Genomic DNA, 448,058 nt, shown 5'->3' with positions numbered 1-448,058 from the left:
CCTCGTAGTCGAGGACTGCACACCAGAAACGGGCGAGACCGTGGGGATCGGCACAGTCGATCGCAAGCTCGGTGAACTTGCTGACCACGTCGGGACCTCCCGGTCGAATAGCGGATCCGCCAAGGACCACACGCTAATCCCAGTGTCCGAAACGAGCTCCTCAACCGTGTGCGGACGGGAGGGAACAGCAGGTCGCCCCTGCGCTATCCGGCGTCGGCGGCCGGAAGGCGGGCGGACTCGCGCGGGTGGAAGGCGCGGCGGTAGGCCGACGGCGAGGTGCGCATCGCGCGGGAGAAGTGGTGGCGGAAGGTCACCGGGGTCTCGAACCCGACCGCGGCGGCGATCTGCTCCACTCCGAGATCGGTGCGCTCGAGCAGGGGCAGGCTCGCCTGGACGCGGCGGGCGATGAGCCACCTGATCGGGCTGGTGCCGGTGCACCGCTGGAACCGGCGCAGGTAGCTGCGCGCCGACATGTGGGTGCGCTCGGCGAGCTGGTCGAGCGTGATCGGCCGGTGGAGGTTCTCCAGCATCCAGGTCATGCTGTGGGCGATCCGGTTGTCCTCGGGATCGTCCACGACCGGGCCCTCGATGTACTGGGCCTGCCCGCCTTCGCGGTGCGGTGGGATCACCAACCTGCGGGCGACGGCGTTCGCCACCGCCGCGCCGTGGTCGCGGCGCACGAGGTGGATGCACAGGTCCAGACCGGCCGCGCAGCCGGCGCTGGTCAGCACGTCGCCGTCGTCGACGTACAGCGGTGCGGGATCGACCTCGACCCTCGGGTGGCGGCGGCGCAGCAGGTCGCTGTGACGCCAGTGCGTGGTGGCCCTCCGCCCGTCGAGCAGGCCGGCCCCGGCCAGCGCGAACGCGCCGGTGCAGATGGACACCAGCCGGGCCCCGTCGTCGTGCGCCTGCCGCAGTGCGGCGACGACCCGTGCGGACGGAGCCCGCTCCGGGTCGGCCACGCTGGGGACGATCACCGTGCCGGCGTCGGCCAGCACGTCGAGGCCGTGCGGCGTGTGCAGCGTGGCGCCGCCGATCATCCGGACCGGTTCGGCGGTCTCGGTGCAGATCGTCAGCGCGTACCAGGGGACGTCGATCTCGGGCCACGAGATGCCGAACACCTCGGTGACGATGCCGGTCTCGAAGGCCGACATCCCGTCGTAGGCGAGTACGGCGACCGAGCTCGGATCACGCATGGCGATATGTTAACGATAGGAGTCGTCAGCGCCACTGTGCTCCGCCGCCGGAGCGGCGCAGGGTCGAGGCATGCAGAACCGGACGAACGGTGGATCGCTCGTGAAGGCCCTCCGTCGCCTCGCGACGGTCGCGGCGGACTTCGCCTACGGCATCGATGCCGGCCACGCCATCCGGCACGGTCTCGCCGCGCCTCCCCGGCGCGCCCGGCCGGGCGCCGGGGGCCGGCCCGCGGCCCCGGTGGTCAGAGCGGCGGCTTCCTCCCGATGACCAGGTCCTCGTCCACGCTCGCGTCGAGTGCGGCGTCCGCCAGTTCGGCGGCGAGGCGCTCTGCGCTGATGATCCACCAGTCGTAGTCGGCGCTCGTCTCGGCGAGCACGGTGTCGCCGCGTCGGGTGCGGTAGCGCATCCGCCAGCGCACCGAGTCCGGTCCGGTCGGCTCGGCGCTCCCGGTGCCCTCGTAGGCCAGCCCGCCCACGGTGACGCCGATCCACGGCCACTCGGCCACCGGCTCGGCCGCACCCGGTGGCTGCACGTTCAGCACCACCGGGCCGCCCGGCGCGAGCCGCTCGGCCACCGCGGTCCACAGCCGCTTCCGGTCGGCGGGCGCGAGGTGTCCCACCATGTGCATCCCGACGACCGCGGCGATCCGGTCCGGTAGCGGCACCTCGGTGGCGCCGCCCGGGAACACGGTGACGCGGTCGGTGCCGCGGTCGGCGAGCCGTGCGAGCAGCACGCCGCGCAGCGATGCCGACGGCTCGGCGGCCAGCACGTCGTTCGGGACCGTCTCGAGCAGCACGTCCGTGCCGAGCCCGGTGCCCGCGCCCAGTTCGAGCACGGGCCCGGCGTCCGGGTCGACGCCGGTGAGCGCTGTGGCCAGCCGGGGTCGCAGCACCGGCCACGCCGGCAGGCTGAGCAGGTGCAGGTACTCGCCCGATGCCGCGTACTCCTGGTAGCCGTCCACGGTCTCCCCCTAAATGAATACGATTGTCGTTCGCAGCCTAGAGTTGTGGGCTCGCGGTAGGCTCGTCGACGGGTCGAGAGGCGCTGCAACGGACGGGAGTCCGCCACGCTCGGCCCGGCTCGATCTGCTGCAAGGGCGCCTCCGGTCATCATCGGAGGGGGCGTGCGCAGATGTCGGACCGTCGCATGAAGGAGCTGGTGCAGCTCCTCGACCAGCGGATCGCCGTGCTCGACGGCGCATGGGGCACGATGCTGCAGGGCGCGGGCCTGAGCCCCGCCGACTACCGCGGCGACCGGTTCGCCGACCACTCCCACGACGTCACGGGCGACCCCGACCTGCTCAACATCACCCGTCCCGACGTCGTGCTCGACGTCCACCGCCGCTACCTCGCGGCCGGCGCGGACATCACCACCACGAACACCTTCACGGCCACCTCGATCGGCCAGGCCGACTACGGGATGCAGGCCGCCGTGCGGGAGATGAACGTCCGCGGTGCGCAGCTGGCCCGCCAGGCCGCCGACGAGGCGGGCGGGCGGTTCGTCGCGGGCTCGATCGGCCCGCTCAACGTCACCCTGTCGCTCTCGCCGGACGTCAACGACCCGGCCCACCGCGCGGTGAGTTTCGACGAGGTCCGCGCGAGCTACGCCGAGCAGATCGAAGGGCTCGCCGAGGGCGGGGTCGACCTGCTGCTCGTCGAGACGATCTTCGACACGCTCAACGCGAAGGCCGCGATCGCCGCGGCCCGCGACGTGGCGCCCGACCTGCCGCTGTGGATCTCGGTGACGATCGTCGACCTCTCCGGCCGCACCCTGTCCGGGCAGACCGTCGAGGCGTTCTGGAACTCGGTCCGCCACGCCGACCCGCTCGTCGTCGGCGTCAACTGCTCGCTCGGCGCCGCCGAGATGCGCCCGCACGTCGCGGAGCTCGCCCGCTTCGCCGACACCTACGTCGCCTGCCACCCCAACGCGGGCCTGCCGAACGCCTTCGGCGGCTACGACCAGACCCCCGACGAGACCGCAGGGCTCCTGCGCGAGTTCGCGGGCGAGGGGATGGTCAACATCGTGGGCGGGTGCTGCGGCACCACCCCCGACCACATCGCGCAGATCGCGTCGGCGGTGTCGGAGCTGGCGCCGCGCACGCTGGCGGCGCCCCCGGAGACGGCGCGGTTCAGCGGCCTCGAGCCGCTCACCATCGGGCCGGACACCGGGTTCCTGATGATCGGCGAGCGCACCAACGTCACCGGCTCCGCGCGGTTCCGGCGGCTCATCAAGGCAGGCGACCACCAGGCCGCCGTCGACGTGGCCCTGGAGCAGGTGCGCGGCGGGGCCAACATCATCGACGTCAACATGGACGCCGACCTGCTCGAGAGCGAGCAGGAGATGACCACGTTCCTCAACCTGATCGCCACCGAGCCCGAGGCGGCCCGGGTGCCCGTCATGATCGACAGCTCCAAGTGGAGCGTGCTCGAGGCCGGGCTGAAGTGCGTGCAGGGCAAGGGGATCGTCAACTCGATCAGCCTGAAGGAGGGCGAGGAGGTCTTCCTCGACCACGCCCGCCGCATCCGCGGCTACGGCGCGGGCGTCGTCGTGATGGCGTTCGACGAGAAGGGCCAGGCCGACACCGCCGAGCGCAAGGTCGCGATCTGCGGGCGGGCCTACGACCTGCTCACCCGCGAGGTCGGCTTCCCGCCGGAAGACATCGTGTTCGACCCCAACGTGCTGGCCGTGGCCACCGGGATGGCCGAGCACAACGGCTACGCGAAGGCGTTCCTCGACGCGCTGCCGCTGATCAAGCAGCGTTGCCCGGGGGCGCGGACGTCCGGCGGGATCTCGAACCTGTCGTTCTCCTTCCGGGGCAACGACGTGGTGCGGGAGGCGATCCACTCCGCGTTCCTGTTCCACGCGGTGCAGGCCGGCCTGGACATGGGCATCGTCAACGCCGGCCAGCTCGCGGTGTACCAGGACATCCCCGCCGACCTGCTGGAGCTGGTCGAGGACGTGCTGTTCGACCGGCGTGAGGACGCCACCGACCGGCTGGTCACGTTCGCGGGCACCGTCACCGGGTCCGGGACGAAGCGCGAGGTCGACCTGTCGTGGCGCGAGGCCCCGGTGGCGCAGCGGCTGTCCCACGCACTCGTGCACGGCATCGTCGACTTCGTCGAGGCCGACACGGAGGAGGCCCGCGCAGAGGCCGCCCGGCCGCTGGACGTGATCGAGGGTCCGCTGATGGACGGCATGAAGGTCGTCGGCGATCTCTTCGGCGCGGGGAAGATGTTCCTCCCGCAGGTGGTGAAGAGCGCGCGGGTGATGAAGCGCGCCGTCGCCTACCTGGAACCGTTCATGGAGGCGGAGAAGGAGCGGCTGCGCCTCTCCGGGCAGGTGCAGGAGGACCGCGGGCAGGGCAAGGTCGTGCTCGCCACGGTCAAGGGCGACGTGCACGACATCGGCAAGAACATCGTCGGCGTCGTGCTCGCTTGCAACAACTACGAGGTGATCGACCTCGGCGTGATGGTGCCGGCGAGCGTCGTCCTGGACACCGCCGTGGCCGAGGGCGCCGACGTCGTCGGCCTGTCCGGGCTGATCACGCCCTCGCTGGACGAGATGGTCGGCGTGGCGCAGGAGATGCAGCGGCGCGGCCTCAAGCTGCCGCTGCTCATCGGCGGGGCCACCACCTCGCGCCAGCACACCGCCGTGCGGATCGCCCCCGAGTACGCCTCGAGCACCGTCCACGTGCTCGACGCGTCCCGGGTGACGGGCGTGGTGTCGCAGCTGCTCGACCCCGAGCGCGCGGAGCAGCTGGACGCCGACAACCGCGTCGAGCAGGAGCGGCTGCGCGTCCAGCACGCGGCCCGCCAGAAGCGGCCGATGCTCAACATCGCGCAGGCGCGGGCAAACCGCGAGGAGGTGGCGTTCGACGACCTGCCGGTGCCCGCGTTCACCGGTGTCCGCACGGTCACCCCGACGCTCGAGGTGCTGCGGGAGTTCATCGACTGGCAGTTCTTCTTCCTCGCGTGGGAGCTGAAGGGGAAGTTCCCCGCGATCCTCGACGAGCCGGCCGCCCGCGAGCTGTTCGACGACGGCAACCGGCTCCTCGACGAGATCGTCGCGGACGCGTCGCTCCAGGCCAGGGGGGTGTACGGCTTCTGGCCTGCCCACGCCGACGGCGACGACATCGTCGTGGCCGGTCCTGACGAGGTGCGCTTCCCGATGCTGCGCCAGCAGACGGTGAAGCCGGAGGGCCGGGCCAACCGCTGCCTCGCCGACTACGTCGCACCGGCCGGCGACCACCTCGGCGGCTTCGCCGTCTCCGTGCACGGCGCGGACCAGCTCGCCGCCCGGTTCGAGGCCGAGCACGACGACTACCGGGCGATCATGGTCAAGGCACTGGCCGACCGGCTGGCCGAGGCGTTCGCCGAGCAGGTGCACCTGGAGGCCCGGCGGGCCTGGTTCGAGCCGGACGCCGACCCGGCCCTCGCCGACCTGCATGCCGAGCGCTTCCGCGGCATCCGGCCCGCTCTCGGCTACCCGGCGAGCCCTGACCACAGCCTCAAGAAGGAGCTTTTCGAGCTGCTCGGCGCCGAGCGCGCCGGCATCGGCCTCACCACGTCGTACGCGATGACGCCTGCCGCGAGCGTCAGCGGGCTGATTTTCGCCCACCCGGACTCGCGGTACTTCACCGTCGGGCGCATCGGGGCCGACCAGCTGCGCGACTACGCCGAACGCCGCATGCTCCCGCAGTCGGAGGTCGAGGACTGGCTGCGGCCGAACCTGGACTAGATGAGTAGGTCCGGATTCGTCGGTCGTCGTAGGTGAACAAGGTGTTGTGCGATCTCGCCGGGCGGGTTCGAGGAGGGCGGTGGCCGGTCCGAACTTGCGCGTTCCGCGGAACGCTCGAGGCGGTCGCGGGGGACGGGGGTTGCGTGGGCGCGCCGTTCCCGGCTCGGGCCGAACGGTGTCGGCGTTGCTGTGCTCTCGTGGTGGGCTCGCCGACTCACATCGAATCCGTACGTGGTGTGCGTGGCTGGGTTGGGATCACTACCGAATGGCGTGGTCGCTCGGGCGGCCGTCCCCGTCTTGAGGGCACGGCGGTCGCGACGAGACCGCCCCTGCCGGGTGCCTGCGCAACTGTCCTGTGGTCCCATTCCTCCCCTTCCCGCGTGGTGTCGGAGCCAGGTGGTCTCACCATCTGGACCGCGCTTGTCGAACGTGGCGGGCTTCGCCCGGCCCGGACGGTCCGCGTGCTCGGGACCGGTGGTGCGTTCCGCGGAACGCTCAGGCTGCCGTGCGGATCCGGCGGGGCAGCAGGGCGTCGAGGAAGGGGTCCGGGTCGAGCCGGTCGCCCTCCCAGTCCGGGGTGAGTGTGGTGTGGTCGATCTGTAGCCGGGCGCGGGTGTGCATCTCGATCAGGCTCTCGGTGTTGCCGGTCAACGGCGTCGGGGCGGCCGGGATGGGGGTGTTGTCGGGTCGGCGGAACTCCCACCGCCCGGCCAGCCACCGGATGCGGTAGCCGTGGTCGTGGATCAGCCGGTGGTGGAACGAGCACACCAGGATCAGGTTGTCGACATCGGTGCGGCCGCCGAACCACCAGGGGATGACGTGGTGGGCGTGCAGGTGGCGGGTGTGGCTGCAGCCGGGGAACTGACACCCCTCCCCATCCCGCACAGTCAACGCGGCGATCTGGGCCGGGGTGGCCAGGCGCCGGTTGCGCCCCAGGTACATCCGGTTGCCGCGGCGGTCGTTGAGCAGGAGCTGCACCCGGGCATCACACGCCAGCCGCTCGGCGGTGGGGTGCGGAACCTCGGGGCCGTCGTCGAGGCGGGCGGTACCGGTCGTGGCGTCCAGGTGCACGATCACCTGCGCCCGCCCGCGCTCCACCGTCGCCCCCGAGCCCGCCTCGGAGTCGGAGTCGGAGTCGGTGTGGGCGTGGCCGTTCACCAGGGCGAGCAGCGCGTCCGCACGCCGTGCAGCCACCCGATCCACCGCCGGCCCGGGTTCCTGCTCCCGCGCCCGCTGCTGCGGGTCGTCCGGCGTCGCCGGCACCGGGTGGCTAATCGGGGTCGGTGGCGGGACCAGCGCTTCGATCGAGGCGATGAACGCTGCGCCGTCGTCGGGGGTGAGGCGGGCACGCAGGACCAGCGACCCGTCCTCGTCCCACTGCCAGGACAAGGATCGTCGGGCGGTGTGGTTGTCGGGCGGGGTGTGGCGGCGGCGCACCGCCCGCACCACGGTCTCCACATGGCCGGCGGTGCCGTTGCGGGCCAGGCTCAACAGGATCTGTTCGGCGGTGTCCGGGTCGGCCACCCCGGTGTGGCGCAACTCGGAGGTCCCGGCGGCGATCTCGGCGGCGAGGCGGGTCAGGGTCGCGTTGTCGGAGCCGACGAGGCGGGTGATCGCCCGGACCTTGGAGTAGGACAGCTCCCCGGTGCCGAACGCCTCGCTGATCTTCGGGAGGTTGCGTAGGGCGTGGGCGACGCGGAGGCGTTCGGTGGCGGTGCGCAGGTTCATCCCGGCGCGCCAGGACAACCAGTGCGCACAGGAGTAGATCCCGTCCCCGGCCCAGCCCTTGCGCTGGTCGAACTCGGCCAACAACTGCAGGAACCGGCATTCGGCGGCGGCGATGTGCCCGGCCAGCCCGAGCAGTTCGGATTCGAGGTCGTCGGTTGTCATCGCGGGTAGTGCGGTGGGGAGCGCGATCACGGACACGGGCACCTCCTGAGGCGAACTGATGTTCGATCTCAAGGATGGCAGCCGGGTCCGACAATTCCTGCCCCGTGGAGGGTCGGGTGGCGTCCCGCGGAACGCGGCGAAACTCACGCGGCGGAACGACGAGAACTATTTCATGTCGGGGACGGCCGCCCGAGCGACCAGGCTATTCGGTAGTGATCCCAACCCGGCCACCGCCACACGCGCGAGATGCGCCGGCTACGGGTCCAAGCACCCGAGACACCGCTGACGCCGATCGCTACTCCCGCCCGAGGCGACCGGGCTCGCCCACGAGAGAAGCGTTCCGCGGAACGCGGCCGAACGGAACGCGTTGGAACGGGAACGCGGCGCAACGACGACAACTACTCCCCGGAGGAGCCTGCGGGGTGGGTCGGTACCACAGGATAGTTGCGTAGGCACCCGGTAGAGACGGTCTCGTCGACAACCGCCGTGCCCTCAAATCGGGGACGGCCGCCCGAGCAACCACGCCATTCGGTAGTGATCCCAACCCAGCCACCCGCTACACGCACGGAGCACGCCGGGGGCCGAAGTTCGGAATTGCTGGTGCCGGTCTCGTCCGTGAACGGGGGACCGGTCACGCCTCCAGGAGACCGGCCAGCATGCGCGGCAGGATCCGATCGACGATGGCGTCCTCGGGCGCCGGTGGCGCGTCGGCGAGCGCCGCAGCCAGATGCGGGTGGCCACCCGCTGAGACGACCGCCCCGAGGAACTCGGCCTGGGCGGCGCTCCAGGACGCCGTGGAGTCGCCGACGGTCAGCTCGGTGCGCACGGCGAGCGCGACGATGCCGTTCAGCATCGCCACGGCCTCCAGCTTGACCGGGCCCGCGACGTCCACCCGGGCCAGCGCGGCGAGGGCGTATTCCAGCTGGTCGACCGCTCGCGGGCCGATCCCGACGCGGCCGGGCACGAGGTCGAGCAGCCAGGGGTGGCGGCGGTAGGCGCCGCGCAGCTGGTGGGCGAGCGCGACGAGGTCGGCCCGCCAGTCCCCGGACGGTGGCCGGCTCAGGTCGAGCTCGCCCGCGACGGCGTCGGCCATGAGCTCGAGCAGCTCGTCGCGGGAGTCGACGTAGCGGTACAGCGACGCGGGTCCCGTGCCGAGCACCGAGGCGATCCTGCGCATCGAGACGGCCGCGAGGCCGTCCGCGTCGGCGAGCGTGACCGCGGCGGCGGAGATCCGGGCGCGGTCGTGCTCGGGGACGGGGCCCCGCCCGGTCCGCTCCGGGCGCAGCCAGATGCTGCGGGGCCGGTCCGCCATGTGACCTCCATCGTTTTGCGAACAGCGTACCCAGTCACGTAACCTCGTATCTGCGAACGCTGATCGCAGAAGAGGGAGGGCCGTCGTGAACACCCACTACGCCCGCAACGGCACCGTCCGGATCGCCTACTCCGACCTCGGCGGTGCGGGTGGCGACCCGCTGCTGCTCGTGATGGGCCTCGGGGTCTCCCGGGCGTGGTGGCCGCAGGGTTTCGTGTTCGCGCTGGTGGAGCAGGGGTTCCACGTCGTCGCGTACGACCAGCGCGACTCCGGGGAGTCCACCCGGTTCCCCGACGAGGACCACGTCCACCCGTTCACGGCGCTGTTCCGTGGGCGGTCGGCGCCGTACTCGGCCGAGGACATGACCGACGACGCCGTGGCCGTCCTCGACGCGGTCGGCTGGAGCTCGGCGCACGTGTTCGGCCACTCGCTGGGCGGCCTGCTCGCGCAGCGCATCGCACTGCGCCACCCGGGCCGGGTCCGCAGCATCACGGTGTCCGGCGCGATGCCCAGCGACGCGGCCGGGCTGAGCCAGCTGCGGCACGTCCGGCTCGGCTTCGTGCTGCGGATGTCGCGGCTGAAGTTTCCCGAAGGGCCCGAGGGCGACGTCGCCGCCGGGCTCGCGCTGGCCCGCGCCATCGCGTCGCCGGGCTACCCGTTCGACGAGGCAGAGGTGCGGGCCGCGGTCGAGCGCGAGGTGACGAGCGGGATACGGGACGTGAGGGCGCAGAGCCGCCAGACCGGCGCCCCGTGGCACGGCGGCCGGCTGGCCGAGCTGACCGTTCCCGCGCTCGTGCTGCACGGCGAGCAGGACCCGGTGGTGCGGCCGTCGGCGGCCCGCGCCACGGCCGCCGCCGTGCCGGATGCCCGGCTCGTGCAGCTGCCCGGGGTGGGCCACGACCTGCCTCGCGCGCTCTGGCCCCGCATCGCGGGCGACGTACGGGCGCTCGCCGACCGCGTGGCTTCCTAGGGTCCGGTGGGTCTCCTGAGCGCGGACGCGGCCGTCGACGGCACCCGTCAGCACGTGTCGGTCAGGAACTCCCGCGCGGCCGGACCTGCGACGTCGCGGTACTCCTCGAAGTAGGCGTGCCGGGCGCCGGCGATCAGGTGCAGCCGAGCCCCGGGGATCCGGTCCGCGAGAAGTGGCGCGTTGGCCGTGGGGTTGAGCTCGTCCTCGTCGCCGTGCAGGACGAGCGTGGGGGCGGCGATCCGGGGGAGCGCGTCCCACGCGTCGTGCGCGTTGCTCGCGAGCAGGTGCTGGTGGCGGGCGTGCCGGGACATCGTCGGGTCGCCGAGCGTCCAGTACGGCTCGGGGTTCCGCGCGAGCCACTCCGGGGAGTACATGAGGCCGAGCAGGGCCCGCCGGGCGGCCGCGGGGTCGGGGTCGGCGAGCGCCCGGCGCACCGCGGCCGAGCGCTCGACGGCGTGCGGACCGCCGGGTGAGGTGCAGCCGAGCACGAGGCGCCGCACCCGGTGCGGGTGCGTCACGGCGATCCACTGCGCGACCCGGCCACCCATCGAGGTGCCGTAGACGTCGGCGCGCTCGATGTCGAGGTGGTTCAGCACGGCGATCGCGTCCTCGGCGAAGCCCTGGGTGCGGTAGGGACCGGGTGGCGCGTCGCTGTCGCCGGTGCCGCGGTAGTCGAGCGTGATGACCTGGCGGTAGGCGTCGAAGTCCGCGCGGACCCGGGTCCACCACCGGTGCGAGCTCGCCTGGCCGCTGAGCATCAGCAGCGGCGCTCCCGCGCCGGAGGTCTGGTACGCGATGCGGGTGCCGTCGGAGGTCCTCGCGTGGGTCACCTGTCGATCTTCGCCGGGTTTCAGCCCAGCCGGTAGACGTGGCGGGCGTTGTCGCGGCCGACCATGTCGGCCACCCGCCGGGCATCGGCCGCCGACCAGTCGCCGCTCGTCACCCAGTCGCCGAGGACCGACGTGACCGCCCGCCGCCACAGCACGGCGCCGAGGTGGTGCAGCTCCGGCGGGCCCCACGCGTCGGAGGAGTAGAGCTGCTTCGCGAACGGCGCCAGCTCGAAGGACTCCGCCACCACCTGGGTGCTGCGCACCCCGACGTGGTTGATCGCGAGGCCGACGTCGAAGTGGACGTTCCCGAACGCCTGGGCGAGGTAGCCGGCCTCGCGGTGGTACGGGTAGCAGTGCAGGAGCACGATCGGCACGTCCGCCACCCCCGGCGTGCGCAGGAAGTCCAGCAGGTGGATCGGGTTGGCCCGGTGCAGGTCCAGGTCGCGGTCGCCGAATCCGGTGTGGATCTGGATCGGCAGTCCCAGGCGCACCGCGGCGTGCAGGCCGTGGCGCAGGAGCACCGGGTCGACCAGCCGCGTCGCGCCCCCGTCGACCCATCGGCGGGCCGCGTCGGCCACCGCGTGCGGCGCGGGCGGCGAGAGGTCGATGTCGAACCCGGCCCGGTAGGCGAGGATCGACTTGACCCCCACGGCCCCGTGCGCGGCGCGCTCCAGCCGGGCGCCGAACTCGTCGGCGTAGTCACGGCCGGCGACCCCGTCGGCGGGCAGCTCCTCGGCGACCGACTCCAGCCGGACGATGAGGTGTCCGCGTGCCTGCGACGCGCCGGCCATCCCGTCGACGTCGAGGACCGTGCCCGCGCCGAACCCGGTGTCGACGAGCCAGTCCGACACCCCGGCGGCCCGCAGGAGCCGTTCGGTGACCGCGCGGACGCCGAGCTCGGCGCGGCGGGCCCAGTACTCGTCGGCGGGCGCGTGCGCCGGGAGGTCGAGCACGGGCGCGCACCAGCGGCGGATGGCGAAGCCGAGCTGCGAGTCGAACTGCGTCATCCACTCCGGGACGGGCTCGGGTGAGCCCTCGTTGAGATGGGTCTCGAACTCCGCGCGGCCGAGATCGGCGGTGAACGCGCCGTGCACGTGGTGGTCCACCAGCCGCAGTGCCGCGACATGCTCGGCGATGTGCTCGGCGGAACCCATCAGGCGGACCAGGCGTACCGCAGCTTCTCGGCCACCGCATCGAGGTCCTGCTCGCCGTAGGTGGCGAGCTCGTGGCGGCGCACGGCCGTGAGCGCCTCGAGGATCTCCTCCCCGAGCAGGCGCCTGGCGAGGTCCGAGGCGTCCAACGCCTCCAGCGCCGAGGCCTGGTCGGCCGGGAGGCGCACCGTGTTCGTGCGCGCCGCCTCCTCGGCCGTGAGCTCGGCCGGGGCGACCGTGACCTCCGGCGGCAGCGGCGCGTCGCCGGCGAGGCCCTCGAGCGCGAGCCCGAGGAACGTCGCGGCGGCGAGGTAGGGGTTGGCCGAGGGGTCGATGCACTTGAGCTCCACGCTCGCGCCGTGCGGGTTGCCGGATGTCGCCGCGCACAGGCGCACCGCGGCCTCCCGGTTCTCCAGGCCCCAGCAGGCGAACGCGCCCGACCAGTGCCCGGGCTGGAGCCGGTGCGGCGACAGCACGGACCCGGCGAACACCGCGGTGAGCTCCGGCAGCCCGGCCACGATCCCGCCGATCGCGGCGCCACCGTCGTCGGTCAGCCCGTGCGGTCCAACGCCGCCGGACAGGAGCGGCTGCCCGTTCAAGGTCAGCGAGAGGTGCTGGTGCGCCCCGTTCCCGCTGCCGCCCGCGAACGGCAGCGGCGAGAACGACACCGAGAGCTCGTGCCGGCGCGCCACCCGGCAGGCGAGCAGGCGGGCCAGCACGGCGTGATCGGCGGCCGTGAGCGGGTCGGTCGGGCTGATCGAGAGCTCGAGCTGGCTGTCGCCGTACTCGGCGTGGATCTGCTCGACCGGGAGACCGGCCCGGTCGGCGGCGGCGAGCAGGTCGAGAACGAACGGTTCGACGTCCAGCAGGGCGCCCAGCCCATAGGCGTTCCAGCCCGCGCCGTTACGGGGCGTGAGCACCATCTCGAGCTCGCAGCCGAGGCGCGCGTCGAGCCCGCGCTCGGCGAGGCCCGCGACGGTCCGGCGCAGCAGGCCGCGGGTGCAGACCGGCGCGGGTGCCCCGTCCTGGTCGAACATCTCCGCCGGCGCCCAGGCCAGCCCGGCACCGAGCACCCGGAGGCCGACGAGGTCGGCGCGCAGCCGCAGATCGCCGACCACCCCGAACCGCGGGGTGAACGCGATGGCGTTGTCGACGCAGAACACGTTCCAGCTGGGTGACGCGCCCATGCCGGCCGAGTGGAACGCGTCCGCCCGGTGCGCCGGGACGTGCTTCGCCCGGATCACTCCCGCCGGATCCACCACCGAGCCGGAGAGCAGCCGGACGTCGGCGTCCTCGAGGCGGGCCCGCGCTGCGGCCAGCTCCTCGGCGCCGAGGACCGGCATCGGATACGTCGTCACGGGCGCACGCTACAACCCCTGGGCAACACTGGCGGCTCGATCACCCACCAGATCGGCGGGATGATCGGCGGTGCGGTCACCCGATCGCGGCCACGGCGCTGTTCGCCTCGTATGGCTCGTCCACGGCTGTGGCGGCAGGGCGATCTCCCTGCTCGGTCTCCTGGCTCTGCGGGTACCGCGCCTCGCCCGCACCGCCGAGGCGATGCCCGTGGCGACGGATGTGCCCGGGGCAGCCTCATGGCACGCCCGAACCATCGAGGGATGCCTGCGGCGATGGGCGGGTGAGCCCTCTCAGGGCCTCCTGGCGGCGCCGCGCATTGTGCGGGCCGCCCCTCCCAGCTCAAGGGCGCCTCAGTGTCAGGCTGAGGGCTGCTGCTGTTGATCGGCAGCGGTTAGGGTCCGGCCCTGATCACGTGGTGACTCTCAAGGGCGCTGCCACCGTTGGTTGGCTTGCCGCAGAACTGTCGAGCGTGGTCAGGGTTCGGGCCGGCTGGCCTGACTTGATAGAAGCGTGGGCTAGACGCCATCCCCTCGACTGAGGTGTGTCCGACCAGCCGACCCGATCCGGATGCCTGTCTCCTGATCTGGAAGGAAGGACACCCGGACGTTCATGGTGGTCATTGGGATCGATCCGCACAAGCGGACCCACACCGCGGTCGCCGTCGACGAGGTGGGGCGCAAGCTGGGCCAGGTGACGGTCGCCTCCACCCCGGAGGGGTGGTTGCGGTTGTGGGCGTGGGCGGGCGGGTTTGGGCCGGACCGGCGGTGGGCGGTCGAGGACGGCCGCGGGGTGGCCGGGCGGCTGGTGCGCACCCTGATCGGGCACGGCGCGGCGGTGGTGTGGGTGCCGCCCAAGCTGATGGCCCAGAGCCGGGCCAGCGCGCGCACGCGCGGCAAGTCCGACCCGATCGACGCGCTGGCCATCGCCCGCGCCGCGCTGCGCGAGCCGGACTTGCCGGCCGCGCACCTGGATGAGGTGGCCGCTGATCTGCGGCTGCTGACCGACCGGCGCGAGCAGCTGGTCAAGTGGCGCACCCAGACGATCAACCAGCTGCGCTGGCACCTGCACGACCTGGACCCCGGCCTGGACCCCGGCGCCGGGCGGTTGAACAGTGCCCGTCAGCTGGACCGGCTGACCGCCGGGCTGGAGGCGCTGCCGGCGAGCGTGCGCCGCGACCTGGCGCTGGAGCTGGTCGGCGAGATCCGTCGGCTGCGCGAACAGATCCGCCGGTTGGACAAGCAGCTGGGCGAGCTGGTCGTCCCGCTGGCCCCGACCCTGCTGGCCATCGTCGGGGTCAACGTGGTCACCGCCGCGAAGATCATCGGTGAGGTTGCTGGGATCTCCCGGTTCCGGTCCGCGGCGGCGTTTGCCATGCACGCCGGTGCCGCCCCGATCCCGGTCTGGAGTAGTAACCGGCCCCAGGTGCGGCTCAACCGCGGCGGCAACCGGCAACTCAACGCCTGCCTGCATCGCATCGTCATCGCCCAGCTCAGCCACAAACCCGAGGCGCGGGCCTGGCGCGAACGCTGGACCCAGCGCCGACCCAACGCCACCGGCAAGGCGGCGCTGCGCGCCCTCAAACGCCACCTCGCCGACGTCGTCTACCACGCCCTGCTCACCGACCACCGCCGCCAACTCCCAGCGACCGCTTGACATAGAAGCTTCTGCGGCGTCGCTGCGCGATCGCTGCGCGACCCTTGACCTGCGAGCCTCTGCGGCCCCTCGGGCATGCGGTGCGGGCAGGCCGGGCCTGCCCGGTGGGCGCGCGGCGCCGCCAGGAGGCGGTCCCGGGCGTGATCAAGGGCTCGGATCTGTGGTCTGCAGCAGTGATCAAGGGCTGATGGCCGCGATCAAGGGCAGATGGTCGCTGTTGAAGATCAACTAGCCACCATTTCGCCTTGACCGCCGATCAGGCCCCGGTGCGCGGCAGTGGTTGGTCCCTCACCGGGGGAAGGTCGCTGATTCGGTGCGCTCACGGCGGGCCGGACAGCCGTGGGTGCGCCAGATCGCCGATCATCGGGGCGCGGGGGCCTCATGATCGGTGTTTCGGCGCGTTCACGGCCGGATTCCGCCGTAGAGGCACCAACGCCGTGATCATGCCCGTGGGCCCGCCTTCGGTGGCGCCGCGCGCCCACCCGGGCAGGCCCTTGGCCTGCCCGCGTCGCTTGCCCGGAGGGGTCGCAGAGGCTCAGAGGTCAAGGGTCGCGCAGCGATCGCCGAGCGACGCCGCAGGCGCCCTTGACCTGCGAGGGGCGGCCCCGCACGATGCGCGTCGCCACCGAAGGCCCTACCGGAAGCCGCCACCGAAGGCCCTACCGGAAGGCCGTGCCCGGCCGGGAGTCGGGATCACTCCAGCCGCGATCGGTGAACGGGGCAGTCGGGTGCGATGAGCACACCCAGACCGGCGCGCGGGTCGTTCGGCAGCATCGGGCACAGGCAGCCGCGGGCGGCGGCCGCGGCGCTGCCCGGGCCTTCGGACTCCCAGACGTCCCCCGGTTCCAGATCGTCGGTGAGCGCGCTGCCGTCCGGGGGCAGCGGCCACTCGCCGCCGCTCCCGGGGAGCGGTCCGGTTGGCTCATCGTCACCAGTGCCGTTGTGACGCACGCGTTCATTCAACCGGATCACTCGGGGCGGCCGCCCGTGACGGTCCGTGACGGAGGCCGCTCGGGAGGGCGGAACGTTATCGGCTCTTGACGCGAGCTTCTCTTGACGGCGGGGCATGTTAGCGCTCACAGTTTCCGCCGGGTGGGACACGCATCACAGCGAATCGACGGTCCCGCCACTCGAAACGACGCCTGGGGAGGCGCTGTGCGCACAACGACGAGGTTGCCCGCGCTCCGGAAGCGGGCCGCTGCCCTCGCGATCACGGCGGCGGCCGCGCTGGTGCTCGCCGCTTGTGGTGGCGGTGGCGACGGTGGAGGTGGGTCCGCGCCCGCGGCCGGCGGCGACACGATCACGCTGGGCTTCTCGCAGGTGGGCGCCGAGAGCGGGTGGCGCACCGCGAACACGAAGTCGGTGCAGGACTCGGCGGTGGCCGCCGGCATCGACCTGCAGTTCTCCGACGCACAGCAGAAGCAGGAGAACCAGATCAAGGCGATCCGCTCGTTCATCCAGCAGCGGGTCGACGTGATCGCGTTCAGCCCGGTCGTGGAGTCCGGGTGGGACACCGTGCTGATGGAGGCCAAGCGCGCCAACATCCCGGTGATCCTCACCGACCGCGCCGTCGACTCCGCAGACACCACGCTCTACAAGACCTTCCTCGGTTCCGACTTCATCGAGGAGGGCAAGAAGGCCGGGCAGTGGCTCCTGGAGAACGTCGACGCGTCCGCCGGGCCGGTGAACATCGTGGAGCTGCAGGGCACCACGGGCTCGGCCCCGGCGATCGACCGCCAGGAGGGCTTCGCCGAGGTGATCAAGCAGAACGCGAACTACCAGGTCATCGCTTCGCAGACCGGTGACTTCACGCGCTCCGGCGGCCGCCAGGTGATGGAGGCGTTCCTGAAGGCCCACCCGGACATCGACGTCCTCTACGCGCACAACGACGACATGGGTCTCGGCGCGATCGAGGCGATCGAGGCCGCCGGCAAGGTCCCCGGCCAGGACATCAAGATCATCACGGTGGACGCGGTCAAGGACGGCATGCAGGCGTTGGCCGATGGCAAGATCAACTTCATCGTGGAGTGCAACCCGCTGCTCGGCCCGCAGCTGATGGACCTGGTCAAGAAGGTCGCCGCGGGTGAGGAGGTGCCGGCGCGCGTCGTCACCGAGGAGACGACGTTCGACACCGCCGCCGCCAAGGCCGCACTGCCCAGCCGCCAGTACTGATGGAGGCCTCGCGTCCAGTGGTGGGGCGTCCGCTGGTGGAGATGACCGGCATCTCCATCGCGTTCGGGCCGGTGCAGGCCCTCGATTCGGTGGACCTGCGCTTGTACCCGGGCGAGGTGCACGCGTTGATGGGCGAGAACGGCGCCGGCAAGTCGACGCTGATCAAGGCCCTCACCGGCGTGCACCCGGTGGACGCGGGGCAGATCACGGTGCAGGGCGAGCCGGTGGCCTTCAGCGGGCCCGCCGCGGCCCAGGCCGCCGGGATCAGCACGGTCTACCAGGAGGTGAACCTCTGCCCCAACCTCTCGGTGGCGGAGAACCTCCTCCTGGGCCGGGAGCCACGCCGCGCCGGTCGCATCGACTGGCGCGGCGCCCGGCGGCGGGCCACCGACGTGCTGGGCAGGCTGCACCTGGACCTCGACCCGTCATCACCGCTCGGCGCGCACCCGATCGCGCAGCAGCAGCTGGTCGCGATCGCGCGTGCCGTCGAGGTGGACGCCAGGGTGCTCGTGCTCGACGAGCCCACGTCCAGCCTGGACGCGAGCGAGGTCGAGGAGCTCTTCCGGGTGATCCGCCGCCTGCGCGACGACGGCGTGGCGATCCTGTTCGTCTCGCACTTCCTCGAGCAGGTCTACGAGATCTCCGACCGGATGACGGTGCTGCGCAACGGCAGGCGGGTCGGCGAGTACCCCACTGCGGAGATCTCCCGGCGGCAGCTTGTGTCGGCGATGGTCGGGCGCGAGCTGGAGGTCCTGGAACGCCTCGACCGCGCGCCGGCCGCACCCGCCGACGAGCAGGAGGCCCCGGTCCTCGAAGCCGTCGGGCTGGGGCGCAGGGGGGCGATCGAGCCGGTCGACCTCGTTGTGCGCCCGGGGGAGGTCGTCGGCCTGGCCGGCCTGCTCGGCAGCGGACGCACCGAGCTCGCCCGGCTGCTGTTCGGCGCCGACCGCGCCGATCAGGGCGAGATCGCGGTGGGCGGGCACGCGGTCCGGATCCGCAACCCGCGCGCGGCGATCGACGCCGGCATCGCGTTCAGCCCCGAGGACCGCAAGGCCGCCGGTGTGGTGGGCGACCTGTCGGTACGCGACAACATCGTCCTCGCCATGCAGGCGTCCCGCGGCTGGATGCGGCGCATCCCCGGGCGCAAGCAGGACGAGCTGGCCCGGCGCTGGATCGAGCTGCTCGACATCCGGCCCGCCGACCCGGACGCGCTCCTGCACAACCTGTCCGGTGGCAACCAGCAGAAGGTGCTGCTGGCCCGGTGGCTGATCACCCAGCCGCGCCTGCTCATCCTCGACGAACCCACGCGGGGCATCGACGTCGGAGCGAAGGCGCAGATCCAGGCGCTCGTCGCCGAGCAGTCGCAGAAGGGCACGGCGGTGGTGTTCATCTCCGCGGAGCTGGACGAGGTGGTACGCCTGTCCGACCGGGTCCTGGTGCTGCGCGACCGCAGGCCGGTCGCGGAGCTGGCCGGGGAGGACGTGGACATGGACCGGGTGATGGAACTGATCGCGACCGGGGGTGAGGCCGGTGCGTGAGCTCCTGCGCAAGCCGATCTGGCCGCTCGTCGCGCTGCTGCTGCTCAACCTGGCCGTGACGCCGAGCTTCTTCGCCGTGCGCGTGCAGGACGGCAGGCTCTACGGGAGCCTGATCGACATCCTGCACAACGGCGCCCCGCTGGCGCTCACCGCGCTCGGGATGACGCTGGTGATCGCCACCCGCGGGATCGACCTGTCCGTCGGCGCCGTCGTCGCGATCGCCGGAGCGGTGACGTGCACCTGGATCGCCGGCAGCCCCGACCCGGCGAGCCCCGGCGCCGCGCTCGCGGGCATCGGGCTCGCCCTCGGGCTGGCGGTGGCGCTCGGGGCCTGGAACGGGTTCCTCGTCGCCCGGCTCGGGATCCAGCCGATCATCGCGACGCTGGTGCTGATGACGGCGGGCCGCGGCCTCGCCCAGCTCGTGACCGACGGGCAGATCGTCACCGTCAACAACGACACCTTCTCCGGGATCAGCGGGAGCGCCCTGCTCACCGTGCCGGTGACGGTGATCGTGGCCGCCGCGGTGTACGCGCTGGTCGCGCTCGTGACCCGGCGCACCGCGCTCGGCACGCTCGTCGAGGCGGTCGGCATCAACCCGGAGGCGAGCAGGCTCGCCGGGGTGCGCTCGCGCACCATCGTGTGGACGGTCTACGTGTTCTGCGCGCTCTGCGCCGCCGTGGCCGGGCTGATGATCAGCTCGAACGTCCACGCGGCCGACGCCAACAACGCGGGTCTCTGGCTGGAGCTGGACGCGATCCTCGCCGTCGTCATCGGTGGCACGTCGCTCGCGGGCGGGCGGTACTCGATCGCGGGCACCCTGCTCGGCGCGCTCACCATCCAGACGCTCACCACCACGATCTACTCGGTCGGGATTCCGCCGGAGGTCTCCCTCGTGTTCAAGGCGGTCGTCGTGATCCTGGTGTTCCTGGCCCAGGCCCCGAGGGTGCAGGCGCTGCTCACGCGCCGTGGCCGGCGAGGGGCACCGCCGCCTGCGGCGCCGCCCGCCGCTGCGGTCGAGCCCGCCCCCGCCGCCACCGAGCCGACGGGGAGCAGCCGGTGACCGCGCTCGCCGAACGCGCCCGCGTCGCGCGGCAGCTGCCCACCCGCTTCCTCCCCGTGGTGGTCACTTTCGCGCTCTTCGTGCTCATGTTCGCCGGGGGGAGCCTGCGTTACGAGTCGTTCGCGTCCGGCCAGGTGCTGCTCAACCTGCTGATCGACAACTCCTTCCTCGTGGTGCTCGCGGTCGGGATGACGTTCGTGATCCTCACCGGGGGCATCGACCTGTCGGTCGGGTCGGTCGTGGCGCTGTCCACGATGGTGGCGGCGGCCCTGCTGCGGGCCGGCTGGCCGCCGGCGGTCGTGATGCTCCTGGTGCTCGCGGGTGGGGCGGTGTTCGGGCTCGCGATGGGCGCGGTGATCCACTACCTGGAGATCCAGCCGTTCATCGTCACGCTCGCCGGGATGTTCCTCGCCAGGGGCCTGTGCTACGTGATCGACCTGCAGTCCATCTCGATCACCGACCCGCTGTTCCGCACGTTCGCGCAGACCGCGATACCGCTGGGCGACGAGATGTTCCTGAGCCCGAGTGCCCTCGTGGCGCTCGTCGTGGTCGCGGTGGCCGCCTACGTCCTGCACATGACCCGGTTCGGCCGCACGGTCTACGCCGTCGGCGGCAACCAGCAGTCGGCGATGCTCATGGGGTTGCGGGTGGCCCAGGCCCGGGTGGGCGTGTACGTGATCAGCGGGGCCTGCTCCGCGCTCGCCGGGCTGCTCTTCACCTTCTACATGCTCTCCGGCTACAGCCTCCACGCCGTCGGGATGGAGCTCGACGCGATCGCCGCCGTCGTCATCGGGGGCACGCTGCTCGCCGGCGGCTCCGGGTTCGTGCTCGGCTCCGTGCTCGGCGTGCTCGTGCTCGGCACGATCCAGACGATCCTGTCGTTCGAGGGCACCCTCAGCTCGTGGTGGTCGCGTATCGTGATCGGGCTCCTGCTGCTGGTGTTCGTGGTGCTGCAGCGGATGCTGGCGCGCCGCACGGCGGCCGGCTGAGCTGGTCCAACTCAGGCCCCGATCTCCTGGGGCTCGCCGGTGCCCGGGTTGAACCGCGAGTACTCGGGGGCCGTCCACCGCAGCGGCACGGCGCCGTCGAGCTGGACGACCCGGTCCACGGCGAAATCGACGAGGCGCTGCGCCCCGGGGACGCGCTCGGCGCGCTCCGGGTCCCAGTCGACGGAGGCTCGGCCGGTGACCATCAGGGACCGGCCGCGCTCCCAGTCGAGGAACAGCAGCCCGGCGCGGGGGTCGAGCTCGAGGTTGCCGAGGGTCATGTACATCGAGTTGCCCATGTAGTCGGGCCAGGTGAGCTGCCGGTCGCCGGTGACCGTCACGAACCCCGGGCTCCCCCCGCGGTGGGACGCGTCGGCTCCCATCCCTGCGGCGTGCGTCGCGACGAAGAACGTGTCGGCCCCGGTGATCCAGGCCAGCTGACCGGGGGAGAGGTGGTCGGACCGCACGGCGGCGCCGGGCGCGGCCGGCGTGACGGTGGCGACGTCCCGCGCCTGGATGTACTTGGGGCAGTTGGCGTACACCTGCTCGGTGTGCACGACGAGACGGTCGCCCACCTGGCGGGCGCGACCGTTGATCCGCATCCGGCGCCTGCTGGCGGGCTCGATCGCCAGCATCCCGACGTCGTGCTCGGTGTCGAACACCTCGGCGAGCGGGTCACCGGGTGTGGGGGTGCGCCGCGCGACCACGGTGCGATCGTCCGGCGCCGTCACGAAGCCCGGTTCGCCGGTCAGCGGCGCCGCCCAGACCGACCCGTCCGGCGTGGCCGCCCCGATCACCACCAGTCGCTGACGGCCCAGGAACTCGGCGGCGACGCCCGGTACGGCCGCCCCGACCCGCGCCGATCCCCACGGCCGGTCCGGGAAACCCGCCCGGCGTTGCACGGTCCGTTCGCCTCGGTGCTCCATGGCGTCCTCCTCGTCGTGTCGCAGGCGTCGATCAGAAGAACCCGCAGGTGGGGGCGCCCGGAGTGGGGGCGGGTGCGCCCTCCGCGCCGCTCGGGGCGTAGATCTCGAGCCGGACCCCGTCCGGGTCGGTGAAGAAGACACCTCCGGAGGATGCGCCCTCGCCGTGCGGGACGATCCCGTCGTAGGCGAAGGTGACGTCCAGCTCGCGCAGCACCGCCTCCGCCCGGCGCACGGCCTCGATGTCCGCCACCTCGAACGACAGGTGGTGCAGCCCGGGGCGGTCGGTGGCGAACGTGCCGGCGCTCTGCTGCCAGAGGGCGAGCACGAGCGCGCCGTCCTGGCCCAGGAGCGCGAAACGCTGCTCGCCGTCGGTGCGCTCGCCGAGGACGTCGAACGAGAAGACCGTGCGGTAGAAGGCGGTCGAGCGTGCCAGGTCGGTGACGTTCAGCGCGACGTGCCCGGTCTTGAAGGTCATGGTAGCTCCTAATGGTTGTAGGCCCTGTTGCCGTTAGAGAGCAGATCATGGCGCGCCTAATGCTGTCAAGCGGTCTTTCCATTAGAGTTGCCGTGTGCGCTCCGAGATCGCCGACCTGCTGCCGGACGAGCCGCTGCCGGTCCGGCTCATGAACACCGTGTGGGCCGATCGGCACGCCCTCCACGACGACCTGGAGACCGTCGACGGGCTGCGGGAGTGGCTGCTGCGGACTGGCCTCGCCGGCGCGGACGAGGCCGGACCCGACGACCTCGCCGCGTTCCGGCGGCTCCGGGACGCGATGCGCCGGATCGCGGCGCACGTCACCGGGGACGACCGGCCTGCGGCGACCGCAGGCTCTGGCGACCTCGCCTCCGCGCTCGCCGGCCTCAACGCGGACACCGCGTCCTGCACCCCGGCCCTTGTGCCGGACGGCGGCGGCCTCGCGCTCAGGTGGCACCCCGGCCCGCGGGACGCCGACCGCTCCCGCGCCGAGCTCGCGCTCGCGGCGGCCCGGCTGTTCACCGGCGAGGAGGCCGGGCTGCTGCGGGCCTGCGGGGGCCCGGGCTGCGTCCTGTACTACCTGAAGGACCACCCCCGGCGCGGGTGGTGCTCGGCTGGCTGCGGCAACCGGGCGCGGGTGGCCCGCCACTACGACCGGCACCGGGCGCGGCGCGACCGATGAGTTCCGCGGCTCCGGGTGGTCTCATCGGCATGACCGCCACGAGCAGCGCCCCCGCAGCGCACCGCCGCACCTTCCACCACGCCCTGGCCAACACCCTCGTGGCGTCCGTCGTCAACGCCACCGTGTGGTTCGCGGTGACGTTCTGGGTCTACCTCGAGACGCGCTCCGTGTTCGCCACCGGCGTGATCGCCGGGATGTTCCTCGGCCTCACCGCGCTCTCGGGGGTGTGGTTCGGCGGACTCGTCGACCGCTACCGCAAGCGGAACGTGATGCTCGGGTCGAGCGCCGTGTCGCTGGCGCTGTACGCGGCGAGCCTCGTCGTCTATCTCGCCGCCGGGCCGGAGACCTTCCGCGACCCCACGAGCCCGGTCCTCTGGGGCCTCGTCCTGCTGCTGATGAGCGGGGTGATCGTCGGCAACATCCGCGGCATCGCGATGTCCACGGTCGTCACGCTGCTGGTGCCCGAGCCCGAGCGGGACCGCGCCAACGGGATGGTCGGGACCACCACGGGGGTCTCGTTCCTCGTGACCTCGGTGATCAGCGGCCTGCTGATCGGGCTTTCGGGCATGCTGTCGGTGATCCTCGTGGCGCTCACCCTCACCGCCGCCGCGATCGTGCACCTCGCGACGCTGTCGATCCCCGAGCTGCGCGCCGTGCGGAACGCGGGCGAGTCGCACCGCACCGACCTGCGCGGCACCATCGCGCTCGTCGCCGCGGTGCCCGGCCTGCTCGCCCTGATCGCGTTCTCGACGATCAACAACTTCCTCGGCGGGATCCTCATGGCGCTGGCGGACCCCTACGGTCTGTCGCTGGTGTCGGTCGAGGTGTGGGGCTTGCTCTTCGGTGTGCTGAGCACGGGGTTCATCATCGGTGGCCTCCTCATCAGCAAGCGAGGGCTCGGCAGGAACCCGCTGAGGACCCTGCTGCTGGCCAACCTCGTGCTCTGGGGCGTCTGCAGCGTCTTCGCCCTGCGGTCCTCGATCGTCCTGCTCGCGGTCGGGTTCTTCATCTACCTGTGCGTCGTGCCCTACGCCGAGGCCTCCGAGCAGACCGTGCTGCAGAAGGTCGTGCCCTTCGAACGGCAGGGCCGGGTGTTCGGGTTCGCGCAGAGCGTGGAGCAGGCCGCGTCGCCGCTGACCGCGTTCCTGATCAGCCCGCTCGCGCAGTTCGTGTTCGTGCCGTTCATGACCACCGGCGCGGGTGCCCAGCTGCTGGGCCCGTGGTTCGGCACCGGACCCGAACGCGGCCTCGCGCTGCTGTTCACCATCGCGGGCATCCTCGGTCTGGTGCTCACGCTGGTGGCGTTCACCAGCCGCCACTACCGGCGCCTCTCGCGCCACTACCTGGAGGGCGCGGAGCAGGAGGCGCCCGTCGAGCCGGCCGCGGAGCACGAGGGCCGGGAGCTCGCCGCCGCGGCATGACGGCAGCCGGTCGACACCCCCTGATCTACGGTCAGGGGGTTTCGGCGTTCGGTTTCGTTCGGGAACGCCAGGTCACAGCCCTGCTCAGTGCGCTTGTCCCGCTTTGACAGCTCCCGCTGACAGCAACGGCCCTCATGAGAGCTGCTCGTCGAGGTGGTCGAGCGCGCTGCGCTGAGCCTCCAGGTTCACGTGGCCATAGACGTTCATGGTCATCTCCATGGCGCTGTGACCAACGATCTCCATCACGATCCGCGGGTGTACGCCGAGCGCGAGCAACAAGCTCACGCAGGTGTGGCGGAGGCCGTGCAGGGGCACAACGCGGATGCCATGGTCGGCGCACAGTTCGCTCCACATGCGGGTCAGGTTCCGAGGATCCAGCGGAGTCCCATGGCGTGTACCGAAGACGTACCCCTCTGGTGGCCAAGGTCGGCCCGGAGCCCCGTAGCGCTCCTGCAAGTGGCGATGGTGCCGGGCAAGGGCGAAGAGCACTCGCGGTGGCAGGGGCACCGTACGGTTCGAGCGTCGGGTCTTCGTGGGCAACTCCCGGAGCTTTCCGTCCACCCGCTGAACGGTCTGGACGATCTGCAGCGTGCGGGCGACGAAGTCGATGTGCTCCCAGCGCAACCCGCACGCCTCACTACGACGCAGACCGAGCATGAGCAGCAGTACCCACAGCGCGTGCAACCGATCATCAGTCGTGCCGTCGAGGAGCTTGCGTGCCTCTTCGATGGTGAGCGGCTTCTTGGGCGCCGGCTTCGGTCGCTCGACCCGGACGAGCTTGGCTACGTTGCGACTGACCAACTCCTCCCGATAGGCGTGTTCGAGAGCAGCCCGCAAGGTGGCGTGCACATACTGGATCGTGCGGGCCCCAATGCCCTCTGCCCGTAGAGCGTCGATCATCAGCCGCACATCACGCACTGTGAGCCGGGTGAGCTTCTTCCTGCCGATGCGAGGTATGAGGTAGAGCCGAACATTGCGCTCGTACGCCTCCCAGGTCGTCGCCCGCACGTGCTGCCTGACGTGGATCAACCACTCGTCGAGGTAGCCCGCCACAGTCAGGCTCGTGGGAGCCACCGGGATGTGCTTCTCGGCTCGGTCCAGCAGCTCGCGGAGCTTCTTGCTCGCCTCAGCACGAGTCTTGGCGTAGAGGGCTTGCCGGCGGACGCTCCCACCGACAACGGGCACGTAGGCGGCGGCGACCCACCGTCCATCCTTGCGTTGGTAGACGCTGCCCTCGCCGTTGATGTTGCGGCCGCTCATGCCACGTTGCCTTCCTCGTCGAGCATGCGGCGGGCGTACTCGTGGACGGCGTCGACGGGGATGCGGCGGAGCTTGCCGATCTTGAAGGATCGGAGTTGTCCGTTGCGGATCAGGTCGTAGACGGTGCAACGGCCGATGTGGAGGGCTTCGGCGACCTCCTCGGCGGTCAGTAGTACGCGTTCCATGGGTTCCTTGCTCCTGATTCGTGGGGTGGGTGAGGGGTCATGCGGGTCGTGCGGTGATGCGTTCCTGCTTGGCTAGCTGGCGGTGGGCGCGGGCGCGGTCGGCGGCGTCGGCGGCGAGCTGGGCGTCACCGGTGCTGTTCCAGCCGATCCCGGCCAGGGTGAGTTGGCAGACGATCAGCGTGGTGTCGTCGTCGTGCTCGTGTTCGACCTCGAGGCGGTCGGTGTGGCGGCGGCGCCAGTCGGTGTGCTGGTGGCGGTGCCAGGCCCGGCGCTGCGCCCGGAGGGCCTTGTGGGTGGTGGAGTAGCGGCGGGACTTGGTGGCGAAGTGCCCGCCGAAGCCGAGCATGTGGGTCCATCGGCGTAGCCGGCCCCAGGTGGCATGCCATTCGGCTTGCTGTTCTTCGGTGGTCCAGTCTTGGGGCAGGGTGCCGAGCTGGAAGGCGTAGGCGACGAGCCGTCCGAGGTGGGTGTGGGCGTCGCTGTAGTGCTCAGCGGCCTCGGCGGTCATCCGCCCGGTGGGCGGGAGGCCGGTGGTTTCGGTGGCCTTGGTTGCGTACTTCGCGAGGTAGGCGGCGACGGCTTCTGAGGTGATCTGTCCGGTGCCAAGGTTGCCGACCGGACGGACGTCGATCTGTGGTCCCCAGTGCATGGGCCAGGTGTGGCCAGTGTCGGCGTAGGGGATGGTGTCAAAGCCAGTGGCGTGGACGGCGGCGGCGACGAGCTCGGCCAGGTCCTGCGCGGTGATTTCCGCTGGTGGGGCGAGTACCGCATCCTGATCCTCGGGATCACGGGCGTCGAGTCGGATGAGCGCGTGGAAGTGCACCACGCCGCGGCGTTGGTATTCGGCGACCTTGCCGTAGGAGACGCGGAGCTTGACCCCGTGGGCGCGCTCCCAGGGGCGCAAAGCACGGGTGAGCGTCATGGCGGTGCGGCGCCACAGTTCCCCGGCCCAGGCGTTCCAGACGACGTGGTGGGCGTGGTCGTAGCAGTCCAGGCACAAAGGCCGGCCGAGGCTGGGGTGGTTGTCGGTGTGCCGCTGCGTGCAGACCAGGAGCTTCCCGTGCAGGCAGCGCTTGGCTGACCTACGCATGTGGCAGGGGGCGACCTTGCCTGTCTTGGGGTTGACGTGGCGGGTGTGGACCGGGCCGAACGACGGGGCGGTGAGGGTGGCGAACACGGCCGGATGCCCGGCTACTGAGGTGGGAACGCCTTTGCCTCCGGTGAGGCCGGCTTTGATGAGTTGGTAGGTGTCGGCGCGGTAGGTCTCGGCGCAGGGTGGACACACGGAGGCGCGGCGATCGCCGCAGGGCACGTAGAGGACCCCGTCGGGCATGTCCGAAGCGGTGTGGCGGGTGTCGAGGATGCGGCCGGTGGCGGCTTCGACGGTGTCGATGGAGCCGGTGAGGCGGACGGGGCGGCGGCAGCCTCGGGTGGAGGCGGTGTGGGCGAGCCAGCGGTTGAGGTGGTCGGAGCCTGCCCGGCGTAGCAGCTTCCGCTCATGCAGGGAGAGATCGTCGCTAGTGGTGGGCATGGGCGGCTACCAGGGGATGGCGGGGAAGTAGGTGCCGAAGTAGTCGCGGGCGATCTGCTCGGCGCGGGCCCGGACGGCGGCCACGTCGGCAGGGGTGCGGCCGCGGGTCCAGGCGGTGAGGTCGCCGTTGAACCGCATGTGCGCGTCGATCGCCGTGAGGGGGTCGACCACCTGGATGGCGAGGGTGTCGCCGAAGTAGGTCAGATGCGCGGCCAGGGCGTAGACGATCTCGCGGGCGGTGAGGCTGTAGGTCTCGGCGCGCAGGAACGCGGCCTCCCCGCGGGCGTTCGGCACTCCGGTGACGGCGGTGGTGCTGGAGGGGGCGGGGCTGTCGAGGGCGGTGGTCATGGCGGGTTCTCCTTGCTGGTGGTGTGGTGGTTGGCGGTCACCACCACCCCCGGACTCCCTGGTCACGCGAACGTGTAGGGGTGGGCCGGGGATGGGGGTCGCCGTCAACGACCGAAGGTGTGTGGCTCTTCGACCGTCGGTAGGTCTGCGAGGGTGGCGGTTTCGTGGTGATCACAGTCGTGGCAGTAGCGGAACAGTCCGCAGCCGTAGAGGGCGTGATCCGGGACGCGGCCGTGGCAGGCGCAGGGGTGCCAGGGGCTGTAGTCGTGCCCGTCGCGAGCACAGTGGATGGCGGCGGTGCAGCGGTGGCAGCGTGGTTCGCCGGTGTCGGTGAGGGTCCAGCCGTGTTCGGTGATGTAGCTGATGGCCTCATCAGGGGTGTCGAAGTGGACGACGTAGTCGGCGCCGGTTTCGTCGAACGTGGTGTGGCAGGTGTCGCAGGTGACGATGTAGCAGCGGGCGTGTTCGATGCTCATGGCAGCTCCACGAGCTTGGGTTCGGCGGAGCGGTAGCCGTCGCGGGTCATGACCGCGCAGAGCGGGTCGCCGTCCCAGTGGGAGTAGGGCGGTAGGGGTCCCCATGCTGGGGTCCATTCCCGGGGTGATTTCAACAGGGCGGGTTCGTAGCATTCCGAACAGATCAGCATCCGCGACTTGGTGTCGGTCATGGCGTGTACTCCGTTCCGAACAGGGTGGGCTGGTTTTGGCAGGACAGGCAGTACCGGTCGCCTTCGGTGGTGTTGGTGATGAGCTGTCGGCAGCCTTTGCAGGACCGGCGGTGCCCGGTGCGGCAGTTCGGGCAGTGTGGGAGGCCGGTGTGGTCGTTGATGAATGGCTCGGTGCAGTCGGGGCAGCGGCGGATGCCGGGTGCCCGTGATTTGCGGCCAGTGCGCACCAGCATGAGGTTGTGCTGGAGGTAGTCGTCATGGATGTATTGCGGGGCGGTCATGCCTGGTCACCTCTCCGGGTCGGGATGAGGGCGAAGGCGCGGTAGCGATCGCCGTGGTCGGTGTCGCCGCAGCCCTCACAGGGCCAGGTGCTGAATCCGAGCTCGGCGCCATCGGCGCTCAGGTGGCGGACGTTGAAGCCCCAAATGCGATACATGCCCGTGACCGCGGTCTGGGCGGCGTCGGTGCCGTCGTTGAACTCGCCATTGGCCAGCAGGTGCAGACACACCACGCAGACAGCGAGTTCGGTCTGATCAAAAGTGGTCATGGCTGGTCGCCTCCCCAGTGCTGGTGGGCGGCCTGGCGTGAGATGCCGAGGCGGGTGGCGATGTCGTTCCAGGAGAACCCGGAGTCGCGGAGCCCGAGGATGGCGTGTTCGAGCACGTCGTCGAGCTGGTGGCCAAGCTCAGCGAGGGTGGTCAGGCCTTCGATGTCGCCGCTGGCAATGCGTCGGCCGTAGGCGGTGATGACGCGGCGGACAAAGGCGGCGTAGTCGTCGTTCTCCACCACGTTCCGGCGGTGCCGGGTGGTGCGAGTAGGACGAGGCCGGTTAGGCCGATCTGGTGTCAAGGCTGGGTTGACAGTCGAGACACTCACCGGATGCCCCGCAGGTGAGCAGAGGGTCGGAGCGTCTCAGCAGTTCTGGGAGGCTGTGAGGTGGTCACGGAATTGGTGGTGGTCGCGTCGGCGATCCGGAAGAGGGTTCCGAGCACGGCCAGGACCACGAGTGCGGTCACGATCAGGGTGAACATGGGCAGACTCCTCCTGTGATCCGAATAGCGGTCGCTATCCGGGGTGGTTCTTGCGGATGGGACGAGGTATTTATGCGGCGGGATCGATGCCGCGAATACGCAGCGCGGTGCTGATGACCGCTTCAATCTGCGCGTCGGTCAGGTAGGCGGCCTTGAACCGGCGCGGGAGGCCACCTTCGGCGAGGATCCATCCGACACCGATGTCTTCCGGGCGGATGTTCTTGGCGGAATAGCCTTCCTTGGCCCAGCCCTGGGACAGGATGATGTCCGAGCTGGAGTCGGTGGTGCAGCGGAAGGCGACCCGGAACCCGAACAGGTCCCGCAGACTGGTGGGGATGATGTCCGCCGACGGCCGTTGGGTGGCGCCAACGACGATGATTCCGGCGGCCCGCCCGCGAGCCACGAGGTCACGGACCAGGTTGCGGAACTCGTCCTGCTCTTCCTTGGTGCCGATGGTGGCGGTGAAGTAGGCGATCTCGTCGATCACGCACAAGATCGTGTCCAGACCGTCGCTGTGGACGATCTTGCGGCGCTTGACGGCGTCGAGCTGGCGGTAACGCAGGTCCATCTCGGCCTGGAGCTCGCGGAGCTTGTCCAGGGCATGGCGGATGTTGTTGCCGACGAACACGTCGGCGACCTGCCTCCACAGGCCCAGTTCAACGATCTTGCCGTCGAACAGCCACAGCTTCACATCCGAAGCCAGGGCGGCGTGCGCGATGATCGTGTTCAGCAGGGACGACTTACCGGAGCCCGGTTCGCCTCCGATGAGCAAGTTGCGATACATGAGGGTCGGCTCCACAGGGAGCCCGTTCTCGTCGATCCCGAAGTGGATCGGCTGGTAGATCGACAGCGGTTCACTGGTGCGGCGGGTGCGCCGGCGGCGGTGTGGGCGGGTCATCGTGATCGGTGTCCTTCATGCGTGTCGTGGTGTCGTTGGTGTTCTCCTTGCTGGCGGAGAAGCGGGGTGCGAGCGCGGATCCCCGATGGCCGGGGTGCGTGGTTCTCGCATCCCCTTCCCCGTCCGATGTGGACGATCAGGCGAGTGGTGCCCTGGCGGGCGGTGCTGCGGTTAGACGTAGTCGCTGACGTCCACGCCTCCGAAACCGGTCACTGGTGGTTCGGAGTCGCTTGCGCTACCGGCTGCTGTGGTGGCCGGGGTCTTGCTGGTGTTGCGCGGTCCCAAGCCGTTGGTGCCGTTGCCGTTGCGGGCGGCTTGCACGGTCGGGAACTCCGCTGGAGCGTTGGGCTGCAGGGTGGAGCGGTCCGGAAGCGGCGCGGTGGCACCGTTCCGGGTGGGTGTGTCGTCCCCGTCGAGGTCGTCCAGGACGGCGGGGCGCAGCACGGTGCGTGTCGCGAGCGGGTCGCGTCGAATCACGTCGACGACAACCAGGGCGGCTTGGTGGCGGGTGGGTGTCACCCGTACTTCGTGGGCCCAGCAGGCGGCGGCGAGGCGGTCGCCGTCGTCTTCGATGTCCTTGACGGACAGGCCGGCCGGGAGCCACACTCGGACTCGTTCCCCTACGGGGGAGGGCCGGGACCACAGCAGAAACGGCATTCTGCCGTCGAGGGTCATCGTGCGGGACTGCACAAAGCAGGCGCGCATCCGGTGCCGGGTGATCACACACCAGACCCGGCGGATCAGGAACCGGCGGGATGCCGGGATCACGAGCAGAACCATGAACCCCCCGAGCATGATCAGTAGCGCGAGGTGTGGGGGTTCAAGCCACGGTGGCTCGCCACCAGTGACCGGTGCCGTTGGCGGCACGGTGGTCTCGTCCTCAGGCGTAGGCGTGACCCAGGCCTGAAGCTGGACGAACACGACCAGCAAGGTCGTGGCGATGATGATTTCCGCGCGGGCGCGGACGAGGAACCCGAGTACCCGCCAAGCCAAGTGCCGTTCGGGTTGGGTGAAGAACTCGATCGCAGGGGTCAGGGCGTGTGCCTTGTTGGTGCGGCCGGAACGACCGGATCGTGCACTGCCACGCGAGCGCGTACGTGCCATGATGAATGCCTCACTCTCAAAGCCTTGTTGGTGTGGTGAGTGGGAACAGAGGTGGACGCGGGGCCGCACATCGGCCTGGTAACCGGCGGTCCCGTGTCCACCGCTGCCCTTCGGGGAGACGCGTGCGTCTCAGTTGCGAGGATCAGAACAGTGGTGCTCGCGACATGTCGTTGGCCACGATCGTCTTGAGCTGACTCAGATGAGTCAGAGCGATCTCCAGACACTCGGCCGCATCGGCCAGGTGGTCGTAGCGAACTGTGATCGGCTCGTCCTTGTCGTAGACGTCGAACAGGGCCACGAACGTGGCTGCCTCATGTGCCGACGTGCGCACAACATCACTCAGTGAGCGAATCACTGTGTCGTGCACCTTTTCCGTGCTTGCAGTGGGGCGGTATGGCTCCCGCTCCATCTGTGCCGGGATCATCACCGGCTTGCCGTTGGTCTCGGCCATGCGACTACCTTCCGTGAACTAGAGCGTCCGGTAGATGGTCAGTTGGCCTTCGGAGCCGGAGCGGCCCCGTTGCTGATCGGAACGATGGAATCGGCACGAAACGCCACCCGAGAGTTGCCGTTCTGCACCCACGGCATCGCCTGCAGACCCTGAACGGACACGTACTGACCCTGGGAAACCTTCGGAGCCTCAGCGAGGGCGACGGTCACCAGAATCGTCTCAACAGTCCCGTCTGACCAGGCCACAAGGTTCGCGGCCCACAGGGGCAGGTTCGTACCACCACTCTTGTCCCGACGCTGGTTACCGTCCTTGTCCAGACGCGGCGTGAACTCGCCACCGAGCTGGAACTTCGTGTTGGACGTGTCGAGGATGAGCTTCATGACTGCTGTGCTCCCTTTGGATCAACTTGCAGGTTGTGCGCCTCCGGTCGGGGACGCACTACAAGGACACCAGGAGCACAGCAGTCCGTAAATTCACGATAGTAAACACTTCGCTGTTTACGGTTCCGTTTACAGGCAAGGCGAGGCATGATGGACAGGACGGGCCGGCTACGTCGGGGGATATGCCGATGACCTCAGCTCTACGTGATGCACGCGACGCGCATGGCTGGACACTGGCCCAGACGGCGGCTCGGTTGATCAAGCTCGCGGAGAATCGTGGCGCCCCGATCAGCGCGAGTCACGCGAGCCTGCGGCAGATGATCTCCGATATGGAGCGCGGCCGCCGCAAGCCCGGTCACTACAAGCCGCTTCTGTGCGACCTGTTCGGCCGGACACCTGACGAGTTGGGGTTCGCCGATGAAGAACCCGCGACTACGTCTCTGCCAGCGGCTAATCTGGGGGAGATGTTGACCCGTGCATCGGCGGTCACACCGTCCGCGATCGCGGACCTTCAGCGCCAGGTAGACGGCCTTCGGACCTTGGATCGGCAGCTAGGTTCGCCCGCGGTCGTGGAGCCGACCCGACAGCTCGTGCAGACGATGCAGGAGCTCATGGCGCATGTGTTCGCAGGCGGGACGCGAGAGGCTTTGGCCGTTGTGCTGTCAGATGCGGCGGCGCTGAACGCCTGGCAGGTGCTGAACACTGGGGATGTGCGACGGGCGTGGGAGCTGCACAACATCGCGCGTACCGCCGGCCTGGAGTCTGGTCGTCCTGACTTGCTGGCCCACGCGATGGGTGAACAAATGTACGGCCTTCTCGACATCGACCGGCCTCAGGACGCCGTGCATCTCGTCGAGGCTGCGCGCGAGGTGGCCAGCAATAGAGTCTCGCCTCTCCTGGTGGCGTGGCTGCATGCCGCAGCGGCCGAGGCGTACGCCGCAGCTGGGGATGCGTCGAGCTGCCGGAGTGCGCTGGAGGCAGCGTCCCGGGCCTTGCCGAGGGACACCGACAACACCGCGACGCCGTACCTGTCGCTCGACGAGTGGCATCTCGAGCGGTGGCGCGGCAACGTCCTCGCGAAGCTGGGCGAGTCCTCGGCGCTGGACTCGCTCATGGTCGCCTTGGAGCGCACCCCGAGCACCTACGTGCGGGCGACTGCCTCACTGCATTGCGATATCGCGCAGTCCCTCGGCGCTCGTGGCGATCGTCCTGGTGCACTACGGCACGCGCAGCAGGCGCGAACGCTCGCCAGGCAGACCGGGTCGATACGGCAGTTGAGGCGCGTCGAAGCTGTCATGAAGCGGATGGCTTGAACTCTGTTCCTGCCGCCATCGCAACCAGCTGCAGGAGCGCGACGATGGTTCCGGCACCGAGGACGTTTCGGTCGGCGATCAGACGAGGGACCTCCGGGAGAGGCATCCAGCGCAGCTCGCCGGCTTCCTCGGCATCAGATGGCTCCCCGACCTTCTCGAAGGTTCGCCACAGGTAGATGTCCATCGGGGCATCTACCATGCCCGGGAGTGGCTGGAGGCGTGTGAGGTGCTCTGGCTCTCCGACCGGAGCCCAGCCGCTTTCCTCCACTGCTTCGCGGGCTGCTGCCTCCGCGGGCCGCTCATCCGCTTCTACCAGTCCACCGAGCAGCTCGTAGCCCCACTCGTCGGTCGCGAAGCGGTGCCGATGCACCATCAGTACCTCGTCATCGTCGTTCACGAGTGCAGCAATCGCTACTGGCTTCATATGAACGACGTGGTGCTCGAACCGATTTCCGTCGGGCGTCTCGATATCGACAAGCGTCAACCGAACCCACTCGTTGTCGTAAACGGTGCGCTCACCGAATCGCTTTGTCCGGTGCGCATCCGGCTGTCCGGGGTCGGTCACAGCCGACGAGTCTAGCAGCGGGGGAGCGCATGCAGCGCTCAAGAAAGCTGGCATTCGGCGCGCAGCACGGTGATCAACAGATGCGCGAGCACGTGGTGAGAACTTTCTATACGTCTTCAAGCCGCCCCCGGCTGGGGGCGGGCCGGACTGCGCCGGACGGCATGCGCGGCCTTCCTTCCCGCTCCGCTCACGGGCGGCCGCGCGCCTATGGGCCGCCGGCCATGCGCCGGCAGGGGGTAGCTGGGCGACGGTCGGGTACTGCTCATCCCCGCTGGCCGCAGATCGTCTTAGCGTGCCCGGGCGGCGTCAACCCCGCTGCGCGCCCCGATCCCGCCACTGGTCCAGTTGGCAAGAGCGCGCCGGTGACGCCGTGGTCCTGTAGCGGGATCGGGGGTTCCGGGTTGACGCCGTCCGGCCCCGCCAAGTGCAGGCCAGGATCGCGGGAATGGCGTCGACTGTGATTACACTGCAGTACGTCGTCCGTGCGGAGCGCGAGCCACAACCGCACTGATCGTCAACGTTACCGCACTCGCCCATGCTGGATCGCTTCTGAGATCAAGTGCGCTGCACTCTGCTGCATGATAGATTCCGTGCGATTCCTCCTTAGACTGTCAAGCCAGTCCGGAACATGGGCATTGCTCTGACGGATACCGAGTATCCGATCTTGGACTGCTCGACAATCGGAGACCGTAGGTAAATTCGGTCCACGCATCCCCTGGCTCCATAGGCTAAGTACCTTCGCCTCAAGCTTTGCTTTGGTTTCTCCACTGTCACGGTTCGCCTTAATCATTTCGATGAGTTCACGCAGTGGCGCTAACAATGGAACGAGGACGGCGGTCAACATATCAACCACCGACATGTGGAATACAAGCGACACGGCGGCTGCCCCGACAACTAGCAGTAGCAGGGCCCCGGTCAAGCAGGCAGCGTAGTATCGATGCATTGACGAACCCCAACCTAGATTGCTCCTCTGGCAGATCAGCACGTCAAGGGGGCGGACAACATTCTTGGTGTCAGGGTACCAATCTTGCGTACGATTGCCTCGATAACGTGCGGCTGCCTCTGCTATGAGGGTAGGCGACGGATGGTCTGCGGCAAGGTCGTTCCACGGAAGGTTGAAGACATGTGTGTCGAACTCTTCTTGAACGAAGGCCGCCTCTCGACGCCGACGTCGTTCTCTGTCACTGGCAACTGCAGACCATAGGAGGGCTGCGATGCCGCCTGTCGCCCCGATCAGCGGCCGGATTGCCGGTAGCATTAGAGCGGCTATAATAGTCACTGTCGACAAGATTAGAACTATTGTCACGCGTACATCGTGAACGTTCTTTGCGTCGGTGTAAAGACGAGCCTGTGCGGCGAGGAGACGAGTCGAGTACTCAGAGTTTTGAGCAACTGCGATCGGTGTCAGTTTGTCCCTAGGCATGCGTGGCTCAGGCGCTTGGATCGCAGTATGGGAAGTTGCTGCCCCAAATTGCTTGGAGCGCTTGGTTCAATTCCCATGTCTTCGGTGCGCCGGCAAGCCAGGACGCGTATGCAGTATCAAGATGGCTCTTCATAGTTCGAAGACTTGCCATTGAGGAAATGCGACTCGCTTCGCTGGAGCACGCATAGATTCGCGATACTAGATGCGTCGGATCATTCATCGCTGCAAGTTCGGTCGCGATCAGCTTATCTGCAATCGATCGAATTGCGCCCAGCGTCCAGATGCTGTCGTTGTTCTTCCCGTATTCGGCACAGCGCATCTCCAAATAAAAGGAGGATACTGGAACGCTGTGCTCATATTTCCACGCTTTAAACAGGCGGGCAATATCGCGTACGTCACCGTTGTGCTTTCGGTCCATCTCGGAAACGAACTTGTTGTGCGCTTGAGGTGCAGCGTCTCGCCAGCCTCCACCCGATGCAGGGATGTGCACCACTCGATCGCTATCAGATGTGCCGCGCAGAAGGTATGCGGGCGTAATTTCATAGTTTGATATCAAGCTTCGGAACTCGAGAGTCACCGTGGGTCGCGCAACGTAGATGTCTGCAGCTTCCCATAGCTCTTTCTTAAAGACTTCGCGCATCTTGTTCAGAATAGTTGTAGAGGATGCCGGCTTATCATCGGAGTGAATTCGAGCCATGTAATCGACATCACTGTAGGGCATTACGGCGGTCCCTTGCTGGAAGGACCCACTTTGAAAAAACGCCATCAAGCGGAAATTTGAGCCAAGGATTCCATATATGCGCTCGCGGTATCGACGAACTTCTGCCTTGTGCGTTTCTGTAGGCTTGCTGGCAGCGAGATATCTGTCAAACGCTTCATAAAGTGGAATCAAGCTCGCCACCCTTATCCTGACTCGCACATGCGAGACTGTCGATATCGTCCAACCTTCGTCTGGACGATTGAGATCGTACTATAAATTGTATCAGAAATGGAAGCTCGTGAACGCCAGCACGCTCGGTGGCTGCTCATACGTGGTGAACGGTCAGACGTGTGCCTGGCGGCTCGCCGTCGACGCTCAAGCGGAAGATCGTGACCGCCGAGCGGGGAGTGGCCCGCGCCCGATGACGTCAGACGATGCGTCGACCGCAAGCCACGTAACCCCGCCCCGATCCCGCCAGTGGCTCGGCTGATCGAACACGCGTCAGTACAGCCCGAAGTCAAGTAGCGGGATCGGGGGTTCCGGGTTGACGCCTCATGATCATGTAAAGAGCCGGCCAGGACCGCGGGGATGGCCGACTCGTGCGAGGCCTCCGGCAGGCTATGTCGGACGGGCGCGATCTTGAACGATAAAGCGTGCACGCTCTAGCAGTTCGTCGAATGTAATAACTTCAGTATCAGCAACGGAAGTACGGAAGAGCTCAAATGATTCGATCTTCTCGCCGTTGATACCGTGCGGCGTGTCGAACTCCTTCAAGCTTCCAATTAGTACGACTTGACGTGGCCTACTCGTGCTCACCTCAAGTCCTAGCGGCGTCCCATCGTCGCCAAACATCTTCTTAATCTGATCGGACCAGGTCCGCAGCGCCTTTCTCGCTGTCTTCTGGACCTGCGCAACACTGCCAGTCAGCTCGGCAGAGGGTCGATAAACGTCCGGCTTTCGATATGGCGCCCGCGCCAACAACTCCGTGTCGTGCCTTTTAATCTCGCAGAAGAGGAGACTGCTGACGAAGCCACGCGTTCGCATGATTGCGTCAGACCGCTTGCCTGCGCCCTCGAAAACGTTAGCTCCAGTCGTGTACCGCTCAAGCTTTCCGCTGCCGATTGCCTCAGTCGTAACCATCTGAAGTCCATACCCAAAAATCCATTGATTCTTTTCGAAGAAGCGTTGCCATAGCTCCTCAGGGTCGACTCCCAGACGCTCGCGCACCTCTGCAAAGTATGCGTCCTCATGGAGTAGGCGCTCAAAAATCCGAAGCTGCTCTTTTCGATTGGCGATCAGTGCTATGTCCTGATCGGTCAATGAACTCCCTAGTGCCATACGAACTGCGTCTATGGCTACTGTTCGATCTGTCGCCTGCAGCATGCTAGCGATTTGAGCACTATCTGCATCTATAATACGAAGATTGCCTACCGGAAGGGAAACACCTTTGAAGCCGCGGATGAAGTCTATGAGCTCCCAAAACTCTTTATGCGCCTCGCTCGTATCTACGAGCGCCTTTATCTGGCGGGTCTCCGGCAGATCCGGGATCTCCAGCTGTGCCGCGTCCTTGCCGGGCCCCTTCATGTTCTTCTTCCAGAGCTTGATTCGCGGCGAAAACTCATCATCTTTCTTGATGAGAGTCACTTCGCACAAGAGTGCAACGTTTGGGCCTTCACGTAGCACAAAGTCCGTAATAAGCCGCCTACGCTTGGTATCGTAAAAGAAGTGAAATCCGCTCCCCGACTGACCTGGTCGGATTTCAAGCGCCGTCAGATCATCAATGCCCATTCGAAACTCAGAGTCCCATACTGGAAACTCGATACGTACCAATGGCATGTAGCCGCGGACCTCCCTGTGAACGTTCGCCCACGCGGGGCTCGCTACACGTGCAGACCGCGTTACTCTCCGCTGCTGGGCGAGTTGGAGGGGGCCGGCCTTGCTCCGGTAGATCAACTTTTGGGGCACGCTGGGGGCACGGGAGCCTGTAAGACGCTGGTCAGCGCTATGAAGTGGTGGCAGATGTCTTCGCAGCTCAGGGCCTTGCTGGCGCGACAGCCCAGGATCAAGCCATGGTCCGGCTTACAGGCAGCACCGAAGGTCGAGGTTGACAGCTGACAGCGACAGCAACGGTCCCTGGCCAGCGCAGACTCCTACGGGCGTCGGCCATCGTGCAGTGCGACGTCAGAGCCCTCGGCGGACTGCTGCAGACAGATCGGCGGAGATCTACGGTCAGGGGGTGTCGACCGTGTACGACCTCGTCCTCAGCGGTGGCCGGGTGATCGACCCCGAGTCCGGCCTCGATTCGGTCCGCCACGTCGGGATCTCCGGCGGTGCCGTCCGGGAGGTCGGTGAGCGGCCCCTCTCCGGAACGACCACCGTCGACGTGACGGGGCTGGTCGTGTGCCCCGGCTTCGTCGACCTGCACAGCCACAGCCAGGACGTCCCCGGCGGGCGGTTGCAGGCGCTCGACGGCGTCACCACCGCGCTCGAGCTGGAGGCGGGCGCCTTCCCGGTGGAGCACGCCTACCGCCGGGCGGCGGCGGAGGGCAGGCCGATCAACTACGGGTTCTCGACGTCGTGGGCGGCCGCGCGGATGCACGTCCTCGCCGGCGCGCCCGCGGTGGCCGACCTCGACGAGCTGCTCGTCCATGTCGCCGATCCGCGCTGGCAGGCCGCGGCCACGCCCGGGGACGTCGACCGCATCCTCGGTCTCCTGGAGTCCGACCTCGCGGCGGGTGCGCTCGGGATCGGCGTGCTCGTCGGGTACGCGCCGGGCACCGATCCCGCCGAGTACCTCGCCGTCGCGGCGCTGGCGGCGCGGCACGGTGTGCCGACCTACACGCACGCCCGTGACCTCGTGGAGATGGACCCGCACGTCCCGGTGGACGGCGCGGAGGAGATCGTGCGGGCGGCGGGCGAGACCGGCGCGCACATGCACTACTGCCACCTCAACAGCACCTCGGGCCGGCACGTGGACCGCGTGCTGGCGCTGGTGGAGCGGGTCCGCCGCGAGGGCTCGACGGTGACCACGGAGGCCTACCCGTACGGCGCCGGGATGACCGGGATCGGGGCGGCCTTCCTCGCGCCCGAGCTGCTGGGTCGCCGGGGGCTCACCCCGACCTCCATCGGTCACCTCGCGCTCGGCAGGCGCATCGCCGATGCCGACGAGCTGCGCCGGGTGCGTGCGGAGGATCCGGGCGCGCTCGCGTTCGTGCACCAGGCCGACGAGGCCGACCCGGTCGCGTTCGGCGTCGTGCAGCGGGCCCTCGCCTTCTCGGACGCCGCGGTGGCGAGCGATGCGATCGCGCCGCAGTGGCCTGCGGGCCCGCGCGATGCGCTGCGCTGGCCGCTCCCGCCGCAGGTGGCGACCCACCCGCGCACCGCGGGCACGTTCGGGCGCACCCTGCGCATGCTCGTACGGGAGCTGGGGTTGCTCAGCCTGCCCGAGGCGGTGCGCCGCTGCACGCTGGTGCCGGCGCGGATCGTGGAGAACGCCGCCCCGGCGATGCGCCGCAAGGGTCGGCTGCAGCCCGGGTGCGACGCCGACGTCACGGTCTTCGACCCGGCCACCGTGACCGACCGGTCGACCTACACCGACACGACCCGCCCGTCGGCGGGGATCCGCCACGTCCTGGTCGGGGGCCGGTTCGTGGTGCGGGACGGGGCGCTCGACGCCGGCGCGCTGCCCGGACGACCGGTCCGCGGCGGGTGATCCCTCCCGTCCGCGGGCAACGAGGCGGTCACGGTGCGGTGCGCTCGTCGAGCTGGGCGAGGACGAGCGGCCACGCGTCCCGGTGCTGCCGGCACGCCGCGGCACTCGCGAAGCCCGCATGGCTCAGGCGAAGGTGCGTCCCGGTCCCGTGAGGTGTCAGCTCGACCGTCACGACGGTCTCCGCACCTTCGGTGCCGGCTGCGCCCGTGACCCAGGTGAGCGTGACGAGCGCGCCCCGTTCGAGGCGGACGAACCGGCCGTAGTGCGGGTGGCGCCGGCCCTCGAACCGCGTCTCGAAGAAGAACGGGGCGTCGACCTCCGGTGTCATCAGCACGGAACCCGCTTCGGCGAACCAGAGGTCGAATCGTTCGGTCCAGGCGCGGTACAGCACGTCCGGGGTCGCAGCCATGACCCGCTCCACGGTGAGGGAGTGCGGGCGCGACGAGACGTCAGGGGCGCCGAGCTTTGATTCCATGCTGGCAATATAACCCTGCAGGCATGTTGATTGCCATCGCTCGCCCGCCAGCGCTCAGCCGAGCACGGGGTGCAACGTCCAGAACGCGAGCGCCGCGGCCAGCGCCGCCATCGGGATCGTGAGCACCCACGCCACCACGATGTTGCCGGCCACGCCCCACCGCACCGCCGAGAGCCGCTTGGTGGCGCCGACGCCGAGGATCGACGACGTGATCGTCTGCGTCGTCGAGATCGGCGCCGCGAACGCGAACGCGGTGGTGTAGAGGACCGCGGACGCGGTGACCTCGGCGGCGAACCCGCGCGGCGGGTCGAGGTCGATGATCCGCCGCCCCAGCGTCCGCATGATCCGCCAGCCACCCGCGTACGTGCCCGCCGACAGCGCGCCCGCCGCGAGCAGGATGACCCACCACGGCACCTCGAACCCCTGGTGATAGCCCCCGACGACCAGCGCCAGCACGATCACGCCCATCGTCTTCTGGGCGTCCTGCAGGCCGTGGCCCAGCGCCATCGCGGCGGCCGAGAGCGTCTGCGCGTGGCGGAAGCCTCGGCTCAGCGGCTCCGGGTGCGCCCGCCGGAAGGCCCACAGCAGCGCGGTCATGAGCAGCGCGGCGAGCGCGAAGCCCACCATCGGCGACAGCACCATCGGGATGAGGACCTTGTCCACCACCCCGGTCCAGTGCACGGTGCCCGCCGCGGCGAGCGCCGCGCCGACGAGCCCGCCGATCAGCGCGTGCGACGACGAGGACGGCATGCCGAACCACCAGGTGATCAGGTTCCACGCGATCGCACCGACGAGGGCCGCGAGCACCACGACGAGGCCCGAGACCCCCTGGGGAGGGTCGATGATGCCGCTGCCGACCGTGGAGGCGACCTCGGTGCCGAGGAACGCGCCGACCAGGTTCATCACCGCGGCCATGATCAGCGCGGCGCGCGGTGTGAGAGCCCGGGTGGCGACGGAGGTGGCGATGGCGTTGGCGGCGTCGTGGAAGCCGTTCGTGTAGTCGAACACGAGCGCCACCACGATCACGACGACGATGATCGCCAGTTCCACTCAGGACTCCTTGACCGCGATGCTCTCGACGGTGTTGGCCACCGTCTCGAACGCGTCGGCGGCCTCCTCGAGGGTGTCGACGACCTCCTTGAGCTTGAGGATCGTCAGCACGCCCGCCGCATCGACGTCGCCGGGCGGGCAGAGCAGCTCCTCCAGCAGCGCGCGGTAGGCGGCGTCGCCCTCGTCCTCGAGGGAGTTGACGTGCACCCAGTACTCCTGCAGCTTCGACATCGTCGCCAGCTGCGGCATCGCCTCCGCGGTGGCGGCGGCCGCGCGCCGCAGCACGTCGGTCTGGGTCTTCATCCCCGCGGGCAGCTCGCCGAGCCGGTAGAGCACGATCCGGTCGGCGGCCTCCTCCATCGCGTCGACCACGTCGTCCAGCGACGAGGTGAGCCGGTAGATGTCCTCGCGGTCGAACGGCGTCACGAACGTCTTGTTCAGCTTCACCATGATCTCGTGGGTGAGCTCGTCACCCGCGTTCTCGGCGTCCTTCACCCGCCTGGCCAGCTCGGGGCGCTCAGCGGGTGGCGCGGCCACCAGCGTCGCGAGGTCGTCCGCTGCACGCGCGATGTTCTCCGCGGCCCGGGTGAACAGCGGGTAGAAGCCGCGTTCGTGTGGCGTCAACCTGAAAGCCATTCGCAGGTTCTACTCCACCGCGGACCTTCCGGCTGGACGGCACGGCGGGGATGAATCGTGATCCGAGTGCGCGACCGTTTCGTCGAGATCGCGCGGGCGGTCGCCGGCCGGATGTGAGGGCGATCGGACCTGTGCGAACCGGCCGGAAGACGCGAGCATGGCGGCATGACGGTGGTCTTCGTGCACGGCGTCCCCGAGACGAGCGCGGTCTGGAGGGGCGTGCGCGCCCACCTCGACGGGGACGCGGTCGCGGTCGACCTGCCCGGCTTCGGCTCACCCCGGCCGGCCGGGTTCGGTGCGACGAAGGACGAGTACGCGCGGTGGCTGGCGGACGCTCTGCGGCGGCTCGACCGGCCGATCGACCTGGTGGGGCACGACTGGGGCGCGGGCTTCGTGATGCGCGTGGCCACGGCGCACGACGTCCCGCTGCGAAGCTGGGTCGTTGACGTCGGCGCGGTGTTCCACCCCGACTACGTCTGGCACGACATGGCGCAGGTGTGGCAGACCCCCGGCGCCGGGGAGGAGCGGACGGCGGCCACGGTGGCCGCGGGGCCGGACGCGCGAGCGGGCTTCCTGCGGGCGGCGGGCGTGCCCGAGGCGGATGCGGCGACGGTCGCGGCGGCCTACGACGCGACGATGGGCGGCTGCATCCTCGACCTGTACCGCTCTGCCGTGCCCAACCCGTACGCCGACTGGGGCACCGAACTGGACCGGCCGGCACCGGTGCCGGGCCTCGTGCTCCAGCCCACCGCCGACCCGTACGACGACCCCGCCGCGTCCGCGGAGGTCGCCACGCGGCTCGGTGCCCGCACGGAGCGGCTCGAGGGCCTCGGCCACTGGTGGATGCTGCAGGACCCGGCGGCCGCCGCGGGTGCGCTGCGCTCATTCTGGGGCTCGCTGCATCCGTGATCGGTCCCGTGCGGGTCTGCCACGATGGCCGAATGGAGCCAGCGGAGATCGACACGACCGTTCCACGGTTCCTCGACGGGATGCAGCTCCTCGACCCCGGCGTGGTGTCCTGCTCGCGCCGGCGGCCGGTGGTGTCGGGCGAGGGCGAGCCGGCGGAGGTCTACCTCTTCGGCGGTGTGGGCCGGATCGGCTGACCCGCCGCCGGCGACCGAGCTCGTCAGGTGTCGGACGGGCGCGGCTGTTCGGGTGGCACCGACCCTTCGGCGGCCTCCATCCAGCCGTCCAGGTCGGCCTGGGTGAACTCCTGCCACGGCGGGATGTCCGGGAGCTGCCGGAGGAGGTCGAACGCCTCCGCCACCCGGCGGCCGCCCAGCACGGGCGCGTGGCAGCCTGCGACGACCTCGGCGCCGACCCGCTGGAAATCGTCCACGACCGCCCGGAACTTGCCGACGTCCAGAAGCGTGTACCACGGAGAGACCAGGCGACCGCCGAAGAACTGACCGTCCCGGAACTCGTCGTCGGTGAGCTCGCCGATGTCCGGCATGGGAGCGGGCAGGTTCGTCGCGAACGTGTCCACCGACCACACCACGTTCGTCTTCGTGTCGAACAGGGCGCGGGTCGTCGGGTTGTCGTACAGCGGCGGCCGCTTGGCCACCAGCGTGCGGTCGCCCACGTCGATGGTGTCGCCCTCGTTGACGAAACGGCACCGGTTGATCGGCGTCTCCCACTCGTCGGCCATGCGGCCGATCGAGAACCAGGTGGTCAGCAGTGTGGCGTTCGGGCAGGCCGCGAGGACCGCCAGCAGGTTGCCCGCGTGGTCGCGGTCGTCGTGGGTGAGGAACACCCATTTCACGTCCAGCGGGTCCACCACGGACCACGCGGCTTCGAGCCACTGCGGGCGCACCGCCGGGGCACCGGTGTCGACGAGGACCGGTTCCGCGCCGCGGATCACCATCGAGTTCATGGGGAAGTGCCCGACCGGCGGGGCCTCCAGGGCCCACGGGATGACGAAGGTCTCCTCCGCGATCCGGTAGGGCTCCAGCAGGTTGAACGTCGGGATGGTCGTCATCGTCGACTCCCTTGCTCGCCGAATCCCTCGACCTCGTCCCGATCAGGGCACGCGTTACCGACGCCAGCGGCTCAGCGGAACGCGTCGGCGTGGGCGCGGGCCCAGTCGGCGAACGTCCGGGGCGGGCGTCCGGTGACCTCCTGCACCGTCGGCAGCACCATGGACTCGTCGAGCGAGCCGTCGACGTAGAAGTCGAAGAACGCCCGCACGTAGGCCTCGGGCATGCGGGCCGTCATCTCGGCCCAGGCCTCGTCGTCGGGCTGCGCCTCGAACCGCAGGTCGCGGCCGAGCACCTCGCCGAGCACGCGGACGCGGTCGGCGGGCAGCAGCGACTCCGGGCCGGACAGCGCGTAGACGCGGCCGTCGTGCCCGTCCTCGAGGAGCGCGGTGGCGGCCACGGCCGCGATGTCGGCCGGATCGATCACGGCGATGCGTACACCGCCGAACGGGGCCCGCACCACGTCCCCGGCCCGCAGCTGCGGCGCCCATTCCAGGGCGTTGGTCATGAAGCCGAAGGGGCGCAGGATCGTCCAGGGAAGGCCGCCGTCCCGCACCGCGTCCTCCGTGCGGATCATGTAGGCCGAGACCGCGTTGCCCGTGTCGCCGCTGCCTGCGGAGCCGCCCGACAGCTGCACCACGCGCGAGACCCCCGCGTCGCGGGCCGCGGCGAGCACACCGGGCATGTCCTGGTAGCCGGGGAGCAGGAACAGGCCCGTCACGCCCTCGAGCGCGGGACGGATGCTGTCGGGGTGGTCGAGGTCGCCGACCACCCGCTGCGTTCCCTCGATCGGCCCGCCCTCGCGGCGGGCCAGCGCCCGGACCGGCTGCTGCCGCTCGACCAGCACGCGCACGAGCTCGCGTCCGACGTTGCCCGTTGCGCCGCTCACCAGGATCACGAGGGCGAGCCTAGAGGTGACGCGCGCCTCAGATCGACAAGGGATTAATCGTGCGCGTTCTGTCGGTCCTACTCCCTAGATTGCACTTCGGCGCCCGGGCCCACCGGCCCGCGCCGAAACCGGAACACCTCGTGGGGGAAGACGTGAAACAGCAGTCCGACGTGCTCGACCATGCGTCGAGCGCACCCGACACAGCGGGGCAGTTGAGCGCCCGCGACCGCACGGTGATCGGGGTGCTGCTCGTCTCCACGTTCGTCGTCATCCTCAACGAGACGATCATGAGCGTCGCCCTGCCGACGCTGATGTCGGAGCTCGCGGTCGAGGCGAGCGTCGGCCAGTGGCTCACCACGGGGTTCCTGCTCACGATGTCCGTGGTCATCCCGATCACCGGCTTCCTCATCCGGCGCGTACCCACCCGCACGCTCTTCGGCGCGGCCATGGCGCTGTTCAGCGCGGGCACGTTCCTCGCCGCGGTCGCGCCGGGCTTCGCGGTCCTGCTCGCCGCCCGCGTCATCCAGGCCGGTGGCACCGCGATCATGCTGCCGCTGCTGATGACCACGGTGATGACGCTCGTGCCGCCCGCCCGCCGTGGGGCCGTCATGGGCAACCTCTCGATCGTCATCTCGGTCGCGCCCGCGATCGGTCCCGCCGTCTCGGGCATCGTGCTCACCCAGTTCGGCTGGCGCTACATGTTCTGGCTGGTCCTGCCGATCGCGCTCGCCGCGGTGCTGCTCGGGCTGCGCCTGATCACCAACGTCGGCGAGCCCACGTCGGCTCCGATCGACCTGCCGTCGGTTGCGCTCTCGGTGCTCGGCTTCGGCGGTCTCGTGTACGGCCTGAGCAGCGTGGGCCACTCCGCCGAGGGAGCCTCGCCGGTGATGCTCTGGGGGGCCTTCGGCGTCGGTGTGGTGGGGCTCGCGGCATTCGTCGCACGGCAGCTCGTGCTGCAGCGTTCCGACCGCGCGCTGCTCGACCTGCGCACGTTCCGCTCGCCGACGTTCACCGTGGCGAGCGCGATGATGATGCTGATGATGGCCATGTTGCTGGGCACGATCGTCCTGCTGCCGATCTACCTGCAGCAGGTGCTGGCGCTCGAGACGTTCACCATCGGCCTGCTGCTCCTGCCGGGCGGTCTGCTGATGGGGCTGCTCGGGCCGGTCGTGGGGCGGCTGTACGACCGGTTCGGTCCGCGGGCGCTGCTGGTGCCCGGCGCGGCCGCGGTCAGCGCGGCGCTGTGGTCCACCACGATGTTCACCTCCGGGAGCTCGATGCTGCAGGTGCTCGGCTTCCACCTGCTGCTGTCGACCGGGCTCGCGTTCGTGTTCACCCCGCTGTTCACCTCGGGGCTGGGCGCCGTGGAACCGCGGCTGTACTCGTACGGCAGCGCGATCTTCGGCACCACGCAGCAGCTGGCGGGTGCGGCCGGCGTGGCGCTCCTGGTGAGCATCATGTCGGTCGGCTCCGCGGGGCTCGCCGCGGAGGGCGCATCGGTGGTCGAGCAGACGGCGGGCGGCATCCACGCCGCGTTCCTGGTGGCGGCGTCGCTGTCGCTGCTGGCGATCGTGGGTGCGTTCTTCATCAGGAGCAGCACCCCATCGGGGGATGCGCCCGTGGGGCACTGACGTCCCATTCGGCACGAACGGCACTTTCGTCCGCACCATTCGGGTGAAAGTGCCGTTCCCGCGTTTTCCGAAAGGTGGGGTACCCGCGAACCCCTCCGGGATAGCTCAGTAGTGTGGCCCGGCCGTTCATTCCTGATCCCTTTTGCTGAGCTGGGGGTAGATCCGCCCGTGGCCGACACGAACGTGGCTGACACGATCTTCGATTTCGTCATCGTCGGTGGTGGGACGGCGGGGTGCATCCTGGCCAACCGCCTGAGCGCCGACCCCGGCACGAGGGTGCTGGTGCTGGAGGCGGGACGGCCGGACCACGCCTGGGACCTGGCGGTTCAGCTCCCGCTCGCGATGGGGATGCCGGTCGGGAGCAGCTGGCACGACTGGCGCTACGCGGGGGAGCCGGAGCCGGGCCTGCACTCACGGCGCCTCGACCACCCGCGCGGCAAGGTGCTCGGTGGTTCGAGCAGTATCAACGGCATGCTCTACACCCGCGGGCACCGGGCGGACTTCGACCGGTGGGCCGCGGAGACCGGCACGCCGGAATGGGACTTCGCGCATTGCCTGCCCTACTTCCGCAGGCTCGAGAACTGCATCGGTGAGGTCGACGGCACGCGGGGGACAGGCGGGCCGCACACGCTGATGCGCAGCCCGGCGGAGGGGCCGATCTTCGAGGCGTTCTTCGGGGCGGCGCGCCAGGCCGGACACGCCGTGCTGCCGGACCTCAACGGTGCGGAGCAGGAGGGCTTCGGACCGTTCGACCAGGGGGTGCGGGGCGGCCGGCGCGAGAACGCCGCCCGCGCCTACCTGCACCCGGTGCGGCGCCGTCGCAACCTCGAGGTCCTGACCCGGGTGCACGTCACCGGGATCGACCTCGTCGGGAGCCGGGCGGTCGGCGTGCGGTACCGGCACGGGACGGGCGGCGAGTCCGTCGCGCGTGGCCGTGAGATCGTCCTCGCCGCGGGTGCGGTCGGGTCGCCGCAGGTGCTGCAGCTGTCCGGCATCGGGAACAAGGCGGAGCTCGAGTCGCTCGGCGTGCCGGTGGTCCACCACCTGCCCGGGGTGGGCGAGTCCCTGCAGGACCACCTGGCCGTCCACATCCAGCACACCGGCATCGCCCCGGTGTCACTGGCGGACGTGCGGAACAAGGCCCACTGGCCGAAGATCATCACCGAGGCGCTGGTGCGCGGCACCGGCCCGGGGGCCTGGAACCCCATGCAGGCGGGCGGCTTCGTCCGCAGCGCGCTGGCGGGCGAGTACCCCGACATCTTCTTCGTGCTCGCGCCGTTGCTGATGCAGAGCGAGGAGCAGTCCTTCCCGGTCGACCAGCACGGGTACCAGCTGCACGTCGAGGTCATGCGGTCCGGCGCCCGCGGCTCCGTGAAGATCGTGTCGTCGGATCCGGCGGCCCACCCGGCACTGCGGCTGAACTACCTGACCGGGGCCGACGACCAGCCCCGGTGGCTGGATGCGGTGCGCATCGCGCGGGAGGTGCTGGCGCAGCCCGCGATGGCCGCGCTCGGCGGCTCCGAGTGGCTGCCGGGCCCGGCCGTCCGCACCGACGACGAGGTGATGGAGTGGGTGGCGCGCACCGGGCGGACCGGGCTCCACCTGTCCTGCAGCGCCCGGATGGGCGTCGACGACGGCGCGGTGCTGGACCCGGTCAGCATGCGGGTCCGCGGGCTGGACGGCCTGCGCGTCGTCGACGCGTCCGCGATGCCGTCGATCACCAACGCCAACACCTATGCGCCGACGATGATGCTCGCGGAGAAGGCCGCCGACATCATCCTCGGCAACACCCCGCTCCCGCCGGAGAACCCCGTCTCTGTGCCCGGCGGTGCGCCGGGATCCGGCTGAGCGGGGGCCGGGCGTCGCTCAGCGACGGGCGATCGTCGACCCGCGGATCACCAGCCGCGTGGGCAGGTACTGGATACCGTGGCCGACGTCGACCCCGTCCAGGGCGGCGAAGACCCGCTGGGCCGCGGTGCGGCCGAGGTGCTGGAGGTTCGCGTCGATGCTGGTGAGTTGCGGCCGGGAGTTGGTGGTGAGCACCTCCCAGTTGTCGAACCCCATCACGGCGATGTCCTCGGGCACCCTGCGGCCGAGGTCGCGGGCGGTGTCGAGCACCCCGCGCGCGATCTGGTCGGAGCCGCAGAGGATCGCGTCGACGTCCGGGTGGTGCTCGAGCAGGAGCGCGGCGGCATCGCGGCCCCAGTGTTCGGTCCAGTCGGAGAACATGACGTCGCCCACGAGCTCGAGCCCGGCGGCGGCGAGCGCCTCGCGGGTGCCGACGGCGCGGTCCTGCGCCGCCGCGTAGGCGGGGTCGCCCGAGATGTGCGCGATCCGGGTGCGCCCGCTGCCGACGAGGTGTTCCACGGCGAGGCGGGCGGCGCCGGTGTTGTCGGGCGTGAGTGACAGGTCGGCCGGGTCGTCGGACGGGGCGTAGACGTAGACGACGGGCACGGGGATGTCGGGGCCGAGCGACGGGCGCGGGTCGGTGCGCTCGCCGACGACGATGAGCCCGTCGACGCGGCGGGAGAGCAGCGCGCGTAGGTGGTGCTGCTCGCGGATGGCGTCGCCGCGGGCGTCGCAGAGGAAGACGTTGACCTGACCGGCGCCGAACGCGTCCTCCGCGCCGGTGAGGATGGGGAGCACGAACCGGCCCACGAGGTCGCTGGTGAGCAGCCCGACCGTGCCGGTGCGGCCTGCGATCAGGCCGCGGGCCAGCGGGTTGGGGCTGAACGCGAGCCGGTCGGCGGCCTCGATCACGCGCTGCCGGGTGGCGGGTGCGACCTGGTCGCGGCCGTTGAGCGCCTTGGACGCGGTGGCGACCGACACGCCGGCGAGCCGGGCGACGTCCGTGAGTGTCACCGGCTTCGGGTTGCGCGCCGGCTCCGTGCGAGTCATCCGACCTCCCTGGAGCTCGCACTGTAACAACGATCCACCCTTGACCGCGGGTGCTGCCACGACTACCTTCCCGAAAAGGTTTTCGACCTTTCGGCGTGCAGCGATGCGGGCTCGCCGACGGATGGGCTTCAAAGGTTTCCTGCTCGACGAGGAGCGCGCATGAGCAACACTCGGGTCCGCACGGTGCTCGCCGGTGCCGCCGCGGCGTTGATGCTGGCCGTTGCCGCCTGCGGCGGTGGCGGCGAGACGGGCGGGGGCGCCGCGGCGGCCGCCGGTCCGGATGGCGTCGACGACGGCACCACCCTCACGCTGTGGACGAGGGCGCCGCTGGAGAAGCAGGCGAACCTGCTGGTGGAGGCCTACAACGCGAGCCACCGGAACAAGGTCGAGCTCACGGTCACCCCGAACGACGACTACGTCGCCAAGGTGGGAGCGGCCGCAGGCGCGGGTGGGCTGCCGGACCTGTTCGCCGCCGACATCGTCTACGTGCCCAACTGGGTGCAGCAGGGGCTGTTCCAGGACATCAGCGCGAACATCGACGGGCTCCCGTTCAAGGACACGATCAACGCGGGGCACCTGGCGGCCGGCACGTACGAGGACAAGGAGCACGTGCTCCCGTTCGTGCTGGACCTGTCGATGCTGTTCTGGAACAAGGACCTGTTCCGGGAGGCCGGGCTCGACCCGGAGAAGGCGCCCGCCTCGCTCGAGGAGTACGCGGCCGCGGCCAAGGCGATCCAGGGGCTGGGCAAGCCGGACACCTACGGCACCGCCACCGGCCTGAACTGCGGTGGCTGTCTCGTCTTCACCTGGTTCCCCAGCGTCTGGGCGGCGGGCGAGGACGTCATGAGCCCCGACGGCACGCAGTCGCTGCTCGCCTCGCCCACCGCCACGCAGGTCTACGACGTGTGGCGGGACCTGTGGGCGTCCGGCGCCGTGCTGCCCTCCTCGCGCGACGAGGCAGGCCCGACGTGGACCGCGGGCTTCACCGAGGGCAAGGTCGGTCTGCAGTTCTACCCGGCCACGCTGCTGTCCTCCACGCAAGGCTTCGACGTCGGGGTGGCCGGCATTCCCGGCCCCACCGGCGGCAGCTCCACGTTCGTCGGCGGCGACGGGATCGGCGTCTCGAAGGACTCCGAGAAGGCCGCGCAGGCGTGGAACTTCCTGTCCTGGCTGATGTCGGAGGAGGCGCAGGTCGAGGTGCTGGGCAAGAACCTCGACGTGGTCTCGCGATCCGACCTGTCGAGCAACAGGTACGCCGTCCAGGACCCCCGGCTCGTGACGATCAACGAGGTCGCCGTCAACGGCGAGACACCGGTGGCGACCAACTTCCAGCAGGCGTTCAACGCGACGAACAGCCCGTGGCTCACGCTCGTGCGCGACGCCGTGCTCGGCGACGGCGCCGGACTCGCGAAGAACAACGACGAGATCACGGCGGTGTTGTCGCAGCAATGACGGTCGTATCGGTTCGGCGGCGGCCGGTCCGACGGGCGCTGCAGGGCTGGCTCTACGCCACGCCCACCGCGGTGTTCGTCGGGGCGCTGTTCGTGCTGCCGCTGCTGCTCGTGCTGCTGATGTCCGCATCCCGGTGGCCGCTGCTGTCGGGCAACCAGGGCTGGAACTTCCCCGCCAACTACTCCCGGGCCGTCTCCAACCGGTTCTTCGTGGACTCAGTGGTCTTCACCCTCAAGTACACGGCGCTCGCCACCGTGCTGCTGCTCGGGCTCGGCCTCGGGCTGGCGCTGCTCGTGCAGGAGTCGAGCCGCTGGAAGGGCCTCATGCGCACGGCGTTCCTGGTGCCGGGCGCGCTCGGGCTGGCGTCGGCGTCGCTGCTGTTCTACGTGCTGTACTCGCCGTTCGCCGGCCCCTTCGCTCCGATCATGGAGAGCCTGGGCGCCACGTTCCTCGGCACGCCCGACGCCGCGCTGTGGTCCACCCTCTTCCTGATCGTGTGGCGCTACGCCGGGTTCTACATGCTGTTGATGCTCGTGGGTCTGCAGGCCGTGCCGGCCGACGTGTACGAAGCCGCCCGGATCGACGGCGCCGGGTGGTGGCAGACGTTCCGGCACGTCACGATCCCGCTGCTGCGCCCGACGCTGGCGCTCTGCACCGTCCTGTGCGTCACCGGTTCGCTGCTGGCGTTCGAGCAGTTCTACATCCTCACCAAGGGCGGCCCGGACAACAGCACGATCTCGGTCGTCCAGCTGATCTACACGGTCGCGTTCCAGGGCCAGAACGACCTCGGGGTCGCCGCCGCGCTCTCGGTGCTGGTGCTGGGGGTGCTGGTGCTGGTCAACGTGCTGCAGATCCGCGCGTTCCACCGTCCGGAGGAGAATTGACCACGCAGATGTCGCGCGCGGCGCCGCGGGCGGACCCGCCGCGCGTCGCCCGGCGGGCACCCACCACGAGCGTCGCGGGGATCGCGCTGCGCACCCCGTACTGGGTGTTCACCGGTGCGCTCGCGGTGATCTTCCTCTACCCGCTGGTCTGGACCGCCGTGGCATCGGTGTCGCCGCACGCGGGCACCAGCCAGGTGGACGGGTGGGGGTTCGGCAACTACCGGGCGCTGGGCGAGTACCAGGCCGGGATCTGGCAGTACCTCGCGAACTCGGGCCTCGTCTCGCTGCTCACGGTGGCGCTCACCCTGGCCGTGTCGACGCTCGGCGGGTACGCGTTCGCCCGGTTCTCATTCCCGGGCAAGAACCTGCTGTTCCTGGTGACGCTCGCGATCCTCATGGTGCCGTACGCCACGCTGCTGATCCCGCTGTACGTGCTGCTCACGCAGGTCGGGCTGCAGAACTCGCTCGTCGGGCTCGCGCTGGTGCTGACGATGTTCCAGCTGCCGTTCTCGACGTTCATGATGCGGATCTCGTTCGAGGCGGTACCGCGCGAGCTCGACGAGGCGGCGATGGTCGACGGGTGCTCCACGTTCACCGCCCTGTGGCGGGTGCTGATCCCTGCCACGGCGCCCGGCCTGATCACCGTGGGTCTCTTCGCGTTCCTCGCGGCGTGGAACGACTTCATGGCGCCGCTGATCCTGATCAACGACAGCGACCGCATGACGTTGCCGCTCGCGATCTCCAACCTGCGCGGCCAGGTGCAGGGGGTGGTCGACTACGGCGCCACCGAGGCAGGCGTGGTGGTCCTCGCCCTGCCCTGCATCGTGCTGTTCCTGCTGCTCCAACGACACTACGTGCGCGGCTTCATGTCCGGCGCGCTCAAGGGATGACATGAGTTCTCGCACCCCGATCGTGAGCCCCGTCGTGCCCGCCCGGGGGCGGCTGCGCCCGCTCTCCCTCGGCGAGGTGACGATCACCGGCGGCTTCTGGGCGCACCGTCAGCAGGTGAACGCCACCGCGACGCTCGCCCACATCGAGCAGTGGCTCGAAGGTGAGGGCTGGATCGCCAACTTCGACCTCGCGGCGGCGGGTGGGCTCCCCGACGGCCGGCGCGGGCGGGAGTTCTCCGACTCGGAGGTCTACAAGTACCTGGAGGCCGTGGCCTGGGAGATCGGCCGCACCGACGACCCCGCGCTCGAGGACCGGTTCCGCAAGGTGGTGGCGCGGGTCGCGGCCGCGCAGGAGCCCGACGGCTACCTCAACACGAAGTTCGGCCGGCCCGGGCAGGGGGAGCGCTGGTCGGATCTGGAGTGGGGCCACGAGCTGTACTGCATCGGCCACCTGCTCCAGGCCGCGGTCGCCCGCGCGCGCACCCGCCCGGACGCCGACGACGGGCTCGTCGACGTGGCCCGCTGCGCCGCCGACCTCGTCTGCACGGTGTTCGGGCCGGGCGGGATCGAGTCGGTGTGCGGACACGCCGAGATCGAGCCGGCCCTCGTGGAGTTCGCCCGCGTCACCGGCGACAGGCGCTACCTCGACCAGGCCGCCCTCTTCGTCGAACGCCGCGGCCGTGGTGTGCTGCGCGACATCGAGTGGGGCCGCTCCTACTACCAGGACGACGTACCCGTGCGGGAGGCCACCGTGCTGCGCGGGCACGCCGTGCGGGCCGGTTACCTGTCCGCCGGCGCCGTGGACGTCGCGGTGGAACGCGACGACGCGGAGCTCCTCGCGGCGCTGGCCACCCAGTGGGACAACACGGTGGCGCGGCGCACCTACCTCACCGGCGGAGTGGGCTCGCACCACCAGGACGAGGCGTTCGGGGACGACTGGGTGCTCCCGCCGGACCGGGCCTACTCCGAGACGTGCGCCTCCGTCGCCTCGATCATGTTCAGCTGGCGGCTGCTGCTGGCCGACGGCGCCCCCCGCTACGCCGACCTGATCGAGCGGAACCTGTTCAACGTGATCGCCACCTCGCCGTCGGCGCAGGGCACGGCGTTCTTCTACGCGAACACCCTGCACCAGCGCCGGCCGGGCACGGCGGCCGTCGACGGGGAGGTGTCGCCGCGGGCGTCGTCGTCGCTGCGGGCGCCGTGGTTCGAGGTGTCGTGCTGCCCGCCCAACGTGGCTCGCACCCTCGCCGGCCTCGCCGCGTACGTCGCCACCGCCGACGACGAGGGCCTCCAGCTGCACCAGTACGCCCCGGCCGCGATCCGCACCGCGCTGCCGGACGGCACGGCGATCGCGCTCGACGTGGAGACCGGCTACCCGCGGGACGGGGTGATCCGCGTCCACGTCCGCGACGACGCCGCCGCGCCGTGGACGCTCTCGCTGCGGGTGCCGGCCTGGGCCGACGGCGCACGCCTCGTCGTGGACGGGGCCGCCGAACCGGTGACGCCCGGAACGGCCCGGGTGCGGCGGGCCTTCCGCGCAGGCGACGTGGTGGAGCTGCACCTGCCCGTGACGCCGCGGTTCACCGCGCCCGACCCGCGGATCGACGCCGTGCGTGGGTGCCTCGCGGTGGAGCGCGGGCCCGAGGTGCTGTGCCTGGAGTCGGTCGACGTGGCCGCCGCGAGCGAGGGCCGGGTCGACGACGTCGGGGACGTCCGGCTCGACCCGGCCGTTGCCCCGCGTGAGGAGGACGGGGCGGTCGTCGTGCGGCTGCGCCGGTCGGTGGTGCCCGATCACCCCTGGCCGTACGGCCGACCGGATCCCGTGGAGGACGACCGGGCCGACGACAACGCCTTCGACGTGCCGCTCGTGCCGTACCACGACTGGGCCGAGCGCGGACCGTCGACGATGCGGGTGTGGCTGCCCATCTCCGAGGGCTGAGGCTCAGCGGACCGATCGGATCCGGTAGACGAGGACCGCGCCCGCCACCTCGATCGCGGCCGCCACGAGGTAGAGCGCCGTGTACCCGCCGAGCACGGTCACGACCGGTGCGGCGATCGCGGGGGCGATGACCTGCGGCAGCGAGCTGGCGATGTTGAGCACGCCCAGGTCCTTCCCGCGGTCGCGCGCAGCGGGGAGCACTTGGGTGAGCAGCGCGAAGTCCACCGCGCTGTACGCGCCGAAGCCGATGCCGAGGGCCACGGCGGCGGTCACCACGCCCGGCCAGGCCGGCCACACCGAGATCAGCACGGCCGCCCCGGCCATGACCAGCGCGCCCCCGGTGACGAACACGCGCCGCCTGCCCACGCGGTCCGACAGCCTGCCCGCGACGACCACCGAGGCCAGCATGGCCACCGAGTAGACGGCCGTGAGGACCAGGACGCTGGAGGCCGGGTCGGCCAGCCCGACGACGTCGGAGAGGAAGAAGAACAGGTAGAGCAGCACGATCGCGTTGCCGAGGTTCACCAGGAAGCGCGTGAGGAAGCCCCAGCCGAAGTCGCGGTGGCGCACCGGGTTGATCCAGAACCCGCGCAGGAACTCGCCCCACCGCCAGGTCGTCTCCGGCTGGTGGCCTGCGGGCCGCCCCAGCAGGACGTACGGGAGGCTGAAGAGCACGGCGGCGAACGCGCACAGCAGGTATCCGGTGGTGACGGACCCGGCGAGGACCGCGAGCCCGGTCCCGGCGCCGACGCCGACGACGAACGCCAGGCCGAGGTACCCGGCCGCCGTGCCGCGCTGTGCGGCCGGCACCTCGTCCGGCACGGCGGCGCTGAGCGCGGCGAACGGCGCGTTGAGCAGCGTCTGCACGGCGCACCACCCGGCCACCACCAGCGGGAGGGCCGGTGCCGCTGCGAGCAGCGCGATCGCGACGGCACCGCCTGCGAACCCGAGCGCGATCCAGGGCTTGCGCCGGCCGAACCGGGAGCGCGTGCGGTCCGACAGCGCGCCGAACAGCGGGTTCGCCACGAGGGTGCAGGCCGCGCCCGCCGCGAGCACCAGTGCGAGCGCCGCCTCCTTGTCCTGCGGCGCGAGCGCCTCGACCTGCTGGGGCAACAGCACCTGCAGCGGCCCGAACAGGCCCGCGTACAGCCCGATCCACGCCAGCGAGAACCGGACCACCCAGCCCGCCGACACCCGCTGCACCGGGTCGGCGAGCGTGTGCGGCGTCATCGTCCCCCCTTACCCACCGGGGGAGGATATGGCTCAGCCCGCGTCGACGGCGGCGCGCAACGCCTCCGCGGTGCGCTCCACCTCCCGTCCGTTCACCAGGACGGTGGGTGTCGCGGTGATGCCGGCCCGGGACGCCGCGTCGGTGACCGACCGGGTCCAGGCCGCGTACCGGCCGTCCTGCACGCAGGTGGCGAACCCGAGTCCCGCACCGGCCTGCGTCCCGAGGGCCACGAGCTGTTCGTCGGGCAGGCCGTCGCCGCCCTCCGGCGGCTGGTTCGCGTACAGCAGCTGCGCGAACCGGGGGAGGACGCCCGCGTCGGCCGCGCATCCGGCGGCCGCGGACGAGCGGCTGGAGTACTGCGTGCTGGAGAAGCGGTTCAGGTAGGCCACCGGGTGGTAGACGACCCTGGCCCGTCCCGACGCGACGAGCTCGTCGATCGTGGCGCCTGCCTGCTGCTCGTACTGCGCGCAGGCCGGGCACTGGAAGTCCAGGTAGAGATCGATCGTCACCGGCGCGTCGGGGTTGCCGACCGCGACGCCGGCCGCGGTGGCCCCCGCAGGCAGGGCGCCCGCGCCGGCCTGCGCGCGGTAGACGCCGAAGCCGACGGCACCGGCGAACAGCACCAGCACGACGACCGCGACGAGCGTCAGGGTCGACGGACCGCGCCTGGTGGCGAGGGTGCGGGGCATCAGGAGGACTCCTTCATGAGTGCGAGTCGCCCGGCCGGCCACCGGACGAGGAGCAGGGCGATCACCATCAGTGCGGCGTCGCGGGCGAGCTCGGGCCCGTAGGCGGGGTCCTGCCCGGCCGCGAGCTCACCGCCCGAGCCGAAGCAACCGCAGTCGATCCGCAGGCCGCGGGCCCAGGCCGACGCGATCCCGACGACGAACGCGAGCATCAGCACGGCCGAGACCGCCGCGGCCGCCCGGACCCCGGCCCCGACGACGAGCAGCACGCCCAAGAGCAGCTCCACGACCGGCAGACCGGCGCCGACGACCTGCGCGGCCGTCTCGGGCAGGAGCCGGTAGGCGCGGACCGCGCGCACGGAGGCGTCCAGATCGGTGATCTTCGACGCGCCTGCGGCGAGCCAGACGGCGCCGAGCAGCAGCCGTGCCGCCGTGCTGAGCCAGGCGAGTGCCGAAGCGGGTGGGGAGGTGGTGGTGGATGGCATCACCACGAGTGGTCGTCGCGGTCGCGGCCCCGGTTCCCGACGGTGATCGCGGGATTCGGATCGAGCCGGCCACCGATCGCGACGGAGCCGCCGAGCGCCTCAGGCCGCGCGGTGGTGGGCAGACGGCTGCAGGCCCCCGTCGCCGAACCGGCCGCCGCCGAACGTCTCGTCCCCGTGGGAGCCGTCGCCCGTCTCGCCCTCGTGGGACGCGGCCGTGGTGCCGCCGCCGTCGCGGCCGAGCCGGGCGTGCAGCAGCAGGAGGACGAGGCCGATGATCACCGGCAGGTGCCCGAGCAGCCTGCCGGCCGTGACGTGCCCGGCGAGCACGTCCAGCGCGCTGAGGGTCACCAGTAACGCGACGAACGCGCCGATCACCGGCACGAGCCCGCCCGCTCGGCGGGCCCCGGTGGCGGCCCAGCCGAACGCGACGCCGATGGCGAGGTTCCACGCCGCGCTCTCGTGCGAGAAGTGCGCCATGCTCGCCCCGGCGAGCTGGTCCGGGCCGGCTCCGGTCGCGGCGATGATCCCGCTGAGCGCGAGCGCCAGCTGACCGACGGCCAGCACCGCGAGGGCGGCGCGGACGGCGTCGCGGGCGATCGAGCGCCCCGTCCGCCGCGGTGCCGGTCGGGACTCCCCGGCGTCCAGCGCGGCGAGGAGCCCGGGCAGCACGTCCGGGTGATCCTCGGCGGGGCGGATCCGGGCCAGCCGGGTGACGTGCGCTGCCCGCTCGGAGAAGGCGCGGCAGCCGGCGCAGCCGGCGAGGTGGCGCTCCACCTCGGCGGCCTCCATCCCGGGATCCTCGCCGTCCATCCGCGCGGAGATCGCGTCCCGGAAGTCCTCGCACCGCATGTGCCTATGGTCGCAACACCGGCCTGCGCGGTTCCCGGCCCGGCCGTGGTTAGGCTGGGTCGGTGGCCGAACGACCCGACGACGACCGCATCACCGCGTGGGCGCTCGCGGCCGGCCGCGGTGATCGGGAGGCCCTCTCGGCCTTCGTCCGGGCCACCCAGCGCGACGTGCTGCGGTTCGTGTCCCACCTCGCCGACCCCGGCCAGGCGGAGGACCTCGCCCAGGAGACCTACCTGCGCGCCGTCGGGGCCCTGCCCCGGTTCGAGGCCACGGCCACCGCACGCACCTGGCTGTTGTCGATCGCGCGGCGGGCCGCGGCCGACGCGGTGCGCGCCGCGGGGCGCAGGCCCCGCACCACCGGCGTCGCCGACTGGGACACCGTGGCCGTCCGCATGGGGGCGGTGCGCAGGGCGGGCGACGAGGCCGTGCTGCTCGCGCAACTCGTCGCCGCGCTCCATCCGGACCGGCACGAGGCGTTCGTGCTCACGCAGGTGCTCGACCTGAGCTACGCCGAGGCGGCTCAGGTGTGCGGCTGCCCGGTCGGCACGATCAGGTCGCGCGTGGCGCGCGCCCGCGAGGACCTGGTGCGGGCCCTCGACGAGGGGAAGTTCGAGCCCGGGCGGCGCCGCGAGGCCTGATCGTCGCGGATCTCAGTGGTGCGGCTCGGTACGGTCCCCGTGTGGCGAGGATGACCAGCAGCGACCTGACCGGTACCGACATGACCGCCCGGTTCCGGGCACTGCACGTTCCCGGCGACCCGTTGCTCATGCCCAACCCGTGGGACGAGGGGTCGGCGAAGGCGCTCGCCACGCTGGGGTTCGCGGCGCTGGCCACCACCAGCAGCGGGTTCGCGGCCACCGCGGGCCTCGTCGACGGTGCGGTGGGCGCGGTGGACACGCTCGAGCACGCCGCCGCGGTGGCGCTGTGCGTGGACATCCCGGTGAGCGCCGACCTCGAGGACGGGTGGGGGGACGACCCGGGCGAGGTGGCCAGCACCGTCGCCGAGGCCGTCGAGTCCGGCCTGGCCGGCTGCTCGATCGAGGACTACAGCGCGGGCGCCGACCCCGAGATCCACGACATCGGCCTGGCGGCCGAGCGGATCGCCGCCGCGGCGGACGCCGCCCAGGAGGGCCGTGGGCTGGTGCTCACCGCCCGCGCCGAGAACTTCATCCGGGGCAACCCCGACCTCGGCGACACGATCGAACGCCTCCAGGCCTACCAGGAGGCGGGCGCTGAGGTGCTGTACGCGCCGGGCCTGGTGCGGCTCGCCGACATCCGCAGCCTGGTGTCGTCGGTCGACCGGCCGGTGAACGTGCTGCTGATGCCGGGGATGGCGCCCATCGAGGAGCTGGCCGATGCCGGGGTGGCCCGCATCTCGGTCGGGGGCACGTTCAGCGCGGTCGCGTTCGGGGCGCTCGCCCGTGCCGCCCGCGAGCTGAAGGAGCAGGGCACGTACGGGTTCTTCGAGCTGGCGCGCGAGGGCCGCGAGCTGACGACGAGGGCATTCCGCCTGCACTAGAAGTGGTTAGAAATCACTAGATGCGCGCCAAATACCGGCGCGTCAGAGTGACGCGCGTCACTCTCGGGTGACATGGCGTTGTCGGTCCGTCGCCGTTCGGCGCGTCGCGCATACGCTGTCCGTCGCCTCGGCGATCTTGCTCGGTGGGTCGCCGCGGACGCCCCGTCCCTCGCGCAGAACGGATGACGCCCGTGCGACTCGCGCCGCTCCTGACCGTCGTCGCTGCAGTGGTGGGGTTGACCGGGGCGCTGGCCCCACCGGCCGCTGCCACCGGACCCATGGCCCCCGCGCAGGCCGAGGAGCCGTGGCGGCTGAGCGGTGACCTCACCGCCCACGACCCGGCGCTGGTCGCGGGTGGCGGAGGGGACAACTGGTACGTCTTCGCCACCGGCGAGGAGGGCAAGGGCGCGGGCAACATCCAGATCCGCTCCTCGCCCAACGGGCGCAAGTGGACCTACGAGGGCACCGTCTGGGACGAGATCCCGCAGTGGATCAAGGACGAGGTGCCCGGCGTGAAGAACATCTGGGCCCCGGAGATCTACGAGGCCAACGGCATGTACTACCTGTACTACGCGGCATCCACCTGGGGACACAACAGGTCCGTGATCGGGCTGGCCACCAACGAGACGCTCGATCCGTCCGACCCGGCCTACGAGTGGGTGGACCGCGGTGAGGTCATCGGCTCCGTACCGGACGACGACTACAACGCGATCGACCCGGGCATCATCGAGGACGGGTCGGGCACGCCGTGGATGGCGTTCGGCTCCTACTGGAGCGGGATCCGGATGGTGAAGCTCGACTGGCCGTCGGGGAAGCTCGCCGACCCCGATGCGGAGCCGCTGCACATCGCCGACCGCAAGGCCTCACCCAACGCCATCGAGGCGGCCTACTTCGTGAAGAACGACGGCTACTACTACCTGTTCACGTCGTGGGGCCAGTGCTGCCAGGGTGCCGACAGCGACTACAAGATCATGGTCGGGCGGTCGAAGAAGGTCACCGGGCCCTACGTCGACCGGGACGGCCGGAAGCTCCTCGACGGGGGCGGCACGACGGTGCTCACTGCCTCGGGCAACCGTGTCGGCCCGGGCGGGCAGTCCGCAGCCGACGACATCCTCGCCTACCACTACTACGACAAGTCGGCGAACGGGGCGACGAAGTTGGCCCTGCAGCCCATCGTGTGGGACGACGACGGCTGGCCGCTGCTCGCCAACCGGGAGTGATCAGGCCACTTCACACACCCGTCGTCCGCTTCACACAAGACCGGTCCTGTGTGAAGCGGCGGCTGGGTGTGTGAAGTCGGGGGTCGGCGGGATCTCGAGGGGGAGCGCTGCCTCCACCCGGCCGCCGTCAGGGGTGGGACCTGCCGTGCACCGCCCGCCGACCTCGGCCGCGCGTTCGGCCATCGCGCTCAGGCCGACCCCGGGTTGCCAGCGCGTGCCGCTCTGGGCGCCGTCGTCGGTGACGGTCACGCGCAGCTCGTCCGGCGCGACCGCCAGCCCCACGCAGGCCCGGCGCGCGCTCGAGTGCCGGGCCACGTTCGTGATCGCCTCGACGGCGATCCGGTAGGCGGCCACCTCCACGGCGGCCGGCAGCCACGGTGTCGGCGCAGGCGCGTCCACCGTGACCTGCAGCGCACGTCCGCCGCCGGACAGCCGCTCGGCCTGTTGGCGCAGCGCGCCCGCGAGCCCCAGCTCGTCCAGCGCCGGCGGGCGCAGCCCGTAGACGACCCGGCGGACGTCGTCGATCGCCGCCGCGGTCGTGGCGCGCAGCTCCGCGAGCATCGCGTCGGCCCGGGCCGGGTCGGCGGCGAGGGTGTTCCGCACCGCGTCGATCTTGTAGGCCATGCCGGTGAGCGTGGGGCCGAGCCCGTCGTGCAGGTCACGGCGCAGGCGCTTGCGCTCCTCCTCCTGGCCCGCGACGATCCGGCCGCGCGACGCCGCCACTTCCTCGGCCAGCCGTCCCGCGCGCAGCGCCATCGCGAGCGGGACGGCCGTCACCTCCAGCACCCGGCGGTCGGCGTCGGCGACGGCCGACTCGCCGCCGCGCAGCCCGACGACGAGCTGGCCCGCCGTCTCGCCCCACTCCAGCGGGATGATGTGCACGTCCGCGGTCGGGGTGCCGGACTCGGTGATGGTCCCGCCGTCGGCGCGCACCGCGGCGTACGGCAGGCGCAGCGCCTCGCGCAGGGCGTCCAGCGCCGTGACGTGGTCGGCATCGGTGCTCGCGAGCAGGCGGCTCCCGACGTGGGAGACCACGCGCACCGGGTCGGCGCGCTCGCCGTAGAAGAGCCGGTCTACCACGCGTTGCAGGCGCATCCGCACGGGGTGGAACGCCAGCGCCACCACGATCGTCGCGAGGATGGAACCGCCGAGATCGAGGCCGGTGCGGACCAGCCGGTCCATGAGCGTGACCAGACCGACGTACACAGCGGCGACGGCGGCGGTGAGCGCGAGGTACAGCACCGTGCGCGAGACGACGAGGCGGATGTCGAACAGCTGGTACCGCAGGATCGCGACCGCGATCGCCACCGGCACGAGCTGGAAGGCCAGCAGCAGCAGGATCGGGCCGTCACCGGTGGCGAACCGCTGCGCGTTCGCGGCGAACGCCAGCACGACCGCGAGCAGCAGCCACAGCAGCTGCCGGCGCACCATCTCGCTGCCCTGCCGGTACCGGCCGACCAGCCGCACGACGATCAGCGCGGCGAGGCCGAGGGAGAGCAGGTTCGCGGCCGTCCACAGCGGCTCGAGCCGCGCGTGGACCGGCAGCAACAGGTAGGACTGGACGCCTGCCCAGGGCCCGAACGGGTCGGGCGAGGTGCCCATCTGCAGGGCGAAGAGCAACCCGTATCCGACGAAGGCGTACCCGACCCGGCGCCAGCGGGGCGACTCCTCGCGGCCGGTGGGGAAGCGCAGCAGGGCGAGGGGGAAGGCCATCCCGATCCCGAACGGCCACGCGATGAGGAAGATCGTGGCGAGCAGCCGGATCGCGGGCTCGGGCCAGCCTGCGGCGAGGCCGTGGAACGCCCAGGGCGCCGCGGCCGCAGTCGTGAGGTGGGCGAGCGCGCCGGAGAGGAACAGCCAGCCGATCGGGTTGCGTGGCCGGTGCAGGGCGATCACCAGGCCACAGCCGCCGAACCCGAGGCCGAACGCGGAGTTGGTGAGGACGTAGGAGCCGACGATGTCGAGGCCCGGGCCCGCGGCCCATGTGCCTGCGCTCATCAGGGCGAGCAGGGCGAGGCCCGCCCCGGCGAGCAGCCAGGCCAGCGGGCGCGAGGCGGTCACCGCTGGGCCCGGGGTGAGCCGAGGCCGCCCTGCCGGGCCACCGCGATCGCCTCGGCCCGCCCGGCGACCTGCAGCTTGGTGAAGATCGCCGAGAGGTGGTTGGCCACGGTCTTGGCCGCGAGCCCGAGCCGGGCGGCGACCGCGGTGTTCGTCAGCCCGGCCGCGATGAGGTCGAGCACGTCGCGCTCGCGTGCGGTCAGGTCGGGGAACGGCACGTCCGGCCGGGGTGGTGCCGCGAAGTAACCGAGCAGCCGCGCCGCCACGCCGGGGCCGAAGATCGCCTGGCCCGCCGCGACCGCGCGGATCGCGCCCGTGATCTCCGCCTGCCCGGCGCCCTTGAGCAGGTAGCCCCGTGCCCCGGCGCGCATCGCGGCGAACACCGAATCGTCGTCGTCGAACATCGTCAGCACGAGCACGGCCGCGGCCGGCACCGCCCGCACGATCTCGCGGGTGGCCGCGATCCCGTCGAGGTCGGGCATGTGCAGGTCCATCACCACGACGTCGGGGCGGTGCAGCACCGCCTCGCGCACCGCCTCCCGCCCCGTCGCCGCCTCCCCGACCAGCTCGACGCCCGGCAGGGACGCGAGCAGGGAGCGCAGGCCGTCGCGCACGACGGGGTGGTCGTCGGCGAGCACGACGCGCACGGGCGCCGGGGTGGGCTCGGTCACGGCCCCATCATCGGGCCTGTCGCTCCCAGGTGGCTCGGGAACTTCTCCCGGGTCACCGGGAGAACCTCCCGGCACGCGGCGCGGAAGACCCATGTGCCGGGGAACGGGCGGCGATCACGCTCGAGCCATGAGAACACCACTGCTCACGGCCGGCCTCGTGCTCGCCGGGCTGCTCGGCCTCGCCGACCTCGCCACGCCGTTCGTCACCGACGGCGAGCACCCACCGGTCGTCATCGCGCTGCTGGCCGCCGCGATCGGGCTGGCGACGCTCGTCGCCGCCGTCGCGGCATGGCGCGGCAGCCGGGGCGGCGCCTGGGTCGTGATCGCCACCCGGCTCGTCAGCGCGGTCATCGCCCTTCCCGCCTTCGTCGTCCCGGACGTGCCCGCCCCTGCGGTGCTCGCCGCGGGCGCCGGGGTGGTGGCCACGCTGCTGGCCGCGGGTCTGATCGTCACCGGGCTCGCCCGCATGCGCACGCTCGGTGCCGAACGGTGACCCGGTCGAACCCCGATCGGCAACCCGGTCGTATCCGTGGCGGGGTTCGCGTCTCCTAACTCGGTAACCGCCACGGATCCGCCGGGACGGTCCGGTGCGCGAGGGTGGCGGGGCCAGGGGGTACGGAGGGGAATCGATGGGGATCGGAGCGGACGGCCTGCTCGAGCGCGAGCCTGCTCTCGCCGTGCTCGACGCGGCCGCGAGCGCGGCCGCAGCGGGCCGGGGGAGCGTCGTGCTCGTCACGGGGGAGGCGGGGATCGGCAAGTCTTCCCTCGTCAGGGCGTGGTGCGCGAGCGCGGGCAGCCGCGTGCGCGTGCTGTGGGGGGCCTGCGACGACCTGGTGACCGCGCGCGCGTTCGGCCCGTTGCGGGACGCGACCTGCGGCACCGGCGGTCATCTGGAGGCCGTCCTGGCGGAGGGGGCGGGCGAGGCGGTGTTCGAGGCGGTGCTCGGCGAGATGAGCGGCGGGGAGCCGACCGCGTTCGTGGTGGAGGACCTGCACTGGGCCGACGACGCCACGCTCGACGTGCTCGGGTACCTGGCCCGGCGGATCGGGGACCTGCCGGCCGTGCTGATCGTGACGATCCGGGAGGGCGCGGTGCCCGAAGGCGACCCGGTGCACCGGTGGGTCGGCCGCCTCGCCGGCTGCCCGGTGCACCGGGTGGCGCCTGCGCCGCTGTCGGACGCCGCGGTGGACGTGCTCGCGGCCGGGAGCGGCTGGGACACCACGGCGCTCGTGGAGCTGACCGGGGGTAACCCGTTCTTCGTCACGGAGGTGCTCGCCGGGCGCGCCCCCGACCGCTTCTCCGTGCCTGCCTCCGTGGCCGATGCCGTGATCGCCCGGGTGGCGCAGCTGGGGCAGGAGTGCCGGGCGGACCTGCTGCAGCTGTCCGTCGTGCCGGGGACCGTCCCGTTCGAGCTGGTCGACGCGCTGCTGGGGGACCGCCTGGACGCGCTGGCCGAGGCCGAGGTCCGCGGGATGATCGAGGTGCGGCTCGACGGGGTGGCGTTCCGCCACGAGCTGGCCCGGCGCGCCGTCGAGGCGAGCCTGACCGGGCTGCACCGCCGGGCCCTGCACCGGGCCGTGCTGGCGGCGCTGCAGCGCTCACCCGTGCCCGACCTCGTGCGGATCGTGCACCACGCCACGGCGGCGGGCGACGTCGACGCGGTCGTCCGGTTCGCCGCGCGCGCCGGGCGCGAGGCGGCCGCCGCGGGGTCGCACCGGCAGGCGCTGGCCCACTTCGAGGCCGCCGTGGCCCACCTCGACCGCCTCGGGCCGCGGGAGCGGGCCGCGCTGCTCGACGACCACGCCTGGGAGCTGCACAACGCCCACCGTTTCGCCGACGCGCTGCGCGCGGGCGGGGCGGCCGTCGCCCTTTACACCCGGCTGGGCGAGCAGGTGGCGCTCGGCGAGGCAAGGGTCCGCCTCTCGCGTTACCACTACCTGGCGGGGAACACCGAGCAGGCACAGGTCGTCGCCCGGCAGGCGGTCGAGGACCTGCGCGGCGCAGGCTCGGCCGGGGCGACGGCGCACGCGCTGACCTACCACGGCGCCGCCCTCGCGCTCGGCGGCGACACCGCGGTGGCCAGCGCCGTGCTCGACGAGGCGCATGCCGCCGCGGAACGCTGCGGGCGGGAGGACCTCGCCGCGCTCTGCCTCAACTACCAGAGCATCGCCCGGCCGGGCCTGTCCGGCGAGGCCCGGATCGCCCTGGTCCGCGAGAGCCTGGAGCGGGCACTGGCGGGCGGCCACCACGAGGCGGCCGCGCGCGGCTACACCAACCTCGGCGAGCTGCTCCACCGCTACGGACGGCTCGCCGAGCTCGAGGCCTGCGTGACCGAGGGCCTCGACTTCACGACGGGGCGCGGGTTCTGGTCGCACGCCTACAACCTCTCCGTCCACCGCTGCCTGCTGCAGCTGCGCCGCGGCGAGTGGGACGCGGCAGGCGAGGGGCTCGCCGCGCTGGTCGACCGCGACGAGGACCCCGGAATGCTGCGGCTCTACGCCGAGCCCGCACACGGCAGGCTCCTGGCCCGGCGGGGCGACCCGGCGGCCGAGGACGTGCTGACCACGGCGTGGGAACGCGGGCGCAGGCAGGGATCGGTGCTCGGGCTCGCCTACACCGGCACCGCGCTCGTGGAGTGGGCCCTCCTGAACGGGCGCACCGACGTCGTCGCGGCCGTGCTCGACGAGTGGCGCCGCCACGCCGGCCGGCCCGCTGCGGAGCCGGCGTGGGCCGAGCTCCTGCGCTACGCGCAGCGCGCCGGCGTGCCGGTCACCCCGCTGCTCGACACCGTGCCCGAGGGCTGCCCGGAGCCGTGGGCCGCCGCGCTGCGCGGGGACTGGCGCGCCGCGGCCCGGGCCTTCGAGGCCGCGGGCGAGCCGTACGAGGCGGCGCTCGAGCTCATGGCGTCCGGCGCCGTCGAGCCGATGCTGCAGGCCGTGCGCGCGCTCGACGACCTGGGGGCCACCCCGGCGGCCTCCGCTGCGCGCCGCCGCCTGCGCGAGCTCGGGGTGCGCACCATCCCGCGCGGCCCGCAGGCGGCCACCCGCGCCCATCCGGCCGGGCTCACCAGCCGGCAGGCCGATGTGCTCGACCTGCTCGCCGAGGGCCTCACCAACGCCGAGATCGCGCAGCGGCTGGTGGTCTCGGTCCGCACGGTGGACCACCACGTCTCGACGATCCTCGGCAAGCTCGGCGTCCCGTCGCGGCGGCACGCATCGCGGCTGGCCCGCAGCCTGGCGAGCGCCTGATCGGAGCTGACGTTCCCCCGGACTCCCGCGTCCGGTGTACTGGTCGTCGTGACGACCGTGCTGCGCTGCCCGGTGGTGGTGGGCCGGGCGGGGGAGCTGGCCGAGGTGCACAGGCTGGTGGCCGCCACCGCGTCCGGGCGCGGGGGAGCGCTGGCCGTCGTCGGCGAGGCAGGCGTGGGCAAGACCCGGCTGCTCGACGCCGCAGCGTCCGCGGCGGCCGACGCCGGGCTGCTCGTGCTCAGCGGCCGCGCGGTGCAGGGCGGGGGCAGCTACCGGGCGATCGCCGAGGCGGTGGTCGGGCGGCTGGACGCGCCCGCCGTCCGGGAGTCCCCGGCCGTGCGTCCCTACCGAGCCGTGCTCGACGCCCTCGTCACCGGCGGTGCCGGGGCGGCCGACGGGGCCGACCCCGCGGTGGTGCTCGGGGAGGGCGTGCTGCGCGTCGTGTGCGCACTGGCCGCAGGCCGTGCCGGGTGCCTGCTGCGGCTGGAGGACCTGCACTGGGCCGACGAGGACACCCTCGCCGTCGTCGAGTACCTCGCGGTGGCCGTCCGCGACCGGCCGGTGCTCGTCGCCGTGTCGAGCCGGGACGAGCCGGCGGAGGCGGCAGCGGCCGCACGGCTGCGCGCGCTGCCCGGGATCACCGCGGTGCACGTGCGGCGGCTGGCCGAACCCGACGTCGCCGCACTCGCGGCCGCATGCCGCGGCGGGCGGCCGCTGCCGCCGGAGGTCGTCCGCGACCTGTACCGGCGCTCGGACGGCCTGCCGTTCCTCGTGGAGGAGCTGCTCGCCGAGCCGGGGCGGGAGGTGCCGCCGAGCCTCGAGGCGCTGGTCGCCGCCCGCCTCGCTGCCCTCGACGCGCCGGGGCGCACGGTCCTGCGTGCCGCCGCCGTCCTCGGCCCCGACCCGGACTGGGGGCTGCTCGCCGCGGTCAGCGGCGTCGCGGACGCCGACGTCGTGGGCGCGCTGCGCCGGGCCGTCGACGTCGGGCTGGTGGTGCGGGCCGACGCGGGCGCGCTGCGCTGGCCGCACGCGCTCGCCCGCGACGCCGTGCTCGCCACCCTGCTGCCCCCGGAGCGGGTGGTGCTCGCCGCGCGGGCCGCGCAGCTGCTCGCCGAGCGCGCCGGGCCGGACGACGAGCCGCGCGCCGCGGAGCTGTTCGCCGAGGCGGGCCGCCCACGGGACGCGGCGCGCGTGCTGCTGCGGCTGGCCCGGCGGGCCGCGGGCCGGGGCGCGTTGCACTCCGCGGACGCGCTGCTCGCCAGGGCGGCAGCGGCGGTGTCCGGGCTCGACGGGGAGATCGCCGGTGAGATCGTCCGGGAACGGGTGAGCGTGCTGACCCTCGTCGGGCGGGCCGACGAGGCGCTCGCCATCGGTGACGCCCACCTCGACGCGCTGACCGGGCCAGGGCCGACCGGCAGTGCACACGCCGAGCTGTGCCTGCGGCTCGCCCGCACGGCGGTGACCGCGGCCCGCTGGACCGCCGCGCAGGACTACGTCGAGCGGGCCGGGCGGCCGGACGACCCGCGCTCCACGGTGTTGCGCGCCGATGCGGCGTTCGGAGCGGGGCGGGCGGCCGAGGCGGCGGCGCTGGCGGCCGACGCCGTCACGCGGGCCGAGGAGGCCGGGGATCCCGCCGCGCTCTGCGAGGCTCTCGGGATCTCGGCGCGCACCACCTGGCAGACCGACCTCCCGGCGACCGCCGCGTCCTTCCGGCGCGCCGCACAGGTCGCCGCGGAGCACGGGCTCACGCCGTGGCGGGTCACCGCGCTCTTCGGCGTCGGGATGCTCGAGGCGCTCGACGGGGACGCCGTCCCGACCCTGCACCGGGCACGCGAGCTCGCCGCCGAGGCAGGCATGCTGGCCCAGCTCGCCTCGATCGACCTCATCGAGTCCGACCTCGTCCTGCACACCCGGGGGCCGATCGCGGCCCTGGACCTGGCCCTGCGTGGTGCCGACGCCGCGGCGCGGCTCCGGCTGCCCCAGCTGCGCACGCAGGCGCTCGAGCAGGTCGCGGCCTACCGGGCCGCCGCGGGCGATGCGGCCGGGGCGGCCGAGGTTCTGGCGTCGATCGGGCCGCGGCCGCCGTGGGCGAACCCGTTCCGCGGGTTCGCCACGGCGATGGAGGCCCTGCTGGAACACGACCTGCCGCGTGCGGTCGCGGCGATGAACCCCACGATGCCGCTCGTGCGCCGGGACCGCGGGATCGTGCTGCTCAGCCCGGTCGGGCTGTGGGTGCTGCTGCGCACCGCGGCCGACGACCGCGCAGCCGAGGCGCGCGCCGAGCTCACCGCGATGGCCGGCGGGCTCTCGAGCACGATCCGGGCGGGCATCGGCTACGCCGACGCGGTGATGGCCGGCCGGTCCGGCGGCCCGCAGGACGCGGTCGCGCACCTGCGGGCCGCCGATGCCGCCCTCGCGGGCCGGCCGTGGTGGCGCAGGCTGCTGCGGCTCGTGGTGCTGGGCTGCGCGATCGCCGATGGCTGGGGCGACCCGGTCGCCGAGCTGCGCGCCGACCTGGCGGCGCACGGGCAGGCCGGGGACGCCCATCTGGAGCGCGCCTGCCAGGACCTGCTGCGCCGCGCCGGGGCACCCACCCGGCGCCGGGGCCGCACCGCCGTGCCGCCCCGGCTCGCTGCGCTCGGCGTCACCGGCCGCGAGATCGACGTGCTGTCGCTCGTCGCCCGCGGCCTGACCAACGCCGAGATCGCCGAGCGGCTCGTGCTGTCACGCCGCACGGTGGAGACCCACGTGGCCAGCCTGCTCGCGAAGACCGGAGCGGCGAGCCGCCGCGAGCTCCGACGGTGGGCCGACGCGGGCTGAGCCGCCCGTGGTCAGCCCGCCAGCGCGACGGACAGGACCCGCCCGAGGGCCGTCTCGACCGCGTGCGTGAGGGCGGTGCCGTGGTCGTGGCAGGGGCCGTCATGGCGCCAGGCGACGATCCCGTCGGGCCGCACCAGCACGGCCGAGTCCGCCTCCAGCCGGTACGCGGCGCGCAGCATGCCCCGCGGGTCGGGGAGGTCCCGGCCGGCGGCCAGCACCTCGATCGGGACGCCTCGCGACCGGACGGCGGCGTGGCGCCACCCCGCACCGCCGGGGCCGGTGAGCACCGTCAGCCGGTCCTCGAACAGGTCGAGCACGCTCGCCCGCCGCCCGCGCCAGCGCACCCACACGTGCGGGGCCCGCTCACCGGGGCGGGCTGTGCGCGAGTGGCCCTGCGCGGGCGCGCCCCCGTCGTCGGCGAGGACCGGGGAGCGGTAGCTGCGCCCCAGGTCGGTCGGGAGGCCGTCGTCCGGCTCCCGTTCCTCGCGCAGCGATCGGGCGGCGAGCGCGCGCCCGAGCGGCTCCCGCTCGGCCGCGTAGCTGTCCAGGAGGGCGTCACCGGCCAGGCCGCGGATCGCCCACGCGAGCCGCCAGCCGAGCTCGTGACCGTCGTGGATCGCGGTGTTCATGCCGATCCCGCCCATCGGCGTCATGCGGTGCGCGGCGTCACCGACCAGGAAAGCCGGCCCGGACCGGACCGTGGCCGCCACGTCCGCCGCCATCGTGAACGCGCCTGCCGCGAGGAACTCCGGGTTCAACGCGGGGAGTCCCGTGGCGGTGCGCAGCAGCTCGGTCCAGCGGGCCGGGGTGTAGTCCGCGGCGCTCTCCCCGCGCTCGGGGAACCACCGCCGGGTGGCGGTCCAGCGGCCCGCGCCGACCGGGAGCAGCACGCACTCCGCGTCGGGGTGCTTGACGAACGTGATCCCCGGGAGCCTGCGGCCCACCAGCGCGCCCAGGTCGGGGCGGAAGAGCACGTTGACGAACTCGCCGAGCGAACCGAGGCGCTCCCACCCGATACCCAGCCCGGTTCGCACGGCGCTGCGCGGGCCGTCGGCGCCCACCACGTACCGGGCGCGCACCTGCCCGGCCGGCCCGAGCTCGGCCCGCACCCCGTCCGGGGTGGTGCGCAACGCCGTCAGCTCCGTGCCGAACCGGACCTCGCCGCCGAGCCTGCGGATCTCGTCGGCGAGGACGGGCTCGATGTGGTCCTGCGAGCAGAGCGCCGGGTACGCGGGGCTGACCGCGAGCGCCTCCCGCATCGACGGGTAGGTGAACGGCACCAGCTCGTCCGGCTCGGCCGCGAGCGTGTGCGCGACGCCGACGAGGGGGTCACAGTCGATCCCGCCGTCGCGGACCGCGCGGGCGACGCCCCAGAACCGGAAGAGCTCCATCGTGCGGGTGCTGACCCCGGTGGCGCGCGGGACGGTCGAGGTCCCCGCCCGCCGCTCGACGACGAGGACGCGGGCGCCGTGGCGCAGGACGGTGATCGCGGTGGCGAGACCGGCCGGGCCGGCGCCGACGACGAGCACGTCGGTGGTGGTGGGCATGGCGAGAAGGGTGCCGTCGGGCGCCGGTGCGGGCATCGGTAGCGGGTACCGAGGTTTCGGTAGCCGATACCGATCCGGCCCGTCCACCACGCGAGGACGCTGCGCTCCATGACTTCCATCTCCGTCGACCCGTCCAACGCCGGGCAGCTGCAGGCGTGGGACGGCACCGAGGGCGACTACTGGGCCGCCAACGCCGCCCGGTTCGAGAGGTCGCTCGCGGGCTACGACGACGCGCTGTTCGCCGCGGCCGCCGTCCGCCCCGGTCACCACGTGCTCGACGTCGGCTGCGGCACCGGCTCCACCACCCTGGAGGCGGCTCGGCGAGCGCCCGGCGGCACCGCGACCGGCATCGACCTGTCCGCGGCCATGCTCGCGATCGCCCGCCGCCACCACGGCGGGAACACCCGCTTCGTGCAGGGCGACGCCCAGGTCCACCCGTTCCCGGCAGCCGGGTTCGACGTGGTGATGAGCCGGACCGGTGCGATGTTCTTCGGCGACCCGCATGCGGCGTTCGCGAACCTCGCCCGCGCGACCCGCCCCGGCGGCCGGCTGGCGCTGCTCGTCTGGCAGGCCTTCGAGAACAACCCGTGGATGGTCACGATCACGACCGCCCTCGCCGCCGGCCGCGACCTGCCCGCGCCGCCGGAGGGCGCGCCCGGCCCGTTCGCACTCGCCGACCCGCACCGGATCCGCCGCCTCCTGGCCGGAGCCGGGTACTCCCGCGTCGAGCTCGCGGGCGTGCGGGCACCCCTGAACTTCGGACCCGACCCGGACACCGCCCACGCCCTGATCGCCGGGCTCCTGCACTGGATGGTCGCCGACCTCGACCCGCCCACCCGTGCCCGGGCGCTCGCCACCCTGCACGCGGCCGTGGCCGCCCACGAAACCCCGCGTGGCGTGGAGCTGGACTCGGCGGCCTGGCTGGTGACGGCGACCCGATCTTGACGCGCCTGCCCCGGATCAGGCGGCGTGGTGGCTCAGCGCGTCGAGGGCCTCGTCCACACGGGCGCGGTCGGTGCGGTGGTTGAGGACGCAGATCCGGCCGAACACGTGCCCGTCGATGCGGGTGCTGGACAGCAGCACCCGCCCCTCGGCGTTCACGCAGCTCGTCGACCCCGCGTCCGTGCTCGGGAGGCGGGCGGCGCACGGCGGGGTCGGCGAGCAGGTCGCCCACCCCGCTGTCATCGCGTGCCGGCGCGGCCGGCAACCGGTCGACCAGCTCGACGACGTGCTCGACGGCCGCGCAGCAGCGCGCGCAGCTCGGCCCCGGCGGGCTCGAGGGGGCGGGCCGGTGCGGCGGTGCAGGTTCGGGACGGCATGGGTCCATGGTCTGCCGGGCGGCGGCCGTGGGGATCGGTCACGGCTGCCCATCTCGCGGGGCTCCGTCAGCGGGCGCCGGTGGGCGCGACGAGCGCCGCGGCCTCCTCGGCCGCCGCGACCACGGCCCGTCCCGCGGCGGCCGCCCGGCCGGTGAGCCGCCACCACGCGATGCGCAGGCCGACGGCCGGCGTCGGCGGGAACACCCCGATCTGGCTGATGAGTCCGAGGTCGTCGCGCACGGCGGCGTGGCCGACCACCTCGCCGTCGCGCACGCGGAACAGGTGCACCTGGTCGACCGCGAAGGCCCGGCCGGTCGGCGGGATCACCTGCGTGAGCCGGCCATCGGCGAATTGCGTGAACGGCCCGGTGTGCGTGCCCCGGAACGTGATGTGCGAGAGCACGTGGTCGGCGTCGGCGAGCGAGGTGTGCTCGACTATCGCCAGGTCGGGGAAGGCGAAGCGCAACCAGGCGCTGGTGGCGAGCAACCCCGCAGGCCCGGGCAGCGCGCAGGCCGGGGGCTCGGCGGCGGCCTCGTCGTTGACGAAGTCGGGCGCCACCGACGCCGCGGCGGCGTCGGGGTCGCCGGTGGTGATCGCGTCGTACTGGAGGCGGACACGTCCCTGGGCGTTCACGGCGTCTCCTCGGACAGGCATGTGGTCATGCCGTCCAGATGTAGTCGAACGGGATGCGCCCCGGCATCGGCAGCGGCTGCCCACATCGGCGCCCCGGAGCCCGTGCGGCTCGGCCGGTAGCCTGACCGGCCGCGGACGAGGGGAGATGCGATGCTCGTGCTCACGGGCGCCCAGGTGGAGGGGCTGCTCGACCTCGACGAGCTGATCGACGCCCTCGCCGCCGCCATGGCCGACCTGAGCGCCGGGCGGGCGTCGGCGCCCGACCGCATCGCGGCCGCCGTCCCCGAGCACGACGGCCTGCTACTGGCCATGCCGGGTCACGTCCCCTCCGCCGGGGCGCTCGCGGCCAAGCTGGTGACGCTGTATCCGCGCAACGCGGGCACCGCGCTCCCGACGCACCAGGCCGTGATCGTCGTGTGCGACGCGGACACCGGCCGCCCGGCCGCGCTCCTGGACGGCGAGGTGATCACCGCCGCGCGCACGGGTGCCGCCTCCGCGCTGTCGGCGCGGCTGCTCGCGCGGGCGGACGCCGGGGTGCTCGCGATCCTCGGCACCGGTGTCCAGGCGCGGTCACATGCGCGTGCCGTGTGCCGGGTGCGCCCCGTCCGCGAGATCCGGGTGGCGGGGCGCGAGCCGGCGCGGGCGGCCGGTCTCGCCGCGGAGCTGGCCACCGAGCTGGGCGTGGTCACGCACGGCGCCGCGTCCTACGCAGAGGCGTTGGACGGCGCCGACATCGCGTGCGGCGCCACCGCCGCGGGGGAGCCTGCGATCCGGCGTGGCTGGCTCACGCCCGGCGTGCACATCACGTCGGTGCGCTTCGGCGGCCGTGAGATCGACGACGCCACCGTGGCGGACGCGCTGGTGTGCGTCGAGACGCGGCGCGCGGCCCTTGCGCCGTTCCCGGCGGGCGCCGCCGACCTGCTCGAGCCGATCCACGCCGGCGTGATCGGCGACGACCACCTGCACGCCGAGCTGGGCGAGCTGGTGGCGGGCACCGGGCCCGGTCGCACCACGGACGACCAGATCACCCTCTACAAGTCCGTCGGCGTCGCGGTGCAGGACGCGGCCGCAGCGGCGCTGGTGCTGCGCGCCGCGCGCCAGCGGGGCGTCGGGACCGACGTGCCGCTGTAGCGGCCGCGTCCCCGTCAGAGCGGCGACGGCTGCTGCGGAGTTCCTCCCGCCGCGGCGCCCGCCACGAGCGGCACGCCGCCGCCGAGGCGGACGAGGGCGCCGACGAGGCACGTGACCTCGCGGGCGGCGAGCTCCTGCTCCCACAGCGCGAGCCGGGCACCGGTGAGCACGTCGCCGCCGCGCAGCCCGACCAGCGCGCCCGCGTCGACCACGGCGACGACGCCCCGCATCGTGAGCGAGGCGGACAGGGCGAACTGCAGGGTCGTGACGGCGGTGCCGTCGACGACCACCTCGACCGCCAGCGGCTGCGACCACGTGATCTCGTGCTCGGCGAGCACGACGTCCTCGGGGGCACCGGGAGTGTCGCGTGTGCGTTCCGCCGCCTCGACGAGCTCCCGGTAGCGGCTCCACGCGCCGAGCGCGAGCTCACCGAGATCGATCTGGAGCGCCGCCCGCACGACCTCGGCGACGCGTTCCTCGAGCGCCGGGTACGTCGCCGCCGCGAACTGCCCGATGCCCGCGAGCGCCCGCCGGCCGACGTGCGCGGCACCCAGCGCGCGTTCCATCCACTGCGGGTCGGCCTCACCGAGCAGTGCGGCCACCGTCCACGGCGTCTCCACTGGTCACTCCTCCGATCGGTGCACCGAGAGCACGCCGGGTTCGACGCGCACGACCACGCGCAGCGCCACGGTGCGCTCGGGCCCGCGCGGGCGGACGTCGAGCAGGCCAGGGGGCGCTGGTACCGCGAGGGCCGCGACGGACGGCGCGCGGGACGGCCGGCGCGACCGCCTGCGGACCGCACGGGTGAGCCAGACGAGCCCGAACCCGACCACGAGGGCACCGGCGAGCGCCGCGAGCAGTACATCCGAGCCGCTGGACGTGAGCGCTGGTGATCCGGACACCTCGGGCGGCCGGGCCGGCGTCGGCGCGATCCCCGTCGGGGACGGCTCCCCGGTCGGCTCCACGGTCGGTGGCCGCTCCGTGGTCGGTGGCGGACCGGTGGTCGGTGGCGTGGTGGTCGGCTCGGGCGGCACGACCACGACGAGCACGGCGGACTCGACGATCTCGTCGAACCCGGGGCCGGGGCGGCAGGAGGCGCTCACCTCGTAGAAGGGCTCGGCCCCGGCGTCGGCCGGCACGGTGATCGTGGTCGCGAACGAGCCGTCGTCCTCGAGCGTGGCCTCGCCGAGCCCCTGCGGGGCCTCCTCCGACTCCCAGCGCAGGATCACCGGGGGCGGTTCGACCGGATGCGGATCGACCGAGATGTTCTCGGGATCGGGGGTCGGCTCGGGCGTGCTCGTGGGCTCCGGCGGGATGCAACCCGTGTAGCCGCGTCCGATGACACCGACCTCGGCACCCGGCGCGGCCTCCTGGGCGCTCAGCTCGAGCTCGGGGACGTCGGGCGGGGACGCCGGCAGGACCGGGACGACGAGTGCGACGAGCAGCCCGGCAAGCCCCACCATGACCGTCTCCCCCCGATGCCTGCATTGTCGAGGCGGGGAAGGCGCCGCTGATACAGCCGATCCGGGAATCTCAGCCGGGAACGTGCAACAGGTAGTCGTTGCCTGCCGGGTTCCACGCCATGCCGATCAGGTTGCGGGCCCGCGCGGCCTTGGCGAACGACAGGAACGTGTTGAAGCCGTAGCGCTTCTCGCTGAAGTCGGGCCGCCGCTTGCGCAGCTGGTCCTTCAGCCCGCTGAGCGGGGGCCGGGACCCCGACGCCTGCAGGTGCCGGATCACGTCGACGAGCAGTGCGAAGGCCTCGTCGACCTCCGAGCCGTCCTCGAGGAACGTCACCTCGGGGTCGCCCTGCGCCGACCCGGTCCGCAGCTGGAGGACGTGCTCGCTCTCCAGGTGGCGCAGGAGCTCGCCGAACCCGCGGAAGCCGTGGTCGGCCTCGTCGAACGTGGGGTCCTTGCGCAGGACGGCGCGCTTGAGCCGGGAGGCGAGCACCGGCCCGTCGACGTGACGCTGCAGACCGGCGAGGGTCCGGGTGATGAGCAGCTGGGGGTCGCCGTCGCCGGCCTGCGCCGGCTCGTCGGCCACCGGTGGTGCCGGCTCCTCGACCGGTACCCCGACCGGCTCCCCGACAGGCTCCACGACCGGCGGCTCGGCCGAGGCCGCCGGGCGGGACCGGGCCCGGCCGCGGCGGGCAGGCTGCCCCGGCTCGACCCCGGGAAGGCGGTCGTAGAAGAGGAACTCGTCGCAGGCCGGCGGCAGCAGCGCCGACGTGGAGGACTGCACGCCGATCCCGATCACCCGCTTGTCCAGCTCCCGGAGCTTGTGGACCAGTGGCGTGAAGTCGGAGTCGCCGGTGCCGATCGCGAACGTGGTGATGAACCCGCGCGCGAAGGCGAGCTCGATCGCGTCGACGGCCATCTTGATGTCGGCGGCGTTCTTGCGGGAACCGCCGATGCGCTGCGGGATCTCGATGAGCTCCACCTGCGCCCGTGCCAGCAGCCTGCGGTCCTCGTCGAAGCCGGACCAGTCGGCGTAGGCCCGCCGGGCCACCACCCGCCCGCGCTCGGCGAGCGCGTCGGCCACCGGCCCGAAGTCGAACGGGGTGACGCCGAGCCCGTCGCGCGCCCCGATCGCCAGGTTCTCGTAGTCGAGGAACAGGGCGATGCGTTCGTCGTCATTGATCACTGCGGGCTCTCCAAGGGATGGGGTTTCCGCAGACTAGAGGGGGTGTCGGTCGGCGGCAGGGCCGGGCGCGGCCTGGAGGCGGCGGCGCAGCGAGTCAAGGTCCGACCGCGCCGCGCTCGTGCCGGTGAGGAAACGCATCACGAGGTCGGCGAACCGGGCCGGCTGCTCGACGTGCGGGAAGTGCCCGGCCCCGTCGAAGATCTCCAGGTGACTGCCGGGGAGCAGGTCGTGGGCGCTCGTGGTGTGGTCGACCGGGATCACCGAGTCCTCGCTGCCGCCGACGAGCAGCACCGGGACGTCGGCGAGCAGGTAGAGCCGCTCGGTGCCCTCCAGGCGCTGGCCCGACAGGTTCAGGGCGCCGCGCACGGTCTGGGCGAACGCGCCGCGGGCGCCCCGGTCGGTGAACGAGGCGACGGCGGTGGCCAACCCGACGAGGTCGGGGCGGTCGAGCGCCGGGACCATCCGGCGGGCGAGCCGGGTCAGCCAGGGCGGAGTGATCGCCGGGAGTGCCCGGAGGACCATCGAGGTGCCCGGCAGGGTCGCCGCGCGCAGCGCGACGTTGACCGCTCTGCCGAGGCCGCCGCTGGACACCAGGACCAGGCGCTGCGCCAGCTCCGGGAACTGGTAGGCGAACTGCATCGCGACACCGCCCCCGAAGGAGTGCCCGGCGACGGTGGCGCGGTCGAGTCCGAGGGTGATCAGCAGGTCGCGTACACCCGCCGCGTACGCCCCCAGGGAGTAGTCGCCGCTGCGCGGCTTGGCGGACCGCCCGTGGCCGAGCAGGTCGGGCGCGATGACGTGGGCGTGCCTGCCCAGGAGCGGCAGCACACCCGCCCAGGTCTGCGAGCTGCTGGCCAGCCCGTGCAGCAGCACCACGACGGGCCCGCCGCTGTCGGCGCCTGCTTCGAGGAAGGCGACCGGCCGGCCGTGCAGGGTGGTCTCCCGCGCTGCGACGGGGACCGGGGAGAGCGAGCGGGGGGCCGAGGTCGTCGACATGGAAGGGCTCCCGATGGGGTTCGGCGGCCGGATGGTCGTGCGTGCGGGACCCGAGGCCCGCGAACGGCAGGAGCCCGCCTCCACGAGGGAGGCGGGCTCCTGTAGGACCGAGCTGTGGATCAGATGACGCGGACGCCCGTGGCCTGCGGGCCCTTGGCGCCCTGGCCGATCGTGAACTCCACGCGCTGCCCCTCGTCGAGGCTGCGGAAGCCGCCCGCGTCGATCTCGGAGTAGTGCACGAAGACGTCAGCGCCCCCGCCGTCCTGGCTGATGAAGCCGAAGCCCTTCTCGCCGTTGAACCACTTGACGGTTCCCTGTGCCATGAACTGCTCCTCGCAGGTCAGTTGGCCCCGCACCGTGCGGGACCGGCCGGCCACGATGGGTGCCCCGGCGTCCTTGTGACGCCTGGACCGAACCACCGACTTGTTCCTGCGGGCGTGCAGAACACGAGCACCGAAACTTGACGACCTGATGCGTACAACTCCCCGGGACCGTGATGTGTTCCGGTTTCGCGGAGTTTTTTTCCGTCAGCGCCGTCTTTCAGCGTTGTCGCTGGTCCTTGAGCCGCTGCAGCTTGCCCACCGACCGTTCGAGCGTCTCGGGGTCCACGACTTCGCACCGGACGCTCACCCCGACCGTGTCCTTGACGGCCGCGACGAGATCACCGGCCGCGGCGGCGCGCCGGTCGGGTGGGCAGTCGGGCCGGGCCTCAACGCGCACGGTGAGGGCGTCGAGGCGGCCCTCGGTGGTGAGGACGAGCTGGAAGTGCGGCGCTAGCCCAGGGGTGCGCAGCACGATCTCCTCGATCTGGGTGGGGAAGACGTTCACACCCCGCAGGATGATCATGTCGTCGCTGCGGCCGGTGATCTTCTGCATCCGCCGCATCGCAGGCCGCGCGGTGCCGGGCAGCAGCCGGGTGAGGTCGCGCGTGCGGTAGCGGATGATCGGCAGCGCCTCCTTGGTGAGAGAGGTGAACAGCAGCTCGCCCTCCTCGCCATCGGGCACGGGCACACCGTCGAGCGGGTCGATCACCTCCGGGTAGAAGGCGTCCTCCCAGATGTGCAGCCCGTCCTTGGTCTCCACGCACTCCTGGGAGACGCCCGGGCCCATCACCTCCGACAGGCCGTAGATGTCCACCGCGTGCATGTCCATGCGGTTCTCGATCTCGACGCGCATCTGCTCGGTCCACGGCTCCGCACCGAAGATCCCGACCCGCAGCGACGAGGAGGCCGGGTCGATGCCCTGCTTCTCGAACTCGTCGATGAGCGTGAGCATGTACGACGGGGTGACCATGATGATCTCGGGGCGGAAGTCCTGGATCAGCTGCACCTGGCGCGAGGTCATCCCACCCGACACCGGGATCACCGTGGCGCCCAGCTTCTCGGCGCCGTAGTGCGCGCCCAGCCCGCCGGTGAACAGCCCGTACCCGTAGGCGACGTGCACCTTGTGCCCGGGGCGCCCGCCCGCCGCACGGATCGAGCGGGCCATCAGGGCGGCCCAGGTGTCGATGTCGCGCTCGGTGTAGCCCACCACCGTCGGCTTGCCCGTGGTGCCCGACGACGCGTGGATGCGCCGCACCTGGTCCTGCGGGACCGCGAACATCCCGAACGGGTAGTTGTCGCGCAGGTCGGCCTTGGACGTCGTGGGGAACTTCGCGAGGTCGGCCGGCTCCCCGCAGTCGTCGGGATGCACCCCGGCAGCGTCGAACTTCGCGCGGTAGAACGGCACGTTCTCGTAGGCGTGCCGCAGGGTCCAGCGCAGGCGTTCCAGCTGCAGCGCCCGCAGCTCGTCGAGGGACATCCGCTCGGCCGGGTCCAGCAGCTCGGCGGACGGCGCTTCTCCGAGCCGCCGGTCGATCGTCGTCACCGCTACCCCTCCTCCTGTGCCGACTTCGGTGCCGACTTCTTGGCCACCAGGGTCAGCACGTCGTACCGTGCCACCGACTCGCCGTCCTGGCGCGTCACATCGGCGTCCCAGCGCACCTCGCCGTACGCGGCTGTGTCGCGCGGGGTGAGCTGCTTGCAGGTGAGCGTCACCGTCAGCTCGTCGCCGAACCTGACGGGCGTGAGGAAGCGCAGGTCGTCGACGCCGAAGTTGGCCAGCACCGGGCCGGGGTCCGGATCGACGAACAGGCCCGCGGCGAGCGACACCACGAGGTAGCCGTGCGCTACGCGCTCGCCGAAGAGCGGGTTGGCCGCGGCGGCGTCGGCGTCCATGTGGGCGTAGAAGGTGTCGCCGGTGAACTCGGCGAAGTGCTCCACGTCCTCCTGCGTCACGCGGCGCGGGCCGGCGACGATCGTGTCGCCCACCCGCAGCTCCTCCAGGTGCTTGCGGAACGGGTGGACGTCGGTGACGGTCCGCTGCGAGCCGCGCACCCAGCGGCCGGTGATCGCGGTGAGCGTGTCCGGGTCGGCCTGCACGGCCGTGCGCTGCATGTGGTGCAGCACGCCGCGGATGCCGCCCATCTCCTCGCCCCCGCCCGCGCGACCGGGGCCGCCGTGCACCAGCGCCGGGAGCGGGGAGCCGTGGCCGGTGGACTCCTTCGCGTCCTTCTCGTTCAGCACCAGCAGGCGCCCGTGCCAGGGGGCGACGCCGAGCACCACCTGCCGGGCGAACGCCGGGTCGGCGGTGACGATCGAGCCTGCGAGGCTGCCCTGCCCGCGGGCGGCGTAGTCGATCAGCTGTTCGGTGCTCGTGTAGGGCAGCACGGTGGAGACCGGGCCGAAGGCCTCGACCTCGTGCGGTTCGGCCCGCTCGGGTTCGCCGACCAGCAGGATCGGCGAGATGAACGCGCCGCGCTCCGGGTCGGCGTCGACCACGTCGACCTTCTCCGGGTCGCCGAACACGATCCGCCCGGCGTCGGCGAGCGCCTTGACGCTGCGGCGCACCTCCTCGCGCTGCTCCAGGCTGGCAAGGGCCCCCATCCGCACGCCCTCGTTCGCCGGGTTGCCGATCGTGGTGCGCGCCAGCCGGGCCGCCACGGCCTCGACCACGGCGTCGACGTGCTGCCCGGGCACGAAGGCGCGGCGGATGGCGGTGCACTTCTGGCCCGCCTTGACCGTCATCTCGGTGACGACGCCCTTCACGAACAGTTCGAACTCGGCCGAGCCCGGCGCCGCGTCGGGACCGAGCACGGAGAGGTTGAGGGAGTCGGCCTCGGCGGTGAACCGCACCGCGCGCTGCACGACGGTGGGGTGCGTGCGCAGCTTCGCGGCGGTCGAGGCCGAGCCGGTGAAGGAGACGAGGTCCTGCTCGGTGAGCTGGTCGAGGAGGTCACCGGTGCCGCCCGCCACGAACTGGAGCGAGCCCTCCGGCAGCAACCCGGACCCGACGATCAGCTCCACCAGCTCGGCGGTGAGGAAGGCAGTGGGGCTGGCCGGCTTGATCAGTGTGGGCACGCCGGCGAGGAACGCGGGCGCGAGCTTCTCCAGGGGCCCCCACACCGGGAAGTTGAAGGCGTTGATCTGCACCGCCACGCCGTGCAGCGGGGTGCAGACGTGCTGGCCGACGAACGTGCCGCCGCGCCCGAGCGGCTCGACGGCGCCGTCGACGTAGAAGGTGTCGTTGGGCAGCTCGCGGCGCCCCTTCGAGGCGTACGCGAGCAGCACGCCGATGCCGCCGTCGACGTCGAACCTGGAGTCGCCGAGGGTGGCCCCGGTCTGCGCCGAGACGGCGTAGAGCCGCTCCCGGTGTTCGCGCAGGTGCTGGCCGAGCGCCTTGAGCAGGGCCGCACGCTGGTGGAAGGTGAGCTCCCGCACCGCGGGTCCGCCCACCCGCCTGCCGTGCTCGAGCGCGGCGGCGAAGTCGATCCCGGCCGAGGAGATGCGCGCGATCTCGGCGCCGGTCACCGCGTCGTGCAGCGGCCGGCCCTCCCCGGTCGGGCGGTGCCAGCCGCCGCTCACGTAGCTGCGCAGGACGGGCGCCATCGGCGGGCCTCCGTTGGTCTCGCTCAACCGACCGTTCGTTCGGGGGCCGACGCTAGCACCATCGGTGTGCGCATCCCAGATCCCGATTCCGACGAACGGCGCGTTCGTCGGTACCTAGTGCTCCCCGCCGGAGGTTCGTCAAGGATCTCGGCGGCCCAGCTCCACGCTGGACGCACCGGCGACCAGCCCGAGTACGCCCGGTACGAGGGCTGTCCGCCGGCACTCCCAGCGAGAAGCTGGATCCACCGATACCCCCGACGAACCTCCGGCGGGAAGCACTAGCCGACCAACGCGCCGTTCGTCGGAACGCGAGGGGCGACCGATCGTTCGGTTGGCCTTACGCTGGCGCGATGACCGATGATCCGGCCGTCGCCGTCTCGCGGGAGGGGGCCGTCGCCGTGCTCACCCTGCAGCGGCCCGCGCGCTACAACGCCCTCACCGTCGAGCTCAAGAACGCGTTCCTCGCCGCGCTCGGCGAGCTCGCGGCCGCAGACGACGTGCGTGCCCTCGTGCTCACCGGTGCGGGCAAGGCGTTCTGCGTCGGGCAGGACCTGGGCGAGCACGCCGAGGCGCTGCGCCGCGACCCGGCCACCGCCTTCGACACCGTTACCGAGCACTACAACCCGATCGTCCGCGGGCTCACCGACCTGCCGTTCCCGGTGATCGCCGCGATCAACGGGCCGTGCGTGGGGGCGGGCATGGGCTTCGCGCTCGCCTGCGACCTGCGCGTCGCCGCGGCCGGGGCGTCGTTCTCGACGGCGTTCACCGGTATCGGGCTCACGGCCGACTCCGGGCTCTCGGCGAGCCTCGCCCACGCCGTCGGCGTCTCGCGCGCGCTCGAGCTGCTGCTGCTCGGCGAGAGCTTCACCGCCGAGGACGCGCAGGCATGGGGTCTCGTGCGCACGGTCGTGCCGGCCGATGAGGTGCTCGCGACCGCGCTGGAGCTGGCGCGCCGGCTCGCGGCGGGCCCGACCAGGGCCTACGCCGAGGTCCGCCGGGCGGTTCGGCACGGCGCGACGGCGCCGCTGGACGACGTGCTGGCCGCGGAGGCCGCCGCGCAGGGCCGGCTCGCCGTGACCGGCGACCACGTGCAGGCCGTCGCCGCGTTCCTGGAGAAGCGACGCCCGACGTTCGAGGGCCGGTGACCGGGGTGAGCGAGCGCCGGCGAGTGAACCGTGGGCACAGCGCCCGCGAGGCCGTGCGATGAGCACCCAGACCGGCGGGCGCGTCCGGCGGCAGAGCCACGGCCCGGGGTCGCTGCTCGACGTGGCGGTGGGGGAGTTCCTCACCCGCGGCTACGACGCCACGTCGATGGAGGACCTCTCCCGCGCCGCCGGGATCACGAAGTCGTCGTTCTACCACCACTTCAGCGGGAAGGAAGCGCTGCTGCGGGCGGCCCTGGAGCGCGCGCTGGACGGGCTGTTCGCGGTGCTCGACTCCGACGGGGCGCGCACCGGCACCCCCCTCGAACGGCTGCACCACATCGTGCGCGGGCAGGTCGCCGTCCTCGTGGCGGAGCTGCCCTACGTCACCGTGCTGCTGCGGGTGCGCGGCAACACCGAGTCGGAGCGCTGGGCCATGGAGCGCCGCCGCGAGTTCGACGCGCACATCGCGGCGCTGGTGCGGGAGGCCGTCGAGGCGGGAGAGCTGCGCAAAGAGGTCGATCCGGCGCTCGCGGCGCGGCTACTGTCCGGCCTCGTGAACTCCGTCGTCGAATGGGCCCGCCCCGACCGCGACCCGCACGCCCTGCCCGACGCCGTCGCCCGCGCCGCGTTCGAGGGCATCCTCCCGGCGCGCGGATGAACGTCGAGCTGCGCGCCCGCCCCGCCGTCGACGACGCCGAGCTGTCCGGGCTCCACGCCCGCGCCTTCCGGGGAACGCCGCAGGTGCAGCCGTGGGCGCAGCGGCTGGCGCGGCACAGTCTCACCTGGGTGGGGGCGTTCGACGGCGGGCGGATGGTCGGGTTCGCGAACGTCGCGTGGGACGGCGGGGTCCACGCCTTCCTGCTGGACGTCGTGGTGGAGCCCGAGCGGCAGGGCGAGGGCATCGGCGCGGCCGTCGTGGCCGAGGCCGCGCGGCTCTCGGGCGCCGCGGGCTGCGAGTGGCTGCACGTCGACTTCGTGCCCGAGCACGCCGCGTTCTACCTCGATCGCTGCGGCTTCACCCGCACCGACGCAGGCGTCGTCGAGCTCACGGGCTGAGGGCGGCGCCCACCGCCTTGCGCGGGTGGCTTTCGTGCGTCACCATGAACCGAACGAACATTCGGTACGGAGGCTGCGCATGGACGAGACGGCCCTGGCCGCGCACTTCGACGCGACGATCGCCGGTGACCAGCGGATCGAGCCGCGGGACTGGATGCCCGAGGCGTACCGGAAGACGCTGATCCGCCAGATCGCCCAGCACGCGCATTCGGAGATCATCGGGATGCAGCCGGAGGGCAACTGGATCCGGCGCGCCCCCAGCCTGCGGCGCAAGGCGATCCTGCTGGCCAAGGTGCAGGACGAGGCAGGCCACGGCATGTACCTCTACGCCGCAGCGGAGACGCTCGGTGTCGACCGCGCCGAGCTCACCGACCTGCTCGTCGCGGGCCGGCAGAAGTACTCCTCGATCTTCAACTACCCGACGCTGTCGTACGCCGACGTCGGGGTGATCGGCTGGCTCGTCGACGGCGCGGCGATCTGCAACCAGGTGCCGCTGTGCCGCTGCTCCTACGGCCCGTACGCCCGGGCCATGGTGCGGATCTGCAAGGAGGAGTCGTTCCACCAGCGGCAGGGCTACGAGCTGCTGCTGGCGATGGTGAACGGCACCGACGCGCAGCGGGAGATGGTGCAGGAGTCGACGAACCGGTTCTGGTGGCCGTCGCTGATGATGTTCGGCCCGCCCGACGGCGACTCGCCCAACACGCAGCAGTCGATGACGTGGGGCATCAAGCGGCACACCAACGACGAGCTGCGCCAGCGCTTCGTCGACATGACCGTGCCCCAGGCGGAGGCGCTGGGCGTGACCCTGCCCGACCCGGGCCTGCGCTGGAACCCCGAGCGCGGCCACTACGACTTCACCGAGCCGGACTGGGCCGAGTTCAAGGCGGTGATCTCCGGGTCGGGACCGTGCAACGCGCAGCGGCTGGCGCAGCGGCGCCGGGCGCACGAGGAGGGGGCCTGGGTCCGGGAGGCCGCGCAGGCCTACGCCGAGAAGCACGCCCGCAAGGAGGTGGCCGCGTGAACGGGGACTACACCTCCGAGGGCGGCCACGGCGCGGTGCCGACCGAGGGCGTGGAGACGCGCGCGGGCTCGCCCCGCGGCGGCTGGCCGCTCTACGAGGTGTTCGTGCGCGGCAAGCGCGGCCTCAACCACGTGCACGTCGGCTCGTTGCACGCCCCGGACGCCGAGATGGCGCTGCACAACGCCCGCGACCTCTACACCCGCCGCAACGAGGGCGTGTCGATCTGGGTGGTGAAGGCCTCCGACATCACCGCGTCGAGCCCGGCGGAGAAGGACCCCTTCTTCGCGCCGTCGGGGGACAAGGTCTACCGGCACCCGACGTTCTACGCGATCCCCGAGGACGTGCCGCACCTGTGAACACCGATCACGGCACCGATCACGACGCCACCAACGCCTACCAGTCCCTGGTCGAGACGCTGGGGCACGACGACCCGCGCTGGGCGTTCGGCACCGGTGTGGAGGACGTCCAGGCGGAGATCACCTCACCGGTGCCCGACGGGGTCGACCCGGCCGACCTCGCCGCCTACTGCCTCATGCTCGGCGACGACGCGCTGATCTGCAGCCACCGGCTCACGGAGTGGGTGACGAACGCCCCTGAGCTGGAGGAGGAGGTCGCGCTGGCCAACATCGCCCTCGACCTGCTCGGCCAGGCCCGGGTGCTGCTCGCCCGCGCAGGCCACGTGGAGGACGCCGGCTCGAGTTCGATGGCCGGCTCCGCAGGCTCCGCCGGACGTGACGAGGACGCTCTGGCCTTCCTGCGCACCGAGCCCGAGTTCCGCAACGTGGCGCTCGCCGAGCTGCCCGACGAGCGCGACTTCGCCCGCGCGATCGCCCGGCTCCTGCTGTTCTCGACCTGGCGGCTCGCGCTGCTGCAGCGGCTGCTCGGTTCGCGCGACCCGGTGGTCGCGGCGGTCGCCGGGAAGGGCGTCAAGGAGCTGACCTACCACCGCGACCACGCCGCCCGCTGGACCCTGCGCCTCGGCGACGGCACCCCCGAGTCACACCGGCGGATGCAGGCCGCGCTCGACGCCGCCTGGCCGTACGTCGAGGAGCTGTACCGCACCTCCGACGTGGAGCGCAGGCTCGCCGACGCGGGGGTGGCGGTGGACCCGGCGCAGGTCCGCGAGGAGGTCGACGCCGTGCTCGACGAGGTGCTGACCCGCGCCACCCTCACCCGCCCGGCCGTCCCGCACATGGGACCGATCAACGGCAAGGGCGGCCGGGACGGGATGCACACCGAGTACCTCGGGCACGTGCTCGCCGAGATGCAGAGCCTGGCCCGTCAGCACCCGGGGGCCCGATGGTGAGCGACGCAGTGCTGAGTGACGCGGTGGTGACGGACGCCCGCCGGGTCGTCGCCGAGGTCGTCGACCCCGAGATGCCGATGCTCACGCTCGACGACCTCGGGGTCGTCCGCGGCGTCGAGGCGGACGGTGACGCCGTCACCGTGACGATCACGCCGACCTACTCCGGCTGTCCCGCGCTGGAGGTGATGCGCGACGACCTGCGCGCGCGGCTCACGGCGGCCGGGTACGCCCGGGTCGAGGTGCGCACGGTGCTGTCGCCGCCGTGGAGCACGGACTGGATCTCGCCGGAGGGGCGGCGCAAGCTGGCCGAACACGGCGTCGCCCCGCCGGATCGGGTGGGGCCGCGCGGCGCGGGTCCCGTGCCGTTGACGCTCGCGGCCCCGGCCGCGGTCGTGCGCTGCCCGCGCTGCGGGTCGCCCGCCACCGAGGAGTTCTCGCGGTTCGGCCCGACGTCGTGCACGGCCCTGCGCCGCTGCACCGCGTGCCGCGAGCCGTTCGAGCACATGAAGGAGCACTGATGGCGGCGCCGCAGGTCGACGTGCCGGTCCCGCGCACATCCGGCTTCCACCGCCTGCGGGTGGCCGATGTCGAGCGGCTGTGCGGGGACGCCGTTGCCGTCACCTTCGACGTGCCCGCGCACCTGCAGGAGGTCTTCGCGTTCCGGCCGGGGCAGTACCTCACCCTGCGCCTGCATCGGGACGGGCGGGAGGAGCGGCGCTCGTACTCGATCTGTGCGCCGGCCGGTGCGCTGCCGAAGGTGGGCGTGCGGCGGGTCGACGGCGGGCTGTTCTCCGAGTGGCTGGTGGACCGGGTCGCGCCCGGCGACGCGATCGAGGTGGCCCCGCCCGCGGGCTCGTTCACGCCGGACCTCGCACCGGGCACCCATCACGGGCTGGTCGCGGCCGGGTCGGGGATCACGCCGGTGCTCTCGATCGTGGCGTCGGTGCTGGCCGCGCACCCGGACACCCGCATCACCCTGCTCTACGGCAACCGGCGCACCGACACGGTGATGTTCACCGAGGAGCTCGCCGATCTGAAGAACGCGTACGGCCCGCGGCTGCACCTGCTGCACGTGCTGTCCCGGGAGCCGATGGAGGCCGAGATCTTCACCGGCCGCCTCGACGCGGAGAAGCTGCGCGTGCTCCTGGGGGCGCTCGTCGACGTCGCCGACGTGGACCACTGGTGGCTCTGCGGGCCGCTCGGCATGACCGAGGCGGCCGTCGACGTGCTCACCGGGTTCGGCGTGGACCGCAAGCGGGTGCACCGCGAGCTGTTCTACGTCGACGAGCCGCCACCCGAGCTGCACCGTCCCGACCCGGCGATCGAGGGCGCCACCAGCGAGGTCACGGTCGTCCTGAACGGCCGTGCGACGACGATGACGCTGCCCCGCGCCAAGAGCGTGCTCGACGCGGCGCAGAAGGTCCGTGCCGACCTGCCGTTCGCCTGCAAGGGCGGGGTCTGCGGCACGTGCCGGGCGAAGGTCACCGAGGGTGAGGTGACCATGCGGCGCAACTTCGCACTGGAGGACGACGAGGTCGAGGCCGGGTTCGTGCTCACGTGCCAGTCACGCCCGACCACCCCCGAGCTGACGGTCGACTACGACAGCTGACGGTCGGTCACCGCGGATGCTCCACCGGTGTCCGCGCGGGGAGGCCGCGGAGCAGGGTGTCGAGGAAGAGGTCGAACCGGGGGGCGACCGGACCGAGGTCGTGACCGGTCTGCTGGGCCCCGAGCCACTGGACGACCGAGAGGCCGAAGACGTACCAGCTCTGCGCGGCCATCTCCGGGGATGCCCCCGCCGCCCGGAACGCCGTGATCACCTGGTCGCGCAGCCGGCCGAAGGAGTGGGGGTTGTGCCGATGGGGCGCGGCGACGTGCGCGGCGTACCCGGGTACCGCGAGGAACTCGTCGTGCATCGCCCACGCGAGCCGGGCGAGCCAGTCCCGCCAGTCGGCGGGTGAGGGCTCGGACGTGGGCAGGATCCGCTCGACCATCACCTCGCTGATCAGGTCGAAGAGCTCGTCGCGGTCGGCCACCCAGCGGTAGAGCGCTGAGTGCGAGACGCCGAGCCGGGCCGCGAGCTCGCGCATGGTGAGGCTCGCCAGGTCGCCCTGCAGCGCGGCGGCGACGATCAGCTCGCGGGACAGTCGCGCCGGCCGTCCCGGTCTCCCCGCTGTCCTCACCATCGCGGCGATCGTAGTCGGCCCTATTGGTGACCAATGGTCACAAATTGTGTTAGGGTTGCCTCACTTGATCTCAGGAGGTGAGCACATGGCCGAGCTGGTGGGCTGGCCCGTCGTCGAGCTGGACGCGTCCGGGCTGACGCCGGAGGCGGCGCCGACCCTCGTGTTCGACACCCTCATGACGGCGGTGGAGCGGCGGGAGACGTTCGCCGCCGTGCTCCGGATGCCGGAGGCGCCGCCGAGGGGACGCCGGATCGCGGGCGTGGCGGAACGGGTGCGCATGCTCAAGCGGCTGCGGCCCGGGCTGGTCGAGCACTGCCGGGGTCTCGCGTTCGTCATGTCCGAGGAGGGCCAGCGGAACAACGCGAAAGCGCTCCGCTCCGGACCCACGATGTGGGGTTGCCCGACGTTCGCCACGGACGATCCCGAGCAGGCGCGCTCCTGGGCGCTGGCCCGGCTCGAGAACGACTGATGTGGATCCTGGCTGCCCTCGCCGCCGTCGGCGTCGCACTGGCCCGCCGGTTCGCCGGCCGGGCCCCCGAGAGGAACCCGACCGACGCCCCGACCCGGACGGCCCGCGCGGGCACCCCCGTCCTGCTCCTCGCGCTGTTCGCCTCCGCCCTCGGCGTCGCCATCGCCCAGGCCGTCGTCGTGGCCGTGCTGCCGGTCTTCGGCCGGCAGTTCGGGGTCTCGGCGGCGGCCGCGGCGTGGCTCCTCACCGGGTTCATGCTCGCCGCCGCGGTGGCGACACCGGTGGCCGGGCGCCTCGGCGACCTGCACGGCTATCGCCGCGTGATGCTCGTGAGCCTTGGGTTGCTCGTGGTGGGCAGCGTGTTCGCCGCCGCGGCCGACCACACCGGCTCGTTCGCGGGCCTCCTGCTCGGCCGCGTGGTCCAGGGGCTGTCGGCAGGGGTGTTCCCCGTCGCCTTCGGCATGGCTCGCCGGATCGTCGCGCCGAACAGGCTGCCCGGGGTCGTCGCCGGCCTGAGCGCGATGTTCGGGGTCGGCGGCGCCCTTGGCATGGTGCTGGCCGGACCGCTGGTCGAGGTGCTCGGCACGCCGTCGCTGTTCTGGCTCTGCGTGGGGCTCGGTCTCGTCGCGCTGGCCGGCGCCGTCGTCGTGCGCGAGCCGGAGAGGCGGACGCCGTCCGGGTCGCTCGACGTCGCGGGCGCACTGCTGTTGTCGGCGGTACTCGTCGCCGTGCTGCTCGGGGTGAGCCAGGGGCGGACGTGGGGATGGGGTTCGGCGGCGGCGCTCGCCACCGCCGCATCGGCGGCCGCGGCCGCGTTCGTGCTGGTCGAGTTGCGGGTGGCGGCACCCGTCGTCGATCTGCGGTTGCTGCGGCGCCGCCCGGTCGCGGCGGCCAACCTCGCCACGTTCGTCGTCAGCGTCGGAATGTTCGCCGCGGTCACGCTGATCCCGCAGTTCGCGCAGACCCCGCCCGCCGCGGGCTACGGCTTCGGCACGAACGCCACCGGTACCGGCCTGTTGATCGCGCCGATGGCGATGATCATGGTGATCGCCGCGCCGCTCGGCGCGCGGCTCACGGCGCGCGTGGGAGGGCGCGCCACGTTCCGGGTCGGCGCGCTCCTGGCCGTGGCGGCCCTGCTGGCGTCGGCCGTCGCCCGCGGCGCAGCGTGGCAGCTCGCCGCGGCGGGGGCCGTGCTCGGTCTGGGGTACGGGCTCGCGTTCGGCGCGCTGGGGACTCTCGTCGTCGGCGCGGTGCGTCCCGAGGAGACCGGCGCGGCGACCGGGATCAACACGATCCTGCGGACCGTCGGGGGCGCGGTCGGCGCGCAGGTCGCGGCCACGATCGTCACCCCGGCGGCGGGGCTGCCCACGGACGGCGGCTTCACACTCGCCTTCCTCGTGGCGGCGGCCGCTGCGCTGCTGGCGGCGATCACCGCGCGGGCGATTCCCCGACCGACGGGGACGCTCCCGAGCACTCCCCGCCCCCGGTGATCGACGCGAGAACTCGGCTCAGTACCGGGGCAGGGGACCCGGTGCCCTGCGCGCGGTCCACGCGCCGGCCGCGAGCAGCGCGCCGATGGTCAGCAGGATGAGCGTTCCGCCGTCGAAACCACTCACCAACCCGATCAGAACGGCCCACGCGGCAAGGCCGCACCCCAGCCATCCGGGCACGGGTACGCCGCGCCGGATCAGCCAGGTCACGAGTGAGCCGAGCAGGAGCAACGGCACGCCGAAGCTGCCCACGCTGAACCAGAACGCCTCGGCCGCGGCGAGCCGGTCGGCCGAGGGCTCCAGCGTGACCGTGTTGAAGAACCCTTCGTCGATGATCTGCGCCCAGACGTCCTGGCGCATCAGAGCGGCGACCACGGTGTGGAAGACGCCGCCGCACATCGCGAGAAGCCCACCCCATGCGGAGGGGTTGCGCCACCAGGTGCGTGATGTCGTCGCCTCGGACTGCGTGTCGATGATCGGCATGTGCACCAGGCTGCGCGCAGGTCCCGCGCGAATCGTCGGCCGCAGGTCGTCGGCCGCTCCACCGAAGTGATGAGATCGGACTAGCTCGGACGAACGAGCCCGCTCTCGTAGGCGAAGATCACCGCCTGCACCCGGTCGCGGACCTCGAGCTTGGCCAGGAGGTGGCCGACGTGCGTCTTCACCGTGGCCTCGGAGAGGAAGAGCCGCTGCGCGATCTCGGCGTTGGAGTGTCCCCGGGCGATCTCCAGCAGCACGTCGCGTTCGCGTGCGGTGAGCCGCTCCACCAGCGGAGACGCGTCGCGTGCGGCCCGGGCGGTCGCGAGGTGCTCCAGCATGCGGCGGGTCGTGGAGGGCGCGATCACGGCATCGCCTGCGTGGACGGCGCGGATCGCGTGGAGCACCTCGTCGGCCGACGCGTCCTTGAGCAGGAAACCGCTCGCGCCTGCGCGCAGTCCGGCGAAGGCGTACTCGTCGAGGTCGAACGTCGTCAGCAGGATCACCTTGGGCGCGTTCTCGCGGGCCGTCACCGACGCGGTGGCCTCGACGCCGTTCATCCGCGGCATCTGCACGTCCATCAGCACGACGTCGACCTGCGTCTCGGCGAGCCGCTCGACCGCCTCCGCACCGTCGGCGGCCTGCACGACGATCCGGATGTCGTCGGTGGCATCGACCACCATGGCCAGGCCGACCCGGACCAGCTCCTGGTCGTCGACCAGCGCGACTCTGATCGTCATCTCGGGCGCTCCCCTTCGGCGACGCGGAACTCCGCACGCACCCTGAAGCCGCCGCCGGCGGGACCGGCCTCGAACGTACCGCCCGCGGCCTGCACCCGGTCCTCGACACCGCGCAGCCCGACACCGGCCCCGGGGACCGCGGGCCGATCCGCGCCGTCGACCCCGCCGTCGTGCCCGCCGTCGTCCTCGACGGTGACCACCGACGCGTGCGGTGCGTGCTCGATCGTGACGGTGACCGTGGGATGCGTGCGCGCGTGCTTGACGCTGTTGGTCAGTGCCTCCTGGATCAGGCGGTACGCCGCCGTGGCCGCGCCCGTCGTCATGCCATCGGCCGAACCCCGCTCGACCAGGCGCACGTCGACACCCGTCGCGCGTACCCGTTCCACCAGCGCCGGTATCGCGGCGAGCGAAGGCTGCACGGCCTCCGGGGGAGCGGCCTCCCGCAACACCTGCAGCGTGCCCCGCATGTCGGCCAGTGCCTCCCGGGCGGTGTCGGCGATGACGGACAAGGCCTGGGCCGCGCGGTCCGGTGACCGGCCGGCGATGGCGGAGCCGCCTTCGGCCTGACGCACGATGACCGCCAACGAGTGCGCGACGATGTCGTGCATGTCGCGAGCGATGCGCCTGCGTTCGTCGGCCGCGGCGCGCTCGGCGGCTTCGGCGGCCTCCTCCGCCAGGCGCCGCCGCCGGTCCTGGTGGGAACGGCCCACCGCCCAGGTACCGGCCACGGCCGCGACCAGTGCGAGGAGGGCCAGCAGCAGCGTGAGCCAGCCCGCGGGCAGTGCGCCGTACCCGGTGGCCGTTCTCGCGGTGCACAGCAACGCTCCGGTGATCCCGATCCCGAGGGCGAGCAGGCTCTCGCGCCAGGCGCGCTGCGCGGCGACGGCGTACACGAGCACCAGGTAGACCGCCGACGACGGGAGGAAGAACAGCGGGATCTCCATGTCGCCGCTCGCCCCGGCCAGACCCAGCCCGTCTGGCCGGATCACCGTGTTCGGCAGCGCCACGGTCACCAGCATCGCCAGACTGGCGAGGAAGAACGCGGCTCCGGTGGCGATCCGCCGCAGCGCGACGGTGGCGAGCACCACGGATCCGCAGATCCCCGCCACCCCCAGCACCCAGTCCGGGGATCGGGCCGCCTGGAGGATGGCGAGCGAAGGCGGCCCGACTACTGCGGTGATGGCCAGCGCGAGAAGGGTGTCCGGCACGACCGGGTGTGCCCGGATCCACCGATCGGTGCGGTCGGTCCAGGTCACAACGGTGATCGTAGGCAGATCCACCCGGTGTGGCCGACGGGACCGGCGGCATCGAACCGCAATGGCATCAGCGTCTAGTCATCGTGCAGGAGGTGGTGCGCGGCCTGCAGCGCGGGCACCCACATCTCCTCGTTGGGGACGGGGGCACCGTGCACCTGGAGCCGGTTGGTGGCGAGCACGACGCTCGCCCGGTGCTCGGGCAGCACGGCGAGGGTGGTGCCGGTGAAGCCGGGATGCCCGTAGGCGGTGGCCGTGCAGTCGTCCACGGTGGTCGTCCACGAGCGGTAGCCGCGCGACTGGCCCGGATCCGGCCCCGGCTGCAGGTACGCGCCGACCGCACGCCACGGCCCGTCGCCCACGGCGGACGAGCACAGGGCGGCACCCAGCCGCAGCAGGTCCTCGACCGTCGAGAACAACCCGGCGTGCCCGGACACCCCGTGGAAGGTGTGGAAGGCGTTGCCGTCGGCCACCTCGCCGGCGATCACGTGGTGGCGCCAGCCGTCGAAGTCGGTGGGGTAGCGGGGCACCGGGTAGGGCTCGCCGACGGCGAGCATCCGCTGCTCGATGGCGTCGCCGGTGCCGCTCGCGGCGACCTCCGTGCCGACGGGCGCGGCGTACGCCGTGCGCGTCAGGCCGGCCGGGTCGAGCACCAACTGCCGGAGGGCGTCCGGCAGCCGGGCGCCGGCCGCGACCTCGACCACCTGCCCGAGCAGCATGAACCCGAGGTCCGAGTAGTGCCGCCCTCGGCCGGGGGCGTAGCGCAGCGGCAGCGTCCGGGCGAGCCGGGCGCCTTCGTCGGGATCGCCGGCGTCGCAGTAGGTCGGCCACCACTCCCACAGGCCACCGCGGTGCAGCAGCAGGTCGTCCACCGTGACGGGAGGAGCGTCCGGGAGGTAGCGGCGCACCGGGTCGGTGAGGTCGACGCCGAGGGCGGCGAGCGCGGTCGTCGTGAACGCCTTCGTGACCGATGCGAGGTCGTGGCTCGTCGCGGCGGTCATCGGCAGCGGCGAGGCGACCCCGAGCACCTGCCGGTGCCCGGTGACGGCGAGCGCGTCGAGCCCGGGGGCGCGCACGGCGAGGCAGGCCCCCGGCGCATCCGCCCGGGCCACGAGCGCGTCCACGACCTCCTGGAGGATCACCGCAGCGCCTCGGCCCGGGACGCGACGTGGCAGGCCGCCCGGCGACCCGTGCGGATCTCGGCCAGGGGCGGCAGCTCGGCGCGGCACACGTCCTCCGCCCGCGGGCAGCGGGGATGGAAGGGGCACCCGGCAGGCGGCCGGACGGGGTCGGGCACCTCACCCACCACGGTCGGGGTGAGCGGCTGCGCGATCGACGGGTCGGGCACGGGCACGGCGGCTCGCAGCCCCGCGGTGTAGGGGTGCAGCGGGTCGGCGAGGACGTCCCGCCATCCACCCTCCTCGACGACCCGCCCGAAGTACATGACGGCGACGCGGTCGCTGATCTGGCGCACCATCGCCATGTCGTGGCTGATGAACACCTGCGCCAGGCCCAGCTCGGCGCGCAGGTGCGCGAGCAGGTTCATCACCTCGGCCCGCACCGACACGTCGAGCGCGGACACCGACTCGTCGAGCAGGAGCACCCGCGGCTCGGGTGCCAGAGCGCGCGCGATCCCGACGCGCTGGCGCTGCCCGCCCGACATCTCGTGCGGCAGTCGCTGCGCGAACTCGGCGGGGAGGCCGACGACGTCGAGGAGCTCCTCGACCCGGCCCGGGCGGCGGAGGCGGTGCACGGCCAGCACCTCGTCGAGCGCCGCGCCGACCGGCTGGCGCGGGTCCAGGGAGGAGAACGGGTCCTGGAACACCATCTGGATGTGGCGGCGGTGCGCCCGCAGCCTGCGGCCACGCAGCGCGGTGAGGTCCACGCCGTCGAGCAGGACCCGGCCCTGCGTCGGGTCCTCCAGCCGCACCAGCACCCGGGCGAGGGTCGACTTGCCGCAGCCGGACTCGCCGACGATGCCGAGCGTCTCGCCCGGCTCGAGGGCGAAGGACACCCCGTTCAGCGCGTGCACGACCCCGTCGCTCCCGCGCACGGGGTAGCGCTTGACCAGGTCGTGGGCCTCCAGCAGCGGCATCAGGTCCACTCCTCGACGGGCACCCAGCACGCCGCCCGGCCGGCTCCGCGGTCCAGCAGCGGCGGCCGTTCCGCACACACGTCGCGGGCCTGGAGGCAGCGCGGGCGGAACGGGCAGCCCTCGACGCGCTCGCCGGGCAACGGCGGCCGGCCGGGGATCTGCGCGAGCGGCGGCCGGGCGTCGTCGGCCGGGTTGGGCAGTGACGCGAGCAGCCGCGCCGTGTACGGGTGCTGCGGCGCGGCGAAGATCTCGCGCACCGGAGCGTCCTCGACCACGTGCCCGCCGTACATCACCACCACGCGCTCCACGAGCCGCGCGACCACGCCCAGGTCGTGGGTGACCCAGATCGTGGTCATGCCCAGCTCGCGCTGCAGCTCGGCGACGAGACCGAGGATCTGCTGCTGGATGGTGACGTCGAGGGCTGTGGTCGGCTCGTCCGCGATCAGCAGGGTGGGGCGCAGCGCGAGCGCCATCGCGATCACGACGCGCTGGCGCATGCCGCCGGAGAACTCGTGCGGGTACGCCCGCACGGTGCGGGTGGGATCCGGGATGCCGACGCGGGCGAACAGTTCGAGGGTGCGCTCGCGGGCGGCGTCGGCGTCCACGCCGTGCACGCGCATGACCTCGGCGACCTGGTCGCCCACCCGGATCAGCGGGTGCAGCGAGGTCATGGGGTCCTGGTAGACCATCGCGATCTCGCGCCCGCGCAGCGCCCGCATCTCCGGCTCGGAGAGGGGCGCGAGGTCGCGGCCGCAGAACCGGACACTGCCGCGGGTGATCCGCAGCGGATCGCCGAGCAGCCGCATCACCGCGAGCATCGTGACCGATTTGCCCGAGCCGCTCTCGCCGACCACCCCGACGGTCTCGCCGCGGTGCAGCACCAGGTCGACGCCGTGCACGATATCGACGGGCAGGCGACCCGCGGCGCCGACGGCGAGGTCCCGGACCTCCAGCACGGGCGCGCTCACGCCGGCCACCCGTCCGTCAGCGAAATGGCTTTGCCGACCCGCCTCGCGGTCATCGCGCCTCCTCGGCCACGCTCAGGCGCAGCGCCCTCGGCACGGTTGCGGGTTCGGGCAGCCGCAGCGGGCCCGCGCCCGGGGTGATCGTGCCCAGTACCCGGGGGCCGCTCGCTCCGGTGCAGCTCGGCAGGGTCGCGGGCAGGCCGTGCAGGGTCTGCCAGCCGATGAGGGCGAACGCGATCGCCTCCTTCGCATCGCGGGGCGCGCCCAGGTCGGCCGACGGCACGAGCCGGACGCCCGGCAGCTCGGCGCCGAGCATCGCCATCAGCGTCGGGTTGGCGGCGCCGCCGCCGGAGACGACGAGGGTGTCGACGCCCGCACCGCGCACCGCGTCGGCCACCGTGCGTGCGGTGAGGGCGGTGAGCGTCGCGACCAGGTCCGCCGGCTCGATCGGGCGGGCGAGCGCGGCGTCGAGGTAGCCGTCGTGGAACAGCTCCTTGCCGGTGCTCTTGGGCGGGGGCAGCCGGTAGTAGGGCTCGGCGAGGAGGTCGGTCAGCAGCTGCTCGTCCACGCGCCCGCGCGCGGCGAGGGCGCCGTCGACGTCGTAGCCGGCCGGATGGGCGCCGGTCCGCAGCACCGCGGCGTCGATCAGGGCGTTGGCCGGGCCGGTGTCCCAGGCGAGCGGGCCGGGCCCGGGGGACGGTGAGCCCGCGGAGCGTGCGGAGCCGGCGGGGTGGGTGGGCACCGTGACGTTGGCGATCCCGCCCAGGTTGAGAGCGGCCGGGCGGCCGGGCAGCCCGGCGAGCAGGAGGGTGTCGAGGTAGGAGACGAGCGGGGCGCCCTGCCCGCCTGCGCTGATGTCGCGGATCCGCACGTCGGACACGACCGGCACGCCGAGGCGCTCGGCGATCCACGCGGGCTGCCCGATCTGCAGCGTGCCGAGGGCCCGGGTGCCGTCCACGCCGTGTTGATCAACCCAGTGGTAGACGGTCTGGCCGTGCGAGCAGACCGCGTCGACGGGAGGGGCGGCGGCTGTGATCGTCGCGGCCGCGTCGGCGAAGGCCTGCCCGATGAGCGTGTCGAGCGCGCACACCTCGGCGAGCGTGGTGGCCGCCGGGGGCAGCGCGGCGCGGATGCGGGCGCGCAGCGGGGGGTCGTACGGCGTGCTGGTCGCGGCCGTGACGTGCCCGTGCAGGACGTCCCCGTCGAGGGCGAAGTCGACGACGGCGGCGTCGATGCCGTCGTGCGAGGTGCCGGAGATCAGCCCGAGGACCTTCACGTCGCCTCCAGGACGTCGCGCAGCCTGCCGCCCGCGGCCGCGAGGCGGGCGCTCGCCTCGTCCGCGTCCAGTCCGCGCTCGAGGCGCAGGATCGCGAGCGTGACCCGCATCCCCGAGGCCTCGAGGGCCTCCTCGGCCCGCTCGCGAGAAGCGCCGGTGACGGTGCGGACCATCCGGACCGCCCGCTCGCGCAGCTTCGCGTTGGTGGCCCCCAGGTCGACCATGAGGTTGCCGTAGGTCTTGCCCAGCTGCACCATCGCGATCGTCGAGAACATGTTGAGCACCAGCTTCTGCGCGGTGCCCGCCTTGAGCCGGGTGGACCCGGCCACCACCTCGGGCCCGACCACCACCTCGATCGCGTGCTCGGCGGCGGCCGAGAGCGCGGTACCCGCGTTGCACGACATCCCGACGGTGAGCGCTCCCCGCGCGCGGGCCTCGCCGATCGCCGCCAGGACGTAGGGCGTGCGTCCGCTCGCCGTGACCCCGACGACCGAGTCGGCCGGCCCCACGCCTTCCGCGGCGATCACCGCGCGCCCGGCGTCCGCGTCGTCCTCGACGCCCTCCTGCGCCGTGAACACGGCCGGCTCGCCGCCGGCGATCAGCCCGCGGACCAGGTCCGGCGGAGTGCTGAACGTCGGCGGGCACTCCGAGGCGTCCAGCACGCCGAGGCGGCCCGGGGTGCCTGCGCCGACGTAGAGCAGCCGCCCGCCGTCGCGCATCCGCTGCGCCACCGCCTCGATGGCCGGCACGATCTGCGGCAGCGCCGCCCGCACGGCGAGGGGCACGGTGGCGTCGGCCTCGTTCATGAGGACGGCGAGCTCGGCGACGCTCGCCCGGTCGATGGAGGCGTACCGGGGGTCGACCCGCTCGGTCTCCATCCCGTCCAGCCCCACCGGCGTATCAGCGAAGCCACTGTGCTGACGCCGATCGGCGCTCATCGGGGGCCTCCGTTTCGGGGGTCCAGGGCGTCGCGGAGGCCGTCGCCCAGCAGGTTCAGCCCCACCACCAGCGCGACGATCACCGCGCCGGGGGCGGCCATCGTCCACCAGGCGACGTTCACGAGCACCCGCGCTTCCAGCACCATCGCACCCAGCGACGGCGCGGGCGGCGGGGTGCCGAGCCCGAGGAACGACAGCGACGCCTCGGTGAGCACCGCCCACGACAGCGACAGCGTGACCTGCACGATCACGATCGGCGCGATGTTGGGCAGCACGTGCCGGCTGAGCGTGCGCAGCGGGGAGAAGCCGAGCACGGTCGTGGCGCGCACGAAGTCGGCCTCGCGCAGGGACAGCACCGGCCCGCGCGCCACCCGCACGAAGATCGGTGTGTAGACGATCGCGATGGCGACCGCCACCGTCAGCCAGGTGCGGGTGAACGCCGACGCCAGCGCGAGCGCGAGCAGGAGCGGCGGGAACGCGAAGAGCACGTTGGTGACGCCGAGGACCGATCGGTCCGACCACCCGCGGAAGAACCCGGCCGCCACTCCCGCCGCGGTGCCCGCCACCGCGGCGATCGCCACCGCGACCACCGCGATCTGCAGCGACGCGGCCGCCCCCGCGGCGGAGCGGGCGAGGACGTCGCGGCCGAACTGGTCGGTGCCGAACCAGTGCGCCCCCGACGGCCCGGAGAGCCGTTCGGCAGGCGCCTGGGCGAGCGGGTCGTGGGGCAGCAGCCCGAGCTGCGCGGCGAGCGCCGCGAGCAGCACGACCCCCACCAGAGCCGCGCCGACGGCGCCGCTGCGGCCGGCGAGGGTGCGCCGCAACAGCCCGCGGCGTCCGGTGGCGGCGGGCAGACCGGGCGCGACGAGCGTGCTCATTCCCGCACCCGTGGGTCGATCACCCGGTAGAGCAGGTCGGTGCCGAGGTTGACCAGCACGAACGTCAGCGCGATCACCAGCACGGTGCTCTGCACGACCGCGTACTCCTTCTGCTGGATCCCGAGCAGCACCTGCCGCCCGATCCCCGGCACCGAGAAGATCTGCTCGACGACCACGGCGCCGCCGAGCAGGTAGCCGAACTGCAGTCCGGTCATCGTCACGATCGGGACGAGGGCACCGGGCAGGACGTGCCGCAGTGCCAGCCCGCGCGGGCCGACGCCCTTGCCGCGGGCGGTGCGCACGTAGTCCTGCGAGCGGACCTCCAGCAGTGCCGACCGGGCCGTCCGCATGATCGGCGCCGCGAGGCCGAAGCCGAGCACGATGGCCGGCATGAGCAGCTGCTGCAGGTGCAGCCACGGGTCGGTGGCGAGCGGTGCGAACTGCTCGGCGTTCGGGTTGTAGCCGAGGAAGCGGGACGAGAGCGCGAGCAGCGCAGAGCCCAGCAGGAACGCCGGCACCGACAGCCCGGCGAGGCCCACCGCCTGCCCGGCGGCGTCGCGGGCGGAGTTGGGCCGCGACGCCGAGAGCATCGCCGCGGCCAGCCCGAGGACGAGCCCGATCACCAACGACAGCACCGCGAGCTCGAGCGTGATCGGCAGCGCGGACGCGGTCATCTGCAGCACCGACTCGCCGCTGCGCTGCGACGCGCCGAGGTTGCCGGTGGCCACGGCGCCGAGCCAGGACAGGAACTGGACGGGCAGTGGCTGGTCCAGCCCGTAGTACGCCTCGAGCGCGGCGCGCTGGGCCGGGGTGAGCGCGGCGGCCTCGGTGCCGAGGCTGGCCGTGACCTGGTCGCCGGGGATCGCGCGGAGCATCACGAAGACCAGCACCGCCACGCCGAGGAGGGTGGCGAGGGCTTCGAGCAGGCGCCGGACGAGCGGATGGCGAGCGATCATGACCCGCCGACGGTGGTCTCGCGCAGGTGCTTCAGCGAGCCGTTGGCCATGGGCGTGAACCCGCTGACGTCCGCGCTGGTTGCGGTGTAGGTGAAGCTCGTGAAGAGCCACACCCAGGCCGCGTTGTTCTCCAGCTCCGCCGACACCTGCTGGTAGATCGCCTTGCGGGCCTCGGGGTCGGCGGTGGCCTTGCCCTGGGCGAAGAGCGCGTCGAGCGCGGGGGAGGAGTAGCCGGCGACCTTGTTGAGGTTGCCGGTGCTGGTGAAGTACCGCCCGTACATGCCGTCCGGGTCGGGACGGCCGCCATTGAGCGCCACCGCGGCCTGGAAGTCGGCCGCCACCCAGCGGTCGACGTACGCGCCGGACTCCAGCACGTCGAGGTTCAGGGTGATGCCGGCCTCGCCCAGCTGGGCCTGGATGTTGGTGGCCTCGTTCACCGAGGTGGCGTACTCGCCCTGCGACACGATCGCCGAGAGCGTGAGACCGCCGGCGTGCCCCGCGGCGGCGAGGTGGCGCCTCGCCGCGTCGACGTCGCGCTGGGGGCAGGGGCGCGCGGCAGGGTCGGAGCGGTAGGCGGGGGAGGTGATCGGTCCGATCACCTCCCCCTCGCCCAGCGCGGCCGTGTCCAGCACCTGCTGCCGGTCGATGGCGCACTGGATCGCCAGCCGCACGTCGAGATTGTCGAGCGGCGCCCGGCGGGCGTTGAGCTGCAGCACGTGGTAGGACAGCTGCGGCGTCTCGGTGACGGTGAGACCGGACCCCTCGGCGCTCTGCGCCACGAGCGGGTCGTCGAACACCGCGAAGTCGACGTTGCCGGACTGCATGGCCGACACGATCGACGTCTCGTCGGGGATCACCCGGAACTCCAGCGACGGCACCTCGGGTGCCCCGCCCCAGAAGTCCGGGTTCGGGGCGAGGGCCATCGACTGGTTTGGCGTGCGCTGGGTGAGCCGGAACGGGCCGGTGCCGTTCGGGGTCGCCTGAAGGGCCTGCTCGGTGGCGTCGCTGGGCAGCATCGCGAGGTTCACCGAGGCCAGCGCCGCGAGGATGCCCGCGTCCGGGCCGGAGAGCGTGAGCACGACCGTGGTGGGGTCGGGAGCCTCCACGCCGCTGACCGAGGCCAGGCTCGCGGCCGCGACGGCGCCGGTCGCCTCGTCGCGGATCCGGTCGAGGGAGGCCTTGACGTCGGCGGAGTCGAACGCGCTGCCGTCGGCGAACGTGACGCCCCGGCGCAGCGTCATCGTGATCGTCCTGCCGTCCTCGGACACCTGCCACGACTCGGCGAGACCGGGCACCACCTCCAGGTCGGCGTCGAGCTCGGTGAGGGTGCCGTAGAGCTGCTCGAGCACGTGGACGGCCTGGAACTGCGTGGCCTTCCAGGGGTAGAGGGTGTCGGGGTCGGACGTCGCGCCCACGACCAGGCCGCTCGGCGCGGCACCCCCGGACGGCGCCCCGCCGCCTCCTGAGCAGGCGGCCAGCAGAACCGCGGACGCCGCCACGACCGCACCCATCCCACGACGCATGGCGGCTACCGGATCACGACGCCCGGCCCGAGGTCAAGAGTTTCCACGAGCGTCGATCAGGATGTAACAAATTGCCGCGACCGTGGATACTGCGTCGCGTGAGCGTCCTCGTGCGGATCCGCGCCGTGGCGCCGTCCCTGCGCCCGGCACAGCGGCGGGTCGCCGAGGCGGTGCTGCAAGATCCGGCCGGCACCGCGGAGCTGCCGATCGGACGGCTCGCCCAGCGGTGCGCGACGTCGGTGGCCACCGTCATGCGGTTCTGCCGGTCGGCCGGTTTCCACGGCTATCCAGAGCTGCGGCTCGCCCTGGCGCGCGAGACGGGCCGCGAGGCCGCGGGCGAGGCCGCCGTGCTCTCACCGGACATCGACCGCGACGACTCGCTCGCCGACATCGTCGCGAAGATCGCCTTCAACGACGCGGCCGCCGTGCAGGACACCGCCGCCACCCTCGACCTGGACGCGCTGGCCGGGGCCGTCGACGCCGTGGCGGCGGCGCGGCGGATCGACGTGTACGGCATCGGGGCGAGCGGGTTCGTGGGGCAGGACCTGCACCAGAAGTTGCACCGCATCGGGCTGCTCGCCTTCGCGTGGCCGGATCCGCACGCCGCGCTCACGTCGGCCGCGCTGCTGGACGCGGGCTGCGTCGCGATCGGCATCTCGCACACCGGCTCCACCGCCGACACCGTCGACGCCCTGCGGGTCGCGCGGGAGTCGGGGGCACGCACGATCGCGATCACCAACTTCGTCCCCTCCCCGCTCACCGGGCACGCCGACCTGGTGCTCGCGACCGCCGCCCGGGAGACGACCTTCCGCTCCGGTGCCATGGCCAGCCGGATCGCCCAGCTCGCCGTGATCGACTGCCTCTTCGTCGGGGTGGCGCAACGCTCCTACGACCGGACGACGACGGCGCTGGGCCGGACGTACCGGGCGGTGCGGTCCCGCCGGATCGGGGGCGGCCCGTGACCGCCGGGAACGGGACGGTCTCCGCGTAGGGATCGCCGAGCCGGTCCGCGGAGCGGCGGCGCGGGCTACGGTCGCGCGGGTCGGCCGGATCGGAGGAATGATGCGCAACACCGAACTCGAGAAGCTCGACGGGCTCGTCGGGGAGTGGAGGACGACCCTGTCCGACGCCTGGTTCCTCGAAGCACCGGGCACCGAGGTGCCGGGCACCACCACGGTCGAATGGCTCGGTGAGTCGTTCCTGGTCGTGCGGACCGAGTTCGGCGGGGGCGGGCACGACCACTCCGAGATGAGGCTCGTGCTCGGGCGCAGCGACCCGAACGACCGGTTCGTCGCCCTCTACCACGACGACCGCGGCGTGTGCCGCGAGTTCGCCATGACCTTCGACGGCGGCAACTGGACCATGAGCCGGGAGGACCCCGACTTCCACCAGCGGTTCATCGCCGACGTCGGGAAGGACCGGATCAGCGGTCGCTGGGAGGCCTCCGAGGACCAGGGGGCAACCTGGCGCAAGGACTTCGACCTCAACTTCGAACGAGCCTGAGCATCGATGCGTTAGCATTTGATGCGTGCGCACCACCGTGAACCTCGACGACGACGTTCTTCTCGCGGTCCAAGAACGGGCGCGACGGGAGCGACGGAGCGTCGGCGAGGTTCTTTCGGAGTTGGCTCGCCAGGCGCTTACCGACGGCATTCCCGCGCAGCGTGCGGAGGGCCGGCACGGTTTCCACCCGCTCCCGCCACGCGGTCGTCCGGTGTCCAACGCGTTGGTCGATCGGCTCCGTGAGGACGAACCCGAGTGACCCGCGCTCTTCTGGACATCAACGTTCTCCTCGCGCTGCTCGACAGCGACCATGTCGACCATGGGCGTGCCAGCGACTGGCTCGACGCGGAGATCGGGTCAGGATGGGCGTCCTGCCCGATCACCCAGAACGGCTTCGTACGAATCGTCAGCCAGCCGCGGTACCCGAGCCCTGTTCCTCCAGCACAGGCGGTGAGCCTGCTCGAGCTGGCGTGCTCGACCGAGCACCACGAGTTCTGGCCATGCGATGTCACGTTCCTGGACAAGGCGTCGATCGACCGGAGCCGCGTGCACGGGCCGCGTCAGGTGACCGATGCGTACCTGCTGGCGCTCGCGACGAAGCACGGCGGCCGGTTCGTCACGTTCGATCGGTCGGTGGCCCTGTCCGCAGTGCCTGCGGCGACCCCGGCCAACCTCACGGTCCTCACCTGACCCGCCTTTCGCCCCGGCGGCGCAGGCTCGGGATCGGCTAGCCGGGCCGGGCCGCGAGCAGCACCGGGCAGGGCGCGTGCTGCACGGCGCTGCATCCCACCAGCCCGATGCGGGCCGGGATCCGGTGGCGGGGGCCGCCGAGCACGAGCAGGTCGGCGTCGAGCCCTTCGCCCACGAGCTCGTGCGGGCGCACCCGCAGCAGGCGGGGGAGCACGGTGAGGCCCGGGGCGTCCGCGGTGATCTGCGCGACGGCCGCGTCGAGGACCTCGTGCCCGCGAGCCAGTGCGTCGGTGAGCCCGACACTGCGCTCCCCGAAGGAGAGCGGCACGCAGTGCACGGGCACGACCGCGGCGTCGAGCACCTCGGCCGCGAGGGCGGCCTCGCCGAGGACCGCGGCGTCCGACGGGAGGTCGCGGACCGCGGCGACCACCCGTCCCGTACCGGCCCGGCCGGCACCCGGCGGGCCCAGGAGGAGGACGCTGCGCCCGGCGAGCGCGGCGACCGTGAGCAGACGGTCCTCGGGGTTGCCGGGTGCGGGCTCGATCCGCACCTGCCGCCCGGACTGCCGACATGCGCGCGCCACCCAGGTCGGCACGTCGGGCTCGTGAGGCATGACGACGAGGGCCTCGGCGGGTCGGTGCGGCGCGGCGGGTGGGGCGAGCGCGGACGTGCGCTGGCTCATCCAGGGGCTCCCTCTCGGCGGCGTTTCGCTGAGCGACGGTGCTCCTGTCCTGCCCGTTCGGCCAGGCTACTCGTCGTTCTTCACCCGGACGGGGGCAACCCTATTCGGTGAGTTCCCGGACGTAGGCGAGGCCGTCCGCGAGCCGCTCGCGCAGCGGGACCTCGGTGGAGAAGTCCTCCAGCGACACCCAGCCCTCGTAGCCGACACCCGCGAGGGCGTCGAAGAGCCGCTGCAGGGGCGCCGCGCCCGTCCGCATGGGCGCCCACTCCCAGCTCCACGGCGGCGACGCGCCCGGTGCCGGCCGCAGCTCCGCGTTCTTGACGTGCACGTGGGCGAGGTGCTCGCCGAGGATCTCCAGGCTCCAGGGGTCGAACTCGTAGCCCTCGCGCACCATGTTCCCGACGTCGTGGATCACACCGACGGCGCGCGGGTCGACGCCGTCGAGGAACCGGGCGGCGGCCGATGCACTGGACACGATCGACTGGTGGTGCAGCTCCAGCAGCGCCTGCACCCCGTGCCGCAGCGCGAGATCGGCGACGGCTCGGAACTCCTCGCGGCGGCGCGCGAACGTCTCCCGGTAGCCCTCGGGGCCGGGTGCACCGACCTGCACGCGCATCCGGGGCGCGCCCAGCGCCGCCGCCCCGCGCATGAGGCGCTCCACGGTCCCGAGGTCGTCGCAGCGCGCGTACGGGCCGATCGCGGGGATGTCGAGGCCGGCGGCGCGGGTCAGCTCCCCGATCCGCGGCGCGTCCTGCTCGAAGGTCGACGCCGGGAGCGTGCAGCGGTTGCCGCGCCAGAAGCCGGGCGGGCCGTCGGTGGCCGCGTCGTCGGCCACCCGCCACTCGATCCCGTCGAACCCCAGCGCCGCCACCTCGGTGACGGCCTCCTCTGGCGTCCACTCGGGCAGGCTGACGGTGCAGACAGCGATGCGCACGACGGCGAGTTTCGCACCGCGGCGGCGCCCGGCCGACCCGGCGAGAGATCGATCACACGGCGCTGCCTCGGGCGGGCACGAGCTCGTTCCAGCCGCGCTGTGCCCCGCGGGCCAGGTGTGCCTCGAACGCGGTGGCGCCGAGCGCGGCACGCAGCCGGTCGCCGATGCGGCCGACGTCACCGCGTTCGGCCGGCGGGAGCGGCGCCCCGACGCCGTCCCGCAGCGCCCCGGCCGCGCCGAGCAGCTCGGCCGCGTGTTCCGGCCGGTTTCCGGCCTGCGCGCCGGCGAGTCCTTCGAGGGCCAGCGCGATCGCGCGCGGGTCGCCGACCCGCTGCGCCGCGGCCAGGCCGTCCAGGTGGGTTTCCAGTGCCGCGGCGGGGTCACCGCGCTGCTCCGCGAGGAAGCCGAGCTCCGCGAGCACCAGCGCGAGACCCGGCTCGCCGTCCACCGTCCGCAGCCAGTCGACCCAGCGACGCAGGTGGCGCTCGGCGTCGTCGAGCCGGCCCGCCCGACGGGCGGAGAGCGCGAGCCCGACCTCGGCGAACTCCTCCGCCACCGGGTGCCCTCCGCGCGCTGCCAGCTGCCGGGCGCGCTCGTGCCGGTCGTCGGCCTCGCCCAGGTTCCCGGTCAGCAGCGCGATGCGGCCCAGACCGGAGAGCCGCATCGACGCTTCGTCGTGCAGCCGCAGCTCCTCGGCCATTCGCAGGCCCTCCCGGTGCAGCCGCGCGGCCTGCTCGTAGTCGCCCGAGATCTCGGCGAGCTCGGCCAGGGTGGTGGTGGCCCGCAGCCGTCCCCACCGGTCGCCGAGCTCCTGGAAGAGCTGGTCGCTGCGCTCCGAGTCCCGGGCGGCGGCGTCGAGCGCCCCACCGGCGCGGGCGACGGTGGCCCGGACCGCGAGCGCGGCCGCGGTGCCCCACCGGTCGCCCACCGCCCCGGCCTGCTCCACCACGTCGTCGACCAGCCGTGCCGTCGTGGCGAGCTCACCGCGACCCCGGTGGGCGAACGCGAGGAACCAGCGGGCCCGCGCGCGAATGCCGGCGTCGGCCAGCTCGTCGGCGGCCGCGAGCGCCGCCGGGAGTACGTCGACGCCTGCCCCGCTCAGCATCGCGAACCCGGCCTGCCAGACGGCCACCCGCGCGCGTGCGTCGCCGCGACCGTCCGCCGCGACGTCCAGTGCGAGCGCGCAGCACCGCAGGGCCTCGCTCCAGCGCCCGAGCAGGGACCAGTGCCAGCCGAGCGCGTCGACCAGCCGCAGCGCGGCCCCGGCCGCCCCCGTGGTCACGGCCGTGTCCAGGGCGGCGCGCAGGTCCGCCGATGCGCTCTCCAGGCCGCGCAGCCAACGCCCCTGCTCGGGGCCGCGGAGCCGGGTGGCCGCCTCCTCCGCCAGTGCGAGGTGGTGCTCCAGGTGGCGTTGCCGGGTGGCCGCCACCTCGCCCGCCTCCGCCAGCCGGTCGAGCCCGTAGTCCCGCACGGACTCCAGCAGCCGGTAGCGCGTCGGCTCTCCCGCGCCGCCGGGGAGCGCCGAGACCAGGGACCGGTCGACCAGGCCTGCGAGGACGTCCACCGCGTCCCGGCCGACGTCGGGGCCTGCGAGCGCGAGGACCTCCTCCAGGCGCGAGGCGCCGGCCTGTACCGCGAGCCGGCGCAGCACGCGGCGTCCGGCTCGTCGAGCAGGCCCCAGCTCCAGTCGATCGTGGCGCGCAGCGTCCGCTGGCGGGCAGGCGCGCTGCGGGGACCGGTGCCGAGCAGCCCGAACCGGTCGGTGTGCGCGAGCGGGCCGACAGCGTCGAGCCGGTCGGCGAGCTCGTGCACCCCGAACACCCGCACCCGGGGGGCCGCCAGCTCCAGCGCGAGCGGCAAGCCGTCGAGCCTACGGCAGATGCGGGCCACCGCCGCTGCGGTCGCGTCGTCGAGCACGAAGTCGGGCGTCGCGGCCGCGGCGCGCGCGGCGAACAGCTGCACGGCACCGGCCGCCCGCTGCAGCGCGGGCGACGCGTCCGGCGCGGGCAGCGCGAGCGGCGGGACCGGCCACAGCGCCTCGCCCGCCACGCGGAGCGGCTCGCGGCTGGTCGCGAGCACCCGCAGCCCCGGCGCGGCCGCCAGCAGCGCCTCCACCAGGTCCGCGACCGCGCCGGCCAGGTGCTCGCAGTTGTCGAGGACGAGCAGCGTGCGCCGCGTCCGCAGGGCATCGGCGACCCGTTCGGCCGGGTCCACCGCGGACCGCGGGTCGTCACGCAGACCGAGGGCGGTGGCGACGGTGGTGGCGACGGCGACGGAGGAAGCGAACCCGTCGACCCGTGCGTCGAGTGCGGCCAGCTCGACCAGCCACGGGCCGTCACCGTCCGGCTCGCGCAGCCCGGCGGCCACCTCGAGGGCGAGCCGGGTCTTGCCGACCCCGCCCGGCCCGGTCAGCGTCACCAGTCGCGCGCCGGCCACGCGGGCCCGCACGGCCGTCACCGCATCCTCCCGTCCGACGACCGCGGTGAGCGGCTCGGGCAGGTTCGAGCGGGGTAGCGCGTCCACCTCCGGGGCGGGTTCCTCGGCCGGGTCGTGGCGCAGGATCGCCTCGTGCAGCGCGACGAGCTCGCGGCCGGGCGCGAGCCCCAGCTCGTCGGCCAGCAGCCTGCGGAAGTCGTGGAAGCCCGCGAGGGCCTCGGTCTGGCGCCCGGACCGGTGCAGGGCCCGCAGGTGGGCGGCCCGCAGCCGCTCCCGCAGCGGATGGCGGGCGACGAGCTCGCCCAGCTCGGCGGCCAGCGCGCCGTGCTCGCCGAGCGCGAGCCGGGCCTCGGCGCGTGACTCGAGCGCCTCGAGCCGCTCCTCCTCCCAGCGGGCCGCCGCGGACCTGGCGAACTCCTCGTCGGCGAAGTCGGCGAGCGCGGGGCCCCGCCACAGCGCGAGGGCGTCGGCCAGCAGCCCGGCGCGCTCGCGGGGGCCTGCGGCCGCAGCGGCCTGCGCGGTGAGCCGCCGGAACCGCGTGACGTCGAGCGCCTCGTCCCGGACCTGCAGCACGTACCCGGGCGGCTGGAAGACCACGAGGTCCCGGCCGCCGCCCGCGGCGAGCGCCCGCCGCAGCTGCGACACCCGGGTCTGCAGGGCCCCGTGCGGGTCCCGCGGCATCCGCTCGGCCCACAGGTCGTCGATCAGCCGGTCCACGCCGACGGGGCGCCCGGCGTGCACGAGCAGGTCTGCGAGCAGCGCACGCACCTTGAGCTCCGGGATGCGGACCGGCTCCCCGTCCGCGGTCCACACCGCGAGCGAGCCGAGCACCCCGAAACGCACGTGCGGAGCGTAAGCCGACCTGCAGCGGATCCGGAGCGGACCTGGAGCGCGGCGCGGCACCGTCGGTGGCGTCCCGGTCCGAACCCGAGAGGAACCCAGAATGACCAGCGCGAACGTCCCGGAGACCACCCGGGAGATCCACCTCGCCGCCCGCCCGGTCGGCGTGCCGCGGCTCGACGACCTCGCGATCACCGAGGCGAAGCTGCCCGAGCTCGCCGACGGCCAGATCCTGGTCCGCAACACCTGGATGTCGGTCGACCCCTACATGCGGGGCCGCATGGACGACGTCCCCTCGCCGGTGCTCCCGCCGTTCGCGATCGGCGAGCCCCTCGACGGCTCGGCGGTCGGGGAGGTCGTCGCGTCCCGGTCGGCCGCGATCGCGGTCGGCGCCACCGTCTCGCACTTCCTCGGGTGGCGCGAGCACGCGGTGCTCGACGGGTCGGCGGCCGAGGTCGTCGACACCGCGATCGCGCGCGCCCGGGCCTACCTCGGGCCGCTCGGCCCCACCGGTCTCACCGCCTACGCCGCCGTCACCGACGTCGCGGCGGTGCGCCCGGGGGACGTCGTGTTCGTCTCCAGCGCAGCGGGTGCCGTCGGCAGCGTCGCGGGCCAGCTCGCCCGCAAGGCCGGCGCCGCCCGGGTCATCGGGTCGGCGGGCGGGCCCGAGAAGGCCGCCGCGCTCCTCGACGTCTTCGGGTTCGACGCGGCGATCGACCACCGCGCGGGCCCCGTGGGGGAGCAGCTGGCGCGGGTCGCGCCGGACGGCATCGACGTCTACGTCGACAACGTGGGCGGGGAACACCTCGCCGCAGCCCTCGACGCGCTGCACGTCGGCGGCCGGGTCGCGCTCGTCGGGGCGATCAGCGGCTACAACGCGGTGCAACCGCCGCCCGGCCCATCGAACCTCCTGCAGGCCGTGCTGAAGCAGATCACGCTGCGCGGGATGCAGGTCGGCGCCTACCTCCCCCAGATGGGGCGGTACACCGCCCGCGCGGCGGGCTGGCTCGCCGACGGCAGCCTCCGCACCCGGGAGACCGTGTACGAGGGCCTGGAGCAGGCACCCGAGGCGCTGCTGGGCGTGCTCACCGGGGCAGGCGTCGGGAAGGTCCTCGTCCGGCTGGGTGGCTGAGCGTCCGGACGTCTTGCGGGCGCCACCCGCGCGAGCGATGATCAGCGACACCGACCGGATGCACGTGGTCGCACAGCGTCAGGTTTTCGGGCCGTGGGGCGGCCCGAGGAGGGAGGCGTGATGTCGGCTGCGTACGAAGGTGACGGCGGGGGCGATTACGGCTACGACCTCGCACACGAGGTCAGCAGCGCCCTGGAGGGCATCCCGCGCCCGCGCGGCGCCTCACCGATCTCCCTGGCGGGTGCGTCCGCGTCATTCACGCTCGACCTGCACGGCGACCTCGGCTACGACTCGGCGCACGAGGGCGGCAGCTGAGCGATCCTCAGCCGCGCCTCACGCGTTCGACCGGGCGCGACCCTCGGCTGCCAGCCGGTAGCGCAGCTGCTGCTCGCCGGCCTCCTCGTACTCCTGCGGCGTGAGGTAGAGGGTGCGCGTCCCGTCGCTGATGCGGACGATGTCGCCCCGCTCGCCCTCGGGTGCGGGATGTCCGAGCGGGTTCTGCAGCAGCCGGGTCACCTCGAGCTCGGGGCCGGTCATGGCCGGCCCACGACTGTGGGCCGCCTGTGCGGTGACGTGTCGGTGAACAGCACATGACCATTCTGCCCTGGCGGGGCAAACGAGAGGTGGCTCCTCCAGGTACGCCGTACGCCGATGGGCCCCCGGTGCGTCCCGAGTTCACTCGATCCGGCTAACGTCGATCTGCGCCCGCTCGATAGCCGGATGCGCTCCGCTCGCCGAGCGACTTCGGCGGAGGGGGAGCGGGTGATCGTGACCGGTGCGGTGCGCCGGCCGAGGGGGAAGAGGACGTGAGGGACGAAGTGTCTGTTTCCGGCTATGACGTCTTGATCGTCGGTGGCGGTCCGGCCGGCTGCATCCTGGCCAACCGCTTGACCGCCGATCCGTCGGTGCGGGTGCTGCTGCTGGAGGCCGGGGGCCCCGACCACTGGTGGGACCTGCGGATCCAGCTGCCGCTGGCGATGGGCTTCCCGGTCGGTCACCGCAACTTCGACTGGCGTTACGAGTCCGAGCCCGAGCCGGGCCTCGGCTCGCGGCGGCTGCACCACCCGCGGGGGAAGGTCCTCGGTGGCTCGAGCAGCATCAACGGGATGATCTACGAGCGCGGCCACCGGGCGAGCTACGACCGGTGGGCCGCGGAGGCCGGTTCGGAGGCGTGGGACTACACCCACTGCGAGCCGTACTTCCGGCGGCTGGAGGGCTGCGTGGGCGAACCGCGCGGCACCGGCCGGGGCCGCAGCGGCCCGCAGTCGCTGCACCGCGGCCCGGCGGAGGGCCCGATCTTCGACGCGTTCTTCGAGGCGGCGCAGCAGGCCGGCTACAAGGTCGTCCCCGACGTCAACGACGACGCGCAGGAGGGTTTCTCCCCACTGGACCAGGCGGTCCGGGGTGGGAAGCGCGCGTCGGCCGCGGTCGCGTACCTGCACCCGGTGGAGAGCAGGCCGAACCTCGAGATCCGCACCCACGCGACGGTCAGCAAGGTCCTCTTCGAGGGCACGCGGGCGGTGGGCGTCCGGTACCGGGACAAGAACGGCGAGACGCACGACGTCCGGGCCTCCGAGACGATCCTGTCGGCCGGCGCGATCGGCACGCCGCAGATCCTGCAGCTGTCCGGGGTGGGCGACGGCGAGCACCTGCGCGGGCTGGGCATCCCCGTGGTGCACCACCTGCCCGGTGTGGGCGAGTCGTTGCAGGAGCACCTCGCCGTGCACGTCCAGCACAAGTGCATCCAGCCGGTGTCGATGTCCGACATCCGCAACAAGGCCAAGTGGCCGGGCGTCGTGCTCGACGCACTGGTGTTCGGAAAGGGCCCGGGCACCCGCAACCCGATGCAGGCGGGCGGTTTCGTCCGCAGCGACTTCGCCGAGGGCGGCGAGCCCGACCTCATGTTCCTGCTCGCGCCGCTCGCCATGAACAGCTCCGACGAGTCGGTCGAGGTCACCGCGCACGGCTACCAGATGCACGTCGGCGTGATGCGGTCGGAGGCGCGCGGTTCGGTCAAGATCGCCTCGCCGATCCCGGCCGTGCACCCGAAGATCGTCGCGAACTTCCTGTCCGACCCCAAGGACAAGGACCGGTGGATCAACGCCGTCCAGCGGGCCCGTCACCTGCTCGCGCAGCCGGCGTTCCAGCACCTCGACGGCGGTGAGACGCTCCCGGGACCGCACGTGCGCACCGGCGAGGAGATCATGGCCTGGGTGCGGCGGGTCGGTCGCGTCGGCTACCACCCCGCCTGCACCGCTGCGATGGGGCGGGGCGAGCTCGCGGTGGTCGACCCCGACACCATGCGGGTGCACGGTGTCGACGGGCTGCGCGTGGTCGACGCGTCGGTGATGCCGTCGCTGACCAACGCCAACACGCTCGCGCCCACGATGATGATCGCCGAGAAGGCGGCCGACATCATCATCGGCAACGCGCCGCTCCCGCCGAGGGTGCCGAGCCGCCCGCGGCTCGTGGCGCCCCCGGAAGAGCGGGTCGTTGCGCCGGCTCCGGCGCCTGCGCAGGCGTCGCCCTCGGGGGCCTCGCTCTTCGCCGACTCCTGGTGAAGTGGTTCCGACCGGAAGTCCAGCACGTATCTCGACGGCCCAGCTTCCCGCTGGGCGCACCGGCGAACCGGCCGAGTACGCCCGGTACGAGGCCGGCCCGCCGGCACACCCAGCGGAAACCTGGATCCGCCGATCTACGCACCGGACTTCCGGTCGAAACCACTACCGTAAGCGCTTCCGTTCTTGACACTTGCTGCAATGGTTTGCAGGCTGTGCTCAGCCGGCGAACGGGAGCAGCATGGCGGTCACGATCCACGAGGTGGCGAAGGGTGCCGACGTCTCGGTGTCCACCGTGTCCCGGGCGTTCACGATGCCCGACATGGTGAACGCCGCGACGCGGCGGAAGGTCCTGCAGGTGGCCGAGGAGCTCGGCTACCAGCCGAACCGTGCGGCGCGCGGCCTCGTCACCGGCAAGACCGGCAACATCGGCGTGGTCGTGCCCGACGTCGCCAACCCGTTCTTCTCGGCCATGCTCAAGGGCTGCACCGCGCGGGCCCGTGAGGTGCGGCACGTGGTGTTCCTCGCCGACGCCGCCGAGGACCCGCGCGTCGAGGCCGAGGTCGTCGGGGCGATGGCCAAGCAGGTCGACGGCGTCGTGCTCTGCTCGCCGCGCATGCAGCCCACGCAGCTGGAGCGGCTGGTCGGCTCCACCCCGCTGGTGCTGGTCAACCGCGACGAGGCGGGCCTGCCCGCCGTGCTCATGGACTCGGGCGACGGGGCGCGCCAGGCCCTCGAACACCTCGCCGCGCTCGGCCACCGGCGCATCGCGCACCTGGCCGGGCCCCCGGCGTCGTGGGCGGGGGAGCAGCGGTTGCAGGGCCTGCGGGCCGCGGCGCCCGCCTGCGACGTCGAGACCGTCGAGCTCGGCCCGTTCCCGCCCACGTTCCAGGGCGGGGTGCAGGCCGCCGACCTCGCGCTCGCCCGCGGCGTCACCGCGATCCTGGCCTTCAACGACCTGATGGCGGTGGGCGTGCTCAACCGGCTCGCCGCCCGCGGCGTCGCGGTGCCGGCGGACATCAGCGTGGTCGGGTACGACGACATCGAGATGTCGTCGATGACCACCGTGCCGCTCACCACCGTGCGCATGCCGATGGAGGCGGGCGGCCGCGCCGCCGTCGACCTGCTGCTCGACGGGCTGGACGCGGGGATCGAGCCGGAGGCCACGCATCGCTGGCTGCCCACCCAGCTGATCGTGCGGTCCACCACGGCGCCGCCCAGGCAGGACTCCGGTTCGGCTCGGGTGCTGGCGGGCCGGTGATGGCACCTCGCACGGATCGGCTCGGCTTCTCCGCGCTCGCGGACCTGCCCGCCGCGCAGCGTCCGCTCGTGGACCCGCGCGCACTCGGGGTCGGCATCGCGCACCTGGGCATCGGAGCCTTCCACCGCGCCCACCAGGCGGTCTTCACCGAGGAGGCGATCGCTGCCGCGGGCGGCGACTGGGGGATCTGCGGGGTCACCCAGCGCAGCCGCGGTGTCCTCGAGCAGCTGCAGCCCCAGGACGGCCTCTACTCCGTGCTCGTCCGCGGGGAGGACACCTCGCTGCGCGTGGCGGGCGCCGTGCGCGACCTGCTGTTCGTGGCGGAGGAGGGGGAGCGGCTGCAGGCGCTGCTGGCCGCACCTACCACCCGGCTGGTCACCCTCACCGTCACCGAGAAGGGCTACCGGCACGACCCGGCCACCGGCAGGCTGCGCCGCACCGACCCCGACGTGGCCGCCGACCTCGCGGGCGACGGGCCGCCCCGCACGGTCGTGGGGCAGCTGGTGCGCGGCCTGCAGGCCCGCCGTGCCGCCGACGCGGGCCCGATCACGCTGCTGTCGTGCGACAACCTGCCGGCCAACGGCGAGGTGCTGCGCGGGCTCGTCACGGACTTCTGCGCTGCTCTCCCCGACGGCGAGTCCCTCGCGACGTGGATCGCCGAGTCGGTGTCGTTCCCGTCGTCGATGGTCGACCGGATCGTCCCGGCCACCACCGACGACGACCGCGCCGAGGCAGCCAAGCTGCTCGGGTTCTCCGACCGGGGCGTCGTCGTCACGGAGCCGTTCCGGCAGTGGGTGGTGGAGGACCACTTCGCCGCGGGCCGCCCGGCCTGGGAGCACGCCGGCGCCGTGCTCACCGCCGACGTCGCGCCGTACGAGGCGATGAAGCTGCGGTTGCTCAACGGCAGCCACTCCACCCTGGCCTACCTCGGTGCGCTGGCCGGGCACGCGCACGTCGCCGACGCCATGGCCGACCCGGGCATCGCCGGCGTCGTCGCGCACCTCATGGCCGAGGACGTCGAGCCCACCCTGGCCGTCCCCGACGGGTACGACGTGGCCGCCTACCAGCGGGAGCTCATCGAGCGCTTCCACAACCCCGCGCTGCGCCACCGCACCGTCCAGATCGCGATGGACGGCACGCAGAAGCTCCCGCAGCGGCTGCTCGGCACGATCGCCGACCGGCTCGCCGCGGGAGCCGAGCCCCGCTTCGCCTGCCTCGGCGTCGCGGCATGGATGCGTTACGTCTGGACGGCGCGGGCGGAGGACGGCGCCCCCCTCCCGGTGGACGACCCACTGGCCGAGCGGCTGCGGGAGCTCACCGCCGACGCGGCCACCCCCCAGGCGGCGGTCGACGCGCTCCTGTCGCTGGAGGAGGTCTTCGGTGCGGAGCTCCCGGCGAACGACAGGTTCTGCGACCTGGTGACCGACGCGCTGGAGGCCCTCACGAAGGGCGGCGTCGCCGCGGCCACCCAGATCTGAACACACGGGGACACCGCAGGCCCGCGGTGGTGTTCACCTGGCTCATGCCGTCTGTCTTCCCCCGACCCGGGCGCAGGCGGGAGTCCACCGGACCGGCCCCCACTAGGGCGAACGCTCCATGGGCCGATCGGCCGCTCCCGAATTGGCCCTGCCCAACGCCGCGCTTCAGTGGTGCAATTGCACAAGGCGAGGGGCAGGGGGCGCCATGAACGCGGTACGGAGCCGGTGCAGCAGGAGACGGGTCCGGCCGGTCGGCCCGGCCACCTCACGAAGTACCGCACTCGCGCCGACCTGAGCTCGGCCGGCAGGACGTCATCTTCCGCGGACGCCCCGCTCGTGCTCCGCACGGGCCGGGCCCGCTGCACGGCGAGATCCAGGACACCGGCTCGGGGGTACCGAGGGGGGCACGGCCATGACGCGGTCCAGGGCGGAGCGGCGCGCGTCGCCCCTGCACAGGGCACACGCCCGCACGAGACGGGCCGGGGGTGCGCGCGGGCCGGCGACGGCCGTCCCCCTGCGCACCCCGGCGGACGAACTCCCGCTGACGCGGCTGCTCTCCATCGCCCGGCTGACCCCCGCACAGGCCGTCGCGCTGGGCGCGGACCTCCTCGCCGCCTTCGAGACCCGCAACCCCGCTCCCCCGCTGCACCCCGAGGCGGTCCGCGTCGGACGGGACGGCAGGGCCCGCCTCCTCGACGCCCCGGGCCGGCCGGCCACGGACGGCACCGACCTCGAGGCCACCGCGGCCGTCCTGGACCAGCTCGGGGTCGCGACCGCGCGTCCGGTCCCCGCGCTCGAGCGCGCGGCGGCCGCGGCCCGGTCGCCGGACGGGCGCCTCGCGGTCGTCGCGGCGATCCTGCGGGAGGCCGACGCGACCGGCGGCGCGCAGGCACGGGCCGAGCTCGGCAGGGCGGTCGCGGTGATCGCCGGCGACGGGTCGGGTGCGACCCACGCGCCCGCGGCGCGCACGTCCGCACCGCGCCGGAGGCGCCCACCTCGCACACCCCGGACCGTCGCCCGGGCCGCCGTGGCCCGCAGCTGGAAGTGGGTCCTGTCGGTGGTGGTGCTGGTCGCGGTCGTCGGCGTCGAGATCGCCTTCCTCCGCGACGACATCAGCCGCGACATCACCGCGGTGCTGGAGGCCGGCCGGGCCGAGGTGATGGCCACGGACTCGCCGACGGCACTGCCCCCGGTCGTCCCGCCGGCCCCGGCGGCGGCGGGGACGATCGACGCGGTCGACCTGCGGGCGGTGCAGCCGTGCGCCCCCGGCACCGAGTGCGCCTTCCGCGTGCAGGTGCGGGTGCAGCCGCAGGCGCACCCGCAGACGATCACCTGGAGCCTCCGCGTCCTCGACCGCTGCACCGGTGAGGTCGTCGCCGCGCCGGGTGGCACCGCCACCGTGCCGGCGCACGGCGACCGGCTCGACGCGGTGGTCACCGTGGCGCTTCCGGAGGCGTCCGCGCTGGCCGTCACGGCCGTCACCGACCGGCCGTCCACCGCGGCCAGCGGCGCCGTGCCCGTGCCCGAGAACGGTGCGTGCACGGCCTGAAACGGAGGGGACGACGCATGCTCATCGTGGAGCACGGCGAGCACCCCGCGCCGGACGAGCCGACCGGGCGGGCGCCGCTGCGGCCGAAGGACCGGCGGGGTGTCGCGTTCGACCTCGTCGCCGTCCTCGCCGCGCTCGTGCTCGTCGGGCTGGGCCTCGCCAACCTCTACGCCGTCGACGGCCTCGACCATGCCGCGCGCCAGGCGACGATCGCGGCGGTCGGGGTCGTGCTGCTGGTGGCGCTGTGGCGGTTCCGCATGCGGCTGCTGATGGCCCTGGGGTGGCTCACCTACGCCGCCGCCGTGCTCCTGCTCGCCGCGGTCCACGTCGGCGGGGTGACCTTCAACGGCGCGAAGCGGTGGATCTCGGTCGGCGACCTCACGTTCCAGCCGTCGGAGCTCGCCAAGCTCGGGCTGCTGCTCGTGCTGGCCGCGGCCCTCGGCTCGGACCGGCCGGCGTGGCAGCGGTCGGCGGCCGCGGTCGTGCTCGCCGCCGTCCCGCTCACCCTGACGGCGCTGCAGCCGGACCTCAGCACCACGCTGCTGATGCTCGCGCTCACGGTCGCGATGCTGGTCATCGGCCGCGTGCCGGCCCGCTTCCTGCTCCCCCTGTTCGGGACCGCGGCCATCGCCGCTCCGCTCGCCGTCGCCCTCCTGCGGCCCTACCAGGTCGAGCGGCTCGGCAGCTTCCTCGTCGGCGCCGAGGAGTCCCCGACCGGAGCCGGGTGGGCGGTGCTCCAGGCGCACATCGCGATGGGCTGGGGCTCGCTCTTCGGACGCGCCGACCACCCGCTGACCGGCCTGCTCGCCCAGTACCTGCCCGAGAAGGAGACCGATCTCGCGCTGGCCAGCCTCGTCGAGCAGTTCGGGCTGGTCGCGGGGGCGAGCGCGATCGCAGCGGCCGTCGTCCTGGTCTGGCGGCTCGCGCTGGCCAGCCGCGCGCCGCGGCCGTCGGGTGGTGTGCTCGTGGCAGGCGGGCTCGCGGTGCTGATCGGTGTCGAGGTCCTCGTGTCGGTCGGGGGCAACCTCGGCCTGCTCCCGCTCGCCGGGGTGCCGTTCCCGCTGGTCAGCTACGGAGGCACCGCCCTGCTGGTGCACCTCGCCGCGATCGGCGTCGCCCTCGGCGTCCGCCGCGACGGGGCCCGGACGCGGCTGCTGATCGTCTCCCGGTGGCGGGCGCGCCGTCCCCGGCTCGTCCGGGCCATCGCCGTGGGGCTGACCGCGCTGCTCGTGCTGTTCGGGCAGTACGCCCGGGAGCTGCAGACCGCCCGTGGCGAGGCGCTGGCCGCGGCCGGGGAGCAGCAGATGACGCGCTGCATCCGCATCCCGGCCGAGCGCGGGGCGATCACCGACCGGCACGGCGCCCCGCTCGCCGTGAGCGCGACGGCCACGGGTGCCGGCACCTACGAGGTCGTCGCCGTGCCGGCCGTCGTCCGGTCCCAGCCCGGTGACGTCGCTCGGCTCGCGGAGCTCGTCGGGCGACCCGCCGACGCCGTGCGCACCGCCCTCGACGACGCGGCCCCGACCACGCTCTCGCTGGTCATCGCCGAGGTGCCCGGCCCGGCGGCGGACGCCGTCACGGCCGCCGGGCTCCCCGGCGTGCTGGTCGTGCCGACGGCCCGGCGCGTCTACCCGACCGGTGCCCTGCTCGGTCCTGTGCTGGGATTCGTCGGCATCGCCACGCCGGAGGAGGAGCAGCGGTGGCCGGACCTGCCGTCCGGCGAGTTCGTCGGGCGGGCCGGCCTGGAGCTGCAGTACGACGCGGTGCTGCGGGGCGTGAACGGCCGCCAGTGCGTGTACGTCGACCCCGAGGGCGTGCCGGTGACGATGGGCGAGCGGGTGGAGCCGGTCCCCGGCGCCGCGCTGCGGACGTCGCTCGACCTCGGCCTGCAGCAGCGGCTCAGGGGCAGCCTCGACGCGGCGCTCCGGGCCCAGCCCCGGCGCGCGGCCACCGCCGCCGCGGTGGCGATGGACGCCCGCAACGGGCAGGTCCTCGCGATGGTGAGCCTCCCGTCGTACGACGACAACCTCTACGGTCCGCCCGTCGACGTCCCCGCGCTGCAGGCCGTGAGCAGCGCCCCCGGGCACCCGATGCTGGAGGGCGTGACGCAGGCGGCGCTGCCACCCGGCTCGACGTTCAAGCTGGTGGTGGCCACGGCGGGCGTCCTCCACCCGGTCTTCCCGCCGGGCCGGGCGATCCCGACCGGCGGGAGCTTCACCCTCGGCGGGCACACGTTCGGCAACTGGCGGGTGATGGGCCCGATGGACCTCGTCGAGTCGATCGCGTGGTCGAACGACGTCTACTTCTACAAGCTCGCGCACGCCCTCGGCCCGGCCCCGATGATCGAGGCCGCGCGGGCGCTCGGGGTGGGCGCGCCGACCGGGATCGACCTGCCCGGCGAGTCCGCCGGCTACCTCGGCACGCCGGAGACCGTCGAGGCGTCCGGGCGCCGCTGGTACGGCGGCTCGACGGTGATCCTCGGCATCGGGCAGGGCTACCTGCTGACCACGCCCCTGCAGAACGCCCGCTGGACCGCCGGGATCGCCACCGGGCAGCTGGTCACGCCGCGGCTTGGGCTGGCCGCTGGCACCGACGCGAGCGGCCACACGGCGCTGCCCGCCCCGGCGCCGGCTCCGCTGCCGTTCGCCGACCGGCTCGGCCCGGTCCGCGACGGCATGCGCGCCGCGGTGACGAGCGGCACCGCGGCGCGGCTGGCGGGTCTGCCGTTCCCGGTCGCGGCGAAGACGGGCACGGCCCAGGACGGCAGCCTGCCCGAGGGCACCTACGACAACTGGCTGTCTGCGGTCGCGCCGGCGGACGACCCGGGCATCGTGGTCACCGCCGTCGTGCAGGGCCCGGGCACGGGCGGCAACAACGTCAAGGGCGTGGTGGCCGACGCGCTGCAGCACTATGCCGACCACCGCGCGGAGCTGCTCGCGACCGGCCCGGCGCAGTAGCCGCCCGGACGAGCGCTACCTCCAGCCGTAGGCCTCGATCACCCCCGGGCTGCACAGGCTCAGGGCGGCGCCCTCGGCGACGCACGTGAGCGGGTTCTCGGCCACCTTCACGGGGAAGCCGAACGCCTCCTCGAGCCGCTGGTCGAAGTTCCGGGTCAGGGCCGCGCCGCCGAACGCCACCACCCCGTCGGCCAGGATGTCGCTCGCGGCGTCGGGTGGCAGGTCGTGCAGGGCGGCCGCCAGCGTCTGGATGATCGACTCCGTGATCGGCCGGACGACCTCGGCGATCTCCTCGACCGGGATCGTCGCGAGCCGCGCGTGCCCCGTCCCGGCGTCCAGGCCCGGCACCGGCAGGCTGGGCGCGGTCTCGATGCCGATCCGAATCTTGATCTCCTCAGCGGTCCGCTCTCCCACCACGAGCTGGTGCTCCGTGCGGAGGTGCCGGAAGACCGCGACCGTCATCTCGTCGCCGGCCACCCGGCAGGACCGGGAGGTGAGCACCCCGCCGTAGCAGAACGCCATGGCCTCCGCCGTGCCGCCGCCGACGTCGACGACCATGTGCGCGCGCCGGTCCATCGGGTCGATGCCGCACGCCAGCGCTCCGGCGATCGGCTCGTCGATCGCCGCGGCCCGGCGCATCCCGGCCTCGTCGGCCGCCGCGAGCAGCGCCCGCCGCTCCAGCGTCGTGGCCCCGGACGGCACCCCGATCGCCACTCTCCCCTGCGCGCGCTGCCAGGGGTTCGACACCGCCCGGCGGACCACGGCCCGCAGGTAGGACCGGGCCGTCTCGAGGTCGGTGATGACCCCGTCCTGCAGCGGCCGCATGGCCTGGAGGCCTGCGGGCACCCGCCCCAGCAGCTCGGCGGCCTCCCGCCCGACCGCGACGATGCCCCCGTGCCGCCCGCCGGTGCGGCGCCGCAGCAGCACGGACGGCTCGTCGAACACGACCTCTCGCACGGAGTCGTAGACGACGGTGTTGGCAGTTCCGAGATCGATCCCGATGTCCGACACGTCGTCCCCCTCATCGACGTCGGTGTGGTGGAGACTCGGCACCGGTGCCAGCGATGTTAAGCCGGGGTATCCGCGGCGACGGCCATCTGACGACTTCGCAAACCTGAACGGCCTTCGCAAGGCCGGCCCGGGGTGTGTGAAGTGGTGGCTACGCCGGGACGGCCAGGCCTGCCGCCGCGAGCAGCGCGGCGCGGTCGGGGCCGGGCAGGGGGTAGCGCGGGGCGCCCCCTCCGGCTGCCAGCACTCGCTCCACCGCGCCCTCGCGGTTGAAGACCTCGGGCGGGAGGGCGAGCATGCCGGCGATCTCCAGCTGCATCCGCAGCACGACCGGGTCCTTCCTCGTCCCCGCCGACATCGCCTTCGCCAGCGCCCAGCGGTCGTCGGGGGCGGCGGGGGCGCCGGTCCGGTCGCCTTCGATGTCGGCGAGCCGGGAGCGGGAGGTGCCGACGGTGGCCCGGTACCAGGGCTCGACGGCCGTCGCGGTGTCCTCCGCCCACTGCATCGCCACCTCCTGCGGATCGGCGCCGTCGACGGAGCGGAGCAGCTCCCGCAGCCGCAGCGCGTGCAGGAGCCCGATGGACGCCCCGCGCCCCAGCGACGGGTTGGTGAACGCCGCCGCGTCGCCGACCGCGAGCAGCCCGGTGACGACCGGCCGGCCGTCCACCACGAGGCGGCGCAGGCGATCCCCCGGACCGCCGAAGGCGTCGACGCCGGTGATCGGTTCCGCGTCGATCCAGTGCGCGGCCAGCGGGTAGGAGCGCATGACGGCCGTCCACCGCTCGAGCTCGCGCAGCGCGCGCAGCTGCTTGTCGCGGGCGCTCCCGACGATCGTGACCGACCAGGTGCCGTTGTCCGCTGGGAGCGTCAGGATCGTCACGGAGTCGTACCACTGCTGCACGGGGCCGCGCAGCTCCGGCATCGGACCTGAGCCCTTGAAGTGCCGGCAGTAGTAGACGAATCCGCCGTCCTCCTGCTCCTCGGCGGGGGCGGCAGCGCCCAGGTCGGCGAGCAGCGCCCGCAGCGTTGAGCGCCGCCCGCTCGCGTCGACGACGAGGTCGGCCCGCAGCTCCTCCCCGTCGGCGGTCACCACGCCCGTGACGTGCGGGACGCCGGACCGCGCGGGGTGCCCGGCCAGCAGTGTGCGCACCGTGCTGCCGCGCCGGACCGCCACGCCCGCCTGCGCGGCCGCCGCCCGGGCCACCACGGCCTCCAGCACCGGCCGGCGCGCCGTGAGCGTCGCGTAGCGGTCATCGTCGTCGCGGATCCCGCCGCTGACCGCGGCCGGCAGCGCCGCGAGCACGTCGTAGCGCAGCGCCCCCGCCGCGACGAGCGCGTCGGCGACGTCGGGCAGCTCGGCCTCCAGCAGGTGGCGGAACCGCGCCTGCATGTAGTGCGGGAGCCGGAACTGGCCACACCCGCGCCGCTGCCAGACCTCCCACGCCACGTCCGGGTCGGGCACCTCGGCCGGGTCGCGCTCGAGCACCGTGACCCGGTGGCCGTCCCTCCCCAGGAGAACCGCCGCGAACAGCCCGTTGAGCCCACCGCCGACGACGAGGACGTGCCGAGCACCGGACATGGCGCACCTCCCGGGGACGACGCTCTGGTTACCGCCCGGGAGCAGGACGACCGGGCGGTCGCCCGTGATACGTCGCTCGGAGAGGCGATGTTCGACGACGCCCCGACTTCACACACCCAGGCCGGGCTTCACACAGGGCCGGCCTTGTGTGAAGCCCACCTACGGCGTGTGAAGTCGTCAGGCCGGGCGGAAGCGGGACCGGAGCCGCTCGGCGGTGGGGCCGAAGTTGCTCAGGTCCCTCCAGATCCAGCGCACGACGCCGAGGTCCTCGTCGCGCAGCGCGTCTTCCCGCAGCTTATCCTCGACCAGTACCTCGCCGACGTCCTGGCCGGGGCGCAGCGTCCGCCCGTACTTCACCAGGCCGTCGAATTCGCCGACCGTCCGCTGCTTCGGCCATGCCATGTCCACGCGGCCGATGAACGCGCCGGTGGCCGCCGCGTGCACCTCCCACTGCAGGACGGGCGGTGGCAGGCCCGCCGCCGCGATCGCCACCCGGCTTCGCGACTCACCGACGCTCTCGCTGAGCCCCGTCGCGAAGTCGAGCATGCGGCGAGCCGCCCGGGTGCCCGGCCGGCGCGGCTCGTGGTCGAGCACCGCCAGGACGTCCGCCTTCTCGAGGCGATCGGGGCGTTTGTGGAACATCGCGGCATCGGCGAACACCACGGCTTGCTCGAAGGGCAGCATCCGCCCGAGGTCGGCGACCGTCCGCGCGAGCGAGGTGACCGGGACCCCGCCGATCATGACGGTCTCGAGCGGATCGAGCGTCGCGCTGTGGACGTGCACCAGAGCACCGCAGCGGCCGCCGGTGGGACGGCGCCGGGTGACGTGGACGCGGTCGAGCCGCACGCCCCAGATCCGCAGACCGTGCAGGACGGCCGCGGAGACGTGACTGACCACGGCGTCGCTCGCCAGCTCGCCCATCGCAGCCCTGACCTGCAGGATGTGCCGGGCGAGTGCGTCGTCCGGCAGATCGCCCCGCACGTAGCTGCCGCGACGGACGGGTGTCAACCGGCCGGTCCGCACGAACCCGCGCAGCTCGTCCCCTGAGAACCCCGCGGCGACCCACTGCGCCCGAAACGTGAGATCCACGTCCCGAGCATGACGAGCGCGCCCGCCCGGCGGGCCAGTTCGAAAAGATCCGGACGACTTCACACACCTACGGCGGGCTTCACACAGGGCCGGCCCTGTGTGAAGCCCGCTCGGGGTCTGTGAAGTCGTGCTGGGTCAGGCCTCGCGGGGGGCGTAGGCCTCCCGGGGGATCGTCGTGCTCAGGTCCACCGCCGTCTCGATCGCCTCGTCCACGCTCAGCTGGCCGTTCGCCACCAGCTGGGCCAGGTAGCCGCTGTCCACCCGGCGGGCCAGGTCGTGCCGCGCCGGGATGGAGGCGAAGGCCCTCGTGTCGTCGACGAAGCCCGCGGTGTTGTAGAAGCCAGCGGTCTCGGTGACGGCCTCGCGGAAGCGCCGCATGGCGTGCGGGCTGTCCAGGAACCACCACGGGACGCCCAGACGCATCGACGGGTAGACGCCCGCGAGCGGCGCGAGCTCGCGGGAGTAGGTGGTCTCGTCGATCGTGAACACCACGCAGCGGAAGCCGGGGTCGGTGCCGAAGGCGGCCAGCACCGGGCGCAGGCCGCGGGCGAAGTCGACGGGCAGCGGGATGTCGAAGCCCTTGTCGAGGCCGAACCGGTCGTGGACGTCCGGGTGGTGGTTGCGCAGGACGCCCGGGTGGATCTGCATGACGAGGCCGTCGTCGCGGCTCATCCGCGCCATCTCGAACAGCATGTGCGCGGCGAACGCGTCGGCGGCGGCCTGGTCCACCGACCCGGCGAGGGCGGCGGCGTAGATCCGCTCCGCGTCGGCGCGGTCGAGCGGGGTGGTGTCGGCGGTGGTGTGGCCGTGGTCGGTGGCGAGCGCCCCGAGCCGCTTGAAGTGCTCGCGACGCTGCTGCAGGGCGGCGAGGTAGCCGGCGTAGGTACCGACGGCGGTGCCTGCGACCTCCCCGAGCTCCTCGACGTCCTGCTTCCACGTGGGCCGGTGCAGGTGCACGAGCGCGTCGGGGCGGAAGGTCGGCACGACGCGCCCGTCCCAGTCGCTCTCGGCGATGGTGGCGTGCGCGTCGAGGCGGCTCGCCGGGGCGTCGGTGGTGGCGAGGATCTCCAGCTTGAAGCGGTCGAACAGCGCACGGGGCCGGAACTCGGGGCGCGCGATGCACGACGCGATCTGGTCGTAGATCGCGTCGGCCGTCTCCGCGGACGGCTGCACGTTCACCCCGAACACGTCGTGCAGCTCCTGCTCCAGCCAGAACCGCGACGGTGTCCCGCGGAACAGGTGCCATCCGGCGCAGAACCGGCGCCAGATCGCCCGCCCGTCGGTCTCGACGGGGCCGCCGTCGCGGCGGGGAACCCCGAGCTCCTCCAGGCGGACGCCCTGGGAGACGAGCATCCGGGTGACGTAGTGGTCGGGCACGACGAGCAGCTGCGCCGGGTCTCCGAACGGCTCGTCGTCGGCGAGCACGGACGCCTCGACGTGGCCGTGCATGCTGATCAGGGGCAGGTCGCGGACGGCGGCGAAGATCTCGCGCGCGATCGCCCGCACCCCCGGGTCGGTGGGCAGGATCCGGTCGTCGTCGAGCACCAGCGGTCGAGCAGCCATGTCAGAGCTCCAGGATGTCGTCGGCCCGGACCGGCAGGCCGGTCTCGAAGGAACGGTTGGCGGCCAGGCCGGTGAGCAGCGACAGCGCGCCGTCGCGGTGGGTGGACGCCCGGCCGAGCGGGTCCTCGACGACCTTGCCACCGAAGATGTCGGCGAGCATCCGCTCGTCGCCGCCGCCGTGGCCGCCGCTGGTGTCGGGGAGGTCCAGGTCCTCGGGCTTCTCCCAGTGCTTGCGCAGCGTGAGCCGCGCGCCGTGGTCCGGCTCGGGCCGCACCTCGGTGCCGGGCCTGCCGTGCACGGCCTCACCCGCGACCTTCCCGGCGGTGCCGGGGTCGACGAACGAGTTCTCCATGACGTCGAGCTCGAGGCGGCCTGCGCTGCCGTTGAACCCGACCCGGTAGCCCTCCCACGGCGAGTAGGCCGTGAGGTGGTAGCTCATGGTGGCACCGCTGCGGTAACGCACGGCGACGGCCATGTCGTCCTCGATCGTGATGCCGGGACCGAAGACGTTCTGGTCGCGGTGGTAGCCGTCCTCGTGCTCGGCGTCGAGGTAGAGCGCGGTCATCTTCTCGTTGCCGGCCAGGTGCAGGGCGAACGGGTCGTCGGCGGCCTCGGGGGCGCCGTGGGCACGCGGGTACGGCCGGGCGAGCCCGCGCCTGCGCCCGTTCTCGTCGCCGTAGAAGAACAGGCGGCCGAGCCCGTAGACGACGTCGGGGGAGGACGCGATCCACCAGTTGACCAGGTCGAAGTGGTGGGTGGCCTTGTGCACCATGAGCCCGCCGGAGTTGGCCTTGTCGCGGTGCCAGCGGCGGAAGTAGTCGGCGCCGTGGCGGGTGTCGAGCAGCCACTCGAAGTGCACGGATCCGACATCGCCGATGGCGCCGGAGGCGATCACCTCGCGCACCCGCGTGTGCAGGGGGTTGTAGCGGTAGTTGAAGGTGACGGTGATCTTGCCGCCGGTCTCGGCCTGGGCGTCGAGGATCCGCTTGCACCGCTCCGCGTCGGTGGTCATCGGCTTCTCGGTGATCACGTCGCGGCCTGCGCGCAGCGCGGCGACGATGTACTGGTCGTGGGTGCGGTCGATCGACGTGACGATCACGGTGTCGACCCGCTCGGCATCGAGCATCCGGCCGAAGTCCTGCGCCTTGTACGTCGGGACGGCCGGCAGGCCGGCATCGACCACGGTGCGGTTGTGCACGTCCATGCGGGTCTGGTTGACGTCACAGAACGCGACGAGCTGCGCCGTGTCGGCGTGCGCGCCGGTGAGCGCGTCGACGAACATCTGGGCGCGGCCGCCGAGGCCGACGATCGCGTAGCGGGGGCGCGGCGAGTTCGCGGCGCTGAAGGACATGCACACTCCCGGTGCTGGGGCCGACTGCAAAGGCTTGCAGCAGGGCGGTTCGGCTGAGCGGGCAGCTCACGGCGTTGTGGGGCACCGCTGCCGAAGCGGCGGCGGACCAATGATGCAAACGGCTGAAAAAAACCGCAAGACGTTGTTGACGTCACGCCGTCGCTCTGAACTAATTGCCCACGAGCCAGGCCCTGTGCTCGCCGCCACAGAGGGTGGCCGATCCGGGCCAGTGTGATCGAAGGAGCTCCCCATGGCCATCCTCGGCAGGCGCGGGTCCGCCCGGTCCCTGCGCACCGTACTGGCGGGCGCTGCCGCGCTCACCGTCCTCGCCACCGCCGCGTGCGGTGGCGGCGGGTCGCGCGCGAGCGACCAGGAGGCGGGCGGACCGCCGGAGCGCGAGCAGCCGGTGCAGCTCGAGGTCACCTGGTGGGGCGGCCCGGCGCGGGCCGAGCTCACGCAGAAGGTGCTCGACCTCTACACGCAGAAGCACCCGAACGTCACCTTCACCACGCAGTGGCAGGGCTACTCCGGCTACTACGACAAGGTCAACACGACCGCCGCGGGCCGCAACGCCGCCGACATCATCCAGATCGACAACCGCGTGCTGCGCGAGTACTCGAGCAAGGGCCTGCTCGCCGAGCTCGACCCGTGGGTGGGCAACACGCTGCAGGTCGACGGCATCGACGAGAAGCTGCTGGGCACCGGCAGGGTCGACGGAAAGCTCTACGCCGTGCCGCTCGCGGCCAACACGCAGGCGCTGCACTACGACAAGACGGTGCTGGAGCGGATCGGCATGCTCCCGCCGGAGAACGGCTGGGCCACCTGGGAGGAGTTCGGTACCTGGGCCGCCCAGGTCACCACGGCCACCGGGAACGCGCCGTGGGCCATGCGCGACGAGAGCGCCAACATCAGCCTGTTCGAGTACTGGCTGCGCCAGAACGGCAAGGAGCTCTACGACGGTCAGAAGCCCGGGTTCACCGCCGAGGACGTCACCGCTTGGTTCGAGCTGTGGGACGGGCTCCGGAAGTCCGGCGCCGCCTCGCCGCAGGAGGTCGCGCAGCCGGCCAACGCCGGTGACATCTCCAAGAACACCGTCGTCACCAAGAACACCGCGCTCACCTTCAGCTACGACAACCAGCTCACCGAGGTCGACAAGTCGACCGACCACGAGGTCGGTCTCGTGCCGATCCCGGGCCCGCGCAGCGGTGCGTACGCCCGCCCGTCGCAGTTCTTCACCGCCTACACCGGCGGTGACAACATCGCCACGGCCGTCGACGTCATCAACTTCTTCGTCAGCGACCCGGAGGCGGGCGCGATCCTCGGCACCGAGCGCGGCCTGCCGCCCAACAAGCAGGTGCGCGACGTGGTCTCCCCGAACTTCGACGACCAGCTGAAGTACGTCCTCGACTACGACGAGAAGGTCGTCGCCGAGGCCGGCCCCACCCCGCCGGTGCCCGCCCAGGGCGATTCGCAGCTCGGCCGTCTCCTGCAGGCCTCCGCGGAGAACGTCGGCTTCGGCCGCCAGTCGCCCGCCGACGGCGCCGCGGAGTTCGTCACGCAGGCCGCCGGCGAGCTCGAGCGCGCCGCGAGCTGACGGGAGCACGTTCGATGGTGGACACGGCAGTACGGCCGACCCCCGCCGCCGGCCCGCGGCACACGGCATCCCGCGGCCGGCCCGGACGCCGGAAGGAGGCGATCGCAGGCTACGTCTTCCTCAGCCCGTGGTTGCTCGGCCTCCTCGGCATCACGCTGCTGCCGATGCTCTATTCGCTCTACCTGAGCTTCACCGACTACGACCTGCTGCAGGACCCGGAGTGGGTGGGCCTGGAGAACTACGAGCGGATGTTCACGGGTGACCCCCAGTTCTGGAACTCGGTGGGCGCCACCCTGCTGTTCGCGGTCACGTCGGTGCCGCTCAAGCTCGCCGTCGCCCTCGGCGTCGCACTGCTGCTCTACCGCAACCGGCGCGGCGTCGGGCTGTACCGCTCGCTGTACTACGTGCCGTCGCTGCTGGGCGGCAGCGTCGCCATCGCGATCGTGTGGCAGACGCTGTTCGGCGGCCAGGGAGCGATCAACGGGGTGCTGGCGGTCTTCGGCATCCCGGGCCGGGCATGGATCGCCGACCCGTCCTTCGCCCTGGGCACGCTCGTGATCCTCGCGGCCTGGCAGTTCGGCGCCCCGATGGTGATCTTCCTCGCCGGGCTCAAGCAGATCCCGACGGAGATGTTCGAGGCCGCCGCGCTCGACGGTGCCGGGCGGCTCAAGCAGTTCTTGCACGTCACGCTGCCGCTGCTGTCGCCGGTGCTGTTCTTCAACGTGGTGCTGGAGACGATCGCCGGGTTCCAGGGCTTCACCGCGGCGTTCGTGATCAGCGGTGGCACCGGCGGCCCGGCCGACTCCACGCTGCTCTACACGGTGTACCTGTACCTGCGCGGGTTCGGGGACTTCCAGATGGGCTACGCGTCGGCGATGGCGTGGGTGTTCCTCATCGCCCTCGGCATCATCACCGCGTTCGTCTTCCGCAGCGGCTCGCTCTGGGTCCACTACGCCGACGATGGGGACCGCTGATGGCCACCACCACCGCAGTCGCACCGGTCGGCGTCTCACCGGCCGCACCCGGTCCGGCCGGGCAGAAGGGCCGCTGGTACGAGGGCGCCACCGCGCACGTCGTGCTGATCGCGATCCTCCTCGTGGCGCTCTACCCGATCGCCTACATGATCGGCACGTCGTTCAAGGCGCCGCAGGAGATCCTCAACAACGTCAACGTGCTCCCGCGCGAGTTCAGCCCGCAGAACTACCCCGAGGGCTGGACCGGGATCCCGGGCGTCACGTTCGGGACGTTCTTCCTGAACAGCGCCATGGTCGCGGCCGGTGTGGTCATCGGCAACGTGGTGTCCTGCTCGCTGGCCGCGTTCGCGTTCGCCCGGCTCAAGTTCCCGCTGCGCGGCTTCTGGTTCGCGATCATGATCGGCACGCTGCTGCTGCCGCACCACGTGCTGATCGTGCCGCAGTACGTGCTGTTCAACAGCCTGGAGTGGATCAACACCCCGCTGCCGCTGATCGTGCCGAAGTTCCTCGCCACCGAGGCGTTCTTCGTGTTCCTCATGGTGCAGTTCATGCGGGGCATCCCGCGCAGCCTCGATGAGGCGGCCGAGATCGACGGCTGCGGACCCTACCGGCGCTTCTTCTTCGTGGTGCTGCCGCTCACGAAGCCTGCGCTCGTCACCACCGCGGTGTTCTCGTTCATCTGGACCTGGAACGACTTCTTCACCCAGCTCGTCTACCTCAACGACCTCGACGCCTACACCGTGCCGATCGGCCTCCGGCTGTTCCTCGACTCGAGCGGGCAGGCGGCCATCGCGCCGATGTTCGCGATGTCGGTGCTCTCGCTGGTGCCGGTGTTCCTGTTCTTCCTGGTGTTCCAGCGGCTCATCGTCGACGGGATCAACACGAGCGGCATCAAGGGATGACAGCTGAGGCGATGACCGGCGTGCCCGTCCGCGGCTGGAAGGAGCAGCTGCGCCGCATCGGCGAGCTCGCCCTGCTCGGCATCGTCGCGGTGCTGGTGAGCCTCCCGGTGGTGACGGTCGGTGCGGTGGTGGCCACCCTGTCCACGGCCGTCGGGCACTGGGCCGACCACGACGACCTGCCGTCCTACCGGGAGATCGGTGCGGAGTTCGTGCGCAGACTGCTGCCCGGGGTGCCGGTGAGCGTGGTCGGCGTGCTCGCGGTCCTGGTCGCCGCCCAGCAGGTCAGCTGGCTGCGTGCCGGCGTGGTGCCGGGGGGTGGCGCGGTGCTGGCCGCGTTCGGCGTGGCGATCGCGTGCCTCGCCGCCGTCGTGCTGCTGGCCGTGCCGCGGCTGGCCGGCGGCGGCTGGCGCGCCGCGCTGGCCGGAGGCTGGACGGACCTGCTCCGCGCCCCCGTGGCCGGCCTCGCGGCCCTGGCGGTGACGGGTGTCGCGGTGCTGCTGGCCGTGCTCCTGCCCGGGGTGGTGCTGGTGCTCCCGGCGCTGCTCGTACTGGCCCTGCACGCGGTGCACCGCCGGCTGGTCCTGCCCCGGCAACGATGAGGCGACTTCACACATCCAGTGTGGGCTTCACACAAGGCCCGCCTTGTGTGAAGCGCACCCCGAGTGTGTGAAGTGGGTGCGTCAGCGGTGGGGCGAAACCGGTCGGGGACTGGACCGTCCACCCGGTGAGGCGGCTTCACACATCCGGCGCGGACTTCACATATGGCCGGCATTGTGTGAAGCGCGCCGTGGGTGTGTGAAGTGGCTATTTCGGTGTGCTGAACTCGCCCGCTCGGATTCCCGTGACGAATGCGCGCCACGCCGACGCCGAGTGGCGGTGCATCGCCCGGGACCGGTCCTTCGTGTCGCGTACCGCCATGCCGCCGTCGGCGAGGGGCGCCACCTCGACGCAGCCGCTGCTGTTGCCGCCGCTGCCGCTGAAGCTGCTCTTGCGCCAGGCCAGGCCGTCGAGAATCGGGGCGGGCATCGGGCACCTCTTCGCGTCGCGGCCTCACATCTGCATGGCCACCCGCTCGATCAGGGCCGCCGACTCCTCGGGGCTCAGCGCCAGCGAGCGCAGGTGGTCGAACACGACCCTACCCCGGGCGACGTCCTCGGCCTTCTCGATATGGACCGACCCCATGGGGTGCTCGACGTAGCCGATGTCCGGTTCTCCCAGGGTCTCGAAGCTGAGCAGAGTGAACGCCCCGGTCACACCCTGGTAGGCGCCTACGTCCGCCGGCAGCACCTGGATGGTCACCGTGTCGAGCTCGGCGGTCTCCAGGACGTGCGCGAGCTGCGCGCACATCACGTCGGGGTCGCCGATCACCCGCCGCACCGCCGCCTCCTCGATCACCGCGACCAGCGTCAGCGGGTGCTCGGGATCGGTGAGCCGCTTCTGCCGGATCATGCGCACGTCGACGTCGTTCTCCCGCACCGCCCGGCTTCCGGCGTGCAGCGAGCTCTCGAACAGGGCCCGCGCGTAGTCGGCGGTCTGCAGGAGGCCGGGCAGGTAGTTCACCGTGTACTCGCGCACGGTGCCCGCCTCGGCCTCGAGGGGCACGTAGCCCTGGTCGTCGAGGCCGTAGGCCCGCCACCAGCCCTTGGCGCTCGCCTCCCGGGTGAGGGTGAGCAGCGCGTTCCACTGGTCACCGGTGACGCCGAAGATGTCCATCATCGTGCGCACGACGTGGACGTCGACCCCCTGGTGGGCGTTCTCGATGCGGCTCAGCTTGCTCGGGGAGAAGTCCAGCCGGGGAGCGAGCTCCTCGATGGTCAGCCCGGAACCGCGGCGCAGGTCGCGCAGGATGCGGGCGAGCTGCCGTCTGCGGACGAGGGCACCGCTGCGCATACCCATGGTGACAGAGTGTCAGTGGGAGATGCGGGGTGAAAGATCCAGCTGCCAGACTCGTGACCATGACCGCCCCGATGCACGTCCCGCGGTTCTTCGTCCGGCAGCGGATCACGATGATGGTCAACCGCTACGAGATCCGCGCCGCCGCGCCGGACGGCAGCGAGGGCCCGCTCCTCGCGTTCGCGCAGCAGAAACGCATGAAGCTGCGCGAGGAGGTCACCTTCTACGCCGACGAGTCCCGGTCGCGCCCGGTGTTCTCGTTCAAGGCCCGCCAGCGGCTCGACGTGAGCGCCGAGCACGACGTGTTCGACGAGTACGGCAACGGGCTCGGCTATTTCCGCAAGGCGTTCGGTGCGAGCCTGCTGCGCTCCACCTGGCACCTCGCCGGCCCGGGCTACGAGGCCATCGGCAAGGAGCGCAGGCCGGTTCTGGCCGTCGTGCGCAGGGTGTGGGACTTCATCCCGTACATCGGCGACATCTGGGTGCCGTTCGTCTTCCACTTCGACTTCGTGGACAGCGCCACCGGGCAGCCGGTGCTGTCCAGCGAGCGGCGCAAGGCGATCCGCGACCGCTACGTCGTGGACGTGCCCGACCCGCGCGTCGACTTCCGGGTGGCCGCGTCCATGGCGGTGGCGCTGGACGCGCTCCAGTCGCGCTGATCAGAACCAGCCCGGATCCATCTCGACGGTGGTGCGGTCGAGCGCGGCGAGCAGGTCGAGCTGCGGGCCGGTGCGGGGCAGCTCGCGCCGGAAGAAGAACCGGGCGGCCTGCCTCTTGCCGCGGTGGAACGGCTCGTCCCGGTCACCGCAGGCCAGGTACTGCTCGAGCCAGATCCAGGCGATGACGGCGTGGCCGACGGCCTCGAGGTAGGTCGTGGCGTCGGCGAGGCGGTCGGGGTCGGCGGTGGAGTGGATCTGCGCCGTGACCGCGATGATCCGGTCCCAGACCGCCGTGAGCTGCGCAGCCAGCTCCGCGGGCTCACCCGTCGTGGCACGGGCGCACGTCGCGGCGACCCGCTCGCGCAGCAAGGTGAGCCCGGCCCCGTCCTGCATCACGACCTTCCGCCCGAGGAGGTCGAGGGCCTGGATGCCGTGGGTGCCCTCGTGGATGGGGTTGAGGCGGTTGTCGCGGTAGTGCTGCTCGACGTCGTACTCGCGGGTGTAGCCGTAGCCGCCGTGCACCTGGATCGCGAGATCGTTGGCGACCACGCACCACTGCGACGGCCAGCTCTTCGCGATCGGGGTGAGCACGTCGAGCAGCAGCAGGGCGCCCTCGGGGTCGGCGCCGGTGTGCTGCTCGTCGAGCAGCCGCCCGCAGTAGAGCACGAGCGCGAGGGCGCCCTCGGCGTAGCACTTCTGCGCGAGCAGCATCCGGCGGACGTCCGGGTGCTCGATGATCGGGACGGGCGGCGCGGCCGGGTCCTTCCCGGCAGGCGGCCGGCCCTGCGTGCGGGTGCGGGCGTAGTCGACGGACTTGAGGTAGCCGGTGTAGCCCAGGGCCGCCGCGCCCGCTCCGACGCCGATCCGGGCCTCGTTCATCATGTGGAACATGCAGGCGAGCCCGCCGTTCGGGGGTCCGACGAGCTGCCCGACGGCGCCGGGGCGCCCGTCGGGGGTGTGGGCGCCCTCGCCGAAGTTGAGCAGGGTGTTGGTGGTGCCGCGGTAGCCCATCTTGTGGTTGAGCCCGGCCAGGGCGATGTCGTTGCGCTGCCCGTCGGCGAGGAACTTGGGCACGGCGAACAGCGAGATCCCCTTCACGCCCGGCGGGCCGCCCGGGATCTTGGCGAGCACGAGGTGGACGATGTTCTCGCCGAGCTCGTGCTCGCCCGCGGAGATCCACATCTTGTTGCCGAAGAGCCGGTGGGTGCCGTCGGGCTGCGGCTCGGCGCGGGTGGTGATGTCGGCCAGCGACGATCCCGCCTGCGGCTCGGACAGGCACATGGTGCCGTGGAAGCGGCCCTCGGCCATCGGGCCGACGTAGGCGTCGATCTGCTCGGGCGTGCCGTGGGCGCGCAGCAGGTTGGCGGCCGCGATCGTCAGGAACGGGTAGGCCCACGTTCCCGGGTTGGCGGCCTGGAACCACGCGAACGCGGCCGTCGAGACGACGTGCGGCAGCTCCGTGCTGCTCTCGATGAGGCCGGTCTGCGCCAGCACGTCCAGGGCCTTGCGGACCTCGGGGATCATGTGGACGCGCCGGCCGTCGAACGTCGGCTCCTCGGCGTCGGCCCGCTTGTTGTGCGGCGCGAAGTGCTCGGCGGCCACCTCGGCGGCGAGGTCGAGCACGGCGTCGACGGTCTCCCGGGAGTGCTCGGCGAACCGGGGCCGGGTGAGCAGGGACTCGGCGTCCAGCCAGTCGTGGAGCAGGAAGTCGAGGTCTCGGCGCGACAGCAGCAGCGCGGCGCCCTGCGTGGTCATGCTCCCGAGCATCGCACGACGATGGCGCCCGGGAAGGTACGCGCTCGTGGAGACGGAGAGGCCGGGGCGGCCCGGCTGGGACCCGGAGGACGCCGTCCGGCTCGCCGGCTACCTGCAGCGGCTGGAGTCGTCGTCGCTGCCCTGAGATCGATCGCCAGGGCGTGAACGCGGGTCAAAGCGGAGAGAACGGCTCTCGCAGATCGGGGACGCCCGCACTCAGCAAGAAGTCGTTCGGTGCGACCTTGTTGATCGCCGCCCCGAGCGCCGCGGCGACCGCCGTCGCGAGGAAGGCGGTCGTGAAGAGCACACCGAGAATGCGCCGCAACCGTGGGTCCCGCCGGACGGCGTCTCCGTGCAGCAGTACCACGACGGCCACGGCGGTGGCGAGGAACGGAGCGAGCCAGCCCACGTGTTCCTTCCACTCCATGCCGAACGTGTGCCACCACGCGGTGGCGTCACCGCTCATCAGCCAGGCGCGCGGATAGGCCTCCAGCGCCGCGCCCGCCGGGGGCTCCGCCCGGTAGCCGGGGTAGATCAGCCACGTCCCGGAGATCACGGTGGCCCAGGCCATGATGGCCATGCCGACGACGCTGGCCACCTGGATCCGGCGGGCGAGCGCCCCCTCTCGAACTCGGACGAGCGTGGCGAGCCCTCCCGCGAAGGCGTGGAGGAACACGACCGAAACGGTGATGTGGACGATGAGGAAGATCTGGTTGGGGGTGAACACAGCGCGATCAGTGGCCTGCGACGAGGCCGTAGAAGGGCGGGAACGTGCCGACGACCCCGATCCCGATGAGCACGGCCGTGACACGCAGCACGGCGGCGAAGGGCATCGTCCGCCTGCGGCAGGCCAGGAACAGCGCAGCCCAGGCGAGCAGATAGATCACTACGGCGACCACCGCCTTGCCGGAGAGCGGGCCGACCGCGGTGGAGAGGGTGAACAGCTGCTTGACCGGTTGGAGGGACTCCGCCGCGACGACGGCGATCCCGAACGCGGCGCATCCGATGCCGGAAGCGAGCAGGGTCGCGGCGGTGGACCCGCCCAAGCGGTCGGGGGGCGGTTCTGGGCGGGACACGGTGGCGATCCGGGTCGTCGCCTCCTCGTCGGCCACCCGGGGCGTCCGAAGACGACGGGCCGTTCCCGGCGGTATCGAACGCAGCGGTTCGGTCGCCTCCGCCGACCCTGGCGCAGGGTGTGGCAGGGGTCGTCCGGGTACGGGCGCATTCCCAGCCGGAACGCGCAGCCGAGGAAGCATGCTCGTCGCGCCGTCGCCCGGCCGAGCACCGGTGGGCGCAGCTGACATCCGTGGGTCGGGCGGGCGCGGAACGCGGTGCCCGTTGGGCGGTACGGCCCGCAGGTGCGGCGCTCTGTGTCCGTTGGGCCGGTCGATCGACACTGATCCCCTTCCGCCTTCCCGCCCGCGCCGCAATGGCCATTGCGGGGCTGTCTGAGCGACTATCGCGCGGCTGGGGCGGGGCGTTAGCAGTGGGTGCGGCAGACCCCGCGTGAGGGGCTCGGCGGCGTCATGACGGTCGACCCTTCAGGGCGCGCAGCACGACATCGGCGAGGTTGTCGAGGTAGTCGGGCTCGGCAGGGGCCCGCCGGACGGAGAGCCGCCAGTACACGGGCGCCGCGATCAGGTCGAGGGCCATCTCGAAGTCCGTGTCGGCGGGCAGCTCGCCGCGGTCGACGGCGCGGCGCAGCACGGTGGCCCCGACCGCGCGCCTCGGCTCGCCGATCGCCGTCCGCACCGCCTCGGCCACCTCCGGGTTCCGCACGCCCTCGGCCGCGAGGTCGGGGAGGATCCGCGAGAACCGGGGGTGGGTGAGCCATTCCCGCAGCGAATGCAGGATGCCGAGGAGGTCGCCCCGCAGCGTTCCGCTGTCGGGCGCCGTGGCCAGCTCGAGACTGAACTCCGCCAGCACCGCCATGACCATCTCCTGCTTCGACGGCCAGCGCCGGTACAGCGCGCTCTTGCCGACGCCGGCCCGCCGGGCGACGGCCTCCATCGAGAGCTTGCCGTAGCCGGTCTCGGCCAGCTCGTCGAGCACGGCCTCGGTGATCGCCCGTGTGACGTCGGCCTGCAGGACGGCCGCGCCGGTCGGCGTCCGCTTCTGGGTGACTCCCACGGCCGCCGAGTATGGCATGGACGACACGGTCCCGTCCCGCTACTGTGGTCGGGACGGGACCGTCTCGTCCATTTGAAAGGAGTGTCGGATGACAACGCTCGACGTCGTCGACCGGGCCATGGACCTGCTGCTCGCCCACGACATGGCCGGGTTCGCCGGTCTGTGGGCCGTCGACGGGGCCATGGAGTTCCCGTTCGCGCCCGACGGCTACCCGCAGCGGCTGGACGGGCGCGCCGCCGTGGCGGAGTACCTGCGCGACTACACCGACCACGTCGACCTGCGGGCGATCACGAGCAGAACGGTTCACCGGACGGCCGACCCGGAGGTCGTCGTCGTGGAGTTCGAGGTGGACGGCATCGCGGTGCGGACCGGGCGGCCGTACCGGATGCGCTACATCTCCGTGATCACCGTCCGGAACGGGGAGATCGCGGGCTACCGCGACTACTGGAGCCCGCTCGCGGCCGCCGAGGCGCTCGGCGGCGCGGACGAACTGACCGCGTTCGGCGTCTCGGGCGGCGACCGATGACCGTCCTCGTCACCGGCGGTACCGGGACCACCGGCAGCCGGGTCGCCGCCGCCCTCCGCGATCGCGACGTTCCCGTGCGCGTCGCGAGCCGTCGGCCCACGGCCGGGCAGGTCTCCTTCGAGTGGGCCGACCCCGCAACGCACGCGGCCGCACTCGACGGTGTGCGCGCCGTCTACCTGGTCGCTCCGGTCGGAGTCGCCGACCCCGCCCCGCTCGTGGTGCCGTTCCTCGATGCGGCGCGGGAGCGCGGAGTGCGGCGGGTGGTGCTGCTCAGCTCGTCGGCGGTGCCGGAGGGTGCGCCCGGCCTGGGTGAGCTGCACCGGATGGTGCGCGCGAGCGTTCCCGAGCCGACGGTGCTGCGCCCGTCCTGGTTCATGCAGAACTTCCTCGGCGACCACCCGCACGCCCGGTCCGCGCGGGCCGACGGCGAGATCGTCACGGCCACCGGCGGCGGGCGCCTGGCGTTCGTCGACGCGGGCGACATCGCGGCGGTGGCCGCGCACGCCCTGTCCGACGAGGAGCCGCACGTCGGCGAGTACGTGCTCACCGGGCCGGAGGCGCTGAGCTACTCCGACGCCGCCGCCGTGCTGACCGAGGCCACCGGTCGCGCCGTCCGCCACCGGGCGGTCGGCGTCGCGGAGCTGACCGAGCGCTTCGTGGCGGCGGGTTACCCGCCCGACTTCTCCGCGCTGCTCGCCGGCCTCGACGCGGACATCGCCCGAGGTGCCGAGGACCGCACCACCTCCTCCGTGCAGGACGTCACGGGGCGCCCGCCGCGGTCGTTCCGGGAGGTCGTGGGGGAGGCCTGCCTCCCGGCCGGGATGACGTCGTGAGGTGTTCGCGCAGAACCCGCAGTACGAGTTCGAGCTGCTGCGGGTCATGGGGCAGACGCCCTACGGCGCCGCCGAGATCGGGGAGTGCCTCGCCACCGCCCGTCGGGTCGTCGAGAGCGACGACGACAGCTGGTACCGCGAGTGGACGGCCACTGCCGAGTGGGTGCTCGCCCGGGGCGAGGAGGCGCTGGCCGGCGGTCACCGGATCAGTGCCCGGGACGCGTTCCTGCGCGCGGCCAACTACTTCCGGACCTCCGAGTTCTTCCTCCACGGCAACCCGGCCGACCCCCGCATCCGCACCGCGGCGGCACGGGGCGTCCAGGCGTTCCGGAGAGCTGCGGGGCTCTTCGCGCCGCCGGCCGAGGTCCTCGAGATCCCCTACGAGGGGGTGACCCTGCCCGGCTACTTCTTCTCCTGCGGCGCCGGCGAGCCGAGGCCGCTGGTCGTGGCGCACAACGGGTTCGACGGCACAGGGGAGGAGATCTGGTCCATGGTCGGGCGCGCCGGGCAGGAGCGCGGCTACCACGTGCTCGCCTTCGAGGGCCCGGGGCAGGGCCAGGTGATCCGCGAGCTCGGACTGCCGTTCCGCCCGGACTGGGAGCGCGTCGTCGGCCCGGTGCTCGATCTCGCCGCCGCCCGCCCGGACGTGCGGGCCGACCGGATCGGGCTGCTCGGGATCAGCATGGGCGGCGTGCTCGCGCCGCGCGCGGCGGCCTTCGACGACCGGATCGCCGCGGTCGTCGCGTTCGACGGCGTGTACGACATGGCGACGGTGCCGCTGGACTACGTCCTGCGCACGCCGCCCGGCGAACGGGACGCGACGCTCGCCCGGCTGCGCGCCGGGCACGACCCGGAGCTCGACGAGCTGATCGAGCGCCGCATCGACGAGGACGGCACGATCCGCTGGTTCTCCGAGCACGGCCGCTGGGTGATGGGCGTGCCCACCACCCACGCGCTCTACGCGCGCTGGGCCGACTTCACCGTCGCCGACGGCGTCGCCGAGAAGATCACCTGCCCTGTCCTGGTGGTCGACGGCGAGCACGACCAGACCCTCGGCGGTCAGCCCGCGCAGCTCCTCGCCCACCTCACCGCGCCGGCCACCCTCCTCGCCTTCGACGCCGGCTTCGGAGGCGCCCTGCACAACCAGGTCGACGTCCTGCGCCGTGCAGCGGGCGCGATCTACGACTGGCTGGACGACGTACTGGCTCCCTGACCCACCCCCGGAGGTCTGCAATGACGCTCGACCCCCGCAAGCAGCAGGAACCCGCTCCACGCGCCCTCCGGGCCGGTGCCATCGGCGTGCCCGGCATGGTCGCGATGGTGGTCGGCGCCACGGCTCCGATCACCGCACTGGCCTCGAACCTGTCGCTCAGCCTCGCGTTCGGCGCCGAGCCCGCCACCCTCTTCGTGATCGTCGGCATCGTCGGGGTGCAGTTCGCGTTGCTCGCCTCGCTCGTGGTGGCCGTCCTGGTGCGCGGACCGGCGGGCCCGGTCATCGACGCGACGGCGCCCGCGGCGCTGCTCGGCGGCAGGCTCGGACTGTCGGTCGTGTTCGTGTTGCTGTCCTTCTCCGGCTACGAAGCCGCAGCCGCGTACTGCGAGGAGGCGCGCGACGCCCGCCGCACCGTCGCCGTGGCGACGTACCTGGCCCTGCTCCTGCTCGGCGTGGTGTTCCTCGTGGCCACAGCGGCCGTGGTCGCGGCCGTGCCGGACGTGCGTGCCACGGCGCAGGCCGACCCCGGCTCCCTCGTCTTCGGGGTCTTCGCCACCTACCTCGGGGCGTGGACCGGGCCCGTGCTCGGGTTCGTGGTGGCGGCGAGCTTCCTCGGGGCCACGGTGGCATTCCACAGCATGGCCACCCGGTACATGTTCGCCCTCGGGAGGGCCGGGCTGCTCCCTGCGGCGCTGGCCCGCACCCATCCCACGCGGGCCACGCCGCACGTCGGCGTCGCGGTGCAGGTCGTGATCGGCGCGCTGCTGGTGGTGCCGTTCGCGATCGTCGGCGCCGACCCGTTCGTCGGGCTCTTCCCGGCGATCTCCGGCGTCACGTCGCTCGCGGTCATCGTGCTGATGACCGCCTGCTGCGCGAGCGTCGTGCGGGCCGCGGCGCTGGGGCTGGTCACCGGCTCCGCGTGGGCCACCCGGATCGCGCCCGTCCTCGCCGGTGCCGCGCTGCTGGCGTGCGGCGGCCTGATCGTCGCGAACTACCCGGACGTCACCGGCACCTCCTCGCCCTGGATCAACGTGCTCCCGCTGATCCTCGCCATGGGGGCGGCGTACGGCGCGCTCGCGCAGCGCCGCAGGGCCGTGCTCGACCTGCCGGTCGACCGGGCCTGATCGGCGCGTCCAGCCCGCCCGCGCTTCACCCGGCCCGAGCAACCGGCCGACGCCGTGCGGCTCGCCCGCGTGCGGCTGGGCCAGGCGCTCAGGCCTTGAAGCGCTTGCGGATCGGGGCCAGGAACTCGGCCGCCGCAAGCGTGGTCGCCGTGTCGGGGCGGGCGATGGCCACGTCCCAGCGCGGCGCATCGGCAGGTAGGGCAACGACGCTGAGTTTGTGCGCCTTCTTGCGGGCGATCGGTCCCGGCACGACGGCGAGACCCAGACCGCGCCCGACCAGGTCCAGCAGTGTGTGCACGTCGTTGACCTCGGACGCGACCGCGCGGCTGAGGCCGGCGGCGGCGAACCCGCGGTCGGTCGTCCGTCGCGATCCCCAGCTCGGGTGGAAGTCGACGAAGGCCGCGCCGGCGAGTGCCGCCCACTCGATCTGCTCGCGGCCGGCCAGCGGGTGCTCCGGGTGGCAGATCAGCATCATCGGTTCGCTGGCGAGGCGCAGGAACGACACGTCCTCGGGCGGTTGTGCGGGTTCGGCGACGAACGCGATGTCCAGCCGGCCGAGTCGGACCTCTTCCACCAGATGGGCTGAACCGGCCTGCTGCACCGACAGCTCGACGCCCGGGTGGGCCTGGTGGAACCGTGCCAACTCCGCGGCGACGTCGACGACCCCCAGACACTGCTCGGTGCCCACCCGCAGCGTGCCTCGGTGCAGCCCTCGCACCGCCGCGACCGCGTCCCGGGCGGCTGCCGCGCTCGCGAGGGTCCGCCGCGATTCCTCGAGCAGAGCCCGCCCGGCGTCGGTCAGCTCCATGCGGCGGGTGTTGCGGATGAACAGCTCGGCGGCGAGCTCCTTCTCCAGGGCGCGGATCGACGCCGACAACCCGGACTGGGAGATGAACAACCGCTCGGCGGCGCGCGTGAAGTGCATCTCGTCGGCAACCGTGACGAAGTGCTCGAGCTGCCGCAGGTCCACGGTCTAGAATCGTAGCTCCTGACTGTCTGCTCTTCCAACTGTTGGACAACTGAATCTCGGGCGCCGACCGTGGCTCGGGTCAGGCTCACGATCCACTGACCCGACACCCCAGAACCCGGAGGACTCCGTGCAGTTCCGTCACATCGGCGACACGAAGGTCAGCGCCATCGGACTCGGCGGCATGCCGATGTCCATCGAAGGGCGGCCTGACGAGGCCCGCTCGGTCGCCACGATCCACGCCGCGCTCGATGCCGGCATCACTCTCATCGACACCGCGGACGCGTACCACCTGACCGCGGACGACGTGGGCCACAACGAGTCGTTGATCTCAGCGGCCATCGCGAGCTACGGAGCCGACACCTCGCATGTCGTGGTGGCCACCAAGGGTGGGCACCTGCGGCCCGGCGACGGCAGCTGGACCCTGAACGGGTCACCCTCCTACCTCGTGCAGGCCTGCGAGGCGTCGCTGAAGCGCCTGAACGTCGAGGCCATCGACCTCTACCAGTTCCACCGCCCCGACCCGAGCGTGCCCTACGCCGACTCGATCGGAACCATCCGGGACCTGCTCGACGCCGGAAAGATCCGCATGGCCGGCATCTCCAACGCCGACGTCGACCAGATCCGGCTCGCCAACGACATCCTCGGCGGACGCCTGGTCTCCGTGCAGAACCAGTACTCGCCCGCCTTCCGCAGCAGTGAACCGGAACTGCGCCTGTGCCATGAACTCGGCATCGCATTCCTGCCGTGGAGCCCGCTGGGCGGGATCTCCCGCGCGTCGGCGCTCGGGTCGGCGCACTCGGCGTTCGGCGACGTCGCCCGGACGCTCGGGACGAGCCCACAGCAGGTGACGCTGGCCTGGATGCTGGCCACCTCCCCGTGTGTGATCCCGATCCCCGGCTCCAGCCGCCCGGACACGATCCGCGACTCCGCCGCAGCTGCCGAACTGCAGCTCACCCGTGAGCAGATCGCCATGCTCGACGCCACATAAGTCCCGTCATGGCCCGGCCCGACCCCACAACGGGGCCGGGCCGGCAGGGGCGGGGCCTCACGCGGATCTCGGCGCCGAGCATCCAGGGCCACGCCGCGGCCGCGACGATGCGCGGCGTGCACGATGGCAGCGAGGACGGCTCTGCGGGCGTTAGGAAGTCGTCAATGTCGACGTGAGTCGCTGTGTCTTCCGATGACGTGTTGTCAGGCTGGCGGCATGACGCACGGGCGGGTCCGACGCAGATCGACGGCGCCGGTCTCCCCACGGTTGTTCTTCTTCCTGTTGTGGCTGGCCGTGGCCGGCTTCGCCGTCGGCCTCTACGTCGCCGGCGCCTTCGACTGACCGCGGCACGACCCTGCCCATCTGGCGTCAGAGCCCGCGCGCCGGCCACGATCGACGCGAGGGCGGTCCTCTGACAGCCGCGAGATGACCGGGAGGGGTCAGCCCGTCCGCGGGCGCAGCTCCAGTGCCCCGCCGGCCACGTCCGCCACCACCCGCCCGCCGGGCCCCAGCTCCCCGCCGATGATCAGGCGGGAGAGCACGCGGTCGACCTCGCGCGCGATGGTGCGCCGCAACGGCCGGGCGCCGAGCTCGGGCTGGTGGCCGCGCTCGGCGAGCCAGTCGATCGCGGCGGGGGTCGCCTCCAGTTCGATGCCCTGTGCTCGCAGCCGGTCGGCCGTGCCCGCGAGCAGCAGCTCGGTGATGCGTCGCAGCTCGTCGCGGTCGAGGGCGGAGAAGAGCACGATGTCGTCCACCCGGTTGAGGAACTCCGGCCGGAAGTGCAGGCGCGCCATGGCGAGCACGCCCTCGCGCACCTCCTCGACCGGGCGTCCCGCGGCCGTCAGGAGGCGGTCGGCGCCCAGGTTGCTCGTCATGATCACCACGGTGTGGGTGAAGTCGACGGTGCGGCCGTGGGAGTCGGTGAGCCGGCCGGCGTCGAGCACCTGCAGCAGCGTGTTGACCACCTCGGCGTTCGCCTTCTCGATCTCGTCGAGCAGGAGCACGGCGTAGCGGGTGCGGCGCACGGCCTCGGTGAGCTGGCCGGCGTCGTCGTAGCCGACGTGCCCGGGTGGGGCGCCGACCAGCCGGAACGCGCTGCTGCGGTCGGCGTACTCGCTCATGTCGAACCGCAGGAGCGCGTCCACGCTGCCGAAGAGGGCCTCGGCGAGCGCCCGCGCCAGCTCCGTCTTGCCCACGCCCGTGGGGCCGAGGAACAGGAACGAGCCGATCGGCCGGTCCGGGTGGGCGAGCCCGGCCCGCCCGGCGCGCACCGCGTCGGCCACCGTCTCGACGGCCTCGTCCTGCCCGACCACGCGCCGGTGCAGCAGGGCCTCCAGGTCCAGGAGCCTGCGCCGCTCCGCTCCGGTGAGCTGGGCGATCGGGATGCCGGTGCTGTCCGAGACGATGCGGGCCACGTCGTCGGGCCCGATCTCCACCGGCCCACCGTCCTTGCGCAGGTCGGGGCCGGGGGTGCCCAGCGCGGCCTCGGCGGCCTCGATCTCGCGGGTGAGCAGGTGTGCACGCTCGAAGTCCTCGGCGTCGACGGCCACCTCGCGCGCCCGGCGCAGCTGCTCCAGCTCCTCCGCGCCCGCGCGGTCGACCGGGGACGCGGCCGGTCCGCCGGCCCGGATCCGGGCTCGGGAGCTCGCGCGGTCCAGCAGGTCGATCGCCTTGTCCGGCAGGAACCGGTCGGGCACGTACCGGTCGGACATCTCGGCGGCGGCCACGAGGGCCGCGTCGCTGATCTGCACGCCGTGGTGCTGCTCGTAGCGCGGGCGCAGGCCGCGCAGGATCGCGATCGTGGTCTCGACCGTCGGTTCGGCGACCGGCACCGGCTCGAACCGGCGCTCCAGCGCGGCGTCCTTCTCGATGTGGCGGCGGTACTCCTTGACCGTGGTGGCGCCGATCAGCTGCAGGTCGCCGCGGGCGAGCGCGGGCTTGAGCATGCTCGCCGCGTCCATCGGCGCACCTTCGGCCGACCCGGCCCCGATCACGACGTGCAGCTCGTCCAGGAACAGGACGACGGACCGTTCCGCGGCCACCACCTCGTCGATGACGCCGGTGAGCCGCTGCTCGAAGTCGCCGCGGTAACGGGTGCCCGCCACCATGCCCACGAGGTCGAGCGCCACCACACGGACGCCCCGCAGCACCTCGGGGACGGTGCCGTCCGCCACCCGCTGCGCGATGCCCTCCGCGATCGCGGTCTTGCCGACGCCCGGGTCGCCCACGAGCACCGGGTTGTTCTTCGTGCGCCGGGCCAGCACCTCCAGCACCTGGTCGATCTCGGCGTCGCGTCCGATCACCGGGTCGAGCTCGCCCCGGGAGGCCTCCGCGGTGAGGTCCCGCCCGAAGCGGTCGAGCTTCGGGGTGCGGCCGCCGGTGGACGGGCGCCGGCCCGTGGCTCCGCCCAGCGTGTCGCCGAGCGTGCTCTCGAGGTTGCCGATGAGCCGTTCGAAGAGGTCGTCGAAAGGCCCGGGGTTGGGCCCGGGGTCGGGTCCGGGGCGGTCCTGCGGCACGTCCACCTCCTGGGGTGTTCCACCCCGATGGTCCTCCGTCCCGCCCGTTCGCGCCGCTCCGATCCGAGGCCGTTCTGTCAGGACGCGGGAAGTGCCGGCCCGAGGACGTGGTAGCCGCGGTCGTGGTGGACCAGCGGCTCGCCGGCCCGCCCCGACGAGCGCACCCCCGCCACCTCCGCGGTCACCACCGTCGCGTCCCCGACGCGGGTGCGCGACAGCGGACGGCAGCGCAGCGCCGTCGGGGCCTCGGGGAGCCACGGCTCGCCGGTGACGAGCGGCGTCCAGCGGGTGTCCGGGCCGAACCGATCCGCACCCGACGTCGCGAAGCGCCGGGCCAGGCCGACGTTGCGCGCCTCCAGGAGGTGGACGAGGAACGAGTCGGCGGCGAGCAACGCCGCGGCCGCGCTCGTCCGGTGCGAGATCGACAGGACGAGCGCGGGCGGCGTCAGCGACACCGACGCCACCGACGACGCCGTGAGCCCCACCGGCGCACCGGCGCCGTCGCGGGCGGTGACCACGGCGACGCCGGCGGGGTGGTGGCGGAAGGCGTCCCGGAACGCGCTCGCGAGCAGGCTCGATTCTGCTGTCGTTCCGGTCGTGGTCATCGGCTCAGGCCCCGCGGGCCTTCTCGAAGCGCGCTGCGGCGTCGGCCCAGTTGACGACGTTCCACCAGGCCTTGACGTAGTCGGGCTTGACGTTGCGGTACTGCAGGTAGAAGGCGTGTTCCCACATGTCGAGCAGGACGAGGGGGATCTGGCCTGCGGGGAGGTTGGCCTGCTGGTCGTAGAGCTGGTGGATGAGCAGGCGTCGGCCGAGGGTGTCCCAGCCGAGGATGGCCCAGCCGGAGCCCTGGATGGTGGTGGCGGCGGCGGTGAAGTGGGCCTGGAAGGCGTCGAAGGAGCCGAAGTGCTCGTCGAGGGCGGCGGCGAGTTCGCCGGTGGGCTTGTCGCCGCCGTCGGGGGAGAGGTTCTGCCAGAAGGTGGAGTGGTTGACGTGGCCGCCGAGGTTGAAGGCGAGGGTCTTCTCGAGGCCGACGATGGCGCCGAAGTCGCGTCTGTCGCGGGCTTCGGCGAGCTTGTCGAGGGTCTGGTTGAGGGCGCCGACGTAGGTCTGGTGGTGCTTGGAGTGGTGCAGCTCCATGATCTCGCCTGCGATGTGCGGGGCGAGGGCGCCGTAGTCGTAGGGCAGGTCGGGAAGCGTGTAGGCGGTCATGACGCGATCCTCGGACCTGAAGTCGGGTTCACCTCAAGCCGGGCATGGCGTGGATCACCTACGCCGGCAGGAGTACGTCGTGAGCCGCCCCTGATCGGACGACACCGGGCGCGGCGCGATCGACGATCGAGGGCATGGACCTCCAGGTGATGCGCCCGCGCCGGGTCTGGCTGTTGCTGCTGGTGGCCGTGGTGGCGGGCGCGGCGATGGCCGCCCCGTACGTGCCGCTCGACTCCGGATCCAGCCGGATCGAGGTCGACGGAGGGCTGCACTACGCCCTGCTCGTGACGCACATCCTCACCGCGACGGTGGCGCTGGTGCTCGGCCCGCTGCAGTTCGTGCCGGCGATCCGGGCCCGCAGGCGGTGGCACGGCCGGATCGGGCGCGCCTACCTCCTCGCGGGCGTGCTGCCCTCGGCCCTCACCGCTGTCCCGGTCGCGCTGCTCTCGGGCCGGCTCGTCACCCAGGTCGGCCTCGTGGTCGCGGCGATCGGGTGGCTGGCGACCGCCGGGGCTGCGGTCCGCGCGATCCGCCGGGGCGACGTCCCCGCGCACCGGGACTGGATGACGCGCAACTACGCGCTGACCTTCCTCGCCGTCACCGCCCGGATCGTGGTGCCGCTGGTGCTGCTCACGGGCCTGGCCACCGGCGTGATCGCGCCCGCCGACGCGCCGACGGCCGTGGCATCGCTGATCCCGGTCGGTCAGGTCCTCGGCTGCGTGATCAACCTGGTGGTCGCCGAGGTGCTCATCCGCCGCAGGCGACGCCTGGTCGCCGCTCCCGTCGGGTCACTGGCCTAGCGCTGAGGACATCACCCGAGGTCGACGGGACCGGACGGCGTCCGGAGCACCGCGTGCAGCGCGGGAGCGGGCGCGGGCTCGACGGCGATGTCGGTGACCCCGACGGCGGCGAGCTGCTCCCGGACGGCGGCGGGGTCGGGATGGGCGAGCGTGAGCGACTCCAGGCGGGCGCCGCGGGCGGCGCCCAGGCTGGGGTGCTCCGTGTCGCCCCACGCGATGAGGAACGGCACCACCGCGGGCACGGTGGCCGGCATCGGGGTGAGCCGCCACGCCAGCCGCAGCCCGTCGCCGCGCAGGCGGGCCATGTCCCGTGCGGCGCCCGGGTCGTGGCCGCGGGAGCGGGCCGTGGCCACGGCCGCGTCGAGGTTGTCGACCCGCACGGCCCACGCGACCAGGCGCGGTGCGGTGAGCCCGTCGATGCCGAACGGCCGCGGCTGCGCGGGTTCGGGCTGGTCGGGGTCGGGGCCGATCACCTCGAGGTAGGCGCCCCCGCCGAGGTCGGCGAGGGCGTTGCGGGTGCCCAGCCCGTCGTGCGCGCCGCCGGGGCTGGTCCCGAGCCCCTGCCGGGCGAGGTCGGCGACGGTGGCCTCGAGATGGGGGGTGGCGTAGACGAGGTGGTCGATCACAACGCGATCATGCCCCGCTCATGTGGTCGTCTCGAGGCTGGTGGGGCCGCTGGCGAGCACGGCGGCTGCCAGGGCCTTCGCCGCCGGGCGTCCCTCGGTGCGCGGGTTGGTGAGCAGGACGAGGTCGATGTAGCCGAGCTCGGGCAGGCGGTGCTGCGGGCCGAGCGGGGTGAGTTGCACCGGGACGAGGCTGCTGGCGAGTGCCGAGATCCCGATGCCCGCCGCGACGGCCCCGATCAGGCCGTTGACGCCGCGGCACAGGCACGCCGGACGGTAGGTGATGTTGGCCCGCTGCAGGGCGTTCTCCATCGCGGAGCGGGACAGGCTCGGGTTCGGGTAGACGGCGAGCGGGAGCGGCTTGCTCATGTCCAGGCGGGTGGACGCCGTGCCCACCCACACGAGGCGGTCGCGCTTCACCAGCTGCCCCCGCGGCTCACCGCGCGGGCGCTTGCCGACGAAGATGTCGAGGCGGTCGTTCTCGAGCCTGCGGTGCAGGGAGCCGCTCTGGTCGATGGACAGGTCGAGGTCGACGAGCGGGTGGTCGCGGCGGAAGTCGCGCAGGATCTGCGGCAGCCGGGTGAGCGCGAGGTCGTCGGACATCCCGATCCGCAGCCGCCCGTGCGGGCGTTCCCCGCTGAAGTAGTTCGCCGCCTCCTCGTGCGCCGTGAGGATGGACCGGGCGAACCCGATCATGGCCTCGCCGTCGGGGGTCATGGAGACGCTGTGCGTGTCGCGGTGCACGAGCACGCGCCCGGTGGCCTCCTCGAGCTTGCGGATGTGCTGGCTCACCGTGGGCTGCCGGATGCCGAGGCGCGCCGCCGCCTGCGTGAAGCTGCGTGTCTGGGCCACGGCGAGGAACGTCTGGAGCTGGGCGGGGTCGTAGATCATCGGTGCCATATTGCTCCGCAATAACAGTTAGTCGCCTGATCGCCGTTCACAATACGCCACTCCCGGGGGAGACTGAGGTACGGATTTCTGCGAGCACGACGAAGGGTTATCCGTGACAACGGCTGCGGCCGACATACCCGTGAGCGGGACCACATCTTCCAACGATTCCTCCCGTCGCCTCGGTAGCACATTCGCCGCCTTGCGCGTCCCCAACTTCCGTATCTATGTCAGCGCTCACGCGGTCGCCAGCACCGGCACGTGGATGCAGAACATCGCCCTGGAGTGGCTGGTCCTCGAGCTCAGCGGGAGCCCGGCCGCCGTGGGCATCACGATGGCGCTCCAGTTCCTGCCGATGCTCCTGTTGGGCATGTACGGCGGTGTGATCGCCGACCGCTACCCCAAGCGGGTCGTCCTGATGATCACCCAGAGCCTCAACGGCATCCTGAGCGGTGCCCTCGCCGTCCTGACGATCACCGGGCACGTCCGCGTGGAGCACGTCTACCTGTTCGCGCTCGTCGCGGGGCTCGTGTTCGTCGTCGACAACCCGACGCGCCAGGTCTTCGTCAACGAGGTCGTGCCGGACAGGTACGTGCGCAACGCCATCGCGTTGAACGCCGCGGTCTTCCAGACCAGCCGCCTCGTCGGGCCTGCCGTGGCCGGTGTCATGATCGCCACGGTGGGGTCGGGCTGGGCGTTCGCCGCCAACGCCCTGTCCTACGTCGCCCCGATCGCGGGCCTGCTGCTCATCCGTTCCGCCGACCTGATCCGCACGCAACGGGTGGAGCGGGCGCCCGGGCAGCTGCGGTCTGCACTGCGGTACGTGGCCGAGCGTCCGTACGTGGCGTGGACGATCGTGCTCGTCGGCGTGGTCGGCACGTTCGGGCTCAAGTTCCCGGTGGTGCTCACAGCGATGGCCGACGAGACGTTCGGCGGCTCGTCCATCGGTGGCGCCCAGCTCTACGGCCTCTTCAACGTCGTGCTCGCCGTCGGTTCGGTGGCGGGCGCGTTGATCGCGGGCGGGCGCACCCATCCCCGGCTGCGGACGATCGTCCTCACGGGTGCCGCGTTCGGTGCCGCCCAGTTCGCGGCGGCGCTGGCCCCCGGGCTCGGTGTCTTCCTCGCGGCGCTGGTGGCGATGGGTGTGGTGAACCTGGCGTTCCAGGCGATGGCGAACTCGTCGGTGCAGTCCTGGGTGGACGCCGACGTCCGCGGCCGCGTGATGAGCCTGTACATGCTCGCGTTCGTCGGGGGCACCCCGCTCGGCGGCCCGATGGTCGGCTGGATCACCGACGCGTTCGGCGCCCGGGCCGGCATGGCCTTCTGCGGGCTGATCCCGCTGCTGGCCGCGGTGGTGATCGCCGTCGTGCTGGCCCGGCACGCCCGAGCGGAGCGGGCGGCCGGGCTCGTGCCCGCGTGAGCGCCGCCTAGCGGCCCAGGAGCTTGTCCAGCCAGCGGATCTGGGCCTGCCGCTGGTAGGACTCGCCGCCCTCGTGGTCGTTGAAGCGGTAGACCTCGATCTCCCTCTCGCCCGCGTAGTGGTTGTACGCGGCGTACACCGTGGAGGGCGGGCAGATCAGGTCCATCAGCGCCACCGAGAACAGCGCGGGCGCGGCGGCGCGCTTGGCGAAGTTCACCCCGTCGAAGTACGACAGCGTGCGCAGCACGTCGTCCGCCCGCGGGCGGTGCACGGCGAGGTAGCGGGTGATCTCGGCGTACGGGTCCTTGTCGCAGACGTCGAGCGCGCGGGCGAAGTGGCAGAGGAACGGGACGTCGGGCAGCGCCGCCACGACGTCGGGCACCAGCCCGGCCACCGCGAGGGTGATCCCGCCGCCCTGGCTGCCTCCCTGCACGGCCACGTGCCCTGCGTCGACGCCGGGCAGCGTGCGCACCGCCTCGACCGCGCGCACGGCGTCGGTGAAGACCCGGCGGTAGAAGTACGTGTCCGGGTCGTCGATGCCACGCGTCATGAAGCCGGGTGTGGCCGGGCCGGAGCCGTGCGGGTCGGCCGTGCGCCCGCCCCCTCCCCAGCGCGCGCCCTGCCCGCGGGTGTCCACGAGCAGGTGCGCGTAGCCCGCGCTCGCCCAGCGCAGCGACTCGCCCGGCAGGTCGCGGCCGCCGTTGTAGCCGATGAACTCCACGACGGCCGGGAGCGGCTCGTCCGCGCTGATCCCGGGGCCGCGTGGCACGGTGAACCACGCCCCGATGCGGTCGCCGCCGAAGCCGCCGAAGCTCACGTCCCGCACCGTGATGGTGCGGTAGGGCGTGTCGACCTCCTCGGACCGGACGTCCAGGTCGTGGCTGCGGGCCTCGTCGAGGGTCCGGGTCCAGAACGCGTCGAAGTCGTCCGGTTCGCCGACCTCGGGGCGGTAGGAAACGAGCTCGTCAAGGGGCAGATCGGTGCGGGCCACGGATCTCCTGTCCTCGAATGGGGGATGCCAGGAGAAGATAGCCCGCCCGCGGTCAGAAGCTCTGCAGAGCGCTGTCCAGGTCGGGGTGCAGCGGCAGGATCTGCTGCAGGTTCATCGTCTCCCACGGGCGCAGGACGGCGCTGTTGTCCGGCGGTGCCACGAGGCGCAGCGGGGGAAGCGGCTCGGGCGGCTGCGAGCGGTAGCCCCCGCTGCCGGCGGGGGCAGTGGTGCGGGTGGCCAGCTCGGCGAGGGTGCCCAGCCCGGACGATCCGAGGAAGCTCACCGCGGTCAGGTCGACGACGACGCCGGTGAGGTCCGGCCAGCGCAGTGTCTCGTCGACCGACTTCATCAGCTCTCGCGCGGTCAGCAGGTCCAGCTCGCCGGTCACGGTGACCACGGCCGCCGATCCGATGCGCGTGGCGGTCAGCCTCATGGCGTCGGCAGGGTCGCTGTCGCTCATCCGCGAACCGTATCCGGCCCGGCGGTGCCTCGGCGACGCGGAGCGTGACCGATGTGGTGCGCGCTCGGCTACCGGCCGTGAAAGACGCCAGAAAAATGTACCCCTTCCGGGCGGCCTCTCCGGAGATTCGTGTGTCGACGCCACCTGTTGGGGTAGCCGAACGGTGTGTGGATCTCGCTCGTCGTGCCGGTCGCCATCCTGGTGGCGACTCTGCTGCTGCAGCGGCTCGAGGCCAAGCTCCTGAGAGCGCCCGAGCTGTACGAGCGTCATGATCATCCGGCGCCGCTGCTGACCGTCGGGCCCCTGGAGTCGCCGCCCCCGCCGCCGCCCCGGCGCGGGGGAACGGAGCGACCCGTGGCGCGCGCGACGGCCTGACCCGCTCAGGGGGCGAGGGCGGGCGCGCGGCGCGCCCGGACGTGGTGGGCGACCACGGCGAGCGTTGCGGCGAGGAACAGCACCTGCATGGCGGTGCGCGGCAGCAGCGGGGTGCCGGTGCCCTCCAGCGCGGCGTGGACGTTCGCGGGGAACATCGCCACGAGCAGCACGGACAGCCCGGCCGCCGCCCACGGCGCCGTCCGGGGGAGCAGGAGCCCGACGGCGCCTGCGAGCTCGAGCACCCCCGTGATCGTCACGAGGAGCTCGGGCGCGGGCAGCGCGGGCGGCACCATCGCGATCAGCTCCTCGCGCATCCGGACGAAGTGCACGACCCCGGTGAGCGTGAACATCGCCGCCAGCCCGCCGCGGAGCGCGACCGGCCACGGCCGCAGGGCGGGCACACCGAGTGCGCCCGCTCCGAGCAGGAGCGCGGTGACGGCGATGAGGGTGATCAGGGGTTCCATGTAGGCCTCCGGTCTTGCCACTGACAAGATGTCAGTGCCAAGATGCCGGTTCGGCAGCATCTTGTCAACGACAAGACGAAGACGTCACGACGCCGGTGCGGCCGCCGCCTCGCGCAGAAGGGTGAGCCGGATCTCCCGCGCGGTGGTCATGTGCTGCCGGGCGATCTCGCGGGCCGTCTCCTCGTCCCGCGCCCGCACCGCGGCGACGAGCCGCGCGTGCTCGTCCAGAGCCGTTGTCCAGCGATCGCCCACCGAGAGCGTCGAGCGCGGGGCGTGGACCAGGTGGATGGAGAGGCGGTCCAGCAGGTCGAGCAGCACCGGGTTGTGCGTGGCCTGCCAGACGGCGGCGTGGAACTCGAGGTTGGTGCGGGTGCGGGTGGCGTCGTCGGGGTCGGCGAGGGCGCGGTCACGGGCGAGGAGCCCCTCCAGGCGCATCAGGTCGGCGTCGCCCCGGCTGCGCGCGGCCTGCCCGGCGGCCTCGGCCTCCAGGAGCACGCGCATGTCGTAGACCTGCACCACCTCGTGCGGTTCGATCGCCCGCACCTGCATGCCGCGGCCGCCGGGCGCGAGCAGGCGGTCCTGCTGCAGCCGGCGCAGCGCCTCCCGCACCGGTGTGCGGGACACGCCGAACCGCTCGGCCAGCGCGATCTCCCGCAGCGGCGTGCCGGGCGGGAGCGCGCCGGAGAGGATCTGCCCACGCAGGTCGGCGTAGACGGTCTGCGCGTCCGTACCGGGCATGGTCACGCCGACGTTCCGGCGCGGCGTCCGAACACCGCGCCCGCGGTGAGCCCGCTGCCACCCGGGTAGTTGCCGCTGAACAGTCCGCCCAGCATCTCGCCGCAGACGAACAGTCCGGGAAGGGGTGTGCCCGCGGCGTCGAGCACGCGGCCGGAGGTGTCGGCCCGCAGCCCGCCGAAGGTGAACGTGATCCCGCAGGTGACGGCGAAGGCGTAGAACGGAGGGGCCTCGAGGGGGATCGCCCAGTTCGACTTCGGCGGGTCGACGCGGGCCGCCCGCCCGTCCTTGACGGCGAGGTCGAGGGGTGTGTCCCGGTCGATCGCGGCGTTGAACTCCTGAACGGTGCGGGTGAGCGTGGCGGCGTCGACGCCCATGCCCGCCGCGAGCTCGGCGAGGCTCGAGCCGGTCACCACCGACGCGCCCGGCATGTCGTACTCCTCCTCGCGCAGCTGCGGCCGGGTGGTGGCGTCGAAGAGCTGGAACGCGATCCCATCGGGCTGGGCGAGGATCCGGGCGCCGTACTCGGCGTAGGTGTAGTTGCGGAAGTCGGCGCCCTCGTCGAGGAACCGCTCGCCCCTGGAGTTGACCACGATCCCGAGGGGGTAGCCGCTGCGGGTGAGCTGGTTGGTGAGCTCCCGATCGCCCTCGTTGCCGGGGAACCAGGCGTCCCAGGCCACGCTGTGGCAGCTGCCCCAGTCGCCGTACGGCGCCGCACCGGCGGCCAGCGCGGCGGTGAGCATGTCGCCGGTGTTGAGCGGTGTGCCGCGGACCTTCGCCCGCTCCCACCCCTCGCCCAGATGGCGCCGCCGCAGCTCGGCGTCGGCCTCGAATCCACCCGCGGCGAGCACCACGGACCCGGCGCGGACGGTGCCGGTGCGCCCGTCCGCGTCGCGCCACGTGACACCGGGCCCGTCGGGCAGCAGGTCGACGGCCCGGGTGCCGTAGCGGATCTCGACGCCCGCCTTCTCCGCCGCCTCCGTGTGCTGCTCGATCAGGCCCTTGCCACCGCCGGTGCTGCCCACCGCGAGACCGCCCCAGAACACCTGCCTGCCTTGCGCGTCCGGGTACGCCTGGCGCTCGTACATCAGCCGGTAGCGCAGCCCCTTGTCGTGCAGCCAGCGGATCGCGTCCTGGCTCTCGGAGACCAGTACATCGGTGAGTGCCGGGTCGTTGCGGCCCCGGGTGACCTTCGCCATGTCGGCGGCGAAGGCCTCGGGCGGGTACGGCGGCAGCACGCTGATCGCGTGCCGCTCGTCGGGGTCGAGCAGGTCGGACAGGTCGGCGAGCCCGCCGTGGGCGATCCGGACCGCGCCGGCCGTGAAGTAGCTGTTGCCCCCGGCCTGTCCTGGCTCGCCCTTCTCCAGCAGCAGCACCCGCCGGCCCCGCTCGGCGGCCGCGTGGGCGGCGCTGAACCCGGCGTTGCCGCCGCCCACCACGACGACCTCGGTCTCCTCCTGCACGTCGCGACCCTTCCGCTTGTCCTGGACTGCACATCACTGTATACAACCGTCGACAAAGCAGTCGAACCCGCGACGGGAGACCGGCGATGCAGCCACCCGGGACCACCGAGGAGCGGGCGGCGGCGAGCCCGGAGCGCGGCCGCCGGCGCAGCGGCGTGATCGCGCTGGTGGCGGCGCTCGCGGCCACGGCCGCGGTCGTGCTCACCGCGCCGGCCGACGATCGCGGCGGCGCCGTGCAGGACGTGCTCGGCGACGAACAGCTGCGGATCATGGCCCCGGCCTCGCCCGGCGGGGGATGGGACCAGACCTCGCGGGAGATGCAGAAGGCGCTGCGCGAGCTGGTGGGGCGCACCGAGGTCTACAACGTCTCCGGGGCGGGCGGCACGATCGGGCTCAGCCAGTTCGTCCGGCACGACGGCGACCCGTCCGAGCTGATGACGACCGGGTTGATCATGATGGGCGCGGTCATCGCGAACGGCTCGCCGCATTCGCTCGCCGACACCACCCCGCTCGCGCGGCTCACCACCGACTACCAGGTCGTCGTGGTCGCGGCCGACTCCCCGCTCACCGACCTGCCCGGCCTGGTCGCGGCGATGCAGGCCGACATCGCCGCCGTCTCGATCTCCGGCGGATCGGCGGGCGGCGCCGAGCAGATCATGGCCGGCCTGCTCGCGCAGGCCGTCGGCGCCGACCCGGCGCGCGTCAGCTACGTCGCCCACTCCGGCGGCGGCGAGGCGCTCACCACCGTCCTGTCCGGGCGGTCGACCATCGGGATCTTCGGGCTCTCGGAGATCGAGCCCCAGATCGAGGCGGGCACCGTGCGCGCGCTCGGCGTGTCGAGCGCGGACCGGCTTCCGTCGCTGCCCGATGTCCCGTCGCTGAAGGAGTCGGGGCTCGACGTCGTCGTCGAGAACTGGCGCGGGGTCGTCGCCCCGCCGGGCATCACGGAGCAGGAGGAGCAGGCCCTGGAAGACATGCTCGTCCGGATGGCGCACACCGAGGCCTGGCGCGACGCGCTGGCCCGCCGGGGCTGGGGTGATGCCCTGCTCGCCGGGCCCGCGTTCGAGGAGTTCGTGACGTCCGAGCAGGACCGGGTGTCGCGGGTGCTCACCCAGATCGGGTTGGGGGGAAGCTGATGCCCGAGGACACAGCGCCCACTGAGGACACAGCGCCCACTGAGGACACAGCGCCCACTGAGGACACAGCGCCTACTGAGGACACAGCGCCTGCGGAGGGCCGGCCGGTCACCGTCGACCGGCACACCGTGCTCGCCACGGCGGTGTTCGGCGGGCTGCTGCTGCTCGCCGCCGTGCTCGTGATCGTCGACGCGTTGCGGCTCCCGGCCACGTCGGCCGTGGTCGGGCCCGCGGCCGTGCCGCTGCCGGTCGGGGTGGCGCTCGGCGCGGTCGGTGCCGGGCTGCTGGTCGACGCCCGCCGCAAGCTGCCCAGGGCCGGGACAGGCACCCCGTGGCAACGCCGGGCCGGGCTGCGGGTGCTCGGCCTCGTCGCGGCGCTGATCGGGTTCGCGCTGCTGCTGCCGCTGCTGGGCTACGTCGTCACCGCCACCGCGCTCTTCGTCGCCGCGGCCCTGCTGCTCGACGCCCCGCGGGACTGGCGGGTGCTCGCCTGGGGCTGGGCACTGGCCGCGGTCGTGTTCCTCGTCTTCGACCGGCTGATCGGGCTCACCCTGCCCAGCGGCCCCTGGGGGTTCTGATGGATCAGCTGGGGCTGCTGATGGAGGGCTTCGCGGGCGCCCTCACGCCTGCGCACCTGCTGTGGGCGCTGGTCGGCGTCACGATCGGCACCGCCGTGGGCGTGCTGCCCGGGATCGGCCCGGCGCTCACCGTCGCGCTGCTGCTGCCGATCACGTTCCGGCTGGAGCCCTCCAGCGCGCTGATCATGTTCGCCGGCATCTACTACGGCGGCATGTACGGCGGGTCGACGACGTCGATCCTGCTCAACACGCCCGGCGAGAGCGCCTCGATGATCTCGGCCCTCGAAGGCAACAAGATGGCCCGCGCGGGGCGGGCCGCCGCCGCGCTCGCCACCGCGGCGCTCGGCTCCTTCGTCGCCGGCACGATCGGCACCGTCGCGCTGACGTTCCTCGCACCCCTCGTGGCCGACTTCGCCACCGGCTTCGGCCCGCCGGAGTACGTGGCGCTGATGGCCGTCGCGTTCGTCACGGTGAGCGCGTTGCTCGGGCCGAACCTGCTCAAGGGCTTCGCGAGCCTGCTCGTGGGCGTCACGATCGGGCTGATCGGGATCGACGCCCAGACCGGGCAGCCCCGGCTCACCTACGGCATCGACGCGCTGCTCGACGGCATCGACGTCGTGATCGTCGTGGTGGCGCTGTTCGCGCTCTCCGAGGCGTTCGGGCACCTGCTCACCGGCACCGGGCACGCGACGGTCGAGCCGCTGCGGGGGCCGGCCGTGCTCTCCGGGTCGGACTTCCGCCGGTCGTGGCCCGCCTGGTTGCGGGGCACCGCGCTCGGGTTCCCGATCGGGAGCCTCCCCGCCGGTGGCGCCGAGGTGCCGACCTTCCTGTCCTACGCCGCGGAGAAGCGGCTCACCCGCCACCCCGAGGAGTTCGGTCGCGGGGCGATCGAGGGCGTGGCAGGGCCGGAGGCCGCCAACAACGCGGCGGCGGCGGGCGTGCTGGTCCCGCTGCTCACGATCGGGCTGCCTACGTCGGCAACCGCGGCCGTGATCCTCACGGCGTTCCAGTCCTACGGGCTGCAGCCGGGCCCGCAGCTCTTCTCCGAGTCCGGCGCCCTGGTCTGGACGCTCATCGCGAGCCTGTACGTCGGCAACGTGATGCTGCTCGTGCTCAACCTGCCGCTGGTGCGGATCTGGGCCCGGCTGCTCGAGATCCCGGCGTACGGCATCTACGCCGGTGTGCTGGTGTTCGCGACGCTCGGGGCGTACGCGGCCGGTGGCACCGCTGTCGACCTGCTGGTGTTGTGCGGGCTCGGCCTGCTCGGGCTGCTGATGCGGACCGCGGGGGTGCCGGTGGCCCCGGCCGTGGTCGGGTTGATCCTCGGCCCGCTCGCCGAGCAGCAGCTGCGCCGCGCGCTCACCCTGTCGGAGGGCGACCCGGCGATCCTGGTGTCCTCGCCGATCACGGTGTTCCTGTGGATCGTCGTCCTGCTCTCGCTGCTGATCCCGCTGCTGCTGCCCGTGGCCAAGCGGCGCAGGCGTGCTCTCACGCGCCGGTGATCTCCACCTCGGCTGGTCGCTGGCGGCGAGCTAGCGCACCGGACGGCCGAGTGCCATCGCCGCCGGCGCGCCGAGCACCAGCACGGCGCCCCAGGCCAGGACCGCGGTCGGGCCGAAGCCGTCGACGACCAGGCCGCCGCCGACCGCGCCCAGCGCGATCGCCCCGTTGAAGACACCCGCGAAGAGCGACGAAGCCGTCTCCCGCGCGTCCGGGGCGGCGACCGTCATCCATGTCTGAGCGGTCACCGAGACCCCGCCGTACCCGAGGCCCCATACGACCAACGCGACCGCGGCGAGGGGCGCCGACGGCGCGAGCGCGAGCAGCAGCACGGCGGCCACGAGCAGCCCGGCGAGCACGAGCACGGTGCGCCGCACCGACCGGGCCGCGGCCGTGCCCGAGACGAAGTTGCCCGCCACGCCTGCCACGCCGTAGACCAGTAGCAGCGTGCCGATCAGCGGGGCGTCGATCGCGCGCGCCTCCAGCACGGGACGCACGTAGGTGTAGGCGCCGAAGTGCCCGATCACCAGCAGCGCCACCACGACGAGCCCGGTGACGACCCGCGGGTTGCGCAACAGCGCGGTGATGCCGGAGAGACCCGCCGCGCGCTCGGCCGGAAGCCGGGGGAGCAGCACCGCCATCGCGAGCGCAACCGCCGCCGACACCGTCGCGACCACCACGAACGCCGCCCGCCACCCCGCGATCGCCCCGAGGAACGTGCCCGCAGGCACGCCCAGCACGGACGCCACGGCGATGCCGCTGAAGATCGTGGCGGTGGCGCGCCCCACGGAGCCCGCCTGGACCAGCCGCACCGCGAGCCCCGCCGCGACCGACCAGACGCCCCCCATCGCGATCCCCACCACGACCCGGGCGACGATCATCACGGCGAAGGTGGGCGACCACGCGGCGAGCAGGTTGGCGAGAGCGAGCAGCCCCATCAGCGCCACCAGCGCCGTGCGCCGGTCCAGACGCCCCAGCGCGGGCACCACCAGCGGCGCGGAGACCGCCGCGACCACCCCGGTGATGGTGAGCGTCTGCCCGGCCACGCCCTCACTCACCGCGAGCGCGGCGGCGATCGGGGTGAGCAGCCCGACCGGAAGCATCTCCGCCGTGACGACCGTGAAGATGCCGGTCGCCACCACGATCACGGCCGGCCAACCGGTCGTGCGAGTCACTGTGTTGGATTGCCTCCGCTCCGCTCCGGCGGCTCGCGGGCCCTCCAGGCCCCGTCCTGCTCCTCCGGTGCTCGGTCGCTCGTACCTCGCTCCCTGCGCGCCTCCCCCGCAGGACGGCGCCGGCCCACTCGCAGTCATGATCCCCAGCCCACCGCCGGCGGCGGCGCGGAACAACGACGGAGCTCTCACGCTTCCATGAGCGGGACTCATCGATCGGAGGTCGCGTGGTGGCCGGGCTGGAGATCCGGGAGCTCGAGTGCTTCCTCGTCCTCGCCGACGAGCTGCACTTCGGACGGACGGGGGAGCGGCTCTACGTCTCCCAGAGCCGGGTGAGCCAGCTGATCGGCTCCCTCGAACGGCGCGTGGGCGCCCGCCTCGTTAGCCGCACCAGCCGCAGCGTGCGCCTCACCCCGCTCGGGCAGCGGTTCCGCGCGTCCCTCCGACCGGCCTACGACGCAATGCGCGCGGCCGTCGACGAGACCCGCGACGCCGCCCGGACGGTCCCCGGCCCACTGCGCGTCGGGTTCCAGGGCACGGCCGACGACCGCCTGCTCGCCGCCGTCACCGCCTTCCAGGACCGGCACGCCGGCAGCAGCGTCGAGATCACCGAGATCCCGCTGTCGGACCCGTTCGGCCCGGTGCACCGCGGCGAGGTCGACGCCGCCGTCGTGCTGCTGCCCGTCGAGGAGGAGGGGATCGTGCTGGGGCCGGTGTTCTCCCGGCACCCGCAACACCTCGCGATCTCCATCCGGCACCCGCTCGCCGGCTGCGCCGAGGTCTCGGCCGAGGACCTCGTGGACGTCCCGCTGATCTCCGCGGCCGAACCCGCGGGGGAGTACTGGCGCCGCGCCCACGCACCCGCCACCACCCCCGGTGGACAGCCCATCCCCCGCGGCCCGGCCGTCAGCACGCTGCAGGAGGGCGTGTGGCTGATCGCCGCCAACCGCGGCGGCATGCTGTTGTGCGCGCCCACCGCCGCCTACCACCGCCGCCGCGACGTCGTGGACGTCCCGGTCGCAGGCCTCCCGGAAACGGCTCTCGGGCTGGTGTGGCACCACGACCACGAGAACGCGAGGATCCGCGCCTTCGCCGAGGTGGTGGCCGAGACGGTGCCGTAGCTCGCGCGTTCCGACGAACGGCGCCTTCGTCGGATAGGTTCCGACGAACGCGCCGTTGGTCGGAATGCGAGCCGAGAACGGGGGCGCCTCGGGCTACCGCCGCCACCAGCGGGACCGGTGGGGCGGGCGGATCTCCACCGAACCCGCCCGCACCGAGCCGCGGATCCGGAAGAGCGGGCCGTCCGGCGCGTCGGCGCGGGGGCGCACGTGGTTCTCGACGCCGGAGAGCGTGGCCTGCAGCTCACCGTGCTCGACGCGGGCCCCGGCGGGCAGGCGCAGCTCCACCGAGGCGGCCACCACGTCCAGCTCGATGTCGACGACCTCGTGCGGGATGCGCGCCTCGGTGAAGTCGAGCTCCGCAGAGCCGAGCGTGGTGCGCACCACCAGGTGCGCGGGCACGTCCCAGACACCCCGGCGGCTGACGGAGCCGAGCGTGCTGCGGACCTCGCCGGTGCCTGTGTCGCTTCCGGTGTCGGTGACGACCGGGGCGGGGCGGTGGACGGGAGGCCGGGCGGGCGCCGGTACCTGCGCCGGCCGGTCCGGGTGGGTCAGGCCCGGCAGGTCGAGCAGCACGGCGTTCAGCTCGCCGCGGGTGCGCGCGGCGAGGGCGGTGTCGACGCGGCGGGTGAACTCGTCGATGTCGAGCAGCCCCGAGCCGGTGGCCCGCTGCAGCAGCCCGACGACGTGCTCGCGCTCGGCGTCGGAGACGCGCAGGAAACGGGCGGTCGTCTCGTCGGGCACGTCGTCACCGTATCGCCACGGCCTGATCGAGCGCCGGTGATCGAGCGCCGGTGATCGAGCGCGGAATGATCGAGGGCCCGGACGCGTTGGCCCGCATGATCGAGGAGGGTCGATGAGCAGCACGACGAGCGCCGCGGAGCTCACCGCGGCCGACCGGGAGTTCCTGGCCGCGCCCCGGCTGGGCTTCCTCACCGTGGCGGGCGGTACCGGGCTCCCAGAGCCTCGGCCGGTGTGGTTCGAGGTCACCGAGGACGGCGCGGTGCAGCTGTTCTCCCTCGCGACCTCGCCGAAGGTCCGGCGGGTGCGCCAGGACCCGCGGGCGTCGCTCGTCGCCGCCAACGCCTTCGGGGAGCAGGAGAACTGGATCGCGATCAGCGGCACCGCGACCGTCGAGCAGGACGGCGCAGGCGAGCTGGCCACCCGTCTCGGCGCGCGCTACTGGGACCTCGACGACCCGGAGAAGGCGGCCGCGCTGACGTCGATGGTGGAGTCCGATCTCGTCCGCATCGTCATCCGGCCGGAGCGGATCAGCCGCTACGGCGGCTGACCTGCACCAGCAGGTACAGCAGGACGGGTGCGCCGACGGCGGCGGTGAGCACGCCCGCCGGTAGCTCGTCCGGGCTGAACAGGCGGCGCGCGGCGAGGTCCGCCGAGACCACGACGAGGGCTCCGACCCCGGCCGCGGGCAGCACGCCTGCCGACCGCGGGGTGAGCACCCGGCGCACGATCTGCGGCGCGACGAGCGCGACGAAAGCGATCGGGCCCGCTGCGGCCGTGGCGAGCGCGGTGAGCGTCACCGCGGCCGCCACCAGCGCGGCCCGGGCCGTTCCGATCCGGCCGTCGAGGGCGCGCGCGAGGTCGTCCCCGAGCTCCAACAGCCGCAGGTGGCGGGTGAGCAGCAGCACGACGGGCGCTCCGATCGCGAGCCCGGCCGCCACCGTGAGCACGTCCGGCCACGAGCGGCCGGCCACGTCGCCCACGAGCCAGGTGGCCGCCTGCTCGGCCGCGTACCGGTCGGAGCGGGTGAGCAGGAACGACGCGGCCGCGTTCGCGAGCGCGGTGACGCCGATGCCGACCAGCACGAGCCGGTGGGCGCCACCTCGGGCGGCGACGGCGTAGACCGTCGCCGAGGCGACCACCGCGCCGGTCAGCGCTCCCGCGGCGACCGCCGTCGCGCCCGCCCCGGCGACCACGATCACGACCACCGCTCCCGCGGACGCGCCGGCCCCGACCCCGATCACGTCCGGGCTCACGAGCGCGTTGCGGGCGATGCGCTGCAGCACCATGCCGGCCGACCCCAGCGCCGCGCCGACGAGCAGCGCGACGAGCGCGCGGGGAAGCCGGTTGCGCACGACGACGTCGTAGGTGAGCAGGGTGCCGTGGCCGGCGAGCGTGTCGAGCACGGTGGAGAGCGGCATGGGGTAGTCGCCGACGGTCACGGCGTGCAGCGCCACCGCGACCGCCGCGGTCCACGCGGCCGCGCCGAGCAGCACGGACGCCGGCTCCACCCGCACCGAGACCCGCCCGGCCCGCAGGGTCGCGGTCACAGGTCCCCCACCCGGCGCCTGCGGAGCAGGTACAGGAAGACCGGCGCGCCCAGCACCGCCGCGGTGACGCCGACCTGCACCTCCTCGGGCCGCAGCACGACGCGGCCCACGACGTCGGCCAGCAGCAGCACCAGCGCCCCGAGCAGCGCCGAGAGCGGCAGGACGCGCACGTGCGCCGGGCCGGCGAGCGCCCGCGCGGCGTGCGGCACGACCAGCCCGACGAACCCGACCGGGCCTGCGACCGCCGTGGCCGTGCCGGCGAGGACCACGACCGCCGCGATGGCCGACCCGCGCAACAGGGCGGGCCGGGCGCCGAGGCTGCGCGCCGTGTCGTCGCCCAGCGCGGCGGCGTCCAGCGGGCGGGCGAGCGCGAGCGCGAGCACCGTTCCGGCGGCGAGGAACGGGACGGCCTGGAGCACGATGGGCAGGTCGGCCCTCGTCAGCGAGCCGACCAGCCAGAACCGGAACCGTTCGAACAGGTCGTGGTCACGCAGCACGATGGCGGAGGTCAGGGAGAACAGGAGGGCGGAGACCGCCGCCCCGGCCATCGCGATCTTCACCGGCGTGGCGCCGTCGCGCCCGGCGGAAGCGATCGCGAGGACGGCACCGAGCGCGAGCGCGGCCCCCGCGAAGCAGAACCACACGTAGCCGCCGAGCGGCCCCACCCCGACCAGCGCCATCGCGACCAGGCCCGCGAACGCCGCCCCGCCGTTGACGCCGAGCACCTCGGGCCCGGCCAGTGGGTTGCGGGTCAGCCCCTGCGCCACCGCGCCCGCCAGCCCGAGCCCGGCGCCGGCGAGCAGGCCTGCGGCGGTGCGGGGCACGCGCAGGTACAGGACGACGGCGTCGGCCGGCCGCCCGGCGGGCGCCGTGAGCGCCAGGACGACGTCGGCCGGGGTGACGGGCTGGATGCCGACGAGCAACGACAGCCCGGCGGCCGCGACCACACCGAGGGCGAGCCCCACCGCGACACGCGCGCACCGAGCCCGCGACTCACGCGCACCCACAGCGCGACTCGCGGTCCGAGCGTGCGCGAGTCGTGGGCTGGGTGCGTGCGAGTCGGGCTCTGCCCGCGCCCTGATCACCGGCGGTCGGGGTGCACGAGCGAGGCCACCAGTTCGGCGGCGTGCGGCACCCGCACCCCGGCGGCGCGGTCGGCGAAGAGGAAGCCGTGCACGCGGCCCTCGCGCACGGCCCTGAGCCCGGCGAACGCCGGGTTCGTGCGGATCCGCTCCGCGTCCGGCTCGGCGTCGGCGGGGGTGTAGGCGCCGTCGCAGCACGTGCTCGTGAGGATCACGTCCGGGTCGCGGGCGATGATCTCCTCGGCGCCGACCGGGACGTTGCGCCTGCCCCGCAGGTCGTCGAACGCGTTCTCGGCGCCCGCGATGTCCAGGATCCGCGTGACGAAGTCCAGGCCGCCCGCCACCCGGAACGTGCCGTCGTCCTCCGGTGACACCACCGCGACGCGCGCGCGGGGCGCGTCCGCAACGCGCCGCTGCACGGCCGCGATCCGGGCCTGGATGCCGGCCACCACCTGCTCGGCCCGGTCCGCCACGCCGAAGAGCCTGCCCAGGTCGCGCACGTCGGCGTAGACGTTCTCGATCGTCACAGACGCGGGGTCGATCGCCTCGTCGGACCGGCCGTCGGCGCTCGGGCACAACGGCGAGAAGATCCAGGACTGCACGCCGAGCTCGCGCAGGCTCGCCCGGGTGCCCAGCGACTCGGAGCCGGTGGTCGCGAACAGGCCGTTGTAGCCGGACACGACGAAGTCGGGGTTCGCCGCGAGCAACGCCTCCCGGCTGGGGAGCTCGGGCAGGTGGTCGGTGGCCGCCTGCGCGTCGACGTACTCCGGGAGCACCTGCGCGTCGAGGAACGCCGTTCCGACGACGCGGTCGCTCACACCGAGCGCGTGCACCACCTCGATCGCGGGCTGGTAGGCGGCGTAGATGCGCTGCGGCGGACCGGGCACGGTGACGTCGATCCCGCAGTTGCGCGCGGTCGTGCCGCTACCCACCTGAGCGCCGGGTGACGGCGGGCCGCCGCAGGCGGCGAAGAGGAGCGCCGCGGCAGCGAGCGTCGACACGATTCGGGGCAGGGCGGAGCGCGGCATGGCCCAACTATGGCCCATCTGAACAAGTCTTCAGACAAGGGCCACCGAAGGCCGGCCTCACGGGCATGATCAAGGCTTCGGCCCGAAAACGGGCGAAACAACACGGAAGCGCGCCGAACTGCCGATCACGCCGCCCGAAGCGCCGCCTCAGGCGACTTCACACACCCAGTACGGACTTCACACAAGGCCGGCCTTGTGTGAAGTCCATGCTGGGTGTGTGAAGTCGCTGTCCGGCTACGAGCGGGAGTACGGGCTCAGGAGCAGCTCCAGCTCCCGCTCCAGCCCCGCCTCGCCGACGTCGACGACCTCGAGGGGGAGCCGCAGGTACGCCGCGGCGCGCTCGGCGGCCACCCGGATCCGCGGCACCGGGTGCTGGGCGAGCCAGACCACCCGCCGGTAGTGGCGGAAGTACTCCTCGCGCAGCTGCGGGTACCGGTCGAGCCCCAGCTCGCGGATCACCGACCGGTCGAAGGAGAGCGCGAGGTAGTCGGTGAGCACGTACGTGCCGGGCTCCTGCTCGTAGATCTCCCGCATGCGCGCGGTGCCGGCGAAGGCGTCGTAGCAGGTGTCGCCGCGGAGCCGCAGAACGCCGAGCCGCGCACACACCTCGTCGAGCGCGCCGTAGGTGCCGCAGTCGGCGTAGGCGACGGCGACGGCCGCGTGCGTGGCGCGCAGGTCGGCCACCCGCTCCTCGACGGCCGCCGCGATGCGCTGGGGCCGGTTGTGCAGGAGCGGCGGCAAGGGATGCACGTCGACCGGCCACCCCCGCCTCCCGACGACGGCGGCGACATGCGAGGCGATCGCCCCGCAGGCCACCACCGCGATGTCAGGTGGGGAATGCCAGCTGGTCGATGAACCGGTCGTTGAAGTCCGGGCGGTCGGAGAGCTCGACGTAGCGCACCTCCTCCAGCAGGGCCTCGGCCGCGGCGCGCTCGCGGACGGACAGGAGGGCCATCTTCGCGCCCTCGCCCGCGACGTTGCCTGCGCTGACGATCCGCAGCACCGGGATGCCGGGTACGAGGCCGATCCGGACGGCCGCGGCGGGGGAGAGGTAGCTGCCGAACGAGCCGGCGAGCAGCACCTGCTGCACGTCGGCCGGGTCGATGCCCAGCTCGGCGGCGAGCAGCCGCCAGCCGGTGGCGATCGCGGCCTTCGCGAACTGCAGCTCCCGCACGTCGCGCTGCGACAGGTACACCCCGGCGGCGAGGACGAACACACGCTCCTCGCCGACGGTCTGCAGCCGGTCGGCGAGCCCCGGCCGCAGCGCCTCCGCCGCCTCCCGGGTCAGCAGCCGCCCCGAGCCGTCCAGGAGCCCGACGCTCAGGAGCGCCGCGACCGCGTCGACCAGCCCGGACCCGCACAGCCCCACCGGCTCGACGTCGCCGATCACCTGCAGCGCCACGTCGTCGTCGGAGATCTTGACGCCCTCGATCGCGCCCGGCGCGGCGCGCATGCCGCAGCGGATCTGCGCGCCCTCGAAGGCGGGACCCGCGGGCGCCGCGGTGGCGAGGACCCGCTCGCCGTCGGACAGCACGATCTCGCAGTTGGTGCCCACGTCGACGAACAGGCGCACGCGCTTGTCGCGGTCCATGCCGGACGCGAGTGCGCCGGCCACGATGTCGCCGCCGACGTACGCGCCCAGCGCCGGGAACACGTACGCCCGCGCGGCCGGGTGCAGGGCGAGCCCGAGGTCGTCGGCGCGCAGGCCGGCGAACGAGCGCGTGGACATCACGAACGGTGCCACCCCGAGCGGCTCGGGGTCGATGCCCAGCGCGAGCGCGGTCATCGTCGCGTTGCCCGCGACCGCGACCTCGTAGACCTCGCGCGGGTCGACGTCCGCGCCGGCGCAGACCTCGTGGGCCAGCTGGTTCAGGGCGTCGCGCGCGTGTCCGGTGAGCCGGCCGAGCGCCTCCGGGTCGAGCATGGTGGCGCTGATCCGCGTGATCACGTCGCCGCCGAGCGGCTGCTGCGGGTTGAGCAGCGACGCGACGCCCGCGGGGGTGCCGGTGGTGAGGTCCAGCAGCGTGGCGACGACGGTGGTCGTGCCGAGGTCGAACGCGATGCCGAACATGCGCTCGGTCGTGTCCCCGGGTTGCACGTCGATCAGCACGTCGTCGACGAGCACGGCGGTGACCCGGAAGTCCGCGGCGCGCAGGGCGCGGGGGAGCGCGCGCAGCGCGTGCAGGTCGACGGTGGGCTCCAGGTCGTCGAGCGCGGCGAGCAGGCGCTCGAGGTCGGTGCGCTGGTCGGCGAGCGTGGGTTCGGGCAGCTCCACGCACCGCTTCTGCACCGCGGGACGCAGGATCACCTGCCGCCCGACGCCCACCGTGGCCGCCTTCGGCCGGGTGACGAGCGGCGGAACCGTGACGCGGACGTCGCCGGTGGCGGGCGCCCGGCACGCAAGCCGCCAGCCGGCGCGCAGCTCGTCGGCGTCGAAGGCCCGCGGGTCCAGGCGCGAGACGGGCACGTCGCCGTCCGTGACGCGAACCTTGCACTTGCGGCAGGTGCCGTGCCCGCCGCAGGTGGAGTCGATCGCGATCCCGTTCCAGCTCGCGGCGTCGAACAGGGTGACGCCGGCCGGCACCCGCACGTCACGGTCCTGGGCTCCCTCGACCGCGTAGGAGATCCGGACCCGCTCGCCGGTCATGCTGTCTTCTTCTTCGCCCGGTGCGCGGCGATCCAGGACGCACCCCACTCGTCGTTGCCGAGCAGCAGGTCGGCGGCCTTGACCGCCTCGACGATCTGCGGGGTGCGCACGTCCATCACCGCGCTGGTGAGCCCGCAGGTCATCGCCATCGGCAGGAACGCGGAACCCAGCGCGTGCCGGTCGGGCATCCCGAACGACACGTTGGACGCGCCGAGCGTCATGTTCAGGCCGAATTCGGCACGGATCAGCTCGATGGTGTCGAGGGTCTTGCGCACCAGCGTGGAGTCGGCGCCGATCGGCATCGCCAGTGGGTCGATCACGATGTCTTCCAGGGGGATGCCGTACGTGCCCACCGCGACGTCGACGATCTTGCGGGTGATCTCCAGCCGCTTGCGCGGGTCGTCGGGGATCTCGTCCTCCTCGTTGGGCAGCGCGATCACCGCCGCCCCGTGCTCCTTGACCAGCGGCAGGATCGCGTCGAGCCGCTCCTGCTCGCCGGTGACGGAGTTGACCAGCGCCTTGCCGCGGTAGGCGGACAGGCCCGCCTCCAGGGCCTCGACCACCGAGGAGTCGATGCACAGCGGCAGGTCGGTGAGCTCCTGGATCATGGTGACGGCCTTGGCCAGCAGCTCGGCCTCGTCGGTGAGGGGCACGCCCATGTTGACGTCGAGCATGGTGGCGCCGCCCGCGACCTGCTGCTCGACGTCCACGGCGATCCGGGAGAGGTCCCCGGCGCGCAGCTGCTCGGCGAAGAGCTTGCGGCCGGTGGGGTTGATCCGCTCGCCGATGAGGCAGAACGGCTGGTCGGGGCCGATGACGACCTCGCGCGTGGCGGAGCTGACGGTGGTGTGCACGGCTACACCGTCACTGTCGCGTCGCGGGAAGCGCGCTTGATGGCGATCAGCTCCTTGGCGCGGCGCACCGCGGTGGACGCGTCGGCGGCGTACCCGTCGGCGCCGACGGCGTCGGCGTACTCCTGCGTGACCGGGGCGCCGCCCACCATGACGATCACCTGGTCGCGGAGTCCGGCCTTCTGCAGGGCGTTGATGTTGGCCTTGAACATCGGCATGGTCGTGGTGAGGAAGGCGGAGAACCCCACGATGTCGGGCTTGTGCTCCAGCACGCCCGCCACCACCTTCTCCGGCGAGACCTGAACGCCCAGGTCGATCACGTGGAAGCCTGCGCCCTCCAGCATGATGTTGACCAGGTTCTTGCCGATGTCGTGGACGTCGCCCTTCACCGTGCTCATCAGGAACGTGCCGACGGTCTGGGCGCCGGTCTCGGCGAGCAGCGGGCGCAGCCGGTCGAGCGCGCCTGCCATCGCCCGGCCGGCGATGAGCATCTCGGGTACGAAGAAGTCGCCGCGCTCGAACCGGGCGCCGACCTCTTCCAGGGAGGGTATGAGCGCGTCGAACAGCATCGTCTCCGGCGCCATGCCGGCGTCGAGGCCCTGCTCGGTGAGCTCCAGGACCCGTGGCCCGTTGCCGACGAGGGTCTCGTCGTAGAGCGCCCTGAGAATCTCCGCGTGGATCTCCTCGTCGGTCATATCGCTTCCTTTCCCTGGTGACCGAGCTGGGCGGACAGTCCGCGCAGCTCACTGACCAGGACATCCCCGAGCCGGGTGATGCCGTGGTCGTTGATCCGGGTGGTGGGGCCGGACACCGAGACGGCGGCGATCACGGCCCCGTCGACGCCCCGGACCGGGGCGGCCACCGCGCCGAGCCCCACCTCCAGCTCGTCGAGCGAGACGGCCCAGCCGCGCCTGCGCACCTCCACGAGCATGTGCTCGAGCGTCGCGCGGTCGACGGGGGAGTGCGGGGTGCGCCGCTCCAGCTGCCCGGGCGGAAGCGGGAGCGCGCCGTACGCGTAGAGCACCTTGCCCAGCGCGGTGCAGTGCGCCGGCACGTCGACGCCGACCCAGTTGGTGGAACCGAGCAGGTACCGGCTGTCGATCTGGGCGATCTGCACGACCTCCCGCCCGCGCGGAACGCTCAGGTTGACCGTCTCCTCGGTGATCTCGCCGATGCGATCGAGGGTGGGTCGCGCGAGCTCGACGAGGTCGTGCAGCGCGCTGGGCCGGGCGGCGTAGATCGAGAACAGTGCGCCGGGGCGGAAGGCGCCGCTCTGGTCGCGCTGCACCAGCCTGCTGCGTTCCAGTGCCTGCAGCAGGCGCGATGTGGTGGACTTCGCGAGCCCCAGCTCGGCCACGAGCGAGGTGAACGTCCGCGGCGCGCCCGACTCCACCACGAGGGCGAGCAGCGCGCTCGCGCGGTCGACGGCCTGGCTGCCCAGTTGTTGAGTCGGCATCGCGGGTCCGTTCCCAAAAGAGTTCCATGTTATGGAACCAGTGTTCCGAGGAATGCCGTTAGGATCCTGCCGGCACCGTCCGGAGTCAAGGCCGGTTTTTTGGGGAGATCCGCAGGGGGTCCGCATGTTCCGCAACGCCATGCCGCGCTACGAGATCCTTTCCGAGGAAGCGATGGCCACCCTCGACGGCGGGTGGCGGCGGATCGTGAGCGAGATCGGGGTGGAGTTCGTTTCCGAGCGGGCGCTGGAGCTGTTCCGCCAGGCCGGGCAGAAGGTCGAGGACCAGTGCGTGATCTTCGATCCGGACTTCGTTCTGGAGCAGGTCGCGAAGGCCCCGCGCTCGTTCGACGTGCAGGCCCGCAACCCGGCGCACACCGTGCACATCGGTGACGACGCGATGGTCTTCGGCAGCGTCTACGGGCCGCCGTTCGTGCGCGAGGGCGACGTCCGCCGCGACGCGAAGCTCGCCGACTTCCACTCGTTCGCCAAGCTCGCGCAGAGCTTCGACGCCATCGACTCCGCAGGTGGGGTGGTGTGCGAGCCCGAGGACGCCCCGCTGGACTCCCGGCACCTCGACATGACCTACGCCCTGCAGACGATCACCGACAAGATCTACATGGGCAACGTCGTCTCGGGCGAGAACGCCCGTGACACCCTCGCCATGACCGAGATACTCTTCGGCGGCCGCGAGGCCGTCGAGAACACCCCCGCGACCATCTCCTTGATCAACTGCAACTCGCCGCTGCGCTGGGACGAGCGCATGCTCGAGGCGCAGTTCGAGTACTCGGCGGCAAACCAGCCGGTCGTGCTCACCCCGTTCCTCCTGATGGGTGCGATGTCACCGGTTTCCATTCCGGCAACGCTCGCGCAACAGATGGCCGAGGCGCTCACCGGCATCGCGTTGTCGCAATTGATCAGGCCGGGCGCACCGGTGATCTTCGGATCGTTCCTGTCGAACATCGACATGCAGTCCGGTTCACCCTGTTTCGGGACACCCGAATCGGCGATCGGGCTGCTCTGCACGGGGCAGATCGCTCGGCGTTTCGGGCTACCGGTGCGTTCCGGGGGCGGGCTGACCTCCAGCCAGACCCCCGACGCGCAGGCCGGCTACGAGAGCCTGATGACCATGCTCCCGACGTTCCTCGCGGGCATCAACTGGGTCATGCACTCCGCGGGCTGGCTGGAGGGCGGGCTCGTGGCGTCGTACGAGAAGTACGTGCTCGACGTCCAGGTGCTGGAGATGCTGCAGCAGGAGTTCACCCCCCTCGAGATCGACGAGGCGTCGCTGGCGTTCGGCGCCCACGACGAGGTGCGCCACGGCGGCCACTTCCTCGGCGCCGCCCACACCATGGAGCGCTTCCGCACCTGCTTCTACCGCCCGTTCGTCAACAGCTCCGACAACTACGACCGGTGGATGCGAAACGGCGGGAAGGACGCCGCGGCTCGCGCCGCCGACGTCGCACAGAAGCGGCTGGCGGAGTACGAGCCCCCGCCGCTGGACGAGGCGATCCGCGAGGAGCTGGAGGCCTACGTGACGCGGCGCCGCCGCGAGCTGGGCGACTGAAGGGCAACCCATTCCGACGAACGGCGCCTTCGTCGGTGCCCATCCGACGAAGGGGCCGCTGGTCGGTCGGTGGTGGTACTCGGGGAGGAGCGACATGGTCGGATCGCGGGTCGTGATCATCGGGGCCGGTGTGGTCGGGGCTGCCCTCGCGGACGAGCTTTCCGCGCGGGGGTGGACCGACGTCACCGTCGTGGACCAGGGTTCCCTTCCCGCGCCCGGGGGGTCGACGTCACACGCGCCGGGGCTCGTGTTCCAGGCCAACCCGTCCAAGACGATGACGGAGATGGCCCGCTACACCGTCGAGAAGCTCAGCACGCTGGAGCTGGACGGGCAGCCCTGCTACCTGCAGGTCGGCGGCCTGGAGGTGGCCACGACCCCGGAGCGGCTCGCCGAGCTGCACCGCCGCTGCGGCTGGCTCACCTCGTGGGGCGTCGAGGCCCGGGTCGTGGGCGCCGACGAGTGCGTGGCCCTGCACCCGCTGCTCGACCGTGGCCTCGTGCTCGGCGGCCTGCACACCCCCACCGACGGCATCGCGAAGTCCGTGCGGGCGGTCGACGCGCAGCTGCGGGCGGCCGCCGCGCGCGGGGTGCGGGTCCTCGATCGGCACGAGGTCACCGGCATCACCGTCGAGGACGGGCGGGTCACCGGCGTCGTCACCGACCACGGCGAGCTGCCCGCCGACGTCGTCGTCTGCTGCGCCGGGATCTGGGGGCCGAAGGTCGCGGCGATGGTGGGCGTGTCGCTGCCGCAAACCCCGCTCGCGCACCAGCTCGCGTACTCCGGCGCGCTCCCGGCGCTCGCCGGCCACGACCGCGAGGCCACGCACCCGATCCTGCGCCACCAGGGCGCCGACCTCTACCTGCGCGAGCGTGGCGAGTCGCTCGCCGTCGGCTTCTACGGCCACGACCCGCTGCCGATCGACGCCCGCGACATCGCAGGCGTCGACGAGGCCGAGGTGATGCCGTCGGTGCTGCCGTTCACCGAGCACGACTTCGCCCCCGGCTGGGCCGACGCGCAAGCCCTCGTGCCGGCCCTGCGCGACGCCAAGATCGAGGAGGCGATGAACGGCCTCTTCTCCTTCACGATCGACGGCATGCCGCTCATGGGGGAGGCGCGCGACGTCCGCGGCTTCTGGCTGGCCGAGGCCGTGTGGGTCACCCACTCCTGCGGCGTCGCCAAGGCCATGGCCGAGTGGCTCGTCGACGGCCGGTCGGCGAGCTTCGACCTGCACGAGTGCGACGTCAACCGGTTCTGGCCCCACCAGCTCGCCCCCGACTTCGTGCTCGCCAAGAACACGCAGAACTACGTCGAGGTCTACGACGCGCTGCACCCGCTCGAACCCATGCTCGAGCCGCGCCCGCTGCGCACCTCGCCGTTCTACGAGCGGGAGCGCGTCCTCGGTGCCGTCTTCCTGGAGGCGGCGGGCTGGGAGCGTCCGCACTGGTACGAGGCCAACGCCGCGCTCGTCGCCGGCCGTGACATCCCCACCCCCGACGACTGGGCGGCCCGCTGGTGGTCGCCGATCGTCGGCGCCGAAGCCCAGATCACCCGCGAACGCGTGGCGCTCTACGACATGACCTCCCTGACGCGGATCGAGGTCGTCGGTCCGGGCGCGGCGGCGTTGCTGCAGCGGGTCACCACCGGCAACGTGGATCGGTCAGTCGGCACCGTCACCTACTGCCTCCTGCTCGACGAGGACGGGGGCATCCGCAGCGACATCACCGTCGCGCGCCTCGGGCCCGAGGAGTTCCAGGTCGGCGCCAACGGCCCCCTGGACCTGGATCTCCTGCTGCGGGAGGCACCCGACGGTGTTGCCGTCCGTGACGTCACCGCAGGCACCTGCTGCATCGGCGTCTGGGGCCCGCTGGCCCGCGAGGTGGTGCTGCCGCTCGCCCCCGACCTCGCCGACGTCCGCTACTTCCGGGGCAGGCGGGTGCACGTCGGCACGGTGCCGACCACCGCGCTGCGGCTGTCCTACGTGGGCGAGCTGGGATGGGAGCTGTACACCACCGCCGACATGGGCCGCACGTTGTGGGACACCCTCTGGGAGGCCGGGCGCGAGCACGGGATCATCGCCGCGGGCCGCGGCGCCTTCAACTCCCTCCGACTGGAGAAGGGCTACCGCTCGTTCGGCACCGACATGACGTTCGAGCACGACCCGTGGGAGGCCGGGCTCGGTTTCGCGGTCAAGCTCGACAAGGGGGAGTTCACCGGCCGCGACGCCGTGCTGCGCCGCCGCGACGACGTCCGCAGGCGGCTGGCCTGCCTCACCCTCGACGAGACCGTGCTGGGCAAGGAGCCGGTCTACGCCGACGGGCACCCGGTCGGCTACGTCACCAGCGCCGCATACGGCCACACCGTCGGCCGCGGGATCGCCTACGCCTGGCTGCCCGCCGAGCTCGCGACGCCGGGGCGGTCGGTCGAGATCGGCTGGTTCGACCGGCGCATCCCGGCGGTGGTGGCCCGGGAACCGCTCTTCGACCCGCAGATGCAGCGCCTGCGCGGCTGACTGCCGGTACTCGCGATCACGGCCGGGTGGCACCTAGGCCGATCGGTGTCGTCCCTGTCGTAGCACGTGAGTACGGTGGGTGACTGATCGGACGAGGGGCGTTCGTCCGTTCACTCGACGCCGAGCGGTGGGGGGCAGCGCGTGGCCGACGCCGGGGGATCCGGTTCCGGGGCCGGTCCGTCCCGCCGCGAGCCGACCCTCGGCGAGCGGGTCGCGGGGTTCGCGATCGCGGTCCTCGGCATCGTCCTGGTGGCGATCACGCCCAACCCGCCGGTGACGCTCCTGCACTGGGTCCAGGTCGTCGGTGGGGCCTCGCTCTCGGCGTCACTCGTGGCGTTCGGCAGCTGGGGGATCTTCCAACGGCTGCCGTCGTTGCCGAGCATCCTGGGATGGCTGCGCAGCGGCTTCTACCCGATCGTCGCCTCGATCGGGCTGACCGCGGTGCTCGCCATCGGCGTGCCGCCGGCCTGGGACCTGGTGCACGGCCTCTCCGTGCAGTTCCTCGGGTGCTCGCCCGCCACGCAGCTGCGGGTGGTGGCGAGCCCGGAGACCGTCACCACGGCGCGCCGGCTGGCGAGCGCGTACGAGCGGTGGACGGCCGGCGAGGACCACGGCTGCCCCGCCGCCGACGTCTACGTGTACGCGGGCACGTCCGAGGAGATCCGCGCCCGGGTGGGCTCGGACGACGGGTGGTCGGACGAGTCCGGCGCGCTGCGGGACGTCGGGCCGCGGCCCGACGTCTGGCTGGCGGCGACGAGCCACGAGGTCACCGCCCTGGGCGACGCGGTCGCGGAGAGCACGCCGATCGCCGTGTCGCCCGTCGTGCTGGCGATACCGGCGTCGATCGACCCGGGCCGGGACCGGAGTGGTCCCTGGCTGGAGCTGTTCGCCGGCCTCACCGATCGGGGTATCGGCGTCGTGCGGGCCGATCCGCGCACCACCGAGCTCGGGCTCCTCGCCACCGCGCTGCTCTACGGGCAGGCCGGCCAGGACGGGCGCGACGGCCCGCCGCGGCTCGCGCCGGCCGAGGTCGAGCGGCGCATCGCCCAGTCGCTGGACGCGGGCGGCTTCCCCCTCACCGACACGCTCGGGCTGCTGTGCCGGCACCGCACGCTCGGGTCCCAGGCCGCGGTCGTCGCGTCCGAGCAGCAGGTCGTGCGGTTCAACCTGGGGGAGCCGCTCGGCGAGTCGTGCCTGTCGCCCGCGGAGCAGCCGCAGCGGCTCGTCGCGCTGTACCCGTCGGACAGCCGCAGCCTGGATCACCAGTTCGTCCGCCTGTCCTGGAGCGAGCCGCCGCAGCGGGAGGCGGCCGCCCGGTTCGGGGAGTGGCTGCGCACCGACCCCGGCCGGGACGCGATCGTCGCCACCGGCATGCGGCCCGTGGGCCCGTACTCCGTGGGGGCGGCGCTCACCACCGGCGGCATCGATCCCGGGGCACTCCCGGCGGTGGACCCGATCCCGCCGGAGATGTGGGACGCCACCAGCGCGGCCTACGCCGCCGCGCAGCGGCGCGGTCGCGTGATCTTCGCGCTGGACACGTCCGGGTCCATGGCGGCCGCCGGGCCGGAAGGGCCGAGGTCGCTCGTCGCGGCGGGTGCGGTCTCCGCCGCGCTGCAGCGGATGGGACCGCGCGACCAGTTCGGTATCTGGTTGTTCCCCGATGCGGCGGGCACCGGCCCCCTCGAGGCGCTGCCGGTCGGCCCGTCCGACCCGGCGCGGATCGCGGCCGCGCACCAGCTGCTCTCCGGTCTGCAGCCGGCGGGGAACACGCCGTTCTTCCGCACCGTCATCGACGCGGCCGCCACCCTCGAACCCGACGACCCGGACCAGGTCGACGCCGTCGTGGTCCTGACCGACGGGGAGGACACCAGCAGCGGTGTCGGCGCCGACGCCGTCACCGCAGCGCTGGCGGGCAGCGGGGTGCGGGTCGTCGTCGTCACAATCGGCGAGATCCGCTGCTCCGACCCCGGCCTCGCGGTGATCACCACGGCCACCGCCGGGGAGTGCGTCGACGCCGACCCGGCGAACCTCGACACCACGCTGGGCACCGCCACGGCGGGGCTCTGGGGAGGTCGTTGATGATCGAGCGCTGGCGCGAGCGGCTCCCCTGGACGTTCGTCGGGATCGCAGTGGGGCTGGTGGTCGCCTTGACGGCGACGATCCTCCCGGGCCTGCTCACCGATCCCGACGCGCTCGAGGACGGCCCGATCATCATCCTCACCGGGCGCGACGACAGCATCGGCGGGCAGCGCCAGCAGCTGGTCAACCAGTGGAACCTGCTCCACCCGCAGAGCCCGGCCCGGATCATCGAGCTGCCCGCCCACGCCGACGGGCAGCGCAGCGAGATGCTGGCCAGGGCACAGGCCTCGGGCGGCGAGGTCGACGTGTTCAACCTGGACGTCACCTGGACCGCCGAGTTCGCCGAGAACGGCTACATCCGCAGCCTCGACGAGTCCCGGCTCGCCACGGGCGGGTTCCTCGACGGGCCACTGGCCACCTGCCGCTACGGCGGCAGGGTCTGGGCGCTGCCCTTCAACGCCGACGTGGGCCTGCTCTACTACCGGTCCGACCTGATCGAGGATCCGCCACGCACGTGGGAGGAGCTCGAGGAGCAGGTCGACGCCGTCCGCGCACGCACCGGCAACGGCGTCGACGGCTACGCAGGCCAGTTCGCCGACTACGAGGGACTCACGGTCAACGCGCTGGAGGCCGTGCTGGGCGCGGGTGGCTCGATCGTGGACGAGTCGGGCGACGTCGTGGTGCGCGACCAGCGGGCCGCGGTCCTCGAGGGCCTGGAGCGGCTGCGCGCGATCGCGCCGGCCGGGGTTCCCGAGCTCGACGAGGACACGAGCATCCAGCTGTTCCAGTCCGGCCGCACGCTGTTCATGCGCAACTGGCCGCGGGCGCACCGCTCGCTCGCCCAGGACCTGGAGGGCGCACCCGCCGTGCCGTTCGAGGTCGCGCCGCTGCCCGGCGGGTCCGGCGTGCTCGGCGGGCAGAATCTCGCCATCTCGGCGCAGTCCGCCCGCCCGCGTGCGGCGCAGGCCCTGATCGAGTTCCTCACCGGCGACCGGAGCCAGCAGATCCTCTTCGAGCGCGGCGGTCTACCCGCCACCCGCGCGGTCGTGTACTCCGACCAGGCCGTCCGGGAGCGCTACCGGTACGTCGCGATCCTCGAGGAGGCGCTCGGCACGGCCGAGACGCGGCCCACCCAGCCCCACTACGCCCGGTTCAGCGCGGTGTTCCGCGCGGCGGTCACCGGCTACCTCCGCCACGACAAGCCCCTCGCGGACGACCTGCAGGCCCAGCTCGAAGCCGCCGCGCTGGGCAGGCTGACCGCGGACGACGAGTGACGCCAACGCGGTGAATCGAACCTCGGCCGCGGTCGCCACGACCTCGATCTCGTCGCCCAGCGCCCACTCGGCCGCGCGGGAGGCGAGTGCCGCCGGGACGCCGGGGCTCCCGGGGCCGGGCGGGACGTCGACCGTGGCGTGGGCGTCGTGCGGCAGAACCACGCCGAGCCCGCGTTCGAGGGCGCCCCTGGCAGCCGCGCTCACGCAGAACTCCGACAGCACCCCGCACACCGCCAGCCGGGTCACGCCGTGGTCTTCCAGCAGGGCGGCGAGATCCGTCTCCGCGAACGGGTCGTCCCCCGTCTTGCGCAGCACCGGCTCCCCGGCGCGCGGCACGCGCGCGAGCTCCCAGCCGGGGGTGTGCGGCTCATCGGGCCGGCCGTGTGGGCCGTCGTTCTGCAGGTGGACGACCAGCGCACCGGCCTCCCGGGCCCCCGCGAGCAGCCCGTCGAGCACAGTGAGCAGCGCGGGAGCGGCGGGCACCGCGTCCGGGCCCGACACGAGACCGCGCTGCACGTCGACGACGAGGAGGGCCTGTGCCATTCAGAGCCCGGGCGGGTCGTAGCGGCCGTCGACGGCCGTCCAGCCGCCGTCGACGGTGAGCACGCTGCCGGTCACGAAGCTCGCCGCGTCCGACGCCAGGTACACCACGGCTCCGGCCAGCTCGGACGGCTGCGCCCACCGCCCGAGCGCGCTCTTCGACGCGTACGCCGCCTCCCAGGCGGGGTCGGCGCGGATCTGGCTGGTGAGCGGGGTCTCGACGACGCCGGGGGCGATCGCGTTCACCCGCACCCCCTGCGGCCCCAGCTCGGCGGCGGCGGTGCGCAGCAGCTGGACGAGCCCGGCCTTCGTGGCCGCGTAGACGCCCTGGCCCGGCTCGACGGTGACGGCGCGGATGGAGGCGAACCCGATGATCGAGCCGCGGCCGCGGGAGGCCATCGGCCCGCCGAACGCCCGCACGAGGTCGAACGAGGCGCGCAGGTTCAGGTCCACCACGCGGTCGAACTCGGCGTCGGAGTAGTCCAGCAGCCGCTTGCGGACGTTGGTGGCCGCGGTGAACACCAGGACGTCCACCTCGCCGAGCTCGGTGGCCGCGGCCCGCACGGCGTCCCGGTCCAGCACGTCCAGCGCGTAGGCGGTGCCCGCGCCCGTTGCCGCGGCGGCCTCGGCGTCGCGGTCGGCGCACACGACCTCCGCGCCGTGCGCCGCCAGCGCCCGCGCGGCCTCCCGCCCGATCCCGCTCCCGGCTCCGACGACGACGGCCCGCCGGCCATCCAGCCTGAACAGCCCCTCGTAGGTCGTCTCGTTGGTCGCCTCGTGGGTCATGGCCGGATCACCGCCATCCGCGTGACCGTGAGCTCCTCCACCGCGAAGCGTGGGCCCTCCCGCCCGATGCCGGAGTCCTTCACCCCGCCGTAGGGCATCGTGTCGGAGCGGAATCCGGGCACCTCGTTGACGACCACGCCCCCCACCTCCAGGCGGTCGATCGCGCGGAACGCCGAGGCCAGCGAGCGGGTGAACACGCTCGCGTGCAGGCCGTAGCGGGACGCGTTGACCGCGTCGAACGCCGACTCGAGGTCCGGCACCGTGCGCACGCAGACCACCGGCCCGAACACCTCCTCGTCCCAGGCCCGCACCCCGTCCGGGACTCCCGTCAGCACGGTCGGAACACCGTCCCGCAGCCGCCGCGCGCCCGCCGCGACGGCCTCGTCGACCCACTCGTCCACCCGCTTCTGCGCCCCGGGGTCGATCAGTGCGGAGACCCGGGTCGACGGGTTCCGCGGGTCGCCGACGCGGACGTCCGCGAGGCCCGCGGCCAGGCGGTCGAGCAGCGCGTCGGCCGCGGGCTCCTCCACCAGCACCCGCTGCACGGAGATGCACGCCTGCCCGGAGGCGTAGAAGCCGCCGCGCAGGATCGCGGCGGCCGCGGCGTCGAGGTCGGCGTCGGCTGCGACGACGAGCGCGGCGTTCGAGCCCAGCTCCAGCAGCACCTTCCGCGGCGCCGCCGAGCGCGCGATCCGGTGCCCGACCTCGGCCGACCCGGTGAACGAGACCGCCCCGATCCGCGGATCGGTCACCAGCCGCGCACCGACCTCGGCGTCGCCGGTGACCAGCTGCACCGTCGACGGCGGTACGCCCGCTTCCCGGAGCGCGTGGACGAGCCAGAGCGTCGCGAGGGGGGTCTGCGGTGCGGGCTTGCCGATCACCGGGCACCCGGCCGCGATCGCGGGGGCGAACTTGTGGGCGGCCAGCAGCAGCGGGTAGTTGAACCCGGTGATCCCGATGACGACGCCGATCGGCCGCCGGGTCCAGAAGCCGATCATCCCGTCGCCGGAGGGCAGCAGGTCCAGCGGCACGGTCTCGCCGTGCAGTCGCGCGACCTCCTCCGCGGCCGCGGCGAGCGTGACGAGCGTGCGGTCGACCTCGACCCGGCAGTCGGCCAGGGGCTTGCCGGTCTCCAGGACGAGCAGTTGCTCCAGGTCCTCGCGGCGGGCGGCGAGCGCGTCGCGGGTGCTGAGCAGCACGTCCCGACGGACGCGCGAGGGCAGTGCGGCCGCGTCGGCACGGACGGCGAGCGCGGCCTCCAGCGCGGCCTCGGCGTCGGCGACCGTACCGACCGGGCCGGGCGCGACGACCGAGCCGTCGTAGGGGAACCGGACGTCCGCGGTGGCGGCGGGCACCCACCCGTCGCCGATCGGGAGACCCGCGGGGAAGGGGAGCGCGGGCGTCATCGGAGGAACCGCTCGGCCGCCGCGGCGTACACGTGCGCGCACCGCACGATGTCGGCGACCTCCACGAACTCGTCGGCCCGGTGGGCGATCCACTTCCCGCCCGGCCCGTAGACGACGGTGGGGATCCCCGCGTCGCGGGTGAGGATCGTGCCGTCGGTGGCGCCGGGCACGCCGCCGTAGCGGGCAGGCTCGCCGAGCACGTCCTCGTGGGCGGCGGCGAGGGCCGTGACCAGCGGGTGGTCGGTGGAGATCTCCACGCAGGGGCGGTCGTCGACGACGGCCAGCTCGGACGCCACCCCGTCCGGCGCGCCCGCCTCGGCTGCCAGCTCCCGCACACGCGCGACGAGCGCGGCGTGGTCGACACCGGGGATCGTGCGCACGTCGACCGCGACGGTCGCCCGGGCCGGGATGACGTTGATCTGGTCGAGCGAGCCCGCGCGGCTCACGGTCGGGGTCACGTACACCTCTCCGAGGTGCTCATGGGCCGGATGGGCCTTCTGCAGCCGATCCTGCAGGTCGGCGAGCGCCACGAGCAGCCGCCCGGCGGCGGGCAGCGGGTTGCGGCCGTGCTGGGGCATCGCGCCGTGGGCCATCGCGCCGAGCAGGTCCACCCGGATCCGCACCGCGCCCTTGGCCGAGGTGCAGATCTCGCCCTCCTCGGGCTCGCAGATGATCGCCCCGTCGACGCCGCGGGCGAGGTCGGTGCCGGCGAAGTGCTTCGCGCCGAGCATCAGCCCCTCCTCGTCGACGAGCGCGCACACGAGCACCCGGCCGGGGAACGGGCCGGCCAGCTGCAGGGCCCGCACGCCGTGCAGCATCGCGGCCACCCCGGACTTCATGTCCGCGGAGCCGCGGCCGTAGAGCCGGCCGTCGCGGATCTCGCCGCCGTAGGGCTCGACGCTCCAGCGGTCCGGATCGCCCTCGGTGACCACGTCGGTGTGCCCCTCGAACGCGAGCGTGCGGCCCGGCCCGCCGCCGCCCTCGACCACCGCGACGACGTTCGGCCGGCCCGGCGCCACCTCCGTGACCTGCGGCTCCCAGCCGAACGACCGCATCGTCCCGGCCACCAGCTCCGCGGCGGGCGCCTCCTTCGCGCCGTCCTCGTTCACGGTGCGCAGGCGCACGAGATCGCGCGTGAGCGCGACGACGGCCTCTTCGTCGACCGGGTACCTCACGAGAACTCCTCGGGTGCTCCGCGGGCCAGGTCGGCCGCATCGATGGCCGACCCTGCAAGCAGGTCGTCAGCGTTGATGGCCGACCCTGCAAGCAGCTCGGCAGCGTTGATGGCCGACCCTGCAAGCAGGTCGGCAGTCGTACGACCGTCCAGGGCCCCGCCGATCGCGGGGACGGCGGCCACCAGCCGCCGCGTGTACGGGTGCTCCGGCGCGTCGGCGACCCGCGCCGACGGCCCGAGCTCGACCAGCTCGCCGCGGTGCAGCACGGCAATCGTGTCGCAGACGTGGCGCACGACGGACAAGTCGTGCGAGACGAACACGAGCGTCAGCCGGAACCGCTCGACGAGGTCGGCGAGCAGGTTGAGGATCTGCGCGCGCACGGACACGTCGAGCGCGCTCACCGGCTCGTCCGCGACCAGCACGGACGGCCGCGGCGCGAGCGCCCGCGCGATCGAGATCCGCTGCCGCTGCCCGCCCGAGAACTGGTGCGGGTAGCGATCGCCGGCGTCCGGGGGGAGGCCGACGGCGGCGAGCAGCTCCGCGACCCGCCCGCGCACGTCCGGCTCGCGCCGGCCGGCCAGGGGCTCGGCCACGATGTCGTGCACCCGCATCCGCGGGTCGAGGGAACCCATCGGGTCCTGGAACACCACCTGCAGCCGCTCGCGCAGGAACCGCAGCCTGCGTTCCGGCTGCCCGCCGACGTCGCGGCCGTCGAAGGTGATCGACCCCGCGGTGGGGGAGTCCAGGCCGGCGAGCAGCCGGATCAGCGTCGACTTCCCCGAACCGGACTCGCCCACCAGCCCGAACCGCTGCCCCTCCGCGATGTCGAACGAGACCCCTCGCAAGGCGTGCACCGGGGGTGGAGCCTGCAGGAGCGAAGCGCGCGGCCGCCGGTAGGTGCGCTGCAGGTCGCGGACCTCGATCAGCGGTGAGGGGTGGGCCGGCTCCGGACGCTCAGGAAAGCCACTTTGCAGGCTTGTAAAGCCCTGCCTTCCCGGGCGAGCCTCCGCCTTGCCCCGCCGCGGCGGTGGCTCCCCGGAAGTGCGTTCGGCCTGAACGTCGGGCGGACCCACCGGGTGCCAGCAGGCGTAACCACCATCGTCCCGTTCGGTCCAGGCCGGGAGGACGGTGCAGTCGTCGGTGGCGTTCGGGCAGCGGGTGCGGAACACGCAGCCGTCGGGGAACCGGCCTGCGGCGGGCACCGAGCCGGGGATGGTGCGCAGCTGCCCGTCGCCGTCGAGGTCGGCGAGGTAGGACGCGGCGAGCAGACCCTGCGTGTAGGGGTGCCGCGGCCGCGTGAACACCTCCTTCACCGGGCCGGACTCCACGATCCGCCCGCCGTACATGACCATGACGCGCTCGCACACGGTGGCGACGACCGCGAGGTCGTGCGTGATGAACAGCAGCGCCGCGCCGCGCTCGGCCACCCCGGAGAGGATCAGGTCGAGCACCTGGGCCTGCACGGTGACGTCGAGCGCGGTGGTCGGCTCGTCGGCGAGCAGCACCTTCGGGCCGTTGGCGAGCGCGATCGCGATCATCACGCGCTGCCGCTGGCCGCCGGAGAGCTGGTGCGGGTAGGCGCGGGCCAGCCGCTCCGGATCAGGGAGGTGCACGCTGTCCAGGAGCTCGACGGCCGCGGCCCGGGCGGTGCGCCGGTCCGGCCGGGTGCCGTGCAGCAGCATCACCTCGGCCACCTGGTCCCCGACCCGCATCGACGGGTTGAGCGCCGACATCGGCTCCTGGAACACCATGGTCATCGCAGCGCCGCGGACGGCCGCCAGCCGCGGCTCCGGCGCGGCGACGAGGTCGTGGTCGACACCCGCCAGCCGCACCGAGCCGCGCGCGTGCACGCCCTCGGGCAGCAGGCCCATCATCGCGAGCGCGGTGAGCGACTTCCCGGAGCCGGACTCGCCGATCAGCCCCACCCGCTCGCCCGCCGCCAGCGAGAACGAGACGTCGGAGACGAGCCGCAGGTCGGCGGTGCCGACCTCGAGCCCTTGGACCGCGAGAACCGGTGCCGATGATTCGCGCGCAAGCTCGCTCATGATCGGTCCACCAGCCGCGGGTCGAACCGGTCGCGCAGACCGTCGCCGAGCAGGTTGAAGCCCAGCACGGCGAGCGCGATCGCGAGACCCGGCCACAGCGCGAGCTCGGGCTTCAGGTAGAGCAGCTGCTGCGCCTCCTGCAGCATCCGGCCCCACGACGGTGTCGGCGGGCGGGTGCCGAAGCCGAGGAACGACAGCGCCGCCTCGGCGAGCACCGCGATCGCGAACGACACCGACGCCTGCACGAGCAGCAGCCCGGCGATGTTGGGCAGCACGTGCCGGGCGGCGATCGCGGTGCGCGGGCGACCGGCAGCGCGGGCGGCGAGCACGTATTCGGTGGCGAGCACCTGCAGCGCGCCGCCACGGGCGAGCCGCGCGAACGACGGGATCGTCGCGATGCCGATCGCGACCATCGCGGTGAGCGTGCTCGGCCCGTACACCGCGCCGAACATGATCGCGAGCAGCAGCGCGGGGAACGCGAGCACCAGGTCGTTCGCCCGCATCACGAGCTCGCCCAGCCACCGCGGGCCCATCGCGGCGAGGATGCCGATCGGGGTGCCGACCACCCCGGCCAGCCCGACGGCCACGACCCCGACGAACAGCGTGGTGCGCGCCCCCACCAGCAGCTGGCTGACCACGTCCCGGCCGAACGTGTCGGTGCCCAGCCAGTGGGCGGCGCCGGGCGGGGCGAGCCGGCTGGCGGGGTCGACCTGCACCGGGTCGTAGGGCGTCCACACGAACGACAGCAACGCGGCCGCCACGACGAGCCCGACCAGCCCGCCACCGACCACCAGCGCCGGCGGCCCGATACGGCGAGTCCGACGTCCTGGCACGGCGAGTGGGGCGTTCACGCCGCCCTCCGCAACCGGGGATCGAGCACGGTGTAGGCCACGTCGACCAGGAAGTTCACCACGAGCACCGCGAGCACGAGCACGATCACCACGCCCTGCACGAGCAGCAGGTCGCGGTTGGCGACGCCGTCGAGCAGCAGGCTGCCCAGCCCCGGGATCACGAACACCCGCTCGACCACGACCGCGCCGACCAGGAGCGTCGCCAGCTGCAGGCCCAGCACCGTGACCACCGGGATCGCGGCGTTGCGCAGCCCGTGGCGCACGAGCGCCCGGCCCGGCGTGAGCCCCTTGGAGCGGGCGGTGCGCAGGTAGTCCTCGCGCAACACGTCGAGCACGGCGGACCGGACGTAGCGGGTGAGCACCGCGCCCTGCACGAGCCCGAGCGCGAGGGCCGGGAGCAGCAGCTTCCGCAGGAAGTCCACGGGGTCCTGGGCGGGCGGCGTCCACCCACCGGAGGGGAGCCAGCCCAGCTGCACCGCGAACACCGTGACGAGCAGGATGCCGGCGAGGAAGCTCGGTACGGCGACCCCGATCTGGCTGAACGCCGTGATGGCGGTGCCGCCGGCCCGCCGGTGGTGCACGGCGGCGAGCACGCCGAGCGGCAGCGCCACCACCAGCGCCACCGCCATCCCCGAGAACACGAGCCATGTCGTGACGAGCAACCGGTCGACGATCTGCGGCCCGATGTCGACGTCGGTGACGTAGGAGCGCCCGAAGTCGCCCACCGGCAGCCCGCTCACCCAGTCCAGGTACTGCACGACGAGCGGCCGGTCGGTGCCGAACGCCGCGCGCGTGGCCGCGACCGCCTCCTCGGTGGCGTTGACGCCGAGCGCGACGCGGGCGGGGTCACCCGGCAGCACGGACATGAACGCGAACACGACCACCGACGCCACCACGAGGCCGGCGGCGAACACCGCCGTCCGGCGGACCAGCTGCAGCAGCACGGCTACCCGCGGGACAGCGCGGTGAGGTCCAGCGCCTCGCCGATCCGGTTCTGGGGCAGTCCCTTCACGTCGGCGTCGGCGACGATCAGGTTGGGGAGCAGGAACAGCCAGTCGGCGGCCGCGTCCTCGGCGATCAGCCGCCCCACCTGCCGCAGGTCGTCGACCTGCTGCTCCGCGCTGCCGGTCTCCGAGTCGGCGAGCAGCCGCTGCACCTCGGGGTTGGTGTAGCGCCAGTAGTAGCCCGGCTGGCCGAAGGTGCTGATGTCACGGGGCTCGACGTGGGCGACGATCGACAGGTCGTAGTCGGCGTTCCGGAACACCGTCTCGAGCCAACGGGCCGGCATCTCGAGCGGCTCGATCTGGGTCTGGATCCCGACGGCCGCGAGCTGGCTCTGCACCACCTGCGCCGCCGCGACGGCGTACGGGAGGTTGGCGATCCGGAACCGCAGCGAGGGGTTCGGCGTGCCGGCCTCGGCGAGCAGCGCCCTGGCCGCCTCCGGGTTGTACGGCGTGACGTCGGGGAGCGGCTGGTGCCAGGGGTCGGTCGGCGGCACCATCGTGTCGATCAGGGCGCCGCGGCCCGCCCACGCCGTGTCCAGCACGGCCTGGTGGTCGATCGCCATCGCGATCGCGCGGCGCACCCGCACGTCGCTCGTCGGGCCGGAGGCGTTGTTCATGGCGAGGGTGACCTCGCCGTTGGTGGTGCCCTCGATCACCTGGAAGCGGCTGTCGCCGTCGAACTGCGCGAGCGCCTCGGGCGCCTGCACGGTGCCGATCACGTCGATGCCGTCGGTGAGGAGCGCGTTGACGGCGGCCGTGGCGTCCCGGAAGTACTGCAGGTCGACCTGGCGGATCGCCGGGGCCTCGCCCCAGTAGTCGTCGCGCCGGGTGAGCACGAGCCGGTCGCCGCGGCGGAACTCCGACACCGTGTACGGACCGGTGCCGACGGGCGCGTTCGCGAGATCGCCCACACCCGACGGGTCGAACATCGCGCCGATGCGGGTGGTCATGCGGAAGAGCCAGCTGTTGCTGGGCCGGCTGAGCGTGACCCGTGCGTGCGTCGGCGACACCACCTCGACGCCCGCGACGGCGTCCATGCCGCTCTTGAGCGAGACGGTCCAGGCGTCGGACTTGACCCGCTCGATGCTGAACTTGACATCGTCGGCGGTGAACGCCTCACCGTTCGAGAACGTCACGCCCTCGCGGAGGGTGAAGTCGTAGACGAGCCCGTCGGGGCTGACGGTCCACGACTCGGCGAGCGCGGGCTCGATCTCGCCGGTCTGCTGGTTCAGCTCGACGAGGCCCTCGTAGACGTTCACCAGCAGGGCCTCGGGGATCGCGGCGCCGTCGGTCCGGGTGAAGTCGAGGTTCGCCGGCTCGGCGGTGAGCCCGATCCGCAGCGGGGCGTCGGGGCTGCCGGGAGCCGTCCCGGGGGAGGCGGTGGAACCAGCGGAGCAGCCGGCGGCGAGCAGGGCGCCGGCCAGCAGGAGGATGCCCGGACGGAGCTTCGCGTGCATCACCTGGATGAGCCTCCCGCCGCAACTGGTCGGACCAGTGTCCTCATCGAGCCGCTACGGTGTCATGGGCGGTCCGGAGAATCAAGGACGAGCGGAGCACGGATGGCGGCGAATTCGGCGGCGGATCCGGCTAGGCCGTTCGAGCCCGTACGGCCGGTCCGCGCCTACCAGAGCATCGTGGAGCAGGTCGAGGACCGCGTGTTCCGCGGCCAGCTGCGCCCCGGCGAGCGCCTGCCCAGCGAGCGGGAGATGACCGCGCAGTTCGGCGTCAGCCGCTCCACCGTGCGCGAGGCGCTGCGGGTGCTGGAGAGCGACGGCCTGGTGCGCTCGCGCCCGGGCGACCCGAACGGGCCGGAGGTGCTGCCGTTCTCCCCGGCCACCCTGCGGAAGTCGGTCACCCGGCTCGTCCGGGTGGACGAGGTGGGTCTCGCCGAGCTCGTCCAGTTCCGGATGCTCCTGGAGGGCTCGGCGAACCTCCTGGCGGCCCGCCTGGCCACCGACGAGGAACTCGCCGCGATGGACAGCGCCCTCGCCGGGATGGAGCTCGCCCTCGACCGCGGCTACGAGGAGTTCAGCCGCGCCGACGTCGCGTTCCACGACACGGTCGCGCGGGCGAGCCGCAGCATCCTGATCCAGGTGTGCAGCGACGTCGTCCGGGGCGTCGTGCTGGGCCTGATCTCGCAGAAGATCGCCGACGCGCCGGACCGCCGCGAGCTGATGGAGCGCTCCCTGCGCCACCACGCCGAGGTGCTCGACGCCGTGCGCCGCCGCGACGGCCCGCTGGCCGCGCGCTTGGCCCGCGAGTCGCTCTACGACTATTACGCCGGCTACGTCACCGAGGACGAGCGGCCCCTTCTGCAGGCCCTGCTCGACGACGACTTGACCTGAAGCGAGGTTCAACTCCTACCGTCGGCCGCATGATCGATGGACTGGGGCGCTACGGCGTCGCGCTCACCGTGACCGACGACCTTGAGGAGCACGCGCGCGCCGTCGAGGCGTGGGGGTACTCCGCGATCTGGGTGGCCGGCGGGCAGCTGGCGACCCTCGATCCGCTGCTGCGGATCCTGCGGGCGACCACCCGGGTCGCGGTGGTGCCCGGGATCGTCCCGCTCGACGTGCACGGCCCCGAGGCGATCGCCGGGCTGTACGCGGAGGCCGAGGGGATCGCGCCCGGCCGCCTGGTGGTGGGGATCGGCAACCAGACCGGAGGCCTCGCGGCTCTGCACCGCGCACTGGACGAGATCGAGACCGCGGTGCCGCGTGAGCGCAGGCTGCTCGCGGCGCTCGGCCCGCGGAAGCTGGACCTGGCGCGGGAACGGCTCGGTGGGGCCGTGACGCTCCTGGTGAACCCCGCCTACACGGCGTGGGCCCGGGAGCGGCTCGGCGGTGGCCCGACGCTGGTGGCCGACCAGATGGTCGTCCTCGACGACGACCCCCTGGCGGCGCGCGCGGCCGCCAGGGAGCCGCTGGGTTTCCTCTCCACGGTGCCCGGTTACGTGGCGGCCTTCTCCCGGATGGGCTTCGGCGACACCGATATCCGTGAGATGAGCGACGGTCTCGTCGACGCGGCCTTCGCCTGGGGTGGCGTCGACCGGGTGGTCGCGCGGCTGCGCGAGCAGGAAGCCGCGGGAGCCGACCACGTCGTCATCGCCCCGTTGGGTGGCCCCGGCGAGCTCGAGACCTTGAAGCGACTGGCCCAGGAGGTGTCGTGAGCGGATACGAGCGCTGGGTCACCCGTATCCACCCACGACCCTTTATGAGCCGGCGGCCGCGTCGATCGAGACCGTGCGGAACTGCGGGCGGCCGTTGACCGGCAGCTCGAAGCCCTTCACACGGGTGCCGGCGGCGTAGTTGTTGCGCAGGTCGGCGGGGAAGATGCCGACGGCCTCGTCCCAGATGACCTGCGCGGCCTGCGCGTAGAGGCGTTCGCGCTCGGCCTGGTCGAGCGAGGCCCGTGCGCCGAGCAGCAGCCGGTCGAGCTCGGGGTTGCAGTAGCCGGTGCGGTTCGCCGAGCAGAGGTAGAGCCGGGCGAGGGTGAAGTCGGCGTCACCGGTGCCGGTGGTGTTGGTCTGCAGGTTCAGGTCGAAGTTCTTCGCGTTCAGGTCCTGCAGCCACTGCGGGCGTTCCTTCTCCAGGGGCTCCACCGTGACGCCGACCGCTGCCCACGCCGACACCATCGCCTGGGCGAGCGCGCGGATGTTCGGCCCGCCCTCGCGCGGCCACTGCATCGACACCCGCAGACCGTCCGCGTGCCCGGCCTCGGCGAGCAGCGCCTTCGCCTTCGCCGGGTCGAAGGCGTAGGGCGACAGCGCCGGGGCGCCGAAGACGTCCTGGGTGATCGGGGCCTTCGCCACGCTCGCGCTGTCGCCGAACAGGTCGCCGACGATCGCGTCCAGGTCGAGCGCGTGCCACAGCGCCTGCCGCACCCGCACGTCGTCGAACGGCGGGCGGGAGGAGTTGAACCAGGTGAAGTAGTACTGGAAGCTCGGCCCGCTGCCATAGGTGATCTCCGGCTGCCCGTCCACCTCGGACACCTGGTCCGGCGGGATGGACTGCAGCACATCGACCTCGCCGGTGCGCAGCGCCGTGATCCGCGCGGCGGTCTCCGGGATGCTCACGATCTCGACGCGGTCGAGGGTGGCCTTCTCGCCCCAGTAGGTGTCGTTGCGCCGCAGCACCACCTTGTCGTCCGGGGTGAAGCTCTCGAACACGAACGGCCCCGTGCCGATCGGGCGCTGCCAGTACGCCGGGTCGTTCACTCGGTCGGCGGGGCCGACGAACACCAGCGACAGCGAGCTGGGCAGCGTGCCGAGCGGCTCCGACGTGCGGAACGTGACGGTGCGGTCGTCGGTGGCCTCGATGGACGCGACGGCCGTGAACAGCGGGGCGAGCGACCACTTGAGCGCCTGGCCCCGCTCCACCGACGCCTTGACGTCCCGGGCGGTCAGCGGCGTGCCGTCGCTGAAGGTCACGCCCTGCCGCAGGTGGAACACCCACGTGTGGTCGTCGACCGGCTCGAAGGACTCGGCCAGCACCCCGACCGGCTGCCCGTCCTCCATCGCGACGAGGGTCTCCAGGACCTGCTGCACCGCGGTCTGCGTGGGCTCCTCGGCGGGGTACTGGTGCGCGTCGAGCGACACCGGGAACAGCGCGGGGGAGTAGCGCAGCACCTGCTCCTCGCCCGCCCCACCGCCGCCTCCCGACATGGTGGTGCAGCCCGTCAGGACCATGGCCGCGGCGAGGACCGCCGCGACCAGAAGCCTTCGCGTCGTCACGGGTTCGCTCCTTCTTCCAGGGTGAAGGTCGCGACCACGGGCCTGTGGTCGGACGGCGCGGAGCCGTCGTGGAAGAACTCGACGACCTCGCTGGTGCGGGCGCGCAGCGCACCGCGGTGGAACAGCCAGTCGATGGCCTTGGCCGGCGACTGCACGGGCGAGAGGCGGGTGCCCCGGCCGCTGGTGAACGGCATCGGGACGACGGGGTGCGTGGGCGGCGCCGGCGAGCCGAGCGCGGTGAACGAGTCGAGGAAGCCTGCGTTGCCCAGCTCCCACAGGGGTCCGCCGATGTCGTTGACGTCGGCGGTGAACAGGCACGGCCCGTCGCCCGCCAGTTCGTCGAGCGCGGCGACGATCGCGCGGGCCTGCGGGACGCGCATGTTGACGCCGGTGGCGCGTTCCTCGGTGTGCCCCGGCCATGTGAGGTGCGCGGTGGCGAAGACCAGCACCTGGCCGGCCGCTGTGCGCAGTCGCACCCAGAACAGGCCTGCGCCGGGAGCGAGGATCCCGACGTCCCGCACCCCGTACGCGACCAGCTCGAACACCTCCCGCCGCCACCAGAGGTTGCTCTGGCCCGCCCAGCCCGGGTGGTCGTCGACGACCCGGTCGTGACCGGAGAGCTCCTCGTCGATCAGGGCGCGCGAGCCGGGCCGCAGCTCCTGGACGGCGAGCAGGTCCGGTGGCCGGGTCCGGAAGAACGCCCGCAGCGCCGGCTGCCGCTCGGCGAGGTGCGCGTCGCCCCACAGGTTGTAGGTCATCGCGACGAACGTGATCTGTGTCCACGATTCGCTCGCAAGCTCGGTCATGCGGCCTCCTGCGGTGCGGGCGTGTTGTAGGCGACGAGCCGCGCGCTGCGGCTCCCGTCGCCGCCGAGGACGAACTCCAGCTCGGTGGCGGAGCAGTTGGTGGGCGGATCCAGGCCCAGGTGCCCGCCTGCGGGCAGGCCGACGGCCTCGGCGGTGGCCACCCGGATCGGGCCGCCGTGGGTGAAGACGACCACCGTGTGGCGGCTCCCGACCGGGGAGCCCGCGAAGGTGGCGAGCGCGTCGTCCAGCGCCGTGGACACCCGCGCCCGTACCTCGGCGAAGGTCTCGCCGCCGCCGCGGCGGACGTCCTCGCCGCGGCGCAGGGCCCGGATCGCCTCGGGGAACTCCGCGGCGATCTCGACGAAGGTGCGCCCGCTCCACGTCCCGACGGCGGCCTCCCGCCAGCGGGGGTCGACGCGGGCGGGGAGCCCGGTGCGCGCGAGGTAGGGCGCCGCGGTCTCGGACACCCGGACGAGGTCGCTGGTGACCACGAGCTCCGGGATGCCGTAGCGGTCGAGGCCTGCGGCGATCGCGCGCGCCTGCGCGTGGCCGCGCGGCGTGAGCCCGGGCCCGGTCTGGCCCTCGAACCGGGCGGCGGCGTTGCCCTGTGATTCCCCGTGCCGCACCAGGATGACGCGGACGGCGCGCCAGTCGTCGAGGTCGGGGGCGTCGAGCAGGCTGTGCTTGTTCACCCGGCCACCCCGGCGGCCAGCGGCTCCGCGAAGTGGCAGGCGCTCGGGTGCCCGTGCCGCTCCACCAGGCCGGGTGCCTCCTCCGCGCACAGCTCGACGGCCTTGGGGCACCGCGTGCGGAACCGGCAGCCGGATGGCGGGTCCGCGGGTGAGGGCAGGTCGCCCTGCAGCAGGATCCGCGTCCGTTCCGGCTGGTCCCACGGCCGCGGTACGGGCGCCGCGGAGAGCAGGGCCTGCGTGTAGGGGTGCGTCGGCCGTTCGAAGAGGTCCCGTCGCGGTGCGTGCTCCACGACCGTGCCCAGGTACATCACGGCGACCTCGTCGCTGATGTGCCGCACGACCGACAGGTCGTGGGCGATGAACAGGTAGGCCAGGCCCAGGTCGCGCTGCAGGTCCTGCAGGAGGTTGAGCACCTGCGCCTGCACCGACACGTCCAGCGCGGACACGGCCTCGTCGCAGATCACGAGCTTCGGCCGCAGCGCGAGCGCCCGGGCGATCCCGATGCGCTGGCGCTGGCCACCGGAGAACTGGTGCGGGTAGCGGCCGGCGTGCGACGGGTCGAGGCCCACGCGTCCGAGGAGGTCCCGCACCTCGGCCGCCCACCGTTCGCGGGGCACGACGTCGGGGTGGATCTCCCAGGCCTCGCTGACGATCTGCTCGACGGTCCGGCGCGGGTTCAGCGAGGCGTAGGGGTCCTGGAAGATCATCTGGATGTCTCGCCGCAACCGGCGCATCTCCGCGGGCGGCACCGTCGTGAGGTCCCGGCCCTGGAACAGCACCTGCCCTGAGGTGGCCCGTTCGAGGCCGATGACCGTGCGGGCGAGGGTGGACTTGCCCGAACCGGACTCGCCGACCAGGCCGAGGGTCCGGCCCGGCGCGAGGTCGAACGACACCCCGGCCACCGCCTGCACGGCGCCGATCGGCCGGCGCAGCAGTGCGGAGCGGATGGGGAACGCGGTGTGCAGGTCGCGCACCGACAGCAGGGGCTCACGCTCCATCGAGGACCTCCTCGGCGCGGTGGCAGGCGGCGGCGCGCCCTGCGCCGGGGAGTGGGTGCAGCGGCGGGCGCTCGTCGCGGCAGCGGTCCACGGCGTACGGGCAGCGCGGGTGGAACGGGCAGCCCGATGGCAGCGCGGCGAGGTTGGGCGGCGCGCCCGGGATCGGGGTGAGCCGCTCCTGGTCGCCGGGCAGCGATGCCATCAGCCCGGCGGTGTAGGGATGTGCCGGGCGGTCGTAGACCTCGCGGATCCGGCCGGTCTCCGCGGCCCGCCCGGCGTACACGAGCAGCATGCGGTCGGCGACGTCGGCGACCACGCCGAGGTCGTGCGTGATCAGCACCATCGCCATCCCGTACTCCTGCTGCAGGCTCCCCAGCAGCGCCATGACCTGCGCCTGCACCGTGACGTCGAGTGCGGTGGTGGGCTCGTCGGCGATGAGCAGCCGCGGGTCGAGCGCGATCGCCATCGCGATCATCACGCGCTGCCGCATGCCGCCGGAGAACTGGTGCGGGTAGTCGTCCACGCGCTTCGCGGCGTCCGGGATGCCGACGCGTTTCATGAGGTCGACCGCGGCCGCCTTCGCCTCCCGCCGCGACGCCCCGCGGTGCCTGCGGAACATCTCCCCGATCTGCGTGCCCACCCGGAACACGGGGTTGAGCGAGCTGAGCGGGTCCTGGAAGACCATCGCCATCTCCGGGCCGCGCAGCCGGCGCACCTCGGCGGCGGGGCGGGTGAGCAGGTCGACGCCGTCGTAGACGATCCGGCCGCCGGTCACCTGCCCGGCCGGGCGGGGGAGCAGGCCCATCACGGCCTGGGCGGTGACGCTCTTGCCGCTGCCGGACTCGCCGAGCACGGCAAGGGTCTCGCCGGGCGCGACCTCGAAGCTCAGGCCGTCGACGGGGGTGATCACGCCGGTCGCCGTGCGGAACTGCACACGCAGGTCCTGGACCTGCAGCAGCGGGGCGGGGCGGTCCGGCGCGGGGACGGGCCGTTCGGGGGCAGGGAGCATGGCTAGAGGCTCTTCAATCGGGGGTCGAAGCGGTCGCGCAGCGCGTCGCCGAGGACGCCGAACGCCACCACGAGGAGGGCGAGCGCGAGGCCGGGGATCGTCGCGATCCACCAGGCCTCTGCGAGGTAGTTGCGGCCGTTCGCGATCGTGACGCCCCAGCTCGGCGTACTGGTCGGCGTGCCGAGGCCGAGGAAGGAGAGCGAGGCCTCGGCGAGGATCACGTGCCCCAGCTCCACGGTGGCCACCACCAGCACGGGGGCGACGCAGGCGGGGAGGACGCAGCGGCGCACCACGTGCCAGGTGCCCGCTCCGAGGGTCCGGGTGGCGTCGACGTACTCGCGGCCGCGCACGGTGAGCACCTGGCTGCGCACGACCCGGGCGAACGTGACCCAGTTGGACACCGCCAGGACGATCACGACGTTCACCACGCTCGGACCGAGCAGCGCGGCGATGAAGATCGCGAGGAGGATCGAGGGGAACGCCAGCTGCACGTCGGCGAGGCGCATGAGCAGGCCGTCGAGCCATCCACCGAAGTAGCCGGCGACGACGCCGACGGTCACCCCGATCAGCCCGGCGAGCAGCAGCGTCGCCACGCCGACCGCGATCGAGACGCGGGCGCCCTGCAGCATCTGGGCGAGCAGGTCCTGCCCGACCTGATCGGTGCCGAACACGGCGAGGCCGCCGTCGCTGGTGCGCGAGCCGGGTGGGAGGAGCCGGTCGGCGGTGTGCGTGACGACGGAGTCGTACGCGAGCAGCACGGGGCCGGCGATCGCGGCCACCACGTACACCGTGACGACGGTGAGGGCGAACCGGATGCGGACGGTGCCCGGCCGCCGGGTGGCGGGCGCCGGGGACGGCGGGGCGTCGGCGGGAGCGGGTGGCGCGGTCACGGTCATGCCCGGCCCGCCAGCCGCACGCGGGGGTCGAGGTACCCGTAGAGCACGTCGACCACGAGGTTGATCAGCACGAACCCGGTGGCGATCACGAGCACCGCCGCCTGCACGACGCCGTAGTCGCGGTGCGAGATCGAGTCGATGAGCAGCCGTCCGATCCCTGGCCACGAGAAGACGGTCTCGACGATCACGGTTCCGCCCAGCAGCGTGCCGAACTGCAGGCCGACGACCGTGACGATCGGGATGAGCGCGTTGCGGATCGCGTGCGGGAAGATCACGACCCGCTCGGTGAGGCCCTTGGCGCGCGCGGTCTGCACGTAGCCCTCGTGGATCACTTCGAGGAGGCCGCTGCGGGTGAGCCGCACGAGGATCGCGAGGAACGGCAGCGCGAGGGTGATCGCCGGCAGCACCATGTGGGCCGGGGAGCCGTTCCCGGCGCTGGGGAGCAGGCCGAAGGTGCGCGAGAGCACCAGGATCAGCACGATGCCCAGCCAGAACGACGGCGTGGACTGGCCGACCAGGGAGAAGATCGAGACGACCCGGTCGGTGAACGTGTTGGCGCGCAGCGCCGCCACGATGCCGAGCGGGATCCCGGCCAGCAACGAGAGGGAGAGCGCCACCACGGCGAGCTCCGCGGTGGCGGGCAGGCGCTCCACCACGAGGCCCAGCGCGTCGCCCGAGAGCCGGTACGACGGCCCGAAGTCGAGCCGGGCGACGTCGGCGAGGTAGGTGCCGTACTGCACGAGGAGCGGCTCGTCGAGGCCGAGCTGGCTGCGGAGCGCGGCGACCTGGTCCGGGGTGGCGTCGGAGCCGAGGATGAGCAGCGCCGGATCGCCGGGGACGAGCCGCAGCACCAGGAAGATGATCGTGACGGCGCCCCACAGGACGAACACCGAGAAGGCGAGCCGCCGGGCGAGGTAGGCCGCCATCAGCGGCTCCGAGTGGGACGCATCGTTGCATCGCTCCATTAACGTTAATGGGGGAGACCGGGGCAGGCTAGGTGGCCTGATCCCAGGGTGTCAAGGCGCTCTTGAAGCATGCCGAGCACGGTTGACCAGATTGCTCCATTAACGTTAATGTCCGCGTCCACCCCGATCCCTCTCGCATGGAGTCCGCATGTCCGAAGCCCGCTCCGCGCCGCCTGCGGAGGCCGCGTTCCGGTCGGCCCTGCTCTCGGTCGACCCGCGCCTGTCGAAGTTCCAGCCGCTTCCCCGGATCCTCGCGTTCGACGCGTTCGACTCGGGCACGCACGGCTGGACCGAGCTGCTCGGCAACTACGACGGGCGCGGCAACCTCGACACGGTCGACGACCACATGCGCGACTTCCGGCCCCCGCAGCTGTCGTCCTGCACGTTCTTCGACATCGGCACGCACGGCGCCATGACCGGCACCTACGCGCTCAAGCTGGCCACGCGGCCGATCACCGGCCACACGGCCACCGCGATCCGGCGCCTCACGATGAGCGGCCGCGGGCTGCTGCAGATCGAGGCCTACTTCACCTACAAGGCGGAGGCCACCCTCGGTGGCGGCCCCGAGAGCGACCGGTTCGGCGATGTCGTCTGGGACGGCAACCTGCACCCGTCGGAGGCGCAGTTCGGCGCGTTCACCGTGGCCACCGACCTGTGCGGCGACGGCGGCCTGCGGTACCACACGGTCGCCCGCTACCTGAACACCGATCTGGACAACCGCCTCGCCCGGCAGTGGGTCTACCCGACCGTGCCCGAGCCGACCCCGCGCGAGCACCTCGAGGGCAAGGTCAAGCTTGGCTACGCCGCCGACTTCACCGCGCCGAACCCGGAGGACTGGGAGCCGTTCGGTGAGCCCCAGGAGCTCTGCTACAACGAGGTGCCCACCAAGGTCAACTGGCACTACCTGCGGTGGCAGATCGACACCGAGGCCCGGCGCAACATGGAGCTGCAGGTCAACGACCGCGTCTTCGACATGAGCGACGTGCCGGTGCCGCCGTACGCGGAGCGCTACGACTCGCTGGAGAACCTGCTGAACTTCTACTTCTCCGTCCGCACGCACTCCGCTACGAGAAACTTCCTGTTCCTCGACTCGGTCGTCATCTCCGTCGATTGGTGAGCACTGAAATGAGAAACCCGAGGTGAGTCCCCTGATGAGGCAGTCCCAGACCGCCGTCCTGGAGCGCAACACGACGCTCACGGGCGAGTTCGCCACCGAGCCGTACGAGGCGGCGTGGGCGGGGGAGGCGCGGTGGTTCGTCCAGGTGCTCGAGAGGTCCGCGGAGGACGCCGAGCTCACCCTGACCACGCAGATCTCGCCGGACGGGATCACGTGGTGCGACCACGACGGCGGCACGCACCGCACCGAGGGCGAGCTCACGACGTGGGCCGTGCGTGAGTTCGGGCAGTGGCTGCGCGTCCGCGGTGACGTCGCGCCGGCGGGTGCGCAGGTCAAGGTCCGCATCTACCTGGCCGTGAAGAGCTGATGAACGCGGCTCGCCGGCCGACGCTGCGCGACATCGCCGAGGCGCTCGGCCTGTCGGTGAACACGGTGTCGCGGGCGCTGGCCGGCAAGTCCGACATCAGTGCCCGCACCCGGCGGCTGGTGGAGGCCGAGGCGCAGCGGATCGGCTACGTGCCGAACACGCTCGCGCGCTCGCTGGTGCTCGGCTCGGCGATGACCCTCGGCCTGGTGATCACCACCCCGTCCAACCCGTTCTACTCCCAGCTCATCCACGGCGTGGAGGTGCAGGGCCGCAAGCACGGCTACTCGATGTTGCTGCTCGTCACCGACGAGTCCGAGGACATCGAGCAGCGGGCCGTCGAGTCGCTGCTGCGGGCCGCGGTGGACGGCGTGCTCGCGGTGCCGGTGCAGGGCGGGTCCGACCCGTGGCCCCGGCTCGCCACAGCCGGCATCCCGCTCGTCCTGGTCAACCGCGACCTGCCCCCCGGCCGGCACGACTTCGTCGGCATCGACTACGAGCAGGGTGCCTACGACGCCGCCGTCCACGCGATCCGGGCCGGCGCGCGCCGGATCTGGATGCTCGAGGAGGACCTGCCGATCACCACGATCGCCGGGCGGATCGCCGGGTTCCGGCGGGCGATGGCCGAGGCCGGCCTGCCGGTGCCCGACCACGCCGTGCGGTCCGTGCCGACGCGGCGCCACGAGTCGGCGGCGTTGCCGTGGCAGCCGCAGGAGTCCTACGTGGTGGCGCAGGAGATCGTCGACCGCGCCGACCGGCCCGACGCCGTGCTGGTGGGCAACGACTACTTCGCGCTCGGTCTCTACCGGGCGCTCGCCGAGCGCGGGCTGCGGGTGCCCGACGACATGCTGGTGCTCGGCTACGGCGACTTCCCGTTCTCCGGGTTCCTCACCCCGCCCCTCACCAGCGTGCGGCTGCCCGCCTACGAGGTGGGCGCGTCGGCCGTGGACCTGCTGGTCGAGCGGGTGCGCGACCGGTCGGCCGCGCCCGCCCAGAAGCGGCTGCTGCGGCCCGACCTCGTGGTGCGCCCGTCGTCGACCCTGGTCACCTCATAGGTGCTCACGGGCGCGCGAGCGGCATGATCCGAACTAGCGGTTCCCGCTGCTGTCGCGACAGCAATGGACAACCGCTACTGCGGATCTTGCGCGCGGCCACCGTCGAAGGGCCCGGGCACAGCGCCGAACACCGTGATCACCGGCTGTACTACCGCTTGACGATCATGGGTGCCTAGCGGTACCGCTTGAGGATCTCGTCCATCTCGTCCAGGCCGCGCCACTTCTCGAGGAGGAGCTCGCAGACCTGCGGCTCGGTCATCTCGGGGAACTCCTCACTCATGGCCGTGAGGAGGCGGTCCGCCTCGTCCCGGCTCAGGCCCCGGGTCAACGCCTCGCTCAGGTACCGCTGCCGGGTGGCGGACGGGCGGCCGCCGCCGGCACCGCGCCCGGGGAGGCCCTCACGCCACTGCACGATCTCGTCCAATCTGCGCGCCGCCCAGCCGGGAGCCCCGTCGATCTCGATGTCGGGCTCGGGGAACGGGTGAGCGGAGTCGCGCGGGTAGCGGGAGCGCCACTTGTGCACGGCGTGCCGGCTCACCCCGAGCGCCTCGGCGATACCGAGGACGCCGAGGTAGCGCTCCGTCATGGCGTTAACCTTGTCTCTTGCGTGGACAGAGTATTCCCCGGAAGTCGACCTCGTCAACGGACGGGACGACGTTAACGTGACAAGCCGGGGCGGTTGCGGCCACCACGCACCGCTGTTTCCGCTGCGCGTCCGCAGCGGCGAGGGTCGGGCCATGACCGCTCCAGCATCTCCCGCCGCCCGTGACCTCGACGGGAAGGTCGCCGTCGTCGTCGGCGGCTCCCGGAACGTGGGCGCCGAGTTCGCCGTCGGCCTCGCCGGCCGCGGCGCCACCACCGTGATCACCTATGGCGGCGACGAGAGCGCCGCCCACAAGACCCTCGCCCGCCTGGAGGAGCACGGGGTGGCCGCCGACGCGGTGCGCGCCGACGCCACCGACGCCGCCCGGACCGAGGCGCTCTTCGCCGGCGTGGCGCAGCGGCACGGCCGGCTCGACATCGTGGTGCACCTGCCCGGCATGGTCCTGAAGAAGCCGCTCGCCGAGTGCAGCGACACCGACTACGAGCAGGTGGTCGACCGCAACCTGCGCAGCGTCTTCCTCAGCCTGCGCGCGGCCCTCCGTCACCTCTCCGACGGCGGCCGCTACGTCGTGCTCTCCACGACCATGACGTCGTTCATGCCCGGCCCGTACGGCCTGTACGCGGCCGGAAAGGCGGGCGTCGAACAGTTGGTGCGTGCCGCGGCCCGCGAGGCGGGCGCCCGCGGGATCACGGTGAACGCGGTGGCGCCCGGCCCGGTCGACACCCCGTTCTTCCACGGCGCGGAGACCCCGGAGTCGACGACTCAGGCGGCCGGGTTCGTGCCGCAGAACCGGCTCGGCATGCCGTCGGACATCGCCCCGATGATCTGCTTCCTGGTCGGGGACGGCGGCGGGCTGGGTGAACGGCCAGACGCTGCGGGTCAACGGCGGCCTGTACTGAGAATGTGTTTGAGAAGCGCGGAGCGGGCCGCCCAGGGCGGCCGGGACCTGAGGGATCGCATGCGTCCGCGGCCCACATACGGGCTTCTCAAACACATTCTGACGCTCACGGCTCGTGCCAGCCGGTCAGCACGCGCACCTCGGCGATCATGCGGGACACCAGCGCGGTGGGCGCCTCCGACGTCCACACGGCGACGAGCGTGCTCGGCTCGGCGTCGGCGACCGGGACCCAGCGGACGTGAGGGCTGCGGAAGTAGCGGCTGATCGGCTCCGGCGCGAGCCAGACGCCACGCCGGCGGGCCACGAGCAGCAGGTGGTCCTCGCTGCGCTCGGCTGCGGGGCCGCGCTTGGCGAGGCGGCCGTCGGGCCGGGGCTCGGCGAGCCAGTGGGCGAGCACGTTGCCGGCCACCGGACCGGCGGGCCGGATCACCGGCTCGTCGGCCAGATCGGCGAGCTGCACGTCCCGGCGGCCGGCCAGCGGGTGGTCGGCGGCGAGCGCGACCATCCGCCGGTCCGAGCGCACGGGGGCGCAGGGGAGCCGGGGGTCGCCGACCGGAGCCCAGAGGAACGCCGCGTCGACCGCGCCGGTCGTCAGCAGCCTGAGCTCCTCGGCCAGCGTGGACGCCGTGGTGAGCACGATGTCGATGCCGGGGACCGTCGCCTCCATCGCCTCGGTCACCTCGAGGGCGAACTCGGCGGTCGCGTGCGGTTTGCACGCCAGCCTGAGCTTGCCGTTCTCGCCGCGCGCGACGCCGCGCACGCGCTCGACGAGGCCGTCGACGTGGTCGAGGGCGCCCGGGCCGCCTGCCGCGAGCTCCCGGCCGGCGGCGGTCAGCAGCACCCCGCGGGAGGTGCGGACGAGGAGCTTGACGCCGATCGCGCGCTCCAGTTGCTGCATCTGGGCCGAGACGGCCTGCTGGGCGAGATGGAGGCGCGCCGCGGCCCGGGTGATGCCACCCTCCTCGGCGACGGCGAGGAACGATTGCAACAATCGCAGATCCAGCTCCGGCACCCGGGCACCCTATGGGGTGACGGCTCAGTTGCGCATCAACTCGACGACCGGCTCGAACGCTTCGTAATACGGCTCGTGCACGGTGATGTAGGAGAAGCCGTAGCGCTCGCGGGAGGCCCGCAGCTGCTCCGCCATCTGCGCGGGTGTGCCGATCAGCAGGAACGGGGTTTCGAGGGCCTCCTCGACGGTCATCTCGCCGCCGAACCTGCTGATCAGGTCCTCGGCGGCGGCCCGCCGGTCATCGGTGGGCACGACCATCTGCACCAGGACGTGCCACTCGATGTCGCCGGCCCGCTCGCCCGCGTGCTCCCGCGTGAACCGCACCCGCTCGTCGGCCTCCGCGGCGGTGCCGAGCCGGAAGGTGCCCGGCGGCTTGCCGGGCACCTGGTAGACGCCCGCGACGCCGATGATGTCGGCGTGCCGCGCGGCGATCGACAGCACCCGGTCGCCGGTGCCGCCGACGATGAGGAGTGGACCGGACCCGTCGAAGCCGGCGCGCTGGACCGGAACGGGGGAGCGCCCGCCGGGCAGCGCCGCCAGGTCCGAGGTGAAGAACCGGCGCAGGGCGGTGATCGTCTCCTCGAGCCGGCGGGCCCGCGCGCCGAAGGGTTCCCACGGGATGCCCGCCGCGTCGAACTCCCACTTCATGTGGCCGGAGCCCAACCCGAGCTCCAGCCGGCCGCCGCTCAGGATGTCGAGCGATGCGGCCTCCCTGGCCAGCAGCGCGGGGTTCCAGAAGGGCGCGTTCAGCACGAGCGTGCCGACCCGCAGGTGCTCGGTGGCGTCGGCCGCGGCCTGCAGGACGGGGAACGGCGCGGGCGCGCCGAGGTGGTCGGGGGCGAACACGGTGTGGAAACCGGCGCTCTCCCCGCGGCGGCAGCGCTCCTGCAGCGCTTCGCGGGACGGGATGCCGAAGATGTTGAAGGAGAACCGGAAGTCGCGAGCCACGCCCGATCACCCTGCCGCTGCGCAGAACGCGGTGCAAGAACGCTTCGCTCTCAGCGGAGGAACCGCTCAGCGGGGCTGCGCCGCGAGCACGACGACGTCCGGCCCGCCGCGACCCATCGGCACCTCGAGGGTCGTGACCTCGGTGAAGAGCCCGCCCATCCGTGCGGCGAGCGCGGGGGAGGGGGCGGCGCTCCACACGGCGAGGACGCCGCCGGGCGCGAGGGCGCGGGCGGCAGCGGCGAGTCCGGTGTCGGTGTAGAGCCGGGCGTTGGCCGGGCTCACGAGCCAGTCCGGGCCGTTGTCGGTGTCGAGGCAGATCGCGTCGAACGACCCGGGTGCAGCGCTCGTGATCCGGTCGGCGACGTCCGCCTCGCGCACGGCGACCCGCGGGTCGGCGAGCGCGTCGCCGTGCAGCACGGCGAGCGCGCCGCGGTTCCAGCGGATCACGGCCGCCTCGCGCTCGACCACCTCGACCGCCGTGACGGCCGGATGCGCCAGCGCGGCGGCCAGCGAGAACCCGACACCGAGCCCGCCGATGAGCATCCTCCCGGGTGGCGGCATCCGGTCGGCGGTGGCCGTGACGAGCAGCCGCTCGGAGCTGCCGCCGCGGGTGTCCATGAGGAACACCCCGTTCGCGACGATCTCGTGGTGCTCGCCGTCCCGGCGCAGCACCAGCTCGCCTGCGAGGCCGGTGGTGCGCTCGACGATCTCGGCACTCATCGCTGCTCCGCCCGGCAGACGTACATGCAGTTCTGGGGTCGCGGGGTGTCGAACACCTGGACGTCGGTGAACCCGGCGTCGGCGAGCATCCGGCGGGCCTGCTCCCGCCCCCACATCGCGCCGAGCCCGCTGCCGCCCGTCGCGATCGAGGTGGGCACGCAGAACAGCAGGCTGATTCCGAAGGACAGCGGGGCGTAGGGGTCGGCGAGGTTGTCCTCGAGCCGAGTCGCGAAGTTCGTGTCGATCATGACGAAGAGGCCGTCCGGGTCGAGGGCGTCGTGGATGCGGCGCAGCACGACCTCGGGCGCCGCCTGGTCGTGGATCGCGTCGAAGGCCGTGATCACGTCGTAGGGCCGCTCGGGGGCGAGTGCGGCGGCGTCGGCCACGGCGAACGCGGCGTTGGGCAGGTGCATCGCCGCCCGCTCCGCCTCGGCGTCCGCGATCGCGTCCGTCGCGATGTCGAGGCCGTCGAACGTGGACTCGGGGAACGCACGGGCCATCACGTTGACCGCGTGGCCGGTGCCGCAGCCGAGGTCCAGCACGCGGACCCCAGCACGGAGGCGCTCGTGCAGGCCGGGCACGCGGCCGAGGAAGCCGTCGACGAGGTGCTCGTCGTAGATGTGGCGCCAGGTCTCGCCGAGCCCACCCGCCGACACGGCGGCGTACTCCGCGATCGGCACGCCGCCGCCCTCGGTGAAGCAGCGCTCGACCTGCGGGAGCACCGACCCGAGCGTGCGCAGGCTGCTCGCCGTGGGGCCGACGTTGCGCGACGTGGCGCCGGTCAGGAGCGCAGCGTGCGCGGCGGGCAGCGTGTGCCGGCCGTCGGCCGGGTCGTACTCCATGATCCCGCCGGTCACCATCGCGCCGAGCCACTCGCGCACGTACCGCTCGTGCAGCCCGGCCCGCTCGGCGAGCTCGGAGCTGGTGGCCGGCCCTCGCGCCGCGGCCTCGAACAGGCCGGTGCGGTGGCCGATGCCGATCAGCATCGTGAGCATGCCGCCGGTGAGCATCCCCAGCAGCTGCTCGCCGAAGGCACGGGTGCGATCCGGGTCGGGGTCCACACCGGCGAGTCTTCCAGCCGGACGGGTCGGGCTGCGGTGAGACCTCTGCGGGTACCCGGCCTTTCACACACACCGGTGTCGGGGGGGCGGCATGGACGCAGTGGGGGAACGAGCCGGGCACGCCGTCGGGGCGGTGCGGCTGGCGGCGGCAGGGCTCGCGGTCATCGCCGTCTGCTACGGCCTGGCCCGGTTCGCGTACGGCCTCTTCGTGCCGGCGTTCACGGCGGAGTTCGACATCGGGGCCGCGGCGGCCGGGGCGATCGCGTCGAGCAGCTACGCCGGCTACTGCGTCGCGGTCGTCGCAGCCACGCTCGCGACCGTCCGCTGGGGGCCGCGGGCGGTCGCGACCGCCGCGGGCCTCGCCGCGGTGCTCGGCACCGGCCTGATCGCGATCGCCCCGGGCGTGGCCGTGCTCGCGGTGGGTGTGGTGGTCGCCGGGTCGAGCACCGGCCTGGCGTCCCCACCACTGGCCGATGCCGTGGCCCGGTGGGTGCAGGCCGACCGGGCCGACCGCGTGCAGACCGTCGTCAACGCCGGCACCGGGGTCGGGGTGGCGGTGTCCGGCCCGATCGCGCTCGTGCTGTTCGGGAGCTGGCGCCTGGCGTGGGCGACCTATTGCGCGATCGCCGTGCTGGTCACCGTGTGGGTGGCCGCCACGATCCCCGGAGGGCCGACGCGGCGCTCGCCCGCCGGCGCCGCCCGCGGGCCGTGGTGGCGGGCGGGGACGGGGCGGCTCCTGGTGGCCGCCGCGGCGCTGGGGGCCGGCAGCTCCGCGGTGTGGGTCTTCGGGCGCGACCTGGTCGTGACCGCAGGCGTGAGCGCTGCCGCCTCCACGTTGATGTGGATCCTGCTCGGGGTGGCCGGCGTGGCCGGCGCCTTCACCGGCGACCTCGTCGCGCGCACCGGGCTGGGCCGCGCGTGGACCGCGGGGATGCTGCTGCTCGCCGCCGCGACCGCCGTGTTCGCCCTCGCGCCCGGCGTGCTGCCGGCGGTGTTCGCGGCCGCCGCGCTCTTCGGGGCGGTGTACATCGGTCTCACCGCCGTGTTGCTCGTCTGGGGGACGCGCACGTACCCGGACGCCCCTGCCCTCGGCGTGGGGGCCGCCTTCCTGCTCATCGCAGTGGGGCAGACCCTCGCCGCGCCCGCGCTCGGCCTGCTCTCCGACTTCGCGACGGCGCCGGTCGCGTTCGGCGCGGCGGCGGTCGCGGCCGCCGGTGGGGCGCTCGCGCTCCCGCGGGGCTGAGCGGCCTCATCGGGTCAGTGCGAGCCGGGCGGACAACCCGATGAAGATCGATCCGGTCGCGATGTGCAGCCGCCGGACCGCGCGGCGGCGCTCGGCGAGCAGCGCGCCGAGCCGTCCCGCGAGGACGCCGATGGGGCCGTCGATGAGCAGGTCGACCACCACGAACGCGGCGCCGAGCACGAGGAGCTGGGTCGTGACGCTCCCGCGTGCTGGGTCGACGAACTGCGGCAGGAACGCGGCGTTGAACAGCACGACCTTCGGGTTGAGCAGGTTGGTGAGCAGGCCGCGGCGGAAGGCGCGCCCACGCCCGTCGCCCGCCCCGTCCGTGCGCACGAGCGGCTCGTCGCGCCTGCGCAGCGTCGCGATCCCGAGGTGGAGCAGGTACGCGGCCCCGCAGACCTTCACGACGACGTAGAGCGTGGGCACGGCCGAGAACAGGGCGGCCAGCCCGAACGCGGTGGCCGTGGCGTGCACGGCCAGCCCGGCGGCGACACCGGCTGCGGCGCAGAGCCCGACGGCCGGGCCGCCGGCGGCGCCGATCGCCATCACCAACAGCATGTCCGGCCCCGGCGTGAGCACGAGCAGCGCGACGGCGACGAGGAACGCGGCGAACAGCGCTGGGTCCACCATCACCGGAGCCTCCCACACGAGCGGTTGGGGCGCCGCGTTGACAGAGGTTAGATATCTAACCTATTTTCCCTCCGGACTCGGACAAGGAGGTCGGACATGCGGACAGTCGTGAGAGCCAGCCTGGTGGCGGCCGCCGCCGTCCTCGCGGCTGCGGGGTGCGCGAGCGGCGGGGGAACCGGCGGTGGAGAGCCGTCCGAACCGTTGTCGGTCTGGCAGTTCTACGGCGACGAGTCGATGCCGACGGGCAAGCCGTTCTACGACCTCGTCGCCCGCTACGAGCAGCAGAGCGGCACGGACGTCGACATCCGCTTCATCCCGTACGACGACTTCAACCGCACCCTGACCCAGGCCGCAGCCGCGGGCGACGGGCCCGGCATCGCGCTGATCAGCGCGTTCGACACGGCGGCGATGGCCGATGCCGGCGTCATCCAGGACCTGAGCGCCCAGGTGCAGGACTGGGGGCAGCAGGGCGCGTACTTCCCGACCAACTGGGAGTCCACGCAGGCCGACGGGAAGACCTACGGGATCCCGCACCTGGCCGACGCCTACGCCGTCTACTACAACACCGCGATGGTGCAGCAGGCCCCGACGACGTGGACCGAGATGGAGTCGACCGCGGCTGCGCTGTCCGGTGAGGGCCGGTCCGGGCTCGCCGTGAGCGGCATCGAGGGTGCCGAGGGCGCCACGGGTCTCGCCATCCGGATGCTCGCGGCTGGCGCCCAGCCGACCGAGATCGACAGCCCCGGCGGCCACGCCGCGTTGGAGTCGTTGCGGCGGATGGTGCAGAGCGGCGCGCTGTCGGAGGGCTTCCTCACCTGGAACGAGGAGGACGCGAAGAACCAGTTCGCCACCGGCCAGGCCGCCATGATGATCAACTCGGCGACGTACGTGAACATCCTGCGCGAGGAGAACCCCGACCTGCAGTGGAGCGTCGCCGTGCTCCCCTCGGAGGCGACGGGGCAGACGATGCTGTCGGCGGAGAACCTGACGATCGGCGCCACCAGCGACGACACCGACCGGGCATGGGACCTCATCACGTTCATGCAGCGGCCAGAGGAGCTGCAGGTCTACCTGCCGGAGCGGAACAAGCTGCCCGCCCGCAGCGACGTGCCGGGCACCGCGGAGGACCCGGTCCGCGCGGTCTTCGCCCAGCAGCTCCAGCAGGCGTGGGCCCCGGATGCGGCACTGGCACCGCACACCACCGAAGTACTGACGGCGCTGCAGGCCGCGCTCCAGCAGACGATCAGCGGCACCCCCGCCCCGGACGCCGCGCGCGCCGCGCAGGCCACGATCGACGAGGCACTCGGGACGTCATGACCGTGATCGAGGCCAAGGGGGCGCTCGAGCGGACCCGCACGCCCTCGCCGCCCCACCGGGCGCGCAGGCGTGCGGGAAACCGCGCGGACCAGCTGTTCCTGCTGCCTGCGGTGCTGTTCGCCGCCGTCACCGTGGTCTACCCGCTGGTCTACAGCGTGCTGCAGGCCTTCCAGGACGTCGGGCTGCGGGAGGTCATCAGGGGCGGCGCCGAGTGGGTGGGGTTCGCCAACTTCGCCGACCAGTTCGGCAGGGCCGAGTTCTGGCAGGCGCTGTGGCTCTCGCTGGTCTACACCGTCGGCACGGTCGTGCTCACCTACGTCGGCGGCCTCGCGCTGGCGCTGCTGTTCGTCCGGGAGTTCGCCGGGCGCAACGTCATGCGGGCGCTGCTGATGCTGGCCTGGATCCTGCCGACGGTGGTGGGCGCGAACGTGTGGCGCTGGCTGCTCGACGGCTCCTACGGGCTGCTCAACGCGGTGCTGCGCGGGCTCGGCCTCATCGACGGCGACCTGTTCTGGCTCGGCCAGCCCGGCCCCGCGCTCGTGTCGGTGATCGTGGCCACCGCGTGGAGCTTCGCGCCGTTCGCGATGATCCTCATGGTCGCGGGCCTGCAGGGGGTGCCGGCGATGCTGTACGAGGCGGCCCGCATCGACGGCGCCTCGGCCTGGCAGCAGTTCCGCCACGTCACGCTCCCGGCGTTGCGGCCGGTGAGCGTCACGGTGATGCTGCTGATCTTCATCTTCGCGTTCAAGACCTTCGACACCATCTACCTCATGACGAGGGGCGGCCCGGGCGGCGCCACGCTCACGCTGCCGCTCTACGCCTTCCAGGAGGCGTTCGAGTTCCGCCGCTACGACACGGCGGCCGTGGCCACGACCGTCATGCTGCTCGTGCCGCTGGTGCTGTCGATCTTCTACTTCCGGTCGCTACGCAGGGAGGAGGCGGCATGACGCGCGAGAGGGTCCGGCTCGTCATCGCCGTCGCCGTGACGGCGGTCTACCTGCTGCCCGTCTACTGGATGCTCAACACCTCGTTCAAGGAACAGGCGGAGGTGTTCGCGCGGCCGCCCGCGCTCGTGCCGGTGCCGCCGACCCTCGCCGCCTACCAGAGCGCGGTCTTGGGCGACCCGGACATCGCCCGCGGCCTGGTCAACACGTTCGTCATCGCGACCGGGACCACGGTGCTCACGCTCGTCGTGGCCGTCCCCGCGGCGTACGCGTTAGCCCGCCTGCGCATCCGGTGGGTCACGCCGGCGCTGCTGCTGTTCCTCGCCGTGCAGATGATCCCGGCGGTCAACCTCGCACTCCCCATGTTCGTGCTGTTCGGGCGGGTGGGCCTGGTGAACACCTACGCCGGGCTGATCATCGCGAACTGCTCGCTCTCGATCCCCCTCGCGATCACGATCATGCGGCCGTACTTCCTGTCCGTGCCGGGCGAGGTCCTCGAGGCCGCGCGCGTGGACGGCTGCACGACGTTCGGCGCGTTCGTCCGCGTGGCGCTGCCGGTCAGCATCCCGGGCGTGATCACGATGGCCGTCGTCAGCTTCCTCGGCGCGTGGGGTGAGTTCGTGTTCGGCCTCGCGCTCGCCACCGGGGACGAGCTGCAGCCGGTGAGCGTCGTGATCGCGAAGCTCACCAATGCGTTCGGCACCCGGTGGAACGAGCTCATGGCCGTGTCCGCGGTGGTGGCCGTGCCGGTGATCGTGCTGTTCGTGCTGCTCCAGCGTTACATCGTCGCCGGTCTGACCGACGGTGCCACGAAAGGTTAGAGAGGACTGCCTGCATGCTCGAGATCTGGGCCGCCACCCCGACGCCGTTCACGCCCGACGGGAAGCTCGCCCTCGACGTCGTCGCGGCGCAGGCCGCGCACCTGCACGCCGCGGGCGTCGCGGGCACGTTCGTCGGCGGGACGACCGGTGAGTTCGCGGCGATGGACGCGGCCGAGCGGCAGTCGCTGGTGGAGGCGTGGCAGGACGCCCGCCCCTCCGGCCTGAAGCTGGGCGTGCACGTGGGGCACACCGATCTCGCTCAGGCGCAGCAGCTCGCGGTGCACGCCGAGTCCTGCGGGGCCGACCTGATCGGTGCCGTCGGCCCGTACTACGGCGACGCGCCCACCCTCGACGCGCTGGTGGCGCACCTGGCCGAGATCGCCGCGGCCGCACCGAACACGCCGTTCGGCTTCTACCACATCCCGAGCATGACGGGATCGCGCTACCGGCCGTCCGAGGTGGTCGCGGCGCTCGCCGCCGCGGCGCCGACGACGGGGGCGGTGAAGTTCACCGACGGCGACCTGCTGGAGTTCGACCGGACCCGCGCGGCGGCCCCTGGCCTCGCCGCCTACTTCGGCCGCGACGAGCTGCTGCCCGCGGCGCTGGCCTGCGGAGCCGACCGGGTGATCGGCACGCTCTACAACGGGATGGCCCCGCTCGCGCACGCCGTGGCCGCCGCGTTCCACCGCGGCGAGCCGGCCGAGGCCTACCGTCTGCACGCCCCGTTCCGCGAGGTGGCCAGGGCGGCGAACGCGCACGGCGGGATCGGCTTCCTCAAGGCGTTGATGAACCGGCTCGGCCCGGACACCGGACCGGCCCGGTCGCCGTACCGGCGGCCGGACGTCGCCGTCGTGGACGAGCTCGCCGCGGTGGTGCGCGCGGCGCTGGAGGGGGCAGGTGGCTGAGAAACGGGTGAAGAACCCGATCTACCTCGAGGCCCAGGCGCGGCTGCGGGACTTCATCACCGAGGCCGGCCTCGGCCCGGGGGACCGGCTGCCCCCCGAGTCCGCGCTCGCGGAGCGGCTCGGGGTGAGCCGGCTGTCGCTGCGCGAGGCGACGCGCAGCCTGCAGACCCTCGGCGTCATCGAGGCCCGCCACGGCAACGGCCTGTTCGTGTCGGCGTTCTCCTTCCGACCGCTGATCGAGCAGCTGCCCTACGGGCTCGCCGTGGCCGGCACCGGACTGGAGGAGATCCTCACCGCGCGCGAGGCGATGGAGGTCGGCCTGATGCCGGCGGTCGCGCGGCTGAACCCGCAGGTCGAGCTCGCCGAGTGCGCGCGGCTGGCCGACGAGATGGCCGCGCTCGAAGGCCGGGGGGAGCCGATCACCGAGGTCGACAAGCGGTTCCACCTGCTGCTCTACCGGGCGCTGGGCAACCCGCTCGTCGACAACCTCATCGAGGTCTTCTGGGAGCTGTTCACGCGGCTCGGCGACTCGATCCCGGTGCCGCCCGAGGGCGGGCGGGGGGCCGTGCACCTGCAGATCATCCGGGCGCTGCAGTCGGGCGACGCGGGCGAGAGCATCGCGGCGATGCAGCAGCACTTCGACGACATCCGCGTCCGTGCCGCGCTCATCTCTACCCACTCCGCCGGCGCCGCAAGCGTCCCCGGCTGCCATCCCCCGGTGCGCGCTCCCGCCGAGGACGCGGGCTGACGGATGGAACCGCTGACCGCATCGGCACTGCGCGGGGTGTGGGCCACCGTGCTGCTGCCTCTCCGGGACGACGAGAGCATCGACCTCGACGTGATCGCCTCCGCTCTGGACCACGTGCTCGCAAGCGGCGTCCAGGGCGTGTACACGAACGGCACGGCGGGGGAGTTCCACACACTCACCGAGGCCGAGTACGACCGGTTGCACGCGCTCGTCGCCGACCGCTGCGCCGCGGCGGGGGTGCCGTTCCAGCTCGGGGCGAGCCACCCCAGCGGGCAGCTGTCCCTGGACCGGATCGCCCGCGCCGCCGCGCTGCGGCCGGGCGCGATCCAGGTGGTGCTGCCCGACTGGCTGCCACTGAGCGAGGAGGAGGTGCTCGCCGCCGTCGACCGGATGGCCGCGGTGGCCGACGGGGTGCCGCTGGTGCTCTACAACCCGCCGTACGCGAAGACCCAGGTGCCGCCCGAGCTGTTCGGGAAGCTCGCCGACGAGATCCCGGCGCTGGTGGGCGCGAAGGTGCCGGGCGGCGACGACGCCTGGTACGCGCGGATGGCCGACGCCGTCGGCGGCAGGCTCGCGATCTTCGTGGCCGGCCACACCCTGGCCTCCGGGTACGCCCGGGGCGCCGCAGGCGCGTACTCCAACGTGGCCTGCCTCAGCCCCGGCGGCGCGGCCCGCTGGTATGCGCAGATCACGACCGACCTGCCCGCCGCGCTGGCACTCGAGGAGCGGCTGCGCGGCTTCCTGGACGCCCATATCGCCCCGCTGGGCCGCGCGGGCTACAGCGACCCGGCACTGGACAAGACCCTGGCCGCGATCGGTGGCTGGGCGCCGATCGGCACCCGGGTGCGCTGGCCGCACCGCTGGGTCCCCCCGGAGGTGATCCCCGCGCTGCGCGCGGTGGCGGAGGCAGCGGTCCCCGAACTCTTCGACGACTTCACACACCCAGCACCCACATCACGCAAGGCCGGCGCTGTGTGAAGCGCCCACTGGGGGTGTGAAGTCGAGCCTGTGGTCTGCGATCGCCTCACGTCCGTCGAGCGCGGCAGGTGGTAGGACCGTCGGCGTGGGGTCTCGCCGCGCCGTGAGGAGCGCCATCGACTGGCCGGGGATGCGCTCGGAGTACTGCTGGCTGCCTCCGCACGACGAACCGACCGTCACCCGCCCGCACCAGGTGGGCATCTCGTTCTCCCGGCACCGCGCCCAGGAGTGGGAGTCGGGCGGGCGGGCGGTGCGCGCGGACATCCCGGCCGGCGCGGCGTTCGTCACCGGCGAGGAGGGCATCACCTGGGGTGGGGTGGCCGGCACCACCGAGGCGCTGGAGATCTACCCCGATCCCGACCTCGTGCGCCGGATCGCGCCCGGCGCACCGTCGATCGAGAACGCGCTCGGCGTCCGTGACGGTGTCGTGTTCGGGATCGCCACGCTGGTCAAGCGGGCCCACGTGGTCGGATCCGGCCTCACCGACGTCGAGGCGAGCACCCTGGCGCACCGCCTCGTCGCGCACGTCGTCGGCTCCTACGGCGGCGTGCGGGGGCCCCGCCGGCCGGTCGGGGTCCTGGACCGGCGGACCGTCGACCGGGTCACCGAGTACGTCGACGCCGACCTCGCCGCCACGATCACCCTCGACCGGATGGCCGACGTCGCCGCGCTCAGCCCGTTCCACTTCGCCCGCGCGTTCAAGGCGACCACCGGCCTCGCGCCGCACCGGCTCGTCACCGCCCGCAGGCTGGAGGCCGCGAAGGCGGCCCTGCTCACCACGGACGCGAGCGTCGTACGGGTCGCGCACACCGTCGGGTTCTCGAACGTGAGCCACTTCCGCCGGGTGTTCCGGCGGGAGCTCGGCGTGGCGCCGGGTGAGCTGCGCCGCTGAGCGTGCGCAAGATCGGACCCTCCCGCGCGGCACATGCTGTGCCAGGGTCCTGCCCGTGCCTGTTCGTGACGACCCCGCCGCCGTGCTCACCCGCCTCCTCCACGCGATCGACGACGTCGACTGGGGCGAGGTGCGCGCGTGCCTCGCCGACGAGGTGCGCACCGACTACACCGAGCTCTTCGGCGGGGAGGCGGAGACCCTGCCCGCCGACGAGCTGGTCGAGCGTTGGAAGGGCCTGGTGCCCGGCTTCGACGCCACCCAGCACATGACCGGGCCGTGCCTGGTGGACGAGCGTGACGGCGGGCTCGTGGCGCAGACGCACGTACGCGCATACCACCGGATCGGCGACGCGGTGTGGGGCGTGCACGGGCACTACGTCGTGCCGCTCGAACGCACGTCCGCGGGCTGGCAGATCGCGGGGATCACGCTGCGGCTGTTCTACCAGGAGGGCGACCGCGACCTGCCCGCCCGGGCCGCGGAGCGGGCCGGAACGTCCCCGCGTGTCACCCGCCGCACTACGGAGGCCCGCGCCGGCGCGTGATCGGCCCGATCGTGACGTGAACCGCGCTGCGAACGCGTTGCCGAATCAGGCGTGTCGGCAGAATGATCAGGGGACTGGTCGCCCTCGAAGCCGGTGGTCGGGTGCCCGCGAAATGGGCGCGGCGTCCGGGCGCCGGCGGTGGGGCGCGCCCGGTCGACGGGTTGCCTGGGCGGAGAACGGGTGCGTGAGCGGCGGAGATCGTTCCGATCAGCACAGCACGGGCTCGGCGGAGGCGTTGAGGTACTCGTCGGGCCGATCACGAGTGCCCTCTCCCCCCACCGATCGCCACTTCACACACCCAGTGGCCACTTCACACAAGGCCGGCCTTGTGTGAAGTCCGTACTGGGTGTGTGAAGTCGGCTGTTGGCGGCGCTACGGGTGGCGCGATCGGCAGTTCGGCGCGTTCCCGTGCGGTTTTCGGCCGGTTTCGTGCCGAAGCCTTGATCATGGGCCGTGGGACTGCCTTCGGTGGCGCCGCGCGCCCTCCGGGCAGGCCCCCGGCCTGCCCGCATGGCTTGCCCTCAGGGGTCGGAGGCTCGGAGGTCAAGGGCCGCGCAGCGATCGCGGCACGGCGGAGCCCGCCGCGAACCTCAGCGCGCGAAGCGACGGCGCAGGCGCCCTTGAGCTCTGAGGGGCGGCCCGCAGAATGCGCGGCGCCTCCGAAGGCCCTGGCGCCTCCGAAGGCCCTGGCGCCTCCGAAGGCCCGGCCCCAGCACTCGCGGAGCCCCGGACGGTCCGCGGCGCGACCGAAGGCCCAGACGGTTCAGCGACCGCCTCCCGCTGCGGCCCAGGTCGGATCCCAGCGAGCACTGCTCCCGGGCGGGGGGCCGGTGTCGCGAAACTCCGGGCCGGGTTCGGTCAGCCCGCGAGGTGGGCGCGGAAGTGGGCGTCCGCCGCGTCGACGGCGATGCTCACCTGCGCGTCCTGGTCGTAGAAGTCGATCTGGGTGCCGTCGGCCCACACCGTCTCGGTGGGGCCGGCGACCGTGCCGGCCACCGCGCGGAGGTTCTCCGGCAGCACGCAGCCGTCGCCGTGGACGAACAGGCTGGGCACGCGCACCTGCGGCGCGGCGGACAGCCCGTCGAACGTCAGCCAGTACGCCCAGCTGAGCTCGGCCATCTCGTTCACCCAGGTCGGCACGGCGCCCCGCTTGGCCGAGCCGTAGTACTCGAGGTCGAGGGACATGCCGGCCCGCTCGTTCCCCGCCTCGTAGGCGGGCACGGCGCGGACCTCGCCGGTGCGCTGGTAGGCCGCCAGCGCCTCGCCCGCGCGCTCCAGCCGCCGGGCCACGCCCTCGTCACCGCCGTAGAACGGGGCCACGGTGCGTGCGTCGTGGAACCAGCCCGCGACGCTCGCGAACGCGTCGATCGGCGCCCCGGCCGCGATCGCGCGCAGCGCGTACTGCGCGCTCGCGCAGATCCCGAGGTAGCCGATCGCGCCCGGCCGGACGAACGACAGCGTCGACACCGCCCGTGCCGCCGCGATCATGTCGTCGATCTTGCAGGCGGGCAGCTCCGCCTGCCGCGGGGTGCCCTCGCTCGCGCCGAAGCCGGCGAAGTCGAACGTGAAGACGGTGTACCCCCGTTCGGCGAGCCGGGCGGCGTACAGGTCGGCCATCTGTTCCTTGACCGTCAGCCACGAACCGGTGACGAGGATCGTGGGCTGCGGCTCGGTGAGGTCGGGAAGGGTGCGGTGCAGGGTCGCCGCGAGCGACGTGCCACCGGTGAAGAGCTGGAAGGGACGGGGGTGGGTCATCGGCAGACCCTCGCAGGTGGACGAGGCACCGGGAGGCTCCGATCTTGCGGTCTCACGGCAACCGGGAGAACCAGGCCAGCGAGCCGCCCGCGGCGACGAAGGCGGCCAGCAGCGCGAGCGCGAGCACGGCGCCGGTGACCTCCCGCTCCTCCGTGCGGAACCCGATCGACGAGCCGATGTCGGCGTACACAGCCTCCAGCTCGGCCGCGGTCTCGGCCCGGTAGGCGAGACCGCCGCTGCCGGCGGCCAGCCCTGCCAGCGCCTCGACGTCGGCGGGCACCCGCACGCTGTCGCCGTTGATCGTGGCGGTGCCGGTCGGGGTGCCGTAGGCGATGGTCGAGACCGGTACGCCCGCCGCGGCGGCATCGGCCGCGGCGTCCGGGATCGGGGTCCCCGTGGTGTTGGCACCGTCGGAGAGCAGGACGATCCGGGCCGGGGGAGGAGCGGCGCCGTCGTCGGTGCTCCGCACCGCGTCGAGGGAGGTCAGCACCGCGTCGCCGATCGCGGTGCCGGGCCCCAGCGAGATCCGGTCGAACGCACCCGTCACGGCGGCGCGGTCGGGCGTCGGGGGCACGGTCACCGCGCTGGTGCCGTCGAACAGCACCAGGCCGACGGGGAACGCCTCGGGCAACTCCGTCACGAAGCCACGTGCCGCGGCCACCGCGGCGGCGATCCGGGACGGGGCGACGTCCTGGGCGCCCATCGACATGGACACGTCCACGGCGACGACGATCGTGGCCCGCTCCCGCGGCACCTGGACGTCGAGCACCGGCCGGGCCATGCCGAGAACGAGGCCGGTGACGGTCAGCAGGAACGCGACGGCGGGCACGTGCCGCCGCCAGCCGGGCTCGCGCGGCATCACGCGCTCGAGCAGGGGGAGCGCCGCGAAGCGCACGGCGTAGCGGCTTCGGCGGCGCTGCGCCACGACGTACGCGACGATCAGCGCGGCGACCGCGGCCAGCAGCGCGAGCCAGCCGGGGGCGAGAAACCTCATCGGACGCTCCGGCGGTGTCGGGCGGTGCGGCGGCGCACCGCGAGGAAGCGGGCCACGTCGCCGACCCAGTCGCGGTCGGTGCGCAGCACCACGTGGTCGGCGCCCGCCGAGCGCAGGGCGAACGCGGTGGCGGCGCGGTGCTCGGCCACGGCGCGGGCGTAGCGCTCGCGCAGCCGGCGGTCCCCGGTGCGCACCCGCGTCGTGCGTCCGGACTCCGGGTCGACCAGGGTGAGCGGCCCGACGTCGGGCAGCACCGCCTCCCGCCGGTCGGTGACCTCCACGGCGATGACGTCGTGCCGCGCGGCGAGGCGCCGCAGCGGCACGACCCATCCCATGCGCTCGTCGGGGGTGCGCGGGAGCAGGTCCGACACCACCACCCGCAGCCCCGGCCTGCGCTGCTCGCGGTGCAGCCGCTCCAACGCGGTGGCGAGGTCGAGGCCGGGGGCGGCCCCGTGCGGCGTGCGCGGCGCGGCCAGCAGCTCGCGCAGCAGCAGGCGGCCCGCCGGGCGCCCGGGGCGGGGCGGGAACGTGCGCGGGACCGCCCCGCCGACGAGGTGGACGCCGAGCCGGTTGCCGGGCCGGTCGGTGAGCGCGAGCACACCGGCCACGACCGCGACGGCGAGATCGCGCTTCTCCATCACCGCCGTGCCGAAGTCCATGCTCGCCGAGGCGTCGACGAGCACCCAGGTCGTGAGATCCGGCTCGGCGATGCTCGCGCGCACGTGGGGCTCGCCCGAGCGGGCGGTGACGTTCCAGTCCATGCGCCGGACGTCGTCCTGCGCCGGCTGGTAGGGCCGCACGTCGTCGAGCTCGGTGCCGGGGCCGGTGCGCCTGCCGAGCCGGTCGCCGTGCAGCAGGCCGTCGAGGCGGCGGCGGATCGCGAGCTCCTGGACGCGCAGCGCGCGCTCCGCCGCCCCGAGATCGGGAGCCGTCATGCGGCGACGTCCTGGGCCGGGGTGACCCGCGGGGCGCGCACCGCGCCGAGGATCCGGTCCACCAGTGCCCGCGGCGGCACGCCGTCGGCGAGGGCGTCGTAGCCGAGCACGAGCCGGTGGGCGAGCACGTCGGGCGCGACGTCGGTGATGTCGCCGGGCAGCACGTAGCCGCGGCCGCGCAGCAGCGCGAGCGCCCGTGCGGCGGCGACGAGCCCGAGGGTGGCGCGCGGGCTCACGCCGAACTGGAGTGCCGCCGCGACGTCGGGCAGCCCGTACGCCGCCGGGTCACGGGTGGCGAGCACGAGGCGCACGGCGTACTCGGCGCTGGCGTGGTGCACGAACACCCGGTCGGCGGCGCGCTGCAGGGCGGTGACGCGCTCCGGATCGAGCACCCGGGTCGGCACCGGCGGGTCCTGCTGCTCGACCCGGCCCATCCGCGAGAGGATCGTGAGCTCCTCGACACCCGACGGGTACCCCATGTCGATCTTGAGGAGGAAGCGGTCGCGCTGCGCCTCCGGCAGCTCGTACACGCCGTCGGACTCGATCGGGTTCTGCGTGGCGAGGACGAGGAACGGCGAGGGCAGCGGATGGCTCTTCCCACCGAGCGTCACCTGCCCCTCGGCCATGGCCTCGAGCAGCGCCGACTGCACCTTCGCCGGGGCCCGGTTGATCTCGTCGGCGAGCACGACGGTCGCGAAGACCGGCCCGAGCTCGACGTCGAACGTCTCGGTCGACGGGCGCCAGATCCGGGTGCCCACGATGTCGCCGGGCACGAGGTCGGGCGTGAACTGCAGGCGGGAGAACGTCCCGCCGGTCACGGTGGCCAGGGTGCGTACGGCGAGGGTCTTCGCGATCCCGGGCACGCCCTCGAGCAGGCAGTGGCCCCGCGCGAGCAGGGCCACCACCATCCGCTCGAGCGCGTGGTCCTGCCCGACCACCACGCGCTTGACCTCGAACAACGCCGTCTCGAGCAGTGCCGTCTGGGGCAGGGCCGTCTCGGGCAGGGCGAACTCCGCCGAGGTCGCCTCGCTCACAGCCGGATCGCGGAGGCGTTCACGGCACCGCCGGTGGATCCCTCCGGGCAGTCGCGGTCGGGAACGTTCTGCGCCGGGCGCAGGCCCGCGGGCCCACCCTGCTCGACCGAGACGGTGCTGGACGGGCTGCTCGGCGCCGGGTTCGCCGCGAGCGCCACGCCTCCGACGACCAGCGCGCCTGCGGTGAGGACGCCGGCGAGGACGATGCGTGCGGTTCTGGACATGGTGACCTCCTGGTGGTCGGGTCGGTGCCGGCCCGCCCCGCGGCTGGGGGGCTGCGCGGGACGGGCCGGCGGCGGTACCGGTGGTGAGGGGGGATCCACCGGCTGGGTCCCAGCAGACCAGGGCGGGGCGAAAACGCCGGGAAGCCGGAGCGAAAGCCGACCGAAAGGACACCGCTGCGGCACGTGCTCACTCGCTACCGTCGCGCACATGCGGCTGCTGGTGGTCGAGGACGCGCAGGACCTGGCGAGCGCGCTGCGGGTGGGGCTCGGCCGGGCCGGCTACGCGGTCGACATCGCGCTCACGGGCGCCGACGCCGTCGCCAAGCTCGGCGTGAACGCCTACGACCTGCTCGTGCTCGACCTCAACCTGCCCGACATGGACGGTTTCGCGCTGTGCCGGGGCGTGCGCGGCGGCAGCATCGCGGGGCCGAGCGGCCCCGAGCTGCGGATCCTCATGCTCACCGCGCGGGGCGAGCTCGCCGACCGCGTGCGCGGCCTCGACGAGGGCGCCGACGACTACCTGGTGAAACCGTTCGCCCTCGCCGAGCTGCTGGCGCGGGCGCGCGCCCTCCTGCGGCGCGACAACGGCGGGGGGACCGCCGTCCTCACCGTCGGCGACCTGACGCTCGACGACGGGCGCAGCACCGCCACCCGCGGCGAGCGCGAGCTGCCGCTCACCCGCAAGGAGTTCGCCGTGCTGCGCTACCTCATGCACCGGCCGGGGCACGTCGTCTCCGCCGAGGAGCTGCTCGAGCACGTCTGGGACGAGAACACCGACCCGTTCACCCAGACCGTGCGGGTCACGGTCGGCACGCTGCGGCGCAAGCTCACCGGGGACGGCGAGGCCCCCCTGATCGAGACCGTGATCGGGCGCGGCTACCGGCTGCGGGAGGTCGGATGAGACGGCCCGCCTGGTCGCAGACGATCCGGTTCCGGCTCGCCGCCACCTACTCGCTCGTGCTGTTCGCGCTGGCCGCGCTCGTGCTGCTGGCCGTCTACGCGGTGGTGTCGGAGAGCGTCGACGCCGCGCCGCTCGACCCGATCACCGTCCAGAAGGTGAAGGAGGTGGGCGGCGAGCTGGTGCTGAAGGACGGCGAGCAGTTCCAGGCCGCCGACCTCGCGAGCGTGCAGCAGGCGGTCAACCACAAGGCGCTCGAGCTCATGCGCGACGCGTCCGCGGGCGCGCTCGGCGGGCTGCTGGTCGCGAGCTTCGGCGTGGGCTGGTGGCTCTCCGGTCGGGTGCTGCGCCCGGTCGAACGGGTCACGGCCGCGGCGCGCGAGATCAGCGCCACCGACCTGTCGCGCCGCATCGCCCTCGACGGCCCCCGCGACGAGCTGCGCGACCTCGCCGACACCGTCGACGACATGCTCGGCAGGCTGGACCGCGCGTTCGCGGCGCAACGCCAGATGATCGACGACGCCTCCCACGAGCTGCGCAACCCCCTGGCCGTCATCCAGATCAACCTCGACGCCGTGCTGTCCCGCGACGACGTCGACGCGGCCGAGCGGCAGCGGGCGAGCACCGTCACGGCGCGGGCCACCCAGCGGATGGGCAGCCTCATCGAGGACCTGCTCGCTGCGGCCCGCCGCGCCGCGCCCGCGTTCACCGACACCGACGTGGACCTCGGGAACGTCGCGGACGAGGCCGCCGACGGGTTCGCGCTGCTCGCCGACAGCGACGGTCTCCGCCTGGAACGGCGCCTCGCGGGCGGCCTCGGCGTGATCGGCGACTCCGAGGCGCTGCGCCGGGCCGCCGACAACCTGCTGTCCAACGCGGTCCGGGTGTCGCCCCCGGGAGCCGAGATCGTGATCGCCACCGGGCGGCACGGCGGCTGGGCATGGCTCGCCGTCCGCGACCACGGCCCGGGCATATCCCCTGAGCACCAGGAGCGGGTGTTCGACCGGTTCTGGCGGGGACCCGAGGGCACCCGCCGCCGCGACCGGGGCACCGGCCTCGGCCTCGCGATCGTGCGCCAGGTGGTGGAGAGCCACGGCGGCACCGTCGCGCTGCACAGCGCGCCCGGCGCGGGCGCCACGTTCGTCCTGTGGCTCCCGCTGCGCGGGGCGGGCGTCACCGAACGGACGCCCCGCCCGCCGGCGCGGGACCCGCTCGCCACGGGCGTGCCCTCCTGACGCACCCGGTCTCCGCCGGTGCCCCACGTCGACCGTGAGCGCGGGCGGACCGGGATGCGTGAGCCGGCACCCCTGTCGTGTTCGCGCTGCCGGTTTCGGCGGGTGCTGCCGGTGTGGGGTGACGCGTCCGGTCCACGGGGTGCGTGGGCGGAGAAGGTGGGCGTGGGCGCGAGCCTGCCGCGGAACGTGCACGCACGCCCGACTCGCCGTGTCGAGACGTCGGACTCGCCGGTGGTGGAGGTGCGGGACCTCGTGAAGGAGTTCCCGCTGGCGACCGCGGATCTCCCGGACGGGTGTGCAGGCGAGTCAGCCGGCCGCGCGGCGGCGGGCCCGGTGGGCCGCGACGTTGACGCGGTTGCCGCACACCTCGGGCACGCAGTAGCGCCGACGGCCGGCCCTGCTGGTGTCCACGAACATGCCGTCGCAGGTCGGGGCGGCGCAGTGGCGGAACCGGTCGGTGCCCAGCGTGCGGAGGGTGGCGAGCAGTGCGGCGCCGGTGAGCAGCGCCAGCTCGTCGGCCAGTGCGGCGCCGGGGCGCGAGCGGACCTGCCACTGCAGGCGACCGTCGTCGTCGCGCCGCAGGTCGAGGCCGCCGGCGGCCGTGGTGAGCGCGGCGGCACCCGCAGCGTCGGGGTTCTCCAGGAGGGAGCGCAGTTTGCGCCGCAGCGCGTGCACTGCTGCCACGTCGGCGGGCGTCGGCGCGCCGGCGGACGGGTGCAGGTCTCGCTCAGCGAGGAAGCGGGCGAGCGCGGTGGCGTCGGGGATCAGGTCCCCGGTGCTCACCATCACCTCCGGAGCGGTGTTGACGAGGTCGGTGGCGACCGCCGCCCCGACCCGGTAATCGTCCAGCAGGAGTTGCACCCCTTACCGCCCTTCCCGTATCGTGTAACGGATGAAAGCAGCCTACACCTCTGTACGGGTCCGTCCGGGCGTGGTGCTGGTCGGGCTGCTCGCGCTGGCGCTCAACCTGCGCACCGCACTGGCCGGGTACCCACCCCTCATCGACGCCGTGCGCGCCGATCTCGGTTTCTCGGCCGGCGCCGCGGGGTTCGTGCAGACCGGCGCCGTGCTGATGATGGCGGCCGGATCGCTCGCCGGCCCGGCCGCCGCGCGGCGCGGGGGGCCGGAGCGCGCGCTCGTCGGGGCGGTCGGCCTCGTCGCGCTCGGCAGCCTCGTGCGGGGCGTGCCCGCGGCCGTGCCGCTGGTGACCGGCAGCCTGCTCGCCGGGTTCGGCATCGGGGTGGCGGGCGTGCTGCTCACGGGGGTGGTGAAGGAGCACCTCGCCGACCGCGCCGGGGCCGTCACCGGCGGGTACGTCGTCGCGATGATGATCCCCTCCACGGTGGCCAGCGCGGTGGCGGTGCCGCTCGCCGCGGCCGTGGGCGGGTGGTCGCTCGCGCTGGCCGTCTGGGCGGTGCCTGCGGTGCTCGCCCTCGCGGCGTGGGTGCCGGTGGCGCGCCGGGTCGAGCGCCCCGCGCCCACCGAGCGCGCCCGCCTGCCGTGGCGCGACCGCTTCGCCCGGCTCGCGGCTACCCACCAGTCGGCGGCCTCGCTGCTCGTGTACGGCTGGATGACGTGGCTCGCGCCCTACCTCACGAGCCGCGGGTGGAGCCCGCGCGACGCCGGGATGGTGCTGGCCGTGTGGGCCGCGGCCCAGGTGCCGGGTGCCCTCGCGATCCCGGCGCTCGCCGAGCGCACCGGGCGCTGGCGGTTCTGGTCGGGTGTCGCGCTCGCGAGCACGGCGGCCGGAACCATCGGCCTGCTGCTCGCACCGCTGGCCCCGGTTGTCGGCCCGTGGCCGTGGGCCGTGCTCGTCGGCCTGGGGTCCGGCGCCGGGTTCCCGCTGGGCCTCGCCGTGGTGGCCTGGCGCACGCCCGACGCCGCGGCGAGCGCCGCCACCAGCGGCATGGCACTCGGCGTGGGCTACACCGTGGCCGGCATCGGCCCGTTCCTCATGGGGCTGCTGATCGACCTGACCGCCGGCTACGCCGCCGCCATCGGGGTGCTGGTCGTCGCGGCGGCGGTGCAGGCGAGCGCGATCATCCGCATCGGCGACGCGCCCCGCGCCGGCTGAGACCGGTTGCCCGTTCACGTTTCCAGTGCGCGTGACCCGTTCGAACGCGGGGACTCCCGACCCGGCCGCGAGGTGCGCGGTTGCGTCGGACGCCGCGGGCGACGAGTGCGGCGGGCCGCCGGGAGTCCGCTGAGCAGCGGATTTCACGCGCGCCGAGCACCGGCGCATTCCGACGGCCGCACGCTCGGGACCGCACCCGTTGCCCGAGTCCGCGGAGACGACATGACCCCCGACGCCGGCGCGTCCGTCCACCAGCAGCTCACGGCGGAGCAGCGCGCGATGTGGGCCTCGGGGGACCACCGGGCCGTCGTGGCCGAGCTGATCCCGGACCTCGGCCAGGAGCTCGTCGAGGCCGGCGGGATCCGCGCCGGGCAGCGCGTCCTCGACATCGCGGCGGGCGCCGGGAACGCCGTGGTGGAGTGGGTCGAGGCGGGCGCCGAGGCGCTGCCGTTCCCAACCGGTGGCTTCGACGCCGTGATCTCGTGCGTGGGCGTGATGTTCGCTCCGCACCACCGCGCGACCGCCGACGAGCTGCTGCGCGTCTGCCGGCCGGGCGGGACGATCGCGATGGTGAGCTGGACGCGCGAGGGGTTCATCGGCGGCCTCTTCGCGATCATGGCCCGCTTCGCCCCACCCCCGCCCGGCGCGCAGCCGCCGTCGCTGTGGGACAGCGAGGAGCACGTGCGCGAGCTGTTCGGCGACGGCGTCACGACGCTCGCCGTGCGGCGCCGGATCACCGTGTTCGACCGGTGCGCCACCCCGCTCGAGTTCCGCGAGTACTGGAAGCGGACCTACGGCCCGACGATCGCGGTGTATGCGGCGAACGCCGCCGACCCCGAGCGCCTCGCGGCGCTCGACTCCGAGTTCCTGGAGTTCCTGGAGAGCTGGAACGCCGCCCCGGTGGGCAGGCCCGCCCGCTGGGAGGCGCAGTACCTGCTGGTCACCGCGACGCGGGCGTGACGGCCGCGGCCTCCGCCATCGGGGTCGCGCCCATCGCCGCCAGGACGGCGCGGCCCGCGTCCCGCTCGGGGCCGCCCGCGAGTACGAGGGTGCGCGCCCACTGGTAGCGGCACCCGGTGGGCTCCAGCGCGGCCGCGGCAGCGAGCAACCCGGGGCGGTCGCCGGCGGCGAGGGCGGCCGCCCGGTCGACGACGGCCGCGGCGACAGGGTTGTCGGCGGCGGCCGCCCGGGCTGTCGCCACGACCGCGGCGGCGCCTGCCTGCCCGGACAGGACGGCGGCCTCCGCCCGCAGCGCCGCGTACCAGGGGCGCCAGCGGACCGTGAACCAGGTCCGGAACTCCTCGGGTGGGATCCGCAGCAGAGCGGCCGCCTCCGCCGGGCGGCCGCGGTGCAGCAGCAGCCAGGCGTCGAAGAAGGCGCCGAAGTTCTGCTCGGCCAGCCGCCACCCGGGCTTCGGGATCTCCAGCACCCTCACCAGGTCCAGCCATGCGGCCCGGGTCGTGTCGTCGCCGCGCATGCCGTGGACGGCCGCCGCTGCGGCGGCGCTGACGCCGTGGCTGCCGCCGGCGGGGCGGCCCGCCCGTTCCCACCCGTCGCGGAACCGCTCGGCCAGTGCCACCGTCTCGTCCCAGTCGCCGGCCAGCGCGGTCACCACGATGAGCCTGCTGGTGGCGAGGTGGCCCTCCTCGCGGTGGAAGGGCAGGTCGCGCGCGGCCGCGGCGAGCCTGCGGGCGGCGGCCAGATCGCCCGCGGCGAGTACTGCCTCGGTGGCGAAGTGGTAGGCGTCGGCCAGCTCCACCCCGATCTCGGCGCGCACCGGCAGCGGAGCGAGCACCTGGGTGCGCCGCAGCACGCTCTCCGTCGCGCCGCGGATGTCGCCGCCGGCCAGCTGGATCGTGGCGAGCTGGTCCAGCGCGGCGCTCTCGACGACCGGGTCCTCGACGAGGCGGGCGAGCTCGATCGCCCGCAGGGCGAGGGCGCGGCTGCGCGGGTCGAGGTCGGGGATCACCGCCGCCTCGGCTGCGAGCACCTGGGCCTCCGCAGCCGGGTTTCCTCGGGCCAGCGGCCGCGCCTCGGTGAGCAGCGCCTCGGCGGCCCCGTCCGGGGGGACGGTCCTGAGCAAGCCGGGGAACCGGTTGAGGACGTCGGCCGCCTGCGCGAGGTCACGCGCCGCACCCGCCGGATCCGCTGCCCGCAGCGCGGCGTCGGCGGCGCTGCGGAACAGCGCCAGCGCGTCGTCGCCCCCGTGCCGGCTCAGCGCGGCGCCCGCGGCGCTGCGCAGGGCCGCCGCGGCCGCGGCGTCGTCGCCTGCCCAGGCCGCCGCCTGCTCGTACCGCCGCTGCGCCTCGCCGGGCATCCCGCGGGCGAACGTGAGGTCCGCGAGCACGACCGCGAGCCGGTGGGCCTCCCCGAGGTGGCCGCTGCGGGTCGCAGCCCAGGTCAGGGCGCTGCGCATGTCGTCGGCGAGGCGATCGAACGCGGCCCCCCATGCCACGGGGTCCGTCCCCGCGGTCGCGGCGAGCGCCTCCCCCGCCTCCTGGCACCAGGCCAGGTGCCGCGTGGCGGTCGCGTCGCGCTCCCTCGCCTCGACGAGCATCCCGGTGCCGTACTGGCGGATCGTCTCCAGCATCCGGTACCGGGTGCCGCCGGGGTCGGCGGCCGTGGAGAGCAGGTTCTGGTCCACCAGCCGCGCCAGCCCGCCCCGCACGTCCTCCACGGCCGGGAGCGGCCGGTCCCCGGCCACAGCGCGTGCGGCCTCCACGGTGAACGGAGAGGCGAACACCGACGTGCGGCGCAGCAGCGCCTGGTCGAACCCGCTGAGCAGCGCGTAGCTCCAGTCCAGCGCGGAGCGCAGCGAGCGGTGCCGATCGTCGGCGCGGGCCCTGCCGGCGAGCAGCTGCAGCCGGTCGGCGAGACCTGCCTCCACGCCGTCCAGCCCCACCGCGGGCAGCCGCGCGGCGGCCAGCTCGATGGCCAGCGCGGTTCCGTCGAGGGCATCGCAGACCGCCGCGACGCGGGCGAGGTCGGCCGGGTCCGGCGGGCTCCCGGCGGCCGTGGCGCGGGCGCGGAACAGCGCCACGGCGTCGCCGTCGGCCGTGACCGAGAGCCCCGGCACCGGGAACACCCATTCGTAGGGCACCTGCAGCCGGGCCCGGCTGGTCGCCAGCACCACCAGCCCGGGGGCTCCGGCGAGCAGGCCTTCCACCAGCTCGACCACCCCGTCCACGACGTGCTCGCAGTTGTCGAGCACGAGCAGGCACTGCCGGTCGGCGAGCCGGCCGAGGACGGTCTCCCCGGGCGAGCGGGCCTGCTGCTCGCCCAGCCCGAGCCCCGCGGCCACGGCCGGAGCGACCATCGCGGGGTCGGTCACCGGCACCAGGTCGATGAACCGGACGCCGTCGGCGAACCGGTCGGCGACGTCGGCGGCGACGGCGAGCGCGAGGCGGGTCTTGCCGACCCCGCCCGGCCCGACGGCGGTCACCATCCGGTGCTCCCCGAGCAGGGCCGCGAGCGCCGCGCGCTCGGCCGCCCGGCCGACGAACGTCGTCAGCGGCGCGGGCAGGGCGGGGCCGCGGGAGGCGGGTGCGGGCGGCGGGGCGGGTGGGAGCGGGGCGACCGATCCGGGGTCGCCGCCGAGGATCTGCTGGTGCACCGCGCGCAGCGCGGGCCCGGGGTCGGCGCCCAGCTCGTCGACGAGCCGCTCCCGCACCTGCCGGTGGGTCTCCAGCGCGTCGGCCTGCCGCCCGCTGCGGTGCTGGGCGAGCATCAGCTGCCCGGCGAGGCGCTCGTCGAGCGGATGGGCACGCAGCGCCGCGGCGAGCCCGGCGAGCAGCTCCGCGTGCCGGCCTGCGGCCAGCGCCGCGTCGTTGCGGTCCAGCACCACGGCGAGCTGCTCGGCCTCGGCCGCGGCCCGGACGCCCTGCGCCCACGGGGTGTCGAGGCCTGCGAGCGGCTCGCCGCTCCACAGGCCCAGCGCCTCGTCGAACAGAGCGGCCGCAGCTGCCGCATCGCCTGCGCCCCGGGCCCGGCCGGCCAGGTGGCGGAAGCGGTGCAGGTCCACCGCCAGCGGGTCGGCGGCCAGCACGTAGCCGCCGGGCTCCCGGGAGATGCGCACGCCGTCGGCGTCCGCAAGCACCCGGCGCAGCCGCGAGAGATAGGCCGACAGCGCATTGCGGGCCCGGTACGGGGGCCGGTCCGCCCACACCCGGTCGACGAGCTGATCGGCCTGCACCGGGCGGCCGACGTCGACCAGCAGGGCCGCGAGGACGGACCGCTGTCGGGCGTGCCCGGCGTCGAGGTCGCGCCCGTCGAGGCGCACCCCGACGTCGCCGAGCAGCCGGAACTCCACCGTCACGCAGCTCACCGCCTGACCGGGACGACTCGCCCGACGCGACGCCCGATGGTCGGGGCGGGCCGTCGGCCGGGGTACGGGAGCGAGGGTCCTCGCCCGTCCAGTCTGGCCCGGCGGCCCGCCCGTGACCAGCACCTTTCACATCTGCGAACTCCTGCCGAGCACGTGGCGCGCACGTGGTCGGTCCCGGCCAGGAACCCGACCGGGGAGGTCGTCATGAGGATCGGCACATCGGGGCTACGCGTGGGACGCGGACGGTGCCCGCCACCTGTTGCGCCGCATGAGCGTCGCGATGCAGGACGAGGTGGAGCACCTCGAGGCACTCGCCGCGCCCGGAGGGGGAGGGCCGGTGTCGCTCTCGCCGTGGACCCGCGTTGAGCCCGCCCGCCTCGACGGACTGCGCTCGCACCGCTCGCGTCAGCGGCCGGCCGCGGTCTCCAGCAGCCGGGTGAGCTCGGCCCACGGCCGCCCGGCCTTGTCCTTCTCGCTCATCACCGAGACCGGGAGCGGCCAGTCGATGCCGAGGTCCGGGTCGTCGTAGCGGACGGTGACGTCCTCGGCGGGGTCGTGCGGGGCGTCGATGCGGTAGCAGGTGTCGGCCTCGGTGAGCGCCTGGAAGCCGTGCAGGCACCCGCGCGGGATGTAGATGCTCGTCATGTTCTCGTCGTCGAGCCGGAACGTCTCGACCCGTCCGAGGGTCGGCGAGCCGTGCCGCGCGTCCACCACCACGTCGAAGATGGCCCCGCGGGCGCAGCGCACCAGTTTCGCCTCGCCGCGCCCGACCCGGCCGTGGAGTCCGCGCAGCCCGGCGCGTACCGTGCGCGACTGGGAGTCCTGCAGGAACGCGTGCGGGTCCACGCCAGCGCCTCGCGCCACGTCGGCGTCGAAGGTGCGGCTGAACCAGCCGCGTTCGTCGCGGTGCGGCGACGGCTCGAACACCAGGAGGCCGGCGATCCCGGTCTCACGGACGTGCATGGTGCCTCCACCGGCGGTGATCGTGTCTCGGTTCGGTGTACCTGGGTGACGTCCCGGGCCTTCGGGCCGACCCTACCGCCGTGCCGTTCGAGCGCCGGTCGAGCGCCGGACCGATCCGGGAGACCGATGGTGATCGCCAGCCCTGCCTGCCGTTCCTGCCACCGCACCGACGGAGACATCGTCCTCGACCTCGGTGAGCAGCCGTCGTCCGAGCTCTTCCCCAAGATCGACGATCCCGGCCCCGACGAGCTGTTCCCGCTGCGGATGTGGCTGTGCGCGGGCTGCGGGCTCGCCCAGCTGGCCGACGACGCCGACGTGCCGGAGGAGGTCGTGGGCGCCGAGCCTGCGGCGCTCACCGCGCAGCGGGCCGACGCGGTGCGCGAGCTCGTCGCGGCCGGCGCCCTCCCGACCGGGGGCACCGCCGCCGAGTTTCCCAGCCCGCACGGCGGCACGTGGCTGGACCTGCTCGCCGGGCACGGCTTCTCCGCGGTCACCCGCGAGGGCGGCGCCGACCTGGTGATCGACGGCTGCTTCGGGGTGATGCACGAGCGCGACCAGGACACCGCCCTGCGGGAGCGCACGGCGGCCGTGCGGCCGGGCGGGCGCCTCGTCGTGCAGTTCCACTCGCTGCACGCCATCGTCGCCGGCTCGCAGTGGAACGCGCTGCGGCTGGGCCACTACGCCTACTACTCCACGCCCGCCATGATCGGGATGCTCGGGCGGGCCGGGTTCACCGTCACCACCGCCCGCCGGTTCCCCCTCTACGGCGGCACGGTCGCGCTGGTGGCGGGCCGTACCTCCGAGTCGCCCGCTGTGGACGCCGCCGCGGTGGACGCGGTCGTGGCGCCGGAGCTCGCGGCGGGCATGCTGCGGCCGGCCTCGGTCGGCGCCCTGCAGCACTCGGTGCGCCGCACGGCCGGGTCGCTGCGGGAGATGCTCGTCGCGCAGCGGGCCGCGGGCCGCCGGGTGTACGGGTACGCGGCGGCCTCGCGCGCGGTGTCGCTGCTACGCCTCGCCGACCTGGACGCCACGCTGCTGCGCGGGGTGGCGGACGCCTCGCCGGGCAAGCAGGACCGCCGCATGCCCGGCACCGACATCCCCATCATCACCCCCGGCGATCTGGTCGCCGCCGAGCCCGACGTCGTGCTCGTGTTCGTCTCCGAGCTGGTGGCCGAGGCGAAGGCTGCGCTACCGGAGATCGAGCGCCGCGGGGCCACCTGGGTGGACGCGGGCGCGGGCCGCTAACGGGCGGGCGCCGTCGTCGACAGGAGACGTTCGGCGAGCCGGTCCGGCAGTGGGCTGTCCTTGTGGCGCAGGGCCGGCCGCTCCACGAGGTACCAGGACGCGGCGGCGGGCAGCAGCGCGAGCGCGATCGAGACGGGCACGAACACGGCCACCGGTGCCGCGCCCAGCGCGGTCAGCACCAGGATCTGCTGCAGCGGCCAGTGGTAGATGTACACGCCGTAGGACAGGTCCGCGCGCATCCGCCACACCAAGCGCGTGCCGGCCCACAGGCACAGGTAGGTGAGCGGCACCGCGCCGAGCACCCGGTAGTCGTCGAACAGCGCCAGGCTCACCAGGAACAGCCCGGCGGCCGCGGCCGCGACGTCGCCGCGCATCCGGATGCGGTCGGCGTACAGGTACGCGGTGGCGCCCAGCAGGAACATCAGCACGAGGCGGATCACCCGGTCGTTGAGCAGCACCGGCAGCCCGGCCTCCTGCATCGCGGTGAGCGCGAGGAGCACACCGGCGGCCGCCGGGACGAGCACCGGGCGGCGGCGCAGCAGCCCGAGCGCGCCGAGCACACCGACGATCGCGTAGCAGAACGCCTCGAACGCCAGCGTCCACAGCGCCCCGTTGAAGCTGTCCTCCTTCGGCAGGTCGGCGAGGATGCCGGCGATGTCGAAGTGGACGATCAGCAGGCCGGCGTTCTGGAACACGTAGTCCCAGGCCGACGGTGTTCCGGTGAACGGCTGCAGCGGCGACATACCCTGCAGGAGCGCCGCGACCGGTGCTGCCACGAAGGCGACCACGACGAGGCACACCCAGAACCCGGGCATGATCCGCAGGAAGCGGTGCCAGGCGAAGCGCGGGAACGACTCCAGCCGGAACCAGCTGCGGGTGACGAGGAACCCGCTGAGGATGAAGAACCCGTCGAGGGCGAAGTCCCCGATCCTCGCGTGGCCTGCCGAGTGCGCGGAGATGCCGTGGTCGACCGCCACGAGCGCCGCGAAGAGCAGCCGCAGCAGGTCGAAGCCGTTGCGCTGCGGGTCGAAGCGATCCTGCAGGGTCGGCATGGGTCCTTCCGGTCGCAGTGCGGGTGGGCGACACCCACACTGCGACCGGATCGCTGAACCGACGCTGAGAGATCAACCCCTCACGAGATCAACCGATGATGCCGACGGCCCACATGAGGGCCAGCAGCACCATCCAGATCACCAGCGCCACCAAGATGCGCAGCCACAGCCGTTTGAGCAACGGATCAGCCGATGCCGACGCCGAGGCTGTCGAGGACGAGCAGCACCGACAGGAAGCCGAAGAAGAGGAACGACACGGCCAGCACCGCCAGCCGTATCCCTCCGATCTGCAGTTCCTTCGGCAATGCCTTCCGGTTGAGCTGGATCAGCAGACCGGAGTAGATGAACATCTGCACGCCCGCGATGGAGGACGAGATCACGAGCAACAGGAAGGGCTGGCTGACACCCGAGAGCAGGATCACCGAACCCACGACGATCATGATCCAGACGGTGGTGACGTAGATCCTGCTCTCGGTCCAGAACAGGCTGTCCTTCAGGGCGTTGATCTTGAGCTGGTCGGCGATCAGGCGGCTGGTGTAGTCGAGGATCCCGAGGTTGGTCGAGAACAGGGTGATGACGGCGGTGAACCAGAAGGCGGTGCCGAACCACGGCGCCACGGTTTCCTGCAGGGTCTGACCCTCCAGGAACAGGAAGTCGAGGTTCTGCTCCTCCACCTGGCCGACCGGCAGCGTCGAGTACGCCAGAACCGCCATGATGACGAGCGACAGGACCCCGACGAGGAAGAAGGTGATGAACTGCTCCCAGTTGGCGACCCGCCACCAGCCCTGCCAGCGCCGCATGTTCTCGGCATCGGTCGGGAACATGTACCCGAGTGAGGGCTTCGCCTCCTCGTGCCCTGTGATGGGGGAGACGATCTTGGGCATGTGCTTGCCCATCCCCATGCCCTTGTCCCGGATGTAGTTGCTCTGCACCAGGTTGTTCGCGCCGCCCGCGCCGGCGAACGCCAGCGCACCGAGGAGCAGCGCGATGTCCAGGTTCGCGTGCCCGACCGGGAAGCCGACGCCGTCGGTGAAGAGCGCGCCCCACGCCTCACCCGTCGTGGCCACGGGGATCGCGAGGACGACGAAGATCATGATCAGCGCGACCAGGACGAACTGGATCTTCTCGACGGTCTGGTAGACGACGGGGGAGAGGGTGAGCGTGAGACCGATGGCCAGGAGCGCCGCGATGGTGATCGGAACGATCGGCGCGTCCTCGCCCATCCCGAGCACGAACGTCAGGGCCGTGGACGCGCCGGTCGCCCAGCCGGGCCAGAAGTTCTGGCAGAGCGCGAAGATGATGAACAGCCACCACCACGGCTTCCAGAACCGGGCGAACCCGGTGATCGCGGACTCCCCGGTGGCGAGCGTGTAGCGCTCGATCTCCATGTTGAGGAAGAACTGGATCGCGAATCCGACGACGGCGGCCCAGATGAAGGTGAAGCCCACCTGCGTGGTGATGTAGGGCCAGAGGACGATCTCCCCGGACCCGATCGCGGTGGCCAGGATGATCACGCTCGCCCCGGCGACCTTCCGCAGCGGCACCGGTTCGGGGAGGTCCCTGAACTCGACCGCCGGCAGGTACTTGCTCGGGAGTGTCGTCCGGCTCTGGTCGGCCACCGCGCCTCCTTGCGCGTCGGGGTGGCATAGGCCACCGCCTGTACCGCTCACCTCACCCGAAAGGGTGAGGATCGGATGATCGCAGCAGTAGTGGTAAACGCTGTCAAGCGCTGGCCGGCGAGGTCGCGCGAGGATCTCCGGCTGTGGCACACCTGCGATGCGACTTCTTCTCCGACGTCCTGGGCCTGTCGACGTCGATGACCGTGCTGCTGCCGCAGCGGACCACCACCCAGATCGGTATGCCCGGCGCGGGTGGTGACGGGCCCCCACCGGTGCTCTACCTGCTGCACGGCCTGTCCGACGACGACACGATCTGGCTGCGGCGCACCTCGATCGAGCGCTACGCGGCGCCGCTCGGCCTCACGGTGGTGATGCCGCAGGTGCACCGGAGCTTCTACGCCGACCAGGTGTACGGCGGCCGCTACTGGACGTTCCTGTCCGAGGAGCTGCCCGCGTTGGTGGGGGAGTTCTTCCGGGTGTCGGCCCAGCGTGAGGACACGTTCGTCGCCGGTCTGTCGATGGGCGGGTACGGCGCGTTCCGCTGGGCGCTGCGGCAGCCGGAGCGGTTCGCGGCGGCGGCGAGCCTGTCGGGCGCGCTCGACGTCGCAGCCCGCCGCCGGCCGCGGCCGGAGGACCCGCGCCTGTTCGAGCGGGTGTTCGGCGACGAGGAGGTCGCCGGCAGCCGGCACGACCTGCACGCGCTGCTGCGCGGGGTGGAGTCGGCCGCGCTGCCGGCGCTGTACCTCTGCTGCGGCACCGAGGACGTCCTGCTCGGCGAGAACGAGGCGTTCCGGGACGCCTGCGCCGCCGCCGCGGTACCGCTGCACGCGGAGTTCTCCCCGGGTGCCCACGACTGGGCCTACTGGGACGCCCGGATCCAGGACGTGCTGGCCTGGCTGCCGCTGCGCGCGCGGCCGTGACCCGCGCCGGCGATCAGGCCGGGACCTCGCCCTTGCGCAGCAGGCCGGGCGTGGTCCGCACCGTCACGTTCAGCACGTTCCACGCGGTGATCGTGGCGATCGCCGTGACGAGGGCCGCGAGCGACGGCGGGTCGTAGTGCCGCTCGGCCTCGGCCCACGTCTCGTCGGAGACCCCGCCGGGCTCCATCCGCGTCGCCTCCTCGGCGAGGGCGAGCGCCGCCCGCTCGGCCGGGGTGAACCAGGGCGCATCGCGCCAGGTCACCACCGAGAACAGCCGCTCGTCGGTCTCGCCCATCTCCTTGAGCTCGTGCGCGTGCATGTCGGTGCAGAAGGCACAGCCGTTCACCTGGCTGGCCCGCAGCTTGATCAGGTACAGGGTCCGCTTCGGCACCGGGCAGCTCGCGAGGTACGCCTCCAGGCCGTACATGGCCTTGAGTGCGGCGGGCTCGGCGTCGCGGACGCTCAGGCGCATGGTCACGTGTCGTCCTCCCTCTGCGGCGCGGGATGCGCCGCACGCACGAGGGACGGCGGCGGGGGAGCGGGCGTGACGGCGGTGCCGGGTGAGCCCGGTCACGTGTGGTGCGCCGGGTGGTGCGCCTCGTCGTGTGCCTCGGTCAGCGCCCGGCTGTGCGCGACGAGGCGGGGGTAGTCCACCGCGACCCCGGACAGCAGCGCCTCGACCGCGGCCTCGACCTCGTCGTCGGCGAGAGGCGCGTGCCCGAAGAGCACGCGGTAGTGCACGAGCGAGGACAGCATGTCCAGCACGAGGCCGCGATCGACGTCTGCGCGCAGGTCGCCGCGCACCACCGCGCGTTCCAGCATCTCGCCGACCGCGGCGCGCGGCGGCTCGAACAGGGTGGCGAGGAACGTGTCGCGCAGCTCGGGGACCGCGGCGCAATCGGCGAACAGCGCGGCGAGCACGCCGGGCCGGATCCGCCGGAACGCCGCGAGGAAGACGCCGATCCCCTCACCGAGGTCGCAGAGCGTGCAGCCGGTGTCGGGCACGGGTGAGTCGCCGAGGCGCGCCGCGAGCGCGGCGAGGGCGAGGTGCTGGCGGGTCGGCCAGCGCCGGTAGATCGCGGGCTTGGTCGCCTCGGCCCTGCGGGCGACCTCCTCGATCGTGAGGCGCCCGTAGCCGGCCTCGTCGAGCACGGCGAGCGTCGCCTCGAGCACGGCGGCGTCGATCTGGGGGTCCCGGGGGCGACCGGTGGGCATGGCGTCCAGCCTAGCTTTTTGTTACGTTCCGGTACGGCACGGAATGGAGGAGTCGATGTCCGCGACCGAAACCGCCCGCGCGGGCCGCCGTGAATGGACCGCGCTCGCCGCGCTCGTGCTGCCCACCCTGATCATCGCGATGGACCTCGTCGTCCTGATCCTCGCGACGCCTGCGCTCAGCGCGGCCCTGCAGCCGAGCGGCACGCAGCTGCTGTGGATCACCGACGTCTACGGCTTCCTCATCGCCGGGTCACTGGTCACGATGGGGACGCTCGGCGACCGGATCGGACGCAGGCGGCTGCTGCTGGTCGGCGCCGCCGCGTTCGGCGTCGCCAGCCTGCTCGCGGCGTACGCCCCGACCGCCGAGTTGCTGATCGCCGCGCGGGCCCTGCAGGGGATCGCGGGCGCCACCCTGATGCCGTCCACGCTGTCGCTGCTGCGCAGCCTGTTCGCCGACGAGGCCCAGCGCCGGTTCGCGATCGGGCTGTGGGTCACCACGTTCTCGGCCGGCACGGTGGTCGGCCCGCTCGTCGCGGGCGTGCTGCTGCAGCACTTCTGGTGGGGCTCGGTGTTCCTGCTCAACCTCCCGGTGATGGCGGTCCTGCTGGTGGTGGGGCCGCGGCTGCTGCCCGAGGTCCGCGACCCCGCCCCGGGCCGGTTCGACCTGCCCGGCGCCGCCCTGTCGGTGGTCGCGATGCTCGCGCTGATCTACGGCGTGAAGCGGGCGGCCGAGTACGGCGCCGACCCGGGCGCGCTGGTGGCGCTCGTCGCGGGAGCCGTCGTCGGGGCGCTGTTCGTCCGCCGGCAGCGCCGCATCGCTCACCCGCTGCTCGACCTCGGGCTGTTCCGCTCGGTGGCGTTCCGCACCTCGGTTCTGATCAACATCGCGATCGGCGTGATGCTGGCCGGGATCTTCCTGTTCGTCGCCCAGTACCTGCAGCTCGTGCTCGGTATGACCCCGCTCGAGGCCGGCCTCTGGTTGATCCCGCCGACGGCCGGGATCATCGCGGGGTCGCTGCTGGCGCCGGTGCTGGTGCAGCGCATCCCCGCCCCGCACGTCGTGAGCGGCGGGCTCGTCGTCGCGGCCGTCGGGCTGGCGGTGATCGCGCAGGTCGGCGCCGAGCCGAACCTCGCGCTCGTCACCGCCGGCATGGTCGTGCTCGGGATCGGTGCCGCTCCGGCGTCCACGCTGAGCGTCGATCTGATCATCGGCTCCGCCCCGCCGGAACGGGCGGGCTCGGCGTCCGCGGTGTCGGAGACCGGCAACGAGCTGGGCAACGCGCTCGGCATCGCGCTGCTGGGCAGCATCGGGGTGGCGGTCTACCGCGCGACGATGGCCGACGGCCTCCCGGTCGCGGCGGCCGCCCGGCTGGCACCCCCGGACGCGGCGGCGGCTGCAGACACCGTCGCCGGCGCGTACGACGCCGCGGCCCGGCTCCCGGAGGCGGCCGGTGCCGAGCTGGTCCAGGTCGCCACGGCCGCGTTCGTGCGGGGTATGCAGCTGTCCGCGTGGACGGGCGCCGCGCTGGCGGTGGCCGCCGCGCTCGCCGCGCCGGTCCTGCTGCGCGCGTCCCGGTGACGCGCGCGGTCGGGCGGGCCGGCGGACCGTGTCGGCGGCGAACCCACGCACGGACGGTTCACCGGAACCCGCTGGTCGGTGCGCCGGTGGTGTTCGCGGGTGCCGGGTACGCCGGGAGCCGCCTCGCGGGCGAGGGACATTAGGCTGGAGGCCTGATGTCAGAGGTTCTAGCGGAGCCGGCCCGGGTGCCGGCCGAGGCGCGCAGGCGCCGCACGTTCGCCGTGATCAGCCACCCGGACGCCGGTAAGTCCACCCTCACCGAGGCGCTCGCGCTGTACGCCGAGGTGATCGACACGGCAGGTGCGGTCCACGGCAAGGCCGGCCGGCGCGGCGTCACGTCGGACTGGATGGAGATGGAGCGCAAGCGCGGCATCTCCATCACCTCCGCGGTACTGCAGTTCGCCTACCGCGACTGCGTGATCAACCTGCTCGACACCCCCGGCCACGGTGACTTCTCCGAGGACACCTACCGCGTGCTCGCCGCCGTCGACGCCGCGGTGATGCTGCTCGACGCCGCGAAGGGCCTCGAGCCGCAGACGCTGAAGCTCTTCGACGTGTGCCGCTCCCGCGGGATCCCGGTGCTCACGTTCGTCAACAAGTGGGACCGGCCCGGCCGGGAGGCCCTCGAGCTGCTCGACGAGGTGGAGCAGACGATCGGGCTGCGCCCGATGCCGCTCACCTGGCCGGTCGGGATCGCGGGCGAGCTGCGCGGGCTGGTCGAGGTCGCGACGGGGGAGTTCACCCGGTTCTCCCGCACCGCGGGCGGGGCCACCCGGGCCGAGGCCGAGGCGGTGCCCGAGGGGGAGATCGCCGCGGCGGAGCCGGAGTTCTGGTCGGCGGCGCAGGACGAGATCGCGCTGCTCGCCGAGATCGGCGCCGGGTTCGAGGAGAAGGACTTCCTCGCGGGCATCGCCACACCCGTCCTCTTCGGCGCCGCGCTCACCGGCGTCGGCGTCGCCCGCCTGCTCGACGCGCTGGTCGACCTCGCGCCCGCCCCCGAGCCGCGCGAGGACGCCGACGGCAACCCGCGCCCCCTGGAGGCCCCGACCTCCGGCCTGGTGTTCAAGGTGCAGGCGGGCATGGACCGCGCCCACCGCGACCGGATGGCGTTCGTGCGGATCTGCTCGGGCCGGTTCGAGCGCGGCATGGTGCTCACGCACGCCGCCACCGGCCGGCCCTTCGCCACCAAGTACGCGCAGGCGGTGTTCGGCCAGCAGCGCACCACCGTGGAGGAGGCGTTCCCCGGCGACATCGTCGGCCTCGTCAACGCGGGCGCGCTGCGGCCGGGCGACACCCTCTACACCGCCGACCCGGTGCACTTCCCGGCCATCCCGAGCTTCGCGCCCGAGCACTTCGCCGTGGTCCGCGGCAGCGACTCGGGCGCGTTCAAGCAGTTCCGCCGCGGCATCGAGCAGCTCGACAGCGAGGGCGTCATCCAGGTGCTGGTCTCCGACCTGCGCGGTGAGCAGGCCCCGGTGCTCGCGGCGGTCGGGCCGCTGCAGTTCGAGGTGGTGACCTCCCGGCTGGAATCGGAGTTCCGCGCGCCCGTCACCCTCGAGCACCTCGGCTACACGGTCACCCGCCGCACCGACGAGGCCGGCGCGGCGATGCTGGCCGGCCAGAGCGAGGTGGAGGTCCTCACCCGCCGGGCCGACGGCGCCCTGCTCGCGGTGTTCAGCAACAAGTGGCGGATGGAGACCGTCCGCCGCAAGTTCGACGACCTGGTGCTCGAGCCGCTGCCTGCGGGCATCGTCCGCTGACGGTCGGGCGGCGGCTCACCCCGATGCGGCGGGCCGGACACCCCGCCCCCGGTCACCGCCTGCGGACCGAGCCCTCCACCACGTCGAGCACGCGCTCGAGGTGGTCGGCGGGCAGGCCCATCGCGAGCTGGGACACCAGGCCCTCGAGGACCAGTTCCAGGTAGCGCGCCAGCACGGGCACCGGGACGTCGTCGCGCAGGGTGCCCGCCGCGGCCTGGCGGGCGAGCCGCTGCTCGGTGGCGGCGGTGAGCGCCTCGGCGTGGGCGCGCCAGCGGGCGCGGAAGCCGGGGTCGGTGCGGCCGCGCCGGGCGACCTCGAGGAAGGAGCCGGTCCAGCCGGCGTCGAGCGGCTGCGGCGACGAGAGCAGCTCGCGCATCACCTGGACCAGGCCCTGCGCGGCCACCACGTCGGCCATCCGCTCGGCGTCCTGCTCGGCGAGTGCGAAGAACAGGGCTTCCTTGTCGCGGAAGTGGTGGAAGATGGCTCCCCGGGACAGGCCCGTGGCCTGCTCCAGCCGCCGGACGGTGGCGCCCTCGTATCCGTGGCGGGCGAAGCAGCTGCGGGCGCCGTCGAGGATCTCCTGCCGCCGCGCTGCGAGCTGGTCGGTGCTGACCCTGGGCACCCGGACGACGATACCGGCATCCCCAGACGTACGTACGGATTGCAAAGCCGTCAGATTCTCGTCACCCGAAAATGTCAGGGCTCGGGGGTAGCGTCGCGTCCATGTCCGAGAAGGCGGCGATGGTCGCGATCCCCCACCAGGGCTCGGGGCCACAGGCGAATGCCCCGGACCCGGGGCCGTCGGTGCTGCGCGACTGCGCCGACGCGGAAACCCACGTCGGGTCGGTGTGCTTCAAGCACGGTCCACCGCGGCTGTTCGGCGTCGAGCTCGAGTGGCTGGTGCACCGGCCGCCCGAGCCGCGGTGGGCACCCGACTCCGCGGCGCTCGCCGCGGCACTCGGCCCGCACGCCCCGTCCAGCCTGTCCCAATCGTCCCCCGCAGAACCGCTTCCCTCCGGTTCCACCGTCACGGTCGAACCCGGCGGCCAGATCGAACTGGCCAGCCCACCGAGCCCCGACCTCGCCACCCTCCTGCAGACCGTCAGCGCCGACACGGCCACCCTGCACGAGCGGCTCGCCGCAGCCGGGCTCCACCCCGGTCCTCGCGCCACCGACGGCGTCCGCCCGCCCCGGCGCATCCTGCAGTTGCCGCGCTACCAGGCGATGGAGGAGTCCTTCGACCGCCGCGGGCCGTTCGGTCGCAGCGCGATGTGCTCCACCGCCGCCGTGCAGGTGTGCCTCGACGCAGGCGAGGCCGGCGACGTCGGCGCCCGCTGGGCCGTGCTGCACGCCCTGGGCCCGGTGCTGCTCGCCGCGTTCGCCAACTCGCCCACGCTGCACGGCAGGCGCACCGGCTGGAAGTCCTCGCGCTGGGCGTGCTGGCAGAGCGCCGACCCGGCCCGCACCGCACCGCCGCCCGCGGCCGACGTCACCGGCGCCGACCCCACGGAGGCATGGGCTCGCCGGGTGCTCGACACGCCGGTGCTGGCGGTGCGCAGACCCGGCCCGTGGGTGGTGCCGCGCGGGGTCACGTTCGCCGACTGGGTGCGCGGAGCCCTGCCGGAGCCGCCCACCACGGCCGATCTCGACTACCACGTCACCACGCTCTTCCCGCCGGTCCGCCCGCACGGCCACCTCGAGGTGCGCTACATCGACGCCCAGCCGGGGCGGCGCTGGGCGTTGCCGGTCGCGGTCCTGGTGGCGCTGCTGTCCCACGCCGACACGATCGACCGGGCGCGCGCGGCATGCGCCCCCGCGGCCGGGCGCTGGACCTCCGGCGCCCGCCACGGCCTGTCCGACCGCGTGCTCGCCCGCGCCGCCGCGGAGGTCTTCGAGCTCGCGATCGGTCGGCTGCCCGCCGTCGGCGCCCCGCAGTGGGTCGTCGACGACGTCACCGCCATGCACGAGCAGCAGGTACTTCGCGGGCGATGTCCCGCCGACGACCCGGACGTCCCGGAGGAAACGCTCCCATGACCACCACCCCTGAGACCACTCCCGACACCGCACTCACGCCCGAGCAGCTGCGCACCCGCGTCGCCGGCCTGCTCGCCGAGAGCCGCGCGCGCAGCACCGCCCTCACCGAGGCCGTCGACGAGGCCGACCTGGTCGCCCAGCACTCGCCGCTCATGTCCCCGCTGGTCTGGGACCTCGCCCACATCGGCAGCCAGGAGGAGCTGTGGCTGGTGCGCGACGTCGGCGGCCGCGAACCGCTGCGCCCGGAGATCGACGGGCTATACGACGCGTTCCAGCACAGCCGCGCCAGCCGCGTCGAGCTGCCGCTGCTCACACCCGCCGAGACCCGCACGTACGTCGCGGAGGTGCGGGAGAAGGCCCTGGACGCACTGGAGCACACCCGGCTCACCGGGCGCAGGCTCGTCGAGCACGGGTTCGCGTTCGGCATGATCGTGCAGCACGAGCAGCAGCACGACGAGACCATGCTCGCCACCCACCAGCTGCGCGCCGGGGCGCCCGTCCTGCACGCGCCACCGCCACCGCCGGGCCGGCAGCCCGCGGCGCGTGAGGTGCTGGTGCCGGGCGGTCCGTTCACGATGGGCACGTCCACCGAGCCGTGGGCCCTCGACAACGAGCGCCCTGCCCACGTCGTCGACGTGCCGGCCTTCGTGATCGACACCGCCGCGGTCACCAACGCCGAGTACACGGCGTTCGTCGAGGCGGGTGGCTACGACGACCCGCGGTGGTGGACCGAGGAGGGCTGGGCCCATCGGGTGTCGGCGGGGCTGGTCGCACCGCAGTTCTGGCAGCGCGACGGCTCGGGCACGTGGTACCGCCGTCGGTTCGGCGTGCTGGAGCCGGTGCCCGCCGACGAGCCGGTGGTGCACGTCTGCTTCCACGAGGCGCGGGCGTACGCGCGGTGGGCCGGCAAGCGGCTGCCCACCGAGGCGGAGTGGGAGAAGGCCGCGCGGTACGACCCGGCCACCGGGCGCTCGCGGCGCTACCCGTGGGGCGACGAGGACCCGACGCCCGCCCACGCCAACCTCGGCCAGCGCCACCTGCAGCCCGCCGCGGCAGGCGCCCACCCGCTCGGGGCCTCACCGCTGGGTGTGCAGCAGCTGATCGGCGACGTCTGGGAGTGGACGAGCTCCGGCTGGCACCCGTACCCCGGCTTCGAGGTCTTCCCGTACCCGGAGTACTCGCAGGTGTTCTTCGGGGGTGACTACCGGGTGCTGCGCGGGGGCTCCTTCGGCACCGCGCCCGCGGCGATCCGCGGCACGTTCCGCAACTGGGACCATCCGATCCGCCGGCAGATCTTCTCCGGCTTCCGCTGCGCACGCGACGCCCGTCCCGAGGACGGGCCCGCCTAGTGTGCCGACACCTCGCCTACGTCGGCCCGCCGGTCACGCTGGCCTCGCTCGTCCTGGAGCCCGCCCACTCGCTGCTGCGCCAGAGCTTCGCGCCCGCCGACATGCGCGGCGGGGGCACCATCAACGCCGACGGCTTCGGCGCGGGCTGGTACCCGGAGCCGGGCGGGCCGGCCGCGCGCTACCGCAGCGCGCACCCGATGTGGTCCGACGCGTCGTTCGCCGCGGTCGCGGCGGCCACCCGCTCCGGCGGGGTGCTCGCCGCGGCGCGGTCGGCCACGGTCGGCATGCCGTTCATCGAGACCGCCGCGGCGCCGTTCGTGGAAGGCCGGTGGCTGTTCAGCCACAACGGCGTGATCCGCGGGTGGCCGCACTCCGTGGCGGCGCTCGCCGCGGCGCTCCCCGTCACCGACCTGCTCACCCTCGACGCGCCCACCGACGCCGCACTGCTCTGGGCGCTGGTGCGCCACCGGCTGCGGGCCGGTGCCGACCCCGGTGAGGCGCTGGCGGGCGTCGTCACCGACGTGGCGGCCGTGGCGCCGGAGTCCCGGCTGAACCTGCTGCTCACCGACGGCACCGGCATCTGGGCCACGGCCTGGTACCACGCGCTCTCCGTTCGCACCGACGACTGGAGCGCGCTGGTCGCGTCCGAGCCCTTCGACGACGACCCGGGCTGGCGCCCGGTGCCCGACCGGCACCTCGTCACCGCCGTGCCCGGCTTCCACCGCTGCATCCCGCTGGTGGCCACGCCGGCGCCCGCTGCAGCGCCCACCACCCAGGGAGTGCGATGACCGCCCTGCTCGACGTCCACCTCACCGGCGCCGACGCCGACGCCGCCCTGCGCGCCGACGCGCGGGCGGGCCTCACCGCAGATCCGAAACGCCTGCCGCCCAAGTGGTTCTACGACGCGCGCGGCAGCGCCCTGTTCGAGCAGATCACCGAGCTGCCCGAGTACTTCCCCACCCGCACGGAGCGCGCCCTGCTGGAGCGCACCGCCGACGCCATCGCGATCACGTCGGGTGCCGACACCATCGTCGAGCTCGGGTCGGGGTCGTCGGCGAAGACCCGCCTGCTGCTCGACGCGTTCCGCCGGGCGGAGTCGCTGCGCCGCTACGTGCCGCAGGACGTGAGCGAGGCCGCGCTGCAGGAGGCGATGTCGGCGCTGGCGGCCGACTACCCCGACCTCGAGCTGCACGGCGTGGTCGGTGACTTCACCACCCATCTGGACCGGTTGCCCGCCGACGGGTACCGCATGGTCGCGTTCCTCGGCGGCACGATCGGCAACCTGCTGCCCCCGGAGCGGGCGGAGTTCCTGCGGGCGCTGCGGGCGGCGCTGCGGCCGGGGGAGCAGTTCCTCCTCGGCACCGGGCTCGTCGCCGATCCGGCCGTGCTCGTGCCGGCCTACGACGACGCCGCCGGGGTCACCGCGGAGTTCAACCGCAACGTGCTGCACGTGCTCAACCGGGAGCTCTCCGCCGACTTCGACGTCGACGCGTTCGACCACAGGGCGCTGTGGGACGCCGGCAACGAGTGGATCGAGATGCGGCTGGTGGCGCGGCGGGCGATGACCGTCACCCTGGCGGAGCTGGACCTCACCGTCGAGTTCGCGGCGGGGGAGGAGATGTGCACGGAGGTGTCGGCCAAGTTCCGGCGGGAGGGGGTGCGCGCGATGCTGGGGAAGGCCGGCTTCACCGTCGTCGGCAGCTGGACCGACCGGGACGAGCGGATGGCGCTCACCCTGGCCACCGCCGTGTGACGTCGCGACCAGGCCATTTCACGAGCGCTGAAGCTCTGCCGATGCCCCGTGTCCCACTGTCTGCTGAATCGCGGCAGCAGGCAGCAGGAGGACACGATGGCTCGGTACCAGGCGACGGTGGGCGGGCGGGTCGTCGTGCGCGACCTGCGCCGCGACGAGGGTGACCTGCTCGACGCGCTCATGGCGGGCCTCTCGCCGCACAGCCGCTACCTGCGGTTCCACGTCCCGCTCCCGGCGTTGAGCGCGGACACGCGTCGCGCCTTGTTGGACGTCGACGGCCGTGACCGGATCGCGCTGGTCGCGGAGGCCGACGACGGCACGCCGGTGGGGATCGCCCGGATGTCCCGGGATCGTCGCGCCTCCGGCGACGCGGAGGTCGCCGTCGCCACGGTGGACGCCTGGCACCGCCGCGGAGTGGGGCGGCTGCTCGTCACCGCCGTGGCCGAGCGGGCGCGGGCCGTCGGGGTCCGGCGGCTGAGCGCCCGCGTGCTGCACGAGAACAGAGCGGCGATCGCGCTGTTCCGGTCCGTCTTCCCGATCTGCCTCACGCGGTGGGACGACGGCGCAGTCGTACTGGTCGCCCTGCTCGGCGCCGGGGTCGACGACTGGACGGTCACCACGGAGGACGTCTTCGCCGACCTCGTCGACATGGCCCGTTGACGCCTAGTCTCGGAGTCATGACCACGCCTCCGCCCGGCCAGGACTGGCGCGCCGAGGGAGTCCGGGTCGTCCCCGGCGACGCCCTCGACACGAACACCCCGCAGACGCCGGGGATGCACCGGGCCGCCGCGATCACCGCGGCGCGGACCGGGGCGCAGAAGCTGTGGGCGGGCACCGTCACGATCCACCCGGGCGCTCGCACCGGGGCACACCACCACGGCGAGCTGGAGAGCGTGATCTACGTCGTGCGCGGGCGGGCGCGGATGCGGTGGGGCGAGCGGCTGGAGTTCACGGCCGAGGCCGGGCCGGGCGGGTTCATCTTCGTGCCGCCGTTCGTGCCGCACCAGGAGATCAACGCGCTCGACGACGAGCCCCTCGAATGCATGCTCACCCGCAGCGGCCAGGAGCCGATCGTGGTGAACCTCGACATCGAGGGCGTGCCCGAGCCCGAGCACGTGCCGTGGGTCGATCCCGCCCACCCGGCCCGCGGGTGACGGGCGCCCCGACGGCCGGGAACCCGGCGGGCGGATACCGGCATTCGGTACTCGAATGATGCGCGTGGCGCGGCTGCGTTGACGGGCGGGACGGGCTCGGGCGAAGGTCGGACGGACCCGAGATCGTCCAGGAGGCGTCCGCCGCCGTGACGGCGACCGGGGACCGCCGGACCGGCGGTGGACGCGCCGCGGCGCAGGAGTGAGAGGACCACATGGTGGAGACACCCGACATCGTCCGACCCGACCCCGAGCTCGTGGCCGGGCTGGAGCGCATCGGGAGTGCGACGGCCAGCAGCGAGCTGTTCAAGCAGTTCGGCATCCGCAGCGCCCACATCGCCGGCCCGGTCAGCCGGACGCCCGGGGTGAGCGTGGCCGGCCCGGCGTTGACCCTGCAGTGCCTGCCGAAGCGGGAGGACCTCTACCCGGTCGACGAGTACAGCCAGCCCGAGCGCCAGCTGCACCGGCACGTCCTGTACCACACGCAGCCGGGCGACATCGTGGTCGTCGACGCCCGGGGGGACATGACCAGCGGGATCTTCGGCGAGATGATGCTCACCTACTTCGCCGGTCGCGGCGGCAAGGGGATCGTCGTCGACGGCTGCATCCGCGACTTCGGATCGGCTTCCCAGCTGGGGATCGGGATGTGGTTGCGCGGCACCACGCCCAACTTCCACACCCAGACCGGCATCGTCCCCACCGCGGTGAACGTGCCGGTCGCCTGCGGCGGCACCGTCGTGGTGCCGGGCGACATCATCGTCGCCGACGACGACGGCGCCGTGGTCGTGCCGATCGCGCTGGCCCCGAAGCTGCTCGAGGTGGCGGGCGAGCACGCCGAGTGGGAGGAGTTCTCCCGGATCAAGCTCGCCGAGGGGGGCGACCTGCAGCGGTACTACCCGCTGTCGGACGCCGCCCGCCCGGAGTACGAGGAGTGGCGGCGGGCCCAGGCCGAGCGCTGATCGGGCAGCGGGCCGGAGGCTCCGGCGGCTGGCGGTCACCCGCCCACGGCAGGCCACCGGCCTGCCCTTCGGGCGCGCGGCGCCACCGAAGGCGGTATGGGCGGACAAGATCGGGGCTGCGGCGCGAGAACGGGCAAAAACGACACGGGTACGCGCCGAACTGCTGATCATGCCGCCGGTGGCGCCGCGACAGCCGACTTCACACACCCAGCAGGGACTTCACACAAGGCCGGCCTTGTGTGAAGTGGCCACCGGGTGTGTGAAGTGGTTATCGGCGGGGGAGAGGGCTCTGGTGATCGGCCCGAGGAGCACATCAGCGACTCCGCCAAGCCCATCGTGTGCCGATCGGAATGATCTCCGCAGCTCACGCACCCGTTCTCCGCCCACGCACCTCGTCGACCGGGCACGTGGGCCGACACGGGGTGCGCGAGCGCACACCAGGTGCGTGACCGGCACGGAGGTCCGCCATCACCTGCGCGTGAGACCGGCCTGCTGGCGGCGCCGCGCGCCCCTTCGGCCTGCCCGCATCGCATGCCCAGCACAATGCGCGGCGCCGCCAGGAGGCCGCACCGCCAGGAGGCCGCACCGCCAGGAGGCCGCACCGCCAGGAGGCCGCACCGCCAGGAGGCCGCACCGCCGGCAGGTCTGCCGCCAAGAGATGGGCGGGTGGCCGGCCCCCGGCCGGCACCGCCCGGTGCCGTGGGCCTCGCGCAACCGGAACGGCCAACTCGTCAACGAATCATTGACGCCGTCGAATCGGCAACCGATCGTTGACCGGCGAGCAGCGCCGGGAAGCACGCCATCGTTGCGGTCACCGCCCTGCTGCGCTGCTGGCACCGATCACAGCGGCGTGATCGGTGCCAGCAGCACAGCACTGTTGTCGCGCCTACGTTGGGGTGCCGCCCGGAGCGATCACTGCGTCCAGTTTCTCGTCGAGCACCGGGCGGCGCGGCGCCGCAGCTCGTTCCCGACAGTGCGCCACCCGGGCCGCCGCCCGCGGGCGGGCAGCGCAGGGTCAGGGCCTGCCGCGCACGGCCTTGCGGATCTGCTCGATCGGCGCCTTCGGTTCCCGCCCGGCCGTCAGCAGGCCGTTCGTCTCCTGCATGGTGTCGGTGAGCTGGGTGTAGCAGGAGCCGGCGAGGAACGTGCTCGCGCGGACGGCGTCGTAGAGCGCGGTGATGCGGGCGATCCAGTCCTCCGCGTCGGTCGCGGCGGTGTAGCCCCAGCCGTCGGCGCGTCGCGTGCCCGGTTGGAAGGCGATGCCGCCGAACTCGGTGAGCATGACCGGCTGGCCCCGGTCCTCCGCTCCGTCGACGAGGATGCGGCGGCCGGCCGGTCCCATCCCGGACAGCAGGCGGTCGCGCGCCGCCTCGTCGGCGTAGGTCCGCGCGAGCACGGCGCCGTCGCCCTCGTAGTCGTGCACGGTGATGATGTCGGAGTTCTGCTGCTCCCAGCCGTCGTTGGAGACGACGGGCCGGGTGGGGTCGAGCGCGCGGGTGAGGTCGGTGAGCGCCCGGGAGTACGCCTGCTGCGCGGGGTCGTCGGCGACGTGCTGGATGCCCCACGACTCGTTGAACGGCACCCAGGTGACGAGCGACGGGTGCGAGGCGTCCCGGTCGACGGCGTCCATCCACTCGCGGGTGAGGCGCTGCACCGCGGTCGCGGAGAACTCGTAGGCGCCGGGGGTCTCGCCCCACAGGAGCAGCCCGAGCCGGTCGGACCAGTACAGGAACCGCGGATCCTCGATCTTCTGGTGGATGCGGCACGCCGTGAACCCGAGGTCCTTGATCAGCTCGACCTCGCGCCGCAGCGCACCGCGGGACGGCGCGGCCAGGTGGCTGTCCGGCCAGAACCCCTGGTTCAGCACCGACCGGACGTCGTACGGCCGCCCGTTGAGCAGGAACGCGCCGCGGGCCACGCCCACGGTGCGGACGCCCAGGTAGGAGCTCACCGCGTCGGTGACGCCCCCGTCGGCGTCGAGCAGCGACACCGTGGCGTCGACCAGCCGCGGGCGTTCCGGCGACCACGTCAGCTCGTCCTCGGCCTGCCCGTTGCGCTGCCGGGCGATCGGTACCGTCACGTCGACGGAGGTCGCGGTCGCGGGGACGTCGACGTCGATCGTGCCGAGGTCCTCGTCGCGCTCGTCGAACCGGAGGGCGACCCGCAGGCGCGCGCCGGCGGCGGGGCGGCCGCGCAGCCGGACGCTCAGGTCGACAGCGGCGGGGCCCGCGGGCAGCCACCGCAGGTGCGCGATGCTCGTCGCCGGGACCGCTTCGAGCCACACGGTCTGCCAGATCCCGGTGGTGCGCCGGTACCAGATGGCGTGCGCGTCCTCGTGCCAGTCCTGCTTGCCCCGCGGCTGCGTGAGGTCGTGCGGGTCGTCCTCGGCGCGCACGACGAGGACGTGGTCGGCCCCGTCCGCCACGAGCGCGGTCACGTCGAAGGTGAACGGGGTGTGGCCGCCCTCGTGCTCCCCGACGAACCTCCCGTCGATCCACACCCGGGCCCTGTAGTCCACCGCGCCGAAGTGCAGCAGCACCACGGGCGCGTGCTCGGACCTGCCGGCGGTGGCGACATCGTCCGCGCTGACCGTCCGGGCGTACCAGACCACGCGGTGGAAGCCCGGCTCGGCGATCCCCGACGCCACCGACTCGGGCGGGAACGGCACGATGATCTCCTGCGCCGCCGGCAGGCCTGCGCACCAGCCGGCGGCGAGGCCCGTGTCCGCGTCGTCGTGCCGGAACGACCACGTGCCGTCCAGGTCCGCCCAAGTGGAGCGGATCAGCTGGGGACGGGGGTGGGAGCCGTCCTGGCGGGAGGCGAGGGGGAGCTCGGAGAGGGGTGCGGGGGGAGCGCTCACGGTCGGGAGTTTATAGCGCTACAAATCCCAGGTCGACCGGTATGGTGCCACGGTGGAGAGGGTCACGCTGCGGGACGTCGCCACGCGGGCCGGGGTGTCCGTGATGACGGTGTCCAACGTGGTGCGCGGCTACCGGCACGTGAGCCCTCGGATGCGGGAGCGCGTGCAGGCCGCGATCGACGAGCTCGGCTACCGCCCCAACCTCAGCGGCCGCAGCCTGGCCACCGGCCGGTCGAGCGTTCTCGCGCTCGCCGTGCCGGACCTGCGCCGCCCCTACTTCGCCGAGCTGGCCCACGTGTTCGCCCGGGTGAGCACGGCCCGCGGGTACCGGTTGCTCCTCGAGGAGACCGGCGGCACGCCCGAGGGCGAGCGCTCCGTGCTGCGCGACCTCCAGGCCGGCATCGTCGACGGGGTCGTGATCCAGCCCCAGGCGCTCACCGCCGCCGAGCTGGAAGGCCTGCGGCGCGACACCCCGCTCGTCTTCGTCGGGGAGGACCCGCGGCCCCCGACCGCCGACCAGGTGGCCATCGACAACGTCGCCGCCGCCGAGGAGGCCGTCACCCACCTGGTCGTGCTCGGGCGGCGCCGCATCGGCTTCCTCGGCCACGAGATCGGCGCCCTCTCACGGCCGTCCGAGCTGCGCATCGAGGGGTACCGGCGAGGTCTCGAGCACGCGGGCCTGCCGTTCGACGCGGCGTTGCTCGTGGCCAGGGAAGCGGGTGACGCGGTCGGGGCCGAGCACGCGCTCGGTGCCGCGCTCGATGCCGGGCTCGCCGTCGACGGCCTGCTCTGCCGCGACGACCTGGCCGCCGTCGGTGCCCTCCGTGCGCTGCAGCTGCGCGGGTTCGCGGTGCCGGGCGACGTCGCGGTGATCGGGTGGGACGACATCGAGCTCACCGCGAGCACGGTGCCGAGCCTCACCAGCGTCGCGCCCGACACCCGGACCCTGGGGGAGCGGGCGCTCGAGCTGCTCCTCGAACGGATGGACGACCCCGAGCTCCCGGGGCGGCAGGTCACGGTGGGGCACCGCATCGTCGTCCGCGAGAGCGCGCCCGCGCCGTCACCCCTCGCCGGCGCCGACCGCGCCGAGCAGCTCGGTGATCGCCGACCGGACCGCGTCGGGTAGCTCCACGGCGGAGAGCTCCGCGAGGCGTTCCGCGACCGGTCGGGAGCCGCGGACGACCTCCCACGCCGCGAGCTTCTCCGGGTTGCCGATCTGGGCGGCCTCGAGGAGCTCCAGGACGGCGTCCTCCCGCGTCGTGCCGACACGCAGCGGCCAGCCCCCGACCCGGACCACGGTCTCGGCCCCGGCCGGCGCGCTGACCGTGCCGCTCCAGCGCCCGTCGGTGCCGGTCACGTCCACGGGCGCGCGGTCGACGGTGACGCCGGTCGGCCGGAGCGCGAGGAACGTGACGGTCCACTCGCGGACGGGCGGGACCACCTCGGCTCGCCTGGTGACCGGGCCGATGCGGAACTCGCTCCGGTCGCTCTCCCGTCGGTCAGGCCGCCGATGTCGGTCCGGACCGTCGCGGCCGACGGGAGGTGCGACAGGTCGCTCATCTGGCCGCGCGAGATGTAGCGGGCGAGCTCGAGGTTGTCGTTGAAGCAGCCGACATCGGCCGGCTCGCCGCGGACGAACTGGGGCGCGATCACGTCGGTGGTGTCGTGGACGACCGAGATGCCCGGGTGTTCGGACTCGAACCTGCGCAGCAATCCGTCGAAGTAGGTGATGACCTCTTGCTTCTGCTGGTAGAAGCGCAGCGTCGAGCGCCCACCGGTCGGGGCGGCGCAGCCGGACAGCCCGAGCGCTCCCAGTGCCAGTGCGCCCGTCGACCCCACGAGAAAGGATCGGCGGGCGATGGTGTCCGAGCTCACGCGCCGTCCCCTCCGACCTGACATCGTCAGGTGCCGACGCGATTTATAGCGCTACAAAGACGAGGGGCAAGGACGGGGAGTGCGTCGGCCCCAGCGGCGATTCCCGGTCAGCCCAGCGCCGTCTGGGCGAGCAGGGCGATGGCGCCTCCGGCGGCGAGCGCGAGCACAGCGGGCCGGGTCCACCCGCGGTCGAGGAGGCGCCGGGCGGGGTTCGACAAGGCGAAGCCGGCGATCAGGAACGGCACCATGACGGCGGCGGCCTGCACGGCGTCGGCGTCGACCTGGCCGCCGACGAGGAGGCCTGCGAGGGAGAGCAGCGAGCCGGCCACGAAGTAGGCGGCGAGCGTGCCTCGCACCCGGGCGCCGTGCGCGTGCTGGTAGAGCAGCGCGACGGGGGGCCCGCCGATCGCGGACGCCGTGCCGGCCGCTCCGGACACCACCCCGGCGACCAGCAGTGCGGGCACGGTGGGGCGGGGCCGCCAGTGCACCACCGACAGTGCCACGCAGCCCAGCACGACGACGGCTACCGCCAGTCCGAACCAGCGGGGCGGCAGCAGCGCCACGGCGAGCACGCCGATGGCGATGCCCGGGAGGCGGCCGAGCAGCGCCCAGCCCACGCCGGCCCAGTCGGTGTCGCGGTACTCGCGGCGCAGCGTGAGCATCGCGTGGGCGGTGGCGAGCATCAGCATCGGGACGGGTACGAGCCCGGGGTCGATGATCGCCAGCAGGGGCACGGACACGAGCGCGATGCCGAACCCGACCGTGCCCTGCACCAACGCCCCGAGCGCGACGGCGAGCCCGGCGAGTGCGATGGTCACGGCACCGACGATAGTCCGTACATTTCGTCAATGAATCATTGACGCCATCGGATCGGCAACGGATCATTGACCCACGGCGGCGGGGGAGTTGCAGTAAGGCCACCTTCCTGCAACGAGGCTGCGGGAAGGTGGCCTTACTGCAACGAGCACGAACGGCCGGGCCGGCTCAGGCGGCGCGCGGCAGCCGCACCTCCAGGCTCAGGCCCTCGGCACGCACCTCGCAGGTGCCGAACGCGCTCGCCGCGGCGGCGACGCGGAAGTGGTCGGCCGCGTAGGCCCGGCGGCGCAGGCCGGAGAGCACGGCGCGCGTGAGCGCGGCGTTGAGCCGGCCCAGCCCCATGCCGTCGACCTCCTGGCGGATGTCAGCGGCGGTGGCGTTGCCGTTCATGTCGCCGATCACGGCGGTGCCGCCCGGGCGCAGCACCCGGTGCATCTCGTCGAGCGCGGCGACCGGGCGCCCGAAGTTCTTGAACGCGGCCTGGCAGACCACGAGGTCGACGGAGGCGTCGGGCAGGGGGAGGTCGGCGGCGTCGGCGCGCAGGAACCGGGCGTCGACGCCTGCGCGGCGGGCCGTGTCGGTGGCGAGCCGGACGAACGTGGCGCTCAGGTCGACGCCGGTGACGTCGAAGCCGAGGCGGGCTAGCTCCACGGCGAGGTAGCCCGGGCCGGGGGCGACCTCGAGGATCCGCGCCCCCTCGGGGAGGCCGGCCGTCAGCTGGGCGGCCTGCGCCCGCACGGCGGCGAGCTGGGGTGCGGTGCCGCGGATGCGGGCGTACCAGCGGGCGATCGGGCCCTCCATGCCGGTGGCCTGCGGGCGGTACGGGCGGATGTCGGTCATGACTGCTCCGTTTCTCGGGTGACTGCATGCCCGAACGGCGGAGAAGCCCGGATATCCTGCTCGGTGCTGCCTCGTGGCCGGTGCCGTTCCGCGGTTCGGTGCGGGGTGAAGGCCCCGGCGCGGTGTTGCCGCACCCGCCGGGGCCGATCTCTCAGCTGCTGGCGGTGGGCCTCCCTTCGGCCGCGGCGTGCTGGTCGCGCCACTGCTGCAGGTCGGGGAAGGTGCCGCGCGTGAGCTCGTCGAGCAGGGCGCGGGTGAACTCGGCGTCTGCCTCTCGGAGCGCGAGGTCGTACTCGGCCTCCACGAGGAACATCCGCGGTACCTCCCGGCGGTTCTCCTCGAGGGCGGCGTGCTGGGCGGCGTTCTCCTCGTCGAGGCGGGCCAGCCGCTGCCGGAGGAGGGCCGTGACCTCGTCGGGGTCGAGCGCGGCCCATACGGAGAGTCCGGCCTCGAAGCGGGGCGGCTCGTGGACGGGCACGGCGATCAGCTCGCGCACCCAGTCCTGCAGCTCGTGGCGGCCGTCGTCCGTGATGCGGTAGACGGTGCGTTCGGGCCGTGCGCCCTGGCGGGCGTTCTCGGCGACCTCGATGAAGCCGTGGCGGTGGAGGTTGCGCACGACCGTGTAGAGCGAGCCCCACTTGAGGCCCATGTCCCGGTCCTTGCCGCGTTCCCGTATCACCGTGGCGATCTCGTACGGGTGCATCGGCCGCTCGACGACGGTGGCGAGCACCGCGAGACCGAGCAGGTTGCGCACCTTCCTGGCCACCGCGACCTCCTTACTCGGCCGCGAGTATACGCACGCGAGTACGGGGTGGGTACGAAGAAACCCCCGCCGGCGACCGGCGGGGGTTCCCGGGTGGTTGGTCAGCTGCGCAGCATGCCGCGCAGCACGTACTGCATGATCCCGCCGTTGCGGTAGTAGTCCGCCTCGCCGGGGGTGTCGATCCGCACGGTCGCGTCGAACTCGATCTTCTCGCCCGACTCCTTGGTGGCCGTGACGTGCACCGTGCGCGGCGTCGAACCGTCGTTGAGCGCCGTGACGCCGCTGATGTCGAACGTCTCGGTGCCGTCGAGGCCGAGCGAGCTCGCCGACTCGCCCTGCGGGAACTGCAGGGGCAGCACACCCATCCCGATCAGGTTGGAGCGGTGGATGCGCTCGTAGCTCTCCACGATCACGGCCCTGACGCCCAGCAGCGCGGTGCCCTTGGCCGCCCAGTCGCGCGACGAGCCGGAGCCGTACTCCTTGCCGCCGAGGACGACCAGGGGAGTGCCCTGCGCGGCGTAGTTCTGCGCGGCGTCGTAGATGAACGCCTGTGGCCCGCCGTTCTGGGTGAAGTCGCGGGTGTAGCCGCCGGACACGCCGTCCAGGAGCAGGTTGCGCAGCCGGATGTTGGCGAACGTGCCGCGGATCATCACCTCGTGGTTGCCGCGGCGGGAGCCGTAGGAGTTGAAGTCCCGCTTCTCCACGCCGTGCTCGCGCAGGTACTGCCCGGCCGGGGTGTCCTCCTTGATGGAGCCTGCGGGGGAGATGTGGTCGGTCGTGACCGAGTCCCCCAGCAGGGCGAGCACCCGCGCCCCGGAGATGTCCTGAACCGGCTCCGGCTCCGGCTGCATGCCCTCGAAGTACGGGGGCTTGCGGACGTAGGTGGAGTCGGGGGCCCACTCGAAGGTGTCGCCCTCGGGCGTGGGCAGCGAGCGCCACCGCTCGTCGCCTGCGAAGACGTCGGCGTAGCGCCCGGTGTACATCTCCTGGCTGATCGCGCTGTCGATCGTCGTCTGCACGTCCTGCGGCGACGGCCAGATGTCGCGCAGGAAGACGTCGTTCCCCTCCGGGTCCTGGCCGAGCGGCTGGTTCTCGAAGTCGAAGTCCATCGTGCCGGCCAGCCCGTACGCGATGACCAGCGGCGGCGAGGCCAGGTAGTTCATCTTGACGTCGGGGTTGATGCGGCCCTCGAAGTTGCGGTTGCCCGACAGCACGGACACGACCGCGAGGTCGGCCTCGTTGACCGCCGCGGAGATCTCGTCGGGCAACGGGCCGGAGTTGCCGATGCACGTGGTGCAGCCGTAGCCGACGAGGTGGTAGCCGAGCTTCTCCAGGTACGGCCACAGCCCGGAACGCTCGTAGTAGTCGGTGACGACCTTCGAGCCCGGTGCCATCGTCGTCTTCACCCACGGCTTGACCGCGAGCCCCTTGTCCACCGCGTTCTTCGCCAGCAGGGCCGCGCCCAGCATCACCGAGGGGTTCGACGTGTTGGTGCACGAGGTGATCGCGGAGATCACGACGGCGCCGTGGTCGAGCTCGAACGTCGTGCCGTCCGCCATGGTGACCTGCGTCGGCTTGCTCGCCCGCCCGCCTGCCCCGGCGGCCGCCGAGATGGGCGTGCGGGGCACCCCGTTGCCGGTGCTGCTCCCGAACGCCGCCGGGTCGCTGGCCGGGAAGCTCTCCTCGACGGCCTCGTCGAGCGCCGAGTGCGGCGCCGGGGTGCCGTCGGCGTAGTCGACGAGCGCGGAGCGGAAGGAGTTCTTCGCCTCGGTCAGCGCGATGCGGTCCTGCGGCCGCTTCGGCCCGGCGATCGAGGGGACGACGGTGGACAGGTCCAGCTCGAGGGTCTCGGAGTAGACCGGCTCCCGCGACGGGTCGTGCCAGAGCCCCTGCTCCTTGGCGTACGCTTCGACGAGCTCGACCTGCGCGTCCGGCCGGCCCGTGAACTTCAGGTAGCGGATCGTCTCGTCGTCGATCGGGAAGATCGCGGCGGTGGAACCGAACTCGGGGCTCATGTTGCCGATCGTGGCCCGGTTGGCCAGCGGCACGGCGCCGACACCCTCGCCGTAGAACTCGACGAACTTGCCGACCACGCCGTGCTTGCGCAGCATCTCGGTGATCGTCAGCACGACGTCGGTGGCGGTGGCGCCTGCCGGGATCTCGCCGGTGAGCTTGAAGCCCACCACGCGCGGGATGAGCATCGAGACGGGCTGGCCGAGCATGGCCGCCTCGGCCTCGATGCCGCCGACGCCCCACCCGAGCACACCCAGGCCATTGACCATGGTGGTGTGCGAGTCGGTGCCGACGAGGGTGTCGGGATAAGCCTGGCCGCCACGGGTCATCACGACCCGCGCGAGGTACTCGATGTTGACCTGGTGCACGATGCCGGTGCCCGGCGGCACCACCTTGAACTCGCTGAACGCGCCCTGACCCCACCGCAGGAACTGGTAGCGCTCGCGGTTGCGCTGGTACTCCAGCTCGACGTTGCGCTCGAAGGCGTCCGGCCGGCCGAAGAGGTCGGCGATCACCGAGTGGTCGATCACGAGCTCGGCGGGCGCTAGCGGGTTGACCTTCGCCGGGTCGCCGCCGAGCTCGGTGACGGCCTCGCGCATCGTGGCGAGGTCGACGACGCACGGGACGCCGGTGAAGTCCTGCATCACCACGCGCGCGGGCGTGAACTGGATCTCGGTGTCCGGCTCGGCGGTCGGGTCCCAGCCGGCGAGGGCGCGGATGTGATCGGCGGTGACGTTGGCGCCGTCCTCGGTGCGCAGGAGGTTCTCGAGCAGCACCTTGAGGCTGAACGGCAGGCGTTCGGCTCCCTCGACGGCCGACAGCCGGAAGATTTCGTGCTCCGACCCGCCTGCCTGGATGGTCCCTTTCGCTCCGAAGCTGTCGGTGCTCATGCGTCAACCTCGCTGCGCTCGGCCGCCGCATTCGCGCTGGCTGTGCCGATGATTCGGTCGCTGCGCTCCCTCATGAGTGCACTGTCCTCCTGGCGGTGGTGGGCGCTGGGATCGGATTGCCCGGAGTCTCGCGCACCGACACCTCAGCGGTACGACAGGGCCCCGCACCCCAAACAGTACGCTTGTCCTGCTAAGAGGTCGAGGCCGCCCTCGGATACACCGATGTGGTGGAAGTTGCCCCCGTTGCGGGTGTGGCTCCGGGTGCATCCGCACCCGGAGTGGCACAGTGCGATCGCTCGCAGAGATCACAAAGCACGATCACTGACAAGACGATCACTCGTGCGACGGGATGGAGGTCGGTCTCGTGCGGCTCGTGCGGTGTCGACGCACGCTCGTGCTGGCCCTGCTCGTGTCCCTGTGGGGCGGGGCGTTGCTGGGCGGGACGGGCACGGCTCTCGCCCAGCCCGCACCACCGCCCAACCCCAGCGACGACGATCTGCGGCGCAGCCGCGAGGCGGTGGACGCCCGCGCGGGGGAGGTGGCTCGGCTCACGGCGACGCTCGCGGAGCTGGACAGCAGGACCGACGAGCTGCAGGCGGCACTCGCGGCGCAGCGCGAGACCGCCGAGGCGGCGCTCGTGGACCTGCAGACCGCGCAGGACGCCGCGGCGGCGGCGAAGACGCGGGCCGAGGCGGCCCGGATCGAGACGCAGGCGGCCACCGTCGCGATCGACCAGGCGCGGGCGCGGCTGGACGAGATCGTGTCCACCACCTACCTGCGTGGCCTGGACGCCGGCCCGCTCGGGCTGCTCACCGAGGCCACGAGCCCCGAGGACCTGCTCGCACGCGCGGAGTTCACCGACCTGGTCGCGCGGACCCAGCTGCAGGCCCAGGAGGGTCTGGAACGCGCGCGCGTCGACAAGGCCAACGCCGACTCCTCCGCCCGCGCGGCCCTGGAGGCCGCCGAGGAGGCCGAGGCCGACGCCGAGGCGGCGAAGGTGGTGGCCGACCGGGCCGTCGCCGCCGCCCAGGCCGCCGCCCGCGCCCAGGCCGAGCAGCTGGCCCAGGTGGCGACGCAGCGGGCGGGCGTGCAGCGGCAGCTCGACGCCGCTCAGTCGGCCGATGCCGGCCTGCGCTCGCAGCGGCAGCGCTTCGACGACTGGCAGCGCCGGATGGCCGAGGAGCGTGCGGCGCGGGAGCGGGCCGAGCGCGACGCCGCCGCTACAAGGGTGTCGGCGGCCGGGGGGTCGTCGAACCTGCGTGGCACCGCCGCGGTGCGCCGCGTGATCGACCGGGCGATGTCGCAGATCGGGGTGCAGTACGTGTGGGGTGGCGGCAACGGCCGCGGCCCGAGCACCGGAATCCCGGACGCGTTCGGTTCGCCGCTCAACCGCGTCGGGTTCGACTGCTCCGGCCTGATGCAGTACGCCTTCAGCGGGGCCGGGGTCTCCCTGCCGCGCGTGAGCCGCAACCAGTTCCACGTGGGCGACAAGGTTCCGGTCTCCGACATCCGCCCGGGTGACATGATCTTCTACCAGAACCCGGGAGCCCCGATCCACCACGTCGCGATGTACGTCGGCAACGGCAAGATGATCGAGGCCCCGTACACCGGCGGGAACGTCCGCGTGGTCCCCATGCGGACGAAGGGCCTGCTGCCGCAGGCGGCCCGCGTGCTCTGACCGGCTCAGCCCCCGGCTGAGCCTGTGTGCTGGCGGCGCGTGAGCGCCTCGCAGATCTCGCTGAGGGCCGCGAGCTGCGGCTCGGTGAGCGCCTCCGCGAAATGGACGCGCACCGCGTCGACGAGGACCGGCTCGGCCGCGTCGAGCGCGGCCCGGCCCGCTTCGGTGAGCTCGACGTCGTCACCCCGGCCGTCGAGCTCGCACGGCACGCGGGCGATCAGTCCCCGCCGCTCCATCCGCCCCAGCTGCCGCGACAGTCGGCTGCGCGACCAGCCCATGCGGTCGGCGAGGGCGGCGACCCGCACGCAAAGGGCCGTGCGGGCGTCCGGCCGGGGATCGGGGGCGAGGGCGACCGGCCAGCCGTCGGTGCCGGAGCCGTCGCCGATGGCCCGCACCGCGGCCAGCACGTCGACATCGGGCATCGAGACGGCCGAGCGGTCCTCGAGCTCGCGGGCGAGCCGGGCGTCGAGGGCGAGCCGCAGGGCGCGGTAGGCCGTCCACGCCCGGCGCTGGCCGGGGGAGAGCGCTGCACTCACGCCGCCAGGCTAGCCGATTCTGTTGACATGTAACCGAGACCGGGCCACAGTGCTCCATATCTCAGTTACATGTAACCGATCTGGAGGGGCGATGGTGGAGCAGATCGTGGAGGTCAACGGCGGCTCGCTGTGCGTGGAGCGGTTCGGCGACCGGGCCGACCCGCCCGTGCTGCTGGTGATGGGGGCCGGGGCGTCGATGCTGTACTGGGACGCGGAGTTCTGCCGGCGGCTCGCGGACGCGGGCCGGTTCGTGCTCCGCTACGACCACCGCGACACCGGGCGGTCCCGCAGCTCGGCCACGGGCGCCCCGGACTACGCGCTGCGCGACCTCGTGGCGGACGCCGGAGGCATCCTCGACGCGTTCGGCCTCGCGTCAGCGCACGTGGTCGGGATGTCGATGGGGGCGGCGATCGGGCAGCTGCTCGCGCTGGAGCACCCGCAGCGGGTGCGGTCACTGGCGCTGCTGTGCTCCACGCCCGGCGGCCCGGGCCACGACGCGCCGGACCTGCCGCCGATGTCCGATGCGCTCGCGGCGGTGTTCAGCGGCGAGCAGGCCGAGCCGGACTGGTCCGACCGGGACGCCGTGATCGGGTACCACGTGGCGGGGGAGCGGGCCTACACCGGCGCCCTGCCCTTCGACGAGGCCCGCTGGCGCGAGCTCGCCGCTCGCTCGTTCGACCGGACCTGCGACAGCGCCGCGTGCTTCAGCAACCACTTCCTGGTCGACCCCGGCCCGCCGTGGCGGCACCGGCTCGGCGACATCCGGGTGCCGACGCTGGTGCTGCACGGCACCGCCGACCCGTTCCTGCCGTTCGGCCACGGCATCGCGCTGGCGGCCGAGATCTCGGGCGCCCGGCTCGTTGAGTTGGAGGGGGCCGGGCACGAGCCGCCGCCGCGGTCGCTGTGGAACGTGGTGGTGCCCGCGCTCGTCGAGCTCACGGCCGGCGCGGCGCCGCGGCGATGACCGCCGCTCTGCTGGCGCTCGTGGCGGCCGCGGGATGGGGCGTCGCCGACTTCCTCGGCGGCCGGTACAGCCGGGGCGGCCTGCTCGTGGCGCTGCTCGGCTCGCAGGCCGCGGCACTGGTGCTGCTCGCGGCGGTCGTCGCTGCGCTCGGCGCGCCGCCGCCGGGCCCCGGTCACCTGCTCGCCGCGGTCGCCGCCGGGGCGAGCGAGCTGGTCGGGGTGGCGGCGCTGTACCGGGGGTCGGCGCGGGGGCCGGTCGGCGTCGTGGCGCCGGTGGCCGCGGCCGCGCCGGTCGTGCCGCTGGTCGTGGGCACGGCGTCGGGCGAGGTGCCCGCGCCCGTGCAGGTCGGCGGCCTCGTCGTCGCCGTGGGCGGGATCGTGCTGGCCGCCCGCGGGTCGCGGGCGGCGGGCACGGGCGTCCCGGCTGCGGTCGCGCACGGGGCGGTGTCGGCGGTCGGGTTCGGCGGCTTCTTCGTCCTGATGGCGGCGGCGAGCGAGGGCGGGATCGAGTGGGCGCTGCTGGCGTCGCGGGCCACGGCGGTCGCCGTGCTCCTCGCTGTCGCGGTGGGCGCGAGGGTCCTCTGGACGGCCCGGCCGGGGACGGGTGCACGGGCACGGTCGCTGCCGGACCGGCGACGCTCGGCCGCCCGTCGGGCGGTGCCGGGATCGGTGCTCGTCGGTGCGCTGATCGTCGTGGCCGACGCGGCCTACGCCGCCGCGACCGTGGTGGGGCACCTGGGCGTCGTGGCGGTACTGGGTGCGCTGCACACCGTGGTGACGGTCGGTCTGGCGGGGGCCGTCCTCGGGGAGCGGGTCGGGAGGGTGCAGGCGGTCGGCATCGCCGCGGCACTGGCCGGTGCTGCGGTGGTTGTGGCCGGGTGACCGGCCACAACCATGATGTCAATGAGTCATTGACGCGTCCGGATCGTCCACCTTCCGTGGACCGCCCGCTGATCGCGGGGAGTCCTGATCCACCACGTGCCCACACCGCGCGTGCTCTGCCGGCGGCTGTCAGCGGGCGGCGAGTCCGCGCGCGATCGCGCCGGCGACGGTGTCGATGTAGCGCGTGAGCTGGCGCCCGGTGGAATCGTGGCTCGGGTTGACCTCGGTCAGGACGACGGCGGCGAGCGTCGGTGCGGCGCACAACAGGACGGCAAGCACCTCGCCCGCCGCGGCGAGGGAGATCCCGGTGCCGTAGTGGGGGAAGTTGGCCAGCGGGAGGTCGCGTGAGTCCACGGCTTCCACGTCGAAGTGGACGACCAGGCTCGACGTGTTCGGCTGCAGTGCGGTCAGCGCCGCGGTCGCGCAACCGGCGGGATCGGCGCGGACCTGGTGGTCGGCGAACCGGACCAGGTCGGGACGACCGTGGAGCAGTTCGGCGTCGAAGGTCTCGGGGTCGGTCTCGTCGTAGCCGATGAGGGCGAGCCGTCGGTCGGTGAGCATCGGCGGTCCGGCACCCAGTCGGGCCAGCTCGGTGTCGGCCAGGCCGAGCACGTGGGCGATGCCCATGGCGTCGAGCACGCCGCTCCCGGTCGTCTGCGGGGTCGCGAGGTCGGCGTCCCCGTCGAGGCAGAGCAGGCCGACGGCGGGGTCCCGGCGCTGGCGCTGGGCGCCTGCGACGACGCCCGGGGTGATGATGCAGTCGCCGCCCAGTACGAGGGGTAGTGCGTGCTCGGCGAGCGCGTGGTCGACGGCGTCGGCCACGGTCCGGGCCACGCGCACCACCGCGTCCAGGTTGCGGCCGTCGAGCCGATCTCGTCGGGGGCGAAGACCTCGTGCAGGAGCTCACCGCGGTCCTCGGTCAGGCCCGCGGCGCGGAGCCGGTCGACGAGCCCGCCGGCCCGCAGGGCGGCAGGGTCCTGGCCTGCGTGGTGGGTCCCCGGCGCTGCTGGCCACCCCGATCACGACCACCCGAGTGCTCGGCACGACCCTTTCCACTCATTGTCAATGAATCATTGACGCCTACAAATCGTCCACCTTTCGTTGACCGTCCGCCGCTGCCGCGGCGACGGCCCACGACGGCGGAAGCGCCGGTTCACCGGCGTCTCACGGGCCGCACGGTGGGATGGGGGCGTGAGCGTGCAGGAGTCCGTCCCGAGCCCGGCGAACGAGGGGGAGCGCCTCGAGCGCGTCGTCTTCGAGATCAAGCGAGTGATCGTCGGTCAGGACCGGTTGGTCGAGCGGATGCTCGTCGGCCTCCTGGCCCGCGGCCACCTGCTCCTGGAGGGCGTGCCCGGCGTGGCGAAGACCCTCGCGGTCGAGACGGTGGCGAAGGTGGTGGGCGGCAGCTTCTCCCGCCTGCAGTTCACCCCGGACCTCGTGCCCGCCGACATCCTCGGTACCCGCATCTACCGGCAGGGGCGCGAGGAGTTCGACGTCGAGCTGGGCCCGGTGGTCGCCAACTTCGTGCTCGCCGACGAGATCAACCGTGCGCCGGCGAAGGTGCAGTCGGCCATGCTCGAGGTGATGGCTGAGCGGCACCTGTCGATCGGTGGCCAGACCTTCCCGATGCCCGACCCGTTCCTGGTGCTCGCCACGCAGAACCCGATCGAGAACGAGGGCGTGTACCCGCTGCCGGAGGCCCAGCGCGACCGGTTCCTCTTCAAGATCATCGTCGAGTACCCGGGCGTGGAGGAGGAGCGGGAGATCGTCTACCGGATGGGCGCCGAGCCGCCCGTCGCGCAGCAGGTGATCGACCCCGCCGAGCTCACCCGGCTGCAGAAGGTGGCCACGCGCGTGTTCGTGCACCACGCGCTCGTCGACTACGTGGTGCGGCTCGTCGTCGCCACCCGCACGCCTGCGGAGCACGGCCTGTCCGACATCGCCGGCTGGGTGTCCTACGGCGCGTCACCGCGCGCCACGCTGGGCATCGTGGCGGCGGCGCGGGCGCTCGCGCTGATCCGCGGCCGCGACTACGTGCTGCCGCAGGACGTGCTCGACGTGGCGCCCGACGTGCTGCGGCACCGGCTCGTGCTGTCCTACGACGCGGTGGCCGACCAGGTGCCGATGGACCACATCATCTCCCGGGTGCTCGCCACGGTGCCGTTGCCGCAGGTGAGCGCTCGGCCGCAGAGCGGCCCGGCGCCGTACCCGGCGGGCAGCTCGGCGTGAGCCGTCCCGACGTCCGCGAGAACGGTCCTCCCGGGGGCGGTGACCCGGACGGTTCCGCGCCGGGACGCCGGCACGCGCCCGCGACGCCGCCCTCCTTCCGGGAGGGGCGGATGGAAGCCGCGCTGCGCACCCTGGAGCTCACGGTGCGCGGGCGGCTGGACGGGCTGTTGCAGGGCAACCACCTGGGCCTCGTGCCCGGGCCGGGCAGTGAGCCCGGCGATTCGCGGCTCTACGTGCCCGGTGACGACGTGCGGCACATGGACTGGGCGGCCACTGCCCGCACCACCGCGCCCCACGTGCGAGAGACGATGGCCGACCGGGAGCTGGAGACGTGGGTCGTCATGGACCTGTCGGCCAGCCTCGACTTCGGCACGGCGGCGTGCGAGAAGCGCGACCTCGCGATCGCGGCGCTCGCCGCGGTCACCCACCTCACGCGTGGCGGCGGCAACCGGATCGGGGTGCTCGTCGCCACCGGGGAGAAGCTCGTGCGGATCCCGGCGCGGGGCGGGCTGGCCCACGCCCAGGGCATGTTGCGCCGCGTCGCGAGCACCCCGCGTCCGCCCGAGGGCACCCGGGGTGACCTCGCCGCGGCCGTCGAGCAGCTGCGTCGCCCGCCGCGGCGGCGCGGGCTCGCGGTCGTGATCTCCGACTTCCTCGGCGAGCCCGACTGGGAGCGTTCGCTGCGGGCGCTGTCGGCCCGGCACGAGCTGCTCGCCGTCGAGGTGCTCGACCCGCGTGAGCTGGAGCTCCCCGACGTCGGCACCGTCGTGCTGGCCGACCCGGAGAGCGGCAGGCAGCGCGAGGTCACGATCACCCCGCTGCTGGCGCGCGAGTTCTCCGCCGCCGCGGCCGAGCACCGCGAGCAGGTGGCGGCCGTGCTGCGGCGGTGCGGGGCCGCGCACCTCACGCTGCGCACCGACTCGGACTGGATCGCCGACGTCGTGCGGTTCGTCCTCGCCCGCAAGCGCGCCTGGTCCGGAGGGCGGTAGATGTTCTCGCACCCGTGGTGGCTGGTGCTGCTCGTCGTCGTGGCGGCGATGGTGGCCGGCTACGTGCTGCTGCTGCGCAGGCGCCGCCGCGACACGATCCGCTTCACCAACCTCGAGCTGCTCGACCGCGTCGCTCCGAAGCGGCACGGCTGGTACCGGCACCTCCCGGCGGCGGCGCTCATCGTCGCGCTCGCCGTGCTCACCATCGCCCTGGCCGGCCCGCAGGCGGAGGCCCGGGTGCCCCGCAACCGGGCCACGGTCGTGCTGGTGATCGACGTGTCGCTGTCGATGCAGGCCACCGACGTCGAGCCGAACCGGCTCGCCGCGGCGCAGGTCGCCGCGAAGGCGTTCGCCGACCAGCTCACCCCCGGTATCAACCTCGGCCTCGTGTCGTTCGCCGGCACTGCCGCGGTGCTCGTGTCGCCCACCGTCGACCGGGAGCCGATCAAACGGGCCGTCGACGGGCTGAAGCTGTCCGAGTCCACCGCCACCGGCGAGGCGATCTTCGCGGCGATCCAGTCGGTGGAGACGTTCTCGCAGGCCATCGCGGGCGCGGCGGCCGAGGGCCCGCCACCGGCGCGGATCGTGCTGATGAGCGACGGCAAGCAGACCGTGCCCGGTGGGGTGATGCCGGAGGAGGAGCCGCGCGGCGCGTTCACCGCTGCGCGGGCGGCCGCGGAGGCCGGGATCCCGGTGTCCACGATCTCGTTCGGCACCGACTACGGCACGATCGAGATCAACCCGGGCGAACGCACGCCCGTGGCCGTCGACGACGCGTCGATGCGCCAGATCGCCGAGCTGTCCGGCGGCCAGTTCTTCACGGCCGCGAGCGAGGGCGAGCTGCGGCGGGTCTACGCGGACCTGTCGGACCAGATCGGCTACGAGGTGCGCCGGGTCGACGTCAGCCGTCCGTGGCTCGCCGGCGGCGCCCTGCTCCTGGTGGTGGGCCTGGGCACCGGCATCGCTCTGGGCCGACGCCTGCCCTGACCCCGGCTCGCGCAACGAGTGGAGACCGCGAGTCGCGCCGTCGCGCGCGCGAGTCGCGGGCTCGGCGAGCCGGGGTCGCTCGGCCGCGGGCGCGCCCCATAGGGTGGGCCGCGTGGGACGCAGCGTGCTGGTGACCGGAGGCAACCGCGGGATCGGGCTGGCGATCGCGAAGGCGTTCGCGGCGCAAGGGGACCAGGTGGCGGTGACCCACCGCAGCGGAGCCGAGGGGTTGCCGGGGGAGCTGCTGCCGGTGCAGTGCGACGTCACCGACTCCGCGGCGATCGACGCGGCGTTCACGGAGGTCGAGGAGAAGCACGGGCCCGTTCAGGTCCTCGTCTCCAACGCGGGGATGAACGACGACACGCTGCTCATGCGGATGAGCGAGGAGTCGTTCACGCGCGTCGTCGACGCCAACCTCACCGCCGCCTACCGCGTGGCCAAGCGCGCGTCGCGGGGGATGCTCAGGGCGAAGTCCGGGCGGATGATCTTCATCTCCAGCGTGGTCGGCCTCACCGGCTCCGCGGGCCAGGTGAACTACGCGGCCTCGAAGGCCGGGCTCGTCGGCCTCGCCCGCTCGATCGCCCGTGAGCTGGGCTCGCGCGGCATCACCGCCAACGTCGTGGCGCCCGGCTTCGTCGACACCGACATGACGCGCGCCCTGCCCGACGCCCGCCGCGCCGAGATCCTCACGCAGGTGCCGCTCGGCCGGTACGCCAGCGCCGAGGAGATCGCCTCCGCCGTCACCTGGCTGGGTTCGGACGCCGCCGGGTACGTCACGGGCGCGGTCATCCCCGTGGACGGCGGCCTCGGCATGGGCCACTGACTCCACTCCAGACGATCGGAAGGCTTCCATGGGACTGCTCGAGGGCAAACGCCTGCTCATCACCGGTGTGATCACCGATGCCTCGCTCGGCTTCCACGTCGCGAAGGTGGCGCAGGAGCAGGGCGCGCAGGTGGTGCTCACCGGCTTCGGCCGGCTCAGGCTGGTGGAACGGATCGCGCAGCGGCTGCCGCAGGCCGCACCGGTCGTCGAGCTGGACGTGTCCGACCAGGAGCAGCTGGACACCCTCGTCGACCGCGTCTCCCCGCACCTCGGCGACGAGCCGAAGCTCGACGGCGTGCTGCACTCGATCGGCTTCGCGCCCGCGTCCTGCCTGGGAGACGGGGCGTTCCTCAACGCGCCGTGGGAGGACGTCGCGCAGACGCTGCAGGTGAGCGCCTACTCGTTCAAGTCGCTGTCCACCGCGCTGCTGCCGCTGCTCGGGCCGGGCAGCTCCATCGTCGGGATGGACTTCGACAACCGCCAGGCCTGGCCGGCCTACGACTGGATGGGCGTCGCGAAGTCGACGCTGGAGTCGGTCACCCGCTACCTGGCGCGCGACCTGGGGCCGAAGGGCATCCGCGTCAACCTCTGTGCCGCCGGGCCGGTGCGCACGATGGCGGCGAAGTCGATCCCCGGGTTCGCCGCGTTCGAGGACGCATGGGACGGGCGTGCGCCGCTCGGCTGGGACGTCAACGACCCGGTGCCGGTCGCGAAGACCGTGTGCGCGCTGCTGTCGGACTGGATGCCGGCCACCACGGGCTCGATGGTGTGGGCCGACGGCGGCTTCCACGCCATAGGTGTCTAATGCACGGGTGAGTGAGTTCGACGCCCTGCTGGTGCTGTCGTTCGGCGGGCCGGAGGGGCCTGCCGACGTGCGCCCCTTCCTCGAGAACGTCGTCCGCGGCCGCGGTGTGCCGCCGGAGCGGCTGGACGCCGTCGAGGAGCACTACCAGCACTTCGGGGGCGTGAGCCCGCTGAACGCCCGCAACCGCGAGATCATCGCGGCGGTCCGGGAACGGATCGAGCTGCCGGTGTACTTCGGCAACCGCAACTGGCACCCGATGGTGGAGGACACCGTCGCGGAGATGGCCCGCGGCGGCGTGCGGCGCGCGCTCGTGTTCGCCACCAGCGCGTACGGCGGCTACTCGGCCTGCCGCCAGTACCACGAGGACATCGCCCGGGCCCGCAAGGCCGTGGGCGACGGCGCGCCCGAGCTGGTGAAGATCCGCCACTTCTTCGACCACCCGCTGTTCGTCGCGGCGAACGCCGACGCCGTACGCGCCGCGCGGGCCACCTTGCCCGCGGAGCTCCAGGACGTGGCCCGGATCGTGTTCACCGCCCACTCGGTGCCCGTCGCCGCCGATGCCGCGGCCGGGCCGCCCGGGGAGGGTGGGCACCGGTACTCCCGGCAGGTCGCCGAGGCCGCCCGGCTCGTGGCGGCGGAGCTGGGTGCCGAGGAGCACGACGTGGTGTGGCAGTCACGTTCCGGGCCGCCGCAGGTGCCGTGGCTCGAGCCGGACATCGTCGACCACATCGACGCCCTGCACGCGCGGGGCGTGGGTGCCGTGGTGGTGGCGCCGATCGGGTTCGTGTCCGACCACGTCGAGGTGATCTGGGACCTCGACACCGAGGCCCGCGAGCGCGCCGAGGAACTGGGCATGGGCTTCGCCCGCGCCGCGACGGCAGGCCCGGACCCGCGGTTCGCCGACATGGTCGCCGAGCTCGTGGCCGAGCACCTGCACGACGCCGCCCCGCGCTCGCTCGGGGACGTCGCCGCGGACGGTTCCACCCTCAACGGCGCGCCGTGCGCCGTCGACTGCTGCCGGCCGGCGCAGCGCCCGGTCCGACCGGAGTAGTGCCCCGGGCACCGGCACCGGACTACCCTCGCCGTTCCCGGCGTGCGACCCGGGTTGGAGGAGCCATGGGCGAGCGCCGCGACATCGGTGGGCATCCCACCTGGGTCGACCTGCGCGGAAGCGGACCGGCGACGATCCTCCTCCTGCACGGCGGCATGTCGAACAGCGACCTGCTGCTCGAGGCCATCGGAGCACCTCTGGTCGAGCGGCACCGCCTCGTCGCCTTCGATCGCCGCGGCCACGGATACACGGCCGACACCCCAGCACCGTTCCACTACGACGACATGGCGGCGGAGACGATCGCCGTGCTCGAGGCGGTCGTCGGCGGGCCGGCTCATCTGGTCGGTTGGAGCGACGGCGGCATCATCGGCCTGCTCGTCGCCCTGCACCGGCCCGAGCTCGTCGACCGCATGGTGGTGATCGGGGCGAACTTCCACCACGACGGATTCGGCAGCCTCGACATGCCCGAGGACTCACCGTTCGCCAGGGCGATCTTCGAGGCGTACGCCCAGCGCTCGCCGGATGGAGGAGAGCACTTCGGCGAGGTCTTCGAGAAGTTCATGGCGATGGTGACCACCGAGCCGACACTGACCACGGAAGATCTCGGCCGGATCACCGCGCCGACGTTGGTGATGGCAGGCGACGACGACGCCGTCCTGCTCGCGCACACGTGCGAGATGTACGAGGCGCTGCCCGCCGGTCAGCTGTCGATCGTTCCCGGCACGTCGCACGCGCTGCCGATCGAACGCCCCGACGTGACGGCTCGGACGGTGCTCGACTTCCTCGGGGCGGAGGTTCCCCCGGCGACGTTGATGCCGGTTCGCCGTGCACGGGCGATCGCCTGATCGGAAAGTCGGCTCGCACTCTAAATGCCAACATGGTTATATAGCCAGCATGGGATGTTCTGTCTGGGCGGTGGGGAACTACGCCGGCTGGGGCGACCGGTTCTCCGCGGTCGGCACGCGCCTCGTCGCCGAGGTCGGGGTGGAGGGGTTCGACGTCCTGGACGTCGCCACGGGCCACGGCCCGACGGCGATCGCCGCCGCACGGGCGGGCGGCCGCGTCACCGGGCTGGACATCACCCCTGAGCTGCTGGCGATCGCCCGTCGCCGTGCGCACGAGGCGGGCGTGCGGGTCGACTGGGTCGAGGCGGACATGACCGCGATGCCGTTCCCCGACCGGTCCTTCGACCGGGTGCTCTCGACGTTCGGGGCGATGGCCGCGCCCGACCACCGGGGCATGGCCACCGAGCTCGTCCGGCTCTGCCGCCCGGGCGGCGTGATCGCGTCCACGGCCTGGAGCCTCGACTCGGTGTACTCGAAGATCGGCGGGATCGTCGGCGGACTTCTGGCCGGCGACGACGAGGACGACGCGGAGCCCGGCCCGATGCCGACCGACTGGGCCGACCCCGATGCCGTCCGGTCGATCTTCGCCGGCCTGCCGGTCACGGTGGAGACGGTGGCCCGCACGGTGACCGTCCGCTGGCCGTCGATCGAAGCCCTGATCGACGTTCTTCCCGAGTTCGGGCCGCTCGCCGGGGCGGTGGAGGCGCTGCGCGCCGCCGGCACGTGGGACGCCGCCCGCACGGCGCTCGCCGAGATGCTCGCCGCCGAGTCGTCGTCGAGCACCGAGCTGGTGGCCGAGGTGCCGTACGCGGTCACGATCGCCACGCGGTGAATCCGTGCGGGCCCGACCCGGCCGTCGGGTAGGAAGCGATCATGCGTCGCACGTTCGAGGATCTGGTCGCCGAGGCCGCGGCGGCTCCGATGGAGGGCTGGGACTTCTCCTGGCTCGACGGCCGGGCCACCGAGGAACGACCGCCGTGGGGCTACCAGCGCCTCCTGGGTGAGCGGCTGCCGCGGGTGTCGGCCGCCCTGGACGTGCAGACCGGCGGCGGGGAGGTGCTCGCCGGGGTGCCTGCCTACCCGCCGCTGATGGTGGCCACCGAGTCCTGGCCGCCGAACGTCGCGCGGGCCACGCAGCTGCTGCACCCGCGCGGCGTGGCCGTGGTGGCCGATCCGGACGAGCCGCCGCTGCCGTTCGGCGACGCCGCGTTCGACCTGGTGACCAGCCGCCACCCGGTGACCGTGTGGTGGGCGGAGATCGCCCGGGTGCTGCGGCCCGGCGGGAGCTACCTCGCCCAGCACGTGGGGCCGGCGAGCGTGTTCGAGCTGGTCGAGTTCTTCCTCGGCCCGCAGCCCGCGGAGATCCGGAGCGGCCGCCATCCCGACCACGCCCGTGAGGGGGCCGGCGCCGCCGGCCTGGAGGTCGTGGACCTGCGGACGGCGCGGCTGCGCATCGAGTTCCGCGACGTCGGCGCGGTGGTGTGGTTCCTGCGGAAGGTGATCTGGATGGTCCCCGGGTTCACGGTGGAGGCCTACCGAGACCGCCTGCGCGAGCTGCACGAGCTGATCGAGGCCGAGGGCCCGTTCGTGGCGCACTCGAGCCGGTACCTCATCGAGGCCCGGAGGCCGCGAGCGCAGTGAGGGTGCGTTCCCCGCCCGGATCGCCGGCCGTGGCGGGGACGAGCACCACCTCGTCCAGGCCGGCGGCGGTGTAAGCGGCCAGTCGCTCGCGCACCGTGCCGAGGTCGCCGACGAGCCCGATCCGGTCGGCGGCTTCCGGGGGCACCGCGGCGAGCAGTTCCCCACGGGTGGCGCCCGCGAGCGCCATCCGCACCGCGTCGCCGAGCCCTGCGGCGGTGAACATCTCGCCGTACCCGGCGACCTCCAGGTAGCCGACGAGGCTCTGCAGCACCTGCGCCCGCGCCTCCGGTCCGGGGTCGACGGCGGCGGGGAGCCACGCCGCCAGCCGCGGCGCGGGCCGGCCGATCCGCTGCGCCGCCGTCTCGAGCTTGGCGCGGTAGTGCCGGACCTGCTCGGGGGAGACCAGGTCGAGCACCATGCGGTCGGCGTGCTCGGCGGCGACTGCGATCGCCCGGTCGCCGAACGCGGCGAGGGTGATCGGCCCGCCGGGCGGGTCCAGCCGCAGCCGGTAGCCGTGGGTCGACACCGTCTCGCCCGCGAAGTCGGCCACCTCGCCGCGGAACAGCGCCCGCAGCGCCTGCGCGCTCTCGGCCATCGTGGTGACCGCACGGCGCCGGGACCGGCCGTGCATCCGCTCGACCACCCGGACGCTCGACGTGCCCAGCGCCACCCCGACCGGCCGGCGGACGAGTGCTGCCGTGGAGGCGGCGGCGCGGGCGATCGAGGCCGGGTCCCGGACCGACACGGGGATCGGGCCGACCGTGAGCGCGATCCGCTCCGTCGCGAGCCCAGCGGCGGTAGCCAGCGCGAAGGCATCCCAGACGAACCCCTCACCGACCCAGAGGTCCCGGTAGCCGAGCCGGTCGGCCACGACGGCGGTCCGCAGCTCCTCCTCCGGGGGAACGTCGGGTCGCGACGCGATGACCACGGTGATCTCCATGGCGAGCGCCAACGTCGGGCGGCGGGCGTGTTGTTCCACGCCGTCCGCGGCGGCTCACTCCCGCAGGCCGAACTCGTTGCCCTCGGTGTCGAGGAACGACGCGAACCTGCCCCACGGCATCTCGGTGAGCGGCTTGGCGAACGAGACCCCCTCGGCGGCGAGCCGGGAGCAGGTCACCTCGATGTCCTCGACCTCGAAGACCACGCCGGGTCGCCGTGTCTCCCAGTCCGGCATCATCGCCTTCGGGTGGAGGACGAGGGCCGACGCGGCCCCCGGCGGGGCCACCTCGAGCCAGCGCGCGTCCCCCATCGGCCACTCGGCGCGCAGCTCGAAGCCGACCTTCCCGGTCCAGAAGCGGAGGGCTTCGTCCTGGTCGGTGACGTAGACGGCCACGGTCGAGACGTGTCGGATCACCCGCCGGACGCTACCCAGGCCCGGGACGATCACGCTTGAACCGATGCGACACCGGCCTCGGTGATCTCCCGGAGCAGCTCCCGGAACTCACGCGGGCTGAGGTCGAAGCGTTCCCGGAACGTGCGCGTGAGGTGGGCGTGGTCCGCGTACCCGGTCTCGGCGGCGAGCGCGGCGAGGTCGACTCGGCTGTCGCGGACGAGCAGTTCCCGCGCCCGGTTGAACCGGAGGATCCGGGCGAGGGCGCCCGGGGACATCCCCGCGGATCGGTCGAAGCGTCGCTGCAACGTCCGGGTCGTCGTGCCGAGCTCGCCTGCGAGGCTCGTGACGGGGACCTGCCCGCAGCGTTCCGCGACGATCCTGGCCGCGGTCACCACCACCGGATCCGGGGTGGCGTGGCCGAGGTGGAGGTGGAGCCAGCCGGCCAGCGCGGTGAGCGTGGTGGCGCTTCCGAGCGGGGTCGTCGGTGCCAGCACCTCCGGGGCGTCCGCCACGAGGTCGACGGCATCGCCCGGCCGGCAAGCCAGGAGATCCCTCGCCCCGCCCACGTGGAAGCGAGCCGCCACCAGCTCGACCCGCTCATCGGAGGTCAGCGTGACGGGTCTGGTGCGAGGGCCCATGAAAGCCACCCCCTGCAGCGTCCTGCCGCCCGCTCGGTAGCTCCCGGCCCGCAGCACGAGGAGCTCGGCGTACGGCGTGGCCCAGAGGTGCTCCCGCGAGTAACCCGAGCCGCCGTAGTCGTGCGCGAGCTCCCACAGGCAACGCACGAACGGCCGCAGCGCCTGCGGCGGCGGGTGCTCCCGGTAGCGCATCGGCGGTCAGCTACCCGGCAAGGTGGTCACACACCGATTGTGGTGCCGGTGCGCCGACCGCATTCGCTACGGGCACACCGAAGTCGGTGTGCCAGTGGCGCATTCCCGCGCAACTGGCGTTGAGCGGACGGAGACGACCGCTGAAACGAGGTCAGTGCCGGTCGAACTCGCCCGCCCGGACGCCGGCCAGGAACTCCGACCAGCGGGCCGGCGGGTAGCGGTGCGGAGGCAGGGCGCGATCCTTTGTGTCACGCAACGCCACCCCATCGGGCAGGAACGCCACTTCGACGCAGCTGGCGCCGTTGCCGCCGCTGAAGCTGCTCGTGAACCAGCGGAGCTCCTCGTCGCGCACGGCCTTCTCCTTCGGACGGGCTCACCTCCCGGCCAGCCGACGGATCAGCGCCAGCGACTCAGCCGGGTCGAGCGCATCGGACAGCACACGCTCGAACGTCAGCCTAGCCCGCGCGACATCTCCGGCCTTGTCAAGACTCAACGCTCCGAGGGAATGCTCGACGTAGGCCATGTCCGGCTCGTCCAGGTCGCCGAAGCTGAGGATCATGAAGCCGGAGGGCAGAGCGGCATGCGCGCCAACGGCGGTGGGCAGGACGTGCAATGCCACGGTGTCGAGCTCCGCGAGCTTCGCGATGTGTGCGAGCTGCTCGCGCTGGATCTCTGCGCCGCCCACCGGGCGGTGCAGAGTCGACTCGTCGATCACAGCGATCACGGCCAGCGGGTTGTCGTCCGAGGTGAGCCTTTGCTGGCGGTAGATGCGCGCCGCGACCTCGTTCTCCAGCTGTTCCTCGGTGCGCTGCAGCGGGACGGCGCACATCAGGGCGCGGGCGTAGTCAGCCGTCTGCAGAATCCCGGGAACGTATGAGAGCGTGAACTCCTGGAGCCGGCTCGCCTCTGTCTCTAAGGCGATGTAGCTGTTGTTGCCCAGCCCGTAGGCCCGCCACCAGCCAGGCTGCAGAGCCTCCTGCGCCAGCTCCACGAACTCGGTCCATCGCGTCCCGCCCACGTCGTACAGGTCGAGCATGCTCTTCACCCAGTGGATGTCGATGACCACCTGGGCGTTCTCGATCCGGCTGAGCTTGCTCACCGAGAAATGCAGCTTCGGCGCCGCCTCCTCCAGCGTGAGGCCGGCCTGTTCGCGCAACAGCCTCAGCTGGCGGGCCAGCACCCGCCGGCGGACCATCGAACCCTCGCGCCGCGTCACGTGACCCCCCGCTCCGACTCGATCACGGATCGTGGCACACGAGAAGCTCGGAGCGGGAATTTCGCGTCCGCGCTTCTCGCGTCGACGGTCTCGATCTCCGCGGTCCGTCCGGACCCTCGCCGCCATGACTTCCGCGGCACGACGCCACGAGACTCCTGCCCAACGCAACTTCCGCCTCATGGGCGAGGCCGCCGAGATCATCACCGGCTGGCCGCTGGTCCGCGACCGCCTGCGAGCCCTCCACATCCCCGACGCGGAGGGCCGCTGCCGGGGCTGCACCAGCCAGACGCGGCGGGCGCCGCAGTGGCCGTGCGCGCTGGCCCTGGTCGCCCACGGGGAGGAACCCGACTTCACACATCGAGCGCGGGCTTCACACAAGGCCGGCCCTGTGTGAAGCCCGCCCGGGGTGTGTGAAGTGGCTCTAGTGTGGGTCGGGGGCTGCGGCGATCGCTGCGGCCACCAGATCGGCCGCGGTGTTCTCCCGCGTGCGGCGGCCTCTGTCGTAGTGCTGGGTGGTCGCGATCGTGGCGTGGCCGACGTCGGCCTGGACGTGCTGGATGCGGGCGTCCTGCTCCAGCGCGATGGTGACGTAGGCGTGGCGCAGGGCGTGCGGGTGCACGCGCTCGGCCACACCGTCGAGGGCCGGGCCGGCGTGGGCGGCGATGCGGCGCAGCAGCGTGTAGAGGTCGACGCGGGAGCAGCGGCCGCCGTCGCGGGTGGCGATCATCGGGGCGGCGGCCGCCGTGGTGCGGCCCCGGTGGGCGGGCACGGCCGTGCCGGCGAGGCGGTCGCGCTCGGCCAGGTAGGCGGCCAGGGCCTCGCGGACGAGGTCGGTGACGTACACCTCGCGGTGCAGGCCGCCCTTGCCCAGGACGCGCAGGACGTCGTCGCCGCCGGTGCGGTAGAGGTCGTCACGGTCGAGGCCGACGAGCTCGGAGATCCGCAACCCGAGCGTCAGCAGGGCGACCACCGCCACCGCGCGCAGCGCGTAGAGCCGCGCCAGCCGGGGGCTGCGTGAGTACGGCAGGCGCGCCGCCGCCATGAGCAGGGCCTTGAGCTGCTCGGCGGTGAGCCGCACGGTCGGGGACGCGTCGCGTGCACTGGACGAGAGGCCGAGCCGGGCCCGGTTGAGCGCCGCGGGGTTGGCCGCGACGACGCCGGTCTCGGCGAGGTGGCCGTACATCGCGGAGAGCGTCGACAGCATCCGCTGCCGCGTGCGGCGCTGCGCGCCCGCGGCGTCGAGCGCGTGCAGCCACGCCTTGACGTGCCCGGCGGTCGCGTCGCGCGGGTCGAGCGTGCGGCGGGCGCACCAGCGGAACCAGGCGAGGTCGTGCAGCGGGCCCGGCGGGGCCGCCGGTGGCCCGGGGCGTTGCGGGGAGTCCGTGGGGTCGACCCACGCGATCGGGAGGCCCAGCGCGTAGGCGTACGTGCGGCGGGTGCCCGCGTTGGCGTACTGGGAGAGCCAGTCGAGCAGCTGGGCGCGCAGCACCTCGGGGTCGTCGACGCCGGGCCAGACCGACTCGTCCACGGCGGGGATGGCGGGGGAGCGGTCGCGGACGGCTTCGAGCACGGCGAGCGGGTCCAGCTCCATCCGCAGGACCGTACGGCACGGCCGGCCCGCGGTTGATCATCCCTCGGGGTCGAGGTCGATCCGGACCGTGAGCATGTCGCCGTCCGCGAGCGCCCGCAGCAGCACGCCGTCGAGCCGGTACCCGGGCCGGCCGCGCCCGAGGGCGCGGTGCCGGGCGCGGGCGTCGTCGTCGGGCAGCGGGTGTGCGGTGCCCGTCCGCCAGCGGCTACGCAGCCCGTCGCGCAGCCGCGCCGGGCGCGCCTTGATCCGCACCCGCGGGTCGGCGCGCAGGTTGCGCACGTACGCGCTCCGCTCGCCGAGCGCCGCGATCAACCAGAAGGTGTCGCCGTCCAGGCCGTTGGCCACCGGGACCCGCCGCACCCGGCCCGTGCGCCGTCCCACGGTCTCGAGCACGGCGTACGTGGGCGGCTCGAGCCCACGGGCGATCAGCCAGGCAACCAGCGGGTTGAGCAGCTTGTTCTGCACCGGCAGGATCCGGCGCCGCAGGTCGTGGTCGAGCACGGTCGCTCCTCGGGGTCTCGGCGTGCCGCGCGGTCGCGCGGTGTCGTGAGGAGGACGAGACGGGGCGCGCCGATGTGACACCGATCAGGACGAGACGGGTGTCGCGGACGAGGTCGTCCCGCGGTGGGCGAGAGCGCGCAGCAGCCACCCGGCGCGGTCGAGGGCGACGGCGAACACCATCGAGGCGAGCCACGTCGCCACCGCCAGGAGCGCGGCCTGCGTCACGCCCCGCACGACCGGTCCGGACGACCGCCTCCTCGCGGCGAGGAGGGCGAACAACGCCGCGTACCGAAGCGCCGCGAACAGGCCGGTCAGCGGAGCTCACACCCGGCACGCCATCGGGTCGGGCTACGACTTCGCCGCCGAGTTCGAGTTCGGGCTCGCGCTGATCCTGGACGCGCTGCGCCCCGACGAGGCCGGTCGATCACGCGCGTCGGGGTAGCCGTCGTAGTCGTTCCAGCCGGACTCCTCCATGAGCTCGCGCCATGTGGGCCAGACCTGCCCGGTCGTCTGCCGGACGAGTTCGCCCGGCACCGTGTACGGCGGCGCCTTGTGCGGCTTGGCGAGCGCCTGGTCCACGATCGCGTCGTGCAGCGCCGCCGCGGCGTGCAGCCGGGGCAGCGCGGCGTGCACGTGGTCGGCGTAGCCGGCGGGTGGTTCCGGGCCGCCGGCCCCGAGGTCGTAGCCGGCCCCTGCGGTCACGAGTGCGACCTCCGGACGCTTGCGCATGGCGATCTCGAAGCACAGGTGCAGGGCGATGGCGTCCCACACGATCTCGACCTTCTCCGGGGCCAGCCCGTGCTCGGTGAGCCAGGTGGCCGCGAGGTCGGCGCCGTCGAGCTCGAAGCGCTGGTCGCCGTTGCCCCGGTCGCTGAGCCCTGCGTCGTGCAGCACGCAGCCCAGGAACAGCAGTTCGTCGTCGTAGTCGCGGTCGGGCAGCAGCCCTTGCGCCTCGCCGAGGAAGCGCCCGTACAGGTAGGTGCGCATGCTGTGGTTGAAGATCGCGGGCTCCGTGATGCTCCTGGCGAAGCGCATCGCGTCGACAGCCAGCCCGGTCCGCGGGAACGGCAGGTCCCGGTAATCGTCCATCGCCCCTCCAGCTTCAGTAAGACTGAAGCCTAGACCAGCCTTCAGGGCTCCTGAAGCTGGGCCGGTCAGTTCCGGGCGCGCGGCCAGTAGTGCTCGGCGAACAGCCGCCCGACCAGCTCGCCGCGGCTGGAGACCGCCGTCTTCTCGAAGATCGCCTTGATGTGGTCGCGGACCGTGTGCGGCGAGATGACGAGGCGGGCGGCGATCTCCCCGGTGGGCAGCCCGCGCGCGATCTCCTGGGCGACCTGCAGCTCGCGCGGCGTCAGCTCGTACGCCTCGGCCACGAGCACGGCCAGATCACCCGCGGAGGCGGGCTCGAGCACCAACGCGATGGGCCCGGGCCGCCCGCCCGGGCCGGTGAGGGCGGAGGCATGACAGACCAGCCAGCGGCCCTGGGTCGTGCGGATGCGCGTGCGCGCCCCGCCCCGGTCGCGCCCCTTCGCGATCGCCCGCGCCTGCAGGGCCGTACCGACGATCCAGATCGGCATCCGCACGCCGAGCGCGGACGGGATGGACGGACCGTGGGGGAGGCAGGCCAGGTGCTCGCGGGCCTCGTCGTTGATCGACGTCGCCGCGCCGTACTGGTCGAAGACGATCAGTCCGGGACCCGGCGCATCCGGTAGCGGCTCGAGCCAGGACGGGCGGGCGAGGCGCCGGAGCCGGGTGGCCAGCGGTCGGGACAGCGAGGCGACGAGATCGACCTCGTCCTGGCCGAACGCGCGCCCGCCCGTGCGGAACAGGCTCACCACGGCCCAGGAGCGACCTCCCGCGCGCACGACTCCGCGCAGCTCGTCGTGCACGCCCTGGCGCTGGAGCAACCGCCGGTACCGCGCGGAGCGGGCGGGCAGGTCGCCCGTGACGGCGCGAAGCCCGGCTGCGGGGACCTGAGCCATGGCCAGATCCCGGAACGGGAGGACGTTCTCGTCCAGGAGCTCGCTCTCCCAGTACTCGGCGCACCGCTCGCGGTCGCCGAGGCCCTCCACCACCATCGGCGCCGTGATCAGCCCGGTCTCGGGATCCGTGGCCGCCCACACCGCCGCGTCGTGCGGCACCACGTGCCGCAGCCGCGCCGACACCCGGGCGAACATGCCTGCGGCGTTCGTCGCCCGCTCGGCCGCGGCCAGCACCTCCGCGCCTCGGGGTCGTCCACCCATCGGTCCTCCCGTGATCGGCCGCGTCGTCGAGCATGCGGGGCCGGCCTCCTCGCGCCAACCCCTCGAACGAGGGGGTCATTCCCGGCGAGAACACCCGCGACGGCGGGATGGGGGGACGGCCCGGCGACGCCGAGTCTCTCGGCATGGACATCGGGATCATCGGAGGCGGCGCGGCCGCCGTCGGACTGCTGGACGCACTGGCGAGGGAAGCGGAAACGCCGGGGGCCGTGACGGTGTTCGAGCCGTCCCCGCACCTGTGGCGGGGCCGCCCGTACGCGCCGGACCTGGACTCGGTGCTGGTCAACGCCCCGCCCGTCATCATGTCGATCCGCGAGGGCGACTTCGAGCACTACGCCTCGTGGCTGGGCGCGGGGGACGACGCGTACGTGGACCCGGGGATCGGCAGACCGCTCGTCCCGCGCGCCCGGTACGGCGAGTACCTGGAGCACACGGCCGAGAAGGCGATCGCGGACCTGCGGGAACGCGGCTGGCAGGCGGACGTCGTCCCCGCGCCCGTGGTCGGAGCGGCCCACGCCGCGGGACGCCTGGCACTGCGCACCGGCGACGGCCGCGAGCACGTCGTCGGCCAGGTCGCGCTGTGCGTCGGTGGCGGCACGCCCCACGACCACTACCGGCTCGATGGTGCTCCGGGATTCGTCGGCGACCCCTACCCGCTCGCACGAACCCTCGACGACGTGCCGCCCGACAGCGACGTCGCCGTGATCGGCAGCGGCCTGACCGCCGTGGACGTGGTCGTCTCGCTCGCCGCGCGGGGTCACACCGGGCGGATCAGCCTGCTGTCGCGCACCGGCATGCTCCCGCACGTCTGGCAACGGCCGACCGCTCACCGGCCGCAGCACCTGACCGTCGAGCGGGTCGGGGCGCTGGCACGTGACGGCGAGATCGCCCTCGACCACCTCGCCGGACTGCTGCGCGAGGAGATGTCGGACGCGGGCGAGGACCTCGACGCGCTGATCGCCGACCTGCGTGCCGCCCGTACCGAGGACCCGGTGGCCCGCCTGCGGCGCCAGATCGCCGCGATCACCGCCCCCGAGATCGGCCGCCGGGTGCTGCAGACAGCCGCACACACCGTCGGCCCGTTCGCGTGGCGGCTGCTGCCGGAACGGGATCGGGACCGGCTGCGCGCCCAGGCCCGGACCGCGATCAGCGTCGCCTCCCCGATGATCCCGACGAACGCCGTACGGCTGCTGCAGCTGTTCGACGCGGGTCAGCTGGAGCTGCTCGCCGGAGTACGCGACATCACCCGGGACGACGGACGGTTCGCCGTCGAGACCGCACACGGCGGACGGCACGCCGACGTCGTCGTCAACGCCGTGAACCCGTCCCCGCACGCCGTCCCCGCGTCCGCGGCGGGGCTCGCGGACGACCTGGTCGGCATGGGCGTGGCCGCCCGGCATCCGTCCGGAGGCCTCCTTCCGGCCGACCCGCGCATGCATCTCGTGGGAGACCTGGCCGGGGGCGGCCCGTTCATCACCTCGAGCATCCCGGGGCTGGCCGTCCAGGGGGCCGCTGCCGCACGCGCGGTCCTCGCAGGCCCCTGACGGCCCTCGCCCGGCAGGACGGCACGCGCCTCGTGCCGCCTCACATCCGGGATCTCAGCACGTCGAACTCGCAGCCCGGCGAGGACGGGTCGAAGCCGTGCTCGACCAGCCAACGGGCCGCCAGCAGGCTGCGCAACGACCACCACGCGCGGATCACGTCGAGGTCGACGTCGGTGCCGTAGCCGGCCACGACGTCGCCGAGGCGCTCCTCGTGTCCGAGCGTCAAGGTGGCGAGGTCGAAAAGGGCATCGCCCTGGGCCGCCTCGGACCAGTCGATCACACCGGTGATCTCGTCACCGTCGGCGAACACGTGGGTGATCTGCAGGTCGCCGTGCGTGAACACCGGTGTCCACGGGCGGAGCGCGGCCTCGGCGATCCGGCGGTTGCGGGTGACCACGTCGGCGGGAAGGACGCCGGACGCGACGAGCCACTCGCACTCGTCGTCGAGGTCCGATGCGATCTCGTCGACGCTCCGACCGGGCCATGGCGGCAGCGGCGCGTCGTGCAGCGTCCGTGCGGCGGCACCCGCCGCGGCCCACGCCGCCGACGACGCGATCGACGGCTCGCCGAGGCGGCCGAGTGCCCTCCCGGGGACGGCGGCGAGCGCCAGCACGGGCGGCTTCCACCACAGAACCTGCGGAGTCGGGATCGGCGCCATGGCCATCGCCTCGACCTCGACGTCGGTGCGCGTCCGATCACCATCGACCTTCAGGAACACGTCGCCGACGCGCAGGGTCGCGCGTTCGTGATGGGCGACGACGACCTCGACCTCGTCCACGTCGGCCATGTTCGCGCGGCTGACCACCGATGTCGCCGGGTTATCGCGCGACCGACTGCGTCCCGCTGCCCGGCGCCACCCCCCATGGCCCGGAGGGCTCCGCAGCGGGCTCTGTCCCAACGAAACACTCGTTTCGTTGGGCGTTGGTTCGGTTGCGTAAACGCCAACCGGATTCTGGGGTTTCTGAACTACAAACGTGTAACCTGCGAAACCATGATCGACGAGGCCGTACGCTGCGGCTACAGCAAGTGCCGGGCCGAGCTGCCCCCGCCCGGACCCCAGGGCGGCAGGCGCCGCTCCTTCTGCCGCGACACCCGCTGGCCGGGCGGCCGCACGTGCGCTCAGATGGCGCGGGCGGAACGCGACGCCCTCGACGCGCTGGGCCTCGACGCGGGGCGTGCCACGTTCCAGCTGGACGCCGACCGCCTGCGGGAGCACGTCGACGCGCTGCGCGGGCCCGTGTCGGACCTCGCCGAGGCGCTCGAGGCCGTCCAGGCCCGGCTCGACGAGGTGGAGGGCGGCGCGCTCGCCGCCGTGGAGACGGCCAACCGCACCACCGCGGAGGCCGAGGCGGCGCGGGTCGATGCGCAGCAGGCACGGGAACGCGCTGAGCGGGACGCGCGGGTGGCGCGGGAGCAGGCCGTGCAGGCCGGTGAGGAGAAGACCGCCGCCGTGGAGCGCGCCGCGGCGGCGGCACGGCAGGCCCTCGACGCCACCGAGGCCCTCGGTGCGGCCCGTCAGCAGGCGCAGGAGGCGGTCGCGGCGCGGGAGCAGGCCGAGGAGCGGGCCCTGGATGCCGGCCGCCGGGCCGCTGAGGCCGAGGCCGCGGCCCGGGAGGCGACGGTGCGGGCGGAGCGCGCGATCACCGAGCGGGACGCGGCGCACGCCCGCGCCGAAGAGCGCCGGGTCGAGGTGGACACCGTCCGCGCGGAGCTGGGCGAGGCCCGTGCTGCGCTGGCGACGGCCCGGGCGGAGGCCGAGCGGCACCGCGCCGATCTGGCGGACGCGCGGGCGCAGCTCGCGGCGGCCGGAGCCGCACGCGACGAGGCGGCCGCGGCCCTCGCCGCCGAGCGGGAGGCCCGGAACCGGGCCGATCGGGAGCTGGCCGGAGCGCGGGAACGCGCCGACGCCGAGGCGGCCCTGCGCACCCGCGTGGAGGCCGACCTGGAGCGGCTGCGCGCCGACCTGGAACGCGCCCACGCGGAGGCACGCCAGGCCCGCGACCAGGACACCGCGCAGCTACGCGCCCTGGTGACGGCCGCGATCCGCGACGCCGCCTCCGCCTGACGAGGTACTGCCGGTACGAGGTCAGAGTCTCCAGGTCAGCCGGTCGGGCGGGTCGTAGCGGCAGGTGGTGCCCGTGGTGACCGAGCGGTCCAGGTGCGCGCCCAGCTCGGGCAGCACCGCACCGATCCGGCTCATCGCCTCCCGCAGCCGCCCGCTGACCGCCTTGCGGGCCCGCTCGACGGTGCTGCTGCCGAGGGTGCGGGCGCGGCCTGCGAGCCCGGCGGCCCGGGCCAGCTCGGCGAGCAGAGCGGCGCGTTCGGTGTCGCAACGCTCCTCGCGCGCGGTGTCGCGGGCGGCGCGGGCCTCGGCCAGTTCCTCGTCCATCTCGGCGAGCCGGCGCCGGTAGGCCGCGGCCCCGGTGGCGTCGAGCAGCGGGCCGGACGCGCGGTCGTGCGGGCCGGCGTCGACCAGGTCGAGCACGTGCACGTCCCGGCCGGGGCTGGCGAGGAGCGTGGCGAGGTCGGCGAGGCCCTTGAGGGGGCCCAGGTGGGCCGAGGCGTCCCGATACCGGACGCGCCAGACGTCGCCGTCGCGGCGCAGCTCGGCGTCGGCCGCCGGCGCGGGCAGGCCGAGGTCGGCGGCGAGGCGGTCCGCCTGCTCGGCGTGCCCGGCAGCCGGGTCGAGCGCCGCGAGGGCCCGGCGCGTCTCGACCTCCCAGACCGCCGCGCCGAGCTGCCGGTGCACGTGAAGGGCCTGGCCGAGGTGGCGGTGGGCGTCGTCGGTGCGGCCCAGCACGGCAGCGAGCACGCCGGCCCAGTGGGCGTTGCTCCCGGTGAAGCAGACGAGCGCGCCGTTCACCCCGCACGTGCCCGCGACGGCGGCGAGCTCCGGGAGCAGTTCCGCGCACAGCGGCCGGTCGCCCAGCACCGCGGCCGCGGCGGCCATCCCGCCCACGAACACGGACCAGAGGTAGGAGCTGTCCTCCCGCCACGCGCCGAGGGAGACCACGGTGTCCAGCGCGCGGCGGCCGGCGTCGAGGTCGCCGGCGCGCACGTGCAGCCCGGCCGCCACGGCGTGTGCGTGCGACGGCACGCCGACCCACCACCGCACGGCCTCGCGGGCGGTCGCCCGGAGCTCCTCCGGGTCGGAGCGTGCCCAGGCCAGGCCCAGCAGCTGGGACATCCGGACGTTCCCCGCGTCGGGCTCGCCGATCCGCTCACCCAGGGCGGCCGCCGCGGCGATGCGTTCCTCGGCCTCGCCGAGGCGGCCGTCGAGGAGCGCGAGCGCGGCCTCCCGGGTGCGGGCCATGTAGCGGTGGCGGGGCTGGCCCAGCCGCTCGGCCGCAGCCAGGTACTCCTCCAGCGCAGGCCGGAACGCGGGCGAGCCGCCCTCCAGCAGCGCGTTCGCGGTGAGCAGGAGGCCCTCGGCGTGCCGTTCCGCGTCGCCTGCGCGGGCGGCGACGACGGCGATCTCCCGCGCCACGGCGACCCGCTCGTGTGCTCGGCCCACCGTCCAGAGCACGTCGTGGCGGGCGAGCAGGCACGCGCCGAGCGTCGCCGGGTCGTCGAGATCGTGGGCGAGCGCGAGCGCCCGCTCCGACAGCGGGCGCGCCCGGTGCCGCTGCCCCGGCACCGAGTGCTGCAGCTCCCGGGCCAGCGCCGCGGTGAGCTGCGCCTCCAGCGCCGTGCCGGTGCCGTGCAGTGCGGAGCGGGCCTCGTCGAGTGCGGCGACGACGTCCTCCCGGGGCATCGCGAACCGGGCCCCGAGCCGCTGGACGCCCAGCGCCACGTGCCCACGCCGCTGCGCGTCGCCCAGTGCTCCGGCCCGGCCCCACGCGTCGTCCAGCACGGCGCGGGCGGCGCCCGGGTCGCCGGCACGGGCTCGGGCGTCGCCCTCCTCGACCAGCAGGTCGACGAGCACGGCACCGGCGGCGCCGACGTCCTCGACGGCGCGGCGGGCCCGGGCGAGGTGGGCGGCGGCCTCGGCGAAGGCGAGCCTTGCCCGCTCGCCCGCCGCGGCGACCCGCGCCCATCGGACGGCGGCGTCCGGGCCGGCCAGCGGGACGGCGGCCGCGGCGTGCCGGGCCAGGTCCGCAGGCGCGACGGCGCCGCCGCGGGCGTGCCGATGCTCGAGGGCCTCCGTGATCCGGCGGTGCAGCGCGAGCCGCTCGGGAGCGGGGAGGTCGGCCGCGACCGTCTCCCGGAACAGGTCGTGCGCCATCCGCGTGCCGCTCCCGTCGCGCACCAGGACACCGGCGCGCACGGCGTCGTCGGCCAGCGCCGCGACCATGGCCGCGTCCAGCTCGCAGACCTCCGCCAGCACGTCCGGCACCAGCTCGTTGCCCATGAGGGCCGCGGCCCGCAGGAGCGCCCGGCCGGACGGGGACAGCCGGGCCACCCGCCCGCGGACCAGGTCCTGCGCCGCGGGCGGGAGGGCGGCGCCCGGGCCTGCGCCGTCGTCGAGCAGCTCGGCGAGCTGGCACACGAGGAAGGGGTGACCGCCGCTGCGGCGGTGGATGTCGGCGGCCCACCGGCCGCCGGTCTCCCCGGCGGTCGCCACCACGAGGTCGTGCACCTCCGGCGGATCGAGCCCGCGCAGGGGGATCGCCTCCCCGCGCCGGGCGAGCACCGCGAGCGTGCGCGCCGCGTCCTCGGTGAGCTCGTCGTGGCGGTAGGCCCCGACCACCGCGAGCGGCACCGGCCGGTGCGGCTGGGCGACGAACTCCAGCAGCGCGAGCGTGGACGGGTCGGCCCACTGCAGGTCGTCGAGCACGACGATCAGCGGCCTGCGCCGCGCGAGCCGCTCGAGCACGCGTGCGGTGGCGTCGAACAGGCGCAGCCGGGCGGCCTCGGTCTGCCCGGCGTCGTCGGCGATCGCGGCCGCGTCGGCCAGTTCGGGCAGCAGCCGGGCCAGCTCGGGCGCGTCGTCGGCGGCGACGGAACGCGCGTCGTCCGGGCCGGTGGCATCGAGCAACGTCCGCAGGGCGACCGACCATGGCCAGAAGGCGGGCGCGCGGCCCGCGTCGCGGCACGTGCCCCACCCCACGGGCAGGTCTGCGCGCGCGGCGGCCTCGCCGATCAGCGTCGACTTGCCGATCCCGGCCTCTCCGCTGACCAGCACCAGCGCCGCCCGGCCCGCGGCCGCACCCTCCACGGCGGCGAGGAGGCGGGCCAGCGGGCGGGCCCGTCCGACGAAGGCCACCGCGGCATTCTGCTCCGCTCGGCGACCCGCCGGGCCGCCGAACGGAACCGCCAGGCCGTTCCTGGCGGGGATCTGGCGCCGAACGGGTGTACCGACACTCCGGACCGGGAGCCCGCCATGACCACGACGTTCGACCCCATCCGCTACAAGAGCACCACCCGCGCGCAGTGGGAGGACGCCGCCGCCGCGTGGGACGCCTGGGGACCCACCCTGGAGGACTGGCTCGGCCCGGCGACCTCCCTCATGCTCGACGCCGCCGGTGTGCGGGCCGGCAGCCGGGTTCTCGACGTCGCCGCGGGCGCAGGCGGGCAGTCGCTCGCCGCCGCCCGCCGGGCCGGCCCCACGGGCGGCGTGCTCGCCACAGACATCTCACCGGCGATCCTCGGCTACGCCGCCGCGGCGGCCGCCCGTGCCGGGCTGGACCGCGTGCGCACCCGCGAGGTGGACGGCGAGGAGCTCGACGTCGAGGCCGCCGAGTTCGACGCGGCGATCAGCCGGCTCGGCCTGATCTACTTCCCCGACCAGACGCGGGCGCTGGCCGGCATGTACCGGGCGCTGCGGCCGGGAGGGCGCGTCGCAGCGGTCGTGTACTCGACGCCGGAGCGCAACGACTTCTTCGCGGTGCCGGTGTCGATCATCCGGCGCCGGGCCGGGCTGCCCGCCCCCGCGCCGGGCCAGCCGGGCCCGTTCAGCCTGGGCGCCCCGGGCGCGGCGGAGGATCTGCTGCGCCGCGCCGGTTTCCGGGACGTCGGGGCCCGGGCGGTGCCTGCGCCGCTGCGCCTGCCCAGCGCTGCGGAGTGCGTGCGGTTCGAGCGGGAGTCGTTCGGGGCGCTGCACCAGATGCTCGCCGGCCTCGCCCCGGCCGAGCGCGACCAGACGTGGGCGGAGATCCACCGCGAGCTCGCCCGGTTCGAGGGGCCGGACGGGTTCGTCGGGCCGTGCGAGCTGCTCGTCGCGTGGGGCAGCAAGTGAGCCTCACCAGGGGACCGGGCGGCCGTCCCTGGTGAAGGTGCTGGTGGGGCCGCCGTCGGGGAGGTCGACGGCGTACATGATGCTCGCCGCGCCGTCGGCCACCGGGCGGCCACCGGGCCCGCCCATGTCGGTGGCCACCCAGCCCGGGCAGACCGCGTTGACGAGGATGCGGTCGCGGCGCAGATCGCCCGCTAGCGTGCGGGTGAGGGCGTTGAGCGCCGCCTTGCTGACGTTGTAGGCGGGCGTGCCGCCACCCATCGAGGCGAGCGACCCGCCCTCGCTGCTCACCATCACGACCCGCGGGTGTGCGCTGCGGCGGAGCAACGGGAGGAAGGCGAGGGTGGTCTGCCAGGCGCCGAGCACGTTGGTCTCGAGCGCCTCCCGTACGACGGCCAGGTCGACGGTCACGCTCGTCTGCCAGGTGTCGTAGTGGACGGCCGCGTTGTTGACCAGGACGTCCACCCGGCCCTCGGTGTGCGTGACGTCCTCGGCGAGCGCGGCGAGACCGTCCGCGTCGGTGACGTCGAGCCGCACCGCCCGCACCCGCCCCGGCAGCTCGCGGGCCGCCCGCTCGCCCGCGGCGAGATCACGGGCGCCGAGCAGGACGATGTCCCCGCGCGCGGCACACTGCCGGGCCACCTCGCGGCCCAGCCCGCGGTTGCCGCCCGTCACCACGATCACCCGATCTCCGTTCATGGACGGTGATCTTCGTCGGTGCCGGTCGGCCCGGGAAGGTCGGTTCGTGCCATCCATCGGGCGAGGAACGACCGGCACGCCTCGGCGGCGGCGCCGAGCGCGGTGTCGGTGCGGTGCAGCAGGCCGACCGGGCGCAGCTGCGGACCCGGGTCGACGGTGTGCGCCGCCACCGGCGGACCGGCAGCCTCGGCCACCGACCGCGCGACCAGCGCGACGCCGAGCCCGTGGGCGGCGAGATCGCGCAGCCGCGGCAGGTGCGAGGTCTCGAACGGAACCCGCGGGGTGAAGCCGGCCTCGGCGGCGAGCCGGTCCAGGATCGCGCGCAGCCCGCTGTCGGCGGGCAGGCACACGAACGGCTCGTCGCGCAACGCGGCCATGGGCAGGGGATCGGTGCCGGCCAGGACGTGGTCCGGGGCCGTGACGAGCACCAGCTCGTCGGTGAAGAGGGGCGTGCGGGCATACCGGGCCGGCAGTCCGGGCGGCATGGGACCGATCGCGAGGTCCAGCGCGCCGTGGTCGAGCCCGTCGAGCAGGCGGCGCAGCGCCCCGGAGGAGAGCGCGAGCTCGACGGCCGGGTGCCTGCGGTGGAACGCGGCGAGCGCGGCCGGCAGGTCGAACGGGTCGAGCGCCTGGATCGCGCCGATCCGGACGCGCCCGAGCAGGCCACCGGAGAGCCCTGCGAGCTCGTCGCGGATCGCGTCGAGCTCGGCCATCGCCCGGCGGGCGCGGCCCAGCACGAGCTCACCGGCGTGGGTCAGCGCGACGGTGCGGGTGGTGCGGTGCAGCAGCCGCGCCCCCACCTCGGCCTCCAACCTGCGGATCTGCACCGACACGGCGGGCTGGGCCACCCGCAGGTGCTCCGCGGCCCGGGTGAACCCACCGTGCCGCACGACCGCATCGAGGTACACGAGCTGGCGCAGCTCCACGCATTCATGGTGCACGACGATGAGTGCGAGAACGAACATGTCTTGGACGTATGAGTAGCGGCGGGCCCACGATGGCGGCATGCGCTGGTTCATCACGGGTTCCTCCGCCGGATTCGGCCGGGTTCTGGCCGAAACCCTCCTCGCCCGCGGCGAGACGGTCGTCGCGACCGCCCGCGATCCGCACACCCTCGGTGATCTCGTCGAGAAGTACCCGGACTCCGTGCTCGCGCTCCCGCTGGACGTCACCGACCCCGGCCAGGTGCGGGCGGCGGTCGAGCGCGCCCTGGGAGGCGGCCCGATCGACGTCCTGGTCAACAACGCGGGGCACGGGCTGCTCGGCGCGCTGGAGGAGCTGTCGGACGAGCAGATCCACGAGGTGCTGGCCGTCAACCTGCTGGGCGCGCTCGCCGTCACCCGCGCCGTGCTCCCGCACATGCGGGCCCGGCGGCGCGGGCACGTCGTGCAGATGTCCTCGGTCGGTGGCGTGGTCGGCAACCCGGGCCACGCGATCTACGCCACCAGCAAGTTCGCGTTGGAAGGAGCGTCGGAGGCCCTCTCCGGCGAGGTAGCGCCGTTCGGGATCCGGGTCACGATCGTCGAGCCGGGCCCGTTCCGCACCGAGTTCCTCGGCCGGTCCCTGCACCACGCCACGCCGATCCCGGACTACGAGGAGGGTCCCGCCGGTGCGCTGCGCGCCCGCTTCGCCGCGCAGCACGGGAGGCAGCCGGGCGACCCGGTCCGTGCGGCCGAGGCGATCATCGACGCCGTGCACGCGCCGTCGGCGCCGCTGCGGCTGCCGCTCGGCCGCGCCGCCGTCGAGCGGATCCGCGCGAAGCTGCAGGGGCAGCTCGCCGACCTGGAGGCGTGCGCGGAAGTGGCGATCGCCGCGGACCGATGAGTTCGCGTCCTCCCACCGGTCTACACGGTCATGAGCATGAACCTGGAGATCGTCGACCGCCCCGCCCAACCGTACGTCGCGGTCCGGCGCACGGTGACGATGCAGACCTTCCCCGAGATCGCCGACCGCCTCCCCGGGTTGTTCGGGTGGCTCGCCGAGCGTGGGGTCGACCCGGCGGGCCCGCCGTTCTTCCGCTACCTCCTGATCGACATGGAGCGTGAGCTCGACGTCGAGGCCGGCGTACCGGTCGCGGCGCCCGTCGACGGTGACGGCGAGGTGCTCGCGGGTGTGCTGCCGGCCGGCCGCTACGCCACCACCACGCACGTCGGGCACCCCGACGAGCTGATCGCCGTCACCGGGGCGTTCCAGGACGAGGCCGCCGCGCAGGGCCTGACCTTCGACGCCACCGGGACCGAGCGCGGCACGCGGTGGGGCTGCCGGCTGGAGCTGCTGCTCACGAATCCCGCAGAGCAGCCGGACACGACCAAGTGGGAGACGAAGCTCGCGTTCCGCCTCGCCGACTGATCCACGCTCTCGGGTGACGACGGGGGCCGGGTGGCCTAATGTCACCTCACCGTCCGTCACGACCCCCGGAGTGACCTGTGTCCGACCGATCGACGCCGTCCCGCTCCCAGGAAGCGCTGGTACACCGGCTGCCCGTCCGGACGCTGCTGGCGGCGTCGGTCGGGAACGCCATCGAGTGGTACGACTGGACGATCTACGCGACGTTCAGCATCTTCTTCGCGACGCAGATCTTCTCGCCGGAGAACCCGACGCTCGCACTGATCAACACGTTCGCCGCGTACGCGCTGGCGTTCTTCTTCCGCCCGCTGGGCGGCTGGCTGCTCGGCCGGTTCGCCGACCTGCGGGGGCGGCGCACGGCGATGCTGCTGACGATCACCCTGATGGCGGGCGGGTCGTTCATCATCGGCATCCTGCCGACGTGGGACCAGGTGGGCTGGCTCGCGCCGATCCTGCTGCTGCTCGCGCGCGTCGGGCAGGGCATGTCGCTGGGCGGGGAGGTCTCCAACGCCTCGGCCTACCTCGGTGAGATCGCGCCGCCGGAGCGACGCGGCCGCTACTCGTCGTTCTTCTACATCTCCACCGGATCCGCGGTGCTGGCCGCCTCGCTGCTCGGAGCGCTGCTCACCGCGGTGCTGAGCCGCGAGGAGCTGGCCGCGTACGGGTGGCGCATCCCGTTCATCCTCGGCGGCGTGCTCGGGCTCATCGGGCTGTGGCTGCGGCGGGCGATGCCGGAGACCGAGCAGTTCGAGGAGAACAAGGCCAAGGCCCAGCAGGTGAAGCACCCACTGCTGCTGACGCTGACCGAGCACCCGAAGGCGGTGGGGCAGCTCGTCGCGTTCACGCTGCTCTCCACGCTGTGCTACTACACGTTCTTCTCGGCCCTCACGCCGTTCGCGGTGAGCTCGCGCGGCGCCGACCCCGGCCAGGTGTTCACGGCGCTGTCGATCGCGACGGCGCTGTTCGTGGTGCTGCAGTACCCGATGGGCGTGCTGTCGGACCGGTTCGGCCGCAAGCCGCAGCTCATGGTCTGGTCCGCCGCCACGGCTGTGCTGATCGTTCCGCTCTCGTTCCTGATCGGGCCCGGCTTCTGGAACATGCTCGTGGTCTTCGGTGTGGGGCTCGGGCTCTACACGGCGATGACCTCGATCGCGCCGGCGATCATGAGCGAGCTCTTCCCCACCGAGCTGCGCGGGCTGGGCATCGGCGCCTGGTACAACCTCACGGTCGCGACGTTCGGCGGAACGGCCCCGCTGGTGATCCAAACGCTGTCCGCCGCGGGCTACGCCCAGGCGTTCTTCTGGTACGTCGCCGCCGGCGCCGTGATCGCCTTCGCCGTGATCCTCACCCTGCCCGAGACCAAGGGCGAGGTGCTGCGGTGACCGACGTCCTCGGCCTGCTGAGCGAGCTGATCAGGTTCCGGACGGTCGGCGGCGGCGAGGGCGCCGCGGCCCGGCACTGCGCTGCCCTGGTGGAGAAGGCCGGGCTCGGCACCCAGCTGCTCGCGTGGGAGCCGGGGCGGGAGCAGCTCGTCGCCCGCACGGCGGGCGGCGACGGGCCGCCGCTCACGTTCACCGGCCACCTCGACACCGTCCCCGTCCAGCCCGACGACTGGTCGGTCGACCCGTGGGCGGCCGAACGCGACGGCGACAAGGTCGTGGGCCGCGGCGCGAGCGACATGAAGTCCGGCGTGGCCGCGGCGGTGGTCGCCACGATCGAGCACGCGGGCCGTCCGCACGCGTGTCGGGGCGTGCAGCTCGTGCTCACCGCCGGCGAGGAGACCGGCTGCACCGGGCTGGTCGAGCTGGACGCACCCGGCCGGGACGCGATGGCCCGTGGCGGCCCACTCGTCGTCGCCGAGCCGACGGCCAACGCCCTCGTGATCGGGCACAAGGGCGCGCACTGGATGCGCCTGCGTGCCGCCGGGCGCGCCGCCCACGGCTCCGCACCGGAGCTGGGTGACAACGCGGTGGTCCGGCTCGCGCGGGCGGCGGTGGCGCTGCACGACCACGCGGGCTGGCCCCGGGACGACCGGTTTCGGTCCGGTCACCGCGAACGTCGGCGTCCTGCGTGGCGGCGTGGCCCCGAACGTCGTGCCGGACGCCGCGGAGCTGATGCTGGACATCCGCACCGTGCCGGGCGTCGAAGCCGGGCAGCTGCGCGCCCAGGTCGGGCTGCTCGCGGGGGAGCAGGTGGACGTGGCCGACCACGTCGTGCTGCCGCCGCTGGACACCGGAGCCGACGAGCCGTTCGTCGGCATGGTGCGTTCTGCGTTGCAGGCCGCGGGCGTGTCCGACGCGGTGGCGCCGCCCGCGCGGTTCTTCACCGACGCGTCCGTCCTGGCCGGGGTGCTCGGTGCCGACGACGTTCCCGCACCCACCGTGGTGCTCGGGCCGGGGGAGCCTGCCCAGTGCCACGTGGTCGACGAGTACTGCCTCGCCAGCCGGGTGGAGGAGACCGTGGTGATCTACCGGGAATTGCTCGACCGCTGGTGCGCCCCGGCCTGACCGAGTCGCACCCGGCCCTCCTGGCGGCGCCGCGCATCGTGCGGGGCCGCCCCTCCCAGCTCAAGGGCGCCTGCGGCGTCGCTGCGCGAGCCGGTCCGCGGCCCCTTGACCTGCGAGCCTCTGCGGCCCCTCGGGCATGCGCTGGGGCAGGCCGGGGGCCTGCCCGATGGGGCGCGCGGCGCCGCCAGGAGGCGGTCCGGCGCATGATCAGCAGCTCGGATCTGTGTGGCCTGCAGCGACGATCAAGGGCTGATGGCCGCGAGAAAGGGTGACCGGCCACGATCAAGGGCAGATGGTCGCCGTTGAAGATCAACTAGCCACCATTTCGCCTTGATCGCCGATCAGGCCCCGGTGCGCGGCCTTGGTTGGTCCTCACCGCGGGAAGATCGCCGACTCGGTGCGCTCACGGCGGCCCGGACAGCCGTGGGTGCGCCAAGTCGCCGATCATCGGGGCGCGGGGGCCTCATGATCGGCGTTTCGGCGCCTTCACGGCCGGATTCCGCCGTAGAGGCACCGAAGCCTCGATCATGTCCGCGCACACCGCCTACGGTGGCGCCGCGCGCCCACCGGGCAGGCCCCCGGCCTGCCCGCGTAGCTTGCCCGGAGGGGTCGCAGAGGCTCAGAGGTCAAGGGTCGCGCAGCGATCGCGGAGCGACGCCGAAGGCGCCCTTGAGCTCTGAGGGGCGGCCCCGCACGATGCGCGGCGCCACCGAAGGCCTGGCGCCAAGGTGGCCACCGAAGGCCCATCCGAAGGTCCTGCTCGAGGGCGCCCACGAAGGCCTCGAGCGAATGCCTCACCAAAAGACGCCACCAAAGGCCCGAGGCCCGGCCCACCGAGGCCTACACCCCGCCCCCGGCGTCCTGACGCCAAGAACCGGGAGGCCAGCACTCTCGGTGCGTCAGACCAGGGGGCTGCTCGCCAGCACCCGGACGGCCTCGGCCACCGCGGCGCGGCGGGCCACCCGCACCGCCGTCTCGATGGGGCGCAGGGCCTCGCGTCGTGCGCCGGCGGCGGACGCGGAGAGGGCACCACCCGGATCGTCGATCTTCGCCGCCGCCAGGATCGCCTCCACCTCGTCGGCGTGCTGCAGGACGCGCAGCGCCTGCGGCGGCATGCCCGCGGGCCACAGCGACGCCGGCCGGGCGCGCAGGGCCGCGGCGATCTCCTCCCGGACCCCCGGGCGGTGCCGGGCGACCCCGAGCGAGGTGAGGACCGAGGCGGACTGCCGCACCTGGTCGCGCAGGTCGCGCTCCGCGTGGCTCAGCGGGACGAACTCCGGTGGCGGGCCTGGATCCGGCACCCGGTAGACGGTCCACCGCAGCACGCCGTCGGCCACGGTGGTGGGCACGATCCCCAGCCCACCGCCGGACCCGGTGTCCGGGAACAGCACCCCCTCGCCCGCCGTGATGGCCGCGGTGCTGAAGTCCCCCGGGCCGGGCAGCCCGCGCACGTCGCCGGGCGCAGGCAGCACCAGGCGGGCCGGGCCGGCCGCTGCGCGCCCGGCCGCGGCGCGACGCAGCGCCGCGAGCAGGAACGTCGGCGAGCTCACCGGCTCCCCGGGTGCGGGGAGGTTGGTGAGTTGCGCAGTGTCCGAATCGGCGGCTTGGACGTCGTGCGCGTCCGCCCACGGGGCGAGCGCGTCGAGCACGTCGTCGGGCGCGGCGGCGCCCACGAGCCAGGCCGAGGCCCACACGGTGAAGGTGGCGGAGGGGCAGGGCACAGCGTCAGGCTATCCACGTCCGAGTGGGAGAGCACTGCCGCCTCGGGGTGAACGCGGGCACGCTCCGTTGCCGCAGCTCACGCGCGGTGACCCGGCGTGTCGTGCCCCGGTCCGGGTTTCCGGGGCCGGTAGAACGGGTGCGTGACCCGTGCGCACGACTACCGAGGGGCGTTCGCCGCCGACGGCACCCGCATCCGTACGCGCAAGCAGATCCCGGAGGTGGTGGCCGAGCCGGGGCTGGTGGTGGAGGACCCGGCGAGCGGGTTCTGCGGTGCCGTCGTGGGGGTGGACGCGCGCGGCGTCACCCTCGAGGACCGCCACGGCGGCAGGCGGGTGTTCCCGCTGCGTCCGGCGGGGTTCCTGTACGAGGGCGCGCCGGCCACCCTCGTCGTGCCCCGGAGCGCCCCGGCGGCGCCTGCCCGGTCCGCGTCCGGGTCGGTGCGCGTGCAGGGCCACACCGCCCGCACCGCACGGGCGGCCCGGATCTGGGTCGAGGGCCTGCACGACGCCGAGCTCGTCGAGCGCGTGTGGGGCCACGACCTGCGCGTCGAGGGCGTCGTGGTGGAGCCGATGCACGGCATGGACGACCTCGCCGCCGCCGTGGCCGAGTTCGAGCCGGGGCCGCAGCGGCGCCTCGGGGTGCTCGTCGACCACCTGGTGGAGGGGTCCAAGGAGACCCGCGCGGCGGCCGCGGTCGCGGGCCCGCACGTGCTCGTCACGGGTCACCCGTACGTCGACGTGTGGCAGGCGGTGAAGCCGTCGGTCGTGGGGATCGGGGCGTGGCCGGAGGTGCCGCGGGGCACCGACTGGAAGACCGGCGTCTGTCGCGCCCTGCGGTGGGGCGAGCCCGCCGACGGCGCGCGGCGCGTGCTCGGAGCGGTGCGCACCTACCGCGACCTGGAGACGCCGCTGATCGGTGCCGTCGAGCAGCTCATCGACTTCGTAACCACCTGATCTCAGGCGATCACGAGCCGGAGCAGGTCTGGCAGGATCTGCTGGCATGACGGCCGCCGTGATCTGGCTCATCGTCGGCGGGCTGCTCGTCGTGGCGGAGTTGCTGTCCGGCGAGTTCGTGCTCCTGATGCTCGGGGGTGGCGCGCTGGCCGCCGGTGGGGCGTCCCTGCTCGTGGGAGGGCCGGTGGTCGGCGGTGTCGTGTTCGCCGTCGTGTCGGTGCTGCTGCTGTTCGCGGTGCGCCCGGCGCTGCGCAGGCGCCTCGACCGCGGCGTCGACCCCGCCGTGATGCACCACCAGGCGCTGCTGGGGAGCACCGCGATCGTCGTGGCGACGGTCGACGAGCACGGCGGCCGCGTGAAGATCGGCGGCGAGCTGTGGTCGGCACGGACGAGCGACGGGCACGGCGCGATCGAGCCCGGCGCCCGGGTCACCGTGCTGAGCATCTCCGGCGCCACCGCGGTCGTCGTCGCACAGGACTGATTTCCGACCTGCTCTACAGAGGGGGCTACCGTGACCGAAGGCACCGTTGTGCTGATCGTCGTGGTGCTGTTGGTGTTGCTCGTGGTCGTGTCGCTGATCAAGGCGGTGCAGATCATCCCGCAGGCCACGGCCGCGGTGATCGAGCGGCTCGGGCGGTACAAGGGAACCGCGGAGCCGGGCCTGGCGTTCCTGGTGCCGTTCATCGACAAGGTCCGCGAGCGGATCGACCTGCGCGAGCAGGTGGTCTCGTTCCCGCCGCAGCCGGTGATCACCCAGGACAACCTGACGGTGAACATCGACACCGTCGTCTACTTCCAGGTGACCGACCCGAAGGCCGCCGTCTACGAGATCTCCGACTACATCACCGGCGTCGAGCAGATCACCACCACGACGCTGCGCAACGTCGTCGGCGGGATGACCCTCGAGGGCACGCTCACCTCCCGCGACCAGATCAACACCGTCCTGCGCGGCGAGCTGGACGAGGCCACCGGCCGCTGGGGCATCCGGGTCGGGCGCGTGGAGATCAAGGCCATCGACCCGCCCGCGTCGATCCAGGAGTCGATGGAGCGGCAGATGAAGGCCGACCGCGAGAAGCGGGCGATGATCCTCACGGCCGAGGGCCAGCGGGAGTCGGCGATCCGCAGCGCCGAGGGCAACAAGCAGAGCCAGATCCTCACCGCGGAAGGCGCCAAGCAGGCCGCAATCCTCAACGCGGAGGCCGAGCGGCAGTCGCGCATCCTGCGGGCGCAGGGCGAGCGGGCGGCGCAGTACCTGCAGGCGCAGGGTCAGGCCAAGGCGATCGAGAAGGTGTTCGCGGCGATCAAGGCGGCCCGGCCGACCCCCGAACTGCTCACCTACCAGTACCTGCAGACGCTGCCCGAGATGGCGAAGGGCGAGGCCAACAAGGTCTGGATCGTGCCGTCCGACTTCGGAAAGGCCCTCGAAGGGTTCACCCGCATGCTCGGCGTGCCCGGCGAGGACGGCGTGTTCCGGTTCGAACCCTCGCCGGTCGAGGACACGGTCTCGCTGACCAAGCCGGAGGACGACGACGAGTCCATCAAGGGATGGTTCGACACGGCGAGCGACCCCGAGATCGCGAAGGTGGTCGCCGACGCCGAGGCGCAGGCGCGCAAGGAGGTGCCGCCGATCGGCGCACCCATCCCCGCCACCCCGTCTCCGCAGACCGTTTCGGCGCCGCGCGCCCCGTCGGAGCCCGGTCCCGCCTACGGCGCGGCCACTCCGCGGGAGGGACGGCCCCAGTCGCCCACCCCGTCACCCACCCCGTCGCCCACGCAGACTCGGCAGCCGGAGAGCGCTGTGCCCACGCCGCCGCACGGGATCCCGCAGGTCCCGACCGACCGGGGCGGTGTCCGGGGCAACGGCGGGCCGCGCCCGGGCTACCCGGCCCCGCCGCCGCAGTGAGGCACACGTCCGCTGCCGCTTAGGCTCCGGACGTGGACATCGAGATCACCCCGGGAGCCCTCGGCGACGTCGACGCGCTGGCACCGCTGTGGAAGGCGATGGTCGAGCACCACCGCACCGTCGTGGCCGGGCGGGTGCCGGTGCGGCCGGCGGGTGAGGCGTGGGAACGGCGCCGCCGCGAGTACGCGTCGTGGCTGGGGGACGGCAGCGGCCTGCTCTTCCTCGCCCACAGGGAAGGCGCCGACGAGGTGGTCGGCTACGCGATGTGCCGGCTGCTGCCGTCGGGTCCGACGTTCGACCTCGGGCCGGTCCGGGGCGACGTCGAGTCGCTCGCCGTCTCGCCGCAGGCCCGCGGCGCGGGCGTCGGCACGGCGCTGCTGGGCGCGGTGCGGACCGAGCTGGAGGCGCGGGGCTGCCGCCACTGGTCGATCAGCGTGGCGGCGGACAACGCGGGCGCCGTGCGCCTCTACGAGCGCGTCGGGTTCCGCCCGCTGGTCCAGATGATGCACGCCCCGCTCACGGGCTGAAGCCGTAGGGCAGCTCGAGGCGGTGGCGGCGGAGCAGGTCGGCGTCGGCGAGCAGCTCGCGCGTGGGTCCGTCGGCCACCACGACGCCGTCGTCGAGCACCACGCTGCGCGGGCACAGCTGCAGCGCGTAGGGCAGGTCGTGGGTGACCATGAGCATCGTCGTGTCCAGCCCGAGCAGCACCTCGGCGAGCTCGCGGCGGGCCACCGGGTCCAGGTTGGTGGACGGCTCGTCGAGCACGAGGATCTCCGGCTCGCACGCCAGCACGGTGGCCAGAGCGACGCGCCTGCGCTGCCCGCCGGACAGGTGCAGCGGCGAGCGGTCGCGGTGCTCGCCCATCCCGACGGCGGCGAGCGCCGCGTCCACCCTCGCGGCCAGTGCGGCGCCGCTGACCCCGAAGTTCGCCGGGCCGAACGCGACGTCCTCGCCGACGGTCGGCAGGAACAGCTGGTCGTCGGGGTCCTGGAACACGATGCCGACGCGCCTGCGGATCTCGCGCAGGTGCGCTCTTGCGACCGGTAGCCCGCCGACGGCGACCGAACCCCGCCCGGGGGTGAGGATGCCGTTGAGGTGCAGCACCAGCGTGGTCTTGCCAGCGCCGTTCGGGCCGAGCAGGGCCACCCGCTCGCCGCGGCGCACGGTGAGGTCGACCCCGTAGAGGGCCTGGTGCCCGTCCGGGTAGGCGAAGGCGAGCCCGCGCACCTCGAGTGATGACGGGGGAGTGGCCGCCACCGCGGTGGCGGCCGGGTCGGGCACCGTGCTCATGACAGCATCCAACCCGCGGTTGCCAGCGCGACGGCGACCGGGACTGGGGCGAGCCCGGCGAGCCACTGCCCACGGCTGGTCCGGGCGTCGGACAGCGGCGGCATCCGGCCGGTCCAGCCGCGCGAGAGCATCGCGAGGTGGACGCGCTCGCCGCGCTCGTAGGAACGGACGAAGAGCGATCCGACGCCACGAGCCGTGGCGCCGGCCTGCCAGAGGAACCGCGGGTCGTGCCCACGGGAGATGCGGGCCAGCCGCATCCGGCGGGCCTCGCCGATGATCACGTCGACGTAGCGCAGCATCAGCGTGGCGATCGTGACGACGAGCGCGGGCGCGTGCAGCCGTTGCAGCCCGAGGAGGAGGTCGCGCAGCGGGGTGGTGGCGGCCAGCGTGAGCGAGGTGAGCACGCCGAGCGTGCCCTTCACCAGGATGTTCCACGCGCCGAGCAGCCCCGGTTCCGACAGCGTCAGGCTCAGCTGCCCGACGAGGGGCCATTCGACATGGGGCGCCCCACCGGTGATCGGCAGCAGCACCGCGAGCACGACGAACGGCGCCTCGATGAGCGCGCGCCGCGCGATCCAGCCCGGCGGGATCCGCGCGATCGTCCAGACGGCCGCGAGCAGCAGCAGGTAGCCGCCGAACACTCCGAACGCCTCGCGCGGGGTGGCCACCACGCACAGCACCACCGCGAACGCCGCGACGATCTTCACCTCGGCCGGGAGCCGGTGGACCGGCGAGCTCCGGGGAAGGTAGAGCGGGTGGGCGTGTCCCGCGCTCACTACTCCTTCCCGGGCGACCGTCGGCGCAGCAGCCAGAACAGGCCGCCCGCGAGGACGAGGGTGACGAGCACGCCGATCACCCCGGCCATCCCGACCGTGCCATCGCCGCCGCCGACGGAGTAGTCGGCCAGCGGGCTGCCGGCGAGGGCGTGGTCCTCGGCGTGCTGCGCGATGCAGGTGCCCTCGAGCTGTTCGCCCGCGTCGGTCTCCACGACGTCGCACCCGTTGAGCGCGACGGTGTCGAGACCGTCGGGATCGGGGCTGGCGAAGTAGGACAGGCCTCCGGCGACGAGCAGGGCGACGGCGAGGAAGCCCAGGAAGAACCCCGCGGCCCTGCGATTGCCGGCCGGGGCGCTCACGACGCGCTCCCGCGCACCTCGAGCGGGGCGGCCGCGCCGCGGAGCAGGTACACGAGATCGGGCCGCACGCCCGCCACGGCCCCGACCGTGGCCGCGGTGATGACCCCCTCGCCGATGCCGATCAGCACGTGCAGGCCGAGCATCAGCACGGCGACCGTGCCCAGCGACGCCCCGCCCGCCCCGCCGATCGCGTACTCCACGACGAACGCCAGTGCGGCGACGACCGTGTTGACCAGCGCGGCGGCGAACGCGGTGGTGACCAGGCCCGCGCGGCCGCGGCGGGCGAGCGGGCGCAGCGCCGTGGCGACCAGATGGCCGGCGAGCACGCCGACCAGCGCCATGTTGACGATGTTGGTGCCGAGCGCGGTGAGCCCGCCGTCGGCGAACAGGAAGGCCTGCACGACGAGCACGATGGCGATGCAGAGCGATCCGACCCACGGGCCGACGAGGATCGCGACCAGCGCCCCGCCCAGCAGGTGCCCGCTGGCGCCGGGCAGGATCGGAAAGTTGATCATTTGCACGGCGAAGACGAACGCGGTGACGAGGCCTGCCATCGGCGCCGTGCGGTCGTCGAGGTCGGCGCGGGCCCGGTGCACCGCGATCGCGAGACCGACGACCGCGACGAGGCCGAAGCCCACCGCGGTGGGCGCGTTCACGAGCCCGTCACTCATGTGCATGGCCAAGGGCATCTGGGTGGCGGAGACCATGCGACCTCCTTCGCGCGGCGGTGGGCACCCGGTTCGGATGACCGGCCCAGGTTAGACGCAGGCGCGGGAAAGCGGCAGTCGCAAGTGATGTGCGATAGCCGACGCGGCGCGGGCGTCGTCAGGCGCCGTTCCCGCGGGAGGCGACCTTCGACAGGGTGTAGAGAGCGCGCCTGCGGGCCCTTCCTGCGGGAGCGAGCGCCCGGCCGACCGCGAGGTCGATGCCGCGGACCTGGAAATACGGTGAGTCACCGATCTCCTCGATCAGCATGCGTTGCTGCGTGTAGAGCTCCTCGTCGCTGTGCGAGGAGATGCTGTCGCTCGAGATGCGGAACGCCGCGAGCGTCTCGGGCAGCCCGAGGAAGTCGCCCAGCTGCAGCAACCGCAGCCACAGGTCGATGTCCATGACGTTGGCGCGGTCGGTCTTCCAGCCCCCGACGGTGAAGAAGTCGTCGCGCCGGAAGAGCACGTTGTTGGACTCACCGATCGGGTTGGACCCGCTGCGCACGACGCGCCGGGCCACCTCCACTCCGGTGTGGACGCCGATGAGACCCTTCAGGCCGCGCCGCGGAACGATCACCCGGCTCTGCTCGTCGATCATGTGCCGGCGCGCGGCGACCACGGCGAGCCCCGGGTCGGAGTCCATGGGCGCGACCTGGAGCTCGAGGCAGCGGGGGTGGAGCAGGTCGTCGGCGCAGACCACCTTGATCAGCGGGCCGCGGGCCAGTTCCACGACCCGGTTCCAGTTGTCCGCCTGCGGCAGCGTCTCGCGGTTGCGCTCGATCCGGACGCGCGGGTCGGCGAAGGAGCGGGCGATGCTGCCGCTCTGGTCGGTGCTGCCGTTGTCGAGCACGACGAGCTCGAAGTCGCGGTAGGTCTGGTCCAGGACGCTGCGGATCGTCTCGGCGAGGAAGCGCTCGCCGTTGTAGACCGGCAGGCAGACGGAGACGCTGGGAATCGGCAGCACGGCGGCGACGGTACCGCTGCCCGCCGAACCGCCGTCCTGCACCACCCGGAGGGGTGGAACCCTGGACGGCGGAGATCGTCGGATGTCCGTAGAGTGCGCCCGACGCACGACAACCGCCCCGGCCGAATGCAGCAGTGGAGAGTCGCCGAAAGGAGGGCTCCCCGTCGCAGAAACGTAACGTAACGCGACGGGTGCCAACGGAGATAAGCCCGGTGATGACGAACGTCTCCGGCGGTGGCTACGGGCAGCAGCGATCTGAACGGCGCGAGCACGCCGCTGACGCGGTGGGGGGGAGAAAGGCGATGCAGCGGAACGGCAACCCGCGGGTCTCCGTGGTGGTGCCGACCCGGAACGAGGCGAGGAACCTGGAGGTCGTGCTGCCGGCGATCGCGGCGGTGCGGCCGGCGGTGCACGAGATCATCGTCGTCGACGGCAACTCGGTCGACGGCACGATCGAGACCGCGCAGCGGGTCCTGCCATGGGTCAAGGTCATCACTCAGACGCGCAAGGGCAAGGGCAACGCGATGGCGTGCGGCTTCGCGGCCGCAACAGGGGACGTCATCGTGATGTTCGATGCCGACGGATCGGCCGACCCGGCCGAGATCCCGGCGTTCGTCAGGGCGCTGATCGACGGTGCGGACTTCGCGAAGGGGAGCCGGTTCGTCCGCGGCGGGGGCAGCGACGACATCACGCTCCTGCGCAAGTCGGGCAACGCCGGGCTGAACGGCGTGGCCAACGCGCTGTTCGGCACGAGCTACACCGACCTGTGCTACGGCTACAACGCCTTCTGGATCGACATCCTCCCGGTGCTCGACCTGCCGCCGATCGACACGCCCGCCCCGGCCGACGGCAGCATGCTCTGGGGCGACGGGTTCGAGATCGAGACCCTGCTGAACTGCCGCGTCGCCGCCGCCGGTCTGAAGATCACCGAGGTGCCGTCCATGGAGCGGGAGCGGATCTTCGGCCAGACCAACCTCCGCACCTTCGCCGACGGCACCCGGGTGCTGCGCACGCTCGCCGCCGAGCGGCGGCGGGCGGCCCGCCGGAAGGCCGAGCGGGTGCAGGTCGAGGAGCAGGCCCGCGCGCTCACGCCGGCCGGGGGCATCCCCGTGGTGCCGCCCGCGCCGCAGCCCCAGCCGCAGCCGGTGCGCACGCCGCCGCCCGGCACCACCGCGCCGGTCAACGGCGCGCGGGGCGGCCAGGTCAACGGACAGGTCCACGCCCAGGCCCCCACCGAGGCCAACGGACAGGCCGGCGAGCCCGTGGAGCGGCGCCCGATGCCGCAGACGCGGATCGAGAGCCAGCCACGGGTCGACGGCCCGGTGCGCGAGACGCGCGACGGGGTGAGCCTGCGCCTCGCCCTCGAGGAGGAGGCCTCCTGACCGAGGGCCGGACGCCAGGGCGCCGGGCATTCTCTCAGGGTCACCCGGCTAGACTCGCCGGTCGGTCGGGTGTGCCCGCGCCTCCCGTCGAACACGTGCGGTTGGGCCGCGCCGCCAGGGGGCGTGGCGAGGCGATGAACGGAGCAAGACGGTGACCATGCCACCCTCGAACGCGGTGCTGACACGCGCTCGTGTCGCACGGCGCTACGTGGCGCTGGTGCTCGTCATCTCGGGAATCGCGGCCTGCACCTTCAACGCGCTGGGCACCACCGGCGGATTCCTCGGAGACCTCAGGATCGTCCTCACCATCGGGTTCCTCGTCCTGGGGCCCGGCTGGGCGGCAGCAGGATTCCTGCGACGGGCCCCCGCAGCCCACGTGTGGCTGCTCACCATCGGCGTCGGCGTGGCCGTCACGCTGCTGGTGGCCCAGATCATGGTCAACGCGGCGTTCTGGCGGACCGACCTCGCGCTGTACGCGATCACGGTCGTCAGCGTCCCGTTCCTGCTCAGACACGCGGTGGTGGCCCAGTGACGAGGGGCAGGAGGCGCACGGGCGTGAGCGGGCCGTGGCGGGTCGCGGTGTCGTGAGCCGTCGGCAATCGACACCGACCGCACGGGGGGACCTGGTTCTGCAGGCGGCGGTCGTGCGGCCCGACCACTTCGGTCGCACGCACCCCGATCCCCGCGAGGACCCGCCCACCGTCGTTCTCGACCCGTCCCGCGCGCCGACCGAGGAGCTCCTGCAGGTCGGCCCGGAAACCCACCGCATCCCGACCGTCAACGGCGCCGCCTCGGGCCATCCCGGCAGCGTCGACCCGGTCGGCGCCGATCCGGAGGGCATCAACCCGGACAGCGTCGACCCGGACAGCGAGGCCGACACCGACGGCATCCCGGTCGTCCGGCCCGGCGGCGGGGCCCCGGACGGCCGTGCCATGGCCCTGAGCGCCTTGATCGGCTCGGCGGGCGCCCTGATCGGGTGGCTCGTCGCGGCGCATCTCGTGCCGATCGACGGCGTCGGCGACGCCCAGCCCGTGGTGTCGCTCCTCCTGCTCGTCGGCGGGCTCGCCCCGCTGGCCATCCGGTCGATGCGCCGGCAGCGGCCAGGGCGCCTCGCATGGCTGGCGCTGCCGGTGGTCGCACCGGTGTCCGCGGTCGTGGGGCTGGGGTGCGGCCTGCTGGTGCCGCGGCTCGGGTCGGCTGCCGCCGCCCCTGGGCTCGCGCCGATCACCGGCCCGCTGCTCGTTGCCCTCGGGTGCGCCGGCTGGGGCGTCCTCTCCGCACACGACGGCGTGCTGGTCGCGGCCGGGAAGCCGCGATGGGTGCTCTGGCGCAGCGCGCTCCTCGTGCCGGCGCAGATCGGCGCGCTCGTCGCCCTCTGCGGGGTGGCCGGACTCGGCGCGTACGGGGTCGTGCTGTCCTGGCTCGGCCCGATCGGTGCCTGCGTCGTGCTCGGCATCGCCCTCGTACCGGTGCTCGTCGCCCGCACGCCTGTGCCGGCAGGGGAGGTGGCCACCCCGGCCGCGCTCTCGCTGGTCGGGGCCGCGCTGCTCTACCACCTCGTCCCGGTCGTGGTCACCGTGCGGTTCGGGCCCGAGACCGGCGCGGCGTTCTTCGTGGCGTGGCAGGTCTTCGTCGTCGTCGATCTCGCGGCCGCGTACACCGTGCACGCGCTGTCCGCTGCCGTGGTCCGCGAACCACGGCGCACCGCGGAGCTCGTCGCGCGGGCCCGCAGGCGGCTGCTCATCGTGTTCCTCCCGGTGATCGCGCTCGGTGTGGCACTCGCCGGCCCGCTCCTGACCGCCTTCGGCGCGGCCTACGCCGAGGCGGGCGACCTGCTGAGGCTCATGCTGCTCGGGCTGGCGTTCCGGCTCGTCGTCACGCACGAGCTCGGAGTGCGGCAGGCCCTCGGCCACGGGGTGGGATTCGACCGGCTCCAGCTGTTCGGCGCCGTGCTCGTGCTGGTCGTCGCGATCGCCCTGCCCGTCGGCGCGGTGGGCGTCACCGAGCTGCGGCTCGTGGCGATCGGCTACATCATCGTCCAGGTGGCCTGTGCGGCCGCCGTGCTTGTCATCCCGGCGGCGCGCCGGACCGACGTGGAGGTGCGTGCACCGTGACATCGACCGACCGCGGCGGGGACCCGGGCCGCGGCCGCACGCCCCCGGCACCGCCGGGCCGGCGACCCCCGATGCAGGGCCCCCGGCCCGACGGGGCCCCGTCGTCGCGGCGCGAGCCGCCTGTGCCTCGTCCGCAGGTGCGCCCCGAGCCGCGCCCGGACGCCTCCCGGCCGGATGTCCCGCGCCCCACCCCGTCCGCTCAGCCGGGTCGCCCCGCGCCCCCGCGGGCGGGACGCCCCCCGGCCCCGTCACCCACGCCATCCGGGCCGCCCACCGGGGCGCCGCCCACCGGGCCGCCGTCGTCCGCGCGCCCGTCGGGCCCGCCACCCGGGCGGCCTGCGCCAGGGCCATCGGCCCCCCGCCCGAACCGCGGACCCTCCACCACCGCCGTGCCCGAGGATCAGCGCACCACCGCGCTGCCCGTACAGCGGCGGCCACCCGTGCCACCCACGCCACCGCCCGCGCCGCCTTCCGTCGGGATCTCCCGCTGGCTCTCACCCGCGCTCGCGCTCGCCGCGGTGGCACTGCTGCCGATCGCGGCGGCCACCACCGACCTCTCCGAGCTCGACGGCTGGGGCCTGGCCAAGGTCCTCGGCCCGGCGGCGTGGGCGTCGATGCTGTGCGCGGTCGCGGCCTGCGTCACGGAGCTGTGGTCGCCGCGGCCACGGATCCCGATGCTCGGCACGGCGACGGCCACGCTGATCCTCTGCTCGTACGGCATACCGTCGGTGGTCGAGCCCGCCGCCCGGTTCTCCACGGCGTGGCTGATCTCCGGCTTCGTCGACGCGATGGCCGGTGACGGTCGGGTCGTCGAGGGCTACGACGCCCGCTTCTACTGGCCCGCGTTCTTCGCGCAGTGGGCGTGGTTCCGCGACGCCTCCGGCGCCACCCAGCTCGACGAGGTGCTGCGCTGGTTCCCGCCCGTCATCGTCGGGGTCTGGGCGATCGGCATCTACGCGCTCGCGCGCTCCATGCTCGGGGGCCACCGCGCCCCGTGGGCCGCCGCCTGGCTGTTCCTCGGACTGAACTGGATCGAGCAGGACTACTTCTCCCCGCAGGCCACCGGCATCGTGCTCATGCTGACGCCGCTGGTGTTCGCGCTCGGTCCGCTGGCCACCCGGCGCACCGACGCCGCAGGCGTGCCCGGCTGGCCCAAACCGCACCCGGAGGCGAAGCGGCTGGCGTTGCCCCGGCGCTGGCTGGTGGCCGCCCTGACCCCGCCGAACCGGCCGACGCTGCCGCCGCGGCAGCTGCTGCTGATCTACTTCTGCGCCGCGCTGTGCCTCATCGCGGTGGCCCCGGAGCACCAGCTCACCCCGTTCGCGATCATCGGCCAGCTGGTGGTGCTCGCGATCGTGGGCCGGTTCCGCGGCCGGGGCCTGGTCCTCGTCGGGATCATCGCCGTGGTCGTGTACATCCTCATCGCAGGCCGCGACTTCTGGATCAACCAGCTGGACATGATCATCGGCTCCGGCAACGCGGAGGAGGCGCTCCAGGCAGGGGTGTCGGACCGCCTGGCCGGGGACGCGGGGCAGAAGTTCGTCAAGGTGCTGCGCATCGTCGTGCCGGGCCTGACGTGGCTGCTCGCGATCGCCGGGCTCTGGGTGTACTGGCGGCGCAGGCGCGACCTCACCCCCATCGCGCTGGCAGCGGTGCCCATGGCGTTCGCCGCCCAGGGCTACGGCAGCGAGGTGTTCCTGCGGATCGTGCTGTTCGGCCTGCCGATCCTGTCGATCCTCGGCACCGACGCGCTGCGGTGGGTGGCGCGTCGGAAACGCGGCATGGAGAAGGTGCTCGCCGCCGGCATGGCGGTGCTGTTCGGCTCGCTCATCCTGATCCGGGGCGGCAACGAGTCGTACATGATCGTCTATCCGGAGGAGGTGGCGATGTCACGCGAGGTGTACGCCACGACGCCACCGGGACTCGAGGTGGTGCCGCTGGTCAGCGGCGTCGGCCCCTACGCCGTGGACGGCATCGACACCCACAGCCGGGGCAACTCGATCGAGGGCTGCTCCGACCTGATCGACGACCCGATCCGATGCGTCGACCTGCAGGACCCGGACGTGATCCTCTCGTTCGAGTCCACCGAGGCATACGGGCGCGACCTCAAGCTGATGCCGCCGGGGTGGTCGCTCGACGTCGTGCGGCAGATCGTCGCCACGGGGGAGTACGTGATCACCTACCAGAACGGCTTCGACGTCGTCCTGCGCAAGGTCGAACCCGCCGGGCTCCCGGGAGCGCCGCGATGATCGACCCTCGGCTGGACATCCTCGTCTGGGCCGCCGTGCTGCTGCTCCTGCTCCTGATGGGCGCGCGGGCCTGGGCGGTGGAGACGACGGCGGCCCGGCACTACCGCAAGTCGGCGCGCGTGCGCGTCCTGAACGGGGCCACCGCGGTCGCCTTCGTCGCGCTCGTCGGGCTGATGGCGATGCAGGGTGGCGTCGTACTCGTCCAGGCCATCGCCACCCGGACCGATCCCGAGACCTTCGTGACCGTGATCGGCAGCGACGACAACACCGACCAGGCCGTGGCGGACCCGGACGACCAGCCCGACCAGCCCGCCGCTCCCGCGGACCCGAACGCCCCGCCCGCCGGTGCTCCCGGCCCGGCCGAGCAGAACGCGCCTGCGCCACCGGGCGGGGCCGCAGGCCAGGGCGGCGCCAACACCGGCGGGGCCAACCAGGGCGGGGCGAACCAGGGCGGGGCGAACCAGGGCGGCGGCCCGGCCGCGCCACCGGCGCGGCCGGGAGGCTGACTCAGCCGCCGAACCCGATCGCCACGTACTTGGTCTCGAGGAACTCCTCGATGCCGACGGTGCCACCCTCGCGGCCGAGGCCGGACTGCTTGATGCCGCCGAAGGGGGCGGCCGGGTTGGAGACCAAGCCGGTGTTGAGCCCGACCATCCCGGACTCCAGGCGCTCCGACACCCGAAGGGCCCGGCTGATGTTCTCCGTGAAGAGGTAGCTGACCAGGCCGAACTCGGTGTCGTTCGCGGCGGCCACGGCCGCGTCCTCGTCGTCGAACACACTGATCGGCGCGACCGGGCCGAAGATCTCCTCGGACGTGAGGCGCGCCTCGAGGGGCACGTCCGACAGCACGGTGGGACGGTAGAAGTAGCCGGGGCCGTCGCCCGGCTCGCCGCCGACGTGCACGCGGGCACCCCGGTCGACCGCGTCGCGCACGAGCTCCACGACCTTGTCGCGGCCCTTGGCGTCGACGAGCGGGCCCACCTGCACGCCCTCCTCGGTGCCGCGCCCGACGACGAGCGCGCCCATCCGCTCGGACATGCGCCGCGCGAACTCCTCGGCCACGCCGCGCTGCACCAGGAAACGGTTGGCCGCCGTGCACGCCTCACCCATGTTGCGCATCTTCGCCAGCATCGCGCCCTCGACCGCCTTGTCCAGGTCGGCGTCGTCGAAGACCAGGAACGGGGCGTTGCCGCCCAGCTCCATCGACGTGCGGAGCACCTTCTCCGAGCACTGCTCGAGGAGCTTGCGCCCGACCCCCGTCGAGCCGGTGAAGGACAGCTTGCGCGCCCGGCCGTCGCGGATCAGGGGCTCCATCACGCCCCCGGCGTCGGAGGTGGTGACGAGGTTCAGCACGCCGTCGGGCAGCCCGACCTCGGCGAGGATCGCGGCGAGCGCGTGCATCGACAGCGGGGTCTGCTGCGCGGGCTTCATCACCATCGCGCAGCCGGCCGCGACCGCCGGGCCGATCTTGCGCGTGCCCATCGCCATGGGGAAGTTCCACGGCGTGATGAGCAGCGACACCCCGACCGGCTGCTTCTGCACGAGGAAGCGGCTCGCGCCGTTCGGCGCCACGGCGTAGCCGCCGTCGATCCGCACCGCCTCCTCGGCGAACCAGCGGAAGAACTCGGCGGCGTAGGCGATCTCGCCGCGGCTCTCCGCGAGCGGCTTGCCCATCTCCAGGGTCATGAGCAGCGCGAGGTCGTCGATCCGGTCCATGATCACTTCGTAGGCCCTGCGGAGGATCTCCCCACGGTCCCGCGGCGGCATCGCGGCGAACGACTGCTGCGCCGCGGCGGCCGCGGCGAGCGCTTCCATCCCGTCCTCGGGACTGGCGTCGGCGACCTCGCACAACGCCTTGCCGGTGGCCGGGTCGTCGACGGTGAGGGTGCGTCCGGACGCCGCCGGACGCCACGTCCCGCCGATGAACAGACCGGTGGGAACGGCGTCGATCACCCGGGCCTCGGCGGTGGAGCTGCTGGTGGCATTCGTCCCGGCGTTCGTCATGGCCGCGATGCTGCCACCCCGGGCCAGGTGGCGCAGCCGTCACGGTCGTGTGGGGCCTGCCACTCGGTACACCACTGGACGATGACAGAGGATGGGCCGGTGACCGCGACGTTGCACCGCCTGCCCGACCTCGTGCCACCGCCGACCGAGCTACCGCCGCGGACGGCCGCGTTACGCGCCGACGTGCGGGCGTTCCTCGCGGAGGAGCAGATGGCCGGGCGGTGGACGCCGCGCGCGGACGTCTGGCTCTCGGGCTGGGACGAGCGCTTCTCCCGGGAGCTGGGGCGGCGGGGCTGGCTGGGCATGACCATCCCGAAGGAGTACGGCGGGCACGGCGCATCGGCGCTGGACCGCTACGTCGTCACCGAGGAGCTGCTCGCCGCGGGCGCGCCGGTGGCGGCCCACTGGATCGCCGACCGGCAGATCGGGCCCACGCTCCTGCGGTTCGGCACCGAGGAGCAGCGGCAGCGGTTCCTGCCGGGGATCGCCAGGGGCGAGGTGTACTTCGGAATCGGGATGAGCGAGCCCGACGCGGGGTCGGACCTGGCCGCGGTGCGCACCCGCGCCGACCGCGTGGACGGCGGGTGGGAACTCACCGGCACGAAGGTGTGGACGTCCGGCGCGCACCACGCACACGCGTTCTTCGCCCTCGCCCGCTCGGCGCCACGCGACGAGCGGCACCGCCACGCCGGGCTCTCGCAGTTCATCGTGCTGCTCGACGCGCCCGGCGTGCAGATCCGCCCGATCCCGCTGCTCACGGGCGCCCACCACTTCAACGAGGTCGTCTTCGACCGCGTCTTCGTGCCGGACGACATGGTGCTCGGCGAGATCGGCGCCGGATGGAAACAGGTCACCAGCGAGCTGGCGTTCGAGCGCAGCGGCCCCGAGCGGTTCCTGTCGACGTTCCCGCTGCTCGTGGCGCTGGTCGGGGAGCTGGCCGGCAGCGCCGGCGCCGAACGGGAGATCGGCGGGCTGGTGGCGCGGCTGTGGACGCTGCGGCGGATGTCGCTCGCGGTGGCCGGCTCCCTGGAATCGGGAGAGGCCCCGGAGCTGGCCGCAGCCGTGGTCAAGGAGCTCGGCACGCGGTACGAGAACGAGGTGATCGACGTGGCACGGCTGCTCGTCACCACTCCGCCGGACCCGGGCGCCGAGGCGGGGTTCGCGCGCCTGCTCGCCGACGCGGTGCTGCACGCGCCCGGCTTCACGCTGCGCGGCGGTACCAACGAGGTGCTGCGCGGGATCGTCGCGAGGGGGCTGGGGCTGCGATGACGACATCGGTCAACCAGGAGCTGCAGGAGCTCGCCGAGTCCGTCTTCGGGGATGCGGCCTCGAGCGACACCGGCTTCGACGCGGCGCTGTGGCGCACGCTGGAGGAGACCGGCCTCGCCCGGCTGACGCTGCCCGCCGGGGCGGGCGGCAGCGAGGGCACCCTCGAGGACGCGGCCGTGGTGCTCGCCGCTGCCGGCGCGCACGCCGCCCGCGTACCGCTGGTGGAGACCGACCTGCTGGCCGGCTGGCTGCTGCACGCCGCCGGGGTCCCGCTGCCGGACGGGCCGCTCACCGCCGTCGCAGGCGAGCTGGAGGTGGACGGCACCACCGTCCGCGGCGAGCTGCGCCGGGTGCCGTGGGCGCGGGCCGTGGCCGGTGTGGCCGTGTTGACGGGCGCCCACGTGGTGCTGCTCGATCCCGGCGCTGCCGAGATCACCGAGGGGACGAACCTGGCCGAGGAGCCGCGCGACACCGTGCGGGTCGACGGGCCCGCCGCGGCGGTCGTCGCGGCGCCCGACGGCGTGGCTGCCGAGCTGCGCCTGCGCGGCGCGCTCGGACGCGCTCTGCTGCTCGCCGGTGCGGCGCGCGGGGCGCTGGCCGCCGGCGTCCGCTACGCGGGCGAGCGGGTCCAGTTCGGCCGCCCGATCGGCCGGTTCCAGGCGGTGCAGCAGCAGCTGGCGCTCGCCGCGGGCGAGGTGGCCGCGGCATCGGCTGCCGCATCGGCCGCCGCGCGCGCAGCCGCCGACGCCGGGTTCGCGGCACCATCCACCCGGCTCGCCGTAGCGGCGGCCAAGTCACGCACCGGGGAGGCCGCGGGTGCCGTCGCCCGGATCGCGCACCAGGTGCACGGCGCGATCGGCTTCACCCGCGAGCACGACCTGCGCCTGTGGACCACCCGGCTGTGGGCCTGGCGGGAGGAGGACGGCTCCGACGCCGAGTGGAACGCCGAGCTCGGCAGCACGGTCCTCGCGGCCGGGCCATCCGGTCTGTGGCCGCTGATCACGGGCTCGTAGGGCCCTGACCGGCGCACCTGGTTGGCCTGCGGGGCACTAGCTGTAGGAGCTGTCCTCCTCGGTGCGGGCGTGCCGCCCGTGGCGCACCCCGCGCTGGAAGGTCGAGAGCCGCCCGCGGACGGCCTCGGGGTCGCGCCCCGAGATCGACGGCGGCGGCTCACCCGGCATGGCGCTGCCCGGCATGAGCCGCCCGCGGGGCACCCGCTTCGGCAGGCCGGCGTGGGTGAAGCCGGCGGGCTGGCTCTCGGTGGCCGCGCGGGCGGCCTGCCACACCGCATCGGCCGAGGTGACGAACGCGGCCGGGTCCTGGCGGCCGCGAGCCCCGACCCCCACGGACACCGGCTCGCGGTCATGGGAGGCCGGCGCGTGGAACCAGCCCGAGGTGACCTCGGCGAAGATCGGGGTGGCTTCGATGTCGTCCGCTTCGGACGCGAACGGGTCGCGCGGGCGCGGCTCGGCGGGGTCGGGCAGCGTGAGCGGCGGGACGATCGGGTCGAACAGATTGGGTGCTTCCAGGCGGATCTCGACGCCGGGGTCGGGTGCGAGCGGCGCCGGCTCGGGTTCGGCCGGGGACTCGGGCTGGGCGGGCACCACCGGAAGCCGCATGGTGGTCTCGCCGCTGGTGGGGTCGTAGCGCGGGCGGGGTGCCTGATGCGGGTGGGCCGACGGCAGCTCGGCGCCATCGGAGCCCGCTGCGCCTGACGCAGCCGGCTGCTCGCCGTTGTCGCTCGCGGCGAGGGCCCGGGGGGCCGGGCCGGGCGGGATGACGATGCGCGCCGGCACCACCGGGGCCGCGTCCGGGTCGAGGCGGGACCACACGACCTGGTCCGGCTCGTTGATGCGCTCGCCCACCAGCTCGGCCGGGATCGTCGCCCGGGCGGTGACGCCACGATTCCCGGCCCCGGCGGACGCACCCATCGAGTCGGTGAACAGGCCCACCGAGATGCCGTGCCGGTTGGCGAGCCTGCCCACCACGAACAGCCCCATGCGCCGCGACGCCGCCACCGAGGCCGTGGACTCGATCGGGTTGCGCAGTCGCTCGTTGAGCGTGCTGAGCTCGCCGGGGGAGAGCCCGATGCCCTCGTCGAAGATCTCGACCAGGATCGAGCCGTCGCGGGCCTGGCTGCAGCTCATCACCACCTGGCTCTCGGTGGGCGAGAAGTTGGTGGCGTTGTCGAGCAGCTCCGCGAGCAGGTGCTGGATGTCGTTGGCCGCGCTCTCGTCGAACGTGGCGTCCGGCGGGTTCTGCACGACCACCCGCTGGTAGTGCTCGATCTCCGAGACCGCGGCCCGCAGCACGTCGAGCACCGGGGTGGGCTCCGCCGACGGGCGGGGGATGTCGGCGCCGGCGAGGACGAGCAGGTTCTCGCAGTTGCGCCGCATGCGCGTGGCGAGGTGGTCGAGCCGGAACAGGTCCGACAGCTGCTCGGGGTCGACCTCGCCCTCCTCCAGCTGCTCGATGAGCACGAGCTGCCGGTCGACCAGGGCCTGGCTGCGGCGGGAGAGGTTGACGTACATCGCGTTGATGTTGTTCTGCAGCGTGGCCTGCTCGGCGGCGAGCCGGACGGCCTGCTCGTGCACTGCGTCGAACGCGCGGGCGACCTCGCCCACCTCCTCGCGCGTGGTGACCGGCACCGTGGCGATGTTGATGTTCGGCGCGGTGCCCTGGCGCATCCGCCGCACGGCCTCCGGGAGCCGGTCCTGCGCCACTGTGATGGCGCTGCGGCGCAGCGTGCGCAGTGAGGCGATCATCCCGCGCGCCACGAGGCCGACGATCACCGCGGCCAGTATGAGCGCCAGCAGCAGGACGACGGCGTTGACCCACGCCTCCACGAGCGCGCTCTGCCGCCGCTCCGAGACCGCGATGCGCAGCTCCGAGCGCAACCCCTCCGCGGCCGCGTCGAGCTCGCCGAGGAACCGGCTGTAGACGTCGGCGACGGTGGCGACGCCGTCCCCCGCGGGGGGCGAGCCGGCCAGCACGGCCTGCACGAGGCCGTTGCGGGCGGTGTTGCCCGATCCCGGGATCAGCCCGGCGTACCGCACGCGCTGCGGGGCGTTGAGCGACACCCGGAAGTCGGCGAGGGCGGTCTCCAGCCGCGCGTTGCTGAACTGCAGGTCGGCGGCCAGCGTGGGGGACAGGCCGGTGTGCACGGAGATCGCCATCTGGGCCTGCTGCAGGGTGGCCTCGTTGCGCGCGGCGCCGAGGCCGGCGAGTGCGTTGGCGAGGCCCGTGACCTCGGAGGTGTTGATGTTGCGCAGCAACGCGGTGTCGAGCTGCACGAGCTGCTCGAGGAGCTCGGAGTACCGCGCGACGACGGCCTCCGGTGGGGCGTTCGACCGGATGACCACCTCGCGCAACGGCGGGAGCCGGGAGATGGCCTGGTCGGCCTGCTGCTGGACGAGCACGATCGCCGGGACGTCGTCGGTGAGCCGCGCCACGGCGTCGCGGCTCTTCGCGGCGCGCTGGTCGACGGCGTCGATCACGCCCTGCAGCGCGCGGCCGTCGGCCCGGCCGTTCGCGACGAACTCCGTGGCGCGGTAGCGCTCGCGTTCCACGTCGACGACGAGGGAGGAAACCTTGCCCTGGGCGGAGACGAAGCGGGCGACCAGGTCGCGCTCGGAGGCCTCGGCGACCTCGTCGAGGATGCGGATGGTGCCCAGCGCAACCGCGAGGACGAGCGGTACGACGACGACGACGGCGAACTTGACCCGCACGCTCCAGTGTCGTGGCGACGGCCACGCGGACCGCCGGCGGGCGGCCGGCCGGTCGTCCGTTGTCACGTCGATCTCTCCACTCGGACGCTGGGGAGCGAGGCGGCCCGCCCTGGCCGCCGGGCACCATGATCACCTGCTGTCGCAGTGTAACCAGTGTCACCCGCGCTTGTCGGTACTGCGAGCACCACGATGCGCTGAACGGGTGGCCACCTGCTGCGCTGCGTCATGATATGGGTACCGGTGGTGGTCCGTCCCGCGGCCAGCACGCTCCGCGTGTCGCAATCCCCAGTTTGACACGTCAGATGTCTTCCGATGATGCTTCGCACCGGTCAAGCACCAGACGGTTCACCGATAGCAGGCGAGCACGAGGACGGTATGCAGGACGGCACAGCCAACGTCTCGCGGCCGACTCGTCGGCAGTTCCTGCGCACCGTCCGCGCCGCCGGGATCGGCGTTCTCGCGGGCGGGGTCGCCGCCGCGTGCGCGGCGGAGCCGGGGATCGCGGTCCCCGCTGCGGGCGATCCGGGCGAGGTGATCCGCATCGGATACGTCAGCCCCGAGTCCGGGGTGCTGGCACCGTTCGGTGAGGCCGACCGGTTCGTCGTCACCGCGATGCGGGAGTTCTTCGCAGCGAACCCGGTCCACGTCGGTGGCCGCCCGCACCGGGTCGAGATCCTGACGCGCGACAGCCAGTCCGACGCCAACCGGGCGGCCGACGTCGCCGCGGGCCTCGTCCTCGACGACGGCGTCCACCTGATGCTGGTCTCGGGCACGTCCGACACCACCAACGCGGTCAGCGACCAGTGCGAGGCCGCAGGCACGCCCTGCGTGGCGACCGCGACCCCGTGGCAGTCGTGGCTCTACGGGCGGGGTGGACGGCCGGAGACCGGGTTCGCGTGGACGTACCTGTTCTCCTGGGGGCTCGAGGACGTCCAGGCGGTGTACGCCGACATGTGGGACCAGGTGGCGACGAACCGGACAGCGGGCGCGCTCTGGCCCAACGACACCGACGGTATGGCCTGGGGCAGTCCGGACCTCGGCTTCCCGCCCGCCGCCGCCGAGCGCGGTTACACGATCGTCGACCCCGGCAACTACGTGGCGGGCGCGCCGGACTTCTCGGCGCAGATCCGCGCGTTCCGCGCCGCGTCCGCGGAGGTCCTCCTCGGCGTCGCCGGCTCGGCGGACTTCGCCGCGTTCTGGCGGCAGTCCGCCCAGCACGGCTACCAGCCGCGGATCGCGACGATCGGCAAGGGCATCCAGTTCCCGGCCACCGTGGAGGAGATCGGCGCGGCCGCACTGAACCTCGCCACCGAGGTGGGGTGGTCACCGAGCCACCCGTTCACCTCTTCCCTCACCGGGCAGAGCGCGGCCGATCTCGCCGCCGGCTACACCACGGCGACCGGTCGGCAGTGGTCCCAGCCGATCGGCTTCGCGCACGCGCTGTTCGAGGTCGCCGCGGCGGCACTCCGCGCCGTCGGGTCGATCGAGGACCGCAGGGCGATCGCGGACGCCATCGCCGCGATGCGCCTCGACACCGTCGTCGGGCCGCTGGACTTCACCGCCGGACCGGTCCGGGGTGTCGCGAAGACGCCGCTCGTGGGCGGCCAGTGGCGCCCGGGCACGGCCACCCCGTACGAGCTGGTGATCGTCAGCAACGCCCGGCACCCGGAGATCCCCGCGGCCGGCGCCGTCGAGCCGCTCCCCACCCTGGCGGGATGACGTCGCCGGCCGGCTCAGGCGCCGAGCTTGCGGAAGTCCCAGCTCGTGATCTTGTCCGGCACCAGGCGGAGCCACGCGTGCCGCCCGTCGTGGACGAACGTCCCGCCCAGGTAGCGATCGGCCATGAGCCGCTCGGGGCCGACGAGTTCGGGCACCGGTTCCCCGGTGCGCGGCACCTCCCCGACGACCTCGACCCGTCCGCGCAGCTCGACACCGCGCAGCTCGTCGTAGGACGTGCCGGCGTCCACCACGACGGCGACCCGCGGGTCGCGCTGCAGATCCGTCCAGCGCTGGCTGCGGACCACCGACGTCAGCCACAGCGCCCCGCCGTGCCAGGCGTACCAGAGCGGAGTGGCGTGGGGGCCGTCCGGCCCGACGGTGGCGACCCGGCACGTGCGCTCCTCGGCGAGGAAGGCCTCCACCTCCTCGGGCGTCATCGCGATCCGCCGCCCCCGGCGCTGCTCCCGCATGACCACGGACAGTAGTCGACCCGGTGCGTCCGTCCTCGGCGACGGGCGAGTAGAACCGGCACCGTGGACGATGTGGTCGACGTGGCGGTGGTGGGTGCAGGCCCGGCCGGGAGCGCTGCGGCACTGCGCGCGCTGCAGCTGCGCCCGGACGCCCGCGTGCTGCTGGTCGACGCCGCGGAGTTCCCGCGCGACAAGACCTGCGGCGACGGGATCGCCGCCCACGCCCTCGACCTCGTCGAGGCGCTGGGCGTGCCGGGCGTGTCCCGGCTCGGCCCCCCGGTGCCGCGGTTGCGGTTGCGCAGCCCCGGTGGGCGGGTGGTCGAGCGCACCTGCACCCGTCCGAACCGGGTCGTACCGCGCACGGTCTTCGACTCCGAACTGGTGGCCGCCGCCGTCGCGCGCGGGGCTCGCCTGCTGCGCCACCGCGTCCGGCGCCTCGACGTGCGGCCCGACCACGTCGTCCTCGACGGCACGGTCGCCGCACGCGTCGTGGTCGGCGCCGACGGCGCGAACTCCACCGTCCGCAGGCTGATCGGCGCTCCGATCGCGGCGCCCTCCGCCACCGCGGTGGCCGTCCGCGGATACGCGCGCACGGCGGTGGACCCGGACACGCTCGTGATCGAGTTCGCCCGCGGGCCCTACCCGGCGTACGCCTGGTCGTTCCCCCTGCCGGGGGGCGGGGCCAACGTCGGGTTCGGGGTCTTCGACAAGCGAGGCAGCGGTTCCCGGGCCGAGCTCGTGGCGGCCATGCGGGCGCTCCTGCCCGGCCACGAGCCGGACCCGGCCTCCGTCCGAGGCCATCACCTGCCGCTGTCCACCGGCCCGCGCCACCACCCCGACGGGCGGGTGCTGCTCGCCGGCGACGCGGCGGCGCTCGTCAACCCGCTGACCGGGGAGGGGATCTTCGACGCGCTCGCCTCCGGCGTGCTGGCCGGGCGCGCCGCGCTGCTCGGTGCGGCGGCGGGCGCGGCGCACCGGGCGGCGATGCGCCGGACGTTCGAGCGGCACCACGCGCACGGCGCCATGCTGGCGCGCCTGCTGCGCCGCCCCCGGTTCCTCGACGCCGCCGTGCTCGCGGCGGCCCGACGCCAGTCCGTCTTCGACGCCGCCGTCGACCTGGGCCTCGGCCGCGGCACCGCGCCGCTCCACGCGCTCGCCCGGGTCGCCATCGCCTACGCGAGCCCGCACCGCCGCGCTCCGAGCTCACCGTAGGCTTGCGACGGTGGTGGGTGTGGTGCTCGAAGACGTGCTGCGGCCGCTCGTTCCGCAGGTCCTCGGCACACTGGTGCGCCGCCACGGCCAGTTCGACGCGTGCGAGGACGCGGTGCAGGAGGCGCTGCTCGCAGCCACCGTGCAATGGCCGGTGGAGGGCGTTCCCGACAACCCGCGCGCGTGGCTGCTCACGGTCGGCACCAGGCGATTGACCGACCAGTGGCGCAGCGAGAGCGCGCGGCGGCGCCGCGAGACCACGTCCGCGCTGCTGGACGGTCTCGACGAGGCCGCACCCGGGCCGGACACCGAGCAGCCGTGCGCCGGGGACGACACCCTCACGCTGCTGTTCCTGTGCTGCCACCCCGCGCTGTCGCCGCCCTCGCAGGTGGCGCTCACGCTGCGCGCCGTCGGAGGGCTGACCACCGCGGAGATCGCCCGCGCGTTCCTCGTGCCCGAGGCGACGATCGCCCAGCGGATCAGCCGGGCCAAGCGCACGGTGGCGGGAAGCGCCTTCGCGATGCCGGCCGAGGCCGATCGCGCATCCCGGCTGGGCCCGGTGCTGCACGTGCTGTACCTGGTGTTCAACGAGGGTTACACGGCGACGTCCGGGCCGGACCTGCACCGGCCGGACCTCACGCGGGAGGCGCTGCGGCTGGTCCGGCAGGTCCACGGGCTGCTGCCCGACGACGGCGAGGTGGCAGGCCTGCTCGCGCTCATGCTGATCACCGAGGCCCGCAGGCCGGCCCGTACGCGCCCCGACGGCGGGCTGGTGCCGCTCGCCGAACAGGACCGGAGCCTCTGGGACCGCGCCCTCCTCGCCGAGGGGATCACCCTGGTCGAGAAGACCATGGCGCGTGCCCCGGTGGGGCCCTACCAGCTGCAGGCCGCGATCGCCGCCGTCCACAGCGAGGCCGAGCGCGCCGAGGACACCGACTGGCCGCAGATCGCGCAGTTGTACCGGGTGCTGTCCACGGTGGCGCCGGGTCCGATGGTCACGCTCAACCGGGCCGTCGCCGTGGGCATGGTCGAGGGCCCGCAGGCCGGCCTCGACCTGCTCGCCAGCCTCGACGACGGCCCGCTCGCCGGGCACCACCGCGTGCCGGCCGTGCGTGCCCACCTGCTGGAGATGGCGGGTGACCGGGCCGGGGCCCGCGCCGCGTACCGCGAGGCGGCCGGGCGTACGACGAGCGAGCCCGAGCGCCGGTACCTGGAGGAGCGCGCCGCCCGGCTCGGGTGAACCCCGTCCCCGGGAGTATCGAGACGATCACATCGTCGTTGTGTCGATGTGCGCCGCTCCCCGGCCCGATGGGTCGCCCCGCTCCTGCTCGCCACGGCCATCCCGATCGCGACGGCCGGACCCGCCGCGGCGGAACCCGAGCAGGCACCGGCGCAGCGCTACGTCGCGCTGGGCGACTCCTACGCGGCCGGCCCGCTCGTGCCCATCCCCACGGGCGAGCCGGCCGGGTGCCTGCGCTCCGACCGGAACTACCCGTCGGTGGTGGCGCAGGACCTGGGCGTGACCGACTTCCGCGACGTCAGCTGCAGCGGGGCGACCACGGAGAACATCACCGGGCCCCAGAGCGTGCCGCTGGGGAAGAACCCGCCGCAGCTGGACGCGCTGGCACCCGACACCCAGCTGGTGACGATCTCGATCGGCGGCAACGACATCGGCTTCGGCGACATCGTCACCGAGTGCGCGACGCGCTCGCCGCTGCAGCCCACCGGCAGCGCGTGCAAGGACCACTACACCGCGGGTGGCACCGACCAGCTCGCCCAGCGGATCGACGAGGCCGCCCCGAAGGTGGCCCGGGTGATCGCGGCGATCGACGAGCGATCCCCGGACGCGCGCGTGCTGCTCGTCGGCTACCCCGCGATCCTGCCCGACGAGGGACCCGGCTGCTTCCCGGTGGTGCCGTTCAGCCCCGGCGACGTCGACTACCTGCGCGGCGTGGAGAAGAAGCTCAACGCGATGCTGGCCGACGAGGCGGCCGGGGCGGGCGCGGAGTTCGTGGACACCTACACCCCGTCCATCGGCCACGACGCCTGCCAGCCGCCGGGCACGAAGTGGGTCGAGGGTCTCGTGCCGACCGCACCCGCGGCACCCGTGCACCCGAACGCGCTGGGTATGAAGGAGATCGGCGGGATCGTCGTCGACGCTGTCGGCGAGTCGGCCCCCCGCGCGGCCGCCTGACTCGATGCCGCCGGGTCGCGCCGGCTCTAGCCGTGATCAGCGGTTCGGTGCGATGGCGGCCGGATCCGGCCGTTGTCGCACCGACCTACCGATCATGACGACGCCGGCGCCGCCTGCGGCGAGAAGACACGGCAACAGCCCGCACCCCTTGATCATGAGCTCCGCCGTCAGTGCTGAACCGCCTTCTCGAGGCGGTTGATCCACTCCTCCCAGCCGCCGCGCAGCTCGTCGTAGTGCGACGGCTCGAACTCCGGGCCGACCCAGCTGTTCACCAGCGTCAGCTCGGTGCGCCCCTGCTCGATCTCGCGGAAGGTGACCTCCACCTTCTCGTCGCTGATCCGGTCCGCAGGCGTCTGGGAGTGGTGGGTGAAGGTGAACGCGATCCGCGACGGCGGGGTGAGCTCCAGGTATTCGCCGGTGAAGCCGTTGACGGTGCCGTCGGCCTCGTGCAGCTCGATGCGGTACCGCCCGCCGACGCGCACGTCGGCGTCGACGACGGTGGCGTACCACTGGCGCATCCGGTCCGGCTCCGTCCAGGCCGCGTAGAGGGCCTCCCGCGAGGCCGCGATGGTGCGGACCAGGGTCACGCGGTGGGGGACGGTGCGAGGTTCGAGGGTCATCGGGTCTCCTCGGGTCGGGTGACGAACTCCTCGAGGGCGTCGAGGCGTTCGGTCCAGAACTGTTCGTAGAAGCGCAGGTGCCGGCTCGCCGCGGCGAGGGGCTGGGCCTCGAGGCGGCACACGTGGCGCCTGCCGAGCACGGTGCGCCGCACCAGGCCGGCCCGCTCCAGCACCTTGACGTGCTTGGAGGCGGCGGCCAGCGAAATCGGGTGCGGGGCGGCGAGCTCGCCGACGGTCCGCTCGCCCGTGGCGAGCGAGCGCACCATGGCGCGGCGCGTGGGGTCGGCCATCGCGTGGAAGACCGCATCGAGTTGCTCAACCACTCGGTTGAGCATAGTGCGCCGACCGCAAAACGGTCAACCGATCGGTTGAAGGTTGACAAGCCGCCTATGCTGAACCTCGAAGTTAATTAACCGAGAGGTTTGGTACGCGGTGAACGATCAGCTGGACGTCGTGTTCGGGGCACTGGCCGACCCCACGCGCCGCGCGATCCTGGCGCGACTGGCAGGCGGCGAGGCCACCGTCACCGAGCTGGCCGCGCCGTTCGCGATGAGCCTGCCCGCGGTCTCCAAGCACCTGAAGGTCCTCGAGCGCGCCGGGCTGATCAGCCGCGGTCGCAACGCGCAGCAGCGGCCGTGCCGGCTCGATGCCGCACCGCTTGCCGGCGTCGCCGAGTGGGTGCAGACCTACCGGCGGTTCTGGGAGGGCAGCTTCGACCGCCTCGACGAGCACCTGCAGGAGCTGCAGAAGGGAGGGCCTGCATGACCACCACCCGGGAGTTCACGATCACTCGTGAGTTCGCCGCGCCGCGCGAGCTCGTCTTCCGGGCCTGGACCGACCCGCAGCACCTCACCCGCTGGTACGGGCCGCGCGGCTGCACCACGCCACTCGAGTCCATCAGCGCGGACGTCCGCCCGGGCGGCACCTGGCGGGCCACGATGGTCGTCGAGGCCACCGGCCAGGAGTTCCCGACGGGCGGCTTCTACGTGGAGGTCCGCGCTCCGGAACGGCTCGTCTTCACCTGGCGCGAGCCCGGTGGGGACGCGGAGTCGGTGGTCACCGTCGAGCTCGCCGACCTCGGCGACGGCCGCACCGGGATGACCTTCCACCAGGCCGGCTTCACCAGCGAGGACACCAGCCACGGCGTCCGCGCGGGCTGGTCGAGCGCCTTCGCGCGCCTCACCGAGCACCTCACCGATCCCGAGGAGGAGAACCGATCATGAGCGCACCGACCCGCACCGAGCTCCCACCCGAGGCGCTGCCGCCGATCGTCACACCCGACGAGTGGGCCGAATCGGCCGCCGAGCTGCGCGCCGCGGAGAAGGCACACATGCGCGCGGGCGACGAGCTCGCGGCCCGGCGCCGCCGCATGCCGATGGTCGAGTTCGGCAGCTACACCTTCCAGGGCGCAGCCGGGCCCGCGACGCTGCTCGACCTGTTCGAGGGGCGCCGCCAGCTCGTCGTCTACCAGTTCATGGCCGGACCGCCCTGGTGCGAGGGCTGCTGCATGTTCACCGACCAGATCGGCGAGCTGGCCCACCTGCACGCCCGCGACACGACGATGGCCAACGTCTCGCTGTCGCGGTACGAGGACCTGGCCGCGCTGCGCGAGCGCATGGGCTGGCAGGTGCCGTTCTACTCCAGCTCGGGCAACGACTTCGCCGCCGACTGCGGCACCGCCGAGGGCTTCGGCCTCAGCGTGTTCCTGCGTCACGGGGACCGGGTCTTCCGCACCTACTTCACCGCCGACCGGGGCGTCGAGGCGGTCGGTAGCGTCTGGTCGATCCTCGACCGCACGCCGCTGGGGCGGCAGGAGACCTGGGAGGACACCCCGGCCGGCCGTCCGCAGACCGCCGCCTACGAGTGGTGGCGCCTGCACGACGAGTACTGATGGGTGCCGACATCGCGGCCTGGGAACCGATCATCGGTTCCTGGGCGTCGTCGGGGCGGACCGTCGAGGGCGTCGAGATCGCGGGCACCGACGTCTACGAGTGGCTGCCCGGTAGGCGGTTCGTCGTCCATCGCGTCGACGTCCGGATGGGCGGCGAGCAGGTGAACGTGCTGGAGGTGATCGGCGAGCGGGACGGCGACGCGTTCCTGATGCGTTCGTTCGAGGGAAACGGCGGGACCGCCCTGATGCGGGCGACCGTCGACGACGCAGGCGTCTGGACGTTCGCCGGGCCGACCGCGCGCGCCACGCTCGTGGTCGCCGGTTCCACGATGACCGCCCGGTGGGAGCGCACGGTGGACGGCGCGTGGGAGCACTGGATGGACATGGGGTTCCGCCGCACGTCTCAGCGCTCGTCGTAGCCCTCGACCACCCGGGCCTGCATGGGGAAGCGGACCGGCGAGTCGCCGAAGAGACGCCGCCCCGCCGTGGCCGCGGCCGTGTGGACCGCGGCGACGGTCTCTTCGGCCACCTCCGCGGGCGCGTGCAGCAGCACCTCGTCGTGCTGGAAGAACACGAGCTCGGCCGGGCTGCCCGCCGCGCGCAGCTGCCCGCGCAGCTCCGCGAGCAGCACCAGCGCCCACTCGGCCGCGGTGGCCTGCACCACGAAGTTGCGGGTGAACCGGCCGCGGGCGCGTGCCGCGGCGGGCTGCTCGTGGCCAGGGCGAGCGGGCGGGCAGGTGCGTCCCAGGTGCGAGCGCACAAGGCGGCCCTCCTCGCCGGCCCGCGCCGCGTCCTCGACGAACGCCATCGCCGCCGGGAACCGGCGGCGCAGCGTGGCGAGCAGGACGGCGGCACCACCGGAGGTCTGCCCGTACATCGCCGAGAGCAGCGCGAGCTTGGCCTTGGCCCGGTCGCCGCCGAACTCGCGGGCGGCGAGCGCGGTGTAGAGGTCCTCGTCGCCGGGGGCGAGCGCGTGGTCGCCGGACAGCGCGGCCAGCACCCGCGGCTCCAGCTGGGCGGCGTCGGCCACCACCAGCCGCCACCCGGGATCGGCCCGCACGGCTGCCCGCACCGCCTTGGGGATCTGCAGCGCGCCGCCGCCACGGCTGGCCCATCGCCCGGAGACGACCCCGCCCACCACGTACTCCGGCCGGAACCGCCCGTCGCGCACCCAGCTGCGCAGCCACGCCCAGCCGTGCGCGGAGTGCAGGCGGGCGAGCTCCTTGTACGCGAGCAGCGGTGCGACGGCCGGGTGGTCGACCTGCTTCAGCTCCCACGACCGCGTGCTGGAGAGCTCGTGCCCGGCGCGGGCGAAGGCGCGCAGCACCTCGGCGGGCGAGTCGGGGTTGACCGGGCGTCCGAACGCCGCGTCGACGGCCTCGGCGAGCGCCGCCAGCTTGGGCGGACGCCCACCCAGCACCGGCCGCGGCCCGAGCAGCTCGACGAGGAGCCGGTCGTGCACGTCGGCGCGCCACGGCAGGCCCGCCGCCGTCATCTCCTCGGCCACGAGCATCCCGGCCGACTCCGCCGCCGCGAGCAGCCGCATGCCGGGGCCTGCCGCGGCGAGCACCCGCTGCTGCGCCGCGTGCACCGCCACCACGTCGGCGAGCTCGTCGCCGGGCGCGGCCGTGTCGAACAGCGCGGGTGGGCCGTCCTCGACGGCGGGCGGGTCGGGATCGGGGGTGCGGCCGTGCAGGCGGGCCACGGCCGCGGCGAGCCCGTGGGGCTGCCCGAAACGCCCGTCGGCGGCGACGAGCAGGCCCTCGACCAGCTCGACGTCGTGCGCGCGGCCGACTCCGACAGGCGCACCGACCCCCGCCGCGAGCAGCCGGCGGTAGGTGCGGGCCCTGGCGAACACCCACCGCGGCGCCTCGGCCTTCTCCAGGGCGGCGACGGCGGCGAGGTCCGGCAGGGCCTCCGGAGCGCCGGCGGGGCTGCCGTCCTCGTGCAGCCGCTGGATCCGCGGGGCACCGTCGCGGGGCCCCGGGTCGAACGCGACCCTCACCGGCGGCGCGGCAGGAGCCCGGCCAGCAGGCCGCGCTGCGGGCCACCACGGATCTCCTCCGGGCCGGCGCCCACCTCGGCGAGCACGTCGTTGGCCGCGAGCACGCCGGACACGGCGGCGCGTTCCATCAGCCCGGTGAGGAAGGGCGTGGCGACGTGATCGCCCGCGACGCGCACGCCGCGGCCCTCACCGGTGACGGTGAGCCGTGACGCGGCGCCGCCGGGCGGGAACGTCGGCGCCGTGGCCTCCATCCGCTGCTGCTGGTGCAGCACACCTGCATCGGCCGTCTCGGGCCACAGCTCGGCGAGCTCGGCCCGCATGCGCGCGGACGCGGTGGCGGCGTCGGGGGCGGAGCAGGCGTAGGAGTGCAGCTCCACGACCGAGCCGCCCGTGCGCGCGGCCCACTGCACGGACGGCTCCTCGAGGCGGGAGTAGACCGTGACCGAGTCGAGCGTGCGCTCGCGGCTCACCGCGTTGAACGTCGCGCGGTGGGCGGCGACGTCGCGGTCCAGCCACAGCCGGGTGACGGCGAACGGCGGCGCCACCGGGAGCGCCGCGGCCTTCGCCGCGAGGCGCGGTGCCACCGCCGCCGCCTGCGGTGACGCGGCGATGAGGGCCCGCAGCGCGGGTGGTTCCGTGGCGAGAACCAGGTGCCGGGTGAGCAGTGCGCCCTCGTCGAGCTCGACGCGCCAGCTGTGGAACTCGGCCGGTGTGATCGACCGGGCGGGCGTGGCCGTGCGGACCTGCGCGCCGTGCTTCTCCAGGTACGCCGCGAACGGCTCCCAGATCGCGGTGCGGTGGTCGGTGGCGGGCGCGTCGAAGCCGATGCCGTGCGGGTTGCCGAGGAAGTAGTAGTGGAACATCGCGATCAGCTCGGCCGCCGACAGGGCGCCCGGGTGGGCGAAGAACGAGCGCGCGAACGCCTCGAACAGCATCGCCTGCGCGCGGTCGGACATGCCGAGCGAGGCGAGGAACCGGGCCGCCGGCACGTGGTCGAAGCGTGCGGTGGTGCGGACGCGGTCGTAGGCCAGCAGCTCGGCGGCCAGGGTCTGGCGGGACCGGAGCAGGTCGCGCAACCCGAGGCTGGGGGAGCGGGAGAACAGCGCGATCAGGTTGAACGGCGGCGTGCCCGGCAGGCCGGTGAGGTCCTCGGCGGGCCAGTCGCGGGAGATCACCGGGTAGCCGTCGACCGGGCGGAGGAACCCCAGCTCCGGGTCGATGCGGCGCAGCAGCGCGCGCCAGGTGTCGTAGTGGCGGAAGAAGGCGTGGAAGCCGTGCTCGACCACCTGCTCCGTGCCGTCGGGGAGGGTGTGCGGCCATGCGCCGAGCCGCCCGCCGAGGGTGGGTGCCGCCTCCAGCAGCGTGACGGCCACCCCGCGCTCGGCCAGCACGATCGCCGCGGAGACCCCGGCGATCCCGCCGCCCACCACCACGGCCTCGGTGCCTGCCGGGGCCGAGCGGGGCAGCGAGGGATCGGCGGGTACGAGCACCCGCCCGCGTGGATCGCGACTCACCCGCCGACCCTACGTGCGGGACCCGACAGTTCCGGAATGCCCACGCGGGGCGCGCGCGTTGGCGCAGGACATGACGATCGATGTGGGCCGGTACGGGATCTGGCGAGGGCAGTGGGGGCTCAGCCCCGAGTTCGCGGTGGAGGCCGAGGCGCTCGGATACGGCGCCATCTGGATCGGCGGCTCGCCGGCCGGGGATCTCGCGCTCGCCGAGTCGATGCTCGACGCCACAGAGCGCATCGTGATCGCCACCGGCATCGTGAACATGTGGAAGACCCCGGCCGAGGAGGCGGCGGCGTCCTACCACCGGATCGCGGCGAAGCACCCGGACCGGTTCCTGCTCGGCGTCGGGATCGGGCACCCCGAGCACACGAGCACGTACCGCAGCCCCTACGCCACGATGGTCGACTACCTCGACGAGCTCGACGAGGCCGAGGTCCCGGTGGCGGGCAGGGCGCTCGCCGCGCTCGGGCCGAAGGCGCTGCGGCTCGCCGCCGACCGCACGGCGGGCGCGCACCCCTACCTCACCAGCCCGGAGCACACCCGGGAGGCGCGGGAGATCCTCGGCGAGGGCGTCCTGCTCGCCCCTGAGCAGAAGGTCGTGCTCGACACCGACGGCGAGCGCGCCCGTGCGATCGGCCGCCCGGTCGTCGACCAGCCGTACCTGCACCTGGTCAACTACCGGTCGAACCTGCTGCGGCTCGGCTGGAGCGAGGCGGACCTGGACGACGGCGGCAGCGACGCGCTCGTCGACGCCCTCGTCGCCCACGGCGACGCCGAGACGGTCGCCGGGCGCCTGACCGCCCATCTCGACGAGGGCGCCGACCACGTGTGCGTTCAGGTGCTCACCGCCGAGGGCGCCGACCCGCTGCCCGCCCTGCGCGAGCTCTCGACGGCGCTCGGCCTCCGCTGAGCAGTTCCGACGAACGACGCGCTCGTCGGTACCCATCCGACGAGCGCGCCGTTCGTCGGATGCGGGGGCGCTACCGCGGGGTGCCGGTGGGGTGCAGCGGTGGGCCCGTCATCGGGCAGTGCAGGCACTCCTCCACGCGGATGCCGTCCGGGGCCGGCGCCTCCCCCAGGGACGGCTTGCGGATCAGCGTGAACGCCGCCAGGGCCGCCGCCACCATGAGGCCGGCACCGATCACCATCGCGATCCGGAAGCCGGCGTCGAAGGCGACCGGGTCGGTGTAGTCGTCGCCCGCGATGCCGGCGAGCCCGGGCACGACGGCGACGGCGAGGAGGCCCGCGGCCCTGGCAACCGCGTTGTTCACGCCGGAGGCCGCGCCCGCGTACCGGTCCGGGGCGGAGTCGAGCACGGTGGCGGTGAGCGGGGCGACCGTGAGTGTCAGGCCTGCGCCGAACACGAGCATCGCGGGCAGCAGGTCCGTGAGCCACGACGTCGTGGCGTCCACCCGCAGGAGCAGGAGCAACCCCGCCGCGCTCACCAGCGGACCCAGGGTCAGCGGCAGCCGGGGCCCGATGCGGCCGGCGAGGGCACCCGCCCGCGCGGAGAACGCCAGCATGAGGGCCGTGACCGGCAGCAGGGCCGCCCCCGCGGCGACCGGCGGGTACCCGGCCACGGTCTGCAGCTGCAGCACCAGCAGCAGGAACACCGCGCCCATCGCGCCGTAGATGAGCACGGTGGCGACGTTGGCGGCGCTGAACGTCCGGTTCCGGAAGAGGGTGGGTGGCACCAGCGGGTGCGGGGAGCGCCGCTCGACCAGCACGAACGCCACCAGCGCCAGCACCCCGACGGCGACCGCCACCAGCGGGACGGGTCCGGTGCCGCCCTCGCCGAGCCCGGTGAGGCCGTAGGTCAGCCCGCCGAGCCCGACCACGGCGAGCACCGTGCCGGTGAGGTCCAGCCCCGGCGCGGACTCCGGGTCGCGGCTCTCCGGCACGTGCCGCAGCGCGATGACGATGATCAGCGCGGCGAGCGGGATGTTGATCAGGAACACCGCCCGCCAGCTCCACTCGACGAGCCAGCCGCCCAGGAACGGCCCCACGGCACCTGCGATACCGCCGAGCCCGGACCACGCGCCCACCGCCGCGGCGCGGTCCGGCCCGTGGAACGAGGCGGAGATGATCGCGAGGCTGCCCGGCGTGAGCAGGGCGCCGCCCACGCCCTGCAGGGCACGCGCCGCGATCAGGGTGCCGATGTCCGGGGCCAGCCCGCAGGCCAGTGACGCCAGTGCGAACCAGGCGACCCCGATGACGAACACGCGCCTGCGGCCGAGGTGGTCGCCGAGCGAGCCACCGAAGAGGATCAGGGCGGCGAGGGTGAGCGTGTAGGCGTTCACGGTCCACTGCAGGCCGGTGAACCCCGCGCCGAGATCCGTGCCGATGCGCTCGAGCGCCACGTTCACGACCGTGCCGTCGATCATCGCGAGCCCGGATCCGAGCACGGTGGTGGCGAGGACCCACCGCCCCGCCGCAGTGCCCATCCGCAGTTCCCCCGCCGCCATGCGCCGCAGCTTACGGCCCGGCAGACCACGTTCGTGACCGCCACGACCGCGGTTCGGGCAACTCCTCGTGCACGACGGGTGACAGCCCGTCACCTCTGTGGGGCCCGGTCGTTGACGGTGCAGGAATCCGGGAGGCGAGATGGGAAGAAGCGCGCGGCGGCCACCGGTCGCCCGTGTGGCGGTGGGCGCGCTGGCGGCGGTCGTCGCCACCGGGCTGCTGGGGCTGGGGTATGCGCAGGCGAACCCGCAGCCGGCGGCTCCCGACCTGCCGGCGACCACGCCCGTGGCCGGCCCCGCCAGGCCCGTGGAGCGCACGCACGCCGCCGAGCCCGGCCGGGAGGCGGACGCCGACGACGGCGACCGCGACTCGCAGGACGCCGACTCCGAGGGGCCGGGACGGCTGCGCGCCGCGGCGCCTCCCGCCCCCCGGTCGACTCCACGGCGCGCCGCACCGCCCCCCGAGCCCAGCCAGCCCGCCGGATCGAAGCCGACCCCACACCCGACGCCGCCCGTTGCGCCGTCCATGGTGGCCGGCACCCCCTGCACGGTCGCCGCGCGCGCGTGCGTCGCGCTGGGCGAGCGGCTGGCCTGGCTGCTCGACGACGGCAAGGTGGTCAGGGGACCGGTCGCGATCCAGCACGGCGACGCGGAGGACCCCACGCCGCTGGGCACCTTCGCCGTGCAGTGGAAGGCCGAGCAGTACACGAGCCGCGAATACCTCACCCAGATGCCGTACTCGGTGTTCTTCGCCGACGGGGGCATCGCGTTCCACGAGGGCACGCAGGACACGCCGTCCGCCGGTTGCGTGAAGCTCGACCACGAGAACGCGAAGGCGTTCTTCTACTACTTGCAGGTCGGTGACGAAGTGCAGATCCACTAGGTGGTGCTCGGGCTTCTACCTCCAGTAGAATGGCGTTCGTGCCGACACTGGGTGAGCTGGAACGTGCCGTGATGGAGACCCTCTGGTCGGCCACCGCACCTGTCACCGCCCGCGATGTGCAGGATGCGCTCGCGGGCCGTGACCTCGCCACCACCACGGTGCTCACCGTGCTCGGGCGGCTGGAGCGCAAGGGCCTCGTCACGCGCGAGCGGGAGGGCCGCGCCCACCGCTACCGCGCCGTCGCGAGCCGCGAGGACCACGTGGCAGAGCTCATGCGCGACGCCCTCGACGCCGCTCCCGACCGCGGTGCGGCGCTCGCCCGCTTCCTCGGTTCGATCCCGGAGAACGAACGCGCCGCACTGCGCGACCTGCTCGACTGACGGTCCGGGACACTGGTCCCCATGGAAGGTGCGGCGCTGTTGCTGCTCGTGCTCGGCGTGCTGCTCGCCGAGCCGGTCAGTCGTTACCTGGCGCGCGCGCACTGGCCCGCCCGCGACCCGGTGGGCGCCCTGCTCGTCTGGCAGGCGATCGGCCTGGCCGGAGGGCTCGCCCTGCTGGGCTCCGGCATCGTCTACGCCCTCGCGCCGCTCGGCCCCACGCTCCCCGTCGCGTTGGGCAACGCCGCCGGCACACTCGCCGCGGGGAGGCTGCCGGATCTCGGCTACAGCCACGTGCTCGCCCTGGTCGCCGCGCTGGTGCTGGCGCTGCGGCTCGTCGGGGTGCTCGTCGCGGTCATGGTGCGCACGCTGCGGGCCCGGCAGCGGCACCGCGACCTGCTCGACCTGCTCGCCACGCCGTGGCCGGACGTGCCGCACGCCCATGTGCTCGATCACCCGGTGCCCGTGGCGTACTGCCTGCCCGGGCTGCGCTCCCGGCTCGTGGTCTCGGCCGGGGTGCTGGACGCCCTCGACCCGCCCGCGGTGAAGGCCGTGCTCGCCCACGAGCACGCGCACCTGCGGGAGCGGCACGACCTCGTCGTGCTGCCGTTCGTCGCGTGGGGGGCGACCGCCCCGTTCGTGCGCGGGATGGTGTGCGCGCAGGTGGCGGTGGCGGCGCTCGTGGAGATGCGCGCCGACGACGTCGCCTCGGCGGCGGTCACGCCGAAGCAGCTCACCGGTGCGCTGCGCACGGTCGGCGGCGCTGCCCCGGCCGCCGCGCTCAGCTCCTTCACCGATGCGCTCGACAGGCGGCTGCTGCGGATCGTCCGCCCGCCGGCCCCGTTGCCGGCGGCCGTACGGCTCCTTGTGCGGCTCGCCGCCCTGGGGCTCGTCGCCATCCCCACCCTGCTCCTGTTCTCCTGATCGGGTCAGGAGCGCAGCGGTGTGCTGGCTGCGCGCAGCTGGCCCAGCGATTCCGCCCACGACCGCACGAGCCCGGTCTCGTGGTAGGGCACCCCGATCTCGGCGCAGAACTCGCGCACCAGAGTCCGCGACCGGCGCAGGTTCGGCGTCGGCATGCTGGGGAAGAGGTGGTGCTCGATCTGGTGGTTCAGCCCGCCCATCGCGACGTGGAGCAACCCGTCGGTCAGGCGTCCGCCCGCCACGTTGCGCGAGGTGAGCACCTGCTTGCGCAGGAAGTCCATGGCCTGCGTGGGCATCTCCATGCCCTTGTGGTTGGGGGCGAAGATCGAGCCGAGGTAGACGCCGAAGAGGCCCTGGTGCACGGCGAAGAACGCCACCGCAAGGCCGGGCGGCAGCACGGCGAGGAGCGCCACCAGGTAGCCGAGGGCGTGCACGGCCAGCAGTGTCAGCTCCAGCCCGCGGCGGCGCACCTTCGCCCCGTTCGCGCCGAGGAGGCCCTGCAGGCTCGCGCGGCGCAGGTCGAGGCCCGCGAGGGTGAGCAGCGGGAAGAACAGCACCGCCTGGTGGCGGTTGAGCAGCCGGTTGACCCCGCGGCTCGCCCGCGCCTGCTCACCGGTCCACACCAGCGCGCCCGGCTCGACGTCCGGGTCGAGGCCCTCGTGGTTGGGGTTGGCGTGGTGACGGGTGTGCTTGTCCATCCACCACCCGTAGGACATGCCGATGCCGAGGTTGCCCAGGATGCGGCCCGCGATCGCGGACGGGCGGCGCGTGCGGAAGACCTGCCGGTGCGCCACGTCGTGGGCGAGCAGCGCGATCTGGCCGTACAGGACGGCGGCGGCCGCGGCCACGGCGAGCTGCCACGGCGAGTCGCCGAGCAGGACGAACGCGGTGGCGGTGGCGGCGGCGAAGGCGCCCACGAGCAGGGAACGGGCCACGTAGTAGCCGGGGCGGCGGCGCATCAGGCCTGCCGCCGACACCCGCGCGGAGAGGCGGGCGAAGTCGCTGCCGGCGGGGCGCGCCGACGCGTCGGTGATCGTGCTGCTGGTCATGCTCCGACCCTGCGCGACCGCGGCGCCGGTGATGAGCCGGTGGGCCCCCGGACCGCCGGTGGGGCTGCCCCCCGATCGCGGTGTCAGCTCACAGCGTCGTCACAGCGAAGGTCTGCGAACGTGTGGTTCCCCCCTGCACGACCCCCGGAGGCGCACGATGACGATCTCGCTGCACACCGGTATCCGCACCGCGACCGTCAGCTCGGCGTGGGCGGCCTGGGACGAGCCGTTCCTGCTGGTCGTCACCGACCCGTGGGCCATGCACCACGCCCGGCTGAAGGTGGCGGACCTCGTCGGCGCGATCATGGCGTCCGTCGATCGGCGGCTACCCGCGGCGCGGCGCGACGCGCGGCTCATCGAGCTGCTCGGTGGAGCTCGCGACACCACACCCCGCCCGTTCCCCTACGGGATCACCGCGACGCCTGCGGAGGCCGACGTCCACCGCCCCGCCCCGGCGGCGTGGCAGCAGGCGTTCACGGCCGCCACCCGGGCCCGCGACGGGTGGTCCGTGGCGCCGGGTCCCGCTGCCCTCGCCCTGATCGCCCAGAGGTGCGCCGAGCGCGTGGCCGAGGCCTCCTCGTGCGGCGTGCTCGTGGCGTTCAGCGACCACGTCGCCACGTCCGGGCTCGCGCCGGTCGGCGGGTGGCGGGTGCAGCTGCGGGATGCGCCCGGCGCGTCGACCGCGCTCGTCGCCATCGACGGCGGCGCGATCTCGTCCGTGAGCTGTGTGCAGACCGGCCGGCCAGACCGGCTGCAGCCGTTCGTGGTGCCGGCCACCGGGCGGACCGTCGTGCCGGTGTGGCGGTCGGTCGCGGTGGCCGCGGCCGACGCGCCCGCCGCGAGCGCGGCGTGCACCGGCGCGCTGCTGCGCGGTGCCGGTGCACCCGCGTGGCTGGAGGAGCTGGGACTCCCGGCGCAGCTGGTGGACGCCCAGGGCGTACCGCACGCCGTGGGGCGTTGGCCCGTTCCGGCCTGACCGTCAGGCGGGAACGGGCTCGGCCACCCGGTCGGGCCCGCCGACCAGCAGCGCGCCGAGGCCGGCCAGCGGCAGCACCACGAGCAGGCAGAACGCCGCCGGCACGCCGATCACCCCGGCCAGGCCGCCGACGAGGGCCGCCCCGACGCTGGCGCCGGTGAGGAACACCAGCGTGGCGATGCCGAGCGCCACACCGCGCTGCGCGTCGCGGACCGCCGCGCCCACCGAGGAGATCATCGCCGGCTGCCCGACCCCGAAGGCGCCGCTGACCAGAACCACGGCCAGAGCGAGGAGCACCGGCGCCTGCACGAGCGCACCCGCGGCGGCGACGAGCAGCGCGATCACCGCCGTGGGACACGCCAGGGCGATCGAGCGCCGCGGGCCGAGCCGGGCGAGCAGGGTGCGGGCGATCCTGGGGGAGACGAACCCGACCACGGCCGACGGCACCAGGAGGGCGCCGGTGGCGAACGGCGTCCAGCCCCACGACGCCGCCGTGAGCGGCACGCCGAGCAGCAGGGCGAACCAGCTCGCCGGCACGGCGCCGGCCGCGAAGGCGCTGCGCAGCACGGTGGTGTTGGTGACGATCTCGCGAGGCAGGAACCCGTTCGGCCGCGCGCGGACCCGCAGGGCGAGCAGCGGGGCGCCGGCCACGAGCAGCGCGGCGCCGACGGCCCCGGCCATCACGCCCGCCGACGGTGACTGGAGCAACAGCACCAACCCGGAGGCGGCGGTCGCGACGAGGACGGCGCCGATCCCGTCGATGCGCTCACCCGTGCCCCGGGCCGGGGAGACCCGCCACAGCGGGACGATCGCGAAGGCGCCGAGCACGGGCAGCGCCACGGCCCATCGCCACCCGCCGAGTGCCTCGAGGCCGCCGCCGACCAGCGGGCCGAGCGAGCCGAGGGTGGCGGCCACACCGGCGATGCGTCCGAGCGCGGCGCCCCGCTCCGCGCCGGTCCACCGTGCGCTGATGAGCGCGGTGGCGAGCACCGGGACGGCGGCCGCACCGATGCCCTGGAACACGCGGGCGACCAGGAGCACCGGGAACGACGGTGCCAGCGCCGACACCAGTGCGCCGAGCGCCATCGCCCCGATGCCCAGCACGAGCGGTAGCCGGATGCCGACCATGTCCGCGATCCGCCCGTGGGCGGGGGTGGCGACGGCCAGCGCCACCGTGTAACCGCTCACCATCCATGCGGCGGTGGCGGCACTGACGTGGAGATCCTGGGCGAGCTCGGGTAGCGCGACGGTGACCGCCGACGTCGACATACCGGCGAGTCCGAACAGGAGACCGAGCAGGGCGGCAGACCGCCCGGGAGACTGCACGTAGACGGGAAACCCCGCGGCCGCCGCGAACATTCCCCTCGGCCCCGATTCGCGGGTTCAGGGCACGAGGACGACCTTGCCGGCCGTGGCCCGGTTCTCGAGGGCCCGGTGCGCCGCCGCGGCGTCGGCGAGCGGGAACGGCGGGTGCACCAGCGGCGTCAGCCGGCCCGCGGCGGCCTCGGCGAGCGACCGGGTCTCCAGGCCGCGCAGGCCGCCGTAGCGCTTCACCATCCGCGGCCCGGTGACCCACGCGACGGACAGCGAGCGCGCGGCGATGTCGGTGCTCGTGAACGGCGTGACCTCTCCTGACGTCCAGCCGAACATCACGATCCGCCCGCCGGTGTCCAGCATCTCGAACCCGGCGCGCCCGACCTCGCCGCCCACGCCGTCGAGCAGGACGGTGGGCTTGCGCCCGTCGAGAGCGGCGCGGACGCGGTCCGGCCAGCCCGGCTCGCGGTAGTCGACCGCGATGTCGGCGCCGAGCGCCTGCACCTGACGCACCTTCTCCGGCCCGCCGGCAAGGCCGACGGCCACCGCCCCGGCTCCGCGAGCGGCCTGCACGAACAGGCTCCCGAGCCCGCCCGCCGCGGCCGGTACGAGCACGACGTCGCCGGCCTCGATCTCGGCCGCGTCGAGGATCCCGACCGCCGTGCGCCCCGTTCCGATCATGGCGACGGCGGCCTCCGCCGTGAGCGGGTCGGGGATCTCGTGCAGGGACGTCTGCGCGGCGACCGCGAGGGAGGCGTAGCCGCCGCTCGCCATGCCGAGGTGGGCGACCACCCGCTTGCCCGTCCAGCCCGGATCGGCGCCCGGCCCGGTCGCCACCACGGTGCCGGCCACCTCGCGGCCGGGCGTCATCGGCAGTTCCGGTTGCGGGAACGGTCCTCCCGTCCAGCCGGAGCGGATCGCGGCGTCCACCAGGTGCACGCCCGCCGCGGCGACCTCGACCAGGACCTGCTCCTCACCGGGTACGGGATCCGGAACCTCCTCGTAGCGCAGCGTCTCCGCGGGTCCGAACTCGTGCTGCCGGATCGCCTTCACGTCGTGTCTCCTCGCTGGTGCCGACCTCGTCGTCGGAACGTTAAGAGTTGAAGTCAGGTCGAGGTCAATGAATCACGGTGGCGGTGATCTCACTGACGTGCGTGGGCAGCCGGGGGCCGGGCGTAACGTTGATTACGTGCCTTCTGGATTCCCCCGTACCCTGGGCGCGCTGCGCGCGTCCGGCCACGAGCTCCGTGGCGTCAAGGACGAGATCCGCTCCAACCTCATCGCCGCCCTCCGCGCGGGGCGCGACCCATGGCCCGGCATCGTCGGGTTCGAGTCCACCGTGCTCCCGCAGCTGGAGCGCGCGCTGATCGCCGGGCACGACGTCGTACTGCTCGGCGAGCGCGGGCAGGGCAAGACCCGCCTGCTGCGCTCCCTGGTCAACCTGCTCGACGAGTGGACGCCCGTCATCGAGGGCTCCGAGATCGGCGAGCACCCCTACGACCCCATCACCCCCGCCGCCAAGCGGCGCGCCGCCGAGCTGGGCGACGACCTGCCGGTGGCATGGCGCCACCGCGACGAGCGCTACACCGAGAAGCTCGCCACCCCCGACACCGCCGTCGCCGACCTGATCGGCGACGTCGACCCCGTCAAGGTCGCCGAGGGCCGCTCGCTCGGCGACCCGGAGACCATCCACTACGGCCTCGTGCCGCGCGCCCACCGCGGCATCGTCACGATCAACGAGCTGCCCGACCTGGCCGAGCGCATCCAGGTGGCGCTGCTGAACGTCATGGAGGAGCGCGACATCCAGGTCCGCGGCTACACGCTGCGGCTGCCCCTCGATGTGCTGCTCGTGGCGAGCGCCAATCCCGAGGACTACACCAACCGCGGCCGGATCATCACCCCGCTCAAGGACCGGTTCGGCGCCGAGGTCCGCACGCACTACCCGCTCGAGCTGGCGGACGAGGTCGCCCTCGTGCAGCAGGAGGCCGAGCTCGTCGCCGACGTCCCGCGGCACCTGATCGAGGTCGTCGCGCGGTTCACGCGGTCGCTGCGCGAGTCCAGCGCGGTCGACCAGGGTTCCGGTGTCTCGGCGCGGTTCGCCGTGGCCGCCGCCGAGACGGTGGCCGCCGCCGCGCTGCGCCGCGCCGCGATCACCGGCGAGGAGCGCCCGGTCGCCCGGCCCGTCGACCTCGAGTCGGTGCCCGCGGTGCTGCGCGGCAAGCTCGAGTTCGCCTCCGGCGAGGAGGGGCGCGAGATGGAACACCTCGAGCACCTGCTGCGCCGCGCCACCGCCGACACCGCCCGCGCCCGGCTCCGCGGCATCGACCTGAACCCCCTCGCCGAGGCGGTGGCCGAGGCGCCGGTGCGCACCGGCGAGCGGGTGCCCGCGGTCGAGGTGGTGGCAGCGCTGCCGGCCGTCGACGAGCTCACCGAGGTGGCCAAGCGCCTCGACGCGGCCGGCACCGAGGACCCGGGCCCGATGGCCAGTGCCGCGGAGCTCGCGCTGGAGCTGCTGTACCTGACCCGCCGGCTGGCCAAGGACACCTCCGACGACGGCGACATCGTCAGCTACGGCTGACGCACCCCCTCCGGGGAACTACGGATCCGCGGGCATGGCACGGCGGGGCAGACTCCCGCCGTGCCTCCTGCTCGCCGTCTCACCGCCGCGGTCGCCGCCGGGCTGACCACCCTCCTCGGCCTCACCGGGTGCTCCGCCGCCGACCGCGCGGTGCTCGCGGCCCCATCCTGCCGGGACGTGCCGGGGACTCCAGCGCAGGCCGAGCCGGTCTCCGGCACGGTGTACGCGTGGAAGCCGCACTTCCGGGTCGCGGACGCCGCCGTACCGGAGATCGGGGCCGACGCGCCGGAGGCCGTGCCCGGCTGGACGGACGTCGTGTCGCTCGCGAGCACCGGTCACACCACGTACGCGGTCCGCGCCGGCGGCACCGTGGAGGCCTACGGGCTCGGGCACCACGGGAGCCTCGGCGACGGCGACCTCGGCAGGCACGCCGTCGCCGTGCCGCAGCCCGTCCCCGGGATCACCGACGCCCGCTCCGTGCACGTCGTCGGCTCCGCGGCGCTGGTGGTGCGGGCCGACGGGACGGTGCTGGCCTGGGGTGACGGGCTGATCGCCCACGCCGGTGTGCTCGACACCCGTCGTGACCACGTGGCCTCGCCGGTCCCGATCGAGGGCCTGGCGGACGTGCACACCATCGCCGACGGCGACCTCACCGCCCTCGCGCTGCGCACCGACGGCACGGTCGCCGGATGGGGGACGAATCTCACCGCCGTGCTGGGCGACCGGGACGGCACCGCGCCGCGGACCGTCCCCGACATCTCCGGCGTCGTCTCGCTCGCGCTCGCCGGCGGCGCGGTGGTGGCCGCGCGGGGCGACGGCAGCGTCTGCGCGTGGGGCAACAACGTCCACGGCCTGCTCGGCGTGACGCCGACCGGTGGGCAGACCGGCCGCCCGGTCGCCGTGCCCGGGCTGGTGGACGTCGAGCAGGTCGCCGGCGGCGGCGACGTCGCGTACGCGCGCGACCGGCACGGTGCCGTGTGGGCGTGGGGCCGCGGGGTGTCCGGGGCACTCGGCGACGGGCGCGCAGAGGACCACATCGCGGCGGTCCCCGCTCGGGTCGCAGGCCTGCCCCCGGCCCGCTGGATCGGAACGAGCGGGCTGTCCGGCTTCGCCGTCGACGTCGACGGCGCGCTCTGGGCGTGGGGGTCCGGCGCCGCCATCGGCCGGTACAGCGCAGGCGCCGCGCTCGCCCCCGTGCGGATCCCGTTGCCCGGGCCCGTCCTGGCCGTCTCCGGAAGCCATGCGCTGATCGGCTCGCCGGGCGTAGCGTTGTAATCATGGCAAGAAGGCAAGACCGGTGGCTGCGGTACGGCCCGTACGTCGACGGGCCCGACCCGCTCGCGCCACCCGTCGACATCCGCGCCGCGCTCGACGAGATCGGCCGCGACGTGATGGAGGGTTCGTCCCCGCGCTCTGCGCTGCAGGAGCTGCTGCGACGCGGCACCCGCGAGCGGCGCGGCCTGGACGAGCTGACCCGCGAGGTCTGGCAGCGCCGCAGCCGCCTGCAGCGGGAGAACCGCCTCGACGGCACGCTGCAGGAGGTCCGCGAGCTGCTGCAACGGGCCCTCGACGCCGAGCGCGACGTCCTGGGCCGCCAGGACACCGACGACGCCCGGTTCCGGGAGATGCAGCTCGACGCGCTGCCGTCCGACACGGGCGGTGCGGTGCGGGAACTGAACGAGTACGACTGGCAGTCGAGCGACGCACGGGAGGCCTACGAGGAGATCCGCGACCTGCTCGGCCGCGAGATGCTGGACCAGCGCTTCCAGGGCATGAAGCAGGCGATGGAGAACGCCACGCCGGAGGACGTCGAGCGGATCCGGCAGATGCTCGACGACCTCAACGACCTGCTCGCGAACCACGCGCAGGGGCGGGACACGCAGCAGCAGTTCGAGCAGTTCATGCAGCAGCACGGCGAGTTCTTCCCGGAGAACCCGCAGAACACCGAGGAACTGGTCGACCTGCTCGCCCAGCGGGCCGCGGCGGCCCAGCGGATGCTCAACTCGATGTCGGCCGAGCAGCGGGCCGAGCTGACGGAGCTCGCGCAGCAGGCCTTCGGCGACCCGCGCCTCGCCCAGGCGCTCTCCCAGCTGGACGCCCAGCTGCAGGGCCTGCGCCCCGGCGAGGACTGGGAGGGCCAGGGCCGGTTCCGCGGCGACAACCCGCTCGGCATGGGCGAGGCCACCCGCGCGATGGAGCAGCTCGGGCAGCTCGACGCGCTGGCCGAGCAGCTGTCGCAGAGCTACCCGGGCGCGCGGATGGAGGACATCGACCTCGACGCGCTCGGCGAGCACCTCGGCGACCAGGCCCGTGTCGACGCCCGCGCGCTGGCCGAGCTGCAGCGCGAGCTGGAGCGCCAGGGCCTGTTCGAGCGGGCCCCGGACGGGTCGCTGCAGCTGTCGCCGAAGGCGCTGCGGCGCCTCGGGGAGTCGGCGCTGCGCGACGTCGTCGACAAGATCGGCGCGCGCCGCGGCGAGCGGGAGGACCGCAGGTCCGGTCCCGCCGGTGAGGCCACGGGCGCCACGCGGCCGTGGGCGTTCGGCGACACCGAGGCGTGGAGCGTGCCGCGCACGCTGCTCAACGCCCAGCTGCGCCGGGCGGGCGGCGACGACCGGCCGCTCGACGTCACCGACGTGGAGATCGTGGAGACCGAGCAGCGCTCCCGCGCCGCGGTGGCCCTGCTCGTCGACACCTCGTGGTCGATGGTGCAGGACGGGCGCTGGGTGCCGATGAAGCGCACGGCGCTGGCGCTGCACCAGCTGATCTCCACCCGGTTCCGCGGCGACGACCTGAAGCTGATCACGTTCGGCAGGTACGCGCGGTCGGTGGAGCTCGGCGAGCTGGTCGGCCTGGAGGGGGTGTGGGAGCAGGGCACCAACCTGCACCACGCGCTGCTGCTGGCAGGCGATCACCTGCGCCGCAACCCCGACGCCCAGCCCGTCGTCCTCGTGGTCACCGACGGCGAGCCCACCGCGCACCTGGAACCGGACGGCTTGTCGGTGTTCGACTGGCCGCCGAGCCCGGAGACGCTGCGGGCCACGATCGGCGCGCTGGACACGATCACCGTGCTGCGGCCGTCGATCACCTTCTTCATGCTCGGCGACGACCCGCGCCTGGCGATGTTCGTGGACGACGTGGCGCGGCGCTGCAGCGGGCGGGTGGTGGCCCCGACCCTGGACGGTCTCGGCGCCGAGGTGGTCTCCGACTACATCCGCAGTCGCAAGCGCTGAGCTCGACGGCACTCAGCATCGCTGCGCTCGACGTCGAAGTCGTCGCTCACCGCGGAGCCGAACACGTCGAGCCGGCGCACACCGAGCTCGCGGCAGAGCGCGGCGATCTCCGCCCGTTTCGACTCGACGATCGGGTGCATGCGGGAAACGCTAGCAGCGCGCTTGCGGATCAGCCGGTGAGCGACGACCCGGACGTCAGGTGTCCTGGCCTGCGTGCGGGCGCACCATCGCCTGCGGCATGGGGTGGATCTCGACGCGCGCCATCGTTCCCGAGGTGATCGCGGGGTCCTCGGCCGCCAGGCGTTCGGCGACGTCACGCGACGCGGTCTCGAGCACGGCGAGACCCCAGAACCCGGTCGGATCCGCAACCGGGCCGAAGGCGACGACCGTGCCCCGGTCCATGTGTCCGATCCAGTACGCGGCGTGCTCGGCCATCACCGCGGCCTCCGCCTCGGTCATGTCCGCCGCGAAGGTCGGGCGAGGTGGGATGAGCCGGAGGAGGAAGTGGCTCGTGCTCGTCATGAGCCCAGCATGCCCGCGCCGGTTGCGGCTCAGGTAGGCGTGACGCGCACGCCGGCGCGGTAGACCTCGCGGAGCCGCAGCTCGGGGCCGAGCACCACCAGGTCGGCGCGCCCGCCCGGGGCGATCGTGCCGACATCGGCGAGACCGAGGGCGCGGGCCGGGGTGGTGGCCGTCAGCGCGACAGCGCGGCGCAGGGCGTCCTCCCGCGGCACTGCCGCGTGCCGCACGACCTTCGCGAAGAGGGCGTCGGTGGTGGCCGTGCTGCCGGCGATGGCACCCGCGCGACCGTCGCTTCCCGCGGCGAGCCGGGCCACGCCGTCGGACACCGTCACGCGCATCGCGCCGAGGTGGTACTCGCCGTCCGGCATGCCGGCGGCGGCCATCGCGTCGGTCACGGCCGCCACGCGCCCCGTGCCTGCGCTGCGGACGACGTGCTCCCACAGCGCCGGGTGCACGTGCAGGCCGTCGGTCACGAGCTCGACCGTCACGCGGTCGTCCTCCAGCAGCGCGACGGCCGGGCCGGGCTCGCGGTGGTGCACCGGCGCCATCGCGTTGAACAGGTGCGTGCCGACGCTCGCCCCGGCGTCGATCGCATCGCGGGTGAGCGCGTAGCTCGCGTCGGTGTGCCCGAGCGCGGCGACCGCCCCCGCGTCGACGATCCGGCGTACCGCGTCCAGTCCGCCCGCCCGCTCCGGCGCGAGCGTGACCATCCGGACGGCGCCGTCCCCGGCCCGCAGCAGGCGGTCCAGCTCGCCCGGGTCGGGGTCGCGCAGCTGGCGCGGGTCGTGCGCGCCGCAGCGGCCCGCGGCGAGCCACGGGCCCTCCAGGTGCACGCCGGCGAGCTCCCCGTCGGCCACCAGGTCGGCGAGCGTGTCGACGGTCTTCAGCAGCTCGTCGGGCCCGGCGGCCACCAGGCTCGCGACCGTGCTGGTGGTGCCGTGCGCGCGGTGGAACGCCACCGCCCGCAGGGCGGCGTCCGCGTCGCCGTCGGGGAAGGCGGCACCGGCGCCGCCGTGCACGTGCATGTCGACGAACCCGGGCACGAGCACGCCGTCGCCGAGATCGACCTCGGGCGGCGCGGCAGGGGTTCCCGCCCCGGTCGCCACGATCCGGTCGCCCGAGACCTCCACCCAGCCGGGGCCGACCGGTAGGCCGTCGGCGACGAGCGTGGCGGCCGTGAGGATCACAGGGTCTCCGTGACCTTGGACAGCCCCCGCGGGGCGTCCGGGTCGCCGCCGCGCCCGACCGACACGTGCAGCGCGAGCAGCTGGAACGGCAGGATCTCCAGCAGCGGGGACAGCTCCTCGGGTGCCCCATCCGGCAGCGTGAAGCCGACCGCCGCATCGGCGACCGCGGCCGGATGCCCCACGCAGCACACGTCGGCGCTGCGCTCCGCGAGCCGGGGCAGCACGTCGCCCATCGCCGCGCCGCCGACGCCCGAGGCCACCACGGCGAGCACCGGCACCTGCGGGTCGACCAGGGCGAGCGGGCCGTGGAGCAGGTCGGCGCCGGAGAACGCCTGCGCCGACACGTAGGAGGTCTCCATCAGCTTCAGCGCGGCCTCGCGGGCGGTGGGGTAGGAGTAGCCGCGTGCCGTGGTGAGCATGCGCTGCGCGAACCGGTAGCGCTGCGCGAGCGCGACGATCTCGTCGGCGCGGGCGAGCAGCGCGTCGCCGAGATCCGGCAGGGGAGCCGCGGCCACCCGGCCGTCGACGTCGCGCACCCGCTCCAGCAGCAGGTACAGCGCGAGCAGCTGCGCCGTGTAGGACTTGGTGGCCGCCACCGAGCGCTCCGGGCCCGCCAGCACGTCGACGTGCGCGTGCGCGGTCCGCGCCAGCGCCGAGGACACGTCGTTGGTGACGGCGACGGTGAGCGCACCCTGCTCCCCGGCCACCGCGAGCGAGCGCACGAGGTCCGGCGAGCCGCCCGACTGGCTCACGCCGATCATCAGGACGTCGCGCAGGTCCGGCCGCGCGCCGTAGGCCGTCATCGTCGACGGCGACACGAGGCCGGCAGGCAGCCCGTGCCGGATCTCCACGAGGTACTTGGCGTAGAGCGCGGCGTGGTCGCTCGTGCCGCGCGCGACGAACAACACCGCCCGGGGGCGCCGGGCGCGGATCATCTCGGCGGCGGCGTCGATTCCGGCCGCGCCGCCGTGGGCGAGCAGGTTGCGCCAGATGGCGGGCTGCTCGCGGATCTCCGCGGCCATCAGGCGGCCCGGACGGGACGTCAGCGCGGAAGTCACAGCTTCTCCATCTCGGGACGGGGGAGAGCGGCCGCCAGTCGCACCGCACCGACGGCCGGGGCATGGGTGAGAACGCGCACCTCGGTGCCGACCAGCCGCTCGCAGACGGCCCGCTGCAGCAGCGGCTGGTGAACGGCGAAGCCGCCGCCGAGCACCACGGGGCCGGCCAGGCCCAGCCGGCCGAGCACCCGTGCGGCGAGCGCGGCGAGGGCGTCGGCGGCGGCGTCGACGATCACGGCGGCGGCCGGGTCGCCCTGCGCGGCGAGCTCGGTGACGACGGCGGCCCGCTCCGCCCAGTACCGACGGTCCTTGCGGACGTAGACGAAGTCGATCAGCTCGGTGCGGTCGGCGAGGCCACAACGGGAGAGCAGCGCGCCGGTGAGCCGGTCGGCAGGCTCGCCGGCGTCCATCCGGTCCAGGGCGTGCCGCACGGCGTCGATCGCCACCCGGTAGCCGCTGCCCTCGTCGCCGAGCAGGTGACCCCATCCGCCCGCCCGGGCCTCCGTGCCGTCGACGCGCCTGCCCCACGCCACCGAGCCGGTGCCGGCGATCAGGGAGACGCCCGCGTCCAGGCCCTCTGCCGCGAGCACGAGCCGCGCGTCGTGCACCACGCTGACCTGCGCCCCCGGAACGAGGCCGGTGATGAGGCGCGTGATGGCGCCGATCGACTCGGTGCCGTCGGCGCCCGCAGCCCCGGCGCACACGGCTTCGACCCCGTGCGTGCCCAGCTGGGCGAACAGGGCCTCCAGCTGGCGGCCGGCCTCCGGGACGCCCACCGCGGCGACGTTGGCGCTGCCCGCCACCGCCTCGGTCACCGGCTCGCCGTCGACCGCGCGGATCCCGTGCGTCTTGGAGCCGCCGATGTCGACCCCGATGACGGTCCGCACGCGCACCCTCACAAGTAGACGTTTGGTCTAGATGACTTGACTCAGGTTGTCACGCGGCAGGGCCGTGGGCAAGTCGGCATGCTGTGCGCGTGCACACCTGCCGGCACTGCGGTACCGCTCGCGATCCCGACGCGGCGAGCGCCATCGCCTGGGCCCGCGAACGCGACCCCGACGGCCGCGAGCACTGGCTGTGCCCGGCCTGCGCCCGCCGGCACGTGCGCGATATCGAGGCAAAGCTCCCGCACGAGTGGTGGGCCTGACGACGGGCGCTATCGAGCAGCCAGCCGGGCCACCACCGGCGTCGGATCGCCCGCGACGGCCCTGACGAGCGCGCGGTCCAGCCCGGGGAGGCGGCCGAGCTTCAGAGCGACCCTGCGCAGCCGGACCTGCCGCTGCGAGGCCGGCAGGAACCAGCGCGCCGCCCGCCTGCCCGCCTCCTGCCGGTCGGCGGTGACCGGGCGCCAGGTGCGCTCGTACCGCTCCAGGCCCGCCTCGACCGTCGGGGCGGCGGCCAGCTCCTCGGCGAGGACGTACGCGCCGCCGAGGCCGAGCGAGGCACCCTGGCCCGCGAGCAGGGACACCGCGGCGCACGCGTCGCCCAGCAGCGCCACCCGCCCGCGGCTCCACCGCGGCATCTCGATCTGCGCGACCTGGTCGTAGAAGACCTCGGACGACGGCGGGCAGGCGGCGAGCGCGCGGGGCACCAGCCACCCGAGGGAGCGGTACGCCTCCTGGACCGCGGACCGCGCGTCCGCCGGCAGCGTGGGGTCGGCCGTGCGGTGCACGGTGAACGTCGCGACCCGGCCGGCGCCGAGCCCGTAGATCCCCATCTGGCGCCGCGGCGTGTCGGTCAGGCAGACCCGGTGGCGGGTGGCCTCCTCCACGACCGGGTCGTGGAACTGGAAGGCCGACGTGTGGAAGCCGAGGTAGCGCAGGAACCGCCGCTCCTCGCCGAAGACCAGCCGTCGCACGGTGGAGTGGACCCCGTCCGCGCCGACGAGGAGGTCGGCGACCAGCCGCGTGCCGTCGGTGACGCCGACGCTCACCCCGCCGGGCTCGTCGCGCACCTCCGCGACGCCTGCGCCGTACCGCAGCTCCACCCCGTCGGGGAGCTGTGCGCGCAGCTCCGCCTCCAGGTCGGACCGCAACAGGCTCAGCAGGCGCCCCCGTTCGGCGGCGGCGAACCGGGCGAAGGTGAGGTGGGCGGTGGTGCGCCCCGCGGCGTCGACGTAGCTGGCCTCGTCGATCTGGTGGGCGCGCTCGCGCAGCCCCGGCAGGAGGCCCATCGCCTCGGCCGCGTCGAACCCCGGCCCGAAGAAGTCGATCATGTAGCCCTGGCTGCGCGGCCCGGGCGTCCGCTCCAGCACCACGACGTCCCAGCCGTGGGCGTGCATCCGGTGTGCCAGCGCGAGCCCGGAGATCCCCGCACCGCAGATCACGACCTTCATCCCTGTTGCCCCCTCTCGACGATCCGGCGCAGGACGGGTGCGACCGTTCCGGCGGGCAGCGGGGTCAGTGCCCGGTGCAGCAGCACCCCGTCGATCACCGCGGCCAGCACGGCCGCCGTCGCATCCGGGTCGGGCACGCCGTGCTCGCGCAACCGGTCGGCGAGCCGGGCCCGGAACTCGTCGAGGACGGCGGTGAGCTGCCGGCGCAGGTCCGGGTCCCGGGTGGCCGCCAGGTACGTCTCGACGGCCAGCAGGGAAGCCGGGTCGGTGCCGGTGTAGCGCTCCACCTCGGCCGTGAGCAGGTCGACGAGCTCGCCGGGGGTGCCGGCCCGCTGCACCAGCATCCCGGCGCCGCCGACCATGTCGCGCAGCGCGCCCACGGCCGCCTCGGCGAGCAGCGCCTGCAGGGAGGAGAAGTGGTAGTGCACGAGTCCCGGTGCGACGCCCGCGCGCTCGGCGACCGTGCGCGTGCTCACGGCCGTCCACCCGCGCTCGGGCACGAGGTCACGTGCCGCCTGCACCAGCCGACGTCGCACTTCGCGCCCCCGGCTCGCCGCGGTCCCGGCCATGCGGATCCTCCTTTGGGCAGTCGCCTTGGGCGATTGCCCAAAAGATAGCATCACGTAGGTTGTTGCTATGCAGACCTGGGCATCCGTCGAAGTCCCGCGGCTCCAAGGCGGGGGTCCGCCGCTCCGGTTGCACGACACCGCATCCGCCCGGATCCGCCCCACGGCGCCGGGGAGCACGGCCACCATGTACGTCTGCGGCATCACCCCCTACGACGCCACCCACCTCGGCCACGCCGCCACCTACCTCGCGTTCGACCTGGTCCACCGCGTGTGGCGGGACCTCGGCCACGACGTGCACTACGTGCAGAACGTCACTGACATCGACGACCCGCTGCTCGAGCGCGCCGCCCGCGACCACGACGACTGGGTGGTGCTCGGCATGCGCGAGACGGCGCTGTTCCGGGAGGACATGGAGGCGCTGCGCGTGCTGCCGCCGCGGCAGTACGTCGGCGCGGTCGAGGCGATGGGGGAGATCGCGGAGCTGGTGGGCAAGCTGCTCGCGGCAGGCGCGGCGTACCGGGTGCCCGATCCGGAGTACCCCGACGTCTACTTCGACTCGGACGCGAGCGGCCACTTCGGCTACGAGTCGAACTACGACGAGGCCACGATGATCGAGCTGTCCCGGGAGCGCGGCGGCGACCCGGACCGCCCCGGCAAGCGACACCCGGCCGACGCCCTGCTGTGGCGCATGGCACGGCCGGGCGAGCCGCACTGGGAGTCCGACCTCGGCGCGGGCCGGCCTGGCTGGCACGTCGAGTGCACCGCGATCGCGCTCAACCGGCTCGGCAACCAGATCGACCTGAACGGGGGCGGGTCCGACCTGGTCTTCCCGCACCACGAGTTCGGCGCGGCGCATGCCGAGGCGTTCACCGGCGTGCACCCGTTCGCCCGGCACTACGTGCACGCCGGCATGATCGGCCTCGACGGCGAGAAGATGTCGAAGTCACGCGGCAACCTCGTGTTCGTCTCCAAGCTGCGCGCCGAGGACGTCGACCCCAACGCCGTGCGGCTCGCGCTGCTCGCCGGCCACTACCGCACCGACCGCGCGTGGACCGCCGACCTGCTCGCCACCGCCGAGGCGCGGCTCGACCGCTGGCGCGCCGCCGTGGCGCTTCCCGCAGCCCCGCCCGCGCACGACCTGGTGACCCGGCTGCGCACGCACCTCGCCGACGACCTCGACTCGCCCGCCGCGCTCGCCGCCGTCGACGCGTGGGCGGGGGAGGCGCTGGAGCGTCGCGGGCGCGACGAGAGCGCCCCGGCCCTCGCCCGTGACGCGGTCGACGCGCTCCTCGGAGTGGCGCTCTAGGAGGGTCCTGAACAACTCCGGCCGTAGCGAGCGGCGTCCAGGTGGTGCCATCGCAAGGCGGACGATCGGGCCGATACCGCTGTTGTATCGGTGCGATCGTCCAACGCGGCGAGGGCGCCGCCTGGACGCCGCGCAGTAGGTCGGAGTTGTTCCGGGCGCTCCTAGCGACGCGGGCCCCGCTCACCAGATCAGTCGGGCGGCTCCATGGCTCCGGCGTCCGGGTCGACGTCGTCGTCCGCGGGCACGTTGCCCGGCTGGTCGTCGCCGCCCTCGTCGGCGGGCAGGTCGACGTCCAGGTCGGGCGTGCCGGGCGGCGGCTCGGGGTCGGGCTGCGTCTCGGTCGGCTCGGTCATGCGCGCGGGCTACCCGTTCTGGTTGGGTGAGGCACATGGCGCGCAACGTCCTGGGCGGTGAGCTGCAGACCTGCGGCACCGACCCGATGACCGGCTTCTACCGCACCGGCTGCTGCGACACCGGCGGCGAGGACGCGGGGGTGCACACGGTCTGCGCGCAGGTCACCGCCGAGTTCCTGGAGTTCAGCGTCGAGCGGGGGAACGATCTGTCCACCCCGCGGCCCGAGTACGGCTTCGCCGGCCTGCGGCCGGGGGACCGGTGGTGCGTGTGCGCCGACCGATGGGTGGAGGCGCTCGCCGCCGGGGTCGCGCCGCCCGTGGTGCTGGAGGCCACGCACGCCCGCACCCTGGACTGGGTGGACCTCGACGACCTCCGCGCGCACGCCGTGCAGGCGACATGATCTCTGTCGAGCTGGCGCTGCGCCTGCGCGCGGCCGGGCTGGGATGGTCGCCCGCCTCGGGGGACCGGTTCGTCATCCCCGGCCGGGAGATGGACGCCGAGGTGTTCGTGGTCAGCGAGCTGACGATCGACGTCCACCAGGCGCCCACCGGCCCGCTGATCCGCTTCAACGGCACCACGGAGTGGGCGCTGGACAGCGTGCCGCAGGAGGCGGTGGTCTGGCTGCCCCGCGAGGGTCAGCTGCGTGAGGCGCTCGGCCCCCGGTTCCGGCGCCTCGAGCCGATCGGAGACGGCTTCGCGGTCGCGATCGAGGGGCGGGACGGCACCGAGGAGCGACACGTCGACCTGGATGCCGAACGGGCCTACGCCCGCGCCCTCCTGTCGGTCCTCGGGGAGTGACGGCAGGGACGGCAGGTCCGCGTCCCCGGTGGCAGGATGCGCCGGTGGACGTGCGGAGCAGGAACAACGTCGTCGTCACCGGCCGCCCGGAGGGACGCGCCGTTGTGCTCGCCCACGGGTTCGGGTGCGACCAGAACCTGTGGCGCCTCGTCGTGCCGCGGCTGGCCCGTGACTTCCGGGTCGTGCTCTTCGACCACGTCGGAGCGGGCCGCTCGGACCTGTCCGCGTGGCGCGAGGAGCGCTACGCCGCCCTCGACGGGTACGCCGAGGACGTGCTGGAGATCTGCGCCGAGCTCGACCTGCACGACGCCGTGCTCGTCGGGCACTCGGTGAGCGCGATGATCGCCGTGCTCGCCGTGAACCGGGAGCCCGCGCGTTTCGCCGGGCTGGTGCTGCTGACGCCGTCGCCGCGCTACATCGACGACGAGGACTACCGGGGCGGGTTCAGCGAGGCGGACATCGAGGAGCTGCTCGACTCGCTGGAGAGCAACTACCTGGGCTGGTCGGCGGCGATGGCACCGGTCATCATGGGCAACCCGGATCGCCCGGAGCTGGGGGAGGAGCTCACCAACAGCTTCTGCCGAACCGACCCGGCCATCGCGCGCGTCTTCGCTCGCGCCACCTTCCTGTCGGACAACCGGGCCGACCTCGCCGCCGTCGCCGTGCCGACGCTCGTCGTGGAATGCCGGCAGGACGTGATCGCCCCACCGGAGGTGGGCGCGTACGTCCACGCCGCCGTGGGCGGCAGCCGGCTGGTCACCTTGGACGCCACCGGGCACTGCCCGCAGCTGAGCGCGCCCGAGGCCACCGGCGCGGCGATCGCGGAGTTCGCCGCCGAGCTGCGGTGACGGGCCCGGCCTCTCCGCCTGCGGTCCCCGAGGAGACCGCGGAGGACCTGTACGAGCACGCCCCTTGCGGCTACCTGTCGACCACTCCGGAGGGGCAGATCACCCGGATCAACACCACGCTGCTGCGGTGGCTCGGCTACGACCGTGAGCAGGTCGTGGGCGTGTTGCGCTTCCCCGACCTGCTCACCGTGGGCGGACGGATCTACTGCGAGACCCACCTGTTCCCGTTGCTGCGGATGCAGGGCGAGGTCGGCGGGATCGCCCTCGAGCTGCGGACCGCGAGCGGCGGACGGCTGCCGGTGCTGGTCACGTGCGCGCTCGCCGCAGGCGCGGACGGGCGGCCGAGGCAGGTCCGAGCCGCGGTGTTCGACGCCCGTGACCGGCGCGCGTACGAGCAGGAGCTGCTGCGAGCGCGCCAGGAGGCCGACCGGGAGCGGGACGAGGTGCGCCGGCTCGCCGCTGCGCTGCAGCGCAGCCTGCTGCCGCCGGTCCTCCCCACGGTGCCGGGGATGGAGGTCGCGGCGCACTACAACGCCGCGTCGAGCTACGAGGTCACGGGCGATTTCTACGACCTGTTCCCCCTGCCGGACGACCGGTGGGGGCTCGTGCTCGGCGACGTCTGCGGCAAGGGCGCCGGCGCGGCGGCGGTGACATCGCTGGCCCGGTACACGGTGCGCGCCGCCGCCGTGCACGACCCCGAGCCGGCCGCCGTGCTGCGCACCCTCGACACCGTGCTCAAACAGGAGTACGCCCCCGGCGACGCCCGCTTCTGCACGGTGATCGTCGGGCGGCTCACCCCGACCCCGTCGGGGTACCGCGCCGATCTCGCCAGCGGCGGCCACCCGCCTGCACTGCTGCTGCGCGCGGACGGCACGGCCGACTACCTGCACACCAACGGCGGGCAGCTGGTCGGTGTGCTGCCCGACCCGCAGTTCGTCGCCGCGACGGCCGATCTCGCGCCGGGCGACACCCTGCTGCTCTACACGGACGGCCTCACCGAGATGCGCGTCGACGGCACCCGCAACCGCTACGAGGAGGCCGCGCTGCGCGCGTTCGCAGGATCGCTCGCGCCCGCCGCCGCCCCCGTCGTCGTGGAAGCGGTGCGCGCACTCCTGGTCGAGTCGGCGGACCAGGTGGACGACGACACCGCCGTGCTCGCCGTCGGGCTGCCCACGGGATGGTGAGGACCCGGTGGGCTCAGGCCCGGTGCTCCCGCGGGAGCACGGCCGGCACCGCCAGGGCCAGCAGAGCCGCCGGAACGAGGAAGCCTGCGACCGGATCGGCGTGGTAGAGCGGGGTGAACGCCACCGGGCTCAGGGCGGCCCCGCCGAACCGCAGTGACTGCACCACCGACACCGAGCCGCCGCGGTTGCGCGCCGAGCCCAGCACGAGCGCGTTGACGCCGACGAGCAGCAGCTGCGTGGCCACCCCGCCTGCCGCCCACGCGAGCGCGACCATCCAGACGCCGGGCAGCGTCCCGACCCCCACGACGACGAGGGCGCCGCATCCGGCGCCGATGAGCACGCTGCGGCGGCGCCCGATCCGGTCGACGCGGCCGCCGATGAGCGGGGCGGTGAGCAGCCCGGCGATCCCGGCGGCGGTGAGGACGAGCCCGCGTGGCCCGGCACCGATCCCGAACCCCTCCTCCAGGCGCAGCGCGACCATGAAGCTGAGCCCGGTGAGGCACCCCCAACCGAGCGCGGCGGTAGCGCCGATGCGCAGCACCTCGGGCCGCAGTGCGGCGCGCAGCGCGGTGGCGAGGCGTTCCCGCCGCGCACCGTCGTCGGCCTTCTCCGCCGGTATGCCCAACAGGGCGAGCGCCGCGGCCACCACCGCGACCCCGCCGAACGCGAACCGCCAGTCGACCTCCGCGGCGATGCCGCCGAGCAGCGGGGCGGACGTCTGCCCCGCCGCCTGCAACGAGCCGAACCAGCCGAGGGCGCGGCCGAGCCGGTTGCCGGGCGCGGCCGCCCCGAGGGCGGACAGCAACAGCGGTGTGGTGAACGCGTTGGCCACGCCCTGCAGCGCCCTCGCCGCGAGGAACAGCGCGAACGTCGAGGCCAGGACGCACGCCAGCGACGCGAGCACGTAACCGGCGTAGCCGACGACGACCGTGCGCCGCCGCCCCCAGCGTTCGCCGAGGGTGCCCGAGAAGAGCATCACGGCGGCGAACGGCAGGAAGTAGGCCGTGACCGACAGCGACGCCGTCCCGGGCGACACGCCGTACGACGAGCCGAGCTCGGGCAGCATCGCGACGGTGATCCCCGCCCCGAACGGCCCGAGGAAGGCTCCTGCGTAGAGGCCGGCCCGGGCGAGCGCCGGGGTCAGTTGCCCGAGCCCCCCGTGCCGCGCCGGCGCAGGTACCGCTCGAAGTCGGCGGCGATCGCGTCCCCGTCGGCCTCGGGCAGCGCGTCGCCCTCGGCCTCGGCCTGCTCCTCGAGCTGGCGCACGTACTCGCGCACCTCGTCGTCGGCCTCGGCCATCTCCGAGACGGTGCGCTCCCACTCCTCGGCCTGCTCCGGCAGCCCTCCGAGCGGCACCTCGACGTCGAGGACCTCCTCCACGCGGTGCAGCAGCGCGACGGCGGCCTTCGGCACGCGGGCCTGCGAGACGTAGTGCGGCACGGACGCCCAGAACGACACCGCCGGGATCCCGGCCTCGACGCACGCGTTCTGGAAGACGCCGACGATGCCCGTGGGTCCCTGGTAGCTCGACGGCTCCACCCGCAGCTCGCCCGCGGAGGACTTGTCGTAGGAGATGCCGCTGACCGGGGTCGGGCGGGTGTGCGGGGTATCGGTGAGCAGCGCCCCGAGAGTGATGACCTTCGTCACGCCGAGCTTGTCGACGTAATCGAGGAGCTCGCGGCAGAAGCTGCGCCAGCGCAGGTTCGGCTCGATCCCGTTGACGAGCACGACGTGCCTCTCGGTGCCCGGCAGCTTGGCCACCGACAGGCGGGTGGTCTGCCACTCGATCTTGCGGGTCACCCCGTCGGTGAGGCGTACGTGCGGGCGCGTGACCTGGAAGTCGTAGTACTCCTCGGGGTCGATCGAGGCCAGCGGCGTGGCGTCCCAGCTGAGCTCGAGGTGCTCCAGTGCGGTGCTGGCGGCCTCCCCTGCGTCGTTCCACCCCTCGAAGGCGGCGATCATCACCGGCTCGACGAGACGCGGCGGGCCGCCCGACGCTCCGGTTCGTGGATCGCGATCGGTCATCGGTCCAGCCTACGGCCCGGGCCGCGCCCCCACCGGTGTATCCCCCGCGGGCGACTACCGTGGGCTCGTGCGGTCCCCTCTCGACTCGACGTTCCTCGACACGCTCGCCGAGCGCGTTGTGCTCGCCGACGGCGCCATGGGCACGATGCTGCAGGCGGCCGACCTGGTGCTCGACGACTTCGACGGGCTCGAGGGCTGTAATGAGATCCTGAACGACACGCGGCCGGACGTGGTGCGCCACATCCACCGGGCCTACCTGGAGGCGGGCGCCGACGCGGTCGAGACCAACACGTTCGGGGCCAACCTGCCCAACCTCGCCGAGTACGACATCGCCCACCGGATCCGCGAGCTCGCGGAGAAGGGGGCGGCGCTGGCCCGGGAGGTCGCCGACGAGCTGTCCACCCCCGACCGGCCGCGGTTCGTCCTCGGCTCGGTCGGGCCGGGCACCAAGCTGCCCACGCTCGGCCACGAGGCCTTCGCCCGGCTCCGCGACGCCTACACCGAGTGCGGCCGCGGGCTCCTCGCAGGCGGCGCCGACGCGTTCATCGTGGAGACCTGCCAGGACCTGCTGCAGGTGAAGGCCGCCGTGCACGGCATGCAGCGGGCGATGGCGGCCGAGGGCAGGCGCATCCCGCTGATCACCCAGGTCACGGTGGAGACCACCGGCACGATGCTGCTCGGCAGCGAGATCGGCGCCGCCCTCGCGGCCGTCGAGCCGCTCGGCGTCGACCTCATCGGGCTCAACTGCGCCACCGGCCCCGCCGAGATGAGCGAGCACCTGCGCACGCTCTCCAAGCACGCGCGGATCCCGCTGTCGGTGATGCCGAACGCGGGCCTGCCGCAGCTCGGCCCGAACGGCGCGGAGTACCCGCTCACGCCCGACGAGCTCGCCGAGGCGCTCGCCACGTTCGTCCGCGACTACGGGCTGAGCCTCGTGGGCGGCTGCTGCGGCACCACGCCGGAACACATCAGCACGGTCGCCGCCGCGATCCGCGACCTGCGGCCCGCGCAGCGCACCCCGCGCCCGGAACCGGGCGTCTCCTCGCTCTACGCGGCGGTGCCGTTCCGGCAGGACACCTCCGTGCTGATGGTCGGCGAGCGCACCAACGCCAACGGGTCGAAGAAGTTCCGCGAGGCGATGCTCGCCGAGGCGTGGGAGGACTGCGTCGCGATCGCCCGCGACCAGACCCGCGACGGCGCCCACATGATCGACCTGTGCGTCGACTACGTCGGCCGCGACGGCGTCGCCGACATGAGCGAGCTCGCCGGGCGGCTGGCCACGGCGTCCACCTTGCCGATCATGCTGGACTCCACCGAGCCGGAGGTGCTGCGGGCGGGGCTGGAACGCCTCGGCGGGCGCTGCATCATCAACTCGGTCAACTACGAGGACGGCGACGGCCCCGGGTCGCGGTTCCAGCGCGCCATGGAGCTGGTCCGCGAGCACGGCTGCGCGGTCGTCGCGCTGTGCATCGACGAGGAGGGCCAGGCCCGCACCGCGGAGTGGAAGGTGCGGGTGGCCGAGCGGCTCATCCGCGACCTCACCGAGAACCACGGCATGCACGTCGAGGACATCGTGGTCGACACGCTCACCTTCCCGATCACCACCGGGCAGGAGGAGGTGCGCCGCGACGGCCTGGAGACCATCGAGGCCATCCGCGAGCTCAAGCGCCGCTTCCCCGACGTGCAGACCACCCTCGGCGTCTCCAACATCTCCTTCGGGCTCAACGCCGCGGCCCGCCAGGTGCTGAACTCGGTGTTCCTGCACGAGGCCGTCAACGCGGGCCTGGACACGGCGATCGTCTCGGCGGCCAAGATCCTTCCGATGTCGAAGATCCCCGACGAGCAGCGCTCGGTGGCCCTCGACCTCGTGTACGACCGCCGCCGCCCGGGCTACGACCCGCTGAACAGGTTCATGGAGCTGTTCGAAGGGGTCACCGCGAGTTCTGCCAAGGCCGGCCGCGCGGAGGAGCTGGCCGGCCTGCCCCTGTTCGAACGCCTCGAACGGCGGATCGTCGACGGCGAGCGGAACGGGCTGGAGACCGACCTGGACGAGGCTCTGAAGTCCCGGCCCGCCCTGGAGATCATCAACGACACCCTGCTGTCGGGGATGAAGACCGTCGGCGAGCTCTTCGGCGCAGGATTGATGCAGCTGCCGTTCGTGCTCGCCTCCGCCGAGGTGATGAAGGCCGCGGTGGCCCACCTCGAGCCGCACATGGAGAAGACCGACTCCGACGGCAAGGGCACCATCGTGCTCGCCACCGTCAAGGGCGACGTCCACGACATCGGCAAGAACCTCGTGGACATCATCCTCACCAACAACGGCTACACGGTCGTGAACCTGGGCATCAAGCAGCCGATCTCCACGATCCTCTCCGCCGCCGAGGAGCACCGGGCGCATGCCGTCGGCATGTCCGGGCTTCTGGTGAAGTCCACGGTGGTGATGAAGGAGAACCTGCAGGAGATGAACGCGCGCGGGGTGGCGAAGAAGCTGCCCGTGCTGCTCGGCGGTGCCGCGCTCACCCGCTCCTACGTGGAGAACGACCTCACCGAGGTCTACGAGGGCCGCGTCTCCTACGCCCGCGACGCGTTCGAGGGCCTGCGGCTGATGGACGCCACGATGGCCCGCGCCCGCGGGCTCGCCCCGGCCGTCGACCCGGAGGAGGAGGCGAGGCAGGCCGAGCGCAAGGCGCGTCACGAGCGCTCGCAACGCATCGCGGCCAAGCGCAAGGCCGCCGAGGCCGAGGTGGCGGGGCCGCTGCCGGCCCGGTCGGACGTCGCGCTGGACAACCCGATCCCCACCCCGCCGTTCTGGGGCACCCGGGTGGTCAAGGGATTGGCCGTGGCCGAGTACTCCGGCATGGTCGACGAGCGCGCGCTCTTCCTGGGGCAGTGGGGCCTGCGGGGCGCGAAGCGCGGTGCCGGCCCGAGCTACGAGGAGCTGGTGGAGACCGAGGGCCGCCCGCGGCTGCGGTACTGGCTGGAGCGGCTGTACACCGAAGGCGTCCTCGCGCACGCCGCCGTCGTCTACGGCTACTTCCCCGCGGTCGCCGATGGCGATTCGCTGGTGGTGCTCACGGAGCCGAAGCCCGACGCCGACGAGCGGTTCCGGTTCACCTTCCCGCGCCAGCGTCGCGACCGGCACCTGTGCCTCGCCGACTTCTGGCGACCCCGGGACCGGGCGATCGCCGAGGGCGAGGTCGACGTGCTCCCGCTGCACCTGGTGACGATGGGGCAGCAGATCGCCGACTACGCGAACGAGCTGTTCGCCAAGGACGCCTACCGCGACTACCTCGAGGTGCACGGCCTGGGCGTGCAGCTCACCGAGGCGCTCGCCGAGTACTGGCACCGGCGCATCCGCGAGGAGCTGGTGTTCCCGGCGGGCGGCGCGGTGGCCGCGGAGGACCCCGACGACGTCGAGGAGTTCTTCAAGCTCGGCTACCGGGGCGCGCGGTACTCCCTCGGCTACGGCGCCTGCCCGAACCTCGAGGACCGCACGAAGATCGTGGAGCTGCTCGAGCCCGGCCGGATCGGGGTGCAGCTGTCCGAGGAGCTGCAACTGCATCCCGAGCAGTCGACCGACGCGCTCGTGGCCCACCACCCGGAGGCGAAGTACTTCAATGCTGGCTGAGGACTGCTCGCCAGGTCCGAAAACCAACACAGCCCCGTCCGGTCCGGCCGCGGTCCTGTGGGACATGGACGGCACGCTCGTCGATTCCGAGAAGGTCTGGACGATCTCCCTCGCCGACACCGCGCGCCGCCTAGGTGGTGAGCTCTCCGCCGAGGCCCGCGAGGCGATGGTCGGCTCGAACATGGCGCGCTCGCTCGGGCTGATGTTCGACGACCTCGGCCTGGAACACGACCCGGAGCTGATGGCGCAGGCCGAGCAGCACCTGACCGACCGCACCGGCGAGCTGTTCGCGGCCGGGCTCGTGTGGCGACCGGGCGCCCTCGAGGCGTTGCGCATGGTCCGCGCGGCGGGCTGGCCCACCGCGCTCGTCACCAACACCCTGCGATCGCTCACCGAGAAGGCCCTGGAGAGCATCGGGCGCGAGCACTTCACGGTCACGGTCTGCGGGGACGAGGTCCCGCACGGGAAGCCGGACCCCGACCCCTACCTGCGGGCCGCCGAGCTGCTCGGCGTCGCCCCCGAGAGCTGCCTCGCGGTGGAGGACTCGCCGACGGGTGCCACCGCGGCCGAGCGGGCCGGGTGCGCCGTCCTCGTGGTGCCGTGCGACGTGGCGGTGCCGGCCGGCCCGCGTCGGGTCCATCGCGGCTCGCTGCTCGGACTGACCGCGGACGACATCGAGATCAGTTACGCGCAGGGACGTGGAGAGCGCGTGGCGTGACCGTTCGTCCCCCGGCAGGGTCCGCTCGCCTGGCCCGCCGGCCGTGGTGCGAGGCTTGAGACCGTCCGGCGCAGCGCTCTGACCGGGCGCAGCACGAGGTCGGGTCCCGTTCGCGTCGCTCTCGACCAGATATGACACTGACCAGGAGAGGAGATGCCGACGTGAAGACCTTCGACGCGCTCTACGCCGAGCTCACCGAGCGCGCCACCACCAGGCCGGCGGGCTCCGGCACGGTCGCCGCGCTCGACGCCGGAGTCCACGAGCAGGGCAAGAAGGTGCTCGAAGAGGCCGGGGAGGTCTGGCTCGCGGCCGAGCACGAGGGCGACGACGCGCTGGCCGAGGAGATCTCCCAGCTGCTCTACCGGATCCAGGTCCTCATGATCGGGCGCAAGATCACGCTCGAGGACGTCTACAAGTACCTTTGAACCACCACTGTGCATTTTGAACGGCACTGCACGTAGCTCTTGAGGAGAGTCCCATGCTCCGCGTCGCACTCCCGAACAAGGGGACGCTGGCCGAGCCCGCCGCGACCATGATGCGGGAAGCGGGGTACCGGCAGCGATCGGACTCGCGCGACCTGAGCATGCTGGACGAGGAGAACGAGGTCGAGTTCTTCTACCTGCGTCCCAAGGACATCGCCACCTACGTCGGCTCCGGCGACCTGCACCTGGGCATCACCGGCGCCGACCTCATGGAGGAGTCCGGCAGCCAGGTCAAGCGCGTCATCGAGCTGGGCTTCGGCGCCTCCAAGTTCCGCTTCGCCGCACCTCCCCTCACCGAGAACGGCGAGCAGTGGACGATCAAGCACCTCGAGGGCAAGAAGATCGCCACGTCCTACCCGCGCCTGGTCCGCGCCCACCTGGCGCGCAACCGCGTCCGCGCCGACATCATCAAGCTCGACGGCGCCGTCGAGATCTCCGTGCAGCTGGGGCTGGCCGACGCGATCGCCGACGTCGTGTCCTCCGGGCGCACGCTGCGCCAGCACGGCCTCGTCCCCTTCGACGACGCGATCGCCGTGTCGCAGGCCACCCTGATCGAGCGGGAGCCGCGCCCGGACCGCCCCGAGACGGCCGAGATCAAGGCGGCCAAGGTCGTCTTCACCGGCCGCATCCAGGGCGTCGTGTACGCCCGCCAGTACCTGATGCTCGACTACGACTGCCCCGACCACGTGCTCGAGCAGGCCAAGCGGATCACGCCGGGCATGCAGGCGCCCACCGTCTCCCCGCTCACCGAGCCCGGCTGGTCGGCGGTGCGGTCGATGGTGCGCCGCACGGTGGCCAACAGGGTGATGGACGACCTCGCCGAGCTGGGTGTGCGCGCGATCCTCACCTCGGAGATCCGCTCCTGCCGCGCGGTCGATGGCGCGATGGTCCAGCCGTACGCGAGCTAGCGCTTCAGCTGTCGATCGTCGTGTCCGTGTGTGGGGGGCATCTCGCCGCAGGCGGCGTCGTCGTGATCGGCAGGTCGGTGCGACGGCCGGATCCGGCTGCCGTCGCACCGAACCGCTGATCACGGCTTCGGCGCGGGCGGTCCGCGGAACGTGCCGGTTGCGCCCCTGCCGGGCACGGCTCAGGCCCCGCGCGGCCGCACGATCAGGGCCTGGGCGCTACGGCCGGTGTGGCCGTGCTCGTCGTGCAGGAGCGCGGACACCGTGCCTGCGCCGGTCGGACCCACCACGGTGGAGGCGTCGACACCGATCCACTCTCCCACCGGAGGGCGGTGCAGGTGGACGGTCAATTCGGTGTTGACGAACACCACTCGCGCAGGTCCAGCGGGGCCCCGACGCCGTTCGCGCAGTCGGCCGCCAGCATGAGCCGCTGCACGGGGGTGGGCTTCTCGCCCGTCACCACCGGCACCCGCGCCCGGATCCATGCCGTACCCGGACCCGTGCCCGGGGGTCCGCCCGCCACCCAGCGCCACTCGACGGCGTCGATGAAGCCGGGTAGCCAGCCTTCGGACCAGGTCGTCTGCGGCGTGCCCTCGACGGGCGGCGGCAGGGGCTCGGCCGTGCCGGCGACCACCGCCGTCGTGTCGCCCGCGGCGATCCGCCAGCCGCGGGCCCGCAGCACGGTGCGTCCGGCTGCGCTCATCTCCGCTGCGACCAGCTCGATGGACCGGCCGGGCCGCTCGACCGCGGCGGTGACCTGCACCTCGCCCGCGGGGACCGGGCCGAGCACCTCCACCGTGAGGCGGACGAGCTGTAGGCCCCGCCCGTCGGGCAGGCGCTCCATCGCCCGCGCCAGCAGCGCAGAAGGGGGTCCCACGTGCTGGGCATCGGCGAACCACGGCCCGGTGGTCGAGGCCGTGGCGTGGAAGCGCTCGCCGTCGGCCCCGTCGAGGGGCAGGTAGAACGGGTCCAGCTCGCTCATCGCTCGGCCCCGCTGCGCTCGGCCTCGCTGCGCACGGCCCCGCCGCGCTCCGCCGGCGCTTCGCGCGGGCGCTGTGACATCGATTCGCGCGCAAGCCCGCTCATGTGCCGCTCGCGGCGCCCGCGCCGCCGCCCGGGGTGGTACCGGAACCGGACAGCAGCCACCGGCCGTCGACGCGGCGCAGGTTCGTGGTGCCCGGTCCGCTCCTGCCGTTCACCTTCGAGGTCCAGTTGACGGTGGCCTGATCACCGTTCACCGTGACGTCCTCGATCGTGGCGTTCTGCCCGACCTGCTCGACGACCCGCGCGTTCGACGGGATCGCGTACACGGCGGTCATGCCCTCCTCGCACGTGCCGGCCTCGACGCCGCGGGCGTGCAGGTCGGCCAGCAGCCTGCTCGTCGTCTCCGGGGCGTTGTAGCTGCACGCCGTCGTGAAGTCCCGGGCGCGCAGGGCCCGGTAGTAGTCGTGGAACACGGTCTCGATCGCCTCCCGGTCGGCCTCGGGGTCGGGTGGCGGCGTCGTCGGGGCCTGCGTCGGCGGCGGGGCGGGTTGTGCTGCGGGCGTCCCGGCCACCGGGGTGCCGCACCCGGCGAGAGCGGCGACCAGCGCGGCGGCAGCCACCGCGGTGCGGATCGTCTTCACCGGGCCAACCTAGAGCAGCCCCTTTCGTGGTGGCCGCGCCGCCCAGGAGTGTCAGGGGTGTCACCTACGCTGCGGAACGTGACGGACACGGCGTGCACAGATACCGCGGTCGTCGGGTCGACCACCGATCCGGCGCCGCGGCGCAGGCCCGCCCTGTCCCCGTCTCGGGCAGGCGATTTCAAGCAGTGCCCGCTGCTGTACCGCTTCCGCGCCATCGACCGGCTCCCCGAGCAGCCCTCCCGCGCCCAGATCCGCGGCACCCTGGTGCACACGGTGCTGGAGCGGCTCTACGACCTGCCCGCGCCGCAGCGTTCCCCCGAGGCGGCCCGCGGGCTCGTCGGGCCGGCGTGGGAGGAGCTGTGCGCCGCACTGCCCGAGCTGGCCGGGCAGCTGTTCGAGGGTTCGGAGGACCCCGAGCTGCCGGTCTGGCTGCAGTCGGCGGCCGACCTGCTGGAGGCGTACTTCCGGCTCGAGGACCCACGGCGGCTCGAACCGGCCGCGCGCGAGCTGCTGGTCGAGACCGAGCTGGCGTCCGGGCTGTTGCTGCGCGGCTACATCGACCGCCTCGACATCGCCCCCACGGGCGAGGTGCGGGTGGTCGACTACAAGACCGGCGCGGCGCCCCGCGAGGCCGGCGAGGTCGCCGCGCTGTTCCAGATGAAGTTCTACGCGCTCGCGCTCCTGCAGGAGCGCGGTGTGGTGCCCGCCCAGCTGCGCCTGCTCTACCTGTCCGACGGCGAGTACCTCACCTACGAGCCCGACGAGGCCGAGCTGCGGCGCTTCGAGCGCACCCTCGAGGCCATCTGGTCGGCCATCCGCACGGCGGGGGAGACCGGCGACTTCCGTCCCAACCGCACCCGCATGTGCGACTGGTGCAGCCACAAGGCCTTCTGCCCCGCCTGGGACGGCGTCCCACCCGAATATCCGGGCTGGCCGGAGTCGGCCGAGGAGCCCGCGCTGCAGACCGTCATCGATCGGATGGAGTAGCGACGCCAACTCACTCACCCTGTCGGCCTAGCGTCCGACTTGTCCGGATCGAGGAGTGCGGCACGGAGGCCGCGACGTCGGAGGGAGGCATCCGGTGATCGCTCCGGGATGCAGCGCGGCAGCCGCGGCGGGGCGACGGTGCGAGCCCCGAACCGATCAAGCGGGCGACACGCCCGGCACCGACCGCCGTGAACGGCGCTCGAGAGCGACCGTTAGCGTTGCGCCTCGTGTCCGAGTCCCGACCCGCCGAGACCGCCGAGCCCGTCGAGGCGGCCGACCTGCCCGCCCGCGGCGGCCCGTTCCGCTCGGGGGACCGGGTACAGCTCACCGACCCGAAGGGCCGGCACTACTCGATCACGTTGAAGGCGGGCGCGGAGTACCACACGCACCGCGGCGGGCTCGCCCACGACGACCTGATCGGCAAGCCGGAGGGCAGCCTGATCGTCTCCCCGGTGGGCACGCCCTACCTGGCGCTGCGGCCCCGCCTGGCCGACTACGTGCTGTCGATGCCGCGCGGGGCGCAGGTGATCTACCCGAAGGACGCGGCGCAGATCCTGATGTGGGGCGACATCTTCCCGGGTGCGCGCGTGCTGGAGGCCGGCGCAGGGTCCGGGGCGCTCGCCTGCTCACTGCTGCAGGCGGTGGGGCCGGAGGGCCGGGTCGTGTCCTACGAGGTGCGCGCCGACCACGCCGAGCACGCCGAACGCAACGTGCGTCAGTTCTTCGGCCGGCTCCCGGGCCACTGGAGCCTGCGGGTCGCCGACCTCGCCGCGCTGGCCGGGCAGAGCCCCGCGGAGTGTTTCGACCGTGTGGTGCTGGACATGCTCGCTCCGTGGGAGCACCTGGACACCGTCTCGAAGGCATTGGTACCCGGCGGTGTCCTGGTCGGCTACGTCGCCACCACCACCCAGCTGTCCCGGCTCGTGGAGGACCTGCGCTCGCAGCAGTGCTGGACGGAGCCCCAGGCGTGGGAGACCCTCATGCGCCCGTGGCACGTCGTGGGTCTCGCCGTGCGCCCGGAGCACCGCATGCAGGGGCACACCGCGTTCCTCGTGACGGCGCGCCGCCTCGCGGAGGGCGTCGTCCCACCCCGGCCGCAGCGCAGACCGACGAGCCGGTGACCTCGACCGGCTTAACGGGACGCGTCCCGGTGGTGACCGGACCAGGACGATCGCCCGGCGTCAAGGTGCCGTCCGGTTGAGTGGTGGATCACCGGTTCGCCGCAAGGTGGAGACCGCCCATTGGCAGGTACCGTATGGAAACGGAACACGGAGGGAGGATGCCGTGAACCACTACGACGGTCCCGGCAGGCGTGAACCAGGTGATCGCGGCGAGCTGAGCCCCGCCGAGGCCGCCGCGCAGATCCGCTTCCTCGAAGAGGAAGTCGCCCTGCTCCGCCGCAAGCTCACCGAGTCCCCGCGGCACGCGCGCGTCCTCGAGCAGCGCCTCGCCGAGTCGGCCAGCCGGCTCGCGCAGCTCTCGGCCCGCAACGAGAAGCTCACCGAGACCCTCAAGGAGGCGCGCGGCCAGCTCGTGGCGCTCCGCGAGGAGGTCGACCGGCTGGCGCAGCCACCGAGCGGCTACGGCGTCTTCCTCACTCGTTACCCCGACGAGACGGTCGACGTCTTCACCTCCGGCCGGCGCATGCGCGTCGCCGTGTCCCCCGCCGTCGACGCCTCCGAGCTTCGGAGCGGGCAGTCCGTGCGGCTCAACGAGGCGCTCACCGTCGTCGAGGCGGGCGACTACGAGCGCATCGGCGAGGTCTGCGCGCTGCGCGAGGTGCTCTCCGAACCCACCGAGGACGGGCTCGCGGGCCGTGCCCTCGTCGTCGGCCACGCCGACGAGGAGCGCGTGGTGTGGCTCGCCGCCCCGCTGATCGCAGGCGAGGACAACCCCGAGGCCGTGCCGCTCAAGCCGGGCGACTCCCTCCTGGTCGACACGAAGGCCGGCTACGCCTACGAGCGGGTGCCGAAGGCCGAGGTCGAGGACCTCGTGCTGGAGGAGGTGCCGGACGTCGAGTACGAGGACATCGGCGGCCTGTTCCGGCAGATCGAGCAGATCCGCGACGCCGTGGAGCTGCCGTTCCTGCACGCCGAGCTGTTCCGGGAGTACGAGCTGCGCCCGCCCAAGGGCGTGCTGCTCTACGGCCCTCCCGGCTGCGGCAAGACGCTCATCGCCAAGGCCGTGGCCAACTCGCTGGCCAAGAAGGTGGCCGCCGTCCGCGGCGACAACCCCGAGGACGGCCGGGCGTTCTTCCTCAACATCAAGGGCCCCGAGCTGCTCAACAAGTTCGTCGGCGAGACCGAGCGGCACATCCGGCTGATCTTCCAGCGGGCCAGGGAGAAGGCTTCCGCGGGCACCCCGGTGATCGTGTTCTTCGACGAGATGGACTCGATCTTCCGCACCCGCGGGTCCGGTGTGTCCTCCGACGTCGAGACCACGATCGTGCCGCAGCTGCTGGCGGAGATCGACGGTGTCGAGGGCCTGGAGAACGTCATCGTCATCGGCGCCTCCAACCGCGAGGACATGATCGACCCCGCGATCCTGCGGCCGGGCCGGCTCGACGTGAAGATCAAGATCGAGCGGCCGGACGCCGAGGCGGCGCAGGACATCTTCTCCAAGTACCTCACCGACACGTTGCCGATCCACGCCGACGACATGGCGGAGTTCGGCGGCAACCGCAAGGCGTGCATCGACGCGATGATCCAGCGGGTCACCGAGCGGATGTACGACGAGACGGAGGAGAACCGGTTCCTCGAGGTCACCTACGCCAACGGCGACAAGGAGACCCTGTACTTCAAGGACTTCAACTCCGGCGCGATGATCCAGAACATCGTCGACCGGTCGAAGAAGGCCGCGATCAAGTCGGTGCTCGAGACCGGCCAGCCGGGGCTGCGCGTGCAGCACCTGCTGGACGCGATCGTCGACGAGTTCGCCGAGAACGAGGACCTGCCCAACACCACCAACCCCGACGACTGGGCGCGCATCTCCGGCAAGAAGGGGGAGCGGATCGTCTACATCCGCACGCTCGTCACCGGCAAGAACGCCGAGACGGGCCGCGCGATCGACACCGCGTCGAACACCGGCCAGTACCTGTAGCCCTCCTCGCGAAGCGGCCCGCCGATCACACCGGATCGGCGGGCCGTTCGCGTGTGTCGATCGACCCGGTGCCGATCAATGCGGTGACGACGAGCCCCACGCCGATCACCCCGACCATCGCGCCCACGACGTCGGTCGGGAAGTGCTCGCCGAGCGCCACCCGGCTCGCCGTCGTGACGGCCACGGCGAGCACCTCGACCATCAGCACGGCCCGGGCCCAGGCCGGCGCCGATCGGCGGCACAGGACCACGGCAGTGACCGCGACGGCGGTGATCACGGTGGCGTGCCCGCTGGGGTAGGTCCAGTCCTGGCCGGCGCCCGGTGGCCCCGGGCGCTGGAAGAGCACCTGTGTGCCGGCGACGGCGACGCACGCGGCGAGCAGGACGGCGTGGCGCCAGAGCCGTGCCCGTACCGTGGGCCGGCGCAGCGCCGCCGCGACGGCGAGGACGATGCCGGCCACGGCGAGCAGGGCCCCCGCGCCGGCGGCGGCCTCGACGACAGGCGCGTCCACAGGGAGCCGGAACTCGCGCACGAACCACGTGTCGAGCGGGGACCACCGGTCACGCACGACGGCGCCCAGCACGCCGGCGGTACCGATCGCAGCGGTGCCGGCGACGAGCAGCCGGGTCCTGTGGTCGGACTCGGGATCGTGGGAGGTCATCCGCGAAGCGTCCCGCCGCGGGCGCGCCGGGCCATCCGGAATGGCCCGGGGGCGACCCCTGGTCAGGACCGCGCGGGTTCTCCGGCGGGTTCTCGCAACCTCCGCAGCAACAGCCAGCTCACGGCCGGGAGCGCGATCAGCGGCGCGAGCGCCACCTGCAGGGACGTGTGGTCGGCCGCCACGCCGATGAGCGGGCTCGCGAGACCCCCGACGCTGACGGTGAGGCCGAGGGTGACGCCGCTGGCGGTGCCGACGCGGCGGGGCAGGTAGTCCTGGCCGAGGGTGATGCTCAGCGAGAACGGGACGTAGAGGCAGGCCGAGGTGAGGGCCACGCAGACGAGCATGAGCGGGCCGGGCACGACCACCACGCCCGCGACCGCGAGGATGCAGACGGCGGAGGACCAGCGCACCACGGAGGTGCGGCCGAAGCGGTTGGCGAGCGTCCCCCCGAGAACGGTGCCGACGGCGCCGCCGAGGTAGAGCACGAACAGCGCCGCGGTGCCCGCGACGTCTCCGCCGCCGGTGCGCTCAGCCGCGTAGAGGGAGATGAAGGCGCTCAGTCCGACGAACACGATCGAGCGGCAGACGATCGAGCCGGAGAGCCTGCCGAACGACGCCCAGTCGTCCGAACCAGCGGTGGGAGTGGCGCGGGTGCCGGCGGGCCGGGGCGCCGACACGGCCCGCACGGCCGCCACGCAGAGCGCGCTGCCCACCACGGCGGGCAGGATCAGCAACGGCGAGGCGCCGAGGCCGCCGAGCGCGACGACGCCGCCGACCAGGAGCGGCGCGGCCGCGAAGCCGAGGTTGCCGCCGAGGGAGAACCAGCTCATCGCGGTGTGGCTTGCGCCGCCCGCGGCGCGCGCCACGCGCGCGGACTCGGGGTGGTAGGCCGCGACCCCGATGCCGGACAGCGCGACGAGCGCCAGCGTCAGGGCGTAGGAGTCGGCGACCCCGCAGAACGCGACGCCGATGCCGCCGAGGAGCGTGCTCACCGGCAGCAGCCACGGCATCGGCCACCGGTCGGTGAGCGCGCCGAACAGGGGCTGTACCACCGACGACAGCAGCGACGCGGCGAGGACGAGGCCGGCCGCCGCGGCGTAGGTGTAGGCGCGTTCGGACACGAAGAACGGCACCAGCGCGGCGACGGCCCCCTGGTAGACGTCCACGCAGGCGTGTCCGGCGGCCATGAGGGTGATCGGTCCGGTGCGGGTGGCGAGCTGCTGCGTCACCGCCTGATCGTCGCCGCGGTCCGGCCTGTCGCGCTTCCGATAAAGTGCCAATACATGCCGAACATCCGCCACGAACCGGTGGCGCCGACCCGGCTGCAGCCGCTGGCCAGCGGGGAGTGCATCGACCCGCACCGGCACGACGACCACCAGATCCTCTACGCGGGCTCCGGCGTGCTGGCGATCACCACCGACGCCGGCACCTGGTTCGCCCCCGGCACCCGCGCGATCTGGGTGCCGGCCGGCACCGTGCACGCCCACCGGGCCTACGGCGATCTCGAACTCCACATGCTGGGGGTGCCTGCGGCCACGAACCCGCTCGACCTGGACCGCCCCACCGTGCTCGTCGTGAGCCCGCTCCTGCGCGAGCTGATCCGCGCCTACACCCGCGCCCCGCAGGAGGACACGCCCGAGCGACGCCGGCTGCACGCCGTGCTGCTCGACGAGCTGCGCGTGTCCCCGCAACGCCCGGTGCACCTTCCCGAGCCGAGCGACCCGCGGCTGGCGGCGGTGTGCGCGGCCCTGCGCCGCGACCCCGCCGACACCCGCACGCTCGCCGCCCTCGGAGCCGAGGTCGGGGTGGGCGAGCGCACGCTCACCCGCCTGTTCCGCGCCGACCTCGGCATGACCTTCCCGCAGTGGCGCACCCAGCTGCGCCTCTACCACGCGCTGCGGATGCTGGCCGACGGCTCCCCGGTCACCACCGTGGCCCACACCTGCGGCTGGTCGTCCACCAGCGCGTTCATCGACGTCTTTCGCCGCGCGTACGGCCACACCCCCGGCGTGCACAACCGCACGGCCTGATCTGCCTGTCCGATCCGTTCACGACCCGCCACGGGCGCGGCGCCTACCGTCTCGCGCATGACGATCGAAACGAAGCTGGACGCCGTCGGCATCGTGGCGGCGGACCTGGCGAAGTCCCTGGCCTTCTACCGCGCCCTCGGCCTCGCGGTTCCCGACGGTGCGGAGAACGCGCCGCACGTCGAGGTACCGCTCGGGGGCGGCATGCGGCTGATGTTCGACACCGAGGAGACGGTCCGCTCGTTCCACCCGTCCTGGAGCCCGGCGGTCGGTGCCGGCCGGATCGGCCTCGCCGTGTCGCTCCCGGACGCGGCGGCGGTGGACGCCGCGTACGCCGAGCTGATCGCGGCAGGCCACCACGGCGAGCTGGAGCCGTTCGACGCTCCGTGGGGCCAGCGCTACGCGAGCGTGAACGACCCGGACGGCAACGGCGTGGACCTCTACGCGCCTCTCTGACCGCCGTAGATCTTGCTGGGTGCGACGCCGGCCATCGCCCGCACCTCCCGGGACAGGTGCGGCTGGTCGGCGTAGCCGGCCTCGGCGGCGGCCTCGGCGATCGGGACACCGTCGTACAGCAGGAGCGAGGCCCTGCGGAAACGCAGCACCCGGCGCAGGACCGCAGGCCCGTAGCCGAACGCGGCGAGGCAGCGGCGGTGCAGAGAACGCTCCGTCCAGCCGAGCCGGTGGGCGGTGGCGGCCGCCGAGGCGCCCTGCTCGAGCTGGGCGGCGACGATCCGGACCGCGTGCTCGGCCGGGTCGCCGGGCAGCGCGAGCGCGAGACCGAGGAGCACGGGAAGGGGTGGCTCGCCCTGTTCGAGGCGCGCGAGCGCCCGCCGGGCGAGCGCGGGGTGCAACTCGGCCACCGGCACCCGCTGGTCACGCACCCCCGCTGCGGGAACCCCGAGCAGCGCAGGGAGCCGCCCGGGGGCGAAACGCAGGCCCGCGCTCAGCACCCCGGGCTCGCGGCGGGCGGGGTGCGGCCCGGTGTCGGGCCCGGCGACGAGCAGCTCCCGCCCGGTCCAGACCAGGTCCATGCACCCGTCGGGCAGCACGTCGAGCGACTCGGCCGGGGCGCCCTCCGCGACCCCGGCCGTCCAGGCGCACTCGATCTCTCCGCGCAACGGACGCGGCGGCGGGAGCTCCCGGTAGCCCACGGCGGGAAACGTTAGTCCGTCTGTCCGACATCGGCGCTCGCGGCCGCCAATAGGATCATCGCGACGATCGGACGGAAACGGAGCCGCGATGGCCGAGCCCCGCGAAGACCTGGACCTGCACACCGATCGGGCCCACGGGGCCCGTATCTACGACTACGTGCTCGGAGGCAAGGACAACTACACCCTCGACCGCGAAGCCGCCGAAGCGGCGATGCGGGCGTGGCCGGGGCTGCGCACCTCGATGCGGTCCAACCGGGCGTTCATGCAGCGCGTGGGCCGGTTCCTGGCCGGCGAGTGCGGCATCCGGCAGTTCCTCGACATCGGAACGGGCATCCCCACCTCGCCGAACCTGCACGAGGTCGTGCAGGAGACCGCGCCGGACGCGCGGATCGTCTACACCGACAACGACCCGATCGTGCTCGCCCACGCGAGGGCGCTGATGGCCAGCACCCCGCAGGGCCGCACCGCCTACGTCCACGCCGACCTGCGCGACCCGGCTGCCATCCTCGCCGCGCCCCAGCTGCGCGCCGCCCTCGACCTGGACCGGCCGGTCGCGCTGCTCGCCATCGCCGTGCTGCACTTCATCGCCGACGACGACGAGGCGCGCACGGTGCTCGGGAAGCTGGTGGAGGCACTGCCGTCGGGCAGCTACCTCGCCGTGTCGACGGGCACCGCCGACTTCGACCCCGAGCCGCTGGCCGGCGTCGTACGGGCCTACGAGGCGAACGGCGAGGTGATGAAGCTCCGCAACCATGCCCAGGTGGAGCGGTTCTTCGACGGGCTGGAGCTCCTCGAGCCGGGCGTCGTGCAGGCCCACAAGTGGCGGCCGGACGGCATCGCGAGGGGCCTGGTGAAGAAGGACACGGACGTGGCGATGTACGCCGGGGTGGCGCGCAAACCCTGACCGCGCTACGGCAGCTCCAGCGCGAGCAGCCGCGAGCTGAGCGACTTCCCGTGCGTGTCGAGGGCCAGCGACGTCGTCACACCGCCGTCCCGGATGCCCGTGCAGACGAACTGCAGCGCCGGCAGCAGCGGGAGCTCGTACCGGAGCACGTCGCCGTCGACGTACCGGGCGAGCTGAGTGCGTACCCGGTCGGCAGTGAGCTCGCGGACGAGCAGCGGGTAGTCCGCGGGGGCGTAGGGGATCACCGAGAGGGTGGCGACGTTGCCCTTGTCGCCCGCCCGGCAGTGGGCGAGCTCATGCAGCCGGACGGGCATCTCCCACCCCCAGGATCGTGACGGCAGGCGTCACCGTCGAGCGCGGGACGAGCGTGGACACGACGCCGACGACCTCCCCGGTGAACACGCGCACGCCACCGCCGCCCGCCGGGCCGTTCGTGTACAGCGCCTCGACCTCGTGCCCGACGGTGTCGAGCACACCCGCGTCGGCGCTGAGCGCCGCGACCCGCACCCGGCACTCGGCGTGCTCGTCGGCGTCCGGGGGCACGACACCGAGCACGTCGATCCGCGGCCGGACCGGGAGGCCGGCCAGCCGCGCGGCGAGGACGTCGGCGGCGAGCGCGGCCCTGCGGTCGGCGCACGGGCCGGAGTAGGAGATCTCGGCCTCGACCTTGTGCCCGGCCCGGTAGCCCACGCTCACCTTGAGCGTGCCGGGGCGCGGCCGCCCGCGCGCGCCGGTCACCCGCACCCGGTCCGGCCCCACCTGCGTGACCGTGACCCCGCGCAGGTCGAGCACGACGTCCGGGGTGCGGTAGCCGGTGGGATCGGTGATCTCGTAGAGCAGCTGCTCCCGCACCGTGGCCCGGTCGAGGCGACCGCCCGTGCCGGGCAGCTTCCCGTACTCCGCGGTGCCGTCCGCGGCGACGTCGGCGTAGGGGAAGCCGAGGTCGGCCAGCCCCGGCACGTCCTTCACGCCCGGGTCGGCGAAGTAGCCGCCGGTGAGCTGGCCCGCGCATTCGAGCAGGTGCCCGACGAGCGTGCCGGCCGCCGCGAAGCCCGGGTCGGCGAGGTCGCGGCCGAGGCGGTGGGCGAGGGGGGCGAGGAAGAGCGACGGGTCGGCCACCCGCCCCGTGACGACGACCTGCGCCCCCGCCTCGAGCGCGGGCAGCACGGCGTCGGCACCGAGGTAGGCGTTCGCGGCGACCACCTCCCCGTGTGCGCGTAGCGGCAGGCCGTCCTCCAGCGCGGGCGTGTCCAGGTCGAGCCGGTCGAGGACGTCGTCACCGGTGACGACCCCGACCCGTGCGCTCGAGCCCAACCGGGCCACCAGGTCCCGGGTGACCCGGCCCGCGCGGAGCGGGTTGGCCGCGCCCATGTTCGTGATCACCCGCACGTCGCGCGCGAGCGCCGCAGGCAGCAGCCGCTCGAACCGGGCGAGGAGCCGCGGGTCGTGGCCGGCGGCGGGATCGGCGAGCCTGCGCTGCTGCCCGAGTGCGATCGTGCGCTCGGCGAGGCACTCCAGCACGACGTCGGCGAGCCCGGCCCGCTCGGCCAGCTCGACCGCGGGTTCGAGGCGGTCGCCCGCGAACCCGGCGCCCGCGCCGATCCGGACGGTCCTCATACGATCGCCCCCGTGGCGAGCGCGACCACCGTCATGACGAGCGTGGTGCCGAACGCCCAGCCGAACACGAACCGCTGGTGCGCGCCCAGCTGCACCCCGGCCATCCCGACGAGGATGAACGTCGAGGCGGTGAGCGGGCTGAGCGGGAAGCCGGTGGTCATCTGGCCGAGGATCGCGGCGCGGGCGACCTCGGCGGGGTCGCCGCCGAGCGCCGCCGAGGTCTCCGCCAGCACCGGGAGCACGCCGAAGTAGTACGCGTCGGGGGTGAACACGAGGCTGAGCGGCATGCTCGTGACGGCCACGAGCGTGGGGAGCGCACCACCCGCGCCGTCGGGCACGAGGCCGACGAGCGCCCTGGCCATCGCCTCGATCATCCCGGTGCCGCCCAGCACACCGGTGAACACGCCCGCGGCGAAGATCATCGTGGTGACGAGCACGACGCTGTGGCCGTGCCGGGTGAACAGGTCCTTCTGGGCCTCCCAGCCGGGCCGGTTCACCAGCAGCGCCAGCACGAACGCCACCACGAACACGACGGGCAGCTCGGCCAGCTGGGCGAGCAGGACCACCACGAGGGCGACGGTGAGCGCGACGTTGAGCCAGAACCGCACGCGGTCGGCCGTCGTGCGCGGCTCGGAGGGCGCGTGCGCGGCACCCGGCGCATCGGCCGGCACCGCGTCGACCGGGGCGGGGACGCCGGGCTCGGACACGGTGCCGATGCGCTTGCGCTCGGCGCGCCCGATCAGGACGGCCGCCACCAGGACCCACAGGATCCCGGCGCCCATCGCAGGCAGCACGGGGACGAACAGGTCGCCGCTGGTCAGGTCCAGGGCGGCCATCGCGCGAGCGGTGGGACCGCCCCACGGGACCATGTTCATCACGCCCGCGCCGAGGCAGACCACCGCGGTGAGCACGAGCGGGCGCATACCGAGCCGCTGGTAGATCGGCAGCATCGCGGACACCGTGATCAGGAAGGTGGACGCGCCGTCCCCGTCGAGCGCGACGAGGAGCGTGAGCACCGCGGTGCCCACGGTGATCTTCAGCGGGTCACCGCCCGCCCAGCGCACGACACGGCGCACCGCAGGGTCGAACAGCCCGGCGTCGACCATCAGGCAGAAGTAGAGCACCGCGAACGTGATCATGATCGCGACCGGGGCCACCGTCTCGAACCCGGCGAGGATCAGCTCCCCGAGCCGGTCACCGGCGCCGACCACCAGGGCCGCGACGATCGGCAGCGCGGTGAGCGCGATGAACACCGACACGCGCTGGGACAGCACCGCCACCAGGAAGGCGGCGATCGTCAGGAAACCGGCCACGGCGAGCATCGTTGACCTCCGGCGTCGAGTACCGGTCACCCTCCGCGAGAACAGTCATGCGCGTCAAACACCAGTTCTCGATAGATTCATGCCCTAGAGTCATGAAACTGTGCGCACGGATCTGACGCTGCAGCAGCTTCGGGTGGTGGCCGAGGTGTACGACGCGGGCAGCTTCACGGCGGCCGCGCAGCGGCTGCTCGTCGCGCAGTCCTCGCTCAGCCGCACCGTGGCCGAGGTGGAGCGGCGGCTCGGGACGCCGCTCTTCGAACGCACCACGCGCCGGCTGGAGCCGACCCCGGCCGGCCGGGAGATCGTGGCCGCGGCCCGGCGCGCGGTCGACGCCGTGGACGCGGAGATGCGGCACGTCGAGGGCTACCTCGCGGGGAGAACGGGGCGGGTGCGCATCGCGACGCTGCCCTCGCTCGCCGCGATCCTGCTGCCCGGGGTGGTCTCGGCGTTCCGGGTCGACCACCCGCAGGTGGAGCTGTCGATCGAGGACGCGCTGTCGGACGAGGTCCTCGAACGCGTGCGCGGCGGGGTCGTCGACCTGGCGGTCACGGTGGTGTCGGAGGTGCCCGACCCGCTCGCCGATCTCGCGGTGACCCCCGTGGCGACCGACCGGTTCTGCTGCGTGGTGCCGCCCGCACACCGATTCGCCGGCCGGGAGCGGATGTCGTGGAGCGAGCTCGCGGGGGAGCCGTTCATCGCCTTCGACCGCACTACGAGCATCCGCCAGCACGTCGACGCCTCGCTCGCCGCGGCGGGCGTGACGCCGCGGCAGGTGGTCGCGGCCCGGAACATCGCCGCCGTCGCGGGACTGGTGGCGGCCGACCTGGGCGTCTCGGTGGTGCCAGGCCTGGTGCTCCCGCTGATGGGGTTCGCCGGCGTGGGCCACGTCGTGCTGGACGAGCCCGCCGCACACCGGACGATGGCCGTGGTGCGCGCGGCCGCCCGCCCGCTCTCACCGATCGCGGCGGCGTTCGTCGCGGCGCTCACCGATCCGGCGCGGGCGCGTCCCGAGCTGCCGGAACAGGCGAGGTGGCTGGAGTCGGACCCGGCGCCGGACGCACAACGGCCCGGCCCTCACGGGAGAGGGGCCGGGCCGTCGTAGGTCGGCGGGGTTCACGCCTGGCGCAGCACGCCCTCGACCTCGAGGTGGATCTGCACCTTGTCGCCGACGACCACGCCGCCGCCGTCGAGCGGCATCTTGATGTCGACGCCGAAGTCGTTGCGGTCGATCGTGGTGGAGGCGGAGAAGCCCGCGCGGGTGCCGCCCCACGCGTCCGGGCCGAAGCCGTTGACCTCGAGCGCCAGCGTCACCGGACGCGTCACGCCCTTGATCGTCAGCTCACCGTCGACGGCGAGGTCCCCGTCGTCGACGCGCACGCCGGTGGAGCGGAAGGTCCACTCCGGGTGGTTCTCGACGTCGAAGAAGTCGGCCGAGCGGATGTGGCCGTCACGCTGCTCGTTGTTCGTGTCGATCGACGTGGCGTCGATCGTGGCGGTGACCGTGGAGTCGGTCAGGTTCTCGCCCGTCACGATCTCGCCGGAGAAGACGCCGAAGCGGCCGCGTACCTTGCTGACCATCATGTGGCGGACCGTGAAGGAAACATCGGAGTGGCTCGTGTCGATGTCCCAGGTTCCCGCGAGGTAGCCGGGGATCGAAGTGGTGGCTGCGCTGGTCATCGAGAACTCCCGAGTTAGTTGAACTCTCACTTGTTGAGAGGCACACTAGCTCAAGGCGCATGAGCGCTCAACTATTCCGGAGGTGTGGTGTCCGACACGCGTTGGCTCGACGAGCACGAGCAGCACACGTGGCGCAGCTTCCTGACCGCCAACCGGCTGTTCTTCGACGGCATCGAGCGGCAGTTGCAGCAGGACTCGGGTCTGCCGCACGCCTACTACGAGATCCTCGTGCGCCTGTCCGAGGCCCCGGAGCACACGCTGCGGATGAGCGAGCTCGCCAGCACGTCGCTGTCGTCGAGGAGCCGCATCTCGCACGCGGTGGCCCGCCTGGAGGAGATCGGGTGGGTGCGGCGCAGGCCGTGCGAGCACGACAAGCGCGGCCAGCTCGCCGAGCTCACCGAGGCGGGGCTGGCAGGCCTCGAGGCCGCCGCACCCGCACACGTCGAGGCGGTGCGCCGGGGCCTGTTCGACGCGCTCTCCCCGGAGCAGGTGGCTGCGCTGCGTGACATCAGCGACACGCTCGTCGCGCACCTGTCGGACCAGCCCGTGTGGCCGGCGTCGGACGATCATCCGTGAGCCCCCACTGGGCGTGAGCCCGCAGGCTGACGCCGCCTAGAGTCGCTCCTATGGCAACTCACGTCGATGTCGTGGTCCTCGGGGCGGGTCCGGGTGGGTATGTGGCGGCGATCCGCGCGGCCCAGCTCGGCCGCAGCGTCGCAGTGGTGGAGGAGAAGTACTGGGGCGGGGTGTGCCTGAACGTCGGCTGCATCCCGTCGAAGGCGCTCCTGCGCAATGCCGAGCTCGCCCACATCGTCACGTCCGAGGCGAAGACGTTCGGCATCTCCGGCGACGTCTCGGTCGACTTCGGCGCAGCCTTCGACCGCAGCCGCACCGTGGCCGAGGGCCGGGTCAAGGGCGTGCACTACCTCATGAAGAAGAACAAGATCACCGAGGTGGACGGCTGGGGCTCGTTCGTCGACGCGAACACGGTCGAGGTGAAGCTCGGCGACGGCGGCACCGAGCGGATCACGTTCGACGACGCCATCATCGCCGCCGGTGCCGAGACGAAGCTCCTGCCCGGCACGTCGCTGTCCGACCGCGTGGTGACCTACGAGGAGCAGATCCTCACCCGCGAGCTGCCGCGCAGCATCATCATCGCCGGCGCGGGCGCCATCGGCGTCGAGTTCGCCTACGTCATGTGCAACTACGGGGTCGAGGTCACGATCGTCGAGTTCCTGGACCGGCTGCTGCCGCTCGAGGACGCCGACGTGTCCAAGGAGCTGGCCAAGCGCTACCGCAAGCTGGGCGTGCAGGTGCTCACCTCCACCCGCGTGGAGTCGATCGACGACTCCGGCGACCAGGTCACCGTCACGGTCACCGGGAAGGACGGGCAGACCCGCGACCTGCACGCCGACAAGGTGCTGCAGGCCATCGGGTTCACCCCGCGCGTGAAGGGCTACGGCCTGGAGAACACCGGCGTGCAGCTCACCGACCGCGGGGCGATCGCGATCGACGACCACATGCGCACGAACGTGCCGAACATCTACGCGATCGGTGACGTCACGGCCAAGCTCATGCTCGCCCACGTCGGCGAGGCGCAGGGCGTGGTGGCGGCGGAGACGATCGCCGGTGCCGAGACGGTGCCCCTCGACTACGTGATGATGCCGCGGGCGACGTTCTGCAACCCGCAGGTCGCGAGCTTCGGCTACACCGAGGCGCAGGCACGGGAGCTGGCGGACGAAAAGGGCTGGAAGGTCAAGGTCGCCCAGTTCCCCTTCACCGCCAACGGCAAGGCGCAGGGCCTCGGCGAGCCGGGCGGGTTCGTCAAGCTCGTCGCCGACGAGACCTACGGCGAGCTCCTGGGAGGGCACCTCATCGGGCCCGAGGTCACCGAGCTGCTGCCCGAGCTGACCCTGGCGCAGAAGTGGGACCTCACCGCCCACGAGCTCGCCCGCAACGTGCACGCCCACCCCACGCTGTCCGAGGGCCTGCAGGAGGCGTTCCACGGTCTGACCGGGCACATGATCAACCTCTAGCGCGCTCCAGCCATCGATCGAGGCACCGGCGCAGCCCGTCGGCGGCCTGTGCGGGTGCCTCGGCTCCGCGCGCCGACTGCCGACCACACCGCCCGTGGCGCCGCCACAGCCGACTTCACACACCAAGCACGGACTTCACACAACGCCGGCCCTGTGTGAAGTGGCCACTAGGTGTGTGAAGTGGCCATCGGCGGGGGGAGAGGGCCCTGGGGATCGGCCCGAGGAGTACATCAGCATCTCCGCCGAGCCCGTGGTGTGCTGATCGGAGCGATCTCCGCCGGTCGCGCACCGGGTGCGCGACCGGCACGGAGATCGGCCCTCGTGCCCGTGAGACCGGGCTGCTGGCGGCGCCGCGCGCCCACCGGTGCGGCTGGAGAACCGCAAGCGCTGATCACGTCCCCGGGCGGGCTGACCGCGGTTCGGAACTGCGCGTCAGCTGTCCAGCGGCGGCGGTGTGAACCCGCCGAACTCGCGCTCGACCAGCTCGGCGAACCGGATCGTGGTGCGGTCTCCGTACATCGGGCCGATGGCCTGCACCCCGATCGGCAGCCCGTCCTCGGACAACCCGATGGGCAACGCCGTGGCCGGGAGGCCGGGCAGCGTCGCCGCGCCGGCGAGCGCGATCTGGTCCAGGTAGTCGTGGTCGGCGCCGTCGATGCTGATGCGACGGCTTCCCATGGGACTGTGGTCGTGCGGGAACGCAGGGGTCGGCATGACCGGGTAGATCACCACGTCGAACTCGGCGAAGAGCTCGCTCCAGCGCTGCCGCAGCACCGCGCGCCTGCCGTCGGCCGCGAGCCAGTCGCGGTGGCTGAGCACCGTGCCGCGGGTGCGCTCCGCGGCGAGGCTCTCGTCGGCGGGATCGAGCTGCGCAGCGGCCGCCCGCGTGTGCTCGTAGATCTCCGCCGGGTACCGCGCGCCGAGCGTCGACATCAGCAGGTGCATGTACACCCGGGCGGTGTCGGCCTGGTCCGGCAGCAGCGGGCTGTCCCGCTCCACCTTCGCGCCCGCCTCGGTCAGCGCGTCGGCGACGTTGCCGATCGCGGTGCGGACGCTCGCCGCCGTCGGGATCAGCGGGTGGGTGTCAACGACCAGCACGCGGTAGTCGGCCAGCTCCGTGTGCCGCGGCGCGGGCAGCGCGAGACGGTAGGCGATGCCGCTGCCGAGCGGGTCGGGTCCTGCGAGGACGTCCAGCAGGAGCGCGAGGTCCGAGGCGGTGCGCGCCATCGGGCCGATCACCGCCAGGTCGCTCTCGGCCGGCAGCACGGGCATCCCCGGTGCCGTATGCCCACGCAGCGGGAGCAGCCCGAGCGTGGGTTTGTGGGCGTAGACGCCGCAGTAGTGCGCCGGGTTGCGCAGGGAGCCGCCGATGTCCGAGCCGATGGACAGCGCCCCGTACCCGGCCGCGAGCGCCGCGGACGACCCGCCCGACGACCCGCCAGGGGTCAGCCCCGGGTCCCACGGGTTGCCGGTGGTCCCGTAGATCGCGTTGTAGCTCTGCACGTCGCCGAGGACGAGCGGCACGTTCGTCTTGCCGAGTACGACGGCGCCCGCCGCCTCGACCCGCTCCACCGCGACGGCGTCCTCATCGGCCACGAAGTCCTTGAACTCCGGGATGCCCCACGTCGTGGGCAGGCCGGCCACGTGGAAGGACTCCTTGACCGTCATCGGCACCCCGAGCAGCGGCCGGGCGTCGCCCCGGGCGCGCGCCGCGTCGGCGGCCCGCGCGGCGTCGATGGCCCGGTCGAAGTCCCGCACGCACACCGCGTTCAGCGTCGCGTCGTACCGCTCGATCCGAGCGATGGCCTCCTCCGCGAGCTCAACCGCCGAGACCTCGCCGCCCGCCATCGCGTCGACGAGCTCCGTCGCGCTCCGATAGGGCTGTTCACCCATCTCCCACCTCCGTCGTCGCCAGCCATCGCTCGATCCCCACCCGCCCGTCCGGGGCGAACGGGCGTGCCGGGTCGGCGAGGACGTCCCGCAGTTCCTGCAACGTCACCCAGCCGCCCCACACGACCTCCTCCGGCTGGTGGCGCAGCGGCCCGTCCCAGCGCACCTCGTAGAGGAAGACGTGGTAGCGCACCTTGCCGTCGTCGTAGGCGAAGCGGCCGATCGGCGTCAGCGGGACGCCGTGCACGCCCAGCTCCTCCTCGAGCTCGCGGGCGGCTGCGGCGTCGGGCGACTCGCCGGGCCCGAGCACGCCGCCCGCCCAACAGTCATAGCACCCGGGGAAGATCAGCTTGTCGGGCGAACGGCGGTGCAGGTAGACCCGTTCGCCGTCCCCGCTGCGCACGAGCACGCCGGTGCTGGCGTGCCAGAGGCCCTCCTGGTAGACGACGCCGCGGGGAGCCACGCCGACGACCCGGCCCCCCTCGTCGTAGATCGCCACGGGCTCATCGACAGGGCACACCCCCTCATCATGACCTCTGCACGCGGCTACGCTCGCCCCCATGACGCACGTCGAGGTCGGCCGATGACCGCCCGCCGGATCATGGGCACCGAGGTCGAGTACGGCATCTCGGTCCCCGGCGACCCCACCGCCAATCCCGTGATCACCTCCACCCAGGTGGTGCTCGCCTACGCTGCGGCCGCCGACATCCCGCGCTCCCGGCGTGCCCGGTGGGACTACGAGGTGGAGTCGCCCTTGCGCGACGCGCGCGGCTTCGACCTGTCGGCGCCCACGATGCACAACCCCTCCGAGTCCGAGCTGGACGACCTGGGCGCCGCCAACGTCATCCTCACCAACGGCGCACGGCTCTACGTCGACCACGCGCACCCGGAGTTCTCCACGCCGGAGGTCACCACCCCGCGTGACGTCGTGATCTGGGACAAGGCGGGGGAGCGGGTGATGGAGGAGGCCGCCGAGCGGGCCGCCACCGTGCCCGGGGCGCCGCGGATCCAGCTGTACAAGAACAACGTCGACGGCAAGGGCGCGAGCTACGGCTCGCACGAGAACTACCTGATGTCGCGGCAGACCACGTTCCCGTCCATCGTCGCCGGGCTCCTGCCGTTCTTCGTCACCCGCCAGGTGATCTGCGGGGCCGGGCGGGTCGGGCTCGGCTCCACCGGCGACGAGGCCGGCTACCAGATCGCCCAGCGCAGCGACTACATCGAGGTCGAGGTCGGGCTGGAGACCACGCTCAAGCGCGGCATCATCAACACGCGCGACGAGCCGCACGCCGACGCCGACAAGTACCGCCGCCTGCACGTCATCATCGGCGACGCCAACATGAGCGAGTACGCCACGCTGCTCAAGGTCGGCACCACCGCGCTGGTGCTGGACATGATCGAGGCAGGCGTGCGCTTCGACGAGCTGCGCCTGGCCGAGCCGGTGCGCTCGGTCCACCGGATCAGCCACGACCCCACGCTCAAGACACTGGTCGATCTCACGGACGGCCGGAAGATGACCGGCCTCGACATGCAGCGCGCCTACTTCGAGAAGGCCCAGAAGCACGTCGAGAACACCCTCGGTGCCGACGTCGACGAGGCCACCGCCGAGGTCCTCACGCTGTGGGGCGAGGTGCTCGACGACCTCGCCCGCGACCCGATGAGCACGGCCGACCGCCTGGACTGGACCGCGAAGCTGCGGCTGCTCGAGGGCTACCGGGAGCGCGACGGACTGAACTGGAACTCGGGGCGCCTCGCGCTGGTCGACCTGCAGTACACCGACGTCCGCATGGCCAAGGGCCTGTACAACCGGCTCGTGACGCGCGGGTCGATGAAGCGCCTCGTGTCCGAGGACGACGTCGTGGCGGCGATGCGCCGCCCGCCCGAGGACACCAGGGCGTACTTCCGCGGCCGCTGCCTCGAGCGCTACCCGACGGAGGTCGCGGCGGCGTCGTGGGACTCGGTGATCTTCGACCTCGGCCGGGAGTCGCTGGTGCGGATCCCCACGCTCGAGCCGTTGCGGGGCACCCGCCGCCACGTCGGGGAGTTGCTGGATCGATCCCGTACCGCCGAGGAGCTGGTGGAAGCGCTCACGCGCGGCTGACCCCGCCTCGACGAGGCCGGACGCGCTCGACGCGCCCACCGACCCGACCGCAATCCCGGGCGTGTCGTGGATCCGCTAGGTAGTGTTCATCTACACCGATTCGGCACGCCGCATGCAGGACGGCAGCGGTGGCCGGGAAGGCGCGAGGAGGATCACGATGTCGCAGGAGCAGACCAAGCGCCAGGGCGGTGGCGGGGGCGACGACGAGGACGGTGCCGACGCCGCTGCGGCAGGCCAGGAGCGGCGTGAGAAGCTCGGCGAGGACGTGGACACGATCCTCGACGAGATCGACGACGTGCTCGAGGAGAACGCCGAGGACTTCGTCCGGGCCTACGTGCAGAAGGGCGGCGAGTAGCCGCCCCTGCGCGCTGCGCCCCCACCTGCACCGCACCCGCGCGGAGAGAGGCTCTCACCTGACCATGACGTTCCCCGAGCGTCCGCCCCTCGGCGTGCCTACCGGCCTGGGCGCGTACCTCACCCCCGGCGCCACGTCGTTCACCGACTTCGTCGCCGCCACCGCCCCGCACCTCCTTCCCGGCAGGGTGCCGCCGGGCGCCGCACCGGCCACCGGTGCGGGCGCGGCCGGAGCGCTCGACGTCCCCCACGGCACCACGATCGTCGCGCTCACGTTCTCCGAGGGCGTGGTCATCGCCGGTGACCGGCGGGCCACCCAGGGCAACGTGATCGCGCAGCGCGACATCGAGAAGGTGTTCATCACCGACACCTACTCCGCGGTCGGCTTCGCCGGCACGGCGGGCAACGGCCTGCAGATGGTCCGGCTGTACAGCGTCGACCTGGAGCACTACGAGAAGACCGAGGGCGTGCCGCTCTCGCTGGACGGCAAGGCCAACAAGCTCGCCGGCATGGTCCAGGCCAACCTGGCCGCGGCACTGCAGGGCTTCGTCGTCGTCCCCATCCTCGTCGGCTACGACGTCGACGCCGAGCCGGCGAAGGCCGGCCGCATCGTCACCTACGACGCCGCGGGCGGGCGCTACGACGAGCTGCTGGGCTATCACGCCATCGGCTCCGGTTCGGTCTTCGCGAAGTCGGCGCTGAAGAAGCGCCATGACCCGGGCGCCGACCTCGCCGGTGCCGTCCGCGCCGCGGTCGAGGCCCTCTACGACGCCGCGGACGACGACACCGCCACCGGCGGCCCCGACCTCACCCGCCGGATCTTCCCCGTGGTCGTGAGCATCACGGGCCCGGACGGTGCCGTGCGCCGGTCCGAGGAGGAGATCGAGGCGGTCGTGCGCGAGGTCGTCGCCCGCCGCACCGAGAATCCCGGGGGATGAGAAGTTTGTCGCCCGTGATCCGCTCCCTCTCGACGCACCAGGAGTTCCTGCCGTGACGATGCCGTTCTACTCGTCGGTCGACCAGCTGCTGCGCGACCGCTCCGAGCTGGCGCGCAAAGGCATCGCCCGAGGGCGCAGCGTCGTCGTGCTCACCTACACCGGCGGCGTGCTCTTCGTCGCCGAGAACCGTTCCACGGCCCTGCACAAGGTCTCCGAGATCTACGACCGCATCGGGTTCGCCGCGGTGGGCCGCTACAACGAGTTCGACAACCTGCGCACCGCAGGCATCCGCCACGCCGACCTTCGCGGGTACACCTACGACCGCCGCGACGTCACCGGGCGCGGGCTCGCCAACGGCTACGCCCAGCTGCTGGGCACGGCCTTCGTCGAGCAGCAGAAGCCATACGAGGTGGAGCTGTGCCTCGCCGAGGTCGGCACGGATCCCGGCTCCGATCAGCTCTACCGCATCACCTACGACGGCTCCATCACCGACGAGCCGCAGTTCGTCGTGATGGGCGGCACCACCGAGCCGATCAGCGCCAAGCTCCGGGAGACCTACCGGTCGGGGCTGGAGCTGAAGGAGGCCATCGGGATCGCGGTGGAGGCGTTGCAGGCCGCGTCCAGCGGCAACGGTGGCACCCACGAGGTGCTCGGGGTCGGCACCCTGGAGGTCGCCGTGCTCGACCGCACCCGCCAGCGGCGCACCTTCCGGCGCATCACCGGCAACGTGCTGCGCGACCTGCTCCCCGAGGCCAACCGGGCTGTGAGCGGTGCCCGCGGAGCCGAGGCGGGCGGCGACGACGTCCCGGCCGGCAGCGGAGCGGTGAACGGCGACGCCGGCTCTTGACCTGAACCGGGCTTCACGTTCGATCCTGGTGACATGGCCGTCGAGCTGAACCACACCATCGTCTCCACCCATGACAAGCAGGCCGAGGCGCGCTTCGTCAGCGACGTCCTCGGCCTGCCCGAGCCGGGGTCGTTCGGCCCCTTCGCCGTGGTCGAACTGGCCAACGGTGTCAGCCTCGACTTCATGGAGGTCGAGGGCGAGATCACCTCGCAGCACTACGCGTTCCTGATCAGCGAGGAGGAGTTCGACGCCGTCGCGGAACGGTTGCGCGAGCGCGGGCTGCCGACGTGGGCCGACCCCGGACGGCGTACCCCCGGCTTCAACACCAACGACGGCGGGCGGGGGCTCTACTTCGACTCGCCCGAGGGCCACAACCTCGAGGTGCTCACGGTTCCCTACGGGGGCTGACCTAGGAGCGCGCCAGCGCGTAGAGCCTCGAGGCCACCACCACCGCGGAGGCGGCGGCGACCACCTCGGCCGCGACGAGAGCCGTGGGCCACACCTCGGCCAGGTCGCGGAAGGTGGCGCCGCCGAGGAGGGGCGCTGCGGCGCGGGGAAGGAACGCGAGCAGCAGCAGCGGCAGGGCGTGCGGGACGAGGCGCAGCGCCCGCCTGCCCGTCCGGTCGGCGGCCCGCCGCCGCGCCCACTCGCGTGACCGCAGCACCGCCCAGCCCCCGGCGATGGTCGCCCCCGCCGCGGCGGCGACGAGGACCAGCTCGGCGAGGAAGGCCTGAGGCAGGCCGGGAGCGGGTGGGGGCGTTCCGCGGATCAGGGCGACGAGCTCGTCCGCCAGGTCGTCCACCTCGCTGGGTCCCGTGCCGTCCCCGCGGTCGAGCGGTTCGCGGCTGTTCGCGAGGACCGCGACGCCGTAGCGGTTCTCGGCCGTCAGCGCGGGCAGCAGCACGAGCGTGGCCGATGCGGTGGCCGTCCGCCCCCGCAGCACCAGCTCAGGAGGCCCGGCCCCGCCGGAGCGGTCCTCCCAGCCGATCCGCTGCACCTCACGCAGCCCGTCACCGGCCATGACCGTGCGCAGGCCCCAGCCGGCGTTGAACTGCAGCCAGGTGGCGACGTCCGCAGCGGTGCTCACGATGCCGCCCGACCCGCCGACGAACCGGTCGGGCTCCGCCTGGGGCCTGCTGACGCCGAGGAACCGGTCGTGCCCGTCCACCAGGCCGGGCACCAGGTCCCGGGTGCCCGCGACCGTCACGGTGGCGTGCATGCCCACCTGGAAGAGCACGCGGTCCCAGAGGACCGTGTCGAACGGGCGCTGCGCCGCCACCTCCACCAGCCGGGCAGCGACCTGGTAGCCGAGCTCGCTGCGCACCCGCCGCTCCCCGGGCGGTGCCGCGAGCGTGACGTCGCCCAGCCCGGCCACCGCCTCCTGCAGCGACCGCGGGCGTCCCTGCGACGCGTCGTGCGTAGCGGGCAGGCCGGAGGTGTGGTCCAGCAGCTGGCGCACGGTGATCTGCGCGGATCGCGGGTCGGCCGTGGTGAACTCTGGCAGGTGCGCGACGACCGGGTCGTCCAGCGGGACGGACCCGAACCCCGCCAGCTGCGCCAGCGCCATCGCGGTGAACGACTCGGACACCCCGCCGAGCCACATCGGCGTCTTCTCGGTGACCGGCTCGCCCCGTGAGTCGTGGCCGTACCCCGCGACATGCACAACCCTGTCCTCGTCGATCACCGCGACCGCCACGCCCGGCAGCCGCGTCGCCCCGACGTGCGCGCGCACGACATCGGCGATCGCCGCCGCGTCCGGCTCACCGGGCTCCGCAGCCGCCGTCGGGGCGGCGGACGCGGCAAGGACGCACACGACCGCCACCGTCACCGCGAGAGCACGCACCGTCGCCATCCCCCCGTCACCCGCCTCGACGGCCGCTCTGCCGCCGATCGTGGCGTCATCCTGCCGTGACGGCTCGCCTCACCCGAGGAAGGGGCGGTCCCGGCCGCTCCAGTTGTCCTCGTGGCGGCGGTAGACCGGCACCGGCCGACGGGCCACCCGGAACGTGAAGCGCCCGGCCTCCTCGACCACCTCGCCGTCGGTGGCCAGCATGCCGGGGACCGCCAGCTCGACGTCGAGCTCGCCGACCTCGCGCTGGTGGTAGACGTGGCTGTGCCCGAGCGCACCCAGCAGGAGCGCGGCCACCGCCCGCAGGCGGGAGAAGCGGATGTCGGCCCGCAGCCACCGCACGTCGAGCAGCCCGGAGTCGAGCGACGGGCGCCAGGCAGGCACCATGCCCCGCGGGTGGTAGGGCCCGTTGCCCACGAACAGCAGCCAGACCGCGAGCCAGCGTCCGTCCACCTTGATCCGCACCGGCTCGGCCCGGCGGAGCACCACGACCAGCGCCGCGGCGAACGCGGGCCACTTGCCCCACCGGCCCTCCCACTTCTCCCTCAACCGCACGAGGTCCGGGTAGGAGCCGAGGCTCGCGGTGTTGAGGAAGTAGCGCTGCCGCACGACGGCCTCGCTCTCCGGGTCGGTGCCGCGCCCCGGGTGGACGTCCACCACCCCGAGGTCGACGGCGACGGCCTCGCCCGCGCCGGTGGCGTCGACCGCCTCCTGCATGTCGTACACGCCGACGTCACGGGCGAAGTGGTTCAGCGTGCCCGTGGGCACCACCACGAGCGGCAGGTTCCGGCGGCCCGCCACGGTCGCGGCCGCGGCCACCGACCCGTCGCCGCCCGCGACCCCGATCGCCCGCACCCACCGATCGCGCTCCGTGACGGCGGCCTCGAGCTGGTCGTCGATGTCCTCGTCGGGGTCGGCCCGCAGCACCACGGCGGCCGGCAAGGCGTTCTCCAGATCGTCGGCCGGGTCGTACTCCGGGTCGCCCGAGCGCTGGTTGGAAATCAGCACCAGGCCCTTGCCGTCAGGGAGCGTGGGCACGGCGTCCAGAGGCCGGGCCCGCGCCTCGTCGGTGCGCCTGACCGGCCACCAGCGGCGGGTGGCGAGCGCGATCCCGCCTCCGACGGCGGCGCCCGCGAGCACGTCGGAGGCCCAGTGCACGCCGACGTGCACCCGCGAGTAGGCCACGGACGCGGCCAGCGGCGCGACGGCGAGCCCCAGCTTCGGGCTCTCGAGCGCCACGGCCGTGGTGAACGCGGCCGCCGACGCCGCGTGCCCGGACGGGAACGACGACGACTTCGGGGGGTTGCGGAGGGTCTGGTAGGCCGGCAGCTCGGCAGCGGCCGGCCTCCTGCGCGGCAGCAGCGGCTTGAGCAGGCCGTTGGCCGTGGCGCTCGCGCCGGCGATGGCCAGCACGCCGCGGGCGGCGGCCTTGCGGCTCGCACCGCGGCGCGCGGCGAGGATCGCCGCGACGGCGAACCACAGCAGGCTGTGGTTCGCGGCGGTCGAGACCGTCTTCATGGCGGCGTCGAACGGGCTCGGCGGCAGTGCCGAGACCCTGCGCGACACCGCGCGATCGGCGTCGACCACCTCGTCGGTGGCCCGCCGGATCCAGGGCAGCACGACTTGACAGTACGCACACGGCCCATCGGCGAGGGCCGGAGGAAGGACACGACACGGCCAGTCGGTCACAGGCGTAACACGACCAGGCTCTCTCCGCTTACGCTTGCTGGATGCAGCGGCGGATCTACGGCGTCGAGACCGAGTTCGGGGTCACGTGCACCTTCCACGGGCAGCGGCGCCTCTCGCCCGACGAGGTGGCCCGGTACCTCTTTCGCAGGGTCGTGTCGTGGGGGCGTTCGTCGAACGTGTTCCTGCGCAACGGGGCCCGCCTCTACCTGGACGTGGGCAGCCACCCCGAGTACGCCACCGCGGAGTGCGACTCGCTCGCCCAGCTCGTGTCCCACGACAAGGCGGGGGAGCGCATCCTCGAGGACCTCCTCGTCGATGCCGAGCGCCGGCTGGTCGACGAGGGCATCGGCGGTGACATCTACCTGTTCAAGAACAACACCGACTCGGCGGGCAACTCCTACGGTTGCCACGAGAACTACCTGGTGGCCCGGGCAGGCGAGTTCTCCCGGATCGCCGACGTGCTGCTGCCGTTCCTCGTCACCCGGCAGCTGATCTGCGGGGCCGGCAAGGTGCTGCAGACCCCGCGCGGCGCGGTGTACTGCCTGTCGCAGCGGGCCGAGCACATCTGGGAGGGCGTCTCCAGCGCCACCACGCGGTCCCGGCCGATCATCAACACCCGCGACGAGCCGCACGCCGACGCGGAGCGCTACCGCCGGCTGCACGTCATCGTCGGTGACTCCAACATGTCCGAGGTCACCACCCTGCTCAAGGTCGGGTCGGCCACGCTCGTGCTGGAGATGATCGAGGCGGGCGTCCAGTTCCGGGACTTCACCCTCGACAACCCGATCCGCGCCATCCGCGAGATCAGCCACGACCTCACCGGCCGCCGCACCGTGCGGCTCGCGGGCGGGCGCGAGGCCAGTGCGCTGGACATCCAGCGCGAGTACCACGCCAAGGCCGTCGAGCACGTCCGCACGCGGGGCAGCGCCGATCCCACCATCGCGCGCGTGCTCGACCTGTGGGGACGCACCCTCGACGCCGTCGAGAGCCAGAACCTGTCGCTGATCGACCGCGAGATCGACTGGGCGATCAAGCACCGGCTCGTCGAGCGCTACCGGGCCCGCAACGGCCTCGACCTCGCGAGCCCCCGGATCGCCCAGCTCGACCTCGCCTACCACGACATCCGCCGCGGCCGAGGGCTGTTCGACCTGTTGCAGCGCAAGGGCATGGTCGACCGCGTCACCGACGACGGCGAGATCGAGGCGGCCAAGGACACCCCGCCGCAGACAACGCGGGCCAAGCTGCGCGGGGATTTCATCGCCGCCGCGCAGGCCGCCGGCCGCGACTTCACGGTCGACTGGGTGCACCTCAAGCTCAACGACCAGGCCCAGCGCACCGTGCTGTGCAAGGACCCGTTCCGGGCCGTGGACGAGCGGGTGGAACGCCTGATCGCGTCGCTGTAGGCGCGTTTCCGCCGGTCGCCCGCGCGAAGGCCGTGCCCGGCCGTACGATGCCGTGGTGTCCTCTGCCCGGGCCGAGCGGCTGGTGAACCTGGTTCTCTGCCTGCTGTCCACCCGGCAGTTCCTCACGGCGGAGCGGATCCGCCAGATCGTGCCCGGGTACGCCGACGCGCGCGGCGACGAGGCGTTCTTCCGGATGTTCGAGCGCGACAAGGCCGAGCTGCGCGAGCTCGGCGTACCGCTGGAGACCGGGCGGCTGTCCAGCTTCGACACCGTCGACGGCTACCGGATCGCCCGCCAGGACTACGAGCTCGGTGACATCGACCTCGAGCCGGACGAGGCCGCCGCGGTGGCGCTCGCGGCGCGGCTGTGGGACTCCCCGGAGCTCGCGATGCCGGCCCACAGCGCGCTGGTCAAGCTCCGCGCGGCCGGGGTGGAGGTCGACGAGGACCAGGGGCGGGTCCAGCCGCGGGTGCAGGCCGCCGACCCCGCCTTCGCCCCGCTGCTCGCCGCCGTGCGGGCCGGGCGGGCCGTGACGTTCGACCACCAGCGCGGCGGCGTGGGCGGGCCCGTCCAGCGGCGCACCGTGGAGCCGTGGGGCGTGGTGTCGTGGCGCGGGCGCTGGTACCTGTGCTGCTACGACCGCGACCGCGCCGCCCCCCGCTGCTTCCGCATCTCGCGGATCATGGAACCCGTCACGCCGGTCGGCCCGGCCGGCGCGGTGCGGGTGCCCGAGGGCGTCGACCTGATGGGCATGGTCCGTCAAGGCGTCGACCCACCGCCGGCTACCGACATCGCGCGGGTCTGGATCGCCGACGGCCGCGCCCACGGCCTGCGCCGCCTCGGCCGGGTCGTCGGTCGGCGCGTCCACGCCGGGCGCCCGGGCGACGAGGTCGAGCTCGACCTGCGCGCCCTGGAGACCCTCGCCCGCTGGGTCGCCGGCCACGGCCCGGACGTCGCCGTGCTCGCCCCCCAACGCCTCGCCGACGCCGTGCGGGCGAACTGGGCGGCGTCGGTGGCCGCCCACACCGAGCCGCTGGCGCAGACGACATGAGCGAGCGTGCGAGTGCGCCGTCAGCGCGGTGCCCGGCGAAGCCGGCCGAGCCTCGTGGCTCGGCAGCCGACGGGGTGGGCGAGCACGGCGAGGCCGAGTGGTGAGCGGCGGGGTCACCGAGCGGCTGCCGCGGCTGCTGTCGCTGGTGCCCTACCTGCTGGCCCGCCCCGGCATCCCGGTCGCGGAGGCGGCGGCCGACCTCGGGATCTCCGAGAGGCAGCTGCGCCGCGACCTCGAGCTGCTGTGGATGTGCGGGCTGCCCGGTTACGGCCCCGGCGACCTGATCGACCTGTCGTTCTCCGGCGACACCGTCACCGTCACCCACGACGCGGGGATGCGCCGGCCCCTGCGGCTCACCACCGCGGAGGCGACGGCGCTGCTGATGGCGCTGCGCACGCTCGCGGACGTGCCGGGCGTCGCCGACACCGAGGCCGTGCGGCGGGCGGCGGCGAAGGTGGAGCGCGCCGTGGGCGACGCCGGGATGGCGGGCGTCGCGATCGACGGGCCGAGCCGGGAGGAGGCGGCCACCACGGCCGCGGTGCGCGACGCGCTCGCGGCGGGGCGGGCCATGCAGATCGTGTACTACACGGCGGGGCGGGACGCGGTCTCGCAGCGCACGATCGACCCGATGCGGCTGCTGATCGTCGACGGTCGCGGGTACCTGGAGGCCTGGTGCCGGCGGGCCGAGGGGGTGCGGCTGTTCCGGCTCGACCGCGTCGAGGACGTCGCCGTGCTCGACGAGCCCGCCGCGCCGCCGCCGGACGCGGAGCCCACGGACGTGTCGGAGGGGCTGTTCCGGCCCAGTGCCGAGCACCGGTCGGCGGTGCTGCTGCTCGAACGCGAGGCGCGCTGGGTGGCCGAGTACTACCCCGTCGACGACGTCGTGGAGCTGGGCGACGAGCGCCTGCAGGTGCAGCTGCGCTACGCCGATCCCACGTGGTTGGTCCGGCTCGTGCTGGGCCTGGGCGGCGGGGCGCGGCTGCTGGAGCCGCCGGAGCTGGTGGATGCCGTGGCCCGGCGGGCGCGCGAGGCGCTCGACGCGGTCGAGCGGGAGTCGGAGGACGGTTGAGATGCTGCCGGTGATGCTCACGCTGGGCGTGGGGGTCGTGCTGCTCGTGGTGCTGCTGCTCCTCGCCCTGCCACCCGTGCGTCGGTTCGCCCGGGAAGGCGCTGCGCTGCGGGCGGGGGTGGCGCACCGCGTGGCCGTGTTGCGTGCCGTGGCGGGCGAGCGACGACACGGCTCGGCCTGAACCGCGGCGCGTCCGCCCGCGACGGCAACCGGCCGTTACGACTCCTCCGACTCGCCCGTCGTCGCGAACCAGGTGCCGTCCGCGCGAAGCGTGAGGCGGACGAACGGGTACTTGGAGCTGATGCACCCCTTGACGGGGACGCAGTTGTCGACGCGCGCCTTCTTGATGCTGGTCACCTCCGGTGCCGGCATGCGGCCGACCGAGTCTTCGATGACGTCGCCGAAGGATGCGAACGCGGACGCATCGGTGAACCTGTGCTCGCGGTTCTCCACACCGACGACGTTCGTCCCGTCGGTGCAGAACTCGGCGCTGTGCGTGAACTTGTAGAAGGTGTTGCCGATCAGCGTCTTGGCGTGGTGCGTTCCGGTGGCCTCGAAGCACCGCTGGCCGGCCTGGTTCGGCACCTGCTCCACCACGCTGACGCTCGTCGCGTTGCCCGGCTGCGCCGACCCCGCGGGCGCGGCGAGGGCCACCTGCCCCTGGACCGCGGCAGTGCTGAAGAACGCGATGGAGATCGTGACGGTGGCGGCGGTTCGAACGGCCGTGTTCTTCACCGTGCCTGCCTGCTGCCGCAGTTTCCTGGGCTGAAAACCGATGCGTGCCATTTCACCCTCCGCTCTCGGGGTGCTGCGCGGCTCACCGCTCAGCACTGCTGCTGCGGGGGATGACAGTGGCAACGAACCTGCAGGCGGTGAAGGAAGAGTTCTTCCGCCCGATCGCCGTCGAGGCCTGCGCGACACCTATACCGCGGGATCGTGCTGCTCCTGGTGCTGCTGGCCCTCGCTCTGCCACCCGTGCGCCGGTTCGCCAGGGCCGGCGCTGCGTGGCACCGGCCGGTCGGAATCCCTGCCCCGGCCGGTTGCTGGTGCCCGCGGCCCTGATCAGGCCCATGGAGTGGGTAGGATCCCTCCTGTACCCCACGAAGGGAGAGTGACCATGCCGGGTGGCTGGGAATGGCTCATCGTCATCGGAGTCCTCGTGCTGCTCTTCGGCGCGAAGAGGCTCCCCGAGATGGCCCGGTCGGTGGGGCAGTCCGCCCGCGTCTTCAAGGGCGAGATGAAGGGCCTGAAGAAGGACGACGAGGCAGGCAAGCCCGCCGAGCAGTCCGCCGACAAGCCGGCCGACCCGCCTGCTGCGACACCGCCTGCGGCCCTTCCGCAGTCCGGGAACACCGCACAGAACGGGCAGGGAGTCGCCAAGTCGGCTCAACCGGGCCACGGCACCAACACGCAGTAGCCCGTCGCGGTGGCAAAACTCATCCCGCCGTGGGGGCGCAGGCGCACGAAGAGCCCCGACGGCACGATGTCGCTGGTCGAGCATCTCTACGAGCTGCGCAACCGTTTGGCGATCTCTCTCGTCGGCGTAGCGCTGACCACCGTCGTTGCGTACGTGTGGTACGGCGTCGCGCTGTTCGGTGTTCCCAGTCTCGGCGACCTGCTCATCGGCCCGTACTGCGCACTACCTGCGGAGGTGCGGCCCAACCTGAGCGGGGACGGATCGTGCATCCTGACCGCGACGGGTGCCTTCGACCAGTTCAACCTGCGGCTTCGAGTCGCAGTGACCGCGGGGGTCGTCCTCGCGTGTCCGTTGTGGCTCTACCAGCTGTGGGGCTTCATCACCCCGGGCCTGTACCAGAAGGAGCGGCGCTACGCGCTCTCGTTCGTCGCTCCCGCGGCGGTGCTCTTCGTCGCAGGCGCTGTGCTCGCCTACTTCGTCGTCACCCAGGGCCTGAACTTCCTCCTCACCGTCGGTGGCGGCCTCCAGCTCACCCTGCTGACCGGTGAGAGCTACTTCAGCCTGATCATCGCGCTGCTGCTGATCTTCGGTGTCAGCTTCGAGCTCCCGTTGCTCGTCGTCATGCTCAACCTTGCGGGCGTTCTGAGTTACACCACCCTCAAGGCCTGGCGGCGTGGCCTGATCTTCGGCCTGTTCGTGTTCGCCGCGGTCGTCACCCCGGGCCAGGACCCGTTCTCGATGATCGCGCTCTCCATCGCGCTCGTCCTGCTGTTCGAACTCGCGATCCAGATCGCCCGCATCATCGACAGGCGACGGGCGCGCAAGCGCGCCGCCGAAGGCTGGGACGACCTCGATCCCGACGAACCTTCGCCGCTGGACGTGTCGCCCTCGAACATCGACACCGCACCCTCCCGGATCGACACGACGCCGTCGGCCGTCGAATCGGGCCACCCCAGTGTTGTCGGGGAGAGCGCGGGGCCGAATCAGGATCGCCCGAACGCCCGTAGCGTCGACGACGTCACGTAGCGCTCCGTCGTCACGGCCCTCACGAGTAACGCGGCCGAGGCGTAGAACCCCTGCTCGCCGGTCGCGCTCGGAGCACGGCGTGCGGTTGACGGCGTGGGGGCCACCACCGAGCGGTTGTCCATTGCTGTGGCGACAGCAGTAAGGAACCGCTACAGGGGATCTTGCCTCCCATGATCCGCGGTAGCGGTTGTCCATGGTTGTGTCGACAGCCATGGACAACCGCTAGTTCGGATCATGCCGCTCGCGCGCCGTCAACACCGGCCCGTCGAGGCGATCTGGGCGGGCGCGGCTGCGGTGGGCGCGCCGTTCCCGGCTCGGGCCGGAACGGCACGCCCACGAGACGGCGCGTCCCGAGCGGCACCGGGCGCATTCCGCTGAACGCACCCGAGCCGGCCGTGATCAGCGGTTCGGCGCGAACGCGGCCGGATCCGGCCGTTCTCGCACCGACCTGCCGATCACGAGGCACCGGAGGCCGGTGACGGGAAGCCACTCAGTCACGGACACAACGATCTACGGCTGGCGAGCAGGGCGCGGCGCGGCGCCCAACCGATGATCCGGGGCTACCGGACGAGGAGGCGCCACGTGGCCGTCGCGGAGTCGGCCGCTGGTCGTGGCTCGGCCGTGACGCAGTGCGCGATCACGCCGACGAGGGCGCCCGCGAGGTAGGCGGCGTGCACGCCTAGTGGCACGCGGTCGGACGATGCGGGCCGCGCCCCGGTCCGGAAGCGCTCCAGGAGCGCCTCGGCCAGTGCCTCTCGCAGCCGGGTGGAGAAGCGGGCGCTGCCCTGGGGGCCGAGCATCCGCGCGTAGAGGGTGGCGTGCGCGCCGACGTGCTCGAACAGCGCCACGAGCGGCGGGGGTGCGGTGTCGAGGGGTGCGTCGAGCGGGCAGAGCTGCGCGGCCCGGGCGACGGTGGCGACGGCGTCCTCCATCGCGTCGGCGAACAGCGCGTCGAGGTCGGGGTAGTGCAGGTAGACGGTGGCCCGGTTGACGCCCGCGCGGCTCGCGACGGCCGAGAGCGTGAGGGTGGCCGGGTCGCGCTCGCCGGCCAGTTCGAGGGCGGCGGCGCGCAGGCTCGCGCGGGTGCGTCGGGCGCGCGGATCGTCCGGAGGCATGGCGCACACTCTACGACATCTGTCGACTAAACGACATCTGTCGCGTACTGTGGTGGCATGCGTGTGGAGATCTGGATGGATGTCGTCTGCCCGTGGGCCTACATCGGCAAGCGGCGGGTGGAGCGAGCGGTCGCCGATCTCGACGTCCCCGTCGAGATCGTGTGGCGGCCCTACCGGATCGACCCGTTCGCGCCCGTACCGGCCGAGCCGCTCGCCGATGCGCTGGGCGACCCGGTCGCCGACGACGCGCTGCGAGCCTGCGCGCCCGGGCTCACGCCGGCCGAGAACCGGCTGCGGGTCGACCGGATCGCGGCGAAGGAGGGTCTCGGGCCGCGGTGGGGTGCCGGCTGGCGGGCGAACAGCCACGACGCCCACCGGCTGATCGCGCTGGCCGAGCCCGCCGGCGTGCAGGACGCGGTGGTGGAGTCGCTGCTGCGGGCCCACTTCATCGACGCCGTGGACATCAGCGACCGGGACGTGCTGGCCGGCGTGGTCGGCGACGTGTTCCCGGAGGGGCCTGCCCTGCTCGCGGGCGACGCCGGGGAGGAGCGGGTGCGTGAGCTGCTCCTGGAGGGCAGGGCGCGGGGGATCCGGACCTCGCCGACGATCGTCGTCGGCGACCGGGCGCTCGCCGGTGCCCAGCCACCGGCCGTGATCGCGGAGTTCCTCGCGGACGGCGGCGAACGCCGTCCGGTGCCGGCCGAGGTCGAGCGCTACCGGTGGACGGAGTCGCTGCTCGAGCAGCGCGACCCGCTCGGTGCGCTTGTCCTGCTCCGCCCGCTGCTCGCCGAGCACGGGCGCGACCGCTCGGTGCGGCTGCTGGCCGCCCGTGCCTGGTACGCGTCCGCGCAGCTGGGACGGGCCCGCGCGGCGCTGGAGGAGCTGGTTGCCGAGCACCCGGCCGACGCCTTTGCCCAGGTGCTGCTGGGTCGCACCCTGCAGCGCATGAGCCGGGGCGAGGAGGCGGGCCCGCACCTGCGGTTGAGCAGCGCGATGCGGCAGTCCGCCTAGCATCCGGGGCCGCCACTCCATCACCAGGTCGACCTCGCCTGCCGGCGATGTGGAAACCTGGGATCGTGGCCAGCAGCAAGTCTGCTCCCGCGGATGCTTACGCCGCCGCCCGGAGCCGCGCCGCCCGTCCCCGGCTCGCCGAGTTCGCGCAGACGCTCCCGTTCGAGCTCGACGGGTTCCAGCACACCGCCTGTGCCGCTCTCGAGGACGGTCACGGCGTGCTCGTGTGCGCTCCGACCGGTGCAGGCAAGACGGTCGTGGGCGAGTTCGCCGTGCACCTCGCGCTGGCCCAGGGGCAGAAGTGCTTCTACACGACGCCGATCAAAGCGTTGTCCAACCAGAAGTACGGCGATCTGGTCGAGCGCCACGGGGCGTCCGCGGTCGGGCTGCTCACCGGTGACCAGGCGATCAACGGCGACGCCCAGGTGGTCGTGATGACCACCGAGGTGCTGCGGAACATGATCTACGCCGGTTCCCGGCAGCTGGAGCACCTCGGCTACGTGGTGATGGACGAGGTGCACTACCTCGCCGACCGGTTCCGCGGCGCGGTATGGGAAGAGGTCATCCTCCAACTGCCCGAGCACGTCTCGCTCGTGAGCCTGTCGGCCACCGTCAGCAACGCCGAGGAGTTCGGCGACTGGCTGGTCACCGTGCGCGGGGACACCACCGTGGTCGTCGACGAGCACCGGCCGGTGCCGCTGTGGCAGCACATGATGGTGGGCAACCGGCTCCTCGACCTGTTCGCGGGCGAGTCGGCGGCGGGCGAGCTGAAGGTCGACCCGGATCTCGTCCGCCACACGCGCGAGCTGGACCGGCAGAGCGCCATGGCGCAGTGGGACCGCGGGGCGCGTGGCCGGGGACGCACCGGCCCGTCCCGGCGCACCGGGTTCCGCCCGCCGTCGCGCACCACCGTCATCGACCGGCTCGACCGGGCGGGCCTGCTGCCGGCGATCACGTTCGTGTTCAGCCGCGCCGGGTGCGACGCCGCGGTCGGCCAGTGCGTGCGGTCGGGGCTGCGGCTCACCACCGAGGACGAGGTCGAGGAGATCCGGCGCACGATCGATCGGCACACCGCCGAGCTCCCCCAGGCCGACCTGGCCGTGCTGGGGTACTGGGAATGGCGCGACGCCCTCGAGCGTGGCATCGCCGCCCACCACGCCGGGATGCTGCCGGCGTTCAAGGAGACCGTGGAGGAGCTGTTCGTCCGCGGTCTGGTGCGGGCGGTGTTCGCCACCGAGACCCTCGCGCTGGGGATCAACATGCCCGCCCGCACCGTCGTGCTGGAGCGGCTGGTCAAGTACAACGGCGAGTCGCACGCCGAGCTCACCCCCGGTGAGTACACCCAGCTGACGGGCCGGGCGGGTCGCCGCGGCATCGACGTGGAGGGCCACGCCGTCGTCGTCTGGCAGCCGGGCGTCGATCCCGAGCAGGTCGCCGGGCTCGCCTCCACCCGCACCTACCCGCTGCGCAGCTCGTTCCGGCCCGGCTACAACATGGCCGTCAACCTCGTGGGGCGGCTGGGCACGGAGAACGCGCGGGAACTCCTGGAGCAGTCGTTCGGGCAGTTCCAGGCCGACCGGTCGGTGGTGGGCCTGGCCCGGCGGATCGAACGCAACGTGGAGGCGCTCGAGGGGTACGAGAAGTCACTGGAGTGCCACCTGGGCGACTTCCGCGAGTACGCCGCGCTGCGCAGGCGGGTGGCGGAGCGGGAGAAGGCGCTGTCGCGGCAGGGCGTGGCGGAGCGGCGCGAGGCCGCCGCCGATTCGCTGCGCACGCTGCGGCCGGGTGACGTGATCGCCGTACCGGGCGGGCGCCGCGCGGGCCTCGCCGTTGTGCTCGACCCCGGAATCGGGGCGGACGGCGACCCGCGCCCGCTCGTGCTCAACGAGGACCGCTGGGCGGGTCGGCTCTCCGCTGCCGACTTCCCGGCGCCGGTCGAGCCGCTGGGCCGCATGCGGCTGCCCAAGCGGGTGGACCACCGCGCCCCGCGGGTGCGGCGCGACCTCGCCTCGTCGCTGCGCAACACGGGGATCGTCGCGCCCCCGAGCCAGCGCCGGCGGTCCCGCGGCGGCGCCATCGACGACCCCGAGCTCGCCACGTTGCGCCGGGCGCTGCGCGCCCACCCCTGCCACGGGTGTACCGACCGCGAGGCCCACGCCCGGTGGGCCGAGCGGTACGCGCGGCTGGAGCGCGACACCGAGCAGCTGCGGCAGAAGGTGCGCGCCACCACCCACTCCCTCGCCCGCGCGTTCGACCGGATCCGCGCGCTCCTCGCCGAGCGCGGCTACCTCGACGGGGAGCGGGTCACCGAGCACGGCGAGCGCCTGTCGCGGTTGTGGGGCGAGTCCGACCTGCTGACGGCGGAGTGCCTGCGCCACGGCGCGTGGGACGGCCTGGAGCCGGCCGAACTGGCCGCGGTGGTGTCCGCGCTGGTGTACGAGTCGCGCCGCGACCACGGGCCGATGCCGCGGGTGCCCTCGGGAGCGGTGTCCGATGCGCTTGCGACCACCGTGCGCGTGTGGGCTGAGCTGGAGGGCGACGAGCGCAGGCACAGAGTCGAACGGACCCGTGAGCCGGACCTCGGTTTCGCCTGGCCGATGCACCGCTGGGCGCGCGGGGAGTCCCTCGCCGCCGTGCTCACCGCCGCCGAGCAGAACGGGGTGGAGCTCTCGGCGGGCGATTTCGTGCGCTGGTGCCGGCAGGTGCTGGACCTTCTCGACCAGATCACGGCCGTCGCGGGACGGGGCAGCGGGGTCGGCCGGGCGGCAGCCACGGCGATCTCGACGATCCGCCGCGGGGTCGTCGCGGTCGGTGCCGGATGAGCGGGGCGAAGGTCCGACCGGCTCTGTGCCCGTCACAGGGCCTGTGCTTTGATCGCCCGACCGCACGTCTCCAGGGGGAAGGCCCGCGATGAGTACGCCACAGGGACCGCAGCCACCACATGGTGCGCCGCAGCAGCCTGCCGAGCAGCCCGCGTGGGGCCAGCAGCAGCCGCAAGGCGGGTGGGGGGCCCCGCCTGAGGGGCAGCAGCGGCCCGGCGAGGAGACCCGCGCTGTCCCGCAGCAGGAGTGGAACGCGCCCGAGACGAGCGAGGTGCCCCAGCAGGACGCCGGTCCGTCCGCCGTTGAGCCCGCAGAGCCCCCCGCGGAGACCGCCGAGCGCGGCGCGGGCGAGGGAGAGGGCGACGGGGTCGACCTGTTCAAGTCGTCGGGCGAGGAGCCGGCGCCCGCACCGCAGCAGGCGGACGACGCCGCCGAGGCCGCCGGCGCCGCCGAGGCCACGACGGCCGTGCCGGCGCACGGGGCCCAGCAGCAGGGTGACCCGGCCCAGCAGCAACAGCAGCGCGGGTGGGGGCCCGCCGACGAGACGCAGATCGCGTTGCCGTTCGCGTCGCCCGAGCAGCACCACGGTGCCCAGCTCGGCCAGCCGGGGCAGGCCCAGCCCGGCCAGCAGTACCCGGGCCAGCAGCCGGTCCAGCACACGCAGCCGCAGCAGGCGCAGCCGGGCCAGCAGCCGTCGCCGTACGCACCTCCCGGGCAGCAGCAGCCCTACGCGGCCCAGCCGGGCCCGTACGGGGCGGCGCAGCCGGGCTACGGCCAGCAGCAGCCCTACGGGCAGCCGTACCCCGCCCAGCCGGGACAGGCGTACGGCCAGCAGCCCGGCCAGCAGCCCACGCAGCAGTTCGGCCAGCCGCAGTTCGGCCAGCCCGGGCAGCCGAGCCAGCCGGGACAGCAGGCGCCGTACGGCCAGGCGCAGTTCGGCCAGCCGGGGCAGCAGCCTTATGCGCAGGCACCGCACGGCCAGCAGCAGGCGGGGCAGCCGTCTCCGTGGGCGGCGCAGCAGCCGGGCGGATGGGGTCAGCCCGGTGCCGGTCAGCAGCCCACCCAGCAGTGGGCCGGCCGCCCGGAGGGCCAGCAGCCCTGGGCGCAGGGTCACCCGCAGCCGGACCCGGCGGGCGCCGGTGGCGCGACGAGCCGGCTGCCGCTGATCATCGGTGCGGTCGCAGCGGTGGTCGTGCTCGCACTGGTCGGGGTGCTCGGCTTCGTGAGCCCCGGCTTCTTCAACACCCGGGTGCTCGACGCCGCCGCCGTGCAGAGCGGGGTGCAGCAGGTCCTCTCGCAGGACTACGACCTCGAGGTCCAGTCGGTCACCTGCCCGGAGGGGCAGCAGGTCGTGCCCGACACCACGTTCGAGTGCACGGCCGTGGTCGACGGCGACGAGGTCACCGTCCCGATCAAGATCACGACCGCGGACGGCAATTACGAGGTGGGGCGGCCCGCTTGACGGCAACGCTCGCCGTCCGCCCGCTCGAGCCCGGTGAGCTGCGCGCCGCGCTGACCCTGTTCGCCGCCGCCATCCATCGCGGCCCGGTGGACGACGCGGGCTGGGCCCGGTCGGCGGAGCTCTACAGCCCGGGCCGCACGTTCGGGGTGCACGCCGACGGCGCGCTCGTCGCCACCGCCACCTCGTTCCCGAGCGAGCTGGCGGTGCCGGGCGGGGCGGTGCTCCCGATGGCCGCGGTCACCCGGGTCGGCGTCCGCGCCGACCACACCCGCCGCGGCCTGCTGACCGCCATGATGCGCGCCCAGCTCGAGGACGCGGCGGAGCGCGGCGAGCCGGTCGCGACGCTGCGGGCCAGCGAGGCCCGGATCTACGGCCGCTTCGGCTACGGGATCGCCACCCGCGGCCGGGCCGTGCGGGTGCGCGCCGACGCGGGCCTGTTCCGGCCCGACGCCCCGCGAGGCGGGAGCGTGCGGTTGCTGCAGCGCGACGAGATCGTGCCGGTGCTGCGGGACGTGCACGAGCGGATCGCGCTGCTGCGGCCGGGCGGGATCAGCCGCACCGACGGTTGGTGGTCCGCGTCGGTCGGCAGGCGGGTGGACGTGGAGCGCGAGCACGTCCTCGCGGCCGTGCACACCGGCCCGCAGGGCGACGACGGGTTCGCCATCGCCTACCTCGGCGAGGCGTCCGGCTCCACCGACCGGCCGCTCGACGTGCCCGACCTGCACGCCGCCGACATCGGCGCCACCGCGGCGTTGTGGCGGTTCCTGATGGGCATCGACCTCGTCGAGGGTGTGCGGGCGCGCCTGCGCCCGCTCGACGAGCCGCTCGAGCTGCTGCTGGCCGACCCGCGCGCCTGCGCCGTGACCGGCAACGAGGACGAGACCTGGTTGCGGCTCGTTGACGTGCCCTCCGCGCTCGCGGCCCGGAGCTACGGCCCCGCCGAACCGGTGCTGCTCGCGGTGCACGACCCCTTCCTCGAGGCCAACGCGGGTGTGTACCGGATCGCCGACGGATCCGCGGAACGTGTCGGCCCGAGCGGGGGCCCGGTGCGGCCCGAGCTGGAGTGCACCGTGTCCGCGCTCGCGATGGCCTACCTCGGCGACCGGCGCCCCTCCGAGCTCGTGGCGAGCGGCTGGTGGACCGCGCCGGACCCCGCTGCGGTTCCCCGGGCCGACGCGGCGTTCGCCACGGCCGGGACGCCGTGGTGCGGCACGTACTTCTGAACGGTCAGGCCGGTGGTCAGGACAGCGGCGCGAAGAACGTCCGGAGGTCGCCGGCCAGGAGGTCCGGCACCTCCATCGCCGGGAAGTGCCCGCCGCGGTCGAACTCCGACCAGTGCGTCACCCGGCCCGCCGGGTCGGCGAGGCCGCGGATCGCGGTGTCACCGGCGAACACCGCGTAGCCGGTCGGCGGGCCCGCAGGCCAGTCCTGGTCGCTGCCCTGCGCTCCCGCGATCTCGCGGTAGGCCTGCATGCCCTCGTAGACGGCATGGGCCGCGGACGCACCGGCGCCGGTGAACCAGAAGATGCTGATCGTCGTCAGCAGCTGGTCCAGGTCGACCGCGTCCTCGGGCAGGTCCCGCGCGGGGTCGGTCCAGTCGCGGAACTTCTCCGCGATCCACGCGAGCTGCGCCACCGGGGAGTCGTGCAGGCCGTAGCCGATCGTCTGCGGTCGGGTGGCCTGGATGTGCAGGTAGCCGAGCCCGTCCTGCTGGATGCGGTTGAACTGCTCGGCGCGCGCCCGGTCGGTGCCCTCGAGGCCGTCCAGCTCGATCGGTGGCCCGAAGGGGAAGGCGGCGGCGGTGCCGCTGACGTGGACGCCGATGACGCGTGCCGCGTCGACCATGCCGAGGAGGAAGGCGAGGCCGGACCCGGCGTCCGTGCCGTGCACGGCGTAGCGGTGGTAGCCGAGCCGGGTCATGAGCTCCGACCAGGCCTGGGCCACCCGGAACAGGTTGCCCCACCCGGTCTCGCGCATCGGCGTGGAGAAGCCGTAGCCGGGCAGCGAGGGGATCACCACGTGGAAGGCCTGCGCCGGGTCGCCCCCGTGGGTGCGGGGGTCGGTGAGCGGGCCGATGACCCGCAGGAACTCGACCGGCGAGCTGGGCCAGCCATGGGTCAGGACGAGCGGGCGCGCGCCGGGCTCGGGCGAGCGGACGTGCAGGAAGTGGATGCGCTGACCGTCGATCTCCGTCGTGAACTGCGGGATCTCGTTCAGCTGCGCCTCCTGGGCCCGCCAGTCGAACCCGTCGCGCCAGTACGCGGCGAGCTTGCGCAGGTAGTCGAGCGGGATCCCGCGTTCCCAGCCGACACCGGCGATCTCGTGCGGCCAGCGGGTGCGCGCGAGCCGGTCGTGCAGATCGTCGAGGTCGGCCTGCGGGATGTCGATGCGGAAGGGCTTGATCTCGGTCACGGGGACGACGCTATGCGGCCTTGCGGCACGTTCCTTTCCTCGTTCGCCCGGATACTGAGCCGATGTTGCCGACCTCGGCCCGCCTGCTCCGCGTTCTCGGGCTCCTGCAGACCCAGCGCGACTGGTCCGGCCCCCAGCTCGCCGAGCGGCTCGGGGTGAGTGCCCGCACCGTGCGCAACGACGTCGAGAAGCTGCGCGCGCTCGGCTATCCGGTGCATTCCTCGACCGGGGTGACGGGCGGCTACCGGCTCGGCTCCGGTGCGGCGCTGCCGCCGCTCCTGCTGGACGACGAGGAGGCGGTCGCCGTGGCGGTCGGGCTGCGCTCCGCCGCGGGCGGCACGGTCGCCGGCATCGAGGAGACCTCGGTGCGGGCGCTGGCCAAGCTCGAGCAGGTGCTCCCGTCGCGGCTGCGGCACCGGGTGGCCGCGCTCGCCGGTGCGGTGGTGGCGCTGCCCGGCTCGGGGCCCACCGTGGACGCCGACGTCCTCACCGCGATCGCGGGGGCGATCCGCGGGCGCGAGCGGCTGCGGTTCGACTACGGCGACCACGACGGAGCCATGACGCGCCGGGACACCGAGCCGCACCGCCTGGTGCACACCGGCAGGCGCTGGTACCTCGTGGCGTGGGACGTGACCCGCGAGGGCTGGCGCACCTTCCGCGTGGACCGGATGACGCCGAAGATCCCGACCGGGCCGCGGTTCGTGCCGCGCGACCCGCCGGACCCCGACGTCGCAGGCTTCGTCTCCCGCGGCACCGCGCAGGCGCTGTGGCGCCACCACGCCCGGGTTCGCCTGCACGTACCGATCGCGGCCGTGCAGGACCGGGTGACGCCGGCGATCGGCACGCTGGCGCCCCTCGACGACGGGCACTGCGTCTTCACCACGGGCGCCGACACCCTGCCGATGCTCGCCCTGTACCTCGGCATGCTCGACGTCGAGTTCGACGTACTGGACCCACCGGAGCTGCGCGCCGCGCTGGCGGCGTTGGGTGCCCGCTACACGCGCGCCGCTGTTCCGCCCCGCTAGCGCGCGTTCTTCAGCATCGCCGTGCACAGGCGCTCTATCGAGCTGCCCACTCCCCAGCGATCACCCAGCGCGGCGAGGCGCTCCAGGTCGGCGGGCTCACCGGGGAGCGTGTCGGGCCGGTCCAGCTCCACGGGCGCGTCGACGGCGACCCGCACCACCGGCTCGACGACGGCGAGGTAGGGCGCGGCCGCGGCCAGCTTGGTGCGTACCGGGGGGCTCAACCGGGTGTCGGCCTTGTCGATCACGGCGGCCCGCAGCTCGTCCCACGACCCGAAGCGGCCCACGAGGGTGGCGGCCGTCTTGGCGCCGATCCCGGGCACGCCAGGCAGCCCGTCGGAGGGGTCGCCCCGCAGCATCGCCATCTCGGCGTAGGCGTCCCCGGCGCGTTCCACCGGAACCGCGTACTTCGCGGCCACCTCGATCGGCCCGAGGTGCTCGGCCTTGGCCAACCCGCGCCCGACGTACAGCAGCCGCACCGGCACCGGCTCATCGCGCACGATCTGCATGAGGTCCCGGTCGCCGCTTACGGCGATCACGGGGTCGGTGCGCTCGCCCGCGGCGAGGGTGCCGATCACGTCGTCGGCCTCGTAGCCCTCCGCGCCCGCCGTCGCGATCCCCGCCGCGGCGAGCACCTCGAGGAGCACCGGGATCTGCGGTTCCAGGGTGTCGGGCACGATCTCCGGCAGGCCCGCGGGCGCGACCTGCGGCTCGCCAGGCACCCGGTGCGCCTTGTACGAGGGCAGGGCCTCCACCCGGAACGCAGGGCGCCAGTCGAGGTCGAGGCAGGCCACCAGCCGCGTGGGGCGCCGGTCGGTGATGAGGCGGGCGACCATGTCGGTGAACCCGCGGATCGCGTTCACCGGCGTGCCGTCCGGACCCGTGATCGACTCCGGCACGCCGTAGAAGGCGCGGAAGTACAGGCTGGCGGCATCGAGCAGCATCAGCGACTGCGCGGGCGGTGCAGGCGGGGTCACGCGCCACAGCTTGCCGGAATACCCTCCCTTCCATGACACCGGCCGTTCCGACCGCGCTGCTCGCCGACCGCATCCGCCGGGCCGGCGAGGTCGCCGCCGCACAGGACACCGACCTGCTGCTCGTCACGCCGGGCCCGGACCTGCGGTACCTGCTGGGTGTGTCCGGCGAGTCGCACGAGCGGCTCACGTGCCTGGTACTGCCCGCCGCGGGCCACCGGGCCCCGCCCGCGCTGGTGGTGCCGCGGCTGGAGGCCCCGGGGTTCGCGGGCCTCCCGCTCGACGAGCTCGGGATCGAGGTCGTCACGTGGCGCGACGGCGAGGACCCGCACCTGCTCGTCAGCGACCTGGGTGGCGGGCCGAGCCGGGTCGGGCTCGCCGACGCGATGCCCGCCGCGCACGTCCTGCCGCTGCGCGCCGCGTTCCCCGATGTGGAGCAGGTGCTCGCCGGGCCGGTCATGCGCGAGCTGCGGATGCGCAAGGATTCCGCCGAGGTGGCCGAGCTGAGGGCGGCGGGCGCGGCCATCGACCGCGTCCACGCCCGGATGGGCGAGATCCTCAAGCCGGGACGCACGGAGGCGCAGGTGGGTGCCGACATCGCCGACGCGATCGTGGCCGAGGGCCACGCCGAGGCCGCCTTCGTGATCGTCGGCTCCGGGCCGAACGGTTCGAGCCCGCACCACGACGTGTCCGATCGCGTGATCGAGAGCGGCGACGTGGTCGTGATCGACATCGGCGGCCCGCTGCCCAGCGGCTACAACTCCGACTCCACCCGCACCTACGCCGTGGGCGGCGAGCCGCCTGCCGCCGTGCGGGAGGCCTACGCCGTGCTGCAGGACGCCCAGGAGCGGGCGGTTTCGGCGGTGCGGCCGGGCGTCACCGCCGAACAGGTGGACGCGGCGGCCCGCCGGCCGATCACCGCTGCCGGGCTGGGAGAGCGGTTCGTGCACCGCACTGGCCACGGCATCGGCCTCGAGGTGCACGAGGAGCCCTACATCGTGGCCGGCAGCGCGCTCGCGCTGGAGCCGGGCATGGCCTTCAGCGTGGAGCCCGGCATCTACTTCGACGGCGACTGGGGCGCCCGCATCGAGGACATCGTCGTGGTCACCGAGGACGGCTGCGAGCGGCTCAACAACCGCCCGCGCGACCTCGTCGTGCTCTGATCGCAGTGCTCTGATCCGATCTACCAGCTCGCCTCGGGATCCTCGACGATCTCGGTGAGCTGGTGTAGTGCGGTGAGCGTGAGTACCTGGTGAGCGGCAGTGCCGGTGGGGGCGATCAGCCGCAGCCGGCAGCCGTCCGCGGCCATCTGTTCGGCCAGCTGGTAGAGCAGTTGTACGCCGGCGCTGGCCAGATGGCTCACACCGGTGAGGTCGATGGTCAGCGGGAGCACCCCGCCCCGGCTGGCGTCCTGGAGGCGTCGGTGCAGGTCGGCGGCGCTGGGAAGGTCGATCGGCCCGTGCACCACGACGTGCGGCGGGCTCACCTCCGTGATGTCGACGTGGAACGCCTCCTTGCTGGACCCGGCGGTGCGCTGCGGCCTGACGCTGTCGGGACCGACGACGGGTCTGCGGCTCAGGGTGCGGTCCATCAGAATGCTGGTTCCGGTGGCCGTGCGGTCGATCTCGACGGTGTCCATGCAGCTGCGGATCAGGGCGAATCCCCGGTCTCGGCGGTTCGGGCGAACCGGGGGCGGGACCCACTGACCGGTGTCACTGACGGTCATGCAGATCCGGCCGGCGTCGTCGTGCGCGCCCTCGACCCGGACCGATCCCGGGTCGTCGGGATAAGCGTGTTCGATGACGTTGCTGACGGCCTCGAGCACGGCGAACCGGACGGCGAGCGTGTCCTCGTCGCTGCCGCCCCGTGCGATCAGCCAGTCGTCGAGCTGGGTGCGAAGCGGCGACAGGATGCCCGGGGAGGCCGGCAGTTCGGCCTCGAACGGCTCGGGCCGCGCGCCGGTGCACTGCACCGCCAGCAGGGTCACGTCATCGGTGTGGCCCTTGCGGGTCATCCGTTCCACGGTCAGCTCGCACACCCGGTCAGGCGCCGCGGCGGCCATCATCGGCGGGGTTCCGCGCGTCCGCGCCCCGGCCGCGACGCCCCGCAGCAGGTCCAGGCCATCACACAGGGGCAGGTCCGGACCCTCGACCAGGCCGTCGGTGTAGAGCAGCAACACATCGGTGGCCTGCAGCAACGCGGTCTGCACCACGACCGGGCGGGTTGCGGCGACGACGCCGAGAGGGCCCATGGCGCCGGCGGGCAGATAGCCGGACCGACCGTCGGCCGCCAGCACCAGGGGCGGCGGATGCCCGCAGCAGATGTAGTCCAGCCGCCCGTCAGCCGGATCCAGCACGGCCAGACAGAGGGTGGTGGCCGCCGCGCCCGGAACCCGCGCGACGAAGCGGTCCAGCCGGGCCAACACCTCGGGGATGTCGGAGCCCTCGAGCAGGAGCTCCATCAACACCGCACGTAGCTGCCCCATGACCGCCGTGGCGCGGGTGCCCGAACCCACCACGTCCCCGACGACCAGTCCGAGCCGTCCGTCGCCGAGTGGCACCGCATCGAACCAGTCGCCCCCCGCGCCCTGCTCGCTGTCGGCGGCGAGGTAACGGGCCGCCAGCTCCACGCCGGGCAGGACCGGCAACCGCTCCGGCAGGAGGCTGCGCTGCAGGGACATCACCCCATCCAGCGCCGCGTGATAGCGATGTTCGAACGCGGTGGCCTGAGCCTCGGCCGCGCGACGGGCGGACACCGCCGGGGTCACGTCCAGCACGTGCGAGACCAGCCCCACCACGTCGCCGCCCGAGTCCCGGACGGGCACGATCGTGAGGGTCAGGTAGAGCTCCTCCAGCTCCCCGTCGGCGTTGTTGTCGAGCAGGATCCGCCATTCCGGCGCGGAGACCGGCTGGCCGGTCTCGTAGGCGTCGTCCAGCAGCTCGGCCACGCGTTGACCGGCCTCCTCCGGGATCGCCTCCCGGCAGCGCCGCCCGACGACGTCCCGGTGGGGACCGACCATGGCCCGCGCCGCCCTGTTCACCGCGGTGAAGACGTGATCAGGCCCGGAGAAGACGAACACCGCGGCAGGCAGCTCGTCGAAACAGTCGGCGATCGCCCGCGGATCGCCGAACACTCGCGGATCCGGCTCGTCAGCCGCACCGGCTTCGCCTTCCACGGTCACTCCCGATCCGCCGGAGCGGATCGTCGCGGGGGCGGGAGCCGGCGGAGCTCGGGAAACCCGGTGCGTGTCATCCGGTGTCCTTTCGTGGTGGCTCGTCGGCGTGACTGTTCGATCTGGTCGCGACGAGCCGGCACTGACGACGGATTTCGTCGTCAGGCGATCTCGGCCGGCGGATCACGGCGGCCCGAGACTGGATGGATGGTCGATGGACGGGCTTACCGCGAGTGACCAGACCTCGGGTGCTGGTGAGAGTCGGCAGGTCAAGCCACCGGCGGTAGGCACGGCCACACCTTCGGTCGCTCTGGTGCCGGGCATCAAGCCCCGCCGGCTACAGCGTCGTGTAGCAGGGCTTCACGACGGATCCGAAGGCGCACGGCTCGATGGCAGGCCCCCTCCTGTGTGAACTCCCTGCCCGAGCGATAACCCTGACATTCATCCAGCTCAGCACCCGTAGGCCGGTTCTGTCGCTGCGTGATCAGAGCGTCGCGATGCGATACGAGCCGCTTCGGCTTCGCGCGCCGAACGCCAGGTCAGGCGTAACCGAGGTCTCACGGTGCGTCGGGGGTCAGCCACCCGGCGCGGGAGCCGGTCTGCGCGGCCAGCTCGGCGAACTCCGGGATCCAGATGTTCTGCGCGAAGACCGACCATATCGGCGCCAGCCAGAACGGCTGCAGCCCGGTGAGCGGCACCAGCACCAGGTCGGGCGGCAGCCCGATCAGGGGCAGGCGCGTGATGGTGATGTGGGCGATGTTCTCCTGCACCACGATCGTCACCGCCTCCTCCATGTAGCTGTCGGTCATCCGCCGCACGCGGTGGATCCGTCGCCCCGAAGGCGTGACCGGCGGGGTCCAGGCATCGGCGAACTGCCGGGTGACGGGGGGCGGGTAGAGCACGTCGTGGTCGGCGAGCTCCTCGATGTCGACCACCTCGTGTCGGGCCAGCACGTGGCCGGTCCCGACCATCACCGATCGCGGCTCGCGGAGGATCACCGGCCCCACGTGCACCCTCGGCAGGTGCAGGGTGCCCGGCTCGGCCGGGAACCAGCTGACGAATACGTCGTCGCGTTGCTGGTCGCACCACTGGCGGTGCTGCATCGAGGGATATGCGTAGCGCACCAGCGGGATCTGCGGGTAGACCTCGGCGAAACCCTGCATCAGGGCAGTGGTGACCTCCTCGCGCAGCGAGTTGGCGAAGAAGACCCGCATCACCGCCTGCGGCTCCCGACCGGCCGCGCGTTTGGCCTTGCGCAGGGCCTCCTCCAACCGCTGGACGGCCGGACGCGCCTCCTCGAACAGGGTTTGGCCCAGCGGTGTGAGCCTTACGGTGCGGCTGGTCCGCTCGAATAGCGGCGCGCCGATCCGGCGCTCGAGGCCGCGTATCGACTGGCTGATCCGGGACGTCGTCAGGTGCAGACGCGCGGCGGCGCGGCCGAAGTGCAGTTCCTCGGCGACCGCGAGGAACGCCTCGATCTCCCGAGCGATCTCCATCCCGACCACTGCCTTACCTCTGAGGACAGCGTTGCACGGGCAGGCACCATGGTGAAGCGCTGTCACCCTTGGCGACGGCGTCGGAGTCCCACCTGACGGACGGCGTCGAGCCCCGACTCCGGGTCGATCACCCGAGCCCGGTGACGAGCGGGTCGATCCTCATCGCACGAGCCAGATCGCGGCCGCCGTCAGCAGCGCCTCGACGGCCCGGCGCAGGGTCGGCGCGACGGCGGTCGGCACGAACTCGGGGGAGTGCCCGCCCGGCGCGCGGCCCGAGGCGACGGCCGCATGCGGGTGCGCCGGGTCGTCCGGGTAGAGCGCGGGGTCGAACCCGCCGAAGTTCCAGAACACCGACGGCACCCCGGCGGCCTCGGCGAAGAGCCCGAAGTCCTCGCTGCCGGTCTTGGGCGTGGTCTCGTGGACGTGCCCGGCCCCGAACGCCTCGGTGAACGCGGCCCGCACCGCCTCGGTGGTCGCGACGTCGTTGCGCAGCAGCGGGAAGCCATTGATCGGGGCGATCTCCGGCGGGCGCGGCGCGCCTGCCGCCTCCGCCTCGGCGTCGACGATGCGGGTGATCGCGGCGAGCACGCGCTCGCGCACGTCCGGGTCGAAGGTGCGGACGTTGAGCTTGAGCTCGGCCGAGGCCGGGATGACGTTCTCCTTGCGGCCCGCGTGGATCGCGGCCACGGTCACCACCGCGACCTCGTTCGGGGCGACCTCCCTGGCCACGATCGTCTGCAGGCGCATCACGATCGACGCGGCGAGCACGACCGGGTCGACGGTGGTGTGCGGGGCCGACCCGTGCCCGCCGCGGCCGTACACGGTGACGCGCAGGCTGTCGGCCGCGGCCATGAACACGCCAGGGCACAGGTAGAGGTGGGTGCTGGGCGCCGAGGTGATGTGCTGGCCGAGCGCCACGTCGAACGGCCCGAAGCGGTCGAGGAACCCGTCGTCGAGCATGGCCTGCGCCCCGCTTCCCACCTCCTCGGCCGGCTGGAGAACGGCGAGCACCGTGCCCGACCACGCGTCGCGGTTGGCCACCAGCTGCTCCACGGCGCCGATCAGCGCGGTCATGTGGGTGTCGTGACCGCAGGCGTGCATGACCGGGGTCGAGACGCCGTCCGGGTCGACGCCCGTGGCCCGGCTGCGGTACGGAACCTTCTCGATCTCCTGCACGGGCAGCGCGTCCATGTCGGCCCGCAGCAGCACCGTCGGGCCCTCGCCGTTCCGGAGCACGCCGACGACTCCGGTCTTGCCCACGCCCGTGGTCACCTCGAGACCGGCCGCGGCCAGGCGGGCGGCCAGTACGGACGCCGTGCGCTCCTCCTGGAACGACAGCTCCGGGTGCTCGTGCAGGTCGCGGTAGAGCAGTTCCAGGTCCGGGATGCGGTCGTCCAACCCGCTGGTCAGCACTGTTCCCCCTTCTCGATCAATCCACGGCGACGAACGCCGGTTGCGGTGTCGGGTCAACCTCGGGCGCGCGGCCGGCGTCGACCACCGCTTCGAAGGCTCGCGCGATGGCGAGCAGGCGGTCCTCCCGCAGGTGCGGCCCGACGAGCTGGATGCCGACCGGTCGCCCGTCCGGCGTGAACGCCGCAGGCAGCGAGATCGCCGGGCAGCCCATCATCGTGATCACCGACGGAAGGCCCATCCACTCCAGGTAGTCCTGCATCGGGGTGCCGTCGATCTCGCGCGGGTAGCGGGTGGTGATCTCGAACGGGGCCACCTGGCAGGTCGGGGTGGCCAGCACGTCGACGGAGTCGAAGAACTCCCGCATCACGTGGAAGATCCGGGCGGCGTTGCGCTCGGCCTCCGCGATCGTGGGCCCGTCGAGCTTGGCGCCCTCCTCGACGTTTCACTGCGCGTCGGCCTTGAGCCGCCCGGGGTGCTCGGCGAGCACCGGGCCGAGCGTCACCTGCATCTTGAGGGCCCGCAGCACCCGGAACGTCTCGATGGCGCCGGTGAGGTCCGGGGTGGCGGGCTCGACCTCCCAGCCGTGGGCCGCCATCGCCGCGACCACCGGTTCGAGCGCGTCGCGGACCTCGCGGGCCACCACAACCCGTCCGTCGAGGTCCGGCGACCAGGCCACCCGGATCGGACGCCGCGGCTCGGGCAGCGGGAAGTACGCGGCCGGGTCGGCGGGCACCGACCAGCCGGCCCGCGGATCGGCCCCCACGAGCACGCTCATGAGCAGTGCGAGGTCGTCGACCGTGCGCGCCATCGGGCCGACCACCGACAGCCGGCTGAACGGGTCGCCGTCCGGCCACGAGGGCACCCGGCCGGGCGAGGGCCGGAACCCGACGACGTTGCAGAACGAGGCCGGGTTGCGCAGCGAGCCGCCGGTGTCGCTCCCGTCCGCGAGCGGAAGCATGCGCGCGGCGAGAGCTGCTGCCGCGCCGCCGCTGCTGCCGCCCGCGGTGCGGTCGAGGGCGTACGGGTTGCGGGTGACGCCGTAGACGTCGTTGAACGTGTGCGACCCGAGCCCGAACTCCGGCACGTTCGTCTTGCCGACCGCGATCGCCCCCGCGGCCGCCATGCGCTCGACGACGACGTGGTCCTGCATGGCGACCCGGTCGGCGTAGAGCGGGCTGCCCTGGGTGAACCGGAACCCGGCCGCCGGCACGAGGTCCTTGTGCGCCACCGGGAGCCCGTGGAGCGCTCCGTGCGGCCCGTCCTTGCGGAAGGTGCGGTCGAGCTCGCGCGCCGCGGCAATGGCGCGCTCGGGCCGGAAGTCGACGATCGCGTTGACGGCGGGGTTGAGCCGCTCGATCTCCGCGACGTGCGCCTCCATCACCTCGGTGGCGGTCAGCTCACCGGCCCGGGTGAGGCGGGCGAGCTCCACGGCGGTCAGGCGGTTGTGGGCGGTCTCCCCGAACGTCACAACGGGACGGTAGCCGCAGATCCACGGCTGCGGCGCGCCGATCGCGCCACACGACACCGGGCCCGTGGCTCACGCGGCCGGGCTCACCACCGGCGCCGGCTCCAGGTGGGCCTGGCCGTCGGCGGCGGCCACGCACGCCGCGGCGGTGGACGCCGAGCGCACGAACTCCCTGACGCAGCGGGCCATCTCCGCGTGTGCTGCGGCCGTGGGGTGGAACGATTCCTGGGCGAGGTGGACTCCCACGCCGTCCAGCCCGCCGTACACCAGAGCCTCCGGGTCGACGGTGATCCGCCGCTGCCACTCCTGGCCCCGCAGCGGCTTGGTGCACGCCTCGAAGCCCTCGGTGGCCCGCGCCATGTCGAGGAACCGCGCACCGGTGCGCTCGGCCACGCCGCGCAGCGCGTCCGAGAGCGCCGGGAACAGCGTGGTGCGCCCCCAGCCTGCGTCGGGACGGCTGTACGGGCAGCCGGCGAGCGCCTGCAGCGGCAGCATGTGCTCGGTGACCGGCGATGCGTAGGAGGCGAGCACCAGCGTGTAGTCGCCGCGCGTGTACCCGGCCTGCCGCATGGCCACTCGCAGGTCCTGCACCGCCGCTTCCACCTTCGTCGCCGTGGCGGCCATGCGCTCGGGCACCAGCGGGCCGAGCTTCTCCCGGCACGGGGGCTCGCTGGGGTCGAGGAACGCCCGGATGCACGCGACGCCGGTGCCGAACAGCGCGGCGTCGTCGTTGGCGCCGATCTGCACGATCACCGTGGTGACCCGGTACCGGCCGGCGACCTCGACGAGCCGCTGGGCCTGGGAGCCCTCCGTGTAGTGGGTGCCGCCGCCGAACGCGACGTTCGCGGCCTCCGCCCCCGAGCACGCCAGGTTGACCGACTCGGGGGCGAGACCCGTGCGGTGGACGTAGGCGTGCTTGGAGCGGTGGCACCAGTTGCCGTCTTCCCCCCGCGTGCCCGGCTCGTAGTCGCCCGCGCCGTCGCCCGCCGCGGCGCTGTCGCCGAGCACGACGACCGCGGCGGGGGTCTGCGCCGTCGCCACGGTGGGGGCGCCGAAGAGGGTGAGCGCCACGGCACCGCCCGCAGCGAGGAGCAGCGCCAGGGAGCGTGATCGCGTCACGAATGGGACGTTATGCGCACGGCAGCGGCCTGACCAGGGCATTCACCGACACCAGCGATCACCGCCCCCACGGCGCAGCCCGTGCTCACGGACTGCGAGTGCGATGACGCTTCCGGGGTATCGCCAGGGGTGACTTCAGGGACGCCTCCGGGCGTTTCCCGAGTTCCGGCGCCGCCGCCGCGCCGACACTGGACACCAGCGGCGAGACTCGCCGCGATGTGGAAGGAGCCCGAAGGTGGCATCGACCCTGACCCGCCCGCGCCACGGCAAGGTCATCGCCGGCGTGTGTGCGGGCCTTGCGGACCGGTTCGGAATGAGCCCGTTCGTGGTCCGGCTTCTGTTCCTCGTGTCCTGCCTGCTGCCCGGCCCGCAGTTCGTGATCTACATCGTGCTGTGGATCATGATGCCCAAGCGTGACTACTGATCCCGCAGGCGCTTCCGGTAGACACAGCGGGTGGCTCGCACCCTGCTGCTCGGCGTCCGGTTGATCGGCGCAGAGTTGATCGGCGCAGAGTTGATCGGTGCGGGGCCGGCAGCGGGGGCCCTCGAGATCGAGGGCGAGCGGATCAGCTGGGTGGGCAGCGCCGACGCCGCACGGGAACGCCTGCCCGGCGCGACCGTGCTGGAGCTCGCAGGCGCCGTCGTCACCCCTGCTTTCGTCGACGCCCACGTGCACGCCACCGCCGCCGGCCTGCTGGCCGACGGCCTCGACCTCACCGGCTGCGACTCGGCGCGGGCACTGCTCGACGCGGTGGCCGCCCGCGTGGCGGCCCGGCCGGGTGCGCTCGTGTGGGGCCACGGCTGGCAGGACCAGACCTGGCCCGACGAGCTCCCGCCGCGTCCGGCCCTCGACCGGGCCGCCGCCGGTGCGCCCGTCTACCTGAGCCGGATCGACGTGCACTCGGCCCTCGCCTCCTCGGCCCTGCTCGACCGGGCCCCCGGCGTGACCGGCGCGGCCGGATGGTCGCTCACGGCCCTGTCCGGAGATGCCCACCACCGGGTCCGCCGGGCGGCGCTCACCGCCGTCGACACCACCACCCGCGACGCCGCGCAGGCCGCGTTCCTCGCCGACGCCGCCTCCCGGGGCGTTGCGGTCGTGCACGAGTGCGCCGGCCCGGACATCTCGTCGGCCGCCGACCTGGCCGCGCTGCGGCTCCGTCCCGGACCGGAGGTCGTCGGCTACTGGGGTGAGGCGGTGCGCACCGCGGACGAGGCCAGGGAACTGGTCGCGCACACCGGCACCCGCGGGCTCGCGGGCGACCTCTTCGTCGACGGCTCCCTGGGATCGCGCACCGCGGCCCTGCGCGAGCCCTACGCCGACGCTCCCGGCTGCACCGGGAACCGCTACCTCGACCCCGCCGCGATCGGCGCGCACGTCGCCGCCTGCACCGAGGTCGGGGTGCAGGCCGGGTTCCACGTCATCGGCGACGCGGCCACCGACGCGCTGCTCGCCGGGCTCGACGAGGCCGCCGCCGCGACCTCACCCGGTGCCGTGCGCGCCGCGGGCCACCGGGTGGAGCACCTGGAGATGGTCGACGCCGCGCAGGCGCGCCGGCTGGCCGACCTCGGCGTGGTCGCGAGCGTGCAGCCGCTCTTCGACGCGTACTGGGGCGGCCTGGACGGCATGTACGCCACGCGGCTGGGCCGGGAGCGGGCACGCGGGATGAACCCGTTCGCGGGTCTGCACGAGGCCGGCGTCGTCCTCGCGCTCGGCTCCGACGCGCCCGTCACCCCGCTCGACCCGTGGGCCGCGGTGCGCGCGGCGGTCGAGCACCGCACGCCCGGGTCGGCCATCGCCGCCGCCCACGCCCTAGCGGCCCACACGGTGGGCGGCCATCGGGCGGCGGGGGACCGGTCCCCGCTGGCAGGCCGGCTGCTCCCCGGCGCACCGGCGAGCTACGCGATCTGGGACGGCGCAGGCCCCCTCGACGGTGCCGCCGGGAACCCGCGCTGCCTGCGCCTGGTCCACCGCGGTGTGGTGCTGCACTGATCGGCCTGGGCAACACGCTGATCCTGCCGACCCACCTCGGGGTCACGCTCTCCGCCGTGCGCCCGGAGCAGGCGGGTGCGGCCTCCGGCACCCTCAACACCACGCAGCAGTTCGCCGGGGCGGCCGGCCTCGCGGTCATCGGCACCGTGCTCTTCGCCGTCGTCGGCGCGGATCCGGACGCGTCGCAGTTCACCTCGGCGGCGGCCGTCACGCTCTGGGTCGACCTGGCCCTGGTGGCGGCGATGGCCACCCTCACCACCCTGCTGTCGCGCCCGACGGCCCGATCCTCGACCGCGTCCAGCACGGCGTGAACCGCGGGGCAGCGCGCTGCGTATGCCTCTGCGTAGGTGCCGCCCCGATGGCGAGGGACCCGCGGGTCCTGGAGGTCGTGATGCTGGACAAGGACGAACGCAACGCGCTGCGCGAGATCGAGCGGGAGATCGCGGCCGCGGATCCCGATCTCGCCGCGCTCCTTCGCGGTCAGCGCGGCCTCGCGCCGGCTGGTACCCGCATCTGCCTGCGCGGCGCGCTCGCCCTGCTGGTCCTGCTCACCGTGGCGATGCTGGTACTGGGGCTGCCGGCGAGCGCCCTGGCCACAGCGGCTGTCACGGCAGGGCTGTGGTGGAGGTGGCGACACCACGTGGGTTCTCCGGTGGGTGGCCGCGGGAGGCACGGGGCGCGCCGGGTGTAGGCGGGCGTGGCCCTCGTCCCATCCGGGTCCCGCCCGATGGTGGGCCGTGGACGGGTTCTGGCACAATCTGCGCCGTGACGGACCGGACGTACTGCGCGGGCGTGACCCTGTGCTGTCCGGGGTGCTGTCGCTGCTGTCGCAGCTGACCCCCGGCCCCCGTCCGTCCCGGCCGCTGCCCGCGGCCCCGCACGTCTGCGAACCCACAGATGATCAGCACCCCCGACCTGCGCGGGCACACCGTCCTCGTCCTGCACGCCCACCCGGACGACGAGGCGATCTTCACCGGGATCACGCTGCGCCGCCTGGCCGACGCCGGCGCGCGCACCGTTCTCGTCGTGGCCACCGCGGGCGAGCTGGGCGGCTCCCGGGTGCCGCTGCGGCCGGGCGAGACGATCCCCGAGCGCAGGCTCACCGAGCTGGAGCGCGCTGCGGAGCTGCTCGGGGTGTCGCGCCTGGCGCTGCTGGGCCGGCGCGACTCCGGCCTGCCCGGCTGGGCCGACGCGCGGCACGAGCGGGCGCTGGCCACTGCCGACCCGCTCGCGCTCGCCCGGGACGTCGCGGAGATCGCCGACGACGAGGGCGCGTGCGCCATCGTCCACGACGACGAGCACGGGATCTACGGCCACCCCGACCACCGCGCGGTCTTCCGGATCGGCGCCACCGCGGCGGACATGCTGGGGCTCACCGGGTACCGCGTCACGGTCGACCGCGAGCACCTGCACGTCTCCGCCCGGGACCGGCACCTGATCCACGGAGCCGCCCGCGCGGCTGCCGTGCCGTTCGGGCGGGTCACCGCCGAGATCGGGCTCGCCGTCACCGGTACCGACACGCACATGCAGAACAAGCGCGCCGCGATGGTGGCGCACGCCAGCCAGATCGCCGACGAGGACGTGCCCGCCGCCGACTTCGGGAGCGCCTACGGCTACGAGTGGTTCACCCGCAGTGGTCCCCGGGGCCCGCTCGACGCGCTCGGGAACGCGCACCTGCTGGCCCCCGTGCCGGCCTGACGCGCGCGCATCCCGCCTGGATCACGGGCCCCTCACACCCGCCCCGTAGGCTCACGCCGTGGCCGCACCCACCGCCGAACCCGTCGCGCCCGAGCCGGGCACCGGGCCACCTGCACCCGATGCGGCGCGCAAGCGGTGGAATCCCGTCGTGGCGGCCCGGGTCGTCGGGGCCGTGGGCGGCGGCGCGCTGCTCTACCTGAGCTTCCCGCCGCGCACGCTGTGGTGGCTGGTGCTCCCGGCGTTCGCGTTGCTGGGCATCGTGCTGTACGGGCGCCGGGCGCGCGCCGGGTTCGGCTACGGGTTCCTCTTCGGTCTGGGTTTCCTGCTCCCGCTCCTGGAATGGGTCACGTCGCTCGTCCAGCAGCTGCCGTGGCTCGCGCTCTCGGTGTTCGAAGCGCTGTTCGTCGGGCTCGCAGGCGCCGGGATCGCCGCCGTGTCCCGGCTGCCCGCCGCGCCCGTGTGGGCCGCCGCGGTGTGGATCGCAGGCGAGGCGGTCAGGGGACGGATCCCGTTCGGCGGGCTGCCGTGGGGCCGGGTGGGCTTCGGCCAGCCGGACGGGCCACTGCTGCCGGTCGCCGCGATCGGCGGTGAGCCGCTGCTGTCGTTCGCGGCCGTGCTCGCGGGGCTCGCGCTCGGCGAGCTGGTGCGCAGGCTCGTTCGACGGCAGAGTCCTCGCCGGATGGTGGTCCCGGCACTGATCGCGGTCCTCACGATGGCGGCAGGACCGCTGGCCGCGCTCGTGCCCGCCACCCCGAACGGGGAGGACCGCACGGCCACGATCGCCGCGGTACAGGGCAACGTGCCCCGGCTGGGTCTCGACTTCAACGCCCAGCGCCGCGCCGTGCTCGACAACCACGTGCGGGTCACCGAGCAGCTCGCCGCCGACGTCGCCGCCGGCCGGGCACCGCGCCCGGACCTGGTGATCTGGCCGGAGAACTCCAGCGACATCGACCCGCTGCGCAACCCCGACGCCGCCGCCCAGATCGACAGGGCCGCCCGCGCCGTCGGCGTCCCCGTGCTGGTGGGCTCGGTGCTGCGCAACCCGGACGGGCTCACCACCTCGAACTCCGCCCTGGTCTGGGAGGGCGGGGTGGGGGTCGTGGAGCGCAACGACAAGCGCCGGGTGCAACCGTTCGGGGAGTACATGCCGTGGCGGGAGTTCTTCCGCCTGTTCTCCCCGTACGTCGACCGCGCCGGCTACTTCGTGCCGGGCAACGGCACGGGCGCCGTCGACATGGCGGGCGTCCGCGTCGGCGTCACGATCTGCTGGGAGGTCGCGTTCGACGACCTCGTGGCCGACAGCGTGGCGGCGGGCGCCGAGGTGCTCGCCGTGCCCAGCAACAACGCCACGTTCGGGCTCACGGAGATGACCTACCAGCAGCTCGCGATGTCGCGGATCCGGGCCGTGGAGCACGACCGTCCGGTGATCATCGCGACCACCAGCGGAGTGAGCGCGACGATCACCAGGGACGGCACGGTCACCGCGAGCACACGGCAATTCACCCCGGATGTCCTGGTCGATCGGACCGAGCTGCGGGACACCACTACGCTGGCCACCCGATGGCGGTCCGCACCCGAATGGGCGCTGACCGCCCTGGGGGTGCTCGCGATCGGTGCGGGGATCGCGACCAGGCGTCGCGCGGTGAGGCGTGCGGGAAGGGACGAGGATGGCTGAGCCGAGGGACCGGATACTGGTGGTGATCCCCACCTACCAGGAGCGGGACAACCTGGGCCCGGTCGTGGCGAGGCTGCACGCCGCCGTGCCCGAGGCCGACGTCCTGGTCGTCGACGACGCCAGCCCGGACGGCACCGGCGAGCTCGCCGACGAGATGGCCGCCGCCGACCCGCGCGTCAAGGTCCTGCACCGCGAGGGCAAGCAAGGCCTGGGCGCCGCCTACCTGGCGGGGTTCGCCACGGCGCTGCTCGGCGACTACCAGATCGTCGTCGAGATGGACGCCGACGGCTCGCACCCGCCGGAGGACCTCCCGGCCCTGATCGCGGCCCTCGAGGACGCCGACGTCGTGCTCGGTTCCCGGTACGTCCCCGGGGGCATCGTGCGCAACTGGCCCGCGCGCCGGCAGCTGATCTCCCGCGCGGGGAACCTGTACTCGCGGGTGGCGCTGGGCGTGCCGATCAAGGACATCACCGCAGGCTTCCGGGTGTTCCGCAGGCAGGTCCTCGAAGAGCTCGACCTCGACCAGATCGCCTCGCAGGGCTACTGCTTCCAGATCGACATGGCGTGGCGCGCCGTGCTCGGGGGGTTCCGCGTGCGCGAGGTGCCGATCACCTTCACCGAGCGCGAGCGCGGATCGTCGAAGATGGACACCTCCATCGTCGTCGAGGCGTTCTGGCGGGTCGCCTGCTGGGGCGCCGGCCGGCTGGTGCACCGCACACCCACCGTGCTGCGGGCCGACCGACCGGTCGCGGAGCCGCCGCCTGCGGCGGAACGCCCCACAGGCCCGGCCGGTGACGAGGCCGTGAGCGACGGGCCGGTGCGCACGTGAGCGAGCTTGCGAGCTCCCAGTTCTACGCAGCAGCGTCGCGAGCGCGACCGACGAGCGTCAGCGAGGAGATGACGTGAGCGAGCCACGTGAGGAGCTCACATGGGAGCTCTTCGGCGCCGCCTCCCGCGAGCTCGCCGAGCAGATCGCCGCCGACGGTTACGAGGCCGACATCATCCTGTCGATCGCGCGCGGCGGCCTGTTCGTGGCCGGCGCGCTCGGTTACGCCCTCGACGTCAAGAACCTGCACGTGGCGAACGTCGAGTTCTACACGGGCGTGGACGAGCGGCTCCCGGTGCCGATCATGCTGCCACCGGTGCCGAACGTCGTGGACCTGTCCGGGGCCCGCGTGCTCGTGGCCGACGACGTCGCCGACACCGGCGCCACGCTCAAGCTCGTGCGGGACTTCTGCGGCGAGCACGTGGCCGACGTGCGCTGCGCCGTGGTGTACGAGAAGCCGCACAGCAGCGTGCAGTGCGAGTACGTGTGGCGGCGCACCGACCGGTGGATCAACTTCCCGTGGTCGACGCTCCCGCCGGTGGTGAAGCGCGCCGAGCAGGTACTCGACGCCTGAGCGCGAACACACGAGAGCCGGGCCGCCCGCGGGCGACCCGGCTCTTTCACGTGTGAGGTCAGGCGATCTCGCGCCTGCGCTCGGCGAGCAGTTCGAGGCGCTCGTTGAGCAGCACCTCCAGCTCGGCCACGGAGCGACGCTCCAGCAGCATGTCCCAGTGAGTGCGCGGGGGCTTGGCCTTCTTCTGCTCGGGCTCGGCGCCGTCCACGAGGCGGGAGATGCTGCCGTGGAGGCGACACTCCCAAGTTGCCGGGGCTTCGGCGTCGCCCGCGAAGGGCACCTCGAACTCGTGTCCGCGCGGGCACCCGTAGCGCATCGACTGCCGCGGCGCGAGGTCGTGGTTGCGGTCCGTCTCGTAGCTGACAGCCCCGAGCCGGCTGCCACGGAGCACGCGGTCGGCCATGCGTCATCCTCCCTACCGGGGCCGAGGGAGCCTCCCTCGGCCATCACCACCGGGTGTAACGTCTGCAAAGCAGCCGTCCATTCCCGCCGTTGGGGCGGAATCCGACCGGGTGTGGTCAATCCATGCGACCACACCGGACGTCCGCCGCCCCGGTACACGAGTGTCCCCGATCGGCCGCCGCTACACACGCGGTTGTGACCTGTCAGCCAACTGTGACTTATGTCACTGCCGTCTGACGTGCTGTTCACAGGGTCGCCGCCACGCCGTTACCCGGCCGCAGCGCTCATGGCGGGCGGGCGCACCGGCCACAGTGCCAGCAGCCCCGCCACCAGCACCAACACGATTCCCACGATCCCGGCCCGCTGCGCGTCGAAGAGCGAGACGAAGAGGCCGAACAGGCTCGGCGCCAGGAACGACACCGCCCGGCCGGTCGTGGCGTAGAGGCCGAAGAGCTGGCCCTCACGGCCCGGCCGGGCCAGCCGGGCGAGGAACGTGCGCGACGACGACTGCGCCGGCCCCACGAAGAGCACCAGCGCCAGGCCGAACACCCAGAACATCAGCGGCCCCGACACGACGAGCAACACCGTCGCGGCCGCGATCATCCCGAGCAGCGACGCGACGATCACCCGCTTCGGGCCGACCCGGTCCTCCAGCCGGCCACCGGCGACCGCGCCCGTCGCCGCGACGACGTTGGCGGCCACTCCGAACAGCAGGACGTCACCGGCGCCGATCCCGTAGACACCGACCGCGAGCACTGATCCGACCGTGAAGATCGCGGCGAGCCCGTCGCGGAACAGCGCGCTCGCACCGAGGAAGTAGACGGTGTGCCGGTCCTCGCGGTACAGCGCCCCGAGATCGGCGAAGAGCGCCCGGTAGGCGCCCAGCACCCCGAGCCGCGCCGGCCCGTCCGGCGCAGGCGGGGCCTCCGGCACGCACAGGAGGAGCGGCAGCGCGAACACCAGGAACCACGCGGCGGCCACGAGCGCCACCACCCGCACGTTGAACCCGTCCGCACGCGGGAGACCGGCGAGCCCCGCGGCCGGGCCGTCGCCCGCCACGAACCCGTAGTAGACGACGAGCAACAGCACGATGCCGCCGACGTAGCCCATGGCCCAGCCGAACCCGGACACCCGCCCGATCGTGGCCGGTGTCGACACCTGGGCGAGCATGGCGTTGTAGGACACCTGGGCGAGCTCCGCGAACACCGAGCCCGCGGCCAGCAGCACCAGACCCGGCCACAGGTACGCCGGGTCGTCGCGGATCGCGAAGAGCCCGGCCATCGTCGCGACCGTGCAGGCCGTCCACACCCCCGTCGAGAGCTTGCGCCGGCCCGATGCGTCCGCCCGCTGCCCGATCACGGGGGCGAGCAGCGCGATGACGAGGCCCGCTGCCCCGATCGCGTAGCCGAGGGCGGCGCCGGCCGCTGGGCTCCCGTCGCCGACGACGTCGGTGAGGTAGACCGAGAAGACGAACGTCAGGACCACAGCGTGGAAGGCCGCTGAACCCCAGTCCCACAGCCCCCACGCCAGCACCCGGCTGCGGTCGACGACGGTGGCCGGCCCAGTCACCCGGGGAGACTAGCGCCCCTCACCGCCTCAGGCGCCCTGCCACACACCGCGCGCGTGCAGCACGTCGCGCAGGACGTCGGGCCGGTCCGAGAGCAGGCCGTCCGCGCCGAGGTCGAGCAGCGCCGTCATCTGCGTCGCCGTGTCGACCGTCCACACGTGCACCTCACGTCCGCTCTCGTGCGCGGCGCGCAGCAGCGCGACGTCCACCACGGTGAGCGGGCCGATGTGACGGGGGAGCTGGGCGAGGTCCCCGGGTGATGGTGGCGCGGGGAGGCGGTGCAGCGGGCCGGGCAGCTGGTCGAGCCACGCCCGGGCGCGCAGCCCGAACGCGGCGCCCTGCGCCATGGAGGTGCACAGCCGCGATCCGGCCGCCTCCCGCGCCCGGCGCAGCCATCCGCCGTGGTAGCTGCCCAGGCACACCCGGTGCCAGCTGCCCGTGCGCTCGAGCACCTCGAGCACCGGCTCGACCACCGCGCCGGACTTCAGCTCCACCGTGATCCGCGTGTCGGGCAGCTCCGACAGCACCTGCTCGAGCAGCGGCACGGGCTCGCGGCCGCGCACCCGGACGTCGGCCAGCGCGGCGGCGGGGAGGGCGCGGATCGCGCCGCTGCCGTCCGTGGTGCGGTCCAGCGTCGCGTCGTGGTGGACCACCGCGACCCCGTCAGCACTCGCGTGCACGTCCATCTCGAGGTAACCGAAGCCCTCTGCGACCGCCCGGCGGAACGCCGCGAGGGTGTTCTCGCACCCGTCGAGATCGTCGATGTGCCACCCGCGGTGGGCGTAGGCGCGCGGATAGGGACCGTCGAGGTAGGGGTGCCGGGGCACGGCCGAAGCCTTGCAGGCCCGTTCCGTCAGCCGCGACCGGGGAGGCGTTGCGGTTCGGTGAACAGCGGGGCGAGCAGGTCGCCGTGCTCGGCGATGCGCGCCGGCAGGTCGGCGGCGGTGAACACGAGATCGTCCGGGCGCCGGCACGCCCGCACCTCGTCCCACGTCACCGGGGTGGCAACGGTCGGGCGCGCCCTCCCGCGCAGCGAGTAGCTCGCGATCGTGGTCTTGTACGGGTTGTTCTGGCTCCAGTCGACGAACACCTTCCCGCGCCGCCGCGCCTTCGCCATGACGGCCGTGATCCGGCTGGGGGACTCCCGGGCCAGGTCCTCGGCGACGGCCTTCGCGAACTCGGAGGTGTGCTCCGCCTGCGCCACGGTGACCGGCAGGTACAGCTGCATCCCCTTCCCGCCGCTCGTGCGCGGGTACGCGACGAGGCCGTCGTCCGCGAGCCGCTCGGCGATCCGCTCCGCCACCCGCGCGCAGTCCACCACCGTGGTGCCCTCACCGGGATCGAGGTCGAACACCACCAGGTCCGGCAACTGCTGGGCGCCGCCCGGGCCCACCCGCCACTGCGGCACGTGCAGCTCCAGTGCGGCGAGGTTCGCGGCCCACGCGAGGCCCTCCGCGTCGTCGATCAGCGGGAAGTCGGCGTTCTCCGAACGGCCGCCCGGCGTGCCCACCCGCGCGGTGCGCAGCCAGCGGGGGGCGTGCCGGGAGACGTCCTTCTCGAAGAACGAACCGCGCTCCACCCCGTCCGGCCAGCGCACGAGCGTGACCGGCCGGTTGCGCAGGTGCGGGAGCATCACGTCCGCCACCGCGAGGTAGTACGCGAGCACGTCGGCCTTGGTGGTGCCGGTGAGCGGGTAGAGGACCTTGCCGGGGTTGCTGAGCGCGGCGCGCCCGAACCCCGCCCTGGACCCCGCGGACGTCGCGCTGCGGCGTTCCTCCGGCGCCGCGACTCCCGTGGCGACCTGCACCCAGCGCGGGCTGGTGCGGCCCGGCTCGTAGGGCGAGTCCGGGTCCTTCGCCACCACGTACGGGAGGTTCTGCTGCTTCGCCGCGGCCACCACCTCCGCTCCGGCCCCCGGGAACACCGGAGCCGGCCGCCACCGCGGCCCGTCCAGGGGGAGCCGGTCCAGCAGGGCGCGCCGCTCCCGGAACGGCAACGCGCACGCGTCTCGCCCGTCGACGTGCAGCACGTCACCGATCCACAGGTAGGCCCCCTCCGCGCCGCCGACGAGCTCGGCGTCCAGCAGCGCCTGCGTCGCCCCGAGCGACGGGCCCAGCGCGCGCAGGCTCGGCGCGGCCACCTCGTCACCTTCGGCGTCGGTGATCCGGACCCGCCCGCCGTCGGCCCGCACGATCACCCGCCGCCCGCCGAACCCGATCTGCAGCCACCACTCACCCTCTGCGGGGAGCTCACCGGCCGTCGCGAGCATCGGACGCGCGTCGTGGGGGAGCGGTGCCCGCCCGCCGTCGCGGTCGGAGCGGCGCAACAGCCAGTTGTCCTTCCCGCCCTCGCGATCCGTGCGGATGAACACGAACCGCCCCGCAGCCCGCTCCCCGCTGAGCTGGACGATGACCTCGCGTGGATTCCACTTCTCGGTCTCGTACGTGCCGGAGTCCCAGATCGTCATCGTCCCGCCGCCGTACTCGCCGGCCGGGATCTCCCCCGAGAACTCCAGGTACTCGATCGGATGGTCCTCGGTGCGCACGGCCAGCCGCACCGTGTCCGGGTCGGTGGGCAGGCCCTTCGGTACCGCCCACGAGACCAGCACACCGTCGCGCTCCAGCCGGACGTCCCAGTGCAGCCGCCGCGCGTGGTGCTCCTGGATGACGAAGCGGTGGCCGGAACCCTCCGGTGCCGCCGGGTCGTCCGCGGGGATCGGCTCCGGCGTGCGCCGTGCGTCGCGCTTGCGGCGGTACTCGTCCAGCGGCACGGCCTCAGGCTAGTTCTTGCGTCCACCCCGGCCAGGATGTGACCATAGGTAAGCCTTGCTTGTTCGAAGGGGTGGCTTGTGTACGTGTGCATCTGCTACGCGGTGCCGGACGCCGTGATCCGGTCGTGCGTCGCGAATGGAGCGCGCACCGTCGAGGAGGTCGGCGACGCCTGCGACGCCGGCACCGGCTGCGGCTCGTGCCACGACCACATCGACGTCTTCCTCGCCGCCGCCCACGCCCCGTCGGAAATCGCCGGGCTCGCGCGCTCGGCATAAGTCAGGGCCGCCTGTTTTAAGGTTCGCCTGACCTGCAGAAAGGCGATCCTGAATCCGTCGTCACCCATTCGTGGAGCTAACGTCCGCAGTGCATTTCCCTGCTGTTTCACTGCCGACGAAGCGAGGACCCCGATGCGTGGCGACGACGAGATCATCGCACTGCTCAACGAGCAGCTCACCAGCGAGCTCACCGCGATCAACCAGTACTTCCTGCACGCCAAGATGCAGCAGAACTGGGGCCTGACCAAGCTCGCCGCGTACACCAAGAACGAGTCGATCGACGAGATGCGGCACGCCGAGATCATCACCGACCGCATCCTGTTCCTCGAGGGCCTGCCCAACTACCAGCGGCTGCTCCCGCTGCGGATCGGGCAGACGGTCCGCGAGCAGCTGCAATCCGACCTCGCCATCGAGGTCGAGGTCGTCGAGCGGCTGCGTCCGGGCATCGCCCTGTGCCGTGAGAAGGGTGACATCACCACGGCGAAGCTGTTCGAGGACATCCTCGCCGACGAGGAGCACCACATCGACTACATCGAGACCAACCTCGAGCTCATCGACCGCCTCGGCGAGCAGCTCTACCTGGCCCAGCTCGTGGACCAGCCGCCCACCGCCGGCTGAAATCCTGGTCTACAGCAATCCCGGTCACAGCAATCCCGGTCACAGCAATCTCGATCACAGCAATCTCGATCACAGCCGAGGTCCCGCGGCCTCCTGATTGGCTATCGTCCGCCCGGACTTAGGTCAGCCTTTCCTCGGAGGTTCCGGTGTCCGGACGCGTGCCCGTGATGGCGGCGACGCTCGCCGCGCTCGTCGCTCTGAGCGGGTGCGCGAGCTCACCAAGAGCCGACGAAGCGGGGGCGCCCCCGGCATCGGTGGAGGTGCCACCCGGGCCGAGCGCGATCCCGGACGGAACGGGAGCCCCGGAGGCCGACGGCGTCTTCCCGCGCACCGTCACGCACTCTCGCCGCCGTGGCGCCGGTCGGATCGCGCCAGAGCCCGAACCTGGAGGCGATCGCCGCCCTGCGCCCCGACATCGTGCTCGCCAACGCCGCCGCGTCCCAGGACGTCTACCCGGCCCTCTCGGCGATCGCGCCCACCGTGCTGGTGGAGGGCACGGGCGTGAACTGGAAGCAGGACTTCCTGCTGCTCGCCGACGGCCTCGGCAAGGAAGGCGCCGCACAGGAGCTCCTCGACGACTTCGCCGCCGACGCCGCGGAGCTGGGGGAACGCGCAGGGGAGGAGACGATCTCCTTCGTCCGGGTCACCGCCGATCGGACGCGGGTATTCGGCGTGGCGTCCTTCACCGGGTTCATCGCGTGGGACGCCCGCCTGCGGCGGCCGCCGTCGCAGCAGTTCGACGCCACGTCGAAGGACCTGTCGCCGGAGGAGTTGCAACTGGCCGACGCCGACCGGATCTTCTACGCGGTGCAGGGCGTCACCACGGAGGCGCAGGCCGTGGGATCGGCGACCATCGCCAACCCCCTCTGGAAGGCCCTCCCGGCCGTGCGGGACCGTCGTGCCGTGCTCGTCGACGACGACCCGTGGTACCTCAACGCCGCCCCGACGGCGGCACGGATCGTGCTCGCCGGTCTGGAGGCCGCACTGGCGGGGGGCCACTGAATGACATCGCTGTCATAACGTAGGCCCACGGGCTCGGCATGCGAGAGCGAGGACTCGAAGATATGTTCGAGCGCATGAGCGAGAAGAACGAGTGGGCGTCCGCCGGACCTGCATCCTCGGATCCGGCCGCCAAGGATCCTGACGACTGGACGACGGGCGACGAGCCGATGACGGGTCCGCAGAAGTCGTACCTGCACACGCTCGCGCAGGAGGCCGGCGAGGATCCGCCGCCGGACGGTCTGACGAAGGCCGACGCCTCGCGGCTGATCGACGAACTGCAGGAACGTACTGGGCGCGGGCGCTGAGCTGCGTCGCGGCCCCGTTCGCCGTAGAGCCGATAATCGACGTTATGACAGTTATCGGCGATCGAGCCGCCCTCCTGGGCTCCTCGCGCCGGGCCGCACGGGGTCAGTCGCGCGGATACCAGATCTGCGGGTCGTGGTAGACGTACCGGTCCCAGAGGTGCAGCTGCCGTGCGAGGCGGAGCCGCAGCGGGGTCCGGGCCCTGTCCGACGGCGCGACGGGCGCGAACACCATCAATACGAGCGCGAGCGCGATGATCAGGAAGACTGCTTCCATGTCCGCTCCTCGACGGTGGCGCGGCCGGTCAGGACCGGGATGTGATGCCCGTGCGCGCACTGCACCACCACGGCGATCACCCCCGGCGCGAGGTTGACCACGCTCGTGAGTTCGGAGCAGCCGACGAGCGTGACCTCATCGCAGTCGGTGCAGTAGACGCGCCACATGGTACCGCTCCCTCCGCTAGTATTTGACAGAGTCAACGGAGTCGTGGTCTCTGTCAAGCAGTTTTGGAGGGAACGGATGCCCGAGGCGGGCGTGGTGGCGCAGGTGCGGGCGTTCAACCGCTTCTACACGCGCGTCATCGGCGTGCTCGAGGCCGGCGTCCTGGGCACCCCGTACTCGCTCACCGAGGCGCGAGTCCTGTTCGAGCTCGCGGAGCGGGACGAGATCGGCGTCTCCGAGTTGCGGCAGCTGCTCGGGATCGACGCCGGCTACCTCAGCCGCATACTCGGGCGGTTCGCCTCCGACGGTCTCGTGGTGCGCGAGGCGGCCCGCGACGACGCGCGGCGCCAGATCGTGCGGCTGACCCCCCAGGGGCGCACCGCGTACGGCCGCATCGACGACGAGCAGGTCCGCGCGACCGAGCATCTGCTGGAGCCGCTCGACGAGGACGGCAGGCGGCGGCTCGTGGGCGCGATGGACCGGATCCGCCGTGCGCTCGGGGACGCACCGCTCCCCCGCACCGTCGTCCTGCGCGGTCCCACTCCTGGCGAGCTGGGATGGATCATCGCGCGGCACGGTGCGCAGTCGGCGCCACAGGAGGTGGTTGCGGCGCGGATCGTCGCGGACTTCGCCTTCCGGGCCGACCCGCGGGAGGCGGCCTGGATGGCCGAGGTCGACGGCGAGCCGGTCGGGTGCGCTCTGTGTCTCGCCGACGCCGGCGCCGGCGCGGCCACGGCCCGGCTGGAGCTACTGCTCGTCGAACCCGCGGTGCGGGGGGCCGGGATCGGCTCCCGGCTGGTGAGGGAGTGCGTGCGATCGGCGCGCTCGGCCGGGTTCGAGCGGCTCACCGCGCACGCGCCTGCCGGCTCCGCCGCGGCGCGCATCCTGGAGCGCGCGGGGTTCGAGGCGGACCGGCAGGGGTGGACGCGCAGCTGGTGAGCACACGCCTCGCGCGTCGGTGGCCTACGGGATGCGGCCGAGCAGCTCGATGCCGTTCTGCGCCGCGGCAGCGAGAGCGTCGTCCATGCTCGGCTCGGGGCCCAACGCGGCGACCGCTCGCAGGAACTGCTCCATCGGAGCACCGGGCGCGTGCACGACGAACGCGACGGCGTCCTCGGCCGACTCGTTGCGGACCGTGTGCGGCGTGCGACCGGCGAGCGGGACGACGTCGCCTGCGCGAGCCGTCACGCGCCTGCGGCCCGGGTCGTCGGCTCCCCCGATGTAGAAGGTGAACTCGCCCTCCTGCACCAGGTAGACCTCGCCCGGGTCGTGGCGGTGCATCACCGGGGGCCCGCCGCCGGGTGGCATTCGGATCTGCATGGCGAACAGGGCGCCGCCGGTCTGGGCGCTGCCGGCGAGAACGGTGAGCTCGTCCAGCCCGGTTCGGATGCGCTCCGGGGCGGAGGAATCGACAGGTAGCATGTCCATGTTCACAGATGATGGACAGGAGGCTTGTCTATGTCAAGGCGTCGGCTGCCCAGCCTGGGCGGGCAGGAGCGACCCGCGAACCTCGCGGTCCTCATGCGCGAAGCGTTCGTGGCGCTCAACGACCGCGTCCTCGCCCGGCTCGTGGAGAGCGGGCACGGCGAGGTGCGGCCGGCGCACGGTGCGGTCTTCCAGTACCTCGACGACACCGGCACGACGGTGAGCGTGCTCGCCGAGCGGGCGCAGATGACCAAGCAGGCGATGGCCGAGCTGGTGAGGCACCTCGAGACGCACGGGTACGTCCGGCGCGTGCCCGACCCGAGCGACCGGCGCGCCAAGCTCGTCGTCCCCACCGAGCGCGGTCACGACGTGATCGCCACCGCTCAGGATCTGGTCCCCGACCTCGAGCTCGAGGTCGGGGAGATCCTCGGCGCCGACCGCGTTCGCCGGCTGCGCGCCGATCTCGAGGCGATCCGCCAAACCATCCCGACCCGGGATCGAGCCGCGTCAGCGGGGCAGGTACGCCAGTAGCGCAGGCTCGTCGCGGCCGGGCCAGGTCCCGGTGAGCGTCTCGGCTCCGTCGGGGCTCGTCGCCTGCCCGATGACGCGCAGCACGACGAGCCCGCCCACGTCGGTGGTCGCCGGGCCGTCGATCGGTGCGACGGCGGCGACCGCGGGCGGCTCCGCGCCGGGTGTACCGGAACCGGCCACGCGGGCGGTCGACTCGCGCCGCACGGGGGCACCGTCGGCCTCGACCCACTGCTCGGCCTCCCGGCCGCCGGTGCGGATGGTCGCCGTCAGGACCGCGGCGTACACCGGGTCGCCGCAGCCGTCGTAGACCCAGCGGCGCCCGAGGTGGCTGTGCTCCATGGTGCCGACGAGGTGGCGTTCGGCGCCCTCGAGCGGGGCGCCGCGGTAGGTCAGCGGCACCTGGAGCACCACTCCCTCCCCGGTCCGGACCAGGTGGGTCTCGATCCCCACCTCCCCCGCCGGGTCGTCGAACCGGTACGCGCCGAGCAGTTCGAGGGGCGCCGCAGCGCCGCCCGACCAGGTCTGCGACGGGAGCCAGCCCGCGATGAGCTCGGCCTTGGTCGGGGTGATCTGCGCGCGGTGGATGACGGCCACGGCGATGACGCTACGGGGCGATCAAACATGGGATGTTAGGTTGTTTGGGTGGGACTGACGGCAGTGCGGCCAGGCCGCTTGTGCGACGGGGTGGTGGCCCAGTTCGAGGCGCTCATCGCGTCCGGGGAGTGGCCGGTCGGCGCGAAGATCCCGCCCGAGCCGGAGCTCGTCGCCGCTCTGGGCGTGGGGCGCAACACGGTCCGGGAGGCCGTGCGTGCCCTCGAGCACGCCGGCGTGCTGGAGCCACGCCGCGGCGACGGCACGTACGTGCGCGCCACCAGCGACCTCGGGGCCGCGCTGATGCGGCGGGCGCGGCGCACCACGGTGGAGCACGTGCTGGCCGTGCGCACGAGCCTCGAGCGGGATGCCGCCGTCGCGGCCGCGCTGAACCGCACCGACGCCGACATCGCCGCGATCCGGGCGGCGGTCGAGGCCCGCCGCGCCGCGTGCGACCAGCCCGACCGGGCCGGCTTCGTCGCGGCCGACGTCGCCTTCCACGAGGCGGTCGTCGCGGCCACGGGCAACCCGGTGCTCATCGACCTGTACGCAGGCCTCACCGAGGCGGTGCAGCGCACCGTCAGCGAGATCGACGAGCACGACGACGACCCCGGGGCCTTCCCCGGCCACGAAGAGCTCGCCGCGGCGATCGCCGCGGGCGACCCCGACGCGGCGAGAGCAGCCGCCGAGCGCTACCTCGACGCCGCGCGGGCGATCGTGAACCGCAGCGCGGTGCGTTCGTGAGCGTCAACGCCGCGGCGCGGCCCGCACGGCCGGTACCCGCGGCGGCCTGGTGGATCGGCGTGGCGATCGTGCTGGTCGCAGCGAACCTGCGGCCCGCAGTCGTCGGGGTGGCGCCGATGCTCTCCCAGATCCAGGCGGAGGAGCGGCTCTCCGCCACCGCCGCCGGGATCCTCACCGCGCTGCCGGTGCTGTGTTTCGGCCTGATCGCGCCGCTGGCCCCACCGCTGGCCCGGCGGATCGGCATCGAACGCGCCCTGCTGACGGCGCTGGGGCTGCTGATCGTCGGCTTCCTGGTGCGCTCCAGCGGGCCGCTCGCGGCGCTGTACGCAGGCACCGTGCTCCTCGGCTCGGCGATCGCCATCGGCAACGTCCTGCTCCCCAGCCTGATCAAGCGCGACTTCGCCCACCGCACGGGGATGATGACCGGCCTCTACACGATGGCGATCGCCGGTGGCGGCGCCCTCGCGGCGGGCGTCACGATGCCGGTGGCGCAGGCGGCCGGGCTCGGCTGGAACGGCGCGCTGGCGATCTGGGCCCTGTTCGCGCTGGTCGCGCTGCTGTGCTGGCTGCCGCACGTGCGCCGGGCCGGGCGACCCGCCCGCCTGAGCAGCCAGCGGGTCGGCGGGCTCTGGCGCGACGCGATCGCCTGGCAGGTCACCATCTACATGGGGCTGCAGTCGCTCGGCTACTTCGCGGTGACGGCCTGGCTGCCGGCGATGCTCGTCGAGCGGGGCTACGACCCCGTGGTGGCGGGCTGGTTGCTCTCGCTGTCGACCGTGGCCGGCATCGCCGGCGCCACCATGGCCCCGGTGCTCGCCATGCGAGGACGCCGCCAGCGCGGGCTCGCGTTCGGCATCACGACCGTGGCCGCGGTCGGGTTGGTGGGCGTCGTCGCGCCGCTCGGCGTCGAGCCGGTGGCCGTGATCCTCCTGGGTGCCGCGCAGAGCGCGGCGCTCGGCCTCGCGCTCACCCTCGTCGCGGTGCGTGCGCCGGACGCGATGCACGCGGCCCAGCTGTCCGGGATGTCGCAGAGCGTGGGTTACGTCCTCGCGGCGGCCGGGCCGTTCGCGGTGGGCGCACTGCGCGACGTCACCGGCGGGTGGACCGTCCCGCTCCTGCTGCTGATCGCGCTGCTGGCGGTGCAGGGCACTGCCGGGATGCTCGCCGGCCGGGACAAGCAGGTGCGCAGGCGCCCGGTCTGACCGCGGAATTCTCGTCAGCTTCCGCTCCTCGCTCGGTTTTGTCGGCCCCCGGCTCTAGGCTTCCTCGCGCGAGAGAGGGGAAGCCATGACCGTCACCGCCGATGCGCCGCCCGACACGTGGGAGCAGTACCGCGTGGAGCTCACGGCCTACTGCTATCGGATGCTCGGCTCGTCGGCCGACGCCGAGGACGCGGTGCAGGACACCATGGTCCGGGCGTGGCGCTCCTATGACCGGTTCGAGGGCCGCTCGTCGGTGCGCTCGTGGCTGTACAAGATCGCCACAAACGTCTGCCTGACGATGCTCGACAGCCGCCAGCGCCGGGCCACGCCGATGGACTTCGGCGAGGCCGCCTCGGCCGACGGGCCGAGGCCCACCCCCAAGCCGGAGATCTCCTGGCTGGAGCCGATCCCCGACTCACGGGTGCTGCCCACCGCATCCGACCCCGCGGAGCTCGCGGTGGCCAAGGAGTCGGTGCGCCTCGCGTTCGTGGCCGCCCTGCAGCACCTGCCCGCCCGCCAGCGAGCGGTGCTGATCCTGCGCGAGGTGCTGCAGTGGAAGGCGTCCGAGGTGGCCGAGCTGCTCGGCACCACGGTGGCGTCGGTCAACAGCGCGCTGCAGCGCGCCCGTGCCACGCTCGCCGAGCAGGAGCTCGCCCAGCCGGCCAACGGCGCCGCCCTCGACGGCGACCTCGACGCCGATCACCAGGAGCTGCTCGCCCGCTACGCCGACGCGTTCGAGCGCTACGACGTCGGGGCGCTGGTCCACCTCCTGCACGAAGACGCCATCCTCAACATGCCGCCCTTCGACATCTGGCTGCAGGGCGTCGAGGAGATCCAGAAGTGGTGGGTCGGCCCGGGCGCACCGTGCCGGGGCTCGAAGCTGCAGCCGATCACGGCCAACGGCATGCAGGGCTTCGCGCAGTGGCGACCCAACCCCGAGGGTGACGGCTACTACGCCTGGGCGCTGCAGGTGCTCGCGATCAGGGACGGCCGCATCTCGGGCTACACGTCGTTCCTCGACGTCGACACGCTGTTCCCGATGTGGGACTTGCCGCTGCGGCTCGACCGGGACGGCCAGCCGGTCGCGGCCTAGCGAGCCAGTGGGTCACCGGGTCACCTGCAGCAGCCAGTCCATGGCCTGAGGGCAGGCGTCGAGCACCGAGATGTGCCCGTCGTCAGGGCGCAGCCACAGCTCCGACTGCGGAAGCTCGCGCGTCAGCTGCAGCGCGTGCGTCAGGGGCGCCACCCGGTCCTGCTCGCCCTGTACCAGCAGGACCGCCGCGTCCACCGCGGCCAGGTCTGCGCCCCACGGGTTCACGAGTGCGACGTCGTCGTCCACCTGCCCGTCGGGTCCGGCGCGGTCGGCGGTGCCGGCGTCGACGCCCATCGCCGCCCACGTGCCCGCCAGTGCCGCGAAGTCGGCGTCGGTGAAGGTGGCGGGGTCGAACTCGCTCTGCTCGGCGTGGCGCATGCGGGCGTCCCGGCCCGCCGTGGCGGCGCGGAGTGCGCTGTCGTCCACCATGCCGTCGAACCAGCTGTCGTCGCCGTCGAAGGGGGCGATCGCGGCGAAACCGACCACCGCGGTCACGCGGTCGGGCAGCAGCGCGGCGCACGCGAGCGCGTGCGAGCCGCCGCTGGACGAACCCATCACGGCGAACCGCTCGATGCCGAGCACGTCGGCCGCCTGCGCCATGTCGGGGCCGGCGGACCCGACCGCGCGGCCCGGCTGCGGGGTGGATCCGCCGTACCCCGGGCGGGCGTAGGACACGAGCCGGATCCCCCGTTCCCGGGCCAGCCCGAGCAGCGGCTCGTACAGGGCGCCGGTCTGCGGTGTGCCGTGGTGCCAGACGAGCGCGGTGCCGCCGTCGCCGGTGTCGTGGATCCGCAGGTCGCGTCCGTCCGGCAGTCGCAGGTCCCGCGTGATCACCATCGGGTCACCGTAGCGGGGGATCATGCAAGGGCTGCGGCGAGAGCGTCCAGGCAGGCGGGGGTCGTGCGCGACGCCGTGAGCAGCATGCCGGGCACCTCCACCAGCGGGGTCAGCGGCCGGACGGCGACCCCCGGCAGCGGCTCGCCGCCGCAGCCGCAGACCACCGTGGCGTCGCGGCTGCTCATCCCGATCTCGACCGCCGCGTCCTCGAGGGAACGGACCGGCCGGCCGGTGGCCGGCACGATGCCGGCGGCGCCGCATGCGGCCTGGAGGGCGTCGAGCAGGGCGGGGTCGCTCGTGCGGTCGGGCAGTCGCACGATGAGGCCGGCGAGCGCGGTGACCGGCAGGGTCTCACCGGCGGCCGCCGGATGCGCGGCCGGGAGCATCACCTGCAGCGCATCGCGCCACACCTCCCGCGCCTGGAGGTCCGGCGCCGCGACCGCGCCGCGCACCAGCGCGATGTCCAGGGCGCCCGCACGCAGGGCCGCGGTGTGTGCGGCGACCGTGCCGTCCACGAGGGTGAGCGCGAGGTCGGGCACGTTCGCACGCAGCTTCGCGGCGGCGCGCGACAGGCGCGGTCCCACCCCTGGCGTGGTGCCGACCCGCAGTACGCCGGAGCGTCCGGCGGAGAGGTCGGCCGCGACCGCGCGCACCCGGTCCACCGCCGAGAGTGCGGCGCGCGCCTCGTCGAGCAGCCGCATGCCGTCGCTGGTGAGCGCGACGCGCCGGGACGTCCGTTCCAGCAGCCGCACGCCCAGCTCGCGCTCGAGCCGGCCGACCTGCTGGCTCACGGCGGGTTGCGCCACGTGGAGCCGTTCGGCGGCCCGTCCGAAGTGCAGCTCCTCGGCGACGGCCACGAAGTAGCGCAGCTGGCGAACCTCCACCTCCTCTCTCTACCACCAGATCCATCACGCGCCCTTATCGCTGCGCAGGTGTCCTGCTCGTTGATCACGTGGCGGCGGGGGGATTGACTGGTGGCATGCAGATCGGGATGTGGATCGACGACGAGAAGCCGCTGCCCGCGGTGGTCGACGCCGTCGTGGACGCGGAACGCCGAGGCTTCGCTCGCGCGTGGTTCGGGCAGCGGCTCGGGTGGGACCCGCTCACGATGATCGCCGCGATCGGCGACCGCGCTCCGCGGATCGGGCTGGGCACCGCCGTCGTGGTGACCTGGTCGCGGCATCCGCTCACGCTCGCCGCCGAGGCGCTCACCGTGCAGGCCGCCGTGCAGGGCAGGTTCACGCTCGGGATCGGGCCGAGCCACCAGCCGATCGTCGAGGGCCGGTTCGGCTATCGCTGGCAGCGGCCGGGACAGCACGTCGAGGAGTACGCGGACGTCCTCTCCCCCGCCCTCCGGGGCGATGCGGTCGACGTGCGCGGCGAGACGGTCACCGCGGCAGGCCGGTTGACCGTCCCCGCCACGCCCCCGCCGCCGCTGCTGATCGCCGCTCACGGCCCCCGTCTGCTGCGGCTCGCGGGGGAGCGAGCCGACGGGGTGATCACGACGTGGACCGACGCGCGCAGCGTCGCCGAGAACGTGGTGCCTGCGGTGCTCACGGCCGCGGCGGGTCGACCGGACTCGCAGATCGTGGTCGGTCTGATCGCCACGCTCACCGACGACCCGGACGCCGCACGAGCGCACGTCGCGCAGGGCTTCGGCATGGCGGGCGACCTGCCGAGCTATCGCCGCTCGCTCGACCAGGCGGGCCTCGCCGGCCCCGAGGACACGATCCTCGCGGGGAACGAGGCGGAGCTGGAGAAGGCCGTGCGGCGGTTCGCCGACGCCGGCGCCACGGAGTTGCAGGTCTGCCCCTTGGGTCCGCCTGCGGAGCAGGAACGCACGATCGAGTTCTTCGGTGAGCTCGCGCGCTCCCTCAGGGCGTGATCGTCCCGATCGACAGCTGGTTGCCCGGGGGCGCCGTGCTGCACCCCGTCCCGTCCATCTGCACGAAGAGGGACGCCGTGTCGCCCGGCGGGTAGACGCGCAGGCCGCCGACCGGCACGGGGTGGCAGTCGGCGGGATCGAAGTTCTGCACGTTGACGAGCTGGAGCTGCGCCCGCACCGTGCCGCCCGGGGGGATGGGCACCTGGCCGCCGCGCTCCCCCGACATGGCCGCGGCGGGCCCGACCTGGTGGCCGTCCTCGCCCGCGATATAGGAGACGCCGGGGAAACCGCGCAGCTCGCACGTGTGCGACCCGGTGTTGGTGAAGATCAGCGGTCGGTACACCGAACCGGCCGCGGCCCCACCGTCCCCGAGTGAAACCGAGAGTTCCCCGGTGGTGCAGCGGGTCAGGGCGGCGTCGTCCGTCTGCTCGGCGGGCTTGATCGCGCGCGTCCCCGCGGGCGCCGGAGTCGCCGTGGGCGCGGTGCTCGCGGGCGGTGGCGGCACGGCGGGCGTCGGTGTGGGCTGGGCTCCCGCGCACGCCGTCACACCGATCAGCACAGCGACCAGCACAGCGACGACCAGCACAGGTGCGAGGGCACGCGGTGCCCCGATCCCGGTCCGGATCATGTGGTCCCCCATTCTCGGCGGCGCTCCCCGCGCCGCTCCACCTGGTCAGACGCGCAGTGGGAGGACACGTTGCCCGTGACGTCGCGCGGTACAACCGATCGGGTGCCTTAGGCTTCGCGTCGATGACGGCGACGCGATTGCTGGTCCTGGGGGTCGTTCGCGGGTACGGGCGCGCCCACGGCTACCGGATCGGCAACGACCTGCTGGCGTGGGGCGCCGACGAGTGGGCCAACGTGAAGTGGGGCTCGATCTACCACGCGCTGCACACGCTCACCGAGCGCGGGCTCCTGCTCGATCACAACGACGTCGCGGGGCGCACCGAGTACGAGATCACCGAGCGCGGTGAGGCCGAGTACGTGAAGCTGCTGCGCGACGCGCTGCGCCGCCCGCAGCCCCGCCCCGACTTCCTCGGCGCGGCGCTCGCGATGCTGCCCTCGCTGCCCCGCGAGGAGGCGATCGCGCTGCTGAAGCAGCGGCTCGACGCGCTCGAGGCGCAGCGAGACAAGGCGCGTGCCCAGGTCGACGCACTGGTGGAGCCACCGCACGTCCGCGAGCTCTTCGGGTTGTGGGAGCACCAGGCCGCGGGCGGCGCCGAGTGGACGCGCGGCCTCATCGAGCGGCTGGAGGGCGGCGCGTACCCGATGGCGGGCGAGCCCCGGTCGCCGGGCAAGCCGGGCAGCTGGGAGGCCCTGAAGTTCCCGCCGTATCCGCCACGGGACGTGTAACGCCCGCCCGGTTCCGGGCGATTCAAGTTTGCATACCCCCTCCCTCGTCGGGCATCCTCGACGACCGGGGGTTCAAACTTGAGTATCGGGAGGGACATGGTTGCCGCTGTGAGCGCCGAGGCGCTCAGCAAGCGCTACCCGGGATCCGACAGGCACGCGCTCGACGGGTTCGACCTGTCCGTGCCGGCAGGAACGGTGCACGGACTGCTCGGACCGAACGGGGCGGGCAAGACCACGGCCGTCCGCATCCTCGCCACCCTGCTGCGCGCCGACGGCGGGCGCGCCACCATCGACGGCTTGGACGTGACCACCAAGGCCGCGGACGTGCGCAGGCGGATCGGCCTCGTCGGCCAGTACCCCGCGGTCGACGAGATCCTCGACGGCCGCCGCAACCTCGTGATGTTCGGCAGGCTGTTCCACCTGTCGCGGGCCGACGCGCACCGGCGGGCCGACGAGCTGCTCGTGCGGTTCGGCCTCGCCGACACCGGCCGCCGGCCCGTCGGCGCCTACTCCGGTGGGATGCGCAGGCGCCTCGACCTCGCCGTGAGCATGATCCTCGCGCCCGCGGTGCTGTTCCTCGACGAGCCCACCACGGGGCTGGACCCGCGTAGCCGTGCCGAGGTGTGGGACGCGGTGCGCGCACTCGTCGCCGGTGGCACCACGGTGCTGCTCACCACGCAGTACCTGGACGAGGCCGACCAGCTGGCCGATCGGATCTCGGTGCTCGCCGCACCCGAGGGCGGGGGTGGCCGCGTGATCGCCGAGGGCACGCCGGACGAGCTGCGGTCGCGGATCGGCGGCGACCGGATCGACCTCGTCGTCCGGCACTCCGCCGACCTGCCGCGCGCCGTGGCGCTCGTGCAGCGGGTGGCCGGCGTCGCCGCGGAGGCCGAGCCCGCGACGCGCCGGGTGACGGCCCCGGTGAGCGACCGCATGGAGGCGCTCACCGCGGTGGTGCACGGGCTGCAACGGGAAGGGATCGACGCGGAGGACCTCATGGTGCGCCGCCCGACCCTCGACGAGGTGTTCCTGCAGCTGACCACGCTCGAGGGGGTGGCGGCGTGACCGTGCTCCCCGCACCCGGGTCACAGCTGCGCTGGGCGATCGCCGACGCCGCCACGCTCACCCGCCGCTACCTGGCCCACCTGCGCCGCCAACCCGCCCAGCTCGTCCTCACGGTCGGGTTCCCGATCCTCATCGTGCTGATCTTCGCCTACCTGATGGGCGGCATGATGGTGGTACCGGGCGGTGACTACAAGCAGTTGCTGCTCCCGGGCATGCTGACCATGACGATGCTGTCCGGGATCGGCACGACGATGGTCGCCGTCGTCACCGACGCGCAGCGCGGGATCACCGACCGGTTCCGCTCGATGCCGATGGCGCCCTCCGCCGTGCTCGTCGGTCGGGCCGTCGCCGATCTGACGATCTCGGCCATCGGCCTCGTCGTGCTCATGCTCGCCGGTCTCGCGATCGGCTGGCGCATCAGCGGCGGCCCGCTCGCCGTGGCCGCCGCCGTCGGACTGCTCCTGCTGTTGCGGTTCGCGATGCTGTGGGTGGGCATCTACCTGGGCATGCTCTCCCGCGGTACCGGGGCGGTGACGGCCGCGCAGGCCCTGGAGTTCCCCGTCGCGTTCCTGTCCGGAGTCTTCCTCGCGCCGGCCGCCATGCCCGCCGTCGTGTCGACGCTCGCCGAGTGGAACCCGCTCTCGTCCACCGCAGCGGCCACCCGCGCCCTGTTCGGCAACCCCGGCTGGGGCGGCGAGTCGTGGGTGGTGCAGCACCCCGTCCTCATGGCCGTCGTCTGGCCACTCGTGATCATCGCGGTCTTCGGGCCGCTGTCCGTCCACCGCTACCGGGAGATGAGCCGTTGACCACCAGCAACCCCACCCCGCCCCGCTGGCTCAAGCCGATGAACAAGGTGTTCCTCGCACTCAAGCGGGCCGGCATCGGCATGAAGGACCTCCCGGTGCTCACGGTGCCGGGGCGCAAGACCGGCAAGCCGCGCAACACACCGCTGTCCGTGCTCGAGCACGAGGGGCAGCGGTACCTGCTGGAGGGCTTCCCCGGCGCCGACTGGGCGCGCAACGTCCGCGCCGCCGACGGTCACGCCACCCTCACCACCGGCAAGCGCCGCGAGCAGGTGCGGCTCGTGGAGCTCGACCCGCAGGAGGCCCTGCCGGTGCTGCGCCTGTGGCCGGTGCGGCTCGCCGACGGGGCGAAGATCATGGCGGACGCCGGCGTGGTGGAGGCCGTGACCCCGGAGGCGTTCGAGGCGGTCGCCGGCCGGTGCGGGGTGTTCCGCGTCGACGCCACGTGAGCGAGCTTGCGAGCGAACCGTTCAACACAGCAGGGAAACCGGTCAAGTAGCGTCCGCTTTCCCCTATAGGAAGGGCTGCATGGAGTACGTCCCCGAGTTCATCACCGTCACCGGCGCACGCGAGAACAACCTGCGTGACGTGTCGGTCCGGATCCCGAAGCGGCAGATCACGGCGTTCGTCGGGGTCTCCGGGTCCGGCAAGTCGTCGCTGGTGTTCGACACGATCGCCGCGGAGGCGCAACGGCAGCTCAACGAGACGTTCTCGGCGTTCGTGCGCGGGTTCCTGCCCAAGCTCGGTCAGCCCGACGCCGACCTGATCGACGGCCTGTCGACGGCGATCGTGGTCGACCAGAAGCGCCTCGGCGGCGGGGCTCGCTCCACCCTGGGCACGGTCACCGACATCAACTCGTTCCTGCGGTTGCTGTGGTCGCGTCGCAGCACCCCGCACGTCGGGTACGCGTACGCGTTCTCGTTCAACGAGCCGCAGGGCATGTGCCCGGGGTGCAAGGGCATCGGGCGCAAGGTGCAGCTCGACCACGGCGCCTTCTTCGACCGGGACAAGTCGCTGAACGAGGGCGCGATCCGGCACCGCGACTTCGCGGTCGACTCCTGGTACTGGCACATCTACGCGCAGTCCGGGAAGTTCGACAACGACAAGCCGCTGCGCGACTACACCGACTCCGAGTGGCAGCTGCTGCTGTGGGGCTCCGACGAGAAGGTGGCGCTCGCCGGTCCCGGCCGCAAGGCCGTCAAGATGGACTTCGAGGGCGTGGAGGCCAAGTTCAACCGCCTCTACATCCAGGCCGACGCCGACTCCGGCAGCTCGGAGCGCAAGCGCGAGACGGTCGCGCGGTTCACCACGTCGGTGCGCTGCCCCGACTGCGGCGGCACCCGGCTGAACGAGGCCGCGCGCACGGCCGCCGTCGGCGGGCACACCCTGCCCGAGGTCACGGCGATGGACCTGCACGCGGTGCACGCGCTGCTGCCCACCCTGTCCGACCCGGAGGTCGCGGCGCTCGTCCACGAGGCCACCGAGCGCGTCGGCGCGCTGATCGACATGGGCCTGGGCTACCTCACGCTCGACCGGGAGACGTCCACGCTGTCGGGCGGCGAGTCGCAGCGGATCAAGATGGTGCGCCACCTCGGGTCCTCGCTCGTCGACGTCATGTACGTGTTCGACGAGCCGACGATCGGTCTGCACCCGCGCGACGTCGGGCGGATGAACGCGCTGCTGCACCGGCTGCGCGACAAGGGCAACACGGTGCTCGTCGTCGAGCACGATAGCGATGTGATCACCGCGGCCGACCACGTCGTCGAGCTCGGGCCGCGGGCCGGCACCGAGGGCGGGCGCATCGTGTACGAGGGGGACGTGACCGGGCTCGCGACCTCCGGCACGCTCACCGGCGAGTTCCTGCACCGCCCGATCAGCCTGCGGGAGGAGCCACGCACGCCCACCGGGCACCTGCGCCTGCAGGACGCCACCGCCAACAACCTGCGCGGCTTCGACGTGGACGTCCCGCTCGGCGTGCTCGTGGCGCTCACGGGCGTGGCGGGCTCGGGCAAGAGCACGCTGGTGCGGGAGGTGCTGGTGCCCCAGCACCCGGGAGCGATCGTGGTGGACCAGAGCGCGGTGGCCACCTCGATCCGCTCCACTCCCGCCACCTGGACCGGGGTGATGGATCCGATCCGCAAGCTCTACGCGAAGGCCACCGGGGTGAAGCCGGCGCTGTTCAGCTTCAACTCACAAGGTGCCTGCCCGACCTGCAACGGGCTCGGCGTGGTCTACACCGACCTCGCCTTCCTCGACGGCGTGCGCTCCACCTGCACCGACTGCCACGGCCGCCGCTACACCGAGGAGGTGCTCGCGCTCACCGTCGACGGGAAGTCGATCTCGGACGCCCTGGACATGACCGCCGCCGAGGCGTGCGAGTTCTTCACCGCGCGCGACATCCGGCGCCGCCTGCAGGCCGTCGTCGACGTCGGGCTGGGCTACCTGACGCTCGGCCAGCCGCTGTCCACGCTGTCCGGGGGCGAGTGCAAGCGGCTCAAGCTGGCCGGCCGGCTGCACGAGGAGGGGAACGTCTACGTCCTGGACGAGCCGACCACGGGCCTGCACATGTCCGACTGCGGGCACCTGCTCGGCCTGCTCGACCGGCTCGTCGACGGCGGGAGCTCGGTGATCGTCGTCGAGCACAACCTCGACGTGATCGCGCACGCCGACTGGGTGATCGACCTCGGCCCCGACGGCGGCGACGACGGCGGGCGGGTCGTGTTCGAGGGCCCGCCGCGGGAGCTGGTGCGGGCACCCGGCTCGTTCACCGGCGAACACCTCGCCCGGCACCTCGCCACCGCGGCGGCCAGGTGAGCCCGCACACAGGGCATGGATCCGAAGTAGCGGTGTCCGGGGGCTGACCGGTACTCCTGCGTTCCACCCCACGACCCGGGAGCTCGATGACCCAGACGTACACCGCACCGACGGCCGACGCCCACCCGACCGCCCCGGAAGGGGAGATGGCGATCTTCGCCCCGGCCGACCCGCCGCGGGCCGGCCGGTTCCTGCTGACCGGTGACCCGCCGGCCGGACTCGGCACCCCCGCAACCGCCGCCGTCGTGCCCCCGCCCGGGGACGCGGCGCGAATCGTCCCGGTGCGCCGGGTACCGGTGGCCGAGGTGCTGCCCGTGCTACTGGCGTGCAGCGGTCGGCCCGAGGTGAGTCCCGCGTCCGACCACGGTGAATCCGGCGAACGGGCATACGGCAAGGACGACGGCGCGGCGCTGCGGTTCTGGGCCGCGGCGGCGCGGTTCGCCGTGCACCTCGTCGCGCGGGGCCGGCTGCTGCCCGGCGTCTCCCCCTCCGGGTACGACGCCTGGCGGGCCGGCCCGCTCGACGCCGAGGACGCCGACCGGCTGCACGCCCTCGCCGCGGCGATGCCGGCCACCGCGCGGGCGGTCCCGGAGCCGGGTGTCGAGCCGCCCGTGCTGCCCGCGGCTGCCCCGCTGCTGCGGGCGTTCCTCGACGCGGTGGCCGACGTGCTGCCGCGCACCCCGGAGGCCGCGGAGGCGGTCGGCACCCCGGTGTTCGCCGCGGCCGTCCCGCAGCCGGTGCCGCAGTTGCGCGACTGGGCCGACGAGGTGGCCGCGGGCGTCGACGCCGGTGTGCGGCTGTCGCTGCGGGTCGAGGGCGACCCGGAGGCCGGCCGGTTCCGCGCGGTCGTCCAGCTGCACGCGCTCGACGACCCGACCCGGGTGGCCGACCTCGCCGCCGTGTGGAGCGGGGCGGCGGTCGGGTTCGGGCCGCGGGCCCGGCTGGACGCGCTGCTCGCGGTACGCCGGGCGGCGCGGTTCTGGGACCCGCTGCAGCAGCTGCTCGCACAGGCCGTGCCCGACGTGCTCGACCTCGGCGACGGCGACGTCACCGAGCTGCTCGCCGAGGGCGCCGCCCGGCTCGCCGCCGCCGGTGTTGCGGTGCACTGGCCCCGGGACCTGCGCCCGCAGCTCTCGGCGCGGGCGGTGGCAGGCCGCGGCAGCCCCGGTTCCGGACCGGGGATGTTCGGGCCGGGCGGGGAACCGTTGCACCTCGACTGGGAGCTCGCCCTGCGCGGCGACCCGCTGTCGGCGCAGGAGATGGCGGAACTGGCCGCGAGCCACCGGCCCGTGGTGCGGCTGCGCGACGAGTGGGTGCTCGTCGACCCGGCTGCCCGGGAACGGGCCCGCGCCGGGACGCTCGGCCCGGTCAGCCCGATCACGGCGCTGGGTGCCGCGCTCTCGGGTGAGGTGCACGACGGCCGCACCCCGGTACCGGTCGTCACCACCGGGTGGCTGCAGGAGCTGCGCGAGCGCATCGCGGCGCCGCCCGCCCCGCTCGCGCCCCCGGACGGGCTCGCCGCGGTGCTGCGCGACTACCAGCTGCGCGGCCTGGGCTGGCTGGACCGGATGACCTCGCTCGGGCTCGGCGCCTGCCTCGCCGACGACATGGGACTCGGCAAGACGATCACCGTGATCGCGCTGCACCTGCGCCGAGGCGCGATCGGGGCCGGGCCGACGCTCGTGGTGTGCCCGGCCTCTCTGCTGGGCAACTGGGAGCGGGAGATCTCGCGGTTCGCGCCGGGTGTGCCGGTGGACCGCTACCACGGCAGCGCCCGGGAGCTGCCCGGGCACGACGGGTTCGTCCTCACCACGTACGCCACGATGCGCATCGACGTCGACACGATCTCCACGCACGAGTGGGGCCTGGTCGTGGCCGACGAAGCGCAGCACGTCAAGAACCCGGCGTCGGGCACCGCGCTCGCGCTGCGCCGCATCCCGTCCGCCGCCCGCGTGGCGCTCACCGGCACCCCGGTCGAGAACGACCTCACCGAGCTGTGGTCGATCCTCGACTGGACCACCCCGGGCCTGCTCGGCACGCTCGCGGAGTTCCGGGCCCGCTGGGCCGACCCGATCGCGGAGCGGTCCGATCCGGCGCTCGCCGACCGGTTCGCCCGGTTGATCGCCCCGTTCCTGCTGCGGCGGCGCAAATCCGACCCCGGCATCGCCCCGGAGCTGCCCCGCAAGACCGAGACCGACCGCCCGGTCGGCCTCACCCGCGAACAGGCCGGCCTGTACGAGGCGGTGGTGGCCGAGACGATGGCCCGCATCGCCCGTGCCGACGGCATGGCCCGCCGCGGCCTGGTGCTCGCGCTCCTCACCGCGCTCAAGCAGATCTGCGACCACCCCGCCCTCTACGCGAAGGAGCCCGACCCGGTGCTCACGGGCCGGTCCGGGAAGCTGGAACTGCTCGACGAGCTGCTCGACACGATCCTCGCCGAGGACGGCGCCGCGCTGGTCTTCACGCAGTACGTCGCCATGGGGCGGCTGCTGGAACGGCACCTGCGGGCGCGCGGCACGTCCGTCCAGTTCCTGCACGGCGGCACCCCGGTGCCGGAACGGGAGGCGATGGTCGACCGGTTCCAGCGCGGCGAGGCGGCGGTGTTCCTGCTGTCGCTGCGCGCGGCCGGCACCGGGCTCAACCTCACCCGCGCCGACCACGTCGTGCACTTCGACCGCTGGTGGAACCCCGCGGTCGAGGCGCAGGCCACCGACCGGGCCTACCGGATCGGGCAGACCCGCCCGGTGCAGGTGCACCGGCTGATCAGCGAAGGCACCGTGGAGGACCGCATCGCCGCACTGCTGGAGACCAAGCGCGCCCTCGCCGACGCCGTGCTCGCGGGGGGCGAGGCCGCGCTCACCGAGCTCACCGACGCCGAGCTGGCCGACCTCGTCGAACTGCGAGGTGACCGGTGAACCCGGCACGCGGTTTCCCGGCGTTCCCACCGCGCCCGGGCCGGCGCGGCCGGTCCTGGTGGGCACGCGCGTTCACCGCGGCCATGGAGGACGCCGCCCTCAACGCCACGCTGCTGCGGGCCGGGCGGCGCTTCGCGGGCAGCGGCCGGATCGGGCCGATCACCGTGGCGCCCGGGCGGATCGCCGCCACCGTGGAGGACCCGGACGGGATCTTCGATGTCGTCGTGCACCTCGCCGAGCTCACCGACGCGGAGTGGGACCGGTTCCTCGACCAGGTGCGGGCCGAGGCCGGGCACCTCGCGGCGCTGCTCGACCGGGAGGTGCCGCGGTCGCTCGTGCGCTCGGCCGACGCCGCGGACGTCGCGCTGCTGCCGACGATCGGCGACCTCGAGTCCGAGTGCGACTGCCCGGACATCGGCGACCCCTGCCTGCACGCGGCCGGGCTCTGCTACCAGGTGGCGTGGCTGCTCGACGACGACCCGTTCGTGCTGCTCCTGCTGCGCGGCCGCGGAGCGGACGAGCTGCTGGACGTGCTCGGCCGGGAGCCGGTCGCTGCCCCGGCCCGCGCGGCGGGCCGGGACGTCGACCGCGCCGTCGCGGCCGCCGCGGCGTACGAGAGCGAACCGGCGGCCGTGCCCGCACCGCTCCCGGCGCCGGCTCGCTCGGAGCTTCCGGTGTTCCCGCCGGCCCCCGGCCTCCCCCCGGACGCGCTCGCCCACCTGGTGGCTGCGGCAGCCGCCCGCGCCCGGGCGCTCCTCACCGAGTTCTGATCCGACGAGCGGCGCGTTCGTCGGATAGGTTCCGACGAACGCGCCGCTCGTCGGAATCGGCTTCGGGCTTCGTCTCCGCGAAGCGGCCGAGCAGGTACATGCGCTCGGCCTCGTTCGTGGTCAGCGCGATCGCCCGTTCGTACGCCGCCGCGGCCTCGGCGGGGCGCCCCAGCCTCCGCAACAGGTCGGCCTTGGCCGCGGGCAGGTAGCGGTAGCCGGCGAGCCGCGGGTCGTCCTCGAGTGCCTCGATCTCGGCCAGGCCGGCGGCGGGCCCGCGGACCATCGCGACCGCGACGGCCCGGTTCAGCGCCACCACGGGTGACGGCCAGCGCCGCAGCAGCTCGTCGTAGAGCACGAGGATCTGCGGCCAATCCGTTTCGTCGTAGGTGGGGGCGACGGCGTGCAGCGCGGCGATCGCGGCCTGCAGGGCGAACCGGCCGGGATCGCCGCCGCGCAGTGCCCGCACGACCAGCTCGTCCGCCTCGGCGATGGCCTTCCGGTCCCATGCCGCGCGGTCCTGCTCCTCCAGCCGCAGCAGCCGACCGTCGATTGCGGTCCGGGTCGCGCGGCGCGCGTGGTTGGCCAGCAGCAGTGCGAGCAGGCCGCTCACCTCCCGCTCCCGCGGCAGCAGAGCACCCAGCATCCTGGCCAGGTCGAGTGCGCGTTCGGCGAGGTCGTCACGGGTGAGGGCGGGGCCGGCCGGCGCCGTGTGGCCGGCCGTGAAGAGCAGGTGGATCACGGTCAGGACCGCGTCCAGCCGGGCGGGGAACTCACCCGGCGCGGGCATGCGGAACGGGATGCGGCTCGCCGCGATCTTCTTCTTCGCACGCGTGATCCGCGCGGCCATCGTCGCCTCGGGCACCAGGAAGGCCTGCGCGACGTCCGGGGTCGGCACGCCGCAGACCAGCCGGAGCGTGAGCGCCACCTGCGCCTCGCGCGCCAGCGCCGGGTGGCAGCACAGGAACACCAGGCGCAACCGGTCGTCGGCCACCGCCGGGAGCGCAGGCGGTTCGAGCAGCAGGTGCAGCTTCGCCTGCTGCGTCCGGGCCTGCCGGACCGCGTCCAGGGCGTTGTGCCGCGCCGCGGTGGTGAGCCAGGCACCGGGCCGGGACGGCACGCCGTCGCGCCGCCACGCCTCCAGCGCGGCGGCGTAGGCGTCCTGGACGCACTCCTCGGCCAGGTCGAGGTCGCGGGTGACGCGCACCGTCGCGGCGAGCACGGCGGCCCACTCGCGGCGGTGCGCGTCGGCGACCGCGCGCCCGACGACCTCCGACGTCACAGGAGGGGCCGCACCTCAACCGCCCCGTCCATGATCGGGAGGAGCTTGCCGACGGCGAGCGCCGTGTCGAGATCAGGGGCCTCCACCACGAAGAAGCCGGCGAGCACCTCCTTCGTCTCCAGGAACGGGCCGTCGGTGACCAGGCCGTCCTTGCGGATCGTCCGCGCGGTCGCCGCTGGCTGCAGACCCTGCTCGTGGACGACGCGCACGCCCATCGCGGCGATCTTGTCCCCCGCGCTGATGTTCGCCTCCATGACCTCCGGCGGCATGTCGGCCACCCCGCCGGGCAGCTCCTTCTCGTAGATGAGCACCGCGTACTGGGGCATCGTCCTCACCAGTTCCCTGTCTCGGGGCCAACCGCACCGTAGGTGAGCCCGCCCGCTCGCGCGTACCGGCCGACGACGATCCCCGATCGGGTCGTCGCGGCCGCGACCAGGTCGAAGCGACCGGGAAGGGTGCCGCTGCCGAACAGCCGCTTGCCCGACCCGACGAGCACCGGGATCACCACGAGGTGCAGCTCGTCGACGAGATCGTGGGCGAGCAGCGTCTGCACGAGCTGCCCGCTGCCGTGGACCTGGATCTCGCCGCCCTCGGACTTCTTGAGCTCCGCCACCGCGTTCGGGACCTCACCGTCGAGCAGGGTGGAGTTCTGCCAGCTCACCGACGTGAGGGTCCGGGAGGCGACGTACTTGCGCACGGCGGCCCACCGGGAGCCGATCGGATCGTCGGCCGGCGCGAGCGGCCAGGTGGCGGCGAACTCCTCGTACGTCCGGCGGCCGAGCAGGAGCGCGTCGGCGCGGGCGGCGAAGCCCGTCGCCCGCGCGATGACCTCGTCGTCGATGTACGGCGCCGCCCAGCCGCCGTGGGTGAACCCGCCGTCGCGGTCCTCGTCGGGACCGCCGGGAGCCTGCACGACGCCGTCCAGCGACACGAACGCCGTGACCATCAGGGTGCGCATGCGCTCTCCTCTCGGATCGGGGCGCCGCGTGCCGGTGCCCGTCACCTGCCCGGCGGGCGAGGCGGCTGCGAATCGACAGGCTTCACTGTGACGCCGGTCACGCCGCGGCGCACTGCCCGACCCGCGGCCGAGACCACTGCCTCCAGCGGGCCGCGGACGCCGGCCAGCTGCAGGCCCAGGCCGATCAGCGTGGCGACCACGACGTGGCCGAGCCACAGGATCGCGTCGTCCGAACCGCTCCCGGCGTAACCGGCGAGCGCCGCGACGTGGAGCGTGTAGAGCGTGAGCGGTGCCGAGCCGAGCGCGGCGGGAACCCGCACGACCCGGCGCGACCACCGGGACAGCAGCAGCATCGCGCCGAGCACGGCCAGGGCGGACCCGATGGTGGCGGCCAGGTCGAGCGGGCTGCCGGAATGCGGGGTGTCCACGGCGAGCCACCACCAGTTCCCGGTCGGGGTGGTGCCGTAGCGGCGCGCCGACGCCGCGGCACCGAGCACCCACACCCCGTCGCCGGGGCCGAGCAGCAGCGCCGACGCCGTGTGCGCGGCCACCGCGAGTGCCACGCCGCCGGTGAGCAGGCCCGCCGCGACCTGGGGGCGGCGCAGGTCGAGCCGGCCGACCGCCATCCCGGCGAGCAGGTACGTCGTCCAGGTCAGCACCGGGTAGTAGCCGGTGAGCGCGAGCGTGACCACGGCGTCGCCGGGCGCGGCGAGCGCAGGCCACCCGATCTGGCGGCCGGGCCCGTCGGGGAGCCCCGCCCGCAACAGCTGGCTCGCCACCGGCGTGAGGACGCATGCGAGCACCGCACCGGCCGCGAGCACGCCGCGGGGCGCCCGCAGCAGGAGGGCCGCCACCACGAACAGCAGGCCGTAGTACGTCAGGATGATCGCGACCGGGGCCTCGAGCGCCACCAGCGTGAGGCCGAGCGCGCCGACCAGGATGCCGCGCACGACGAGCGCGGAGCCTGCCCCGAGGTGTTCGCGGGCCCCGGCCGGCCGCCGCGTGCCGCCGGTCGCGAGGGCCACCCCCACCCCCGCCAGCACGGCGAACAGCGCCGATGCCCGCCCGGACGCGATCAGGCCGGTGAGCGTCGGCTCGCGGCCCTCCCGGAGCGGGAAGATGTGCGTGGCGAACATCCCGACGAGCGCCACGGCACGCGCCGCGTCGACGCCGAGGATGCGGCCCCGGCCGGAGGTGGGTACCTCCGGCCCGGCCTCTGCGGGCAGGGCCCGCGTCACCGGGCCGGGACGCCGGCGCCGACCGGGCCGTCCGGCCGCTTCCCGGCCCGGCGCAGCCACTCGTCGAGCGCGCTCTGCACCGCGCGCAGCGGCGGCCGCCGTCGCGGGTTGCTGTCCAACGCCGCACGCAGCAACGCGAGGTGCGCGGAACGCGACGGCAGGTGCGAGAGCGGGGCACCGGCGGCCGCGGCCCGCAGCCCCGACACCGCATCGGCGTGCACACCGCGGGGCGGGTGCCCGGTGAGGGCGTAGGAGACCGTGGCGGCGAGCTGCCACGAATCCGAAGCCGGGGTGGCGCGCTCCCCGCATGCCACCTCGGGGGCGAGGAAGTCGGGCGTGCCGAGCACGAAGCCGGCCATCGTCATCGTCGAGTCGCCGGTCTTGCGGGCGATCCCGAAGTCGATCAGGTGCGCCAGCCCCGCCTGGTCGACGACGACGTTGCCCGGCTTCACGTCGCGGTGCAGGACGCCGCGGGAGTGTGCCGCGTCGAGCGCACCGGCGAGACCGATCCACACCCGGGCCGCGCTGACGTCGTCGAGCGGGCCGCGGGAGCGGACCAGGTCGCCGAGCGGGGAGCCCTCGACGTACTCCATCACGATGACGAGGCCCTCGAGCTCGTGCAGGCCGGGGTCGGCAGTGGCCGGCAACAGGTCGTGGATCCGCACGCAGTGCGGGTGGCGGACTGCCACCAGGGCGCGCGCCTCGCGCCGGATCCGCTCCTCGGTCTCCGAGTCGGGCGCGTGCGCGGCCTTGAGCGCCACCGGCTGCCCGAGCCGGGCGTCGTGGGCGAGCCACACCCGGCCGAACCCGCCGGCGCCGAGCCTGCGGATCAGCCGGAACCGGGGCGCACCCGCGCCGAACGGTGGCGCCGGGGCCACCAGCGTGGGGCGCGGGCCCTGTGACGGCGGCTGCAGCGGCTGCAGGGGGCGCGGCGGCTGCTGCGCCACCGGGGTACGGGGCGCCGGCACCACCGGCGGCTCGGGCTGCCTCGCCGCGAAGCGCTGCGCCAGCCGGTCGGCCACTGACGAAAGAGCCGGGAACGAAGGCGCCGGGGACGGACGAGGCGAGCCGGCCGGCGTGACGGGCCGGCGCGCCGGCGCCGGCGGGCGCAGCGACTCCATTTGCGGCGGGCGACGCGGCGCGGGCGCGGGCGCCGCCAGCGACCGGCGCACCACCTCGCGCGGCGGGGCACCGACCGTGAGCACGACGGCGATGCCCAGGAAGGCGCCGATCGCGACCCCGATCCAGAGGTGGCCCGTGGACCCGGCCGGCGTCTGCCCCGTGAACAGCGTGAGCGCCAGCAGCGGCACCCAGAAGAACTTCGCAGGCCAGCTGGGCCCGCGCCGCAGCGCCAACCGGGCCTGCCCCGCCACGCAGACCGCTGCCACCAGCGGGAACCCGACGAGCAGCACGACGGCGAGGCCGAACCGCACCGGATCGGCCGGGTTGAACGCGGACGTGACCGGGTAGCCGCCGAGGTAGGTCGACTGCGGCATGACGCACACGGTGCTGCCGAGGTCTGCGACCTGGGCCGATGTGAGGCCGTCGACGTCGCGCCCGGCCGCCACGGCGCGGAACACGCGCCCGGTGGCCGTGAACATGGCGAGCGGCAGCAGCCCGGCGCCGACCAGCCCGGCGAGGACGATGAGCACCGACTCGCCCGCCCCGTAACGGGACCCGATCCGCTTGCGCAGCACCGCCACCAGCACGGCGGCCGCAGTGGGCAGCAGCCCGACCCCGATGCCCAGCACGGTGACCGCCCACGGCCAACCGCCCGGGCAGACGTCGGCGGCCAGCGCCGTGCGCAGGCTCGCCACCAGGCCGGCGACGAGCGCGGTGAGCGCATCCACGCCCGTGCTCCCCTTCCCTCGGCCCCACGGCGGGCAGCCGGGGGATCCCGGCACCCACTATGGCATCACCGGGTCACGCGCCGGTGTAGGCGAGGTTCTTCACCCGATTGTCGACACCCGTCCTTCTCATCACTGCGTCCTTCTCATCACCGCGTCCTTCGCGCCACGCAGCTGCGCGAGGTCGGCGAACCCGGACAGCGCGAGGGTGAGGTCGAGCTCGGCGAGCACCGAGCGCAGGACGTGCCGCACCCCGTCCTGGCCGCCCAGGGCGAGTCCGTACACGAACGGGCGGCCGAGCAGCACCGCGTCGGCGCCGAGCGCGAGCGCGACGCCGGCGTCGGCGCCGCTGCGGATCCCCGAGTCGAACAGGACCGCTGCCCGTCCGTCAACGGCGCCCACGATGCCCGGCAACGCGTCGAGCGACCCGATCGCCCGGTCGACCTGGCGCCCGCCGTGATTGGACACGACGATCCCGTCCATCCCGACGTCGAGAGCGTGCAGGGCGTCGTCGACGTGCTGCACGCCCTTGAGCACGATGGGCCCGTCCCAGTGCTCGCGCAGCAGGTCGAGCCGGTCCCAGCGCACCGCGGTGCCGGTGAACATCGGCACCCACCGCTGGACGGCCGCCATGAGGTCGTTCTCCGGCGGGGCGGCGAGACCGGCCCGGAACGCCGGATCGGAGAACGGGATCGCGGTGCCGACGCCGCGCAGGAACGGCAGGTACGACAGGTCCAGGTCGTGGGGACGCCAGCCCAGCGTCCACGTGTCCAGGGTGACGACCAGCACGCGGTGACCCGCGGCCCGTGCCCGTTCGAGGATGCTCACGGTCACCTCGTCCTCGGTGGGCCAGTAGAGCTGGTACCAGCGCGGAGCATCGCCCGAGGCGGCGGCGACCTCCTCGATCGTGTGCGACGACGCCGTCGACAGCACCATCGGCACACCCAGCTCGGCCGCCGCCCTCGCCACCGCGAGCTCCCCGTCGGGGTGCACGATCGACATCACCCCGATCGGGGCGACCAGCAGCGGCGCCGGCATCGCCGTGCCGAGGACGGTGGTGGACCAGTCGCGCTCCGTGGTGTCGCGCAGCATCCGCGGCACCATCGCGTAACGGTCGAACGCGTCGCGGTTGGCGCGCATCGTGGCGCCCCCGCCTGCGCCACCCGCGACGTAACCGAACGGGCCGTCGTCGAGCACGGATCGTGCGGCCGCCTCCAGCCGGGACGGGTCGGTCGGCAGCGCGGGGCGCTGGTCGGCGAGCCCCTGCAGGTAGATCTCGGCGCCGTAGGCGGCGAACGGAACACCCATTCCGGCGAACCTAGTGGCTCGTGCAACCGATCCCGCAGTTGTCCCGTCCTGGAGGCATGCACCGCGCCACGCTCCCGCTGCTCGCCCTCGCGACCCTCGTTCTCGCCGGCTGCTCCTCGCCTGCGGCCGCCTCGCCCGGATCGGCCCCACCGCCCGCGATCACCGCCCGCGCCACCGGCACGGTCGTGGCCGCGCCGGACACGGCCACCGTCGTGCTCGGGGTGGAGACCCGTGACCGCAGCGCCACGGCGGCGCTCACCGCCAACTCCGAACGCGCGGGCGCCGTGATCGGCGTGCTGCAGGGCGCCGGGGTGGCACCGGCCGACATCCGCACCAGCCAGCTCACCGTGTACCCGACCACCGCACCGGAGACCGGCCGGATCACCGGTTACCAGGTGAGCAACCAGGTCACGGCGACCCTGCACGACATCGCCGCCGCCGGAGCCCTGATCGACCAGGCCGCCGCGGCCGCGGGCGACGCGACCCGCGTGCAGACGATCCAGTTCTCCATCGCCGACGAGAGCGCCGCGCGGGCCGAGGCGCGGGCCGACGCGGTGCGCCGCGCGCTCGCGCAGGCGCGGCAGCTCGCCGACGCCGCGGGCGTCGGGCTGGGCCCGGTCCGGTCGATCGTCGAGCTGGCGGGCGAGCAGCCGCCGATGCCCTACACGGCCGATGCCGCCCGCGCCCAGGCAGCGGTGCCGATCCAGCCGGGCACGCAGGAGCTGGCGGTCACGGTGGAGGTCGTGCACGACATCGCCTGAAACACCGCCTGAAACACCGCCTGAATCACGGCGTGATCCGCCGGAATGCACCGCGGCGGGTGGCGTTGGGAGTGGCATGGCTCTCACCCGTGCCGACGGTCCGCTGTCCGCGGCCGCGCCCGCCACCGTCAACTACCGGATCGACGGGCCGGCCCACAAGCTGCTGATGCACCCGTTCCCGCGTCGAGTCCGCGCCGAGTTCGCCGGCCGCACGGTGCTCGACACCCGCCGCGGCGTGCTCGTCCACGAGACGAACCTCCTGCCACGGCTGTACGTGCCCGAGGAGGACATCGACCAGGCGCTGTTCGTCCCGAGCGACCACACCACGCACTGCCCGTTCAAGGGCGACGCCACCTACCGCACCCTGCGCGTGGGCGACCGGGTCGCCGAGAACGCGCTCTGGGCCTACCCGGACCCGCTGCCGGACGCGAAGTGGCTCGCCGGCTACGCGTCGCTGTACTGGGAGGCCGCCGACGCGTGGTTCGACGAGGACGAGGAGGTGTTCGCGCACCTCACCGACCCGTACACCCGCGTCGACGTGCGGCCCACCAGCCGGCACGTCCAGGTGCTCGCCGGGGACACCCTCGTCGCCGAGTCGCACCACCCGCTCGTGCTGAACGAGACCGGCCTCCCGGCCCGCTGGTACCTCTCGCCCGACGACGTGCGCGTGCCGCTGGAACCCACGGCCACCCGCACGCGCTGCCCCTACAAGGGCGAGGCGGGCTACTGGTCCGTGCGGCTGCCCGACGGCGGTGAGCTCACCGACGCGGTCTGGTCCTACGCGGACCCGCTGCCGGAGTCCGCCCGGATCGCCGGGCAGCTGAGCTTCCTGCACGACGGGTTGACCGTCCTCGTGGACGGCGAACCCGCGTAGAAGGTCACTCGGCGGTCACTCGTCGTCGACCAGGAGCGCCTCGAGGGCGGGGAGGGCGGCCACGATCCGCTGCCGCTCCTCGCCGTCGAGGCGGGCGACCCGCCGCGCGACCAGCGCCGTCCGGTGGCTGCGGACCTCGGCCAGCCGGGCCGCCCCCTCGTCCGAGAGCACGATCTGCACCCCACGCGCGTCGTGCGGGTCGGGGGTGCGGATCACCAGGCCCTGGTCGTCGAGCGCGGCGAGCACGCGGCTCATCGTCGGCGCGGTCACGGCCTCCCGGCGGGCCAGCTCGGAGAGCCGCAGCGGCCCGTGTTGCTCCACCGTGACCAGCGCGGACAGCTGCAACGGCGGGATCGACTCCCGGCCGTCGATGCGAATGCGACGGTGCAGCCGGCCCACGACGAGCCGCAGCCGCGCGGCGAGCTCGGTCAGCTCCTCGGGTGCCACGTCTCCAGCCGTGATGTCCTCGGTCTCCACGGACCCGGTCGTCATCGGAACATGGTGCCAGGTGCCTTCACAGCGTGTGCTCAGACCTTGCCCGTTCACACTTTCCGCAACCGGATCCCGGTCACGTCGTGCTTCGGGCCCTTGCGCAGCACGAGGGTCGCCCGCCCGCGGGTGGGCAGGATGTTCCGCTCCAGGTTCGGCCCGTTGATCTCCGCCCAGATGCTCTCCGCACGGGCCACCGCGCCCGCCTCGTCGAGCGCGGCGTACCGGCGGAAGTACGACTCGGGGTTGCGGAACGCGGTCTCGCGCAGCCGCAGGAAGCGCTCCACGTACCAGCGGCGGATGTCCTCGGTGGCGGCGTCCACGTACACCGAGAAGTCGATGAAGTCGCTCACCGCGAGCGCCGGTCCCCCCTCACGGGACGGCTGGGCCGGCTGGAGCACGTTGAGGCCCTCCAGCAGCAGGATGTCCGGGCGGTGCACGGTGGAGCGCGCCCCGGGGACGATGTCGTAGGTCAGGTGCGAGTACACCGGCGCCGACACCTCGGCCCGTCCCGCCTTCACGTCGGTGACGAACTGCAGGAGCGCGCGCCGGTCGTAGGACTCCGGGAAGCCCTTGCGCGTCATCAGGCCGCGCCGTTCCAGCTCCGCGTTCGGGTGCAGGAACCCGTCGGTGGTGACGAGCGCCACCCGCGGGTGCTGCGGCCAGCGCGCGAGCAGCAGGCGCATGAGCCGCGCCGTGGTCGACTTGCCCACCGACACCGATCCACCGATCCCGATCACGAACGGGGTACGCGCGGTGGTGGCGCCGAGGAACGTCCGGTAGGCGCGGTAGAGCCGCCCGCCCTCCTGCACGTGCAGCGTCAGCAGCCGTGACAGCGGGAGGTACACCTCCCGCACCTCGTCGAGGTCGACCTCGTCGCCCAGGCTGCGGACCTGGTCGAGCTCCTCCGCGGTGAGCGGGAGCGGCGTGTTCGCGCCGAGCCGGGCCCACGACTCCCGGTCGAAGTCGACGAACGGCGAGGAGTCCTGCGACGTCTCCTCCCCCGCCACTTCTGGTGGGGCCCACGTCTCAGGCAACGCACCGGTGCGAATGCCGCTCATGACCGGTCAACCTAAATCCCGCGCGGCCGGATCGCTCCCCATCGTGACCGGAGTGACTCCCGCGGGAACCCGCACCGGTGCCGACCTACACTGATGCCTCCGCTCCAGGAGGAACACGCCGTGCCCACCGCACGCCCCACCGAACCGGGCTGCAGTAGTCGGCCGGGTCCGACCCGGCGTCCCCTCACCTGCCCTGCGCGCTCCGCCGATGCCGCCCGCCGAGGCCGCGGATGAGCGAGGGAATCATCAGCACAGCGCATCCGCGAAGCGGTCGCCCGAGCGCCGGCGAGGGCGGGCCATGAGTGTGCTGCTCTCGATCCTGGGGCTGCTCGCGGTCGCCGCGCTCACGCTCGGCACCGCGATCTCGGTGGCCTCGGAGTTCGCGCTCACCGCCCTGGAACGCAGCCAGGTCGACGCCCACGTCGCCGAGGTGGGCGACCGGCGCGCACGGGCCGTGCAGCGCGCGCACCGCGGCCTGTCGTTCCAGCTGTCGGGCAGCCAGCTCGGCATCACGGTCACCACGCTGGTCACCGGCTACATCGCCGAGCCGGCCATCGCGTCGCTCTTCCGGCCCGGCCTCGAGGCGATCGGCTTCTCCCCCGGCCTCGCCGCGGGCACCGCAACCGTGCTCGCGCTGCTGCTGGCCACGACCCTGTCGATGGTGTTCGGCGAGCTCGTGCCGAAGAACCTCGCCATCGCGGGCCCGCTGCGCACCGCCCGCGCCGTCGTCTGGCTGCAGAGCGGTTTCGCGCACGCGTTCCGGTGGCTCATCAACGGCCTCAACAGCGCCGCCAACTCGGTGGTGCGCCGGCTCGGGGTGGAGCCGGCCGAGGAGCTGCGTTCCGCACGGTCTGCGCGCGAGCTCAGCTCCCTCGTCCGCACGAGCGCGGAGCACGGCACGCTCGACGCCGGCACCGCCACGCTGCTGGACCGGTCCCTGCGCTTCACCGACCGGGTGGCGGAGGACCTCATGACACCCCGGGTCCGCGTGGAGTCGCTCGACGCCGACGCCACGGTCGCGGACATGGTGGCGCTCGCCCGGCGCACCGGCATCTCCCGCTTCCCGGTGCACAACAGCGACCCCGACGCCGTGCTCGGCGTCGTCCACGTCAAGCAGGCGTTCGGCATCCAACCCGCACGACGGGGCTGCGTCGCCGTGGGCGAGCTCGTGCAGGAGGTGCCCACCGTGCCCGGGTCACTGGACGGCGACGAGCTGCTCACGCGGCTGCGCAGCTCCGGGCTCCAGCTCGCCGTCGTGGTCGACGAGTACGGCGGCACGGCGGGCATCGTCACCCTCGAGGACCTCGTCGAGGAGATCGTCGGCGACGTCCGCGACGAGCACGACCGCGCCGAGCAGTCCACCGTGCGCCCCCTCGGCCGCAACAGCTGGCTGGTGTCCGGGCTGCTCCGTGACGACGAGGTCGCCGACGCCACCGGCTTCCAGATGCCGTCCGGTGAGTACGAGACCCTCGCCGGCCTCGTGCTCACCCGGCTCGGACGCATTCCCGAGGTGGGCGAAGAGGTCACCGTCGACGGGTGGCAGCTCACCGTCGTGCGGCGGGACCGCAACCGCATCGCCGAACTGCGCCTCGCCCGGCCCGGCTCCGAGGAGAGCACGTGACCGAGCTCGCGAGGTCACCATTCAGCGCAGCGCCATCGGGCACGGCCCCGCCGAGCGTCAGCGAGGTGGTGTCGTGACCTCCGACCTGCTGGCGCTGCTCGCCGCCGTCGCGCTGCTCGGGGCCAACGCGTTCTTCGTCGGCGCCGAGTTCGCGCTGATCTCAGCGCGCCGCGACCGGCTCGAGGCGATGGCCGGTGCGGGCACGGCGGCGGCCCGCACGGTGCTGCGCGCCCACGCCGACCTGTCCCGGATGCTCGCGGCGTCGCAGCTGGGCATCACGATCAGCTCGCTGCTGCTCGGCCGGCTCGGCGAGCCTGCGGTCGCCCACCTCATCGAGCGGCCGCTGCACTGGGCCGGGATGCCCGATGCCCTGCTGCACCCGATCGCCTTCGCGATCTCCCTCGCGATCGTCGTGGTCGCGCACATCCTGCTCGGTGAGATGGTGCCCAAGAACATCGCCATCGCCGGGCCGGAGCGCACCGCGATCCTGCTGGTCCCCCCGTTCCTCGTGTTCACCACGGTGATGCGGCCGCTGATCGAACTGTTCAACCTCATCGCCAACGGCGTGCTGCGACTGCTGCGGGTCGAGCCGCGCGACGAACTGGAGGCGTCGTTCACCTCCGGTGAGCTCGCCGACCTCATCGCGGAGTCCGGCCGCGAGGGCCTGCTCGACGACGACGAGTCCCGCCGCCTCACCCGCGCCCTCAGCTCCGCCGAGGCCACCGTGGCCGGCGTGCTCGTACCGGTGTCCGAGCTCGTGACGCTCCCGGCCGAGCCCACCGTCGGCGATGTCGCCCACGCCGTCGCCGAGACCGGGTTCTCCCGCTTCCCCGTGCTCGGGACGGCCGGCGACCTCGCCGGGTACCTGCACGTCAAGGACATCCTCGACCTCGCGGACGACCCGGCGGCCGCGGTGCCGGGTCCGCGGGTGCGCACCCTGCCGGAGGTACCGACCTCCGTCCGGCTCGACGAGGCGCTCGCCGTACTCCGCCGTGCCCGGGCCCACCTCGCGCGCGCCATCGGCCCGCACGGCGAAACCGCAGGCCTCGTGACGATGGAGGACCTCGTCGAGCACTACGTGGGCGAGGTCCGCGACGCCACCCACGCCCGCGAGCGCCGCGGCTGACAGCCCACCTCCCCCGGCCGGCGACGGCTTCGCCGTCGTTGCCGTCGATGATCGTCAATCTGTGATTGACGATCAGTAGGCGTCAATGAATCATTGACACAGATATGCGGGTGCCCGGGCCGGCCGCACCCGCCAGGATCCCCGGGTGTTCGTTGCCGGTCTCCAGCTCTCCCGCGCCTTCTACGCCGAGGCCGTCCAGCCGCTCCTCGAGGAGGTACCGCACTCCGCTGCCCGCATCGGGCCCGGCTCCGAGGTCCTCGGTTTCGACACTCC

At 73.4% G+C, this 448,058-nt stretch carries 436 protein-coding genes, 7 pseudogenes and 1 riboswitch (2 of these 444 cut by a window edge); of the genes and pseudogenes, 216 read left to right on the top strand and 227 right to left on the bottom strand.

Annotation, left to right across the window (positions count from 1 at the left end; genetic code table 11):
* From FHX44_RS38795 to FHX44_RS38785, 3 genes are all read right to left on the bottom strand, one after another.
* Positions 1-88, bottom strand: partial view of a VOC family protein gene (locus tag FHX44_RS38795; RefSeq protein WP_147260303.1) — the 5' portion only. Its footprint begins 299 nt before the window's first position; the window shows 88 of its 387 coding nt (coding positions 1-88); it begins with the start codon at positions 86-88; its stop codon lies off the left edge, out of view.
* Positions 89-203: 115 nt separating this feature from the next.
* A complete protein-coding gene (locus FHX44_RS38790) occupies positions 204-1,196 on the bottom strand; it encodes a helix-turn-helix domain-containing protein (RefSeq protein ID WP_147260302.1) in 993 nt (330 codons plus the stop codon).
* A 242-nt stretch (positions 1,197-1,438) separates the two neighbouring features.
* Complete coding sequence (locus tag FHX44_RS38785) at positions 1,439-2,158, bottom strand: class I SAM-dependent methyltransferase (protein WP_147260301.1); 720 nt, start codon at positions 2,156-2,158, stop codon at positions 1,439-1,441.
* A gap of 69 nt (positions 2,159-2,227) precedes the next feature.
* Positions 2,228-2,306, top strand: a riboswitch (S-adenosyl-L-homocysteine riboswitch).
* Between the two features lie 22 nt (positions 2,307-2,328).
* Here FHX44_RS38785 and metH (FHX44_RS38780) point away from each other — a divergent pair.
* Positions 2,329-5,934 carry a methionine synthase gene (gene metH / locus FHX44_RS38780; protein ID WP_147260300.1) on the top strand — a complete coding sequence of 1,202 codons (3,606 nt, stop codon included), beginning with the start codon at positions 2,329-2,331 and terminating at the stop codon, positions 5,932-5,934.
* A 495-nt stretch (positions 5,935-6,429) separates the two neighbouring features.
* Here metH (FHX44_RS38780) and FHX44_RS38775 read toward each other — a convergent pair whose 3' ends face one another.
* Together FHX44_RS38775 and FHX44_RS38770 are read right to left on the bottom strand one after the other, a co-directional pair.
* On the bottom strand, positions 6,430-7,860 hold the full coding sequence (locus FHX44_RS38775; protein WP_147260299.1) for an HNH endonuclease signature motif containing protein: 1,431 nt from the start codon (positions 7,858-7,860) through the stop codon (positions 6,430-6,432).
* 595 nt (positions 7,861-8,455) lie between these two features.
* Positions 8,456-9,136, bottom strand: coding sequence for a TetR/AcrR family transcriptional regulator (locus tag FHX44_RS38770; protein ID WP_147260298.1), 681 nt, complete (start codon positions 9,134-9,136; stop codon positions 8,456-8,458).
* 85 nt (positions 9,137-9,221) lie between these two features.
* Here FHX44_RS38770 and FHX44_RS38765 point away from each other — a divergent pair, with 85 nt between their 5' ends.
* The gene (locus tag FHX44_RS38765) at positions 9,222-10,106 is read left to right on the top strand and encodes an alpha/beta fold hydrolase (RefSeq protein ID WP_212612848.1); all 885 of its coding nucleotides are present in this window, start codon (positions 9,222-9,224) and stop codon (positions 10,104-10,106) included.
* Positions 10,107-10,153: 47 nt separating this feature from the next.
* Here the strand turns inward: FHX44_RS38765 and FHX44_RS38760 are convergent, their stop codons facing one another.
* Genes FHX44_RS38760 through FHX44_RS38750 form a run of 3 tightly spaced genes read right to left on the bottom strand, consistent with a single transcriptional unit; the run spans position 10,154 to position 13,445 of the window.
* Positions 10,154-10,936: an alpha/beta fold hydrolase gene (locus FHX44_RS38760; RefSeq protein ID WP_246170829.1), complete on the bottom strand. Its 783-nt coding sequence runs from the start codon at positions 10,934-10,936 to the stop codon at positions 10,154-10,156.
* Between the two features lie 20 nt (positions 10,937-10,956).
* A complete protein-coding gene (locus FHX44_RS38755; protein ID WP_147260297.1) occupies positions 10,957-12,090 on the bottom strand; it encodes an amidohydrolase family protein in 1,134 nt (377 codons plus the stop codon).
* On the bottom strand, positions 12,090-13,445 hold the full coding sequence (locus tag FHX44_RS38750) for a type I glutamate--ammonia ligase (RefSeq protein ID WP_246170828.1): 1,356 nt from the start codon (positions 13,443-13,445) through the stop codon (positions 12,090-12,092). The genes FHX44_RS38755 and FHX44_RS38750 overlap by 1 nt, the downstream gene beginning before the upstream one ends.
* Before the next feature lie 610 nt (positions 13,446-14,055).
* Here FHX44_RS38750 and FHX44_RS38745 point away from each other — a divergent pair.
* Positions 14,056-15,099 carry an IS110 family RNA-guided transposase gene (locus tag FHX44_RS38745; protein WP_147253659.1) on the top strand — a complete coding sequence of 348 codons (1,044 nt, stop codon included), beginning with the start codon at positions 14,056-14,058 and terminating at the stop codon, positions 15,097-15,099.
* 693 nt (positions 15,100-15,792) lie between these two features.
* On the opposite strand, the gene FHX44_RS38740 is transcribed toward FHX44_RS38745, so the two are convergent.
* On the bottom strand, positions 15,793-16,050 hold the full coding sequence (locus FHX44_RS38740) for a hypothetical protein (RefSeq protein ID WP_147260296.1): 258 nt from the start codon (positions 16,048-16,050) through the stop codon (positions 15,793-15,795).
* Positions 16,051-16,272: 222 nt separating this feature from the next.
* On the opposite strand from FHX44_RS38740, the gene FHX44_RS38735 reads away from it, so the two are divergent.
* From FHX44_RS38735 to yjfF, 4 genes are read left to right on the top strand one after another with little or no spacing between them, the layout of a single operon-like run.
* Positions 16,273-17,271 carry an ABC transporter substrate-binding protein gene (locus FHX44_RS38735; protein ID WP_147261824.1) on the top strand — a complete coding sequence of 333 codons (999 nt, stop codon included), beginning with the start codon at positions 16,273-16,275 and terminating at the stop codon, positions 17,269-17,271.
* A 41-nt stretch (positions 17,272-17,312) separates the two neighbouring features.
* Entirely contained in the window at positions 17,313-18,809 is a 1,497-nt protein-coding gene (locus FHX44_RS38730; protein ID WP_147260295.1) for a sugar ABC transporter ATP-binding protein, read from the top strand.
* On the top strand, positions 18,802-19,869 hold the full coding sequence (locus FHX44_RS38725) for an ABC transporter permease (RefSeq protein ID WP_147260294.1): 1,068 nt from the start codon (positions 18,802-18,804) through the stop codon (positions 19,867-19,869). Before FHX44_RS38730 ends, FHX44_RS38725 begins: the two co-directional genes overlap by 8 nt.
* Positions 19,866-20,858, top strand: coding sequence for a galactofuranose ABC transporter, permease protein YjfF (gene yjfF, locus FHX44_RS38720; RefSeq protein ID WP_246170827.1), 993 nt, complete (start codon positions 19,866-19,868; stop codon positions 20,856-20,858). The genes FHX44_RS38725 and yjfF overlap by 4 nt, the downstream gene beginning before the upstream one ends.
* An 11-nt stretch (positions 20,859-20,869) precedes the next feature.
* On the opposite strand, the gene FHX44_RS38715 is transcribed toward yjfF, so the two are convergent.
* Both FHX44_RS38715 and FHX44_RS38710 read right to left on the bottom strand, forming a co-directional pair.
* The gene (locus FHX44_RS38715) at positions 20,870-21,781 is read right to left on the bottom strand and encodes a pyridoxamine 5'-phosphate oxidase family protein (protein ID WP_147260293.1); all 912 of its coding nucleotides are present in this window, start codon (positions 21,779-21,781) and stop codon (positions 20,870-20,872) included.
* A gap of 31 nt (positions 21,782-21,812) precedes the next feature.
* Positions 21,813-22,256, bottom strand: a complete 444-nt coding sequence (locus tag FHX44_RS38710; protein WP_147260292.1) for a VOC family protein — start codon at positions 22,254-22,256, stop codon at positions 21,813-21,815.
* A 94-nt stretch (positions 22,257-22,350) separates the two neighbouring features.
* On the opposite strand from FHX44_RS38710, the gene FHX44_RS38705 reads away from it, so the two are divergent.
* Together FHX44_RS38705 and FHX44_RS38700 are read left to right on the top strand one after the other, a co-directional pair.
* Positions 22,351-22,938 (top strand): CGNR zinc finger domain-containing protein, encoded by a 588-nt coding sequence (locus FHX44_RS38705; protein WP_147260291.1) that lies wholly within the window; start codon positions 22,351-22,353, stop codon positions 22,936-22,938.
* A 29-nt stretch (positions 22,939-22,967) separates the two neighbouring features.
* Positions 22,968-24,359, top strand: coding sequence for an MFS transporter (locus FHX44_RS38700; RefSeq protein ID WP_147260290.1), 1,392 nt, complete (start codon positions 22,968-22,970; stop codon positions 24,357-24,359).
* 132 nt (positions 24,360-24,491) lie between these two features.
* Here the strand turns inward: FHX44_RS38700 and FHX44_RS38695 are convergent, their stop codons facing one another.
* The 14 genes from FHX44_RS38695 to FHX44_RS38635 all read right to left on the bottom strand — a co-directional run bounded on the left by FHX44_RS38695 (position 24,492) and on the right by FHX44_RS38635 (position 32,214).
* Complete coding sequence (locus tag FHX44_RS38695) at positions 24,492-25,619, bottom strand: site-specific integrase (RefSeq protein ID WP_147260289.1); 1,128 nt, start codon at positions 25,617-25,619, stop codon at positions 24,492-24,494.
* Complete coding sequence (locus FHX44_RS38690) at positions 25,616-25,804, bottom strand: helix-turn-helix domain-containing protein (protein ID WP_147260288.1); 189 nt, start codon at positions 25,802-25,804, stop codon at positions 25,616-25,618. Before FHX44_RS38690 ends, FHX44_RS38695 begins: the two co-directional genes overlap by 4 nt.
* Positions 25,805-25,841: 37 nt before the next feature.
* Entirely contained in the window at positions 25,842-27,335 is a 1,494-nt protein-coding gene (locus FHX44_RS38685) for a replication initiator (protein ID WP_147260287.1), read from the bottom strand.
* A 6-nt stretch (positions 27,336-27,341) separates the two neighbouring features.
* Positions 27,342-27,683 (bottom strand): hypothetical protein, encoded by a 342-nt coding sequence (locus tag FHX44_RS38680; RefSeq protein ID WP_147260286.1) that lies wholly within the window; start codon positions 27,681-27,683, stop codon positions 27,342-27,344.
* 104 nt (positions 27,684-27,787) lie between these two features.
* The gene (locus FHX44_RS38675) at positions 27,788-28,159 is read right to left on the bottom strand and encodes a hypothetical protein (RefSeq protein ID WP_147260285.1); all 372 of its coding nucleotides are present in this window, start codon (positions 28,157-28,159) and stop codon (positions 27,788-27,790) included.
* Positions 28,156-28,350 (bottom strand): hypothetical protein, encoded by a 195-nt coding sequence (locus FHX44_RS38670; RefSeq protein WP_147260284.1) that lies wholly within the window; start codon positions 28,348-28,350, stop codon positions 28,156-28,158. Before FHX44_RS38670 ends, FHX44_RS38675 begins: the two co-directional genes overlap by 4 nt.
* Entirely contained in the window at positions 28,347-28,631 is a 285-nt protein-coding gene (locus tag FHX44_RS38665; protein ID WP_147260283.1) for a hypothetical protein, read from the bottom strand. Before FHX44_RS38665 ends, FHX44_RS38670 begins: the two co-directional genes overlap by 4 nt.
* Complete coding sequence (locus FHX44_RS38660; protein ID WP_147260282.1) at positions 28,628-28,897, bottom strand: hypothetical protein; 270 nt, start codon at positions 28,895-28,897, stop codon at positions 28,628-28,630. The genes FHX44_RS38665 and FHX44_RS38660 overlap by 4 nt, the downstream gene beginning before the upstream one ends.
* Positions 28,894-29,139 (bottom strand): hypothetical protein, encoded by a 246-nt coding sequence (locus FHX44_RS38655; protein ID WP_246170826.1) that lies wholly within the window; start codon positions 29,137-29,139, stop codon positions 28,894-28,896. Before FHX44_RS38655 ends, FHX44_RS38660 begins: the two co-directional genes overlap by 4 nt.
* A gap of 83 nt (positions 29,140-29,222) precedes the next feature.
* Complete coding sequence (locus FHX44_RS42520; protein ID WP_170309219.1) at positions 29,223-29,381, bottom strand: hypothetical protein; 159 nt, start codon at positions 29,379-29,381, stop codon at positions 29,223-29,225.
* A gap of 70 nt (positions 29,382-29,451) precedes the next feature.
* The gene (locus FHX44_RS38650) at positions 29,452-30,279 is read right to left on the bottom strand and encodes an FtsK/SpoIIIE domain-containing protein (RefSeq protein ID WP_147260281.1); all 828 of its coding nucleotides are present in this window, start codon (positions 30,277-30,279) and stop codon (positions 29,452-29,454) included.
* Positions 30,280-30,450: 171 nt separating this feature from the next.
* A complete protein-coding gene (locus FHX44_RS38645; RefSeq protein ID WP_147260280.1) occupies positions 30,451-31,383 on the bottom strand; it encodes a hypothetical protein in 933 nt (310 codons plus the stop codon).
* Positions 31,384-31,525: 142 nt separating this feature from the next.
* A complete protein-coding gene (locus FHX44_RS38640; protein ID WP_147260279.1) occupies positions 31,526-31,834 on the bottom strand; it encodes a hypothetical protein in 309 nt (102 codons plus the stop codon).
* 38 nt (positions 31,835-31,872) lie between these two features.
* Positions 31,873-32,214 (bottom strand): hypothetical protein, encoded by a 342-nt coding sequence (locus tag FHX44_RS38635; protein WP_147260278.1) that lies wholly within the window; start codon positions 32,212-32,214, stop codon positions 31,873-31,875.
* A gap of 188 nt (positions 32,215-32,402) precedes the next feature.
* Here FHX44_RS38635 and FHX44_RS38630 point away from each other — a divergent pair, with 188 nt between their 5' ends.
* A complete protein-coding gene (locus FHX44_RS38630; protein WP_147260277.1) occupies positions 32,403-33,527 on the top strand; it encodes a helix-turn-helix domain-containing protein in 1,125 nt (374 codons plus the stop codon).
* Here the strand turns inward: FHX44_RS38630 and FHX44_RS38625 are convergent.
* The 4 genes from FHX44_RS38625 to FHX44_RS38615 form a co-directional block, all read right to left on the bottom strand.
* Positions 33,508-34,092: an NUDIX domain-containing protein gene (locus tag FHX44_RS38625; protein WP_246170825.1), complete on the bottom strand. Its 585-nt coding sequence runs from the start codon at positions 34,090-34,092 to the stop codon at positions 33,508-33,510. The genes FHX44_RS38630 and FHX44_RS38625 overlap by 20 nt on opposite strands.
* Positions 34,093-34,612: 520 nt before the next feature.
* Positions 34,613-35,515 (bottom strand): S-4TM family putative pore-forming effector, encoded by a 903-nt coding sequence (locus tag FHX44_RS44365; RefSeq protein ID WP_170309218.1) that lies wholly within the window; start codon positions 35,513-35,515, stop codon positions 34,613-34,615.
* A 7-nt stretch (positions 35,516-35,522) separates the two neighbouring features.
* Entirely contained in the window at positions 35,523-36,416 is an 894-nt protein-coding gene (locus tag FHX44_RS38620) for a nucleotidyltransferase domain-containing protein (RefSeq protein ID WP_147260275.1), read from the bottom strand.
* A 417-nt stretch (positions 36,417-36,833) separates the two neighbouring features.
* Positions 36,834-37,859, bottom strand: coding sequence for a Shedu immune nuclease family protein (locus FHX44_RS38615; protein WP_246170824.1), 1,026 nt, complete (start codon positions 37,857-37,859; stop codon positions 36,834-36,836).
* A 592-nt stretch (positions 37,860-38,451) separates the two neighbouring features.
* Between FHX44_RS38615 and FHX44_RS38610 the strand changes: the two genes are divergently transcribed.
* The gene (locus tag FHX44_RS38610; protein ID WP_246170823.1) at positions 38,452-39,927 is read left to right on the top strand and encodes an amidohydrolase family protein; all 1,476 of its coding nucleotides are present in this window, start codon (positions 38,452-38,454) and stop codon (positions 39,925-39,927) included.
* Between the two features lie 28 nt (positions 39,928-39,955).
* Here FHX44_RS38610 and FHX44_RS38605 read toward each other — a convergent pair whose 3' ends face one another.
* From FHX44_RS38605 to FHX44_RS38595, 3 genes are read right to left on the bottom strand one after another with little or no spacing between them, the layout of a single operon-like run.
* Positions 39,956-40,402, bottom strand: coding sequence for an SRPBCC family protein (locus FHX44_RS38605; RefSeq protein WP_147260273.1), 447 nt, complete (start codon positions 40,400-40,402; stop codon positions 39,956-39,958).
* 54 nt (positions 40,403-40,456) lie between these two features.
* Complete coding sequence (locus tag FHX44_RS38600; protein ID WP_147260272.1) at positions 40,457-41,452, bottom strand: inorganic phosphate transporter; 996 nt, start codon at positions 41,450-41,452, stop codon at positions 40,457-40,459.
* Positions 41,453-42,088: a DUF47 domain-containing protein gene (locus FHX44_RS38595; RefSeq protein ID WP_147260271.1), complete on the bottom strand. Its 636-nt coding sequence runs from the start codon at positions 42,086-42,088 to the stop codon at positions 41,453-41,455.
* 165 nt (positions 42,089-42,253) lie between these two features.
* On the opposite strand from FHX44_RS38595, the gene FHX44_RS38590 reads away from it, so the two are divergent.
* Together FHX44_RS38590 and FHX44_RS38585 are read left to right on the top strand one after the other, a co-directional pair.
* Positions 42,254-42,997, top strand: coding sequence for an alpha/beta fold hydrolase (locus tag FHX44_RS38590; protein WP_147260270.1), 744 nt, complete (start codon positions 42,254-42,256; stop codon positions 42,995-42,997).
* A gap of 32 nt (positions 42,998-43,029) precedes the next feature.
* Positions 43,030-43,191, top strand: coding sequence for an SAM-dependent methyltransferase (locus FHX44_RS38585; RefSeq protein WP_212612846.1), 162 nt, complete (start codon positions 43,030-43,032; stop codon positions 43,189-43,191).
* A 23-nt stretch (positions 43,192-43,214) separates the two neighbouring features.
* Here FHX44_RS38585 and FHX44_RS38580 read toward each other — a convergent pair whose 3' ends face one another.
* On the bottom strand, positions 43,215-44,066 hold the full coding sequence (locus tag FHX44_RS38580; RefSeq protein WP_170309217.1) for an MBL fold metallo-hydrolase: 852 nt from the start codon (positions 44,064-44,066) through the stop codon (positions 43,215-43,217).
* Positions 44,067-44,137: 71 nt separating this feature from the next.
* Entirely contained in the window at positions 44,138-44,962 is an 825-nt protein-coding gene (locus tag FHX44_RS38575; protein ID WP_147260269.1) for an NAD(P)H-binding protein, read from the bottom strand.
* A 143-nt stretch (positions 44,963-45,105) separates the two neighbouring features.
* On the opposite strand from FHX44_RS38575, the gene FHX44_RS38570 reads away from it, so the two are divergent.
* Positions 45,106-46,584, top strand: coding sequence for a DHA2 family efflux MFS transporter permease subunit (locus tag FHX44_RS38570; RefSeq protein WP_147260268.1), 1,479 nt, complete (start codon positions 45,106-45,108; stop codon positions 46,582-46,584).
* Positions 46,585-46,767: 183 nt separating this feature from the next.
* Positions 46,768-48,432: a choline dehydrogenase gene (locus FHX44_RS38565; protein WP_147261819.1), complete on the top strand. Its 1,665-nt coding sequence runs from the start codon at positions 46,768-46,770 to the stop codon at positions 48,430-48,432.
* An 18-nt stretch (positions 48,433-48,450) separates the two neighbouring features.
* On the opposite strand, the gene FHX44_RS38560 is transcribed toward FHX44_RS38565, so the two are convergent.
* Complete coding sequence (locus FHX44_RS38560; protein WP_147260267.1) at positions 48,451-49,482, bottom strand: LacI family DNA-binding transcriptional regulator; 1,032 nt, start codon at positions 49,480-49,482, stop codon at positions 48,451-48,453.
* Between the two features lie 159 nt (positions 49,483-49,641).
* Between FHX44_RS38560 and FHX44_RS38555 the strand changes: the two genes are divergently transcribed.
* Genes FHX44_RS38555 through FHX44_RS38540 form a run of 4 tightly spaced genes read left to right on the top strand, consistent with a single transcriptional unit; the run spans position 49,642 to position 54,647 of the window.
* Positions 49,642-50,934, top strand: coding sequence for an ABC transporter substrate-binding protein (locus tag FHX44_RS38555; RefSeq protein ID WP_147260266.1), 1,293 nt, complete (start codon positions 49,642-49,644; stop codon positions 50,932-50,934).
* A complete protein-coding gene (locus FHX44_RS38550; RefSeq protein ID WP_212612845.1) occupies positions 50,931-51,818 on the top strand; it encodes a carbohydrate ABC transporter permease in 888 nt (295 codons plus the stop codon). The genes FHX44_RS38555 and FHX44_RS38550 overlap by 4 nt, the downstream gene beginning before the upstream one ends.
* Complete coding sequence (locus FHX44_RS38545) at positions 51,815-52,708, top strand: carbohydrate ABC transporter permease (RefSeq protein WP_246170822.1); 894 nt, start codon at positions 51,815-51,817, stop codon at positions 52,706-52,708. Before FHX44_RS38550 ends, FHX44_RS38545 begins: the two co-directional genes overlap by 4 nt.
* A 1-nt stretch (position 52,709) precedes the next feature.
* A complete protein-coding gene (locus FHX44_RS38540; RefSeq protein ID WP_147260265.1) occupies positions 52,710-54,647 on the top strand; it encodes a glycoside hydrolase family 127 protein in 1,938 nt (645 codons plus the stop codon).
* A gap of 3 nt (positions 54,648-54,650) precedes the next feature.
* Here the strand turns inward: FHX44_RS38540 and FHX44_RS38535 are convergent, their stop codons facing one another.
* From FHX44_RS38535 to FHX44_RS38520, 4 genes are all read right to left on the bottom strand, one after another.
* On the bottom strand, positions 54,651-55,877 hold the full coding sequence (locus FHX44_RS38535; RefSeq protein WP_147260264.1) for an MFS transporter: 1,227 nt from the start codon (positions 55,875-55,877) through the stop codon (positions 54,651-54,653).
* Between the two features lie 33 nt (positions 55,878-55,910).
* On the bottom strand, positions 55,911-56,567 hold the full coding sequence (locus FHX44_RS38530) for a DsbA family protein (protein WP_147260263.1): 657 nt from the start codon (positions 56,565-56,567) through the stop codon (positions 55,911-55,913).
* A complete protein-coding gene (locus tag FHX44_RS38525; protein WP_147261816.1) occupies positions 56,567-57,049 on the bottom strand; it encodes a MauE/DoxX family redox-associated membrane protein in 483 nt (160 codons plus the stop codon). The genes FHX44_RS38530 and FHX44_RS38525 overlap by 1 nt, the downstream gene beginning before the upstream one ends.
* A gap of 99 nt (positions 57,050-57,148) precedes the next feature.
* Entirely contained in the window at positions 57,149-57,898 is a 750-nt protein-coding gene (locus FHX44_RS38520) for a zf-HC2 domain-containing protein (RefSeq protein WP_147260262.1), read from the bottom strand.
* Between the two features lie 62 nt (positions 57,899-57,960).
* On the opposite strand from FHX44_RS38520, the gene FHX44_RS38515 reads away from it, so the two are divergent.
* The 3 genes from FHX44_RS38515 (at position 57,961) to FHX44_RS38505 (ending at position 60,637) form a co-directional block, all read left to right on the top strand.
* Complete coding sequence (locus FHX44_RS38515) at positions 57,961-58,536, top strand: sigma-70 family RNA polymerase sigma factor (protein ID WP_170309216.1); 576 nt, start codon at positions 57,961-57,963, stop codon at positions 58,534-58,536.
* Positions 58,537-58,586: 50 nt separating this feature from the next.
* Entirely contained in the window at positions 58,587-59,417 is an 831-nt protein-coding gene (locus tag FHX44_RS38510; RefSeq protein WP_246171050.1) for an isocitrate lyase/PEP mutase family protein, read from the top strand.
* Positions 59,418-59,599: 182 nt separating this feature from the next.
* On the top strand, positions 59,600-60,637 hold the full coding sequence (locus FHX44_RS38505; RefSeq protein ID WP_147260261.1) for an arabinan endo-1,5-alpha-L-arabinosidase: 1,038 nt from the start codon (positions 59,600-59,602) through the stop codon (positions 60,635-60,637).
* 30 nt (positions 60,638-60,667) lie between these two features.
* On the opposite strand, the gene FHX44_RS38500 is transcribed toward FHX44_RS38505, so the two are convergent.
* Both FHX44_RS38500 and FHX44_RS38495 read right to left on the bottom strand, forming a co-directional pair.
* The gene (locus FHX44_RS38500; protein ID WP_212612844.1) at positions 60,668-62,698 is read right to left on the bottom strand and encodes a sensor histidine kinase; all 2,031 of its coding nucleotides are present in this window, start codon (positions 62,696-62,698) and stop codon (positions 60,668-60,670) included.
* The gene (locus FHX44_RS38495; RefSeq protein ID WP_246170821.1) at positions 62,695-63,366 is read right to left on the bottom strand and encodes a response regulator transcription factor; all 672 of its coding nucleotides are present in this window, start codon (positions 63,364-63,366) and stop codon (positions 62,695-62,697) included. The genes FHX44_RS38500 and FHX44_RS38495 overlap by 4 nt, the downstream gene beginning before the upstream one ends.
* A gap of 127 nt (positions 63,367-63,493) precedes the next feature.
* Between FHX44_RS38495 and FHX44_RS38490 the strand changes: the two genes are divergently transcribed.
* The 3 genes from FHX44_RS38490 to FHX44_RS38480 all read left to right on the top strand — a co-directional run bounded on the left by FHX44_RS38490 (position 63,494) and on the right by FHX44_RS38480 (position 69,434).
* Positions 63,494-63,859: a hypothetical protein gene (locus tag FHX44_RS38490; protein WP_147260260.1), complete on the top strand. Its 366-nt coding sequence runs from the start codon at positions 63,494-63,496 to the stop codon at positions 63,857-63,859.
* Positions 63,860-63,995: 136 nt separating this feature from the next.
* Positions 63,996-66,614 carry an ATP-binding protein gene (locus tag FHX44_RS38485; RefSeq protein ID WP_147260259.1) on the top strand — a complete coding sequence of 873 codons (2,619 nt, stop codon included), beginning with the start codon at positions 63,996-63,998 and terminating at the stop codon, positions 66,612-66,614.
* A gap of 48 nt (positions 66,615-66,662) precedes the next feature.
* Positions 66,663-69,434 (top strand): ATP-binding protein, encoded by a 2,772-nt coding sequence (locus FHX44_RS38480; RefSeq protein ID WP_147260258.1) that lies wholly within the window; start codon positions 66,663-66,665, stop codon positions 69,432-69,434.
* Positions 69,435-69,445: 11 nt separating this feature from the next.
* On the opposite strand, the gene FHX44_RS38475 is transcribed toward FHX44_RS38480, so the two are convergent.
* Positions 69,446-71,017, bottom strand: coding sequence for an FAD-dependent monooxygenase (locus FHX44_RS38475; RefSeq protein ID WP_147260257.1), 1,572 nt, complete (start codon positions 71,015-71,017; stop codon positions 69,446-69,448).
* A gap of 72 nt (positions 71,018-71,089) precedes the next feature.
* Here FHX44_RS38475 and FHX44_RS38470 point away from each other — a divergent pair, with 72 nt between their 5' ends.
* Positions 71,090-71,926, top strand: coding sequence for a class I SAM-dependent methyltransferase (locus FHX44_RS38470; RefSeq protein ID WP_147260256.1), 837 nt, complete (start codon positions 71,090-71,092; stop codon positions 71,924-71,926).
* Between the two features lie 15 nt (positions 71,927-71,941).
* Here the strand turns inward: FHX44_RS38470 and FHX44_RS42510 are convergent, their stop codons facing one another.
* Positions 71,942-72,082: a hypothetical protein gene (locus tag FHX44_RS42510; protein ID WP_170309215.1), complete on the bottom strand. Its 141-nt coding sequence runs from the start codon at positions 72,080-72,082 to the stop codon at positions 71,942-71,944.
* A gap of 284 nt (positions 72,083-72,366) precedes the next feature.
* A complete protein-coding gene (locus FHX44_RS38465; protein WP_212612842.1) occupies positions 72,367-72,933 on the bottom strand; it encodes an ester cyclase in 567 nt (188 codons plus the stop codon).
* Between the two features lie 150 nt (positions 72,934-73,083).
* On the opposite strand from FHX44_RS38465, the gene FHX44_RS38460 reads away from it, so the two are divergent.
* Positions 73,084-74,064, top strand: a complete 981-nt coding sequence (locus FHX44_RS38460; protein ID WP_147260254.1) for an ornithine cyclodeaminase family protein — start codon at positions 73,084-73,086, stop codon at positions 74,062-74,064.
* A gap of 14 nt (positions 74,065-74,078) precedes the next feature.
* Here FHX44_RS38460 and FHX44_RS38455 read toward each other — a convergent pair whose 3' ends face one another.
* The 7 genes from FHX44_RS38455 to paaZ form a co-directional block, all read right to left on the bottom strand.
* Positions 74,079-74,684: a hypothetical protein gene (locus FHX44_RS38455; RefSeq protein WP_147260253.1), complete on the bottom strand. Its 606-nt coding sequence runs from the start codon at positions 74,682-74,684 to the stop codon at positions 74,079-74,081.
* A 3-nt stretch (positions 74,685-74,687) separates the two neighbouring features.
* Complete coding sequence (locus FHX44_RS38450) at positions 74,688-75,527, bottom strand: hypothetical protein (RefSeq protein WP_147260252.1); 840 nt, start codon at positions 75,525-75,527, stop codon at positions 74,688-74,690.
* 70 nt (positions 75,528-75,597) lie between these two features.
* Entirely contained in the window at positions 75,598-76,710 is a 1,113-nt protein-coding gene (locus FHX44_RS38445) for a PIN domain-containing protein (RefSeq protein ID WP_212612841.1), read from the bottom strand.
* 33 nt (positions 76,711-76,743) lie between these two features.
* Entirely contained in the window at positions 76,744-77,706 is a 963-nt protein-coding gene (locus FHX44_RS38440; RefSeq protein ID WP_147260251.1) for an alpha/beta fold hydrolase, read from the bottom strand.
* 119 nt (positions 77,707-77,825) lie between these two features.
* Complete coding sequence (locus FHX44_RS38435) at positions 77,826-78,029, bottom strand: cold-shock protein (protein ID WP_147260250.1); 204 nt, start codon at positions 78,027-78,029, stop codon at positions 77,826-77,828.
* Positions 78,030-78,246: 217 nt separating this feature from the next.
* Positions 78,247-79,506, bottom strand: coding sequence for a phenylacetate--CoA ligase PaaK (gene paaK / locus FHX44_RS38430; RefSeq protein WP_147261810.1), 1,260 nt, complete (start codon positions 79,504-79,506; stop codon positions 78,247-78,249).
* Positions 79,507-79,574: 68 nt separating this feature from the next.
* Positions 79,575-81,632 carry a phenylacetic acid degradation bifunctional protein PaaZ gene (gene paaZ, locus FHX44_RS38425; protein ID WP_147260249.1) on the bottom strand — a complete coding sequence of 686 codons (2,058 nt, stop codon included), beginning with the start codon at positions 81,630-81,632 and terminating at the stop codon, positions 79,575-79,577.
* Positions 81,633-81,982: 350 nt separating this feature from the next.
* On the opposite strand from paaZ, the gene FHX44_RS38420 reads away from it, so the two are divergent.
* The 8 genes from FHX44_RS38420 to paaE all read left to right on the top strand — a co-directional run bounded on the left by FHX44_RS38420 (position 81,983) and on the right by paaE (position 87,769).
* Positions 81,983-82,777, top strand: coding sequence for an enoyl-CoA hydratase/isomerase family protein (locus FHX44_RS38420; RefSeq protein WP_147260248.1), 795 nt, complete (start codon positions 81,983-81,985; stop codon positions 82,775-82,777).
* 58 nt (positions 82,778-82,835) lie between these two features.
* On the top strand, positions 82,836-83,435 hold the full coding sequence (locus tag FHX44_RS38415; RefSeq protein ID WP_147260247.1) for a TetR/AcrR family transcriptional regulator: 600 nt from the start codon (positions 82,836-82,838) through the stop codon (positions 83,433-83,435).
* On the top strand, positions 83,432-83,833 hold the full coding sequence (locus tag FHX44_RS38410; protein ID WP_147260246.1) for a GNAT family N-acetyltransferase: 402 nt from the start codon (positions 83,432-83,434) through the stop codon (positions 83,831-83,833). The genes FHX44_RS38415 and FHX44_RS38410 overlap by 4 nt, the downstream gene beginning before the upstream one ends.
* Before the next feature lie 79 nt (positions 83,834-83,912).
* Positions 83,913-84,854 carry a 1,2-phenylacetyl-CoA epoxidase subunit PaaA gene (gene paaA, locus FHX44_RS38405; RefSeq protein WP_246170820.1) on the top strand — a complete coding sequence of 314 codons (942 nt, stop codon included), beginning with the start codon at positions 83,913-83,915 and terminating at the stop codon, positions 84,852-84,854.
* A 50-nt stretch (positions 84,855-84,904) separates the two neighbouring features.
* Entirely contained in the window at positions 84,905-85,210 is a 306-nt protein-coding gene (paaB, locus tag FHX44_RS38400; protein ID WP_170309357.1) for a 1,2-phenylacetyl-CoA epoxidase subunit PaaB, read from the top strand.
* On the top strand, positions 85,207-86,160 hold the full coding sequence (gene paaC, locus FHX44_RS38395; RefSeq protein WP_147260244.1) for a 1,2-phenylacetyl-CoA epoxidase subunit PaaC: 954 nt from the start codon (positions 85,207-85,209) through the stop codon (positions 86,158-86,160). The genes paaB and paaC overlap by 4 nt, the downstream gene beginning before the upstream one ends.
* Positions 86,154-86,678 (top strand): 1,2-phenylacetyl-CoA epoxidase subunit PaaD, encoded by a 525-nt coding sequence (gene paaD, locus FHX44_RS38390; RefSeq protein WP_147260243.1) that lies wholly within the window; start codon positions 86,154-86,156, stop codon positions 86,676-86,678. Before paaC ends, paaD begins: the two co-directional genes overlap by 7 nt.
* Positions 86,678-87,769, top strand: a complete 1,092-nt coding sequence (gene paaE, locus FHX44_RS38385) for a 1,2-phenylacetyl-CoA epoxidase subunit PaaE (RefSeq protein ID WP_147260242.1) — start codon at positions 86,678-86,680, stop codon at positions 87,767-87,769. The genes paaD and paaE overlap by 1 nt, the downstream gene beginning before the upstream one ends.
* 7 nt (positions 87,770-87,776) lie before the next feature.
* Here the strand turns inward: paaE and FHX44_RS38380 are convergent, their stop codons facing one another.
* Positions 87,777-88,346, bottom strand: coding sequence for a TetR/AcrR family transcriptional regulator (locus tag FHX44_RS38380; protein ID WP_147260241.1), 570 nt, complete (start codon positions 88,344-88,346; stop codon positions 87,777-87,779).
* Between the two features lie 85 nt (positions 88,347-88,431).
* Between FHX44_RS38380 and FHX44_RS38375 the strand changes: the two genes are divergently transcribed.
* Both FHX44_RS38375 and FHX44_RS38370 read left to right on the top strand, forming a co-directional pair.
* Positions 88,432-88,815, top strand: coding sequence for a hypothetical protein (locus FHX44_RS38375; protein ID WP_147260240.1), 384 nt, complete (start codon positions 88,432-88,434; stop codon positions 88,813-88,815).
* Positions 88,815-90,305, top strand: a complete 1,491-nt coding sequence (locus FHX44_RS38370) for an MFS transporter (protein WP_147260239.1) — start codon at positions 88,815-88,817, stop codon at positions 90,303-90,305. Before FHX44_RS38375 ends, FHX44_RS38370 begins: the two co-directional genes overlap by 1 nt.
* Positions 90,306-90,323: 18 nt before the next feature.
* On the opposite strand, the gene FHX44_RS38365 is transcribed toward FHX44_RS38370, so the two are convergent.
* The 11 genes from FHX44_RS38365 to FHX44_RS38315 form a co-directional block, all read right to left on the bottom strand.
* On the bottom strand, positions 90,324-90,788 hold the full coding sequence (locus FHX44_RS38365) for a DUF6463 family protein (RefSeq protein WP_147260238.1): 465 nt from the start codon (positions 90,786-90,788) through the stop codon (positions 90,324-90,326).
* Between the two features lie 80 nt (positions 90,789-90,868).
* Complete coding sequence (locus FHX44_RS38360) at positions 90,869-91,522, bottom strand: response regulator (protein ID WP_147260237.1); 654 nt, start codon at positions 91,520-91,522, stop codon at positions 90,869-90,871.
* Positions 91,519-92,778 (bottom strand): sensor histidine kinase, encoded by a 1,260-nt coding sequence (locus FHX44_RS38355; protein ID WP_147260236.1) that lies wholly within the window; start codon positions 92,776-92,778, stop codon positions 91,519-91,521. Before FHX44_RS38355 ends, FHX44_RS38360 begins: the two co-directional genes overlap by 4 nt.
* Before the next feature lie 74 nt (positions 92,779-92,852).
* Entirely contained in the window at positions 92,853-93,917 is a 1,065-nt protein-coding gene (locus FHX44_RS38350) for a serine hydrolase domain-containing protein (protein ID WP_170309214.1), read from the bottom strand.
* On the bottom strand, positions 93,914-94,870 hold the full coding sequence (locus FHX44_RS38345; protein ID WP_147260234.1) for an ABC transporter ATP-binding protein: 957 nt from the start codon (positions 94,868-94,870) through the stop codon (positions 93,914-93,916). The genes FHX44_RS38350 and FHX44_RS38345 overlap by 4 nt, the downstream gene beginning before the upstream one ends.
* Positions 94,870-95,838: an ABC transporter ATP-binding protein gene (locus FHX44_RS38340; RefSeq protein WP_212612840.1), complete on the bottom strand. Its 969-nt coding sequence runs from the start codon at positions 95,836-95,838 to the stop codon at positions 94,870-94,872. The genes FHX44_RS38345 and FHX44_RS38340 overlap by 1 nt, the downstream gene beginning before the upstream one ends.
* 49 nt (positions 95,839-95,887) lie before the next feature.
* Positions 95,888-97,111 carry an anhydro-N-acetylmuramic acid kinase gene (locus FHX44_RS38335; RefSeq protein WP_147260232.1) on the bottom strand — a complete coding sequence of 408 codons (1,224 nt, stop codon included), beginning with the start codon at positions 97,109-97,111 and terminating at the stop codon, positions 95,888-95,890.
* Positions 97,108-98,049: an N-acetylmuramic acid 6-phosphate etherase gene (gene murQ / locus FHX44_RS38330; RefSeq protein WP_147260231.1), complete on the bottom strand. Its 942-nt coding sequence runs from the start codon at positions 98,047-98,049 to the stop codon at positions 97,108-97,110. Before murQ ends, FHX44_RS38335 begins: the two co-directional genes overlap by 4 nt.
* Complete coding sequence (locus tag FHX44_RS38325) at positions 98,046-98,927, bottom strand: ABC transporter permease (RefSeq protein WP_147260230.1); 882 nt, start codon at positions 98,925-98,927, stop codon at positions 98,046-98,048. The genes murQ and FHX44_RS38325 overlap by 4 nt, the downstream gene beginning before the upstream one ends.
* Positions 98,924-99,883, bottom strand: coding sequence for an ABC transporter permease (locus FHX44_RS38320; protein WP_147260229.1), 960 nt, complete (start codon positions 99,881-99,883; stop codon positions 98,924-98,926). The genes FHX44_RS38325 and FHX44_RS38320 overlap by 4 nt, the downstream gene beginning before the upstream one ends.
* Positions 99,880-101,406 carry an ABC transporter substrate-binding protein gene (locus FHX44_RS38315; RefSeq protein ID WP_147260228.1) on the bottom strand — a complete coding sequence of 509 codons (1,527 nt, stop codon included), beginning with the start codon at positions 101,404-101,406 and terminating at the stop codon, positions 99,880-99,882. Before FHX44_RS38315 ends, FHX44_RS38320 begins: the two co-directional genes overlap by 4 nt.
* 98 nt (positions 101,407-101,504) lie before the next feature.
* Between FHX44_RS38315 and FHX44_RS38310 the strand changes: the two genes are divergently transcribed.
* From FHX44_RS38310 to FHX44_RS38295, 4 genes are all read left to right on the top strand, one after another.
* A complete protein-coding gene (locus FHX44_RS38310; protein WP_246170819.1) occupies positions 101,505-102,368 on the top strand; it encodes a MurR/RpiR family transcriptional regulator in 864 nt (287 codons plus the stop codon).
* A 100-nt stretch (positions 102,369-102,468) separates the two neighbouring features.
* Positions 102,469-102,909: a DUF1579 family protein gene (locus FHX44_RS38305; RefSeq protein ID WP_170309213.1), complete on the top strand. Its 441-nt coding sequence runs from the start codon at positions 102,469-102,471 to the stop codon at positions 102,907-102,909.
* 25 nt (positions 102,910-102,934) lie between these two features.
* Positions 102,935-103,168, top strand: a complete 234-nt coding sequence (locus FHX44_RS38300; protein WP_147260225.1) for a ribbon-helix-helix domain-containing protein — start codon at positions 102,935-102,937, stop codon at positions 103,166-103,168.
* On the top strand, positions 103,165-103,599 hold the full coding sequence (locus FHX44_RS38295) for a TA system VapC family ribonuclease toxin (protein WP_147260224.1): 435 nt from the start codon (positions 103,165-103,167) through the stop codon (positions 103,597-103,599). The genes FHX44_RS38300 and FHX44_RS38295 overlap by 4 nt, the downstream gene beginning before the upstream one ends.
* A 37-nt stretch (positions 103,600-103,636) precedes the next feature.
* Here the strand turns inward: FHX44_RS38295 and FHX44_RS38290 are convergent, their stop codons facing one another.
* The 5 genes and pseudogenes from FHX44_RS38290 to FHX44_RS44415 form a co-directional block, all read right to left on the bottom strand.
* Positions 103,637-104,281, bottom strand: a complete 645-nt coding sequence (locus FHX44_RS38290) for a universal stress protein (RefSeq protein ID WP_147260223.1) — start codon at positions 104,279-104,281, stop codon at positions 103,637-103,639.
* Positions 104,282-104,381: 100 nt separating this feature from the next.
* Positions 104,382-105,215 carry a sugar phosphate isomerase/epimerase family protein gene (locus FHX44_RS38285; protein ID WP_147260222.1) on the bottom strand — a complete coding sequence of 278 codons (834 nt, stop codon included), beginning with the start codon at positions 105,213-105,215 and terminating at the stop codon, positions 104,382-104,384.
* Positions 105,216-105,267: 52 nt separating this feature from the next.
* Positions 105,268-106,644: a hypothetical protein gene (locus FHX44_RS44425; RefSeq protein WP_484291899.1), complete on the bottom strand. Its 1,377-nt coding sequence runs from the start codon at positions 106,642-106,644 to the stop codon at positions 105,268-105,270.
* A gap of 75 nt (positions 106,645-106,719) precedes the next feature.
* A pseudogene (locus FHX44_RS44420) lies at positions 106,720-106,866 on the bottom strand (winged helix-turn-helix domain-containing protein); the annotation flags it as partial.
* 467 nt (positions 106,867-107,333) lie between these two features.
* A pseudogene (locus FHX44_RS44415) lies at positions 107,334-108,332 on the bottom strand (AfsR/SARP family transcriptional regulator); the annotation flags it as partial.
* Positions 108,333-108,594: 262 nt separating this feature from the next.
* On the opposite strand from FHX44_RS44415, the gene FHX44_RS38275 reads away from it, so the two are divergent.
* Together FHX44_RS38275 and FHX44_RS38270 are read left to right on the top strand one after the other, a co-directional pair.
* Complete coding sequence (locus FHX44_RS38275; RefSeq protein ID WP_147260221.1) at positions 108,595-109,623, top strand: NADP-dependent oxidoreductase; 1,029 nt, start codon at positions 108,595-108,597, stop codon at positions 109,621-109,623.
* Positions 109,624-109,743: 120 nt separating this feature from the next.
* Positions 109,744-109,938: a hypothetical protein gene (locus tag FHX44_RS38270; RefSeq protein WP_147260220.1), complete on the top strand. Its 195-nt coding sequence runs from the start codon at positions 109,744-109,746 to the stop codon at positions 109,936-109,938.
* A gap of 18 nt (positions 109,939-109,956) precedes the next feature.
* On the opposite strand, the gene FHX44_RS38265 is transcribed toward FHX44_RS38270, so the two are convergent.
* Positions 109,957-110,160, bottom strand: a complete 204-nt coding sequence (locus FHX44_RS38265) for a hypothetical protein (protein ID WP_147260219.1) — start codon at positions 110,158-110,160, stop codon at positions 109,957-109,959.
* Between the two features lie 281 nt (positions 110,161-110,441).
* On the opposite strand from FHX44_RS38265, the gene FHX44_RS38260 reads away from it, so the two are divergent.
* The 5 genes from FHX44_RS38260 (at position 110,442) to FHX44_RS38240 (ending at position 119,426) form a co-directional block, all read left to right on the top strand.
* Complete coding sequence (locus tag FHX44_RS38260; protein ID WP_147261808.1) at positions 110,442-112,184, top strand: choline dehydrogenase; 1,743 nt, start codon at positions 110,442-110,444, stop codon at positions 112,182-112,184.
* A gap of 238 nt (positions 112,185-112,422) precedes the next feature.
* Positions 112,423-113,442 (top strand): LacI family DNA-binding transcriptional regulator, encoded by a 1,020-nt coding sequence (locus tag FHX44_RS38255; RefSeq protein ID WP_147260218.1) that lies wholly within the window; start codon positions 112,423-112,425, stop codon positions 113,440-113,442.
* A complete protein-coding gene (locus FHX44_RS38250; RefSeq protein WP_147260217.1) occupies positions 113,442-114,920 on the top strand; it encodes a mannitol dehydrogenase family protein in 1,479 nt (492 codons plus the stop codon). The genes FHX44_RS38255 and FHX44_RS38250 overlap by 1 nt, the downstream gene beginning before the upstream one ends.
* 412 nt (positions 114,921-115,332) lie before the next feature.
* Positions 115,333-116,469: a hypothetical protein gene (locus FHX44_RS38245; protein WP_147260216.1), complete on the top strand. Its 1,137-nt coding sequence runs from the start codon at positions 115,333-115,335 to the stop codon at positions 116,467-116,469.
* 17 nt (positions 116,470-116,486) lie between these two features.
* Positions 116,487-119,426, top strand: a complete 2,940-nt coding sequence (locus FHX44_RS38240) for an FtsW/RodA/SpoVE family cell cycle protein (RefSeq protein WP_147260215.1) — start codon at positions 116,487-116,489, stop codon at positions 119,424-119,426.
* Positions 119,427-119,441: 15 nt separating this feature from the next.
* On the opposite strand, the gene mreB is transcribed toward FHX44_RS38240, so the two are convergent.
* From mreB to FHX44_RS38215, 5 genes are all read right to left on the bottom strand, one after another.
* On the bottom strand, positions 119,442-120,479 hold the full coding sequence (mreB, locus tag FHX44_RS38235; RefSeq protein WP_212612839.1) for a rod shape-determining protein: 1,038 nt from the start codon (positions 120,477-120,479) through the stop codon (positions 119,442-119,444).
* A gap of 106 nt (positions 120,480-120,585) precedes the next feature.
* On the bottom strand, positions 120,586-122,013 hold the full coding sequence (locus tag FHX44_RS38230) for an FAD-dependent oxidoreductase (RefSeq protein WP_147260214.1): 1,428 nt from the start codon (positions 122,011-122,013) through the stop codon (positions 120,586-120,588).
* Between the two features lie 177 nt (positions 122,014-122,190).
* On the bottom strand, positions 122,191-123,102 hold the full coding sequence (locus FHX44_RS38225) for a type IV toxin-antitoxin system AbiEi family antitoxin domain-containing protein (protein ID WP_147260213.1): 912 nt from the start codon (positions 123,100-123,102) through the stop codon (positions 122,191-122,193).
* 135 nt (positions 123,103-123,237) lie between these two features.
* Positions 123,238-124,665, bottom strand: coding sequence for a glucuronate isomerase (gene uxaC / locus FHX44_RS38220; protein ID WP_147260212.1), 1,428 nt, complete (start codon positions 124,663-124,665; stop codon positions 123,238-123,240).
* Between the two features lies 1 nt (position 124,666).
* Positions 124,667-126,016, bottom strand: a complete 1,350-nt coding sequence (locus FHX44_RS38215) for a Gfo/Idh/MocA family oxidoreductase (protein WP_147260211.1) — start codon at positions 126,014-126,016, stop codon at positions 124,667-124,669.
* A gap of 250 nt (positions 126,017-126,266) precedes the next feature.
* On the opposite strand from FHX44_RS38215, the gene FHX44_RS38210 reads away from it, so the two are divergent.
* From FHX44_RS38210 to FHX44_RS38195, 4 genes are read left to right on the top strand one after another with little or no spacing between them, the layout of a single operon-like run.
* Positions 126,267-127,610, top strand: coding sequence for an ABC transporter substrate-binding protein (locus FHX44_RS38210; protein ID WP_147260210.1), 1,344 nt, complete (start codon positions 126,267-126,269; stop codon positions 127,608-127,610).
* A 14-nt stretch (positions 127,611-127,624) separates the two neighbouring features.
* The gene (locus tag FHX44_RS38205) at positions 127,625-128,584 is read left to right on the top strand and encodes a carbohydrate ABC transporter permease (protein WP_147260209.1); all 960 of its coding nucleotides are present in this window, start codon (positions 127,625-127,627) and stop codon (positions 128,582-128,584) included.
* Positions 128,584-129,486: a carbohydrate ABC transporter permease gene (locus FHX44_RS38200; RefSeq protein ID WP_147260208.1), complete on the top strand. Its 903-nt coding sequence runs from the start codon at positions 128,584-128,586 to the stop codon at positions 129,484-129,486. The genes FHX44_RS38205 and FHX44_RS38200 overlap by 1 nt, the downstream gene beginning before the upstream one ends.
* 11 nt (positions 129,487-129,497) lie before the next feature.
* On the top strand, positions 129,498-130,085 hold the full coding sequence (locus tag FHX44_RS38195; RefSeq protein ID WP_212612838.1) for a hypothetical protein: 588 nt from the start codon (positions 129,498-129,500) through the stop codon (positions 130,083-130,085).
* Between the two features lie 205 nt (positions 130,086-130,290).
* Here the strand turns inward: FHX44_RS38195 and FHX44_RS38190 are convergent, their stop codons facing one another.
* Positions 130,291-130,512 (bottom strand): DUF397 domain-containing protein, encoded by a 222-nt coding sequence (locus FHX44_RS38190; protein ID WP_147260206.1) that lies wholly within the window; start codon positions 130,510-130,512, stop codon positions 130,291-130,293.
* A 24-nt stretch (positions 130,513-130,536) separates the two neighbouring features.
* On the bottom strand, positions 130,537-131,382 hold the full coding sequence (locus tag FHX44_RS38185) for a helix-turn-helix domain-containing protein (protein ID WP_212612837.1): 846 nt from the start codon (positions 131,380-131,382) through the stop codon (positions 130,537-130,539).
* Positions 131,383-131,441: 59 nt separating this feature from the next.
* On the opposite strand from FHX44_RS38185, the gene FHX44_RS38180 reads away from it, so the two are divergent.
* Positions 131,442-132,038, top strand: a complete 597-nt coding sequence (locus FHX44_RS38180) for an LURP-one-related family protein (protein WP_147260205.1) — start codon at positions 131,442-131,444, stop codon at positions 132,036-132,038.
* Here the strand turns inward: FHX44_RS38180 and FHX44_RS38175 are convergent, their stop codons facing one another.
* The 4 genes from FHX44_RS38175 to FHX44_RS38155 form a co-directional block, all read right to left on the bottom strand.
* Positions 132,039-133,793, bottom strand: coding sequence for an acyl-CoA dehydrogenase (locus FHX44_RS38175; protein ID WP_147260204.1), 1,755 nt, complete (start codon positions 133,791-133,793; stop codon positions 132,039-132,041).
* Between the two features lie 172 nt (positions 133,794-133,965).
* The gene (locus FHX44_RS38165; RefSeq protein ID WP_147260203.1) at positions 133,966-134,520 is read right to left on the bottom strand and encodes a hypothetical protein; all 555 of its coding nucleotides are present in this window, start codon (positions 134,518-134,520) and stop codon (positions 133,966-133,968) included.
* A gap of 7 nt (positions 134,521-134,527) precedes the next feature.
* The gene (locus FHX44_RS38160) at positions 134,528-134,905 is read right to left on the bottom strand and encodes a hypothetical protein (protein ID WP_147260202.1); all 378 of its coding nucleotides are present in this window, start codon (positions 134,903-134,905) and stop codon (positions 134,528-134,530) included.
* 412 nt (positions 134,906-135,317) lie between these two features.
* Positions 135,318-135,923: a TetR/AcrR family transcriptional regulator gene (locus tag FHX44_RS38155; protein ID WP_246170817.1), complete on the bottom strand. Its 606-nt coding sequence runs from the start codon at positions 135,921-135,923 to the stop codon at positions 135,318-135,320.
* 88 nt (positions 135,924-136,011) lie between these two features.
* On the opposite strand from FHX44_RS38155, the gene FHX44_RS38150 reads away from it, so the two are divergent.
* The 4 genes from FHX44_RS38150 to FHX44_RS38135 are packed head-to-tail and all read left to right on the top strand — an operon-like array spanning position 136,012 to position 139,619.
* Positions 136,012-136,449 (top strand): nuclear transport factor 2 family protein, encoded by a 438-nt coding sequence (locus FHX44_RS38150; protein ID WP_147260200.1) that lies wholly within the window; start codon positions 136,012-136,014, stop codon positions 136,447-136,449.
* Positions 136,446-137,282, top strand: a complete 837-nt coding sequence (locus FHX44_RS38145; RefSeq protein ID WP_147260199.1) for an NmrA family NAD(P)-binding protein — start codon at positions 136,446-136,448, stop codon at positions 137,280-137,282. The genes FHX44_RS38150 and FHX44_RS38145 overlap by 4 nt, the downstream gene beginning before the upstream one ends.
* A gap of 1 nt (position 137,283) precedes the next feature.
* Complete coding sequence (locus FHX44_RS38140; protein ID WP_246170816.1) at positions 137,284-138,495, top strand: alpha/beta hydrolase family protein; 1,212 nt, start codon at positions 137,284-137,286, stop codon at positions 138,493-138,495.
* 20 nt (positions 138,496-138,515) lie between these two features.
* Positions 138,516-139,619 carry an amino acid permease gene (locus tag FHX44_RS38135; protein WP_147260198.1) on the top strand — a complete coding sequence of 368 codons (1,104 nt, stop codon included), beginning with the start codon at positions 138,516-138,518 and terminating at the stop codon, positions 139,617-139,619.
* A gap of 88 nt (positions 139,620-139,707) precedes the next feature.
* Here FHX44_RS38135 and FHX44_RS38130 read toward each other — a convergent pair whose 3' ends face one another.
* On the bottom strand, positions 139,708-140,589 hold the full coding sequence (locus FHX44_RS38130; RefSeq protein WP_147260197.1) for a LysR family transcriptional regulator: 882 nt from the start codon (positions 140,587-140,589) through the stop codon (positions 139,708-139,710).
* 127 nt (positions 140,590-140,716) lie between these two features.
* Between FHX44_RS38130 and FHX44_RS38125 the strand changes: the two genes are divergently transcribed.
* On the top strand, positions 140,717-141,577 hold the full coding sequence (locus FHX44_RS38125) for an aldo/keto reductase (protein ID WP_147260196.1): 861 nt from the start codon (positions 140,717-140,719) through the stop codon (positions 141,575-141,577).
* Between the two features lie 216 nt (positions 141,578-141,793).
* Complete coding sequence (locus FHX44_RS43970; protein WP_281287938.1) at positions 141,794-141,919, top strand: hypothetical protein; 126 nt, start codon at positions 141,794-141,796, stop codon at positions 141,917-141,919.
* 98 nt (positions 141,920-142,017) lie between these two features.
* Here FHX44_RS43970 and FHX44_RS38120 read toward each other — a convergent pair whose 3' ends face one another.
* From FHX44_RS38120 to FHX44_RS38110, 3 genes are all read right to left on the bottom strand, one after another.
* Positions 142,018-144,093 carry an ATP-dependent Clp protease ATP-binding subunit gene (locus FHX44_RS38120; protein WP_246170815.1) on the bottom strand — a complete coding sequence of 692 codons (2,076 nt, stop codon included), beginning with the start codon at positions 144,091-144,093 and terminating at the stop codon, positions 142,018-142,020.
* 77 nt (positions 144,094-144,170) lie between these two features.
* Positions 144,171-144,698 (bottom strand): flavin reductase family protein, encoded by a 528-nt coding sequence (locus tag FHX44_RS38115; RefSeq protein ID WP_147260195.1) that lies wholly within the window; start codon positions 144,696-144,698, stop codon positions 144,171-144,173.
* A 4-nt stretch (positions 144,699-144,702) separates the two neighbouring features.
* The gene (locus FHX44_RS38110; RefSeq protein WP_147260194.1) at positions 144,703-145,305 is read right to left on the bottom strand and encodes a superoxide dismutase; all 603 of its coding nucleotides are present in this window, start codon (positions 145,303-145,305) and stop codon (positions 144,703-144,705) included.
* Positions 145,306-145,439: 134 nt separating this feature from the next.
* On the opposite strand from FHX44_RS38110, the gene FHX44_RS38105 reads away from it, so the two are divergent.
* Complete coding sequence (locus FHX44_RS38105) at positions 145,440-146,105, top strand: DUF2306 domain-containing protein (RefSeq protein WP_246170814.1); 666 nt, start codon at positions 145,440-145,442, stop codon at positions 146,103-146,105.
* Between the two features lie 11 nt (positions 146,106-146,116).
* On the opposite strand, the gene FHX44_RS38100 is transcribed toward FHX44_RS38105, so the two are convergent.
* The gene (locus tag FHX44_RS38100) at positions 146,117-146,731 is read right to left on the bottom strand and encodes a VOC family protein (RefSeq protein WP_147260193.1); all 615 of its coding nucleotides are present in this window, start codon (positions 146,729-146,731) and stop codon (positions 146,117-146,119) included.
* A gap of 18 nt (positions 146,732-146,749) precedes the next feature.
* Positions 146,750-147,619, bottom strand: coding sequence for a LysR family transcriptional regulator (locus tag FHX44_RS38095; RefSeq protein ID WP_212612835.1), 870 nt, complete (start codon positions 147,617-147,619; stop codon positions 146,750-146,752).
* A gap of 112 nt (positions 147,620-147,731) precedes the next feature.
* Here FHX44_RS38095 and FHX44_RS38090 point away from each other — a divergent pair, with 112 nt between their 5' ends.
* Positions 147,732-149,036: an MFS transporter gene (locus FHX44_RS38090; protein ID WP_342793481.1), complete on the top strand. Its 1,305-nt coding sequence runs from the start codon at positions 147,732-147,734 to the stop codon at positions 149,034-149,036.
* Positions 149,037-149,043: 7 nt separating this feature from the next.
* On the opposite strand, the gene FHX44_RS38085 is transcribed toward FHX44_RS38090, so the two are convergent.
* Both FHX44_RS38085 and FHX44_RS42505 read right to left on the bottom strand, forming a co-directional pair.
* Complete coding sequence (locus tag FHX44_RS38085; RefSeq protein ID WP_147260192.1) at positions 149,044-150,027, bottom strand: acetylxylan esterase; 984 nt, start codon at positions 150,025-150,027, stop codon at positions 149,044-149,046.
* A gap of 52 nt (positions 150,028-150,079) precedes the next feature.
* Positions 150,080-150,487, bottom strand: a complete 408-nt coding sequence (locus tag FHX44_RS42505; RefSeq protein ID WP_170309212.1) for an STAS domain-containing protein — start codon at positions 150,485-150,487, stop codon at positions 150,080-150,082.
* A gap of 165 nt (positions 150,488-150,652) precedes the next feature.
* Between FHX44_RS42505 and FHX44_RS42500 the strand changes: the two genes are divergently transcribed.
* The gene (locus FHX44_RS42500) at positions 150,653-150,862 is read left to right on the top strand and encodes a hypothetical protein (protein WP_170309211.1); all 210 of its coding nucleotides are present in this window, start codon (positions 150,653-150,655) and stop codon (positions 150,860-150,862) included.
* 5 nt (positions 150,863-150,867) lie between these two features.
* Here the strand turns inward: FHX44_RS42500 and FHX44_RS38075 are convergent, their stop codons facing one another.
* The 3 genes from FHX44_RS38075 to tcuA form a co-directional block, all read right to left on the bottom strand.
* On the bottom strand, positions 150,868-151,326 hold the full coding sequence (locus FHX44_RS38075; protein WP_147260190.1) for a DoxX family protein: 459 nt from the start codon (positions 151,324-151,326) through the stop codon (positions 150,868-150,870).
* A gap of 84 nt (positions 151,327-151,410) precedes the next feature.
* A complete protein-coding gene (locus tag FHX44_RS38070) occupies positions 151,411-152,064 on the bottom strand; it encodes a GntR family transcriptional regulator (protein ID WP_147261800.1) in 654 nt (217 codons plus the stop codon).
* Between the two features lie 2 nt (positions 152,065-152,066).
* On the bottom strand, positions 152,067-153,524 hold the full coding sequence (tcuA, locus tag FHX44_RS38065) for an FAD-dependent tricarballylate dehydrogenase TcuA (protein WP_147260189.1): 1,458 nt from the start codon (positions 153,522-153,524) through the stop codon (positions 152,067-152,069).
* Positions 153,525-153,610: 86 nt separating this feature from the next.
* Here tcuA and FHX44_RS38060 point away from each other — a divergent pair, with 86 nt between their 5' ends.
* The 3 genes from FHX44_RS38060 (at position 153,611) to FHX44_RS38050 (ending at position 156,740) form a co-directional block, all read left to right on the top strand.
* The gene (locus FHX44_RS38060; protein ID WP_147260188.1) at positions 153,611-154,660 is read left to right on the top strand and encodes a Bug family tripartite tricarboxylate transporter substrate binding protein; all 1,050 of its coding nucleotides are present in this window, start codon (positions 153,611-153,613) and stop codon (positions 154,658-154,660) included.
* 128 nt (positions 154,661-154,788) lie between these two features.
* A complete protein-coding gene (locus FHX44_RS38055) occupies positions 154,789-155,238 on the top strand; it encodes a tripartite tricarboxylate transporter TctB family protein (protein ID WP_170309210.1) in 450 nt (149 codons plus the stop codon).
* Positions 155,238-156,740 (top strand): tripartite tricarboxylate transporter permease, encoded by a 1,503-nt coding sequence (locus FHX44_RS38050; protein WP_147260186.1) that lies wholly within the window; start codon positions 155,238-155,240, stop codon positions 156,738-156,740. Before FHX44_RS38055 ends, FHX44_RS38050 begins: the two co-directional genes overlap by 1 nt.
* Before the next feature lie 30 nt (positions 156,741-156,770).
* Here the strand turns inward: FHX44_RS38050 and FHX44_RS38045 are convergent, their stop codons facing one another.
* Positions 156,771-157,913, bottom strand: coding sequence for an MFS transporter (locus FHX44_RS38045; RefSeq protein WP_246170812.1), 1,143 nt, complete (start codon positions 157,911-157,913; stop codon positions 156,771-156,773).
* Between the two features lie 224 nt (positions 157,914-158,137).
* Between FHX44_RS38045 and FHX44_RS38040 the strand changes: the two genes are divergently transcribed.
* The gene (locus tag FHX44_RS38040) at positions 158,138-159,031 is read left to right on the top strand and encodes a LysR family transcriptional regulator (RefSeq protein WP_246170811.1); all 894 of its coding nucleotides are present in this window, start codon (positions 158,138-158,140) and stop codon (positions 159,029-159,031) included.
* A 93-nt stretch (positions 159,032-159,124) separates the two neighbouring features.
* Here FHX44_RS38040 and FHX44_RS38035 read toward each other — a convergent pair whose 3' ends face one another.
* Positions 159,125-159,772, bottom strand: a complete 648-nt coding sequence (locus FHX44_RS38035; protein WP_147260184.1) for a DUF1707 SHOCT-like domain-containing protein — start codon at positions 159,770-159,772, stop codon at positions 159,125-159,127.
* 112 nt (positions 159,773-159,884) lie between these two features.
* On the opposite strand from FHX44_RS38035, the gene FHX44_RS38030 reads away from it, so the two are divergent.
* Entirely contained in the window at positions 159,885-160,319 is a 435-nt protein-coding gene (locus FHX44_RS38030; protein WP_147260183.1) for a pyridoxamine 5'-phosphate oxidase family protein, read from the top strand.
* Here the strand turns inward: FHX44_RS38030 and FHX44_RS38025 are convergent.
* The 8 genes from FHX44_RS38025 to FHX44_RS37990 form a co-directional block, all read right to left on the bottom strand.
* Entirely contained in the window at positions 160,300-161,319 is a 1,020-nt protein-coding gene (locus tag FHX44_RS38025) for a FecCD family ABC transporter permease (RefSeq protein WP_147260182.1), read from the bottom strand. The genes FHX44_RS38030 and FHX44_RS38025 overlap by 20 nt on opposite strands.
* Positions 161,316-162,284, bottom strand: coding sequence for a FecCD family ABC transporter permease (locus FHX44_RS38020; protein WP_246170810.1), 969 nt, complete (start codon positions 162,282-162,284; stop codon positions 161,316-161,318). The genes FHX44_RS38025 and FHX44_RS38020 overlap by 4 nt, the downstream gene beginning before the upstream one ends.
* Positions 162,285-162,400: 116 nt before the next feature.
* Positions 162,401-163,429, bottom strand: coding sequence for an ABC transporter substrate-binding protein (locus FHX44_RS38015; RefSeq protein ID WP_147260180.1), 1,029 nt, complete (start codon positions 163,427-163,429; stop codon positions 162,401-162,403).
* 234 nt (positions 163,430-163,663) lie between these two features.
* Positions 163,664-164,179: a DUF1638 domain-containing protein gene (locus FHX44_RS38010; RefSeq protein ID WP_212612832.1), complete on the bottom strand. Its 516-nt coding sequence runs from the start codon at positions 164,177-164,179 to the stop codon at positions 163,664-163,666.
* Between the two features lie 76 nt (positions 164,180-164,255).
* Positions 164,256-166,076, bottom strand: coding sequence for an ASKHA domain-containing protein (locus FHX44_RS38005; protein ID WP_147260178.1), 1,821 nt, complete (start codon positions 166,074-166,076; stop codon positions 164,256-164,258).
* Entirely contained in the window at positions 166,073-166,930 is an 858-nt protein-coding gene (locus FHX44_RS38000) for a dihydropteroate synthase (RefSeq protein WP_147260177.1), read from the bottom strand. The genes FHX44_RS38005 and FHX44_RS38000 overlap by 4 nt, the downstream gene beginning before the upstream one ends.
* A 2-nt stretch (positions 166,931-166,932) precedes the next feature.
* A complete protein-coding gene (locus tag FHX44_RS37995) occupies positions 166,933-167,622 on the bottom strand; it encodes a corrinoid protein (RefSeq protein WP_147260176.1) in 690 nt (229 codons plus the stop codon).
* The gene (locus tag FHX44_RS37990; RefSeq protein ID WP_147260175.1) at positions 167,619-168,383 is read right to left on the bottom strand and encodes an IclR family transcriptional regulator; all 765 of its coding nucleotides are present in this window, start codon (positions 168,381-168,383) and stop codon (positions 167,619-167,621) included. Before FHX44_RS37990 ends, FHX44_RS37995 begins: the two co-directional genes overlap by 4 nt.
* Before the next feature lie 124 nt (positions 168,384-168,507).
* On the opposite strand from FHX44_RS37990, the gene FHX44_RS37985 reads away from it, so the two are divergent.
* The 4 genes and pseudogenes from FHX44_RS37985 to FHX44_RS43630 form a co-directional block, all read left to right on the top strand.
* Positions 168,508-169,947, top strand: coding sequence for a trimethylamine methyltransferase family protein (locus tag FHX44_RS37985; protein WP_147260174.1), 1,440 nt, complete (start codon positions 168,508-168,510; stop codon positions 169,945-169,947).
* Between the two features lie 94 nt (positions 169,948-170,041).
* Positions 170,042-172,456 carry a GcvT family protein gene (locus FHX44_RS37980; RefSeq protein ID WP_147260173.1) on the top strand — a complete coding sequence of 805 codons (2,415 nt, stop codon included), beginning with the start codon at positions 170,042-170,044 and terminating at the stop codon, positions 172,454-172,456.
* Between the two features lie 141 nt (positions 172,457-172,597).
* Entirely contained in the window at positions 172,598-174,535 is a 1,938-nt protein-coding gene (locus tag FHX44_RS37975) for a vWA domain-containing protein (RefSeq protein ID WP_147260172.1), read from the top strand.
* A pseudogene (locus FHX44_RS43630) lies at positions 174,535-175,533 on the top strand (extracellular solute-binding protein); the annotation flags it as partial. The gene FHX44_RS37975 and the pseudogene FHX44_RS43630, both read left to right, overlap by 1 nt.
* A gap of 27 nt (positions 175,534-175,560) precedes the next feature.
* On the opposite strand, the gene FHX44_RS44090 reads toward FHX44_RS43630, so the two are convergent.
* Genes FHX44_RS44090 through FHX44_RS37930 form a run of 8 tightly spaced genes read right to left on the bottom strand, consistent with a single transcriptional unit; the run spans position 175,561 to position 185,073 of the window.
* A complete protein-coding gene (locus tag FHX44_RS44090; protein ID WP_147260170.1) occupies positions 175,561-176,352 on the bottom strand; it encodes an isochorismatase family protein in 792 nt (263 codons plus the stop codon).
* The gene (locus FHX44_RS37960; protein ID WP_147260169.1) at positions 176,353-177,135 is read right to left on the bottom strand and encodes an SDR family NAD(P)-dependent oxidoreductase; all 783 of its coding nucleotides are present in this window, start codon (positions 177,133-177,135) and stop codon (positions 176,353-176,355) included.
* Positions 177,132-178,541, bottom strand: coding sequence for an aldehyde dehydrogenase family protein (locus tag FHX44_RS37955; RefSeq protein ID WP_147260168.1), 1,410 nt, complete (start codon positions 178,539-178,541; stop codon positions 177,132-177,134). Before FHX44_RS37955 ends, FHX44_RS37960 begins: the two co-directional genes overlap by 4 nt.
* Entirely contained in the window at positions 178,538-179,716 is a 1,179-nt protein-coding gene (locus FHX44_RS37950) for a M20 family metallopeptidase (protein WP_147260167.1), read from the bottom strand. Before FHX44_RS37950 ends, FHX44_RS37955 begins: the two co-directional genes overlap by 4 nt.
* Entirely contained in the window at positions 179,713-181,761 is a 2,049-nt protein-coding gene (locus FHX44_RS37945; RefSeq protein WP_147260166.1) for a dipeptide ABC transporter ATP-binding protein, read from the bottom strand. The genes FHX44_RS37950 and FHX44_RS37945 overlap by 4 nt, the downstream gene beginning before the upstream one ends.
* On the bottom strand, positions 181,758-182,612 hold the full coding sequence (locus FHX44_RS37940; RefSeq protein WP_425469172.1) for an ABC transporter permease: 855 nt from the start codon (positions 182,610-182,612) through the stop codon (positions 181,758-181,760). The genes FHX44_RS37945 and FHX44_RS37940 overlap by 4 nt, the downstream gene beginning before the upstream one ends.
* Positions 182,609-183,553, bottom strand: a complete 945-nt coding sequence (locus FHX44_RS37935) for an ABC transporter permease (RefSeq protein ID WP_425469213.1) — start codon at positions 183,551-183,553, stop codon at positions 182,609-182,611. The genes FHX44_RS37940 and FHX44_RS37935 overlap by 4 nt, the downstream gene beginning before the upstream one ends.
* A 5-nt stretch (positions 183,554-183,558) precedes the next feature.
* Entirely contained in the window at positions 183,559-185,073 is a 1,515-nt protein-coding gene (locus tag FHX44_RS37930; RefSeq protein ID WP_147261797.1) for an ABC transporter substrate-binding protein, read from the bottom strand.
* A gap of 102 nt (positions 185,074-185,175) precedes the next feature.
* On the opposite strand from FHX44_RS37930, the gene FHX44_RS37925 reads away from it, so the two are divergent.
* Together FHX44_RS37925 and FHX44_RS37920 are read left to right on the top strand one after the other, a co-directional pair.
* The gene (locus FHX44_RS37925) at positions 185,176-185,961 is read left to right on the top strand and encodes a FadR/GntR family transcriptional regulator (protein WP_147260164.1); all 786 of its coding nucleotides are present in this window, start codon (positions 185,176-185,178) and stop codon (positions 185,959-185,961) included.
* A 29-nt stretch (positions 185,962-185,990) separates the two neighbouring features.
* On the top strand, positions 185,991-186,785 hold the full coding sequence (locus tag FHX44_RS37920; protein WP_147260163.1) for a TIGR03620 family F420-dependent LLM class oxidoreductase: 795 nt from the start codon (positions 185,991-185,993) through the stop codon (positions 186,783-186,785).
* A 42-nt stretch (positions 186,786-186,827) separates the two neighbouring features.
* Here the strand turns inward: FHX44_RS37920 and FHX44_RS37915 are convergent, their stop codons facing one another.
* Genes FHX44_RS37915 through nikB form a run of 7 tightly spaced genes read right to left on the bottom strand, consistent with a single transcriptional unit; the run spans position 186,828 to position 193,675 of the window.
* Positions 186,828-188,348, bottom strand: a complete 1,521-nt coding sequence (locus tag FHX44_RS37915; protein WP_170309209.1) for an ABC transporter substrate-binding protein — start codon at positions 188,346-188,348, stop codon at positions 186,828-186,830.
* Complete coding sequence (locus tag FHX44_RS42495; RefSeq protein ID WP_170309208.1) at positions 188,345-189,154, bottom strand: endonuclease/exonuclease/phosphatase family protein; 810 nt, start codon at positions 189,152-189,154, stop codon at positions 188,345-188,347. The genes FHX44_RS37915 and FHX44_RS42495 overlap by 4 nt, the downstream gene beginning before the upstream one ends.
* The gene (locus FHX44_RS37910) at positions 189,151-189,846 is read right to left on the bottom strand and encodes a histidine phosphatase family protein (RefSeq protein WP_170309207.1); all 696 of its coding nucleotides are present in this window, start codon (positions 189,844-189,846) and stop codon (positions 189,151-189,153) included. The genes FHX44_RS42495 and FHX44_RS37910 overlap by 4 nt, the downstream gene beginning before the upstream one ends.
* The gene (locus tag FHX44_RS37905) at positions 189,843-190,844 is read right to left on the bottom strand and encodes an ABC transporter ATP-binding protein (protein WP_147260160.1); all 1,002 of its coding nucleotides are present in this window, start codon (positions 190,842-190,844) and stop codon (positions 189,843-189,845) included. The genes FHX44_RS37910 and FHX44_RS37905 overlap by 4 nt, the downstream gene beginning before the upstream one ends.
* A complete protein-coding gene (locus tag FHX44_RS37900; RefSeq protein ID WP_147260159.1) occupies positions 190,834-191,853 on the bottom strand; it encodes an ABC transporter ATP-binding protein in 1,020 nt (339 codons plus the stop codon). The genes FHX44_RS37905 and FHX44_RS37900 overlap by 11 nt, the downstream gene beginning before the upstream one ends.
* Positions 191,854-191,855: 2 nt before the next feature.
* Positions 191,856-192,749 carry an ABC transporter permease gene (locus FHX44_RS37895; protein WP_147260158.1) on the bottom strand — a complete coding sequence of 298 codons (894 nt, stop codon included), beginning with the start codon at positions 192,747-192,749 and terminating at the stop codon, positions 191,856-191,858.
* Entirely contained in the window at positions 192,746-193,675 is a 930-nt protein-coding gene (gene nikB / locus FHX44_RS37890; RefSeq protein WP_147260157.1) for a nickel ABC transporter permease, read from the bottom strand. Before nikB ends, FHX44_RS37895 begins: the two co-directional genes overlap by 4 nt.
* A gap of 187 nt (positions 193,676-193,862) precedes the next feature.
* Between nikB and FHX44_RS37885 the strand changes: the two genes are divergently transcribed.
* The 3 genes from FHX44_RS37885 to FHX44_RS37875 are packed head-to-tail and all read left to right on the top strand — an operon-like array spanning position 193,863 to position 196,250.
* A complete protein-coding gene (locus FHX44_RS37885; RefSeq protein ID WP_147260156.1) occupies positions 193,863-194,831 on the top strand; it encodes a DUF6772 family protein in 969 nt (322 codons plus the stop codon).
* A gap of 34 nt (positions 194,832-194,865) precedes the next feature.
* Positions 194,866-195,198: a DUF6385 domain-containing protein gene (locus FHX44_RS37880; protein ID WP_147260155.1), complete on the top strand. Its 333-nt coding sequence runs from the start codon at positions 194,866-194,868 to the stop codon at positions 195,196-195,198.
* Positions 195,198-196,250, top strand: coding sequence for a LacI family DNA-binding transcriptional regulator (locus FHX44_RS37875; RefSeq protein WP_147260154.1), 1,053 nt, complete (start codon positions 195,198-195,200; stop codon positions 196,248-196,250). The genes FHX44_RS37880 and FHX44_RS37875 overlap by 1 nt, the downstream gene beginning before the upstream one ends.
* A 172-nt stretch (positions 196,251-196,422) precedes the next feature.
* Here the strand turns inward: FHX44_RS37875 and FHX44_RS37870 are convergent, their stop codons facing one another.
* On the bottom strand, positions 196,423-196,836 hold the full coding sequence (locus tag FHX44_RS37870) for a hypothetical protein (RefSeq protein WP_147260153.1): 414 nt from the start codon (positions 196,834-196,836) through the stop codon (positions 196,423-196,425).
* Here FHX44_RS37870 and FHX44_RS43620 point away from each other — a divergent pair.
* A pseudogene (locus tag FHX44_RS43620) lies at positions 196,835-197,686 on the top strand (SDR family oxidoreductase); the annotation flags it as partial. The gene FHX44_RS37870 and the pseudogene FHX44_RS43620 overlap by 2 nt on opposite strands.
* Before the next feature lie 172 nt (positions 197,687-197,858).
* On the opposite strand, the gene FHX44_RS37860 reads toward FHX44_RS43620, so the two are convergent.
* The 4 genes from FHX44_RS37860 to FHX44_RS37845 form a co-directional block, all read right to left on the bottom strand.
* Positions 197,859-198,764, bottom strand: a complete 906-nt coding sequence (locus tag FHX44_RS37860; protein WP_147260151.1) for a LysR family transcriptional regulator — start codon at positions 198,762-198,764, stop codon at positions 197,859-197,861.
* Between the two features lie 24 nt (positions 198,765-198,788).
* Positions 198,789-199,712: an LLM class F420-dependent oxidoreductase gene (locus tag FHX44_RS37855; protein ID WP_147260150.1), complete on the bottom strand. Its 924-nt coding sequence runs from the start codon at positions 199,710-199,712 to the stop codon at positions 198,789-198,791.
* A gap of 66 nt (positions 199,713-199,778) precedes the next feature.
* Positions 199,779-200,432 carry a spermine/spermidine synthase domain-containing protein gene (locus FHX44_RS37850; protein WP_147260149.1) on the bottom strand — a complete coding sequence of 218 codons (654 nt, stop codon included), beginning with the start codon at positions 200,430-200,432 and terminating at the stop codon, positions 199,779-199,781.
* The gene (locus FHX44_RS37845) at positions 200,429-201,493 is read right to left on the bottom strand and encodes a class I SAM-dependent methyltransferase (protein WP_246170809.1); all 1,065 of its coding nucleotides are present in this window, start codon (positions 201,491-201,493) and stop codon (positions 200,429-200,431) included. Before FHX44_RS37845 ends, FHX44_RS37850 begins: the two co-directional genes overlap by 4 nt.
* A gap of 91 nt (positions 201,494-201,584) precedes the next feature.
* Here FHX44_RS37845 and FHX44_RS37840 point away from each other — a divergent pair, with 91 nt between their 5' ends.
* Positions 201,585-202,736, top strand: coding sequence for a YbfB/YjiJ family MFS transporter (locus FHX44_RS37840; RefSeq protein ID WP_147260148.1), 1,152 nt, complete (start codon positions 201,585-201,587; stop codon positions 202,734-202,736).
* A 6-nt stretch (positions 202,737-202,742) separates the two neighbouring features.
* Here FHX44_RS37840 and FHX44_RS37835 read toward each other — a convergent pair whose 3' ends face one another.
* The gene (locus tag FHX44_RS37835) at positions 202,743-203,366 is read right to left on the bottom strand and encodes a LysE family translocator (protein ID WP_147260147.1); all 624 of its coding nucleotides are present in this window, start codon (positions 203,364-203,366) and stop codon (positions 202,743-202,745) included.
* Positions 203,367-203,462: 96 nt separating this feature from the next.
* On the opposite strand from FHX44_RS37835, the gene FHX44_RS37830 reads away from it, so the two are divergent.
* The 8 genes from FHX44_RS37830 to FHX44_RS37795 all read left to right on the top strand — a co-directional run bounded on the left by FHX44_RS37830 (position 203,463) and on the right by FHX44_RS37795 (position 210,512).
* Complete coding sequence (locus FHX44_RS37830; protein ID WP_147260146.1) at positions 203,463-204,683, top strand: ABC transporter substrate-binding protein; 1,221 nt, start codon at positions 203,463-203,465, stop codon at positions 204,681-204,683.
* On the top strand, positions 204,680-205,630 hold the full coding sequence (locus tag FHX44_RS37825) for a carbohydrate ABC transporter permease (RefSeq protein WP_147260145.1): 951 nt from the start codon (positions 204,680-204,682) through the stop codon (positions 205,628-205,630). Before FHX44_RS37830 ends, FHX44_RS37825 begins: the two co-directional genes overlap by 4 nt.
* Positions 205,627-206,448 (top strand): carbohydrate ABC transporter permease, encoded by an 822-nt coding sequence (locus FHX44_RS37820; RefSeq protein WP_147260144.1) that lies wholly within the window; start codon positions 205,627-205,629, stop codon positions 206,446-206,448. The genes FHX44_RS37825 and FHX44_RS37820 overlap by 4 nt, the downstream gene beginning before the upstream one ends.
* Positions 206,449-206,462: 14 nt before the next feature.
* Positions 206,463-207,353 (top strand): dihydrodipicolinate synthase family protein, encoded by an 891-nt coding sequence (locus FHX44_RS37815; RefSeq protein ID WP_147260143.1) that lies wholly within the window; start codon positions 206,463-206,465, stop codon positions 207,351-207,353.
* Positions 207,346-208,101: a FadR/GntR family transcriptional regulator gene (locus FHX44_RS37810; RefSeq protein ID WP_147260142.1), complete on the top strand. Its 756-nt coding sequence runs from the start codon at positions 207,346-207,348 to the stop codon at positions 208,099-208,101. The genes FHX44_RS37815 and FHX44_RS37810 overlap by 8 nt, the downstream gene beginning before the upstream one ends.
* A gap of 3 nt (positions 208,102-208,104) precedes the next feature.
* A complete protein-coding gene (locus FHX44_RS37805; RefSeq protein ID WP_147260141.1) occupies positions 208,105-209,079 on the top strand; it encodes a dihydrodipicolinate synthase family protein in 975 nt (324 codons plus the stop codon).
* 103 nt (positions 209,080-209,182) lie between these two features.
* Positions 209,183-209,971 carry a helix-turn-helix domain-containing protein gene (locus FHX44_RS37800; protein WP_147260140.1) on the top strand — a complete coding sequence of 263 codons (789 nt, stop codon included), beginning with the start codon at positions 209,183-209,185 and terminating at the stop codon, positions 209,969-209,971.
* A gap of 55 nt (positions 209,972-210,026) precedes the next feature.
* Positions 210,027-210,512, top strand: coding sequence for a nuclear transport factor 2 family protein (locus FHX44_RS37795; protein ID WP_170309206.1), 486 nt, complete (start codon positions 210,027-210,029; stop codon positions 210,510-210,512).
* A gap of 858 nt (positions 210,513-211,370) precedes the next feature.
* On the opposite strand, the gene FHX44_RS37790 is transcribed toward FHX44_RS37795, so the two are convergent.
* The 5 genes from FHX44_RS37790 to FHX44_RS37770 are packed head-to-tail and all read right to left on the bottom strand — an operon-like array spanning position 211,371 to position 215,454.
* Positions 211,371-212,267, bottom strand: coding sequence for an alpha/beta hydrolase (locus FHX44_RS37790; RefSeq protein ID WP_147260138.1), 897 nt, complete (start codon positions 212,265-212,267; stop codon positions 211,371-211,373).
* Between the two features lie 52 nt (positions 212,268-212,319).
* The gene (locus tag FHX44_RS37785) at positions 212,320-213,261 is read right to left on the bottom strand and encodes a VWA domain-containing protein (RefSeq protein WP_147260137.1); all 942 of its coding nucleotides are present in this window, start codon (positions 213,259-213,261) and stop codon (positions 212,320-212,322) included.
* On the bottom strand, positions 213,258-214,196 hold the full coding sequence (locus FHX44_RS37780; RefSeq protein WP_147260136.1) for a DUF58 domain-containing protein: 939 nt from the start codon (positions 214,194-214,196) through the stop codon (positions 213,258-213,260). Before FHX44_RS37780 ends, FHX44_RS37785 begins: the two co-directional genes overlap by 4 nt.
* The gene (locus FHX44_RS37775; RefSeq protein ID WP_246170808.1) at positions 214,193-215,230 is read right to left on the bottom strand and encodes an AAA family ATPase; all 1,038 of its coding nucleotides are present in this window, start codon (positions 215,228-215,230) and stop codon (positions 214,193-214,195) included. The genes FHX44_RS37780 and FHX44_RS37775 overlap by 4 nt, the downstream gene beginning before the upstream one ends.
* Positions 215,227-215,454, bottom strand: a complete 228-nt coding sequence (locus tag FHX44_RS37770; RefSeq protein WP_147260135.1) for a hypothetical protein — start codon at positions 215,452-215,454, stop codon at positions 215,227-215,229. The genes FHX44_RS37775 and FHX44_RS37770 overlap by 4 nt, the downstream gene beginning before the upstream one ends.
* A gap of 208 nt (positions 215,455-215,662) precedes the next feature.
* On the opposite strand from FHX44_RS37770, the gene FHX44_RS37765 reads away from it, so the two are divergent.
* Positions 215,663-216,355 carry a response regulator transcription factor gene (locus FHX44_RS37765; RefSeq protein ID WP_147260134.1) on the top strand — a complete coding sequence of 231 codons (693 nt, stop codon included), beginning with the start codon at positions 215,663-215,665 and terminating at the stop codon, positions 216,353-216,355.
* Positions 216,352-217,587 (top strand): sensor histidine kinase, encoded by a 1,236-nt coding sequence (locus tag FHX44_RS37760; RefSeq protein ID WP_147260133.1) that lies wholly within the window; start codon positions 216,352-216,354, stop codon positions 217,585-217,587. The genes FHX44_RS37765 and FHX44_RS37760 overlap by 4 nt, the downstream gene beginning before the upstream one ends.
* A gap of 306 nt (positions 217,588-217,893) precedes the next feature.
* On the opposite strand, the gene FHX44_RS37755 is transcribed toward FHX44_RS37760, so the two are convergent.
* Entirely contained in the window at positions 217,894-218,448 is a 555-nt protein-coding gene (locus FHX44_RS37755) for a CGNR zinc finger domain-containing protein (protein ID WP_147260132.1), read from the bottom strand.
* Positions 218,449-218,479: 31 nt separating this feature from the next.
* On the opposite strand from FHX44_RS37755, the gene FHX44_RS37750 reads away from it, so the two are divergent.
* Positions 218,480-219,661, top strand: a complete 1,182-nt coding sequence (locus tag FHX44_RS37750; protein ID WP_147260131.1) for an MFS transporter — start codon at positions 218,480-218,482, stop codon at positions 219,659-219,661.
* A gap of 222 nt (positions 219,662-219,883) precedes the next feature.
* Positions 219,884-220,621, top strand: a complete 738-nt coding sequence (locus FHX44_RS37745) for a class I SAM-dependent methyltransferase (protein WP_147260130.1) — start codon at positions 219,884-219,886, stop codon at positions 220,619-220,621.
* On the opposite strand, the gene FHX44_RS37740 is transcribed toward FHX44_RS37745, so the two are convergent.
* Positions 220,602-223,976 carry an AfsR/SARP family transcriptional regulator gene (locus tag FHX44_RS37740; protein ID WP_170309205.1) on the bottom strand — a complete coding sequence of 1,125 codons (3,375 nt, stop codon included), beginning with the start codon at positions 223,974-223,976 and terminating at the stop codon, positions 220,602-220,604. The genes FHX44_RS37745 and FHX44_RS37740 overlap by 20 nt on opposite strands.
* Positions 223,977-224,390: 414 nt before the next feature.
* Positions 224,391-224,948: a dTDP-4-dehydrorhamnose 3,5-epimerase family protein gene (locus FHX44_RS37735; RefSeq protein WP_147260128.1), complete on the bottom strand. Its 558-nt coding sequence runs from the start codon at positions 224,946-224,948 to the stop codon at positions 224,391-224,393.
* A gap of 126 nt (positions 224,949-225,074) precedes the next feature.
* On the opposite strand from FHX44_RS37735, the gene FHX44_RS37730 reads away from it, so the two are divergent.
* Entirely contained in the window at positions 225,075-226,193 is a 1,119-nt protein-coding gene (locus tag FHX44_RS37730) for a class I SAM-dependent methyltransferase (RefSeq protein ID WP_147260127.1), read from the top strand.
* On the opposite strand, the gene FHX44_RS37725 is transcribed toward FHX44_RS37730, so the two are convergent.
* Positions 226,190-227,245, bottom strand: a complete 1,056-nt coding sequence (locus FHX44_RS37725) for an acyltransferase family protein (RefSeq protein WP_147260126.1) — start codon at positions 227,243-227,245, stop codon at positions 226,190-226,192. The genes FHX44_RS37730 and FHX44_RS37725 overlap by 4 nt on opposite strands.
* 185 nt (positions 227,246-227,430) lie before the next feature.
* Positions 227,431-228,864 (bottom strand): Nramp family divalent metal transporter, encoded by a 1,434-nt coding sequence (locus FHX44_RS37720; protein ID WP_147260125.1) that lies wholly within the window; start codon positions 228,862-228,864, stop codon positions 227,431-227,433.
* A 143-nt stretch (positions 228,865-229,007) separates the two neighbouring features.
* On the opposite strand from FHX44_RS37720, the gene FHX44_RS37715 reads away from it, so the two are divergent.
* Positions 229,008-229,784, top strand: a complete 777-nt coding sequence (locus FHX44_RS37715; RefSeq protein ID WP_147260124.1) for an alpha/beta hydrolase — start codon at positions 229,008-229,010, stop codon at positions 229,782-229,784.
* A gap of 13 nt (positions 229,785-229,797) precedes the next feature.
* Here FHX44_RS37715 and FHX44_RS37710 read toward each other — a convergent pair whose 3' ends face one another.
* Together FHX44_RS37710 and FHX44_RS37705 are read right to left on the bottom strand one after the other, a co-directional pair.
* A complete protein-coding gene (locus tag FHX44_RS37710; protein WP_147261794.1) occupies positions 229,798-230,256 on the bottom strand; it encodes a carboxymuconolactone decarboxylase family protein in 459 nt (152 codons plus the stop codon).
* 98 nt (positions 230,257-230,354) lie between these two features.
* Positions 230,355-230,999, bottom strand: coding sequence for a TetR/AcrR family transcriptional regulator (locus tag FHX44_RS37705; protein WP_147260123.1), 645 nt, complete (start codon positions 230,997-230,999; stop codon positions 230,355-230,357).
* A 43-nt stretch (positions 231,000-231,042) separates the two neighbouring features.
* Between FHX44_RS37705 and FHX44_RS37700 the strand changes: the two genes are divergently transcribed.
* Positions 231,043-232,578 carry an MFS transporter gene (locus FHX44_RS37700; protein ID WP_425469171.1) on the top strand — a complete coding sequence of 512 codons (1,536 nt, stop codon included), beginning with the start codon at positions 231,043-231,045 and terminating at the stop codon, positions 232,576-232,578.
* Positions 232,579-232,733: 155 nt separating this feature from the next.
* On the top strand, positions 232,734-234,338 hold the full coding sequence (locus tag FHX44_RS37695) for a peptide chain release factor 3 (protein ID WP_147260121.1): 1,605 nt from the start codon (positions 232,734-232,736) through the stop codon (positions 234,336-234,338).
* Between the two features lie 52 nt (positions 234,339-234,390).
* On the opposite strand, the gene FHX44_RS37690 is transcribed toward FHX44_RS37695, so the two are convergent.
* Positions 234,391-234,960, bottom strand: a complete 570-nt coding sequence (locus tag FHX44_RS37690; RefSeq protein WP_147260120.1) for a TetR/AcrR family transcriptional regulator — start codon at positions 234,958-234,960, stop codon at positions 234,391-234,393.
* Between the two features lie 101 nt (positions 234,961-235,061).
* Between FHX44_RS37690 and egtA the strand changes: the two genes are divergently transcribed.
* From egtA to FHX44_RS37655, 7 genes are all read left to right on the top strand, one after another.
* Positions 235,062-236,372: an ergothioneine biosynthesis glutamate--cysteine ligase EgtA gene (gene egtA / locus FHX44_RS37685; protein ID WP_246170807.1), complete on the top strand. Its 1,311-nt coding sequence runs from the start codon at positions 235,062-235,064 to the stop codon at positions 236,370-236,372.
* Positions 236,369-237,721 carry an ergothioneine biosynthesis protein EgtB gene (gene egtB, locus FHX44_RS37680; protein ID WP_147260119.1) on the top strand — a complete coding sequence of 451 codons (1,353 nt, stop codon included), beginning with the start codon at positions 236,369-236,371 and terminating at the stop codon, positions 237,719-237,721. The genes egtA and egtB overlap by 4 nt, the downstream gene beginning before the upstream one ends.
* On the top strand, positions 237,721-238,509 hold the full coding sequence (gene egtC, locus FHX44_RS37675; protein WP_147260118.1) for an ergothioneine biosynthesis protein EgtC: 789 nt from the start codon (positions 237,721-237,723) through the stop codon (positions 238,507-238,509). The genes egtB and egtC overlap by 1 nt, the downstream gene beginning before the upstream one ends.
* On the top strand, positions 238,506-239,474 hold the full coding sequence (egtD, locus tag FHX44_RS37670; protein WP_147260117.1) for an L-histidine N(alpha)-methyltransferase: 969 nt from the start codon (positions 238,506-238,508) through the stop codon (positions 239,472-239,474). Before egtC ends, egtD begins: the two co-directional genes overlap by 4 nt.
* Before the next feature lie 96 nt (positions 239,475-239,570).
* Positions 239,571-240,134: a GNAT family N-acetyltransferase gene (locus tag FHX44_RS37665; RefSeq protein WP_147260116.1), complete on the top strand. Its 564-nt coding sequence runs from the start codon at positions 239,571-239,573 to the stop codon at positions 240,132-240,134.
* Positions 240,135-240,151: 17 nt separating this feature from the next.
* A complete protein-coding gene (locus FHX44_RS37660) occupies positions 240,152-240,628 on the top strand; it encodes a cupin domain-containing protein (RefSeq protein ID WP_147260115.1) in 477 nt (158 codons plus the stop codon).
* 212 nt (positions 240,629-240,840) lie between these two features.
* Positions 240,841-241,584, top strand: a complete 744-nt coding sequence (locus FHX44_RS37655) for a ribonuclease activity regulator RraA (protein ID WP_147260114.1) — start codon at positions 240,841-240,843, stop codon at positions 241,582-241,584.
* A gap of 1,015 nt (positions 241,585-242,599) precedes the next feature.
* Here FHX44_RS37655 and FHX44_RS37650 read toward each other — a convergent pair.
* Positions 242,600-244,444, bottom strand: coding sequence for a glycoside hydrolase family 2 protein (locus tag FHX44_RS37650; protein WP_147260113.1), 1,845 nt, complete (start codon positions 244,442-244,444; stop codon positions 242,600-242,602).
* 52 nt (positions 244,445-244,496) lie between these two features.
* Between FHX44_RS37650 and FHX44_RS37645 the strand changes: the two genes are divergently transcribed.
* Positions 244,497-245,570: a LacI family DNA-binding transcriptional regulator gene (locus tag FHX44_RS37645; protein WP_147260112.1), complete on the top strand. Its 1,074-nt coding sequence runs from the start codon at positions 244,497-244,499 to the stop codon at positions 245,568-245,570.
* Here the strand turns inward: FHX44_RS37645 and FHX44_RS37640 are convergent.
* The 6 genes from FHX44_RS37640 to FHX44_RS37615 all read right to left on the bottom strand — a co-directional run bounded on the left by FHX44_RS37640 (position 245,505) and on the right by FHX44_RS37615 (position 251,641).
* Entirely contained in the window at positions 245,505-245,807 is a 303-nt protein-coding gene (locus FHX44_RS37640; RefSeq protein WP_147260111.1) for a hypothetical protein, read from the bottom strand. The two genes, FHX44_RS37645 and FHX44_RS37640, sit on opposite strands and share 66 nt — an antisense overlap.
* Positions 245,798-246,319: a hypothetical protein gene (locus FHX44_RS37635; RefSeq protein ID WP_212612830.1), complete on the bottom strand. Its 522-nt coding sequence runs from the start codon at positions 246,317-246,319 to the stop codon at positions 245,798-245,800. The genes FHX44_RS37640 and FHX44_RS37635 overlap by 10 nt, the downstream gene beginning before the upstream one ends.
* Positions 246,320-246,426: 107 nt before the next feature.
* A complete protein-coding gene (locus FHX44_RS37630; RefSeq protein WP_147260110.1) occupies positions 246,427-247,137 on the bottom strand; it encodes a sulfite exporter TauE/SafE family protein in 711 nt (236 codons plus the stop codon).
* A 166-nt stretch (positions 247,138-247,303) separates the two neighbouring features.
* Positions 247,304-247,975, bottom strand: a complete 672-nt coding sequence (locus tag FHX44_RS37625; RefSeq protein ID WP_147260109.1) for a class I SAM-dependent methyltransferase — start codon at positions 247,973-247,975, stop codon at positions 247,304-247,306.
* A 151-nt stretch (positions 247,976-248,126) separates the two neighbouring features.
* Complete coding sequence (locus FHX44_RS37620) at positions 248,127-248,741, bottom strand: PadR family transcriptional regulator (protein ID WP_246170806.1); 615 nt, start codon at positions 248,739-248,741, stop codon at positions 248,127-248,129.
* A 98-nt stretch (positions 248,742-248,839) separates the two neighbouring features.
* A complete protein-coding gene (locus FHX44_RS37615) occupies positions 248,840-251,641 on the bottom strand; it encodes an aconitate hydratase (protein WP_147260108.1) in 2,802 nt (933 codons plus the stop codon).
* A gap of 349 nt (positions 251,642-251,990) precedes the next feature.
* On the opposite strand from FHX44_RS37615, the gene FHX44_RS37610 reads away from it, so the two are divergent.
* The gene (locus FHX44_RS37610) at positions 251,991-253,319 is read left to right on the top strand and encodes a C40 family peptidase (protein ID WP_147260107.1); all 1,329 of its coding nucleotides are present in this window, start codon (positions 251,991-251,993) and stop codon (positions 253,317-253,319) included.
* Positions 253,320-253,324: 5 nt separating this feature from the next.
* Here FHX44_RS37610 and FHX44_RS37605 read toward each other — a convergent pair whose 3' ends face one another.
* A complete protein-coding gene (locus FHX44_RS37605) occupies positions 253,325-253,855 on the bottom strand; it encodes a MarR family winged helix-turn-helix transcriptional regulator (RefSeq protein WP_147260106.1) in 531 nt (176 codons plus the stop codon).
* A 91-nt stretch (positions 253,856-253,946) separates the two neighbouring features.
* Between FHX44_RS37605 and FHX44_RS37600 the strand changes: the two genes are divergently transcribed.
* The gene (locus FHX44_RS37600) at positions 253,947-254,819 is read left to right on the top strand and encodes an alpha/beta fold hydrolase (RefSeq protein ID WP_147260105.1); all 873 of its coding nucleotides are present in this window, start codon (positions 253,947-253,949) and stop codon (positions 254,817-254,819) included.
* Positions 254,816-255,700, top strand: coding sequence for an EamA family transporter (locus tag FHX44_RS43965; protein WP_147260104.1), 885 nt, complete (start codon positions 254,816-254,818; stop codon positions 255,698-255,700). Before FHX44_RS37600 ends, FHX44_RS43965 begins: the two co-directional genes overlap by 4 nt.
* 129 nt (positions 255,701-255,829) lie before the next feature.
* Here FHX44_RS43965 and FHX44_RS37590 read toward each other — a convergent pair whose 3' ends face one another.
* Positions 255,830-256,534, bottom strand: coding sequence for an arginase family protein (locus tag FHX44_RS37590; protein WP_170309204.1), 705 nt, complete (start codon positions 256,532-256,534; stop codon positions 255,830-255,832).
* A 357-nt stretch (positions 256,535-256,891) separates the two neighbouring features.
* Between FHX44_RS37590 and FHX44_RS37585 the strand changes: the two genes are divergently transcribed.
* From FHX44_RS37585 to FHX44_RS37545, 9 genes are all read left to right on the top strand, one after another.
* Complete coding sequence (locus tag FHX44_RS37585) at positions 256,892-257,929, top strand: AAA family ATPase (protein ID WP_147260102.1); 1,038 nt, start codon at positions 256,892-256,894, stop codon at positions 257,927-257,929.
* A 110-nt stretch (positions 257,930-258,039) separates the two neighbouring features.
* Positions 258,040-258,918 (top strand): DUF58 domain-containing protein, encoded by an 879-nt coding sequence (locus FHX44_RS37580; protein ID WP_147261791.1) that lies wholly within the window; start codon positions 258,040-258,042, stop codon positions 258,916-258,918.
* Positions 258,919-259,905, top strand: a complete 987-nt coding sequence (locus FHX44_RS37575) for a VWA domain-containing protein (protein ID WP_147260101.1) — start codon at positions 258,919-258,921, stop codon at positions 259,903-259,905.
* A 112-nt stretch (positions 259,906-260,017) separates the two neighbouring features.
* Positions 260,018-260,728 (top strand): 3-oxoacyl-ACP reductase FabG, encoded by a 711-nt coding sequence (gene fabG / locus FHX44_RS37570; protein WP_147260100.1) that lies wholly within the window; start codon positions 260,018-260,020, stop codon positions 260,726-260,728.
* Positions 260,729-260,756: 28 nt separating this feature from the next.
* Positions 260,757-261,533, top strand: a complete 777-nt coding sequence (gene fabI / locus FHX44_RS37565) for an enoyl-ACP reductase FabI (protein WP_147260099.1) — start codon at positions 260,757-260,759, stop codon at positions 261,531-261,533.
* Between the two features lie 7 nt (positions 261,534-261,540).
* Entirely contained in the window at positions 261,541-262,584 is a 1,044-nt protein-coding gene (locus FHX44_RS37560; protein ID WP_147260098.1) for a ferrochelatase, read from the top strand.
* Positions 262,585-262,649: 65 nt separating this feature from the next.
* A complete protein-coding gene (locus tag FHX44_RS37555) occupies positions 262,650-263,429 on the top strand; it encodes an alpha/beta fold hydrolase (protein ID WP_147260097.1) in 780 nt (259 codons plus the stop codon).
* Positions 263,430-263,478: 49 nt separating this feature from the next.
* A complete protein-coding gene (locus FHX44_RS37550; protein ID WP_147260096.1) occupies positions 263,479-264,261 on the top strand; it encodes a class I SAM-dependent methyltransferase in 783 nt (260 codons plus the stop codon).
* A 41-nt stretch (positions 264,262-264,302) separates the two neighbouring features.
* Positions 264,303-265,070 carry a class I SAM-dependent methyltransferase gene (locus FHX44_RS37545; RefSeq protein WP_147260095.1) on the top strand — a complete coding sequence of 256 codons (768 nt, stop codon included), beginning with the start codon at positions 264,303-264,305 and terminating at the stop codon, positions 265,068-265,070.
* On the opposite strand, the gene FHX44_RS37540 is transcribed toward FHX44_RS37545, so the two are convergent.
* From FHX44_RS37540 to FHX44_RS37520, 5 genes are all read right to left on the bottom strand, one after another.
* Entirely contained in the window at positions 265,039-266,049 is a 1,011-nt protein-coding gene (locus FHX44_RS37540; protein WP_246170805.1) for an LLM class F420-dependent oxidoreductase, read from the bottom strand. The two genes, FHX44_RS37545 and FHX44_RS37540, sit on opposite strands and share 32 nt — an antisense overlap.
* A gap of 15 nt (positions 266,050-266,064) precedes the next feature.
* The gene (locus tag FHX44_RS37535) at positions 266,065-266,424 is read right to left on the bottom strand and encodes a VOC family protein (RefSeq protein WP_147260094.1); all 360 of its coding nucleotides are present in this window, start codon (positions 266,422-266,424) and stop codon (positions 266,065-266,067) included.
* Positions 266,425-266,453: 29 nt separating this feature from the next.
* Complete coding sequence (locus FHX44_RS37530) at positions 266,454-267,233, bottom strand: AraC family transcriptional regulator (RefSeq protein WP_147260093.1); 780 nt, start codon at positions 267,231-267,233, stop codon at positions 266,454-266,456.
* Positions 267,234-267,384: 151 nt separating this feature from the next.
* Entirely contained in the window at positions 267,385-267,585 is a 201-nt protein-coding gene (locus tag FHX44_RS37525) for a DUF397 domain-containing protein (protein WP_147260092.1), read from the bottom strand.
* Between the two features lie 21 nt (positions 267,586-267,606).
* On the bottom strand, positions 267,607-268,449 hold the full coding sequence (locus tag FHX44_RS37520; protein WP_170309203.1) for a helix-turn-helix domain-containing protein: 843 nt from the start codon (positions 268,447-268,449) through the stop codon (positions 267,607-267,609).
* 124 nt (positions 268,450-268,573) lie between these two features.
* Between FHX44_RS37520 and FHX44_RS42490 the strand changes: the two genes are divergently transcribed.
* Positions 268,574-268,843: a hypothetical protein gene (locus FHX44_RS42490; RefSeq protein WP_170309202.1), complete on the top strand. Its 270-nt coding sequence runs from the start codon at positions 268,574-268,576 to the stop codon at positions 268,841-268,843.
* Positions 268,844-268,870: 27 nt separating this feature from the next.
* Here the strand turns inward: FHX44_RS42490 and FHX44_RS37515 are convergent, their stop codons facing one another.
* The 5 genes from FHX44_RS37515 to FHX44_RS37500 all read right to left on the bottom strand — a co-directional run bounded on the left by FHX44_RS37515 (position 268,871) and on the right by FHX44_RS37500 (position 272,784).
* Positions 268,871-270,040 carry a tyrosine-type recombinase/integrase gene (locus tag FHX44_RS37515; RefSeq protein ID WP_147260090.1) on the bottom strand — a complete coding sequence of 390 codons (1,170 nt, stop codon included), beginning with the start codon at positions 270,038-270,040 and terminating at the stop codon, positions 268,871-268,873.
* Between the two features lie 36 nt (positions 270,041-270,076).
* Positions 270,077-270,541 (bottom strand): nitroreductase/quinone reductase family protein, encoded by a 465-nt coding sequence (locus FHX44_RS37510; RefSeq protein ID WP_212612829.1) that lies wholly within the window; start codon positions 270,539-270,541, stop codon positions 270,077-270,079.
* 84 nt (positions 270,542-270,625) lie between these two features.
* A complete protein-coding gene (locus tag FHX44_RS42485; RefSeq protein ID WP_170309201.1) occupies positions 270,626-270,775 on the bottom strand; it encodes a hypothetical protein in 150 nt (49 codons plus the stop codon).
* A 114-nt stretch (positions 270,776-270,889) separates the two neighbouring features.
* Positions 270,890-271,630, bottom strand: coding sequence for an HD domain-containing protein (locus FHX44_RS37505; protein WP_147260089.1), 741 nt, complete (start codon positions 271,628-271,630; stop codon positions 270,890-270,892).
* 65 nt (positions 271,631-271,695) lie between these two features.
* Entirely contained in the window at positions 271,696-272,784 is a 1,089-nt protein-coding gene (locus FHX44_RS37500; protein WP_147260088.1) for a helix-turn-helix domain-containing protein, read from the bottom strand.
* Between the two features lie 143 nt (positions 272,785-272,927).
* Between FHX44_RS37500 and FHX44_RS37495 the strand changes: the two genes are divergently transcribed.
* On the top strand, positions 272,928-274,346 hold the full coding sequence (locus tag FHX44_RS37495; protein ID WP_147260087.1) for an FAD/NAD(P)-binding protein: 1,419 nt from the start codon (positions 272,928-272,930) through the stop codon (positions 274,344-274,346).
* A gap of 40 nt (positions 274,347-274,386) precedes the next feature.
* Here the strand turns inward: FHX44_RS37495 and FHX44_RS37490 are convergent, their stop codons facing one another.
* Positions 274,387-275,133 carry a phosphotransferase family protein gene (locus tag FHX44_RS37490; RefSeq protein ID WP_212612828.1) on the bottom strand — a complete coding sequence of 249 codons (747 nt, stop codon included), beginning with the start codon at positions 275,131-275,133 and terminating at the stop codon, positions 274,387-274,389.
* A 204-nt stretch (positions 275,134-275,337) separates the two neighbouring features.
* Here FHX44_RS37490 and FHX44_RS37485 point away from each other — a divergent pair, with 204 nt between their 5' ends.
* Complete coding sequence (locus FHX44_RS37485) at positions 275,338-276,411, top strand: coiled-coil domain-containing protein (RefSeq protein WP_147260085.1); 1,074 nt, start codon at positions 275,338-275,340, stop codon at positions 276,409-276,411.
* 21 nt (positions 276,412-276,432) lie between these two features.
* Here the strand turns inward: FHX44_RS37485 and FHX44_RS37480 are convergent, their stop codons facing one another.
* The gene (locus FHX44_RS37480; protein ID WP_147260084.1) at positions 276,433-279,552 is read right to left on the bottom strand and encodes an ATP-binding protein; all 3,120 of its coding nucleotides are present in this window, start codon (positions 279,550-279,552) and stop codon (positions 276,433-276,435) included.
* Positions 279,553-279,669: 117 nt separating this feature from the next.
* Between FHX44_RS37480 and FHX44_RS37475 the strand changes: the two genes are divergently transcribed.
* A complete protein-coding gene (locus tag FHX44_RS37475; RefSeq protein ID WP_147260083.1) occupies positions 279,670-280,524 on the top strand; it encodes a class I SAM-dependent methyltransferase in 855 nt (284 codons plus the stop codon).
* A 3-nt stretch (positions 280,525-280,527) separates the two neighbouring features.
* On the opposite strand, the gene FHX44_RS37470 is transcribed toward FHX44_RS37475, so the two are convergent.
* On the bottom strand, positions 280,528-281,220 hold the full coding sequence (locus FHX44_RS37470) for an SDR family NAD(P)-dependent oxidoreductase (RefSeq protein ID WP_147260082.1): 693 nt from the start codon (positions 281,218-281,220) through the stop codon (positions 280,528-280,530).
* Complete coding sequence (locus FHX44_RS37465) at positions 281,217-282,185, bottom strand: LysR family transcriptional regulator (RefSeq protein WP_147260081.1); 969 nt, start codon at positions 282,183-282,185, stop codon at positions 281,217-281,219. Before FHX44_RS37465 ends, FHX44_RS37470 begins: the two co-directional genes overlap by 4 nt.
* 40 nt (positions 282,186-282,225) lie before the next feature.
* Between FHX44_RS37465 and FHX44_RS37460 the strand changes: the two genes are divergently transcribed.
* From FHX44_RS37460 to FHX44_RS43595, 5 genes and pseudogenes are all read left to right on the top strand, one after another.
* Positions 282,226-283,044, top strand: coding sequence for an SDR family oxidoreductase (locus FHX44_RS37460; protein ID WP_147260080.1), 819 nt, complete (start codon positions 282,226-282,228; stop codon positions 283,042-283,044).
* Between the two features lie 36 nt (positions 283,045-283,080).
* Entirely contained in the window at positions 283,081-283,569 is a 489-nt protein-coding gene (locus FHX44_RS37455) for a GyrI-like domain-containing protein (protein WP_147260079.1), read from the top strand.
* 77 nt (positions 283,570-283,646) lie between these two features.
* Positions 283,647-284,948: an MFS transporter gene (locus tag FHX44_RS37450; RefSeq protein WP_147260078.1), complete on the top strand. Its 1,302-nt coding sequence runs from the start codon at positions 283,647-283,649 to the stop codon at positions 284,946-284,948.
* Positions 284,945-285,520: pseudogene (locus FHX44_RS44360) on the top strand (M20/M25/M40 family metallo-hydrolase); the annotation flags it as partial. The gene FHX44_RS37450 and the pseudogene FHX44_RS44360, both read left to right, overlap by 4 nt.
* Positions 285,483-286,073, top strand: a complete 591-nt coding sequence (locus FHX44_RS43595; RefSeq protein ID WP_425469170.1) for a M20/M25/M40 family metallo-hydrolase — start codon at positions 285,483-285,485, stop codon at positions 286,071-286,073. The pseudogene FHX44_RS44360 and the gene FHX44_RS43595, both read left to right, overlap by 38 nt.
* An 899-nt stretch (positions 286,074-286,972) precedes the next feature.
* Here FHX44_RS43595 and FHX44_RS37440 read toward each other — a convergent pair.
* A complete protein-coding gene (locus FHX44_RS37440) occupies positions 286,973-287,794 on the bottom strand; it encodes a hypothetical protein (protein ID WP_147260077.1) in 822 nt (273 codons plus the stop codon).
* A 141-nt stretch (positions 287,795-287,935) separates the two neighbouring features.
* Here FHX44_RS37440 and FHX44_RS37435 point away from each other — a divergent pair, with 141 nt between their 5' ends.
* Genes FHX44_RS37435 through FHX44_RS37420 form a run of 4 tightly spaced genes read left to right on the top strand, consistent with a single transcriptional unit; the run spans position 287,936 to position 291,178 of the window.
* Entirely contained in the window at positions 287,936-288,748 is an 813-nt protein-coding gene (locus FHX44_RS37435) for a DUF3097 domain-containing protein (protein ID WP_212612826.1), read from the top strand.
* 46 nt (positions 288,749-288,794) lie between these two features.
* Entirely contained in the window at positions 288,795-289,229 is a 435-nt protein-coding gene (locus FHX44_RS37430) for an NfeD family protein (protein ID WP_147260076.1), read from the top strand.
* 30 nt (positions 289,230-289,259) lie between these two features.
* A complete protein-coding gene (locus tag FHX44_RS37425; RefSeq protein ID WP_246170804.1) occupies positions 289,260-290,651 on the top strand; it encodes an SPFH domain-containing protein in 1,392 nt (463 codons plus the stop codon).
* 32 nt (positions 290,652-290,683) lie between these two features.
* A complete protein-coding gene (locus FHX44_RS37420) occupies positions 290,684-291,178 on the top strand; it encodes a GNAT family N-acetyltransferase (RefSeq protein ID WP_147260075.1) in 495 nt (164 codons plus the stop codon).
* Here the strand turns inward: FHX44_RS37420 and FHX44_RS37415 are convergent.
* The 5 genes from FHX44_RS37415 to FHX44_RS37395 all read right to left on the bottom strand — a co-directional run bounded on the left by FHX44_RS37415 (position 291,168) and on the right by FHX44_RS37395 (position 294,747).
* A complete protein-coding gene (locus FHX44_RS37415) occupies positions 291,168-291,941 on the bottom strand; it encodes an energy-coupling factor ABC transporter ATP-binding protein (protein WP_147260074.1) in 774 nt (257 codons plus the stop codon). The two genes, FHX44_RS37420 and FHX44_RS37415, sit on opposite strands and share 11 nt — an antisense overlap.
* On the bottom strand, positions 291,938-292,717 hold the full coding sequence (gene cbiQ / locus FHX44_RS37410; protein WP_147260073.1) for a cobalt ECF transporter T component CbiQ: 780 nt from the start codon (positions 292,715-292,717) through the stop codon (positions 291,938-291,940). Before cbiQ ends, FHX44_RS37415 begins: the two co-directional genes overlap by 4 nt.
* Complete coding sequence (locus FHX44_RS37405) at positions 292,717-293,076, bottom strand: PDGLE domain-containing protein (RefSeq protein WP_147260072.1); 360 nt, start codon at positions 293,074-293,076, stop codon at positions 292,717-292,719. The genes cbiQ and FHX44_RS37405 overlap by 1 nt, the downstream gene beginning before the upstream one ends.
* Entirely contained in the window at positions 293,073-293,783 is a 711-nt protein-coding gene (locus FHX44_RS37400) for an energy-coupling factor ABC transporter permease (protein WP_147260071.1), read from the bottom strand. The genes FHX44_RS37405 and FHX44_RS37400 overlap by 4 nt, the downstream gene beginning before the upstream one ends.
* Before the next feature lie 118 nt (positions 293,784-293,901).
* A complete protein-coding gene (locus FHX44_RS37395; RefSeq protein WP_170309200.1) occupies positions 293,902-294,747 on the bottom strand; it encodes a glycosyltransferase family 2 protein in 846 nt (281 codons plus the stop codon).
* 302 nt (positions 294,748-295,049) lie between these two features.
* Here FHX44_RS37395 and FHX44_RS37390 point away from each other — a divergent pair, with 302 nt between their 5' ends.
* The 5 genes from FHX44_RS37390 to FHX44_RS37370 all read left to right on the top strand — a co-directional run bounded on the left by FHX44_RS37390 (position 295,050) and on the right by FHX44_RS37370 (position 300,998).
* Positions 295,050-296,129 carry a glycosyltransferase family 2 protein gene (locus FHX44_RS37390; RefSeq protein ID WP_246170803.1) on the top strand — a complete coding sequence of 360 codons (1,080 nt, stop codon included), beginning with the start codon at positions 295,050-295,052 and terminating at the stop codon, positions 296,127-296,129.
* Between the two features lie 151 nt (positions 296,130-296,280).
* Positions 296,281-296,661 carry a hypothetical protein gene (locus FHX44_RS37385; protein ID WP_147260069.1) on the top strand — a complete coding sequence of 127 codons (381 nt, stop codon included), beginning with the start codon at positions 296,281-296,283 and terminating at the stop codon, positions 296,659-296,661.
* A 52-nt stretch (positions 296,662-296,713) separates the two neighbouring features.
* Positions 296,714-298,243, top strand: a complete 1,530-nt coding sequence (locus tag FHX44_RS37380) for a hypothetical protein (protein WP_212612825.1) — start codon at positions 296,714-296,716, stop codon at positions 298,241-298,243.
* Positions 298,244-298,632: 389 nt separating this feature from the next.
* The gene (locus FHX44_RS37375) at positions 298,633-300,492 is read left to right on the top strand and encodes a hypothetical protein (protein ID WP_147260067.1); all 1,860 of its coding nucleotides are present in this window, start codon (positions 298,633-298,635) and stop codon (positions 300,490-300,492) included.
* The gene (locus FHX44_RS37370; RefSeq protein ID WP_147260066.1) at positions 300,489-300,998 is read left to right on the top strand and encodes a hypothetical protein; all 510 of its coding nucleotides are present in this window, start codon (positions 300,489-300,491) and stop codon (positions 300,996-300,998) included. The genes FHX44_RS37375 and FHX44_RS37370 overlap by 4 nt, the downstream gene beginning before the upstream one ends.
* A 1-nt stretch (position 300,999) precedes the next feature.
* Here FHX44_RS37370 and FHX44_RS37365 read toward each other — a convergent pair whose 3' ends face one another.
* Positions 301,000-302,496 carry an NAD-dependent succinate-semialdehyde dehydrogenase gene (locus FHX44_RS37365; RefSeq protein ID WP_147260065.1) on the bottom strand — a complete coding sequence of 499 codons (1,497 nt, stop codon included), beginning with the start codon at positions 302,494-302,496 and terminating at the stop codon, positions 301,000-301,002.
* Between the two features lie 99 nt (positions 302,497-302,595).
* On the opposite strand from FHX44_RS37365, the gene FHX44_RS37360 reads away from it, so the two are divergent.
* Positions 302,596-303,765, top strand: coding sequence for an acyl-CoA dehydrogenase family protein (locus tag FHX44_RS37360; RefSeq protein ID WP_246170802.1), 1,170 nt, complete (start codon positions 302,596-302,598; stop codon positions 303,763-303,765).
* On the top strand, positions 303,762-304,778 hold the full coding sequence (locus FHX44_RS37355) for an acyl-CoA dehydrogenase family protein (RefSeq protein WP_147260063.1): 1,017 nt from the start codon (positions 303,762-303,764) through the stop codon (positions 304,776-304,778). Before FHX44_RS37360 ends, FHX44_RS37355 begins: the two co-directional genes overlap by 4 nt.
* A 36-nt stretch (positions 304,779-304,814) precedes the next feature.
* Here FHX44_RS37355 and FHX44_RS37350 read toward each other — a convergent pair whose 3' ends face one another.
* Positions 304,815-307,559, bottom strand: a complete 2,745-nt coding sequence (locus FHX44_RS37350; protein ID WP_147260062.1) for a sensor histidine kinase — start codon at positions 307,557-307,559, stop codon at positions 304,815-304,817.
* A gap of 309 nt (positions 307,560-307,868) precedes the next feature.
* Between FHX44_RS37350 and FHX44_RS37345 the strand changes: the two genes are divergently transcribed.
* Positions 307,869-309,212, top strand: a complete 1,344-nt coding sequence (locus FHX44_RS37345) for an ABC transporter substrate-binding protein (RefSeq protein WP_147260061.1) — start codon at positions 307,869-307,871, stop codon at positions 309,210-309,212.
* Between the two features lie 14 nt (positions 309,213-309,226).
* Here the strand turns inward: FHX44_RS37345 and FHX44_RS37340 are convergent, their stop codons facing one another.
* Positions 309,227-309,682: a pyridoxamine 5'-phosphate oxidase family protein gene (locus FHX44_RS37340; protein WP_147260060.1), complete on the bottom strand. Its 456-nt coding sequence runs from the start codon at positions 309,680-309,682 to the stop codon at positions 309,227-309,229.
* A gap of 63 nt (positions 309,683-309,745) precedes the next feature.
* On the opposite strand from FHX44_RS37340, the gene FHX44_RS37335 reads away from it, so the two are divergent.
* From FHX44_RS37335 to FHX44_RS37325, 3 genes are read left to right on the top strand one after another with little or no spacing between them, the layout of a single operon-like run.
* Positions 309,746-310,894 carry a geranylgeranyl reductase family protein gene (locus tag FHX44_RS37335; protein WP_212612824.1) on the top strand — a complete coding sequence of 383 codons (1,149 nt, stop codon included), beginning with the start codon at positions 309,746-309,748 and terminating at the stop codon, positions 310,892-310,894.
* A gap of 19 nt (positions 310,895-310,913) precedes the next feature.
* The gene (locus FHX44_RS37330) at positions 310,914-312,131 is read left to right on the top strand and encodes an RNA polymerase sigma factor (RefSeq protein ID WP_425469212.1); all 1,218 of its coding nucleotides are present in this window, start codon (positions 310,914-310,916) and stop codon (positions 312,129-312,131) included.
* 48 nt (positions 312,132-312,179) lie between these two features.
* Positions 312,180-313,085 (top strand): SGNH/GDSL hydrolase family protein, encoded by a 906-nt coding sequence (locus FHX44_RS37325; protein WP_147260058.1) that lies wholly within the window; start codon positions 312,180-312,182, stop codon positions 313,083-313,085.
* Between the two features lie 167 nt (positions 313,086-313,252).
* Here the strand turns inward: FHX44_RS37325 and FHX44_RS37320 are convergent, their stop codons facing one another.
* Both FHX44_RS37320 and FHX44_RS37315 read right to left on the bottom strand, forming a co-directional pair.
* Positions 313,253-313,705, bottom strand: coding sequence for an SRPBCC family protein (locus FHX44_RS37320; RefSeq protein ID WP_147260057.1), 453 nt, complete (start codon positions 313,703-313,705; stop codon positions 313,253-313,255).
* Positions 313,702-314,028 (bottom strand): ArsR/SmtB family transcription factor, encoded by a 327-nt coding sequence (locus FHX44_RS37315; protein WP_246170801.1) that lies wholly within the window; start codon positions 314,026-314,028, stop codon positions 313,702-313,704. The genes FHX44_RS37320 and FHX44_RS37315 overlap by 4 nt, the downstream gene beginning before the upstream one ends.
* Positions 314,029-314,137: 109 nt before the next feature.
* Here FHX44_RS37315 and FHX44_RS37310 point away from each other — a divergent pair, with 109 nt between their 5' ends.
* From FHX44_RS37310 to FHX44_RS37295, 4 genes are read left to right on the top strand one after another with little or no spacing between them, the layout of a single operon-like run.
* Positions 314,138-314,470, top strand: coding sequence for an ArsR/SmtB family transcription factor (locus FHX44_RS37310; RefSeq protein ID WP_170309199.1), 333 nt, complete (start codon positions 314,138-314,140; stop codon positions 314,468-314,470).
* On the top strand, positions 314,467-314,928 hold the full coding sequence (locus FHX44_RS37305) for an SRPBCC family protein (protein ID WP_147260055.1): 462 nt from the start codon (positions 314,467-314,469) through the stop codon (positions 314,926-314,928). The genes FHX44_RS37310 and FHX44_RS37305 overlap by 4 nt, the downstream gene beginning before the upstream one ends.
* Positions 314,925-315,596, top strand: coding sequence for a DUF899 domain-containing protein (locus FHX44_RS37300; protein ID WP_147260054.1), 672 nt, complete (start codon positions 314,925-314,927; stop codon positions 315,594-315,596). Before FHX44_RS37305 ends, FHX44_RS37300 begins: the two co-directional genes overlap by 4 nt.
* A complete protein-coding gene (locus tag FHX44_RS37295) occupies positions 315,596-316,015 on the top strand; it encodes a hypothetical protein (protein ID WP_147260053.1) in 420 nt (139 codons plus the stop codon). The genes FHX44_RS37300 and FHX44_RS37295 overlap by 1 nt, the downstream gene beginning before the upstream one ends.
* Here FHX44_RS37295 and FHX44_RS37290 read toward each other — a convergent pair.
* Positions 316,000-317,601, bottom strand: coding sequence for a bifunctional 3'-5' exonuclease/DNA polymerase (locus tag FHX44_RS37290; protein ID WP_147260052.1), 1,602 nt, complete (start codon positions 317,599-317,601; stop codon positions 316,000-316,002). The genes FHX44_RS37295 and FHX44_RS37290 overlap by 16 nt on opposite strands.
* Complete coding sequence (locus FHX44_RS37285; RefSeq protein ID WP_281287936.1) at positions 317,598-319,115, bottom strand: FAD-dependent oxidoreductase; 1,518 nt, start codon at positions 319,113-319,115, stop codon at positions 317,598-317,600. Before FHX44_RS37285 ends, FHX44_RS37290 begins: the two co-directional genes overlap by 4 nt.
* 70 nt (positions 319,116-319,185) lie before the next feature.
* On the opposite strand from FHX44_RS37285, the gene FHX44_RS37280 reads away from it, so the two are divergent.
* Positions 319,186-320,025: an LLM class F420-dependent oxidoreductase gene (locus FHX44_RS37280; RefSeq protein ID WP_147260051.1), complete on the top strand. Its 840-nt coding sequence runs from the start codon at positions 319,186-319,188 to the stop codon at positions 320,023-320,025.
* A 70-nt stretch (positions 320,026-320,095) separates the two neighbouring features.
* Here FHX44_RS37280 and FHX44_RS37275 read toward each other — a convergent pair whose 3' ends face one another.
* Positions 320,096-321,580, bottom strand: coding sequence for an MFS transporter (locus FHX44_RS37275; RefSeq protein WP_147260050.1), 1,485 nt, complete (start codon positions 321,578-321,580; stop codon positions 320,096-320,098).
* Between the two features lie 139 nt (positions 321,581-321,719).
* Here FHX44_RS37275 and FHX44_RS43960 point away from each other — a divergent pair, with 139 nt between their 5' ends.
* From FHX44_RS43960 to FHX44_RS37260, 3 genes are read left to right on the top strand one after another with little or no spacing between them, the layout of a single operon-like run.
* Positions 321,720-322,460: a L,D-transpeptidase gene (locus tag FHX44_RS43960; RefSeq protein WP_281287935.1), complete on the top strand. Its 741-nt coding sequence runs from the start codon at positions 321,720-321,722 to the stop codon at positions 322,458-322,460.
* A 29-nt stretch (positions 322,461-322,489) separates the two neighbouring features.
* Positions 322,490-322,840, top strand: a complete 351-nt coding sequence (locus tag FHX44_RS37265; protein ID WP_212612823.1) for a BlaI/MecI/CopY family transcriptional regulator — start codon at positions 322,490-322,492, stop codon at positions 322,838-322,840.
* 21 nt (positions 322,841-322,861) lie between these two features.
* The gene (locus FHX44_RS37260) at positions 322,862-323,761 is read left to right on the top strand and encodes a M56 family metallopeptidase (RefSeq protein WP_147260048.1); all 900 of its coding nucleotides are present in this window, start codon (positions 322,862-322,864) and stop codon (positions 323,759-323,761) included.
* 5 nt (positions 323,762-323,766) lie between these two features.
* Here the strand turns inward: FHX44_RS37260 and FHX44_RS37255 are convergent, their stop codons facing one another.
* Positions 323,767-324,810, bottom strand: a complete 1,044-nt coding sequence (locus FHX44_RS37255; protein ID WP_147260047.1) for a fatty acid desaturase family protein — start codon at positions 324,808-324,810, stop codon at positions 323,767-323,769.
* A gap of 157 nt (positions 324,811-324,967) precedes the next feature.
* Here FHX44_RS37255 and FHX44_RS37250 point away from each other — a divergent pair, with 157 nt between their 5' ends.
* On the top strand, positions 324,968-325,786 hold the full coding sequence (locus tag FHX44_RS37250) for an FAD:protein FMN transferase (protein ID WP_170309198.1): 819 nt from the start codon (positions 324,968-324,970) through the stop codon (positions 325,784-325,786).
* Positions 325,787-325,789: 3 nt separating this feature from the next.
* Here the strand turns inward: FHX44_RS37250 and FHX44_RS37245 are convergent, their stop codons facing one another.
* Together FHX44_RS37245 and FHX44_RS37240 are read right to left on the bottom strand one after the other, a co-directional pair.
* On the bottom strand, positions 325,790-327,112 hold the full coding sequence (locus tag FHX44_RS37245; RefSeq protein ID WP_170309197.1) for an MFS transporter: 1,323 nt from the start codon (positions 327,110-327,112) through the stop codon (positions 325,790-325,792).
* A gap of 57 nt (positions 327,113-327,169) precedes the next feature.
* Positions 327,170-328,153, bottom strand: a complete 984-nt coding sequence (locus tag FHX44_RS37240) for a zinc-binding dehydrogenase (protein WP_147260044.1) — start codon at positions 328,151-328,153, stop codon at positions 327,170-327,172.
* Positions 328,154-328,289: 136 nt separating this feature from the next.
* Between FHX44_RS37240 and FHX44_RS37235 the strand changes: the two genes are divergently transcribed.
* Genes FHX44_RS37235 through FHX44_RS37225 form a run of 3 tightly spaced genes read left to right on the top strand, consistent with a single transcriptional unit; the run spans position 328,290 to position 332,908 of the window.
* Positions 328,290-329,678, top strand: coding sequence for an ATP-binding protein (locus FHX44_RS37235; protein ID WP_425469169.1), 1,389 nt, complete (start codon positions 328,290-328,292; stop codon positions 329,676-329,678).
* Between the two features lie 60 nt (positions 329,679-329,738).
* A complete protein-coding gene (locus FHX44_RS37230; protein WP_147260042.1) occupies positions 329,739-330,953 on the top strand; it encodes an RCC1 domain-containing protein in 1,215 nt (404 codons plus the stop codon).
* Between the two features lie 2 nt (positions 330,954-330,955).
* The gene (locus tag FHX44_RS37225) at positions 330,956-332,908 is read left to right on the top strand and encodes a vWA domain-containing protein (RefSeq protein WP_147260041.1); all 1,953 of its coding nucleotides are present in this window, start codon (positions 330,956-330,958) and stop codon (positions 332,906-332,908) included.
* Here FHX44_RS37225 and FHX44_RS42480 read toward each other — a convergent pair.
* From FHX44_RS42480 to FHX44_RS37205, 5 genes are read right to left on the bottom strand one after another with little or no spacing between them, the layout of a single operon-like run.
* On the bottom strand, positions 332,884-333,048 hold the full coding sequence (locus FHX44_RS42480) for a hypothetical protein (RefSeq protein WP_170309196.1): 165 nt from the start codon (positions 333,046-333,048) through the stop codon (positions 332,884-332,886). The two genes, FHX44_RS37225 and FHX44_RS42480, sit on opposite strands and share 25 nt — an antisense overlap.
* Positions 333,049-333,103: 55 nt before the next feature.
* The gene (locus tag FHX44_RS37220; RefSeq protein WP_147260040.1) at positions 333,104-333,430 is read right to left on the bottom strand and encodes a YciI family protein; all 327 of its coding nucleotides are present in this window, start codon (positions 333,428-333,430) and stop codon (positions 333,104-333,106) included.
* Positions 333,431-333,459: 29 nt separating this feature from the next.
* Positions 333,460-334,617 carry an N-acetylglucosamine-6-phosphate deacetylase gene (locus FHX44_RS37215; RefSeq protein ID WP_147260039.1) on the bottom strand — a complete coding sequence of 386 codons (1,158 nt, stop codon included), beginning with the start codon at positions 334,615-334,617 and terminating at the stop codon, positions 333,460-333,462.
* The gene (locus tag FHX44_RS37210) at positions 334,614-335,639 is read right to left on the bottom strand and encodes an SIS domain-containing protein (RefSeq protein WP_147261782.1); all 1,026 of its coding nucleotides are present in this window, start codon (positions 335,637-335,639) and stop codon (positions 334,614-334,616) included. The genes FHX44_RS37215 and FHX44_RS37210 overlap by 4 nt, the downstream gene beginning before the upstream one ends.
* A 32-nt stretch (positions 335,640-335,671) precedes the next feature.
* Positions 335,672-336,568 (bottom strand): N-acetylglucosamine kinase, encoded by an 897-nt coding sequence (locus FHX44_RS37205; protein WP_212612822.1) that lies wholly within the window; start codon positions 336,566-336,568, stop codon positions 335,672-335,674.
* Between the two features lie 83 nt (positions 336,569-336,651).
* Between FHX44_RS37205 and FHX44_RS42475 the strand changes: the two genes are divergently transcribed.
* Positions 336,652-336,822, top strand: a complete 171-nt coding sequence (locus tag FHX44_RS42475) for a hypothetical protein (protein ID WP_170308691.1) — start codon at positions 336,652-336,654, stop codon at positions 336,820-336,822.
* A 9-nt stretch (positions 336,823-336,831) separates the two neighbouring features.
* Here FHX44_RS42475 and FHX44_RS37200 read toward each other — a convergent pair whose 3' ends face one another.
* Positions 336,832-338,010 (bottom strand): FAD-dependent oxidoreductase, encoded by a 1,179-nt coding sequence (locus tag FHX44_RS37200; RefSeq protein WP_147260038.1) that lies wholly within the window; start codon positions 338,008-338,010, stop codon positions 336,832-336,834.
* On the bottom strand, positions 338,007-338,579 hold the full coding sequence (locus FHX44_RS37195) for a TetR/AcrR family transcriptional regulator (protein ID WP_147260037.1): 573 nt from the start codon (positions 338,577-338,579) through the stop codon (positions 338,007-338,009). The genes FHX44_RS37200 and FHX44_RS37195 overlap by 4 nt, the downstream gene beginning before the upstream one ends.
* 67 nt (positions 338,580-338,646) lie before the next feature.
* Between FHX44_RS37195 and mshC the strand changes: the two genes are divergently transcribed.
* On the top strand, positions 338,647-339,885 hold the full coding sequence (gene mshC, locus FHX44_RS37190; protein ID WP_147260036.1) for a cysteine--1-D-myo-inosityl 2-amino-2-deoxy-alpha-D-glucopyranoside ligase: 1,239 nt from the start codon (positions 338,647-338,649) through the stop codon (positions 339,883-339,885).
* Between the two features lie 188 nt (positions 339,886-340,073).
* Here mshC and FHX44_RS37185 read toward each other — a convergent pair whose 3' ends face one another.
* Positions 340,074-340,238, bottom strand: coding sequence for a hypothetical protein (locus tag FHX44_RS37185; RefSeq protein WP_170308690.1), 165 nt, complete (start codon positions 340,236-340,238; stop codon positions 340,074-340,076).
* Positions 340,239-340,273: 35 nt separating this feature from the next.
* Between FHX44_RS37185 and FHX44_RS37180 the strand changes: the two genes are divergently transcribed.
* Genes FHX44_RS37180 through FHX44_RS37165 form a run of 4 tightly spaced genes read left to right on the top strand, consistent with a single transcriptional unit; the run spans position 340,274 to position 343,069 of the window.
* Positions 340,274-340,639 carry a DUF2237 family protein gene (locus FHX44_RS37180; RefSeq protein WP_147260034.1) on the top strand — a complete coding sequence of 122 codons (366 nt, stop codon included), beginning with the start codon at positions 340,274-340,276 and terminating at the stop codon, positions 340,637-340,639.
* Entirely contained in the window at positions 340,636-341,037 is a 402-nt protein-coding gene (locus FHX44_RS37175) for a pilus assembly protein CpaE (RefSeq protein WP_147260033.1), read from the top strand. Before FHX44_RS37180 ends, FHX44_RS37175 begins: the two co-directional genes overlap by 4 nt.
* A gap of 44 nt (positions 341,038-341,081) precedes the next feature.
* On the top strand, positions 341,082-341,885 hold the full coding sequence (locus FHX44_RS37170) for an alpha/beta fold hydrolase (protein WP_147260032.1): 804 nt from the start codon (positions 341,082-341,084) through the stop codon (positions 341,883-341,885).
* Positions 341,882-343,069, top strand: a complete 1,188-nt coding sequence (locus tag FHX44_RS37165; protein ID WP_147260031.1) for a PP2C family protein-serine/threonine phosphatase — start codon at positions 341,882-341,884, stop codon at positions 343,067-343,069. The genes FHX44_RS37170 and FHX44_RS37165 overlap by 4 nt, the downstream gene beginning before the upstream one ends.
* Positions 343,070-343,082: 13 nt before the next feature.
* Here FHX44_RS37165 and FHX44_RS37160 read toward each other — a convergent pair whose 3' ends face one another.
* Together FHX44_RS37160 and FHX44_RS37155 are read right to left on the bottom strand one after the other, a co-directional pair.
* Entirely contained in the window at positions 343,083-344,213 is a 1,131-nt protein-coding gene (locus FHX44_RS37160) for an MFS transporter (RefSeq protein ID WP_147261780.1), read from the bottom strand.
* On the bottom strand, positions 344,210-345,094 hold the full coding sequence (locus FHX44_RS37155) for a PAC2 family protein (protein ID WP_147260030.1): 885 nt from the start codon (positions 345,092-345,094) through the stop codon (positions 344,210-344,212). The genes FHX44_RS37160 and FHX44_RS37155 overlap by 4 nt, the downstream gene beginning before the upstream one ends.
* Before the next feature lie 67 nt (positions 345,095-345,161).
* On the opposite strand from FHX44_RS37155, the gene metH (FHX44_RS37150) reads away from it, so the two are divergent.
* The 4 genes from metH (FHX44_RS37150) to hisG all read left to right on the top strand — a co-directional run bounded on the left by metH (FHX44_RS37150) (position 345,162) and on the right by hisG (position 350,830).
* A complete protein-coding gene (gene metH, locus FHX44_RS37150) occupies positions 345,162-348,722 on the top strand; it encodes a methionine synthase (RefSeq protein WP_147260029.1) in 3,561 nt (1,186 codons plus the stop codon).
* A 64-nt stretch (positions 348,723-348,786) separates the two neighbouring features.
* Entirely contained in the window at positions 348,787-349,440 is a 654-nt protein-coding gene (locus FHX44_RS37145) for an HAD family hydrolase (RefSeq protein WP_246170799.1), read from the top strand.
* A gap of 161 nt (positions 349,441-349,601) precedes the next feature.
* Complete coding sequence (locus tag FHX44_RS37140) at positions 349,602-349,865, top strand: phosphoribosyl-ATP diphosphatase (RefSeq protein ID WP_147260027.1); 264 nt, start codon at positions 349,602-349,604, stop codon at positions 349,863-349,865.
* 53 nt (positions 349,866-349,918) lie between these two features.
* Positions 349,919-350,830: an ATP phosphoribosyltransferase gene (hisG, locus tag FHX44_RS37135; RefSeq protein ID WP_147260026.1), complete on the top strand. Its 912-nt coding sequence runs from the start codon at positions 349,919-349,921 to the stop codon at positions 350,828-350,830.
* Between the two features lie 179 nt (positions 350,831-351,009).
* Here the strand turns inward: hisG and FHX44_RS37130 are convergent.
* Positions 351,010-351,809, bottom strand: a pseudogene (locus tag FHX44_RS37130) (thioesterase family protein).
* 100 nt (positions 351,810-351,909) lie between these two features.
* On the bottom strand, positions 351,910-352,452 hold the full coding sequence (locus FHX44_RS37125) for a Cif family virulence factor (protein WP_147260025.1): 543 nt from the start codon (positions 352,450-352,452) through the stop codon (positions 351,910-351,912).
* Between the two features lie 78 nt (positions 352,453-352,530).
* On the opposite strand from FHX44_RS37125, the gene FHX44_RS37120 reads away from it, so the two are divergent.
* From FHX44_RS37120 to arc, 3 genes are all read left to right on the top strand, one after another.
* The gene (locus FHX44_RS37120) at positions 352,531-353,439 is read left to right on the top strand and encodes a RecB family exonuclease (protein WP_147260024.1); all 909 of its coding nucleotides are present in this window, start codon (positions 352,531-352,533) and stop codon (positions 353,437-353,439) included.
* 278 nt (positions 353,440-353,717) lie between these two features.
* Positions 353,718-354,560, top strand: a complete 843-nt coding sequence (locus FHX44_RS37115; protein WP_147261779.1) for a tRNA (adenine-N1)-methyltransferase — start codon at positions 353,718-353,720, stop codon at positions 354,558-354,560.
* 163 nt (positions 354,561-354,723) lie between these two features.
* Positions 354,724-356,538: a proteasome ATPase gene (gene arc, locus FHX44_RS37110; RefSeq protein WP_147260023.1), complete on the top strand. Its 1,815-nt coding sequence runs from the start codon at positions 354,724-354,726 to the stop codon at positions 356,536-356,538.
* Positions 356,539-356,563: 25 nt separating this feature from the next.
* Here the strand turns inward: arc and FHX44_RS37105 are convergent, their stop codons facing one another.
* Together FHX44_RS37105 and FHX44_RS37100 are read right to left on the bottom strand one after the other, a co-directional pair.
* Positions 356,564-357,199, bottom strand: coding sequence for a phosphatase PAP2 family protein (locus tag FHX44_RS37105; protein WP_147260022.1), 636 nt, complete (start codon positions 357,197-357,199; stop codon positions 356,564-356,566).
* Between the two features lie 62 nt (positions 357,200-357,261).
* The gene (locus tag FHX44_RS37100) at positions 357,262-358,386 is read right to left on the bottom strand and encodes an MFS transporter (protein ID WP_147261778.1); all 1,125 of its coding nucleotides are present in this window, start codon (positions 358,384-358,386) and stop codon (positions 357,262-357,264) included.
* A 96-nt stretch (positions 358,387-358,482) separates the two neighbouring features.
* Between FHX44_RS37100 and FHX44_RS37095 the strand changes: the two genes are divergently transcribed.
* Both FHX44_RS37095 and FHX44_RS37090 read left to right on the top strand, forming a co-directional pair.
* Complete coding sequence (locus FHX44_RS37095) at positions 358,483-359,229, top strand: AraC family transcriptional regulator (RefSeq protein WP_147260021.1); 747 nt, start codon at positions 358,483-358,485, stop codon at positions 359,227-359,229.
* A gap of 57 nt (positions 359,230-359,286) precedes the next feature.
* A complete protein-coding gene (locus FHX44_RS37090; RefSeq protein ID WP_147260020.1) occupies positions 359,287-359,682 on the top strand; it encodes a VOC family protein in 396 nt (131 codons plus the stop codon).
* Here FHX44_RS37090 and FHX44_RS37085 read toward each other — a convergent pair.
* On the bottom strand, positions 359,667-360,380 hold the full coding sequence (locus tag FHX44_RS37085; protein ID WP_147260019.1) for a helix-turn-helix domain-containing protein: 714 nt from the start codon (positions 360,378-360,380) through the stop codon (positions 359,667-359,669). The two genes, FHX44_RS37090 and FHX44_RS37085, sit on opposite strands and share 16 nt — an antisense overlap.
* 88 nt (positions 360,381-360,468) lie before the next feature.
* Between FHX44_RS37085 and FHX44_RS37080 the strand changes: the two genes are divergently transcribed.
* Positions 360,469-361,284 (top strand): SAM-dependent methyltransferase, encoded by an 816-nt coding sequence (locus FHX44_RS37080; protein ID WP_147260018.1) that lies wholly within the window; start codon positions 360,469-360,471, stop codon positions 361,282-361,284.
* Positions 361,285-361,289: 5 nt separating this feature from the next.
* Here the strand turns inward: FHX44_RS37080 and FHX44_RS37075 are convergent, their stop codons facing one another.
* The 3 genes from FHX44_RS37075 to FHX44_RS37065 are packed head-to-tail and all read right to left on the bottom strand — an operon-like array spanning position 361,290 to position 364,223.
* Entirely contained in the window at positions 361,290-361,598 is a 309-nt protein-coding gene (locus tag FHX44_RS37075) for an AtuA-related protein (protein WP_147260017.1), read from the bottom strand.
* Positions 361,579-362,901 (bottom strand): acyclic terpene utilization AtuA family protein, encoded by a 1,323-nt coding sequence (locus FHX44_RS37070; protein ID WP_147260016.1) that lies wholly within the window; start codon positions 362,899-362,901, stop codon positions 361,579-361,581. Before FHX44_RS37070 ends, FHX44_RS37075 begins: the two co-directional genes overlap by 20 nt.
* On the bottom strand, positions 362,898-364,223 hold the full coding sequence (locus FHX44_RS37065) for a CitMHS family transporter (RefSeq protein ID WP_147260015.1): 1,326 nt from the start codon (positions 364,221-364,223) through the stop codon (positions 362,898-362,900). The genes FHX44_RS37070 and FHX44_RS37065 overlap by 4 nt, the downstream gene beginning before the upstream one ends.
* A gap of 100 nt (positions 364,224-364,323) precedes the next feature.
* Here FHX44_RS37065 and FHX44_RS37060 point away from each other — a divergent pair, with 100 nt between their 5' ends.
* On the top strand, positions 364,324-365,325 hold the full coding sequence (locus tag FHX44_RS37060; protein ID WP_147260014.1) for a LysR family transcriptional regulator: 1,002 nt from the start codon (positions 364,324-364,326) through the stop codon (positions 365,323-365,325).
* An 11-nt stretch (positions 365,326-365,336) separates the two neighbouring features.
* Here the strand turns inward: FHX44_RS37060 and FHX44_RS37055 are convergent, their stop codons facing one another.
* Positions 365,337-365,900 (bottom strand): YceI family protein, encoded by a 564-nt coding sequence (locus tag FHX44_RS37055; protein WP_147260013.1) that lies wholly within the window; start codon positions 365,898-365,900, stop codon positions 365,337-365,339.
* Between the two features lie 87 nt (positions 365,901-365,987).
* On the opposite strand from FHX44_RS37055, the gene FHX44_RS37050 reads away from it, so the two are divergent.
* On the top strand, positions 365,988-366,476 hold the full coding sequence (locus FHX44_RS37050) for a MarR family winged helix-turn-helix transcriptional regulator (protein ID WP_147260012.1): 489 nt from the start codon (positions 365,988-365,990) through the stop codon (positions 366,474-366,476).
* A 50-nt stretch (positions 366,477-366,526) separates the two neighbouring features.
* The gene (lpdA, locus tag FHX44_RS37045) at positions 366,527-367,936 is read left to right on the top strand and encodes a dihydrolipoyl dehydrogenase (protein WP_147260011.1); all 1,410 of its coding nucleotides are present in this window, start codon (positions 366,527-366,529) and stop codon (positions 367,934-367,936) included.
* Between the two features lie 432 nt (positions 367,937-368,368).
* On the opposite strand, the gene FHX44_RS37040 is transcribed toward lpdA, so the two are convergent.
* Positions 368,369-369,829: an amidase gene (locus FHX44_RS37040; RefSeq protein WP_147260010.1), complete on the bottom strand. Its 1,461-nt coding sequence runs from the start codon at positions 369,827-369,829 to the stop codon at positions 368,369-368,371.
* Positions 369,822-370,346 carry an NUDIX domain-containing protein gene (locus tag FHX44_RS37035; RefSeq protein ID WP_170309195.1) on the bottom strand — a complete coding sequence of 175 codons (525 nt, stop codon included), beginning with the start codon at positions 370,344-370,346 and terminating at the stop codon, positions 369,822-369,824. The genes FHX44_RS37040 and FHX44_RS37035 overlap by 8 nt, the downstream gene beginning before the upstream one ends.
* 63 nt (positions 370,347-370,409) lie before the next feature.
* Between FHX44_RS37035 and dop the strand changes: the two genes are divergently transcribed.
* The 5 genes from dop (at position 370,410) to FHX44_RS37010 (ending at position 374,474) form a co-directional block, all read left to right on the top strand.
* Entirely contained in the window at positions 370,410-371,927 is a 1,518-nt protein-coding gene (gene dop / locus FHX44_RS37030; protein ID WP_147260008.1) for a depupylase/deamidase Dop, read from the top strand.
* A gap of 157 nt (positions 371,928-372,084) precedes the next feature.
* Positions 372,085-372,282 carry a ubiquitin-like protein Pup gene (locus tag FHX44_RS37025; protein ID WP_142101234.1) on the top strand — a complete coding sequence of 66 codons (198 nt, stop codon included), beginning with the start codon at positions 372,085-372,087 and terminating at the stop codon, positions 372,280-372,282.
* 64 nt (positions 372,283-372,346) lie between these two features.
* A complete protein-coding gene (prcB, locus tag FHX44_RS37020) occupies positions 372,347-373,219 on the top strand; it encodes a proteasome subunit beta (protein ID WP_147260007.1) in 873 nt (290 codons plus the stop codon).
* Between the two features lie 52 nt (positions 373,220-373,271).
* Complete coding sequence (prcA, locus tag FHX44_RS37015) at positions 373,272-374,066, top strand: proteasome subunit alpha (RefSeq protein ID WP_147260006.1); 795 nt, start codon at positions 373,272-373,274, stop codon at positions 374,064-374,066.
* Between the two features lie 33 nt (positions 374,067-374,099).
* A complete protein-coding gene (locus FHX44_RS37010; protein WP_147260005.1) occupies positions 374,100-374,474 on the top strand; it encodes a VOC family protein in 375 nt (124 codons plus the stop codon).
* A gap of 1 nt (position 374,475) precedes the next feature.
* On the opposite strand, the gene FHX44_RS37005 is transcribed toward FHX44_RS37010, so the two are convergent.
* Positions 374,476-375,918 (bottom strand): serine hydrolase domain-containing protein, encoded by a 1,443-nt coding sequence (locus FHX44_RS37005; protein ID WP_147260004.1) that lies wholly within the window; start codon positions 375,916-375,918, stop codon positions 374,476-374,478.
* Between the two features lie 69 nt (positions 375,919-375,987).
* Complete coding sequence (locus FHX44_RS37000) at positions 375,988-377,535, bottom strand: bifunctional phosphatase PAP2/diacylglycerol kinase family protein (protein ID WP_246170798.1); 1,548 nt, start codon at positions 377,533-377,535, stop codon at positions 375,988-375,990.
* A gap of 110 nt (positions 377,536-377,645) precedes the next feature.
* Here FHX44_RS37000 and pafA point away from each other — a divergent pair, with 110 nt between their 5' ends.
* From pafA to FHX44_RS36980, 4 genes are all read left to right on the top strand, one after another.
* Positions 377,646-379,007, top strand: coding sequence for a Pup--protein ligase (gene pafA, locus FHX44_RS36995; RefSeq protein ID WP_147260003.1), 1,362 nt, complete (start codon positions 377,646-377,648; stop codon positions 379,005-379,007).
* Between the two features lie 55 nt (positions 379,008-379,062).
* On the top strand, positions 379,063-380,058 hold the full coding sequence (locus tag FHX44_RS36990; RefSeq protein WP_147260002.1) for a helix-turn-helix transcriptional regulator: 996 nt from the start codon (positions 379,063-379,065) through the stop codon (positions 380,056-380,058).
* Between the two features lie 100 nt (positions 380,059-380,158).
* Positions 380,159-381,127, top strand: coding sequence for a helix-turn-helix transcriptional regulator (locus tag FHX44_RS36985; RefSeq protein ID WP_147260001.1), 969 nt, complete (start codon positions 380,159-380,161; stop codon positions 381,125-381,127).
* 1 nt (position 381,128) lies between these two features.
* Positions 381,129-381,308, top strand: a complete 180-nt coding sequence (locus tag FHX44_RS36980; RefSeq protein ID WP_147260000.1) for a hypothetical protein — start codon at positions 381,129-381,131, stop codon at positions 381,306-381,308.
* A gap of 35 nt (positions 381,309-381,343) precedes the next feature.
* On the opposite strand, the gene FHX44_RS36975 is transcribed toward FHX44_RS36980, so the two are convergent.
* Positions 381,344-381,862, bottom strand: coding sequence for a hypothetical protein (locus FHX44_RS36975; RefSeq protein WP_147259999.1), 519 nt, complete (start codon positions 381,860-381,862; stop codon positions 381,344-381,346).
* Positions 381,863-382,238: 376 nt separating this feature from the next.
* On the opposite strand from FHX44_RS36975, the gene tatA reads away from it, so the two are divergent.
* Together tatA and tatC are read left to right on the top strand one after the other, a co-directional pair.
* Positions 382,239-382,544, top strand: coding sequence for a Sec-independent protein translocase subunit TatA (gene tatA, locus FHX44_RS36970; protein ID WP_212612821.1), 306 nt, complete (start codon positions 382,239-382,241; stop codon positions 382,542-382,544).
* 9 nt (positions 382,545-382,553) lie between these two features.
* On the top strand, positions 382,554-383,570 hold the full coding sequence (gene tatC / locus FHX44_RS36965) for a twin-arginine translocase subunit TatC (protein WP_212612820.1): 1,017 nt from the start codon (positions 382,554-382,556) through the stop codon (positions 383,568-383,570).
* Positions 383,571-384,130: 560 nt separating this feature from the next.
* Here the strand turns inward: tatC and FHX44_RS36960 are convergent.
* Complete coding sequence (locus FHX44_RS36960; protein WP_147259997.1) at positions 384,131-384,685, bottom strand: TetR/AcrR family transcriptional regulator; 555 nt, start codon at positions 384,683-384,685, stop codon at positions 384,131-384,133.
* 57 nt (positions 384,686-384,742) lie between these two features.
* Here FHX44_RS36960 and FHX44_RS36955 point away from each other — a divergent pair, with 57 nt between their 5' ends.
* From FHX44_RS36955 to FHX44_RS36940, 4 genes are all read left to right on the top strand, one after another.
* Entirely contained in the window at positions 384,743-385,696 is a 954-nt protein-coding gene (locus FHX44_RS36955) for a DsbA family oxidoreductase (RefSeq protein ID WP_147259996.1), read from the top strand.
* A 47-nt stretch (positions 385,697-385,743) separates the two neighbouring features.
* Positions 385,744-388,518 (top strand): DEAD/DEAH box helicase, encoded by a 2,775-nt coding sequence (locus FHX44_RS36950; protein WP_147259995.1) that lies wholly within the window; start codon positions 385,744-385,746, stop codon positions 388,516-388,518.
* Between the two features lie 88 nt (positions 388,519-388,606).
* Positions 388,607-389,980: a DUF4333 domain-containing protein gene (locus FHX44_RS36945; protein WP_212612819.1), complete on the top strand. Its 1,374-nt coding sequence runs from the start codon at positions 388,607-388,609 to the stop codon at positions 389,978-389,980.
* On the top strand, positions 389,977-391,203 hold the full coding sequence (locus tag FHX44_RS36940; RefSeq protein WP_147259994.1) for a GNAT family N-acetyltransferase: 1,227 nt from the start codon (positions 389,977-389,979) through the stop codon (positions 391,201-391,203). Before FHX44_RS36945 ends, FHX44_RS36940 begins: the two co-directional genes overlap by 4 nt.
* A gap of 16 nt (positions 391,204-391,219) precedes the next feature.
* On the opposite strand, the gene FHX44_RS36935 is transcribed toward FHX44_RS36940, so the two are convergent.
* A complete protein-coding gene (locus FHX44_RS36935; RefSeq protein WP_147259993.1) occupies positions 391,220-392,392 on the bottom strand; it encodes an epoxide hydrolase family protein in 1,173 nt (390 codons plus the stop codon).
* A 62-nt stretch (positions 392,393-392,454) separates the two neighbouring features.
* On the opposite strand from FHX44_RS36935, the gene FHX44_RS36930 reads away from it, so the two are divergent.
* Positions 392,455-393,417, top strand: a complete 963-nt coding sequence (locus FHX44_RS36930; RefSeq protein WP_147259992.1) for a helix-turn-helix transcriptional regulator — start codon at positions 392,455-392,457, stop codon at positions 393,415-393,417.
* On the opposite strand, the gene FHX44_RS36925 is transcribed toward FHX44_RS36930, so the two are convergent.
* Positions 393,414-394,358 (bottom strand): 5'-3' exonuclease, encoded by a 945-nt coding sequence (locus FHX44_RS36925; protein WP_147261774.1) that lies wholly within the window; start codon positions 394,356-394,358, stop codon positions 393,414-393,416. The genes FHX44_RS36930 and FHX44_RS36925 overlap by 4 nt on opposite strands.
* Before the next feature lie 65 nt (positions 394,359-394,423).
* Between FHX44_RS36925 and FHX44_RS36920 the strand changes: the two genes are divergently transcribed.
* Positions 394,424-395,551: a M24 family metallopeptidase gene (locus tag FHX44_RS36920; RefSeq protein WP_147259991.1), complete on the top strand. Its 1,128-nt coding sequence runs from the start codon at positions 394,424-394,426 to the stop codon at positions 395,549-395,551.
* 20 nt (positions 395,552-395,571) lie between these two features.
* On the opposite strand, the gene FHX44_RS36915 is transcribed toward FHX44_RS36920, so the two are convergent.
* The 6 genes from FHX44_RS36915 to FHX44_RS36895 form a co-directional block, all read right to left on the bottom strand.
* Positions 395,572-397,563 carry a SpoIIE family protein phosphatase gene (locus FHX44_RS36915; protein ID WP_212612818.1) on the bottom strand — a complete coding sequence of 664 codons (1,992 nt, stop codon included), beginning with the start codon at positions 397,561-397,563 and terminating at the stop codon, positions 395,572-395,574.
* A 554-nt stretch (positions 397,564-398,117) separates the two neighbouring features.
* Complete coding sequence (locus FHX44_RS36910) at positions 398,118-399,056, bottom strand: LysR family transcriptional regulator (RefSeq protein WP_147259989.1); 939 nt, start codon at positions 399,054-399,056, stop codon at positions 398,118-398,120.
* 159 nt (positions 399,057-399,215) lie between these two features.
* Complete coding sequence (locus tag FHX44_RS36905) at positions 399,216-400,469, bottom strand: amidohydrolase (RefSeq protein WP_212612817.1); 1,254 nt, start codon at positions 400,467-400,469, stop codon at positions 399,216-399,218.
* 16 nt (positions 400,470-400,485) lie between these two features.
* Positions 400,486-400,875 carry an amidase family protein gene (locus tag FHX44_RS43590; RefSeq protein WP_281287963.1) on the bottom strand — a complete coding sequence of 130 codons (390 nt, stop codon included), beginning with the start codon at positions 400,873-400,875 and terminating at the stop codon, positions 400,486-400,488.
* A gap of 36 nt (positions 400,876-400,911) precedes the next feature.
* The gene (locus FHX44_RS36900) at positions 400,912-401,937 is read right to left on the bottom strand and encodes an amidase family protein (RefSeq protein ID WP_246170796.1); all 1,026 of its coding nucleotides are present in this window, start codon (positions 401,935-401,937) and stop codon (positions 400,912-400,914) included.
* A gap of 69 nt (positions 401,938-402,006) precedes the next feature.
* Positions 402,007-403,053: a GDSL-type esterase/lipase family protein gene (locus FHX44_RS36895; protein WP_246170795.1), complete on the bottom strand. Its 1,047-nt coding sequence runs from the start codon at positions 403,051-403,053 to the stop codon at positions 402,007-402,009.
* Positions 403,054-403,288: 235 nt separating this feature from the next.
* Between FHX44_RS36895 and FHX44_RS36890 the strand changes: the two genes are divergently transcribed.
* The 8 genes from FHX44_RS36890 to FHX44_RS36855 all read left to right on the top strand — a co-directional run bounded on the left by FHX44_RS36890 (position 403,289) and on the right by FHX44_RS36855 (position 409,816).
* Positions 403,289-403,477, top strand: coding sequence for a PspC domain-containing protein (locus FHX44_RS36890; RefSeq protein WP_246170794.1), 189 nt, complete (start codon positions 403,289-403,291; stop codon positions 403,475-403,477).
* Positions 403,478-403,507: 30 nt separating this feature from the next.
* Positions 403,508-405,043 carry an amidohydrolase gene (locus FHX44_RS36885; RefSeq protein WP_425469168.1) on the top strand — a complete coding sequence of 512 codons (1,536 nt, stop codon included), beginning with the start codon at positions 403,508-403,510 and terminating at the stop codon, positions 405,041-405,043.
* 56 nt (positions 405,044-405,099) lie between these two features.
* Positions 405,100-405,354, top strand: coding sequence for an MFS transporter (locus FHX44_RS36880; RefSeq protein ID WP_147259987.1), 255 nt, complete (start codon positions 405,100-405,102; stop codon positions 405,352-405,354).
* A gap of 47 nt (positions 405,355-405,401) precedes the next feature.
* Positions 405,402-405,734, top strand: coding sequence for a DUF3040 domain-containing protein (locus FHX44_RS36875; RefSeq protein ID WP_147259986.1), 333 nt, complete (start codon positions 405,402-405,404; stop codon positions 405,732-405,734).
* Between the two features lie 206 nt (positions 405,735-405,940).
* Positions 405,941-406,741, top strand: a complete 801-nt coding sequence (locus FHX44_RS36870) for a PIG-L deacetylase family protein (RefSeq protein ID WP_147259985.1) — start codon at positions 405,941-405,943, stop codon at positions 406,739-406,741.
* 58 nt (positions 406,742-406,799) lie between these two features.
* A complete protein-coding gene (lnt, locus tag FHX44_RS36865; protein WP_147259984.1) occupies positions 406,800-408,416 on the top strand; it encodes an apolipoprotein N-acyltransferase in 1,617 nt (538 codons plus the stop codon).
* Positions 408,409-409,245, top strand: a complete 837-nt coding sequence (locus FHX44_RS36860) for a polyprenol monophosphomannose synthase (protein ID WP_147259983.1) — start codon at positions 408,409-408,411, stop codon at positions 409,243-409,245. Before lnt ends, FHX44_RS36860 begins: the two co-directional genes overlap by 8 nt.
* A gap of 73 nt (positions 409,246-409,318) precedes the next feature.
* Positions 409,319-409,816 (top strand): phosphoribosyltransferase, encoded by a 498-nt coding sequence (locus FHX44_RS36855; RefSeq protein ID WP_147259982.1) that lies wholly within the window; start codon positions 409,319-409,321, stop codon positions 409,814-409,816.
* A 58-nt stretch (positions 409,817-409,874) separates the two neighbouring features.
* Here FHX44_RS36855 and FHX44_RS36850 read toward each other — a convergent pair whose 3' ends face one another.
* The 4 genes from FHX44_RS36850 to ligD all read right to left on the bottom strand — a co-directional run bounded on the left by FHX44_RS36850 (position 409,875) and on the right by ligD (position 414,555).
* On the bottom strand, positions 409,875-410,219 hold the full coding sequence (locus FHX44_RS36850) for an RNA polymerase-binding protein RbpA (RefSeq protein ID WP_147259981.1): 345 nt from the start codon (positions 410,217-410,219) through the stop codon (positions 409,875-409,877).
* Between the two features lie 266 nt (positions 410,220-410,485).
* The gene (locus FHX44_RS36845; protein ID WP_246170793.1) at positions 410,486-411,787 is read right to left on the bottom strand and encodes an MFS transporter; all 1,302 of its coding nucleotides are present in this window, start codon (positions 411,785-411,787) and stop codon (positions 410,486-410,488) included.
* A gap of 27 nt (positions 411,788-411,814) precedes the next feature.
* Positions 411,815-412,612: a glycerophosphodiester phosphodiesterase family protein gene (locus tag FHX44_RS36840; protein ID WP_147259980.1), complete on the bottom strand. Its 798-nt coding sequence runs from the start codon at positions 412,610-412,612 to the stop codon at positions 411,815-411,817.
* 26 nt (positions 412,613-412,638) lie between these two features.
* Positions 412,639-414,555 carry a non-homologous end-joining DNA ligase gene (ligD, locus tag FHX44_RS44085; RefSeq protein WP_147259979.1) on the bottom strand — a complete coding sequence of 639 codons (1,917 nt, stop codon included), beginning with the start codon at positions 414,553-414,555 and terminating at the stop codon, positions 412,639-412,641.
* Positions 414,556-414,639: 84 nt separating this feature from the next.
* Here ligD and FHX44_RS36830 point away from each other — a divergent pair, with 84 nt between their 5' ends.
* From FHX44_RS36830 to FHX44_RS36815, 4 genes and pseudogenes are all read left to right on the top strand, one after another.
* Positions 414,640-414,831, top strand: coding sequence for a (2Fe-2S)-binding protein (locus FHX44_RS36830; protein ID WP_246170792.1), 192 nt, complete (start codon positions 414,640-414,642; stop codon positions 414,829-414,831).
* Positions 414,832-414,963: 132 nt separating this feature from the next.
* Complete coding sequence (bfr, locus tag FHX44_RS36825) at positions 414,964-415,449, top strand: bacterioferritin (protein ID WP_147259977.1); 486 nt, start codon at positions 414,964-414,966, stop codon at positions 415,447-415,449.
* Between the two features lie 333 nt (positions 415,450-415,782).
* A pseudogene (locus FHX44_RS36820) lies at positions 415,783-416,451 on the top strand (iron-siderophore ABC transporter substrate-binding protein); the annotation flags it as partial.
* Between the two features lie 74 nt (positions 416,452-416,525).
* Positions 416,526-416,756 carry a DUF3072 domain-containing protein gene (locus tag FHX44_RS36815; RefSeq protein ID WP_147259976.1) on the top strand — a complete coding sequence of 77 codons (231 nt, stop codon included), beginning with the start codon at positions 416,526-416,528 and terminating at the stop codon, positions 416,754-416,756.
* A gap of 103 nt (positions 416,757-416,859) precedes the next feature.
* On the opposite strand, the gene FHX44_RS42470 is transcribed toward FHX44_RS36815, so the two are convergent.
* Positions 416,860-417,030, bottom strand: a complete 171-nt coding sequence (locus FHX44_RS42470; RefSeq protein ID WP_170309192.1) for a hypothetical protein — start codon at positions 417,028-417,030, stop codon at positions 416,860-416,862.
* A complete protein-coding gene (locus FHX44_RS36810) occupies positions 417,012-417,197 on the bottom strand; it encodes a hypothetical protein (protein WP_147259975.1) in 186 nt (61 codons plus the stop codon). Before FHX44_RS36810 ends, FHX44_RS42470 begins: the two co-directional genes overlap by 19 nt.
* Before the next feature lie 76 nt (positions 417,198-417,273).
* Here FHX44_RS36810 and FHX44_RS36805 point away from each other — a divergent pair, with 76 nt between their 5' ends.
* On the top strand, positions 417,274-418,134 hold the full coding sequence (locus FHX44_RS36805; RefSeq protein ID WP_170309191.1) for a bifunctional helix-turn-helix transcriptional regulator/GNAT family N-acetyltransferase: 861 nt from the start codon (positions 417,274-417,276) through the stop codon (positions 418,132-418,134).
* 24 nt (positions 418,135-418,158) lie between these two features.
* On the opposite strand, the gene FHX44_RS36800 is transcribed toward FHX44_RS36805, so the two are convergent.
* The gene (locus FHX44_RS36800; RefSeq protein ID WP_147259973.1) at positions 418,159-418,623 is read right to left on the bottom strand and encodes a cupin domain-containing protein; all 465 of its coding nucleotides are present in this window, start codon (positions 418,621-418,623) and stop codon (positions 418,159-418,161) included.
* A gap of 30 nt (positions 418,624-418,653) precedes the next feature.
* Between FHX44_RS36800 and FHX44_RS36795 the strand changes: the two genes are divergently transcribed.
* Positions 418,654-419,151, top strand: a complete 498-nt coding sequence (locus FHX44_RS36795) for a MarR family winged helix-turn-helix transcriptional regulator (protein ID WP_147259972.1) — start codon at positions 418,654-418,656, stop codon at positions 419,149-419,151.
* Here the strand turns inward: FHX44_RS36795 and FHX44_RS36790 are convergent.
* A complete protein-coding gene (locus tag FHX44_RS36790) occupies positions 419,128-419,745 on the bottom strand; it encodes a CG0192-related protein (RefSeq protein WP_147259971.1) in 618 nt (205 codons plus the stop codon). The genes FHX44_RS36795 and FHX44_RS36790 overlap by 24 nt on opposite strands.
* A 48-nt stretch (positions 419,746-419,793) precedes the next feature.
* Here FHX44_RS36790 and FHX44_RS36785 point away from each other — a divergent pair, with 48 nt between their 5' ends.
* The 3 genes from FHX44_RS36785 (at position 419,794) to FHX44_RS36775 (ending at position 422,781) form a co-directional block, all read left to right on the top strand.
* A complete protein-coding gene (locus FHX44_RS36785) occupies positions 419,794-420,486 on the top strand; it encodes a FadR/GntR family transcriptional regulator (protein ID WP_212612815.1) in 693 nt (230 codons plus the stop codon).
* Positions 420,483-421,688 (top strand): CynX/NimT family MFS transporter, encoded by a 1,206-nt coding sequence (locus FHX44_RS36780; protein ID WP_246170791.1) that lies wholly within the window; start codon positions 420,483-420,485, stop codon positions 421,686-421,688. Before FHX44_RS36785 ends, FHX44_RS36780 begins: the two co-directional genes overlap by 4 nt.
* An 85-nt stretch (positions 421,689-421,773) precedes the next feature.
* The gene (locus FHX44_RS36775) at positions 421,774-422,781 is read left to right on the top strand and encodes a sigma-70 family RNA polymerase sigma factor (protein ID WP_147259970.1); all 1,008 of its coding nucleotides are present in this window, start codon (positions 421,774-421,776) and stop codon (positions 422,779-422,781) included.
* Positions 422,782-422,793: 12 nt separating this feature from the next.
* Here FHX44_RS36775 and FHX44_RS36770 read toward each other — a convergent pair whose 3' ends face one another.
* Positions 422,794-423,618 carry an alpha/beta fold hydrolase gene (locus FHX44_RS36770; protein WP_147259969.1) on the bottom strand — a complete coding sequence of 275 codons (825 nt, stop codon included), beginning with the start codon at positions 423,616-423,618 and terminating at the stop codon, positions 422,794-422,796.
* Between the two features lie 20 nt (positions 423,619-423,638).
* On the bottom strand, positions 423,639-424,502 hold the full coding sequence (locus tag FHX44_RS36765) for a LysR family transcriptional regulator (protein WP_147259968.1): 864 nt from the start codon (positions 424,500-424,502) through the stop codon (positions 423,639-423,641).
* A 95-nt stretch (positions 424,503-424,597) separates the two neighbouring features.
* Between FHX44_RS36765 and FHX44_RS36760 the strand changes: the two genes are divergently transcribed.
* Entirely contained in the window at positions 424,598-425,503 is a 906-nt protein-coding gene (locus FHX44_RS36760) for a TIGR03564 family F420-dependent LLM class oxidoreductase (protein ID WP_147259967.1), read from the top strand.
* Here FHX44_RS36760 and FHX44_RS36755 read toward each other — a convergent pair.
* The gene (locus FHX44_RS36755) at positions 425,493-426,131 is read right to left on the bottom strand and encodes a DUF4232 domain-containing protein (protein ID WP_170309190.1); all 639 of its coding nucleotides are present in this window, start codon (positions 426,129-426,131) and stop codon (positions 425,493-425,495) included. The genes FHX44_RS36760 and FHX44_RS36755 overlap by 11 nt on opposite strands.
* Before the next feature lie 122 nt (positions 426,132-426,253).
* Between FHX44_RS36755 and FHX44_RS36750 the strand changes: the two genes are divergently transcribed.
* The 7 genes from FHX44_RS36750 (at position 426,254) to FHX44_RS36720 (ending at position 435,223) form a co-directional block, all read left to right on the top strand.
* Positions 426,254-426,856 (top strand): PadR family transcriptional regulator, encoded by a 603-nt coding sequence (locus FHX44_RS36750; RefSeq protein WP_147259965.1) that lies wholly within the window; start codon positions 426,254-426,256, stop codon positions 426,854-426,856.
* 96 nt (positions 426,857-426,952) lie between these two features.
* The gene (locus tag FHX44_RS36745; RefSeq protein ID WP_147259964.1) at positions 426,953-427,921 is read left to right on the top strand and encodes an ATP-binding cassette domain-containing protein; all 969 of its coding nucleotides are present in this window, start codon (positions 426,953-426,955) and stop codon (positions 427,919-427,921) included.
* Positions 427,918-428,727 (top strand): ABC transporter permease, encoded by an 810-nt coding sequence (locus tag FHX44_RS36740; protein ID WP_246170790.1) that lies wholly within the window; start codon positions 427,918-427,920, stop codon positions 428,725-428,727. The genes FHX44_RS36745 and FHX44_RS36740 overlap by 4 nt, the downstream gene beginning before the upstream one ends.
* Positions 428,724-429,173, top strand: a complete 450-nt coding sequence (locus FHX44_RS36735) for a nitroreductase/quinone reductase family protein (RefSeq protein WP_147259963.1) — start codon at positions 428,724-428,726, stop codon at positions 429,171-429,173. The genes FHX44_RS36740 and FHX44_RS36735 overlap by 4 nt, the downstream gene beginning before the upstream one ends.
* Positions 429,174-429,252: 79 nt before the next feature.
* A complete protein-coding gene (locus FHX44_RS36730; RefSeq protein ID WP_147259962.1) occupies positions 429,253-431,538 on the top strand; it encodes an ATP-binding cassette domain-containing protein in 2,286 nt (761 codons plus the stop codon).
* Between the two features lie 146 nt (positions 431,539-431,684).
* Entirely contained in the window at positions 431,685-434,453 is a 2,769-nt protein-coding gene (locus tag FHX44_RS36725; RefSeq protein ID WP_147261766.1) for a DEAD/DEAH box helicase, read from the top strand.
* Positions 434,450-435,223, top strand: a complete 774-nt coding sequence (locus tag FHX44_RS36720; protein ID WP_246170788.1) for an SWIM zinc finger family protein — start codon at positions 434,450-434,452, stop codon at positions 435,221-435,223. The genes FHX44_RS36725 and FHX44_RS36720 overlap by 4 nt, the downstream gene beginning before the upstream one ends.
* Here FHX44_RS36720 and FHX44_RS36715 read toward each other — a convergent pair.
* From FHX44_RS36715 to FHX44_RS36690, 6 genes are all read right to left on the bottom strand, one after another.
* Positions 435,210-436,502 carry an RNA polymerase sigma factor gene (locus FHX44_RS36715; RefSeq protein ID WP_170309189.1) on the bottom strand — a complete coding sequence of 431 codons (1,293 nt, stop codon included), beginning with the start codon at positions 436,500-436,502 and terminating at the stop codon, positions 435,210-435,212. The genes FHX44_RS36720 and FHX44_RS36715 overlap by 14 nt on opposite strands.
* Positions 436,499-436,828: a YciI family protein gene (locus FHX44_RS36710; protein ID WP_147261763.1), complete on the bottom strand. Its 330-nt coding sequence runs from the start codon at positions 436,826-436,828 to the stop codon at positions 436,499-436,501. Before FHX44_RS36710 ends, FHX44_RS36715 begins: the two co-directional genes overlap by 4 nt.
* Before the next feature lie 5 nt (positions 436,829-436,833).
* Complete coding sequence (locus FHX44_RS36705; RefSeq protein WP_147259961.1) at positions 436,834-437,460, bottom strand: dihydrofolate reductase family protein; 627 nt, start codon at positions 437,458-437,460, stop codon at positions 436,834-436,836.
* Between the two features lie 41 nt (positions 437,461-437,501).
* Positions 437,502-438,698 (bottom strand): heparan-alpha-glucosaminide N-acetyltransferase domain-containing protein, encoded by a 1,197-nt coding sequence (locus FHX44_RS36700; RefSeq protein WP_147259960.1) that lies wholly within the window; start codon positions 438,696-438,698, stop codon positions 437,502-437,504.
* Positions 438,695-440,548, bottom strand: a complete 1,854-nt coding sequence (locus FHX44_RS36695) for a serine/threonine-protein kinase (RefSeq protein ID WP_147259959.1) — start codon at positions 440,546-440,548, stop codon at positions 438,695-438,697. The genes FHX44_RS36700 and FHX44_RS36695 overlap by 4 nt, the downstream gene beginning before the upstream one ends.
* Positions 440,549-440,677: 129 nt before the next feature.
* On the bottom strand, positions 440,678-441,853 hold the full coding sequence (locus FHX44_RS36690; RefSeq protein WP_147259958.1) for a lactate 2-monooxygenase: 1,176 nt from the start codon (positions 441,851-441,853) through the stop codon (positions 440,678-440,680).
* Positions 441,854-441,909: 56 nt separating this feature from the next.
* Here FHX44_RS36690 and FHX44_RS36685 point away from each other — a divergent pair, with 56 nt between their 5' ends.
* Both FHX44_RS36685 and FHX44_RS36680 read left to right on the top strand, forming a co-directional pair.
* Positions 441,910-442,614, top strand: a complete 705-nt coding sequence (locus tag FHX44_RS36685; protein WP_147259957.1) for an SIMPL domain-containing protein — start codon at positions 441,910-441,912, stop codon at positions 442,612-442,614.
* A 76-nt stretch (positions 442,615-442,690) separates the two neighbouring features.
* On the top strand, positions 442,691-443,488 hold the full coding sequence (locus tag FHX44_RS36680; protein WP_147259956.1) for a DUF427 domain-containing protein: 798 nt from the start codon (positions 442,691-442,693) through the stop codon (positions 443,486-443,488).
* A 15-nt stretch (positions 443,489-443,503) separates the two neighbouring features.
* On the opposite strand, the gene FHX44_RS36675 is transcribed toward FHX44_RS36680, so the two are convergent.
* Entirely contained in the window at positions 443,504-443,980 is a 477-nt protein-coding gene (locus FHX44_RS36675) for a MarR family winged helix-turn-helix transcriptional regulator (RefSeq protein ID WP_147259955.1), read from the bottom strand.
* A 50-nt stretch (positions 443,981-444,030) separates the two neighbouring features.
* The gene (coaA, locus tag FHX44_RS36670; RefSeq protein WP_147259954.1) at positions 444,031-445,038 is read right to left on the bottom strand and encodes a type I pantothenate kinase; all 1,008 of its coding nucleotides are present in this window, start codon (positions 445,036-445,038) and stop codon (positions 444,031-444,033) included.
* Positions 445,039-445,336: 298 nt separating this feature from the next.
* On the opposite strand from coaA, the gene FHX44_RS36665 reads away from it, so the two are divergent.
* The 3 genes from FHX44_RS36665 to FHX44_RS36655 all read left to right on the top strand — a co-directional run.
* On the top strand, positions 445,337-446,659 hold the full coding sequence (locus FHX44_RS36665) for a hemolysin family protein (RefSeq protein ID WP_147259953.1): 1,323 nt from the start codon (positions 445,337-445,339) through the stop codon (positions 446,657-446,659).
* Between the two features lie 73 nt (positions 446,660-446,732).
* Positions 446,733-447,785, top strand: coding sequence for a hemolysin family protein (locus FHX44_RS36660; protein ID WP_147259952.1), 1,053 nt, complete (start codon positions 446,733-446,735; stop codon positions 447,783-447,785).
* A 145-nt stretch (positions 447,786-447,930) separates the two neighbouring features.
* A protein-coding gene (locus tag FHX44_RS36655; protein WP_147259951.1) for a DUF4037 domain-containing protein crosses the window boundary here: on the top strand, positions 447,931-448,058 show its beginning. It continues 970 nt past the right edge of the window; only the first 128 of its 1,098 coding nucleotides appear in the window; it begins with the start codon at positions 447,931-447,933; its stop codon lies off the right edge, out of view.

The sequence above is a fragment of the Pseudonocardia hierapolitana genome (assembly GCF_007994075.1).
Lineage (GTDB): Bacteria > Actinomycetota > Actinomycetes > Mycobacteriales > Pseudonocardiaceae > Pseudonocardia > Pseudonocardia hierapolitana.
The sequence above is the reverse complement of the archived record's forward strand: the minus strand, read 5'-3'. Positions and strand labels throughout refer to the sequence as shown.

Excerpts from the sequence above, each read along its gene's own strand:
- FHX44_RS38790 (WP_147260302.1), bottom strand. The coding sequence starts at position 1,196 with ATGCGTGATCCGAGCTCGGTCGCCGTACTCGCCTACGACGGGATGTCG.
- metH (WP_147260300.1), top strand. The coding sequence starts at position 2,329 with ATGTCGGACCGTCGCATGAAGGAGCTGGTGCAGCTCCTCGACCAGCGG.
- FHX44_RS38770 (WP_147260298.1), bottom strand. The coding sequence starts at position 9,136 with ATGGCGGACCGGCCCCGCAGCATCTGGCTGCGCCCGGAGCGGACCGGG.
- FHX44_RS38755 (WP_147260297.1), bottom strand. The coding sequence starts at position 12,090 with ATGGGTTCCGCCGAGCACATCGCCGAGCATGTCGCGGCACTGCGGCTG.
- FHX44_RS38745 (WP_147253659.1), top strand. The coding sequence starts at position 14,056 with ATGGTGGTCATTGGGATCGATCCGCACAAGCGGACCCACACCGCGGTC.
- FHX44_RS38730 (WP_147260295.1), top strand. The coding sequence starts at position 17,313 with ATGACCGGCATCTCCATCGCGTTCGGGCCGGTGCAGGCCCTCGATTCG.
- FHX44_RS38715 (WP_147260293.1), bottom strand. The coding sequence starts at position 21,781 with ATGGAGCACCGAGGCGAACGGACCGTGCAACGCCGGGCGGGTTTCCCG.
- FHX44_RS38710 (WP_147260292.1), bottom strand. The coding sequence starts at position 22,256 with ATGACCTTCAAGACCGGGCACGTCGCGCTGAACGTCACCGACCTGGCA.
- FHX44_RS38700 (WP_147260290.1), top strand. The coding sequence starts at position 22,968 with ATGACCGCCACGAGCAGCGCCCCCGCAGCGCACCGCCGCACCTTCCAC.
- FHX44_RS38695 (WP_147260289.1), bottom strand. The coding sequence starts at position 25,619 with ATGAGCGGCCGCAACATCAACGGCGAGGGCAGCGTCTACCAACGCAAG.
- FHX44_RS38690 (WP_147260288.1), bottom strand. The coding sequence starts at position 25,804 with ATGGAACGCGTACTACTGACCGCCGAGGAGGTCGCCGAAGCCCTCCAC.
- FHX44_RS38685 (WP_147260287.1), bottom strand. The coding sequence starts at position 27,335 with ATGCCCACCACTAGCGACGATCTCTCCCTGCATGAGCGGAAGCTGCTA.
- FHX44_RS38680 (WP_147260286.1), bottom strand. The coding sequence starts at position 27,683 with ATGACCACCGCCCTCGACAGCCCCGCCCCCTCCAGCACCACCGCCGTC.
- FHX44_RS38675 (WP_147260285.1), bottom strand. The coding sequence starts at position 28,159 with ATGAGCATCGAACACGCCCGCTGCTACATCGTCACCTGCGACACCTGC.
- FHX44_RS38670 (WP_147260284.1), bottom strand. The coding sequence starts at position 28,350 with ATGACCGACACCAAGTCGCGGATGCTGATCTGTTCGGAATGCTACGAA.
- FHX44_RS38665 (WP_147260283.1), bottom strand. The coding sequence starts at position 28,631 with ATGACCGCCCCGCAATACATCCATGACGACTACCTCCAGCACAACCTC.
- FHX44_RS38660 (WP_147260282.1), bottom strand. The coding sequence starts at position 28,897 with ATGACCACTTTTGATCAGACCGAACTCGCTGTCTGCGTGGTGTGTCTG.
- FHX44_RS42520 (WP_170309219.1), bottom strand. The coding sequence starts at position 29,381 with ATGTTCACCCTGATCGTGACCGCACTCGTGGTCCTGGCCGTGCTCGGA.
- FHX44_RS38650 (WP_147260281.1), bottom strand. The coding sequence starts at position 30,279 with ATGACCCGCCCACACCGCCGCCGGCGCACCCGCCGCACCAGTGAACCG.
- FHX44_RS38645 (WP_147260280.1), bottom strand. The coding sequence starts at position 31,383 with ATGGCACGTACGCGCTCGCGTGGCAGTGCACGATCCGGTCGTTCCGGC.
- FHX44_RS38640 (WP_147260279.1), bottom strand. The coding sequence starts at position 31,834 with ATGGCCGAGACCAACGGCAAGCCGGTGATGATCCCGGCACAGATGGAG.
- FHX44_RS38635 (WP_147260278.1), bottom strand. The coding sequence starts at position 32,214 with ATGAAGCTCATCCTCGACACGTCCAACACGAAGTTCCAGCTCGGTGGC.
- FHX44_RS38630 (WP_147260277.1), top strand. The coding sequence starts at position 32,403 with ATGACCTCAGCTCTACGTGATGCACGCGACGCGCATGGCTGGACACTG.
- FHX44_RS44365 (WP_170309218.1), bottom strand. The coding sequence starts at position 35,515 with ATGCCTAGGGACAAACTGACACCGATCGCAGTTGCTCAAAACTCTGAG.
- FHX44_RS38605 (WP_147260273.1), bottom strand. The coding sequence starts at position 40,402 with ATGGAATCAAAGCTCGGCGCCCCTGACGTCTCGTCGCGCCCGCACTCC.
- FHX44_RS38595 (WP_147260271.1), bottom strand. The coding sequence starts at position 42,088 with ATGGCTTTCAGGTTGACGCCACACGAACGCGGCTTCTACCCGCTGTTC.
- FHX44_RS38590 (WP_147260270.1), top strand. The coding sequence starts at position 42,254 with ATGACGGTGGTCTTCGTGCACGGCGTCCCCGAGACGAGCGCGGTCTGG.
- FHX44_RS38585 (WP_212612846.1), top strand. The coding sequence starts at position 43,030 with ATGGAGCCAGCGGAGATCGACACGACCGTTCCACGGTTCCTCGACGGG.
- FHX44_RS38580 (WP_170309217.1), bottom strand. The coding sequence starts at position 44,066 with ATGACGACCATCCCGACGTTCAACCTGCTGGAGCCCTACCGGATCGCG.
- FHX44_RS38560 (WP_147260267.1), bottom strand. The coding sequence starts at position 49,482 with ATGACTCGCACGGAGCCGGCGCGCAACCCGAAGCCGGTGACACTCACG.
- FHX44_RS38555 (WP_147260266.1), top strand. The coding sequence starts at position 49,642 with ATGAGCAACACTCGGGTCCGCACGGTGCTCGCCGGTGCCGCCGCGGCG.
- FHX44_RS38550 (WP_212612845.1), top strand. The coding sequence starts at position 50,931 with ATGACGGTCGTATCGGTTCGGCGGCGGCCGGTCCGACGGGCGCTGCAG.
- FHX44_RS38540 (WP_147260265.1), top strand. The coding sequence starts at position 52,710 with ATGAGTTCTCGCACCCCGATCGTGAGCCCCGTCGTGCCCGCCCGGGGG.
- FHX44_RS38535 (WP_147260264.1), bottom strand. The coding sequence starts at position 55,877 with ATGACGCCGCACACGCTCGCCGACCCGGTGCAGCGGGTGTCGGCGGGC.
- FHX44_RS38530 (WP_147260263.1), bottom strand. The coding sequence starts at position 56,567 with ATGCCCCGCACCCTCGCCACCAGGCGCGGTCCGTCGACCCTGACGCTC.
- FHX44_RS38525 (WP_147261816.1), bottom strand. The coding sequence starts at position 57,049 with ATGCCATCCACCACCACCTCCCCACCCGCTTCGGCACTCGCCTGGCTC.
- FHX44_RS38520 (WP_147260262.1), bottom strand. The coding sequence starts at position 57,898 with ATGCGGTGCGAGGACTTCCGGGACGCGATCTCCGCGCGGATGGACGGC.
- FHX44_RS38510 (WP_246171050.1), top strand. The coding sequence starts at position 58,587 with ATGACCAGCAGCGACCTGACCGGTACCGACATGACCGCCCGGTTCCGG.
- FHX44_RS38505 (WP_147260261.1), top strand. The coding sequence starts at position 59,600 with ATGACGCCCGTGCGACTCGCGCCGCTCCTGACCGTCGTCGCTGCAGTG.
- FHX44_RS38490 (WP_147260260.1), top strand. The coding sequence starts at position 63,494 with ATGAGAACACCACTGCTCACGGCCGGCCTCGTGCTCGCCGGGCTGCTC.
- FHX44_RS38485 (WP_147260259.1), top strand. The coding sequence starts at position 63,996 with ATGGGGATCGGAGCGGACGGCCTGCTCGAGCGCGAGCCTGCTCTCGCC.
- FHX44_RS38475 (WP_147260257.1), bottom strand. The coding sequence starts at position 71,017 with ATGCCCGCACCGGCGCCCGACGGCACCCTTCTCGCCATGCCCACCACC.
- FHX44_RS38470 (WP_147260256.1), top strand. The coding sequence starts at position 71,090 with ATGACTTCCATCTCCGTCGACCCGTCCAACGCCGGGCAGCTGCAGGCG.
- FHX44_RS38460 (WP_147260254.1), top strand. The coding sequence starts at position 73,084 with ATGCTCGTGCTCACGGGCGCCCAGGTGGAGGGGCTGCTCGACCTCGAC.
- FHX44_RS38450 (WP_147260252.1), bottom strand. The coding sequence starts at position 75,527 with ATGGTGGGGCTTGCCGGGCTGCTCGTCGCACTCGTCGTCCCGGTCCTG.
- FHX44_RS38440 (WP_147260251.1), bottom strand. The coding sequence starts at position 77,706 with ATGTCGACGACCTCGGCCCCCCGCTCGCTCTCCCCGGTCCCCGTCGCA.
- FHX44_RS38435 (WP_147260250.1), bottom strand. The coding sequence starts at position 78,029 with ATGGCACAGGGAACCGTCAAGTGGTTCAACGGCGAGAAGGGCTTCGGC.
- paaK (WP_147261810.1), bottom strand. The coding sequence starts at position 79,506 with ATGTCCCTCGACGAGCTGCGGGCGCTGCAGCTGGAACGCCTGCGCTGG.
- paaZ (WP_147260249.1), bottom strand. The coding sequence starts at position 81,632 with ATGGCGCCCGTCCTGCGCAGCTACGTGAGCGGCGGCTGGCACCGCCCG.
- FHX44_RS38420 (WP_147260248.1), top strand. The coding sequence starts at position 81,983 with ATGACCGATGATCCGGCCGTCGCCGTCTCGCGGGAGGGGGCCGTCGCC.
- FHX44_RS38415 (WP_147260247.1), top strand. The coding sequence starts at position 82,836 with ATGAGCACCCAGACCGGCGGGCGCGTCCGGCGGCAGAGCCACGGCCCG.
- FHX44_RS38410 (WP_147260246.1), top strand. The coding sequence starts at position 83,432 with ATGAACGTCGAGCTGCGCGCCCGCCCCGCCGTCGACGACGCCGAGCTG.
- paaA (WP_246170820.1), top strand. The coding sequence starts at position 83,913 with ATGGACGAGACGGCCCTGGCCGCGCACTTCGACGCGACGATCGCCGGT.
- paaD (WP_147260243.1), top strand. The coding sequence starts at position 86,154 with ATGGTGAGCGACGCAGTGCTGAGTGACGCGGTGGTGACGGACGCCCGC.
- paaE (WP_147260242.1), top strand. The coding sequence starts at position 86,678 with ATGGCGGCGCCGCAGGTCGACGTGCCGGTCCCGCGCACATCCGGCTTC.
- FHX44_RS38380 (WP_147260241.1), bottom strand. The coding sequence starts at position 88,346 with ATGGTGAGGACAGCGGGGAGACCGGGACGGCCGGCGCGACTGTCCCGC.
- FHX44_RS38375 (WP_147260240.1), top strand. The coding sequence starts at position 88,432 with ATGGCCGAGCTGGTGGGCTGGCCCGTCGTCGAGCTGGACGCGTCCGGG.
- FHX44_RS38370 (WP_147260239.1), top strand. The coding sequence starts at position 88,815 with ATGTGGATCCTGGCTGCCCTCGCCGCCGTCGGCGTCGCACTGGCCCGC.
- FHX44_RS38365 (WP_147260238.1), bottom strand. The coding sequence starts at position 90,788 with ATGCCGATCATCGACACGCAGTCCGAGGCGACGACATCACGCACCTGG.
- FHX44_RS38360 (WP_147260237.1), bottom strand. The coding sequence starts at position 91,522 with ATGACGATCAGAGTCGCGCTGGTCGACGACCAGGAGCTGGTCCGGGTC.
- FHX44_RS38345 (WP_147260234.1), bottom strand. The coding sequence starts at position 94,870 with ATGCCGCTGCTGGAGGCCCACGACCTGGTCAAGCGCTACCCCGTGCGC.
- murQ (WP_147260231.1), bottom strand. The coding sequence starts at position 98,049 with ATGAGCGCCGATCGGCGTCAGCACAGTGGCTTCGCTGATACGCCGGTG.
- FHX44_RS38325 (WP_147260230.1), bottom strand. The coding sequence starts at position 98,927 with ATGAGCACGCTCGTCGCGCCCGGTCTGCCCGCCGCCACCGGACGCCGC.
- FHX44_RS38320 (WP_147260229.1), bottom strand. The coding sequence starts at position 99,883 with ATGATCGCTCGCCATCCGCTCGTCCGGCGCCTGCTCGAAGCCCTCGCC.
- FHX44_RS38315 (WP_147260228.1), bottom strand. The coding sequence starts at position 101,406 with ATGCGTCGTGGGATGGGTGCGGTCGTGGCGGCGTCCGCGGTTCTGCTG.
- FHX44_RS38305 (WP_170309213.1), top strand. The coding sequence starts at position 102,469 with ATGCGCAACACCGAACTCGAGAAGCTCGACGGGCTCGTCGGGGAGTGG.
- FHX44_RS38290 (WP_147260223.1), bottom strand. The coding sequence starts at position 104,281 with ATGAGCCAGCGCACGTCCGCGCTCGCCCCACCCGCCGCGCCGCACCGA.
- FHX44_RS38275 (WP_147260221.1), top strand. The coding sequence starts at position 108,595 with ATGACCAGCGCGAACGTCCCGGAGACCACCCGGGAGATCCACCTCGCC.
- FHX44_RS38270 (WP_147260220.1), top strand. The coding sequence starts at position 109,744 with ATGTCGGCTGCGTACGAAGGTGACGGCGGGGGCGATTACGGCTACGAC.
- FHX44_RS38265 (WP_147260219.1), bottom strand. The coding sequence starts at position 110,160 with ATGACCGGCCCCGAGCTCGAGGTGACCCGGCTGCTGCAGAACCCGCTC.
- FHX44_RS38255 (WP_147260218.1), top strand. The coding sequence starts at position 112,423 with ATGGCGGTCACGATCCACGAGGTGGCGAAGGGTGCCGACGTCTCGGTG.
- FHX44_RS38250 (WP_147260217.1), top strand. The coding sequence starts at position 113,442 with ATGGCACCTCGCACGGATCGGCTCGGCTTCTCCGCGCTCGCGGACCTG.
- FHX44_RS38245 (WP_147260216.1), top strand. The coding sequence starts at position 115,333 with ATGACGCGGTCCAGGGCGGAGCGGCGCGCGTCGCCCCTGCACAGGGCA.
- FHX44_RS38240 (WP_147260215.1), top strand. The coding sequence starts at position 116,487 with ATGCTCATCGTGGAGCACGGCGAGCACCCCGCGCCGGACGAGCCGACC.
- FHX44_RS38230 (WP_147260214.1), bottom strand. The coding sequence starts at position 122,013 with ATGTCCGGTGCTCGGCACGTCCTCGTCGTCGGCGGTGGGCTCAACGGG.
- uxaC (WP_147260212.1), bottom strand. The coding sequence starts at position 124,665 with ATGGCTGCTCGACCGCTGGTGCTCGACGACGACCGGATCCTGCCCACC.
- FHX44_RS38215 (WP_147260211.1), bottom strand. The coding sequence starts at position 126,016 with ATGTCCTTCAGCGCCGCGAACTCGCCGCGCCCCCGCTACGCGATCGTC.
- FHX44_RS38210 (WP_147260210.1), top strand. The coding sequence starts at position 126,267 with ATGGCCATCCTCGGCAGGCGCGGGTCCGCCCGGTCCCTGCGCACCGTA.
- FHX44_RS38205 (WP_147260209.1), top strand. The coding sequence starts at position 127,625 with ATGGTGGACACGGCAGTACGGCCGACCCCCGCCGCCGGCCCGCGGCAC.
- FHX44_RS38200 (WP_147260208.1), top strand. The coding sequence starts at position 128,584 with ATGGCCACCACCACCGCAGTCGCACCGGTCGGCGTCTCACCGGCCGCA.
- FHX44_RS38195 (WP_212612838.1), top strand. The coding sequence starts at position 129,498 with ATGACCGGCGTGCCCGTCCGCGGCTGGAAGGAGCAGCTGCGCCGCATC.
- FHX44_RS38190 (WP_147260206.1), bottom strand. The coding sequence starts at position 130,512 with ATGCCCGCCCCGATTCTCGACGGCCTGGCCTGGCGCAAGAGCAGCTTC.
- FHX44_RS38185 (WP_212612837.1), bottom strand. The coding sequence starts at position 131,382 with ATGGGTATGCGCAGCGGTGCCCTCGTCCGCAGACGGCAGCTCGCCCGC.
- FHX44_RS38180 (WP_147260205.1), top strand. The coding sequence starts at position 131,442 with ATGACCGCCCCGATGCACGTCCCGCGGTTCTTCGTCCGGCAGCGGATC.
- FHX44_RS38175 (WP_147260204.1), bottom strand. The coding sequence starts at position 133,793 with ATGACCACGCAGGGCGCCGCGCTGCTGCTGTCGCGCCGAGACCTCGAC.
- FHX44_RS38150 (WP_147260200.1), top strand. The coding sequence starts at position 136,012 with ATGACAACGCTCGACGTCGTCGACCGGGCCATGGACCTGCTGCTCGCC.
- FHX44_RS38145 (WP_147260199.1), top strand. The coding sequence starts at position 136,446 with ATGACCGTCCTCGTCACCGGCGGTACCGGGACCACCGGCAGCCGGGTC.
- FHX44_RS38135 (WP_147260198.1), top strand. The coding sequence starts at position 138,516 with ATGACGCTCGACCCCCGCAAGCAGCAGGAACCCGCTCCACGCGCCCTC.
- FHX44_RS43970 (WP_281287938.1), top strand. The coding sequence starts at position 141,794 with ATGACGCACGGGCGGGTCCGACGCAGATCGACGGCGCCGGTCTCCCCA.
- FHX44_RS38115 (WP_147260195.1), bottom strand. The coding sequence starts at position 144,698 with ATGACCACGACCGGAACGACAGCAGAATCGAGCCTGCTCGCGAGCGCG.
- FHX44_RS38110 (WP_147260194.1), bottom strand. The coding sequence starts at position 145,305 with ATGACCGCCTACACGCTTCCCGACCTGCCCTACGACTACGGCGCCCTC.
- FHX44_RS38105 (WP_246170814.1), top strand. The coding sequence starts at position 145,440 with ATGGACCTCCAGGTGATGCGCCCGCGCCGGGTCTGGCTGTTGCTGCTG.
- FHX44_RS38095 (WP_212612835.1), bottom strand. The coding sequence starts at position 147,619 with ATGATCTACGACCCCGCCCAGCTCCAGACGTTCCTCGCCGTGGCCCAG.
- FHX44_RS42505 (WP_170309212.1), bottom strand. The coding sequence starts at position 150,487 with ATGAGCGACAGCGACCCTGCCGACGCCATGAGGCTGACCGCCACGCGC.
- FHX44_RS38075 (WP_147260190.1), bottom strand. The coding sequence starts at position 151,326 with ATGGAACCCCTGATCACCCTCATCGCCGTCACCGCGCTCCTGCTCGGA.
- FHX44_RS38070 (WP_147261800.1), bottom strand. The coding sequence starts at position 152,064 with ATGCCCGGTACGGACGCGCAGACCGTCTACGCCGACCTGCGTGGGCAG.
- FHX44_RS38060 (WP_147260188.1), top strand. The coding sequence starts at position 153,611 with ATGCAGCCACCCGGGACCACCGAGGAGCGGGCGGCGGCGAGCCCGGAG.
- FHX44_RS38050 (WP_147260186.1), top strand. The coding sequence starts at position 155,238 with ATGGATCAGCTGGGGCTGCTGATGGAGGGCTTCGCGGGCGCCCTCACG.
- FHX44_RS38030 (WP_147260183.1), top strand. The coding sequence starts at position 159,885 with ATGAGCAGCACGACGAGCGCCGCGGAGCTCACCGCGGCCGACCGGGAG.
- FHX44_RS38015 (WP_147260180.1), bottom strand. The coding sequence starts at position 163,429 with ATGCCGCGCTCCGCCCTGCCCCGAATCGTGTCGACGCTCGCTGCCGCG.
- FHX44_RS38005 (WP_147260178.1), bottom strand. The coding sequence starts at position 166,076 with ATGACCGGCGAGCGGGTCCGGATCTCCTACGCGGTCGAGGGAGCCCAG.
- FHX44_RS37995 (WP_147260176.1), bottom strand. The coding sequence starts at position 167,622 with ATGACCGACGAGGAGATCCACGCGGAGATTCTCAGGGCGCTCTACGAC.
- FHX44_RS37990 (WP_147260175.1), bottom strand. The coding sequence starts at position 168,383 with ATGCCGACTCAACAACTGGGCAGCCAGGCCGTCGACCGCGCGAGCGCG.
- FHX44_RS37985 (WP_147260174.1), top strand. The coding sequence starts at position 168,508 with ATGTTCCGCAACGCCATGCCGCGCTACGAGATCCTTTCCGAGGAAGCG.
- FHX44_RS37980 (WP_147260173.1), top strand. The coding sequence starts at position 170,042 with ATGGTCGGATCGCGGGTCGTGATCATCGGGGCCGGTGTGGTCGGGGCT.
- FHX44_RS44090 (WP_147260170.1), bottom strand. The coding sequence starts at position 176,352 with ATGGCACAGGCCCTCCTCGTCGTCGACGTGCAGCGCGGTCTCGTGTCG.
- FHX44_RS37960 (WP_147260169.1), bottom strand. The coding sequence starts at position 177,135 with ATGACCCACGAGGCGACCAACGAGACGACCTACGAGGGGCTGTTCAGG.
- FHX44_RS37955 (WP_147260168.1), bottom strand. The coding sequence starts at position 178,541 with ATGACGCCCGCGCTCCCCTTCCCCGCGGGTCTCCCGATCGGCGACGGG.
- FHX44_RS37945 (WP_147260166.1), bottom strand. The coding sequence starts at position 181,761 with ATGAGCGAGCTTGCGCGCGAATCATCGGCACCGGTTCTCGCGGTCCAA.
- FHX44_RS37930 (WP_147261797.1), bottom strand. The coding sequence starts at position 185,073 with ATGCACGCGAAGCTCCGTCCGGGCATCCTCCTGCTGGCCGGCGCCCTG.
- FHX44_RS37925 (WP_147260164.1), top strand. The coding sequence starts at position 185,176 with ATGGCGGCGAATTCGGCGGCGGATCCGGCTAGGCCGTTCGAGCCCGTA.
- FHX44_RS37920 (WP_147260163.1), top strand. The coding sequence starts at position 185,991 with ATGATCGATGGACTGGGGCGCTACGGCGTCGCGCTCACCGTGACCGAC.
- FHX44_RS42495 (WP_170309208.1), bottom strand. The coding sequence starts at position 189,154 with ATGACCGAGCTTGCGAGCGAATCGTGGACACAGATCACGTTCGTCGCG.
- FHX44_RS37905 (WP_147260160.1), bottom strand. The coding sequence starts at position 190,844 with ATGGAGCGTGAGCCCCTGCTGTCGGTGCGCGACCTGCACACCGCGTTC.
- FHX44_RS37900 (WP_147260159.1), bottom strand. The coding sequence starts at position 191,853 with ATGCTCCCTGCCCCCGAACGGCCCGTCCCCGCGCCGGACCGCCCCGCC.
- FHX44_RS37895 (WP_147260158.1), bottom strand. The coding sequence starts at position 192,749 with ATGACCGTGACCGCGCCACCCGCTCCCGCCGACGCCCCGCCGTCCCCG.
- nikB (WP_147260157.1), bottom strand. The coding sequence starts at position 193,675 with ATGGCGGCCTACCTCGCCCGGCGGCTCGCCTTCTCGGTGTTCGTCCTG.
- FHX44_RS37885 (WP_147260156.1), top strand. The coding sequence starts at position 193,863 with ATGTCCGAAGCCCGCTCCGCGCCGCCTGCGGAGGCCGCGTTCCGGTCG.
- FHX44_RS37880 (WP_147260155.1), top strand. The coding sequence starts at position 194,866 with ATGAGGCAGTCCCAGACCGCCGTCCTGGAGCGCAACACGACGCTCACG.
- FHX44_RS37875 (WP_147260154.1), top strand. The coding sequence starts at position 195,198 with ATGAACGCGGCTCGCCGGCCGACGCTGCGCGACATCGCCGAGGCGCTC.
- FHX44_RS37870 (WP_147260153.1), bottom strand. The coding sequence starts at position 196,836 with ATGACGGAGCGCTACCTCGGCGTCCTCGGTATCGCCGAGGCGCTCGGG.
- FHX44_RS37850 (WP_147260149.1), bottom strand. The coding sequence starts at position 200,432 with ATGAGTGCCGAGATCGTCGAGCGCACCACCGGCCTCGCAGGCGAGCTG.
- FHX44_RS37840 (WP_147260148.1), top strand. The coding sequence starts at position 201,585 with ATGGACGCAGTGGGGGAACGAGCCGGGCACGCCGTCGGGGCGGTGCGG.
- FHX44_RS37835 (WP_147260147.1), bottom strand. The coding sequence starts at position 203,366 with ATGGTGGACCCAGCGCTGTTCGCCGCGTTCCTCGTCGCCGTCGCGCTG.
- FHX44_RS37830 (WP_147260146.1), top strand. The coding sequence starts at position 203,463 with ATGCGGACAGTCGTGAGAGCCAGCCTGGTGGCGGCCGCCGCCGTCCTC.
- FHX44_RS37825 (WP_147260145.1), top strand. The coding sequence starts at position 204,680 with ATGACCGTGATCGAGGCCAAGGGGGCGCTCGAGCGGACCCGCACGCCC.
- FHX44_RS37820 (WP_147260144.1), top strand. The coding sequence starts at position 205,627 with ATGACGCGCGAGAGGGTCCGGCTCGTCATCGCCGTCGCCGTGACGGCG.
- FHX44_RS37815 (WP_147260143.1), top strand. The coding sequence starts at position 206,463 with ATGCTCGAGATCTGGGCCGCCACCCCGACGCCGTTCACGCCCGACGGG.
- FHX44_RS37805 (WP_147260141.1), top strand. The coding sequence starts at position 208,105 with ATGGAACCGCTGACCGCATCGGCACTGCGCGGGGTGTGGGCCACCGTG.
- FHX44_RS37790 (WP_147260138.1), bottom strand. The coding sequence starts at position 212,267 with ATGACCCACCCCCGTCCCTTCCAGCTCTTCACCGGTGGCACGTCGCTC.
- FHX44_RS37785 (WP_147260137.1), bottom strand. The coding sequence starts at position 213,261 with ATGAGGTTTCTCGCCCCCGGCTGGCTCGCGCTGCTGGCCGCGGTCGCC.
- FHX44_RS37780 (WP_147260136.1), bottom strand. The coding sequence starts at position 214,196 with ATGACGGCTCCCGATCTCGGGGCGGCGGAGCGCGCGCTGCGCGTCCAG.
- FHX44_RS37770 (WP_147260135.1), bottom strand. The coding sequence starts at position 215,454 with ATGTCCAGAACCGCACGCATCGTCCTCGCCGGCGTCCTCACCGCAGGC.
- FHX44_RS37765 (WP_147260134.1), top strand. The coding sequence starts at position 215,663 with ATGCGGCTGCTGGTGGTCGAGGACGCGCAGGACCTGGCGAGCGCGCTG.
- FHX44_RS37760 (WP_147260133.1), top strand. The coding sequence starts at position 216,352 with ATGAGACGGCCCGCCTGGTCGCAGACGATCCGGTTCCGGCTCGCCGCC.
- FHX44_RS37750 (WP_147260131.1), top strand. The coding sequence starts at position 218,480 with ATGAAAGCAGCCTACACCTCTGTACGGGTCCGTCCGGGCGTGGTGCTG.
- FHX44_RS37745 (WP_147260130.1), top strand. The coding sequence starts at position 219,884 with ATGACCCCCGACGCCGGCGCGTCCGTCCACCAGCAGCTCACGGCGGAG.
- FHX44_RS37735 (WP_147260128.1), bottom strand. The coding sequence starts at position 224,948 with ATGCACGTCCGTGAGACCGGGATCGCCGGCCTCCTGGTGTTCGAGCCG.
- FHX44_RS37730 (WP_147260127.1), top strand. The coding sequence starts at position 225,075 with ATGGTGATCGCCAGCCCTGCCTGCCGTTCCTGCCACCGCACCGACGGA.
- FHX44_RS37725 (WP_147260126.1), bottom strand. The coding sequence starts at position 227,245 with ATGCCGACCCTGCAGGATCGCTTCGACCCGCAGCGCAACGGCTTCGAC.
- FHX44_RS37710 (WP_147261794.1), bottom strand. The coding sequence starts at position 230,256 with ATGCGCCTGAGCGTCCGCGACGCCGAGCCCGCCGCACTCAAGGCCATG.
- FHX44_RS37705 (WP_147260123.1), bottom strand. The coding sequence starts at position 230,999 with ATGCCCACCGGTCGCCCCCGGGACCCCCAGATCGACGCCGCCGTGCTC.
- FHX44_RS37700 (WP_425469171.1), top strand. The coding sequence starts at position 231,043 with ATGGAGGAGTCGATGTCCGCGACCGAAACCGCCCGCGCGGGCCGCCGT.
- FHX44_RS37695 (WP_147260121.1), top strand. The coding sequence starts at position 232,734 with ATGTCAGAGGTTCTAGCGGAGCCGGCCCGGGTGCCGGCCGAGGCGCGC.
- egtA (WP_246170807.1), top strand. The coding sequence starts at position 235,062 with ATGTCCGAGAAGGCGGCGATGGTCGCGATCCCCCACCAGGGCTCGGGG.
- egtB (WP_147260119.1), top strand. The coding sequence starts at position 236,369 with ATGACCACCACCCCTGAGACCACTCCCGACACCGCACTCACGCCCGAG.
- egtD (WP_147260117.1), top strand. The coding sequence starts at position 238,506 with ATGACCGCCCTGCTCGACGTCCACCTCACCGGCGCCGACGCCGACGCC.
- FHX44_RS37665 (WP_147260116.1), top strand. The coding sequence starts at position 239,571 with ATGGCTCGGTACCAGGCGACGGTGGGCGGGCGGGTCGTCGTGCGCGAC.
- FHX44_RS37660 (WP_147260115.1), top strand. The coding sequence starts at position 240,152 with ATGACCACGCCTCCGCCCGGCCAGGACTGGCGCGCCGAGGGAGTCCGG.
- FHX44_RS37655 (WP_147260114.1), top strand. The coding sequence starts at position 240,841 with ATGGTGGAGACACCCGACATCGTCCGACCCGACCCCGAGCTCGTGGCC.
- FHX44_RS37625 (WP_147260109.1), bottom strand. The coding sequence starts at position 247,975 with ATGACCGACATCCGCCCGTACCGCCCGCAGGCCACCGGCATGGAGGGC.
- FHX44_RS37615 (WP_147260108.1), bottom strand. The coding sequence starts at position 251,641 with ATGAGCACCGACAGCTTCGGAGCGAAAGGGACCATCCAGGCAGGCGGG.
- FHX44_RS37610 (WP_147260107.1), top strand. The coding sequence starts at position 251,991 with ATGGAGGTCGGTCTCGTGCGGCTCGTGCGGTGTCGACGCACGCTCGTG.
- FHX44_RS37600 (WP_147260105.1), top strand. The coding sequence starts at position 253,947 with ATGGTGGAGCAGATCGTGGAGGTCAACGGCGGCTCGCTGTGCGTGGAG.
- FHX44_RS43965 (WP_147260104.1), top strand. The coding sequence starts at position 254,816 with ATGACCGCCGCTCTGCTGGCGCTCGTGGCGGCCGCGGGATGGGGCGTC.
- FHX44_RS37580 (WP_147261791.1), top strand. The coding sequence starts at position 258,040 with ATGGAAGCCGCGCTGCGCACCCTGGAGCTCACGGTGCGCGGGCGGCTG.
- FHX44_RS37575 (WP_147260101.1), top strand. The coding sequence starts at position 258,919 with ATGTTCTCGCACCCGTGGTGGCTGGTGCTGCTCGTCGTCGTGGCGGCG.
- fabI (WP_147260099.1), top strand. The coding sequence starts at position 260,757 with ATGGGACTGCTCGAGGGCAAACGCCTGCTCATCACCGGTGTGATCACC.
- FHX44_RS37555 (WP_147260097.1), top strand. The coding sequence starts at position 262,650 with ATGGGCGAGCGCCGCGACATCGGTGGGCATCCCACCTGGGTCGACCTG.
- FHX44_RS37550 (WP_147260096.1), top strand. The coding sequence starts at position 263,479 with ATGGGATGTTCTGTCTGGGCGGTGGGGAACTACGCCGGCTGGGGCGAC.
- FHX44_RS37545 (WP_147260095.1), top strand. The coding sequence starts at position 264,303 with ATGCGTCGCACGTTCGAGGATCTGGTCGCCGAGGCCGCGGCGGCTCCG.
- FHX44_RS37530 (WP_147260093.1), bottom strand. The coding sequence starts at position 267,233 with ATGCGCTACCGGGAGCACCCGCCGCCGCAGGCGCTGCGGCCGTTCGTG.
- FHX44_RS42490 (WP_170309202.1), top strand. The coding sequence starts at position 268,574 with ATGACTTCCGCGGCACGACGCCACGAGACTCCTGCCCAACGCAACTTC.
- FHX44_RS37515 (WP_147260090.1), bottom strand. The coding sequence starts at position 270,040 with ATGGAGCTGGACCCGCTCGCCGTGCTCGAAGCCGTCCGCGACCGCTCC.
- FHX44_RS37505 (WP_147260089.1), bottom strand. The coding sequence starts at position 271,630 with ATGGACGATTACCGGGACCTGCCGTTCCCGCGGACCGGGCTGGCTGTC.
- FHX44_RS37500 (WP_147260088.1), bottom strand. The coding sequence starts at position 272,784 with ATGGGTGGACGACCCCGAGGCGCGGAGGTGCTGGCCGCGGCCGAGCGG.
- FHX44_RS37495 (WP_147260087.1), top strand. The coding sequence starts at position 272,928 with ATGGACATCGGGATCATCGGAGGCGGCGCGGCCGCCGTCGGACTGCTG.
- FHX44_RS37490 (WP_212612828.1), bottom strand. The coding sequence starts at position 275,133 with ATGGCCGACGTGGACGAGGTCGAGGTCGTCGTCGCCCATCACGAACGC.
- FHX44_RS37485 (WP_147260085.1), top strand. The coding sequence starts at position 275,338 with ATGATCGACGAGGCCGTACGCTGCGGCTACAGCAAGTGCCGGGCCGAG.
- FHX44_RS37475 (WP_147260083.1), top strand. The coding sequence starts at position 279,670 with ATGACCACGACGTTCGACCCCATCCGCTACAAGAGCACCACCCGCGCG.
- FHX44_RS37470 (WP_147260082.1), bottom strand. The coding sequence starts at position 281,220 with ATGAACGGAGATCGGGTGATCGTGGTGACGGGCGGCAACCGCGGGCTG.
- FHX44_RS37465 (WP_147260081.1), bottom strand. The coding sequence starts at position 282,185 with ATGTTCGTTCTCGCACTCATCGTCGTGCACCATGAATGCGTGGAGCTG.
- FHX44_RS37460 (WP_147260080.1), top strand. The coding sequence starts at position 282,226 with ATGCGCTGGTTCATCACGGGTTCCTCCGCCGGATTCGGCCGGGTTCTG.
- FHX44_RS37455 (WP_147260079.1), top strand. The coding sequence starts at position 283,081 with ATGAACCTGGAGATCGTCGACCGCCCCGCCCAACCGTACGTCGCGGTC.
- FHX44_RS37430 (WP_147260076.1), top strand. The coding sequence starts at position 288,795 with ATGACGGCCGCCGTGATCTGGCTCATCGTCGGCGGGCTGCTCGTCGTG.
- FHX44_RS37415 (WP_147260074.1), bottom strand. The coding sequence starts at position 291,941 with ATGAGCACGGTGCCCGACCCGGCCGCCACCGCGGTGGCGGCCACTCCC.
- FHX44_RS37400 (WP_147260071.1), bottom strand. The coding sequence starts at position 293,783 with ATGGTCTCCGCCACCCAGATGCCCTTGGCCATGCACATGAGTGACGGG.
- FHX44_RS37390 (WP_246170803.1), top strand. The coding sequence starts at position 295,050 with ATGCAGCGGAACGGCAACCCGCGGGTCTCCGTGGTGGTGCCGACCCGG.
- FHX44_RS37370 (WP_147260066.1), top strand. The coding sequence starts at position 300,489 with ATGATCGACCCTCGGCTGGACATCCTCGTCTGGGCCGCCGTGCTGCTG.
- FHX44_RS37365 (WP_147260065.1), bottom strand. The coding sequence starts at position 302,496 with ATGACGAACGCCGGGACGAATGCCACCAGCAGCTCCACCGCCGAGGCC.
- FHX44_RS37355 (WP_147260063.1), top strand. The coding sequence starts at position 303,762 with ATGACGACATCGGTCAACCAGGAGCTGCAGGAGCTCGCCGAGTCCGTC.
- FHX44_RS37345 (WP_147260061.1), top strand. The coding sequence starts at position 307,869 with ATGCAGGACGGCACAGCCAACGTCTCGCGGCCGACTCGTCGGCAGTTC.
- FHX44_RS37340 (WP_147260060.1), bottom strand. The coding sequence starts at position 309,682 with ATGCGGGAGCAGCGCCGGGGGCGGCGGATCGCGATGACGCCCGAGGAG.
- FHX44_RS37320 (WP_147260057.1), bottom strand. The coding sequence starts at position 313,705 with ATGACCCTCGAACCTCGCACCGTCCCCCACCGCGTGACCCTGGTCCGC.
- FHX44_RS37305 (WP_147260055.1), top strand. The coding sequence starts at position 314,467 with ATGACCACCACCCGGGAGTTCACGATCACTCGTGAGTTCGCCGCGCCG.
- FHX44_RS37300 (WP_147260054.1), top strand. The coding sequence starts at position 314,925 with ATGAGCGCACCGACCCGCACCGAGCTCCCACCCGAGGCGCTGCCGCCG.
- FHX44_RS37295 (WP_147260053.1), top strand. The coding sequence starts at position 315,596 with ATGGGTGCCGACATCGCGGCCTGGGAACCGATCATCGGTTCCTGGGCG.
- FHX44_RS37280 (WP_147260051.1), top strand. The coding sequence starts at position 319,186 with ATGACGATCGATGTGGGCCGGTACGGGATCTGGCGAGGGCAGTGGGGG.
- FHX44_RS37275 (WP_147260050.1), bottom strand. The coding sequence starts at position 321,580 with ATGGCGGCGGGGGAACTGCGGATGGGCACTGCGGCGGGGCGGTGGGTC.
- FHX44_RS43960 (WP_281287935.1), top strand. The coding sequence starts at position 321,720 with ATGGGAAGAAGCGCGCGGCGGCCACCGGTCGCCCGTGTGGCGGTGGGC.
- FHX44_RS37265 (WP_212612823.1), top strand. The coding sequence starts at position 322,490 with ATGGCGTTCGTGCCGACACTGGGTGAGCTGGAACGTGCCGTGATGGAG.
- FHX44_RS37260 (WP_147260048.1), top strand. The coding sequence starts at position 322,862 with ATGGAAGGTGCGGCGCTGTTGCTGCTCGTGCTCGGCGTGCTGCTCGCC.
- FHX44_RS37255 (WP_147260047.1), bottom strand. The coding sequence starts at position 324,810 with ATGACCAGCAGCACGATCACCGACGCGTCGGCGCGCCCCGCCGGCAGC.
- FHX44_RS37250 (WP_170309198.1), top strand. The coding sequence starts at position 324,968 with ATGACGATCTCGCTGCACACCGGTATCCGCACCGCGACCGTCAGCTCG.
- FHX44_RS37225 (WP_147260041.1), top strand. The coding sequence starts at position 330,956 with ATGGCAAGAAGGCAAGACCGGTGGCTGCGGTACGGCCCGTACGTCGAC.
- FHX44_RS42480 (WP_170309196.1), bottom strand. The coding sequence starts at position 333,048 with ATGCACCCGATCGTCGAGTCGAAACGGGCGGAGATCGCCGCGCTCTGC.
- FHX44_RS37220 (WP_147260040.1), bottom strand. The coding sequence starts at position 333,430 with ATGACGAGCACGAGCCACTTCCTCCTCCGGCTCATCCCACCTCGCCCG.
- FHX44_RS37210 (WP_147261782.1), bottom strand. The coding sequence starts at position 335,639 with ATGGCCGCGGAGATCCGCGAGCAGCCCGCCATCTGGCGCAACCTGCTC.
- FHX44_RS37200 (WP_147260038.1), bottom strand. The coding sequence starts at position 338,010 with ATGAAGGTCGTGATCTGCGGTGCGGGGATCTCCGGGCTCGCGCTGGCA.
- FHX44_RS37195 (WP_147260037.1), bottom strand. The coding sequence starts at position 338,579 with ATGGCCGGGACCGCGGCGAGCCGGGGGCGCGAAGTGCGACGTCGGCTG.
- mshC (WP_147260036.1), top strand. The coding sequence starts at position 338,647 with ATGCAGACCTGGGCATCCGTCGAAGTCCCGCGGCTCCAAGGCGGGGGT.
- FHX44_RS37185 (WP_170308690.1), bottom strand. The coding sequence starts at position 340,238 with ATGACCGAGCCGACCGAGACGCAGCCCGACCCCGAGCCGCCGCCCGGC.
- FHX44_RS37180 (WP_147260034.1), top strand. The coding sequence starts at position 340,274 with ATGGCGCGCAACGTCCTGGGCGGTGAGCTGCAGACCTGCGGCACCGAC.
- FHX44_RS37175 (WP_147260033.1), top strand. The coding sequence starts at position 340,636 with ATGATCTCTGTCGAGCTGGCGCTGCGCCTGCGCGCGGCCGGGCTGGGA.
- FHX44_RS37155 (WP_147260030.1), bottom strand. The coding sequence starts at position 345,094 with ATGACCGATCGCGATCCACGAACCGGAGCGTCGGGCGGCCCGCCGCGT.
- FHX44_RS37145 (WP_246170799.1), top strand. The coding sequence starts at position 348,787 with ATGGACGGCACGCTCGTCGATTCCGAGAAGGTCTGGACGATCTCCCTC.
- hisG (WP_147260026.1), top strand. The coding sequence starts at position 349,919 with ATGCTCCGCGTCGCACTCCCGAACAAGGGGACGCTGGCCGAGCCCGCC.
- FHX44_RS37105 (WP_147260022.1), bottom strand. The coding sequence starts at position 357,199 with ATGACCTCCCACGATCCCGAGTCCGACCACAGGACCCGGCTGCTCGTC.
- FHX44_RS37100 (WP_147261778.1), bottom strand. The coding sequence starts at position 358,386 with ATGGCCGCCGGACACGCCTGCGTGGACGTCTACCAGGGGGCCGTCGCC.
- FHX44_RS37095 (WP_147260021.1), top strand. The coding sequence starts at position 358,483 with ATGCCGAACATCCGCCACGAACCGGTGGCGCCGACCCGGCTGCAGCCG.
- FHX44_RS37090 (WP_147260020.1), top strand. The coding sequence starts at position 359,287 with ATGACGATCGAAACGAAGCTGGACGCCGTCGGCATCGTGGCGGCGGAC.
- FHX44_RS37080 (WP_147260018.1), top strand. The coding sequence starts at position 360,469 with ATGGCCGAGCCCCGCGAAGACCTGGACCTGCACACCGATCGGGCCCAC.
- FHX44_RS37075 (WP_147260017.1), bottom strand. The coding sequence starts at position 361,598 with ATGCCCGTCCGGCTGCATGAGCTCGCCCACTGCCGGGCGGGCGACAAG.
- FHX44_RS37070 (WP_147260016.1), bottom strand. The coding sequence starts at position 362,901 with ATGAGGACCGTCCGGATCGGCGCGGGCGCCGGGTTCGCGGGCGACCGC.
- FHX44_RS37065 (WP_147260015.1), bottom strand. The coding sequence starts at position 364,223 with ATGCTCGCCGTGGCCGGTTTCCTGACGATCGCCGCCTTCCTGGTGGCG.
- FHX44_RS37055 (WP_147260013.1), bottom strand. The coding sequence starts at position 365,900 with ATGACCAGCGCAGCCACCACTTCGATCCCCGGCTACCTCGCGGGAACC.
- lpdA (WP_147260011.1), top strand. The coding sequence starts at position 366,527 with ATGGCAACTCACGTCGATGTCGTGGTCCTCGGGGCGGGTCCGGGTGGG.
- FHX44_RS37040 (WP_147260010.1), bottom strand. The coding sequence starts at position 369,829 with ATGGGTGAACAGCCCTATCGGAGCGCGACGGAGCTCGTCGACGCGATG.
- dop (WP_147260008.1), top strand. The coding sequence starts at position 370,410 with ATGACCGCCCGCCGGATCATGGGCACCGAGGTCGAGTACGGCATCTCG.
- FHX44_RS37025 (WP_142101234.1), top strand. The coding sequence starts at position 372,085 with ATGTCGCAGGAGCAGACCAAGCGCCAGGGCGGTGGCGGGGGCGACGAC.
- prcB (WP_147260007.1), top strand. The coding sequence starts at position 372,347 with ATGACGTTCCCCGAGCGTCCGCCCCTCGGCGTGCCTACCGGCCTGGGC.
- FHX44_RS37010 (WP_147260005.1), top strand. The coding sequence starts at position 374,100 with ATGGCCGTCGAGCTGAACCACACCATCGTCTCCACCCATGACAAGCAG.
- FHX44_RS37005 (WP_147260004.1), bottom strand. The coding sequence starts at position 375,918 with ATGGCGACGGTGCGTGCTCTCGCGGTGACGGTGGCGGTCGTGTGCGTC.
- pafA (WP_147260003.1), top strand. The coding sequence starts at position 377,646 with ATGCAGCGGCGGATCTACGGCGTCGAGACCGAGTTCGGGGTCACGTGC.
- FHX44_RS36980 (WP_147260000.1), top strand. The coding sequence starts at position 381,129 with ATGCTGCCGGTGATGCTCACGCTGGGCGTGGGGGTCGTGCTGCTCGTG.
- FHX44_RS36960 (WP_147259997.1), bottom strand. The coding sequence starts at position 384,685 with ATGCCTCCGGACGATCCGCGCGCCCGACGCACCCGCGCGAGCCTGCGC.
- FHX44_RS36955 (WP_147259996.1), top strand. The coding sequence starts at position 384,743 with ATGCGTGTGGAGATCTGGATGGATGTCGTCTGCCCGTGGGCCTACATC.
- FHX44_RS36950 (WP_147259995.1), top strand. The coding sequence starts at position 385,744 with ATGTGGAAACCTGGGATCGTGGCCAGCAGCAAGTCTGCTCCCGCGGAT.
- FHX44_RS36945 (WP_212612819.1), top strand. The coding sequence starts at position 388,607 with ATGAGTACGCCACAGGGACCGCAGCCACCACATGGTGCGCCGCAGCAG.
- FHX44_RS36930 (WP_147259992.1), top strand. The coding sequence starts at position 392,455 with ATGTTGCCGACCTCGGCCCGCCTGCTCCGCGTTCTCGGGCTCCTGCAG.
- FHX44_RS36925 (WP_147261774.1), bottom strand. The coding sequence starts at position 394,358 with ATGCTGCTCGATGCCGCCAGCCTGTACTTCCGCGCCTTCTACGGCGTG.
- FHX44_RS36920 (WP_147259991.1), top strand. The coding sequence starts at position 394,424 with ATGACACCGGCCGTTCCGACCGCGCTGCTCGCCGACCGCATCCGCCGG.
- FHX44_RS36910 (WP_147259989.1), bottom strand. The coding sequence starts at position 399,056 with ATGGAGATCGCTCGGGAGATCGAGGCGTTCCTCGCGGTCGCCGAGGAA.
- FHX44_RS36875 (WP_147259986.1), top strand. The coding sequence starts at position 405,402 with ATGGCGAGGGACCCGCGGGTCCTGGAGGTCGTGATGCTGGACAAGGAC.
- FHX44_RS36870 (WP_147259985.1), top strand. The coding sequence starts at position 405,941 with ATGATCAGCACCCCCGACCTGCGCGGGCACACCGTCCTCGTCCTGCAC.
- FHX44_RS36860 (WP_147259983.1), top strand. The coding sequence starts at position 408,409 with ATGGCTGAGCCGAGGGACCGGATACTGGTGGTGATCCCCACCTACCAG.
- FHX44_RS36850 (WP_147259981.1), bottom strand. The coding sequence starts at position 410,219 with ATGGCCGACCGCGTGCTCCGTGGCAGCCGGCTCGGGGCTGTCAGCTAC.
- bfr (WP_147259977.1), top strand. The coding sequence starts at position 414,964 with ATGCGTGGCGACGACGAGATCATCGCACTGCTCAACGAGCAGCTCACC.
- FHX44_RS36815 (WP_147259976.1), top strand. The coding sequence starts at position 416,526 with ATGAGCGAGAAGAACGAGTGGGCGTCCGCCGGACCTGCATCCTCGGAT.
- FHX44_RS42470 (WP_170309192.1), bottom strand. The coding sequence starts at position 417,030 with ATGGAAGCAGTCTTCCTGATCATCGCGCTCGCGCTCGTATTGATGGTG.
- FHX44_RS36810 (WP_147259975.1), bottom strand. The coding sequence starts at position 417,197 with ATGTGGCGCGTCTACTGCACCGACTGCGATGAGGTCACGCTCGTCGGC.
- FHX44_RS36805 (WP_170309191.1), top strand. The coding sequence starts at position 417,274 with ATGCCCGAGGCGGGCGTGGTGGCGCAGGTGCGGGCGTTCAACCGCTTC.
- FHX44_RS36800 (WP_147259973.1), bottom strand. The coding sequence starts at position 418,623 with ATGGACATGCTACCTGTCGATTCCTCCGCCCCGGAGCGCATCCGAACC.
- FHX44_RS36795 (WP_147259972.1), top strand. The coding sequence starts at position 418,654 with ATGTCAAGGCGTCGGCTGCCCAGCCTGGGCGGGCAGGAGCGACCCGCG.
- FHX44_RS36775 (WP_147259970.1), top strand. The coding sequence starts at position 421,774 with ATGACCGTCACCGCCGATGCGCCGCCCGACACGTGGGAGCAGTACCGC.
- FHX44_RS36770 (WP_147259969.1), bottom strand. The coding sequence starts at position 423,618 with ATGGTGATCACGCGGGACCTGCGACTGCCGGACGGACGCGACCTGCGG.
- FHX44_RS36760 (WP_147259967.1), top strand. The coding sequence starts at position 424,598 with ATGCAGATCGGGATGTGGATCGACGACGAGAAGCCGCTGCCCGCGGTG.
- FHX44_RS36755 (WP_170309190.1), bottom strand. The coding sequence starts at position 426,131 with ATGATCCGGACCGGGATCGGGGCACCGCGTGCCCTCGCACCTGTGCTG.
- FHX44_RS36750 (WP_147259965.1), top strand. The coding sequence starts at position 426,254 with ATGACGGCGACGCGATTGCTGGTCCTGGGGGTCGTTCGCGGGTACGGG.
- FHX44_RS36745 (WP_147259964.1), top strand. The coding sequence starts at position 426,953 with ATGGTTGCCGCTGTGAGCGCCGAGGCGCTCAGCAAGCGCTACCCGGGA.
- FHX44_RS36730 (WP_147259962.1), top strand. The coding sequence starts at position 429,253 with ATGGAGTACGTCCCCGAGTTCATCACCGTCACCGGCGCACGCGAGAAC.
- FHX44_RS36725 (WP_147261766.1), top strand. The coding sequence starts at position 431,685 with ATGGCGATCTTCGCCCCGGCCGACCCGCCGCGGGCCGGCCGGTTCCTG.
- FHX44_RS36710 (WP_147261763.1), bottom strand. The coding sequence starts at position 436,828 with ATGCCCCAGTACGCGGTGCTCATCTACGAGAAGGAGCTGCCCGGCGGG.
- FHX44_RS36705 (WP_147259961.1), bottom strand. The coding sequence starts at position 437,460 with ATGCGCACCCTGATGGTCACGGCGTTCGTGTCGCTGGACGGCGTCGTG.
- FHX44_RS36690 (WP_147259958.1), bottom strand. The coding sequence starts at position 441,853 with ATGGGTGTTCCGTTCGCCGCCTACGGCGCCGAGATCTACCTGCAGGGG.
- FHX44_RS36685 (WP_147259957.1), top strand. The coding sequence starts at position 441,910 with ATGCACCGCGCCACGCTCCCGCTGCTCGCCCTCGCGACCCTCGTTCTC.
- FHX44_RS36680 (WP_147259956.1), top strand. The coding sequence starts at position 442,691 with ATGGCTCTCACCCGTGCCGACGGTCCGCTGTCCGCGGCCGCGCCCGCC.
- FHX44_RS36675 (WP_147259955.1), bottom strand. The coding sequence starts at position 443,980 with ATGACGACCGGGTCCGTGGAGACCGAGGACATCACGGCTGGAGACGTG.
- coaA (WP_147259954.1), bottom strand. The coding sequence starts at position 445,038 with ATGAGCGGCATTCGCACCGGTGCGTTGCCTGAGACGTGGGCCCCACCA.
- FHX44_RS36665 (WP_147259953.1), top strand. The coding sequence starts at position 445,337 with ATGAGTGTGCTGCTCTCGATCCTGGGGCTGCTCGCGGTCGCCGCGCTC.